Raw genomic sequence first — 454,481 nt, forward strand, 5'->3', positions numbered from 1 at the left:
GCCGCCGTGACGTCCGGTGCCGATCTCGTAGCCGTGTGCCACGACGCGGTCACCGACCGACACCCCGTCGGACGTCGAGGAGACCACCACACCGGCGAGGTCGATGCCGGGGACGATGGGGTACTCCCGCACCACTCCGCCCTTCGGGGTGACGGCCAGGGCGTCCTTGTAGTTGGCGCCCGAATACTCGACGCGGACGACCACCTCGCCCTCCGGCAGGAACGACAGGTCGACCGTCTCGGACGTCAGATCCACACCGTCGTCGGTGTGCCGGGCGACCAGGGCGCGGAAGTTCTCCGGGATCTCGGTGGCGGATCGATCGTCGGTCGGCGAGGTCACGTGGCGTCTCCCTGTGTCGGTCCAGATCGAAGTCTGGGCTGATGGTTCACGTTCGAGAGTAGGCCGAGCCGTGGACAGGGTGTGCGCTCGGCGCGGGACCGCGGAATTGTCGGTCCTCGGCCGTACTGTCTCGAGGGTGATCATCGTGAGTACCGACGGTTCGTGCCTGAAGAACCCCGGCGGGGCCATCGGCTGGGCCTGGGTCGACCACACCGGCCCGTCCGCCTCCGGCGGAGAAGCGTCCGGCACGAATCAGATCGCCGAGCTCAGGGCGTTGTACGAGGCCGTGGCCGCGCATCCGGGTCCGGAGCCGATGCTCATCGAGTCGGACAGCCAGTACGCCATCAAGTGTGCGTCGGAGTGGCTCGCCGGATGGAAGCGCAAGGGCTGGCGCACGTCCACGGGTGGGCCGGTGCGCAATCTGGAACTGGTCCGCGCGATCGACCGTGCCATCACCGAGCGCGAGGGTCCGGTGCGGTTCCGCTGGGTCCGCGGACACGTGGGCAACCAGTTCAACGAGATGGCGGACGAGCTGGCAGGAATCGCTGCGCGGGCGATCCGAGACGGTTCGCTGACGCCGTGCGAGCCGGTCGGCGCACAGGAACCCGTCACGCTCTTCTAGAGCAGAGGCTCATTCCTGGCGAGCGGTCTGCTTGTCGTCCTTGTCGCCGGCGGTCACGTCGCGCGGACTCGGGGCGGGCAGATCCTTGCCCTCGTCCACGGCGGCCTCACTCCGATCGAGGGTCGGCGCCGGCTCGGCCTCGGCATGGTTGTCGAACTCGCGCACCGCCTCGTCGCGCTCGTCCGGACTCTGTGCCGTGTCCGCACCCGTGCCCTTGGACTCCTCGCGCGGGTCGATGGATGCGGTGTCGACGGGCTCGTTCACGGAATCACTCATGAGCACCGGTGTGCCCGGTCCACCGCGCTGTCAACCCTTCCGCACCTGTCACGGCGTCGGAGCGGGCGTCAGGGTCACCGAGAACTGGTTCTCCAGATTGTCGGTGAACTGCTGCTGGCACTGCTCGACCCGTGTCGCGTCGCCACCGGCGTCGCTGAGGCAGGTCGCGAGGTCGCCGACTCCCACCTCGTTGAACACCCACACGGTCAGGGCGATGAACACCGCGCCACCGATGATGCCGAGGACACCCAGCACCAGCCCTGTCGTGGCGACGCCGCCGTTCGTGGCTTCGCGGCGCTTGACTCGGCCGCGGCCGAGCACGCCGAGCACCACGGCGATGATGCCCAGGAAGATGCCGAATCCGAAGGTCCAGAAGGCCAGGATCGACAGGATGCCGAGAACCAGCGCCGCGATTCCCACGCCGTTCTTCGGGCTGACCGGGGGCTGGCCGTAGCCGCCGTCGTAGCCGCCGGGTGGTGGGTACTGCCCGCCGGAACCGGGCTGCTGACCGTACTGAGGCTGCTGACCGTACTGAGGCTGCTGGCCGTACGGCGGTTGCCCGCCGTACTCGGGCTGCTGGCCGTACTCGGGCGTGGGACCGCTCACTGGTCTCTCCTGACGGGCGACTCGGCTGGTGTCTCGCACTGTAGCGCCGGACGGCACCTTCGGCGTGGGTGCGTGATCGCACCGTTACCGCAGGTGTCCGGTGGGGTATCTCAGCAGGATGAGTACGTGGACCGTCAGCGACGGCACAGTCCTGCACTACACCGACCAGGGAACGGGACGGCCGCTCGTGATGCTGCACGGGTGGGGATTCAGCGGCCGCTTCTTCGACGGCAGTGTCGATCGGCTCGCCGAGTACGCCCGCGTGATCACCGTCGATCTGCGCGCTCACGGTGACTCGGAGGATCCGGGCCACGGCTACCGGGTGTCGAGGTTGGCCAAGGACCTCCGCGATCTGCTCGTGGGGCTGGAGCTGACGGACGTCACAGTCCTGGGGTGGTCACTGGGTTGTCCCGTGATCTGGAGTTACCAGGAGCTGTTCGGCACCGACCTGCTGGCGCAGGCTATCTACGTCGCGCAGACTCCTCGCCAGTACCGGACGCCCGAGTGGACCCTGGCGCACACCAGCATCTTCGACGACGCGTCGCTGGCCGCGGTGCAGGGCCGTGTGACGTACGACCGCGAGAACTTCGACCGCGAACAGCTCGACGAGATCACCGCCACCGACCTCCCCGCCGAGCGTGTCGAGGTCCTCCTCGCGGAGATGACGAAGATCTCCTCGGAGGCGCGCAACGCGGTGATGGCGGACCACACCCATCACGACTGGCGTGATCTGCTGCCGGCACTCGATCTGCCGTCGCTGGTCATGGTGGGCAAGCACGACAAGGCGTTTCCGTGGGAAGCGGCACAGTACGTGGGTGACACGATTCCCGGCGCGCGCACCGTCGTGTTCGAGAACAGCAGTCACGCACTGTTTCTCGACGAGCCGCGGAAGTTCGAGGACGAGGTGCTCGGCTTCCTCGCCGAGCACTCGTGACCTCGGTGGTTTGCGGACAGCGGTTCGCGGACACCCGGCAGGCATGAGTCAAGACCTGTACACCGCCACTGTCACCGCCACCGACGGATCGATCTCCTCGAGCGACGACGTGCTCTCCCTCGATGTCCACGAGCCCTCCGACCTCGGGGGTCCGGGTGGGGCGACCAACCCCGAACAGTTGATGGCCGCTGCGCTGAGCTCCTGCCTGCTCGAGTCGCTGCGCATCGCAGTCGGTACCGCGGGTGGATCCCTCGAGGGTGCATCGGTGGAGGGACAGGTGACGCTGTCCTCCGCGGACGGCGCGGGCTACGACGCGGCCTACCGCCTCGGCGTGACACTGCCGGGCGTCGACAACCCGGGCGACGTGCTCGAGCAGGCACGGTCGATCTGCCCGTTCCTCAAGACCGTCACCGGCGTGGACGTGACGCTCAGCGAGTGAGCGCCGCCGGCTGACCGTTCCCGCGGGTGTTCCGCCTCGCCGTAGTGGTTGCAGCCGCTGCGGGAGCATGGAGTGCCTGCGGGAATCACTCTCGGCCCCCGCCATGTCCGCCTCCAGCGAACGCCCTCATCTGCGGGAACACCGGGGACCGCCGCCAAGTTGAGCTGATCACGCGCAACCTTGGAGGACCCCATGAGCGAATCGACTCGCTTGCCCGTTCTGTTCCTGACCGACCCCGTCGTCCTGCCCGGCATGGTCGTGCCGGTCGAACTGGACGACGCTGCCCGCGCTGCGGTCGACGCCGCGCGGACCAGCGCCGACGGCACTCTGCTGATCGCCCCACGACTGGACGACCGCTACCCCGCCTACGGCGTCGTGGCGACGATCGTGCAGGTCGGCCGTCTCGCGACCGGTGAGCCGGCTGCGGTGCTGAAGGCGGAGAAGCGTGCGCACATCGGCACCGGAGTCAGTGGCCCCGGCGCCGCTCTGTGGGTGGAGGCCGAGCCGGTGTCCGAGCCGGAGCCGACGGACGCCCTACGGACTCTCGCCGCGGAGTACAAGAAGCTCGTTCTGGCCATGTTGCAGCGCCGCGAGGCATGGCAGGTCATCGACTCGGTGAACAAGCTGTCGGACCCGTCCGCGCTGGCCGACACCGCCGGCTACGCGTCGTGGCTCACCGATGTCCAGAAGCGACAGTTGCTCGAGACCCCGGACGTGGCAGCACGATTGACGGTGCTGACCGAGTGGACCACCGACCACCTCGCCGAGGTAGAGGTGACGGACAAGATCGCCGGCGACGTCCGCGACGGCATGGAGAAGACGCAGAAGGAATTCCTGCTGCGCCAGCAACTCGCCGCCATCCGCAAGGAGTTGGGCGAGGGCGAGCCCGACGGTGCCGACGACTACCGCGGACGCGTCGAGTCCGAAGACCTGCCCGACTCGGTTCGTGAGGCGGCGCTGCGCGAGGTGGGCCGGCTGGAGCGCTCGAGCGATCAGAGTCCCGAGAGTGGTTGGATCCGAACGTGGTTGGACACGGTCCTGGAACTGCCGTGGACGGTGACGACCGACGACAGCACGGACATCGTGGCAGCGCGCGCCGTTCTCGATGCCGACCACCACGGACTCGACGACGTGAAGGACCGCATCACCGAGTACCTGGCCGTCCGGTCGAGGCGCGCTTCACGCGGTCTGACGGTGGTGGGCGGACGCGGATCCGGTGCCGTCATGGTGCTGGCCGGTCCTCCCGGCGTGGGCAAGACCTCGCTGGGCGAGTCGGTGGCGAAGGCGTTGGGCCGCAAGTTCGTTCGCGTCGCCCTCGGTGGCGTGCGCGACGAGGCCGAGATTCGCGGACACCGGCGTACGTACGTCGGAGCCCTGCCGGGCCGGATCGTGCGTGCGATCGCCGAGGCAGGCTCGATGAATCCCGTCGTCCTGCTGGACGAGATCGACAAGATCGGGTCGGACTTCCGCGGTGACCCCGCGGCGGCGCTGCTCGAGGTGCTCGATCCGGCTCAGAACCACACGTTCCGGGACCATTACCTGGACCTCGATCTCGACCTGTCGGACGTGGTCTTCCTGGCGACCGCCAACGTGATCGACCAGATTCCGACAGCGCTGCTGGACCGTATGGAACTGGTGACCATCGACGGTTACACCGTGGACGACAAGGTCGTCATCGCACGGAACCACCTGCTTCCGCGGCAGGTCGACCGCGCTGCACTGACCGATGCCGAGGTGACCGTCACGGACGCTGCACTCCGCACGATCGCCGCCGACTACACCCGCGAGCCCGGTGTCCGTCAGTTCGAGCGACTGCTGGCGAAGGCGTTGCGCAAGGTGGCGACCGTGCTGGCGCAGGACGAGCGGCCCATCACGGTGGACGAGCCCGATCTGGTCACCTACCTCGGACGGCCCCGCTTCACCCCCGAGGCACACGAACGCACCGAGGTCCCCGGTGTCGCGACGGGCCTGGCCGTGACCGGTCTGGGCGGCGACGTCCTGTTCATCGAGGCGAGCTCGACGGGTGACACCGCCGGTCTCACCCTCACCGGTCAGCTCGGCGACGTCATGAAGGAGTCGGCGCAGATCGCGCTCTCCTACGTGCGGTCGCACGCGGCGGAACTCGGGGTGGACCCCACGGCGCTGGACAAGGCGATCCACATCCACGTGCCGGCCGGCGCCGTACCGAAGGACGGCCCGTCCGCGGGCGTCACGATGGTCACCGCGCTGGTGTCGATGGCGACGGGGCGACCCGTGCGGTCCGACGTCGGCATGACGGGCGAGGTCTCCCTGAACGGTCGGGTACTCCCGATCGGTGGGGTGAAGCAGAAATTGCTCGCCGCTCAGCGCGCCGGACTCACCACCGTGTTCGTTCCCGCGCGGAACGAGCCCGATCTCGACGACGTGCCGGCCGAGGTACGGGCTGCCGTCGACGTCCGGCCCATGTCGGACGTCGCCGATATCGTCGCCCAAGCCCTCGAACCTGCGCGGGAGCAGGTCGCCGCGGCCTGACCACGGAATGAGCGGGGCAGCGCGGGGGTTGCCCTCAGTGCAGGTGAACGGGCCGCGCCGTGGGTGTGCAGAGATCGTGACGAGTAACAGGAGGTTCCACATGAGTATGGAAATGACCGCGTGGAACCAGATGTACCGATCGATGCACACCAACGGCGACGATCACCGACCGTTCTCCCGGGTGACCGTGCGGCGGATCATGGTGTTCGCGCGACCCCTGCGCTCCCTGCTCGTCGGGTTCCTGATCCTCAGCGTCGTCGCGGCGGTCCTGGCCGTCGCGACGCCCGTGCTGGCCGGCCGTGTCGTGGACGCGATCGTGCAGGGCAGCGCGTACGGGACGGTCCTCGTACTGGCCGTCATCATCGCGGTCGTGGCGTTGCTCGATGCCGGTACGGGGCTGGTGAACCGGTGGCTCTCGGCGCGGATCGGCGAGAACCTCATCCTCGACCTCCGTACTCGCGTATTCGACCACGTGCAGAAGATGCCCATCGCCTTCTTCACACGCACGCGCACCGGTGCCCTGGTCTCGCGGCTGAACAACGACGTCATCGGGGCGCAGCGCGCCTTCAGCGGCACGCTGTCGGGTGTCGTCAGCAACCTCGTGACGTTGCTGCTCACCCTCGTCGTCATGCTCGGGATCTCCTGGCAGATCACCCTGCTGGCACTGTTGCTGTTGCCGATCTTCGTGCTCCCGGCCCGCAGGATGGGCACTCGGCTCGCCCGTCTGCAGCGTGAGGCCGCCGCGCACAACGCGGCCATGTCGACGCAGATGACGGAGCGTTTCTCCGCTCCCGGCGCGACGCTGATCAAGCTGTTCGGACGCCCCGATCACGAGTCGGCCGAGTTCGCGCTTCGAGCGGGCCGCGTCCGCGACATCGGCGTGCGGTCGGCCATGGTCCAGACCGTCTTCGTGACGGCGCTGACCCTCGTGTCCGCGCTGGCACTCGCGCTCGTCTACGGCCTCGGTGGCTTCTACGCGCTGCGGGGGCAGCTCGACGCAGGGTCGGTCGTGACTCTCGCGCTGCTTCTGACCAGGCTGTACGCACCGCTCACCGCACTGGCGAGCGCCCGCGTCGACATCATGAGCGCCGTGGTGAGCTTCGAGCGGGTCTTCGAGATCCTCGACCTCGATCCGCTCATCACCGACAAGCCCGACGCCCGCGCGGTTCCGGAGGGCCCGGTCACCGTCGAGTTCGACGACGTCCGCTTCGCCTATCCGTCGGCCGACAAGGTGTCACTGGCGTCTCTCGAGGACGTGTCCGTCCTGGATGCTCGCGGCGGCGAGGAGGTGCTCCACGGGGTGTCCTTCCGCGCCGAGCCCGGACACATGGTGGCCCTGGTCGGCTCGTCCGGTGCAGGAAAGTCGACCATCGCGCAGCTCGTCTCGCGCCTGTACGACGTGGATTCCGGTGCCGTGCGCATCGGCGACGTCGACGTGCGGGATCTGACGGCCGAATCGATCCGTCGCACCGTCGGCATGGTGACGCAGGACGGCCACCTGTTCCACGAGACGTTGCGGTCCAATCTCACCCTGGCGCACCCGGATGCGACGGAGGAGGAGATCTGGTCCGCGCTGCGGCGTGCGCGTCTCGAGGAGTTGGTGCTGTCGCTGCCGGACGGCCTGGACACCGTGGTCGGCGAGCGCGGCTATCGCTTCTCCGGTGGTGAGCGTCAACGCGTCACCATCGCCCGCCTGCTGCTGGCGCGTCCCACCGTCGTCGTGTTGGACGAGGCCACCGCGTCACTGGACTCCACTTCCGAGGCCGCGGTGCAGGAGGCACTCGCCGAGGCACTGGAGGGACGGACGTCCATCGTCATCGCGCACCGGCTCTCCACCATCCGGGCGGCCGATCTCATCCTGGTCATCGAGAACGGCCGCGTCGTCGAGCGCGGTACGCACACCGAACTGCTGGCGAACTCGGGTCGGTACTCCGAGCTCTACCGCACGCAGTTCGACGAACCGGTCCGCGCCTGACCCTCCGCGATCAGCAGGTGCTGGGTGCAGGCAGACCGGCGAAGCGATCGTTCAGCCACTGCAGTGCGGACGGCAGCCCGAGCAACGCGCCACTGAGGTGGTCGGGGGTCGGGGTGAGCAGCGTCTGCACTCGAGCGCCGGCGCTGCAGTACCGGGCGGTGGTGCTGTCGATGGCGTCGACGGGGATGAGCCCGTCGGTCGGGCTGTGCCACTCGAAGATCGGTGCGCGCGGAACGCCGGGGTAGAGCTCGACACTGTTCTCTTCCACGACGGCACGGCCCTGCGGGTCTGCGAACACCGACTTGTTCGCGGTGATCTCCGCGGCGCTGTGGTTGGCGCCCACGGCCAGGATGTCGTTGGTGCAGGAGTCGGCGATCTGATTCATCATCGACGTGCCCTGGGGAGTCAGGTTCTGCGACACGGGCATCCGGTCCGGGTACTCCCGACCGAGACCGATCGCCGCGGCCAGTGCCAGCCCGAACACGGGGTGCGGTGTGTTCTCGCCGAGCATGTAGGCCATCTTCAACAGGTTCATCGGAACGCCACCCTGGGCGCTGCCCACGATGTTCAACTCGGGTGCGTACGAGGGTGCCAACGCGGCTGCCCAGGCGGTGGCCATGCCGCCGCCGGAGTAGCCGCCCATGCCGACGGGGCTGTTGCGCAGCTGCAGCGGATCGAAGTTCTTGGCAGCGCGGATACCGTCCAGCGTGATCTGACCGCCCAGCTTGGCGGCGCCGTAGGCACTGTTGGGGCCGAGGTGGTCCGGCATCGAGACCGACCAGCCGCGGGTGAACACCGCGTTCAAGGCGGCGGCGTCGCGGATGACGACGTTCGGATCGGTCGACCACAACGCCTGCGAGGGCGCGCACTTCAGGCCGAGAGCATTGACGATCTGCTGGTAGGAGAGCAGCGGGCCGTCGGGCGCCTTCCCCAGTGGGACGAAGACGGTGGTGACACCGACGATGGGGTTGCCCTCGCTGCCGGTGCTGCGGAACGCCAGTTGCCACGTCGACACGCCGATGAAGTTGGGCGGGTTGGGCATCGGACGGCTGGCGAGGACCGTGCCCGGTGCGAGCCCGGAGATGTCGCCCGGCGCGGAGTAGAACGGGTCGGCATTGGGGGTCGGGTACTGGGCGTCTGCGGCTGCGGTCCCCGGAAGGGCGGCAGCGACGACGGCTGCGGTGACCGCGGCGAGCACGAGGCGACGAATGGATCTCACTGGAACACTCCTACGAACCGACTGTGCGGTTATCGAACGACAGCCACATTGAACACTGCCCGAGCGCTCGGTTCCACTCGGGAAACGGCGCCCCGGCCCCGTGATCGAACCGTAAGCAAGCGACACGACGGCGACAACCGTTCTCGATGGTTCTTGTGTAAGGTCCAAACTTTGCCCACTCGAGTGGGAGCGCTCAGTCCTCGCGGTGAACGTCCTCGACGGTCTTGTCCTCACGCAGGCCCCGCCAGCTCGGATGGCGCAACGAGCCGCCGTCCGTCCACTCGAAGAACCGCACCTCGCCAACGACGGTGGGGGCCACCCACGTCGCATCGCGGCGGTCGGCGGTGGGGAGAGGTTCGTCGAACGGTGACTCGTCGACGACGGCCGGACGCAAAAGCGTCAACAGGTCCGCACGCTGTCGCTCGGTGAATCCGGTGCCGACGCGCCCGACGTAGTGCAGTCCGTTCTCCGACGGGATGCCGAGCAGGAGCGACCCGATGCTCCCGGTGCGGGAACCCTTGCCGGCGCGCCATCCGCCGATGACCACCTCCTGCGTCCGCCAGTTCTTCACCTTGATCCACGAGGTGCTGCGTCGGCCCACCTCGTAGGTCGAGTCCCGCCGCTTCGCGACGATGCCCTCCCACCCGCGGCGTTCGCTCTCGGACAGTGCTCCCGCCGCTGTGCCGGGCAGGAGCGGCGAGACGGTCGCCGTCTCGAGGCCGGTCAGGAGCAGCTCGAGGATCTTGCGCCGGTCGGTGAACTTCTTGCCCGTCAGATCCGTGCCGTCGAGGTGGAGGATGTCGAAGCAGATGAACTGCACGTCGTCGGGATGCGCGTCCTGCAGTGCCTGGAAGCTGGTGACTCCGTCCGCGCGGTAGACCACGGCCTCACCGTCCAGTACGACCGCATGGTCGGACAGATCCGCGGCGAGCGCCGTGATCCCCGCGTAGCGGCGCGTGAGGTCCTGTCCGGTCCGACTCTCGAGCACGACGTCCCCGTGGTCGAGGGTCGCGACGATGCGGACGCCGTCCCACTTCCCCTCGAACGACCACTCGTCGGCTTCGAGTCCGGACAGCGTTCCGGCGGACGCCAGCATCGGCCGCAGGTGCTGGGGCAACTCCGTGCGTGTCGGCTGGGGGCGGGATGTCATCCGGTGCACGAGCCACTGGTCCCGGTCGGTCCGGATCAGTGCGTACCGACCCGCGACGCGCTCACCCGCGAGTTCGACGATGACCTCGTCGTCCCGCCACTTCTCGGTGGTGAAGGTGCCGTGATCCCAGACGCTCACCTCGCCGCCGCCGTACTCGCCCTGCGGGATGGTCCCCTCGAAGGATGCGTAGTCCATCGGATGGTCCTCGGTGTGCACGGCGAGATGGTTCTTCTTCTCGTCCGTCGGCAGATTCTTCGGAACCGCCCACGAGACCAGCACGCCGTCGCGCTCGAGTCGGAAGTCGTAGTGGAGTCGACGTGCGTGGTGTTCCTGGATGACGAAGATCGGGTCCGCGGATTCCCGAGTCGTCGATGTCGTCGGGACGGGTTCCGGTGTGCGCGAGGCAGTCCGCTTGCCGCGGTACGGACCGAGGCTGTCGGTGATCGTCGACGCCTCCGGCTCCGGATCGAGGCCGGCGAGCAGATCGCCGTCCCGGTGGAAGCGAGCGAGCACCTCCTCGAAGCTCAGTTGGGCGAGACCGCCGCCGGAGAGCTCGTCCCACGTCCGCGGAGCCGCGACGGTCGGGCGGTCGCGTCCGCGCAGCGAGTACGGCGCGATGGTGGTCTTCTTGCCGTTGTTCTGACTCCAGTCCAGGAAGATCTTCCCGGGCCGCAGAGCCTTCGACATCGACGCGGTGACCAGATCGGGCATCTTCTCCTCGAGAAGCGTCGCAACGCGTTTCGCGACGGTCGAGGCACCGGACGACGAGACCGGCTTCTCCAGCGGGACGTACAGGTGTATGCCTTTGCTACCACTGGTGAGGGGGTGGGCGGTGAGCCCGATGTCGGTGATCATCGCCCGTACCTCACAGGCCACGGTCGCGCAGGTGTCGAGGTCGACGCCCTCGCCCGGATCGAGATCGAAGACGATGCGGGTGGCTTTGCCCTGCTCGTCGCCGTCGAAAGTCCATTGCGGCACATGGGCTTCCAGCGCAGCCTGCTGTCCCAGCCACGCGAGATCGGCGGCGGTGTGGAAGACGGGGTAGACCACGACGCGGTCGGAGTGGTGCAGACGTCGTCGGTCGAGCCAGTCCGGGGCCGACGCGGCGAGGTTCTTCTCGAAGAACGAGCCTGCCTGGACCCCGTTCGGCCATCGCTTCCGCGTGACCGGGCGTCCGAGAAGGTGGGGGAGCATCGCGGGCGCGATGTCGACGTAGTAGTCGATCACCTCGCCCTTGGTGGTGCCCGTCTCCGGCCACAGCACCTTGTCGACGTTGGTCAGGGCGATCTGTCGCCCCGCGACCTCCAGCGATGCCATGGGTTCAGGATAGATTGCGTGCTTCGCGAGCTGGGTATGTTCGAGGGCGGTGCCACGCTCGGTGGCAGGACCCGCGCGCGGGACCGACGAGGCAGGAAGCGAGGGCCGCGTGGCCGGAGTGAACGTGACGGTGGATTCGACGATGACACCGGACGAGGCGTGGGCCAGGGCGTCCGATCTGTCCAGCTTCCAGGAGTGGATGACCATCTTCGGTGGATGGCGCAGCCCCGTGCCGGACACGTTGAAGGAAGGCGTCACCATCGACTCGCTGATCAAGGTCAAGGGTTTCCGCAACGTGATCACCTGGACGATCACCGAGTACGACAAGCCCTACGAGATCGCGCTGCTCGGCAAAGGCAAGGGCGGCATCAAGATCGATCTGAAGATGTCCGTCGCGCCGAAGGGCGCCGGGTCGGAGTTCACCCTCGACGCGAACTTTCGCGGCGGGTTGCTGTCCGGCCCGATCGGCGGGGTCGTCGCGAAGGTGCTGGAGTCGGACGTGCGCACGAGTGTGACCAACCTGGCGAAGCTGGGGTAGTTCGTGGAACCTGCTCCGGTGCTGTCACTTCTCGTCGGGGTGGTTCTCCTCGGGTCCCTGTCGCTCGTGATGCGGACGCCGGGCACGAACGTGGACGTGAATTCGGCCGTGGGATTGCGCACGAAGGCGACGACGGCGTCCCGCGATGCCTGGCGAGCCGGTCATCGAGCTGCCGCGGCGCACTTTCTCGCCGTCGGTGTCATCGCTGTCGTGGTCGTCGTTCTGACGAGCACGCTCTGGCTGATCGCGTCGATCACCGAGGCCGACATCGGGCCAGCGGTGGTTTCGGTTCCCGCCGCAGGTCTCGCGGTGCAAGCTGTGATCCTGGTGGCCGCCACCGTGCGTGCGGATCGGGTGGCCAAACGTCACGCGTGATTCCGTACCCACTGCGAGGAGGCACGTTCGTGTGGCCGCAGCGTGGACGAATCAGCCCTTCCCCGCCCTACCGGTGTCCGTCCGGCGCAGCCACCACAGCGCCGCGATCGGCAGGATCACCGGGATGAACAGGTAGCCCGATCCGAAGTGCGACCACACCGTGGGCTCCGGGAACTCCTGCGGCACGGCGTAACTGGCGATCGAGACGGCGAGCACACCGACTATCTCGACGACGCAGGAGATGGTCGCGATGCGGCGCGACACCACGGAGGCTCGTGCGAGACACACGGTGCCGACGATGTAGACCAGGGCGGCGAACGCGGACAGCAGGTACGCGACCGGTGCGTCGTCGAACCGGGTCCCGATCTGCACCGCCGAGCGCGACGCGGCGGCGACGGAGAACAGGGCGTAGAGGGCGATGAGGACGCGCCCGATGCCGGATCGGGTGGCCGTCTGCAGGTCCGTGCGTGCGGTGTCAGGCATGGCCGGCCCAGATCTGGTTCAGACGCAGCACCATCACCGCGAGGGTGAGGGTGACGACGATCAGGACGGCGGTGCCGCCGCGACTGCGGTCCCCGAGGGACCACCACACACCGATCGGCAGCAGCAGCGCGAGACCGATGAGGTACGCGCCGAAGGTGACGGTGTGCACATCGCGGTCGGTGGTGGCCAGGGCGACGAAACCGACCACGGCCTGCGCGAGCACGAGCAGCTCGATGCCGACGAGGAACCGGAAGAACACGCGGTCACCGCGGTTCGCGAGGAGCAGCGCCTGATTGCGGATCAGCTTCACCAGTGCCCAGACCGCGGCGACGAGTGGCAGCACGTAGAGGGCGACCGTGATGGGTGTGAGCATGGTGAGCCCAGTTTATCCCCGTCCGATTCGTCCCTCGGCAGGTGAGGTTGCGGCCCCCGGACGGTCGGACCAGTCGTGTCCGAAGCGCGCGACGCAGTGCCAGAGCTGTTTGATGTGCTGATCGTCGTGCTCACCGGTGTTCGCGGCCTGACCGACGATGTACGCGGTGAGACGCCCGTCTCTCGCCACGGACCGTGCGAGGTCGGCGATGTGTGGTCCGCGGTAGTCGGCGCAGTGATCGAACCGACTCGATGACAGCTCGAACCCGTGGTGCCACCGCACCGGAACTGGTGCCCGGCATACGATCGCGTCCAGCTCGGTCCCGCGGAACGACGGGTCGAGAACGAGTGCCTCGACATCGGTGTCGAGTCGTAGCGGTCCGTGGACATGGGCCTCGATGTAGTCGTCGAGCACGTCGACGTCGTGGTGGGAGAGTGCCGTCTCGACGAGTGGCATGCGCTCACCGGTGCCGAAGGCTGTCGGCTCGTGGACGGAATCGGGGTAGCAGAAGGTGGTCCGGGGCAGCACGTCTCCGCGGAGCACCAGGTGGGAGGAGCCGAAGCGCACCGATCCGCCCGCGGGCTCCAGGCGGTGATTCAGCGAGCCGTAGATCGGGCGCTCCGATGCCGGGCCGTGGTCGTACGCCCCACCGAACATCCGGGACTCCCATGCGTGGCGACGACCGCCGGGCGCAGGATCGAACCCGCCGTTGCTCGTGCCGGTGACGAACTGCGATCGGTACAGGTTCTCCTCGATCAGCACCTCGAGCAATGGTCGGCCGGCCACGAGCCGATCGGGATGGAAGTGCACGGTCACTCTCGTCGCCGGCGGCACGGGTGGGCCCGCCTCGACTCGCGACGCGACGTGCGCGAGTGCGAGGAGGCGTCGGGCACCCGATGCGTCGACCACACTCCGACGGTAACGCGGCGGTGTGTCGCCGGGGTTACGCGAGTGAGCAGGACGAAACAGGGCGTTGTTCCGCGGGTGACCATCCGGACATCGAGCGGGCCTGTACTGGTGTCAGCGGGACGGACGTCTCCGCACCCGAGTACTTGCTCACTCATCTTCCGGAGGTTCCCGTGGCCGCGTTCGATCAGACCATCCTCGACAACATGTCCGCCTCACTCGCCGAGATCCCGCACCCGTCACTCCCCAAGGGCAGCAACATCTACGGCGGAACCAAGATCTTCCCGGACTACAAGGCGGAGGACGGCGAGTCCTACTTCACTCTCGTGCACGGCATCGCCCACGAGTCGTCGGTGAGCTTCGTCGCCGTGCTGCAGGCGACGCGCGCTCTGCGCAAGGGCTACGAGTCGGCGATGTACTTCTACGGTCCCGGTGCCATCAACTGCCTGGCGACCCGCGGCTTTCCCACCACCGGAGACTCCGGTTTCCCCGGCGAGCAGAACATCAACGACGCTCTCGCGACGTTCATCTCGGAGGGCGGCACCGTGTTCTGTTGCCGATTCGGGCTCGCGCTGCACGGCGGCCGCGAGGAAGACCTCATCGAGGGCGTCGTGCCCGCGCACCCGCTGGACGTGCAGGACGCGTTGATCCACTACGCCCGCAAGGGCGCGATCATCAACTCCACGTACATGGTCTGAGGTGAGACGGCGATGTCCGACGTTCGACTGAAGACCAGGAACCACCGGGTCGATCTGGCCCTGCTCGGCATCCGTGGGACCCCACCGGTGCGCCGCACCGCGGGTGCGGGACCGAGCGACGACGGCCACGTGAGCATCGACGGACTCGGTGCAGCGCTGCCCCGCAATCCGTCGAGCCCCTACGTCCTGGACGGCGATCGGGTGCTGTTCGACGGGGACGACATCGGACTGGACATCGCCGCCATCGCCCGGCCGGCCTTCTACGACCTCACCACCGACGACGGTGTGCCCTACGAGAAGCTCGCCAAGCTCCACGGCAAGGGGGTGCTGGCCACGACCGTGGTCCAGACCTGCATTCGCTACGACGAGTCGCAACGGTGTCGGTTCTGCTCCATCGAGGAGTCGTTGCGCAGCGGCGCCACCGTGGCGGTGAAGAAGCCCGCCGATCTCGCCGCCGTGGCCGAGGCGGCGGTGCGACTCGACGGCATCACCCAGATGGTCATGACGACCGGGACCTCGGCGGGCCGAGATCGCGGGGCGTTGCACCTGGCACGCTGCGTCCGCGCGGTGCGCGCCGTGCTCCCCGACCTGCCGATCCAGGTGCAGTGCGAACCGCCCGGTGATCTCGCGACCCTCACCGAGTTGTACGACGCCGGCGCACGGTCCATCGGTATCCACGTCGAGTCCCTGGACGAGGACGTGCGGCGCCGCTGGATGCCGGGCAAGGCGTCGGTCTCGCTCGACGAGTACCGCGCGGCATGGGCGGAGGCGGTGCGTGTCTTCGGACGCAACCAGGTGTCGACGTATCTGCTGGTCGGGCTCGGCGAGGACCCGGACGAGGTGGTTCGCGGCGCCACCGAGCTGATCGCGATGGGGGTCTATCCCTTCGTCGTCCCGTTCCGGCCACACCCGGGGACCCTCGCGGTGGACGTCGACGGGGCCGGGGCGCCGTCCGCCGAGCTGTTGACGGACGTGAGCACTCGGGTGGCCGCGGCACTGGTGGACGCGGAGATGCTGGGGACCGACCAGAAGGCCGGGTGCGCAGCGTGTGGTGCGTGCAGCGTCCTGCAGACGATGGGTGGCTGACATGAGCACCGAACTGTCGATCCTCACCGGGGCACCCACCGTCGGCGCTGCCCCGTTCCTCGTCCGGCCGGCCGAGTCGGCGGCCGATCTCGCCGCCTATCACCGTCTTCGACGCGAGTCGTTCGTCGTCGAGCAGGGCTTGTTCTCGGGTACCGACCGGGACGACGTCGACGACGATCCGCGCGCGGTCGTCCTTCTCGCGACCGCCCCCGACGGCACCGTCCTCGGCGGGGTCCGGGTGGCTCCCTGCACGGACGTCGACCTGGGATGGTGGTCGGGCAGCCGCCTCGTCGTCGCGCGGGAGAAGCGTAGTCGCGCAGTGGGACCCGCTCTGATCCGAGCCGCCTGCGCTCATGTGGAGACGGCCGGGGTGGTGCGGTTCGACGCCACCGTGCAGTCTCGCCACGTCCCGATGTTCACGGCGCTCGGGTGGACCGCCACCGGCCCCACCATGCTGGCCGGCGCCCCGCACGAGACGATGCGCTGGACCATCGACACGGTGGCACGTCTCGTCCGGTCGACCAAGGCCGTGCTCGCAGATGTGCTGGCACCCCTGGCCACTGCGCCACTGGGGTTGGGGGCGAGTGGTTTCCGAGGCGACGACGGAGTGCCGGTGCCCGGCTCCGACATCATCGCCGCGTGCGACGCCATCGTGCCCTCAATGGTCGAGCGCGACCCGGAGTGGGCCGGATGGTGTGCCGCCCTGGTGAATCTGAACGATCTGTCCGCCATGGGTGCGACCCCGGTGGGCATGCTGGACGCCGTCGGCGCTCCGACGACGTCGCTCCTCACCCGCGTGATCCGGGGCCTCGCCCGCGCCGGTGACGCGTGGGGGGTTCCCGTGCTCGGCGGCCACACCCAGGTGGGTGTGCCGGCGGCGCTGTCGGTCACGGCACTCGGACGGACGTCGTCGCCGGTGCGTGCGGGCGGCGGTGAGGTCGGTGACGAGCTGAGTCTCACCGCCGACCTCGGGGGCGGCTGGCGACCCGGTTACCACGGCCTGCAGTGGGACTCGACCTCCGCACGCTCCGGGTCGGACCTCCGCGAGATGGGCTCGTTCGTGGCCCGGGCAGCTCCTCGTGCGGCGAAGGACGTCAGCATGGCGGGGCTCGCGGGCACCGTCGGCATGCTGGCCGAGGCATCAGGTACGGGCGCCGAGATCGACGTCGCCCGCATACCCCGACCCGGCGGCGCCGACCTCGGCCGATGGATCACGTGCTTCCCCGGGTTCGCGATGATCACCGCGGACCGCTCCGGACGTCGGCTCCCGCCGGCCGGTCCGGCGACATCGGCCGCCTGCGGCCGCCTCACCTCGGAGCCGGGAGTCACCTTGCGGTGGCCCGACGGCGCCACCACCTCGGCGGTCTCCGCCGCAGTCACAGGATTGGGACCAGCATGAACGACGTAACTCTCTCGGTGGCGTCCGAGCGCTTCGGCCGCGACATGGACGAGTCGTACGCCACCATCGAGCGCACCATCGCGGAAGCACGGCGACGCGGCAGCGCGCTGCTGGTCCTGCCGGAGGCGTGCCTCGGGGGCTACCTCCCGAGTCTGGGAGGCGGAGACGAGTCGGAGGAGAAGCGCCGCACCCGGCTGCAGAACCTGCCGCCGGCCCTCGAGCTGGACGGTCCGGAGATCTCGCGAGTGTCGGCGATGGCCGCGGACATGGTGGTGACCTTCGGTTTCTGTGAGGCGGACGGTCTCACGCGGTACAACGCCGCGGTGACGGTGCACGGTGACGGGGTGCTGGGCTCGTACCGCAAGGTGCACCAGCCCCTGGGCGAGAACCTCTGCTACTCGGCGGGTTCCGAGTACCGCGCCTTCGACACCCCGGTCGGCCGGATGGGCATGCAGATCTGTTACGACAAGGCGTTCCCCGAGGCGGCGCGGGAGATCGCACTCGACGGGGCCGAGATCATCACCTCGCTGTCGGCATGGCCGACCTCGCGTACGGGTCGTGCACCGAACATGGCCGACGATCGATGGAAGCTGCGCTTCGACATCTACGACCAGGCGCGAGCACTGGAGAACCAGGTCGTGTGGATCGCGTCCAATCAGGCGGGGTCCTTCGGGTCGCTGGACTTCGTGTGCAGCGCCAAGATCGTCGGTCCGGGAGGGGAGATCCTCGCCGGCACGGGCGTCGAACCCGGCCTGGCGACAGCGACTCTCGATGTGCAGAAGGCGATCGCGGCGGCTCGCGGAGGTGGCATGTACAACCTTCGGGACCGCCGTCCGTCCGTGTACGGGACCCTCGTCGACGACGACAGCATGTCTCGGGTGGACCGGGTGATGAGCCGTGCCTGAGATGACCTTCACCGTCCAGTGGCCCAACGGGTGCCGCCAACAGTGCTACTCACCGTCACTCGTCGTCCGTGACCATCTCACGGTCGGGACGCGCTACGAGATCGCCGACTTCGTGCAGCGCAGTCGACTCGCGCTCACCGAGGCCAGTGACCGGGTGCGGGCCAAGTACGGCTTCGCGTGTACCTCGGCAGCGGCGACTCTGCGCGAGATCGAGACCACCGCAGCGGCGTTCGACCGCGGCACCGTGCACGTCCTCGACCTGGGAGGAGCGCGATGACCGAGCATCACACCGTGATCGTGATCGGCGCGGGCCAGGCGGGGCTGTCCATGAGCTGGCACCTGACCCGACGCGGTGTCGACCATGTCGTCCTCGAACGGGACACCATCGCCCACGAGTGGCTGGACGGGCGGTGGGACAACTTCACCCTGGTGACACCGAACTGGCAGTGCGTCCTGCCCGGGTACGCCTACGACGGCGACGATCCCGACGGATTCATGACCCGAGACCTGGTGTACGACTTCGTGCGTCGCTACGCCGACTCGTTCGGCGCACCGGTCCGCGAACACGTCGCGGTGCTGTCGGTGCAGCAGGCACCCGGCGGCGGCCACGTCGTGTCGACCTCCGCCGGGTCGATGACCGCGGATCAGGTCGTGGTGGCCGTCGGTGGCTACCACGTCCCGTCGATTCCACGCCTCGCCGAGCGAGTGCCGGAGACGATCACGCAGATCCACTCGTCGGGGTACCGCAGCGCGGCGGCGCTTCCTCCGGGTGGGGTCCTGGTGGTCGGTACCGGGCAGTCCGGCGCGCAGATCGCCGAGGATCTGCACCTCGAGGGCAGGCAGGTGCACCTCGTCGCAGGGTCCGCGCCTCGTGTCGCCCGCTTCTACCGCGGACGGGACTGCGTCGCGTGGCTGCAGGACATGGGGGTGTACGACGTGTCGATCTCCGAACACGCCGGCGGACTCTCCAAGCGGGAGAGCACGAACCACTACGTGACCGGGCGGGACGGCGGACGCGACATCGACCTGCGTGCCTTCGCGCTGGACGGGATGCGGCTGTACGGGCGGTTGACCGACGTCGGTTCGGACGGTGTCCTGCGTTTCGCGCCGACTCTCGAGCAGTCACTCGACGCGGCGGACGCGGTGTCGGAGGGCATCAAGAACGACATCGACGCCTACATCACCAGGGCGGGACTCGACGCTCCCGTCGAGGAGCGATACACACCGGTCTGGCGGCCCGAGTCGGAACCCACCGAGCTCGATCTCGAGGCGGCGGGCGTCACGTCCGTCGTGTGGGCCGTCGGCTTCCGCCGGGACTACCGCTGGCTGAAGGTCGGGGTGTTCGACGGTGAGGGCCACCCGGCTCACACCCGCGGTGTGACCGCGGCGGAGGGCCTGTACTTCCTGGGTCTGCCATGGCAGAACACCTGGGGCTCGGGCCGATTCGCGGCGGTGGCACGGGATGCGGAGTACCTCGCGGAGCAGATGTCCCCGGCGGTCGGCGCCCGCGTGCCCGCGGCGGTCTGACCGCGAGATGGCGCCGATCCGGGCGGCGGCGCTCGCGGGACACTTCGGCCGTGACGTCGAGCGGTCCGTCGAGAAGATCGTGGGCATCATCGAGCAGGGCCATCAGCGGGGCATCGACCTGTTGGTCCTGCCCGACGCCTGCCTCGGCGGTTACCTCGGTGATCTCGCGCGGCCCGATCTCGAGGAGCTGCCGCCGGCGCTCGACGAGGACGGACCCGAGCTCGCGGTGATCGCTGCTGCGGCCGGTGAGATGACCGTGTGCGTGGGCTACACCGAGAGGGCGGCCCTGGTCCGTTACAACGCCGCCGTGTGCCTCACGGGCGACGGTGTGTTGGGTCGTCATCGAAAGGTGCACCAACCGGCGGGGGAGTCGTTGGCCTATGCGGCGGGAGATCGGTTCTCGGCGTTCGACACGCCGGTGGGCAGGATGGGCATGCTGATCGATTACGACAAGACATTCCCCGAGGCGGCGCGCACCTTGGCTCTGGACGGTGCGCGCATCATCGCGGCGCTGTCGGCGTGGCCGGCCAGTGTGACGGACAGGGCGTCGAAGTTGGCCAACGACAGACAGTCTCGCCTGTTCGACCTCTACGACGCCGCCCGGGCGGCCGAGAATCAGGTGGTGCTGCTGTCGTCCAATCACACGGGGGTGACGGGATCTCTGCGCTTCCTCGGGCAGGCGAAGATCGTCGGTCCCGGCGGCGAGGTCCTGTGCCGGACGCGAGACAAGGGTGGCCTGGCGTGCTGCGACATCGACGTGGACGCGGAGGTGGACCGGGCCCGTCGGGTGCTGCGTCACCTCGACGAACGACGACCGGACACCTACCACTCACAGGCATCGAAGGAGACCACGTGCGTGTCGCCCTCCTGACCTACTCGACGAAACCGCGAGGGGGAGTGGTCCACACCGTCGAACTGGCGGAAGCACTGGCGCGCGCGGGAGCGGACGTGACGGTGTGGTCCCTGGCGCGCGGCGGCGACGAGGGCTTCTACCGTGCGATCGATCCCGCGGTGACGGTTCGTCTCGTTCCGTTCCCGGCGCGCGAGGACGAGTCGGTGGGCGATCGCATCCTGCGGTCGATAGCACTGATGCGCAGTGCATTCGACCCGGGTGACGCCGACGTCGTGCATGCCCAGGACTGCATCACCGCGAACGCCGTCGGACGCTGTGTCCGCACGATCCACCACCTCGAGGAGTTCACGACACCGGAACTCGCCGCCTGCCACGAGCGCGCGGTCGTCGAGCCCCTCGCCCGCATCTGTGTCTCGCGCGCCGTGGCCGACGAGGTGCGTGTGGGATGGGGGCTGTCGCCGACGGTCATCCCCAACGGGGTCGACCATGCTCGGTTCGCGGCGGCACGCGGCGACGAGTGGCGCACCCGTCTCGGCCGATACGTCCTCGCGGTCGGTGGCATCGAGCCGCGCAAGGGGAGCATCGACCTGCTCGAGGCCCACGCCGCGCTTCGAGAGCGGTGTCCGGACGTGGGTCTGGTGTTCGCCGGCGGTGAGACGTTGTTCGACTACCGGGGGTACCGGGCGGAGTTCGACACCCGACTCGCGGAACTGGCGGGCAGGCCGGAGGCCGGTCGGTCGACAGGCGACGAGGGGCCCGTACCGCGGGTGCTCGGCACCGTCGACCACGACGTGCTCCCGTCTCTCGTCGCGGGCGCGTCGGCATTCGCGTTCCTCTCCACCAAGGAAGGCTTCGGGCTGGCCGCGATGGAGGCTCTCGCCGCCTCGGTTCCCGTCGTGGTGCGGGACCTCCCCGTGTTCCGCGAGGTGTTCGGGGACGCGGTGCGCTACGGCGGCGACGCGGAGGGGACGGCTGCCGCACTCGAGGACGCTCTGACGTCGGACGACCGTGCCGCTGCCGGGCGCGCACTGGCTGCCCGCACGAGTTGGGACGACGCCGCGGCCGCTCATCTCGCGTTCTACGCAGGGCTCGCGCATCGCTGATCAGCGCAGGGGCGATGTGCCCGCGTCGTCGGGTCCGTCGTCGGGGAGGTGTCCCGGCGACGTGGTGTCGACCGTCGCGTCGAAGAACAACTGGACGAACGACAACGGAGCCGCGCGTTGCTCGCTGTCCCGCTCGGGCTCGTCGGACATGGTGGCACTCCCTTCTCGACGTGGATCGCCGGACCAATCATCTCAGATTCTGAATAGTTGAATAACTGAGAGATATACCGGTGTCGAGGGGAAAATGATGTGATCCACTTCTCAGGGCGCGGAAACTATGTTAAGACATACAGACATGGTTCGAGCGTCGCTGGGCGGCTCGGACCCGCCACGCCGACGATGGGATGTCATGTCTTCGCAAGTCAGCACCACGGGAAGTGCACTACCGCCGGACGCACCCGGTCCCCACTCGCGTCGCCTCGGCGTCATCGCCGTGGTGGCGACCTTCGGTGGCCTGCTGTTCGGATACGACACGGGCGTCATCAACGGCGCGCTGGAGCCGTTGAAGGAGGACCTGTCGCTCACGGCCTTCACCGAGGGCTTCGTCGTCAGCATCCTCATCTTCGGGGCGGCCATCGGCGCACTGGTCGGGGGCCGACTGTCGGACAAGTACGGCCGTCGGCACAACATCCTGATGCTGGCCGGCATCTTCGTCCTCGGCACTCTGGGCTGCGTTCTCGCCCCGTCGTGGGAGGTGCTGGCGGTGTTCCGCTTCATCCTCGGCCTCGCGGTCGGCGGAGCGTCCGCGACCGTGCCGGTGTACCTCTCGGAGGTCTCACCGTTCGAGCGCCGCGGTTCCCTGGTGACGCGCAACGAGGTCATGATCGTCAGCGGCCAGTTCGCGGCCTTCGTGATCAACGCCCTCATCTTCAACATCTGGGGCGAGCACGACTCCGTCTGGCGCTACATGCTGCTGGTCGCCGTGTTGCCCGCGTTCGCACTGTTCTTCGGCATGCTGCGGATGCCCGAGAGTCCGCGCTGGCTCGTCTCGCAGGGCCGGGACGACGACGCCCTGGCGGTGCTGAAGCAGGTGCGGTCCCCCGAACGTGCGGAGGCCGAGATGGCCGAGGTGCACGCGCTGGCCGAGGAGGAGAAGCTCTCGCAGACCGGCGGCGCGGCCGACCTGTCGGTGCGGTGGATCCGACGGTTGATCTACATCGGTGTGGGACTCGGTGTGTTCCAACAGTTCACGGGCATCAACTCGGTGATGTACTACGGCACCCAGCTCCTCGGCGACGCCGGATTCTCGAGCAGCTCCGCCATCATCGCGAACACGCTCAACGGCCTCTTCAGCGTCCTCGGCATCACGGTCGGCCTGCTCATCATGAATCGGATCGATCGCCGAACGATGCTGATCGCGGGCTTCTCACTGACGACGCTCTTCCATCTCCTGGTCGGACTGTCCGCACTGCTGCTGCCGGACGGCACCGCCAAGGCATACTTCATCCTCGTCTTCGTCGTGCTCTTCGTCTTCTGCATGCAGGGCACGATCGGGCCGCTGGTCTGGCTGATGCTCGCAGAGATCTTCCCGCTCAAGATTCGCAGCTTCGCCATCGGTGTCTGCGTGTTCATGCTGTGGATCGCCAATGCTGCCGTCGCACTGGCCTTCCCGCCGGTGGTCGACGCGCTCGGCATCGCGCCGACGTTCTTCATCTTCGTCGGACTGGGCATACTGGCCCTGGTCTTCATCATCACGCAGGTGCCGGAGACCCGCGGTCAGAGCCTGGAGGAACTCGAGGCCCGGTTCCGCCGCGAGTACTCCTGACACGATCACCCCACTTCGAGAAGGACGGCGAGACATCATGGCAGTACTGGTGGCAGTGACCGACAGCGACGAGGGCCGACACGCGCTGTCGGAGGCGGTGTCGGAGGCGCGCATGCTCGAGACCGACGTGATCGCGGTGAATCTGACCCTCGGCGCGCTAGACACGAGCGACGTGGGCGGTGACGTGGCGGTGCGAGTGATCGACCGGGCGGGGCGCGAGGACCGCGACCCGGTGATCGCGGTGATCGACGAGATCGAGGCGCACCCGGAGGTGACGCGACTCGTGATCGGGATCAAGAAGCGCAGTCGGGTGGGAAAGGCGTTGCTGGGCAGCGTCAGTCAGCGTCTGCTGATGACGTCACCGGTGCCGGTGCTCACCGTTCGACCCAGCTGAGCCGAACGGTGAGCGGTGGCGGAGGTCAGACGGTGCAGAGCGGGCGGATCTCGTTGCTGCCCTGAGTGGTCGGCGACGTCAACAGCAGGCAGGCGTTGTAGCCGCGGCTCTCGACGACGCTCCGGATCTGCTTCCACTGATCGGCACTCACCTGCGGCGACCTCGACAGGACGAAGCCGGACGTGCGGAACGGGTCGCCCACCAACGCCCACGAGTAGTCGTCGGCGATGTAGGTGACGATGTAGTTGGTGGGACCCTCGGGATTGTCCTGGGTGGGCACGCCGGGGAAGCTCACGTGCAGCTGCGCCTGCGTGACCGGATCGTTCACCCGGGCGTTGCCGATGATCTCGTTGGCTCCGCCGTCCCAGCGGGTGCAGTTGTTCTGCACGCGCACGTTGCTGGGGTCGAGCACCTGGTAGTTGGCCCGGGTGTCCTTGGCGCAGTTCAGGTTGAACGGCTGCGGGACGGCCGCGATCTGCCACCAGTCACCCGCGTAGCGCTGGACGTCCAGCTGAGCGATGGGCTGCAGCGGCTCGAACAGGGGCTGCGCGGACGCGGCGCTGCCGCCGGCGAGCAGAGCTCCGGTGACCAACGCTCCGGCGACTGCCGTGCGGATGATGCTGCGGATCATGAGGTGACTCCTTCTTTCGTGGCGTTCGGACTGTCTTCGGAGTGCGGGTCGAGTTCGGTCGGCCACCAGATGCGGGGACCGATCAGGGTGAACAGGGCCGGAATCACGATCGTGCGGACCACGAAGGTGTCGAGCAGGATGCCGAGGCCCACGACGATCCCGAGCTGCGTGAGCAGAATGAGTGGCAGGACGCCCAGCACGGTGAACACCGCGGCGAGCACGATGCCCGCACTGGTGATGACCGCGCCCGTCGACGCGACGGCGCGCACGATGCCCGTCCGCGTCCCGTACGACGGTGTCTCCTCACGTGCCCGGGTGACGAGGAAGATCGTGTAGTCCACACCCAGGGCCACGAGGAACAGGAACCCGAACAGCGGCACGTTGTCGCCGAGGGCGGGGAAGCCGAAGATGTTCTCGCTGGCCCAGCTGCCGATGCCCAGAGCCGCCAGCGTGCTGAGCACCGTCGTGGCCACGAGCACCAGGGGTGCGAGGGCCGACCGGAGCAGAACGAACAGCACCAGCAGAACCACCAGCAGGATCACCGGGATGATCACCAGGCGGTCGCGAGCTGCGGCATCGGACGTGTCCAGCGCCTGCGCATCGCTGCCGCCCACCAGAGCGTCGGCACCCGTGATCGGAGCGACAGATGCACGCAGGTTCTCGACCGCGGCGAACGCGCCGTCGGAGGACGGTTCCGCGTCGAGCACGACGGACCACTCGGTGAGACCGGTGTTAGAGGTGCCGGGCCGGGAGTCCGCAGTTCGGGACACCGACACCACGCCGTCGGTGTCCTGCAGCGCTGCCTCGACCTCCGAGGCCGCCGCGGTCCGGGCGACGACGACGGTCGGATCTGACTGCCCCGCCGGGAAGTGCTCGGCGAGCGTGTCGATGCCGGTGACGGATTCGGCGGTGACGCGGAACTGCTCGGTCTGCGACAGGCCCACGTTCGTTCCGACGAGGCCGAGAATGCAGACGGCCAGCGCGACCAGCGACACCGCCGCGGCGCGGCCGGGTCGACGACCGACGGCGTTGGCGACGCGGAAGAACACGCCCTTGTCCGTCGGCTCGGGATCGCCCACGCGAGGAACGAACGGCCAGAACAGCTTCCGGCCGAACAGCGAGAGCAGTGGCGGAAGAACGAAGAGCACGAAGACGGCGGCGACCACGAGACCGGCCGCGGCCAGACCGCCCAGGCTGCGCGTACTCGGCAGAGTGCCCAGCAGCAGCGTCAGGAGCGCGAGCACCACCGTCGCGTTGCTCGCCACGATGGCCGGGCCGGCGCGTCGCACGGCATGGTGGAGGGCGACCCGGTGGTCGCTCTCGCGGCGCAGTTCCTCGCGGTACCGGGAGATGAGCAGCAGCGCGTAGTTGGTCCCGGCGCCGAACACCAGGACGCTGGTGATGCCCGAGGTGCTGCCGTCGAACGAGAGCCCGGTGAGCCCGGACACTGCGGTGCCGACCGTCGAGGCGACCCGGTCACCGAAGCCCACGACGGCGAGCGGCACGAGCCAGAGAACCGGTGACCGGTACGTGGCGATCAGCAGCAGGGCCACCACCAGCGCGGTGACGCCGAGCAGCGTGACATTGGCCCCGGAGAAGGAGTCGGCGATGTCGGCGGCGAACGCGGGACCGCCCGTGACCTGCGCCGTCAACCCGTTGGGGAGGCCGCCGGTGGCAGCGGTGCGCAGCTCGGTGACCAGATCGGCCAGTCCCGTTCCGGACTCCGACGTCGACACCTGGACGGGGGCGATGGCCGCCTCGCCGTCGGGTGCGGGAACGACCGGGGAGTCGGGCGCACCCGCGTCCACCCCGCGCTCGACACCGTTCATCCGCATCCTCGCGGCAGCGACGTCGGCGAGGTCCTGTTCGGACAGGGCGCCGCCGTCGGCGCGCGTCACCACGAGGATCACCGGCGAGAGGTCGGAGTCGGGGAACTCCTCGAGCAGGGCGTCGACCCGTGCCGATTCCGCGTCCGAGGGGAGCGATGTCGGTGAACTCTCGGCAGCGGAGTTGCTCCCGACGCCGCCGATGAGCGCGCCGGCGGCAAGGACGACGAGCAGGGCGACGATCCAGGACCGAGGCCCTGAGACGAGGCCGGCCACGCGGTTCCACACAGAGTTGTCGCTCACCGGAAAAGTGTCTCAGTTAGTTGATCGTTAAGCAACTGAGACATCGCTCGGAGGTCCGGCGAGTACGCTGACACCCGAGTTTTCGAAGGAGAATCTGTGTCAGCACACGAACGGTCGGAGCGGTCCGACGCGACCGACGCCGACGGTGCCCGGCGCGATCTCGAATCCACGATCGCCGCCGACATGCGCGCCATGACAGCCGAGTCGGATCAGCTCGGCCGTGTGTTCGGCTCTCGACACCACCTCAGCGCGAACGACTTCCGAGCCCTGCTGCACATCATGGTCGCCGATGTCGGTGGACGTCCGGTGTCGCCGGGCGAGCTCGGCTCTCTCCTCGGACTCTCCTCCGCCGCCATGACGTATCTGGTGGAGCGGATGATCGCGTCGGGTCACATCCGCCGCGAACCCGACACGCGGGACCGACGGCGGGTCATCCTCCGCTACGACGAGCCGGGAATGGACGTCGCACGGCAGTTCTTCGGCCCGCTCGGACAGCACGTCCACGAGTCGCTGTCCGCGCTGCCGGACACGGATCTCGCTGCGGCGCACCGTGTGTTCGGAGCTCTCACCGACGCCATGCAGACCTACCACCAGGAGATCAAGAGCACCGGGTGATCAGGCCCCGAGCTTCTGAGCGAACATGACGATGATGCCGCTGGGTCCGCGCACGTAGGTCAGTGCATAGACACCCTCGTAGTTCGCGACACCGCGCAACGGGTGGCAGCCGTGCCGAGCGGCCACTGCCAGAGCCTGCTCGAGGTCGTCGACCTCGAAGGCGACGCGGTGCATGCCGATCTGATGCGGGAGCGTCGGTTCCGTCTCGATCATGGTGGGATGGCGGTTCTGGAACAGCTCGATGCGGCCCGCCCCGTCCGGCGTCTGCAGCATCGCGATGTCGGCGTGATTGCCGTCGAGACCCACCGCCGTGTCGGCCCACTCGCCCTGGACCGTGTCACGGCCGAGGAGTGTCAGACCCAGATCGGTGAAGAATGCGATGGCCTCGTCGAGGTCGCGTACCGCGATCCCGACGTTCTCGAGTCGTATCGACATCGCTCGACTCTAACGACCGGTGTGCTCCACGATGACGTCCTTCACGCGATCGACGTCCGCGGGGACGACATCGAAGCGCTGCGGCAGGTCCTCGATGCCCTCGAACGCCGGTGGACGCTCGGGTTCGGTTCCCAGCGCCTCCCGCACGATGTCCGCGAACTTCGCGGGCAACGCGGTCTCGAGCACGATCATGGGCACGCCCTCGCGCAGGTTCCGGCGGGCGACACTCACGCCGTCGGCGGTGTGCGGGTCGATGGTCACGCCGTAGCGCTCGGCCACGTCGCGAATGGTCTCGACGCGGTTCGCGTGCGTGCTGCGGCCGGACACGAAGCCGAACTCCTGGATGCGATCGAACTCGGGAGTACCGGAGAAGTCGAAGCCGCCGTCGGTGTCGAGCGCGCGGAACAGCTCACCGAGCCGGACCGCGTCCTGATCGACGAGGTCGTAGAGGAAGCGCTCGAAGTTGGACGCCTTGGAGATGTCCATGCTGGGGCTCGAGGTGTGGTGGGTCTCGGCGGCCGCGCGGGGACGGTAGACACCCGTGCGGAAGAACTCGTCGAGGACATCGTTCTCGTTGGTCGCGACGACGAGCTGGTCGATTGGCAGGCCCATGCACCGGGCGATGTGCCCGGCGCACACGTTGCCGAAGTTGCCGGACGGCACCGAGAACGACACGCGCCGGCCCGGCCCGTCCGTCGCGAGGAGCCACCCGTGCACGTAGTAGACGACCTGCGCGACGACTCGACCCCAGTTGATCGAGTTGACGGTGCCGATGGCGTGGTGCGCCTTGAACTCGGCGTCCTTGGAGACGGCCTTGACGATGTCCTGGCAGTCGTCGAAATTCCCCTCGACCGCGAGGTTCACGATGTTCTCGTCCTGCAGGCTGAACATCTGTGCCCGCTGGAAACTGCTCATCCGGCCGTGCGGGCTCAGCATGACGACGCGGATGTTCTTCTTGCCGCGCATCGCGTGCTCGGCGGCGCTGCCGGTGTCACCCGATGTGGCGCCCAGGATGTTGAGCTCCTCGCCGCTGCCCGCGAGGGAGTACTCGAACAGGTTGCCCAACAACTGCATCGCCATGTCCTTGAATGCCAGCGTCGGGCCGTTGGACAGCCCCAGGAGATGGAGCGAGGTGCCCTGCTCCTCGCCGAGTGGACGCAGCGGGGTGATGAGTGACGTGTCGTCGCCGGGTCGGCCGTTCGAGTAGACCTCGGCGGTGTACGTCCGGCGCGTGATGTCGCGGAGGTCCTCCGCGGGAATGTCGTCGGCGAACTTCGAGAGCACCTCGAAGGCGAGGTCGGCGTAGGACAGTGAGCGGAACGACTCGAGCTCGTCGGCGGTCAGCTGCGGGTACTCGGCAGGCAGGTAGAGACCACCGTCGGGGGCCAGGCCGCCGAGGAGGATGTCCGAGAAGTGCTGGGGCAGGTTGTGACCCCGCGTCGACTGATACTGCATCTTCGTCTCTCTCGTCCGGTGGCGCGCCCGGCTGACAACTGTGCCACATCCGCCGGTCCGGACCGGATCTGGTGCAGTGAACCGTGGAGAGCACGGTTAGCTGCACCGGATCAGCCGGTGACGAAGCGTCGCACCTCGGCCGCCACCTCGTCGGGCCGTTCGACGAGGTCCCGCCACGTGTACCGCAACACCGTCCACTCCCTGCTGAGGACGTTCTGTCGGATCCGGTCGCGGTGGAACGCGGCGCTGTCCGAGTGGAAGGCCCACCCGTCGATCTCCACGCAGACCCTGGCGTGCGGGAACGCGAAGTCGAGGATGTAGCCCGCGTACGGCAGGTTCACCCGCAGCCCGGTGATGTGCGCGGATCTCATGATCCTGCGGAACAGCCGTTCGGCCTCGGACCGGGCACCGCCCTCGGCGGCGCGCAGGAGCTGCTCCGCTCGCACGTACCCGCGACGTCCGGGGTTGCGAGCGTGCGCTCGTCGGAGATGGTCGAGGGTCATCGTCTTCTGCAGGGCGCGATCCATGACCTCGGGGCCCAGCACCGTCGACGCCTCCAGAACGGTCAGCGGCGTCCTCGTCACGAGGACACGGCGCACGATCACGACGTCGATGTTCGGCAGGTCGCGCCGCCGCAACCGGACACCCGTGATTCCGCGACCGGAGCCTGTCCGGGGCACGGTCACCTCGATCGTCTCCGGGGCCCGCGGAAGCATGCGATACCAGTACGCGGCTGCAGGACCGGACAGCGCGCCCGTACTCGTGGACCACACCGCGCACCGGATCCGCGCGTCGTCGGTGAACGGTCGGTCGACGGCGAAGAACACTCCGCGACTCGTGCGCCGCCAGCGGCCGGTGTGGACGCGCCACTCGATGGCCTCGGGGGTGAGTCCGGCGGTGCGGGCCTGCGCGCTGGTCACCACCCCGTCCTGCTCGGCCAGCAGTCTCTCGATCATCTCGCACTGGACGCGCGCGCCTCCGCGGCAGTTCCGTGGATCGGATCCGGTGCAGTGAACCGGGTACAGCACGGTCGGCTGCACCGGATCACGGCCGCTCCGGCCCCGGCTGGCAGTGCGGGCACCACCAGGTCCGCCGTCGTTCCGGATCTCCCGGCACCTCGGCGACCACGCGGACGGTGGTGCCGCATCGCAGGCACGGCTTGCCCGCGCGACCCGCCACCCAGTGCTGCCGACCTGGCCGGGTGTCTCCGGTGGTCACCTGCATGGCCCGCGGGGTGGACACCGAGTGGCGCATCGCCTTGCGAGTGAGGGCGACCAGTCGAGTGGCATCCACGTCGCACGCCGGCACCCACGGCCCGAGACCACGAAGGAAACACAGTTCGTTGGCCCACAGGTTGCCCGGACCGGCCATGACGCGCTGATCGAGCAGTACCGCGACGATCGGGCGCGGGTCCCGCGCGATGTTCGCCGCCGCCTGCGCGGCGTCGAAGTCGTCGTGCAGCGGATCGGGGCCGAGATACGACAGCGCCGCGTCGACGTCGCGAGTGGTGGAGAACTCGACCACCGGGAGCAGCAGCCCGTACGCGGTGGGCCCGTCGCGCACGGCCAGCCGCACGCGCACGTCGGGATCGAGGCGACGGGGCAGTCGTCGGCCGGGCGCGGTGACGGTCCACGACCCCGTCATCCTCAGATGCGTGTGGAGCGTCAGGTCGCCGTCGAGATCGGTGAGCAGGTGTTTGCCGTGCGTCCGGTGCCGTTGGATCGTGCGTCCCACGAGGTTCTCCGTCGCATGTGCGGGGACGTTCAGCCGGCCCTCGGCCAGTTCCCGGCCGTCCAGCGCCGCCCGCAGACGTGCCGCGAGCGCGTGGACCGTGTCCCCCTCCGGCACGTCAGGTCCAGTACAGGAGCTGCGCCGCGGGCAGGACGTCCCGTAGTTCCTCGGTGAACCAGCTCTTCATCTCCGCCATGGTGTCCTTCGGGTAGACGTACTTGACGCCCCCGAACTTCGAGCGCTTGGCCGAGCGCGAGTCCTCGTCCATCTCGAGCTTCGTGGCCGGGTACCAGCTCAGCAGCACGTCCTTGCTCGACGGAGTGAACCGGTGCGTGATGATCTCGGCGGTGAGGTCGACGTCCGGGACGTCGGCCAGCGCCGCCGCGATGTCGGCGAGGAGCTCGCCGTACTGCTCGCGCCAGCCGGGCACGGGCATGATCGGAGCGATGGTCACGCCCACCGGGTACCCCGCCTGCGCGAGCGCACGCAGCGCCGCGATGCGGGCGGGCATCCGAGCCGTGCCGCCCTCGAAACGGTTCCCGATGTCGCGGGCGTTGACCGACAGTCGCACCCGGGTACGCCCGCCGTGGTCGAGGCCGACCAACTCGGTGACATCGTCGAACTTGGTGGTGAAGCGGAGGGAGGCGCCGGGTCCGAACTCGCCGGCACCGACCCGCGAGATAGCGGCGGCCAGTGATCCGGTGACGTGCTCGATGCCGAGAGGGTCGGTGTAGCAGGACATCTCGAAGGTGGTGCCCTCGTGTCCACGCTCGGCGGTGCCGCTGGTGATGGTGCCGCGGCCGACATGCGTCGCGATCGGGGCCAGGACGTCGTCGAGATTGGCGTACACCCGAGCGACAGGTGGGCCCGACAGCGAGCCGGCGAGGTAGCAGTACTGGCAGTGCGCCGGGCAGCCCTTCGCCAGGTCGATGCGCCAGTCGGCGCTGGGTGGGATGGGTTGCGGCTTCAACGCACTGGGCGGAGCGACCACGACCGCGAGCGTCGACTTCGCCCGCGCGTAGGTCTCCCGCTCGGACTCGCCGCGCAGCCCCGTGAGGCGATCCGCCGGGAGGACGTCGATGTCCGACACACCCGCCGCCTCGCACCGCCGCACGATCTCGGCGGTGTGTGGCAGTTCGGCGGCCGACTTGGTGATCATCACCCGCCGGGGTGTCCACAGGCGGGTCGGAGTGAGCAGTGCATCCGTCATCACCTCAGGTCAACGCTCGGTGTCGCGCGATCCTTCCCGCTGGTGATCGCGATTGCGACGCAGCGCGTAGGTCCGTAGCTTGCTGAAACCGCGCACCCGCAGGGGGCGTAGCGACTTGAGGTAGAACTCGTCCTCGCCCGACAGCGCGTCGGCCGTCTCGCTGTCCACCAGCACCGTGCCGGGGTGCGCGTTGCTGGTCAGGCGGGCGGCCATGTTGACCACGGACCCGTACAGGTCGCCGAAGCGGGCGAGCACCGGACCCACGGCGATGCCGACGCGCAGCGCGGGAACGTCGTCCCGGTCGGCGAAGGCGTCGTGCAGCTCCAGGGCGATCCGTGCCGCGTCCCGGGGGTCGGTGGTCTGGAACATCACCTCGTCGCCGACGTTCTTCACCACCGATCCGTGGCCGCGGGCGATGATCGTCGTGGCCACCGACTCGAACTCCTCGAGCAGCGAGGTCAGCTCGGAGACATCGAGTCGACGGGTGAGCGAGGTGTAGCCGACCATGTCCGCGAAGCCGACCGCGAGCACCGTGTCGGTCTCCCCGCTCGACTCGACGGACAGTGCGCGCCCGGCCACCGCGGCGAGATGGCGCCGCCACACGTAGTTCTGCAGTTTCTCCATGGTGGGCACCGTGTCCGCGGCGGTGACCCGGGACCCTCCGATCGAATGGCGTCCGGATCGGCGGCGTCGGCAGCGATGCGCGAGCGGATGTAGGAGTTGACGACGCCCACCTGCCACTCGGCCAGTCGTGACATCGACTGCCCCAGCGTCCGCGCGACCGCCACCTCCATCGACTTCTCGACGACGTTCTCGTCGACGAGTGTCGTGAGCAGGCGCAGCGCCTCGATGTCGGCATCGGTGAACATGACGGCGTCCGGATCCGGGCTGACCGGGAAACCCATGGCGATCCACAGTTGTTGCGCGCGTTCGAGATCCACGTTCGCCAGCTCGGCGACCTGATCGCGGGTGTACGTGGGTTCCTCTCCCAGCAGAGTCTGTTCGACCTCGTTCTGCCGGAAGGTGGGCCGGCCGGCGTCCGGTGGGCCCTGGTCAGGCATGGTCGAGAGTCCGCTCGTAGACCGCCCGGACCTCCGCGATGTGCTCGTCCAGCGTCTCCGCCGTCCAGTCCGTCGTCGGGATCGGTTCTCCCACAGTGACGGTGACGGTGCCGGAGTGCGCGGTGAACGAGGACTTCCACATCACGTCGCCCGCTCCCTGGAGGATCAGGGGAACCACCGGGACCCCGGCCGCCATGGCCAGATGGAACCCGCCCTTCTTGAAGCGCCCCAACCGCTCCGTCGGCATGCGGGTGCCCTCCGGGGCCACGGCCACCGACACGCCGCTGTGGAGCTTGTCGATGGCCGGCTTCATCGCTTCGCGCGCCGCGGCGTTGTTCGATCGGTCGACGTAGGCCACGTCGAAGAGAGCCCCGAGGGGGGCGAACCGGGGGTCGCGGCTCAGTTCCTTCTTCGCGACGGCCGTGATGTCCCGACGCAGGACACGGGCGACGACGATCATGTCCATCGTGGACTGATGGTTGAACAGGAACACCGCCGGTCGGTGGCTCCAGGCGTTCTCCTCGTTCACCACGTTCACCGTGATGCCGGTGAGGGCCAGAGCGACCTCCGGTGCGACGGCGTTGGTGACGTTGGCGCCCACTCGGCGGCTGCCGCTGAGCACGCCCAGGGTCGCACCCAGTCCGGCACTCGCCAGGACCGAGCCGAGGGCGGCGACGCTGCGCACGGTGGACGTCAGATCGGCTCCGCGCGTGGGCCTGCGCAGCTGGACACGGGACCAGCCGCGGTCACGCGCCGTGCGGTCGAGTTCGGGGTCCGGGTTGAGCGCGACGGGACGACCGACGGCCTCGAGCATCGGGACGTCCTCGATGCCGTTGGAGTAGCCGAAACACACGGAGGTGTCGACGCCCTCGGCCGTCGCCCAGTCCTCGATCCCCTCGGCCTTGCGCGGACCCCACAGCGACCGGCCGTCGAGGAGGCCGGTGAGGACGCCGTCCGGCCCGATCTCGGGGTGGGTGCAGATCAGGTCGTCGAAGCGGAGGTCGTCGACCACGGGCTGAGCCTGGTACGGGGTCGCGGACGTCGACATCACGACGCGGTGACCGGCCCGGCGATGCGCGGCGACGAGGGTGCGGACCTGAGGAAAGATCTGCGAAGCGATCTCGGAGCGGAAGAGCCGCTGCGCCTGCTCCATCAACTCGTCGTGCGTCTTGCCGGCCAACGCGTGCACGGCCTTGTCCATCAGGTTGTCGACGGTGGTCCCGCGCACCCGCATCTCCACGACGGCGCTGCTGATCTCCCACAGCTCGAACAGGTCGACGTCGAAGCGGCGAAGACGTTCCTTGAACACGGCGGTCGCGGAGTAACCGTCGATCACGGTGCCGTCGAAATCGAAGAACGCCACCACGTCCGGACCCTTCGGAGCCTGTGCGACCTCGTCGAGCAGATCCTGGAACGTGTGTGCTGGGTGAGTGCTGGTCACCGGTGCCCTCCGGAAGCGTTGTCTGGTCGATCGGGTGCGTCCGCACCGTCGACGGAGTCGAGGGCCACGTGCACCATCGTGCGGATACGTCTGCTCACACGTCCCCACGCCGCGATGTCCGCAGCGAATTCCTCACGGCGGGAAGCGATGTCGTGGTCCTCGGTGGACAGGAGACCACGATTGTCGGCCAACTGCAGGGCGGTGTCGAAGAGCTCGTTCGAGATGGCCTCGCTGTGCTCGAGCTGCTGTCGGAGTCGCCGCGACTGCGCGACGCCCAGGCAGTCGTCGAGGAACGACACCTTGTCGAACTTCGCACCCGGTGTGAGGGTGAGCAGCTGGTCGGCCACCACCTGATACGCCTCGAAGATCGGCTGCAGTACCCGGTGCGCCAGATGAAAAGGCTGCGACTGCAACGACTTCAGCGCGTATCCGGGTCGATCGAGACCGGTGCGCCAGTGCGGATCGATGAGATCGACCTCGGCTTCGAGGCGCTCCCCGAACTCACGCTTCTCGCCGAAGAAGAACTCGAACTTCAGCATGTCCCGCAGTTCCAGCGCGGACTTCCACAGATCGTCGGCGGCCACCTCGCCCGTGGGGCAGTCCTCGGTGCGCAACACCACCAACTCGCCGATCGCCCGCATCACGAAGAAGTGAATGGCGTTGTTGCGGAAGAACGACGCGACGAGATGCTTGTCCTGCGCGAGCAGGAACAACGGCTCCGGGCCGTCGTCGAAGCGCCGCACCACACCGGCCGCGACCTGCGCGCGCACAGCGGCCGTCATGACGTCGATGTCGGTCAGATCCACCCCACCCGCCGTCGGGAGACCACGCTGCTGGATGTACGACGCCAACGGCTCGATGATCGACCACATCTCACGCTTGTTCAGCGCGCGGTCCTCGATGCCGAGCATCGCCATCGCCACCAGCGCCGCCGGCGTCACCGGAGTGGACTCGTTGATGGCGTGCGACACCGCCAGCGCCGCACGCTGCACCGCGACCCGCTTGTCGTCGTACTCGTCGAGGAACTGCCGTGCCGACATCGGAGTCCCGAACCGCAGGTAGACGGTTCCGCGTAACTGGCCCTGGGCGCGGACGTACCCGATGGCCATCCGGATTCCCTCGGCCTGCTTCGTCGCACCGTGCGACTCCTTCGCCATCTCGCCGACCTCGTGCAACCGGTCGTAGGTGATGGACGTCGGGACGAGGTACGCATCGGCCGCCGTGCTGTTCTCGAGCGCGTCGAAGAGGTAGGTGAGCAGGCCGAAGCGCGGAGGCCGGAGCTTGCCGGTGCGAGACCTGCCACCCTCGATGTACCACTCGAGGTTGAACTTCTTGCTCAACAGGAAGCTCATGTACTGGCGCAGGGTCCACTTGTAGACCGCGTCGGAGAACTTGCGCTGGATCAACACCACACCGCTGCGCTTCGCGAGCGGGCCGATGGGCCAGAACCCGACGTTGATGCCGCCCATGACGTGATTGAGCGGGAAGCCCTGCTCGAGCAGGGCGGGGCGCAGAACCAGCGGGTCGAGGTAGGAGCGGTGGTTCGGCAGGAAGACCAGGGGGAACGACTTGTCGAGATCGCGCAACTCGGCGAGCTTCTCGGTGTCCACCTCCACGCGGTAGGCCCGCGAGAAGAAGGCACCGAGCTGGCCCCAGAGTTCGACGGCACCCTTGTTCTCGGTGGCCACCATCTCGTCGAGGATCTCGTGGACCCGAGCATTGACCGCCGACACCGGGGTGTCCACCGAGGCCGCCAACTCCGCCAGATCGGCGCGGAACTGCGAGCGCTCCGTCATCTCCTCGACGACGAAGCGCGGCACCTTGTACTCGCTGCCGATGACCTCACGCTCGGCCTTGTCCAGCGTGAGGCTGGCCTGCCGCGCGATGTAGGACGACAGGGAGCGGCCGGCCGTCGCCTCGAACCGCTCACGCAGCGCCGACAACGAGGCGGGCTCACCCTCGATGATGCGCGGCTCACCGCGGCGTGCCCGGCCCACCCGGAGACCGAATCCCTTACGCGGAGCCTTGGTCCAGCTCACCCGCAACGGAGTGATGAGTGGATCGGCGCCACCGGCCCGCTCGGTGAGTTCGTCGAGGGCCTTGCCCGTCATGACGACCGACTCCGGACGGCCGTCACCGTGGTGGCGGTCGATCCAGTCGTCGGCCGCGTGGACGTCGACGTCGGAGACCGCGTCGATGAGGAAGACCTGATCGTCCGAGGACGAGGATCTCCCCGTCAGCGGATGCTCGGTCGAATCCAGTTGAGACATGTCCGCTCGCCTTCCCCCTCCGATGCGCCACCGGTGGTGGGCCGTGCACGTGATGGTCCGCAACGCTACGCCCGGGACAGGTACCCCGGTGCCACTTTCACGAGCCGCCCCGGCCCCGGAACCGAAGTGGTGCATCCGTCACGACATGTCGACCTTCTCGTTGTCACCCACGTCCGGCTTGTCGCCCGTGATGCGCGACTTGGCGTACGCGATGAGCGTCGAGACCTTGGACCCCGGCGCCGACCAGAACTCGGCTCCCTCCGACTCCACCCGGATGAGGACGACCTCGTCGGACTCGGGACCGTTCTCGAACCACGCGGCGACGCCCTGGCTCCAGAGATCCTTCTTCTTCGCGTCGTCCAGCACCACGCTCGCGCGCCCCGACAGCGAGACCCACGACGTGCCCGACTGGAACGAGACGTTGACCGACGGATCGGAGCGGATGTCGGCCACCTTCCTCGAGTCGTTCGCCGCGAAGAACCACAGATCGCCGTCGAACTCGGTCTCCTGCAGGGCCATCGGCCTCGCCTTCAGGTGGCCGTCGGTGCCGTGGGTGGTGAACATGCAGAGCTTCGCGTCGGACAGCAGTTCTGCGACGCGGGCGGTGCCTTCGGTTCTCTCGTCAGTAGTCATGGGGCACGGCTACCCGCGGTGGTGGTGGCGCAACCGGACGTGCAGGGCTCGGTGCGTCGAACGGTGTCGGTGGGTCGTGCAAAACTTCTGTCGCGTCCGTTCTGCCCCACGCCCGGACTCGCCGATCCCCAGCCACGACCCGCTCCACTCACGACGAGAGGCACCCGATCATGAGCGCTCCCGCCCGGCGCCGCGCCCCCCGACCCGGCGAGGCGCTGTCCGCCGAGGACCTCGCGACTCTCGAGGCGGGGCTCGCGGCCGGTCGCCGCGTCACCGTCTACCTGCGGGAGGCGACGCCGTCCCTCGGCCTCGAGGCGGGCGCCTCGGCGCGGGTGATCTCGGTCGACGGCACCACGGTGACGGTGAGCCCCAAGGGCATCGACGACCAGCTGCCGTACGAGGCGGACGAGTTGCGTCTGAGCAAGGACGCGCCGGCGCCGGCGCGCAAAGCCACGAAGGTCGCTCCGCGCACGACGGCGGCGCGCCCGACAACCCACCCCGCCGTGGTCCCACCCCCCGTCGTCCCACATGCAGCGACGCCCCGATCGGAGACTCCCGTGCCTGTAAAAGCAGCACCCGAGAAGTCGGTGGCCACGCCGGCTCTCGCGCCGGAGACGTCGGTGAAGCCCGCGGCTCGGCCGGCTCGGCGCACGAAGGCGCAGCCCGCGCCGGTGTCGGTGACCGTGACGTCGGGGCCCGACGATCAGTGGACCGTCACCGTGTCGCACGGTGCGAAGAAGCTGGCCAAGCCGTCGGACGTGACGGCAGACCGGGTCCTCCGCGCGATCCGCGAACTGGGCGACGATGTGGCTTCCGCTGCCGTCGAGGACAAGATCGAGGCGGCTCGTGCTGCCGCGCTCGAGCGGGTCGAGGCCCTGAGTCGGGAACTCGACGAGGCACGCCGCGCGCTCGATCGACTGAAGAACCAGTAGAAGCGTCGCGTTCCGGGTCCCGCGTATTGCTACGGTGTGCGTGACCTCGGAGGGGATACATGCTCAAGAAACTCGTGCTCGTTGCCACCACAGCGCTGGCGCTCGCCGGCGGGATCGGCGCCGGAACCGCGTCGGCCGCACCCGTCGCCGTGCTCGGTGGCGGATCCGGAGTGCTCGTCGCAGACAGCACCGGCAAGGGCAAGTTCGACTGCACACTGACCACCATCGGCAACGACGCCGCCGGTCGACTCGTCGGCATCACCGCAGGTCACTGCGGCGTTCCCGGTGATCTGATCGGCGCCGAGTACCTGCCCGACGCGGGCGCCGTCGGCCGCATCGTGAGCTCGGTCCCCGGCCTCGACTACGCCGTCATCGAGTTCGATCGGGGCCGCGTCGCACCGACCAACCGCGTCGGCAACGTGACCATCACGGGCGTGGGGGCGCCCGCGACCTTCCCCGGCATCATGTGCAAGGAGGGCCGCACCACCGGTAACACGTGCGGCATCACCTACGGGGAGCTCTTCCAGAACGACCGCACCTACACGCAGATCTGCGTCCAGCAGGGTGACTCGGGCGGCCCGGTCGTCGCCGGCACCACGTTGGTGGGCATGGTCAACGCGTACCTGGGCATCCCGTGCATCGGTCCCGAGGTGGGCACCAACATCCAGACGGTGCTCGACGACATCAACCGCGGCGGCGGCGTCGGTACCGGGTTCACCGTCACGGGCTGATCGCCGGACCCCAGCCACACGACGAAGGCCGTGACTCCCGAGAGGGGGTCACGGCCTTCGTCGTGTCGGCTGGGTGGAGCTGTGGATCAGTTGACGCGCAGGCACGCCTTCAGCGTGGTGAGGTCGCCGGCGAATCCGGGGCCGTCGCAGGTGACGCCGCCGAGGGAGTCGACCGTGACGGTCGAGCCCGGTGCCGCGATGGCGATGGACAGACCCGGGTTCAGGCCGAGTGCCTCGGCGACGGAACCCGGTCCGAACGCGATGGCGGCCGGTGCCGCGTAACCGACGGCCGAGCTGCTGGCGATGCCGCCGTTGAGGCCGAGCGCCAGGGCGAGGGCGTTGCGGCTGGCGTCGGCGGACGCGTCACCGTAGGCGGCAGCGGCGCTGGAGGCGTCACTGGTCGCCGAGCACAGGCCACCGGCGGGCACGGCGTCCGCACCGAACGGTGCCTGGCATGCCGTGACCGGTGCGGCCGAGGCGGTGGCGGGCAGGAATGCGGCGACACCGAGTGCGACGGTGAACGCTCCGGCGATGGTTCTCTTGACGACTGACATGACGTGGGTTGCCCTCTCCCGAAAACGATCGACGGCAACGATCGTTGCCGCGTCTTGTCCTCGAAGAATGCCCCCGCCGGGTATCAGCCAACTCTGCCGACGGTCACGGTCAGGTCACGGTCTTGTCACCGCGCGGTCTCAGCTGCAGACGGCGCCCTGCGACGCGGACCCCACGAGCTTGGAGTACTTGGCCAGCACGCCACGGGTGTAGCGAGGCGGAAGCGGTGCCCACTCCGCCTTGCGTGACTCGAGCTCGGCGTCCTCGACCAGCAGGTCGAGCGTGCCGTTCGCGACGTCCAGGCGGATGCGGTCGCCGTCGCGGACGAACGCGATCGGTCCGCCGTCGACGGCCTCGGGAGCGATGTGCCCGACACACAGGCCCGTCGTGCCACCCGAGAACCGACCGTCGGTCATCAGCAGGACGTCCTTGCCGAGGCCCGCGCCCTTGATGGCTCCGGTGATCGCCAGCATCTCGCGCATGCCCGGGCCGCCCTTGGGGCCCTCGTACCGGATGACGACGACGTCGCCGGACGTGATGGTGCCGTCCTCGAGAGCGTCCATCGCGGCGCGCTCACGCTCGAAGACGCGGGCGGTGCCCTCGAAGACGTCGGAGTCGAAGCCTGCCGACTTCACGACGGCGCCGCCGGGAGCCAGCGAGCCCTTCAGGATCGTGATGCCGCCGGTCGGGTGGATCGGCTCGCTCATCGCGCGCAGCACCAGACCGTCGGGATCCGGCGGGGCGATGTCGGCGAGGTTCTCCGCCACCGTCTTGCCGGTGACCGTGAGGCAGTCGCCGTGCAGCAGGCCGGCGTCGAGCAAGGCCTTCATGACGACGGGAACGCCGCCGATGCGATCGACGTCGGTCATGACGTGGCGGCCGAACGGCTTCACGTCGGCGAGGTGCGGCACCTTGGCGCCGACGCGGACGAAATCGTCGAGGGTGAGTTCGACACCTGCCTCGTACGCGATCGCGAGCAGATGCAGCACGGCGTTCGTGGAACCGCCGAAGGCCATGACGACGGCGATGGCGTTCTCGAACGCTTCCTTCGTCATGATGTCGCGCGTGGTGATGCCGCGACGCAGCAGTTCGACGACGGCCTCGCCGCTGGCACGAGCGAATCCGTCGCGACGCTTGTCGGGAGCGGGCGGGGCGGCGCTGCCGGGGAGCGACATGCCCATGGCCTCGGCCGCGCTGGCCATCGTGTTGGCGGTGTACATACCGCCACAGGCGCCCTCGCCGGGGCAGATCGCGCGTTCGATGGTGTCGACGTCCTCACGCGACATCAGGCCGCGCGAGCAGGCGCCGACGGCCTCGAACGCGTCGATGATGGTGACCTGGTGCTCACTGCCGTCCGAGAGCGTCGCGAAACCGGGAAGAGTGGAGCCCGCGTAGAGGAAGACGCTCGCGAGGTCGAGGCGCGCGGCCGCCATGAGCATTCCGGGCAGCGACTTGTCGCAGCCGGCCAGCAGCACGGAGCCGTCGAGGCGCTCGGCGCTGATCACGGTCTCGACCGAGTCGGCGATGACCTCACGGGAGACCAGCGAGAAGTGCATGCCCTCGTGGCCCATGGAGATGCCGTCGGACACGGAGATGGTGCCGAACTCGAGGGGATAGCCGCCGCCCGTGTGCACACCCTCCTTGACCGCCTTCGCCAGGCGATCGAGCGAGAGGTTGCACGGGGTGATCTCGTTCCACGACGACGCGACGCCGATCTGGGACTTGCCCCAGTCCGCGTCGCCCATGCCGACCGCGCGCAGCATGCCGCGCGCTGCGGTCTTCTCGAGACCGTCGGTGACGTCGCGGCTGCGGGGCTTGACGTCGGCCGTGTCGGCGCTGGTGGAGGTGGTGGCGTCTGCGGGGGTGCTGCTCATGGCAAAAACCCTAGACCGCACCGGAATCACCGATCATCGGGCACCGGACTCGACCTCAGCCACCGTGACCGTTCCGTTATCAACCAGTGACCCGATCGCGACACTCGCGATGCGCTACCGCGTGGTAGCGCTGGCATCGTCATGCCTATCGAGAGCACGTCCCGCGTTCGACGGATCGAGGTGAAGACCGTGAATACACTTGTTGCACAGCCGCTTACGGATGATTCTGCGGTGTCTCCCGCGCCTCGGCCCGCGGCTCGCTCGACGGCGGAACTGTCGGCTCTGCTCCAGGCCGTCGGCCGTGGTGACCGTCAGGCGTTCGCCCGGTTCTACGACGCGACGTCCTCCCGCGTCTACGGAGCCGTGCTCCGGGTGCTCCGCGATCGTGGATTCTCCGAGGAGTGCGTCCAGGACGTCTACCTCGAGGTGTGGCAGAAGGCCCCCACGTTCTCGCCTGAACAGGGGTCGCCGGCGGCGTGGTTGGTGACCATGGCGCACCGGCGAGCCATCGACCGCGTGCGGTCCGAGCAGTCGCGGACCGATCGCGAGTCGAAGTACGCGATGCTCGACGCCGCCGTGGGGATCCACGACACGTCGGACCGCTTCCTCGACCGCCGTCCGGTGCTCGACGCGATGCAGGAACTGAGTGGCCGGCAGCGGGAATGCCTGTTCATGGCGTTCTTCGAAGGTCTCACGTACGCGGAGGCCGCCGATCGTATGGGCGTGCCGGTGTCGACGATGAAGTCGCGGATCCGCAGCGCACTCGCAAAGATGCGCGTCGATCCCCGCGTGGCCTGCCTGGCGGAGTGACCGTCAGCGGCCGTCCGTCACGGGCGGCCCGGACACGTCGCAGTGCGTCGGTGTGCGACCAGTCGGGCGAGGTGTGCGAATCGAGACGGCGGCGAGTGCCCCGGCGAGAGCCAGCATGGCCGCACAGATGAGCATCGCGGCGCGGAATCCCGACGAGAACTGCGCGGGATCCAGCTGCCCGGAGATGCCGACGATGCCGGGAATCGCGGCGACCGAGAGCAGTTGAGCCGTGCGCGCGACCGCGTTGTTCACCGCGGACGCGGTACCCGCGTGCGATGCCGGTGCCGCACCGATGACGGCCGCGGTGAGTGGCGCCACGAGCAGGGAGAGCCCCACGCCGAACACGACGACGGCCGGCAGCACGGCACCGAGGTAGGTCGATCCCGGCTCGATGCGGATCATGAGTACCAGCCCGACCGCGGCCACCAGTGGTCCCACCGTCATGGGCAGACGAGGTCCGATGCGGCCGGCCAGCGCGCCGGCGCGCGCCGACAGCAGGAGGAGCGCCGCGGTGATCGGCAGTGTCGCCGTGCCGGCGGCGAGGGCCGAGTAGCCGAGCGCGACCTGCAGTTGCAGCAGCAGCAGGAAGAACACGCCGCCGAGCGCGGCGTAGGCCGCGAAGGTCACGGTGTTCGCCGCGACGAAGACCCTGGACGAGAAGAGCGACGGCGGCACCAGAGGGTGGGCCGTTCGGCGCTCGACGACCACGAACACGGCCATGCCGACCAAGCCGATCGCGATGATCGGCCACCGTCCGTCGATCGCCCCGTAGGTCAGTGCAGCGAGAGCGAGGGCGACGACGGCAGCCCCGGGGAGGTCGAGTCGGCCCGAGGTCTCGGGGTCTCGCGTCTCGGGCACGTGGCGCAACGCGACGACGACGACCGCGACGGCGAGCGGCACGTTGAGCAGAAAGATGGATCGCCACCCGGCGATCTCCACGAGCCAGCCGCCCAGCAGCGGGCCCACCGCGGACCCGACGCCACCGAAGCCCGACCACAGGCCGATGGCCGCACCCCGATCCTTCGGGTCGATCGAGGCCGACAGGATCGCCAGCGAACCCGGCGTCACCAACGCCGCGCCGATGCCCTGCACGACACGAGCGAGCACGAGGAACTCGACGTTCGGCGCCAGACCGCACGCGACCGACGCGACCGCGAACCAGATCGTGCCCAGGACGAAGATGCGCCGCCGTCCGACACGGTCGCCGAGTGAGCCGCCCAGCAGCACGAACGCGGCAAGCGTCAGGGTGTAGCCGGTGACCGTCCACTGCAGCCCGCTGACGTCGGCGCCCAGTTCGGTCCCGATGTCGGGGAGGGCGATGGTGACCACGGTTCCGTCGAGCAGCGACAGGGTCGATCCCAGCACCGTGGCCAGCACGATCCACCGGCCGCGCGCCGACGACAGGGGGACGGTCGGCGGGGGCGAGGTCACTGGTCGTCGAGACAGACGACGAAGGCGCGCTCGTCGTAGACGTAACTGCGTGACGACGGGCATTCCGACGCGTCGGTCGTGCCCTGCAGGACGTCGACGACCCGGACACCGCCGATCATCGGGGCGTCGCAGTCCGAGCGCTCCGGGTCGGGCGTGCCCAGATCCATGCATCCCCCGACCACGAAGTCGATGTCGAGGCACAGCGCGCCCTGCTCGATGCCGGCGAGCGTCTCGTAGTACGTCTGGTCGACGTCACCGGGACAGAAGTCGGTGGAGACCTCGCCAGACACCACGCGGTAGTTCGATTCGGGAGACCCGCACGCGGCCTCCTCGATTGTGGCCTCGTCGACCGTGCCGCCGAGACGCACGCAGTCACCCGCCTGCGCGTCGATGGAGACGTCGCCGCCGGTGCCGGACGGAGTGGTGGGGACCGGCGGGAGGATCGAATCGTTCGGCAATTCGGGCACCTCGGACGCGGGTACGGAGCCTTGCTGAGCGACGGGGGTACCGGTGATCGTCGACGAGCATCCTGCCAGCAGGGCGACCGCCGTCAGCACGAGGAGAACGGCCGGAGCGCGCCGCGTTCCCGGTCGCCGAGAAATCGTCATGGACGACACTGTAAGCCCGTTGCGCCGTTTGTCCGACGTGTAAGTATTGAACGGTGGACCTCCCCGTTTCACCCCCGTTGCAGCCCATGCTCGCCAAGGCCTCCAAGGCGGTCCCCGACCAGCCCGGACCGGGGGATCCGGCGTGGTCCTACGAGCCGAAGTGGGACGGCTTCCGCACGATCGTCTTCCGTGACGGGGACGAGGTGGTGCTCGGGTCACGCGGTGGTAAGGACCTGGCCCGGTACTTCCCGGAGATGGTCGACGCCGTGCGCGAGGAACTGCCCGAACGATGTGTCGTCGACGGCGAGCTGGTGGTCGCTCTCGAGACCGACGGATCGTGGCGGCTCGACTGGGACTCGCTGTCCGAGCGGATCCACCCCGCCGACAGTCGCGTGCGGATGCTGGCCGAGAAGACCCCCGCGCAGTTCATCGGTTTCGATCTCCTGGCTCTCGGTGACGAGGATCTGACCGGTCTTCCCTTCGCCGAGAGGCGCGCCCGCCTGGAGACGATCCTCGACACGGGTCGGACCGAGCCGCGGTGCCACGTGACGCGCGTGACCGCGGACGCCGCTCTGGCCACCGACTGGTTCGACCGGTTCGAGGGAGCCGGACTGGACGGGGTCGTGGCCAAGCGGCTCGACGGTGTGTACGTGCCGAACAAGCGCGAGATGATCAAGGTCAAGCACGCCCGCACGGCCGACTGCGTTCTCATCGGGTACCGCATTCACAAGAGCGGCAACGGTATCGGGTCGATGCTGCTGGGTCTCTACAACGGTGACCAGCTCCAGATGATCGGCGGCGCGTCCGCGTTCACGGACGCGAAGCGGTTGTCCTACCTCGAGGAACTGGAACCGTTGCGGCTCGGTGACGACATCGTCTCCGACGGCGAGCAGACCCGCTGGCGCTCCGGCATGGACCGTACATGGATCCCGGTGCGGCCCGAGCGGGTTCTCGAGGTGGCCTACGACCAGATGGAGAAGTCCAGGCTGCGCCACGCCGCGCGCTTCGTCCGCTGGCGCCCGGACCGGGATCCGCTGAGCTGCACGTACGACCAGCTCGACGTGCCCGCGGACTACGACGTCTCCGACATCCTCGAGAGGCCCTGACCGTGGCCGCGAAGTCGACGCCCGTGATGCTGCAGGTCGGCGAGCGTGAGGTGAAGGTCTCGAGTCCGGACCGCATCATCTACGAGGCCACGGACCGCACACCGGACATCACCAAACTGCAGGTGTGCGAGTACTTCTCGACGGTGGGCGAGCCGTTGATGCGTGCCCTGGGGGACCGTCCCACCGCGATGGAGCGCTGGCCCGACGGGTATCGCGACGGGATGCGCCTGGCCACCGGCCCGCAGGACAAGGGTGGCGACGGCTTCTATCAGAAGCGATTGCCCAGAGGTGCACCCGATTTCGTCGAGACCGTCGAGATCACGTTCCCGAGCCGGAGGCGCGCAGAGGAACTGTGTCCCACCGAGCCGGCGTCGCTGGTGTGGGCCGCCCAGATGGGCACCCTGACCTTCCACCCGTGGCCGGTCCGTCGGCCCGAGGTCGACCGTCCCGACGAGTTGCGCATCGACATCGACCCCCAGCCGGGAACCTCGTTCACCGACGCCCGCCGCGTCGCTCTGGTGACGCGAGAACTGTTGGAGGAACTGGGTCTTCGTGGCTACCCGAAGACCAGTGGCAACCGCGGCATCCACGTGTACGTGCGGATCCGGCCGGAGTGGACGTTCGAGGACGTGCGTCACGCCGCGATCGGCCTGGGCCGTGAACTCGAACGCCGCGACGACGGCGTGACCACGGCCTGGTGGAAGGAGGAGCGCGGTGCGCGCCTCTTCATCGACTACAACCAGAACAACAGGGACCGCACCATCGCGAGTGCGTGGAGTCTGCGGGCGCGTCCCGGCGCCCCGGTGTCGACGCCGCTGACCTGGGAGCGCCTCGCCGAGACCAGCGACCCCCGTGAGTACTCCCTGGTCACCGTCCCCGACTACCTGCAGGACGGCGATCCCTGGGCGTCGATGGACGACGAGGCGTACTCGTTGGCTCCGCTGCTCGATCTGTGGGAGACGCTGCCCGGCGGCGAACTCAACTTCCCCCCGGACTACCCCAAGATGCCCGGCGAGCCGCCCCGCGTCCAGCCGTCGAAGAAGGTGGCCGCCCATTGGGACGAGGACGGCAACCGGGCGCAGGAGTAGGCGACGTCAGTCGGCGACAGGCCGGCGGGCGGCTGCGCGCATCGCCTCGAGCTCGCGGACGATGGTCGCGGCGTCGTGGGGGCCGCTGTGGCGCTGCGGAACCCGGCCCTCGACGCCGAGATAGAACGTCGGCGTTCCCGGTAGCTCACTGGTGAGCGCGTCGAGTTCGTCGTCCTCGACGCGGGTGACGAAGTCGCCGGTCCGGAGGTCGTCCTCGAAGCGATCCATGTCGAGCCCGAGGTCCGCGGCGTAGCGGTCGATGTCGTCGCGCTCGAGGGCGTCGCTGTGCAGGAACAGGGTGTCGTGCATCTCCCAGAACTTGCCCTGTGCCGCAGCGGCTTCCGACGCCTCGGACGCGTACCGGGCATGCGGGTGGTAGTCGTCGAGCGGGTAGTGGCGGAAGATGTAGCGCACCTGGTCTCCGAAGTGTTCCCGCACCTCGCGCGTGCTTCCGGTCGCCTTGCTGCAGAACGGGCACTCGAAATCGCCGTACTCCACGATGGTGAGCGGCGCGTCCACCGGTCCGCGGATGTGGTCCCGCTTCGGGCTCACGCGGCGGAGGAGGTCCAGTGACGGTTCCGCGGGCGGCGGCGCGAATCGGTTGCCGAGCGAGAACACCAGCCAGCCGAGCAGCGCGGCGATCACGGAAGCACTGAGCACGCCGACGCGGGCCTGGTCCGCGAGAGCCGGGTCGTCCAGCGCGAGATCGACGATGAACAGCGAGATGGTGAATCCCACACCGGAGAGCGCGGCGCCGCCGGCGATCTGCGGGAAGGTGAGCCCCGGCGTCATGGATCCCGGCCGGAGCTTCGCGAACACCACGCTCGCCGTCGTGATGCCGACGAACTTGCCGAGCACCAGGCCGACGACGATGCCCCAGGTCAGCGACGACGTGGCGGCGGCACGCAGCGTCTCCGAGCTCAGGACCACACCCGCGTTCGCGAGGGCGAAGATCGGCACGATGATGAAGGCCGTGTACGGCTGGTAGAGCCGCATCAGCCGCTCGTTCACCGAGACGGCGCGCTCGAGTCCGAGCCGCGCGGCGCGGGCGTACTCCGGATTGGGGGACTGCCGGAACGCGCGGGTCAGCGCGGCGGCATGTTCCACCTCACGCCGCCGCGGCGGGTAGACGGGCAGGATCAGGGCGATCATGACGCCCGCGAGAGTGGGGTGGACGCCGGACTCGTACATGGCTACCCAGGTGACCACCGAGACGAGTCCGTAGCCCGCGCCGCGCCACACCCGCAGGCCGCGCAGCGACGCGATCAGAGCGAGGCCCACCACGGACACGAGCAGGGGCCCGATCCGCAGTTCGTCGGTGTAGAACACCGCGATGATGGCGAGTGCGCCGACGTCGTCGGCGACGGCGAGGGTCAGCAGGAAGATGCGTAGACGCACGGCTCGGGCGGGTCCGACGACCGCGAGCAGCCCGACCACGAACGCGGTGTCGGTCGAGATCACCACACCCCACGCCGCGGCCTCGGGCCCGGTGGGATTGAGGAGAAGGAACAACGCCGCGGGCAGTGCGAGCCCGGCGATCGCCGCCACGATGGGAACGGCGGCGCGGGACCGGTCGCGGAGCTCGCCCATGGCGAACTCCCGCTTGACCTCGAGCCCGACGACGAAGAAGAACAGAGCCATCAGACCGTCGTTGACCCAATGCTGCAGGTCGAGCTCGATGCCCTGATCACCCAGCGTGATCGACAGCGGGGTGTGCCAGAACGACTGGTAGGTCTCACCCCACGGCGAGTTCGCCCAGATCAGCGCCACCACGGTGGCGACGAGGAGGAACGCGGCAGCGACGGTCTCGCTGCTGTCTCCCCGACGCGCGTCGGCGATCTTGTCGACCAGGCCTCTGAACCGCGTCCGATGCGCGGTGATCGACTCCGTCACCGCACGAAACTACAGCAGCGCCGCACCCCTCGCGGGGTGCGGCGCTGTGAGCTCGTGCGGTGGAGACGGAGTGTCAGCTCGCGTCGCGTGCCGCTTCCTTCTCGGAACCGGCGCCGGCCGTCGAGAGCTGGCCACCCGCGTTCTCGAGGTGCGCACGCACGAACCAGTGGAACAGCTCCAGCTGGCCGCTGTGTCCGATGAGCAGGTCCTCGGTGACGGGGTCGACCTTGCCGACCTCCTCGATCGCCGCGCGGTAGTCCGAGATCACGCCGGTGTAGACGAGGTCGAGCGCGCCGAGGTGCTCGATGGCCGGCGCGCGGCCGATGCTGTAGTCGTCCCACTTGCGCTGCGAGACGATGGTGCCGGGGGTGCCGAGTGCGGACGAGCCCAGCGTCGCGATGCGCTCCGCGACGTCGTCGGCGAAGCCGCGCACGGCCTCGACCTGGGGATCCAGCATCTCGTGGACGGAGATGAAGTTGGGTCCGACGACGTTCCAGTGCACGTGCTTGAGCGTCAGATGCAGGTCGTTCAGGGCGTTGAGGCGGTCCTGGAGGACCTCCGCCACATGGGCACCGTCGGCGACGTCCATGCCGGGAACGGTGTACGAGGCCGTCTTCTGCGTCGTGTCAGTCATGCACCGTGGATTCACCGTCGGCCCCTCGTTCAAACCCCCCGGCGTCGCAGGTCACACCGGCTCGGGGGCATGGTCTCGGTGTGGTCCGGAGCGACCCCGCATCTGCGTAGGCTGAGCGTCGTAGCGTTGTCGAGAAGGGTGTTCCACGAGTCATGCGAGTCTTCTTCTGCCGCAAGTGCGGTCAACAGCTGTCGTTCGAGAACTCCATCTGCCTGAGCTGTGACAGCAGGCTGGGATTCCACCTGCCGAGTCGCAGCATGCAGGTGCTCGACGACGATCTGTCCGTGGTCGTGGACGGCACCACCTGGCGACGCTGCGCCAACATCAAGTTGGCGCAGTGCAACTGGTTGGTCGACGCGACGGACGGGGACACGCTGTGCCTGTCCTGCGCCCTCACCCGCACGCGGCCCGCCGACTCCGACCAGGAGGCCATCGCCGAGTTCGCCTCCGCGGAGACGGCGAAGCGCCGGGTGGTGCTCGAGCTCGACGAGTTGCACCTGCCGATCATCGGGCGGGACGAGAACCCCGAGGGTGGTCTCGCGTTCGACCTGCTCTCGAGCGCCAACCGCAACGTCATCACCGGTCATGCCAACGGTCTGATCACGCTGGACCTCGCCGAGAGCGACGACGTGCACCGCGAGCAGCTGCGGGTGTCGATGGACGAGCCCTATCGCACGCTCGTCGGCCACTTCCGGCACGAGATCGGCCACTTCTATCAGATGGTGCTGATCGGCAGCGGTGAGCATCGCGCGCGGTTCGAGGAACTCTTCGGCAACCCGGACGACGACTACCAGGCGGCACTGGATCGGCACTACAGCGAGGGTGCACCGGACGGCTGGAAGAAGAACTACGTGTCGTCCTACGCGACGATGCATCCGGCCGAGGACTGGGCGGAGACGTTCGCCCACTACCTGCACATCCGGGACACCCTGGACACCGCTGCGGCCTACGCCTTCGCGCCCGCCGGATCCACCTTCGAGGCGCCACTGGCCGGAGACGTCGGTTTCAGCCGGATCATCGACTGGTGGCTACCGCTGACGTGGGCACTCAACCAGCTGAACAGGTCCATGGGACACCAGGACCTCTACCCCTTCGTCCTGCCGGCAAAGGTGCTGGAGAAGATGCGCTTCGTCCACTCCGTCATCGTCCCCGACGAGGTCTGAGCAGGCGCCTTCTACCAGGAACCGCTTCGTTCGGGAGGCAGCCGGGCGATGAGGGACCGCGCGCACTCGATGGTCAGCGTCGTGTCGTGGGACAGCACGTAGTCGTACCGACGTTCCATGTCGGGTCCGGTGTCGCCGAGGTCGCGGGCCGCGAGCACCGCGGAGAAGTGGGGCGTCAGCACGACGACGTCCCATTCCTCGCGCAACGCGTCGGACGCGGCGAGGTTGGCGCCGCGGATCTTCGGGGCAGGCTCGGTGCCGATGTTCTCCGCGAGCGCGCCGACGAGCGTCGCGTTCATGGCCATCAGCTCCCACCGTCGTCCGGTGATGGGCGTGAAGTGCTTGACGTGCTGGAACGCTCCGAGCATCAGCGCGGTCTGCTGGCTGTCGGTCGCCATCGCCTCGAGGTTCTTGCTGATCTCGATGAGCAGACGCTTGCTCGCGCGGCGTACGTCGCGACCGCCGGCAGCCAGGTTGTACGGCGTCGACATCGGGGTGAAGCCGCGATCGCGTGCGATCTCGAACTCGAGGGGTGATCCCACGGGACTGTCGACGGAGAGGTCGGTGGTCGATCCGTAGAGGGAGCCCTCGCCGACGCGCGCTCCCATGGCCTGCGCCGTGAGCGCTGCTCGTGGGGTGTCGATGCCCTCGGCCATGACCACGGCGCCGGTGCGCTCCACTTGGGCCGCGACGGCGTTGACCACGCGGGCCGTGAAGCGATTGGGGCGTGTGGCCAGGAGGGTCCGGTCCAGCTTGATCACGTCCGGCTCGAGCAGCGGGAGCAGAGCGAGGGACTCGGGCCGTACTCCCACGTGGTCGACGGCGATGGCCCAGCCGAGTCGTCGGACCTCGGCGACCACCTGCATCAGGTGCGCCGGTCGTCGGATGAGCGCGGTCTCGTCGAACTGCAGCACCGCGCCGCCCATGTCGTGGTCCCGCAGGTCGGGCAGTTCCGTGAGGGAGTCGGGGTCGACCGCGATGAACAGGGGCAGTTCACGAGGAAGCTCGGCGCGCGCGGCCTCGCTGAGCGCTCCGTTCCACCGCGCGGCGTCGAGGTCGGGTGTCATGCCCATCGACTTCGCGGCCGACGCGAGTGACACGGGGTCGGCGAACGACGAGTCGGCGGGACCCAGAACGACCGCCTCGTACCCGACGATGGCATCGGTCTGCAGATCGATGATGCGCTGGAACGACGTGCGGAGGCTCTCGGGACCGAGCAGATCGCTGAGTCCGCCCCCGTCCCGGTCGCCGGAGAACAGCACGGGACGGGCCGGCCTGCTTCCGGCTGTGTTGGTTCGGTCGTCGATCACCACGGCGTGTGCCCTTCCGTCATGTCGGCGCGTTCGCGAGGAACGTGCTCGACCCTCGACCGCCGCCGTGGTTTGACAGGAGTCCTACGTCATCCCGACACGGCGCAGTCAGCGCCCTCCCGGGTGTCTCACCACATTACCCGATTGGCGATGGGGACCACCCGTATGTGTTAATTGCGGTGCGATCAGGTACAGCGACTTCGCTAGGGATGGTTCACAAGCATGGGTGCTCGACGTTCGGCTCGTTTCCTCGCTCGTTCGGCTGCAGGCGTCCTCGCCGCGGCCGCCGTCACCGTCGGGGTGGCCGTGCCCGCCTCCGCGGCGCCGCTGTGGCCCGGTGGCCCGGGCATCTCGCTCCCGCCGATCCCCGGCATCACCGCCCCCGCGCCCGGTGTCCCGACACCGCCGGTCGCCCCGCCCGCACCCGTCGAGGCGCCGCGTGGTCCCGCGAACTTCTCCGCTCCCGCACTGAACCCGTCCGCGGGCGAGGTCGTCGGTGTCGCGCAGCCGATCATCGTCCGGTTCGCCGCCCCGATCGACGACCGCGCGGTCGCCGAGCGGGCGATCGACGTGACCACGTCCGCCGGTGACGTCGCCGGCCGCTTCTTCTGGTTCTCCGACAGCCAGGTCCGCTGGCGACCCGACGTCTTCTGGCCGGCGAACACGACCGTGACGGTGACCGCGGGAGACGCGTCGTCCACCTTCACCGTCGGCGACGCGATCGTCACGACGGCCGACGACGACACCAAGACCATCACGGTGACGCGCAACGGCGAGGTGGTGCGCACCATGCCCACCTCGATGGGCAAGGTCGGCCACGAGACGCCCAACGGCACCTACATCGTCGGCGAGCGTTTCCGCGACATGTACATGGACTCGTCCACCTACGGCGTGCCGGTCGATGCGCCCGAGGGCTACCGGACCTACGTGGAGTACGCCACCCGCATGTCGAACAGCGGCATCTTCGTCCACGCCGCGCCGTGGTCGGTGGACAGCCAGGGTGTCGAGAACGTCAGCCACGGCTGCCTCAACGTCAGCACCGAGGACGCGAAATGGTTCTTCGAGACGGCCCAGAAGGGTGATCCGGTGGTGGTGCAGAACACCGACGGCGGCATTCTGAACGGCCGCGACGGCCTCGGCGACTGGCAACTCTGAACGATCACATCTCGGACCGATACTGATCGGTCCATGTTCACCATTCGTTCGCTTTACCTACGCTAATGTCCCACCGGTGAGAGCAAGCCCGCCGCGATCGCGGCCGGTGGTCCAGCGCACCTTGCCGGAACTGCCACCCGCACAACGATCTTTCCTCCGTCGACCGTGGCGCGACTACGCGCTGTTCCTGGTGTTGGTCGGGCCGAACCTGGTCCTGCTGGGCGTGTTCACCTACCGGCCGCTGCTGGACAACATCAGGCTCTCGTTCTTCGACTGGAACATCTCGTCGCCGACGTCGACCTTCATCGGTCTCTCGAACTATCGCGAATGGTGGGGGCGCAGCGACACGTGGCAGATCGTGTCGAACACCGTCATCTTCACCATCGCGGCGGTGGCGGGCAGCATGCTCCTCGGACTCGTCCTGGCGATGCTCCTCGATCGCAAGCTGCGCGGCCGCAACATCGTCCGGTCGGCCGTCTTCGCTCCGTTCGTCATCTCCGGCGCGGCCATCGGTGTGGCGTTCCAGTTCGTGTTCGATCCGAACTTCGGCCTGATCCAGGACGTCATGCGGCGGTTCGGCTTCGAGGGAGTGCCGGACTTCTACCAGAGCCCCGGGTGGGCGCTGTTCATGATCACCGTGACGTACCTGTGGAAGAACCTGGGCTACGCCTTCGTCATCTATCTCGCAGCGCTGCAGGGTCTTCGGCAGGATCTGACCGAAGCCGCGCAGATCGACGGCGCGAGTCGGTGGACGACGTTCCGCAAGGTGACGCTTCCTCAGCTGCGTCCCACGACGTTCTTCCTGTCCATCACGGTCATGCTCAACTCGTTGCAGGTCTTCGACATCATCAACGTGATGACGCGGGGCGGTCCGCTGGGTACCGGCACCACCACGATGGTCTATCAGGTGTACGAGGAGTCGTTCCGCAACTTCCGGGCCGGCTACGGCGCGACCGTCGCCACGATCATGTTCCTGGTGCTGCTGATCATCACCGTCCTGCAGGTGCGAGTCATGGATCGAGGTGATGCGCGATGAGCGTGATCGACAGGGCACCGGCCGCCGCCACTGCCGACGATGCCCGCCCGGCGCGGGACGCCGCCCGGCGTCGTCGACTCTCCACACTCTTCGGCTACGCAGCGATGGTCGTGGTCATCGTCATCATCGGGTTGCCGCTCTTCTGGATCGTCGTCACCTCGTTCAAGGAGCGCGGTGACATCTACGTGCAGCCGTCGGTCTGGTGGCCCGCGGTGTTCCGCCCGGAGAACTACGACGAGGCGACGACCACCGTTCCGTTCTGGACGTTCCTGAAGAACTCCCTGATCATCACCAGCATCCTGGCCGTCGTGAAGTTCGCGCTGGGCGTGCTGAGCGCCTACGGCCTCGTCTTCCTGCGCTTTCCGGGTAAGACGATCGTCTTCCTCGTGATCATCGCGGCACTGATGGTGCCGAACCAGATCACGGTGATCTCCAACTACGCGTTGGTGGCGCAGTTGGGGTGGCGCAACACCTTCCAGGGCATCATCGTGCCGCTGGCGGGCGTGGCATTCGGAACGTTCCTCATGCGCAACCACTTCCTGTCGATACCGCAGGAGATCATCGAGGCCGCCCGCATGGACGCCGCCGGCCCGGTCCGCCTGCTGTTCCGGGTGGTCCTGCCGTTGTCGGGCCCGACCATGGTCGCGTTCGCCACCATCACCGTGGTGAACGAGTGGAACGAGTACCTCTGGCCGTTCCTGATGTCGGACGACTCGTCCGTCGCGCCGCTGCCGGTGGGCCTGACCCAGTTGCAGAACAACGACGGCGTCACCAACTGGGGGCCCGTCATGGCCGGCACCGTCCTGACGATGCTCCCCATTCTGATCGTCTTCCTGGCTCTCCAGCGTCACATGATCAAGGGCCTCACTTCCGGCGCCGTCAAGGGCTGACCAACCTATGAACAAGGAGCACATCATGCAACCGTTCACTCGCCGCGGATTCCTCGGCCTCTCCGGTGCCGTCGCCGCCGGTGCCGCCCTCACCGCTTGTGCCGGAACGAGTTCGACGAGCAGCTCGTCGTCGTCCGGTGGTGGCGATGCCAGTACCATCACGTTCTGGTCGTCCCACCCGGGCAGCTCGAAGGACATCGAGAACGAGCTCATCTCGCGCTTCCAGACCGCCAATCCCGACCTGACGGTGCAGATGGTCGACGGCGGCAAGAACTACGAGGAGATCGCGCAGAAGTTCAACGCGTCGCTGTCGGGCGGGTCGCTGCCGGACGTCGTGCTGCTCTCGGACGTGTGGTGGTTCAACTTCGCGTTGCTCGGCGCGATCTCGCCGCTGGACGACCTGTTCTCGCAGGCGGGCGTGAACACGAGCGACTACGTCGACTCGCTCGTCGCCGACTACAACTGGAACGACAAGACGTGGGCGCTGCCCTACGCCCGCTCCACCCCGCTGTTCTACTACAACCGCGAGGTGTGGACTGCTGCCGGACTCCCGGATCGCGGGCCTGCCACGTGGCAGGAGTTCGACCAGTGGGGCCCGGAGATCCAGCGCGCCATCGGATCCGGCAAGCTCGCGCACGGCTGGGGCAACGCGGAGGACTACCTGGGGTGGACCTTCGAGGGCCCGATCTGGACGTTCGGCGGCAGCTACTCCGACGAGTTCGATCTGAAGTTCACCGACGAGCGCACCATCGAGGCCGGCAACTTCCTCAAGGACATGATCCACACGAAGAAGTACGCGGCCGTGTCCAACGACATCGCCAACGACTTCTCCGCGGGCCTGCTCGGCTCGACCATCGCGTCGACCGGCGACCTGTCGGGCATCACGAAGAACGCGAAGTTCGACTTCGGCACGGCGTTTCTACCCGCCGAGGCGGGCACTCCCGGGTGCCCGACGGGTGGCGCCGGACTGGCCATCCCGGCGAACATCCCGGACGAGCGGAAGATCAACGCACTCAAGTTCATCGAGTTCGTGACCAACACCGAGAACACGGCGTACTTCTCGCAGAACGTCGGCTACATGCCGGTGCGCAAGTCGTCCGCCACCGACGCCTCCGAGGTCGCGTTTCTCGAGCAGAACCCCCGCTCGCGGACCGCGGTGGACCAGCTCGCGCGGACCCGGTCGCAGGACTACGCCCGCGTGTTCGTGCCCGGCGGCGATCAGATCATCGGTGCGGGTCTCGAGCAGATCGCCCTGCAGAACGCCGACGTCGCGTCGACGTTCTCGGGTGTGCAGGATCAGTTGCAGCAGATCATCGATCGCCAGATCACTCCCAAGCTGCCCAAGTAGAAGCGGACCACCTCTGTCATGGCCTCGGTACATTTCGTGGAGACGACCCACCGCTACGCGGGAGCACCGACTCCCTCGGTGGACGCGCTCAGTCTGGACATCGCGGACGGCGAGTTCCTCGTGCTCGTCGGACCGTCGGGATGCGGCAAGTCGACGAGCCTGCGCATGCTCGCCGGGCTCGAGGCGATCGAGAGCGGGCGCATCGAGATCGGCGGCAAGGACGTCAGCGGGTTCGCACCCAAGGAACGTGACGTCGCGATGGTGTTCCAGAACTACGCGCTGTATCCGAACATGACGGTGGCGGAGAACATGGGATTCGCGCTGCGCAACGCGGGAATGTCGAAGGCGGACACGGCCGTCCGCGTCGAGGAGGCGGCTCGGATGCTCGAGCTCGAGCCCCTCCTCGGCCGGCGTCCGGGCAAGCTGTCCGGCGGCCAACGTCAGCGCGTGGCGATGGGGCGCGCGATCGTGCGTCGCCCCGAGGTGTTCTGCATGGACGAGCCGCTCTCCAACCTGGACGCGAAGCTCCGGGTGAGCACGAGGTCGCAGATCGCGTCGTTGCAGCGCCGGCTCGGCACGACGACGGTGTACGTGACACACGATCAGGTCGAGGCCATGACGATGGGGGACCGGGTCGCGGTGTTGAAGAGCGGACTCCTGCAGCAGGTCGCGAGTCCGCGTGAGCTGTACGCGAATCCGGTCAACGACTTCGTCGCGTCGTTCATCGGCTCGCCCGCGATGAATCTGCTCGAGACGGACGTGGTGGACGGCCACGCCGTCCTGGGTGGCGCGCGCATCCCGGTGCCCGCCGCACACAAGGGGAGGATCGTCGTCGGGGTCCGCCCCGAGTCGTGGGAACTGGTGGGCGAGTCCGACACCGAGGCGGTCGAGCTGACCACCGAGCTGGTCGAGGAACTGGGGGCGGAGTCGTTCGCCTACTCGGTCGGACCGGCGGACGCCGGCTGGACGGCCCGCGGTGGCCGCGTGGTGGTGCGGGTGGATCGTCGTGTCGTGGTCGGTGCGGGCGAGCGCCTGCGCGTCCGGCCGGACGCGGGTGAGGTGTACTTCTTCGATCCCGAGTCCGGCCTGCGCCTGCGCTAGATCACCAGATGCGGACGCGCTGCTGCGGATCGAGGTAGAGCGCGTCCTGCTCTGTCACCTCGAAGGCCTCGTGGAAGCTGTCGAGGTTGCGGACCACGCCGTTGCATCGGAACTCGGGCGGCGAGTGGGGATCGATGGACAGGCGGCGCAGCGCCTCCGCGTCCCGCGCCTTGGTGCGCCACACCTGCGCCCAACCGAAGAAGACACGTTGGAGCCCTGTCAGGCCGTCGATCTCCGGGGCCGCGGAGCCGTTCAGTGAGATCTTGTACGCCTCGACGGCGATCGACAGACCACCGAGGTCGCCGATGTTCTCGCCGATCGTGAACTTCCCGTTGACGTGGTGTCCGGGAAGGGCTTTCGGCTCGAACGAGTCGTACTGCTCGATCAGCGCGGTGGTGCGCTTGCCGAACTCGCTGCGATCACTGTCGGTCCACCAGTCGACGAGGTTGCCGTCACCGTCGTACTTGGCTCCCTGGTCGTCGAATCCGTGGCCGATCTCGTGTCCGATGACCGCACCGATTCCGCCGTAGTTCGCGGCGTCGTCGGCGTCCGGGTCGAAGAACGGGGGCTGCAGGATCGCGGCGGGGAACACGATCTCGTTCATGCCCGGGTTGTAGTAGGCGTTGACGGTCTGCGGGGTCATGAACCACTCGCCGCGGTCCACCGGACCACCGAGCTTGTCCAGATCGCGCTGGTACTCGGCCTCGTAGCCGCGGCGGTAGTTGCCCACCACGTCCGCCGGATCGATCAGCAGCGAGGAGTAGTCCCGCCAGGTGTCCGGGTAGCCGATCTTCGGGGTGAACTTGTCGAGCTTCGCCAGCGCGGCCGTCCGCGTCTCCGGGCTCATCCACTCGAGGTCGGAGATGTTGCGACGGTACGCCTCGACGAGGTTGGCCACCAGTTCCTGCATGCGCGTCCGCGAATCGGCCGGGAAGTGCTTCTGTACGTACAGCTTTCCCACCGCCTCGCCCATCAGATCCTGTACGAGGGAGACGCCGCGCTTCCAGCGCTCGCGGTTGGTCTCGGTTCCCGTCAGCGTGCGGCCGTAGAAGGCGAAGTTCTCGTCGACGATCGCGGACGTCAGGTACGGCGCGCGGGAGTGGAGGATGCGCCAGGTGGCCCAGGCCTTCCAGTCGTCGAGGCTGCGCGTCGACCACAGCTCCGCGAACGTGGTGAGGAACTCGGGCTGGCGGACGACGATCTCGGCGAAGTGACGGTCCGCGTCGGCGCCGAGGCCCTCGATCCAGGCGCCCCACTCGAAGCCGGGCGCGTCCGCTCGCAGCGACGCGAGCGTCGTCAGGTTGTAGGAGAGATCGGCGTCGCGGCGCTTCACCACGTCCCAGTGGCCCGCCGCCAGGGCGGTCTCGAGATCGAGGACGCTCGCTGCTGAACGGCTCACGCCCGCGAGGGCGAACATGGCGCCGATGTGCTCGGCGTACTGCTCGCGAACCTGTGCGTGCTCGTCCTCCCGGTAGTACGACTCGTCGGGGAGGCCGAGGCCGGACTGCGAGAAGTGGACGAGGTAGCGGTCCGATTTCTTCGAGTCGGTGTCGACGTAGTGCGCGACCGCGCCGCCGACACCGGTGCGCTGCAGAGTGCCGAGTACGCGGGCGAGCGCCTCGCTGTCGGTGGCGTCGGCCACCGCCGCGAGCTCGTCGGCGATCGGCGCGGTGCCGGCCGCCTCGATGGCGTCGGCGTCCAGGAAGCTGCTGTAGAGGTCACCGATCTTCGCGGCGTCCGAGCCGGGCGCCGGACTGGAGTCCGCCGCGACCTGGATGATGTCGCGGACGTGCTCCTCGGCCCGGTCGTACAGTGTCCGGAACGCGCCGTCGACGGCGCGGTCGGCCGGGATGTCGTACTCGGCCAGCCAGCGGCCGTTGACGTGCTCGAAGAGATCGTCCTGCGCTCTGGTGGCGGCGTCGACGAACTTCAGGTCCAGGCCCGAGGGCCGTGCGAGTGATGCGTCCGAGGTCATGCCTCCATCCTGACAGGCCGGACGAGATGCGCGGGGTCGACGGGGCATTACGCTGGTCCGCGCAGGGTCACGTTGTCGACGAGAGAATTCGGGGTAACCGAGGCTCATGTCCACGGAACAGCACAGCATCGACGAGCCCGTCGCGCCGCCACCCCTCGACGAGGGCGCCCTCCTCGGCGCACTCGCCGCCTGGCTGCCGGAACAGCGGTGGTTCTCCGCCAAGGGTCACACCGTCACCGGAGTGCATCTGCTCACGCGGGAGACGCTGGCCACCACGTCCGAGCTCGTGGTCGAGCACGTACTCGTGCGGGTGGACCTCGAGGGCACCGAGCCCCAGATCTTCCAGGTGCCCCTCGGTGTCCGAGCCTCGGTGGACGAGGACCTCGACCCGTGGGTCGTCACTCGGGACGGCGGCGCGGTGGTGTTCGACGCCCTGCGTGATCCCGATGCCATCTCGGTCTACTCCGACCTCCTGGCCACCGGCGGGACCGGCGAGGTGCGCTTCCTGGCGATGCCGGGCAGCGACCTGCAGACCGGCCTGCGCGGAAAGGTGCTGGGCGCCGAACAGTCGAACACGTCGGTCATCCTGGGCGACCACCATCTGCTGAAGATCTTCCGGCGCGTCACGATCGGCATCAATCCCGACGTGGAGCTGCACCGGGCGTTGGGCCAGGCGGGGTGCGAGAACGTCGCGCCGCTGCGCGGATGGATGGAAGCGGACATCGACCACACCGAGACGACCCTCGCCATGGCGCAGGACTTCGTGGCGGGATCCACCGAGGGGTGGACCACCGCGCAGGCCAGCGTGCGGGACGTCCTGGCCAGCGGTGACGTGACGACGTCCGACTTCACGAGCGAGGCCCGCGAGCTGGGCCGCGCCGTCGCCTCCGTGCACGCCGATCTCGCGTCGGTGCTGGGCACGTCCCTGGCGCCGGCGGCCGGTACGGCGGCCGACATCTCCGCTCGCGTGGAGACGGCACTGCCGGTGATCGCCGACCTGGAGCAGTACCTCCCGCGCATCCGGGCCCTGATCGACCAGGCAGCGGGCACGGGCGGCATCGACACCCAGCGCATCCACGGTGACCTGCATCTGGGGCAGGTGCTCCGCACGTCGGAGCGGTGGGTCCTCATCGACTTCGAGGGCGAACCGTCGAAGACGTTCGAGGAGCGGCGCACTCCGGACAGCACGCTGCGCGACGTGGCAGGGATGATCCGCTCTTTCGACTACGCCGCCATGAGCCACGTCGTCGAGATCGAGGATTCGCAGGAACGGGCGCGACTCGAGCCCGTGGCGCGGGAGTGGGTGGAGCGCAACGTGTCCGCATTCTGCGACGGCTACACCGAGGTGGCGGGACACGACCCGCGCATCTCGTGGGCGCTGCTGCGAGCGTACGAGCTGGACAAGGCCGTGTACGAGGCTGTCTACGAGGCGCGCAACCGCCCGACCTGGCTCTCGATCCCCCTGCACGCCATCGAGCGGCTCGTCGCGGAGTGACCTCGCGGACGGTCGCCGTGCTGAGGGCGGCCGGATGCGTGTTCGCCGAGGACGAGGCAGCTCTGCTGAACGGCGAGGCTCCGGACGAGAGCACGCTGGCCGACTGGATCGCGCGCCGTGTCGCCGGGGAGCCGCTCGAGTACATCGTGGGGTGGGCGCAGTTCCACGGGGGCCGCGTGCTCGTCGAGCCCGGCGTCTTCGTGCCGCGCCGACGGACCGAGGCCATGGTGGACGCGGCGCTCGACCGACTCGGCACCGGCGTGCTGCTCGATCTGTGCTGCGGCTCGGGTGCCGTGGCCGCCGCGGTGGTGCTCTCGGCGCCGGGGTCCACGGTGTACGCCTCCGACATCGACCCGGTGGCGGTGGCGTGCGCTCGTCGAAACCTGCCGGGCTGCACGGTCTTCGAGAGCGACACCTTCGCCGCGATACCGACGCACCTGCGCCACGGGATCGCCGTCGTCACCGCCAACACGCCGTACGTTCCCTCGTCGGCCATCGAGACGATGCCGCCCGAGGCGCGGGATCACGAACCCCGCGTCACCCTCGACGGTGGACCGGACGGACTGGACGTCCAGCGCCGCGTGGCTGCACAGGCACGCGACTGGCTGGCACCCGGCGGATCACTGATCGTGGAGGCGTCCGCGGCCCAGGCCGACACGGTGCGACAGATCTTCGCTGCCGCCGGTCTGGAGCCGACGGTGGTACACGACGAGGACCGGGACGCCACCATGGTGATCGGGCGAGGGACGCTCGATCAGGGCTGACCGAACCGCCCGGACTGGAAGTCCTCGAACGCCTGGAGCACCTCGGCCTTGGTGTTCATGACGAACGGCCCGGCCATCGCGACGGGCTCGCGGATCGGCTCGCCTCCGAGAACGAACATCTCCATCGACTCGGTGCCCTCGGCGGCGGCGAAGGTCAAGGTGTCGCCCGAGCCGTAGACCGTGGTCTGACCTGTGCGTACGGGCCGCCGCTCGGTGCCGACGGTGCCGGATCCGCCCAACACGTAGGCGATGGCGTTGTAGCGCGCGTTCCAGGGCAGGGTCACCGAGGCACCCGGGGCGACGGTGACGTGGGACAGCGTGATCGGCGTGTAGGTCGATCCCGGTCCCTGGTGGCCGTCCATCTCGCCGGCGATGACGCGCACCAGCGCGCCGCCGTCCGGGCTCGAGAGCAGAGCGACCTCGCGGCCGGTGATGTCCTGGTACCGCGGCGCCGCCATCTTGTTGCTGCGCGGGAGGTTGACCCACAGCTGCACGCCGTGGAACAGCCCGCCCGAGACGACGAGGTGCTCCGGCGGGGCCTCGATGTGCAGGATGCCGCTGCCCGCGGTCATCCACTGGGTGTCGCCGCCGGTGATGGAACCGCCACCGCCGTGCGAGTCCTGGTGGTCCATTATCCCGTCGATCATGTAGGTGACCGTCTCGAAGCCGCGGTGCGGGTGCCACGGTGTGCCCTTGGGCTCGCCCGGCGCGTAGTTCACCTCGCCCATCTGGTCCATGTGGATGAAGGGGTCGAGGTACTTCATGTCGACGCCCGCGAAGGCACGTCGGACCGGGAACCCCTCGCCCTCGTAGCCGGTGGGGGCGGTGGTGACGGCGCGGACCGGCCGGTCCGCCGAGCCTGGCTGCGGCGTGGAGATGCGGGGGAGCGCGAGAACGTTGTCGACGGTCACTGCGGGCATGTCGGCCTCCTGGGATAAAGTTGACGAATCAACTACTTGCCCGGCTCAACCGCGAGGGGCCCGTCCTTGTTCCCCGGCCGGATCCACGTGCAGATCGAACCAGTCGAGGGTGCGCGACCACGCGTCGTACGCAGCCCGTTCGTTGTAGACGGCGGGTCGATCGTTGCAGTGGAAGCCGTGCTCGGCGTCGGGATAGCGGGCGATGCGAGTGTCCACCTGCGCGTCGGTGACGGCAGCGTTCAGCGCATCGACGTCGTCGACCGGGATCCCGGTGTCGAGGTCGCCGAAGAACCCGTGCCACGGCGTTCGCAGTGCCGTGGCGCCGTCGAGCAGCGGCGGGTAGCCGAAGCGACCCTCGCGGATGCCGCCGCCGTAGAACGTGGCCGCGGCACCGAGTGGACGCCGCACCGCCGTCTCGAAGGCGACGGTGCCGCCCATGCAGAACCCGACGATCGCGCACCCGCTCGGTCCGTAGCCGTACCTAGCCAACTCGTCGAACGCGGCATCGACGTCCTGGTCGATCTCCTCGGCCTTCAGTGCGCCGATGAGGTCCATCGCGGTGCCCATGTCGTCGTACGACACCACCGGATCACCGGCCCGGTGGAAGAGATGCGGGGCCACGGCGATCCATCCCGCCGAGGCGAAGCGGCCGCAGACCTCCGCGATGTGGTCGGTCACGCCGAACGCCTCCTGGACGACGACGACACCGCCTCGTATCGGACCTTCCGGGACGCGTGTGGTGAAAGTGATGGCCATCCCACCATCAGATCACGAGAATCTCGGTGTTCCATGTGTGAACTGTGTGAAAAGGGGAAACCGCGCCGAGGAACCAGCAGGAGGCTGCCATGACATCGACCCTGAACAACCCCGGAGCAGCGACGCCGCAGGAGCCTACCGGGCCGCCGCCGACGTTCGAGGTCGGTGCGCGGGTACGTACCCGGCACTCGATCGACCGCGACTCGGATCCGACGACGTGGCCTCTCGAGACGGGATCGATCGTCGAGGACTTCGCCGACTTCGTGGACTCGTCGTCCGTGGGTCGGGACTGGGCCGTGGCGCACCGGTGGGCGGTGGCCCTGGACAACGGGTGCCTGGTGTTCCGCGACACCGACGACCTCGAGGCCGCCGGCGACCTGACCTCGACCGCGGAGACGTCAGCGCGGAAGCAGTAGCACCAGCACGGTCACGCCGGCGATGACGATGGCCGCGCGGAACGGTGTCCGTCCGCTGCTCGTCGACGCGATCCACGCGGCGACGACCACGACGGCCAGAGCGGCTCCTCCCGCTGCGGTCGACACCCCGGTGCGCCCGAGAGCCCCGCTCCCCACGACCCCCACGATCGATGCGGTGACGAGCACCCCCGCGGCGAGTGGAGCGACCACGCGAGCAGGGAGTCGGTGTGCCAGCCCGCGGACTCCCGTCGCCGTGTCGTCGGCGATGTCGGGCAGCACGTTGACCAGGTGGGCGCCGAAGCCGAGCAGCGCCCCTACCGTGATCATCCACCACGGCGGCATCGCGTCGGCCACGGTGAGCGAGACGACCACGGGCGCCGATCCGAACGCGACGGTGTACGGCAGCCACGACACGACGGTGGATTTCAGACCCAGGTTGTAGGCGAGGGCCGATCCGACTCCCAGCACGAGGTGCACCGCACCCGGAACGACGCCGCACAGCATGGAGAACACCACGCAGACCACCGCCACGACCGCGACGCTCACCCGCACGGTGGCGGGGTCGAGGCGGCCGACGGCGAGCGGTTTGTCCGTGCGGCCGACCGCGGTGTCCCGCGGGGCGTCGATCAGATCGTTGGTCCAACCGACGATCAGCTGCCCGCTCAGCACCGCCACGACCACGACGACGAGGAGCCCCGCCGAGGGTGGGCCGATGCTGACCGACAGCAGTGCCACGAACGTCGTGACCGCGGCGGCGGGGCCGGGGTGGGAGGCGACGAGGAGAGCGGAGAGTCGACTGCCCATGTACCGGAACAGTACTCAGCTGGCGCGAGCGTCCTCGCGTGCCGGGGCTCCCGCGTCCCGCTCCCGGCGGGCGTCCTCGAGCACGACGAGCCTGCCGAGTGCCGTGCGCGCGTGCATCTGCTGCTGCGTGACGGTCAGCTGGGTGCGCGCTCGGCCGAGGAACGTCCACGTCCAGTTGAAGACGGTGGTGAGTCGGCTCTTGAATCCGACGATGTAGACGAGGTGCACCGCGAGCCACATCAGCCATGCCAGGAAGCCGGTGATCTTGACGGGTCCCACCTGCGCCACGGCCGAGAATCGCGTCACGGTCGCCATGCTGCCCTTGTCGCGGTAGCGGAACGGGGTGCGCTCGGGGCGCGGTGTGTCGGTGGCAGCGGCGCGGACGTCGGCAGTGATGCACCGCGCGGCGTAGCGGCCGCCCTGGATCGCCACCTGGGCGACGCCGGGGAGCTTGTCGCGCGCCATCATGTCGCCGACCACGAAGACCTCGGGGTGGCCCGGCAGTGTCAGATCGGCCTCGACGAGCACGCGGCCCGCGCGGTCCACCTCGGCCCCGGACTTCGCCGCGAGCTGTGCCGCGAGCGGGCTCGCGGAGACACCGGCCGACCAGACCTTGCAGGAGGACTCGATGCGGCGCTCGGTGCCGTCGCTGTCGCGGACAGATAATCCGTCGGCGTCGACGTCGGTGACCGCGGCGCCCAGCTCGACCTCGACGCCGACCTTCTCGAGACGTCGTCGAGCATTCTCGCCCAGCGAGTCGGCGAAGGGCGGCAACACCTTCGGGGCCGCGTCGAGCAGAATCACGCGGGCGTCGCGGCTGTCGATCGTGCGGAACGTTCCGGCGAGGGTGCGGCGCGAGAGCTCGGCGATCTGGCCCGCCATCTCGACACCCGTGGGGCCGGCGCCGACGACGACGAACGTGAGCAGCCGTGCGCGCTCGACGGGGTCGGTGGTGAGTTCGGCGGCGTCGAACGCGTTCATGATGCGCCCGCGCAGCTCGAGGGCGTCGTCGAGCGTCTTCATGCCGGGGGCGAACTCGGCGAAGTGATCGTTGCCGAAGTAGGACTGGCCGGCGCCCGCGGCGACGACGAGGCTGTCGTACGGAGTGACGGTGACGCGGCCACGGCTGACCGAGACGACGGTGCGCGCCTCGAGGTCCACCTCCGTGACGTCGCCGAGCACGACGGCGGCATTCGCCTGGTTCTTGAGGATGAGACGGGTGGAGGGCGCGATCTCGCCCTCGGAGAGGATCCCGGTGGCCACCTGGTAGAGCAACGGCTGGAAGAGGTGGTGCGCGGTGCGCGCCACGATCGTCACGTCGACGTCGCTGCGGCGCAGGGCCTTGGTCGCGAACAGGCCGCCGAATCCGGAGCCGACGACGACGACGCGGTGCGGGGCTGTGGTGGTGGTCACGGTGCCCGTTCCTCTCACTTCACGTGGCCGACCTGCGGGTCCGCCTCCGACGGGGTTTCCGTCTGTGACCCAGACCATACACGGCGCGCTCGATTTGTCAGAACAAATAGGTGGAACAGGGCGAACGCCTACGATTCGAGCATGGATCGCCCCGTGGTCGCCCTCGAGAACGCCGACGCCGTGTACGAGTACTACCGGGAGCATCAGCAGAATCGACGCGTCACGCGGCTCGCCTACGGGGCTCTCGCCGGACGGTTCCGACCCCGCGTCCGGTACGGCGACGGTGCTCGCGAACGCCTCCGCTCCCTCATCTACGACGACACGCGGTTCATCCTGGCCGTGAACCACGTCAGCGAGACCGACCCGTACACGGTCGCCGCCGCCGCGTGGTCCAGCGCGCTGCGACCCGTCATCGGCCGCACCCGCGTCCTGGCCAAGGACGAGCTGTTCGTCGAGACCGAACCGAACCGCCCGCGGACCCGCCGCATCGCCGAGCGGACGTCGCAACGACGTCGCATCGAGATGATGGGCGGCATCCCGGTGTTCCGCAGCCGCGACCACGGTCTGCGCGCCGTGTCTCGGGCCGGCAATCTCATGATGGACGTGTGTGCCGAAAGGCTTTCTCGTGGTGACGATCTCGCGATCTTCCCGGAGGGCACGTGCAACGACGGTGATCCGACAGTGCTCCAGCACGTCGGGAGCGGGATCGGGCACATCGTCGCGCGCGCACGGACTCGCGGCGTCGAACCGAGGCTCGTGGTGATGGGGCTGCACTACGGACCGCCGCCCGGCAGGTACCGCTCGGCGAGCGTGCACATCGACGTGCCGGACATCGTGCTCCCCGACAAGCCGGTCTCCATCGCGCGCACCGTCGCCGAGTACCTTCAGGTGGCCGTGGAGTTGTCGGTCCGCCAGTACTGACTGGTGGTTTTGTCCGGTCGGACCGAAATGTCATGTGCTGCATCGTTGTTCACATTCGGTTCGGCTCCTGCTCGCCTGCCGTGCGCCTGACGTCGAGGTGACGGGAGCAGCGTCGTCTCCATGGTGGAGAACGCACTGAATCCGGCCGGGGAGATCGTCGACACAGGAGTCCCCGCCCACATCGCGGCGAACGCTTCCATCGCCGAGCAGCACGACTGGCACCTGAGCAATCTCCGTCGCCATCGGGTGTCCCGTCGCAACTTCCTCGTGGGTGCTGCCGCCGTCGCCGCGGCGGCCGGGGTGGGAAACCCCGGTTGGAATCGCGTCGCCTACGCGCAGGACGCGCCGCTGACCGTCGGAGGACGGCATCTCTCCTTCGGCTCCGACGCCGCGACGCAGCTCCGGTTCTCGGCGCAGCTCTCCCGCAATCCCGGACTCACCGGGGTGTTTCTCGACCACGGTCCGACCCCGGCACTGGGCGCCACGACGTCGGCCGAGGTGCGCAACCTGGTGAGCCAGGTACCGCGGTCCGACGGCGGCATCCTGGCGGCCGAGCAGTTCTACGTGCACGTTCCGGTGGACGGGCTCACTCCGCGTCTTCCGCACTACTACCGGTGGCGCACCGCCGACGGCTACGTCAGCGATGTCCGCAGTGCCGCACCGGCTCTGCCGCCGGGCCGGCTCGCACCGTTCCGGTTCACGATGATGGGAGATCAAGGCGTCGACGAGACGCCGACCCAGCCTCCCGGCCTGAAGCCCGGTGACTACGACGATCTGTACTACAAGCCCGACAACGAGCCGTCGGCCAAGCACGCGGCCAACATCGTGCGCCAGATCGCCGACTCGCGGCCCGACTTCCACATCCTCGCGGGCGACATCGCGTACGCGGACCCGTCGGGACAGGGCCGCACTCCTCGCTTCGTACCCAGTGGCGGCACCGTCGACAAGGCCTTCGACAAGTTCAACCCGTACGTCTGGGACGGCTACCTCGCGGCGATCGAGCAGAGCGCGGCGTCGACGCCCTGGCTCTTCGCGACCGGAAATCACGACATGGAGGCGCTGTACGGGCCGAACGGGTACGGCGGCCACGCAGCTCGATTGGACCAGCCGGACAACGGCCCCGCCGGGTGCCCGTCGGTCTACTCGTTCGTCCACGGCAACGTCGCCGTGCTCTCGCTCGACGCCAACGACGTCTCGAACGAGATCCGCGCGAACACGGGCTACAGCGGCGGACGTCAGACGGGATGGGTGGAGTCGACCCTGGCGCGCTACCGGGCCGATCCGGCCGTCGACTTCATCGTCTGCTTCTTCCACCACTGCGCGTACTCGACGACGAAGGACCACGCGAGCGACGGCGGCGTCCGCAGTGCGTGGGCGGGGCTCTTCGACCGGTACCACGTCGATGTGGTGCTGCAGGCGCACAACCACGTGTTCGAGCGGTCCGATCCGATCCGCGGCGGGTCGCCGACCCGCGTCGCCGGTGACCGGTCGGAGGTCACCTCCGTCTCGGACGGCACCGTCTACTACACGGTGGGCGGCGGTGGGCGCCCGCGTTACGGGTTCCAGGACGGCGAACCCGAGAGCTACCGCGGCAACGAGGTGGCCGACACGTCGGTGCCGAACAGCTACGTCGTCGCCGCGGACGGCTCGAAGGTGCCCGAGTCGCTCACCTGGTCACGGGTGCGATTCCGCAACTATTCGTTCGTCCGCGCGTACGTGACGCCCGGGATCCCCGGCATCACACCGAGTCGGATGCGCATCGCCGCGGTCGACGAGTACGGGCGGGAGTTCGACGAGGTGACGTTCCGTCGCGACCTGCCGCTCGCGTTCGGCAGCTAGCTGCCGGCCATGTGACCGTCGGCAGCTAGCTGCCGGCCATGTGACCGTCGGCAGCTAGCTGCCGGCGATGTTCACCATCCAGCCGATCCCGAACCGGTCGGTGAGTATCCCGAAGGTGTCGCCCCACGGGGCCGTCTCGAGCGGGACGCCGAGGGTGCCGCCCGCGGCGAGCGCGTCCCAGTAGCCGCGCAGTTCTGCCTCGTCGTCGCCGCTCAGGGACACCGTGCCGTTTGTGCTCACCTCCATCGACGACGGAGTGTCGGCGCCCATCAGCGTGAAGCCGCTCGGGGTGTCGAGCTGACCGTGCATGACGTTGCCCGACTCGGACTCCTCGACAGGCATGCCCGAGTCACCGAACGTCGACAGCGTGAGTTCTCCGCCGAACACGGTGCGATAGAACTCCATCGCCTCCCGCGCCGTGTCCCGGAACGACAGGTACGGATTCAGTCGGGTCGTCATGGTGAGCCTCTTTCTCGAGCAGGGGTGGTCCGCCGACTCCTGTGACTTGATAGAAAGAGTGGGAGCCGCGGGGTTTCGGGGCCGAGATGAGAAAGAGGGTAGTCGTGAGCGAGCAGGTCAGGACAGCAATCGTCACGGGAAGTGCGCGAGGAATCGGTGCCGCCGTCGCCCGACGTCTCGCCGCGGACGGCTTCGGTGTCGCCGTCGTCGATCTCGACGAGGCGGCGTGTGCCGGCACGGTCGATGCGATCACCGCAGCCGGTGGTCAGGCCATCGCCGTCGGCGCGAACGTCGCGGACGAGCAGTCGGTCGTCTCTGCGGTCGAGCGCATCGCCACCGACTTCGGGGCGCCCACGGTGCTGGTGAACAACGCCGGCATCCTGCGCGACAATCTTCTCTTCAAGATGTCGGTCGACGACTGGGACGCCGTGCTCGGCGTGCATCTGCGCGGATCGTTCCTCATGTCCCGCGAGGTGCAGAAGCATCAGGTCGAGGCCAAGTGGGGACGCATCGTCAACCTGTCGTCCACCTCGGCGCTGGGCAACCGCGGTCAGGCCAACTACGCGGCCGCCAAGGCCGGCATGCAGGGCTTCACCAAGACCCTCGCCATCGAGCTGGGCCGCTACAACGTCACCGTCAACGCGATCGCACCCGGTTTCATCGAGACGGAGATGACGGCGGCGACGGCCGAGCGCGTCGGCGTGCCGTTCGAGGACTTCAAGAAGGGTGCCGCGTCGCAGATCCCGGTCAACCGCATCGGTCAGCCCGAGGACATCGCCCACACGGCATCCTTCTTCTGCAGTGAGGGTGCAGGATTCGTGTCCGGCCAGGTCGTGTACGTCGCGGGCGGGCCGAAAGACTGACGTGAAGTTGCTGCTGCTCGCCGACACCCACGTCCCCACCCGCGCGCGGGATCTGCCCGCCGCGGTGTGGGACGCGGTGGACGCGGCCGACCTGGTGGTGCACGCGGGTGACTGGATGGCGCCGTCATTGCTGGACGCGCTCGAGGAACGGTCGACCGATCTGCTCGCCTGCTGGGGCAACAACGACGGTGACGATCTCCGTGCGCGGTTGCCGGAGGTCGCACGGCGGACGGTGGAGGGTGTGCGCATGGTCGTCACGCACGAGACAGGGGCGAAGGGGGGACGGGAGAAGCGGATGGACGCGCAGTTCCCGGACACCGACCTGCTCGTGTTCGGGCACAGCCACATTCCGTGGGACACGCTGTCCGACAACGGGATGCGCCTGCTCAACCCGGGTTCGCCGACCGACCGTCGGCGGCAACCGCACTGCACCTACATTGCGCTGACCCTGAGCGGCGGTGCCGTCTCGGACGTCGTGGTGCACGAGCTGTGACGCGCATCGACGCCTGGACGTGGTCGGTGCGGCTGTTCAAGACGCGCTCCGCCGCCGCGTCGGCGTGCCGCGGCGGACACGTGAAGATCAACGGCAGCGCCGCCAAGCCGGCGCAGCACGTAGTGCCCGGTGACGAGGTACGCATCCGCGCAGGGGGATTCGAGAAGATCGTCGAGGTCACTCAGCTCGTGAACAAGCGAGTGGGAGCCCCGGCCGCGGTGGCGTGCTACATCGACCGGAGCCCGCCCCCACCGCCACGGGAACTGTTCGCCGCGGTGCCCGTTCGCGATCGCGGAGCCGGGAGGCCGACGAAGCGGGACCGGCGCGAGATCGACCGGTTGCGGGCGGCACCGCCGAGCGAGTGACGCACGGCGGTCCCGCCACCGGCGTCAGCGCAGCAGCGCCCGCGACATGACGACGCGCTGGATCTGGTTGGTGCCTTCGTAGATCTGCGTGATCTTCGCGTCGCGCATCATGCGCTCGACGGGGAAGTCGCGGGTGTAGCCGGCGCCGCCGAAGAGCTGGACCGCGTCGGTGGTCACCTTCATGGCGACATCGGACGCGAAGCACTTGGACGCAGCGGAGATGAAACCGAGGTTCTTCTCGCCGCGCTCGGCGCGAGCGGCCGCCGAGTACACCATGAGGCGGGCCGCTTCGATCTCCATCGCCATGTCGGCGAGCATGAACTCGACGCCCTGGAACGTGCTGATGGCCTTGCCGAACTGCTTGCGGTCCTTGGTGTACGCGATGGCCGCGTCGAGAGCGCCCTGCGCGATGCCGACGGCCTGCGCGCCGATGGTGGGACGGGTGTGGTCGAGCGTCGCGAGTGCCGTCTTGAAGCCGGTGCCGGGCTCACCGATGATGCGGTCTCCGGGGATGCGGCAGTTCTCGAAGTACAGCTCGCGGGTGGGGCTGCCCTTGATGCCGAGCTTGCGCTCCTTCTCGCCGACAGAGAAGCCCTCGTCGTCCTTGTGCACCATGAACGCCGAGATGCCGTTGGCCTTCTTCTCGGGATCGGTGACGGCCATGACGGTGTACCAGGTCGACTTGCCGGCGTTGGTGATCCAGGCCTTCGAGCCGTTCAGGATCCAGTCGTCGCCGTCCGCCTTGGCGCGGGTCTTCATGCCGGCGGCGTCGGAGCCCGCCTCACGCTCGGACAGTCCGTAGGAGGCCATCTCGCCCTCGGCGATGGAGGGCAGCACCTTCTGCTTGAGCTCCTCGTTGCCGCTGAGGATGAGGCCCATGGTGCCGAGCTTGTTCACGGCGGGGATCAGGGAGGAGGAACCGCACACGCGGGCGACCTCCTCGATCACCATGCAGGCCGCGACGGAGTCGGCGCCCTGGCCGCCGTACTCCTCGGGAATGTGCACCGCGTTGAAGCCGGAGGCGTTGAGGGCCTTCAGGGCCTCCTCGGGGAAGCGCTCCTGCTCGTCGACCTCGGTGGCGTACGGCGCGATCTCCTTCTCGGAGAGTGCGCGGATGGCGTCGCGGAGCTCGTTGTGCTCGTCGGCGAGCTGGAAGAGGTCGAAGCTGGGGTTGCCGGCCATGGGATGTCCGTTCGTCGTGGTGAGAGGGTCGTGGCACTCGGTGTCACGGAATGAGGCCAGCGTACCGGACCGACCGGCCGGTGACCATGGCTGCGTGGCACTTGGTGTCACTGGTCACGTGTGGGTGCTCCGGACCCGTACCGTCCGTCCCTTATTCTGGTGGTCGTGCACCACCAGGCGACGACCCGTGCGCCGGGTGCCCGGGCAGTCGGCGCGCGCAGGCCGGGCCACCGCGTCGATCTGGACGGTCTCCGTGGGCTGGCGATCGCCCTCGTGGTCGTCTTCCACATCTGGTTCGGCAGGGTCTCGGGCGGTGTCGACGTCTTCCTCGTCCTGTCCGGCTTCTTCTTCACGTCGATGGTGCTGCGCCGCGTCGAGCGAGCCGACGGTCCGGTCCTGCGGCCCCTCGTCGTCCGCACCGCCCGACGCCTGTACCCCGCGGCGGTGGTGGTGTTCGGCGCGGTGGCCCTCTGGACCGTGTGGGACCGACCCTTCACGATGTGGGACGCGACGACGCGGCAGTTCCTCGCGTCGCTGGCGTACGTCCAGAACTGGGAGCTCGCGCGGACCGCGTCCGACTACGCGGCGGCCGATCTGTCGGTCAGTCCTCTCCAGCACCTGTGGTCGATGTCCGTGCAGGTGCAGTTCTACGTCGGTGTCACGGCCGTGGTGTTCCTCGTCGCCGCGGCGTGCCGTCGGTGTGGTCGTCGGGACCTGACCACACCGGTGCTGGTGTCGGTGCTCGCGGTCGCCGCCGCGGTGTCGTTCGCCTATGCGGCCGACATCGGCCGCACCCACCAGGGGTGGGCCTACTACGACACCGGGGCGCGGACGTGGGAACTCGCGGTCGGCGCGATCGCCGGGCTGGTGATCGGTCGGGTCGTGCTGCCGGCCGCGTTACGGGCCGCGTCCGCCGTCGTCGGGCTCGCCGCACTGGTGGGCTGTGGGTTCCTCGTCGACGGTGCGGCGCAGTTCCCCGGTCCTGCCGCGCTGGTGCCGGTCGGGGCCGCGATGCTGCTGGTGCTTGCCGGTGCGGGTGCTCCCGAGTCACGAGCACCGGCCGTGATCCGCGCTCTCGAGTCCCGCCCACTGCAGTTCCTCGGCTCCATCGCCTACCCGCTGTACCTGTGGCACTGGCCGATCCTCATCGCGGTGCTCGGTACCGGGCACTCGGTGACCGTGGTGACGGGATCCGCCGTGGTGGTCGTCTCGATCGCCCTGGCCGTCGCCACGCGCTCGTGGGTGGAGGAGCCGGTGCACCGTCGGGGCGCGGGCCGCGGCGTCCTCACCGCCCTGGTGACCGTCGGAGCGATCGGCCTGGCCGCGGCGAGCGCGACCTGGCAGGGCTACCTCGATCGGGCGACGGCCCGACCGACCGCCGACGTGAGCGCCGACGATCGCTACCCGGGGGCGCTCGCGCTCGTCGACGGTGTGCCCGTGCCGGACGCTCCGATGCGACCCGCCGTGCTCGATGCGGACCTGGACCTGCCGCAGTCGACGCTGGACGGCTGCATCGCGGACATGACGCAGCGCGAGGTGATCTCGTGCGTGTACGGCGATTCCGACGCGACGCGCACCCTTGCCCTGGCCGGGGGATCGCACGCCGAGCACTGGCTCCCCGCACTCGACCGGATCGGCCGGGATCGCGGGTTCGCCGTGGTCACCTACCTCAAGATGGGGTGCCCGCTCGACATCGGCGAGCCGCTCCTGGTGGATCTGCCCTACCCGGACTGCCGGGACTGGTCCTCGGACGTGCTCGACATCCTCGCGTCGGACCGCCCCGACTGGGTGTTCACCACTTCGACGCGGCCGAGCCCCACGGAGTTCGGCGACGTCACACCCGACGCGTACCTCGACGTCTGGGCACGCTTGTCCGCGCTCGCCCTTCCCGTCGTGGCCGTGCGGGACACTCCGTGGCTCAGCCGGGAGGGCGTCCCGTATCGCGCCGCGGACTGCCTTGCCGACGGCGGCGACAGCGAGTCGTGCGGACTGCCGCGCAGCGAGGTCCTGTCCGAGATCGATCCGGCCCGCGCCGCGTCGCTGCCGTTCCCCTCGGTGGTTCCCGTCGACTTCTCCGATGCGGTCTGCGGTCCCGACGTGTGTCGCGTCATCGAAGGAAACGTGCTGGTCTACCACGATTCCCACCACCTGTCGGCGACGTACGTCCGGTCGCTCGTGCCGGTGGTCGACAGCACGCTCGGCGAGGTCACGGGGTGGTGGTGAGACCGTCCCCGAAGTGCTGCGCGAGCAGGGTCGTGACGTCCGCGACCGACGTCCCCGGCGGTAACACGAGTGCGGTGGGCCGGTCTCCCGCGGTGTCGGTGACGAACCGCCGCTTCACCGCCCCGAGGGCGCGCCGGACGTCCTCGACCTCCACTCGGGCCCCGTCGCGAAGCCACGTACGCAGCAGGTAGTTGTGCGTCGCCGTGACCGCGGCGGCGAACTGCACCAGGGAGAGCGGCTCCTGCGTCGGGGCGCCGCGGCGCAGGGTGTCGACGAAGACGCGCTCGTACCGCAGCACCATCACCAGTTCGCGCTCGCGCAGGGCGGGCACCGTCTGCAGGACGCGGTAGCGGCGACGGGTGGTGTCCGGCGTGCCGGAGAACCGGGCGAACACGCGCGCGGCGGCCTCGCACACGGCGTCGTACGGGTCGAGGTCGGTCGTTCCCAGGAAGTCCTGCACATGGGCGAGGGTGGCGTCGTGGTCGAGGAAGACCACGTCCTCCTTGGACCGGAACTGCCGGAAGAACGTGCGGCGCGACAGCCCCGCGCTCTCCGCGATCTGGTCGACCGTGGTGGCCTCGTACCCCTTGCTCTCGAAGAGCTCCAGCGCCGCACCCATGACCTCGAGGCGAAACCGGGCGTCCTCGGTTTCTCGCGGTTCGTCGTGGGCGGCCATGGCTTCACGGTAGCGTGAACTGCTCGGACCGGTGAGCTGCCGGAACGCACGTGACGGTGAAGGGACGAGGTCGTGGCGTTGGTGATGGGTGTCGATTCGTCCACCCAGTCGTGCAAAATCGTTGTTCGGGACGCGGATTCCGGTGAGCTGGTCCGCCACGGTCGGGCCGGCCATCCCGACGGCACCGAGATCGACCCGGCCCGGTGGCACGAGGCTCTCGAGACCGCTCTCGCGGACGCCGGTGGAATGGACGGCGTCGACGCGGTCTCCGTCGGAGCGCAGCAGCACGGCATGGTGTGTCTCGACGAGGCGGGCGAGACCGTCCGACCGGCGTTGCTGTGGAACGACACTCGCTCCGCCGAGTCGGCGCGCGACCTGGTGACCGAGCTGGGTGGAGGCCAGGAGTGGGCCGACGCCGTGGGCGTGGTGCCGGTCGCGTCCATCACCGCGGCAAAGCTGCGGTGGCTCGCGGATCACGAGCCGGAGAACGCCGATCGCACTGCGGCAGTCTGTCTTCCGCACGACTGGCTGTCCTGGCGCCTCGGCGGTGCTCGTGGACTCGACGCCCTGGCCACGGATCGGGGTGACGCCAGCGGCACGGGATACTTCTCGGCGGCCACGAACGAGTACCGCGTCGATCTGCTCGGTCTCGCGCTACGCGGGCGCACCCCGCACGTGCCCACCGTGGCGGCGCCCTCGACACGGATCGGCACGACTTCCGGAGGCGCGGCCATCGGGCCCGGAACCGGTGACAATGCCGCTGCGGCACTGGCTCTGGGTGCCGGCGAGGGTGACCTGGTGGTCTCCATCGGCACGTCCGGCGTCGTCTCGGCCGTGTCCACCGTGGCTCCTCGCGACCCGTCGGGACTGGTGGCCGGCTTCGCCGACGCCACCGGTCGTCAACTGCCTCTCGTCTGTACGCTGAACGCCGCGCGCGTGCTCGATGCGACCGCGCGCCTGCTCGGCGTCGACCACGACGAGCTGTCGCGGCTCGCGCTGTCCACGGAGAGCCAGGGCCTGGTCATGGTGCCGTACCTCGAGGGGGAGCGCACACCGAACCGGCCCGACGCGACCGGCGCGATTCATGGCCTGCGCCTGGGTAATTCGACCCCGGCGCACCTCGCGCGCGCCGCGATCGAGGGTCTGCTGTGCAGTCTCGCCGACGGGATCGACCACCTGGTGGCGCAGGGTGCGACCGTGTCGCGAGTGCTGCTCGTCGGAGGGGGCGCGAAATCCGAGGCGGTGCGCGTCCTCGCGCCGGGAGTCTTCGGCATGCCCGTCGACGTCCCGCCGCCCGGTGAGTACGTGGCCGACGGGGCCGCGCGCCAGGCGGCCTGGGTGCTGTCCGGCGGGGCCGAACCGCCCACCTGGGCCGCGGCGGACATTCCCCGGTACGAGGCGGACCCGACCCCGGCGGTGCGCGAACGCTACGCCGAGGTGCGGGACCTGACGGAGGGTGCCGGGTAGGTCAGCGCCCCGTAGCGTTCGACTCGTCGTCGGCGTGGGTCATGGCAGCGAGGTGCATCTCGTCGACGGTGGCCGAGTCGGGTGTGTAGTCGACTCTGTCCGACTTCGCCAGCACGCCCTCCATGTGCGCGATGTAGGCCATCTGCATGATCTTCGTCGGCTCCTCCTCGAAGAGGCGGGCGTACGCATCCTGCCGGGCGTCACCCGTGAGCTGGCCGGCCGCGGCGATCTCCGCGTCGAACTCCGGTGTTCCGTAGGCACTCTGGAATCCGTCACTCGTGAAGTACTGGTCGACGGTGAAGGCCGAGTCACCCGCCTGATTGCCGTGCTGGATGACCAGGAGGTACGGGCCTGCGTCGGCGGGGAAGGGGCGCTCCTGGTACTGCGACGTACCGGCCGAGTCCATCATCTCGATCGAGATGTTCATGCCCAGTTCGGACAGTGCGTTCTGGACGACCTCGAGGGTCTCGTTGACCTTCGGGAACTGACCGGTACGGCCGATCAGTCGGATCTTCGCATCGACCGGCACGCCGTCCGCTCGTGCCTCGTCGAGCAGTGCTCGCGCCTTCTCCGTGTCGTACGGCCACGCCTCGAGATCGTCGTCGTACCCGACGACTCCCGGCGAGACCAACTGGGCCGCCGGGCGTCCCAGATCGCGAAAGAGGGCGTGCACGATGCCGTTCCGGTTGATGGAATAGTTGATCGCCTGCCGCACCCGGATGTCGTCCAGGGGTGGCTCCCGGACCTGGATCCGAACCGCGGTGGTCTCGTTGTTCGGGTAGGCCACACCCAGGTCCCCGGCACCGTCCTCCGGTCCGATACCGGTCGCGATGTCGGCCTCGTCTCCCGAGACCATCGACGCGCGGATGCTGCCTTCGCTGCGCCACTGGTAGACGGCACGGGCGAACTCCGGCCGAGGCCCCCAGTACCGATCGTTGCGCACCAGGGTCAGCCGCTGGCCGTAGTCCCAGGTGTCGAGAGCGAACGGTCCGGTGCCGACCGGTTCCCGCTCGCGTTCCGTGATGCTGGCGGTGCGTGGGACCATCTCCACGAACGAGATCCGCAGCGGGAGGATGGGATCCGGGTTCGGCGCTGCCACCGTCAGGGTCAGCGGATCGACGACGGCCACGGTCAGATCGGCGTCGCCGAACACGTATCCCTCGACGTTGCATCCGATGTCGGAGTTCACGGTGCGCTCGATGGAGTGCGCGGCGTCCGCGGCCTCGAACGGTCGACCGTCGCTGAAGGTGACTCCGGGGTGCAGACGGAACGTCCACTGGCGGTCGGAGTTCTGTTCCCAGGAGTCGGCAAGCTTGGGTTCGAGATCACCGGTGGTGGGGTTCCGCTCCATGAGAGGTTCGGTGATGTTCGACCGCGTGACGACGCCGATCGAGGTCTGCGAGACGTCGCACGCCTCGAGCGTCGGGGGTTCCTGACTCAGGACGATGCGCAGGGTGTCCGGATCGGTGACCGAGCTGCGGTCCGTGTTGGCCACGGAGCACGCCGAGGCGGTGAGCGCGAGGACGAGCACGCCTGCGAGCGTCCCGGATCGGTGTCGCGGTGCAGGGCTCATGTCGACCTCCGGGTATGACGTCCGAGTGGACGGGGGATTCGAGTGACACCGGACAGGTGGGCTGTGGTGATCGGATCCTGTGACGGTGGACACAACGTAGGAGCGGTTGTCGAGGTCGTCAACGGCGTCGAGCCGTCGTCGAGACCGTCCGCGTCACCATCGAGGCGACGACGCCGACGCCGCTCGAGTCACCCACCTGCGGCGATACGTGGTCAGAGATCGACCGGTCCGGATCGTGAACCGACACATGCGATTTCCGCATCGTTCGATGCCGATGTGGTGCGACCGGAGCGCCACTCGTCGGGACATGCAGTGATGCTCGGTCGGCATCGACCGATGCGACATCAGTGTTGGACGCGCATCAGTGCGGCTTCTAGCGTGTGAGCTGGACCACGTACCCGATGGAGGAGCCGACTGTGACCGACACGCGAGAGACCCCCGAGCGCAGCACCACCCGGCCGACCAGCGGGCTCACCGCGCCCGACGCGGCCGTTCGTGCGCTCGCGCCCGGGGCCGCCACGATCGATCGCATCGCGGACGTCACCCTGCGCTCCGTCGTTCTCCCTCTGGCCACACCGATCAGCGACGCGAAAGTGCTGACCGGACGGCAGAAGCCGATGACGGAGGTGGTGTTCCTCTTCGTCGAGATACGCACCGAGCAGGGGCACGAGGGCATCGGGTTCAGCTACTCCAAACGTGCCGGCGGCCCTGCGCAGTTCGCCCACGCGCGAGAGATCGCGCCTGTGCTGATCGGTCAGGATCCCAGTGACATCGGTAAGATCTGGAGCTCTCTCGTCTGGGCCGGTGCCTCCGTCGGTCGCAGCGGCGTCGCCACCCAGGCGATCGCGGCCGTCGACATCGCACTGTGGGACCTGAAGGCGAAGCGCGCCGGGCTCCCGCTCGCGAAACTGATCGGCTCCACCCGTGATGCCGTGCAGACGTACAACACGTCCGGCGGCTTCCTGCACACCCCGATCGAGGAGGTGCTGGAGAACGCGACCGCGTCTCTCGCGGCCGGCATCGGCGGTATCAAACTGAAGGTGGGACAGCCGGACTGGCGCCAGGACATCGCTCGGGTGACCGCAGTGCGCGAGCACCTGGGTGACGACGTGCCCCTGATGGTCGACGCGAACCAGCAGTGGGACCGACCGACGGCGACCCGGATGTGCCGCATTCTCGAACAGTTCGATCTGGTGTGGATCGAGGAACCACTCGACGCCTACGACGCCGAGGGCCACGCCATGCTCGCGCGGACCTTCGACACGTCCATCGCGACCGGTGAGATGCTGGCCAGTGTCGGCGAGCACGTGCGCCTGATCGAGGCCGGGTCCGTCGACATCATCCAGCCCGACGCGCCGCGCATCGGTGGGATCACGCAGTTCCTGAAGCTCGCAGGACTCGCCGAGCATCACGGCCTGCAGATGGCGCCGCACTTCGCGATGGAGATCCACCTGCATCTCGCGGCTGCCTATCCTCTGCAGACCTGGGTGGAGCACTTCGACTGGTTGGATCCGCTGTTCGAGGAGCACCTGGAGACGCGGGACGGGCGGATGCACCTGTCCGAACGTCCTGGCCTCGGCTTCACCCTGAGCGAGCAGGCGCACGCGTGGACCGTGGCGGAGGTGCACGTCGATCGCTGAAGAGTGACCGGCGTCACCTTGTCGGACAGCCTATTGCCCAGATCACACCTGAAGGAATATGTTGTGCTCCGCAACATACAACCGAAGGGACGATCGATGCAGAACACAAGGCTCGCCCTCACCGCGGCGGGTATCGGTCTGGTCATGGCACTCACCGCGTGTGGCAGCAACTCCAGCAGCGACAGCGGCAGCGGAGACTCCGGCGGATCCGGCAACGGCGGCACCAAGGTCGGCGTCATCCTGCCCGACACCAAGTCGTCCGCACGCTACGAGTCGCAGGACCGACCGCTCCTGCAGAAGGCGCTGAGCGACGCGGGTCTCGATCCGATCATCCAGAACGCGGAGGGCGACACCACCAAGTTCTCGTCCATCGCCGACTCGATGATCAGCCAGGGTGCGAAGGTCATCCTGATGAGCAATCTCTCGTCCGAGTCCGGTGCCGCCGTGCAGAAGAAGGCCACCGAAGCGGGCGTCGCCACCATCGACTACGACCGACTCACCCTCGGCGGCTCGGCCGACTACTACGTCTCCTTCGACAGCACCACCGTCGGCAACCTGCAGGGTCAGGGCCTGGTGGACTGCGTGGGCGCGAAGCCCGGCGCGCAGATCATCCAGATCAACGGCTCGCCGACCGACAACAACGCCACGCTGTTCAAGGCCGGCGCGCTCGAGGTGCTGCAGCCGAAGTACGACTCCGGCGACCTGCGCCTCGCGGGCGACCAGGCCATCCCCGAGTGGGACAACCAGGTCGGCGGCACCACCTTCGAGCAGCTGCTCACCGCCAACGGCGGCAAGGTCGACGGCGTTCTCGCCGCCAACGACGGACTCGCGGGCGCCGTCATCACGGTCCTGCAGAAGAACGGCCTGAACGGCACCGTGCCGGTCACCGGTCAGGACGCCACCGAGGACGGACTGAAGGCCGTGCTCCGCGGCGACCAGTGCATGACCGTCTACAAGGACGTCGCGAAGGAGGCGGCCGCTGCCGCCGAGCTCGCCATCGACCTCGCCAAGGGTGACACCGCCGCTGCCGACGCCAAGGCGACGGCGACGTCGGAGGACCCCGAGGGCAACCGTCAGGTGAAGTCGGTCCTGCTGGACCCGGTCACCATCACGCGCGACAACGTCAAGGTCGCCGTCGACGGCGGCGCCGTCTCGGCGGACGCGTTGTGCAGTGGCGACGTGGCTCAGGCCTGCGCGGACGCGGGAATCTCCTGACCACCATGACCGCCGCGGGAGAGCCCGTCCTGCAGTTGCAGGGCATCAACAAGAGTTTCGGTCCGGTGCACGTCCTGCACGATGTCGATCTGACGATCAGGGCAGGAGAGGTCACTGCACTGGTCGGTGACAACGGCGCGGGCAAGTCCACGCTGATCAAGTGCATCGCAGGAATTCACGGCACCGACTCCGGCGAGGTCCGCTTCGGCGGCGAGCCGGTGTCGGTGTCGAATCCGAAAGAGGCTGCGGCGCTGGGTATCGAGGTCGTGTACCAGGACCTCGCCCTGTGCGACAACCTCGACATCGTGCAGAACATGTTCCTCGGCCGTGAGCGTACGGCCAAGGGTCTGCTCGACGAGGCATCGATGGAACAGGCGGCGCGCGACACCCTCGCGTCGCTGTCGGTGCGCACCGTCAAGTCGGTGCGCACCCCGGTCGCGTCGCTGTCCGGTGGACAGCGGCAGACCGTCGCCATCGCCAAGTCGGTGCTCTGGGAGTCGAAGGTGGTGCTGCTCGACGAGCCCACGGCCGCACTGGGAGTCGCGCAGACGCGACAGGTCCTCGACCTCGTTCGCCGCCTCGCGGACTCGGGTGTGGGAGTGCTGCTCATCAGCCACAACATGAACGACGTCGTCGAGGTGTCCGACTCCGTCGCCGCCCTGTTCCTGGGGCGGATGGCGGCGCAGGTGCGCACGGCGGACGTGTCCGTCGGACGCATCGTCGAGCTCATCACGACCGGCCGCAGCGGTGACCTCGGTCTTCCGTCGGCCGAGGCGAAGGCGGTGACGATATGACCGCCGCACCCGAACAGGACCGCGCCCGGTCCGACTTCTCGATGGACACCGATCGGCGATCGTTCGGCGACGCCGGACGCGACTACGTGGCACGACTGCGCGGCGGCGAGCTGGGGGCACTGCCCGCACTCGCCGGGCTGGTCGTCCTGCTCGTCGTGTTCTCGTCGCTGTCGGGGCAGTTCCTCACCCTCAACAACGTGGCCAATCTGCTCACCCAGGGAGCGGCCACCGCGTTGATCGGCATGGGGCTGGTGTTCGTGCTCCTCCTCGGTGAGATCGACCTCTCCGCCGGCACCGGCTCCGGTGTGGCGGCGGCGATTCTCGCCCTGCACTACACGGAGGGGGGAAACCTGCTCGGCGGCATGGGAACCGGTGTGTTCCTGACGTTCTGCGCCGTTCTGGTGGTGGCCGGAGTGCTCGCGGCGATCACGCGACTGTGGGCGGCCATCGTGCCGGCCGCGATCGCACTCGCCATCGCGCTGCTCGGGGTGCCCGCGAATCCGTGGATCGAGATCGTGCTGGCGATCTGCGTCGGTGCCTCGATCGGCTGCCTCACCGGGTTCCTCGTCTCCCGCGTCGGCATCCCGTCGTTCGTGGTCACGCTGGCACTGTTCCTCGCCTGGGGCGGTGTGGTGCTGCAGCTGATCGGTGAGGGCGGCACCCTCGGAATCTCCGACAACACCGTGCTCTTCGCGGTGGCCAACCGGTCGCTCCCGGTGTGGGCGAGTTGGGTGCTGTTCGCGGTGGTCGTCGGCGGATTCGCGGCGATCAACCTCTCGCGCCAGCGCACTCGGCTGAAGCAGGGACTGACGGCTCCCCCGACGTCGCTGTTGCTGGTCAAGATCGCGGCACTGACGGTGTTCGCCGCCCTCGCCACGTGGGCGATGACGGTGAACCGCAGCCCCAACCCGGCGGTGCTCTCCATCGCCGGTGTGCCGTACGTCGTTCCGATCGTGCTCTTCGTGTTGGTGCTCGCCACGTTCGTCCTCGACCGGACGTCCTACGGTCGGCACGTCTACGCGGTGGGTGGCAACGCGGAGGCGTCGCGGCGAGCGGGTATCGACGTCCGGCGCATCCGCATGAGTGTCTTCGTGGTCAGCTCGACCATCGCGGCACTCGGCGCCATCGTGGCAGCGTCCAAGGTCGGATCCGTGGATCCGCAGGCGGGTGGCGGCAACACGCTGCTGTTCGCCGTCGGCGCCGCCGTCATCGGTGGAACGTCGCTCTTCGGTGGACGTGGTCGCGTGCGGGACGCGGTGATCGGTGCTGCCGTCATCGCGGTGATCGACAACGGACTGCGCCTGCAGGGGCAGTCCGCGGCGGTGGTCTCCATCGTCACCGGTCTCGTGCTGTTGCTCGCGGCCAGTGTCGACGCACTGTCGCGTCGACGAGCTCCGACTGGTCGGTGACAGGCCGACCGGCTCGTTCCGCCCTCGTCCGTAGTGTCCACCTCGGTGGGGCTCGGACGAGGGCGGAACTCGCGGAGGACCTCTCGCTGAACCGGAGCACCGTCAAGACTCTCGTCGACGACCTCGTCGCCGACGGCCTGGTCTCCGAACATCCGTCGTCCGGTGGCGGGGCCGGCCGGCCGTCGCTGGTGGTCGACCCCATCCCGTCCGCCGCCTGGGTACTCGCGGTCGACGCGGCCGTCGACTGGCTGTCCGTCTCCGCGATCGGCTGGGGCGCAGCTGTTCTGGCGGATCTCGACTACGAGGCGGGAGCGGGCCCGGACCCGGCGGACCTGGTGCGCCGCATCGCCGATGCCGCGACCGAGCTCACCCATCGGGTGGGATCGGCCCCGCGTGCAGTGTGTGTCGCCGTACCCGGTCTCGTGCGGTCGGCCGACGGTCTCGTGCGCGTCGCACCCAACCTCGGCTGGACCGACGTTCCGCTCGGTCGTCTGATCGGTGAGGCGGTCGGGGTGCGGTGCATCGTCGCCAACGAGTCCGATCTGGGAGTGGTCGCGGAACACACCCGCGGATGCGCCCGCGGCGTGGACGACGTGGTCTACCTCTTCGCGGAGTTCGGTGTGGGTGCCGGAATACTCAGCGCCGGATCACTTCTCGGCGGTTCCGGTGGCTACGCCGGCGAGGTGGGACACATGCGGACCGCCGCCGGCGGGGGCCTCTGCAGCTGCGGAAGCAACGGGTGCTGGGAGCTGTCCGTCGGGCAGGACGCACTGCGCCGGGCACTCGCGATGCCGGAACCCGCGACGCCGTCCGCGATCGGGCGCGCACTGGCCGACGTCGCCGCCGCCGGGGGTGCCCTGCCGGAGAGCTACATCGAGGCACTGGAGACGGGCGTCTGCACCATCGTCACGATGGTGGACCCCCGCGTCGTCGTGTTCGGCGGCCTCTTCGCCGACGTTCTCCGGGTGCCCTCGGCGATGGCACGCATCACCGAGGGCGTGGGGGAGTGCCTGGTCGGACGCCAGCACGGGGTGGAACTGCACGTCTCGGGCCTGGGTCGGCGGATCTCGGTGATCGGTGCCGCCGAGCTGGCCTTCGCCGAGGTGCTGCAGCGGCTGTAGTGGGCCTTCGGCCCCCGTGAGCCTTGTGCGTGTCCAGGGATGCGCACAAGGCTCACGGGCGTCAGCGCACCGACGACTCCACGGTGGCGCGGGCTCCGCGGGTGTGCAGGGAGTCGAGAGCCGACGTGTAGGCGTCGACGAAGCGCGGATCGTCCACCAGATCGCCGAACAACTCGCGGTTCCGCACGAACGCGAGGGGGTCCTCGCGCTGCTGCCGAGCCAGCGGGGTCAGCGTGTCCTTCAGACGGTCGACGATCTCGATGGGCTCACCCTGCTCGTCGACACCCTCGGCGTAGCGCGCCCAGCTCGCGATCACCGTGGCGGACAGGGCGACCGGTCCTCCGGACCCGAGGTTCGTGCGCACCACCGGGACCAGCCACTTCGGGATCCGGTCCGACGACTCGGCGCAGAGCCGGGCCACGGTGTCCCGGATCTCCGGATTGGAGAAGCGCTCGATCAGCGTCTTCTTGTACTCGGCCAGGTCGATTCCGGGAACCGGCTGCAGCGTGGGAGTGGCTTCCTCGTCCATGTAGCGCAACAGGAACTCGGCGAACAGTGCGTCCTGCGTGACGTCGTGCACGAGCCGGTAGCCACTGAGGTATCCGACGTAGCAGAGGGCCTGATGGCTCGCGTTGAGCAGACGCAGCTTCATCAGCTCGTACGGTGTGACGTCGTCGACGACCTGCACGCCCACGTCCTCGAACGGCGGCCGGCCGAGGGTGAAGTGATCCTCCAGGGCCCACTGGGTGAACGGCTCCGCGGCCACGGGCCACCGGTCCTCGACGTCGTACCGTGAGGCGAGCTGGTCGACGACGTCGGGTGTGGTGACGGGCGTGATGCGGTCGACCATGGAGTTGGGGAACTGCGCGGTGTCCGTGATCCACTGTGCCAGTGCGGGATCCTTCAGGCGGGCGAACGCGGTGAAGGTCGATCGGGCGATGTGTCCGTTGCCCTCGATGTTGTCGCACGACATGATGGTGAACGGCGCGAGCCCGCGATCCTTCCGGCGGGACAACGCCTCGCACACCAGTCCGAAGGTCGTGCCCGGTACCGCATCGGGGGCCAGATCCGCTCGCACAGCCGGGTTCTCGGCGTCGAACTCGCCCGTGGTGGCAGAGAAGTTGTAGCCGCCCTCGGTGACGGTGAGAGAGACGATGCGGGTGTCGGCGTGGGCGAGCTTCTCGATCACCGCCTCGGGATCGTCCGGCGCGAAGAGGTACTCGGTGATGGATCCGATGACCGAGGTGTCCCACGAGCCGTCGGAGTGCCGCAGTGCCAGGGTGTAGAGACAGTCCTGGGCGTCCATGACGTCCTTCATACGGCGATCACCCGGCAGCACGCCCACGCCGCAGATGCCCCAGCTCGACGCGGACTCGAAGTCGGTGCGGAGCAGCCGGTCGACGTACATCGCCTGGTGCGCACGGTGGAAGCCGCCGACGCCGAAGTGGACGATCCCGGTGGTGATCGCCGAGCGGTCGTACCGTGGCACGTCCACGTCGTCGGGAAGCTGGGCGAGGGTGGCAGCGGACAGCTTCACGAGAGGGTCTCCTGACTGGGTGTCACGGTGACGACAGCCTTGATGCTGCCGTCGGTGCGGTCGTGATTCAGTGCGTCCTCGACATGATCCAGGTCGAACCGACCCGTCACCATGCTGTCGAGCTCGACTCGTCCGGTGCGGACGAGTTCCAGTGCGGTGGGCCAGGTGTCGGCATAGCGGAAGACGCCGGTGACCCACAGTTCCCGGTTCTGGATCACGGACACGGGAATCGGGTACTCGTTTCCGCCCATGCCCACGAGCACCACTCTGCCCGCAGGGCGCACGGCGCGCATCCCGTCCTGCACTGCGCGGGGTGCGCCCGACGCGTCGACGAACACGTCGACGTCGAGGTCGTGCACCGACTCGTCCGCCGGGTCGATCACGCGGGTCGCCCCGTACCGCGTGGCGTTGGCGCGGCGGTCGGCCGAGATGTCCGACACGACGATCTCCGTGGCGCCGAAGGCGCGTGCGACCTGCGCCGTGAGCACTCCGACCGGCCCGGCGCCCGCGATCAACACTCGCGAGCCGCCGGTGATCCCGGCCTTGCGTGCGGTCGCGATGGCCACCGACAGGGGCTCGAAGAGGGCCGCGGCGTCGTCGGACACGGCGTCGGGTACGTCGTGCGCGAACGTGGATCCGATAGTCACGTACTCACAGAGGGCACCGTCCACGGGAGGGGTCGCATAGAACTCCATGTGGGGGCACAGGTTGTAGTGGCCCGATCGGGTCTCGCGACTGTCGGGATCGGGTCGTTGCGGCTCGATGGACACTCGCGACCCGACTCGCCGAGGGGAGACGCCGTCACCGACGGCGACGATCACACCCGACGCCTCGTGGCCCAGAACGAGCGGCGACTCGACGACGAAGTCGCCGATGCGACCCTCGCGGTAGTAGTGCGCATCCGATCCGCAGACCCCGACGGATGCCACCCGGACGAGGACGTCACCTGCCTTCGGCGTCGGCACAGGTCGCGTCTGCGTCTCGATGTGTCCCGGTTCGGTGAGAACTGCGGCACGCATGGAATCGACTGTTGTGTGGATCACACCTGGATGTTAGCTTAAGTGAGCAGATGAACACCAGGTGAGCAGATGCTCACCCCGACGACCAGGAGCGACATCGTGACGACGCCGAGTTCGAGCGACGAGCTGAGGCTCGCGCTGCGTGCGGCGACGATGTACCACGTCGAGGGCGCGACCCAGGCGGAGATCGCCACCAAGCTCGGTGTCTCCCGTCCCACGGCAGGTCGACTCGTCGCTCGGGCTCGGGCGAACGGGCTCGTGCGCATCGAGATCCACGTGCCCGAGGAGATCAGCGGATCGGTGCACACCGATCTCGAACGTCGACTCGAGGAGCGGTACGGCCTGGACGAGGCGCTGGTGGTCACGTCGACCATCGACGACGCCGGCGGTCGGTACGACGCGGTGGGGCGCGCCGCGTCGGGCATCCTCACCCGGCGCGTGCAGCCTGCTCACACGCTCGGTTTCACGTGGGGGCCGGAGACGGTCGCGGTGGCGCAGTCGCTCCAGGGACGCGGCAGCCGCTGCGCCCGCGTGGTGCAGCTGGACGGATCCATGAGCACCGCGGACTACCAGACCGGTGTCGACTTCGTCCTCACCCGCTGCGCCGAGCAACTGCAGGCGACGCCGATGCGGCTCAACGCCCCTCTCTACGCCGACCCGGCGACGGTCGTGGCGCTGCAACAGGACTCGCTGATGTCCAAGGCGCTCGACGCCGGACGCACCGCGGATCTCATGTTCTTCGGACTGGGCCCGGTGTCGACGTCGACGACGCTGTTCGAGGGAAGCTTCCTCGACGCCGACCTCCTGTCCGAACTCGATCGACTCGGTGCGGTCGGTGAGATCGGCGGTCGGTTCTTCGACTCCGAAGGCGCCGACGTCGACAGCTCACTGACCGACCGCACGGTCTCGGTGCCGCTGGACGACATCCGGAACTGCGCCACCACGCTCCTCATCTCCGGCGGTGCGCGCAAGCACGCCGCGATCCGGGCCGCTCTGCGCGGCCGTCTCGCCACCGTCCTGGTGACCGATATCGCCTGTGCTCTGGACCTTCTCGACGAGCACGGCAGCAACCCCATGAAGGAATCGAGGTAGTACCGACGTGACATCACGATTCGTCCCACTCGCCGCCCTCGCCGCAGCCACCGTGCTGACGGCGAGCGGCTGCGCGGGCGCGGGATCGTTCGGAGGTGACGGTGGCGGCACGACCATCACCGTGGCCATCGTCTCCAACTCGCAGATGTCCGACGCGATCTCGCTCGCACCGGAGTTCGAGGCCGAGAACCCGGGTGTGAACCTGAAGTTCGTCTCGCTGTCCGAGAACGAGGCGCGCGCGAAGATCACGGCGTCGGTGGCCACTGGCGGTGGTGAGTTCGACGTGGTGATGATCAGCAACTACGAGACGCCGCAATGGGCCGAGAACGGGTGGCTCACCAATCTGTCCGAGTACGCGCAGGCCACACCGGGATACGACGAGGACGATTTCATCCCGTCGCTCAAGGAGTCGCTGTCCTACGAGGGAAGCATGTACTCGGTGCCGTTCTACGGTGAGTCGTCCTTCCTCATGTACCGCAAGGACTTGATGGAGGAAGCAGGCATCACGATGCCGGCCGAGCCCACCTGGGACCAGGTGGCCGAGGCCGCCGCGACACTCGACCGTCCGGGCATGTCCGGCATCTGCCTGCGTGGCAAGCCCGGCTGGGGCGAGGTGCTCGCGCCCCTCGACACCGTCATCAACGCCTTCGGCGGCCGGTGGTACGACGAGAACTGGAACGCGCAACTCGACAGTCCGCAGGTCGAGGAAGCCGTGCAGTTCTACGTCGACCTGGTCCGGTCGCACGGACAGGCCGGCGCGGCGACGAGCGGCTTCAGCGAGTGCGGAACGCAACTCGCACAGGGCAACACGGCCATGTGGTACGACGCCACCTCGGCGGTGTCGGTGCTCGAGGACCCCACGTCGAGCAACGTCGTCGGCAAGATCGGGTATGCCAAGGCCCCGTCGGCGGCAAAGGGCGACAACGGGTGGCTGTACTCCTGGTCGCTCGGCATCCCGACGACGTCGGAAAGCCCGGACGACGCCTGGAAGTTCGTGTCGTGGATGACGAACAAGGAGTACCTGAAGAAGGTCGGCACCGAGCTCGGCTGGGAGCGGGTGCCACCGGGAAGCCGGTTGTCCACCTACGAGATCCCGGAGTACAAGGAGGCGTCGGCCGCCTTCGGTCAGGTCACGCTCGACTCGATAAACAATGCCGATCCGCTGAACCCGACGGTCGATCCGGTGCCGTACACCGGCGTCCAGTTCCTCACCATCCCCGAGTTCCAGGATCTCGGCACTCGGGTCAGTCAGCAGATCAGCGCCGCCGTGGCAGGACAGATCAGCGTCCAGGACGCGCTCGCTCAAGCGCAGCAGTACGCCGAGGTGGTCGGCAAGACGTATCAGGAGGATCAGTGATGACCACGACCGAAGTCGGCTCGGCGAGATCCGAGACGCCGTTCGTTCCTCGCGAACGGGTGATCTCGAAGGCGGAGGGGTGGCGGCGCCGCGGTCCCCTGCTGCCGGCCATGGTCTTCGCGATCGTCGTCACGCAGATCCCGTTCCTGTTCACGCTGTACTACTCGACGCAGTCGTGGAACCTGGTGCGCCCCGGATCGCGGGAGTTCAACGGTCTGAACAACTACGTGGACGTGTTCCGGGACAGCCAGTTCCGCTCGGTCGCGTTCAACACGGTGATCATGATCGTGGGCACGGTGATCATCTCGGTGGCGCTGGGCCTGGTGCTCGCACTGCTGCTGGACCGTAAGTTCATCGGCCGCAGTCTGATCCGCACCCTGCTGATCACTCCGTTCCTCATCACCCCGGTCGCCGGTGCACTGATCTGGAAGACCACCATGTTCGACCCGGTGTTCGGCCTCATCAACTTCGTGCTCAGCCCGTTCGGGGTCGACCAGATCGACTGGGTCTCGCGGTTCCCGCTCGCCGCGGTCATGACCAACCTCGTCTGGCAGTGGACCCCCTTCATGATGCTGCTCATCCTGGCGGGACTGCAGTCGATGCCGAAGGACATCGCGGAGGCGGCGCGGGTGGACGGCGCCGGGCCCGTCGCACTGTTCCGCGAGTTGACGTTGCCGCATCTGCGACGCTTCATCGAGCTCGGAGCGGTCCTCGGCGCCATCTACCTCATCAACACCTTCGACGCCGTCTACATGATGACGTCCGGCGGCCCGGGTGTGGCGTCGTCGAACCTGCCGTTCTACATCTATCAACGAGCGTTCCTCGGCTTCGACATCGGCCAGGCCGCGGCCATGGGCGTCGTCACCGTGGTGGCCACCATCGTCGTCAGCACACTGGCGCTGCGACTGATCTTCACGAGCTTCAGCGGGAAAGAGGAGGCTGCCTGATGAGTACCACCACCGAGCGGAGCGCCGGCAGCGGAACTCCGAGCGTCACCGCGCCGATCACACGCAAGAAGCGATGGGGGCCCGGATCGATCTGGTCCTTCGTCGCCTGGGTCGCCGGCATCGCCTTCTTCTTCCCGGTCCTGTGGATGGTCATCACCGGGTTCAAGCAGGAAGCCGATGCGTACACCGCGACGCCGAAGATCTTCTTCACCCCGACCCTCGACCAGTACCGCGGCGTTCTCGAGAGCGGCATCGGCACCACGCTGCTCAACTCGGCCTTCGCGACCGTCGTGTCCACGATTCTCGTTCTGCTGCTGGGTGTCCCGGCTGCATTCGCCCTGTCGCTGCGTCCCGTGAAGAAGACGCAGGACGTGCTCTTCTTCTTCATCTCGACGAAGATGCTGCCGGTCGTGGCGGCCATCGTGCCGCTGTACGTCATCGTCGGCGACATCGGTCTGCTCGACAACATCTGGGCGCTCATCATCCTGTACACGGCGATGAATCTGCCGATCGCGGTGTGGATGATGCGGTCGTTCTTCCTCGAGGTCCCGAGCGAGTTGCTCGAGGCCGCGAGCATGGACGGTGCCTCGCTGTGGACATCGGTGCGGGAGGTCATCCTGCCGCTGGTCTCGCCCGGCATCGCGGCCACGTCGCTGATCTGTGTGATCTTCTCGTGGAACGAGTTCTTCTTCGCCGTCAACCTCACCGCCGTTCAGGCACAGACGATTCCGGTCTACCTCGTCGGCTTCATCACCGGGCAGGGCCTGTACTGGGCCCAGCTCTCCGCCGCTGCGACGTTCGCAGCCCTCCCCGTCGTCCTCGCCGGATGGTTCGCGCAGAACAAGCTCGTGCGCGGCCTGTCCTTCGGCGCCATCAAGTAGGAGAAAGAACCATGGCTGCAATCTCGTACAAGCAAGCGTCCTGCATCTACGACGGCGCCGACAAGCTGGCGGTGGACTCGCTCGACCTCGACATCCAGGACGGCGAGTTCGTCGTCCTGGTCGGCCCGTCGGGCTCCGGGAAATCCACCGCGCTGCGGATGCTCGCCGGTCTCGAGGAGATCGACGGCGGTGCCATCGAGATCGGCGGGAAGAACATGGTCGGTGTGCCGTCCAAGGACCGCGACATCGCGATGGTGTTCCAGAACTACGCGCTCTACCCCAACAAGACCGTCGGCGAGAACATGGGCTTCGCGCTCAAGATGCGCGGGGTCAGCCTCGAGAAGCGTCAGGCCCGCGTCGCCGAGGCGGCCCGACTCCTCGACCTCACCGAGTACCTGGATCGCAAGCCCGGCAAGCTCTCCGGCGGTCAGCGGCAGCGCGTCGCCATGGGCCGCGCGATCGTCCGTGAGCCCCAGGTGTTCTGCATGGACGAGCCGCTGTCGAACCTCGACGCCAAACTGCGGGTACAGACACGCACGCAGATCGCCGCGCTGCAGCGTCGGCTGGGGACGACCACCGTGTACGTCACCCACGACCAGGTCGAGGCCATGACGATGGGCGACCGCGTCGCGATCCTCAAGGACGGCAAGCTGCAGCAGTTCGCCGCGCCGACCGAGCTCTACGACCACCCGGTCAACGCCTTCGTGGCCGGATTCATCGGCTCGCCGGCGATGAACCTGTTCACGGTGCCCGTCGTGTCCGGCGGCCTGAAGGTCGGTGAGCGCACCGTCCCCCTCGAGCGCGACCAGCTCACCGCCATCGCCGCCGCGGGACTCGACGAGGTGACCCTCGGCCTGCGTCCAGAACAGCTCGCGATCGGCTCCGCGGACGACGACGGACTGCTGGTCACCGTCGACCTCGTGGAGGAACTGGGCAACGAGAGCTACCTCTACGCCAGCTTCGACGACACCCGGATCCGCGCCTCGGACGGCACACCGGCCACGATCGTGGCACGCTCTCCCAGGAGGGCACCCGCGCGGATCGGCGAGAAGGTCACGCTGACCAAGCAGGAGGGCACCGCGTACCTGTTCCACCCGACCTCGGGGGAGCGGATCGGGGCCTGAGCCGCAGGGGGCAAGACTCGGGTGTGGGAACGTGCCGGGAAGACCGTTCCCACACCCGTCCACCGTCGCGGGACCTCGCATGTGAGCGTGCGGCCACAGGACCGCCGGTGATTCTGCGGATCGGCAGAGTGTTCGTCGATCGCGTGTACTCACACTCGCCTGCGGGCTGTCGGTTCCTGTGGGCGTGGTCGAGCAGCACGTCCGCCGCGTCTCGCGGGTGACTCCAGGGCCACCAGTGCTTCGCGTCGACCTCCGGGACGGTCAGGTCCGGCACCCGGCGGTCGACGTCCTGGACCGGTCGACACGTTTCAGCGCACGGCACGAGGGTAGTTCGAGGCACTCGCTCTCGACACAGGAGATTCTCATGGCCCGTGCCACCCGTGCCCACCTGCTCCACGATGTCGGACTCGCGGCCTGGTTCGGCGGAACCCTCGCCAATGCCGTCGCACTGAACGAGGCGTCGTCGAACGCCGACACCGCCGCCTCCACCGGGGCTGTCACCAACGAGGGATGGGATCGGTGGACGCCGGTGAACGCCGCGGCCATCGGTGTCCATCTCGCCGGTGCGACAGCACTGCTGAAGAACGACTACGGACGTCTGAAGGCGCAGGACGCGAGCGAGCAGTTTCGTCCCGAGGAGGTCACTCGCGGCGTAGTGTCGCGCATCGTCGGCTGATCGCCCGATCCGCGAGGTCTGTCCGGGTCGCAACCGCAGAGTGGTGATGACGTGGCAACGACACCGGACGACGATACCGACGCGGGAGCCGACCAGCGCACTCCGCTGGTGCGACCGCCGAAGTTACGGACCGAGGCCGATCGCGGCGCGACCCGGCTGGAGCTGTTCTTCGACCTCGCCTACGTGCTGGTCGTGCACCAACTCGCACTCGCACTGAAGGACGACCTTCGCTGGCAGGGCATCGCCGAGTTCGCGGGAATCTTCGCCGTCACGTGGTGGTCATGGGTGACCACCACGTTGTACGCCAACAGGTTCGACACGAACGACGTCCTGTACCGATTGCTGAAACTCGCCGCCACCTTCGCCGTGGCGGTGATGGCCGCCAGTGCCGCGACGGCGGTGGGCGGCGACGGGACCGTCGCCTTCGGAGCCGGGTACATCGCGACGCGGGTGATTCTCGCCGGTCTGTATCTTCGCGCACGGCGGCACATCCCCGACGTCCGCGTCACGATCGATCTGTACCTCGCGGCCACCGGCGTCAGTATCGTGATCTGGACGGTCTCGCTGCTCACCCCGTCACCGATCACCTACCTGCTGTGGGCGGTGGGAATCGTGGTGGAGGCCGCGGCGCCGTTCGCCGCGACCCACTGGGGACCGGATGTTCCGCTGCACCTCGAGCATCTGCCGGAGAGGTTCGGGCTCTTCGTCATTCTCGTTCTCGGTGAGTCGATCTCGGCTGTGGTGCTCGGGATGCACGACACCCACTGGATGTTCTCGTCCGTCGCCGTCGCGGCACTCGGATTCACGATCGCTGCAGCCGTGTGGTGGATGTGCTTCGACATCGGCGGCGCGGAGGCCAAGACGGAGATCCAGGACGACGAGCGGGTGGTGGGCAGTGGCCGTGCCGACGGGTACGTCTACGGGCACCTCCCTCTCACCCTGGGTGTCGCTCTCCTCGGCGTCGGGATCCAGCAGTACGTCCTGCATCCCGTCGGCGAACTGACCGATGCCGGGCGCTGGGCCCTGTCCGGTGGGGTGGCGCTGTTCGTCGTCGGGATCTGCGCCGTTCTCGGCTGGAGTTCCGGCGACTGGAGAACGGTGTTCCCGTGGCCGGCGCTGGCCATTCCCGTCGTCGTCGTGCTGGGTCTCGTCGACACCAGGCTCCCGTTCGCCTCGGCCATCGTCCTCGCTGTCGGCGCGATCACGGCCGTCGTCACCGGGGTGATCCGTCGGCGCCGCAGTCCGGTCGACACGACCGAGACCTGACGCCGGGGCTATCGGTCCCGGCCGGCGTGGTCGAGCAGCACGTCCGCCGCGTCTCCCGGGTGACTCCAGGGCCACCAGTGCTTCGCGTCGACCTCCAGGACGGTCAGGTCGGGGACCCAGCGGTCGACGTCCTGGACCAGATCGGGGGAGAGGAAGCGATCCTTCAGCGGAACCACGACGAGTGTGGGTACGTCGCACCGCGGTGGTGGCCCGGACAGCATGCGCCGAATGATGTTGGCGCGGTAGAGCTCGACACCGCGCTGCATGTTCAGCGGATCCGCGGCGGGAGCGGGGTCCGCGGGACCGGCCTGGACGAACAGAGTCGGAACGTACTTTCCCAGGACCGGCACGTGGAAGCCCCAGATGTACCACGACCGGGCGAGCTGACCGAGCACCGACGGCCACTGGGTGGGCCGCAGTCCGCGCCGACGCGACGTCTCGCGGAGGTGGTCGATGCTGGGACCGGAGACGGAGGTGAACGATCCGAACACCTCGGCGGCGCGGGGATCGCGCATCGGCTCCCACATCTGCACCGAACCCCAGTCGTGGGCGAAGGCGTGGACCGCTCCGCGGAGATCGGGGATCGACTCGACCACCGCATAGGTGTCGTCGGCCAGGCGTTCGATGGCGAACGACTCGGACCGTTCCGGGTGCTCGACGACGGTGCGGCCACCACCGCGCGTGTCGTAGGCGATGACGCGGGCGCGATCACCGATGGCGTCGATCATCGGGTGAAACATGGTGTGGTCGTCCGGATACCCGTGCACGAGCAGCACCGTCGTGTCCGACTCCGGATCGCCGTACTCGAACACGGCCAGTGCGGCACCCGTCGAGTGAGCGGTCCACCTGCTGTGCGGCTCGGTCATCCTGCCTCGCTCCTTCTGTACAGCGACTCTCCTCGGAGCAGTCGCGCGACGAGGTGCAGCCGCACCTCGTCCTGCTCGGGCTGCGGATGCACCACGGCGGAGAGGGCTTCCCCGTCGAGGAGGTGTACCACCGTGAAGAGCACCGTATCGAGTTCCGCCGCGGGAATCGTGCCCGCGATCGGCAGCGAGCGTCCGAGGTCGGTGATCTCCTGGTGGTAGCGCACGGTGAACGGAATGAGACGCTCCCGCAGTGCATCGTCACTCCGGGCGGCGATGAGCAGCTCGTACCAGGCACCGTTGATCGGCGCCCGGCACGCGGCGCGCAGCAACGTCAGGCAGTGCTCGACGGACGCCGAGCCGAAGCCGGACAGCCCGGCGCGGAACTCCTCGAACTGGCGCCTCCGGACCTCGTCCGCCGCGGCCACGACGAGATCGAGACGGGTGGCGAAGTGCCGGAAGAGCGCACCCGACGACACTCCCGCGCGGGTCACCACCTCGTTGACCGTCGTGGCGGCGTAACCCTTCTCGCACAGCGACGCGATGGTCGCGTCGAGGAGTCGCGCGATGGTGTCGGTGCGGCGCTCTTCCTGCGTTCGTCTCACACGGACACGGTAGTGGCCGCAGGTGTCCTCACGCCCGCTCGCAGGAATCGGCCCGCCCGCTCGGACACCCCGAACCAGGAGGCGAATCGGCCCTCGCGATACGCGACTCGTCCGCCGACGAGCGTCGCGGTGACCGCGGTGTCGTTACGGTTGACCATGCGGCTGAGACCCCCGAATTCCGGCATAGTCTCCTCGTTGTACGCGTCGACCTCGTCCGTCAGGCCGGCGGGATTCACCACGACGATGTCGGCGCGATCGCCGAGACGCAGGTGGCCGGCGTCGACGCCGTAGAAGTCGGCGAGCTCGCCGCTGAGCTTGTGAGCCGCCTGGCCGACCGTCAGGAACGACTCGCGGGCGTCGTTCACGCGCCGCAGCAGGCGGATGCCGAAGTTGTAGAACGCCATGTTGCGCAGGTGCGCCCCGGCATCGGAGAACCCCACCGTCACACCGGGCTTCGTGATCAGCTTGTCCATCTGCTTCTGGCGATGATTGGCGATGGTGGTGTGCCAGCGTAGTTTCCGGCCGTGCTCGACCACCAGGTCGAGGAAGGCGTCGACGACGTGGATCCCCTGCTCCCGTGCCAACTCTGCGATGTTCTTGCCGATGACGGACGAGTCGGGGCATTCGGTGATGATGACGTCGCCGAAGTCTCGGTGCCACACACGGGAGGAGAACTTCTTCTCGAAGTCGGCGCGGAACCAGCGTCGATACGCCTCGTCCTTCAGCAGTTCGTTACGGCCGAGCTCCTCACGAAGGTGCAGAGCTGCTCTGCCGGAACCGAATTCCTCGAACACGACCAGGTCGATTCCGTCGGAGTAGACGTCGAACGTCGTGGGCAGGTGCTGCCAGCGGAACTGCCCCTTGCCCGGTCCGTTCACCGCAGCGGCCAGCGGACCGAAGATGTGGTGGATCCACGGCGAGGCCTTGGCGTCGGCGGCGGCCAGCAGCGAGACCTTCAGTGCGCGTCGGCCGATGCCCGTCGCGGCGCCGAGGAAGAACACCATGTCGTACTTGGTGTTCAGGTTCGGAATGCTCTGCAGCAGACGGCCGCGGCGACGCAGGATCTTGTGCAGACGCCGGAACTCCGACCACGACGCGTAGGACGACGGCAGCGAGCGCGAGCGGTATCGATCCCCGTCCAGCTTGTCCCAGGGATTGGTCATCGTGGACATGCCGAGCATGCCCGCGTCGAGTGCCTTCTCGAGAGCGTCCGCCATCTGCGCCGTCTCCTCGCGCGTCGGTCGCTGGGAGCGGTCGGTCGACCGGTCGAGTCCCATGACGTGGGCGCGCAGGTCCGAGTGCCCCACCAGCGCAGCGATGTTCGGTCCGAGCGGGAGGCGCTCGAGCGCGGTGATGTACTCCTCCGGGCCCGACCAGGTCTTGTGCGTGTCGACGGCCTTGAGCACGTGATCGCGGGGGAGGGCCTCGACGCGGCTGAACAGGTCGGCGATGTCGACGGGAGTGGAGTACAGGGTGGAGAGCGAACAGTTGCCGAGTAGCACCGTCGTCACGCCGTGGCGCACCGACTCGCTCAGGCCCGGCCCCACCAGGACCTCCGCGTCGTAATGAGTGTGCACGTCGACGAATCCCGGCATGACCCACTGGCCGGTGGCGTCGATGACCTCGGTGTCCGGTCCGACGTCGAGCGCGTCCGAGGACACGGCACGGACCACGCCGTCGACGATGCCGACATCGCGGCGAACTCCCGGCCCACCATCTCCGTCGAAGACGGTCCCGCCGCTGATCACCACATCGAAGTGCGACTCGTTCATGTGACCTCCATCACTGTGCGATGGGCTCACCGTAACTTAGAGAGTGATCACTCGCAATAGTGGGACTTCGTCCCCCGTGTGCCTTTTGCGCATCTCCGGATACGCAAAGGGCGCACGGGGCCGAAGGCCACTCAGAACGCGAGTGGACGGTGCGACTCGCGAACATAGGTCCAGGTCGAAGACGGACGCACCAGCCCCGCCGACTCGAGGTCCACACCGTCGTCGGTGATCGTCGAGGTCAGGAAGGTGCGGTCGGACTCCTCGAGGGCACGGGACTGCACCTCGGCGAACGCCTCGATCGCGATGCGGTGGTACTCGTCGAGCGGGTTCTGTCGGCCGAGTGCCCGGAGATGAATGCTCTCGCGGACATCGCCGAGGTGCGCCAGGTAGTCGGACCACGCGCGGTCGAGATGGTGGAGGACGATGCGCCGGGCGGCGCGTACGCGGGCGTCGGAGTCGACGGCCTCCAGTTCCGCGGCACGCTCGGGATTACGGGTGGTCAGCAGGTCCCACGCTTCGTCGGTGCCGAGCAGCGCGGCCCGACGCGTGTCGAGAATGTCGCGGTGCTGGGCGGTCAGCTGGTTGTACCGCCACGTGGACGCGTGGGTGTCGAGCATCGCGCCCTCCGCGACGCGCTGCGCGTGGTCGATGCGCTTGGCCGCGACCTCCGACTCGAGGAAGCCCGTGTCGTCGGGGTGGCCGGGGCGATCGCTCTTCTCCAGGTAGCGCGTCACGAGCGAGTCGTCCCAGCTGGCGAAGAACACGGAGCGGCCCGGATCACCCTGTCGCCCGGCGCGTCCCCGTAGTTGATTGTCGAGGCGCTCGGTGACGTACCGCGCGGTGCCGATCACGAGTAGGCCGCCGAGGTCGGTCACGCCGTCCCCGAGCCTGATGTCGGTGCCGCGGCCGGCGATCTGCGTCGAGACGGTCACCGCATCGCGCAGTCCGGCCCGCGCGATGATCTCGGCCTCCTCCGCGTCGTTCTTCGCGTTGAGGGCGACCACCGGCACTCCGGCGTCCTCGAGGCGGGCGGCCAGAGACTCGGACTCCTCGACGTCGTGCGTCCCCACGAGGACGGGCTGCCCCGTGGCGTGGGCTTCCAACACCGCGGCGACGACGGCCGCGTTCTTCTCGGGAGCGGTGGCGTACACGCGGTCGACCTCGTCGACGCGGACGAGAGGCTCGTTCGGCTCGACCACCGACACCCCGAGGCCGTAGAACGTCCGAAGCTGTTCTCCTGCTGCGAGAGCCGTTCCGGTCATTCCGCACACGCGGCGGTACCGACCCATCAGGGCCTGCACGGTGATGGTGTCCAGGACCTGCCCGGTCTCCGTGCGCGCCAGGCCTTCCTTCGCTTCGACCGCGGCCTGGAGACCGTCCGGCCAACGCTGCAGCTCCGCGACACGGCCGCGGGAGGCGTTGACCAGCTGTACCCGACCGTCCCGCACGATGTAGTCGACATCCCTGCGTACCAACACCTCTGCGTGCAGGGTGAGATTGACGCGCACCAACGTGGTGCCGACGTGCTCCTCGCTGTACAGATCGATCCCGCCCAGTGCGTCCTCGAGCTTCTCGGCCCCGGCATCGGTCAGGAACACGTTGCGACGCTCGGCGTCGACCTCCCAGTCGGTGTCCGCGTCGAGGGATCGCACGGCGTCGAGCACGTCGTCGGCCGACACGTCCTGATCGATCGAACCGGCGAGAACCAAGGGCACCAGAGCTTCGTCGACGAGCACCGAGTCGGCCTCGTCGACGACGGCGACGTCCGCGGTCGGGGAGACGAGCAATTCGACATCGTCTACCAGATGATCGCGCAGCACGTCGAAGCCCACCTCGTTGACCGAGGCGTAAGTGACATCGCACCCGTAGGCAGCGCGCCGCTCGTCCGCCGTCGACTCCGCCGTGATCCACCCGACCGTGACTCCGAGCGCGTCGTAGAACGGGCCCATCCACTCGGCGTCGCGTCGCGCGAGGAAGTCGTTGACCGACACCACGTGCACGTCCCTGCCCTGCAGCACGTAGGCGGCGGCCGCGACGGCGCCGGAGAGCGTCTTCCCCTCACCCGTTGCCATCTCGATGACGTCGCCCTCCAGCAGCCGCACGGCTCCGTAGAGCTGAGTGTCGAAGGGGCGCAGGGACAACGCACGATCGGACGCCTCGCGCGCGAGCGCGAGGAACGCGGGCACGTCGAGGGAGCCGGCTCCGCGCAGACCGTCGGCCGCGGCACGCAGACCGTCCGCGTCGAGGTCGCGGTGGCGGACCTCGAGCGCTCGGGCGGCATCCACGGCACCTCGCGACCGCGCATGCCCCTTCGCGACCGAACGACCGAGCAGGGACCAGAACCGTGACGCCATGTTCGCCAGGCTACCGACGGGCCCGTAGGTGCGGCCGCAAGCCGTGTGCACACCCCCAGCGGTGAGCGCACACGGTCTGCGGCCGGTGGGGAGGGGTGTGCGGTCACTAGAAGGGGTGCGCACACCCGTTGTCGCAGCGCGTCCGACGCGGGAACCGCCTCATCTGAGACGGTCGCGGCCGGACGGCTTCGAGAGGACGACGTTCACCATGGTCACCGTGGGCATCGCATGGCTGCGCGACATGCGTTGTTCGAAGGTCCATGCCACCGGCGGGCCGTCACGCAGGAGTGATGCGCCGACTCGGGAGAGGGCTCGAGTACACGACGTTGGTGGTGATGGAGCCGAGGGTGGCGAGCCGGCCGGTGACGCGTTCGAGATCCCGCATCGAGCGGGCGAGGACCTTGATGATGAAGCAGTCGTCACCCGTGACGTGATGCGCCTCGATGATCTCCGGGGTGGACGCCACCAGTGCGTCGAACGGACCGTAATTGCCCGACGGGTACGCCAGGCGGACGAATGCGGTGACGGTGTAGCCGAGCGCCTCGGTGTCGACGGTGACGGAGTAGCCGGTGATGACGCCGATGTCGGTCAGGCGACGGACGCGGTCGGCCGTCGCACTCGACGACAGGTTCACCACTCGGGCCAGATGTGCAACGCTCGCGCGCCCGTCGCTCTGCAGCTCGTCCAGCAGTCGCCGGTCGATCTCGTCGACTTCGGGGTGTGAATTACGCGGCACAACGGAAACGATACCGGCCGATCGACGCCGGATCGTGCGATCAGCCGGTGATCACCACTTCTCTCAGTCGCCCGAACAGGATTGGCTGAGGTCATGGAACAGACACCGTCCGCCGCCGACTTCTTCGCCGCGAAACTGAGGTTCGAGACTGATCCCGCCGATCTCGCCGCCGAGCGTTCCCGCGGTGCGGGGCCGCTGGTCATCGACGTTCGTTCGGACGCGTCCTGGAGTGCGGGACGCATTCCCGGAGCGGTGCACATCGTCGGGGCCGATCTGGGCACGCGCATCGCCGAGGTGGAGCCGGATCGCGACGCCGACATCGTCGTCTACTGCTGGGGACCGGGATGCAACGGCAGCACCCGAGCGGCCCTGGCGCTCAGTCGCCTCGGCTACTCCCGCGTGCGGGAACTGATCGGAGGATTCGAGTACTGGGCACGGGAAGGTTTCGCCGTCGTGTCCGACACCGGACGTACACGGCGAGCACCCGATCCGCTCACCGCTCCGACGACGTGACCTCACTCAGCCACCTGGACACGAGCTCGACGGCCTCCGGCGCGGCCACGGCCGTCGCGTGGTCGTACCCGCGGAGCTCTTCGTACTCGGCGCCAGCGATCAGCGATGCGGTGCGACGGGTGTCGTCGATACGCTGGACGTCGCGGGAGCCGACGTAGAACAGTGTCGGCGCCGTGATGGCGCGGACGGCGTCGTCGGCGATACCGGGATCGTCGTCCGATGCCCGGAAGTAGGCGGCCAACGCTTCGGAGTCGTTGCGCAGGAACGCGGCTCGGGTGCCGGAGTCGACCGGGAAGCCGCGGCGGTTCGCCCACTCGTCGACGAACCCGTCCATTCCCCGTTCGGCGAGGACGTCGGCGCTGCCGTCGAAGAACAGGCTGTCCAGCGCGCCCTTCTGCGGCCCCGATCCGGCTCCGCCCACGACGAGTGATGCGACACGCTGGGGAGTGCGGGTGACCAGATTGAGGCCGGACCGCCCGCCGAACGAGTAGCCGACGTAGTGCGCGGCGGCCACGTCCGCCGCGTCCAGGACGGCGACCAGATCCTCGCTGACACGGTCCATCGAGTAGGCCTCGACGTCGCGAGGAGCCTCGCTCCGGCCATGTCCACGCTGGTCCACGAGGATCAGGCGGTACCGGTCGCGTAGCGCACGGACGTAGCCGAAGGTGCGCCAGATCTGGTGCGACAACAGGCTGCCGTGCACCAGCATCACCGGCGGGCCGGTGGGGTCACCCGTCACCGACCAGGCGATGCGGGTGCCGTCCACCGGGTTCGTCGCGAAGTCCACGGTGCCATGGTCGCAGGTGGGCGATCTCAGGTGGACGTCGAGGTGAGCCCGTCGGCGGTCAGATCGACCCGTCGCGTGATCCCCAGCGCATCGAGGAACGCCTCGTCGTGGCTTACCACGATCAGCGCTCCCCGATACGACGACAGCGCCGTGCTCAGGTGCGTCCTCGACGCGACATCCAGGTTGTTCGTCGGTTCGTCGAGAATGAGCAGCTGCGGAGCCGGATCGGCCAGCAGCAGCATCGCCAGTGCCGCCCGCACCCGCTCCCCGCCCGACAGCGTGCGCACCACCGCGTCTGCGCGCCGACCGCGGAAGAGGAAGCGAGCGAGCCGAGTTCGGATGTCGGTGTTCGACGTGTCCGGCGCCGCGCGGCGGACGTTCTCCACCACGGACGCGTCGTCGTCGAACACGTCGAGGGATTGCGGCAGCACCGCGGTCGGCACCGACGACGCCAGAGATCGCAAAAGCGTCGTCTTGCCGACTCCGTTGTCCCCGACGAGCGCGATGCGTTCCGGGCCGACGACGGTGAGCTCGACCGTCCTGTCCGGGTACCGACCGTCCAGATCGAGCAGCATCTCGCCCGTCGACGCCACCGACTTCGACGCGTGCACCGCCGTCTCGGGCAGGTCCACCACGATCTCGGTGTCGTCACGAATCATCTCGTGCGCCTCGTCGGCGCGGGCGCGGGCATCCGCCACACGGTCCTCGTGTCCGATGCGGTACTTGGCTGCCGACTCCTGTGCGGCGCTGCGCCGGTTGTGGGCGACGATCTTCGGTACCCGCTTCTCGCGAGATGCCTTCTCTCCCATCCGTCGCCGGTGGGCCACGGTGGTCTGCGCCTCGACCAGATCCCGCTTCTGCCGGCGCAGATCCTGATCGGCCGACCGCGCCGCGGACCGCGCCGCCTCCTGCTCGCCCTCCACGACGCTCCGGTAGTGCGTCCAGTTCCCGCCGAACATCCGGAGCGACGCGGGCGACGACCGTACCGAGTGGAGTTCGGCGATGTCGTCCATGGTGTCGAGCAGGCCCTGGTCGTGACTCGCGACGACGACGGCGCCGGAGAACTCGTCGAGTACTCGTCCCAGAGCGGAGCGAGCTCGTTGGTCCAGGTTGTTCGTCGGTTCGTCGAGAAGCAGGACGGAGGGCCGCCGGATCACCTGACCGACGAGTGCGACGAGCGTCGACTCGCCCCCCGACAGGGTTCTCATCGGTCGATCGAGATCTGCTGCCGTGCCCAGACTCTCGCCGAGGCCGGCCGAGTCGAGCAACGCGAGAGTGCGCTCCTCGACGTCCCAGTCCGTCCCGACGACGGTGAAGTCGTCGGGATCGGTGCTGCCGTGCTCGATGCGTGCCAGGGCCCGTCGGACGTCTCCGATGCCGAGGAGATCGGCGACGGTGTCCGAGACGTTCATGACCACCTGCTGGGGAAGATGGCCGACGGTGCCGGTGACGCGCACGGACCCGCGCTGCGGTCGATACCGCCCGGTGATCAGGTGCAGCAGAGTGGATTTGCCCGCTCCGTTGGTGCCGACGAGGCCGGTCCGGCGCGGCATGAACGATGCGTCCAGGCCGTCGAGGACAGGCCGGCCGTCGGGCCAGGAGAAGGTGAGATCGGAGAGAACGACGGAGGGTGATATTGACATGGAGCACCTCGAGAGGAGTGTCGTGCCACCGCGACGTGCGCGTCGGTGGGATCCGCACTACTTACGAGAGGAGCAACTGCCTGTCCGTTCGTCGGGGACGATGAGCTACCAACTCTAGGTCGGCAGCGCAGAACGGTCAACAGAGATGTCGAATACGGCTGTGAATCAGTCGGTCTCGTCGTCCTGAGTGTGAGTGTTCCGGACGTCGGGTCCCTGGGCCCGCAGGTCGTCCACCTTCGCCATGGCCTCGCGCAGTTCTGCGAGCCACGGGTCGATGTGATCGCCGGTCAACCGCACGGCCCAGGCGAGAGCATCGGCGCGCGAGCGTGCGACGCCGGCGTCGACGAGCGTGTCGAGCACCTTGCGCTCCGGCTGACGCAGTCGAGTCATGACCGGCACCGCGAGGTGGGTGAAGAGGGTGGTGTCGCCGTCGATGGTGACACCCCAGGCGACCTTGCGGCCGTAGCGTGCCTCGGCCTCGTCGGCGATACGCATCCGATCGTCGCGGGTGGACTCGCGGAATCGAGCGATGCGGCCCTCGGCGCCGGCATCGGACTCGGGGGCGTTCAGCTCGCCGATCACGACGATCTCCTCACGGTCGACCTCGACCGTGGCGGTGCCGTCGAACCAGTCGTCGGGCAAGCGGCCGAGGAACCACTGTTCCGCATCGCCTGCGTCGGGTACGTCTTTCTGCTGCCATCCGCCGGGCCGGCCGACGCGTTCGCCGCGCTTTGCGCCGCGACCGCGGCCGTGTCCGTGGGGTCCACCGCGCCGGGGTGCGTCACCTCGACCGAAGGGACTGGAGGGTCGTTCCCCGAAGGGGAAGGTGTCATGGGGATTCATGATGTTCTACTTTCTTCAGTGGCGCGATTACTTGATTACAACGCCAGTGATTACAAGATTACACATGTCGCGCCGAGCGTCAAGAGTTCGTCGCGTCGTGTGACCGACGGATCGGTGGGGCACTATCAGTGCGTGCCTTCGCTGATGTCTCGACCGTCCCGCCGATTCGGCCCTTCCACCAGCAGCGGACTCCGTCTCGCCGCCGCGACCATCGCGGTCGCGCTCGCCGCCACCGCGTGCAGTGCCGACGAGCCCCCGGCGTCCCGTGTGACGGCCGATCGGTTCGCCGAAGCGCTGAGCACACAGAACGTGGGCGCCGCGGCAGAGTTGACCTCGGATCCGGCGGCAGCGACCGCGGTGCTCACCCAGATGTACGACGGACTCGGCGGTGGCGGAACAGTCACGGCGACACCGCGGTTCACGGTGAGTCAGGCAGACGACGAGCAGCAGACGTTCACACTGTCCGCCTCCTGGTCCTTTGCACCGCCCGAGGATGCGGAGGCACCCGCGACCGGCACCGCATCCGCGACGGCGACCACCACGGCAGCTCCCACCACGTCGGCCCCGGCGGACGCGGAACGCGTCTGGACCTACACGACGACCGGATCCGTCGCCGACGGCGGACAGGGGCTGAAGGTCACCTGGAACCCGGGTGTCGTCGTACCGGGCCTGACTCCGGAGACGACGGTTCGGTACACGCCCGTCACCGCGTCGACCGCGCCTCGCGTCGTCGACACCTCGGGAGCGCCACTCATGTCGCAGCAGGTGGTGACGCTGGTGAATCTCGACCAGACCGCCGATCCCGGCGCCGTCGCGGCACTGGTGTCGCCGTTCGCGCCGACGGTCACGGCGGAATCCCTTCGTGACGCGCAGTCGAGCGCTCCGTCGGTGACGGCCGTGAGCCTGCGGCAGGAGGATCTCGCCCCCATCGAGTCCCTGCTCTCCGCCTTGCCCGGCGTCACTCTGGCGCCGCAGACGCGGCTCCTGACCGAGAATCGCGCACTGTCCTCTCCCGCGCTGAACGACGTGGCGCAGCTGTGGCAGGAGCAGCAGGACGCCACCGCCGGGTGGGCCGTGCAGTTGGTGGCCGCCGACGGTTCCGTCGCCCAGCGGGTGACCGGCGTCGAGGCGACCGTCGGCCCGGACATCCAGGTCACGCTCGACACACTGTTGCAGCTCAAGGCGGAGAACGCTCTCGCGTCGACAGCGAACGCCGCGGCCGTCGTGGCGATCCGGCCCTCCACCGGAGACGTCGTGGCCGTCGCGCAGAACTCGGCCGCGGACGCGCAGGGCCCGATCGCCCTCACGGGCCTGTACCCGCCGGGCTCCACCTTCAAGACCGTCACCACCTCGGCGGCACTGCAGGCGGGCACCGTCACCCCCACGACCGTGGTGCCGTGCCCCGGATCCGCGAACATCGAGGGCCGGACCATCCCCAACGACGACAACTTCGACCTCGGATCGGTTCCGCTCCAGACGGCATTCGCGCGTTCGTGCAACACCACCATGGGTCAGCTGGCCGTCGATCTGCCCGACGACGCGCTGCAGCAGGCGGCCCTGCAGTTCGGGCTCGGCGTCGACTACCTGACACCCGGGCTCACCACCGTGACCGGCAGCGTTCCGCCCGCGACGACGCCGGCCGAGCGCGTCGAGAGCGCGATCGGGCAGGGCACCGTCACCGCGTCCCCGTTCGGCATGGCACTGGTCGCGGCGTCCATCGCGGACGGATCCACCCCGTCGCCGACCATGATCACCGGACGACCCGGTACCGCGGATCGCACCGTCGCAGCCCCGCCGGCGGAGGTGACCGACCAGCTGCGCGCCATGATGCGGGAGACGGTCACCGCCGGTACGGCGACGCAGTTGCAGGACATCGACGGACTGCTCGGTAAGACCGGCACCGCCGAGGTCGCGAGCGGCCCGGCGCACGGCTGGTTCGTCGGCATCCGCGGTGACCTGGCGTTCGCCGTGTTCGTCGAGGGCGGCGACTCCTCCGCGCCGGCGCTGACGGTGGCGGGATCCTTCCTGCGCTGAGTGGCCTTCGGCCCTGTGCGCCTTTTGCGCACCCCTGGATACGCACAAGGCGCACGGGGTGACCGGATCGTGACCGGTCCGAGTGCTCACCGTGCTGTGTTACTGGTGTGACTCATGTGATTATTGGGGCATGGTTCTGCGTTCCAGGTACGTCGTCGCGCTGCTCGCAGTGTTCGTGTCGCTCGCGACCGTCGCCTCGTTCGTGGTGAACAAGCCTCGCAGCGAGGCGGCGGTGCTGGTGGACCGGTTCGTCGCCGCCCTCGATCAACGTGACGTGGCCGCGGCCGCCGCGCTGACCTCCTACCCCAATGCCGCGGCCCAAACGATCGGCGCCATGTTCGACTCGATGGGGCCCGGAGTCTCGACGAGCCGCATGTCGCAGTACATCGGCCTGGACGACGAGTCCGGCTTCTTCACCGTCGACTCCACCTGGTCGTTCGGCGAACCCCGCGGCCAGGACTCGCGCGAGTGGCGCGTCACCACCCAGGGGTCGACGCGCAAGCTCGGCGTCGGCTGGCGCATCTCGTGGGATCCGTCGATCCTCGCCCCGGAACTGCGTGCCGGTGGGTCCGTCCGCTACGCCCGCACCGATGCACCCGCACCGCGCGTGCTCGACGCCTCGGGCGCCGTGATGATGGCGGAACAGAACGTCGCCTCCGTGCGGCTCGATCCCTCCGCGACCTCCGACCTGGCCGACACGACGTCCCGCCTCGCCGACGTCATCGACGTCGTGGCGCCGCTGATCACGTCCGAGTCGCTCCAGGCCGATGTCGCGGCGGACCCCGGTGCCGTGATCACCGCCGTGAACCTGCGTGCCGACGACTACGCCGTGCTGGAGGACGACCTGCGTGCGATCCCCGGTGTGGTCCTCTACGCGGAACCCAAGCTCATCGCCGGTGACCGGCGGCTGACGTCGCCGGTGCTGGACTCGCTGCGGACCGTGTGGCAGGACTCCCGCGACGCCACCGCGGGTTGGGCTGTCGAGGTCGCGGACACCGACGGCGAGACCACCCGCCTGGCAGGGTTCCAGGGTCCGGGATCACCCGACATCACGTCCACTCTCGACCCGGCCGTGCAGCTCGCTGCGGAGACCGCCGCCGTCAGCGTCGGGACCCCGGCCTCGATCGTGGTCATGAAGCCGTCCACCGGCGCCGTCGTCGCCACCGCGCAGAACAGTTACGCCAACGACGAGGGCACGCCGGCGTTCACCGGCCTCTATCCCGCCGGGACGCTCGTGGACGTGATCCAGGCGTCGGCCGATCGCCAGAAGATCGGATTCTCCGACGCCGCACGCCAGTTCGGCTTGGGTACCTCCTTCGACATCCCCGGTCTCGACGCCGTCACCGCCTCGCTCCCCGACGGCCAGTCGGCGGTGGACCAGTTCCGCGGTGTCAGCCGGACGTCGTCCGTATCCGGCATGACGGTGACACCCTTCGGCCTCGCCGAGATGGCGGCGGCCGTCGCTCGCGGATCGGCACCGGCTCCGATGATCGTCGGCGGCGCACCGGCGACGGTGTCCGGTGCGGGCTCGCCCGTCGCCCCGGCCGTGCTGACCTCGCTGCGGAACACACTGCGTGACAACGCCCGCAGCGAAGGTGTCAGCGATCCGTCGGTCACCGGGCTCGCCGGGGACAACGGAGACGATCGCTGGTTCCTCGGCACCAAGGGCGATCTGGCCTTCGCGGTCTACATCGAGGACGCCGACGGAACCGATGCCGCGGCGCGCATGACGAACATGCTGATGCGCGAGATGGCCTCGCCCTCGGAGTGATCACCGGCTTGCTACGTTTCACCCCGTGACCGTCACCGAGTTCGTCCTGCTGATCGCGGCGGGCTTCGGTGCCGGAGTCATCGGCTACATCACCGGCCTGGCGTCGCTCGTGTCGTACCCCGCGCTGCTGGCGGTGGGGCTGCCACCGGTCGCGGCCAACGTGACCAACACCGTGGCGCTCGTCGGGGCCGGTGTGGGTGCCACCGCGTCGTCGGTCAAAGAGCTTGCCAAGAGCGGTCGTTCGCTGCTCTGGCTCACCCTGTGGGCCGCGCTGGGCGGCATCGCGGGAGCCGTAGTCCTGCTGCGCGCGCCGGGGGAGACGTTCGAGGCGGTCGTGCCGATCCTGGTCGTTCTCGCATCCGTCGCCATGCTGCTGCAGCCGCGGATCCGCGTCCTCGCCGGTGACCGGACCTTCCCGGTGCTGTATCCGAGCGCGATCTTCCTCGTCGCGATCTACGGCGGCTACTTCGGCGCGGGTGCGGGCGTCATCTTCATGGCCCTGACGCTGATCTGCACGGCCGAACCCGTCTGGCGCGCAACGCTCCTCAAGAGCTACCTGCTGGGCGTGGCCAACCTGGTCGCCGCGGTGATATTCGCGTTCTCCGGCCAGGTGAACTGGCTCGCCGCACTGGCGATGGGAATCGGCACCATCGCCGGGGGAACGCTCGGCCCGCGCATCGTGAGACACCTTCCGCCGAATCCGCTCCGGATCGCCGTGGCGCTGTGCGGGTTCGGCCTCGCAGCGTGGCTGTGGCTGGGCTGAGGAACTGTGTGGGTCAGGCGCGACGACGCTGCGCGAGGCGGGCGACGAGACGCCACCCGAGCAGGAACACCGCCAGCGTCACCGTCGCGACCACGATGAAGCTGAAGGCCGTTCCCTCGCCGGACACCTGCCGAAGCACCATGCCCACGACCACGGCGCCGATCCACGCGAGCACCCCGGTGGGGACCAGGGACACCGCGACGAACTTCTCGCGGTACAGCGCGTAGGTCACCGCCCATCCCACGGCGAGGCCGACGAGGAACGGCCAGGCCGTCGACAGTGTGCCCCCGACGGTCACGCCCTCCTCGTGGCTGCCTCGGCCGATGGCGCTGAAGACGAGGACGAGAACGACGTCGATCACCGCCGGCACTGCGAGGGCCGACAGGGCGGGAGTGCGGGTGCGCGCGGGCATGCCACCAGACTACGAGGCGCCGAGACGCGGAAAGACCCGCACCGGCGCCGGCTGTGCGGGCGTCGAGCGGGTCTTTCCGGGAGGAGATCAGGCCTGGTGGCCGGCCTCGATCTCGAGCAGCAGGCCGATCTTGTCGCCGACGACGGCGCCGCCACCCTCGAGGGGCATGTCGATGCTGATGCCGAAGTCCTTGCGGTTGATCGTGGTGGTGGCCTCGAAGCCGGCGACCGGTCCGTTGCCCATGCCGGCGTTGACACCGTTGAACTCGACGTTCAGATCGATGGACTTGGTCACGCCGTGCAGCGTGAAGTCACCGGTGAGCACGAAGTCGTCGCCCTTGGCCTTGACCGAGGTGGACCGGAAGGTGGCAGTGGGGAACTTCTCGACCTCGAAGAAGTCGGCGGTCTTGAGGTGGCCGTCGCGCTGCGCGTTGTCGGTGGTGATGGAGGCGACGTCGATCTCGGCGTCGATGGTGGGCGCGCCGTTCTCGTCGACCGTGATGGTGCCGGTGAAGGTCTGGAAACGGCCACGGACCTTGCTCACCATCAGGTGGCGGACGGTGAACCCGACGGTCGAGTGGGTGGCATCGATGGCCCACGTGCCGGCGGTGAGCTGGGGGACGGACACTGCTGCAGTCATGACGAACTCCTGTGTGGTTGAAGGTTCAAGCCTCACAGTACACAACCGGACCGCGGTCCGCATCTATTCCCGCGGAGGAGAATCCTTGCCGAGCGGGTGGGTGGCCGACGGCTGTTCCGTCCGCTCCCGAAGTTCCGTCCGCTCGCGCTGCTCGACGGCGAGATCGAAGTGCAGGTCCTCGTGCTGATGCTTGCGGAACAGGATCATGAAGACGACCCAGCCGACGAGTGCCACCAGGATGAAGCTGACCAGGCGATACACCAGTGCGGACGCGACCGCTTGTGACGCGCTGATGCTGGCCGCGGTGGTGAGGGTCGCGATGAGAGTGGCGTCCACGATGACCAGACCACCGGGCGCACCGGGGATGGACCCCACCGTCTTGCTGGCCGAGAAGGCGATGAGGAGCCCGTAGATCTTCGGATCCGCGCCGATGGCGTAGCAGGCGAACCCGAGGCACGCGACGTCCGCGAGACGGTGCACCGCGGAGAAGCCGAGCGACACCGTGCCGTCGCGGGCACCGAGGCGTACCGACTTCACCTGCTCGACGATCTCGTCCAGCCGGGCCATGCCCGTGTCGGGATCGTTGTTGCGCAGCGAGTTGTACTTCGACAGCCCCCACCGGCCGATACCCACGATCGACTGGGGGTGGGAGCGGACGTAGCGCACGCCGGCGATGAGGGCGATCACGCCGGCGACGGGGACGATCAGTGCGAGGGTGTTGGCGCTGCCGCCGACGAGGAAGGCTCCCGTCACGCCCAGGACAGCCAGCCCGAGCGCGGCGATGACGCCGGAGATGGCGAGCTGCCACGACGCGACCACCGGGCTCGCGCCCCAGCGGCGTGTCTCGCGGTACGTGAACGCTGTGGAGAAGACCTGGCCGGCCGGCAGTGTCAGCGCCATGGCGGTGCTGCCGTAGATGACGGAGAGCGAGCGTCGCTGCGATACGCGGACACCGCCCGCGCGCAGCAACTGCTTCTGGACACGCGCGAACGCGGACAGTGAGATCGCTTGCATCACGACGCAGGCCGCGGCCCATCCCCAGTGGATCTCGGTGAGGGCGCGCCACGACTCGTGCAGGCGCGGCCACAGGTAGACACCCTCACCGACCAGCAACGCCACGAGGGCGACCGCGGCCACCCAGCGCAGCCATCGCCATCTGCCACCGGCGCGGGGCGACCCAGCGGATCGGCCCTGCTCCGGAACTACCACGGCACCGAGAGTAACGAACGGTGCCGACGATCAGCGCGGATAGTCGACCGGGGAGGCCAGGTGCGTCGCGCGACGCCGTCCGCGCAGCTGCACCTTCTCGCCCAGTTCCCACTCGGACTGCTCGTCCTCGTCGGCGAAGTACAGTGCCGACGTCGACGCGAGAACCCGACTGGGAGTGAACTTCGCGAGTTCCGTCAGGCGCGACGCCTCGTTCACGGGATCACCGATGACGGTGTACTCGAAGCGTTCCTTGGCGCCGATGTTTCCCGCCACCGCCAGTCCGGCCGACACGCCGATGCCGATGTCGAGTCCGGCGATCTCGGTGAGCTCGCTGCGCAGTTCCCGCGCCGCGGACAGTGCCGCGGTGGGTGCGTCCGGGCGATCCAGGGGCGCGCCGAAGATGGCCAGCGCCGCGTCGCCCACGAACTTGTTGACGAAGCCGTGGTGCCGGTCGACCACGTCGACGACGACGCGGAAGAAGTCGTTGAGCAGGTCGACGACCTCGCCGGGCGGACGTTCGGAGGCGGCGGCCGTCGAGCCGACCATGTCGACGAACAGCACCGCGACGAATCGGGTCTCGCCGCCGAGCTCGGTGCCGAACTTGAGGGCGCGCCGCGCGACGTCCTCACCGACGTGCTGCCCGAACAGCTCGCGCAGGACTGCACGCTCCGACGCGTCGGCCATCATCCGGTTGAAGCCGACCTGCAGACGGCCGATCTCACTGCCGTCGAACACCTCGACCTGGACCTCGGTGTGGCCCTCCTGCACCTTCTCGATGGCGCGGCGCAGCTGACGGATGGGATCGGAGATCTGGCTGGCGGTGAGCATCGACAGACAGAACGCCTGAATGATCGCCAGCACGCAGAGCAGGCTGATGGCGATGGCCAGCGAGTCGGGGGAGAAGACCAGGTCGGTGGTCAGCTGGGTCGCGCACAGCAGCAGGATTCCGACGACGGGGATCAGTGTGCCCAGTCCCCACGTCATAGCCATGCGTGTACCCACACCGGGCGTCATCGTGCGGTCGAAACTGCCCTCGCTGAGCGCCTGCGCGGCGACGGGCCGGAGGATGCGTTCGCCCAGCATGTAGGTGAAGCCGAAGGTGATCGCCGCGGACATGGCGACCGTCACCGCGACGGCCACCGCGAGCGACGGCATCTCCGACGCGGTGAGCAGCATGAAGATGACGCCGCCCACGATCCAGAGCACCAGGTGCACGATGGCCTGGCGCAGCGGTGCGTGCAGGGCGGCCATCTGCTCGGATCGACTGGGCGGTCCACCGCGGATCTGCCACCGCATGACACTGCGCAGCATGACGGCGGCGGTCGCGAGGCTGACGACGGCCGCGAAGAGCAGGTACGCCCCGAAGATGAAGACATTGCGCACCCGATCGACGACGATCGACTCGTTCTCGGGAATGGGCAGCCCGTACCGGACGAAGGCGAACACCAGGATCGCGCCGAGCAGATTGGCCAGGAGCATCGACGCGAGGTACAGCGGCCAGCGACTTCTCAGGGTCAACGAGACCGCACGTAGAAGCGTCAGCACGAGGTCAACTTACCGGGTGCTCGGTTAGGCTTCCTCGGTGACGGACGATCCGGCGGAGTCGGTACACCCTGTGGTACGTGTCGGCGCTGCGTGGACGTGGCGTCTGTTGGTGTTGTTCGCCGGTCTCGTGGTGATCGGCATGATCGTGCACCGGCTCGAGAGCGTCGTCGTCCCGGTGGCACTCGCCCTGCTGGCGTCGGCGCTGCTCTCCCCGCTCGTCGACTGGATGCAGCGGCGCGGCATCCCGCGCGTCGTCGCGGTCATCGTCTCGATCCTCGGCAGTCTCGGGCTGCTGGTGGGCATCCTGACGTTCGTCGTCGAGCAGTTCATCGAGGGCGTACCCGCCCTCACGGATCAGTTCACCGGCAGCGTCACCCAGATCCAGGACTGGCTGACGCAGGGGCCCCTGCACTTCAGCGAGGACCAGATCCGCAGTGCCGGCGACTCGGTGGTCCGGTCGGTGCAGTCGAATCAGGAAGCTCTCACCAGTGGCGCGTTGACCACCGCCGCGGTGATCGGCGAGATGCTCACCGGGGCTCTGCTCGTGCTCTTCACCCTCATCTTCTTCCTCTACGGCGGACAGCAGATCTGGGACTTCGTGTCCCGGATCGTCCCGACGCGGGCGCGCCGCCGCGTCCGGTTGGCAGGCAGCCAGGCGTTCGGCTCGCTGGTGGGGTACGTGCGCGCCACCGTCGCGGTCGCCGCCGTGGACGCCATCGGTATCGGCACGGGACTGGCGATCCTCGGTGTCCCGCTGGCTCTTCCGCTGGCGTCACTGGTGTTCATCGGAGCGTTCATTCCCATCGTGGGTGCGGTGCTCACCGGCTTCGTCGCGGTGCTCGTCGCCCTGGTGACCAAGGGATTCATCACGGCGCTCATCGCACTCGCGATCGTCATCGCCGTGATGCAGGTCGAAGGCCATGTGCTGCAACCACTCCTGCTCGGTCGCGCAGTCCGTGTGCATCCCCTGGCCGTGGTGCTCGCCATCGCCACCGGCATCGTCATGGCGGGCATCATCGGTGGCCTGCTCTCGGTGCCGCTCGTCGCGATGGCCAATACCGCTATCCGCTCACTGCTCGCCGACGATCCCGAGGAGGCGTACGAGGAGATCGCCGACACGGATCCGTCGGAACCGATGTTCCCGGCCGCGCCGAACAGTCCGCACCCCGAGAACCAGAAGCTGAGCCGTGGCGAGGTCGACGGTCCCGCGAGCTGACGCCGCCGGTGTCGCGGAGGCACCGCTGTGGCGCGCCGCGGCAGCGTTCCGACTGGTCACCGTCCTGTATGTGGTCGGGTTCCAGTTGGTCGTCCAGGACCGGTACGACGCACCGCGCCTGAGCTGGCTGTTCGTCGTCGTCACCGTCATCTGGTCCGGAATCGCGGCCGTCGCGACCCTGACGACGCCCGCGCGGCGCCCCGTCGTCGTCGCCGACCAGGTGGTGACGCCGGCATTGATCTGCAGCACGCTGGTGGTGGCGAGTCCGGCATGGCGCCAGGACCACCAGGTGCTCCCGACGACGATCTGGGTGGCCAACGCCGTGATCGGTGCCGCCGTCCTGGGAGGTCCCCGAGCGGGGCTCGCCTCGGCGGCAGTGATGACCGCCGCCATCGCCGTGGTGCGCGGCACCGTCGACGGCGAGTTGTGGCGCGACTCGACCGGACCCGTGCTGTTGTCCGTCGGTCTGGCACTGGGGCTCGCGGCGCGGACGGCACGCCTCGCACGCAGCCGACTCGACGAGGCGGTGGCCCTGGCCGCGGCGACCGCGGAACGCGAGCGCCTGGCCCGCGAGGTGCACGACGGTGTGCTGCAGGTGCTGGCCATGGTCAGTCGTCGCGGCCACGAGATCGGCGGCGCAGCAGCAGAACTGGCAGATCTCGCCGGCAGCCAGGAGGCTGCGCTCCGCGCCCTGCTGTCCGGGTCGGCCACCGGGCGTACCGACGGCACTGCCGACCTGGCCGCGCTGGTGCGCGCTGCGGTGGGCACGCGCGCCGTGGTCTCGGCGCCGTCCGAGGCCGTCGTTCTCCGGGCGTCGGCCGCGTCGGAGCTCGCGGCCGCGACGCTCGCCGCCGTCGACAACGCGCATCGACACGGCGGGTCCGACGTCCACGTGTTCGTGCTGGTGGAGGACTTGGACGACGAGGTGATGGTGACGGTGCGCGACGACGGAGCAGGAATGGCACCCGGCCGTCTCGACGAGGCGCGTGCGGAGGGACGGCTCGGCGTCTCCGGCTCGATCGTGGGCCGGACGGCAGCCATCGGTGGGCGTGCGAGGGTGGACAGCAGGCCAGGAGAGGGAACGGAATGGGAACTGACGCTGCCACGGACAGCGCCGACGCCTCGGTGACGGTGATGGTGGTCGACGACCACCCGATGTGGCGTGACGGAGTGGCGCGGGACCTCGACGCGCGGGGCTTCCGTGTGGTGGCCACCGCCGACGGAGTCCGCTCGGCCACCGCGCGTGCGCGGGCGACGTCGCCGCAGGTGGTCGTCATGGACATGGACCTCGGAGACGGAACCGGAGCCGAGGGCACCGCGTCGGTGCTGGCGGTCTCGCCCGACAGTCGGGTACTGGTGCTCTCCGCGTCCGCCGAACGGGACGACGTGCTCGGCGCGGTCAAGGCTGGGGCGACCGGCTACCTCGTGAAGAGCGCCTCCATCGACGATCTGGTGTCCGCCGTACAGGCGACGAGTCGCGGCGATGCGGTGTTCACGCCCGGACTGGCCGGGCTGGTGCTCGGGGAGTACCGGCGCATGGCAGCCGCCCCCACGGCTGCGGAACCGCCTCCCGTGCTGACCGAGCGCGAGACGGAGGTGTTGCGCATGGTCGCGAAAGGGTTGAGCGCCAAGCAGATCGGCGTTCGGCTCGGTATCAGTCACCGCACCGTCGAGAACCACGTGCAGGCGACCCTGCGCAAGCTGCACCTCGCGAATCGTGTCGAACTCACCCGGTGGGCGCTCGAGCAGGGGCTGCAGTGACGGCGTCGTGTTCACTACTCTGGTCGCCATGACCGGAGACGGCACCGACCCCAGGAACATGCGCGTGAGCGACGCCGAACGAGAGCACGTGGGCGGCCTGCTCCAACGCGCCGTCGGACAGGGGATGCTGTCGCTCGGCGAGTTCACCGAGCGGATGGACTCGGTACTGGCGGCCAAGACGCGCGGTGAGCTCAACGCGGTGCTGGTCGACCTGCCGGGCATGACACTGCAGGGCGGCCCACCCCAGCAGGCCGGACCGCTCGCCGTGGTCCCGAGCGACGCGCTGACGTCGGCACCCGGACACCCGGCCACCGACGGTGCACCCGTGGACATCCGAGCCACGATGTCGACGGTCACCCGTTCCGGTACCTGGACCGCGCCGTCGGCCATCCGGGTCGCGTCGAAGATGGCCACGGTGACCCTCGACTTCAGTTCCGCGGTTCTGACCTCGCGCGAGGTGCGGATCGACGTGGACGACTACTGCAGCACCATCACCGTCGTGGTGCCCGAGGGTGCGTCGGTGGATCTCGACGGCGTCGACACCATGGGCGGCAGTGCGACCAACAAGGTGCGCAGCCGGCCTGTCGAAGGGGGACTGCACGTCGTCGTGCGCGGACGCATCCGCTTCGGATCCGTCACGGCCAAGCACCCGTTCGGGACGTCCATCAAGCGCATGTTCGGGTAGGAACTGCACCCTCGGCTGAGTAGAACGGCGTCGGACTCGAGTAGTTTCCCGTGTTCCCCCGGTCCGCCCCGGCCAGCACGATCGAGGTATGACCACTCCCTCGATAGATCCGCGACTCGTGCACGTGTTGTCCGGTGAGGTCGCCTCCCTGCAGCAGCATCTCGCCCGCGTCGGCCACGACCTGGGTCTCCTCCGACAGCAGCTCGACGGTTCGCCGATGCAGGCCCCGCTCCAGGCGCCCCCGCAGCAGCACCCCGTCTCGAGGCCACAGGTGCAGAGTCCTCCGGTGTCGACTCACCCGGTACGGCCGATCCCGCGCCCGATGCCCACGCCTCCCCGTGACACCACCCCGTGGTGGCAACGCGACGGTGTCGTCAGTCGTGTGCTCGCCGCCGCGGGCGCTGCGGTGACCGTCATCGGTGTCGTGATGCTGGTGGTGCTCGCGGCGCAGTCGGGCTGGTTCGGGCCCGGTCCTCGTGTCGCCGCGGGTGCGCTGCTGTCCGGAGCGCTCGTCGCCGCCGCGCACCGTGTGGTCGCCCGACCCGGTGGCCGCGTCGGCGCCGTCGCACTCGCCGCGACGGGATTCGCCGGGCTGTATCTCGACCTCGCCGCCGTCACCGTGCTGTACGGGTGGGTGCATCCCGTCGTCGGGCTCGTGGTGGGACTCGGTGTCGCCGCGCTCGGCGTCGCGGTCGCACTGCGCTGGTCGTCGCAGTCACTCGCGGTGATGGTCGTGGCCGGCATCGCGACACTGGCACCCGTCGTCACGGGCGGCATCACGCCGGCACTCCTCGCATTCCTGGTGGTCGTGCAGATCGCCGCCTCGCCGGTCGACGTCCGCGAACAGTGGGTCTGGTTGCGCGTCGTCCGCACCGTCCCGGTCGTCGGAGCGGTGCTGGTCGCCGGGCTGCTCGCCCACGTGGAGACGGTCCCGACCGCCGATCTGCTGCCGCTGCTCGTCGTCGCGGGACTGTCCTTCGGCACCGCTGTCGTCGCCTGGTGGACCACCCTCGCCCACCGCGCCGTGGACCCGGCGTCGCTCGCCTCGATCGCGGCCACCGCCGCCGCGGTCCTCGTCACCGCGACGCTGTTCTCTCGCCCCGTCGCCGGCGGCGTCGACGCTGCGGTCGCGCTCGCACTGGTGGCGATCCTGGTCGCTCGACGCGAGCTGGTCACCACGGTTCGCCTGGTGCTCACAGCGACGGCTTCGGTGGCGGTGGCGTCGGCGCTGGTGACGGGCACGGCCGATCAGGTCCGCATTCTCGCCCTGCTGCTGGTCGCCACCACGGCGCTTCTCGTCGGCGCCCGGACCCGCTCGGGTGTGTCGGCCGCAGCCGGCGCGTTCTTCGCCCTCCTCGGAACCAGCGCACACTCGCAGATCACCTCGGTCGACTCGCTGAGCAGCCCCGTTCGCGCGCTCGACTCCGGCTGGGCCTCGGTGCCCGCGTCGGTCGCCATGATCGCGATGGCTGTGGCTGGAGTGCTCGCGGCACTGCGCACCATCGGGGACGCGACGCTCCGAACCCTCGCCGCCGGCCTGGCGGGAGTCGCCGGCCTCTTCGGTGCGACGGCGGTGTGCGTGATCACCGGCATCGAGATCGGCGGCCGCACCGGGTTCCTCGTCGGCCACGGCGCAGCGACCATCGTGTGGATGACCGTCGCCGTCGCACTGCTGATGCGTGGTCTGTCCGACGCCACCGGTACCCGCGCGGTCCTCGCCGCTGGTCTGACCGTGGCGGCCTCGGCCATCGCCAAGCTGTTCCTGTTCGACCTCAGCGCACTCGGTGGACTGCCCCGCGCCGCAGCGTTCCTGGTGGTGGGAGTGATGCTGCTCGGTATCGGCACCCGCTACGCGAGGTCGTTCGCGGACCGCGCCGTCACTGCCGACGCTGGCGGGCCAGCAACTCGCTCACACTGATGGCACCGGACTGACCGTGGTGACGACCGCCCGACTCGTCGTCCCCGTCCCGAGCCCGCCGGCGACCCGATGTGGTCGTCGGCGGTGTCTCGTCGGGCTCGGGGACCTCGGGCGTGGAGGGGTTGTGGGTCTCGGGCTCGGGTGCCGGCCGATCCTCGCGCTCGGGCATGCGCAGACCGGCGATCCAGGAATCGACCTCGGCGCTGGTGCGCGAGCCGTTCCCGTGGGGCCCTCCGTTGCCGTTGCTGTGACCGTTCCCGTTCCCGTTCCCGTTCCCGTTCCCGGTGCCGTTCCCGTTGCCGTTGGAGTGGCCGTTCCCGTTGCTGTCGCCGTTGCGGGGCCGATCGACATCGATGCCGTCGCCCGAGACCGAGCCGTACCGGAACGACGTGGTCTCGTGCCCGTTCGAGCCGTTCGAGCCGTTCGAACGCTGAGCGACCGACGGCGCGCGGAGTTCGGCGAGCCAGCTCTCGATGGGGCGCGGGGCGGGTGCGCCGTTCCGCGGTGCCGGCTCGGCCGACGTCGGCTCGGGACCGGCCGTCGGACGACTCTGCTGATCGTCGGAGGCCCGGGCGGGTCGGGTCTCTGCCGGGCGGGCGACCCGAATCTCCTCCGCGGGCGCGGGCGCGGGTGCGACGGGAGGTGCCGTGGGTTCGACGGCGCGCGGTGCGACGGGCTCCGGCGCGGCGGGCTGCTGCACCGGGGGTTCCTGCACAGCGGGCTTCTGCACGCGCTCGGGAGCCGGACGCGGGGCGACGGGCCGGGGACGATCGGGTGCGACGCGCTCGGGCATTGCACGAGCGGCCGACGGGCCGCTCTGCATGACCCGCGGAATCGGCTGGGTGAGCGGTTCCCGCGTCCGCGCCGGGAGCGGTGCGGACCCGATCGCGACGAGCTCGGGGACATCGGTGGGCATCATCTCGGCGTCGAGGATCGGCTCGCCGAGCCCCAGCTTCTGCTGGATGCGCTTCATCCACTGCGGCGCCCACCAGCAGTCGTCGCCGAGCAGCTTCATCGTCGCCGGGACCAGGAACATGCGGATCAACGTCGCGTCGATGATGAGCGCGGCGATCATGCCGTAAGCGATGTACTTCATCATCACCAGCTCGGAGAAGGCGAAGGCGCCCGTGACGACGATGAGGATCAGTGCGGCCGCGGTGATGATGCGACCGGTGTGCGAGGTACCGACGCGAATGGCCTCGGTCGTACTGGCTCCGCGGGCTCGTGCCTCCACCATGCGGGAGAGCAGGAACACCTCGTAGTCCGTCGACAACCCGAAGATGATCGCGATGATCAGCACCAGGACCGGGGCCATGATCGGCCCGGGAGTGAAGTTCAGCAGACCCGCGCCGTTGCCGTCGACGAAGATGAACGTGAGGATGCCGAGCGTCGCGCCGAGGCCCAGCGTGGTCATCAGGATGGCCTTGAGAGGGAGCACCAGCGACCCGAACGTGAGGAACATCAGCAGCGTCGTGACCAGCACGACGAGCGTCGCCATGAGGGGTAGTCGGTCCACGAGCGCTGCGATCGAGTCCTGCTCGATGGCGGGCGTGCCGCCGACCGACAGGGTCACCCCGTCGGGAACGTCGATGGAGCGGATGTAGTCGATGGCCGGCGACGACACGTTGCGGTCGACCAGGCCCGCCTTGAGCACGGCGACACCGTTCTCGTTGCGCTCGATGGAGAACCGTTCGACGAGCCCGGGAGCGTTGGACGCCTCGCGCAGGACCGTGCCCAACTGCGGACCCTCCGCGTTCTCGAGCACGATCTTGAGCGGCTCGGTGCGGTAGGACGGGAAGTTCTCGTCGAACACGTTCTGGGCGACACGGGTGGGGTTGTCCGGCGGCAGGTACGTCTCGTTGATGCCGCCGAACTTGATGGCACCGACCGGCAGCGTGAGGATCAGCAGGCCCAGGACGATGGGCACGCACACCTTGAGCGGGTTCCGCATGACCCAGCGCGTGAGCTTGCCCCACGGCCCGGACTCGATCTCCTCGGTGGTCTTGGTCTTGCGCATGCTCTTCAGTCCGAGAGCGTCGATGCGCGGGCCGAGGATCGACAGGATCGCCGGCAGAATGGTGATGGCGGTCAGGGCCGCCAGCGCGACGGTGGCGATCGCACCGAACGCGACGGACTTGAGGAAGCCCTGCGGGAAGAGCAGCAGACCGCCGAGGCTCGCGACGATCATCGTCGCCGAGAAGACGACCGTGCGGCCCGCGGTCATGACGGAGCGTTGCACGGCCTGCTGTGTCGTGCGGCCGTCGGCCAGTTCCTCTCGGAACCGGCTGACGATGAACAGCGCGTAGTCGATGGCCAACCCGAGACCGATGAGCGAGACGACGACGGGCGCGACGAAGCTGTTGACCTCGACGAAATTGGTGAACAGCCGGACCATGCCGTTGGCCGCGACCACGGTGAGACCACCGATGATCAGTGGCAATGCCGCAGCCACGACGCCGCCGAACACGAAGAACAGGAGCACGCCCACCACGGGGATGGCGAGGATCTCCATGCGCTTGATGTCGCCGGCCATGGTGTCGTTCAGCGCGTTCGCGATGGGCTGGAGGCCGGCGAGCTGCACGTCGACGCCGTCGATGGCGAACGCGTCCTTCACGTCACGGAAGTTGTTGGTCAGTTCCGTGTCGTTCGCGCCGGCGATCGCGAACGTGGCGATCGCCTTCGTCTTGTCGGGCGAGGCCAGCGCGGGGAGCCGCTGCTGGAAGTAGTTGATGTTGATCTTCGAGATCTTGTCCGAGTGCGCCGCCATCATGGCGTCCTGACCAGCGGTGACGGTCTGCTGGAACGCCGGGTCGTCGACCGTCGATCCCTCGGGTGCGGTGTAGAGGGCGACGACGTCGCCGGTGCTGTCGCGACCGAAGGTGCCGTCCGCGGTGACGGCGGCGTGCACCGACTCCGAGTTCGGGTCGTCCCAGCCGCTCTGACTCAGGTGATCGTTGAGGCTGAGTCCGTACGCGGCGAGGCCCAGCAGGAACGCGACCATCACACCGATGACGGTGAACCGTGATCGGTGAACCAGATCTCCCCAGCGAGAAAACACTCAGGACACTCCTTGACGCCCGACGAGCAGGGCGGACAGCGGACGGAACGGCTGCAGCCAGGCGCCCTCGTCCGGAAGGGACTCGAGGCTGACCCGCGGCAGTGGTTCGCGGAACACACCGGGGATGTCCTCGAGATCCAGGAACTCGAGAGTCTCCGACGTGACGGCCCAACTGGCGTGTTCACGGAACCCGAGGATCTGAACGGGCACACCCGTTGCCGCGATGGCTTCGAGTGGGAGCCGGAAGGCCTGGCCGTCCGCGGACGCGACCACCACTCCCGCGAGACCGTGGTCCCGTGAGCGGAGCTCGATGTGATCGAGCATGTCGGAGTCGACGTCGCTGTCCTCGTCGATCTTCGGCTTGGCGAAGACCGCGAAGCCCACGTTACGCAAGGCCTCGACCCAGGGACGAACGACGTCGGCGCTGCCCTGGGCGATGTTCGTGAAGACCGTGGCCTCGGGTTCGAGGCTCGCGGTCTGGTGCGCGGAGAGCTGGGCGGTGCGGCCGAGCAGCCATCGGCCCAGCGCATCGAAGCGCGGGCGGTAGGCGGCGGTGGGTCGTCCGCCCAGGATGGCGCCGAGGCCCATGTCCAGATTGGGCGCATCCCAGACGAGCAGGACCTTCTTGGTATGGCGAGAATCACCGGCGCCGTCGAGCACGGCCGTGTCCGTGTTCTGTTCGTCCACGCTCATCGGAGTGGGTTCTCGCTCTCTCGTCGCGTGATCGTCGCCGCAGCGACGTCGGTCGCTCCGGTGGATGGCCTGCCCCAGACGAACTCGCTCGTCGGCCTGCCGACCTGCTGGGCCTTGCCCTCGAACTTCGTCACCGGACGGTCGACGGACAGGGAGGACCCCTCGACGGTACGTCGTTCGGCATCGAACGGCAGCCGCGTCAGAGCGGGCTCCGCGTCACCGACCTCCTCGATCCACTCCGCGTAGTCGGCGTGGTCGGTGGCGACGTGGAGAATGCCGCCGGGCTCGAGACGGTCCGCCACCAGGGCGAATGTGGCGGCCTTCAGCAGTCGGCGCTTGTGGTGCCGGGCCTTGGGCCAGGGGTCGGGGAAGAAGACTCGGACGCCGGCGAGCGAACCGGGAGCGACCATGTTCTCGAGCACGTCGGCAGCGTCGCCCCGCAGAATGCGCAGGTTGGAGAGACCTTCTCGCTCGATCCCCTGGACCGTCTGCGCAATTCCCGGTCGGTAGACCTCGACGGCGACGAGGTTCACGTGCGGTTCGGCGGCCGCCATCGCGAGCGCGGCGGTGCCGGTCCCGGAGCCGATCTCGAGAACCACCGGGGCGGTCCGGCCGAACCACGACGCGGCGTCGAGCGGCTCGTCGGCCACCTCGCGGCCGATGCCGGGCCACATCCGGTCCCACGAGGCCTGCTGCGGTTCGGTGAGCGCGCCGCGTCGGGACCGGAAACTGGTCACCCGCGGATACAGCCGGGAACCGCCGGACCGGCTCTCGTCGGCACCGTCGGACAGGCCGTTCTCGGGCGCTGCGTCCACGGCACGGGGGTCGGTCATCCTGTCATTGTCTCCCATGGACGCATTTCGTGACAGCAGGGTCTCGACTTCAGGTCGAGACTCTGGCCTACCGACACCGGGATCGGCGTGTGAGAATCGCCCCGTCGCATCTGCAGAATCGGGGGATCACGGATGCCGGGGACCGAGTCGAGCGCGCTGCACCGCGCGGTGACCGAGCTGGAACGCAGCGTCGACGACGCCGCTCTGCGGGCGGTGATCGAGCGATGGCGTTCCCCGGTGCGTCTCGCCGTCGCGGGACGCCCCGGTGCGGGCAAGTCCCGCGTCGTCACGGCGCTGGTCCTTCCCGAGGCGGCCGAGGTGCACGGGGTGGACGCCCCCGACCTTCCTCCTCCCGTCCTGGACCACGACGTTCTCGCGCTCGTCGTCGCTCGGACCGTGAGCGCCGCGGACCTCGAGGTGGTGGCGGCACGGCCCGGCGGTGACACCCTCGTGGTCCTCGGGCGCACCGACCTCCCGATCGACGCGGACGCCGTCGCCGCGGTGCTGCCGGCCGGGATGCCCGTGATCGGCGTGGACGACGTCGACACGCTCACCCGTGCCTGGGCGACGGCGGTGTCGCGCGCGGCGAGGTGCCGCGACATCGCCCTGCTCGCCGCGGTCGAGACGGTGGCCGCTCGGAGTGCGCTCGGAAGGTCGTCGATCGAGACGTTTCTGCGCGCCCCCGAGGTGGCTCACGTCCGGAGCGGTGCACGCGCGTGAGTCTCGACCTGCCCGCCGACGCGGCCCGAGTGGTGCGGACGTGGAGTCCCGACTCCCTGAGTCGGCTGGGGCGAGGACCCGCACCGGCGCGCACCGTCGCCGTTCTCGCGGCACCGGGTCTCGACCAGGAGGCGGTCGGTGCGGTGGTGACCTCCGCGGGATGGTCCGTCCGTCCCGTCTGCGCGGCCTCGGCCGTGCTCGTCCTGGTGGATCCCGCCCTGCCGCCGGGCGGTGCCCTCGTCCGGGCGGCGCGGTCGATCCCGGCCGATCTTCCGGTGGTGCTCCGGATCGCCGCCGGACCGGACGACGCGCGGCGCGTCCTCGCCCGATGGGCGGCGTCGGTCCCGCGCGCCGACGCGGTGGTGGTGTGCGGTCCCGACGACGATGCAATCCTGGACGCGCTCGCTCGGGCAGCGGACCGGGTGGACCCGGCAGAGGCGGAGCGGACGGCGGTGGACCGTGCGCTGGCCGAGGCCCGCACGGCACTGACAGCGGCGGCCCGACGCGACACGGGCAACGCGGACCTCGCCGACGCGCGGGAACGCCGCCGCCGGGCCGCGTCGATCGCGACGGACGACGGACTGCTCCTCCGGCGGTCGACGGCCGAGCTGCGCCTCGATCTCGCCCACCGGGTCGGCGTGCATCGGCGGGAGACGGGCGCGCGGGTCGCCGCCGCCGTCGGGGACGCGAGCTTCGCCGACCTCCGACGCCTTCCGTCCGTGGTCGCCGCGGAGATCGATGCGGCGACGGGTCGGCTCGCGGACGAGGTGACCACCGCGCTGACCGCGGTCGGCGCCGTGGACTCCGCACCCCCGGTCGAACGCGCGTCGACGACCCACCAACCGCCCCCGTCGGCCGGGTGGGGAGTCGACGAGGTGGTGGCGGGTGTCGTCGGTGCCTCGGCGGGTGCCGGGGTGGGGCGGGTGGCGGTGTGGGCGGCCTCCCTCGGCGGCACGTCGGCCGGGTTCGTGACCGTGCTCTGCGCCGCGATGATGGCCGCCGCGGTGGTGCGGACGAGGCTCCTCTCGACGCGCCGCGCGCGCCTGCGCCGATGGGCTGCGGACGTGGTGGCCGATGCCGCCTCCGGCTGGGAACGGGACACCGCGTCCCGTCTCGTGATCGCCGACTCGTGGCTGACGGCGAGACTGTCGGCGCAGGTCAGAGACGCCTCCGCCCGGCGGAACGCGCTGATCGCGGAGATCGACGGCGAGATCCGAGACATCACGTCCCGAGCTGCCTCGCGGGCGGCCGCCTATCAACGGGATCTCGACGTGCTGGACCGCGTCGCCCCCATTTTCGGGCGGCGGGGAACCGTCTCTTCGCTGGATGCGTCCAAGCACGAGGTGGGAACGACAGCGAGGAACACGGGGGACTGAGATGGCCGAGTGGTCGGGATCGTTCGACCCGGACGGGCCGGGTGTCGCGGACGACGGGTTCGACCCTGCCCTCGATCTCGACGGGGACGGCACCGCCGACACGGCGGTGTTGCACGGAGGTCTGTCCGACGTCCACGCGTCGGCATTCCATCGGAGTGCGACGGAGATGACGGTTCTCAGCGATCTCGACGGTGACGGCGACGTCGACCGTGCGACGGTCTTCGAGGCCGACGGCGACTACACCGTGTGGGTGTCCTCCACCGACCTCGCGGACGGTCCCGACGCCGTCTGGCGTGCGTCAGAGCGCGGCTCGCTGTGACGCGATAGACACCAAATGTCCTGACATAGTGCGCTTTACGGCCAGGTCACTGAATCGGTTTTGTGACGGAACGGACATGCCCCGAGTGCCCTGGCCGTTCTTCACAGCGTTAACCTCTAGGTCCAGGACACTCGGGGCCCTGCGATCTGTCGATCGAAGGTCACGGGACTACCCCGCCCACTGGGAACCCATGGTTCGCTCACGCACTTCGGTTCGGCGCCGATCGACGGACCGAGGCGGTGACGGCCACACGTTCCTGCACCACCCCAGGAGACAAGATGACCGCGACCATTCCGGGTCTCAACGGAACCGACGGCACGCCGCCCACGACGCATGCAGGCCTGCTGGCCTGGGTACGTGACGTGGCCGAGCTGACCCAGCCCGACCGGATCGTCTTCGCTGACGGTTCGGACGAGGAGTGGAACCGCCTCACCGACCAGTTGGTCGACGCGGGGACGTTCACTCGGCTGAACGCCGAGAAGAAGCCCAACTCGTTCCTGGGCAACTCCGACCCGTCCGACGTGGCGCGCGTCGAGTCGCGGACCTACATCTGCTCCACTCGGGAGATCGACGCCGGTCCCACCAACAACTGGATGGACCCGGAGGAGATGCGCGGCACGATGCGCGATCTCTACCGCGGATGCATGCGCGGTCGCACCATGTACGTCATCCCGTTCTGCATGGGCCCGCTCGAGGCCGACGACCCCAAGCTGGGTGTCGAGATCACCGACTCCGAGTACGTCGTCGTCTCCATGCGCGTCATGACGCGCATGGGCGCGAAGGTGCTCGAGAAGCTCGGGGACGACGGCTTCTTCGTCAAGGCTCTGCACTCGCTCGGAGCCGCCGCTCGACGAGGGTCAGCAGGACGTCCCGTGGCCGTGCAACGACACCAAGTACATCTCGCACTTCCCCGAGGACCGCGAGATCTGGAGCTACGGCTCCGGCTACGGCGGCAACGCGCTGCTGGGCAAGAAGTGCTACTCGCTGCGTATCGCGTCGGCCATGGCCCACGACGAGGGCTGGCTGGCCGAGCACATGCTGATCCTCAAGCTCATCTCGCCGGAGGACAAGGCGTACTACATCGCCGCGGCGTTCCCGTCCGCCTGTGGCAAGACCAACCTCGCGATGATCCAGCCGACCATTCCGGGCTGGCGCGCCGAGACCATCGGTGACGACATCGCGTGGATGCGCTTCGGCAAGGACGGCCGGCTGTACGCGGTCAACCCGGAGTTCGGCTTCTTCGGTGTCGCGCCCGGTACCAACTGGGACTCGAACCCCAACGCGATGCGCACCATCGATCAGGGCAACGCCGTCTTCACCAACGTCGCGCAGACCGACGACGGCGACGTCTGGTGGGAGGGCCTCGAGGGTGACCCCCAGCACCTGATCGACTGGACCGGCAAGGACTGGACGCCGGACTCGGACAGCAATGCGGCGCACCCCAACTCGCGCTACTGCGTGCCGATGTCCCAGTGCCCGTCCATGGCGCCCGAGTGGGACGACCCGCAGGGTGTGCCGATCTCGGCGATCCTCTTCGGTGGCCGTCGCAAGACCACCGTTCCTCTGGTCACCGAGGCTCGCGACTGGCAGCACGGCGTGTTCATGGGCGCCACCGTCGGTTCCGAGCAGACAGCAGCGGCCGAGGGAACCGTCGGCACCATCCGCCGCGACCCGATGGCGATGCTGCCGTTCCTCGGCTACAACGTCGGCGACTACTTCCAGCACTGGATCGACCTCGGCAAGAACGCCGACGAGTCCAAGCTCCCGAAGGTGTTCTACGTCAACTGGTTCCGCCGCGGCGACGACAAGCGCTTCCTGTGGCCCGGATTCGGTGAGAACTCCCGCGTGCTGAAGTGGATCGTCGAGCGCATCGAGCACAAGGCCGCCGGTGTCGACACGCCCATCGGTGTGGTGCCCACCGCCGACGCGCTCGACATCGACGGACTCGACGTCGCCACGGCCGATGTGGCCGAGGCGCTCGCGGTGAACGTCGACGAGTGGAAGAAGGAGATCCCGCTCATCGAGGAATGGTTCGACTTCGTCGGCGAGAAGCTCCCCACCGGCATCCAGGACGAGTTCGACGCTCTCAAGCAGCGCCTGAACTCCTGATGCACCACCACTGACGCCCGCTCCCGATCACGGGGGCGGGCGTCAGTGCTGTCTCGGGGTGACCAGTGCGGCCGCTCCTGTGAGAGTCCCGACGGCCCCGAGGGCAGCGGGGACCACCGTGAACGACTCGAGGAAGCCGAGCCGGGCGTGCAACGCGACGGTCTCGCGGATGGGGTTCCACAGCGCCGGGCCGGCCGCGCTGAAGCCACCGCCGAGGACGGCCGTCTCGATGTCGAGCAGCGCCGCGGCGGACGCGATCGCCTGTCCCAGCGCCACGCCGGCCCGCTGGAGCGCAGCGACCGCCACCGGGTCGGCGGCGCGGGCCGACTCGGCGAGGTCGATGCCGGTGGTACCGTCCCAGCCGTTCTCGCGGGCCCAACGGACCGCGTTCGGGCCGCTGGCGACCGTCTCGACACAGCCGACCCCGCCGCAGGTGCAGGGTTCGATGGATCCGGGGACAACGATGTGTCCCACGTGCCCGGCGTTGCCGCTGTGGCCGCGAACGATCTCGCCGCCCAGGACCAGGCCGCCGCCGATGCCGGTCGACACCACCATGCCCAGCACGTTCTGCACGTGGCGGGCGGCCCCGAAACGATGCTCGGCCAGGGCCGCGCACGCACCGTCGAGTGCCAGGGTCACGGTGGCGTTCGGAACCACGCCGCGGACGGCCTCCACGAGCCCGAAGCCCTCGTACCACTCCGCGATGTTGATCGGCGCCACGGTGCCGGCAACGGTGTCCACGGGCCCGGCCGACGCGATACCGACGGCCCCGATGTCCTGGAACTCGACCCCTGCCGCGGACACCACCGAGAGGAGAAGCTCCTCGCACGCCGCCCAGACGTTCTCGGTGGGGGTCGGAACGACGACGGGGTCCTGCGGTCGTCCGTCGGCACCCACCACCGCGGCAGTGAACTTGGTGCCACCGATGTCGAGTGCGAGCGATGTTCTCTCGGTCGTCGTCATTCACGCCACCCTAACGGGCGAGCGTGGTCCCGAGTCCGCGGTCGGCCGCGGAGTGCGCGCGGAGCACGACCACGAGGTTGCTCACCGCCAGCTCGCGAAATCCGGGGACGCGGACACACCACCACGCCCAGCGCGGGTGGTACCGCGGGAAGGCCGCGAGGAGTTCGCCGCCCGAAGTCTCTGCAGCCCAGCGCAATCCGTGCGAGGCGCGGATCGGGAACAGCGACACTCCGAAGCGGTTCTTCGGTTCGGCGCCGTGCACGCGCGCGTAGCGGCGAGCGGCGCGCTCGCCGCCGAACACGTGCCACGGTCCGGTCTCGTGCCCGCCGAACGGGCCCCACCACATCGTGTAGGACAACACCACCAGTCCGCCGGGCCGCGTCACGCGCAGCATCTCCTCGGCCATGATCCACGGGTGGCGGACATGCTCCGCGACGTTGGAGGAGAGGCAGATGTCGACGCTGTCCGAGCGGACGGGCAGCGCGGTACCGGATCCTCGGACGGACCCGCGGGCGTCGAGCCCCGCGGCGTGCATCTCCGAGGCATCCGGTTCCACGGAGACGTAGCGGGCGCCCGCGTCGGCGAAGGCGTCGGCGAAGTAGCCGGGTCCGCCGCCGACGTCGAGCACCGTCAGTCCGTCGAGAGTCGTTCCGGTCGCCCCGGTCCACAGGTCGTCGATCAGCATCGCTGTGTCGCGAGCCAGCGCCCCGTAGAAGCGTGCGGGATCGGACTGCTCGAACCGGAAGTCCGACACGAGCGAGAGTGACCGTCGAAGGGTGGCCCGTCGAGCGAGTCCGGCGGTGACGGGAGACGTGGGCACGAGTGGAGACTGTAGCGCCCGGTCGACCTGGCTCGCGGGGCTCACGGCCCGCGGGTCAGGGGGCGAAGCGCAGCACAGTGACGGAGGTGCGTCGGTTGCGGAAGAGCGGGCTGTCGGCCACCAGCGGCATGGAGTTGAACTTCCACGCGCCCTTGTGTGCAGGGAACAGGACATCGGTCGCCGAGGCGACGCCCGGGATCTCGTCGGCGAGCGAACGCCCACGGCTCGACGTCATACTGAAGGGCATGGCCGGCATCGTGTAGTGCTCGGTCAGCTTGACCCCTGCGACGGTCTTGCGAGACAACCACTCGGGAATGGAGTCGAAGATCATGCCGCCACCGGGGAAGAGCTCGGCGCACCTGGTGATCAGATCCATCGCGGTGGGTTCGTCGAAGTACATCAGCAGTCCCTCTGCGGAGACGAAGACGCCCGGCTCGGGGTCGATGCCGTCGGCCCAGGTCAGATCGAACGCGGAGGCCGCGACGGGAACGATCCGGTCCTCGCGCGGCAGAACGCGGGCACGAAGCTCCATGACCGGTTCGAGGTCCACGGAGTACCACGTGGTGTCCGGCCGCCCGAGTCGCCAGTACGCCGTCTGCAATCCCTCGCCCAGCGCGACGACGGAGGCGTGGGGCCGCGAGGCGAGGTACGCACTCACCGCGGAGTCGAAGGTGCGGGCACGCAACGCCGCGGCGGCCACGGGGGTTCCGAACTTGGACCAGTCGTACTCGATGGCGTCGCGGACGCGCAGCGCCATGGGGTCGTCGATGACCTTGTCGGGGCCGTCGGCGAAGGCGGCCCGATTGTGGAGCGTGTACAGAGTGGTGGAAGATACGCCGTCGAGAGTGTTGCCATCGATCAACCCGGACGTCATGACATGAGCCTCACTGCAGTGGGTTTTCCCGACCCGAAAAAGAAACTTACCGGTTTTTCGGGGCTGAAACAGCCATTCTGTGTCGTTCGAACGAATGAAAGACTGCCACGGGGGTGACAGCAGATGACGGAGTTACGTGAGGTGCTGCTGCTCTGTTGGCGTGACAGTGGCCATCCACAGGGCGGTGGTAGCGAGCGCTACCTCGAGCACGTGGGTGCAGGGCTGGCGTCGCGAGGCATCAAGGTCACGCTGCGCACGGCCGGTTACCCCGGCGCACCAGCGTCGGACACGATCGACGGTATGCGCGTCAGCCGCGGCGGCGGGCGCCTGACGGTCTATCCGCGAGCACTCGGAGCGCTCCTCGCCGGGCGGCTCGGATTCGGTCCCCTGGCGGGACTGAAGCCCGACGCGGTGATCGACACGCAGAACGGCATCCCGTTCTTCGCACGACTCGTGACGGCGGCTCCCGTCACCGTGCTGGTCCACCATTGTCACCGCGAACAATGGCCGGTGGCCGGTGCGGTCATGGCGCGGCTGGGATGGTGGATCGAGTCCAGGCTGTCGCCGCGGGTCCATCGACGCTCGCAGTACCTGACGGTGTCGCTTCCCTCGGCGGACGAGCTGATCGCCCTCGGCGTGGACCGCGAGAGGGTGGCCGTCGTCCGCAACGGTGTCGACGACATTCCCGGTTCCGTCGCGGTGGGCGATCCGGACACGCGTGCGGACGCCCCGACGCTCGCCGTCCTGTCCCGGCTCGTCCCGCACAAGCAGATAGAGGACGCGATCGACGTCGTCGCCGCGCTGCGCGATGCGACGCCCGCCCTGCGCCTCGACGTCATCGGCGGTGGGTGGTGGGACGACAACCTGCGCGACCACGCCCGCGCGCGTGGCGTGGCCGACGCCGTGACCTTCCACGGTCACGTGTCCGAGACCCGCAAGCACGAGATCCTGTCGCAGTCGTGGATCCACGTGCTCCCGTCCCGGAAGGAGGGGTGGGGACTCGCCGTCGTCGAGGCAGCTCAGCACGGTGTCCCCACCGTCGGCTACCGGCATTCTCGGGGGCTGACCGATTCCGTGGTGGACGGCGTCACCGGCGTCCTGGTGGGCGACGAGTGGCTCAGCCGCGACTCCGACGTCGACGAACTGACCGACGCGGTGCGGACCCTGCTGGACGACGGCGATCTCCGTCGGCAGCTCGGGGAGAAGGCGCGGCTGCGGACCCGGGAGTTCTCGTGGACGTGGTGCGCGCGAGCGGTGGAGTCGGTGCTGCGCGAGCGAGTACACGGCCGAGCGGTGTCCGGGCTGGTCGCGGGTAGGCCGGAGGCCGGTCGGTCCGGAATCAGCGAGTCCGGGTGCGACGCGCTCTCGTGACGGTGACGAACGCCGCGATCAGGACGGTGGCCGCCCACAGCAGATGAGCGACGATCGCCGGTAAACGATCCGAGCGTGGACGAGGTGCCGGATCAGCGAGTGAGTACAGCGTGAGATCGGTGTCCGCGTACACGGGTTCCAGGCCCGCGAGGGTGCGTGCGGAGTTCCCGCTCTCGCCCGCCGACCTCTCGGCCAGGATCCACCCGACTCCGAGTGCGGCGAGGTCGCTCGCCGGGGCACCGGCCAGGAGCAGGCCTTCGACTCGCCCCGCGACGGTGTTCTCTCCCCGGACGACCGTCCCGCCCACCGGGAGATCTCCGGTGCCGAGCACATCGGCGTCCAGCAGCCTCGGAGCGGGATCGAGGACCGGTGCCTCGCCCGACCAGTCGAACCGGCGGAAGGTACCTGTCGGCAGGACGGCCACGAGAGCGTCGGACGGTCCGACACCGTCGATCACCGAGGACCACCCGGCGGGGTAGTCGACCGGACGCAGCGCGCCGTGCACCCCCCATGCCAGATCAGGCAGGACGACGAGCAGCGCGGCGGCGGCGGACACGGCTGCGAGCCGGGGACGTGTCCCGCCGCGACCGGGTCGATCGACCGCGGCGCCTGCACTCAGGGCGAGTGCCGGCATCCACAGGGCGACCCATTTCTGACCGTCCCGGAACAGCCCGGCACCGGGTACCGACTCGGCGGCCCATCGGCCGACGTCGAGCCCGATCGGGGTGGCGGCGAGGGCGACGAGCACCACGGACACGGCGCCGGTGAGCAGGAGCGCCGCGACCACGGGCGATGCGGTCCGGCGCAGACGAGGGAGTCCGGCGGCGGCCAGGCCGAGCAGCACGGCGGTGCCGACGACGGCGAACAGGCTGGTTCGGCTGCCGGGAACCGCGTCGGCGTTCCAGATGCCGCCCAGACCGGCGAGCGCTCCGATCGTCCCGAGTCCGGGCTCGGCCCGCGCCGCGAAGGCCGCGACACCCGCCGGATCGGCGCCGGTACCGGCCCCGGACACGGCGGTGGCCACCAGCCAGGGCAGCGACACGATCACCGTGGTGACAGCCACGACGACGAGCCGCCGTACGCGGCGTGCCCCTCCCGGTGCGGCCAGGACCACCACGGCGAGAACGGCGCAGAGCAGCACGCCTGTCGGGGTCAGCCCGGCGATGCCGAGACACAGCACGAGGGGCGCAGCGGACCGCAGGTCACCGCGGTCGCGGAGGGTCATGGTCGCGACGACCGTCCAGGGGAGAGCCGCGTAGCCGACGAGCAGGCTCCAGTGCCCCTGCAGCAGACGTTCGGCGACATAGGGGTTCCACACGGCCACCGTGGCGGCCACCAGACGAGGGCCGGTCGAGGCGCCGCCGAGCACTCGCGTCGTCATCTGCGCGGCGCCCCACCCGGCGGCGATCAGAGCGAGAGAGAGCAGTCCGACGACCAGCACACCGCCGTCGACGACCGTGGTGGCGACCGCGACGACGGCGTCCTGGGGAACCGCACGCGCCGCCGAGTCGGACAGGCCCAGGGCCGAGTCGGTGAGATACGACCGGGGCGTCGACACCGCGTCACGCAGCAGTAGGTGGCCGCCACCCGGAAGCAGCACACGCAGGAGAGGGCCGAGGATGACACCGGTGAGCACGACGGACCAGGCGAGGGACCACGCCCCGGCTGTCCTGCTCGACCCTGCGATCATGAGGGCATGATCCCTGCGCGCACCTCCACCGTGGTGGCCGGGGTGAGCATCGTGACGGCGGGGTCGATGGCGGCGAACATCGCCTCGTATCTGCTGCACCTCCCGGCCGGGCGTGTGCTCGGGCCGCAGGGCTACGGGGTCTTCGCGTCGCTGCTCGCCGCCCAGCTGGTACTCGCGGTGCCGGCGCTGGCGTTGCAGACCGTCGTGGCGCGTGACCGGGTGCGCGGACGTTCGGTGGCTGTCTCCCGCAGGCTCGGACACCTGTACGCCGTGGTCGTCGCCGGTCTCGCCGTCGTCGCGACTCCCGTCGTGGCGGCTCTGCTCCACACCGACGTCGTGACCACGGCGGCGGCCGTCGTGACGGCGCCGTTCCTCGTGCTGCTGGCCACGGAACAGGGCCTGTTGCAGGGAGACTCGCGCTTCGGTGCCCTCGGCGGTGTGCTCGCGGCGAGCGGCCTGGCGAAGGTGGTGCCCGCCGTGACCGCCCTGGTGCTGGGCGGAGGTGTGGGACCAGCCCTGGTCGCGGGTGCGGTGGGGACCGCGGTCATGGCGCTGGCCGCGCGCATCGTCGTCGACCGCGCCGAGCAGACGGACGAGCACGATCGGCCCGCCGCGGCCGGGACCTGGCGTGACGTGCTCGCCGCATCGCAGGTCCAACTCGTGATCGTCGCGTTGTCCTCGGTCGACCTCCTGCTCGCCCGACGCGTCCTCGACCCGGAGGCCGCGGGTGTCTACGCGCTCGGCGCCGTCGCCGCGAAGGCCGCCTTCTGGCTCCCGCAGTCGGTCGGCGTGGTGCTGTACCCGAGGATGGCGGATCCGCGTCGGTCGGCGTCGGCGGTCCGCACCGCCCTGCTGGTGCTGCTCGGCGTCGGATCCGTCGTGGTGGTGGGTGCCGCGATCGTCGGGCCGATCGTTCCGCTGGTGATGGGCGCGGACTACGCGCCGGTGCAGTACCTGCTGTGGCTGTTCGCCGCGCAGGGCGCGCTGTTGGCCGTGGTGCAGTGCGGTCTCCTGGCGGCCGTGGCCCGCGGCGACACGCGCTCGGCGCTGGCGGCGTGGACCGTGCTGCTGGTCGAGGCCGTCCTCGTGCTGACGATCGTCGACAGCGCGACGGAGCTCGTCGTCGTGGCCGCGGCATGCGCTGCGGTCGCATCTGTTGTGGTCTCGACCAGCGCGCTCGGGCGTGTCCGTGTGCTTGGATCGGTGGATGACCGAATCCGGGGGGTGGGTCCGTGAGGCTGCGTAGGGGCATGACGGGGATCGACGTGCTGCACGAGACCACGGGAACGTGGGTCGATCTGAGAGCTGCTGGTGGAGAGGAACTTCCGAGCGGAATCGTCGAGTTCCTCGGTGCCGGTGAGCGTGCTCGCGACGTGGCGCGCGATCTCGTGGACCGGGCCGTCACCGCCGGGACCGCCACTGCGTCGACGTCCTTCGCCTCCCTGCCGTTCGAGCCGCGATCGCTTCGATGCTTCGCGGGGTGGGACCAGCACTGGCACCAGGCGGCCGAGCAGATGGTGCGGCGCAACCTGCCCGCCGTCGTGCCACTGGCGAAGGCGTTCCAGGCGATCGCGCGGAAGCCGTTCCCGCCTCTGCGGCCGGGCGCCGCGGCAGTCGAGCACCCGATCTACTACACGGGCAATCACCTCTCCGTCGTCGGCGACGGCGACCCCATGTCGTGGCCCGCGTACACCGAGCTGTTGGACTTCGAACTCGAGTTCGGCGCCCTGGTGGTCCGGCCCGTCGTCAGCGCCTCGACGGCAGAGGCGGAAGCGGCGATCGGCGGCTTCGTGGTGTTCAACGACTTCAGCGCGCGCGACGTGCAGTGGGACGAGCAGCGCAACGGCCCCTTCGGACCCGTCGTGAAGACCAAGACGTTCGGGAGTTCCATGAGTGCCGAGGTGGTCACCGCGGACGAGGTCCTGCCGCACCTGACCGATCTGCGCGGCACCGTCACCGTCAACGGCGAGGTGTGGTCGGAGACGTCGACACGAGGCGGCCGGTGGTCGTTGGTGGACGGACTCGCCTACGCCAGCAGGTCCGAGAGCATCGGCCCCGGCGAGCTGCTGACCTCCGGGACCTTGCCGTCGGGGTGCGGGATGGAACTCGACCGCTGGGTGCGGCCGGGCGACGTGGTGCGCCTCGAGGTCGAGCGCATCGGGTCGGTGACCAACACGGTGGCGGAGCCTGCCTAGCTGGGTAGCGGGCAGGCCGGAGGCCGGTCGTTCGACAGTAGTGTCGGTGCATGCGTGCACTGGTGATCGAGGAGTTCGGCCGACCGGGAACCGTGCGGGAGATCGACCGTCCCGACGCGGCTCCCGACGGTGCGGTGATCCGGGTGGCCGCCACCGGGGTGTGCCGGAGTGACTGGCATGCCTGGCAGGGACACGACGGGGACGTGCGACTGCCGTTCGTTCCGGGCCACGAGTTCGCGGGAACGGTCGTCGCCGTGGGTGCGGACGTCGACCGCGACTGGATCGGTCGTCGCGTCACCACCCCCTTCGTGTGTGCGTGTGGGTCGTGTCCGACGTGCGCTGCCGGCGACCACCAGGTGTGTCCCCGTCAGGAACAGCCCGGGTTCACCCACGACGGGTCGTACGCCGAGTTCGTCGCCGTCCGGTATGCCTCGACCAACCTGATCGCGTTGCCGGACGAGGTGTCGTTCGACGTGGCAGCCACTCTGGGATGCCGGTACGCGACCGCATGGCGGGCGGTTCATCGCCGCGCCCGCGTGGTGGCAGGCGAGCGCGTCGCCGTCTACGGGTGCGGTGGGCTCGGCCTGTCCGCGGTGATCATCGCGTCCGGGGCCGGCGCGGAGGTGACGGCAGTGGATCGCTCCACCTCGGCGCTGGACCTGGCGCGCCGACTGGGAGCAGCTCGGGCGGTGCAGACGCCGGTCGACGACATGCACGTCGCGCTGGAGTGCTCCGGGCATGCCGGGTTGGCGGACGAGGCGATCCGGGGTCTGCGACGGCGCGGTCGGCACGTGCAGATCGGGTTGCTTCCGGGCGGCGGGCACGTGTCGATGGACGTGGTGATCGCGCGAGAGATCGACGTGCTCGGCAGCCACGGGCTGGCCGCCCACGAGTACCCCGAACTGTTGCGCACCCTCCCGCACGCCGCCGTGGAATCGATGATCGGAGGTCGCAGACGACTCGAGGACGCCCAGCTCGCGCTGGACGCCCTCGGTGAGTCTGCCGGAGTGACGCTGCTACTTCCCTGACGGGAAGGCCGGAGGCCGGCCGATTCATGACCTGAAGGCCGGAGGAGTCAGTCCTTGCGGAGGTTGGTGCGGGGGATCTCCTCGGTACGGTCCGTCGTCCAGTCGTGGTCCGGCGCGGGTGAACCGGCGCCGGAGGTACGAGGTCCGGTCGTGGGTCCGTCGGCCACCGGACGTGTTCCGCGGGTGGTGCGGCCGCCGCGCAGGAGCAGCACGATGCCGACTGCCAGGAGGATGACGCCCAGAACGCCGGCGACGATCGGCACGGTGCGGCCGATCAGGGCGATCTGGTCCTTGCCGTCCTGTGCGCGACCGAGCTGGTAGGTGACGGTGTTGTCGTCGAAGCCGATGACGGCCTTGACGACGTCCACCTCGGGAGTTCCGGCGCGGCGTGCGTAGTACTGGTGCACGTCCTCCTGGCCCTTGACGATGACGCCGGTGACGGGCTCGACGTAGATGTCCCGGGTGTTCTCGTAGTACCGCGTCATCGTGATCGGCGTGGCGCCGCCGTCGACGCCCCACGTGCTCGCGGGGAGAGCGAGCTTGTTGGCCGGCGAGGGGACGACGGCGGACAGGTCCACCGCGGGGATGGTCTGCGTGTAGTGGTAGACCGTGACGCCCTCGATCTGCGTCTCCTCGACGAAGGTCATGTCGTAGCTCTCGCGGGCCACGGTGTCGAAGAAGGGGTAGGTCTGCTTCTGCGAGTCGAACGGGAACTTGTACTGCAGTCCGGTGTGCGGCACTTCCTCGGCCGGCTTGTCGGCCTGGCTCTGGATGGATCCGACCGGGTCGACCGGCATGGAGGACACGCGGTCCAGGCTCACGCGGTCGACGGTCGCGGTGAGCAGACCGGTGTCACCCTGTCGATCGGTGCGTCGCAGCGACGAGCCGGCCTGCACGGTGATGACGTCGGAGTTCGACGGCTCCTCCGTGGTGACGAAGCGCTGGGAGATCAGGGGGACGTTCTGATCCACGACGGCGGAACCCGCTGTGAGCGAACGCGAATCGAGCACCGACCCGGTGCCGGTGGACACGCTGGTGATCTCGAGGTCCAGCGGCGTCTTCTCGAGGCGCCCGACCGTGTACAGCGGGATCAGGATCGCGATGATCAGGAAGAAAGCTCCGAGCCCGATGAGGATCGGCGGGATCACACGCGTCGGTGTGGATCTGTTCGCCATACTGGAGGTCCCCTTTGTGCATGTGCACTTGTCAGTGCATACCGGCCGTGATGGGTCGAACACTAACGTATTGGGCCGCTCCGAGTTCGGGTGCGATGCGGCAGACTCTCCTGACGATGACCACTGCAGAGAAGGCCCGCGTCGATCCGCGCATCGGCGGATTCGTGCCCGCGCTCGAGGGGATGCGCGGTCTCGCGGCCGTCGGCGTGCTGCTGACCCACGTCGCGTTCCAGACGGGATCGACGGGCACACCCCTCGTGGGCCCGCTGCTCGGCCGTCTCGATCTCGCGGTGGCCGTGTTCTTCGCGCTCTCGGGGTTCCTGCTGTGGCGACCCCACGCGGCCGCCGCGCGCGGCTCGCGGCCGAGGCCGTCCGTCCGTACCTATCTGGTGCACCGCGCGGCACGCATCCTGCCCGCGTACTGGCTCGTGGTCGTCGTCGTGCTGGCCCTGCTGCCGGGTGCGGGTGGTGGCGTCCGGGTGTGGATCGCCAACCTTACCCTCGTGCAGGTGTTCGTCCCGTTGACGTTGACGCAGGGCATGACCCAGATGTGGTCGCTGTCGGTCGAGGTGGCGTTCTATCTGCTGCTCCCGTTCATCGGGGTCGCCATGGCCGCGCTCCGCGGACCTCGAGCCCGTCTGCGCACGCCGGTGCTGGTCGGGGTGTCCGCCCTGTCGCTCGGGTGGACCTTTCTCCCGATCTCCACCGCGGACGGCGTGAACATCGAGAACTGGCTGCCCGGCTACCTGGCGTGGTTCGCGGCCGGGATGGTGGTGGCCGAGGCTGCTGCCGAGCTGGCGATACGCGAGACCCGACCGGTCTCCGACCTGCCCGCTCAGTCCCGACCGGTCTCCGACCTGCCCGCTCAGTCCCGACCGGTCTCCGACCTGCCCGCTGTCCCGCTGGTCGTCCGGATCGCGAGCCGACGACGGTTGCTCACCGGCATCGCGGCGGCGGCCTTCGCGGCGTCGTCGACACCGATCGCGGGCGCGCAGGACCTCACGACGCCGGCGGCATGGCAGTTCGCGGTCAAGGTGGCCTTGGGCGCCGTCGTCGCGTTCTGTCTCATCGCGCCCCTGGCCGTCGGAACGGGTGTCCGTACCCGGTGGCTGTCGGGTCCGTTCGCGCTGATGATCGGCCGGTGGTCCTACGGCATCTTCATCTGGCACCTCGCGGTGCTGGCCGTGGTGTTCCCCGTGCTGGGGGTGTCCCCGTTCGGCGGGCAGTTCCTCCTCGTCGCCGGTGCCACGGTCGTGTTGACGCTGCCGGTCGCCGCGGCGAGCTACGCGCTGGTGGAGGAGCCGGTCCGTGTCGCACTGCGTCGGCGGGAAGCGCGCAGGGCCGACCGGATCCGGGCGAACGAGGGAAGCGCCGCGAGCGCCACGGCGCCGACGGATGCCAGCGCTGCGAGCTGAATGACGGCCGAGTGGCCGACGTAGCCGTCGGGATCACGCCAGGGGCCGGTCGACAGCATCGCCCCGGCGACACTGAGTCCGAGCCCCGCGATCGCGACGAGCACACGACCGCGGACACGGGCTCCCCAGCGATGGTCGACGGCGGCGACCGCGACGGTGAGAACCGCCAGCCAGCCGAGTGCGGCGAGCCCACCGATGACCCACACGGCGGCGAACAGTCCCGCGTGGCCGACGAGGGCGGGTCGCCAGGTGGGTGTCGGTGCCGTCGCGGGGTCCGACGGGCGGCGCCGCATCGTCATCACGGCCAGAGCCGCGAGAAGCGCCAGGCCCGCGACGATCGCCGTGCGGTACCAGGTGTCGGCGGGGAACGTCAGGGTCACCTCGCCCGAGAGGCCGGCGGGGAGAATCCACCCCTGCTGCCACCCGTTCACGATCACCGGGGCGAGCACCTCTCCGTCCGGGCGCGTGGCCACCCATCCCGGGTTGGTGCTCTCGGGCACCACGAGAATGCGCTGAGTCGAGGACCCGGTCACGACGACGCGGCGGGAGTCGGCGGTCCACTCGTCCGCGGTGACCGCCACGGGCGTGGGGCCGGCGCCCGGGAACGCAGCGAGTGGTGCCGTGCGCAGCACGACGCTGTCGACGACGAAGGCGTCGCCCGGGTCCACCGACACGGACTGCGAACCCGAGGGCAGCGGAACAGGATTGGAGACGTTCGCCGCGACGGGGACATCGCCCTCGCAGAGAGACGCACGGATCGGTGCGCCGGTGGCCAACGCCCCGGCCGTCGTCGAGACGGCGGTGCGGACGAGCTGATCCGCGATGGTCAGGGTGGGGCCGGTCGCGCACGACGTCACGATCGGGCGGTCGGGATCGAACGCCGCCCCCGCGGACGCGGTACCGGATCCGGGGAGCACCGTGATCTCGGCCAGACCGGGAGGCCGTACCTGGTCGAATCCCAGTGCCGTGCGGTCGAGTACGTCGTCCCATTCGAGCAGCGAGACGGTGATCCGGTCGGTCACCGCCGGTTCGAGGGACACTCTGGTGTCGCCGTCCGCGTCGACGTCGCGGACCTGGGGGCCGGTCCCGAGGTTCACGGCGATTTTGGTCGGATGAGACGGCAGTGCGCCGAGGCTCTGGTCAACGTCGAGCCCGTCGACCGAAACGGGTTGCGGCAGTTCGAGAGTGACGGTGGGATACGTTCCGGCCCGGCCCTCGATCGAGTCCTGACTCGCGGTCCAGGACGTGCGGTCGTCGCCGTCCGTGAGGGCGAAGGTCGACCCCCGGACGTCGGTGACCTCGGCCGCACCCCGAGCCCGCGGACGTGTGGCGTCCTGCAGGAGATCCTCCAGCGCGGACGACTGACGCGAGCGCAGCCAGAGTTCGGGGGTCACCGCCGTGCCACTGGGAACCGAGAGCGTGCGCTGGAAACTGTCGAGTTCCTCGGGTTCGACGGCCACGCCACCCGCGCAGCGCACTCGATCGGGCGTGTCGACGCAGCCTGTCCGGCCCGGAAGCTCCTGTGCCAGATTCCATCCCGTCACCGTGACGCCGTCGGCCGGAGCCGGCATCTCCGTGAGGTGCCGGACGACCACCGGTGTCGGCGCATCGGGATCCGTGTAATCGGTGAGGCGGAGGTCGCTGACGCCGAACTGTGCTCCGACCGAACCGTTCTCGGTCTCGGTGGCTGTCACCCGGATCCGAGTCGTCGTGCCGGCGGGCAGTGAGACGGTCACCGGATCGCCCGGTTCGGTGATGCGTGCGGCTGCGGTCCCGTTGTCCGTCTCGATCTCGACCCATTTCACCGGTGACCCCAGAGCGCCGGGGCTGGTGCGGAAGTCGAGCAGGCCGGACTGCACCGGGCGATCGAGGTCGAGCTGGATCCACTGACCGACCGAGCTCTCGAGGCCGTTGCTCACCCAACTCGTCGCGGCGTCGCCGTCGACGGCCGCCGCCGGACCGTTGCCGGGCGAGGCGCCGCCGAACTGGGTGGCGTCCGATGCCGAGGAGGAGACGGACACCCGGGCACCGGACCACGCGCCCTCGACCAGCGGCGCACCGTCGACCGGATAGTCGGGCACGAGATTGAGTGTGCGGCGGGGATCGTCGGGTGTGCGCAGGGCGCTGCTGTGATCGTCGACGGAGCCGAAGTCCACCTCGCGGTTCATCGGGGTGTCCGTCACCAGGACGTCGTCGACCGTGAGCCCGGCGGCCCGGGCGTCGCCGTCGAGAAGTACCGGTCCCGCCGGAGTCGGGTCCAGGCCGCCGCGCTCGCGGTGCTCGTTCAGGCGAGCGAGGACCTCGGGCCCGCCCTGCACTCGGGGCACGTCGTCGGCCACCACCGTGTACGGGCCGGCGACGGCGGGGGTGCCGGGTGTCGCCTCGAAGATCTCGATCGCGGGATAGGTGGGGCGCAGGTCGGAGTCGGCGACGATGCCGTCCACCCGTCCGGGCCCGATGTCGTCGCCGAAGGTCGCGACCCGCTCGAGCCCGGGCGAGTTCTCTATGCTCTGGTGCGCCAGCGAGGTCCGGGTCGAACGCGACGTCTCGGGGTCGAGATCGTTGCGCATCACGAGGTAGCGGACGTTCATCGATGCCAGCGTGTCGGCGAGCCCGTCGGACGGTCTGCCGTCCGCGAGAAGCCGCTGCACCGAGTCGAGGGCGCGGATCGCGCCGGGCGGCACCAACGGGACCGCGTCACGGACGGCCCACGGCGAGGCCGCCAACGCCTGCAACGGTTCGTCCCGCGTCAGCCCCCACAGCTGAGCGGCCAGGGGCGCACCGGGAACGACGAGCGCGCGGGACTCCTCGGCTCCGGTGCCCGCGTGGTCGGCCAACCAGCCCGCCGCGTCGGACCATTCGTCCGGAACGGCCTCGTACGCGCCCCGCGGCGCGAGCCGCCCGGTCCAGGCCAGCGAGGTCGAGACGGTGAGTGCCACCAGGACGAGTGCGGCGAAAGCGACGAGGGGCTCCCGTTCCGGGTGCGACGCCGCGCGACGCCAGCGAGGCGACGGCACCGAACCCGGCAGCGGCACCTGCGCCAGCAACTGTGCGAGGCCCAGCGCCAACGGCAGTCGGATCACCGGTTCCAGCTTGTGGATGTTGCGCAGCGGCGCACCGGACGTGTCGAGGAACAGTCGCACCTGCTCGGAGACGGGGGAGGCCAGTGCGCCGACGTACCCGGCGGTCATGCCCACGAGCCCGATCAACAGCACCAGGGTCAGCCGACCGCGTGCCGGCATCGACCGCATGCAGAGCCCGGCCATTCCCGCCGCGGCCACGACGGCAGAGGCGATCACCGCGGCGGGTTGTGTCACCACCACAGCGCCGGCGATGCGTTCAGGCGAGACGAACGGTGTCCAGCTGCTCGTGCCGCGCAGGACCTCCACCAGCGAGGCCCACTGCGTCGTCGTGCCGGCCGACTCGATGTAGTCGAGGAACGGTGGACTGACGCCGCGCAGGATGAAGAGGGGAACCAGCCACCACGTCGTCGCGGCGACGAGACATCCGATCCACCACAGCGAGAACCGGCGCCACCGGGCGTCCGGCCTGTGCGCGAGCCACCACACGACCGCCACGAGGGTGGCTGCCGCCGTCGCCACGGCGTTCACGGCACCCATCGCCGCGACGGCCAGCGCCGAACACGCGGCGGCGCGCGGAATGCTCACGGAGCGGCCGGAGAAGACGCGGACCAGGGGGATCAGTACCCATGGCGCCAGCATCATCGGCAGTGACTCGGAACTGATCGACCCCAGGGTGGTGATCACCCGCGGAGCGAGGACGAACGCGAGCGCACCCACCACCCGCGACCCGCGGCTCCCGACCCCGAGGGCCTCGCACAAGCGCAGGACACCCCAGAACCCGAGAAAGATCAGCACCGCCCACCACAGGCGCTGCGTCACCCACCCGGGCAGCCCCAGCACGTCACCGAGGGCGAAGAACGACCCGTGCGGGAAGAAGTAGCCGTACGCCTGGTTCTGTACCTGGCCGAAGGTGGCGTCGGACGTCCACAGATGGGACGCACGCGAGAGGAACCCCAGCGGGTTCTGCGTCAGGTCGTACTTGGTGTCGGCGACGGTCAGGCCGGGAGCCTGCAGGAACGCCAGGATCAGCGCACCGACCGCGGAGAAGAAACGCCACCGGGCCCCTACGGGCGCGGTGACGGGAGCATCGGACGTCAGCGGCTGCCGTACTCGACCTGGTTGAGGAGGGAGGACTCGGCGTTACCGGAACGATCGACCTCGGGGCGGGTGTTGGACGAGGCGGCGGCAGTGGCGCCGAACACCACGGCCACTCCCAGCACGACGCCGATGACGGCACTGATCGCTGCGGATTTCACGAGCAGAACCTATCACTTCGACCGGCCTCCGGCCTGCCCGTTCACCTCGACCGGCCTCCGGCCTGCCCGTTCACCTCGACCGGCCTCCGGCCTGCCCGTTCACCTCGACCGGCCTCCGGCCTGCCCGTTCACTCATCTGCCGGGCGGCACGATCAGTACAGGGCGATGGCTGTGCTTGAGCACGAGATCGGCACAGGACGACTGCAGCAGCGACCGCAGACCGGTCCGGCCGCGCGTCCCGGTGACGATGATGTCGGCGTTCACCTCGTCCGCCGTCTCGACGATGGTGGTCCAGATGGCGGAGTGCGACTCCTCGCAGCGCCCGTCGGCGTTGATGCCGGCGCGGACGGCCAGCTCGAGGCCCTCGCTGTTGGTGACCTTCGCGTCGGCGAGTGCGATGTCCTCGGTCTGCTCGTCCGGCAGCCACTCCGGCGCCATCACTCCGGACAGGCCGGACATGCGGGCCGCCTGTCGCACCATCGGTTCCCACGCGGTGAGCACGATGGCGCGTTTCGCCTGAAGGAATCTGCCGGCGTAGTCCACCGCCCTGCGCGCATTGTCCGAACCGTCGTACGCGATCAACATGACGTCACACGACATGAGAGCCTCCAGGCTTGTGGCGGTGGCTGACGATCTTACCGTCGCGGTCGGGTTGCGGGGAGGCTCACGCGATAACGTTTCGGGTATGTACCTGCGCCGAGTTCTGACCCTGGTCGCGACGTGCGCGATCGCCACGACGGCGTGCGGGACGGGGGACGCGGCGGCTCCCACACCCACCACCACCGGTGCGGCCACGGCACCGCCCTCGGCTCCCTCGGCGGTCGTGTCGACGTCCGAGATGCCTGCGGCCACGCCCGATGTGTGCGCCACCGCCATCGACGCCATGACGCTGCGGCAGCGGCTCGCCCAGCTGTTGACGGTCGGGGTCACCGGGACCGACGACGCCGTGGCGGTGGTGGGCGCCGAGCAGGTGGGTGGTGTGTTCGTGGGTAGCTGGACCGACAAGACGATGCTCACCGGCGGCGGTGTCGATCGCATGCAGTCGGCCGCCACCGTGCCCGTCATGGTGACGATCGACGAGGAGGGCGGCCGGGTGTCGCGGGCAGCCGACCTGCTCGGTTCGGTGCCCTCGGCACGCGAGACCGCCGCCACGATGACCCCCGAGCAGACGTACGAGATGTGGCTCGAGCGCGGACGTGGACTGAAGGATCTCGGCATCACCGTCGACTTCGCTCCCGACGTGGACGTCAGCAGCCAGCCCGACGACTCGGTGATCGGTGACCGGTCGTACTCGGACGATCCCGCCACCGTCGTCGCGTACGCCGGAGCTGCTGCGCGCGGTCTCCGCGACGCCGGGGTGATGCCCGTGATCAAGCACTTCCCGGGGCACGGCTCCGGATCGGGCGACTCGCACACCGGCGCCGTCACGACACCGCCGCTCTCCGAACTGCAGGCCCGCGACCTGGTTCCGTTCCGCGATCTCGTGTCCACCGGAGTGGGTGCCATGGTCGGACACCTCGACGTTCCGGGCCTGACGACGGAGGGCGTGCCCGCCAGCATCAGTCCCGCCGCGATGGCACTGCTGCGTGACGGCACCGGCTACGGGGCGGCGCCGTTCACCGGCCCGATCTTCACCGACGACCTGTCCGGCATGGCGGCGATCACGTCGCGACTGGGCATCGAGGACGCGGCGCTGGCCGCCCTCGTCGCCGGGGCCGACGTCGCCCTCTGGATCACCACCGACGCGGTGCCGAGCGTCCTCGACCGTCTCGAGGCGGCCGTGGCGTCCGGGGAGTTGAGCGATGCGCGCGTGGACGACGCGGCCCGGACCGTCCTCACGGCCAAGGGAGCCCTCGGCTGCGCCTGACTCGTCCCGCGGACGGTGACGTAGAGTCGGGAGGTCGTACGGCGGACAGCTCCGGGGAGGACGCATGGCAGGCGGAACCAAGCGGTTGCCGCGCGCCGTCCGTGAGCAGCAGATGCTCGACGCCGCCATCGAGGTGTTCTCCGAGAACGGCTTTCACAGCACGTCGATGGACTCCATCGCCGCACGGGCCGAGATCTCGAAACCCATGCTGTATCTGTACTACGGCAGCAAGGACGAACTCTTCGCCGCGTGCATCCATCGGGAGGGCCTCGAGTTCGTCGCTGCGATGACTCCCGCGGCGGACCCGACGCTCACTCCCCGCGAGCAGTTGCGTAAGGCATTGCTCGGATTCCTCACGTTCGTGGACGAGCACCGCTCGTCGTGGATGGTGCTCTACCGGCAGGCGATCGGCCAGCAGGCCTTCGCCGGTCAGGTGCAGAGCAGCCGCGATCGGTTGATCAGCCTCACCGCGTCGCTGCTCGAGATGAGCACCAAGGACCCGCGGCCGGAACACAACTTCGGACTGATGGCCGTCGCCCTGGTCGGTGCCGGCGAGGCCGTGGCCGACAGGGTCGCCGGCGGCGAGATCGACGTGCACCAGGCGGTCGACCTTCTCGAGAGCCTTGCGTGGCGGGGGCTTCGGGCCTGACGCGCGGCCGGACCCGTAGTCGGTTCCGGGAACGTACCGACCGTTCACATCATTCGGTCGAATGAAAAAAGTCCTCGATAAGCGTCATGTCGAAGGTTTCTGTTTAAAGTACTGATCACTCAGTCTGCTGTCGGCGTGCACGAGGTCGCGTCGAACACAGCACAGGGACCCGACTCCGTCATGCGGTGGCGGATCCCGCGCACGCCGTGCGACTCCCACGGCTCGGATCAGTGTTGATCATCGAGGTGACCCATGAAGCTTTCCACTGCACTCGGTTCGAGCGAGAGCACACCCACTTCTGCAGCTCTGCATCTCACCGCCGCGATCGACGACGCGGTCGGTGACGGCACGGCAGTCGACATCCGAACAGAGCCGACGCGGACTTCCCCGCAACGAACCGCACGCATGATCGTGGCGGGTACTCGGGTGGACCTGTGCGGTACCCCGCATGTTCTGGGCCTGGTCGGGGACAGGTTGAAGGGCGGCAAGCCCCTCGCGATCGGATCGGTCAACCTCGACCACATCCACCACTTCGGTGGCATCGAGCGGTCCAGGTTGAACCTGCCGGACGAGCGACCCACTCATGAATGGCTGCTGCTGGCCGACGGTCAGCCGATCGTGGACCGTGCGAACGATCTCACCGGAACCAAGTGGCCACGACTCACGGGATCCGACCTGCTTCCCGAGATCCTCTCTCTCGCAGAGACGGCCGGCGCTTCGGTCGGGTTCCTCGGGGGCACCCCTCAGGTCCACGAACGCCTCCGGCGCCGTCTGACACGCAATCACCCGGCACTGCGGGTGGCGGGCTACTGGGCTCCCGACCGCCGGACGGTCCAGGACGAGACACTGGGCCGCGAATTGGCCGAGTCGGTGCGCGAGTCCGGTGCGGACATCGTGGTGGTCAGCTTCGGCAAACCGGTTCAGGAGCTCTGGATCGAACGGTACGGGGACCACACCGGAGCGCGATTGCTCCTCGCCTTCGGCGCCGCAACGGATTTCATGGCCGGTGATTCCACACGTGCGCCGCGCTTCATGAGCGATCACGGATTCGAGTGGCTCTATCGCCTCGTCCGTGAGCCACGGCGCCTCGCACGTCGCTACATCGTCCAGGGGCCGGAGGCGTGGTTCCGTCTGCGTGGTGCCTATCTGGTCGCCGACTCCGACCCGTCGTCGGACCGTCGGCAGGGTGACTCGTGAGCAGGCCGTACGGCGTTGCTGTCATCGGCGCCGGCTACTGGGGTCCGAACCTGGTGCGCAACTTCAGAAATCATCCGTCGTGGGATCTCGTCGCGGTGTGTGACCGGGACAGGAGCCGGGCCGAGCGTGTGGTCGGGTCGCGGTCGACCGTGGAGATCGAGACCGATGTCGACGTGCTTCTCGGCAGGTCCGACATCGATGCCGTCGCGATCGCGACGCCCGCGGCGTCCCACGCCCCGATCGCTCTCGCTGCCCTGGCCGCAGGAAAGCACGTCCTGGTGGAGAAGCCCCTGGCGCCCGGATCCGTGGACGCCGGGAAGATGGTCCGAGCCGCTCGGGACGCCGGACTGGTCCTGATGATCGACCACACGTACTGTTACACGCCTGCAGTGCAGTACATCCACGATGTCCTGCACAAGGGCATGTTGGGACGAGTCCTCTACATCGAGTCGACACGGATCAATCTCGGTCTGATTCAGCCCGATGTCGACGTACTGTGGGACCTCGCACCGCACGACCTGTCGATTCTCGACTTCGTGCTTCCCAGCGGGCTCGCCCCGACGCGGGTGTCGGCCACAGGTTCCGACCCGCTCGGCGCCGGCCGATCCTGCGTGTCACATCTGACGCTGGGTCTGGAGGACGGTGCCTCGGCGCACGTGTCCGTGAATTGGCTGTCGCCGACGAAGATTCGTCAGATGGTGATCGGTGGCAGCCACCGCACCCTCGTCTGGGACGACCTCGACCCACTGCGCAGAGTGTCGATCCACGATCGTGGAGTACATCTGGGCCAGCCGGGAGCGGACGAGAAGCGTCGTGCGGCGGTGTCGTATCGGTTGGGCGACATCACCGTTCCCGCGCTCGCCGAGACGGAGGCCCTCCACACCATGGTCGGAGAGTTCGCGTCCGCGATCAGAGAAGACCGTCCTGCTCGAACGGACGGTACCGCCGGACTCCGAGTGCTGTCCGTGCTCGAAGCCGCCACCGACAGCGCAGCGGATCACGGACGCCCCGTTCGTCCCCGTGCCGTCGACCCCGAGACCGGAGACATGGAATGACTGACCTGAACGGCGCGACGACGGTGGTCACCGGCGGTGCCGGCACCATCGGATCGACCATCGTCGACCAGCTCGTCGAGGCCGGGTGTGCGCGGGTGATCGTTCTCGACAACCTCACCCGTGGTCGCCGTGAGAACCTCGACACGTCACTGTCCGATCCACGGGTCGAGCTGGTGGAGGGCGACATTCGTGACCGAGACCTCGTGAACGACGTGGTGTCCGGGGCGGATGTGGTCTTCCACCAGGCAGCGATTCGCATCACGCAGTGCGCGGAGGAGCCCCGGCTCGCTCTGGAAGTGCTCGTGGACGGCACCTTCACCGTGTACGAGGCAGCGGCCGCACACGGGGTGAGCAAGATCGTGTCCGCCTCCTCCGCTTCGGTCTACGGTCTCGCGGAATCCTTTCCGACGAACGAGCGTCACCACCACCACAACAACGACACGTTCTACGGTGCCGCGAAGTCGTTCGGTGAGGGGATGTTGCGCAGCTTCCGCGCCATGTACGGCACTGACCACGTCTCCCTGCGTTACTTCAACGTCTACGGGCCGCGCATGGACGTTCACGGGCTGTACACCGAGGTGCTCGTCCGCTGGATGGAGAGAATCGAGGACGGCCGTTCCCCGCTCATCTTCGGTGACGGTACCCAGACCATGGACTTCGCCTACACGGAGGACATCGCTCGGGCGAACGTCGCAGCCGCCTCGTCGTCCGTCGTGGACGGCGTGTACAACATCGGGAGCGGTCGTGAGACGAGTCTGCGGGAGCTCGCCGAAGCGCTGCTGCGAGTGATGGACTCGGATCTTCCGATCGAGTTCGGACCCGCTCGGACCGTCAACGCGGTCACCCGCCGGCTGGCGGACACGACGGCAGCCTCCCGCGACCTCGGCTATGCGCCGTCGGTGGATCTCGACAGCGGACTGCGCGCACTCGTCGACTGGTGGCGGCCGCGCCGCCTTGCTGTGTCCGGCCTCGCGGTGTCTGCGACGTGACGCGGATCGACGTGATGCGCCCGTGGTTGGGCGCCGACGAGGTGGCTGCCGTCACGGCGGCGCTCGAGTCCGGTTGGATCGCTCAGGGACCGCGGGTCGCCGAGTTCGAGAGCGCCTTCGCGGCTCGCATGCAGGTCGCGCACGCCGTGGCGGTCAGCAGTTGCACGACGGGTCTCCATCTCGCCCTGGTGGTGGCCGGCATCGGACCGGGTGACGACGTGATCGTTCCGTCGTTCTCGTTCGTGGCCACGGCGAACGCAGTGCGGTACGTCGGCGCCAGGCCCGTGTTCGCCGATGTCGACCGGATCACCGGCAACATCGACGGCGACACGGTCAAGAGGGTGCTGACGCCGCGGACCCGTGCTGTCATCGCCGTCGACCAGGGCGGCGTCCCCGTCGCGGTGGACGACATCCGCCGGGTGACCGCACCGTCGAACATCGTGCTGGTCGAAGATGCCGCGTGTGGTGCCGGAGCCACCTACCGTGGCCGTCCGGTGGGGGTGAGTGCCGACATCGCCGCATGGTCGTTCCACCCGCGGAAGATCCTCACCACCGGTGAGGGCGGGATGATCACCACCGATCGGCCGGAATGGGCGGAACGTGCACGTGCACTGCGTGAGCACGCGACGAGCAAGTCGGCCGCGGACCGTCACCAGGACACGCTGCCCGCCGCCGAGTCGTACACCGAGGTCGCCTACAACTATCGGATGACGGACCTGCAGGCTGCCGTCGGCCTGGTGCAGCTGACGAAGCTCGATGCCGTGATCGAGCGACGTCGCGCGCTGGCCGGGCGGTACCGAGAAGCACTGGCACATGTCTCGGGCCTCCGATGCGTGGGTGATCCGGACGACGGAGAGGGCAACTTCCAGTCCTTCTGGGTCGAGATCGGAGCGGACGCCGCTCGCAGTCGCGACGACTACCTTCGTGACCTTGCAGCGCACGACATCTCGGCACGTCGCGGAATCATGGCCACGCACCTGCAACCGGCCTATATCGGAAGTGACGCCGTGATGGGCGATCTGACGGTCACCGAGCATCTCACCGCGTCGACGTTGATTCTGCCGCTGTTCCACGCGATGACGGACGACGAGCACGACCGCGTGGTCGCGGTGATGTCGAGGACGTCATGAGCAGATCCTTGGTGATCATCGCCGCGTCCGGCCTCGCGCGCGAGGTCGCCGCCGCGGTCCGGGCCGGTGGCGAGCACCATGTGGTCGCGGTGCTGGACGACGACCTGCGCAGAGTCGGAACGCGCTTCGGATCGTGGACGATCGCGGGAACCAGTCGCGACGCCGTCGATCATCCCGAGTGCTCGTTCGTGGTCTGCGCCGGATCCGGGTCGGCTCGCGCCGCCATCGTGCGGCGCGTCGTCGCCGGTGGAGTCGAGCCGTCCCGCTTCGCGACGATCGTGGATCCCTCCGTGCGCATTCCGCAGGGATGCACGGTGGGTGTCGGTTCGGTGATTCTCGCGGGGTCTGTTCTCACCGCCGACGTCACGGTCGGTGCTCACGTGGTGGTGATGCCCCACGTGGTCCTGACACACGACTGTACGGTCGATGATTACGTGACTCTCTGCGCAGGAACAGTTCTGGGAGGTGGAGTGCACGTACAGAGCGGTGCGTACCTGGGAATGAACAGCTCGGTACGGGAGAATCTCACCGTGGGCCGAGACAGTGTTCTGGGCATGGCGGCGGTGGCGGTGTCCGACGTCCCGCCCGGTGAGACGCGGGTGGGATGCCCGGCCGTGCCGATGACCGGCGCAGGTGCGGCATGAGCGTTCCCTTCGTCGACCTCGCCGCACAGCAGGCGGAGATCCATGACGAGATCATGCCGCGAGTGGAGGACATCCTGCGTCGAGCGGCTTTCATCGGCGGTCCGGCCGTCGGCGAGTTCGAATCTGCGTACGCCGAGTTCGTCGGAGTGGACCACTGTGTGGGTGTCGGAAACGGTACCGACGCCATCGAATTGGCGTTGCGAGCCGTCGGTGTGGGTGCAGGAGACGAAGTCGTTCTCCCGGCGAACACGTTCATCGCGACGGCGGAAGCGGTGTCGAGGGTCGGGGCGACACCGGTACTCGTCGACGTCGACCCGACGTCACTCCTCATCGATCCTGCGGCCGTCGAGCGTTCGCTGACGTCGAGAACCGCTGCCGTTCTTCCGGTTCACCTCTACGGTCAGACGGCGCCGGTGGAAGAACTGATTCGACTGTGCGAGGCCGACGGCACTGTGGTGATCGAGGACGCCGCCCAGTCACAGGGTGCGACGCGGCACGGCCGCCCGGCCGGCTCTCTCGGCGTGGCCGCGGCGACCAGTTTCTATCCCGGCAAGAATCTCGGTGCCGCCGGCGATGCCGGTGCCGTCGTGACGTCCGACCCCCTCCTGGCCGACCGCGTGCGCACCATCGCGGCGCACGGCAGTTCTCGGAAGTACGTCCACGATGTCGTGGGTGTGAACTCACGACTCGACGCGCTACAGGCAGTCGTGCTGTCGGCGAAGTTGGCGCGTCTGGACCGGTGGAACGACGCTCGGCGCGCCGCCGCCGCGCGCTACGCCGATCTGCTCGGTGGCATCGCCGAACTCACTCTCCCGCAATCGCTCCCGGGCAATGTCGACGTGTGGCACCTCTACGTCGTGCAACTCGACGATCGTGACCGGGTGGCGGCCGAACTGGCGGCTGCGGGTATCGGCACGGGAATCCACTACCCGACGCCGATCCACCTGACCGAGGCCTACCGGCACCTGGGCAGAGGACCCGGCAGCTTCCCGGTGTCCGAGGCGGCCTCGGACAGAATCCTGTCCCTGCCGATGTTCGCCCACATCACCGCGGCGCAGCAGGAGCGGGTCGCCGACGTGATGGCGGGGGCGATGCGAGCACTGACCCCCGCTGGTTCGTGAGACCGTGATTCGTCTGGGATCGTCGACGATCGGTCGCGCCCTGGCGTGGGGTGCCGGCGGGTCCCTCCTGATGCGGTTCGGAAGCCTCGTCGTGGGAATCGTGCTCGCGCGACTACTCACCCCGGCGGACTTCGGCGTCTTCGCCGTGGCCCTGACCGTGTCGACGATCCTGATGTCGATCTCGGATCTGGGTCTCAGTGCAGGGCTGATTCGCTCGAAGGACCCCGACGGTGACGGACCCACCGTGGCCACGATCGGGCTGAGCGTCGGTCTGGCCCTCTGCATACTCGTCATGTCCGCATCGGGACTGGTCGAGCGTGCGTTCGGGGTCGCCGGTTCGGCTGCGGTGGTGTCCGTGATCGCACTCTCCATTCCGGTGGGTTCCGCGGGTCTGGTGCCGTACGCCCTTCTGCTGAGGCGATACCACCAGAAGCAGGTGTTGATGGCGTCGGCCGCGGACTTCGTGGTCGGGACCACCGTCACCCTCGTCCTGGTCTCGCTCGGAATGGGTCCGATGGCGCTGGCCGTGTCTCGCGTCGCCGCGCAGGCCGCCTCCACCACGGTGCAGTACCTCGGTGCCGGCGTGCGGCCGCGTTTCGGGTTCGACAGTGCACGAGTGAGCCCGGCAGTCAGATTCGGCCTGCCCATCGCCGGCGCCAACCTGTTGTCCTGGGTCGTGATCAGTGTCGACAACGTGATCGTGGGACGGATCGGGGGCGAGGTCGCGCTCGGCCTCTACGTACTCGCCTTCAACGTGTCGACGTGGCCGATGACCGCGATAGGTCAGGCTGTCCGCTCGGTGGCGCTCCCGTGGTTCGCAGTTCCCGACGCGGAGAGTGCTGCGTCTGATCGCTCGCTGGCGCGGGCCGGTGCGTTGACGTGGGCGGCGGCCCTTCCGGCGGGCGGACTGCTGGCACTACTCGCCGGTCCGATCATCGCCACGCTCTACGGCCCGAACTGGAGCGGCGCCACCGGAGCGCTGGCCGCCCTCGGTGTCTTCGGTGCGCTCCGCGTGATGTTCGATCTCTTCGCCACCTACCTGACGGCACGAGGAGCGCCGCGGGCCGTCCTGTGGATCCAGATCCTGTGGGTCGTCGGCCTGGTTCCCGCGGTGATCGTCGGGGCACATGGTCACGGGATAGTCGGAGTGGCGTGGGCACACACCATCGTGGGCGTCGTTCTGGTGGCGCCGGCCTACCTCGTCGCAGCGCAGCGTCGAGGCGCCGATCTCGCCGCTCTGGCGCGAGGGCTTCTGCCTCCCGTCGTGGCCGGAACGGTCGCGGTATGTCCAGTGATCTTCGTGGCGCGAACATTCGAGCATCCGATTCTTCAGGCGTCGGCGGCCGGAGTCGCCGGGCTGCTCCTCTACGGCGTCGTCATTCGACACTGGGTCGTCGGCATCGTCCGACACCCCGACGACGATCGTCCGACGGTCGTCGCGAGAGCACGAGGAGCGCATCGGGTATGAGCATGTTCGGGACGACGACATCGGTGTCGAGACTCGTGCGAATCGCACTGACCGGCGGCGTGAACGAGCTCGTGAAACGCGTGGCGCGGAAGGCGTACCAGGCGTCGGGTGCCGAGCAACTCGACTTCCCCCTGCGCGTGCAGGACGTTGCCGATTCGACCAAGATCTGGTGGACCGAATCCGCAGGTCCTGTCGATCCTGGTCGACCCCTCACTGTTTCGTGGATCTGCGCTCCTCCCGGGCCGGGATCGGGCGGCCACACGACCATGTTCCGATTCATCCGCAGGCTGGAAGCCGCCGGACACACGTGTGTGGTTCACCTGTACGACCCCTACGGCGTGCAACTCGCCGATTTCACTGCAATCATTCGACGGCATTGGCCGGAGATTCAGGCTGACGTCACGGACATCGACTCGGGGCTGTGCGATTCGGACGTGTTCGTCGCGACGTCCTGGCAGACCGCGCACGTTCTCGCGTCCCGACCACAGAAGGCGGGAAGGCGGGTGTACTTCGTGCAGGACTACGAACCGTACTTCTATCCTCGGGGAAGCGAATACGCACTGGCGGAGGACACGTATCGCTTCGGCTTCGAGATCTTGGCTCTCGGGCGAATGGTGCACGACGAGATAGTCGGAAACACAGGGGCACACTGTGTCTTGGTCCCGTTCGGCTGCGATGTCGACACGTATTCGTTGACCAACGACAACGGTCGACGACACGGCGTCGCGTTCTACTCGCGACCGACCACCGCGCGGCGGGGTTCGACCCTCGCCGGTCTCGCGCTGGACCTCTTTCATGAACGACGGCCGAACCACACGATCCACGTCATCGGTGCCCGACCGTTCTCCATGTCAGCTCCCGCTGTCGTCCACCCGCACCTGGCTCCCGCAGAACTCGCCGACCTGTACAACACCACCATTGCGGGAATAGGTATGTCGTTCACCAACATTTCACTGGTGGTGGAGGAGATGCTGATGTGCGGAACGATCCCGGTCGTCAACGACTGCGGCATGGCACGGGCCGACATGAAGCACCCTGGTGTCGCATGGGCAGCACCGAACCCGACGGCCATCGCAGACCGCTTGTGCGAACTTGTGGATGCCGGCTCGAACGGGTCGTTGTCCGCGTCGGCGGCCGCGGACAGAAGGACCGGCTCCTGGGACCGTTCGGCGGACATGGTGGTGGACATCCTCGAGAATGCCGGTCGCATTTCTGTGAGTCGACAGTGAAGATTCTCGTCATTCCGCATCAGATGTGCATGGGTGGCAGCCAGATCAACGCGTTGGAACTGGCGAAAGCGGTGCAGGATGCCGGACACGACGTGACCGTGTACGCACCCAGTGGGGTTCTCGACCCCTTGGTGAAAGACATGGGTCTTCGCCGGGTGCACAAGAGCACCGATGCAAACTTCTCGGTCTCCTCGGTCAGAGAGCTCACCAGGTTGGTGAGACAGGAATCCATCGACATGGTCCATGCCTACGAGTGGGGACCCAGTCTGGAGTCGACCTTCGGTCCCCACTTGTTTCTCCGCGTTCCGGTTCTCACCACGGTGCTGTCCATGGACGTCCCGCACTTCCTCGCTCGTCACCTCCCGCTGACGGTGGGTACCGAAGAACTGATGTACCGACACCGAGTGGATTGGTCGTCGGTTCACCTGACGGAGCCCCCCGTCGACACGACCCACAACACCCCTGGAGAGGGGATGCTGGACCGAGTCTCGTTCGGATTCCTCGAGAATCACATCGTGGTCGGAATAGTGTGCCGATTGACGACTGACCTGGGCAAGGTACATGGCGTCTTCGACGCGATCGAGGTCGTGGGCGAACTGGCCGAGCATTTCCCGGTGAGACTGCTGATCGTGGGAGACGGGTCGGAACTGGCCGAAGTTCGAGCGCGCGCCGCGGCAGTCAACTCTGCGCACGGTGAGATCGTGGTCAACGCAGTCGGTGCCATGCTCGATCCGCGCGCAGCGTACAACTGCGCGGACATCATGTTGGGGATGGGTAGTTCGGCTCTGAAGAGTATGGCTTTCGCGAAACCGCTGATCGTTCAGGGAGAACTCGGATTCTGGAAGTTGTTGGACGAGTCGACGATCGGAGAATTCTACGACAACGGATGGTTCGGGCAGCGTGGTCGCGGTTCCGAGGACCTCCGCGCGGCGCTTCGTACCATCGTGGACGACAGTGTTCGGCGCTCGACCCTCGGTGCATACGGCCTCCGCGTCGTCGAACAACGGTTCGCCTTGGGCATCGTGGCTGCCGACCTCACCCAGTTGTACGAACGCATCGTCGCCGACCCACCTCGGCGGCGCGCTGTCGGACTTCTCGTGTCTGCCGCCCGTTCGATGAAATTCGGACTCGACACTCGGCGTGTGTTCACACGCCGCAAGGCCCTGCGGGGTGATGAATGATTCGCCGAGGTCGCGGCGGTGCCTCGCACGACGTCGTCGGTGCGAGGCGTGGCGCCGCAACCGTGTCGGTCGTGATCCCGTGTTTCGACTACGCCGACTACCTCTCCGACGCTGTGACGAGCGTTCTCTCGCAGGTGGGCGTGTCTGTGGAGGTGATCGTGGTGGACGACGCCTCGACCGACGGAAGCCTCGCGATCGCGAGGCGGTGGGCGGCGACGGACCGACGGGTGTCCGTCGTGGCCCACCACCACAATCGAGGCCCGGTCGACACGTTCAACGACGGTCTCCGCGTCGCTTCGGGTGAGTACCTGGTGAGACTCGATGCCGACGACATGCTCACCCCCGGGTCACTGCACCGAGCGGTTGCACTCGCTCGTGCCCATCCCGAGGTGGGACTCGTGTACGGGCATCCCCTCCATGTCGCGGACGAGCACTTGCCGGCACCGCGGATCTCACCGACGGGATGGACCATATGGTCGGGGCGAGAATGGTTGGCGGACAGGTGTCGCGACGGGCTGAACGTGATCACCTCGCCCGAGGTGCTCATGCGGAAGTCAGTGGTGGACCGAGTCGGTGGGCAGATGCCGCTGGCGCACACGCATGACATGGAGATGTGGTTTCGCATCGCGGCGTTCGCGGACGTGGCGTACATCCGCGGCGTCGACCAGGCGTGGCACCGGGATCACCCGCGGAGTCTGTCCAGTCGTGAAGTGGATCCACTGCGTGATCTGTACGAGCGGAGGGACGCGTTCGACGTGCTGTTCTCCGGGCCGGCTGGGCAGATTCCCGCCGCCGCCGAGCTGCATCGCACCGCGGTTCGAGCCGTGGCCGAGTACGGGATCGCCATGGCCACTGGCTGTTACGACCGACGAGAGGTCGACCATGACCTGGTGAACGGGTATGTCGCTTTCGTGCGTGACGCGGTGGAGGACCCGACATCGCTCGACGGGTGGCGCACTCTCAGTCGGCGGATGCGCCGAGGTCGCGGGTCGGCGACGCACCCTCTGTATGTCGGGCGGCGTCTGGCCAGAAAGGTGCGGACGGACGCTTCCTGGCGGCGGTGGCACCGCGGCGGCACCTTCTGATGCGAGTCACTTGCTCCGCGGACTCTGACTGACCGGCGCCGGCCGGGCACCGAGACGCGATGCGTGACCGTTGGCAGGGGGAGTCACGATCTGACCACGGCGAACCGGCGGGCTCGGTGCGATCCGTGGAGGCCCCGTACGAGGTGCGAGCGGACGCGGGGGATCGGCAGAACGGTGCGGCAAAGGGTCGCGGCGGACCTGGTTCTGCGGCTGATGCGACACATCGCGGACGGTCGTCGGCGTTTCGGCGACCACCCGTGTGTCCGGTGTGGACCTGGTTGTGCCGGAACGACGTTCGTCGATGACGCGTGCCATCGCCACCGCTGCGACGAGCAGGACGACTCCGCCGATGCCGGCGACGGCTGCGTTGCGCAGTCGGCTGGACACACGCTCCGCGGCGCCGGTTGCCTCGTTGATCGTCTGGACCGTGATCAGGTAGCGATCCGACGCGCCGTTCACGAGCTGCACCTGGCGTATCTGATCATCGAGGATCTCTCCCAACCGTTGCGCGCTCCGGACCGCCACCTCCGGACTCTCCGCGTTCGCCGTGATCGTGAGAATCTGTGCACTGGTGGACAGTCCCGATCCGACGACGAAGTCGGTCGACAATCCTTCGGACTGCAGTGTCCGCACCGACTCCTCCGACGACAGCCGCGTCTTGCCTACTTGCAGAACCAGCGTCGGGTCGGCGGATCGGAGGTAGGGATTGTCTGTCGCCGCTCCCAGCGCCGGGCTCGATTCGATCTCGATCGCACTCGGCAGCGACGGCGTGATCATCGCGTAGCTGGCAGTGGCCTGGTACGCGCGAGGCCCGAAGAACAGGGCGCCCGTGAACAAGGCGATCGTCAGGACGACGAACGGCAGGGCGACGAGTTTGTGTCGCCACAGGATGCGCAGTACCGACATCGGATCCATATCAGGTCCTCTCACTGAAACGAACTGACGGGCCGGGTGAGTCGGCCGTGTGCGATGGTGCTGCCGAGCGGGAGGGCGCGTTCCGGGCCATGATCCAGACGACGCCGGACATGCCGAAGAAGACCGGGCAGATGAGCCGAAACACCGGAAACGAGAGCGAATCGAACGTGGCCGACCCCACGGCCGCGACCAGACACGCCGCGGCGGCGCTCGCCGCGAGCAACTTCAGTGCCGGGTCCCGCGACCACAGAGCCACCGACAGCGAGGCGACGATGGGGCAGAGGAAGAGTGCGACGAGCGCAGCGAGCCCGAACAGCCCCATCTCCACGGCCGTGTGCAGGTACTGATTGTCGAGTATCTCCAGTGCGTTGGTGGGCAAGTACGTCGCCGGCCCTGTACCGAACCACGGGCGTTCGACGATCATGGCTTGCACTCGGGGGTAGTTGTTCACCCGAGTCGCCAGGGACGGATCGTTTCCGCTGTCGGCGCGCACAGTGGCACTGAGCGTGGCGATGAGGCCGGGAACCGTGACGAACACGCCGACGATGAGAACGGGAATGGCGATCGCTGCCCACCGTCTGGCGTGCCGGGGAAGAAACGGCACCGTGACGACGGCGGCGACGACGAGACCCAGCACAGCTGAACGAGACACCGTGAGAAACGAGGCGAACGCGATGAGCAGGCACTGCAACCAGTGCACCCAGTGGCGTCCCGTGGTGTCGAAGAGTGCGCGCCACACGCAGAACGGCAGAATCATCGCGGTGACGAGACCGAGTTCGATGGGGGTGAAGGTGTTACCCGCGACCCGGGTCAGCAGGCCACGCCCCTGAAACGTGGTGCCGCCGCCGTTGTCGGTCATACCGACCATCATCGAGCGGACCAGGTCGAGGGGATCGGTCTTGACGACGAACTGCCACAATGCGACCGCAGCTGTCACACTGGCACCGAGAGCGACGGTGCGGGCGATGACGAGGGCCTGCTCGACGGTGCGGACGCATTCGGCGGTGGCGAGGACGAGGACGGACATCGCGAACAGAGCCAACAGCCACCGATCTGCGGCGGCGCGTTGGATCGGCTCGACACCTCCCATTCGCAGGTACGAGACCACGGTGGCGACCCAGAAGAGGCAGAGACCGATGCGGGCGGGATGACGGACTCTCGTGGGATCGTGCACGCCCCACGTCACGGCGGCCACCCACACCGCGAACAGCGCGAGCCCGATGAGCATCGCAAGGTAGCCGGACGCACCGATCGCCTCGAAGACCATGTTGGCGGGGAGGACGAGGGCAGCGAAGATCGTGACGCGCAATAGAAGCGGAACCGTTGTGGTGGCGTCCCGCCCTGGTGCCCGCACGTCGATCGCGCGAACGCCCCGTGCTGCCATCAATGCGACATCCTCGAGTCGGGTGCTGAGAGCGAAAGACGAAAATCCCCCGACATCGGCCTTTCTCCGACAAACATACTCACGGTTCGGTAATCCGGAAGTCGTTCGATCGCATGATTCTTTCGTGTGGTGTAACCGGCATTCGATACGGCATGATCTGCGGACACGTACAGTCGGTACGGCACGATCCGGTGGTGCAGGAGGGTCGAGTGTGAAGGTTCGAACAGCAGCCGTGGTCGGCACAGTGATGCTGTCCGCCGCGTGCGGTGTCCCGTCGAGCGCACATCGGAGCGACGGTCGTCCGATGCTGCGCGAGATCGACGGCGGAGCGACGTACTTCTCGCAGTTCTCGCCGTCGCTGCCATCGGACCCGGGGTTCTTCCCCATCGGAGTCTGGGCCGAATCCGTGGTCGACGACACGCGTCTGCCCTCGTACTCCGCGGCCTCGTTCACCACGTATGTCGAACCGACACCGGACACGGATCTCGCCCGTATCGGCCTCAACGGCATGTACGTTCTGTCGTCGCGCTCGGACGGTCCCACCGACGGTCGAGTGACCACCGACGAAGCCGACATGTGGGCGGGGCCGGGTGACGCGACGTGGACAGGTCTCTACCCGGGAGAGGGCGAGATCTGCGTTCCTGCAACGGAGAAGTGCGGCTACACGGTCATGGACACGCTCGAGGCCCAGAGTGATCGCACGCGTCTGACGTACACCAATTACGGTAAGAGCGTGCTGTTCTGGGGCACCGACGAGCAGTCGAGCAAGTTCGTGAACGATTACCAGGACGTGGTGTCCGCCGATGCCTACTGGTTCACCGACCCCAACATCTGCGACGCCACCGAGGGCGGGGCGCTGCTGAAGGACGGCGTGGATCTCGACCCCGACGAATGCCTTCGCGCGTCCAACTACGGTGCGACTGTGGATCGCGTGAGATCACTCGTGGAGCCGGCGGGGAGCAAGCCGGTGTGGGCGTTCGTCGAGGTCGGTCAGCCGTTCGCCGAATCTCGACGAGCGATCGAACCGGCGGAGGTGGAAGGTGCGGTGTGGAGCAGCATCGTTCACGGTGCGCAGGGGGTCGTGTACTTCAACCACAGCTTCGGCGGCGAATGCCGATCGCAGCACGTTCTTCTGGACTGCGGCCGCGGCATGCTCGAGCGCGTCGGTGACGTCAACGCGAGAATCACCGAGCTGGCACCGGTCCTGAACTCTCCCTACCTCGACGGGTTTCTCGCGTCGGCGCCGGGACTGGACACGATGGTCAAGTACACCGACGGGGTGGTTCATGTTCTGGCGATGTCCGAACAGGGCGCTGCCACTGGACGTATGACATTGTCCTGCGCTGTCGACTCGACCGCGGACGTGGTCGGAGAGGACCGTCGGGTCGAGGTCGACAAGGGTGTCATCGTGGACGATTTCGCGGATTCGAACAGTGCACACGTCTACCGCATCACCGGACTCGACGACTGTGGTCTCCCGCCTGCCGGGTCATGATCCGAATCGGCTCGATTCGTCGCGTGCCCAGCCGGTGTCGACCACGCGTCGCGCGGCACGGCGCCCGACGAGTGCGAATCCGGCGTACACCGCCGCATCGAAAGCGGTGACGGGACCTCGCACCGAGCGGAGAAGTTCCCGGAACGTGCTCGATGTCTGCGTGGTTCGGGCGACGGCGGTGTTACCTCGGTAGGTCCGGGACAGAACGGTCCGCAAGGTCGCGACAGTCCTGGGAACCGAGATCACCACGGGATCGGTGAGTACCACGCACTTCTCGTCCCCCCGGAACAGTCCGTCGACGACGACGTCGTCCGCGACGACCGACGGGAATCGGCCCAGGCGGCGGTGGCCTTCCTCGGTGAGGCCGTAGCACCCCGCACCCCAGAGGTGTCCGTCGAAGGTCGACAGTCGTTGTCGGGCCGCGTAGTAGCGGCGCACCAGGAAGGAACTGTGCCCGGTGTCGTATCGGGAGCGAGGACGTGCAGACATGGGCGCGCCCGCGGTGAGCCGCGTGAGAACGTCCGTCACGGCTTTCGGAGTCATCACCACGTCCGCATCGAGGTAGATCCTCGGCCAGAACATGGCGATGTCATCCGCCGCGTTCATTGCTTCGGTCTTCGACGCGGCGGACGTCTCGATCACGGTGATGCCGGGAAAGTGCCGCGCGACGTCAGCGGTGTCGTCCGTGCAGCCGTTGCAGGCGACGATGACCTCGACGACCCCGCGGTCGGCAAGATCGGACAGCGGTCGCAGTGTGCGTGCGAGGACGGCTGCCTCGTCGTGTGCGGGAACGATGACCGTTCCCATCCCCGTGCGGCCCTCGACCGGCCGTTGTCGAGCTGACGGCAGGTGCGTCCAGCGCCGCCGATCGACCAGCACTCGGAGGGTCGCACGATGGGACGCGGATCCTGTCCGCGCGATCTCGGACACCACCGCACACAGTCGGAAGGCCGTGCTCCACAGTCTGCCGTGATACATCTCCGCGTATCGGATCTTGTTGACGGACAGCAGGTTCTGGAGTGCCTGAGACGATCCCGACCCGGCGCCCGTGTGCACGACCACGGCATCGGGTACGAACCGGACGCGGCCCACCGTGCGGAGACGTCGGAAGAAATCGGTCTCCTCCGAGTACAGGAAGAAGCGTTCGTCCCACGCGCCCACTCGACGTGCTGCATCGGCGTCGATCATCAGGGCTGCACCCGTGGCCCAGTCGATGTCGTGCGGAGTGGCGTAGGCCTTCGGATCGCGGACCGTCTCACTGAGTGCCCGAGGTCTGCGCGGGACGTACGCACCGAGAACGGCGTCGACAGCGGTGGCGAGCAGGGCCGGCTCACGACGAAGCGACGGAGAGACGGAACCGTACTCGTCCTGGAGCAACGGCACTACCGCGGCCACATCGGGTTCGGTCACGGCGGCCACCAGAGCCTCGACACACCCCGCGGACACCCGCGCGTCCGGATTGAGGACGAGGATCGCGTCGGACCGATCCACGCGCTCCATACCCAGGTTGATCGCGGCGGCGTATCCCAGATTCCCACCGGCGTCGACGAACACGACATCGGGATGTTCGTGTACCCGCGCTGCGGTGTCGTCCGCCGAGTCGTTGTCGATCACGACGACCCGGAGGGTGGTTCCAGCTGCTTCCGTTCTGAGACTGTCGAGGAGGCCGCCGATGGAGTCGGCACTGTTGTAGGTGACGACGAGGGCGGTGACGGTGGCATCGCCGCCGGTGACGAAGTGGGCCGTCGAACGCTCGATGCGGGAGATCGGCTCGGTCATGGAAGTCGAGCCACGCTGGGTGCCGGAACGCCGTCGACGAGTCCGTACGAGAGACCGCAGCCGCACACGAGATCCTCCGGAAGGCTTTCGCCGCACCGGCAGGCCCACCCGATGCGACGTGCCGGATTACCCACCACGACGGCATGATCCGGGACATCCCGAGTCACGACGGCACCGGCGGCGACGAACGCGTGACGACCGATCGTCGTGCCGCACACCACCACGACACCCGCGCCGAGGGTGGCCCCCTGCTCCACCAGAGTGCGCATCAGCGCGTCCGGCCCTTTCTTGACGTGGGCGCGTGGGCGGAGGTCGTTGGTGAAGGTGACGCCCGGGCCGAGGAACACGTCGTCCTGCACGGTGACTCCGTCGAAGATCAGGACCCGGTTCTTGACGGTGACCCGATCGCCGACCACGGCTCTCCCCTCGATGTAGGCGTGGTCGCACACGTTGCAGTCCTTGCCCACGACGGCGCCGGCGAGAACGTGTGCGAACGCCCAGACCCGGGTCCCGTCGCCGACCGAGTCGCTCTCGCAGAGGGCTGCGGGGTGCACGAAGAACGAGGTGGCTCGAACCGCGCCCGTACTCGTCGTCGGTTCCGCCATGTCGTGCTCCTCGTCGTCGCGCTCGCCCCGAGGTGTTCGGCAAACCGAGAAACAGTCGCGAGAGACCGCGTCACGATGGGAAACGGGGCATATGCCCGAGAACGCTACGGTCGCGTCGAGCCCGTGTCACTCATTCGACCGACCGACGACCGCACCCCTCCCCGAACCCGCGGAACCGGCGAGTCGAGGAGGGGTGCGGAGGAGGAGTTCCGACGCGGAGTCAGCGCAGGGTGCCCGTCAGGAACGGGTAGCCCTTCTTCGGGTGCTTCAGCGCCACGTCCCACTGCCCCGGCCCGACGCCCGTGCCCACCCGCTCGGCGTACACGTTGATCTTGGCGGGCAACACGATCGGCTTGCCGAAGCGCACCGAGTACGTGACACGGTCCTGGATCTTGCCGTCGACGGCGCTGAGTACGGCCGCCGCACTCCACATCCCGTGAGCGATGGTGCGCGGGAAGCCGAAGGCCTTGGCGCCCAGCGACGAGACGTGGATCGGGTTGCGGTCACCACTCACCGCCGCGTAGCGCGAGATGGTCTTCTGGTCCACCCGCAGAGTCGAGGTGGGCGGCGGCGGGACCTCGTCGGCCGGCGGTGCCTCGCGAGGTCCACCGGACAGCGACGTCTTCTGGAGGCTGAGGAAGGTGGACGTCTGACGCCACACCAGCTCTCGGCCCACCGACACGTCGCTGACGACGTCGACGAGCAGTCCCTTCCGGTGCTCGCGGACGTTCTCCGCGTGCACCGCGATGTCGAGCGGCTCCGAGGTCCCGACGGGGCGGAAGCTCTCGATCACGTTCTCCGCGTGCACTGATCCCATGGCCGCGAACGGGAAGTCCTTGGACACCATGAGGGACATCACGGTGGGGAACACCAGGGTGAAGGGGTACGTCAGCGGCAGGGTGTCGCTGAGACGGAGGCCGGTCACCTTGGCGTACGTCGCGAGGTTGTCCCGATCGATCCGGATTCCGCCGAGGGTGTACGTCGCGTCCGGTGCCGTCGGCGTGCGCTTGCCGCCGCCGATGATCGGCAGCGAGTCGAGAGCCGCGCAGGTGTAGATGTCGCGGATCCTCGGCGGGCCGTCGAGCGGGATCACCGTGGCCACGTCGCTCACGCTCCGATCAGGGACTGGCCGCACACGCGGACGATCTGACCGGTGACAGCGTTGGAGGCCGGGCTCGCGAAGTACGCGATGGTCTCCGCGACGTCGACGGTCTGGCCGCCCTGCAGCAGCGAGCTCATCCGGCGGCCGGCCTCGCGAGTGGCGAACGGAATGGCCGCGGTCATGGCCGTCTCGATGAAGCCGGGCGCCACCGCGTTGATGGTGATGTCCTTCTTCGCCAGTTCGGGTGCCTCGGCGTGCACCAGGCCGATGACGCCGGCCTTGGACGTGCCGTAGTTCGTCTGGCCGCGGTTGCCGGCGATGCCCGCGATGGAGGACACGTCGATCACGCGGCCGCCGTCGTTCAGCGTGCCGGACTTCACCAGAGCGGTGGTGAGGCGGTGCGGCGCTGCGAGGTTGACGCCGATGACGGAGTTCCACCGGCCGTCGTCCATGTTGGCGAGGAGCTTGTCGCGCGTGATGCCGGCGTTGTGGACGACGATGTCGAGGCCGCCGCTGTGGCGCTCCTTCACGTGCTTCTCGAGCACCTCGGCGGCGTCGGGGGCCGTGACGTCGAGTGCCAGCGACGTGCCGCCGACCTTGTTGGCTGTCTGCGAGAGGGCCTCGCCGGCCGCGGGGATGTCGGCGCAGATGACGTGCGCGCCGTCGCGTGAGAGAACCTCGGCGATGGTGGCGCCGATGCCACGGGCGGCGCCGGTGACCAGAGCGACCTTGCCCTCGAGCGGCCGGTCCCACGAGGCGGGAGCCGTGGACCCGTCCTTGCCGACGGCGATGACCTGACCGGACACGAACGCGGACTTGGCCGAGAGCAGGAAGCGCAGGGTGGACTCGACGCCGGACAGGTCCGGCGCGGCGTCGGGGGAGACGTAGACCAGCTGCGCGGTGCCGCCGCGGCGCAGCTCCTTGCCGACGCTGCGGGTGAAGCCCTCGAGGGCGCGCTGAGCGATGTGCTCCTCGATGTCGCCGGTCTCCTCGGGCGTGGTGCCGAGGACGACGACGCGGCTCGACGGTCCGAGGTTGCGGACCGCGGGCTGGAAGAACTGGTACAGCTGCTCGAGCTGCTCGATGTTCTCGATGCCGGTGGCGTCGAACACGAGGCCGCCCAGCTTGTCGTCGTGCGGGCTCGCGGCGGGGTAGTCCGAGAGCAGCACGCGCAGCGGCTCGACGAGGCGACCGCTGCCGCCGATCAGGACCGGGCCGGCGAGCGGAGGCTCACCTGGCTGGTAGCGACGCAGAGTCTCCGGCTTCGGCAGTCCCGCCTGCTTGGCGAGAAACGCGCCGGGAGCAGAGGAGAGGAACTGCGAGTAGAGGTCAGGGGCTCCCTTGGTGGCTGCCATGTTCCTACCTTCGTGTCGGGTATGTCGAACGGTATCGACAAGTAACTTACTCGTGAGTAAGAATAGAGTCCACGACGAAGCGGCCCCGACTGTGGCCGCGCCATCTGCGCACAGGGAGAATCGTTCGATGACCAGCAAAGAGAAGCGCCCCGTCGCGATCCTCGGTGGAAACAGAATACCGTTCGCGCGCTCGAACAAGGTGTACGCCAACGCCTCGAACCAGGACATGTTGACGGCGGCCGTCGACGGTCTCGTCTCCCGCTTCAACCTGCAGGGTGAGCGGCTCGGCCTCGTGGCCGGTGGTGCGGTGCTCAAGCACAGCCGCGACTTCAACCTCACCCGCGAGGTCGTCCTGGGCAGCGCGCTGAGCCCGTACACCCCGGCGTTCGACCTGCAGCAGGCCTGCGGCACGAGCATGCAGACGGTCATCGCCGTCGGCGATGCCATCGCGTCGGGCCGGATCGACGTGGGAATCGGCAGCGGTGTCGACACCACGTCGGACGCGCCCATCAGCGTCAACAACGAGCTGCGCGAGTTCCTGCTCACGCTCAACCGGGCGAAGAGCACCGCCGACCGCCTCAAGCTGCTCGCGGGCGTCCGCCCGTCGATGCTGGGGATCGAGATCCCGAAGAACGGCGAGCCCCGCACCGGCATGTCGATGGGCGAGCACGCCGCCGTCACGGCCAAGGAGTTCGGCGTGCGCCGCGAGGACCAGGACGCCCTCGCCGCGGCCAGCCACCAGAACATGGCGAAGGCCTACGACAGTGGCTTCTTCGACGACCTGGTCACCCCGTACCTCGGTCTGACCCGCGACGACAACCTGCGTCCGGACTCCACGGCCGAGAAGCTGGCCAAGCTGAAGCCCGTGTTCGGCACCTCGCTGGGCGACGCCACGATGACGGCCGGCAACTCGACGCCGCTCACCGACGGCGCGTCCTCCGTGCTGCTGTCCACCGACGAGTGGGCCGCGCAGCACAACCTGCCGGTGCTCGCGCACCTCGTCGACTCGGAGTTCGCGGCCGTGGACTACATCCACGGCAACGGCTCGTACAAGGACGGCCTGCTCATGGCGCCGACGTACGCCATCCCGCGTCTGCTCGAGCGCAACGGCCTGACACTGCAGGACTTCGACTACTACGAGATCCACGAGGCCTTCGCCTCCGTGGTGCTCGCGACGCTGCAGGCCTTCGAGAGCGACGAGTACTGCAAGGAGCGTCTGGGTCTCGACGGTGCGCTGGGATCGATCGATCGCAGCAAGCTGAACGTGAACGGCTCCTCGCTGGCCGCGGGTCACCCGTTCGCGGCGACCGGCGGACGCGTCGTGGCCACGCTCGCGAAGATGTTGGCGCAGAAGGGTTCCGGCCGCGGACTCATCTCCATCTGTGCCGCCGGTGGCCAGGGCATCACGGCCATCGTGGAGGCCTGAGCCTCCCGTACCGAACACGAGGACCCGGCTGCGAGGGGTGGCCGGGTCCTCTGCCGTTTCCCGGACCGAGCGGTCTGCGTCTGGCACAGTGGCGGGGTGCAGCGGTGGCGAGGCGAGAGTGGGTCCTGCGCGACCCTCCTCGAGGGCAACCCTCGGGAACATTCACGGAATCGGGCACTGCGTCCGACGCACCTCGGCACGCTCCGCGTGCTGGAGCGCGACGACGACGAGAGTCTCAGGTCGCCTCGCCCCGCCGCACGTCCTCGGTCCACTGCTCGCTGATGTCCGAGTCGTTCTGGCATCACCGCACGGCGCGGATGATCGCACCGCGCCTGGTCGACATCGCGTGGAACAGCACCGAGCTCGGTGAGGTGCTGGCCCGGTTCGAGCACGTCGCGGACGTCGAGACCCTCATCACCAGGCTCCTCGAGCGGCGCAACCATGCACCCGATTCGACGGAGGTCGCCGCCGAACTCCTCGAGGTCATCGGGTATCCCGGTGATCCGTTCGTCCTCCCCGCGCCGCCCGTCCGTCCCACTCCGGCGGTGCGCTTCGGGGTTCCCGCGTTCGCGACGACCGCCGAGCTCGCCGCGTCCCTGGACGTCACCGTCTCCGAACTCGACTGGTTCGCCGACGTCGGCGGCTGGTTGCGTCGGGCGGCTCCGCCGCTGCGCCACTACCGGACTCGTGAGGTGGCGAAGAGTCGCGGCGGGACGCGCATCCTGGAGATTCCCAAGCCGCGACTGCGCGAGATGCAGCGGCGCGTGCTCCACCGCGTCCTCGATCACGTGGTGCCGCATCCTGCCGCTCACGGTTTCCGGGCCGGTCGGAGTGCGGTGACCTTCGCGCGCCCGCACGAGGGCCGGGACGTCGTCATCCGGGTCGATCTCGCGGACTTCTTCCCGACGGTGACGAGGCCGCGCGTGCGCGCCGTCTTCGAGGCCTGCGGGTACCCGTACCGGGTGGCGTCGGTTCTCGCCGGCGTCTGCACCACCGCGATGCCGGTCGACGAGGTCGCCGGTCTGGCCCGGACTCAGGCGGCATTGCTGCGCGTCCCGCACCTCCCGCAGGGAGCACCGACCTCGCCCGCGCTCGCCAATCTGGTGGCCCGCGGACTCGACCGTCGCGTCGCGGGCCTCGCCCGCGCCCGTGGGCTCGTCTACACCCGCTACGCCGACGACCTGGCGCTGTCGGGCCCGTCGGACACCGATGTGGGCACGCTCCTCTGGGCGCTCGACCGCATCGTGCGCGACGAGGGCTTCCTGGTGAACGGTGACAAGACTCACGTCGCGCGTGCTCACCGTCGGCAGACGCTGGCCGGGCTGGTGGTGAACGAGAGTGCCGCGGCGCCCCGCGACCGCTACGACGCACTCCGCGCGCTGCTCCACAACAGTGTTCGTACCGGTGCCGCTGCCCAGAATCGTGCAGGTGTACCGGACTTCCGTGCCTCGGTGTACGGGCAGATCGCCTGGATCGGCGAAAGCAGTCCTTCGCGGCGGTCACGACTTCTGGCCATGGCTGAACGGGTCGATTGGGACTCCTGACAGATCCGGGACGTTCGGTCTGATTCGAGTTGTAACGAGTGCGGTCGTCCGGCGATACTCCTCATGGCTCCGCATCGCTGCCTGACCCCCGACCCGGCAGCGGTGCGGAGCCGTCTTCGTGAGGAGTCGGGCTCCGACCCCAGTGGGTAGGCTCGAGCAGAGGGCGAACGCGCCTGTTCAGCACGACGGAAGGGAGCCGGGTGACCGAGGACGTACCGGCGCAGCACGAGCACCGGACCGCCCCCGAGGGCACGCGCTCCACCCGCCGGCGCACGATCGCGCTGTCCGCGGCCGGCGGCGTCGTCGCCGTGGCCGCGCTCCTGTACGCCGCCGACTGGTTCACCTCCGCCGGTGACATCCCCCGCGGCGTGACCGTCGCGGGCGTCGAGGTCGGCGGCCGCAGTGTGGCGGAGGCGGACAACCGGCTCCGCGACGCCCTGGGTCCGCGCACCGACGCCCCGGTGGACGTGCGCGCGGACGATGTCGCCGCCACCCTCACCCCGGCCGCCGCCGGTCTCGGAATCGACTGGGCAGCAACCCTCGATCGTGCCGGCGACCAGCCTCTCTCCCCGTTCACCAGGCTCGCGTCGTTCTTCGGCACCCGCGAGATCGGTGTCGTGTCCACTGTCGACGACGCGGCACTCACACCGCCGCCGTCGGATCGTTGTCCCCGCAGGTCGACCGCCCCGCGGTGGAGGGCGACGTGGTCATCGAGGCCGGCGTGCCCCGCGCCGTCGGACCCGTTCCCGGACGCACGCTCGACGTACCGGGTGCGGCGTCCGCGTTCCGCACCGACTGGGCCGAGGGCGGTCCGGTGGAGCTCCCCGTCGTCGTCGAGGACGTCGAGGTCGACGCTGCCGCGATCGACGCGGCGATCCAGGACGTGGCGACGCCCGCGGTGTCGGCGCCGGTGGTCGTGACCGGCGAGGACGGTGCGACGACGACGCTCGCACCCGATCGCGTCGGCGAGGTCCTGAGCTTCGAACCGGACGACGACGGCGGTCTGCGGCCGGTGTACGACACGAATGCCGCGATCGGCATCCTCGCGCCCGGGCTGGCGGCCACCGAGACCCGGCCCGTCGACGCGCGCTTCGACTTCTCCGGGGGCCGACCCGTGGTGGTTCCGTCCGTCGACGGCACCGAGGTGCGCTGGCCGGAGACACTGGCCACCCTGCCGGACCTGCTGGCGGCGTCCGGTGACGCGCGCACCACCGTCGCGCAGTACGGACCGCGTCCGGCGGCACTGACCACGGACGCGGCGAACGCTCTCGGAATCCGGGAAGTGATCAGCGAGTACACGACCGGCGGGTTCGAGTACGCGTCGGGCGTCAACATCGGTCTCACGGCGGACATCGTGAACGGCGCTGTGGTGAAGCCGGGGGAGACGTTCTCACTCAACGGCTACACCGGCCCCCGCGGGACGGCGCAGGGGTTCGTCGAGTCGGGCATCATCGACAACGGCCGACCCGATCGCGCCGTCGGCGGAGGCATCAGCCAGTTCGCCACCACCCTGTACAACGCCGGCTACTTCGGCGGCATGGACGACGTCGATCACACCGAACACAGCTACTACATCAGCCGCTACCCCGAGGCCCGCGAGGCGACGGTCTTCGAGGGCGCGATCGATCTGCAGTTCCGGAACCCGGCGTCGACGGGTGTGGTCGTCGAGTCGTTCGCCGACGGATCCTCCGTCACCGTGCGGTTGTGGGGCACCAAGACCGTCGAGGTGGAGTCGATCACCGGCTCCCGCAGCCGACCCACCACGCCGGACACCGTCCGGCTGCCGCGCGGAGAGCAATGTGTCGCGTCGAGCGGAGCGCCCGGCTTCACCACCAGCGACACCCGGATCGTCCGCGACGCGGCGACGGGTGCGGAGATCTCGCGGAACACGCGCACGGTGCGCTACGACCCGGTGCCGATCGTCCGCTGCGAGTGAGGCCCGCCGTTGGGCTCGGCGTGATCCGAATCCAGGGGCTGTGACCTTGCCCAGTGCCGGGCCCGCGATGGTGGCGGCGGATGGCGCGCGGCCCTACCGTGGGGTTCCATGAGTCAGACCGCATCCTCCGAGCTCGACCAGGCGACCCTCCGTCAGGCATACGGCACCTTCCCGAGTGGGGTCGTCGCCATCGCGGCTCGCATCGGCGACGTGCCGGTCGGTCTGGCCGCGAGCAGTTTCGTGTCGGTCTCCCTCGACCCGCCGCTCGTCGCGGTGTGCATCCAGAACACGTCGTCCACGTGGCCCAAGTTCCGCGACGCGACGCACATCGGCATCAGCGTTCTCGGCGAGGCCCACGACGTGGCCGCGCGCAGCCTCGCGGCGAAGACGGGTGACCGGTTCGCTGGTCTGACGCTGGAGACGACGCCCGACGGGGCCATCTTCATCGACGGCGCGTCCTCGTGGCTCGACACCACGATCGAGCAGGAGCTGCCGGCGGGTGATCACGCCATCGTCCTGCTGCGCGTGCACGGTCTCGAGGTGCACTCCGACGTCGCGCCCATCGTGTTCCAGGGCAGCCGCTTCCGAAAGCTGGTCGTCGAGCAGCGCTGAGTCTCGTCCTCCGATGTCGAGCGAGAATCCGCGGATCCGCAGATTTCCGAGCGATCGGGTGGCTCCGCACGCGCGCCTGGCGATCCACGCATCCGCCGTGGACTTTCAGTTAACCATCGTTTACTGTCCTGGTTAGTGAGTGTTAACTGACGGACGGGCTGAGCGATGACGATGCTGGACGGTGCTCGAACCGAGCGCACGAGCAGGCGGGACGACCACCTCGCGCTGGTCGACGAGTTGCACCGAGCCATGGCGGCCGCTGCCCGCGGCGGCAGTGACGCCTCCCGAGAGCGCCATGTCTCCCGCGGCAAGCTGCTTCCGCGCGACCGTGTCGACACGCTGCTCGACGACGGCAGCCCGTTCCTCGAGATCGCCCCGCTGGCCGCGAACGGCATGTACGACGATGCGTGCCCGGGCGCCGGTGTGATCGCCGGAATCGGCCGGGTGTCCGGGCGCGAGGTGATGGTCGTGGCCAACGACGCCACGGTCAAGGGCGGCACGTACTACCCGATGACCGTCAAGAAGCATCTGCGCGCGCAGGAGATCGCCCTGCAGAACCGGCTGCCCTGCGTGTACCTCGTCGACTCGGGTGGCGCGTTCCTGCCGATGCAGGACGACGTGTTCCCCGACCGGGAACACTTCGGCCGGATCTTCTTCAACCAGGCGACGATGAGTGCGAAGGGCATCGCCCAGATCGCGGCGGTGATGGGGTCCTGCACCGCCGGTGGCGCGTACGTGCCCGCGATGAGCGACGAGGCGATCATCGTCCGCAACCAGGGCACCATCTTCCTGGGTGGACCGCCGCTGGTGAAGGCGGCCACCGGCGAGGTGGTCACGGCCGAGGACCTCGGTGGCGGCGACGTCCACTCCAAGATCTCGGGCGTGACGGATCACCTCGCGACCGACGATCGTGACGCGCTCCGCCGGGTCCGCGCGATCGTGGCCACCCTCGGCCCCCGCACGCCGTCGCCGTGGGAGATGCGCACACCGCTGCCTGCGAGCGATCAATCGGAGCTGTACGACGTGGTGCCGACAGATCCGCGCACCCCGTACGACGTGCACGAGGTGATCACCCGCCTGGTGGACGGTGGGCAGTTCCAGGAGTTCAAGGCCGAGTACGGCACGACGCTGGTCACCGGTTTCGCGCACATCGACGGCCACCCGGTGGGCATCGTCGCGAACAACGGTGTGCTGTTCGGTGAGTCCGCCGTGAAGGGCGCCCACTTCATCGAGCTGTGCGACAAGCGCAGCGTCCCGTTGCTGTTCCTGCAGAACATCACCGGCTTCATGGTCGGGCGGGAGTACGAGGCGGGCGGCATCGCCAAGCACGGCGCGAAGATGGTCACCGCGGTGGCCTGTGCCCGGGTGCCGAAGCTGACGGTCGTGATCGGCGGCTCCTACGGCGCGGGCAACTACTCGATGTGCGGACGCGCGTACTCGCCCCGCTTCCTGTGGATGTGGCCGAACGCGCGCATCTCCGTCATGGGCGGGGAGCAGGCGGCGTCGGTGCTCGCGACCGTGCGCAGCGATCAGCGGTCGGCGTCCGGCGAGCCGTGGACCGAGGACGAGCAGGAGCGGTTCAAGGAACCCATCCGCCGTCAGTACGAGGAGCAGGGCAACCCGTACCACTCGACGGCGCGGCTGTGGGACGACGGCATCATCGATCCGGCCGACACCAGAACTGTTCTCTCACTTGCTCTGTCGGTGTGCGCCAACGCGCCGCTCGAGCCGGTGTCCTACGGCGTCTTCAGGATGTGAGTGTGATGACCACGATCGACACGGTGCTCGTCGCGAATCGCGGTGAGATCGCCGTCCGGGTGTTCCGGACACTGCGCACCATGGGGATTCGCTCCGTCGCGGTGTACAGCGACGCGGACGCCGACGCGCTGCACGTGCGCTCCGCGGACACCGCGGTACGACTGGGTCCGGCGCCCGCACGCGAGAGCTACCTGAACATCGACAAGGTGATCGACGCGGCTCTCGCCAGCGGCGCCGACGCGATCCACCCCGGATACGGGTTCCTCTCGGAGAATGCGGCATTCGCGGCGGCGTGCGAGAAGAACGGCATCACGTTCATCGGCCCGCCGACACGTGCGATCGAGACCATGGGCGACAAGATCACGGCGAAGAAGGCGGTCTCCGCGTTCGACGTGCCGGTGGTGCCCGGCATCGCGGAACCCGGACTCACGGACGACGAACTGATCGCGGCCGCGGCCGACATCGGCTACCCCGTGCTGATCAAGCCGTCGGCCGGTGGCGGCGGCAAGGGCATGCATCTGGTCGAACGAGCCGAGGACCTGACGGCGGCCCTGGTGCGGGCCAGGCGAGAGGCGGCGTCGTCGTTCGGCGACGACACCCTCTTCCTCGAACGATTCGTGTTGCGTCCCCGGCACATCGAGGTGCAGGTGATGGCGGACGCCCATGGCCATGTGATCCATCTCGGTGAGCGCGAGTGCTCGCTGCAGCGCCGTCACCAGAAGGTGATCGAGGAGGCGCCGTCGCCGCTGCTCGACGAGGTGACGCGGGCGCGGATCGGCGAGGCCGCGTGTGCGACCGCTCGGAGTGTCGACTACGTCGGCGCCGGCACCGTCGAGTTCATCGTCTCCGCCGACGCGCCCGACGACTTCTTCTTCATGGAGATGAACACCCGTCTGCAGGTGGAGCATCCGGTGACCGAGGAGGTCACCGGCATCGATCTCGTGGAGCTGCAGATACGGATGGCAGCGGGCGACACGCTGCCGCTGCAGCAGGAGGATGTGACGCTGACCGGTCACGCGATCGAGGCGCGTGTCTACGCGGAGGATCCGGGCCATGGCTTCCTGCCCACCGGCGGCCGAGTGATCGGACTGCACGAACCGGCGGGCACCGGTGTCCGCGTGGACTCGTCGCTCGCACCGGACACGGTGGTGGGCAGCGACTACGACCCGATGCTGGCCAAGGTCATCGCGCACGGTCGGGACCGCGCCGAGGCACTGCGCATCCTGCGGCGGGCGCTCGGCGAGACGGCGGTGCTCGGCGTGGGCACCAACATCGACTTCCTCTCGTACCTGCTGACCGATCCCGACGTCGCCGCCGGCCGTCTGGACACGGGCCTGCTGGACCGGGTCGCACCCGACTACGCGGCGCCCGTCGCGACGGACGAGGTCATCGCCGCCGCAGCCGTGTTCGATTGGTGCGCAGCATGGCCCGCGCAGGACGCCGGCGCGTGGACTGTTCCGAACGGGTGGCGTCTCGGTGGTCGGAGCGCACCGACGACAGTCCTCGTCGAGGACGCCGGGCGGCGGCGCACCGTCGCGGTGACCGGGTCGCCGGGCGACGCGGCGGTGACCGTCGACGGCGGAGATGCCCGGTCGCTGACGGTGACTCTCGACGGTGCGACTCTCGTGGTCGCGATCGACGGTCGCCGGACGACGTACAGGGCTGCACGGGACGCGGACGGGCTCTGGCTCGCGGCTTCCGGTGGTGTGTGGCATCTGCGCCCCGCCGCGGAGATCGACCTCGCCGCCGGGGGCGAGATGGAGCTCGAGGACACGGTGCGCAGCCCCATGCCGGGCACCGTGATCGCCGTCGAGGTGGCGAACGGTGACACCGTCACGGCCGGAACCGTTCTCGTGGTCGTGGAAGCCATGAAGATGGAGCACGCCCTCACTGCTCCCGCGGACGGCATCGTCGAGGTGACGGTGGCGACAGGCGACCAGGTCGCCGTGAACCAGGTACTCGCACGCATGACCACGGACCCGAAAGAGGATGCAGCATGAGCACATCGACCGTCGCGGGACACAGCCTGTTGTCCGACGAGCACCAGCAGCTGATCGCCTCGGTGCGCGACTTCGCTCGCACCGTGGTGGCGCCCGTCGCCGCGCAGCACGATCGCGATCACACGTTTCCCTACGAGGTGGTCCGCGGCATGGCGGACATGGGACTGTTCGGACTGCCGTTCCCCGAGGAGTACGGCGGCATGGGCGGCGACTACTTCGCGCTGTGCCTCGCCCTCGAGGAGCTGGGCAAGGTGGATCAGAGCGTCGCGATCACGCTCGAAGCCGGTGTCTCCCTGGGCGCGATGCCCGTGTACCGCTTCGGTACGGACGCGCAGAAGAAGGAGTGGCTCCCCAAGCTGACGTCGGGCCGGGCGCTCGGCGCGTTCGGCCTCACCGAGCCCGGTGCCGGCAGCGACGCCGGCGGTACGCGCACCACCGCGGTGCGCGACGGTGATCACTGGGTGATCAACGGGTCGAAGCAGTTCATCACGAACTCCGGCACCGACATCACCGAGCTGGTGACGGTGACCGCCGTGACCGGAACCGATGCCTCCGGGCGCAAGCAGATCTCCTCGATCATCGTGCCGACGGACACCCCCGGCTTCGAGGCCGGTCCCGCGTACGACAAGGTCGGGTGGAACGCCTCGGACACTCACCCCCTGTCGTTCACCGATGTTCGTGTGCCGCTGGAGAATCTGCTCGGCGACGAGGGCCGTGGTTACGCCGGGTTCCTGCAGATCCTCGACGAGGGCCGTATCGCCATCGCTGCGCTCGCCGTCGGTGTGGCGCAGGGGTGCGTCGACGAGAGTGTGAAGTACGCGAAGGAGCGCGAGGCGTTCGGTACCGCCATCGGCCGGAACCAGGCCATCGCCTTCAAGATCGCCCGCATGGAGGCGCGCGCCTACGCCGCCCGGACCGCCTACTACGACGCTGCAGCGCTCATGTCGGCGGGCAAGCCCTTCAAGAAGGAAGCGGCCATCGCCAAGCTGATCTCGTCGGAGGCCGCGATGGACAACGCGCGCGACGCCACGCAGGTGCACGGCGGCTACGGGTTCATGAACGAGTACACGGTCGCGCGGCACTACCGCGACAGCAAGATCCTCGAGATCGGCGAGGGCACCACGGAGGTGCAGCTGATGCTCATCGCGCGCCAGGTGGGGCTGTGACCGAACCGGAGCGCATCGTCCAGCGCGGCCTGTGGTTCGACGAGATGACGGTGGGCACCGTCTACGAGCACCGGCCCGGGCGCACCGTCACCGAGGCGGACAACGTCCTGTTCACCACCCTCACGATGAACACGCAGGCGCTGCATCTCGACGCCGCGTACAGCGTGGACACCGCGTTCGGGGAGCGGCTCGTGAACTCGATGTGGACGCTCTCCACGCTGGTCGGGCTCTCCGTCGCCCAGCTGACGCAGGGCACCATCGTCGCGAACCTCGGGTTCTCGGAGATCAGCTTCCCGAAGCCGATGCTGCACGGTGACACCCTCTACGGCGAGACGGTGATCGCGGACAAGCGAGAGTCGGCGTCGAGACCCGGAGAAGGCGTCGTGACGTTCGAGCACACGGGCCGCAATCAGCACGGCGACGTCGTCGCGCGCGCCGTGCGGAAGACCCTCGTCCGGATGGCTCCCGCGTCGTGACGGGGCTCGGTCCGGTCTGGATGTTCTGCCCGGCCGACAGGCCCGAGCGCTACCGGAAGGCCGCCGCGGCAGCAGACGTGGTGATCCTGGACCTCGAGGACGCGGTGGCCCCCGGTGACAAGGAAGCGGCGCGGCAGGCCGTCGTCGACACCCCACTCGATCCGGACCGCACCGTGATCCGCGTCAACGCGCGATCGACGCCGTACTTCGAGGCTGATCTGGCAGCCCTGTCCGAGACGGTCTACCACCGCGTGATGGTGCCCAAGTGCGAATCGGCGCAGGACGTCTCGGCACTGGCTCCACGATCGGTGGTCGCCCTCGTCGAGACCCCACTCGGGATCCTGCACGCTGCGGAGATCTGCGCAGCCGACGGGTGCGAGGGCATGATGTGGGGCGCGGAGGACCTGGTGGCCGCGCTCGGCGGAGCGTCCTCGCGTCGCGGCGACGGGTCGTATCGCGACGTGGCCGTGCACGCACGCTCGACCGCCCTGCTGGCGGCCAAGGCTTTCGGGCGCCAAGCTCTGGACTCGGTGTATCTGGACATCGCCGATCTCGACGGACTGCGCGCCGAGTCGGAGGACGCCGTCGCGGTGGGGTTCGACGCCAAGGTGGCGTTGCACCCGACGCAGGCCGCCGTGATCCGCGAGTGTTACACCCCCACAGCCGATCAGGTGGACTGGGCCCGTCGGGTCGTGGCTGCCGCCGCCACCGAGCGCGGAGTGTTCACCGTCGACGGCAGGATGGTCGACGCGCCGGTGATCCGGCACGCCGACCGCATCCTGCGGGGACTCGGCTAGCGAGTCGGTGTCGCGGTGGTACGAAGGGGCTGGATCCGGCGTTCCCGCACCCTTCCTCGCGTCCCGCACCCGACCTCGCCGAGCAACACGCGTGCGTCGCGCGAGCATCGGTGCGGGAACGGGTGAACTGGCCTGTGGACGGACCGCGCGCTGTCCACAGGATGCCGGCCGAGCGGGTATCGCCAGGGCGGGGACCCGCTCATGATCGACCGATGGATCTCGATGCATCACGGCTGGTGCTGCGGCAGAACGCTCTCCAGGACGGGTACACCGACAACGAGCTGCGACGGCTCTACACGAGGGGCGACATCACCCGACTGGGTCACGGGGCGTATCTGGACGCGACTCGTCTCGACGGGTTGAACCGCGTCGAGAAGCACCGCGTCCTGCTCGAGGCGGTGATGCCCGCGCTGTCGAGTGGCGCGGTCATGAGCCACCAGACGGCAGCGCTGATGCACGGGTGGCCGCTGTGGGCGGTCGATCTGACCAGGGTGCACGTGACGCGCGATCGGCGGAACGGCGGACGGCGGCGCGCCGACACGATGGTGCACTGCGCGCCGCTGCCGGGCTCCGCCGTGCACGTGGTGAACGGGTTCACGGTGACGTCGCCGGCTCGGACCCTGGTGGACGTGGCGCGGACCGTCCCCTTCGAGCAGGCCGTGGTCATGGGCGACGCTGCGCGGATCGACGGCGACTCCCTGGTGGACGAACTCGCTGTGGCCAGTCGTCGGCACGGCATCGCGGGCGCGAGGCGGGTCGCCGCATTCCTCGACCCGCTCTCGGGAAGCGTCGGCGAGTCGCGCAGCCGTGTGCTGTTCCATCGCGTCGGTCTCCCGCCACCGGTGCTTCAGGTGGAGATCGGGGTGTGGCGGGTCGACTTCCTGTGGGGCGATGTGATCGGCGAGTTCGACGGTCGCGTGAAGTACGGCCGCTTCCTCCGACCCGGGCAGGACGCCGGGGACGCCGTGTTCGAGGAGAAGCGGCGTGAGGATGCGTTGCGCGCGCTCGGCTTCCGAGTCGTGCGCTGGACGTGGGCGGATCTCACACGGCCCGAGGCGCTCATCGCCCGGTTGCGCGCGCTCCTCTGAGTTCCCGCACCTTTCCTCGCGGGCCGCACGCGACCTCGCCGAGCAACACGCGTGCGACGCGCGAGCATGGGTGCGGGAGCGGCCGGCCACACAGCACTGCGGCCCGGCTGGAGTACCAGCCGGGCCGCAGTGGGGATTCAGCGGATCAGAACGCCGCTTCGTCGAGCTCCATGACGTCGTTGTCCAGATCGGACAGGATCTGACGGGTGGAGGTCAGGCGGGGCAGGATGTTCTTGGCGAAGAACGACGCTGCGCCGATCTTGCCCTCGTAGAACGCCTTGTCCTTCTCGCCGGCGCCGTTGTCGAGTGCGGCGATGGCGATCTCGGACTGACGCAGCAGCAGCCAGCCGATCATCAGGTCGCCGACGCTCATGAGCAGGCGGACGGATCCGAGGCCGACCTTGTACAGCTCGGTCGGCTGCTCCTGGGCACCCATGAGGTGCTGCGTGAGTGTGGCGACCATGCCCTGCACGTCCTCGAGGGCGGTGTTGAGCAAGGCACGCTCGCTCTTGAGGCGACCGTTGCCCGCCTCGCTGTCGATCCACGTCTTGATCTGGCCGGCGACGTGGGCCAGTGCGACGCCGCGGTCCCGGGCGATCTTGCGGAAGAAGAAGTCCTGCGCCTGGATGGCCGTGGTGCCCTCGTAGAGCGAGTCGATCTTGGCATCGCGGATGTACTGCTCGATGGGGTAGTCCTGCAGGAAGCCGGAGCCACCGAGCGTCTGGAGGCTCTGCGCCAGCTGCTCGTACGCGACCTCGGAACCCACACCCTTGACGATGGGGAGCAGCAGGTCGTTGACGCGGAACGCGGTGTCCTTGTCGGCGCCCGAGACGTGCAGTGCGGCAACCTCGTCCTGGTGAGCGGCTGTGTAGAGGAACACCGCGCGCAGGCCCTCCGCGTACGCCTTCTGCGTCATCAGCGAGCGACGGACGTCGGGGTGATGCGTGATGGAGACGCGGGGCGCGGCCTTGTCGGTCATCTGCGTCAGGTCAGCACCCTGAACGCGCTGCTTGGCGTAGTCGAGCGCGGTGAGGTACCCGGTGGACAGCGTCGAGATGGCCTTGGTGCCCACCATCATTCGAGCGTGCTCGATGACGTCGAACATCTGCGCGATGCCGTTGTGGACGTCGCCGACGAGCCAGCCCTTGGCCGGGACGCCGTGTCCGCCGAGGGTCAGCTCACAGGTGGCCGAGACCTTGAGGCCCATCTTGTGCTCGACGTTGGTGACGAACACGCCGTTGCGCTCGCCGAGTTCGCCGGTCTCGCTGTCGAAGTGGAACTTCGGGACGAAGAACAGCGACAGTCCCTTGGTGCCCGGCTTGGCGCCCTCGGGGCGAGCGAGCACGAGGTGGAAGATGTTCTCGAAGAGATCGTCCGAGTCGGCCGAGGTGATGAAGCGCTTGACGCCCTCGATGTGCCAGCTGCCGTCGGCCTGCTCGACGGCCTTGGTGCGGCCTGCGCCCACGTCCGAACCCGCGTCGGGCTCGGTGAGGACCATGGTGGCGCCCCAGTTGCGCTCGGAGGCGAGTACGGCCCACTTCTTCTGCTGCTCGTTGCCGTTGTCGGAGAGGATCTGCGCGAAGCCCGGGCCGGCGGAGTACATGAAGGCGGCGGGGTTCGATCCGAGGATCATCTCGGCGACGGCCCAGAACACCTGGCGCGGTACCGGCATGCCGCCGAGTTCCTCGTCGAGGCCCAGGTGGTCCCAGCCGGCTTCCTGCAGCGCGCGGTACGACTTCTTGAACGACTCCGGGAGGGTGACGGTGTGCGTCTCGGGGTCGAAGGTCGGCGGGTTGCGGTCGGCGTCGGCGAAGGACTCCGCGAGCGGGCCCTCGGCGAGGCGGCGGACCTCGGAGAGCATGTCACGCACGGTGTCGACGTCGAGATCGCCGAACTGTCCGGACTCGAGCGTCTTGTCCAGGGCGAACAGCTCGAACAGGTTGAACTCGAGATCGCGAAGATTGCTCTTGTAATGACCCATGGTGATGCGTTCTCCGTCTCAGTGGTGCGGTCCGGCCTCGGTACCGCCTGTGTGGCCCGGCGCTACCTACTCGCCAGTAACATACGGCTATGTTACGCCGGATCGGGAACACTGCCAATAGGGGTCTACTCGTCGGTAACTCGTCCCACCACAAGGGCGTCGATCGCTGCGGAATCACCGACGTGCCGCACCCTGTCCTCGGCGACGAGAATGCGCATCCTGTCGCCGATGTCCGCGACCAGATCGTCTGGGCTGTACAAGATCTCGGGATCCTGAGGACCGCCGACGCCATTCTCCAGATTGGCAGAATGGTGACCCACGATCACGAGGATTCCCTCATGTTTCAACGCCCGGACGGCAGTCGCGAGGACGTTTCCACGCTCGGTCCGCGATAAATGCAGGTAGGCGATGACAACGAGATCATAATCCTGCTCGGGTGTGAGTGTGGTCACGTCCGCGTGGACCCACCGCACTCGCTCGCGGATCGACGCGGTGGCCGTGGCGGCGATGCGGACCGCCTTGGTCAGCGCCACGCTGCTGAAGTCGACGGCGTCGACACTCCATCCGCGCGTGGCGAGCCAGAGGGCGTTGCGCCCCTCGCCGCACGCGAGATCGAGCGCCCGGCCGCGCGGCAGGGAGGTGCAGAACTCGACGACCATGTCGTTCGGCGGTGCGCCCCAGATGAGTTCGGCGCGTTCGTACTTGGCGTCCCAGGCCGCGGCGTCCACTCAGGTCCAGACCGAGTCGGGGTCGACGGACGAGCGGGCCGGACCCGCCGGCGTGGACGTGGCGGTACGCCCGAAACGCGGCGCCGGGGCGTGCTGGGTGACCGCGTCGATGTCGATGAGGCTGCCGCGTTCGGCCATGTGGCGGTGGCGCGTGGCCTCGTCGAAGGTCAGCACGGGGGTGACGCAGGCGTCCGTGCCGTCGAAGACGGCGGCCCACTCGTCGCGCGTGCGGGAGGCGAACACCTCCGTGAAGGTCGACCGCAGCGTCGGCCACTGCTCACGGTCGAGCTGGTGCGGCAAGGCCGACGGATCGAGCCCGAGTCCCTGCAGCATCGCGGCGTAGAACTGGGGTTCCAGCGCGCCGACGGCGACGTGCTTGCCGTCGGACGTCTCGTACGTGTCGTAGAACGGGGCACCGGTGTCCAGCAGGTTCGTGCCGCGCTCGTCGGACCACATGCCGATCCCGCGCCACCCCCAGATCATGTGCGACAACGCGACGGTGCCGTCGACCATGGCCGCGTCGATCACCTGGCCCTTCCCGGACCGACCGCGCTCGACCAGCGCTGCGAGAATGCCCATGACGAGGAACATCGATCCACCGCCGAAGTCGCCGACCATGTTCATCGGGGGTACCGGGCGCTCACCCTCGCGTCCGATCGCGTGCAGCACTCCGGTGACCGAGATGTAGTTGATGTCGTGTCCCGCGACCTGCGACCACGGACCCTCCTGTCCCCACCCCGTCATGCGTCCGTAGACCAGACCGGGGTTGCGCTCGGCGACGACGTCGGGTCCCAGACCCATGCGCTCGGTGACCCCCGGACGGAAGCCCTCGATGAGGACGTCGGCGCGGGAGATCAGGTCGAGCACCCGTTCCAGCTCGGCCGGATCCTTCAGATTCGCCTCGACGATGCGGCGGTTGCGGAGCAGGGGGTCGCCCGGTGATCCCTCGGCCGGAAGCGCGCCCGCACGCTGGACGCGCACGACGTCGGCGCCGAGGTCGGCCAGCAGCGTCGCGGTGTGCGGTCCGGGGCCGATGCCCGCGAGTTCCACGACCTTGATTCCGGCGAGAGGTCCACCTGCAGTAGTCATGGCGCGACCCTATCCACCGGAACCTGCCCGACGACAGGACCGGACTGTGCGGGTCGGGAGACTCAGAGGAACTCCGACGCGGCGTCGTCCACTCGCGACCGGTAGTCACCCCACCAGTCGGCGTCACCGTCCGCCAGGTTGGAGTTGCCGGGAGCCAGTCCGGCGCTGCCGTCGGCGAGTTCGCGCACGATGTCGGCGTGGCCGGCATGGCGGTGTGTCTCCGCGATCAGGTGCACCAGGATGTACTCGACGGTCACGGGGTTCTTCGCCGTCCACCACGGCACCGTCCCCTCCGCTCTCGCTCCGAGGGTGCGCACCGTCACGTCGGCATGGGCGTTCACCCGGCGGTAGAGGTCGACGAGAGAATCGCGGGACTGGTCGGGTGTGGCCCACATGTCGGCATTGAGTTCGAGTGTCGGGTCGGACCACGGGATCGGTTCGGGGAACGGTCGCCCGAACGTGGACCCGAGGTACCCCGCCTCGGTCATGGCCAGGTGTTTCACGATTCCCAGCAGGTTGGTACCGGTCGACGTGAGCGGCCGACGGATGTCGTACTCCGACGCGCCGTCGAGTTTCCACACCACAGCGTCCCGTCCTCGCTGGAGGTAGGTGAGCAGGTCCTCGGTGTCCGCCATGCCCGATAGCATTCCAAGAGTGACGTCCTCCCGCATCGGTACTCCACTTTCTCCGTCGGCCACCAAGGTGATGCTGCTGGGCTCCGGTGAGCTCGGCAAGGAAGTGATCATCGCGTTCCAGCGCCTGGGCGTCGAGGTGATCGCCGTCGACCGGTACGCGGACGCCCCCGGCCACCAGGTCGCGCACCGCGCCCACACGGTGGACATGAGCGATCCGGACGCCCTGCTCGCCGTCATCGAGTCCGAGGCGCCGCACTTCGTCGTGCCGGAGATCGAGGCCATCGCCACCGAGGCGCTCTCCGTGGTCGAGGACCGCGGGGTCACCACCGTCGTGCCGACGGCCAGGGCTACCCAGCTGACGATGAACCGCGAGGGCATCCGCCGCAGGCTCGCGGCCGAGGAGCTGGGGTTGCCCACGTCGCCGTACGCGTTCGCCGACAGTGTGGACGAGGTTCGCGCGGCGCTCGAGCACACGGGCTTCCCGGCGGTGATCAAGCCGGTGATGTCGTCGTCGGGCAAGGGGCAGTCGGTCGTGACGAGCGACGACGACGTCCAGCGGGCCTGGGACCACGCTCAGGCCGGGGGACGAGTCGCGCTGGGCCGGGTCATCGTCGAGGGCTTCGTCGACTTCGACTACGAGATCACCCAGCTCACCGTCCGCGCGGTCGACGAGAACGGCGCCGACGAGACCTCCTTCTGCGAGCCCATCGGCCACCTCCAGAAGTCCGGCGACTACATCGAGTCGTGGCAGCCCCAGCCCATGTCGGCGGCCGCTCTGCACGCCGCACGCGAGGTCGCCCGCACGGTCACCGCGGCACTCGGCGGCCGCGGCATCTTCGGCGTCGAGCTCTTCGTCAAGGGCGACGACGTGTACTTCTCCGAGGTCAGCCCACGACCGCACGACACGGGCCTGGTCACGCTCGGCACCCAGCGGCTGTCCGAGTTCGAGCTGCACGCGCGCGCCATCCTCGGGCTCCCGGTGGACACCGCGCTCCTGACACCCGGCGCGTCCGCGGTGATCTACGGCGGTCTCGACGAGGTGGGCATCGCCTTCGAGGGCGTCGAGCAGGCGCTCCGCGTCCCGGAGACCGACATCCGCCTGTTCGGCAAGCCGGAGAGCTTCGCGAAGCGGCGGATGGGCGTCGCCGTGTCGACCGGTCCGGACGTCGAGACCGCGCGGGAGCGTGCACGCGACGCCGCGAGCCGCGTGCGTCCGGTCTCGGCACGGTGACCGCCGGTGCCGAGGTCCTCGTCGGACTGGTCGTCCTGATCGGCCTGATCGGGATCGTCGTCCCGGTGCTCCCCGGTGTGGTCCTGATCTTCGCCGCGATCGGCGTCTGGGCCTTCGTCGTCGGCACCGCATCGGCGTGGACGGTGTTCGGCATCGCGACGGCGCTGCTGGTGGCATCGGGCGTCGTCAAGTACCTGTGGCCGGGCAGACGACTGAAGACGGCCGGAGTGCCCACTCGTTCCATCGTCGCGGGCGGCGTCGTCGGCATCGTCGGATTCTTCGTCGTCCCGGTCGTCGGACTCTTCCTCGGGTTCCCCCTCGGTGTGTACCTGGCGGAGCTGCCACGGGCGCGCACGTCGGGTTCGGCCTGGCAGTCGACCGTGCACGCGACCAAGGCCGTCGGCCTGTCGATCCTCGTCGAGCTGTTCGGTGGTCTGCTCGCGGCCGGCGTGTGGGTCGTTGCCGTCATCGTGCTCTAACGCTCCCGGTACCAGGCCCTCGCGTTCCTGAACAGCACCTTCTGGAGATCGCCGCCCACTGCCTCGGTCACCAGGTCGATGTCGGAGGGGACGAAGCGTCGCGGGGAGCGCGTGCCGGGCAGATCGGTCCCGAACATCAGTGCCTCGGGGTTGACGGCATGGATCCTGCTCATCGCCTCCACCGGGTCGTGGCCGATGCGGCCGAAGCCCGCCGCCTTGACCCGTGCTCCCCTGTCGACGAGATCGAGGAGGTACGGCATGGCGTCCTCGGCCATGCCGAGGTAGTCGATGCTGATGGCCGGCAGTTTGGACAGGACCGGCTCCAGGGACAGCAACAATCCGGCGTCCGCGTAGAACTCGGCGTGCCATCCGGCGATCTCGTGCGCGCGGACGGCCTGCTCGGTGAGGGTCGACACGTCGGTGTCGCCGCGCCGCAGATTGAATCTGAGCGCTCGGACGCCCGCGTCGTCGAGCGCGATGATGTCCTCGTCCTCGGCGTCCCACGGCAGGTGGGTCACGCCCACCCATCCGTCACCGAGTTCGGTCAGCGCCGCGAGCAGAAAGCTCTGGTCGCTGCCCTGGAACGACCCGGCGACGACGGCGCCGCCCACGACCCCCAGTCCGTCGGTCTCCTCGCGATAGTCGTCGGCAGTGAACACGGGGGGTTCGTATCCGCCGTTCGACACGAGAGTGAACCGCGGATCGATGATGTGGACGTGGCTGTCGAACACGTCTGACAGGATGCCTCATGATGTGATGAGGCGTACGTCACATTCGATCATCCGTCTCGTCGTGCGAGGAGCTACACATGAAGGCAGAGCCGACCGTGGTCCTGGAGGGCTACACCTACTTCGAGTGTCCACGGTGGCGGGAGGACCGTGTCTGGGTCTCCGACTTCTACACCCACCAGGTGCTGTCGGCGAACGAGGACGGCAGCGACGTCCGGGTGGAGGCCGAGGTGCCGCACCAGCCGTCCGGGCTCGGGTGGCTTCCCGACGGTCGGCTCCTGGTCGTCTCGATGCGAGATCAGACCGTTCTGCGGCGCGAGGAGAACGGCGACCTCGTGGTGCACGCTGACCTGTCCGCGCACGCGACCGGCAACGCCAACGACATGCACGTGGATGCGGACGGGCGCGCCTACGTCGGCAACTTCGGATTCGATCTCATGAACATGGCGCCCATCGAGACGGCCTCCCTGCTGCGTGTCGAGCCCGACGGCAGTGTGCACGAGGACGCCACCGATCTGCACTTCCCGAACGGCATGGCCGTCACCGCAGGCGGCGATCTCCTCGTCGACGAGACGCTCGGCAACCGGATCAGCGCCTTCGCGATCGGCGACGACGGTGTCCTCGGACCGCGCCGCGACTGGGCTGTGCTCGGTCCGATGCCCGAGTCGACGGACATGGCCGAGGGCATCGGCCAGGTGGTGGTGGCGCCCGACGGTTGCGCTCTCGCGCAGGACGGCACGCTGTGGGCGGCCGACGCACTGGGGCAGCGCATCGTGCAGATTCGCGAGGGCGAGGGAGTGGTCGACGAGTTGACCTTCGACACCGGGGTGTTCGCGTGCGGATTCGGCGGCGACGACGGCCGCACCCTGTTCGTCTGCGCCGCACCCGATTTCAACGAGCACGCCCGCAAGGACGAGCGCGAGGGACGGCTGCTGTCCGTCCGGATCTGACACGCACGAAGCCCCGAGGACATCCTCGGGGCTTCGGTGCTTCAGCTGCTGGGGTCAGGCCTTGTCGGGCTCGCTGGCGCGCAGCATGTCCTCGCGCTCGACGACCTTGACGCGCTCGCGGCCCTGCGGCTCGCCGAGGCTGCGCTCGTGCGCGTCGAGGCGGTACCAGCCGTCCCACGTGGTGAACGGGACCTTCTTGTCCTCGAGGAACGCGACGACGGCGTCCTCGGACGGGTCGGTGGCACCCGCGAACGACGGGGCGTCGGCGAGGAGGTTCGCGACGGTCTCGTTGGCGTCACCCTTGGTGTGGCCGATGAGGCCGACGGGTCCGCGCTTGATCCAGCCGGTGACGTACGTGGCGTCGACGGGGGTGCCGTCGTTGTTCTTCACGCGGCCGGCCTCGTTGGGGATGGTGCCCGCGAGGTCGTCGAAGGGAAGGTCGGCGATGTTCTGCGACAGGTAGCCCACCGCGCGGTAGACGGCCTGGACGTCCCAGTCGGTGTAGTTGCCGGTGCCCTTGACGTTGCCGGTGCCGTCGAGTTCGGTGCGCTCGGTGCGCAGTCCGACGACCTTGCCGTCCTGGCCGAGCACCTCGTGCGGCGACTCGAAGAAGTGCAGGAACAGCTTGTGCGGGCGATCGCCGGCATCGCGGATCGCCCAGTCCTGCAGCGTGTTCGCGACCATGTCGACCTGCTTGGACTCGCGGCGGGCCTTCTCCGAGCCCTCGTCGTAGTCGATGTCCTCGGGAGCGACGATGACCTCGATGTTGGGGGAGTGGTCCAGCTCGCGGAGCTCGAGCGGCGTGAACTTGGCCTGGGCGGGGCCGCGGCGGCCGAACACGTGCACCTCGACGGCCTTGTTGGCCTTCAGGCCCTCGTAGACGTTCGCGGGGATCTCGGTGGGCAGCAGCTCGTCGCCCGTCTTGGCCAGTACGCGGGCCACGTCGAGCGCGACGTTGCCGACGCCGAGGACGGCGACCTTCTCGGCGTCGAGGGGCCAGGTGCGTGGCACGTCGGGGTGACCGTCGTACCAGGAGACGAAGTCGGCGGCGCCGTAGCTGCCGTCGAGGTCGATGCCGGGGATTTTCAGCGCGCGGTCCGCGTTGGCGCCGGTGGAGAAGATGACGGCGTCGTAGAAGCGGCGCATCGTCTCGAGGTCGATGTCGGTGCCGTAGTCGATGTTGCCGAGCAGGCGGACCTGCGGCTTGTCGAGCACCTTGTGCAGCGCGGTGATGATGCCCTTGATGCGCGGGTGATCCGGTGCGACGCCGTAGCGGATCAGACCGAACGGAGCGGGCATGCGCTCGAAGAGGTCGATGCTCACGCCGGGGCCGGAGACGTTGTGGTCCGACTTCATCAACGCGTCGGCGGCGTAGATGCCGGCCGGGCCTGCACCCACGATGGCCACTCGGAGCGGGCGGGTCTGGTCAGTCATCAGCGTGGATCTACCTAACATCGTCGTCGGCCGGCCGCCCGTCGAGCTCGGAGCGGGCGTCGTGGCCGCAGGGAGGCGGACACCCCAGCATAAGTGACGAGGCGGCGCCTCCGGTGCGCCAGGTGGCCGTGACGTGTGCACAGAGAACCGGGTGAACATCGGGATTCCACCGAGTGATGCGGCCCACAGTCGGGCATGGATCGCGGACCCCTCGGGCTTGCGTCAGAGGACAGCTCGACAGTCCGCATCCTCGAAAGGCCGATCGACGTGACCGAACTCAGCCCCGAATCACCCTTGCTCCAGCCGCTCGAACTCGGCGACATCCACGCCCGCAACCGTGTCTTCATGGCGCCGCTCACGCGCAGCCGCAGTGGTGACGACGGTGTGCCCGGTGACCTCGTCGTCGAGTACTACCGCCAACGTGCGGGTGCCGGCCTCATCGTGTCCGAGGGAACGCAGCCCTCCGCCGTCGGCAAGGGCTACACCAACACCCCGGGCCTGCACACCGACGAGCAGCAGGCCGGCTGGGCGAAGATCGCGGACGCGGTGCACGGTGAGGGCGGCAAGATCGTCGTCCAGCTGATGCACGCGGGTCGGGTGTCCCACCCCGACAACTCGGGCCTCGAGGCCATCGCACCGTCCGCCATCGCGCCCGGTATCGAGATGTTCACCAAGGGTGGGTCGAAGGAGATCCCCGCGCCGCGCGAGATCGCCGCGGACGAGATCGCTCGCGTGGTCGACGTGTTCGTCGACGCCTCGACCCGTGCGATCGAGGCCGGTCTCGACGGTGTCGAGCTGCACGCCGCCAACGGCTACCTGCTCCACCAGTTCCTGGCGGACGGCGCGAACCACCGCACCGACTCCTACGGCGGCAGCCCCGAGAACCGTGCGCGCCTCGTCGTGGAGGTCGTGCGCGCCGTCTCCGCCGCCATCGGCGCGGGCCGGGTCGGCATCCGCATCTCGCCCGGAGGCACCGCGAGCGGTATCACCGAGGACGACACGACGGGTGCCTACGAGGCGCTGCTGTCGCAGATCGACGGCCTCGGCCTGGCGTACCTGCACGTGCTCGTCGACGCCGAGGATCCGTTCCTGGGCAAGCTGCGTTCGGCCTGGAGCGGCCCGTTCGTGCTCAACACCGGCTTCGCCGCGATGACCACTCGCGACGAGGCCGAGAAGCTGGTGTCCGACGAGATCGCCGACGCCGTCACGGTGGGTCGGCCGTTCATCGCCAACCCCGACCTGGTGACCCGGTGGACCCACGACACCGAGCTCAACACCCCCGACGAGAGCACCTTCTACGGCGGCGGCGCCGAGGGCTACACCGATTACCCGTCGCTCGAGGGCTGAGCTGCACCGAGCTGACATGATCGGAGCATGAGCTCCGAAGAGGATCCGAGACCCACCACCGCAGCGCCCTTCATCGCGGCCGCTGCGGTGGTGGTCGTCGTGGCGGTGATCATCGCGATCCTGTCGCTGACCGGATCGCCCGACGAGAACGTCAGCGACAACCAGCGCGTCGGGACCGCCGTCGCCGCCTACGTCGAGGCCGTGAAGTCCGGCGACACCGCCGCCGTCACCGCACTGCAGTGCCCCGGGATCACCGACGCACCGCTGGCGGATGCGGGCACCGAGGTGGATCTCGAGAACATCGAGGAGGTGCGGGTGAAGGGTGACGCCGCCGAGGCCGACGTGCGAGTCAGCCTCGACGGCAGCGAGCAGAGCCTCACCTGGAACGCGGTGCGGTCCGGTGACGACTGGCTGCTCTGCAGTCCCTGACGAGCTCTACTCGGCTGCGTCCTTGCTCGCCGTGCGTTCCGACGCCTGAGCTGCGAGGCCGCCCTGGGTGCGCAGCGGGACCTCCTTGTAGAACAGGTTGATCACGAAGGCGAGCGCCAGCACGAACCCGGCCACGACGAAGACCGAGTCCATCGCGTCGGAGAATCCGATCTGGAACGGCGCCGCCACCGCGTCGGGCAGCTTCTGGATGAAGGACGTGTCGTCCAGGATGCCCCCGGCGGCCGACCCGTTGCCCTGCACGAGCCCCTGCGCGAGGCCGGACACCGCGGGATCGGTGCTGGACGCGGCCTGACCCACCGCCTCGCGGAACTCGGGAGTCTCCGCGGCGGAACGCAGAGCCGACGCGATGGCGTCGGTCACGCGCGAGAAGAGCAGGGACAGGAACACCGCGACGCCGATGGTGCCGCCGATCTGCCGGAAGAACGTGGCCGACGAGGTGGAGACGCCCATGTCCTGCGGCGGCAGTGCGTTCTGGATCGCGAGGGTCAGCGGCTGCATCAGATTGCCCAGGCCGAACCCGAAACCGAACATCGCAATCATGATCATCCACAGCGGTGTGTCGTACTCGATGAACGAGAACGCGAACATGCAGACCGTCATGAGAGTCGTGCCGATGATGGGATACGGACGGTAGTGGCCCGTGCGGGAGATCATCTGGCCGGAGAAGATCGACGCGACCATGATGCCCAGCACCAGCGGGAGCATCTGGAACCCGGCGAGCGTCGGCGACGAGCCCTTGACCACCTGCAGGTACTGGGGGAGCAGCGTGATGCCGCCGAACATCGCCGCACCGGTGATGACCGAGAGCACGAGTCCGACGCTGAACGTCGAGTTGCGGAAGAAGCGCATCGGGATGAGTGCGTTCGTCTTCATCCTGATCTCGATGGCGATGAAGGCCGCGATGCCGAGGACGCCGATGGCGTAGCAGATCATGGCCCGCCCGGAGCCCCATCCCCACGTGCGTCCCTGCTCGGCGATGATCAGCAGCGGCACCAGTCCGACGGCCAGCGCCGCGGCGCCGCCCCAGTCGACGACCGCGCTGCCGTGTCGACGCGGCAGATTCAGCACCTTGGCGACGACGAACAGAGCGACGATGCCGATGGGCACGTTGACGAAGAACACCCAGCGCCAGCCGGTGATGTTCAGGATCTCGGACTGGCCCGACAACACGCCGCCGATGACCGGACCGAGCACGCTGGACGTGCCGAACACGGCGAGGAAGTAGCCCTGGTACTTGGCCCGCTCCCGCGGCGGGACGATGTCGCCGACGATGGTCAGTGCGAGCGAGAACAGGCCGCCGGCACCGAGGCCCTGGAACGCGCGGAAGGCCGCGAGTTGGTACATCGACGTGGCGAAGCCGCAGAGCGCCGATCCGATGACGAAGATGGTGATCGCGGTCAGGAAGAACTGTTTGCGCCCGTAGATGTCCGAGAGCTTCCCGTACAGCGGCGTGGAGATGGTGGCCGTGATCAGGTACGCCGTGGTGACCCACGCCTGAACGGAGAAGCCCTGCAGGTCGTCCGCGATGGTGCGGATGGACGTCGAGACGATCGTCTGGTCGAGCGCGGCCAGGAACATGCCGAGCATCAGACCGGAGATGATCGTCATGATCTGGCGATGGGTGAACTGCCCCGTGTCGCCGCTCGTGTCCGGCTGTGGTGAGCCGGCGCCCGTCGCAGGGCGCAGTGTGTCGTCCGTCATCGGCTCATCTTGCCCCCTCGAGGCCGTACGCTGCGACTATCGGACATATCGGGCCGAGCCGACCATGTGAGAAACTGGGGTCGTGAGCTACGCAGGAGACATCACGCCCGAGCAGGCCTGGGAACTTCTCAGCACCGATCCGGAGGCCTCGCTCGTCGACGTCCGCACCCACGCCGAGTGGAGCTACGTGGGTGTCCCGGACATCTCGTCGCTGGACAAGCCGACGGCCTTCGTCGAGTGGGTCGCCTACCCGGACGGCGCGAGGAACGAGAACTTCGTCGACGAGGTCCGTGCCGCCGGGGTCGACAAGGGCCCTGTGGTCTTCCTGTGTCGCTCCGGTCAGCGGTCCATCGGTGCCGCCGAGGCCGCGACCGCTGCGGGGCTCGGACCCGCCTACAACGTGCTCGACGGCTTCGAGGGCGCGACCGACGCCGAGGGACACCGCGGCAGTGCCGGGTGGCGCGCCGTCGGACTGCCCTGGCGGCAGAAGTGATCCCCACCGGCGGCGGGTTCTCCAAGCCCCTGCCCGACGGGGTCGGGCAGGGAACTCTCGGTGTCCGCGGCGGTCTGAACCGCTCGGGGTTCGAGGAGAACGCCGAGGCCCTCTATCTCAGTTCGGGTTTCGTGTACGAGAGTGCTGAGGCCGCCGAGCAGGCGTTCACCGGCGACATCGACCACTTCGTCTACTCGCGCTACGGCAACCCGACCGTCACCATGTTCGAGGAGCGGCTGCGGTTGCTCGACGGCGCCGAGGCGGCCTTCGGCACCTCGAGCGGGATGTCCGCGGTCTTCACCGGGCTCGGAGCGCTGCTGAAGGCCGGCGACCGACTCGTCGCGGCGCGGAGCCTGTTCGGCTCGTGCTTCGTCGTGTGCAACGAGATCCTGCCGCGTTGGGGAGTCGAGACCGTCTTCGTCGACGGCGACGACCTCGACCAGTGGGAACAGGCGCTCGCCGTGCCCACCACCGCGGTGTTCTTCGAGACGCCGTCCAACCCGATGCAGTCGCTCGTCGACGTCCGGCGCGTGACCGAGATGGCGCATGCGGCCGGTGCGAAGGTGGTGCTGGACAACGTCTTCGCGACGCCCGTGCTGCAGCGCAGCTTCGACCTCGGTGCCGACGTGGTGGTGTACTCGGGGACCAAGCACATCGACGGACAGGGGCGCGTGCTCGGGGGCGCCATCCTGGGATCGAAGGAGTACATCGACGGTCCGGTGCAGACGCTCATGCGCCACACCGGTCCCGCGCTGAGCCCGTTCAACGCCTGGACTCTGCTGAAGGGTCTCGAGACGATGCCGCTCCGCGTGCGGCACATGAACGCCTCGGCGCTGGCCGTCGCGGAGTTCCTCGAGGCGCAGCCGGGTATCGGATGGGTGAAGTACCCGTACCTGCCGTCGCACCCCCAGCACGATCTCGCGGTCTCGCAGATGAGCGGCGGCGGTACCGTCGTCACGTTCGAGCTCGAGGGCGGCAAGGCGCGCGCCTTCGAGTTCCTGAACAAGCTGCGCATCATCGACATCTCCAACAACCTCGGCGACGCGAAGTCGATGACGACGCACCCCGCCACCACCACCCACCGGGCCATGGGTCCGGAAGGCCGTGCAGCCGTGGGCATCACGGACGGAGTCGTGCGCATCTCCGTGGGCCTGGAGGACCTCGAGGACCTGCTCGGCGATCTGGCGGGAGCGCTCGCCCGGTAGAGCCGAGTGCATCAACGGCCGGCTTCGGTGCGCTGAGCCGCGGTATCCGCGGCTCGGCGCACCGGATCGACGTCAGAGGCCGAAGGGCCTGAGCACCGTCGCGAACTTCGCTGTCGTCTCCTCCAGCTCGGCGCTCGCGTCCGAGGCGGCGACGATGCCGCCACCCGCGGTCGCGACCCCGCTGAGGCCGTCGGCGGCGATGTCCAGGCAGCGGATGGCCACCATCCACTCACCGTCGCCCGACGCGTCGCACCACCCCACCATGCCGGCGTAGAAGTCGCGGTTGCGTCCGGACTCCAGCAGATCGATGGTCTGGAGCGCCAGGTCGGTGGGGCTGCCCGCGACCGCGGGTGTCGGGTGCAGTGCGAGCGCGAGATCCAGTGCCGTGGTGGCGGGGTCGGCCAGTGTCGCGGTGATCGGGGTCGCCAGATGCCACACGGCCGGCGTGCTGGTCAGCGTCGGCCCGTCGGGGACGGACACCTCCGAGCACAGTGGCGCCAGGGCCTCGGCGATGGCGTCGACGACGAAGCGGTGCTCGGCCAGGTTCTTGGCGCTGGCGAGCAGGTCGGCGCCCGCCTGCTCGTCCACCACCGGATCCTGTTGTCGTGCGGCAGTTCCGGCGAACGGTCGGCAGATGACCTGGGTTCCGGTGCGCCGCACCAGCAACTCCGGCGACGAGCCCACCAGGTGGCGGCCGAAGTACGGACCACCCGCCGCGGTGAGATCGACGGCGAAACCGTTGTGCATCGGATTCGCCTCGATGAGCGTGTCCGCGAACGCCGTCGGGGACAGCGGGGCATCGAACACCAGCGTGATCGACCGCGCGAGAACCACTTTGCGTAGTGCGGATCCGGGATGGTTCAGCACCGTCAGGGCACGCTGCACCCGCGCGACGTGCTTGTCGGGTGGCGGGTTCTGGGAGGCGATCACGGCTCCGGGCAGGGTGCTCTGCTCCGGTGTCCGCGGCTCGTCGCGACGGTCGAACGTCGACGGTTCGACGAGTGCACACCGCGTGGACGCATCGAACCCGATGGCCCCCACGAGAACCCGCGCCGACCCGTCCTCGAGAGCCTCGCGCGCGTCGTCGATGTGATCGAACGCCTGCCGGGTGCCCGTCGCCTCGACGCTGCGGTCGGGCCGGGAGTAGACGAATCTCATCCGAACGGGTTCGCGGTGTGCCCGATGAGATCGGCGACCGACTCGATGACACGGGTGGGGCGGAACGGGAACATCTCGACGCTGGCGGGGGTCGAGATACCGGTGAGCACGAGGATGGTCTGGAGACCGGCTTCGAGCCCGGACACGATGTCCGTGTCCATGCGGTCACCGATCATCAGCGTGTTCTCCGAGTGCGCGCCGATGGCCCGCAGAGCGGACCGCATCATCAACGCGTTCGGTTTGCCCACGTAGTACGGCTCACGTCCGGTCGCGCGCGTGATGAGCGCGGCGACGGATCCGGTGGCGGGCAGCGATCCCTCGCGTGACGGGCCGGTGGCGTCGGGATTGGTGGCGATGAAACGGGCTCCGCGTTCGACCAGCCGAATGGCGGTGGTGATGGCCTCGAAGGAGTACGTGCGGGTCTCGCCGAGCACCACGTAGTCGGGATCGATGTCCGTGATGATGTAGCCGATGTCGTGCAGGGCCGTCGTCAGGCCGGACTCCCCGACCACGTAGGCGGTACCGTTCGGCCGCTGGTTCCCCAGGAAGGTGGCGGTGGCGAGTGCCGACGTCCAGATCGACTCCTCGGGGATCTCGAGGCCGGTCCGTCGCAGGCGTGCCTGCAGGTCGCGACGGGTGCGGATCGAGTTGTTCGTCAGGACGATGAACGGGGTGTTCGTGTCCTGGAGTTCCTTCAGGAAGCGGTCCGCTCCGGGGACGAGGTGCTCCTCGTGCACCAGGACACCGTCCATGTCCATCAGGTACGTCCACGGGGGTGTCCCCGTCGTGGACGGAGCATCGTCAGGTCGCACGGCGTCGTCAGGACTCACTCTGTCGGGGCTCACGACACCATTCTGCCCCTCCGGAATCGTCGCGAGTACAACGCGCCGCGGCGTCGGAGCCGACCCTTACAGTGGCCTGGTGCAGTGCGACGACCGAGTTCCGGTGATCCCGACCCTCCCCGACGCGCATCCGCTGGACGATCCCATCCGATCGTCCCTCGTCGGCGCCCACTCCCGGTTCGCCGAATGGCGGGGCCGGATCGCGCGTTACCACCCCGAGGTGGCCGGGTTCTTCGGTCATCCCGAGGACATGACGGCGGAGGACTGGGCGGATCTCGGCGCCCTGCTCCCGGTGGGTGAGCAGGCTGCACTGCGGGGCGACGGCATCACCCCGCCCGCCGGGTGGCGCGTTCTCGACCGGATCGGGCTGCTGCAGTTCGACGGATCCGCGCTGGTGGTGGAGCCGGAACCGGCCGCGCAGGTGCTCACCGCCGACGACGTGCCGGAGATGCTCGATCTCGTGCACCGCACCCGGCCGGGACCGTTCCGCTCGCGGACCGTCGAGATGGGCACGTACCTGGGCGTCCGGGACGGGTCGCGGCTCGTCGCCATGGCCGGGGAGCGCATGCATCCCGACGGCTGGACCGAGATCAGCGCCGTGTGCACCGACCCCGAGTACCGAGGGCAGGGCCTGGCCACCCGCCTCATCCGCGCTGTCGGGTACGGCATCCGGGAGCGGGGCGAGGTGCCGTTCCTGCACACGAGTGTGACCAACACCCGCGCCGTCGCGCTCTACGACACCCTCGGATTCGTGCTCCGTCGACAGACCACCCTGACGATCGCCGAGGTCGCCTGATGGTCGACATCCGCATTCTCGAGTCGCGGTCCGACCTGCTGGAATCACAGCGCGTCTTCCGTGCCGCGATGGTGGGACTGCCCACGCTGCAGGTCACCGAGGACGAGATCGCGAGTCTGCGCGAGCCCGGTCGGACCTACGGCGCCTTCGACGGCGATCGACTCGTCGGGACCACCGATTCGGCCCGCGGAACCCTGACGCTGCCGGGCGGCGCTCGGGTTCCCCACCTGGCCGTCACCCATGTCGGGGTGTTGCCGACCCACACCCGCCGCGGTGTCGTGTCCGCTCTGCTGCGGCGCCAGCTGCGGGACGCGCGCGATGCCGGGGACGTCGTCGCCACGCTCCGTGCGTCGGAAGCTGTCATCTACGGCCGCTACGGCTACGGCGTCGCCACCTCGTCCGTGTCCGCGGAGGTCGTCTCCGCCCGTGCGTCGGTGCGGGAGGAGGCTGTGTCCAGCGGCACCGTCCGCCTCGTCGACGACGGGGACGTGTTCGACGTGCAGGCCGGCATCGTCGCGTCGCACCCGTCGAGTCGACCGGGCACCATCACCCGACTGCCCGTCTGGTGGAACGCGTCGAGGCTGCGTGGGCGGACCGACACCGGTCCGGTGTGGAACGCGGTGCACTCCACCGGCGGGGTCGACGACGGATACGTCCGGTACCGCCCGCGCGACCCGCGGACGTGGTGGTCCGGGAACGACCGTCGGGTGGTCGTCGAGGACCTCCATGCGCCCGACGACGCGGTGTTCGCCGACCTGGTCCGCTTCCTCCTGCGACTCGACCTCGTCGACCGCATCACGTTTCCCGCACTGCCCGTCGACACCGTGCTGCCACTGCTGATGCACGATCGCCGATCCGTACGGCTCGATCGCACCGAGGACGAGACCTGGCTGCGCATCCTCGACGTGTCCGCGGCACTGTCCGCGCGCACGTACGGGCCCGGGGACGCTGTGACCATCGCCGTGCAGGACCCGGACCTGCCGGAGAACGCCGGGACCTACGCCGTCGCACCGGACGGCGTGCGGGTGGTCGACGCGGCGCCGGATCTGACGGTGCACGTCCGAGATCTGGCGTCGGTGCTGCTCGGCGGGACGTCGTGGGCGGCTCTGGTCACCGCCGGTCTCGCGGAGGGTGAGGCATCGGCTGCCGACGAGCTGTTCCGGACTCCGCAGGCCCCCTTCGCCGGAGTGGGCTTCTGACCTTCCGGATCTTGGTGTTCGGCTCCCGCCGCCAGTACGGCGTGCCCTACACGCCGACGTGAGGGTCGATTACTGATCGAACACACGCGACAGTTCGCCGCGTCTTTCCGACATCTCGTTCTCGATAGTCACTGCGTTCACTACACCCAACACCAGAGCTAACACCGCGAGAAGGCGCACGATCGTTGAGGCTCCAAGGAAGAAGGCCAGAGCCGTTCCCACAGCGATGACCGCGACACCTGTCCAGATGGGCCCGGAGCCGGTGAGGAGGCTCACTGATTGCATGGACATGAGTAGCCCGATGGCGACGAGCACGAAAGCACCGAAGTTGGCGGCTGCCCTACGGCCCTTGCCTGTCGGGCCTGCTGCTGCTGGACCGGCGGGCCCCACCCACGAACGTCCATCCCAGTACATGTGGCGACTCGCGTCGGATGGATCGGGATACCACCCTGGTGGTGGAGGGGCTGGGTTCATCGGCTGAGATTATCAAGATGACCGCCCGGTTTATTCGCAATCCGAACACGCCCGGGCTTCGATTCGAGGCGCCACTGAGCGCAGCGGAGCACTGTCGTCGAGTGAGTTCATAACGAACAGGTGGCGAAGCATTCCCCTCCGATCTCTGCGATTCCAACCCGTGTGCCGGGTGCGGATCCCTCCTAACCTCGGGTGTCCGGGGGCGATACGAGGGAGCGCACGATGACCAGGACGGTGACACTCGGCTTCGACGTCGGGGTCGGTTCGGCCGACGGACGAGCCGTGGCCGCCACGGTGACCGCGGCCGAGAACGCAGGATTCGGCTACGTCACGTTCGACGACGACGACCTGGCGACGGGTGGTGTCGACGCCGTCACGCGCGCGGCCTTCGTCGCCGCGACCACCAGCACGGTGGGCCTCGTCGCCACCGCCAGCACCACCTACGCGGAACCGTTCCATCTGTCGTCACAGCTCGCGTCGTTGGACTACGCGTCCCGCGGCCGGGCGGGTTGGGTGGCATCCCGGTCGCTGGCACCCGACGTCGCGGCAGCATGGGGTCGCGAAGTCGTCTCGGCCGATACCGATCTGGTTCGTGAACAGCGTGATTCGGTGACCGTGGCGCGTGGACTGTGGGACTCGTGGGAGGACGACGCGGTGATACGCGACTTCCCGACGGGCCGGTTCCTGAACCAGCAGAAGCTGCACTACGTCGACTTCGTCGGGGAGGAGTACTCGGTGAAGGGCCCCGCGATCGTGCCTCGCCCGCCGCAGGGTCAGGTGGTGGTGTTCGGCCGATTCGGCGAGATCGACGCCGATCTGCTCGACGTCGTCCTCGTGGAGAACGAAGCGGACGCGCGCGCGGTGACCGGGGCGCACGTCGTTCTCGACGTCGAGGCCCCCGGAAGCCCGACGGCCGCAGCGGCTCTCGTCGAGCGCATTGCTGCCCTCGACGACGCGATCGGCGGGATCAGGTTGCGTCCTGACCTGATCGACGACGATCTCCGCGTCGCCGCACGCTACGTCCTTCCTCAACTGTTCGAGCGGGACCTGGCCCATCGGCCGGTCCCGGCCACGACGCTGCGTTCCACTCTGGGCCTGGCCCGCCCGGTCAACCGATTCGAGGCTGCGCGATGACCGCTCTCTTCCGTCCCGACGCCACCGTCCACCTGGGTGTCTTCTTCCAGGGCGTCAACCACACGACGATCTGGTCGGACCCGGCCAGTGGCTCGCAGATCGACTTCGAGACGTTCCGTCGTCTGATAACGACCGCCGAGCGCGGACTGTTCGACGCCTTCTTCCTCGGCGAAGGACTGCGACTGCGCGAGCAGGGCGGCAAGATCCTCGACCTGGACATCGCCGGTCGTCCCGACGCCATCACGCAGTTGGCGGCGCTCGCCGGCATCACCACGAACATCGGACTGGTGGCCACCCAGAACACCACCTACAACGAACCGGTCGACCTCGCGCGTCGGCTGTCGGGACTGGACGTGCTGTCCGGTGGTCGCGCCGGCTGGAACGTCGTGACGACGGACAACGCGTGGACGGGCGAGAATTTCCGACGCGGTGGCTACCTCGACCACGCGGACCGCTACGTGCGCGCCGGAGAGTTCCTGGACGTCGCCAGGGCGTTGTGGAACGCAGGAGGCACGCCCGACTCCGTGCGCATCCAGTCCTCGCAGTTCGACATCGTCACTGCTGCACCGATTCCCCGCAGTCCTCAGGACCACCCTGTGATCTTCCAGGCGGGAGATTCCAGCACCGGTCGCGACTTCGCCGCCCAGCACGCCGACGTGATCTTCTCCGCGCACGGCACCCACTTCGACGACGCGCTCGACTTCGCGAACGACATCCGCGCGCGACTGGTGGCCCGTGGACGACCGGACGACGACATCAAGATCCTGCCCGGCACCCAGATCGTCCTCGCGGACCACGAGCGGGACGTGGACGAGAAGGTGCGCTGGGTCAAGGAGGGTCAGTTCACCGGCCCGACGACGCTGTCGATCGCCGGCCAGGTGTGGGGGCGCGATCTGTCCGATCGTGATCCCGACGGACCGCTCCCCACCGAGGATCCGATCGTCAGTGGCGTCGTCGGTGCTCGTGGGTCGGCGTTCAACGGCATCGACGTGGATGCACGCGTGCGGGAATGGCGGTCGCTCGCCGAGGCGAAGAACCTGTCGCTGCGGCAGGTCGTCATCGAGACGTCGGCGCGTACCGGATTCGCGGGTACGCCGAGCCAGGTCGCGGACGAGCTCACTCGGTGGGTCCGCGGAGGGGCGAGCGACGGCTTCAACATCACGCCGTACCTCGTGCCGAGCGGGCTCGACGACATCGTCGACAAGCTGGTTCCCGAACTGCAGGAACGTGGTTCGTACCCGGCCGCCTACGGGGGGTCGACCTTGCGGGAGCACCTCGGACTACGTCGACCCAGCATCGGCGAGTGAGATTCCACTGGTTCCTCCCCACCGGGGGTGACGACGAGAGGCTCGGTGCGCACTCGCACGGAGTCGCCATCGGCGGTGGGGGCGCCTCGGCAGCGGGTGCGGGACATCGGGACGCGACACTCGACTACCTGACCGAATTGGCCGTGACCGTCGAGGAACTCGGTTTCGAGGCAGTGCTCACTCCGACGGGCGGACACTGCGAGGACGCGTGGTTGGTCACCGCGGCGCTGATCCCGGCGACCACTCGTCTGAAGTTCCTGGTGGCTTTCCGGCCGGGCCAGGTCTCGCCCGTGACGTCGGCGCAGATGGTCAGTACATTCCATCGACTGTCCGGTGGCCGAGTGCTCCTCAACGTGGTGGTCGGGGGCGACGACGTCGAGCAGCGGTCCTACGGCGACCGTCTGGCGAAGGAGGGCCGCTACGCGCGGGCGGGTGAGTTCCTCGGCATCGCGCGCGCCGTCTCCGACGGCCGGCCGGTGCGGCCGTCCGGCGACCACTACGCTGTGGACCGACCGAACGGCGGCGGTTTCGGCGGGCATCCTCCGGTGCCGCTTCCCGACGTCTATCTCGGCGGATCATCGGACGCTGCACTGGATGTCGCCGCCGAGCATGCCGACGTCTTTCTCACGTGGGGCGAGTCTCCCGAGGCGGTGGCCGAGAAGATCTCCCACGTGCGGGAGCGGGCGGCTGCCCGCGGCCGCACCCTGCGTTTCGGACTGCGGATGCACGTGATCACCCGCGAGCGCGCGAAAGATGCGTGGGCTCGAGCCGAGGACCTGATCGCCGATGTCGACGACGCGACCGTCCGGACCCGACAGGCACAACTGGGCGCCGTGGGATCGGAAGGCCAGCGACGCATGCTGGCGTTGCACGGCGGTGATCGTCGGAACCTGGTGGTGGGCCCCAACCTGTGGGCGGGCATCGGTCTCGTCCGCGGCGGCGCCGGCACCGCGCTGGTCGGCAGCCACGACGAGGTGGTGGCCCGCATCGAGGAGTATCGCGAGGCAGGTGTCGACGAGATCATTTTGTCGGGGTACCCCCATCTCGAGGAGGCACGTCACGTCGGCGCCGGTGTCCTCGGCAGAATCGCATCGTCACCGTCCGAGAAGGAGTACGCATCATGACAACATCCGTCACCACGTTCGAGCAGGACTGGGCTGCATGGCATTCCGATCGCGAGGAGTACTTCCGCGATCCGTTGGGCTGGGTCGCGCTCACAGGTCTGTACTGGTTGACCGAGACCGACGCGGCCGTGGGGGATCTGCCCGGTGTGTGGCGCGCCGACGACGACACTCTGCACGTCACCGCGAGCGCGGGCGACGGGTTGTCGGTCGACGGGGTGGTCGTGGACGGGACTGTCGCTCTGCACCCTGTCGAGGGGGCTCCCGGCCTCCTCGTGGCCGCCGGTGAGCGGCGCGTCGAGGTGATTCGCCGCACCGGCTCGGTGGCCCTGCGCGTGCACGATCCCGCGGCCCCCACCTTGGCGTCGTTCGGCGGGATCCCCACCTTCGCACCCGACGAGAAGTGGCGCGTGAGTGGCACGTTCACGCCGTACGACTCCGAGCGCACGGTCACCACCGCGGCCGTCGTCGAGGGTCTGGAGCACCACCACGCCGGGCTGGGCGTCATCGACTTCACGCTCGGGAACGCACCGCAACAGTTCGTCGCATTCCGAGGGAAGGCGGGCGGCTTCCACATCCTCTTCACCGACGAGACCAGCGGCGTGAGCACCTACCCCGCGTGCCGGTCCCTCGCCGTCGGCGATGCGGACGCCGACGGCCTGGTGACACTGGACTTCAACCGCGCGTCCAACCTGCCGTGCGCCCTCACCGACTACGCGACGTGCCCGGTGGCACCTCCCGAGAACCGGCTGACCGTCGCGGTGGAGGCCGGCGAGAAGCTTCCGATCAGGTGACAGCTCTGCCCGTTCTCGACATGTCGACCGCGGATGTCGACGGGTTTCGCTCGGCATTGCGCGAGGCCACCCACGACCACGGCTTCTTCCACCTGACCGGTCATGGTGTCGACCCCGAGCTCGTGTCGACGGTCCTGTCGCTGGCGCGCACCTTCTTCGCGCTGCCGGCGGACGCCAAGGACGAGATCAGTCAACTGAACTCGCCCCAGTTCCGCGGCTACAGTCGGCTCGGCGGCGAGCTGACCAACGGCGCCGTCGATTGGCGAGAGCAGATCGACATCGGTCCGGAGCGCGAGGTGATTCCCGCGGCGCAGGGATACTGGAACCTGCAGGGCCCCAACCAGTGGCCGTCCGCGCTACCCGAACTGCGTCCCGCGGTCGAGGCCTGGGACGCCGCCCTGTCGGACGTCGGGCTGCGGCTGCTCCGACACTGGGCAGTCTCCCTCGGCGCGGCCGAGGACACATTCGATGCCGCCTTCGCCGAGCTCCCCGCGACGTTGATCAAGGTGGTGCGGTATCCCGGCAGCACCCAGAACCCGCAGGGGGTGGGCGCGCACAAGGACTCGGGGGTGCTGACGTTGCTTCTCGTGGAGCCGGAGTCGACCGGCTTGCAGGTGGAGCTGCGCGGCGGCGAGTGGATCGACGTACCGCCCGTGGCCGGCGCGTTCATCGTCAACGTCGGGGAACTGCTCGAGGTCGCGACGGGTGGGTACCTGCGTGCCACTCGGCATCGCGTCCTCGCGCCGACGCCTGGCACGGACCGGGTGTCCGTTCCCTACTTCCTCAGCCCCGCACTGGATGCGCGCGTGCCGCTCATCGACCTTCCACCCGAGTTGGCGGCGCGGTCCCGGGGCGTCGACACTGATCCGGACAACCCCCTCTTCCGGACCTACGGCGAGAACGCGTGGAAATCGCGTACCCGTGCACACCCGGACGTGGCCGAGAAGCACCACGGGATCAGGCGCTGAGGCCGCCGCTCGCAGCATCGACGAAGATCCCCTGACGGAGAATCGGAACGCCGGCGCTCTCCCCGACCTCCGCTGCCACCGCGACATCGCCGTCGAATCCGAGGGCGATCAGCTCGCGACCGGAACTGCAGTCACGCAGTGCCGTCGACGGATCATCGGCCACCGCCGTCCAGGCTGCCTGCGCCGCGTCGGCCTCGGGAGACGGGTCGAGAAGACGCCCGACGGCCGCGAGTGCCGCGACGACTGCACCCGCTCCCCAGAAGTCCTCGATCGCGGGGCGTAGCGATCCGTCCGGCCATCTCCCGCCCGCAGCGATGATCGCCACGGAGTCGTCCGGTCCCGCGGTGCGCGCGATCCAGTGCGCGATCGCCGTCGCCGTGCGCAGGGACGCCGCTGCCAGGACGGGTGTCGTCGCCAGCGCCTCGGCGATGGTCGATCCGTTGGGTGACGGAAGAACGAGCCGGGCGGGCACGTCGCGCGCGGACCGGATCGATCCGGGGGACAATGTGATGCGGCCCGGAGCCGCTTGCGAGCGGCGGAACGCCACGGACGCGTCGTGACGTCGGGCGACCTCCTCGGTGTCGGCGCCCGCGTGCGGGACGACGCCGATCCCTCGGTCGAGAGCGACACTCACCGTGGTGGTGAACGACAGGACGTCCACGATCACGGCGATGTCGGCGTCCGACGCGATCGCCTCGGCTCCGCGCAGGCCCCAGTCCACCCGGGTGCGATGTCGCCGCTGACGGTGCTCGAGGTTCACGGCTGCTCGGCCAGCTCGGTGCCCCGCAGCTCGTAGGACTTCAGTGTCCAGTACGCGCCGAAGGTGATCACTGCGACCGCTTCCACCACCAGTACCGCGAGCGCGCCCTGGCGGAGGACGAGCACCAGGGCGAGCGCCGACGCCGGAGCGACGACGACCACGACCGCCACGACTCGATAGGCCCTGCGGTAACGGCGGATTCGCCGTTCGGAGTCCCGGGACGGATCCAGGGTGTCGTCCGCGCACCGCCAGACCGACACCGCGAAGCTGACGAAGAAGGCCACGGCGGCGACGGCGTGGACCGTCATACGCAGGCCGAAGTCGCTCTGCCCCGGTGGATCCGTGGGCACGAGCGCGACGACGACGAGGAAGGCGCCGGCCGCGTTCAGCAGTCTGTTCTCGAGCGGCCCGTGACCGCGGTAGCAGATCAACGCGATACCGGTCCCGGAGAGCACTCCGACGAACACGTCGCGGGCCGGGCTGTAGTAGTACTCGCTCATCGATCCGAGCACGGGAAGGTCGGGATCGAGCAGCGACCAGGCGACGAGCAGGAGAGGCAACCCGACGGCCATGATCGCCATCGCCGCGCGCAACGCGAAATACGTGCCGACGATGTGCTCGGCGAGCGGTTCGGACCAGGCGCGGAGCGGGCTCATGGGCTCGACTCTACGGCGCGCGGAGGGTGTCGGACCCTCGAGTTACCTTCTGCAGGAATCGAGGATCCGGGGGGAGATCGATGAACGACACGGTAGAGCTGCACCCACCGTCGGTGGACGAGATACGGCTGTTCACAGCGCGTTTGGGGCTGGTGGAGGACGGCGGGTCGGCGCGGGAAGGAATCGATGCCGTGACGGCCATCGAAGCCCTGAAGTGCGTGGGCGCGGCGACGCAGGCGGTAGTGACCGCCGGGGTGGCGGCGAGCGTTCGAGCCGATCGGCGTGATCGCGGGCTGCCGAGGAAGCAGTGGGATCTCGGGATCGCGTCACAGGTGGGTCTGGCACGTCGCGAGTCACACCGGCGTGGTGGCACATACCTCGGACTCGCACGGGCACTGGTGCACGAGATGCCGTACACCCTGCAGTCGATGCGCGAAGGCCGCCTGAGCGAGTACCGCGCGATGCTGCTGGTGCGGGAGACGGCGCACCTCACCGTGGCGGACCGGCGGGAGGTCGATCGCCGGTTGTGCGCCGACGCCTCGACGTTGGAAGGGAAGGGCGACAAGCAGGTGGTCGCGCTCGCGGTGGCCGCGGCGGTCGAGCTCGATGCCGCGGCCGTGGTGCGGAGGAACGCGCGTGCGGCTGCGCAGCGCCGCGTGAGCGTGCGTCCGGCTCCGGATTTCATGGGATACGCGACGGCGCTGCTGCCGATGGACAAGGCGGTGTGCGTGTACGCCACGTTGCGCCGAGACGCGGACGCGCTCGTCGCAGCCGGCCGTGCCGAGGGTCGAACGCGTGATCAGGTGATGGCGGACCTGTTGTTCGAGCGCCTGACCGGGGGAGATGCAGCGGCGGGTCCCCCGGTGGCGGTGCAGCTGGTCATGTCCGACGAGTCGTTGCTCGCCGGCGGTGACGAGGCCGCGCACGTTCCCGGCTACGGCATGGTTCCCGCCGAAGTGGCCCGCCGTGCGGTGGCCGACCGCATCGACGGCGGGAGTGTCGGTGCGACCCTGCGGCGGCTCTACGCCGTCCCGTCGACGGGACAGCTCACGGCGATGGACTCGACGGCGCGTGTGTTCCCGGCGGGACTCGGTCACTACATCGACGTCCGCGACCGGACGTGCCGCACACCGTGGTGCGATGCGCCGATCCGACACCACGACCACATACGCCCCTTCAGGTTCGGTGGCCCGACGACGGCGGAGAACGGCATGGGACTGTGCGCCGCCTGCAATTACGCGAAGGACGCGGAGGGGTGGGAGGCCCAGCGGGTCGTCGAGCACGTCGACGGCGGCCACATCGTCAGATTCCGGACGCCGACGGGCCACACCTACGACTCGGCTCCGCCGGCAGGACCGTTGCCGCTTCCCACCACGATGGTGGAGACGCAGCTGTACGAGCTGCTCGTTCAGCGTCGAGCCGGGTGAGACACAGCACGGTGGCCGGCCACGAGATCCGCGGCGATCGCGTCGTTGTGCCGGAAGAAGCCGGCGTCGATGCCGGGCCGGGCGAAGGCGCCGGACCAGGCGTGGCCCGCCACCCACATTCCCACCGCGTACCGATGGGGGTGCGCCGTGCCCGATGCGTCGATCACGCGGGACGAGCCGTCGACGGCCAGTTTGGCCGGACTCGTCGGAGACGCACTCACCTCGCGGACCTCACCGCGCTCGTGCAGCGATCGCAGCAGGGCGTCGGCGCTGCGCGAGATGGACGCGCTGGGCAGTCGGGCTTCGATGAGCGTCCGCGCTCGCACCACGTCGTGGTGCACGTGCGAGGTCGCCCGGAAGCCGTCACCGTACGCCTCGAACCGCACCTCGGGGCCGAGGTAGCGAATGACTCCGGCGCGGCCGAGTGCGAGCAGCTGCTCCAGGCGCTCGGGCGGGGGACCGCTCGCGAGGAAGCTGAAGAAGGAATGCAGCTGTCCCTCCACCTGCGACGCGACGTCGTCCGGGCGCAGTCTCTCTGTCCGAACGAGCTCTCCCACAGTCCGATACACCGACAGCAGGGCCGAGAACACGGCGGCGTCCGCGCTGAAGCGGGGGTCGCGCCGTCGTGCCAGGTCTGCCTCGATGTAGCGGTGCACCTGCTCTGCGGCATCGGCCGCTGAGTCGAATCGGGCGTGCCGCAGCGGTCGGTCGAGCGTGTCGATGTCGAAGTGGTCCTCGGGATCGGGGACCATTCGTTCGACCAGTTCACCGACTGCACGGGCGCCGTCACGGCCCAGGGCGGCCTCGAGTTCGATGAACGGCCCGCGGACACGGTCGGGGTGGGAGCGGAACAGCTCGTGATAGTGCGCCCACGCAAGTTCCGCGACCGCGAGAGGCCAGACCGCCGTACGGAAGTCGAGCGTCTCCGTCCCGGGAAAAGCCTCGGGTACGAAGAACCTCGGGAGAGGCGGTGCCGCATCGGCGATGGAGTACGAGATCTTGGCGTGGTACGGAACCCCGCGTCGAGATCCGGCGTACACCAGGGGTTCCCGGCCGGAGGCCGTGTACACCAGGGTGCCGTCACCGGAGCTCGAGAAGGTGCCGCCGCGTGACTCCGCGAGCAGCACCATCCAGTCCACGAAGGCGAGACCGAGGCCCGAGATCAGGACGGGTTCGGCCTCGGGAACCAGCGCCGGGTCGAGGTCGGCTGTGTATCCCGGCCCGATGTACCGGAGACCGTGGGTCTCGGCATGGGCGGCGAATGCCTGGACGTCTGCCGGCGGCCGAGTGTCGGGTTGGCCCTGCGCCAGAACGACATCGGTCACCTCGAGCACGGTGCCGTCGTCGAGGATCAGACGCTGGTGGACACCCCGATCCTCGATGTCGACGACGCAGGCCCGGTGCACGTGCACTCGAACACGATCCGGCCGCGCCTTCACCGCGCTCTCGAAGACGTGAGCGAGATAGTGGGACTGCAGCGACCGGGACGCGAACGACGACGGGGTGAAACGGAGAACCTCCTCCCGCAGAGCCGGATCCGTGACGAGGGTGTCCCGGTTCGCCGTCACCCACTCCGCGAGGGTGGGACCGCCCGACCCGTCGGGCAGCATGGCCACGTCCGCCGCGACGGAGTTCATCCACAGCAGGGGGTCCTGGTTCCGTCGCCAGATCCGCCCTGCACCCGGCGGGTGGGGGTCGACGACATGGACGTCGATCGGTTCGGTCAGCTCGTCGGCCCGGCCGACGATCCGCTCGAGGATGCCGGTCGCGCGGGGTCCTCCGCCCACGAACGCGATGCTCACGAGTACGGTCCCGCCGTGAAGCCCGCAGCGCGCCGGGAATCGTCCTCGCCCCACAGCAGTGGTTCGGGAAGTTCCTTGCGCACTCGCGGCACCACCTCCTCGGCGAACTGGCGGAGGATGTCCTTCTGGTGCTCCGGTTCGAGCAGGTGGTTGATCGACACCGACTGCAGGACATGCCCGTATGCGTGGTGGTAGTCCACGATCTTCTCGGCGACGCGCTCCGACGACCCGACGAGCGCGGGACCGCGATCCACGGCCTCCTCGATCGAGCGGAAGCTCGTCACCTTGCCCACCGCCCCGGGATCGTGCCGACGCTGGTCGGCCTGTGCCACCGCACCCTCGTAGAGCGGGCGGTACTGCTCGACGGCCTGATCGGTCGTCTCCGCGAGGAACAGCCCTCCCGAGCCGGACCCGACGAAGGCGAACCGGGGATCGTGCCCGGCCTCGGCGTACTTCTCCCGGTAGCGGTCGACGAGGACGGCGTAGTTCTCCCGCGGCTGGAATGCGTTGGCCGTGACGAGGGGGTCACCCCACCGGGCCGCGAGGTCGACGGCGTGTGTCGACGTCGCCGACCCGTGCCAGACGCGGAAGGGACCGGCGAACGGCCGCGGCAGAGTGGTGGCGTTCTCGAGCGGAGTCCGGTGCTGCCCGGACCACGTGACGTTCTCCTCGCGGATCAGTCGACGGAACAACTCGTAGTTCTCGGTCAGGTACTCGTACTGGCGCGCGATGTCCTTCCCGAACAATGGGTACTGCCACGCCTCGTTGCCCTTGCCGACGACGATCTCGAGCCGCCCGTGGCTCAGCTGGTCGACGGTCGCGAGGTCCTCCGCGAGACGCACGGGGTCGAGTACCGAGAGCACCGTGACGCCGGTCGACAGCAGAATCCGGTTCGTGGCCTGTGCCAGCGCGCCGAGGATCACCGTGGGGCTCGACGACAGGACGTCCCCGGCGTGACGCTCGCCGACCGCGAAGGAGTCGATTCCCAGCTGGTCCGCGAGCACGGCGAGGTCGACCACTCGGTCGAGCCGCTCGGCAGCGGGTACCACCTCCCCGGTGACGGGGTGGGGCGGATTGAAGACGATGTCCAGGACCTGAAAGCGCACCACAGCCTCCTCGCGCTCGTGCAACCTCCCACGGTGCCGGGCTGCCCACCTCGGTGACAGGGTTGCGCGCACTGCGATTCGAAGGCCTCGGGCGGATCGGAGGCCTCGACTGATAGACATGACGGTGACCGGGGTTCGGCGGTAGACGAGGGAGTTCGGCGTGGCACAGGAACTGAAGCTGGGATACAAGGCGTCGGCCGAGCAGTTCGGTCCACGTGAGCTCGTCGAGATCGCGGTGCAGGCGGAGGCGTCGGGCATGGACTCGGCGACCGTGAGCGACCACTTCCAGCCCTGGCGCCACGAGGGTGGCCACGCACCGTTCTCGCTGGCGTGGATGACCGCGGTCGGTGAGCGCACGAAGACTCTGCAGCTGGGCACGTCGGTGATGACCCCGACGTTCCGCTACAACCCGGCCGTCATCGCGCAGGCCTTCGCGACGATGGCGTGCCTGTACCCGAACCGGATCATGCTCGGAGTGGGTACGGGTGAGGCTCTGAACGAGATCGCCACCGGATTCGACGGTGAGTGGCCGGAGTTCAAGGAGCGGTTCGCGCGTCTGCGCGAGGCTGTGTCGCTGATGCGCGAGCTGTGGCTGGGCGATCGCGTCGACTTCGAGGGCGAGTACTACAAGACCAAGGGCGCCTCGATCTACGACGTTCCCGAGGGTGGGGTCCCGGTGTACGTGGCGGCCGGCGGTCCCGTGGTCGCGCGCTACGCCGGACGCAGCGGCGACGGCTTCATCTGTACGTCCGGCAAGGGCATGGAGCTCTACACCGACAAGTTGATCCCCGCGGTGGCCGAGGGTGCGGAGAAGATGAACCGGTCCGTGGGCGACATCGACCACATGATCGAGATCAAGATCTCGTACGACACCGATGCCGATGCGGCGCTGGAGAACACGCGCTTCTGGGCGCCGCTGTCACTGACGCCGGAGCAGAAGCACTCCATCGACGATCCGATCGAGATGGAGAAGGCCGCCGACGAGCTGCCGATCGAGCAGGTGGCGAAGCGGTGGATCGTCGCCTCCGATCCGGACGAGGCCGTCGAGAAGGTCAAGCCGTACGTCGATGCAGGCCTGAACCACCTTGTCTTCCACGCGCCGGGTCACGATCAGCGTCGGTTCCTGGAGCTGTTCAAGACCGATCTGGAGCCCCGTCTGCGCCGTCTGGGCTGACGACGCCGGAGGACACCGCGCCCGACAGGATCCGGTGCAGCACCGCGGCGTCCTCGTCGCCGAGGTCGGCGAGCGAGTCGGGTACCGGGTCGGTGATCGCGTGTACGCGGTCCATCAGGGCGCGGCCGTCGTCGGTGATCGTGACGCGCTTGCTGCGACGATCGCTGTCGTCGACGGTGCGGCGGACGTAGCCGCGAGACTCGAGTTCGTTGACGCACACCGTGGTCGCCGGTGCGTCCATCGCCGCCGCGGTGGCCACCCCGCTCATCGTCAGCGGTCCGTCGACCAGGCGCCGAAGCACCCGCACCCGGCTGAACGGCATGTCGACCTCGGCCGCCACCCGTCGGCGCCAGGTGTCGCGGTTCTCGAAGACCAGCGAGGTCATCGCGGCCCAGGCCTCGTCTATCGGTCGGCTCCGGCGGTCAGGCACGGGCGGGCTCCGGTGTGCGGAACAGTGCGGCCACGTCGTCCGCGGTCCGCGTGGCCCGTCTGCTGGCGCTGACCAGCCCGAGGCCCGCGACGATCACACCGATGGCGGTCAGAGCCCACCAGACCGTGTGTGTGGAGGCGGCGAACCCCGCGTCGATGCCGGCCGCGGCGCCCGCGGTGGTGAGGCTCCCGCACAGCGCGACGCCGATGCTGACACCGATCTGGCGGCTGGTCGATGCGACCGCCGACGCCGCACCCGCGCGATCGCGGGGCATCCCGCCGACGGCCGCGTTGGTGATGGGGGCGTTGACCAGCCCGAAGCCGACCCCGAAGATCGCGAACATGACCAGCAGTGCGCTGACGGGGGTGGTGGCGGAGAGGCGGGTGAGGGTCAGGCCGGCGACGGCGATGACCACACCGGCGATGGTCATCGAGGGGCGGGCACCCCACCGAGCCACCATCCGCCCGGACAGCGGCGAGCAGATCAGCGTGGCGAGTGCGAGCGGTAGGAAGGACGCTCCCGTGCCGATCGCGCTGAAGCCGCGCACCTCCTGCAGGTACAGCGACATGAGGAACAGGAACGCTCCGTATCCGCCGAAGGCGCACACGGCCACGATCGTCGCCGACGAGAACGGGATGCTGCGGAAGAAGCGCAGATCGATGAACGGATCGACGCGCCTGTTCTCGTAGCGGACGAACGCGACGAACGAGGCGGCGGACAGGGCGAACACCGCGAGGGTGATGGGCGACGACCATCCGAGCGAGGGACCCTCGATGAGGCCGAACACCAGGGAGGCCAGCATGACGACACCGAGCAGCTGACCGACCGGATCGAACGCGCGCACGACGGGCGACCGCGACTCGGGGACGAACACGGCGGCGAGAACGAACGCTGCGAGGCAGACCGGGATGTTGATCCAGAAGACGGACCGCCACCCGGAGATCTCGATCAACAGTCCGCCGAGCATGGGACCGAGGGCCATGGAGATGCCGACCACGGCGCCCCACATACCGATCGCCCGGGCACGCTCGGCCTTCCCGGTGAAGACCTGCGTGATGATCGACATGGCGACGGGGTTGAGCATCGACCCACCGATCGCCTGGATCATGCGCGCGAGGATGAGGAACGGGGCGGTGGGGGCGAGGCTGCAGAGCAGCGAGCCGACGGCGAAGCTGACGAGTCCGATCTGAAAGACACGGCGCCGCCCCACACGGTCCGCGGTGGTGCCGGACAGCAGCAGCAGACTGGCGAGCACCAGTGTGTAGACGTCGATGGTCCACTGGAGCTGGGACACGGATGCGCCGAGTTCGGCGCGGATGGCGGGCAGCGCGACGTTCACGATGGTGGCGTCCATCGAGACGATGAGCAGGCTGAGGCAGCACGTGGCCAGCACGATCATCTTGTGACGCTGGTCGAGACCGCCTGACGCGACAGTTGTGGGCACACAAGTATTATGCTTGCGTAGGCTAAGAAAGTGCGGAGTTGTTCCCGGGATCACAGCCCGACCGCGGGACATCGTCTCGGACGACCGCGGCGGCGCGCCCATTAGGCTGAGACCATGGTCGCCGCGCCCGCAGACACGCCCAGTTCGCCCGTCTCCAGCATCTACATCGCGTCGCCCGAGGGGGACACCGGCAAGTCGACCATCGCGTTGGGGCTGCTACGCATGCTCGGTGCCTCGACGGCTCGGGTCGGTGTGTTCCGGCCGATCGCTCGGTCGTCGTCCGAGACCGACTACATCCTCGAGCTCATGATCGACCACACCACCGCGGACACCACGTACGAGCAGTCGCTCGGCGTCACCTACGACGAGGTGCACGCGGATCCCGACGCCGCGCTCGCCGAGATCGTGCGCCGCTATCACGACGTCGCGTCCCAGTGCGATGCCGTGGTGATCGTGGGCAGCGACTACACCGACATCGCCAGTCCCAGCGAGCTGGGGTTCAACGCGCGCGTCGCCGTGAACCTGGGCGCCCCGGTGCTCCTCGCGCTGCGTGGCTCCGAACGCACGCCCGAGGAGATCGCCCACCTCGCCGACGTGTGTCGATCGGAACTGTCGACGCACCGCGCCCATCTGGCCGGCATCGTCGCCAACCGGTGCGATCCCGACGCGTTGGACGACGTCATCGCGCAGCTCTCGACCGAGGACGTGCCGGCGTGGGCTCTGCCCGAGGTACCGCTGCTGGTCGCACCGACCATGGACGAACTGCTGCACGCGATGAAGGGCGAGCTCTACAGCGGCGACGCCGAACTGCTGCAACGGGAGGCCCTGCGCGTGATGGTCGGCGGCATGACGGCCGAGCACATTCTCGAGCGACTCACCGAGGGAGTCGTCGTCATCGCTCCGGCCGACCGCTCCGACGTCGTGCTCGCGCTCGTCAACGCCCACGAGGCCGAGGGGTTTCCGTCGCTCGCCGGCATCGTCATGAACGGCGGACTGACACCGCATCCCATGATCGCCAAGCTCATCGAGGGTCTGCAGCCCCGACTACCGATCCTCACCACCGAACTCGGAACCTTCGACACCGCGAGTGTGGCCGCGTCCACTCGCGGGCGGGTGGCCGTCGGATCTCAACGCAAGGTCGACACGGCGCTGGCGCTCATGGAGCGCCACGTCGACGCCGCCGAGATCCTGGGCCGCCTCGACGTCGCGATGCCGTCGGTGGTGACGCCGCAGATGTTCGAGTACCAGCTCATCGACCGGGCCCGCGCCGACCGCAAGCACATCGTGTTGCCCGAGGGGTCGGACGACCGGATCCTGCGCGCGGCCGGACGACTGCTGCAACGGCAGGTCGCGGACCTGACCATCCTCGGTGACGAGGCGGCGATCACGCGCAGGGCCGGGGAACTGGGGGTGGACCTGTCCGAGGCCACCGTGCTGGATCCGACGAACTCGGAGTACACGGACGACTTCGTCGCGGAGTACGTCGAGCTGCGCAAGCACAAGGGCATGACCGAGGACAAGGCCCGCGACATCATGTCCGACATCTCGTACTTCGGAACCATGATGGTGCACAAGGGCATTGCCGACGGCATGGTCTCGGGCGCCGCGCACACCACGGCGCACACGATCAAGCCGTCCTTCGAGATCATCAAGACCATGGACGGGGTCTCGACGGTCTCGAGCATCTTCCTGATGTGTCTCGCGGACAAGGTGCTCGCCTACGGCGACTGCGCCGTGGTTCCCGACCCCACGTCGGAACAGCTCGCCGACATCGCCGTCTCGTCCGCGGCCACCGCGTCGATGTTCGGCATCGAGCCGCGGGTGGCGATGCTGAGCTACTCCACCGGCGATTCCGGATCGGGTGCCGACGTGGACAAGGTCCGGACGGCGACCGACCTCGTCCGCGACCGGGCGCCGGATCTGCTGGTGGAGGGGCCGATCCAGTACGACGCGGCCATCGACCCGTCGGTGGCGAAGTCCAAACTGCCCGACTCCGAGGTGGCGGGCCGGGCGACCGTGTTCGTCTTCCCCGACCTCAACACCGGCAACAACACGTACAAGGCGGTGCAGCGCAGCGCCAACGCCGTGGCCGTGGGACCGGTCCTGCAGGGACTGCGCAAGCCCGTCAACGATCTCAGTCGAGGAGCCCTGGTGCAGGACATCGTGAACACCGTGGCGATCACCGCCATCCAGGCCCAGTCTGGTACCGACGGTCTGGAGGTCGCGAAGTGAGCACGGTGCTGGTCGTCAACTCGGGATCGTCGTCGGTGAAGTTCCAGGTGGTGGACCCCGACTCGGGACACAGCGTCCTGCAGGGCATCGTCGAGCGCATCGGGGACGCCGACGGGCGCGTGGCCGTCACCCGCGGCGACGACACGACGGAGAAGACGACCGACATCCCCGATCACGTCACGGGCCTCCGGCTGGCGTTCGAGATGATGGCCGACGCGGGACTGCCCCTGGCGGAGGCGGGCATCACGGCAGTGGGGCATCGAGTGGTGCACGGCGGCACCGTCTTCAGCGAGCCCACCCTCATCGACGACTCGGTCGTGGCCACCATCGACGAGCTCAGTGCGCTGGCGCCCCTGCACAATCCGGCCAACCTGCGCGGGATCGAGGTGGCGCGCCGGGAGCTGCCCGACGTGCCGCAGGTCGCCGTGTTCGACACGGCGTTCTTCCACACCCTCCCCGCCGCCGCTTCGACGTACGCCATCGATGCGGCCACCGCCGCCGAACACGACATCAAGCGGTACGGGATGCACGGCACGTCCCACGAGTACGTGAGTGGCCGCGTGGCAGAGCATCTGGGACGGTCGCCGTCGGACGTGAACCAGATCGTGCTGCACCTCGGCAACGGCGCCTCGGCATCGGCCGTGCGCGGCGGCGTCGCGGTGGACACGTCCATGGGCCTCACCCCGCTCGAGGGGCTCGTGATGGGAACCCGCAGCGGCGACATCGATCCCGGCATCGTGATGCACCTGCGGCGCAGTGCCGACATGGATGTCGATGCCATCGACGAACTGCTCAACCGCCGCTCCGGTATCAAGGGACTGAGTGGTGTCACCGACTTCCGTGAGCTCCGGCGCCTCATCGACGACGGTGACGAGGCCGCGGCCCTGGCCTTCGACGTGTACGTCCATCGCCTGCGGCGCTACCTCGGCGCGTACATGATCGAGCTGGGCCACGTGGACGTCGTCACGTTCACCGCCGGCGTGGGCGAGAATTCGGCCGAGGTGCGCGCAGCGGCCCTGGCGGACCTCGAGATGTACGGGATCGAACTGGACGAGGAGCGCAATGCCGAGCGCGGCAAGGGAATCCGGGTCATCTCGACGGACGATTCCCCGGTGACGGTCCTCGTGGTGCCCACCAACGAGGAGTTGGCCATCGCCCGCGCCGCGGTGGCCCTGATCGGCTGATCAGAAGAGGGACTTGGGCCGCACCGCGTTGGCCAGGTCCACCAGGGCGAAGCGGTGCGACCGGGTCCGCGCGGTCCGAGCGAGGGATCGCAGGGCGGTCTCGGCGCCCGTCCGGAGGCCGTCCCGCGTGAAGGGCACGCCGAGCAGCGGCACCGTGGACTCGGGCGTGTGCCCGGATTCCATCCATTCGAGCGCGGTGCCCAGGACGACCGTCCGCAGTTGCAGCGCACGGGGTTCGCGCGCCGGCAGCGCCTCGACGCGCCGCGCCGCCTCGTAGAGCGCACCCTCGTCCATGTCGGCCGCGGAGCCGGAGAGCAGTGTCAGTACGCCGGTCATCCGTGCCATCGAGTAGTGCCGTGACGTGGCGGGCACCAGATCGAGAGTCATGATGGCGTCGAGCAGCGCACCCCGTTCCGCGAGCCTGCGGGCGAGACCGAACGCGGCGCTGACGATGGTGCGATCGGTCCGCCACACCGTGGTGTACATCGTCTCGGCCAGGGCGCACCACGTGTCGTGGCCGTCGTCGGAGGTCTGCTGCGCCAACAGTTCCGCCGTCGCCGCGAGCGCGAGCTTGGGTGCGACCTCGCCGGGCATCGCGGAGAGCACCGAGTCGAACTTGTCGGCGGCGTCGACGAAGTTACGGCACAGCAGCGCGATGGTGCCGCGGTGCCAGTCGACACGCCAGTTGCCCGTCACGTCGTCCAGCCTGCGCATCACCTCCGCGGCCGAATCTCCCTCGCCCAGATCGAGATACGCGCGGGCCTCGGTCAGCACCGCTTCCACGGACCCGACGGAGTCGTCGCCCACGGTGCGATCGAGGCCGTTCTCGCGGGCAAGGCGCAGCGAGTCGAGCGTCTGGTGCGGTTCGCTGTGCACGGCCGCGGCGATGAGCTGCGCGCTCGGGTCCGACGTGTCGATCAGGGGGACCGGAAGCGCGGCCACCACGTCGCGCGGATCCAGCCTGGCCACGCGGTGCCGTCCGTCGATGTACACGTCGGTGACGGCGACCTGCTCGTCGGTGCCGAAGGTGGTGCGCTGCGGGCTGAACACCGACGACAGCGACGGGTGGCTGTCACCCGTCTGCTGCGAGAGGATCTCGCGTAGAACACCACTGAGCTGACTCGCCGCCTCGTCGGCGCTGCGAAACCGGGTGAGCGGGTCGGCGGCCGTCGCGCGTCGGAGCAGCCGGGCGAAGAACTGGTACTCCTGCAGGACGGGCGCGTCCTCCGGGATGCCGTCCACGTACCGCCCGTGCTCCGAGGCGATCTCGAGCGTCAGGACCGCGAGAGTGCGCCCCACGGTGAAGATGTCGGACGCCACCGTGGGTCCGGTCCGCACGATCTCCGGTGCCTGGTACCCGGCCGTGCCGTACAGGTACCCGTAGTCCTCGAGCTGGCTCACCGCGCCCAGGTCGATCAGCTTGATCTGGTCCTGCGTCACCATGACGTTCTCGGGTTTCAGATCGTTGTACGCCAGACCGATGGAGTGCAGGTAGGCCAGTGCGGGCATCACCTCGAGGAGGTAGGCGATGGCTTCCTGCACAGGCAGTTTCGTGCGCGTCGGGTTGTCGGTCATGATCTGGCGCAGCGTGCGACCGCCGACATACTCCATGACGATGTACCCCGTCGACGACGGCGCCTCCTGCGAGCCGGGCGCGAGGGGGCGGGGGTGCTCCACGAAGTTGTAGATCTTGACGATGCCGGGGTGGGTCACCTCGGCGAGGAACTGGCGTTCCGCCATCGCCACCGCGTGTGCCTCGGCGTTGCCGAAGTGCAGCAGGCCCTTGAGCACGACCCAGCGATCGCTGACGTTGCGATCGATGGCGAGGTAGATCCACCCGAGTCCGCCGTGCGCGATACACCCCTGCACCTCGTACTGCCCGGCCACCATCTCACCGGGTTCGAGCAGCGGGGAGAAGTCGAAATGCGTTCCGCACCTGTCGCAGTCACCCGACGGATGGGCGGGCCGGCCGTCGACGCTCCGCCCGACGGGGGCGTTGCACTTCCAGCAGAACCGCTTGCTCTCCGGGACGCGGGGGTCCGACATGACAGCGGTCGCGGGATCGACCTCGGGAATGCGCGGCAGTTCCACCAGCCCACCACCGAGGCGACGACGCTTTCCGGTTCGTACGCGGCGGCTCGGCCGGGAGGTGCGCCCCGTGGTGTCCTCGCGCAGCGCGGCCCGCGTCGCATCGTCCTCCTCGGGGCGCACCGAGGCCCTCGTCGCGTCGGAGTCCTGCTCGCGCAGGGCGGCGCGGGTGGCGTCGGGATCCTCGTCGCGCAACGAGGCCCGGGTCGCCTCGAGATCGGGTTCGGTACTCATGATCAGCCGTTGTAGACGGGAAAGGGCGCGCCGGGAGACGGGCCGAGGACGGACAACCACTGGGTGTAGATGCGGTTCCAGGTGCCGTCGCTGCGAATTCGTTCGAGCGTCCTGTTGACGACGCGTACGAGGTCGTCGTGACCCAGCGTCACGCCGATCCCGTACGGCTCCGCGGCGATGGAGAACCCGACGATCTCCAGGTACGGATCCTGGGCGGCGAGTCCGGCGAGGATCGCGTCGTCGGTGCTGACGGCGTCGACGCCGCCCTGCTGCAGCACCACGAGACAGTCCGCCCAGCTGGGCACGCTCACGATCTGGGCACTGGGCTGCAGACGCTGGATGCGCAGCAACGACGTGGTGCCCGCCGCGGCGCACACGCGCCGACCGCCGAGGTCACCGACACCCGTGATGCCCGAGCCCTTGACGGCCAGGACCCGTTGATCCGCCTGGTAGTACACGGTGGAGAAGGTCACCCGTTCGCGCCGGGCACACGTGATGGTCATGGTCTTGACGACGATGTCGACCTCGCCCTCGGCCAGGGCGTCGATCCGCTCGGCGGACGCGAGGATGCGGTACTCCAGCCGGTCCGGGTCCCCGAACAGATCGCGGGCGACCTCGCGGGCGATGTCGACGTCGAAGCCGACGATCTCACCGCTCACGGGATCGCGGAAGCTGAACAGATTGCTGCCGGTGTCCAGCCCGACGACGAGGCGCCCGCGGGCGCGGATCGCGTCGACGTTCGGAGCGGGTACGGGTGCGCCGTCGGGTGCCGCGTAGTTGGGCCGCAGGCTCGCACGGGGGTCGCCGCAGTCCTCTGCCGGTGGCATCGGTGCGCCCGGGGTGACGCCGGTGGCCCCGTCGGGCAGCGGTTCGGCGACGGTGGCGCGGTCCGGCGCCTCCGGCACCGGCGTGGTGTCCGCGCAGCCGGTCAGGACGAGGAGGAGCGCGGCGGCGATCACGGCCGCGCGGCGCATCACAGGTACTCCCGGATACGCGACCACATACCGCCCACGACGGCGAGCACGGCCAGGCCGCACACGATGCCGGTGCCCACGGTGAGGCCGGCCAGCACGCCCGACGCACGCTGGACGTCGTCTCGCAGGGACGCGCGGGACGCCTCGATCTCCTCGACGAGAGCCGAGTCGAGCCGACCGAACACGTCGCTGGAGTCGCCGGCAGCCGTTCCGGTGGCGATGGTGACGGCAGTGTCGAAGTCGCCGACGTCCAGCGACGCGTTCATCCGGTCGTGCGAGCTGGTCCAGAGCGACACCAGCGCACGGGCGTCGTCCATCCGGGGACTGTGCGTGTCGTCGTCGTGCGCGAGTGTGCCGAGGGTGTCGGCGAGGCCGGACACCGCGTCGGAGTACGACTTCTCGTAGTCGGCGAAGCCGCCGCGCCGCGTCATGCCGATGGTCTCGTCGGCGCGTGCCTGCTGGGCGAGGATCCGGCTGGTGGTGAGCAGGTCCAGGGGCTCCGCGCCGCGCACCAGAGCGCGGTCGGTGGCGGTCGAGGAGATGAGCCCCGCGACGAGCATCCAGCCGAGCAGCAGTACGACGCCCACCGTGGCACCCGCGAAACCGACGTTGACGGTGCGCTTGGTCTTCCGGCTCAGGAACATCTGCGCGCCGACGAGCACGAGCACGGTGATGCCCAGCACGACGAACGCCGACCAGGGTGGTGTCGCGAACTGGCGCTGCGCATCCGACACGTCACCGGACTTCTCCGCGTGCAGTTCCTCGGCCCACGGCAGGATCGTGTTCTGCATGAGGGTCGACGCCTCGGCCAGATACGCGGAACCCACCGGATTGCCGACGCGGTTGTTCGTCCGCGCGGTCTCGATGATGCCGGCGTACAGCGGCAGGTTCGTGGAGATCGTCGCCAGCAGTTGCCGCGACGTCGCGTCGTCGCTCGCGAGTCCGGTGGACGCGCGGACCACCTCGCCCGCCGCCGCTCCGAGCGAGTCCGTGTACCGACCACGGACGTCGCCGGGTTCCAGACCGCCCGAGAGGAAGGCCGTCGCCGCCGTCGCGTCCGCGACCGACAGCTGCACGTACAGGTTCTGCGCCGCATCGGACAAAGGCTCGGTGCGCGCGAGCAGAAGTTCGAGGGTGCGCTGGCGGTCCGACACCGACAGCGTCGTCACGAGAGCGGTGGTCACGAGCGTCGCGACCACCAGTAGACCCACCGCCAACAGCCGGACGGGAGTGGAACGGAGGAACTCCGACCGTTCGGAGCGGGTGTCGACGGGCGCGCGCAGAGTCAGCGCACTCGTCTGCTGTGACACCTCGACCCCTTCCCGCGCGATCGGTCGCCCTCATGTCCGGATTCGAGCATAGGCCCACCGTGGTCCGAGCACAGGCAACGCGAGGAGCAATAAGGTGGGGGAATGCGGACGGTGAACCATGCGCGGTGACGGGGACGGCTGGGTCTTCAGCAGCGACGGGAGCCGGCACTGGGGACGACACGGCGCGGCCGGTCTGCTGTTGCGGGCTCCGACCGGGTCGGCGGGCTCCATGGTGTTGCTGCAGCACCGTGCGGCCTGGAGTCATCAGGGCGGGACGTGGGCGCTGCCCGGTGGTGCCAGGGACAGTCACGAGAGCGCCGTCCACGCGGCCGTGCGCGAGGCCGGCGAGGAGGCGGGCATCACGGACGACCTGCTGACCGTGCGGGACGAGCACGTCACCAAGGTCGAGGACTCGGGGTGGTCCTACACCACTGTGATCGCCGATGCGGAGCGCGAACTCGACACGGTTCCCAACGGTGAGAGCACCGAACTGCGCTGGGTCGCCGAGCACGAGGTGGACTCGCTGCCGCTGCACCCCGCCTTCGCCGAGAGTTGGCCGTCGCTGCGCACCGTGCCCGTCCGCGCCGTCCTGGCCGCCGACGCCCCCGACGACCTCCCGGCGCGCACCGTACGACTCGCCGTCGGCAGCTTCGGGTGGATCGTCGACACCGTGCGGGCCGAGAACGTGGACGCGGCGCTCGCCGCCGTCCGGAACGACACCGACCTACGCGTCGTCGTCGTGACGGCCGACGACGCAGTGCGCTCGGCGGTTCCCGCCGACGTCACCGTCCTGTCGCCGGACGGACTCTGACGGTCAGACCGACGGCAGCAGATCGAGCAGTCGACGGGCCGCCGCCTCGGGGTCGCGAGCCTGCGTGATCGCCCGCACCACCGCGATGCGGGACGCGCCCGCCTCGAGCGCCTGCGCGACGTTGTTCTCCTCGACCCCGCCGATGACGAACCACGGCCGGGTGGGATGCGATTCGGCGACCTCACGCACGACGTCCAGGCCCGCGGCCGAACGGTTCGGCTTGGTGGGAGTCGCCCACACCGGTCCCGTGGCGAAGTAGTCGACGCCGTCCTCGATGTCGGCGAGCGTGGCCTGCGCCCGGTTCTGCGTGGAGCGCCCGATAACGACGTCCGGGCCCACGATGCGGCGCGCGTAGTGCACCGGCAGATCGTTCTGGCCGAGGTGCAGCACGTCGGCGCCCGAGGCGAGCGCCAGATCGGCACGATCGTTGACGGCCATCAGCGCGCCGTGACGGCGGCACGCGGCGGAGATGACCGCGAGAGCGGCGAGCTCGTCCTTCGCCTCGATGGCGCCGTACTTCTTCTCGCCCGCCGACCCCTTGTCGCGGAGCTGCACGATGTCGACGCCCCCGGACAGCGCCGCGTCCACGAACTTGGCCAGGTCGCCGGTGTCGCGGCGGGCGTCGGTGCAGAGGTACAGACGAGCGGTGGCGAGCCGCTCGCGGGCGGTGGTCCTCGAAGTCGTCACGAGTGTGAATGTAGTACCCACCTTTTCTGCGGGAAGCCCGGAGGCCGGTCGGGTGATGGCGGGAAGGCCGGAGGCCGGTCGGGTCATCAGCCGGTTAGGGTGAAGGGGAACGAACACGGGAGTCCCGGACGGGGCTGAGAGTGGGCGAGGCCGCCCAGACCGTAACCACCTGACCCGGGTCATGCCGGCGGAGGAAGTGAGTTTCATGCAGCGATCCGTCTCCGTCGTGGGCGGCGGGGTGATCGGCCTCTTCTGCGCCCGCGCCGCCGCGGCGGCGGGATGGTCCGTCACCCTGCACGACCCGACGTTCGGTGCACGCGCTGTCGGCGACGGCGCCGCCAGCTGGGTGGCGGGCGGCATGCTCGCGCCGCTGTCCGAGGGCTGGCCCGGCGAACACGCACTCCTGGCACTCGGTTCCGCGTCGCTGCGGCGATGGCACGATCCGGTGCTGCGCGCGGACCTGGAGGGTCGGGGCGTCGTCGTGTCGAGTGGGTCGTTGACCGTCGCGTTCGACTCGGCCGACGCGGCGGACCTGCGCACTGTCGCCGACTGGGTGGGTGCGCAGGGCCACGATCTCGAGATCCTCTCGCGCAGCGAGGTGCGCACTCTGGAGCCGTCACTCTCGCCGCGCGTTCGTCTGGGCCTGTCGGCGCCAGGGGAGTTGTCGGTGGACAACCGGGCGTTGGTCCTCGCGTTGGAGTCCGCGGTCCGCGACCGGGGAGTGCGGATCGAGCGTGCTCCCGTCACCGACCTCGACGCGCTCACCACCGATCGTGTGGTGGTCGCTGCGGGGTGGTCGACGTCCCGTCTGCTGTCGGACGTCCCGGTGCGGCCGGTGAAGGGCGAGATCCTGCGCCTGCGTGCGCGCCCCGGCTCGGCGAGTGCGCCGACGCGTACCGTCCGCGCGAGCGTCAACGGTCGCGCGGTGTACCTGGTCCCCCGTGGCGACGGTCTGGTGGTCGGTGCGACGCAGTACGAGCACGGTGACGACACCGCCGTGACCGTCGCCGGCGTCCGCGACCTCCTGGCGGACGCCGAGGCCGTGTTCCCGGCCGTCGGTGACTACGAGTTGGCGGAGACGGCGGCGGGCCTGCGGCCGGGGAGCCCCGACAACATCCCCGTGGTCGGGCGGTGGGACGACCGCGTGATCGTCGCCGCCGGGCACGGTCGCAACGGGGTGCTGCTCGCGCCCGTCACGGCGGACGCCGTGGTGGCAGAACTGGAGGGCGAGCCGTTGACGGAAGCGGCATGCGCTCTCCCCGAACGGTTTTCGAGTCTCACGCGGACTCGGGCACGGTAGGAGACGAACATGACCGCAGTGGGTGTCACCGTCAACGGTGCGGATCACGACCTCGAGCCCGGCACGACGGTGCAGGACATGCTGACCCAGCTGGGTCTTCCCGAGAAGGGCATCGCCGTGGCGGTGGACGGAATCGTGCTGCCGCGCTCGCGTTGGGGCGAGGACGTGGGCCGCGGCTGGACCATCGAGGTGCTGACGGCGGTGCAGGGTGGCTGATCAGCTGACCATCGCCGACCGTACCTTCACGTCTCGCCTGATCATGGGGACCGGGGGCGCGGCCAACCTCGCAGTGCTGGAGGAGGCCCTCGTCGCATCGGGGACGGAACTCACCACCGTCGCTCTGCGCCGCGTCGACGCCTCCGGCGGCACCGGGGTGCTCGATCTCCTCACGCGCCTCGGCATCGCCCTGCTGCCCAACACGGCGGGATGTCGCGGCGCCGCCGAGGCCGTGCTCACCGCGCAGTTGGCGCGAGAGGCCCTGGAGACCGACTGGATCAAGCTCGAGGTGATCGCGGACGAGCGGACCCTCCTGCCCGACGCCATCGAGCTGGTGCGCGCCGCGGAGCAACTCGTCGACGACGATTTCGTCGTGTTGCCCTACACCACCGACGATCCGGTGCTCGCGCGTCGCCTCGAGGACGTGGGGTGCGCTGCGGTCATGCCGCTCGGATCGCCCATCGGGACGGGACTGGGCATCGCGAATCCGCACAACATCGAGATGATCACCTCGGCCGCAGGGGTTCCCGTGGTGCTCGACGCCGGCATCGGCACGGCGAGCGACGCGGCACTCGCCATGGAGCTGGGGTGCTCGGCGGTGCTGCTCGCCACCGCGGTGACACGCGCTCGTGATCCGCGAATGATGGCCTCCGCCATGGCCGATGCAGTGCGCGGCGGACGATCGGCGGCGCTGGCGGGCCGGATCCCGAAACGGTTCTGGGCGCAGGCGTCCTCGCCCGACGTCGACTGACCACCCCGGGGGCGGCTCAGGGTCGCGTCATCCCTTCGGATGACCCGGGTCGAGACCCGGGAGCGATGTGGTCGGTGGTCCCGCTCGGGCATCCTGATGCACATGATCGAAGTGACAGGTTTGACCAAACAGTTCGGCGCGAAGAAAGCCGTGGACGATCTCTCCTTCACGGTGCGCCCGGGTATCGTGACGGGCTTCCTCGGCCCCAACGGTGCCGGCAAGTCCACCACGATGCGGATGATCCTCGGGCTCGATCAGTCCACGTCCGGAACGGCACTCATCGAGGGTCGGCCCTACCGTGAGCTGAAGAATCCCATTCGCACCGTCGGCGCTCTGCTCGACGCGAAGTGGGTGCACCCCAACAGATCCGCGCGCGCTCACCTGCAGTGGATGGCGGCCTCCAACGGCATCGCCTCGTCCCGCGTCGACGAGGTGCTCCGCCTCGTCGGTTTGTCCGAGGTGGCCAAGCAGAAGGCCGGCGGGTTCTCCCTCGGCATGTCGCAGCGACTCGGTCTGGCCGGTGCGTTGCTCGGTGACCCGAAGGTCCTGATGTTCGACGAGCCGGTCAACGGACTCGATCCCGAGGGCATCGTCTGGATCCGCAAGTTCATGCAGCGCCTCGCCGCCGAGGGGCGGACCGTGCTGGTGTCCTCGCACCTGCTCTCCGAGATGGCGCTCACCGCAGAACAACTGATCGTCATCGGCCGCGGTCGGCTCATCTCGGACTCGTCCGTGCAGGAGTTCGTCGACCGCGCCTCGGAGGCGTCGGTCCGCGTCCGCAGCCCCCAGCTCGACGCCCTGCGCAGCGCGCTCACGTCGGCAGGTCTGACGGTCAAGGAGCCCAGCAGCCTCGATCAGGTGCATCCGACCCTCGTGGTGGCCGAGTCCACCACGGAGGCGATCGGCGAGATCGCCGCGCGCCACAACATCGTCCTGCACGAGCTGGCGTCCCAGCACGGTTCGCTCGAGGACGCGTTCATGAAACTCACCGGTGACGACGTGCAGTACCACGGCGCCGGTACCGACAACAACGCGATGGGAGGGGCACTGCGATGAGTGTGCTTGCAGCGGAACGAATCAAACTCACCTCGACGAAGTCGCCGTGGTGGTGCACCGTCATCATCGTGGCGCTCGGGCTGGGCATCGGTGCCGTCATCGGCATCACGGCCAAGTCGACGGTCACCACCGTGCAGAACGACATCGCCGCCGGAAACGACCCCGGCTTCGAGCCGTACCTGCCGACCCTCGCGGACGCCGTCGCCGGCGTCAGCGGGTTCGGCGTTCTCGTGCTCATGATTCTCGCGGCGCTGTCGATCACCAGCGAGTATCGCTTCGGCATCATCCGGACCACGTTCCAGGCCATCCCCAGCCGTGCCTCGGTACTCGGCGTGAAAGCACTGCTCATCGGCGTCTTCGGTGCGGTGTTGTCCCTGGTGCTCACGCTGGGCGCGTTCTACATCGCGAAGGCCACGGCCGGTCCCGATGCGGGCGCCGCACTCGTGCTCGAGGGTTCGGACGCGTGGCGTGCCATCTACGGTGTCCCGATCTACGCCTTCCTGTGCGTCGTCCTCGCCGTGGGAGTCGGTGCGCTGCTGCGACAGTCGGCCGCCGCGATCGCACTGCTGCTCCTGTGGCCGCTGTTGATCGAGTCGCTGTTCAACCTGTTCGGCAGCATCGGGCGCGACATCATGCCCTTCCTCCCGTTCATGAACGCGAACAACTTCCTCGGTTCGCCCGGTGGAGTGGAGTACCACTGGGGACCGTGGGGCAGCCTGGCCTACTTCGCGGCCTTCGTCGCCGTCGTCTTCGGCGCCGCAGTGGTGGTGGTGAACAAGCGAGACGCGTGACCGCTCTTTCGTTAGGGTGACGTTCATGCGGACGACACGATCGACCCTGTCCATCGCGATCTGTGCGGCGGGAGTGCTCGCGCTGTCGTCCTGCTCCTCCGGCTCGTCCGGTGAGGAAGCCACCCCGTCCGAGGAACCCGTGGCCGCACCGGTCACGGGTTCTTCGCTGTCCGAGGCCGTCACCCTCGACGCGGTGGTGGGCCACCTGCAGGAGCTCTCCGACATCGCCGACGCGCACGACGGGAATCGCGCCGCCGGCACCGCCGGATACGACGCCAGCGTCGACTACGTGGCCGGCACACTGCGGGACGCGGGCTTCGACGTCGAGACGCCCGAGTTCTCGTTCGACAGCTACACCCTCGACTCGGTGGCGCTGCGCGCTGCCGACCGCGACGTGCCGGTGAGCGCGTTCACGTACTCACCGGCCACGCCCGCCGGTGGGGTCTCCGGTCCGATCGTGGCAGCACCTGCCGACGACTCACCCGGCTGCGAGGCCACCGACTACGACGGCCTCACGCTGACCGGCGCGGTCGCTCTGGTCCCGCGCGGGGTGTGCTCTTTCGCGCAGAAGGGGCAGATCGCCGCCGAGCGCGGCGCCGCCGCGATCATCGTGTCCAACAACGAGGACGGTCCGCTCGACGCCGGCACGCTCGGCGCGAAGGAGGATGCCCGCATCCCGTCGGTGGGTGTCAGCCGTGAGGACGGTGCCGCTCTGGCCGCGGCCCCGACCACCGCGCAGATCACGCTCGCCGCGGAGACCGAGACCACGACCAGCCGCAACATTCTCGCGCAGACCACGACGGGATCCACCGAGAACGTCGTCATGGCAGGAGCGCATCTCGACTCGGTCTCCGAGGGCCCGGGCATCAACGACAACGGCACCGGTACCGCCGCCGTGCTCGAGTCCGCTCTGCAGATGGGTGGCTCGCCGGACGTGACCAACGCCGTACGGTTCGGGTTCTGGGGCGCGGAGGAACTCGGTCTGGTCGGATCCACGAAGTACGTCGAGGGACTGTCCGACGAGGACAAGGCCGCGATCGCGCTCTACCTGAACTTCGACATGGTCGGGTCGAACAACGCCGGCTACCTCGTCTACGACGGAGACGACTCGGATCAGGTCGGCGAGCCTGCCGGCCCCACCGGCTCGGACGCGATCGAGCGAGTCTTCGAGGAGCAGCTCACGACGCAGGACGCCGACGGCACCGACTTCGACGGGCGCTCGGACTACGGCCCCTTCATCGAGGTCGGCATCCCCTCGGGCGGCGTCTTCAGCGGCGCGGACGACGTGAAGACCGAGGAGCAGGCCGCGCGCTGGGGCGGGACGGCGAACGAGCCCTTCGACCCGAATTACCACACCGCCGAGGACACGCTCGAAAACGTCGACCGGGAGGCTCTCGGCATCAACTCGAAGGCCGTCGCCTACGGCATCGGCACGTACGCCGAGTCGGTGACGGGCCCGAACGGCGTCCCCGTGGGTGCCGATCGAGACGCCGCCCGTCAGTCCGAGTGACGTTTACTGTCACTCGGAGTAACGACAAGATATGGTCGAGCGGTGAAGATCAGCGCAGGTGACGCCGCCCGTCGGGCTGCCGACGCTGCCCGCACCGTCAATCGGACGCCGCGGGTCGTCGAACTGGTCCGCCGCGTACGCGGAGTGCTGCCCGGTGATCCGTCGTTCGGCGATCCGCTCTCGACGGCCGGACCCGGAGCCGCGCGCATGGTCGCGCGGGTCACCGACCGGCTGCAGGGCGACGCTCCCGGCGCCTCGAAGGAACTCTCGCTGGGTGCGCTGCAGGTGTGGCAGGCGGTGCTCGAACGCGCGGGTCGCGGGCGGGGCGAGCGCGAGGTCACCATCGTCTTCACCGATCTCGTCGGCTTCTCCACGTGGTCGCTGTCCGCCGGTGACGCCACCACTCTGGTGCTGCTCAAGCAGGTGGCCCGTGCGGTCGAGCGGCCGATGCTCGATCGCGGCGGTCACATCGTCAAACGCCTGGGAGACGGGCTGATGGCCGTCTTCCCGAGCGCGGACAACGCGGTGCGGGCCGTCTTCGAGGCGCAGACTGCTCTGGCCCGTGTCGACGTGAACGGCTACACCCCACGGATGCGCGTCGGCATTCACACCGGCTGTCCGCGCGCCGTGGGATCGGACTGGCTCGGCGTCGACGTCACCGTGGCCGCGCGCGTCATGCAGACCGGTGCCGACGGCAACGTCATGATCTCGAACGCCGCGCTGGATCTGGTGTCACCCGAGGTGCTGGACACCGTCGGGCTGGCCACCAAGCCCTACCGGCGCGGGTTGTTCTCGCCGAAGCTGACCGGTGTTCCGGAGGATCTACGCATCAGCCGACTGGTGCAGTCGCCAGAGCGGTGAGACCGGGCCGTGCCCGTGGCCGAGGTCGTACGCGGCCTCGAGCGACTTCGTGACCCACTCCTTCGCGAACTCGAACGCGTCCGGCACCGCGTAGCCGTGGGCGAGGGCGCACGCCAGCGCTGCGGCGAGGGTGTCGCCGCCGCCGTGATCGTTGCCCGTGTCGATACGAGGGTTCGTGAACTCGAGCATCCGCTCACCGTCGAAAAGCAGATCGGTGCTCGACGACGAGGTCCGCAGGTGCCCACCCTTGACGACGGCCCACTGGGCGCCGAGAGCGTGCAGTGCCTCGGCGGCCCGTCGCGCCGTCACCTCGTCCTCGACGTCGATGCCGGTGAGCAGTCGGACCTCGTCGAGGTTGGGCGTGACGATCGTGGCGAGGGGAATGAGTTTGGTGCGCAGCGCATCCAGCGCATCGGCGTGCAGGAGGGAATCGCCGTGCATCGACGCCGAGACCGGGTCCACGACGAGCGGTACCGAGCCACCGCGGCCGATCCCGACCTCGGTGCACACGTCGGTGACGGCCTCGATGATGGCGGTTGACGCCAGCATGCCGGTCTTGGCCGCGCCGATGCCGATGTCCGACACCACCGTTCGCACCTGGTCGGCCACCACGGCGGGTGGGATCTCGTGAAAACCGCTGACTCCCACCGTGTTCTGCACCGTCACGGCGGCGACCGCGACGCAGGCATGCAGTCCGCACAGAGCGATGGTGCGCGAGTCGGCCTGGATTCCGGCGCCGCCGCCGGAGTCGGTGCCGGCGATGGTGAGGACGCGCAGTGGCGTCGTCCCGGAAGGTGCCAGAGGCAGCGTTGTCACACGCCGAACTGTACTCGAGCGCTTTTCCAGTGAGTTCGCCACATATTCACCCGCTCCCCCGGCGAAGACGCGAATCCTGTGCAATAGTGGTCTACGTCACATGCACCCATGTGATGCACACGACCGCGGCGACGAGGCTGCTCGTGTCCCGCCCCGCGCCCGGGTTCGCACAGGAACCGGGTGAGCCCCACGGCCGCCAGGAGAAGAATGATGCTGTCGGATGCGCCCGTCACCGATGTGACAGACAACCCGCACCAGAACCGGTTCGAGCTCCGGCTCAACGGTGACCTCGTCGGGATCGTCGGGTACTTCCCCGTCGACTCCGTCGGACGCGGTGCGCGTCGTCAGCCCGTCGTCAGCTTCATGCACGCCGTCATCACCGAGGACTTCGGGCATCGCGGCCTCGCCGCCATCATGGTCCGCAACTCCCTCGACGCTGCTCGCGGCTACGGCTGGAAGGTGAAGCCGGTCTGCACCTACGTGCAGCGCTTCGTCGCCGAGAACCCCGAGTACCGCGACATGGTGACCGCCGATTGATCTCGACACCGTGACGACTTCGTCGCGATTGCGCATCAACAGTCACAGGAACACCATCCGTCACAATATCGGTGATGAACTGTTGTCATGGACACCAGTCTCGTGTCGGACGATCCGAGCAACTCACGCTTCGTCCTGACCGTCGGCGATGCGCTCGTCGGCATCCTCGCGTACGAGGTCGCACCCGACAGCGACACGGTCGTGCTCCAGCACACCGTCGTCAAGGAGGAGTTCGGCGACCACGGGTGGGCAGCGGTCCTCGTGCGCGGCGCCCTCGACATCCTGCGTATCGGTGACCTGTCGATCTGGCCCCGGTGTTCCTACGTGCGGCGATTCATCGGCGCGAACATCGAGTACCTCGCCATGGTGGCCGATCAGGCCCCGGCCGGCTCGGTCACCGCGGCGTCCCCGCCCAGCTCGACGACGACCGGCGCGTGGTCGCTGGCGCCCTTCCCCTTGCGCTCCTGACGATCGATCGAGGCGTCGGTGACCTGCGCCGCGAGTGCGGGTGAGGCCAGCACGAAGTCGATGCGGAGCCCTTCGCGGCGCGGGAAACGCAGCTGCGTGTAGTCCCAGTAGGTGTAGACACCGGGGCCGGGGGTGAACGGTCGCACCACGTCCGCGAATCCTTCGTCGACGATGGCTCGGAACGCGTCGCGCTCCGGTCCCGAGGTGTGCGTGCGGCCCTCGAACAGCGCCGGGTCCCAGACGTCGTCGTCGGTGGGGGCCACGTTCCAGTCACCGACCAACGCGATGCGTGCCTGCGGATCGGCGGCGAGCCACGACCGGGCGTCGTCGCGCAGGGTCGCGAGCCAGTCCAGCTTGTAGCGGTAGTGCGGGTCCTCGAGGGACCGTCCGTTGGGGACGTACAGGCTCCAGACGCGCACGCCCCCGCAGGTCGCGCCGATGGCCCGGGCCTCGTCGGCGGGCGGGACCTCCGGGTCCTTGCTGAACCCCGGCTGGTTCTCGAACCCGATCTGCACATCGTCGAGCCCGACGCGTGACGCGATGGCGACACCGTTCCACTGACTCGTGCCCACGTGCGCGACCTGGTACCCGATGTCGGTGAAACGCTGGTACGGGAACTGCTCGTCCTTGCACTTCGTCTCTTGAATCGCGAGAACGTCGACATCGGAGCGCTCGAGCCAGTCGACGATGCGGTCGACTCGCGAGCGGACGGAGTTCACGTTCCAGGTAGCCAGGCGCACGGTGAGCGACCCTAGCCCGGGGCGGTGACACCCTCCGGGCTCGCGTAGCGGTAGCGATGATGCTCCGTGAAGCCGAGGCGCTCGTACAGCGATCGCGCCTCGTCGTTGTCCACCTCGACCTGGACGTAGGCGTGCGTCGCGCCGTGGTCGGCACCCCACCGCATCGCTTCGGCACACACCGCGGACCCGTGACCGCGCCGACGCTCGTCGGGTCGAGTGGCCACCGCGGTGATGCCGACCCAGCGTCGTCCGGTCGGCGATGCGGTGACGGCAGCGCGGGCGACTGCGGTGTCGCCTCGTCGGAGAAAGGTCACGACACCGTCGTGGACCGCGGTGAGGAGGTCCGGACGATGCCGGTAGCGGGGATGGTGCGCCAGCCATCGGTCGTCGGGCGCGGCGATGCGCTCGGTGTCCGTGTCCGTGTCCGTGTCCGGCCCGGTCGACGACGGGATCGGCAGCGTCAGCACCAGTGCCTCGGCCGACAGGCTCCATCCCGCCGGCGCCCCGAGAAGTCGGTCCGGCAACGACAGCGAGGGTTGCAGGTCCCGGTCGCGGTACCAGGCCGCGACGGCCGGCAGGTCGACGGCGGACGCGTCGGGACGCAGGGGGCTCGCCGAATTGCCGCGTCGGGTCACGCCGGCGCCGGCGCGGAGCAGCCATCCACCGATCCACTCCTGCTCGAGGCCCGGCCACGCATCGGCCGCCGCACTCTCGAGACCGCGGATCTCCGAATTGCGGACGGGCCGAGGTGCCAACGCCTTGAGTGCGACGATGCGCTCGGCCGGCACGGTCACCGGGTCACCGGACTCCGGCTGCACGGTCACCGCGGTGCCGGACGCCGCGAGGATGCCGATCACGTCGGTGAACGGCGGGGTCGACCCGTCCGGCAGGCGGTACCGCAGCACCACCCGCGAGCCCGGAACCGGGGCGTCCCGAGTCACTCGTCGTCGTCGTGGCCGAACGGATCCGCGACGGTGCCGGGGATCCAGCTCAGCCCGGGTACGCCCCACCCGTTCTTCTTGATGGCCTTCTTCGCCGCCCGCGCGTTGCGTCCGACCAGCACGTCGACGTAGAGGAAACCGTCGAGGTGGCCCACCTCGTGCTGCAGCATGCGCGCGAAGAAACCGTGCCCCTCGATGTCGACGGGCTCACCCTTCGCATCGGTTCCGGTGACACGCGCCCACTCGGCCCGACCCGTCGGGTGCTGCTCGCCGGGAACCGAGAGGCACCCCTCGTCGTCGTCGTCCGGATCGGGCATCGTCTCGGGAATCTCCGACGTCTCGAGAACCGGGTTGATCACCTCGCCGCGGCGGCGCGTCACCGTGCCGTCCTCGCTGTGGTCGGGGCAGTCGTAGATGAACAGTCGGAGCGGTTCACCCACCTGGTTGGCGGCCAGTCCGACACCCTTGGCGGCCTCGAGCGTGTCGTACATGTCCGCGATCAACGTCTCGAGTTCCGCGGGCGACGCCGTGACCTGCTGGGTGGGGGTGTGCAGCACCGGGTCACCGACGATACGGATGGGGAGAATTGCCATGGTCCAGAAGGATACTGCCCGCCCGGTGGACGATTTCTGGTCCGGTCGGCCGGGCCGAGACGCGCCGCGGTGTCGCCGCATCCCGGAGCCCGGTCCGTGGTTAGATTGGCGGCGAACGACACGGATGTGATTCACCGCCGTGCGCGGACCTCTTCGGGTCCGGGGGACGCGCGAGAACACGGTCACGGCCGGGTTCACACGGCACAGCCCGAGGTCGACGGCAGAGCTCGCGAGACGCGATGCCGAGGGCGGCACAGACGACAGGAGTGAGATGGACAGCGCTGCAGCGCGAAGTCACGGGCGAGCCGACGGGGCCGACGAGCCGAGTGACGGACTCTCCCGCCGGGAACACGACATTCTCTCGTTCGAGCGCCAATGGTGGAAGTACGCCGGTGCGAAGGAAGAAGCGATCAAGGAACTGTTCGACATGTCGGCGACCCGCTACTACCAGGTGCTCAACGCCCTGGTGGACAAGCCGGAGGCGCTGGCCGCGGACCCGATGCTCGTGAAGCGCCTGCGTCGTCTGCGCGCGAGCCGGCAGAAGGCACGCGCTGCGCGTCGACTCGGCTTCGAGATCTGACGGGTGTCGTCCCGCGCCGCCCCGGGTCACCCGGTTCGGCCGAGTCGCTAGGCTCGCAGCGTGACTGATCAGACCCCCGCGAGCACTCCGACCCCGGACTCGTCCGGCCCACCGTTGCGAGCGCTGGCCATGGTTCTGCTGTCGCTGGCCGTCGTCTTCGCAGGTCTCGGCTTCTTCTCCCTCACGGGCTCGGACGAGGACACGCCCACCTCCACCGCAGCGGCCGTGACCACCACCGCCGCTGCGGCAGCACCCGCCGCGCCGCAGTCCGACGCGAGCGCCGGGTCGGCCGCCACGACGACGACCAGTGCGCCGTCCTCCACCACGGCCGCGGCACAGTCGTTACGCGTACTCAACAACAGCAATGTCAGCGGACTGGCCGCCGAGGTGGCGCAGACGCTCGAGTCGGCCGGTTTCACGGTCGGCGAGACCGGCAACTACAGCAGCGGCACCATCGCGGCCTCCACGGTCTACTACGACCCGTCGGTGTCCGGTCAGCAGGCCGAGGCCGAACGCATCGCGACCACACTGGGCTTCGGTGTCGAACCACGTTTCGAGGGCATCGAGTCCTCCACGCCCGGCATCATCGTCATCGTCACCGGGTGACTAGAGTTCAGGTCAGCACGTCCCCACACATCTAGGAGACCTTCACCATGGCCAGCTGGAAGCGCAGCCGAGTCGCACCTCGCACCCTCGTCGTGGCGCCTCTCGCCGCAGTAGCCCTGTTCGGCATGGTGGCCTGCAGCAACGGCGAGGAAGCCAGCGACGTCGCCGGCACGACCCCGCCCGTCTTCACCAGCTCCGCCGCGCCCGCGGGTTCCGAGCACGGCGAGGAGTCCCACAGCGCGGGCGGCGAGGGTTCCGAGGGCGGGGGCTCGGCGACCGAGGCCGCGATGACCGGCGACCTGCGCAGCCCCGAGGGCGAGACCATGGGCACGGTCTCCTTCGCCGAGGTCGACGGACACCTCGAGGTCACTGTCGAGGCAGAGGGTCTGACCCCCGGCTTCCACGGCCTGCACATGCATCAGAACCCCGTGTGCGAGCCCGATTCGGTCGCTCCCACCGGCGGCGAGCCCGGCGCATTCCTGTCCGCCGGCGGTCACCTGCAGGTGAACGGCAACACCGGTCACCCGGCCAGCGGCGACCTGACCTCGCTGCAGGTGCGTGAGGACGGCACCGCCGACCTCACGACGACGACCGACTCGGTCACGCTCGACGACCTGCGCGGCGGCGTGGCCGTCATCGTCCACTCGGGCGCCGACAACTTCGCCAACATCCCGACGCGCTACACGCTGCCCGACGGCCAGCCCGTTCCCGACGCGACGACCCTCAGCACGGGCGACGCCGGCAGCCGCGTCGCCTGCGCGGTCGTCGAGTCCGAGTAGACGGGCACGTCCCCCTGAAGAACGAGTCGAGAGCGACCACGGTGCCGTTCGCCGGGTCGGAGCGTCCGACCATCGGCGTCGAGTGGGAGATCGCGCTCGTCGACCGCGTGTCGCGGGATCTGTCGAACACCGCGTCCGAGGTGATGGACGGCGTCGTGGAACTAGCGGGAGCGCACACGCCGCGCGTGACGAAGGAACTCCTGCGCAACACGGTCGAGTTGGTGACCGACATCTGCGACACCGTCGGTGAAGCGATCGACGATCTGAGCGAGTCGCTGGATCTTGTGCGCCGCGCCGCGGATCCGTTGGGAGTCGACCTGTTCTGCGCCGGGACACACCCGTTCGCCGAGTGGTCGTCGCAACAGCTCACCGCGGCCCCGCACTACGACGAGCTGATCGAGCGCACGCAGTGGTGGGGTCGGCAGATGCTGATCTGGGGCGTCCACGTCCACGTCGGACTCCGCTCCGCCGACCGGGTCTTCCCGATTCTCAATTCGATCCTGCTGCAGTACCCGCACCTGCTCGCGCTGTCCGCGTCGTCCCCGATGTGGGCCGGGTCGGACACCGGCTACGCCAGCAACCGCGCGCTCATGTTCCAGCAGCTCCCCACCGCGGGACTGCCGTTCCAGTTCGAGACCTGGTCGCAGTTCGAGGGTTTCGTGCACGACCAGATGAAGACCGGCGTCATCTCGCAGCTCGGCGGCATGCACTGGGACATCCGTCCCGTGCCGCGGCTCGGCACCATCGAGATCAGAGTGTGCGACGGGGTGTCCACCAAGCGTGAGCTCGGTGCCCTGGTCGCTCTGATCCACTGCCTCGTGGTGTATCTCGACGAGCGGCTCGATGCCGGCGAGCCGTTGCTCACCATCCCGCCGTGGCACGTGCAGGAGAACAAGTGGCGCGCGGCGCGATACGGCCTGGACGCCGAGATCGTGCTCGACGCCGACAGCAACGAGCGGCTCATGACCGACGACCTGTTCGACCTGCTGGAGAAGCTCACCCCGATCGCCGTACGGCTGGGGTGCGCGGACGAGCTGGGCCGCGTCGCGGACATCCCGCGCCAGGGTGCGTCGTATCAGCGTCAGCGTGCCGTGGCGGAGAGGTCGGGGGGCGACCTCATCGCCGTCGTCGACTCGCTCATCTCCGAACTCCGCTGACCAGAACGTCGCTGATCAGGCTCGGTCGTTGCGCTCGTCCGCGCGCAGCTCGTCGACCATGAAGAGGTCGTCACGGCTGCTCTGCTCGCGATAGGCGACCTGGCCCACGGTGTGCGCGATGATCGGCGCCGTGAGCACCGTGAAGACGCCGACGAGGAAGATCATCCAGATGTCGACGTTGCCGCGCAGGCTGATGAACGCGCCGATGAGAATCAGGATCAACCCCACCACCTGAGGCTTGGTGGCGGCGTGCATGCGGGACAACGTGTCCGGGAAGCGGACGACTCCGATGGCCGCCGTGAGCGCGAGGATCGATCCCAGGATGATCATCGTGCCGCTGATGATGTCGAGGACGAGTGTCATGACTTCCCCTGCCGTCGGTCGCCGGACTCGTCTCCGCGGGGTGGGTGCGGGGTCCGCGCCGTGGCGGCGGCCGCGGCGCGCCGGGTCTCGGGTGTGTCGGCGACGCGGAACCGCGCCACGCTCACCGACCCGACGAAGCCCACCACTGACAGCGCGACGATGGACGGCACCAGCGTGGTGTCGCGGGAGTACACCGCCCACACCATCACCCCGCAGACCGTGAGCGCGATGAGCGTGTCGACGGCGACGAGGCGGTCGAGCGAGTTGGGGCCGGCGAGAAGGCGATACGCGGTGATGACGGCGGCGGACAGCAGCATCACGCCGGAGACGATCAGGACGACGGTCACGACCGGTCCTCCTTCCGGTCCGACCTGCGGGCGGACGAACTCTCGTCGCCGGACTTGTCGGAGTAGTCGGTGCTGATGTCGTCGACGGTGTCGGCCACGCTGTCCACGTCGGCGTCCGCCATCGATTCGATCTCGGTGGCCGGGTGCCATTCCGGGTCGCGCTCGAACGCGGAGATGAAGGCCGTCTCGTAGGCACGCACGATGGTGCGGAACTGGTCCACCGCATCGGGTTTCGCGACGTCCAGGACGTGGATGTACAGCACCCGATCCTCGCGGTCGATGTCGAGCACCATGGTGCCGGGCACCATGTTCAGCGCGTCCACCATGAACGTCAGCACCAGGTCGGACTTGATCTGCACCGGGTAGCGCAGCACCGCGTTGACGGGTGACGGTCCGGGACGGATCGCGGCCCAGGCGACCTGGACGCTGGACACCGCCGCGTACCAGACGAGCACGCCGATCAGTCGCACCACCGACAGGGGGTGCACCCGGCCCTCGACAGGAACGCGCGGGAGCGCGAGCACGGTCATCACGAACGTGCCGACCGCGAGGCCGCCCAGGATGTTGGCCGCAGAGACGTTGCCCCACAACAGCACCCACACGCCGGTGAGCCATGCGAGCAATGCGGCCTTGAGGGCGACGTCGCGACTCATGAGGGTCATCGTCCTCCCTCCGCCGGTGCGTCGCGTCCGTCCGCGTAGGTGACGGGATCGTCGACGGTGCCCAGCACGGCCGAGATGTAGACGTTGCGGTCACGCAGGTCGTCCGCGGCGCGGTCGCTGATCCCGATGAACGGTCCGGCGAACACGGTCAGCGACAGTCCGACGAGCACCAGTCCCACTGTGGGGACGAGCATCCCGACCGGCATCCGGCCCGGATCGACGCGGCTGTCGAAGTCGACGTCGTTGGCGTTGTCGAGCAGCGCGGTGGGGGAGTCGTCCGACATATCGCCGTCCGGGGCGTCGGCGCGGGCGCGCCAGAACGCCTTCGTCCACACACGGGCGACGACGTAGAGCGTGAGCAGGCTGGTGATCGTGCCGCCCGCGACGAGGACCCAGGCCAGCACGCTCGCCTTGTCCGCACCGGCCTGCAGCAGCGCCACCTTGCCGATGAAGCCGGAGAACGGGGGGATGCCGCCGAGGTTGAGCGCGGGAACGAGGAACAGGATGGCCAGGAGCGGGCTGGCCGCGGCGAGACCACCGAGCCGGCGCAGCGACGACGACCCGGCCTGGCGCTCGATGAGACCGACCACGAGGAACAGCGTGGTCTGCACCAGGATGTGGTGGGCCACGTAGTACACGGACCCGGAGAGACCGGCCTTCGTCGACAGCGCGACACCGAAGATCATGTAGCCGATGTGCGAGACCAGCGTGAACGAGAGCAGACGCTTGATCTCGCTCTGGGCGATGGCACCGAAGATGCCGATGACCATCGTGAGCAGACCGGCGACCAGCAGCACGTTGTCCATGGCGCCGTCCGGGAAGAGCAGCGTGTGGGTCCGGATGATCGCGTACACACCCACTTTGGTGAGCAGGCCCGCGAACACGGCGGTGACCGGCGCGGGCGCCGTCGGGTAGGAGTCGGGGAGCCAGGCCGACAGCGGGAAGACCGCGGCCTTGATGCCGAACGCGACGAGCAGGATCGAGAAGATCGCGAGCCGCGTGCCCTGCGGGATGTCGTCGAAACGCAGCGCGAGCTGGGCGAAGTTCAGAGTGCCCGTGGCCGCGTACGTGGCGGCGATGCCCGCCAGGAAGATCATCGACGAGACGACGGAGACCATGACGTACGAGACGCCGGCACGCACCCGTTCGGCGCTGGCACCGAGCGTCAGCAACACGAACGACGCGACGAGCAGGACCTCGAACCCCACGTACAGGTTGAACAGGTCACCGGCGAGGAACGCGTTGCACACACCCGCCGTGAGCGCCAGGTACGTCGGTAGAAAGATCGACACCGGCTGATTGGCGTCACCGTCGCGGATGCCCTGCCCGACGGCGTAGACGATGACGGCCAGCAGCACGATCGACGAGACCACCAGCATCAGAGCGGACAGGCGGTCGACCACCAGGGTGATGCCCATCGGCGCCTCCCACCCGCCGACCTGCAGCGCGGTGGTGCCGTCCCGGTCCGCCAGGTAGAGCAGGACGCACGAGACGGCGGTCACGGCGACGAGCGCGACGATGGTGACCGCCCGCTGCGCGCGTGGCTTCCGACCGAGCACGAGGCACAGGGCGGCCGCGAGCAGCGGGATGAGGACCGGGAGCGGGGTGAGGGTTCCGATGATGGTCGGCGACAGCGTCATCGGGAGTCACCCGCCGGCGTGGAGACGTCGTCCCGGTCACGGAACTTGCCCTCGTGGAGATCCTCGTAGCACTCGAGGTCCTCGCGGTTGGCGATCTGGTCGAGAGGAATCGGGTTTCCGTCCTTGTCGAAGGCGTCTCCGGCCTCGCCGGGCTCGCCGGTGATCGGATCGTCGGACTTGTCGCGGTCCGGAGCGTCCGCGAGGCTGCGACGCGTGAGCACCTTGGTGTCCTCGGGGTCGTTCTCGACGACGTCCGCGATGTTGATCGTGTACGACCGGTACGCCAGGGCCAGCACGAAGGCGGCGATGCCCATCGTGATGACGATGGCCGTGAGGATCAGGGCCTGCGCCAACGGATCCGCGTCACCGTCGGCGACCTCGGACACGCGTCCGACCACGGGTGGATTGCCCGACCCACCGCCGGAGGTGAGGATCAGCAGGTTCAGCCCGTTGCCCATCAGCAGCACGCCGAGCAGCATCCGGATGATGCTGCGTTCGATCAGCAGATAGACCCCGGCCGCGATCAGCGCGGCGACGACCACGAGCATTCCGATGTTCGCGGTCACTGGCGGCTCATTTCGATCTGCGCGTCGAGGCGCGCTCCGAGGCTTCGAAGGACGTCGAGAACCAGTCCGACGACGATGAGATAGACACCCAGGTCGAAGAACAGGGCGGTCACCATCTTGATGTCGCCGAGGATCGGGAGCGTCACCTCGAAGGTGGCGGACGACAGCACCGGTGCTCCGAGGAACAACGAGGCGAGGGCCGTACCGCCGGCGAACAGGAGGCCGATGCCGAGAATCTTCCCGGCGTCGAACGGCACCGTCTCGCCGAGCTCGTAGCGGCCACCGGCGAGGTAGCGCAGCACGAGGGCGAGGCCGGCGGTGAGTCCACCCGCGAAGCCGCCGCCGGGCGCGTTGTGGCCGGCGAAGAAGAAGTAGATGGACAGCATCATGACCGTCGGGAACACCAGGCGAGTGGTGATCTCGAGGACCAGGACGCGGTGCTTGGGGTCGATGAGATCGCTGCCGCTGAGCCACGTGATCTCGGACGCGACCTGCTGGCCGTCCATCGCCGACGGGGCGTCGGACACGCGCGGCGCACTGCCGAAGCGACGATTGCGGAACACCAGGCTGGCGACGCCGGTGGCCGCGACGAGCAGCACCGAGATCTCGCCGAGGGTGTCCCAGGCGCGGATGTCGACCAGGATCACGTTGACCACGTTGCTGCCGTCACCGAAGTTGTACGCGGCGTCCGGGAGCAACTCCGCGATGGGGCGGGTGCTACGTGCGTTCATCGCGAACGCTCCCACCAGCGTGACCGTGATGCCGACGAGCACGGCCAGGGCAGCGCGTGCCGGCTTGCGGCCGAACGCGCGCCCCTCGTCGATCTCCGCCGGCAGCTTGCGCAACACGAGAACGAACACGACCAACGTGAGCGTCTCGACGAGGAACTGGGTCAGCGCGAGGTCAGGCGCACCGTGCACCGCGAACAGCACACCGCAGCCGTAGCCGGTCACACCGACGAGCAGCACCGCTGCCAGACGGTTCCTCATCACCACGGCGCCGATCGCGGCCGCGACCATGATGGCGCCCACGACGAGCTGGATCGGGGAGTCGGCGAGACGACTCTCGACGCCGGTACGGGTGTAGACGATCAGCGACACGAGCGGGAACAGAGCGAGGGTGGCGAGGATGGTCGCCTGCGTGCCGGGAAGCGAACCGCGCTGGGTGGTTCCGGTGAGGCGCAGCGACAGCAGGTCCATCAGGTAGAGGACGCGGTCGTACACCCGGTCGGCGTTCAGCGGCACGGCCGGGACCGTTCGCGCGATCGCCTTGTGCACCCGGTAGAGCAGGACGCCGACGAGGATGACGACGACGGTCAGACCCAGCGGGAGGTTGACGCCGTGCCACAGCGCGAGGTGGTAGTCCTCCGCGCCGTAGGACGGCAGGGTCTTGCTGTACGGCGCGATCAGGGTGTCGACGACCGGCGCGGCGAGGCCGGCCACCAGTCCGAGGACGGCGAGCAGCACGGGCGGGAAGAGGAAGAACCATCCCGGTGCGTGCATCGAGGCGACGGCGGCGCTGGGCTGCCGCAGCTTCTTGCGACCGAAGGCGCCCCACACGAAGCGCAGGCTGTAGGCGACGGTCAGGATCGAGCCGACGACCATCGCGGCCAGCACCAGCACAGACGAGAGCGGACCCATCGCGTCCGAGTCGAGCGTCGACTCGAACGCGGTCTCCTTGCCGATGAAACCGAGGAACGGCGGAAGGCCCGCCATGCTCGCCGCTGCGATCACGGCCGTCGCGGCGAGAACGGGTGACCGGTCCCCGAGATGCGCGAGCTTGCGCACGTCTCGGGTGCCGGTCGAGTGGTCGATGATGCCCACCACCATGAACAGCGCGGCCTTGAAGAAGCCGTGGGCGAGGACCATCGCGAGGCCTGCGAGCATCGCCGTGCGCGAACCGATGCCGACGATGGCGACGAGGAAGCCGAGCTGGCTCACCGTGCCGAAGGCGAGCACGAGCTTGAGGTCGTACGCACGCAGTGCGCGGTAGCCGCCGACGAGCATCGACGCAAGACCGAGTGTGAGGATGGTGAAGCGCCAGGGCCCGGCGTCGGCGAAGCCCGGTGCGAGACGCGCCACCAGGTAGATGCCGGCCTTGACCATCGCCGCGGCGTGCAGGTACCCGCTGACGGGTGTCGGCGCGGCCATGGCGCCGGGCAACCAGAAGTGCAGAGGAACGATGGCCGACTTGCTCAGCGCACCGACCAGGACCAGGACCAGGGCGGTGCCCGCCAACCAGCCGCGCGGAGCCGCCTCGATGACGTCGGAGAGGTTGTAGCTGCCCACCATCTGGCCCAGCACGATGATGCCGACCAGCATGGCGAGACCGCCGGCCGTGGTGACCAGCAGAGCCTGCGTCGCGGCACGTCGACTAGAGGCGCGCTCGGCGTAGTGCCCGACCAACAGGAACGACAGCACCGTCGTCAGTTCCCAGAAGATGTAGAGCATCAGCATGTTGTCGCTGGTGACCAGCGCGAACATGACTCCGGCGAACGCGACGAGCTCCGCGGCGAAGATGCCCAGACGGGGCTCGTCGTCCTCGAAGTAGCGAGCGCAGTAGAGCAGGATCAGTGCGCCGATGCCGAGCACCAGCGTGGACATGGCCGCGGCCAGGGAATCGAAGCGCAGATCGATGTTCATGGAGAGTCCGGGGACCCACTCGATGGACAGCCGCTGCTCGGTGTTCCAGTTCGCGGCCACCCACACGAGCGAGGCGGCCGGCACCGCGGCGAGCGGAAGAAAAGCCTGTCGTCCCCACAGACGCACGAGAAGCGGCGCGATCAGCGCGGCCACCGTGTGGGCAACGAGAATGGAAAGCAAGAGGCACTCCGTCGTGGACGTCGGGGCGGCGGGGTGTCGGACGCACGAGACGTCGTCCACTCCATACTACCGGTGCGGGTCCACGCCCTCGCGGTCAGCGATACCCACCCCCGGTACGGGTATGGTCACCGGGCGATACCGAACCACTGCGCACCGCCGCCCTCGCCCTCGTCCGTGACGGCCGGATGCTGCAGGCCCGGTCGGTCGGCAAGCGTGCGTTCTACATGGTCGGCGGCAAGATCGATCCCGGTGAGACACCACTCCAGGCGCTGCACCGCGAGGTGCGGGAGGAACTGGGCGTCGACGTCGTCGAGTCGTCGGTGCACCTGCTGTGCGTGGTCGAGTGCCCGGCGTTCGGCGACCCCCTCGGCCGTGATCTGCACATGACGTGCTTCTCCGCCGACCTCACCGGCGAACCTCGGGCCACCAGCGAGATCGCTGATCTGCGGTGGTTCACCGTCGCCGAGTACGCCGCCATGCCGGACGTCGCGCCGGGATCGATGCGTGTCTTCCGGCACCTCCAGGCGCAGGGCCTGGTGATCTGAGGAACCCGTGCTCACGCATGGGGTGCAGGGGGCTCGGCGTCCGGCTCGAGGGCATCTGTGCGCCGGGACAGCCACACGATGCGCAGCGTGCAGAGCGCGGCCACCCCGAGCAGGAGGTAGGCGGAGGTGAGGTCGGTGGAGGTGTACTCGGCCATGACAGTGTCGAGGTCGCCGATCACCGACGGGCTCCCCGTGTACGCGTCGCCGGTGGGCTGGTCGGACCCGATCGACAGCTGATTCAGCCACTCGGGGTCGAGTGTCTGCGCCGGTACCGGCGCCGCCGCAGCGACGAGGATCGCGAGCCCGGGCAGCGCCGCCGCCAACGGCCGCACCGTCGCGTGCGGATCCGCGGTGACGGCGGTCAGGGCGATCGGAACGAGCGCGGCCACCACCCCGAGTGCTGCCGCGGACACCTCGTCGACGCTCACGAGGGCAGCGCCCATCGGCAGCGCGGTGAGTGCCAGGGCCGCGAGCCAGGACGTGATGCGTCCGAGCGGGAGCCACCAGGCCAGGACGGCGCCGAGGACCAGTCCGCCCACGCCGACCACGGTGAGCAGCCGGGAGTCGAGCAGGGTGCGGGCGCCCACGTTCCACATCGCGACGGCAGCGGCAGTGACGAGGATCGCGACCAGCACCGTTCGTGCATCGGCCGACTCCCACCGTGCGGCGACGCGGTCCACGACGACGAGTGCCACGATCAGCACGACGATCGCCTTCCACAGTGCGTACTCGCCGGTGCCGACGATCTCGACACCCACGCGGCAGACGACGGCGACGATCACCGCGTAGACGGTGAGCCGCACCAATTCGCGGGCGGTCGGGTCGTCGTCGGGATCAGCGGCCGGTCGATGCAGAACGGCGGCGACGATGCACGCCGCGAACGCGGAGCCGATCAACCACCAGGCCGGTTCGCCGAACACGCTGGTGCTGTCGAGACGCGTCGCCACGAAGGCGGCGGACGCGGCGGTCGTTCCGACGGAGGCGAGCAGCGTTCCGCCGAGCACGCCGGTCGCGAGGGCCACCCATCCGGCGGCGGATCGCCGGGTGGCGTGCAGGACGAGGCCGACCAGGACGCCGGCCACGCACGACTTGAGAATGTGCAGTGCGGTGAAGACGGCCAGGCTCGCCGCTTCGGGAATCGCCACCTTGGTGAAGGCGAGCACCACGACCAGCAGGGCCGCACACACCCAGGGGGCGATGCGTGTCGGCATCCGCAGTCCGACGGCCAGCGCGACGGTGACCACCACCAGCACCTGCCCGACCACGGTGGCGGTGGACTGGGTGGACGACCACCCGATCAGATCGTCGACGGTGGCCGCGAACGGCCACGTGTCGCTGCGGGGGCCGGACCACGCGAGAGCGCCGAGAGCTCCGACGAGCGCGGCTGCGAGGAGGGAGGCGGCGAGGGCGATGTGGTGTCTCACCCGCGGCGCCGTCGGATCAGTTCGGCGCCGACGGCGCACAGAGCGAGGCAGGTCACCGTCACCAGTGTCCCTGCCGTGGGCTCGGTGAGGGTGACGGACCCCGACTGCAGGGTGAGGGGCGTGTACGCCGTCCAGCCGAAGTCCGCCGAGATCGGGGACGAGGGCATGGTCGTCAGAGCGAGGGGGACGAGCAGGCCGGCGCCGACGACAGCGGCGGGTGACGGCACCTCGACGGACGCGGCGCCGGCCCCGACGACGGCGCCGGTCGCGAGCGCCGCCGCGATGACGGCCACTCCGGTGAAGGACGTCCCGAGGTGGATCGCCGCCACCACGGCCGCGCAGCACAGGATGGCCAGCGGTGTGCCCACCGCGGGTCGTGCACGGGCGCCTGCCGCGGCGCCCACGGGGCAGACGAGTGCGACCCCGACGACGAGGAGAAGGGGGAGGGCCGTGGTGCCCGCCGTCGTGAGGACGACGACAGAGGCCCGCCGCGTCGACAACCACAGCACGGTGCCCGCGACGACGAGGACGCCGCCGCTCGGCAGTGCCAGAGCGACACCGACGAGCACCAGCGTGACGACGATCGTCGACACCGACCACGCGGCCGTCGTGGTCACCGCGCCCAGCCCGGCTGCTCCGGCGGCGGCCGTCAGGTTCGTGACCAGCACCGGGACGAGTCCGACGAGGGCGACGATCACTGCCGTCAGGGCGGTGCGAGTCGAGGAACTCCGGGACGAGCGCTGCGTCCTCGACTGCAGACCGATCGCGAGCACTGTCACCACCATCGCGGCGACGAGTGCGATGGTGCGGGACGTCGTCGTGTCGGTGTCGACGTGGGAGGCGTAGCGCCGCGGTATCGCGACGACGGTGATGCTCAGGACCAGAGAGACGGTCGACGCGACTCCGAACGCGGCGACCCACAGGCGTCGGACCGAGGCGAGGACCGCGAGCACGCCGAGGACGACGCCACTGCCGAGCGCCCCCAGCAGGGACAGGGCGGCCGAGGATCCGAGAGTGCCCAGAACCAGCGCTGCGCCGCCGACGGCAGCGAGGACCGCGGGTGCGGCTCTGCTCGATCGTCCCGTGAGCAGCGCGGCCACGGCCACGGCTGCCACCACCGCTGCGGGGCCGTTGCCGGTGTCGGCGACGAGATCGGGCGACGTCACGGCATGCACGGCGGTGCCCGCACCGACGACGAGGGCGATCGGCGTCGACACGGCGTCGAGACGTCCACCGGATGCGCTCACGCGGCGAACCTATCGGTCTTCATCCGGTTTCGGGAATCGACAGCGGCCCCCCTCGGTTGCCCCGAGCATGACACTCGCAACGAAGGCCACGACCCTCCTCGAACTGCACGTCCCCGGAAACCCGGTGATCCTTCCGACCGTCTGGGACGCCTGGTCGGCGAACCTCGCGGTGAGCGCGGGTTTCACTGCCCTGACCGTCGGCTCGCACCCGGTGTCCGACTCGATCGGCAAGCCGGACAACGAGGGCATCACCTTCGACGAGTTGCTCACTCGCATCCGCCAGATCACTGCCGCCGTCGACGTGCCGATCTCCGTCGACATCGAGTCGGGCTACGGCGAGGACCCGAAGCGTCTCATCGAGGGGCTGATCGACTCCGGTGCGGTGGGCCTGAACATCGAGGACACCGTGCACAGCGAGGGCGGCCGTCTGCGTGAGGCGCAGGAGCACGCCGACTTCGTCGGTGCACTGCGCGCAGCCTCGGATGCCACCGACGTCCACGTGGTGATCAATGCCCGTACCGACCTCTTCGTCAAGCAGATCGGTGACGAGAACGATCGCGTGGATCGCGCCATCGCCCGCCTGAAGCTGGCGGCCGCTGCCGGTGCCGACGTGCTCTACCCGGTCGGCTTCCACAGCGACGACGATCAGAAGCGACTCACCGCGGAGCTCCCGTTGCCGGTCAACGCCATCGGCCACCCGGTGAAGAACTCGAAGTCCGCCCTCGCGCAGCTGGGTGTCGGCCGTGTCAGCTTCGGCCCGATCTTCCAGATGGTGCTCGCCGAGCGCGCGAACGAGGTGCTCGCCGACTGGGCGTGACCTAATCCCTCGTGCTGTAGGCCTCGAGAGCGGCCACCTGCACCGGATCGAGTGACGGCCGGACGGCGTCGCGCGCAGTCGCGACGTCGTCCGCTGTCACGACGGCGGTGTCGACGTCGCGGCGCATCGCGGCGAGAGCCGCCTCGCGCAGCAGTGCCGCACAGTCCGCGGCGGAGTACCCGTCGAGATCCTCGGCCAGAGAGTCGAGATCGACGTCGTCCGCCAGCGGCACCGAGGCTCCGGCCGTCGCGAGGATCGCGCGACGCGCCTCGGCGTCGGGCGGCGGTACGAACACCAATTTCTCCAGTCGTCCGGGCCTCAGCAGTGCCGGGTCGATGAGCTCGGGCCTGTTGGTCGCGCCGAGGATCACGACGTCCTGCAGCGGCTCTTCGCCGTCCATCTCCGTGAGCAACGCGGCCACCACGCGATCTCCGACGCCGGAATCGCTGCTCTGCCCGCGGCGCGGTGCCAGGGCGTCGACCTCGTCGAGAAAGATGAGCGACGGTGCCGAGTCCCGTGCTCGCCGGAACAGTTCGCGGACGGCCTTCTCTGACGAGCCGACCCACTTGTCCATCAACTCCGCGCCTTTGACGGCGTGCACGCTGAGTTGCCCCGAACTGGCGAGTGCCCGGACGACGAACGTCTTGCCGCACCCCGGCGGGCCGTAGAGCAACACGCCCCGCGGCGGCTCGACACCGAGCCGCGCGAAGGAGTCGGGATGGCGTAGCGGCCACAACACCGCTTCGGTCAGCGCCCGCTTCGTCTCCACCATGTCGCCGACGTCGTCGAGGGTCAGGCTGCCGACCGCGAGTTCCTCGGTGCCCGACCGGGAGAGTGGCCGTATGACCGACAAGGCCCCGACCAGATCGTCCTGTGTGAGAACGGGCTCGGCCGAGTCCCGGTGGGCACGCACCGCGGCCCGGACGGCTGCCTCCCGGCACAGGGCTGCGAGGTCCGCGACGACGAATCCGGGTGTGCGCAGGGCGATCTCGGCAGGGGTGATCTTCCGGGTCGGAACATCACGTAGCAGCGCCTCGAGCAACGCGGCGCGCTCGACCGACCCCGGAAGCGGGAGTGCGAGCTCGCGATCGCACAGATCAGGTCCGCGCAGACGCGGATCAGCGGCGTCCGGCCGTGACGTCGTGCAGATCAGGACGGTTCCCGGTGTCTGCACCACCTGTCGCAGGCGATCGAGGACGAGAGTCGACACCGGATCCGCCGCAGAGCCCCGTCCGTCGGCGGACAGGGGGAGCAGCGCATCCACGTTACCGACGAGAAGCACTGCACCGGTGGGACTGTCGGTCAGTCGATCGGCCGCGGCGACCACTGCGGCCAACCGGTCCTCGGGGGCGAGCGACCCGACCGACGGACCGTCGATCTCCACCAGCCTGCGACCGGCGGCGACGGCGCGGACGAAGGTGGACTTGCCCACGCCGCCCGGCCCGGTGACCAGGACGCCGAGCTGGGCCGACGCGCCGAGAGTGCGGAGCAGCTCGGGGCGATCGAGCGAGAGTTCGAGCCACTCCGTCAGTTTCGCCGCCTGGTCGCGTACACCGACCAGGTCGTCCACCGGAATCACGGGCTGGGGCGGAGCCTCGACGGGGCGGGGTGTCGCGCGGTCGTTCGACTGTCCGCGGGCAGCGGCGCCGCGCGTCACGGCCGTCGTGGGCTGGATGCTGACGATGCCGGCCGGGTCGGTCGACGTGACGGTGAGCAGTTCGGTGGTCCACGCGACACCGACCGTGCGCGAGAGCGTCTGCGAGACCGACGCGGTGGAGGTGCCCGGCCCCAGGTCGCGGGGCAGGAGCGACACGGCGTCGCCCGCGACGACCACCTTTCCCAGCAGTGCTCGGCGCAGCGTCGCGTCGTCGAGCGCGGTGGTCGTCGCGGATCCGTGCACCAGGACGGTGCGTGCCGCCTGCACCGAGACGGGAGCGACGACGACCGACGCGTTCTCCGTCAGTCCCGCGTTCGACATCGTCACGTCGTCGAGCAGCACGGTCCCCGTGGGCGTTCCGGCCGGTGCCTGTGCCACCACGGTGGCGGTACGCCTCGCGCCGATCAACTCGACGGCGTCCCACTCGCGCAGTCCGAGCGCGGTGAGCACCTCCGCGTGCACACGGACCACCCCGCGGCGGGCATCGGCGGCGGAGGTGGTGAGGCGAACGGTCAGGGCGAGATCGCGGGTGCTCACTCCCCGAGCCTATCGAGCCGACCGGCCCGGGCTCTCGCTCCAGCGTGTGCAGCCTGGCCCGTTTATGCTGCGCGCATGACCCGTGCCGCCCTCGTCTTCCACGAACGTGACCACGCCCTCGGCGTCCGGAACGTCGGCTCGATCGGCCCGGCTCTCCGCGATCGCGGATTCGAGACGACGACCTTCTCGTTCGAGGGTGACAGCCGCGACGCGGACCGGCCCACGGCCTCGTCGTTCGACCTGATCGTGCTGATGGGCTCACCCGACGCCGCCTACGACGATGCGCTCCCGTGGCTGGCGGAGGAGATCACCTGGCTCGGTGACGCTGTCGCGCAGCGCGTTCCGGTTCTCGGTGTGTGCTTCGGTGGTCAGCTGCTCGCGCGGGTGCTCGGCGGGACCGTCACGCGTGCGGCCGAGTCGGAGCACGGATTCGTGACCGTGCGGACGGAGTCCGACGAGCTGATCCCCCAGGGTCCGTGGATGCAGTTCCACGACGACACGTTCACGCTCCCGCCGGGCGCCGAGCCGCTCGCGACCACGGCGGCCGCACTGCAGGCCTTCGTCTCGGGACCGCACATCGGTCTGCAGTTCCACCCGGAGATCACGGTCGACGTGTTCGAGTCGTGGATCGAGGGGTGGGACGCACGGGGAGTGCGGGCGGAGGTGGAGGCGAGTGTGGACGTCCCCGCGATCCGCGCGGAGGTCGCGCGCCGGGAGCAGGCCTCCATCGAGGCCTGCTCCCGGTTGATCGACGCGGTCCTCGCTCGTGCGGGAGTGTCCCGCTAGATCTCGTCGCGGGGCGGGACGTCGGCTGCTCGGGCGCTCGGTGACCGGAGTCGGAGCCGAGCCGAACTCGCCGTGGCGCGGGCGGGACGCCGCCGCCGGGCGATACCGGTGCGTGCCGGGCGGTCCTTGCGCATCGCTCGTCGTACGGCCCGTCGCTCGGCGGGCTTGGCCTCCCACGTCTCGGGCCGCGCGGCTACCCATCGCTGCGACCGCACCGCGAACGGGATGTGGAGCAGATACAACACGATCAGGACCATGAGCAGCACGAACGGGAATGTGATCAGTGCCGCGCCCGCCAGGCCGACGAGGATCAGCAGCAACGTCGCCATTCTCGGCGGAACCGAGACGGTCTTGAACGCCATCGTCGGGATACGGCTGACGATGAGCAGGGCCGACAGCACCACCCAGGTGGCGACGACGTAGTACGAGGACCACCAGCCGTTGCCCCACTGCTCCTCCGCAGCGAGCGGGAGGAGTGTGACCAGGGCCCCCGCCGGAGCGGGGACACCCACGAAGTACTCGCCGGCGAACGCGGGCCGGGAGTCGTCGTCGAGAAGTGTGTTGAACCGGGCGAGGCGCAGCACGATGCTCACCGCGTAGATGAGGGCGATGACCCACCCGCCGCTGCTGCCCTCGAGGAGCGTCACGTACAGCACCAGGGCCGGCGCGACGCCGAAGGAGATGGCGTCGGCGAGCGAGTCGAGCTCGGCTCCCATCCGGCTGGTCGCGTCGAGCATGCGTGCGATGCGACCGTCGAGGGCGTCGAAGACGGCGGCTGCGCCGATCATGGCCAGCGACAACCCGAGTCGACCGTCGAGCGCGAACTTCACGGCGGACAGTCCTGCGCACATCGCCAGCACCGTGACGGCGCTGGGCAACAGGCGGACCGCGCCCTGGCGGCCGGTGGACTCGTCGGCCTGCTCGCGTGCCGCGCTCACGGAAGCTCGGCCAGAACCGTCTCGGCTCCGATGGCGCGCTGCCCGACGATCACCGCCGTCCGCGACCCCTCCGGGAAGTAGGTGTCGACGCGCGAACCGAAGCGGATCAGTCCGTAGGTGTCGCCGATGGTGAGCGAATCGCCCACGGACGTGGTGTTGACGATGCGTCGCGCGAGCAGTCCGGCGATCTGTACGACCGCCAGGTCGTGACCCGACGGTGTGCGCAGATGCATGCTGGTGCGTTCGTTGACCTCGCTGGCGTCGGCGAGGTCGGCCGACAGGAACTGTCCGGCCTTGTGCACCACGGCCTCGACCGTGCCGGACACCGGGACGCGCTGGACGTGGACGTCGAGCACGGACAGGAAGATGCTGACCCGCGGCAGCGGAGCGGTGCCGAGGTTCAACTCGGCGGGCGGCACCGCGTGGTCGACGAGTGCGACCTCACCGTCGGCGGGGGCCACGACAACCCCGGCCCGATTCGGCGGGACGCGCGGAGGGTGGCGGAAGAAGCCCGCCATGGCTCCGGCGGTGAGCAGCGAGGCGGTGCGGACGACCCGGTGGCGGCGGCCGAGTCCGGCGAGCGCCAACGGCACCGCGACGAACGGGGCACCGGCGGGATGCAGCGGCGGAATGCTGCGCCGCACCAGGTCCACGATGTGTCCTGCTCCGGTCGGTTCAGGCGTACCAGGGGGGACAGGTCTGCGGGCCACGGGCTCCTCTTACGTCGATTCGGGCACACTCTCACGGCCCGAGGGATGTGCGGACACGACTCGGGGCCCCTCACAGATTACGTGAGGGGCCCCGAGAGGTGGGGTCTGCGTCAGACGCGCGAACCGCGTCCCGTGACTGCCTTGACGATGAACAGCAGGATGCACGCGCCGACGAGGCACGTGACGAAGCTGAAGATGATGCCGCCGCCCTGGACGTCGACACCGAACGCGCGGAGCAGGAATCCACCCAGCAGGCCGCCGATGATGCCGACGACGATGTTGAGGATGATGCCCTGCTGCGCATCCGTCTTCATGATCTTGCTGCCGATCCATCCGGCGAGTCCGCCGATGATGATCCAACCGATGATGCCCAGACCCAACATGATGGAACCTCTTTCAGATCAGCTTTGCTGCCCGTGGACCGGGCATGACTACTGACCTTCTGTACCCGGCCCCGATACTCAGCAAACGTTAAGCCGACCGTCGGCACATCACGATCCGGCCTCGACTGCGTGACGGCGGGCCTACTGCGGCGTGACCAGCAGGATCTGGTCGGTGTCGCCGTTGTCGGTCGTCACGAGCAGCGTCCCGTCCGGTTGTGCCGACACCGTGCGGATGCGGCCGTACTCGCTGAGAGCGGGAATCGTCGACTGCGCGTCCACCGTGGTGCCGTCGTCGGAGAGATCGAGGAGCAGGACCTCCTGGCCCTTCTGCACGCCGACGGCGAGCATGCCGTTCCACGCGCCCCAGGCGTCACCGTCGAGGAACGTGGCCGACGCGGTGGCGATGGTGCTCGGGCCCGAGCTCCACACCGCGTTCCGGGCGCCGGGTACACGCTCCGGATCGGTCATCGCGACGGACTCGTCGTAGCCGCCGCCGCGGTCCGGTCGGTACCCGTAGTTGCCGCCCGCCACGAGGAGGTTCACCTCGTCGTCCCGCGACGTGCCCTGTTCGACGGAGAAGATCTGATCGGTGCCGGGCCGGGCGGCCAGTCCCTGGACGTTGCGGTGGCCGAGTGTGAAGACCGGGCTCGCGGGGTCGGGATTGCCTGGGGCCGGTACGCCCGTGGCGGCGTCGACCCGGAGGACCTTGCCGCCGAGCGACGTCGGGTCCTGCGGAACGGTGCCCTGAGCCGAGTCGCCGGTGCCGATGAACAGGGTGCCGTCGGCGTTCGCCAGCACCCGGCATCCGCCGTGGCGACCGGAGGTGACCGGGAACCCGGAGACGACGGTGCGCTCACGCGTGAGGCTCGCGTAGTCGTCGGCCACGGTCCATGCGACCACGCCGATGGTGGGGTCGTCGCCTCGAATGCCCTGGCAGGAGTACAGGGTCCGATCGGTCTCGAAGGTCGGTGACAGTGCGAGGCCCATCAGACCGGTCTCCGATCCGACGAACAGATCGCCGAGATCGGCGCTGATCGGTGTCGGCTCACCACCGGGCCGGATCGCGGTGAAGCGGCCGGGGCGCTCGTCGAAGATCACGGTGCCGTCCGGCGCCCGGACCACGTCCCACGGATGATCGAGCCCCGTGGCCAGTGAGGAGACGACGACGTTCGGGACGGCGTCCGCGGCGTCCGCGGCGTCCGCGGATGTCGGTTCCGGTGTCGTTGCCTGCGATGTCGGCGATTCGGGGGTGCCGGCCGCGGGGGAGGCGTCGGACTCGGTCGTGGTCGAGCACGCCGTCGTCGCCAGAGCAGCGGACAGGGCGAGGCCGGCGAGGGCGCGGGTCGTGCGGGCGCGAGGGGTCATCACTTCACGGTACGAGCAGAACTCTCGGCCGCGTCCTTGATCTTCGCCAGGGTGGACGCCATGCCCCGCTCGAGTTCGGCCTCGAAGTTGCGTGTGCCGCCCAGCACCAGTCGCACCGCGGTGTCGGAGACCTTGGTGGTGCCGCCGGGTGCCTCGCGACGCTCAGTCACGCGTGTGCCCGTCTCGGTCGGTTCCAGGAAGTAGGACCACACCGTGTGGTTCTCGGTGATGCGGAACGCGAGCAGTCGCTCGCGCTCGAGGCGCACGACCCGCGACGTCGTGGGCCACACGAGGGGTCCGCGCCGATTGACGTTGAGCGTGCGGGTGCCCACGCGCAGTGGGCCGAACACCTTCATCACCGCGCACTGGGGGCTCCACTCACCCATGCGCTTCAGGTCGGACACCACGGACCAGACCGCGCTCGGCGGTGCATCGATGTCGACGCTGACGGACAGGGGTGTGGCCATGGAGTTCTCCCGGTGTGTTCAGGCAGGCTGGGTGGTGACGCCGTCAGGGTAGTAGGACGTCCACGACGTGCACCGCGACGTCCTCCGCCGTGAGAGCGGTGCCGAGCGTGGTGTTCACCGCGTCGGCCGTCCTCCCGGTCAGTGTCACCGCCAGCGCGGCCATGTCCTGGCCGTACGTCACGGCGATGTCCAGGGACACCCCGGTACACCGGCGTCCGTCGACGTCGAGATCGATGCCCTTGACCCCGCAGGGCAGTTCCGACAGGGCGCGGGCGATGGACAGGAGCACCAGGTGGTCGCCCACCCGCAGCGAGTCGCCGTCGACGAAACCCGGGTGCGAGGCGTCCAGCGCGCGTGTCCGCCGAGCCGTCGCGCGGAGTGCGGCGAGGATCGCCGTGCTGGCCTCGACCCAGGACGGCACCTCCTCGTCTCGGAGTTCCTGTGCGGCGCGGCTGAGCACGGGATCGTCCGGCTCGTCCGCCGTGTCTAACGCCATGACGCCATCCTCTCGCTCAGAGTGGTTCGTGCGCGGGTGACCTGACCGCGCACCGCTGACGGCGACATGGACAGGATCTCCCCGATCTCGACATGAGTCATTCCCTCGACCTCGCGGAGCAACCAGCACGAGCGCTGCATCTGTGGCAGTGCCCCGAGGGCCACGCGCAGCTCGGCGAGGAACCCCGATTCCGTCGCCCGCACCTCCGGATCGTCCGACACGTCGCTGACGGCGTCGTCGAACAGCCACTCCTCGTGCGGACGGGGGATGCGGCGCCGCGTGGCGTCGATGGCCTTGTGTGCGGTGATACCGAACAGCCATGTGCGCAGCGCCGAGTCGGACCGGTAGTTGCCGAGGCTCTTCCAGGCCGCGACGAACGCGTCCTGGACCACCTCCTCCGCGACGCCGTCGTCACGCAACATGTTGCGGGCGTACCGGAACATCGCGGGACCGTGCGTGCGGACGATCTCCTCGAACGCGCCGCGGTCACCGATGACCGCAGCGTCGACGAGAGCCGCATCGCTGTCCACGGAGCAAATTCGAACCAGCGGGTGTGAAACGACAGTGGTGTGGCATACATCACATCCGCATACGTTTTCCTCGGTCCGCCTCGACCTACTCCCGACACAACGAACCCGAAAGGATGACGTAGATGACGACAGCACAGGGATCCACCACGTCCACCACCGCCACCGGCTCGAACGGTGCGCTGGACAAGAAGACCGACTCCACCGGTGCACTGGTCGCGTCCGACGGCCGCACCACCATCGCGGACGTCGTCGTGTCCAAGATCGCCGGCATCGCCACCCGTGAGGTCCAGGGCGTGCACGACGTGGGCGGCGGCGCGACCCGCGCCATCGGTGCACTGCGCGAGCGCATCCCCGGCGCCCGGGTCAACCACTCGCAGGGCGTGTCCGTGGAGGTCGGCGAGAGCCAGGCAGCCGTCGACATCGACATCGTGGCCGACTACGGCGTGTCCATCGCGGATCTCGCGGCGGGCATCCGTCGCAACGTGATCGACGCGGTCGAGCGGATGACCGGCCTGCAGGTCACCGAGGTCAATATCACCGTGCACGACGTCTTCCTGTTCGAGGAAGAAGACGAGCGCGACGACGCAGCACCCGCACGCGTTCGATGAGCCCCGCGGCACCGTCGGGCAGCGATCGCGCCGATCTCGTCGCGGACGCGGTCGTCGCGGTGGACGGAGTCGCCTCGTTGCACGGCGGGATGTTCGGCGAGATCGGCACCTACCTTCCCGGTAGGCGCGTCGCCGGGGTCGCGATCCGGGACGACGGGACCGAGATCCACATCGCCGTGACCCCGGACGCCGTCGTACGCGAGACGGCCGACGCGGTTCGCCGCGCCGTCCGTGCGGTGGTCGATGCCCCGGTGCACGTCGTGGTCGAGGACGTGGCGTCGCCGTCGGACGGCGGCGCCGACACAGGGTCCTCCGGACCGGAACCGACCGAGTCCTCCGAGCCGGGGTCGACCTCGGCTCCCGGGGGTACTCTCCGCCCGTGACCCAGCCTCGTCCGCCGCACGCCGACCCCGCCTATCGCGAGGCTCGGCGTGCGGCGGCGAGAGCGCACCATCCCGACGCCGGGGGCGACGCCGAGTCGCTCATCCGTGCGTTGCGCGACATCGACGCGAAGTTCTCCCGCGGGACCGTCGCGACGCAGGTGGTCGTCGGCGTAACCCGACGACGGCTCGCCGTTCGCCGCCTGTCCCGGGTCCGGCGACTGCTGCCCACGCGGCGCACCTACGTCGACCTGCCCACGAGCTCGGCCGACCGGCCACCCAGACCCACGGACCCACGTTCTCCCTCCCGGGAGAACTGACCGCTCTCCACGATCGGAGCACCATGACCTCCTCGACCATCGGCCTTCTCGCCGGCCTCCTTCTGGCAGTCGCTGCCGCAGCCGGCGGATTCACCGGATTCCTCGTCGCTCTCGTCCTGGGTGCGATCGGGTTCGCCGTCGGCGCGTACCGCGACGGAAACTTCGACCCCGAGGCACTCCTGCGAGGTCGCGGCCGTGGCTGACACCGCCCCGAGCGACACGGCGGACGCAGCGGACACCGTCTCGAAAGACCTGTCCGACAGAGCCGACCCCGGGACGATCGACCCCGCGCAGCGTGGGTCGCTCACAGTCCTCGATCGCGCGGTCGAGTCCATCGCCGACGCCTCCCTCGGTCGCACCGACGGTGTCGTCACCTCCGGCGGGAGCTTCGGCCGCAAACCGTCCCGTGTGAAGGTGACGAAGCAGGACGACCGCGTACGCGCCGCCGTCGACGTGACCGTGGCGTGGCCGCGCTCGGCGGCGTCCGTCGCCGACGATCTCCGCCGCGACATCGCGCGCGGCATGACCGACTCGGGCCTGCGCACGGATTCCGTCGACGTACACGTCGGCGACTTCGGTTCCGTGTCCTCGTCCGCCGCGCCGGCGTCGGGCGCGACTCCGGCGCCGACCACCCGGCCGCTCGCGGCTCCGGCCGCGACCCCGATCGCGATCGTGGTGTCGCTGCTGCTCCTCGCCGGGGCGGGTGTGCTGATCCGCGACGCGCTGGTCGGATTCTCCGTCATCAGCGGTCGAGAGTGGACGGCGAGCGCACTCGACTGGATCGACGGACTCACACCCCTGTCCTGGATGTTCCCCGCGGGCATCGCCGTGGCGGTCGTCGGAGTTCTGGTCGTCCTGGCCTCGCTCAAGTGGCGCGCCTGTCGGTACCGGTCCAGCGGGATCGCGGACGACGTGTGGGTGCACAAGGCCGACCTGGCGAAAGGTGACCGAGCCGAAACCCACGGTGGCGGCCGCACCCGAGACCACGGCCACCCCGACTGTCGCAGGAGGCGAGAAATGAAGCGGACCACGGTGTTCTTCGACCGCCTCGGTGTCCTGATCATCGGACTCGCGCTCGTGGCCGTCGGCGGTGGCGCCGCACTGTGGCAGCGCGATCGACTCCCGTTCGAACTCACCGAGGTCGACGCGTCGGTGGTGACCGACGCGCAGGACCAGCAGTGGTGGCCGTGGGCTCTCCTCGGCGCCGGAGTGCTGATCGCGCTGCTCGTGGTGTTCTCACTGGTACGAAGGCTGCCGTCCTCAGCGGGGCGCACCCTGTCGCTGCCGGTCACCGGCGATCCCGACGGCCGCGTGACCGTCGATCTGCGATCGGTCGCTCACAGGGCGGCCGACACCGCCCGCGAGGTCGACGGGGTGAAGTCCGCGCGTGCGCGTCTGCGTCACGAGCGGTCCGACGGTCGCCGTGTCCCGGTGATCACCGTGGTGGTGCGGGCCGAGGAGTCCGCATCGCTGCGCACCGTGGCGGAGAAGTTGACGGACGTGCGCAGCGCGGTCGCGTCGGTCGTCGGCGACGGTGCCGTCGGCGTTCGGGTACTGCTCTCGGCCTGACCCTCGCGGCTCAGAGCGCGAGTGCGGTGGCCACGACGGCCAGTCCTGCCGGGACGATCTGCACGAGCGCGCCCTTCATCATCCGACGGTCGGTGCCGAGCAGAACACTGCCGGCGCCGACCATCGATCCCGCGGACACGAAGACCAGGACGGCGCCGACGGTGTGATTCCCCGCCGCCAGGTTCACCGCGCCGACCGCGGCACCCACCGCGAGGAACAGGTTGTAGAAGCCCTGGTTGAAGGCCCACCGCTCGACGACGTCGACGTGGGAGTCCTCCCGCACGCCGAAGACGTGACGGCCCTTGGTGCGGAAGACCAAGGACTCCAGAACGAAGATGTACACGTGGAGCGCGGCGGCGAGAGCGGCCAGAACAGCAGCGACGGCGGTCATGCCGGTCAGTATGCGCCGCACCTGCCACACGGCACGGGACCAGCACCAGTTGTGTTTTCTCACGAAGTTGTCACAGGAGCCCCGGGACCCTCGTCCGGCGCGTACGCTTCGGCCCACGGACGAGATGGTGTATCGCTCCACGATCCCGCTTCGTTACACACAGATTCGGCGTCGTGTCGACGCCCCTCGTGTCGGGGAGAACCACATGCACGACCTTCTGGCGCACCGCTCACACGCGGTCAACACCGGCCACACCGAGATGATCCGCGCGGTCTTCTGCGACGAGTTCGAGATCGGCGTGGACCAGGACGTCCTGACCACCATCTCGTGCGGCGACATCGGGCAGTGGGTGTCCGATCTGCGGTTCACCGGCCTGTTCCTGCCGGGTGAGATCGAGGCCATCGAGCGCCAGTGGAACACCGACCCCGCAGGTCTGGTCGCCGCGCTCATGGGCGGCATCGACGAGGTCGGGCGGCGCCGCTCGGCGCATCAGGCTCCGCAGGTCGACGTGGTCGCCCAGCGCTTCGTCGGCTGACCCGGCTCGCCGGGCCGCGCGTCCGTCAGCGGTTCTTCGGGGGCCTGTTGGTCTGCGCCCGGCGCGCCTCTTCCTTCTCCTTCACGCGGACGGCCTCGCGCTGCACCTCCGCGTAGTTCTCGCGTTCGGCCTTCAGCCAGTCCGGTTCCTCGGCGGACAGCGCGTCGATCTCGGCCTGCGTCATCGAGTCGGACACGTCGTTGCGCGCCAGTGCGGTGTTGGTGACGCCGAGTTTGCGAGCCACGACGTCGCGGGGGAACGGCCCCGCCGTCCACAGATCGCTCAACCACTGCGGCGGATTCTGGCGCAGAGCCTCGAGGTCGCCTCGCGTGATGGGCTGGGAGCGGAACTCCTCCGGCGCCGCCGGCAGGAAGATCCCGAGCTTGGCAGCAGCCGTCAGAGGCTTCATCGTCTGGGCGTTCAGGTCCTGGCTCACCGCGCCAGCGTAGCGCCCGCACGGCCGACCACGGCCGAGCGCAGCGGGAAGTCGGCCGAGCGCAGCGGGAAGTCGGCCGAGCGCAGCGGGGACTACGCTGGCCCGGTGAACGATGCGACCGTCCTGCGCTGGTACATCGAGGTCGCCGAGACGCTCGCGTTCGGGCGCGCGGCGAAGGCGCTGAACATCTCCCGGCTCCGACTGAGTGCCGCGGTCAAGGAACTCCAGGACGAGGTCGGCGAACCCCTGTTCGTTCCGGGCGACGGGCCCACCGAACTCACCGAGGCCGGACGGGCTCTGCTCGACCGGGCCCGCGACATCGTGGCGGAGGACGATCGCCGCCGCGCCGAGGAGGCTGCGGCAGCGCCGGCGCGGCCGACGCTGCGGGTCGGTTTCGTTCCGGGAGTGACGGTCACGAAATGGACCCGGATCTGGGCGGATCGCCACCCCGGCACCGACCTGCAGACGGTCGTCGTCGAGGAGTCGGACCAGCTCGACGCGCTGCGGACGGGTGTGGTCGACATGTGCTTCGTGCGGGAGCCCGCCGAACGGGAGGGGCTGCACTGCGTCCCGCTGTACTCCGAGGTCGCCGTCGTGGTGGTGCCCAAGGACCATCCGGCCGCGGCCTACGACGCCGTCACGCTCGGTGATCTCGAGGGCGAGTCGCTGCAGGACGGCTCCGACCGATCCGAGGCGTCGCTGCCGACGACGCTCGAGATGGTGGCCGCCGGTGTCGGCCCGGTGCTCGTGCCGCACTCGTTGGCCCGACTGCACAGTCGCAAGGACCTGCTCTACCGGCCCGTCACCGACGCGGACCCCACCCGGATCTTCCTGGCCTGGCCCACATCGGTCGCCGCACCCGAGGAGGGAACACTCGACCTGCCGCAGGAGTTCCTGGGGGTGGTGCGCGGACGGGCCGCGCACAGCTCGCGTACCGAGTCCGAACGCGGGACACCGCCGAGGAAGAAGAAGAAGGCAGCTGCTCCGGGGCCGGCCGCCAAGCGAAGTCAGGTGCCCCGCCGACGACGCTGACATACTGTCGCCGTCGTGACGAGTGGAAAGGCGGGTTCGTGAGCGACCCAGCTCCCCGAAGTTCGGCCGGCGCGAGCAAGCCGGCCATCCTCACCGTGGACGACGATCCCGGGGTGTCCCGCGCCGTCGCCCGCGATCTGCGGCGCAAGTACGGCGAGAAGTACCGCATCATCCGGGCGGAGTCCGGCGAGTCCGCCCTGGAGGCGTTGCGAGAGATCGCGTTGCGCGGTGACCAGGTCGCGGTATTGCTCGCGGACTACCGCATGCCGTCGATGAGCGGTCTCGAGTTCCTCGAGCAGGCCATGGACATCTTCCCGTTCGCGCGCCGCGTGCTCCTCACGGCGTACGCGGACACCGACGCCGCCATCGAGGCGATCAATGTCGTCGACCTCGACTACTACCTGCTCAAGCCGTGGGATCCGCCGGAGGAGAAGCTGTACCCGGTGGTGGACACGCTGCTCGACGCGTGGCACGCCGCCGACATCCGGCCCATCCTGGAGACCAAGATCATCGCGGGTCGGTGGGCGTCTCGATCGTCGGAGATGCGCGAGTTCCTCGCCCGCAACAGGCTGCCGTACCGGTGGTTCCTCGCGGACGAGCCCGAGGGAGCGCGTCTGTTGGCGGCGGCGGGTCACGACGATCGCACGCTGCCGGTGGTGGTGTGCGCGGACGGGTCGTGTCTGCTCGACCCCACCGACACCGAGTTGGCCGAGTACTTCGGTCTGGGCACCACGCCGACGGAGGACTTCTACGACCTCGTCGTCGTGGGCGGCGGGCCCGCCGGCCTGGGCGCGGCCGTCTACGGCGCGTCCGAGGGTCTCCGGACGGTCCTCGTCGAGCGCACCGCGACGGGTGGGCAGGCGGGCCAGAGCTCGCGCATCGAGAACTACCTCGGTTTCCCGGACGGGGTGTCCGGCGCGCAGCTGGCCGAGCGTGCACGTCGGCAGGCCGAGAAGTTCGGCGCCGAACTCGTCACCACCCGCGAGGTCGCGGGTGTCGAGGTCGACGGGCCGGCGCGCGTGGTGCGTCTGACCGACGGCAGTGCGATCGCCGCGCACTCGATCATCCTCGCCACGGGTGTCTCCTACCGCCGGCATCCGGCGCCGGGGGTCGACGAGTTCGCCGGTCGCGGCGTCTTCTACGGCTCCGCGGTCACCGAGGCGGTCGGCTGTACCGATCAGGACGTGTACATCGTGGGCGGCGCGAACTCCGCCGGTCAGGCAGCGATGTACCTGTCCAAGTGGGCGCGGTCGGTGACCATCGTGGTGCGCGCCGGGTCGCTGGAAGCCTCCATGTCGTACTACCTCGTGCAGCAGATCGAGAAGAACCCCGTCATCTCCGTCCGCCCCTGCACCGAGGTGACCGCCGCGCACGGCGACGGCCACCTCGAACAGATCACCCTGCGCGACAAGGTCTCCGGCGACGAGGAGACCGTCGACACGGGCTACCTGTTCCTCTTCATCGGGGCGGCGCCGCGGACCGAGTGGCTGGACGGCGTGGTGGTGCGCGACCGCCACGGCTTCGTCGTCTCGGGTCAGGACCTCACGGTCGACGGGGCCCGCCCTCCGGGCTGGTCGGTCGACCGCGCACCGCACCATCTCGAGACCAGCGTGCCCGGCATCTTCGCGGCGGGCGACGTGCGCGCGGACTCCGCCAAGCGCGTCGCGTCGGCCGTCGGTGAGGGTGCGATGGCCGTCATGCTCGTCCACCGCTATCTCGCCCAACCCTGACCACCGCACGCGTCCCGGAAGCTGGATCATCATGACCGAACTCGACTGCAGCACCGAGGAACTGAAGACGCTGTTCCTCTTCGAGTCGCTCGACGACGAGCAGCTCGAGCAACTGTGTGCCAACGGGCACGTGGAGATGATCGAGGCCGGTCCCGTGTTCGCGGAGGGCGACGACGCCACGTGCTTCTACGTGCTCCTCGACGGGGAACTGGTGCTGACCAAGATGTCGGGTGGCGAGAAGATCGAGGTGAACCGCACGTCGTCGCGGGGCGTCTACGCGGGTGCGTGGCAGGCGTACCTCGGGGACCGCGCCCCGCAGAAGTACATGTCGGGCATGGACGTGACGCGTCCGTCCCGGTTCTTCGTGCTCGACGCCGAGCGGTTCGGAGACCTGGTTCGAGAGTGGTTCCCCATGGCGGTCCACATGCTCGAGGGACTGTTCTTCGGTCAGCAGAGCAGCAAGCAGGTCATCGACCAGCGGGAGCGGTTGCTGGCGCTGGGGTCGCTGTCGGCCGGTCTGACACATGAGCTGAACAACCCGGCCGCCGCGGCGGTCCGTGCGACGGCGGCGCTGCGGGACCGGGTGTCGCACATGCGCCGCAAACTCGGCGTCATCGCGTCGGGCGTCTACGACACCGACTCCCTGACGGGTCTGATCCGCCTGCAGGACGAGGCCGCCGAACTGGTGGGCAAAGCGCCGGAGCTCACTCCCATGGAGGCCTCCGACCGGGAGGACGCGCTGGGGGAGTGGTTCGAGGACCACGGCATCTCCGACGGGTGGGACCTCGCCCCGACCTTCGTGCAGGCCGGCATCGAGGCCGACTGGCTCGAGCGCGTCGCCGCGGACACGGGGGCGGAGCTTCTCGAGAGCACGATCCGCTGGCTGAACTACACCATCGAGACCGAACTGCTCATGAACGAGATCTCCGACTCCACCACACGGGTGTCGACGCTGGTCAACGCCGCGAAGCAGTACTCGCAGATGGACCGTGCGCCGTTCCAGAAGGTGGATCTGCGGGTCCTCCTCAAGAGCACCCTGGTGATGCTCGGCCGCAAGATCGGCGACGACATCACGGTGGTCAAGGACTTCGACCCGGCGCTGCCTCCCGTCGCGGCGTACGCCGCGGAGCTCAACCAGGTGTGGACCAACCTCATCGACAACGCCGTACAGGCCATGGACGGCCGAGGAACGCTCACTCTGCGCACCGCGCGGGAGAACGACACGGCCCTCATCGAGATCGGGGACACCGGCCCGGGCGTTCCCGAGGCGATCCGGTCCCGCATCTTCGAACCGTTCTTCACCACCAAGCCCGTGGGCGAGGGCACCGGTCTGGGCCTCGACATCTCGTGGCGGATCGTGGTGAAGAAGCACGGCGGCGACCTACGGTTGCTGTCGGAGCCGGGAGACACCCGGTTCCAGGTACGGATACCGATCGACGGCCCGGCCGGGGCGCCCATGCCGATCGCAGAGGAGGAAGTCGGATGAGCACGAACGGAATCGACACCGCGGTACCGCCCAGCGGCACGGGCTGCGTGGAGTGCGACGCCACCGACGGGTGGTGGGTGCACCTGCGTCGGTGCGCTCAGTGCGGCCACGTCGGATGCTGTGACTCCTCACCGTCGCAGCACGCGAGTGCCCATGCCGCGACCAGCGGTCATCCCGTCGTGCAGTCGTTCGAACCCGGGGAGACGTGGTTCTGGAACTACGTCACCGAGGAGGGCTTCGACGGTCCCGAACTCGCTGCGCCGCAGCATCATCCGATGGACCAGACAGTGCCCGGACCGTCGTCTCGGGTCCCCTGGGACTGGCAGCGCCACGTCCGCTGAACCCAACATCGAATCGTTATGGAGTTACCCGCCGGTAGGGACGAGCGGGCGGTAAGGTCTGCGGTGCATTGCACGATGCATTCTCTCGCACAGCCTCAGGAGCCGTCCGTGTCGTTCATCCCCACCTCGTCCTTCTTCTCCAACGCCACGCGCTCGGATCGAAGTTCCTCTCGTGCAACGCGATTCGGCGCAGCCGTCGCGGTCGGCGCCACCATCGCCGCAGGTGCGATCCTCGGTACCGGGGTGGCGTCCGCGGCTCCGGTCACCTGCGTGTCCCCGCCCGCGGCCAACGACATCCAGGTGAGCGACACGGCCAGCTGCGGAGCCAAGGCCACCGGCGCCGGCGTCGCCACGTCGTCGGCGTCCGAGAGCGGTACCGCGGTCAGCGTCGCCGACGGCGGGCGCTCGACGTCGAACGCCACCGGTTTCGGCACCGCGCTGAGTGCCGTTCTGGGAGCGGGTACCTCGTACTCGTACTCCCTCGGTGGCGGCATCTCGCAGTCCTTCGCCACGAACGGAGCCACCTCCGTCGCCATCGCCGGGTACGGCGGCGGCGCGACGGCCAGCACGGTCACGGGCGTGAACTGCGCCGGTCTCAACTCCTTCGCTCTCGACCTCTCCACCGGGCGGTCCTGCATCGCCGGTCTGTAACCGTCGTGAACGCCACCGTCCTGGCGGTGCTCTGCGCCGTCGGGGCGGCGGTGTGCATCGCTGTCGGTACCGTCGTCCGCCAGCGGTCGGCGGCGTCGATTCCCGACGAGTCCGTCGGTCGGCTGGGACCCATCACCACGCTGATCCGCGAGCCGCTGTGGTGGATCGGCACGGTCGTCGGCATCGGCGGCTACGGCCTGCAGGCGGCGGCGTTGGGGCTCGGATCCCTTCTCCTGGTGCAGCCGCTCCTCGTGTTGTCCCTGCTGTTCGCGCTGCCGCTGGGTGCTCGGTTCTCCGGCCGCACCGTGTCGGCGAAGGACTGGCTGTGGGCTGCCGCGCTGACGGCGGCCATCGCGGTCCTCGTCGTCGTGGGCGATCCGCGGCCCGGCGTGGAACGCGCCGAGACGCGGCACTGGGTCGTCGTTCTCTGCGTCGGAATTCCGTTCGTTCTCGCCTGTGTTCTCGGCGCGCGCAGCGGCTCCCGGTCCCGGCGCGCCCTGCTGCTGGGACTGGCCGGCGGTGCGCTGTTCGGCGTCGCGGCCGTGCTGACGAAGAGTGTCGTCCACCTCGCCGGACGCGGACCGCAGCCGCTGCTGACCTCGGTCGAGCCGTACGCGCTCGTGGCCGTGGCCGTGGTCGCGATCTCGCTGCAGCAGTCGGCCTTCCAGGTGGGTGCGTTGCAGGCCTCGCTGCCCGCGACGACCGTGATGGAACCGATGGTCGCGTCGCTGCTGGGATTCGTCGTGCTGGGCGAGTACCTCGACGCCGATCGTGAGGTCACGGTGGTGCTGGTCGTCGCCCTGATTCTCGTGGTGGTCTCGGCGGTGGCCCTGGCCCGGTCCGCGGGCGCGGCCGAGAACGTCGAACCCGCCCATCCTGCCCCGAACCCGTAGCGGCACTAGGCTCGTCGCATGAGTCCGATCGGTGGGGTGTTGTTCGACATCGACGGTGTGCTCATGACCAGTTGGCGTCCCGTGCCCGGGGCCGCGGAGACGGTGAGCACGCTGCGCAGCAACGACGTGGCGTGCGCGTTCCTGACCAACACCACGTCGAAGACGCGGGAGCAGATCTCCGAGGCGCTCACCGATGCGGGCATCGAGGTGCACGCCGACGAGATCGTCACCGCGGCCACTCTCACCGCCGATCACCTGAGGACGCGGTACCCCGGTGCGCGGTGCGTCCTCCTCAACAGCGGCCGGATCGCCGACGATCTGCCCGGCGTGGAGTGGGTCGACAGCGATCCGGACGTGGTGGTGCTCGGCGGCGCCGGCGAGCAGTTCACTCACGAGGCGCTCAGCCGGGTCTACGACTGGATGTGTCAGGGCGTGCCCGTCGTCGCGATGCACCGCAGCCTCATGTGGACCACGGCCGAGGGGCTGCGCATCGACACGGGCATGTATCTGACGGGCATGGAATCGGCGTCCGGCCGCACGGCGACGGCCGTCGGCAAGCCGGCGCCGCTCGGTTTCCAGACGTCGGCGGAACGCATGGGCGTCGATCCGGACCTGGTGGTGATGGTCGGGGACGATCTCGACAACGACGTGCTCGCCGCCCAGGTCGTCGGCATGCGCGGCATGTTGGTCCGCACGGGCAAGTTCCGTCAGGAACGCCTCGACCGGCACGCACGCGACCAGTACGCGATGCAACCGGCGTTCGTCGTCGACTCCGTCGCGGACCTGCCGGCGGTGCTGGAGATCGGTCGGTAGTGGTCCTGCGGCCGGGATCCGAGTTCGCGGGGTTCCGCGTCGAGAGACTGCTCGGTCACGGCGGCACCGCCGAGGTGTATCTCGCCCGACGTGGATCGGCACCGCCGGAGACCCTGAAGATCCTGCGTGCGGACGCCCCGCGGGACGCGTTCGCGGCCGAGGTGCGGATCGGGGCCCTGCTGCAGCACCCGAACATCGTCGCGGCGCACGATCACGGCGAGTTCCGCGGGCGGCCGTGGATGTCGATGCCCCACGTCGACGGGTACAGCGCCGCCCGCCTCGTCGCGCGCGGACAGATCCCACTCGACGTCCACCGAGCCGCCCGCATCGTCGACGGCGTGGCGAGAGCCCTCGATCACGCGCACGGGCTCGGGATCGTCCACCGGGACGTCAAGCCGGCCAACATCCTGCTCGCGAGTGTCGCCGATGCGGACACCCGGGAGCAGATTCTGCTGTCCGACTGGGGAATCGCCCGGTCGACGTCCTCGCCGACACCGCTGGTGTCGGACGACGGGACGGTGCTGACGTCGATCGGCTACGCGGCACCCGAACTGCTGCGGGGCGGCACGCTCACCGCCCGCACCGACATCTACGCGCTCGGTGCCACCCTCGTCGTACTGCTCACGGGACGGCCGCCGTTCCCGCTGGCCACTCCGTTCGCCGTCATGGACGCCCAGCTGAGGCGGACCCCGCCGTCCGTCAGCTCTCGTCGGGCCGACCTGCCGACCCGCCTCGACGCCGTCGTGCAGCGCGCGCTGGCCAAGGAGCCGCCGGACCGGTTCGCGTCGTGCCACGACCTGAGCGTGGCGGTGGCGCGGGCCCTGAGGGACCACACGCCACCTGATCCCGGCCGGCCTCCGGCCTCCCCGCCACCTGAGCCCGGCCGGCCTCCGGCCTCCCCGCCACCTGAGCCCGGCCGGCCCTGGTACCGACGTCGCTAGTCGCTCGGCGTCTCGGGATCCGTCGGCCGGTTCGCGACGACGGGGTACTTACCCGTGTAGCCCATCCGCTCCTCGGCGACGCTGAGGACGCGGGCCCGGACGAGGAACCAGCCGCCGATGAGCATCGGCACGATGACGACGAGTGTGGCGACGGTCCACGTCCCGATCGGCGCGTCGAGCGCCATGAGCACCAGCACCGCAGCGAGGAACGCGAGCGTCGCGTAGCTCGTGTACGGCGCCCCGAAGAGCCGGAACGACGGCCGTTCGAGGATGCCCTTGCGGCTCCACCGGTAGAGCTGCAGCTGGCAGAGCACGATGGTCGCCCACGAGGCGATGATGCCGAGGGCCGACATGTTGAGCACGATCTCGAACGCCTCGCCGGGCTTGAACGCGTTGAGCGCCACGCCGAGGAGTGTCAGGGCGCCGGTGAGCAGGATGCCGCCGTAGGGGACACCGTTCCGGCTCATCCGCGCCGTGAACGACGGCGCGCTGCCGTTCATCGCCATCGACCGCAGGATGCGGCCCGTCGAGTACAGCCCGGCGTTGAGGCTGGACAGCGCCGCGGTGACCACGACGATGTTCATGATCGTCCCGGCGCCGTCGACGCCGATGCGGGAGAAGAACGTGACGAAGGGGCTCTCCCCGGCCCGGTAGGTCGTGTACGGCAACAGCAGCGCCAGCAGGATCAGCGATCCCACGTAGAACACCGCGATGCGGAAGATGACGGAGTTGATGGCCCGCGGCATGACCTTCGCCGGGTTCTCGGTCTCTCCGGCCGCGGTCCCGACCAGCTCGACGGCCGCGTAGGCGAAGACGACACCCGACGTGACGATGACCAGCGGCCACGCCCCGGTGGGGAAGAGGCCGCCGTTGCCCGAGATGACGCCGAAGCCGGTCGACTGGCCGTCGACGTCGAAACGACCGGCGAGGAAGACGGTGCCGACGACCAGGAAGGTCACCAGCGCCGCGACCTTGATCATGGCCGCCCAGAACTCCATCTCGCCGAACCACTTCACCGACACCAGGTTCACGGCGAGCACGATGGCCAGTGCGATCAGGGCGATGGTCCATTGCGGGATGCCCTTGAAGGCGCCCCAGTAGTGCATGTACGTCGCGACGGCCGTGACGTCGACGATCGCCGTCATCGCCCAGTTGAGGAAGTACATCCACCCGGCCGCGTAGGCGGCCTTCTCGCCGTAGAACTCGCGGGCGTAGGAGACGAACGATCCGGAGGACGGGCGGTGGAGCACCAGCTCGCCGAGCGCTCGGAGGATGAAGAAGACGAAGACGCCGCAGACGGCGTAGATGATGAACAGGCCCGGGCCCGCGGACTCGAGGCGGCCGCCCGCGCCGAGGAACAGGCCGGTGCCGATCGCGCCGCCGATGGCGATCATCTGCAGTTGCCGAGGCTTCAGGCCCTTGTCGTAGCCCTCCTCCTCGTGTGCCATCGCCGAGTTGTCGTAACCGGTGTCGACTGCATCGGACACGATGTGGTCCTTTCGTCCGCAGGGGTGGGCGGGTGTATATGTCCGATTCGCGTGGATTCTGTTGTGGCGCGCGACAACTGGTCGCGTCACACATTCTTCTCACGCGTGAGTCGGTCGTCGTTCCGGCACGTGAACACCGTGTGAATCGCGACCACTCGACGACGACCTTGCACTCGACCACCTCGACTGCTAGAAATCTGGTTGGCACTCGCGTACTGTGAGTGCCAGGTCGAAGAGGTGAGATCGGGAATCATCGACACCCCTGGTCGTCCGTCGCGGGCACCGACTCGGCCGGATGTGGAAAGGGAGCGACCCACCCGCGGTCGCTTCGTGTGTCACCCCCAATCCGGAGGATCACTTCGCAATGGCCAAGATCATCGCGTTCGACGAAGAGGCACGCCGTGGCCTCGAACGGGGCTTGAACAGCCTCGCCGACGCAGTCAAGGTGACGTTGGGCCCCAAGGGTCGCAACGTCGTACTCGAGAAGAAGTGGGGCGCCCCCACGATCACCAACGATGGTGTGTCCATCGCCAAGGAGATCGAGCTGGAGGACCCGTACGAGAAGATCGGCGCAGAGCTGGTCAAAGAGGTCGCCAAGAAGACCGACGACGTCGCAGGTGACGGCACCACCACCGCGACCGTTCTCGCTCAGGCACTCGTCCGCGAAGGCCTGCGCAACGTCGCAGCCGGCGCGAACCCGCTCGGCCTCAAGCGCGGCATCGAGGCAGCCGTCGCCGCTGTCACCGAGTCCCTGCTGAAGTCCGCCAAGGAGATCGACACCAAGGAGCAGATCGCTGCGACCGCTGGTATCTCCGCAGGCGACGCGTCCATCGGCGAGCTCATCGCCGAGGCCATGGACAAGGTCGGCAAGGAAGGCGTCATCACGGTCGAGGAGTCCAACACCTTCGGCCTGCAGCTCGAGCTCACCGAGGGCATGCGCTTCGACAAGGGCTACATCTCGGGATACTTCGTCACCGACGCCGAGCGTCAGGAAGCCGTCCTCGAAGACGCGTACATCCTGCTCGTCAGCTCGAAGGTCTCCACCGTCAAGGACCTGCTGCCCCTGCTGGAGAAGGTCATCCAGTCCGGCAAGCCGCTCCTGATCATCGCCGAGGACGTCGAGGGCGAAGCGCTCTCCACCCTCGTCGTGAACAAGATCCGTGGCACCTTCAAGTCCGTCGCCGTCAAGGCACCGGGCTTCGGTGACCGTCGCAAGGCGCAGCTCGCCGACATCGCCATCCTCACCGGTGGCGAGGTCATCAGCGAAGAGGTCGGCCTCTCCCTCGAGGGTGCCGGACTCGAGCTGCTCGGCCAGGCTCGCAAGGTCGTCGTGACCAAGGACGAGACCACCATCATCGAGGGCTCCGGCGACGCCGACACCATCGCGGGTCGTGTCTCGCAGATCCGTTCCGAGATCGAGAACTCCGACTCGGACTACGACCGTGAGAAGCTGCAGGAGCGCCTGGCCAAGCTGGCCGGTGGCGTTGCAGTCATCAAGGCCGGTGCCGCCACCGAGGTCGAGCTCAAGGAGCGCAAGCACCGCATCGAAGATGCCGTGCGCAACGCCAAGGCAGCTGTCGAGGAGGGCATCGTCGCCGGTGGTGGCGTCGCGCTGCTGCAGTCGGCTCCCGCACTCGAGAACCTCAACCTCACGGGCGACGAGGCCACCGGCGCGAACATCGTTCGCGTCGCCCTCGAGGCACCGCTGAAGCAGATCGCGTTCAACGCCGGCCTCGAGCCCGGCGTCGTCGCGGAGAAGGTGCGCAACCTCCCCCTCGGCCACGGCCTCAACGCCGCGACCAACGAGTACGAGGACCTGCTCGCCGCCGGCATCAACGACCCGGTCAAGGTCACCCGCTCGGCACTGCAGAACGCAGCGTCGATCGCGGCTCTGTTCCTCACCACCGAGGCCGTCGTCGCCGACAAGCCGGAGAAGGCCGGAGCGCCCGCGGGCGATCCGACCGGCGGCATGGGCGGCATGGACTTCTGAGTCCCGCTCCCTGATCGCACGAGAGCCGGTCACCCTCACGGGTGGCCGGCTCTCGGCGTTCCGCGGTGAGTTCCGGCGCCCCGTCGAGTCGGTATCGGTATGACGAGACTGCTGTTCGTCCACGGCGCCGGCGGCGAGGACGACGACGAGCCACTGGCGGAGGAGTTCGGCGCGCTGCTCGGCGCGACGGTCGACATGCCCCGCATCCCGAGCGACGACATGAGCGTCGAGGCGTGGGCAGGACCGATACGCCGCGGCCTCGAGGCGAGTCCCGACGTCGTGATCGCCCACTCCTTCGGCGCCACCGTCCTGCTGCACGTGCTCGCTTCGGTCCCGGTTCCCGCCGCCACGTTGCTCGCGATGCCCGACTGGAGTGCCGCGGGCTGGGACGTCCACCAGTACGAGTGGCCGACCGTCCCGCCGGAGGTCTCCCTGACGCTGCACCACTGCCGCGACGACGACGTGGTGCCGTTCGCGCACCTCGCACTGGCCTCCGCGCGGCTCCCGGGCGCTCAGGTGGTCGAGCACCAGCGGGGTGGGCACCAGTTCGAGGGGGCGCTCGGGGAGGTGGTGGCGTCGATGCGGCTGTAGCCACACGATCGTCGACGATTCCGCGCATCCGCAGAATCACCGGTGATCGTGTGCGCTCACCCTCGCGCGAGCGATCGTCGCCGGCGCACCGTCTCGATGATCTCGTCCGCGACTGCGGCCACGCTCGCCTTCACCGTGACAGCGGAGTATCTCAGAACCAGCCAGCCGTCCAACACCAGTGCGTTCTGTCGGCGACGATCGCTGGTGAAGACGTCTGCAGCCGTGTGGAACTCACGCCCATCGATCTCCACCACCACGCGCCCGCGCCGGTCCACCAGATCTCCGTAGTACGGGCCGACCTTGCCATTGATCTCCAGGTGCATGTTGCGGGCGGTGAGAGCTCGCGCCACCATGCGCTCGGGTTCGGACAGTGTGTGCGGGCAGGCTCGACGCAACTGGTCACGCAGCAGACGCATGCCGGTCATCCCCTTCGCCTCGTCGCACAGCTGAGCCAGGGAACGCCAGCTCACCGCCCGTGACAGCGCCCTGTCGATCACCTTCTCGAACTGCGGCCGGGTCAACGTGCCGGCGACGTCGAGGATCGCGTGTTCGAGGGACACGACAGGTATGTCCCCCAACCATCTGACGTTCGTCAGAGCCCGGCGATGAACACGCACCCAGTTCGGGCCACCCGCGTACCCCGTCGGCGGCACCGTCACGTGGACCATGGAGGGTTCCGTGGGCAGCAGCCCCCAGATCCAGGCTGCGGTGTCGTGACTCGCGACGGCGTGCGGTTTCCACAGTCGGACCGCCGTGCACCTGTCCTCGTACGTGGGTGGTTCGGTGGAGTACACGCCGGGCAGCAGTCGGTGCAGTTCGCCGCGCGATGCTCTGCGATCGACGGTCGCGCCGCTGATGCCCCCGGCGATCAGCTGTCGTCTGGTGTGGACTCCCATCGGCCGAGTGTGAGTTGCTCGCGTGCTGTCGAGGTCTGGCGGTGGTCCGCGCCTGTGGACGAAGCGCTCGTTCGTGCACAACGAGATCCACCAGCTTGCGTGTGGAGCCACACGATGATGATCGATGTCGCGGTTCTGCACAATCGAGGGCGATTCCGACGACTCAGCCTCAGCGCCCGGGAACGTAGTGCCGCGGGTTCTGCCGACGACCCGCGGGCGGGAGGTTGCGGTCCGGGGTCTCCACCAGCGGGTCGGTGGCGAGGATCCGGCCGGCGGCGCGGTCCAGTCCGGCGCGCGCACGCGGATGCTTGCGCCGCCGCGCCGGCACGGCCCGGAACGCCACGTTCACCAGGAAACCCAGCCGCCGCAGCCAGCGCTCGTCCCGATCGGTCCAGGTGTAGCCCAGCAGGTCTCGGACCGCCGTGTCGTAGAGCCCGACGGTGATGCGCCGGAAGGTGCGGTCGACGACCGGGCGCATCCGGGCCCACAGCCACTCGGGTAGTGGCAGGAACGGTGGCACCGGCACGGACGACATGTCGAGGACCAGGCGCGCGGCCGGGGTGTCCTCCAGAACGGTGCGGCACATCCGGTCCCAGTACGCCTGGAAGTCGGACCACGTCTCGGGCACGGGGCGCATGCTCATGCCGTACAGGCCGTACCACCGTCGGTGCTCGTCGAACAGTTGCTCTCGCTCGGCCTCGGTGATGCCGCCCATGAAGTACTCGGCGGTGCGCATGGTGCCCACGAAGAACGTGGCGTGCGCCCAGTAGAAGATGTCGGGATCGAGGGCGTGGTAGGGCCGCCCGTGAGCATCGAGACCGCTGATGTCGTTGTGGTAGCGCCTGATTCGTTCCGCGGTCTCGGGTGCGCGGTCACCGTCGAACACGACGCCGCCGATGGGATAGAGCGAGCGCATGACGCGCTCCCAGCGCTCGATCTCGAACGTCGAGTGCTCGCTGACGGCCGCGCCGAGACCCGGGTGCATGTTCTGCATCGAGCCGGCCCACGGTCCCTGCAGGATCCCGCGCCAGTCCCCGAAGTATCGCCAGGTGAGTGACTCCGGCCCCAACGGCTGACTACGCATGTTGTCACCGTAGGGTCCTGGGTGGACGGTCGTCAACAGTGAGGTGTCGCAACGTGACCACGCTCGAGGCGCGGCGGGAGCAGCGGCGCGCAACCTTGCTGGCGGTCGGGGTGGAACTTCTCGGCTCGGTCGGTCGGCCCGCCGTCACCGTGCGCTCGGTGTGTTCGCGCGCGTCGCTCACCGAACGCTACTTCTACGAGAACTTCACCGATCGGGACACGTTCGTGCGCACCGTCTATCGCGAGGTCGCCGAGGGTGCGCGCGAGGCACTGGTCACGGCCGTGGGTCAGGCCCGTCGCCCGGACGAGCGCGCCCGCCGCGCCGTCACGGCATTCGTGGAGTTGATGATCGACGAACCGGCTCGTGGCCGAGTGCTTCTGACAGCGCCGTTCGTGGATCCTGCATTGAGCACGCTGGGCATGACGACGATGCCCGTCTTCGTGTCGGTGGTGGGCGAGCAGCTCGAGTCCGACGAGGTGGACAGGCAGTTGACGGCGACCGGTGTCGTGGGGGCGCTCACGGCTCTGTTCACGATGTACCTCGACGGCGGAATCGAGGTCGATCGGCAGCGGTTCGTCGACCACTGCATCGGTGTGGTTACCTCCGCCGGCCGCAGTGGTCGACGGGCATGATGGATCCATGGCACCAGTGATCAGCACCGTCAGGGCCGGGGTTCTCGACGTCGCCTACGAGCGCTACGGCGATCCGGCGGGGCGGGCTGTGGTGCTGCTGCACGGCTTCCCGTACGACACCCGCTGCTACGACGACGTCGCGCGCATCCTGGCGAAGCAGGGATTCGATGTGGTCGTTCCGTATCTGCGCGGCTTCGGCGGGACACGATTCGCCGACGCCGGAACGATGCGGTCGGGTGAACAGGCGGCACTCGGTCACGACCTGCGTGAACTGATCGCGGCGCTGGACCTCGACCGGCCACTCGTCGCCGGGTACGACTGGGGCGGCCGGGCTGCGTGCGTCGTCGCCGCTGTCTGGCCGGAGTCGGTGTCGGGTCTTGTCAGCGTGTCCGGATACCTGGTTCAGGACCGTGCGGCGGCTGCCACGACGCCGGCCCCACCGCATCTGGAGAAGCGGTACTGGTACCAGTACTACCTCCATTCCGAGCGAGGTCGCGCCGGTCTGGCCGCGTACCGCGCGGAGATCGCGCAGACGTTGTGGACCGACTGGTCGCCGACGTGGAGGTTCGGTGACTCCGAGTTCGCCGCCACGGCGCCGTCGTTCGACAATCCGGATTTCGTGGACGTGGCAGTCCATTCGTACCGCCACCGGTACGGCCTGGTACCCGGTGACGCGGCCTACGCCGAGACCGAACAGCTGTTGGCGACGCAACCGCGAATCACGGTGCCCACCATCGTGATCGATCCGACGGAGGACACCGTGGCGGCGCTGTACGGAGCATCCGACCACTCGGCGCACTTCACCGATCTGATCGACGTCCGAGCCGTCGACGCCGGGCACAATCCGCCCCAGGAACTCCCTGGACAGTTCGCCGACGCCGTCCGGACGCTGGCGGAGAACTAGCTGTAGTTCTTGTTGAGGTTGTGAACGGCGTGGCGTGAGTCGATGAGGGAGGGCCTCCGGTATCGGTGTGGTTACCACACACACCCCGACCACCAGAGGCCCTCATGACACACGCTAACGCCTACCTCACCCCTCGGGGACGGTTGGACCTGGCACGCACCATCGTCGACACCGGCTGGACCGTCCGCCGCGCCGCCGAACGATTCCAGTGCTCACCCGCCACCGCATCGAAGTGGGCGCGGCGTTACGCCGCCGGCGGTGCCGCGGCGATGGGCGACGCCTCCAGCCGCCCACACCGCAGTCCCACCCGCACCGACCAGCGCACCGAACGCCGAATCATCAACCTGCGCTTCACCAGGCGGTGGGGACCTCACCGCATCGCCTACCACCTGCACCTGGCCCGCTCGACCGTCGAAGCAGTACTGCGCCGATACGCGATGCCGTTGCTGTCGCACCTGGACCAGAACACCGGACTACCCGTCCGCCGACTGCGGGCGCAACGCTACGAACACCCCACCCCCGGCGATCTGGTGCACGTCGACATCAAGAAACTCGGCCGCATCCCCGACGGCGGCGGGCACCGCAAGTTCGGCCGCACGATCGGAAACCGGCACAACAAGAAGCAGAGCCTCGGATACTCCTACGTCCACCACGCCGTCGACGACCACTCCCGGCTCGCGTACTCCGAGATCCTCACCGATGAACGCAAAGAGACCGCCGCAGCGTTCTGGACCCGCGCCCAAGCGTACTTCGCAGCGCACGGCGTCACCGTCACCCGAGTGCTCACCGACAACGGATCCTGTTACCGCTCAACACTGTTCGCCGAAGCGCTCGGAACTGTGGTCCACAAACGGACCCGCCCGTACCGGCCGCAGACCAACGGCAAAGTCGAACGGTTCAACCGCACCCTCGCCGCCGAGTGGGCCTACGCCCACACCTACTTGTCCGACGAAGCCCGCGCAGCGACCTACCAGGACTGGATCCACACCTACAATCACCACCGACCCCACACCGGCATCGGTGGCCAGTCACCTATCGACCGCGTCCCCGTACGCAACGTCCCCGGGAACTACAACTAGCCGACCGCGAGCTCTCCCAGCTCGTTCCAGTCGGTCCCGTCCACTTCCTGGCTGATGATCTTCGGGGTCTCCTGCAGGTACGGCGGGAGGTCCTTCTGCGCCTGCTTGAAGTGGTCCGACTGGACGTGGGCCGCGCCGGCGTCGGGATCGCGGAATGCCTCGACCAGGACGTACTCGGTGGGGTCGTCGAGCGTGCGCGACCAGAAGTACCAGAGGCATCCTTCTTCCGCCTGGCACGCCTCGGTGAAGGCGCGCGAGATCTGCGGCCAGTCGTCGGCATGCTCGGGCTTCACTCTGAACTTGGCGGTGATGAAAATCAACGGGGCTCCTTCGAACGTGCGGACCGGTCGACTCCCTGTGTACCCCCTCGGCCCGCACTAGTATCGCGAACATGGCAGCCACGTCACCGGCGATCGAGCTCGAAGTCCGCGGACGCACGGTGCGGGTGTCCAACCCCGACCGCGTGTACTTCCCTGCGAGCGGTGCCACCAAGCGCGATCTGGTCGAGTACTACCTGTCCGTGGGGGACGGCATCGTGCGCGCACTTCGCGAGCGGCCGTGCATGATGCACCGCTTCCCGGACGGGCTGGCGGGGGAGAAGGTGCACCAGAAGCGCCTGCCCAAGGGTGCTCCGGACTGGATGGAGACCGTGAAGGTCACGTTCCCGCGCTACAACCGCACCGCGGACGAACTCTGCGTCACGGAACTGGCGCACGTGATCTGGGCCGTGCAGATGTCGACGGTGGAGTTCCACCCGTGGAACACTCGCCGCGCCGACGTGGAGAGTCCGGACGAGTGGCGGATCGATCTGGATCCGATGCCCGACTGCTCGTTCGACCGTGTGCGACGGGTCGCGGGCGTGGTTCACGAGGTGCTGGACGAACTGGGCGCTGTGGGATGGCCGAAGACGTCGGGCGGCAACGGGTTACATGTCTATGTCCGTATCGCCCCGGATCACGGGTTCAAGGATGTGCGCAGGGCTGCACTGGCGTTCGCCCGTGAGGTCGAGAGGCGCGCACCCGAGGACGTGACGACGACGTGGTGGCGCAAGGATCGCGATCCTTCCAAGCTGTTCGTCGACTACAACCAGAACGCGCGGGATCACACCATAGCCAGCGCGTATTCCGTGCGCGGGAATCAGGATGCGACCGTGTCGACTCCGATCACGTGGGACGAGATCGCGGACGTCGAGCCCGGTGACCTGACGATGTACACGGTGCCCGCGCGGTTCGCCGACCTGGGTGATCTGCACGCCGGCATCGACGATGCCGTGTACTCGATCGAGCCGCTGATCGAATGGGCCGAGCGTGACGAGCGGGAGGGTCTCACCGAACCGGACGAATGATCTCCGCGGCCGCTCGCCGACCGGACCGCACGGCTCCGTCGAGGTAACCCGGCCAGCGGTCCGCCAGATCCGTTCCCGCCCAGTGCACTCGGCCGGTGGTCAGCTCGCTGGGCTCGAAGACTCCGCCGTACGGGGGAATGGCGGTGGGTGCGCCGCCCAGCCACGGTTGCTCCGACCAGGTGATGTCGTCGATCCGGCGTGGGGATGCCGCATGCGCGCCGAACAGGCGGACCAGCTCCGCGACGACGACCTCACGACGGTCACTGCGGGAGAACAGGTCCGACGCCGCTCGCCCACCGCTGAAGGCGACGAGGACACCGGGGGAGTCCGCGCCGGGATCACCGTCGACGACCATCTGCACGGGTCCGTCGACGTCGAGGACGGTTCCGGTGAGACCGTCCTCGCGCCACCACGGCTCGTCGTACACCACGATGGTCTTCGCGTACTCGCCCATGCGTGAGTTCCGCATCCGTTCACCGGCACCGGCAGGGAGTGCGCCGTCGATGTCCGCAGCGCGGGGCAGGGGTACCGCGATCACCACGGCGGACGCTCGTAGAGTCCCGTCGTCGGTGATGATGTCGGCTCCCGACCCATCGGCGCGGACGGCGGTGACGGGGTGTCCGTAGACGAGGATCCACCGAGAGTTGCTGCGCCACAGCGGCGACGAGAGCCCCGGCGCCGTCCACGAAGTAGCGTTCCTGCGCGCCGTCGCGTACTTCCGCGATCGCCCGCAGACTGCCGGCTGCCCGAAGGTACTCGAGCGCGGCGCGGGCAGGGACCTCGTCGGGGTCGGCTCCGAAGATCAGGCGATAGAAGCAGGTGAGGATGTCGCGTCCGTACGCGGACCGGAACAGTCGATCGCCGATCGCGTTCGACATGTCGTGCTCGCCGGGACGCCAGGCGTCGAGTACGGGGAGCGGGGTGCTGCGGCTGCGTCGCACTGCCACGTCCAGTCCGGCGATCCCGAGTCCCACCGGTAGCCACTCCCGGGCCGGTATCGGCGGCACCTGCCCGTGATATCGGTGGACGCGTCCTGCGGCAGCGAAGAGCTCGTCCGCGCCACGTCGACGACGCGGTTCGGGTGCGGTGGCGACGCCGAGTTCGTCGGCCAGGTCCAGGACAGCCGTCTGATCCCCGCCGACCCAGTGCGCGCCGTAGTCGACGTGGTGCCCGTCGACATCTCGGGTGAGCACCTTCCCGCCGATGCGATCGGCAGCGTCGAGCACCGTGACGGACCGACCCGCTCGCTCGAGCTCCCGTGCTGCCACCAACCCGCTGAGCCCCGCCCCGATCACGACCACGTCCCCCGACATGGGGCCCACCCTACGGGCGGGCCCCATCACGGCCACACTCACACCGACCGGCCTCCGGCCTGCCCGACTCACATCGTGCGTGTCAGCCTCTCCGCCAACAACTTCGCGAACGACGCCGGGTCGTCCAGCTCGCCACCCTCGGCGAGCAGGGCTGTGCCGTAGAGCAGCTTGGCGGTCTCGGCCAGCGCCATCTCGTCCTTCTTCTCCGCATGGGCCTTCTCCAGCGCGGTGACCAGTGCGTGGTCCGGGTTGAGCTCGAGGATGCGCTTGGTCTTGGGGACCGGCTGGCCGGAGGCGCGGTACATCTTCTCGAGCTGCGGGCTCAGGGAGAAGTCGTCGCCCACGATGCACGCGGGTGAGGTGGTCAGGCGTGAGGACAGGCGGACCTCCTTCACGTCGTCGGACAGCGTCTCGGCCATCCACGAGGTGAGGTCGGCGAACTGCGCCTTTCGTGCGTCCTTCTCCTCGGTCTCCGCCTCGTCGTCACCCAGATCGACGGCACCCTTCGCGATGGAACGGAACGGCTTCCCGTCGAACTCGGGTACGGATCCGGTCCACATCTCGTCGACGGCGTCGGTGAGTATCAGCACCTCGAGTCCCTTGGCGGTGAACGCCTCCATGTGCGGGGAGTTCTCCACCTGCTGGCGCGACTCGCCGGTCATGTAGTAGATCGCGTCCTGGCCGTCCTTCATCCGAGAGACGTACTCGGCCAACGTGGTCGGCTTCTCGTCGCTGTGGGTGCTGGCGAAGGACGACAGCTCGAGGAGAGTGGACTGGTTGTCGTGGTCGGAGAGCAGGCCCTCCTTGAGGGCGCGGCCGAACTCGGTCCAGAACGTCGTGTACTTCTCCGGCTGGTTCGCCTGAAGATCCTTGACTGTGCTCAGCACCTTCTTCGTCAGGCGGCGCCGGATGGCGCGGATCTGGCGATCCTGCTGCAGGATCTCGCGAGAGACGTTGAGGGACAGGTCCGCCGCGTCGACGACACCCTTGACGAAGCGCAGGTACTCGGGCACCAGCTCCTCGCAGTCGTCGATGATGAACACGCGCTTCACGTACAGCTGGATGCCGATCTTCGACTCCCGCATGAAGAGGTCGAACGGTGCGCGCGACGGAATGAACAGCAGCGCTTGGTATTCGAAGGTGCCCTCGGCCTTCATGGGGATGACCTCGAGCGGCTCGTCCCATGCATGGCTGACGTGGCGGTAGAACTCGGTGTACTCCTCGTCCGAGACCTCGTCCTTCGAGCGCGTCCACAGCGCCTTCATCGAGTTGACCGTCTCGTCCTCGAGCACCGTTGTGGCGTCGTCGCCCTCGCCGGTGGTCTTCTCGACCTGCATGCGGATGGGCCACGCGATGAAGTCCGAGTACCGCTTCACCAGTTCGCGGATCTTGTGCTCGGACGTGTAGTCGTAGAGGTGGTCTTCGTCGTCGGCCGGCTTCAGGTGCAGGGTCACGGCGCTGCCCTGAGGCGCGTCGGACACCTCCTCGATGGTGTACGTGCCCTCACCGCTGGACTCCCAGCGCGTCGCGGAGTCCTCACCCGCGCGCCGGGTCACGAGGGTGACCTTGTCGGCCACCATGAACGTGGAGTAGAAGCCGATGCCGAACTGGCCGATGAGCTCCTCGGACGCGGCCGCGTCCTTCGCTTCCTTCAGCTTCGCGCGGACCTCGGCGGTGCCCGACTTCGCGAGCGTGCCGATGAGATCGACGACCTCGTCGCGCGACATGCCGATGCCGTTGTCCCGCACGGTGAGGGTGCGGTTCTCCTTGTCGATCTCCAGGTCGATGTGGAGATCGGAGGTGTCGGCGCCGAGATCCTTGTTCTGGAACGACTCGAGTCGCAGCTTGTCCAGCGCGTCCGACGAGTTGGACACCAACTCGCGGAGGAACGAGTCCTTGTTGGAGTAGACCGAGTGGATCATCAGATCCAACAGCTGCCGGGTCTCGGCCTGGAACTGCATTTCTTCGACGTGCGCGGTCACGTGACTCCCCTGATCGAAACAAGTGCCTGGTGGACCCTCGTATTTTACGGCAACCGTGCCTGCGTTCCCGCATGCCTCTTCCCCCGTAACAGTCCGCACGGTACGGTTTTCGAAGGCCGGGGCTCTCCCATCGGAAGGTGTGTGTCATGGTGCGAATCGGACTACGGCGAGTGGTCGGTGGAGTGCTCGCCGCCGGAGCCGTCACGGCGGGATCGGTGCTGGCAGGGGCGGGAACCGCCTCCGCGGAGCCGACCTACGTCGGGCCGCTGTACTACGAGGTGGTGCCGGGGATCTTCCCCACGTGTCCGGACGTCGCTGCTGCGGAGCGCGCCAAGGGCACCACGATCCTGGTCGACTGCATTCGCTGGTTCGGACCTCAGCGTGGTTTCTCGCTGACTCCGTACCAACTCATCGCCGGCATCGCACCCCTCGACGGCAGTTAGCCGGCTCGTGTCCTGATCGTGACGTGAGTACAGGTAACGACGCCACGAAAGAGACCGATGGGTATGTCAGAGGGGGCGGCGATCGGCCGGCTCCGGACAGGAGTCGACATGTCGTTCTCGATGAGCACACGGGCTGCCGTCGCGGCCACCCTGGTCGCCGGCGCCGCGGTGCTGGGGGCATGTTCGGCTCCGGACCAGGTGACGTCGGCGACGGCGGTTCCGGCGCCCGCTGACACCTCGGTCGTGACGCCGACGGGGACATCGGTCGTGGCGCCGATCGAGCCGCCCACCGGTGCAGCGTCGGATCAGCCGGGCGCAGAGGAACAGCCGGTCGAGCAGTCGCCGTCGGCAGAGTCGGCAGACCCGGCGGACTCACTCCCGCGTCCGGGGTCACAGGAGGTGTCGGTGGATCCCGAGCTCTTCCGCGACAGTGGCGGGGCGGGTGAGGGGTACTACTTCCGGACGCCGTCGGGGAATGTGTCGTGTGGGCTCTTCCCGAACGGAACCTCGGTCGGATTCCTGGGATGCCAGGCCGTGTCCAGTGTCGCTCCCGACGAGGGCGAGGTCTGCTCGAACGGTGCCACCAGCAAGTACGCCGTCCGTGTGGAGAGCGCCGGGCCGATCCACTACTGCACGAATCAGGGCTATTTCACCGGCTCTGAGAACATCCGCACACTGCAGTACGGCGAGGTGATCAACACGGGGCAGAGCTTCTGCGTCTCTCGGGAGGACGGAGTCGCGTGCGCCCGCGTCGGCTCGAACGCGTTCTTCCTCTCCCGTGACGAGAACACCACCCTGCGGTGACCTCGGTCAGCGGTGGTCGATCGTCGTGCGTATCCGCGTCGTCGACGGGGCCGCGGGTGTGGACCCGAATCCGAATCGCACCGGCGGCTCCACCGGCGACAGGTGTCCCAGATCGTCGCCCTTCCACGATGCCGTCGCGCCGACGATGCTGCGCTGCCCTCGCGCTCCGTAGTATTCGCGCCGCCCACCGCCGGCGGTGCCCCTGGTCCGCACGCCGCGCATCACGACCCGCGCGATCGGGTCGCTCACCGTACAGAACCAGGGTGCGGTGACCACCGACGTCGGTGCGAGGGTGAGCAGTCGACCCAGCAGTGTCGGGCCGCCGATTTGGAAGGACACCTCGAGATCACCCGCGGAGACGCCGACTCGGTCACCTCGGCGGTGATACGAGACGTCGGTGATGGTCGTCGTGTCGAAGTGGTAGGTCGCGGTGACGAACTCGCGGACCGCGTCGGACGGTGCCAGCAGAAGGCGCTCGCCGTCCGCGAACTCGACCATGACATCGGTGAAGTCGCCCAGCGGCGACGACGTCCAGTGGCCGACGACGATCCTGGTTCCGCTGGAGGTCCCGAGACCGGCGATGTCGCCGTCGAAGATCGATCGTGTCACCGGCTCGACAGTAGCGTCGACGCGGCACTGTGAGGCGATCGAGGTTCGGGGGAGCCCCCGACTGGGCATCATGGAGGCATGGCTGACACTGCGACATCCGAATCCGGCGGGGCTCCGACCATCTTCGTGCTCTTCGGGGCGACGGGAGACCTTGCCAAGCGCATGGTGCTGCCGGCGTTCTACGAACTTGCGCAGGAAGGACTGCTGCCCGAGCAGTGGGCGTTGGTGGGCAACGGTCGAGGTGAGAAGACCGACGACGAGTTCCGCGAGCACATCCGCGCGGCGCTCGAGGAGTTCGGTCCCGGGGAGGGTGTCGACAGCATCGACGAGAAGGTGTGGTCGTCGTTCGCGGACCGTGTTCGCTTCGCGGGCAACGGATTCACCGCCGACGATCCGGGTGATCTGCCGTCGGTCATCGGAGACGTGAAGGACGAGCTGGGCGGCGACGTGCAGCTCGTGCACTACATCGCGCTGCCGCCCTCGACCTTCATCGACTACACCGAGGCGCTCGGCGCACACGATCTCGCCGAGGGCGCGCGGGTGGTCTACGAGAAGCCGTTCGGCACGTCGCAGGAGAACTTCGAGAAGCTCGACGAGGCGGTCCATGCCATCGTCGACGAGAAGCAGGTCTACCGGATCGACCACTTCCTCGGCAAGGAGAACACCCAGAACCTGCACATCCTGCGCTTCGCGAACGGGATGATCGAGGGGATCTGGAACCGGGAACACGTGGAGCAGGTGCAGATCGACGTACCGGAGACGCTGGACATCGACGACCGTGCCGAGTTCTACGACGCCACGGGTGCCGTGCTCGACATGTTGGTGACGCACCTGTTCCAGGTCGCGGCGGAGGTGGCCATGGAGCCCCCACTCAGCCTGGGTGCGGACGACCTGCAGACCGCTCGCGAGTCGGTTATCGCGGCGTTCCGCCCGCTCGACACGTCCGAGGTGGTCCTCGGTCAGTACCGCGGCTACCAGGACGTCGAGGGGATCGCGGACGATTCGTCGACCGACACGTTCGTCGCCGCACGCATGTGGGTCGACACCGACCGGTGGCGCGACGTTCCCTTCGTCCTGCGCACCGGCAAGATGCTGGGAACCAGCACGCAGCGGGTGTCGCTGGTGTTCCGTCGCCCCGAGGGACCGGTGAAGCACCTGCCGGCCGACGGCGCCGTGCTGACGTTCGACCTGTCGGGCGACGGCCGAGTGGACATCGCCATGACGGTCAAGGAGCCCGGCCCCGGCGAGGACCTCGGGATCGGTCGGATGTCGCTCGACCTGTCGACGGTGTCGGACGCCGAGCCGCTGTCGCCCTATTCACGACTCATTCTCGACGTACTCGACGGTGACCGGTCGTTGTTCACCCGTCCCGACGGACTGGCTCACGTGTGGGAGGTCGCCGCACCGTTGTTGACCTCTCCGCCGGCCGTGCTCCCGTACGAGCCCGGCTCGATGGGACCCGAGGCAGCGAACGACTTGGCCTCTCCCTGTGGTTGGTTGGTGACCGGAGACAAGTGACTCGACGGTAAGGTCGACCGCTCCCGAGAATCCGGACTTTTACGGCAGGAAACCATTCCTTTCACGGTCGCGGGCATTTACAGTCCAGCCCACGGCCATCGGGGCCGTCGCCGTCATTCCTGGCGCGGTGTAGGAGAAGGGACGACGGATGTTTCTCGATCTGATTCTCGGTGGTGGGACCGACGGTGGCCTGCTGAGTGGTGGACTGCTCGGTGGCGCACTGGATTCTGTGCTCGACGGTGTGGGAGGACTGCTCGACGGTCTTCTCGGAACCGGCGGGACCGGTAGCGGCAGCTGATCTCCGCGACGCCCCGCGATGGTCATGCTCGGGGAACGAGCATGACCATCGCGAGGTAGAGCAGGGCGACGGTGCCGAACGAGACGAGGGCGCCGACCACGGTGAGGGCGCGCACCAGGCTGGGATCCCATCCGGTGTACGCGGCGACACCGCCGCAGACCCCGGCGATCCAGGCGTCGTCTCGGCTTCGCGTCAGCTGCGTGGTGTGGTTCGGGTTCGGGTGGACGGTGGAGTTGCTCTCGTGGAATGTCATGTCTCCATCCTGAGTTCCGCCCGGGCGCTGCACCATCGGTGACCACCCCGAGACGTACCCTGACACTCCGCCTGTCACGGCATCTGCTGTTCACCCCGTGATCACCGTCCCGTCTCCGGCGGCTCGTAGGTTCCTGGCGTGACCGCTCTCGATGACTTCGCCCTGTCCCGGATCGTGGACCTCTCGGACACCTCGTCGTTCAGCGTGCGGGACGACGACGACGACGACCCCGTGTTGCTGACCGGTGACGGAGTCCCGGTGGACACCTGGCGCCAGGCGTACCCGTACGACGAGCGGATGCCGCGCGCGGAATACGAAGGTACGAAACGTCTTCTGCAGATCGAGTTGCTGAAGCTGCAGATGTGGATCAAGGAGACCGGTGGCCGCCACGTCATCGTCTTCGAAGGTCGCGACGCCGCCGGCAAGGGCGGCACGATCAAGCGCTTCATGGAGCATCTCAACCCTCGCGGCGCGCGGGTGGTGGCACTCGAGAAGCCGTCGCCACGCGAGTCGACGGAGTGGTACTTCCAGCGGTACGTCACCCACCTACCGGCTGCCGGAGAGCTGGTCCTGTTCGACCGCTCCTGGTACAACCGGGCCGGCGTGGAACGTGTGATGGGATTCTGCAGCGACGAGCAGTATCACCGATTCCTCCACCAGGCACCGTTGTTCGAGCAGATGCTCGTCGACGACGGAGTGCAGCTGACCAAGTTCTGGTTCTCGGTGTCCCAGCTCGAACAGCGGACGCGCTTCGCCATCCGCCAGGTCGATCCGGTACGGCAGTGGAAGCTCTCGCCCATGGACCTTGCCTCCCTGGACAAGTGGGACGCGTACACGAGGGCCAAGGAGGACATGATCCGGTTCACCCACACCGATCACGCCCCCTGGACGACGGTGAAGAGCAACGACAAGAAACGCGCCCGCCTCGAGGCGATGCGCTTCGTGCTGAACAGCTTCGACTACTCGAACAAGGACCACGAGGTGGTGGGGCGCCCGGATCCGTCCATCGTCGGACTTGCGGAACCGGACACCGACTGACCTAGCGGGTACCGCCCCCGAGCGTCCGCCACAGGAACGTGTACGCCAGCGCGGACTTGAATGCGGCCTGCGTGTTGTCGGCCGCACCGCCGTGGCCGCCCTCGATGTTCTCGTAGTAGGAGACGTCGTACCCGTACTCCTCGAGGAGGGCGTCCATCTTGCGCGCGTGCCCGGGGTGCACACGGTCGTCCCTCGTCGACGTCGTGATGAGGATCGGCGGATACACACCGATCGAGTTCCCCGGCGGTGAGACGTTCTGGTACGGGCTGTACTCGGAGATGAAGGCCCATTCGTCGGGATCGTCGGGATCTCCGTACTCGGCCATCCACGACGCCCCGGCCAGCAGGCGGTGATACCGCTTCATGTCCAGGAGCGGCACCTGACACACGATGGCGCCGAACGACTCCGGGTACTTGGTGAGCATGATGCCCATGAGCAGGCCGCCGTTGCTGCCGCCCTGCGCGCCCAACTGGTCCGGGGTGGTGATGCCGCGCTCCACCAGATCGCTCGCGACCGCCGCGAAGTCCTCGTGCACCTTGTGTCGACCGGACTTCAGCACCTCGGTGTGCCACGACGGCCCGTACTCGCCGCCGCCGCGGATGTTCGCCACCACGTAGGTACCGCCCCGAGCCAGCCAGGCCGCGCCGACCACGCCGCTGTACGAGGGGGTGAGTGAGACCTCGAAACCGCCGTATCCGTAGAGGAGGGTGGGGCCTGCGGCCGTCGGACGGTCCTGCGTTCCGGGGTTCCGTACGACGAAGTAGGGCACGCGTGTGCCGTCGAGTGAGGTGGCGAAGTACTGCTCGACCGCGAGGCCCGTGGTGTCGAAGAACGCGGGAGCGGACTTCAGGACCTCGGGATCGGTCCCGACGGTGCCCACCAGAAGAGTGGACGGAGTGAGGTGGCCGCTCGCGTCGAGGAAGTACTCGTCACCGCCGAACTCGGGGTCGGTGCCGATGACGGTGACGTCGACGGCGTCCGGGAGTCCCTGCAGGCGTTCGGAGGTGACCGTGTCGCCCAGCGTCACCACGTGCACGCTGGAACGGACGTCCTCGAGCAGCACCATCAGCAGATGGTTCTCGGTCCACGCGTACTGGTGCAGCGACGTGCGGGCGTCGGGAGCAAAGACGACGATCAGATCCCTTGCACCGGAGAGAAACTCGTCGATCTTCGCGGCCACCAGCGACCCTGCGGCGTACTCGGTGCCGTCGACGGTCCATGCGGTCGTCAGGCGAACGGTCAACCAGTTCTCGTGCAGGGACACCGAGGCATCGGTGGGCACGTCGAGGACCGTGGTCGATCCGTCGTCGTGAAGAATGGAGGTGACGGCATTGAAGAAGTCGGTAGCGCGCTGGACCAGGCTGCGCTCGAAGCCGGGCGTCGCATCGTGCGAGGCGGACACCGCGACGTCGGTCTGCTCACCCTCGTACACGACGGGAGCCTCCGCGAGAGGAGTTCCACGGAGCCACCGATGTGCGCGCCGGGGGTACCCGGAATCGGTGAGCGACCCGGGTCCGAGATCCGTGCCGACGAAGACCGTGTCCGCGTCGATCCAGTCGATGTCCGTCTTGGCCTCGGGGACGACGAAGCCACCCTCGTCGGGTGCGACGAAGGAGCGGGACGTGAGCGAGTACTCGCGGATCACCGATGCGTCCGCGCCGCCGCGCGACAGGGAGACCAGCGCGCGGTCGAACGACGGACGGAGCACCTGCGCGCTCTTCCACACCCAGTTCTCGCCCTCGGCCTCGGCGAGAGCATCGAGATCGATGATGACGTCCCAGGCGGGACTGTCCTTCCGGTACTCCTCCATGGTGGTGCGCCGCCACAGCCCGCGGGGGTGCGACGCGTCCTTCCAGAAGTTGTAGAGGTGGTCGCCGCGCTTGCGCGCGTACGGAATGCGCGCGTCGGTGTCGAGAATGCTCCGGATGTCGGTCTCGAGCGTCCGGAACTCGTCGTTCGCGGTGAACTCGTCGACCGTGCGCTCGTTACGGGCGCGCACCCACTCGAGGGCGGCGTCGCCGGTCACGTCTTCGAGCCACTCGTACTTGTCGGTCACATCGCCCATTCTGCCCGCGGTCGCCCTCGCGCGAGCAGGACGGCGCACCTACAGTGTCGAGGTGACCGAACCCGACACCGAGGTGCGCTCTCAGCAGGGGCTGGACCGCATCGTGTTCTTCTCCGACGCGGTGGTGGCGATCGCCATCACGCTCGTCGTGCTCCCCCTCGTGGACAGTGCCCGCGACACCCCGCAGGGTGCGGGAGCGTTCCTGCGGGAGAACGGCTACGCACTCGTGGCCGCGGGCATCAGCTTCGCGGTCATCGCGGGGTTCTGGCGCGATCATCACGCGCTCTTCACTCGTGTCACGGGGTACGACGAGGTCGTCGTGCGGCTCAACCTCCTGTGGCTCGCCGGCATCGTGCTGATGCCCGTGGCGACCGTGCTGGAGGTCGCGGCTCCCCACGGGGACCCGTTGTCGGTGGGGCTGTACCTCGGGGTCATCGCCGTGACCATGATCGTGTCCCGTCTCCTCGCAGCACGCGTGCGCGCTGCGGGCTTCGTGCGTGGAGACCTGCGTCCCGGCGCGCGCGGAGCGGCGGTGCCCTGGGTTCCGGTCGCTCTGTTCCTGGTGGTCTCCGCGGTGGCGCTGCTCATCCCGTCGGTGGGCCTCTACGCACTGCTCGCGATGCTGTTCGCCCCGTTGCTCTCTCGCGCGCTGGCCGGGGGTGCGCGGTGACTGCGCTGTGGGAGCAGCACACCTGCCTGCCGCTGTACGCGGACACCGACATCACCGAACTGGCGCGGTACGAGGCGGGGAGTTACCTCTCCGTCAACGTCGGCTACTCGCCCCACACGAAGGCGTCGGCGACGGAGTTGGCCACGACGTGGAGTGCGCGGGCACTTGCGGACGGTCGCTTCCTTCCGGCGCGGAGCGTGGCCGACATCGACGAGGCCCGACGACGGGGACTGCGTGCCCTCGCCTTCGACCTCGAGGACTCCGCTCCTCTCGACGGCGACCTCGACAACGTGCGCTACTTCGTCGAACTGGGCGTGCGCTCGATGCTGCCCACCTACAACCATGCGAACGCCGCGGGATGCGGATGCCTCGACGCCGTCGACACGGGTCTCACCGCCCACGGACGCGACCTGATCCGGGCGATGAACGAGGCGGGCATGGCAGCGGACGGGTCGCACTGTTCCCGGCGGACGGGGCTCGACATCGCCGCGACGACGTCCCGGCCGATGATCTACAGTCATTCCAATTTCGCTGCGCTGTGGGAACATCCGCGGAACATCACCGACGAGCAGGCGCGTGCGTGCGCCGACACCGGCGGCGTGGTCGGCATCAACGGGGTGGGCATCTTCCTCGGCGTCAACGAACCCGAACGTCGCGCGGATCGGGTGCGCGCCATGGCCGACCACGTCGAGTACGGAGTCGACCTTGTCGGGATCGATCACATCGGTGTCGGCAGCGACTACTCCTTCGACCACGAGGACTTCAACACCGAGTTGGCACTCCACCCCGAGGCGTTCTCCGAGGAGTACACGAGATACGGGGCACTGCAGTGGGTTCCGCCCGAGGACACCCACACGCTCCCGGCCGTGCTCGCCGAGCGCGGCTGGGACGAGAGTGCGGTGGCGGCTGTGTTCGGCGGCAACTTCCGCCGCGTGGCCGACGCCGTGTGGATCTGACGCCGGCTGGACCCGACCCTGTCAGGCGGGCGTCAGGCGGAAGATCGGGAACTGTCGCCCCTCCGCCGTCGTCGTGTACTCGAGGAAGCCGGGGGACGCCGAGGTGAACTTCGCCCAGTGAGTCTCCCATTCGTCGTCGGGCACCTCGGTGACGTCGACGGCGATGGTGCGTACGGTCGCGTCGTCGCCGGGGACCTCCATGTCGATGCGTGGGTGAGCCCGGAGGTTGTGCACCCATGCGGGATCCTTCACCGCCCCGGCCGCGGAGCCCACCACCAACCAGGTGCCGTTCTCGGAGATCGCGAAGAGCGGGTTGAGCCGCACCTCGCCGCTGCGTGCACCGATCGAGTGCAGCACCACGAGGTTGTCGCCGAACCCGGCTGTCGCCACGTGTCCACCGTTGTCGCGGAACTCCGCGATGACCATCGAGTTGAAGTCGCTCATGGTGGTCATTCTGGTGTCCTCGTCGTCGCGACGACCATCGATCCGGAATAACGATTCGACACACCCGTTGCACCAGAGGAGCGGGGCGCCCGCGGGTGGCTTCACCGCCCCCGTCGCGGGGTACTCCGCGCACACGAGCACGAACTCGGATCACGAACAACGAACAGGAGTTCACGCACATGAGCCACGTTCCTTCCCTCTCCCTCAACGACGGCCGGTCCATCCCCCAGCTGGGTTTCGGCGTCTTCCAGATCGAGCCGGAGAAGACCGCCGATGCCGTCCGCACCGCGATCGAGGTGGGCTACCGCCACCTGGACACCGCGCAGATGTACGGCAACGAGAAGGAGACCGGCCAGGGAGTGAAGGACTCGGGCGTCTCCCGTGACGACGTCTGGATCACCAGCAAGCTGAACAACGGCTTCCACCGCCCCGACGACGCCCGTCGCTCGTTCGACGAGACACTCGAGAAGTTGGGCACCGACTACATCGACCTGTTCCTCATCCACTGGCCGCTGCCGACGCAGTACGACGGTGACTACGTCTCCACCTGGAAGGTGCTCGAGGAGTTCACGAAGGACGGACGGGCGCGCAGCATCGGTGTCTCGAACTTCCAGGTGCCGCACCTCGAGAAGTTGGCGCAGGAGACCGAGACCGTCCCGTCGGTCAACCAGATCGAGGTCCACCCGTACTTCTCGAACTACCAGGTGCGCGCGTACGGCGCGGAGCACGGCATCGCCACCGAGGCGTGGTCACCCATCGCACAGGGCAAGGTTCTCGATGACCCCGAGCTCGAGCGCATCGCGAAGGACGTCGGCAAGACCACCGCGCAGGTCACCCTCCGCTGGCACATCCAGCGCGGCGACATCATCTTCCCGAAGTCGGTCACGCGCGAGCGCGTCGAGGCGAACTTCGACATCTTCGACTTCGAACTCGACGACCGTCAGATCGCCGACATCTCGGCGCTGGACAAGGGTGAGGACGGCCGCACCGGCCCGAACCCCGACACGTTCGACATGATCCCCGACTGAGTAGAGCCGCTGAAATAAAGACACGAAAGGCCCGGTTACCAGCCAGTAGCCGGACCTTTCGATGTGTGTCCGGATCGACGGGACTAAGGTGGACAACCGTGACCTCACACTATGACGTCGTCGTTCTCGGAGCCGGACCCGGTGGGTACGTCGCAGCCATCCGCGCGGCGCAGCTGGGCCTGAAAACCGCCATCATCGAGCAGAAGTACTGGGGCGGTGTCTGCCTCAACGTGGGCTGCATCCCGTCCAAGGCTCTGCTGCGCAACGCCGAACTGGCGCACCTGTTCACCAAGGAAGCCAAGCAGTTCGGCATCTCCGGTGACGTGTCGTTCGACTTCGGCGCTGCCTACGATCGCAGCCGCAAGGTCGCGGACGGTCGCGTCAAGGGCATCCACTTCCTGATGAAGAAGAACAAGATCGACCAGCTCGACGGCAAGGGGTCGTTCACCGACGCCAACACCATCGAGGTGGAGCTGACGAAGGGTGGCAGCGAGACCGTCACCTTCGACAACGCGATCATCTCCACCGGCAGCACCACGAAGCTGCTGCCGGGAACGTCGCTGAGCGAGAACGTCGTGACGTACGAAGAGCAGATCATGACGAAGGAGCTCCCGGGCTCCATCCTCATCGTCGGCGCGGGCGCCATCGGCATGGAGTTCGGGTACGTCCTGAAGAATTACGGCGTCGACGTCACCATCGTCGAGTTCCTCGATCGCGCGCTCCCGAACGAGGACGAGGACGTCTCCAAGGAGATCGCCAAGCAGTACAAGAAGCTCGGCGTGAAGATCATGACCGGCGCCGCGGTGCAGAGCATCGACGACGACGGCAGCAAGGTCACCGTCGCGATCAAGAACAACAACAGCGGCGAGACCGAGACGGTCACCGTCGACAAGGTCATGCAGTCCGTCGGATTCGCTCCTCGTGTCGAGGGATTCGGGCTCGACAAGACGGGCGTCGAGGTCACCGATCGCGGGGCCATCGCCATCGACTCGGTCATGCGCACCAACGTGCCGCACATCTACGCGATCGGTGACGTGACGGCGAAGCTGCAGCTCGCCCACGTCGCCGAGGCACAGGGTGTCGTGGCGGCCGAGACCATCGGCGGCGCCGAGACGCTTCCCATCGACGATTACCGCTTCATGCCGCGCGCGACCTTCTGCCAGCCCCAGGTGGCCAGCTTCGGTCTCACCGAGCAGCAGGCCAAGGACGCCGGCCACGACATCAAGGTCGCGACGTTCCCCATGACGGCGAACGGCAAGGCACACGGACTCGGCGATCCCACCGGCTTCGTCAAGCTCATCGCCGACACGAAGCACGGCGAGCTGCTCGGCGGGCACCTCATCGGACCCGACGTCTCGGAGCTCCTCCCGGAGCTGACGCTCGCGCAGAAGTGGGATCTGACGGCCACCGAACTCGCGCGCAACGTGCACACGCACCCGACGCTGTCCGAGGCACTGCAGGAGGCCATCCACGGCCTCGCAGGGCACATGATCAACTTCTGATCTTCCGACGAGAACACCCCGGCCGCTCACGAGCGACCGGGGTGTTCTCGTCTGTGCAGCTACTGGTAGTCGCGGGGGATGCGCAGTGTCGTGATCGTGGTGGCGAGTCCGTCGTACTGGGTCACCAGCAGCACGAACTCGATGAGCGATCGGGACGACCAGACGGTCGTCAGCTCGGTCCACGTGGCGTCGGACAGATCGCGCGTCGACACCAGCTCGTCCACCGCCCGCAGGATCAGGGCGGTCCGACTGTCGAGACCCGGAGCGTCGGGACCGGCGGCGATGGCGTCGGCGAGGGCGTCGTCGATGCCGGCGCGCGCGCCCAGACGGAGGTGATGGTCCTGTTCGTACCGGCAGTCGCGGAGTGCGGCGACCCGCAGGATCACCGTCTCGGTGTCCTTGCGGGGCAACCCACCGAACGGCATCAGGCGGCCGCTGTAGAACAGCCAGGCGCGGAACAGGCCGCCCGTCTGTCCCAGAGTGGAGAACAGGTGCATGTCGCCGGTGCGGGTGACCGCGCCGGCCAGTTGGGCGATGCCCCAGTTGACGGGACGCAGCGAGCGGAGGGTGGCCGGAGGGGTGCGGTGTCCTGTCACGTCGCTGAGGCTAACACCCGAGTCGTCCGCCTCTCGGTGATCTGATGTCAAGAAGTCTTGACACATAATGACAAGTGGAGTTGACTCGGATCATGGTCGTGACGAACCGGGTGCGGGAGTTCCGTAAGTCGTCGCGCCTGACCCAGGCGGAACTGGGGCGGGCGTGCGGAGTGAGCCGGCAGTCGATCGTCTCGGTCGAGGGTGGCGACTATTCGCCCAGCGTGTACCTGGCCCTGAAGCTGGCGGGAGCGCTTGACTCGACGGTCGAGGATCTCTTCCCGCTCACCCCCGATGATCGGCTCGAACCTGAGGAGGAATCGACATGAGCATCTTCACCTCGTCAATGCGAATGGTCGGCGATCTGGACAGCGAGTTCTATGACGACGAGCGTCAGAGAGACGTGTGGAACGAGGCAGCCGCCGTGGGTCTGCAATTGCACATCTTCGGCGGGCTGATCGCCGCCGCCGTCCTCCCATGGGTTGCCGGTCCGACAGGTGCGTGGATCGCGTTGGGTATCATCGTCTTCGGTGCGGTCGTGAACTACGCGACCATCGGGTACGCCAAGTCCCAGAACGTCGACCTGTTCGCAGAGTCGCGGTGGTTCACGGCGCGTGCCAACGTGACTGCCGCGTTGATGCTCGTCGCATTCGTCGGCATCGGCGTGACGCTCGCTCCCGACAAGTACCTGCCGAGCCGCGCGGGAGCCGACACGTGGGCGGGCCTGGTGGTCGGGGGGATCGTCGGCGGCGGAGCGGTGGCGCTGATGATCCGGCGCAGCCGCCGTCGCAAGCAGCAGTTCGAGACCGAAGAGGACTGAGTCAGCGAATGGTGTACGGCGACACCGAGCTTCGATGTTCGTCGATGTCGAGTTCCTTGCCCAGCGGCGGGAACGCACGCTGCGGGCAGTGGGCACGCTCGCACACGCGGCATCCGGCGCCGATCGGCGTCGCCACGGAGGATCCGTCCAACTCCAGGCCGTCGGCGTAGACCAACCTATTTCCGTGACGCACTTCGCATCCCAGACCGATGGCGAAGGTCTTGCCGGGTTCGCCGTAGCGCGCCGCTCGCCGCTCCACCGTGCGCGCGATCCACAGGTAGCGCCGACCGTCGGGCATCTCGGCGATCTGGGTCATGATCTTGCCCGGGTAGGCGAACGTCTCGTACACGTTCCACAGCGGGCACGTGCCGCCGCTCGACGAGAAGTGGAACCCGGTGGCCGACTGGCGTTTGGACATGTTGCCGGCACGGTCGACCCGGACGAACGAGAACGGGACCCCGCGGAGCGACGGCCGCTGCAGCGTCGAGAGCCGGTGACAGATAGTCTCGTAACTCACCGCGTAGTAGGCGGAGAGTCGTTCGATGTCGTACCGGAAATCCTCCGCCACCTCGTGGAAGCGCGCGTACGGAAGCACGGTCGCCGCGGCGAAGTAGTTGGCGAAGCCGAGTCGTGCGAGTGCCCGCGACTCCGCGCCGGTGAAGCCCCCGTCCTCGACCATGCTGCGGATCAGGTCGCCGTTCTCCAGGTACGCGAGTTCGGCCGCGAAGCGGAACACCTTCTGGCCGGCCGACAGTCGCGGGGAGATCTCGAGAACACGGGTCCGCGCGTCGAAGCGGTGCAGGACGTTCTCGCCCAGGTCGATGCGCTCGATGACCTGGACGTCGTACAGATTGCGGAGCCGTTTGGCTATCTCGGCCGCGACGTCCGCCCGGTGGAAACGCAATCGGTTCGCCAGGTCCTCGGCCGCACGATCGAGTGCGTCGAGGTAGTTCTGGCGTTGGTAGAAGTAGTCGCGGACCTCCTCGTGCGGTTTCGAGATGGATCCGCTGCCGCTGCCGTCGGCGAAGCGGTCCTCGGTCGCCGCCGCGAGTTGGGCGGTGGTGTTGCGGTACCGGCGATGCATGGTGACCATCGCTCGCGCCATCGCCGGGTGGTCGGCCACGAGTTCGGCCAGCTCGTCGATGTCCGCGTCGACTCCGACGTCCTGGTCCAGGGTCACCTCGCGGAGTTCGGCGACGAGCCTCGTGTCGTCCTGGGTGGAGAAGAACGTGGTGTCGACTCCGAACACTGCGGTGATGCGCGTCAACACCGCTGACGACAGCGGTCGGACGTCGTGCTCGATCTGGTTGAGGTAGCTGGCCGAGATCGCGAGCTGCTTGGCGAGCGCCGCTTGGCTCAACCCTCGCTCGACCCTCAGTTGGCGAAGCCGGCCGCCGACGTAGGTCCGTGCCATGCGGACAGTCTAGGACGCCCCCGGCATTACCCCGTCTTTGCCAGGTCCTTGCAGGTGAGACGGGTTTCAGGTCTGGTCTGTCACACACGGGCGCGCCGGGGAAGACGGGCGCACACTGGGCGTTGCAGGGGGCAGATGTGCAGTGCACGTGAGAGACGACTGTGAGGAGAAGCGAGATGGCCCACTCGGTACGACAGGAAATTGCCCGCGACGCGGTGGTGCTGGTGGCAGGCACCGTTCTGGTGTTGTCGACGCTCTGGCTCCCGGTGCCCCACCGCAGCGAGGTGGCCGGCGCCATCCTCGTGCTGGGTCTGCTGGCGGCATTCTCGGCGCTGTGGGCCATGGGCAGTGCATCGCGCTCGAGCCATTGGGCCCACGTCGTACTCGGTGTCGTGCTGGCGACGTCACCCGTCGTCCTCGCATTCCCCGCCGGTGCGAGCACGGCGGACTACTACGCGCTCGTCGGCGGCGTCGTGATCGCGGCGATGGGTGTCCTGGGAGTGCTGACCGAGCGTCGTCGGGTCGCCGCGACAGCCTGACGCACCAGAAAACAGTACGAACGTACGGTGACGGTGGTCACAGCCGGCCGCGGGCGACGCCGGGAGTGAGCGTGTCGCACGGCGATCTCGTCGGTGTTCGGCATTGCGTGCATTTCGTTCCCGAACTGCGGTTATCAGGTTACTGACGGGTACGGAGCCGCCACGACACTAGCGATGTTCTTCGCAATATTCGCAGAACGCGCGTACTGCTTAGCGTAGATTTACAGTCTCAGCAGGTAGACACCACTTTTTCTCTGTGCCATCGTGGGGTCGTACATCCGATATGCCTGGCAAGCCTGCGAAGCACGAGCACGCTGCCGACGCAGACGCAACAGAGACGGAGCTTTTCGATGTCGACCACCGGCACACCGAAGACCACGGAAGAGATCCAGAAGGACTGGGACACCAATCCCCGCTGGAAGGGCGTCACCCGCAACTTCACCGCGCAGCAGGTGTCCGACCTGCAGGGTAGCGTCGTGGAGGAAGCCACGCTCGCGCGTCGCGGCTCGGAGATCCTCTGGGATCTCGTGAACAACGAGGACTACATCAACTCGCTGGGCGCCCTCACCGGCAACCAGGCCGTGCAGCAGGTGCGCGCCGGCCTCCAGGCCATCTACCTCTCCGGCTGGCAGGTCGCCGGTGATGCCAACCTCTCCGGCCACACCTACCCGGACCAGAGCCTCTACCCGGCCAACTCGGTTCCGAGCGTCGTGCGCCGCATCAACAACGCTCTTCTGCGCGCCGACGAGATCGCCAAGGTCGAGGGTGACTCGTCCGTGAAGAACTGGCTCGCGCCCGTCGTCGCGGACGCCGAGGCCGGCTTCGGTGGCGCGCTCAACGCCTACGAGCTGCAGAAGGCCATGATCGCGGCCGGCGCCGCAGGCGTGCACTGGGAGGACCAGCTCGCCTCGGAGAAGAAGTGCGGCCACCTCGGTGGCAAGGTGCTCATCCCCACCCAGCAGCACATCCGCACCCTGACCTCCGCGCGTCTCGCGTCGGACGTGGCCGACGTGCCGTCCGTCATCATCGCCCGCACCGACGCCGAGGCAGCCACGCTGATCACCTCGGACGTCGACGAGCGCGACCAGGAGTTCCTGGACGGAACCCGCACCGCCGAGGGCTTCTTCGGCGTGAAGAACGGCATCGAGCCCTGCATCGCCCGTGCGAAGGCCTACGCCCCGTACGCCGACCTCATCTGGATGGAGACCGGCGTGCCGGATCTCGAGGTCGCCAAGAAGTTCTCCGAGTCGGTCCGCAGCGAGTTCCCCGACCAGCTGCTCGCCTACAACTGCTCGCCCTCCTTCAACTGGAAGGCGCACCTGGACGACGCGACCATCGCGAAGTTCCAGAAGGAGCTCGGCGCGATGGGCTTCAAGTTCCAGTTCATCACCCTCGCCGGCTTCCACTCGCTCAACTACGGCATGTTCGATCTGGCGCACGGCTACGCCCGCGAGGGCATGACGGCGTTCGTCGACCTGCAGGAGCGCGAGTTCAAGGCAGCCGAGGAGCGGGGCTTCACCGCCATCAAGCACCAGCGTGAGGTCGGCGCCGGCTACTTCGACCGCATCGCCACCACCGTCGACCCCAACACGTCGACCGCAGCCCTGAAGGGCTCCACCGAAGAGGGCCAGTTTCATTAACCCCCACTCGGCGCTTTCTGCGCACTAGTCAGGCGGCTCGCAGCTTTCGTTGCGGGCCGCCTGTCTCGTATCTGCGGGCTTCGCCCGTGCCCGAGCAGAGTTACCCCCGTCTCACCCTCTCGCGTTGTCGCGCAGGGAGTCCCATTTCGAAGGAGTTTTCGTGGCCGTGGACAAGATCGAACGTGTCGGGATCGTCGGCGCCGGACAGATGGGGGCCGGAATCGCCGAGGTGTGCGCACGCGCCCACGTCGACGTGATCGTGTTCGAGCAGACACGGGAACTGGCTGCCGCGGGCAAGGCGCGCATCCTGAAGTCGCTCGACCGCGGCGTCAGCAGCGGCAAGATCACCGAGCGCGAACGTGAGCAGGCCGCCGCACGGTTGACCTTCACGTCCCAGCTGTCCGACTTCGCCGATCGCGAGATCGTCGTCGAGGCCGTGCTCGAGGACGAGGGGATCAAGACGGCCCTCTTCGTCGAGCTCGACAGGGTGGTCACGGATCCCGACGCGGTGCTCGCCTCCAACACCTCGTCGATCCCGATCATGAAGCTCGGCGTGGCCACGACCCGCCCCGAGCGGGTCATCGGCATGCACTTCTTCAACCCGGTGCCGGTTCTGCCTCTCGTGGAACTCATCTCGTCGCTGAAGACGTCCGATGCCGTCCTGGCACGCGCGGAACGTTTCGCGGCGGACGTCCTCGGCAAGCAGGTCGTCCGCGCGGCGGACAGGTCCGGCTTCGTCGTCAACGCTCTGCTGGTGCCGTACCTCCTCTCGGCGATCCGCATGGTCGAGTCGGGCTTCGCCACGCGCGACGACATCGACAAGGCCACGGTGCTGGGCCTCGCGCATCCCATGGGCCCGCTCGCACTGTCGGACCTCATCGGGCTCGACACCGTGAAGTCGATCGCCGACTCGATGTACGCCGAGTACAAGGAACCGCTGTACGCGCCGCCGCCTCTCCTGCTCCGCATGGTCGAGGCCGGCCTGCTGGGCAAGAAGACCAGTGCCGGGTTCTACGAGTACGTCAACGGTCGCATCGCGACCTAGTCCGGGGCCCGATGTTTGTCAGGCGTCACTGAACTCCCGAGAAACCGACTCGATCCCCGTTCTGCCGCGCTAGTTTTCAGCGCGGCGCACCACCTGCGTCCGACTGACTCGAGACGTACGGGGGGATCGACATGGCGCGCAGCATGCCGCTCGTCTCCCGCGTCACCACCGGCACCCGCACGCTGGGTCGTTTCGCCGACCTCGTGGTCGCTGCGTTCGGCCACCTGGTGCGGGACCTGGTGGGCCTGCGCTTCGCCTGGCGCGAGTTCCTCGACCAGGCGTGGTTCATGGTCACGGTCACCGTGCTTCCCGCCGTTCTCGTCTCGGTGCCGTTCGGCGTCATCGTCTCGGTCCAGGTGGGCAGCCTGACCAATCAGATCGGTGCCACGTCCATCGCGGGCGCCGCGGGCGGCCTCGGAGTCATCCGCCAGGGAGCGCCCATCGTGACCGCGCTGTTGCTGGGCGGCGCAGCAGGATCCGCGATCGCGGCCGATCTCGGTGCCCGCACGGTGCGCGAGGAGATCGACGCGATGCGCGTCATGGGTATCGACCCGGTGCGTCGGCTCGCGACTCCCCGGCTCGCCGCCATGCTCGTCGTCGCACCGCTGCTGTGCTCGCTGGTCATCTTCATGGGTCTGGTGTCCGGGTACGTCGTCAACGTCGGGTTCCAGGGCGGTACGCCGGGCAGCTACCTGTCCTCCTTCGCGTCCTTCGCCTCGACCACCGATCTGGTCGTCGCGATGGTGAAGGCCGAGATCTTCGGCATCATCGTGGTTCTCGTCGCGTGCCAGCGCGGATTCGAGGCCACGTCGGGCCCTCGCGGTGTCGCGAACGCGGTGAACGCCTCGGTCGTCGTCGGTGTGCTGTCGGCCTTCATCGTCAACGTCCTCGCCACCCAGTTGGTGTCGATGTTCCTTCCGCAGCGGCTCGGGTGACGCCATGACCGTCGCCCGCTACACCCCGCCCGGCACCGCGCCGCTCGTCCGCGGCGGCAAGCGCATCGCTCGCGTACCGCTCGGGCTGGTCGAGCACCTCGGGCATCAGCTCACCTTCGTGTGGCAGGTGCTCGTCGCGATCCCGCACACCCTGCGTGCCTACCGGCGCCAGACCATGATCGTGCTCACCGACATCACCTGGGGCAGCGGTAATCTCGTGGTCGGCGGCGGTACCGTCTCGGTGCTGGTCATCCTCGGCGTGGCCGTGGGGTCGTCCATCGGGATCGAGGGTTACAACGCCCTGAATCTCGTCGGCATGGGTCCTCTCACGGGCTTCATCTCGGCCTACGCCAGCACGCGGGAACTCGCCCCGATGATCGCCGCGATCGGGTTCGCCTCCCAGGCGGGATGCCGCATGACGGCGGAGATCGGTGCGATGCGCATCTCCGAGGAGATCGACGCGCTCGAGGTGGTGGGGATCCGCTCGATCCCGTTCGTCGTCACCACGCGCGTCATCGCCGGCGTGGTCACGATCATCCCGCTGTACCTGCTCACGCTGATCCTGAGCTACGTCTCGTGTGCGTTCATCGTCGCCGCGTTCGGCGATCAGTCGTCGGGGACGTACGACCACTACTTCTCGGCGTTCCTGCAGCCATCGGATCTGCTGTACTCGCTGCTCAAGGCCACCATCTTCGTCGGCGCCGTCATCATGATCCATGGCTACCAGGGCTACTACGCGACGGGCGGACCCGAGGGTGTCGGCCGTGCGTCGGGCCGCGCGATCCGCGCGTCGCTCATCGTCATCGTCGTCCTCGACATGATCCTCACCGTGGTCATCTGGGGAGTCGACGTCGGCATCAGGATCTCGGGGTAGGGGACCATGGCAGTCTTCGACGATCTGTCCCGCAGATCCGCGGGCCCTCGCTCGCTCCGGGTACGTGGCCTCGTGGTGGCCGTCGTGCTCGTGGTCCTCGGTGTGGTGCTCGGCAAGTACGCCACCGGTGACTTCGAGTCCCGTTTCGATCTCACGATCGACAGCACCGCCGTCGGTGACGGCCTCGCGGTCGGGTCGGACATCAAGTACCGCGGACTACCCATAGGCCGTGTCGACGAGATCGAGCCGCTCGGGTTCGGATCGCAGCGAGTGCACGCCCACATCGAGCCGGCCGTCGCCTCGGTCCTGACCGACGACGTCACCGCGCGGTTCTCCTCCGCGACTGTCTTCGGAGCGACGGTCATCGAATTGTACTCGGAGGGACAGGGATCCCCGCTGCGCGAGGACACCGTCCTGGCACTGGGCGACGACACCGAGACGGCGACGGTCACCGGCGTCTTCCGCCGACTCGCCGATCTGACCGACGTGCTGGACGCGGACAACACCGAGCGGGTGCTCGACCTGGCGTCCCGCGTGTCCTCGGAGTTCGGCGACAGCCTGAAGCCCTTCTTCGACACCGCGCAGATGATGGCCGAGACCCAGCGTGCGCCGCTCGCCTGGAAGCTGCACCGCGGTGGTGAGTTGGCGGACGGGCTGGGCGCCTCCATCGGACCGGTCACCGACGTGATCGACCAGGTCGTCACCAGCAGTGAGTACTTCGAGAATCCGGAGAACAGTGCGCGGGCGATCAAGGCCATGTCCGGACTCGGATCCGGCCTCTCGATCCCACTGGGAGATCTGTTGCGCGACAACGGTCCGTACCTCCGCCCGCTGCTCGACACCCTGCTGGACGTGTTGCTGCCGGTGGCGCTCTCGGCGGGAACGCTCGCGCCGGCATACCAGCGTGTGCCCGACGTGATCTCCGGCGTCGAGGACGCTTTCCCGAACGTCGACGGCCGGACCCAGCTGCAACTTCAGGTGATCGTGAAGAACATGCCCGCCATGGCCGGTCCGGCGGAAGCCTTCGCGGCGCGACTGGGCGGTGTGCTGTGACGCGCTCGTCGGTGGTGGGGACGCCGGTGGCGACCCTGGTGAAGCTCGGTGCGTTCGCGCTCGTGGCCGTGTTGTGTCTCGTCCTCGTGGGCGGCGCGCTGCGCAACGGCGGCGGCGACGACCGGTCGACGTTCGACGCGCGTTTCGACGATGTCTCCGGTCTCTACGCCGGTGACGACGTCCGCCTCTCGGGCGTGCTCGTGGGGTCGGTGAACGACATCGAACTCGACGGGAACCGGGCCAGGGTGTCCTTCGAGGTCGACTCCGACCGGCCGGTGCTCACGACCACGAAAGCTGCTGTGCGCTACCAGAACCTGTTGGGTCAGCGGTATCTCGAGCTCATCAGCACCGACGACTCGGGATCCGAGTTGGCACCGGGGTCCTCGCTGGCGGACGACATGACCGTGCCGTCGTTCGACATCACGACGCTCTTCGACGGGTTCCAGCCCATCTTCGAGACCATCGACACCGACCAGGTGAACCGGTTCGCGCAGAACGTGCTCGATCTCGTGCAGGGCGACGGGTCGGGCCTCGGGCCGGTCCTGCGTGACCTGGACGGGCTGACCACCTATGCCTCGCAGCGCGAGGACCTCATCGTGCTCCTCATCCGCAACCTGGGCGCCATCTCCGGTGTGGTGGCCGAGCGCTCGGAGCAACTGGGTCGACTGTTCGCCGAACTCGACCGCGTGGTGTCGACGTTCGCCGACAGGGCCGACACCCTGCTCTCGTCCGTCGACGACATCAATTCCGGTCAGGGACCGTTCATCTCGATCGGAGAGCAGTTGCGCGACACCTACGACTCCGAGTACGGCCCGGTGGACTCGGCGTTCAGGCGGCTCGTACCGGGAGCTCAGCAACTGGTGGACCTGCTCGCGATGGTGCCCAGTCTGCTGCGCGGTGTCGACCAGACGGTGCGCAACGCCCCCGAGGGGCAGGTCTCCGCGTGCTCGGCCGGCGACACCGAGATTCCCGGCATCGGCTCGGTCGTGCTCGGAACCCAGCGCCTGGTGGTGTGCCGATGAGCTCCGTGCGTCAGGGAAGCCAGACCGTCTGGGGAATCGTGGGTGTGCTCGCGCTCGTCGTCGCCGTGGTGGCCGCCGTCGTCGTGTACTCGCTTCCCATCGGGCATCGCACGTACACAGCGGCATTCGAGACGACCGGCGGAGCGCACGCCGGGGACGACGTCCGCATCGCCGGTATCTCGGTGGGATCGGTGACGTCGATGAAGCTGGACGGCGACCACGTCGAGGTGGCCTTCGAGGTGGACGAGAACGTCGAACTGGGCGACGCGACGTCGCTCGGGGTGCGCCTGCTGACGCCGGTGGGGGGCCACTACTTCTCGCTGACTCCCGGCGGTACCGGAGAGCTGCAGGACGGGGAGATCCCGCTCGAGCACACCCGCGTGCCGTTCTCGCTGTCCGACACGGTCGAGGCGGCGACGCCGATCCTCCGCGATCTGGACGGAACGTCGTTGCGGCAGAACATCGCCGAGATCGATCGGGCCGTGCAGGCTCAGCCGGAGTCGATCCGTGACATCACCACGACCCTGACGTCCATGACCGGTGCGATCGCCGATCGCCAGGACGATCTCGACCGGAGCCTCGACGTGGCCGACGAGTACATCGGCGAACTGGCGACCGATCGCGAGATCCTGCTGGGGCTGCTGAAGCAGATCGGCATCATCACCTCCAAGCTGGGCGCGAAGCGCGCCGACGTCGCCGCGGCCGCCGACAAGCTCTACCGGCTGTTCTCGCTCCTGCACCGACCGATCATGGCGCTCGACGAGGGGCTCGGCCCCACGATCGACGAGGTCGAGAATCTCGTGGCGTCGCTGAAGGAGCGCACGGGGTCCATCGACGACGCGATCTCCGCGGGCCGCGAGTTCTCCGAGTCCATGGCCGGCCTTCTCGACACCGGCGCCGGGCCCGTCATCGACCGCAGTGCCGCCGTCGTCACCGGATCGACGCTGTGTGTCCCGGTTCCCGGAAAGGTGTGCTGACGTGGCCGCTCGCAGCAAGGTGGTGGCAGTGGCCGTCGCCGCCGTCGTCCTGGTCGGCGCCGGGACCGCGGCGTCGTCCGCAGCCCAGCTCGTCGGGACCCCGCGCTCGGATCTGTGCGCCGAGATGACCGATTCGGTCGGTCTCTACGAGGGGAACGACGTCACGCTCCTCGGCATCCCCGTGGGCGAGGTGACCGGCATCGAGCCTCGCGGCGACCACGTCCGGGTCACGATGTCCGTCGAGGACTCGCTCACGTTGCCGGCCGACGTGGGTGCGGTGACGATGTCGGACTCCATCGTCACCGATCGCCGGCTCGAACTGACCACGCCGTATCGCGACGGCGTGCCCCTCGATCGCGACGAGTGCATCCCGCTCGAGCGCACCCGCACCCCCATCGGGATCAGCGACACCCTCGAGGCGGTGAACAAGCTCGGCGCGGAGCTTCTCGGAACGACGTCGACGACCGATCCGGACAACCCGCGGCCGCCGGACGAGGAGATTCTCGGCGACACCCTGCGCTCGCTCGACACCGCACTCGACGGCAGCGGGGAGCAACTCGGGACCGCGCTGTCCCAGGTCTCCGATCTGGTCGGCAATCCGGCGAACAAGGACACCCAGGTGCGCCGCATGGTCGACAACGTCGACACGCTGACGGCGACCCTGGTGGACCGGTGGCCGGACATCACCCTGCTGATCGAGAACCTGAAGCAGGGGCTCGGGGCCGCGGGCGACTTCTCGGAGCGGTTCGCCCAGGCGATCGACCTGACGGTCGAGTTTCTCCCCGTCCTCGAGAAGACGCTGCCGAAGTTCGCACCCACGCTCTACCGCGTGCTCGACGTCGTCGTCCCGATCGTGGCGATCATCGTCAGCAGAGTCGGCGACATCGCGAGCATCCTGTCGCGGGTGCCGAAGCAGACGGAACAGCTCGCCTCCCTCCAGGATCCGGACACGCAGGCCGCCCGGCTGACGTTCGCACCTCCGCAGTTCGCGGTGCCCGTCGCGGGTGGGTCCACCGTGAACGTCGATCTGGTCCCGCTCGTGCTCGGATCGGCAGGGTCCCGGTGAAGCGGCTCCTGGCGGCGCTGACCGTGGCGGCCGCGGCCGTGACGGCGTCGGGCTGCGGTGCCTCGATCGCCGACCTGCCCGTGCCGGGCAGTTACGTTCCGGGCCCGACCTACCGGGTCGACATCGAGTTCTCGAGTGTGCTGAATCTGCCGGCGCGGGCCAAGGTGGTCCTCGACGGTGTGGACGTCGGGCTCCTGGAGTCGGTCACCCTCACCGGCTCGACCGCCGTCGCCGCCGTGAACGTCGATCGCACCGTCGCACTGCCGGCGCTCACGCGAGCGGAACTGCGCCAGGGCACGATCCTGGGCGAGATCTACGTCGCGTTGCAGCGTCCGGAGGACGGATCCGACACTTCGGGTGCCACCCTGCAGGACGGCGATGTCATCCCGCTCGAGCGGACGACGCCGGCGGACAACGTCGAAGACGTGCTGCGCGGGCTCTCCGAGGTGGTGGCCGGCGGGCACATCGTCGACTTCCAGCGGTCCATCGATCGGTTCAACCGGGCGATCCCGCCGGATCCGGCGACGGTCGACCTCATCAACGACAAGGCCCGAGAGGCGTTGCGGGACCTGGCGACCAACACGACGGAGCTCGACCGCATCCTGGGCGGCGCCGAGGCGGTGACCCGGTCGTTCGCCGAGAAGACGGACACGCTCGACACCATCCTGACGAGTGGTCCGGAACGTGTCGCGGGACTCGCGGACGCCCTGTTGGTCGTGGTCGACGCCCTGATCGATCTGGGGTACATGTCGCGGAACATCGGTGCCGTGATCAACCCGGTGGCGGGAGATCTGCACGACGTGATCGCCACTCTGCAGCCCATGATCCGCACTCTCGCCACGGCCGATCTGACGGCGCCGATGCTGGCGTCCCGCATGGACGCCCTGCTGCGCGAGAAGCTGGTGCCGTTCTTCACGTCGTCGCCGAACGTCCGCATCGCCTCCGTCTCGGGCGACACGCCCGCGGGAGAAGCACCCGACCGGGAAGGCCGGAGGCCGGCCGACGGCCTCGATCGAGCCGACGAGATGATTCAGGTTCTGCGATCGATCGGATTCGTGCGATGAGGGGTTCGATCCTGTCCGCCACGGCGCTCGCGGCGGTCGCCGTGCTGGGTGTCGGATATTTGTCGTTGAACGTCCTGGACATCGATCCGCGACGCGACCACGCCGAGATCACCGTGCCGCTCACGACGTCCGGCGGCCTGATCGACACTTCTCAGGTGACGTTGCGAGGATTCGCCATCGGCAGGGTCGAGCGAATCGACGTCGAGGGCGGTGGACTTCGTGCCGTCGTCAGAGTGGATGCGGCGCAGAAGATTCCGGTCGACACCGAGGTGCGGGTCTCGAATCTCTCCGCGGCGGGCGAACAGTTCCTCGACTTCCGTCCGCACTCGGACTCCGGGCCGTACCTGGCGGACGGGGACGTGGTGGACGCGGCGGACGTCTCGGTCGCTCCCAGCGTCAGCGACACCCTCGCGGTCGCCGAGGCACTCACGCGCGAGATCGACACCGATGCGCTGGGCGGCATCGTCGACACGGTCGACACCGCCACGCGGGGCCGGGAGTCGGACATCGACAACGTCGTCGAGGTGTTGCGGCTGCTGTCCCTCACGTTGGCCGACAAGAAGGACGAGATCCGGCGGCTGTATCGCAACCTGCAGGTGCTCGGCGAGAACGCGTACGCCGATGCGCTGGGCCCGCGGCTCGCGGACGCGGTTCCCGAACTGAACGCCTCCGGAGCAGGTCTCGACCACCTGATCGGTTCGTATGAGGACTACTCGTACGTCGGCGAGACCGTGTGGGACGGCGAACTGGCCCGGTTGGTGCCCAAGATCGACGAGTACCTGAGTCAGTTGTCGCCGGACCTCGGCTTCATCGCCACCGTGCTGCGCCCGGTCACACAGCCGATCCGCCCGCTCCGGGTCGATGCCGGCGCCCTGGTGACGATGCTCGAGCAGGTCTTCCCGCGCGGCGGACCGGCTCGGGTGGCCGTGACCCTGCCCGGCAACTGACGTACCCCTCCTGCATCAGACGGACGACGAGAAGGCCATCATGACAACAGAACTTGACACCACCTCGACCGAGGACGACGCGGCGCCGGACACGGCGGTGCCCGCGGTGTCGTCCCGGACGCGCCTCGTGGCGATCGTCGCCACCGTGGTCGCCGTGCTCGCGACCGTCGCTGCCGTGGTGGCAGGAGTGCAGTGGCAGTCCGCCCACTCGGCCCTGGCCGCGGAACGCGGAGCCGATGCCGACCGCGCCACCGCCGAGAACACGGCGCGGGCGTACACGGAGCGGTCGTTGACCTACGACCACACGGACATCGACGGCTTCTTCGGGGGCGTCGAGGAGGGCACCACCGACGCTCTGCGTGAGCGCTTCGACGGTGTGCGCGAGGTGCTCACGCAGATCATGACCGACTCGCAGGTGGTGGCGTCGGGTCGGGTGAACGCAGCGACGGTCACGGCGCAGGAGGGCGACACCTACACGGTGTCGGTCTTCGCGACCCAAACCACGCAGAACCTGCAGCAGCCTGAACCCGGTGCCGTGCCGACGCTTCTGACGGTGACCGTCGAGCACACCGGCGACGAGTGGTTGGTCTCGGACTACGGAGCCGACACCGGCACGTCCTGATCGCTGCGGCTCAGCCGCCCGGTGACGAACTGGGCTGCGCCGTGGATGCGCTGCTCCACATGCTCGACCCCGCGTTCCCGCAGGACGTCGGTGATGTCGTCGCGTCGGAACATCTCCAGTCCCACGGTGCTCGCTGCCGCGGCGGTGACCGCCCCGACCGGCTGTGGGCCGCGCCGCACCGTCGTCATGAGCGCGATGCGGCCGCCCGGTCGCAGCACCCGGATCATCTCGTCGAGGACCCGGTACGGCTCCGGCACCAGGTACAGCGCGGCGTAGCAGCACACCGCGTCCACGGCGTCGTCCTCGAACGGGATCTCTCGCGCGTCCCCGAGCAGGTAGGCGACGTGCTCGTCGTCGTCGGTGTCCGCCGACGCGCGGGCGATCATCGGCTCCGACGCGTCCAGGCCGATCACGAGAGGCTCCGACACGTCGAGCCCGGTCACGAGAGGCCGACCGTGCGCTCCGGTGAGCATGGCCTCGGCCAGCGATCGCGAGAAGTTGCCGGGTCCGCACGCGACGTCCAGGACGACCGACACGTCGGGGGACACGAGACCGAGGTCACGCACCGCGTAGGCCCGCTGTTCCTCCACGGAGGGCCCGCCGGCGCCCATCCACAGGCGGAACAGAGGCCGCCACGCGCGTTCGTAGACGGCCGCGAGGGGGGAGAAGGTCATCAGGCGCCCGGCGACGGACGATGCGGAGGCGGGGGACGCCTCTCGCGCTGTGGAGTCCGTCACCCGGACGTCGAGCACTCCGCGCATCGGCGACGACGCGTCGACACCCGTTCGGAGCAGTTCTCGGGTCCGCCGTACCGCGGGTGTCTCGGCCATACCGACCACGCTAGCGCGACCACGCCCACGGCGGTGCGGACGTTGCTACTGTGACCGACGGGGTCCGGTCGGACCCGTTCGCGTACAGGGGAGGACGTCACGTCATGGCTTCGATCACGGTGCCCACCATCGCTGGAATCGGTCTCGCTGCAACAGGTGTCGCGCACTTCGTGGCGCCCGACGCCTTCCGCTCGATCACCGAGCCGGCGTTCCCGAAGGACACTCGTACGTGGACCTACCGCAACGGTGCGTCGGAGCTCGTGATCGGCACCGCCATCGCCGTCCCGGCCACGCGCCAGGTCGGTCTCGTCGCGCTCGCGGGGTACCTCGGCTTCCTCGGGTACCGGATGGCCACCGCTCGCTGATCCGTCGCCGGGGACGAACCGGACATGGTTTACGAGTCAACGATGCACGGGTAGACATGTGTACATGTCCACAGCAACCGCATACGCCGCCACCGCACCCGACGCACCGCTCGAGAAGACCACCATCGAGCGACGAGAGCTCGGTCCGAACGACATCCTGATCGACGTCAAGTTCGCCGGTATCTGCCACTCGGACATCCACACCGCCCGCAACGAGTGGGGCGGCACCACGTACCCCGTCGTCCCCGGCCACGAGATCGCCGGCATCGTCGCCGAGGTCGGTTCCGACGTCACCAGCCGCAAGGTCGGCGATCGCGTCGGCGTCGGCTGCTTCGTCGACTCCTGTGGCACCTGTGAGGCCTGCAAGGACGGCGACGAGCAGTACTGCACCAAGGGCGTCGTCCAGACGTACAACTCGAAGACGTACGAGGGTGAGTTCACCCACGGTGGCTACTCGACGCAGATCGTCGTCACCGAGAAGTTCGTGCTGGGCATCCCCGAGGGCGTCGAGCTCGACGTCGCCGCGCCGCTGCTGTGCGCCGGCATCACCCTCTACTCGCCGCTGAAGCACTGGGGCGCGGGCCCCGACAAGAAGGTCGCCATCATCGGCATGGGCGGACTGGGCCACGTCGGCGTCAAGATCGCCCACGCGCTCGGCGCTCACGTCACCGTGCTCAGCCAGACGCTGAGCAAGGAGGAGGACGGCAAGCGACTCGGAGCCGACGAGTACTACGCCACGAAGGACACCACCGCGCTGAAGGACCTGCGCGGGAAGTTCGACCTCATCCTCAACACCGTCTCCGCGAACCTGCCGATGGGCGACTACCTCGGCCTGCTCGCCCGTAACGGCACGCTCGTCGAGTTGGGCGTTCCCGAGAAGCCCCTCGAGGTCCCGGCCTTCAACCTGCTGGCGAACCGTCGTTCGTTCGCGGGCTCCATGGTCGGCGGCATCGCCGAGACCCAGGAGATGCTGGACTTCTGCGCCGAGCACCACATCGGCGCCGAGATCGAGGTCATCTCCGGCGACCAGATCAACGAGGCGTACGACCGCGTCGTCAAGTCGGACGTGCGCTACCGCTTCGTGATCGACACCGCCACCCTCTGATCCACAGGCGCAGCGCCACAGCTGCGAACACCACCTTCGGGCGCCGACCTCGCGGTCGGCGCCCGTCGGCGTTCACGGCCGCGGCAGGGACGCCAGACGCTGCTTCTCGTGCTCCACGTCGAAGTCCGCGGGCGGCCACTGCAGGTCCAACGACGTCAGTGCTCCCGTCAGCAGCTCCGTGACGGCGAGGCGGCTGTACCACTTGTGATCGGACGGCACCACGTACCAGGGCGCCCACTCCGTGTCGGTGCGATCCAGGACCGCCTGGTACGCCTCCTGGTAGGCGACCCACTTCTCGCGCGCCTCGATGTCGCTCGGGTCGTACTTCCAGTACTTGTCCGGCCGGCGCAGTCGACGAGCGAGACGCTTGCCCTGCTGCTCCCACGACAGCGCCATGGCCACCTTGACGATGGTGGTGCCGCTCTCGACCACGCGGCGCTCGAAGTCGTTGATCTCGTCGTAGCGCGTGCGCCACACGCTGGGAGGCGCGAGTTCGTTCACACGGACGATGAGGACGTCCTCGTAGTGGGACCGGTCGAAGACCCCGATCTGGCCCGGTCGCGGCAGCTTCTTCTCCACGCGCCACAGGAACGGGTGCGCCCGCTCCTCCTCCGTCGGGGTGCCGAAGGTCGCGTGATCGACACCCTGGGGCTCGACCATGCCGAGCACGTGCCGGACCATGCCGCCCTTGCCCGAGGTGTCCATCCCCTGCAGCACGAGCAGGACCGACCGGTGGTCTCCGCTCTTGCCGCAGGCGTACAGACGCTCCTGAAGTTCCGACAGGATCTTGCCGCGCGCCGACATCAACTCCTTGCCGGCGTCCTTGTCGCGATCGAAACCGGGCGTCGACGCGGCGTCCACCGTCGACCACGACGTGCCCGACGCGGCCAGGGCCGCGGGCAGATTCGTGGTGAAGCCGGGCGACGGTGAGCTGCTCATCCCGCGAGCGTAGGCGTACGCCCCGCTTCTCTAGTGCAGTTCCTCGCGGAGTTGGGCGAGTGTCCGGGCGAGGAGACGCGAGACGTGCATCTGCGAGATCCCCATCTTCTCGGCGATCTGCGTCTGCGTCATGTTGCCGAAGAAGCGCAGCAGCAGCACGTTGCGCTCACGCTCGGGGAGCTTCTCGAGCAGGGGACGGAGAGCCTCGTGGTTCTCGACGTTCTCCATCTCCTTGTCGTAGTCACCGAGGGTGTCCGCCAACGACAGGCCCTCGGAATCGCTTCCGCTGGAAGCACTGTCGACCGAGAGTGTCTGGTAGGCGTTGCCTGCAGTGAGCCCCATCGCGACCTCGTCGCGATCCAGGTCGAGATACTCGGCCAACTCGGAGACGGTCGGTGACCGCCCCTGCGTCTGCGACAGATCCGCGATGGCACGGGAGAGCTGCAGGTGCAGTTCCTTCATGCGCCGAGGGACGCGGACGGCCCATCCCGCGTCACGGAAGTGCCGGCGTACCTCGCCCATGATCGTGGGTACCGCGAAGGACACGAAATCGGATCCGCGTTCGACGTCGAAGCGATCGACCGCGTTGACCAGCCCGACGCGGGCGACCTGCACCAGATCGTCGTGCGCCTCACCGCGGCCGTCGAATCGGCGGGCGATGTGTTCGGCGAGTGGCAGGCACCGCGTCACCAGCTCATCGCGCAGCTTGCCTCGCAGGGGATCGCCCTCGGGCAGCGTGCGGATGCGGGTGAAGCGCTCGGCTACGTCGGCGTACTCGTCCGCCGAGCGCCGCGACTTCGGCTTGCGTTCGCTTGTCGTCACTCGTCCCAGCCGTGCTTGCTCTTGGTGAACTCGATGGTGGTCGAGACGACACCGTGCTCGTCCTCGGACTGCGACGTCGACACGGAGTCGGTCAGGGCGTTGAGAACGTGCCAGCCGAAACCGCTGGCGTCCAGATCGGCGCCGGCCTCGGTCGTCGTCGTCACCGACACGTGGAGGGCGTCGTCCGCGGTGAGGAAACGGCACACCATGCGGGCACCCGCGGTGGCACGCACGATGAGGCGGCTGCAGGACTCGTCGATGGCGAGCCGGATGTCGGCGATGCTGTCCAGATCGAAGTCGTCCTGGGCGGCGAGTGTCGCGGCCACGGCGCGAGTGACCGACAGTTGGCTCGCGTCGGCGTGGACACCGAGTTCGATGGTGGCGTCGGCCCCCTCCGTGTTCGGCTCCGTCGTGATGGCCCGTGTCATGAGGTCTCCCACTTCTTCGTGTCGCGTGTCGGTTCAGACGAACCTCGTACGTGTTCGACCGGTCGAGATTACCCGGGGGCCGTCGTCGCAAAACGTGCACCGTACCGGCGGCGTCTCCCGCGGCGTCGCTCGATGTTCACCAGGATCCTCACCGAAGTGGTTGGCAGACTGCTCCGGGTAGCGTAGGTTCAGAGACAGGTTGAGTCAGCAGCCGACGTACGAAGCACCGTCGATGGTCGCTCGGACTCCTTTCCACCAACCGCCACTCATTCTGCAGTCGCGGACGGGTTCTTTCACCTGCAGCACCATTGCTCTGCTTCTCCAGCTAGATCGGCATTTGGAGAATCATGACTGTTTCGACTTCACACGCATCCACCACCACCACTCTCGGCGACGACGTCGTCATGCTCGGCGGACTCATCTCCGTCGTGCGCACCGACTCGGAGACCACGTACCGCGTCACCGGCAGTGTGGACCTGTCCAACTCGTCCACCTTCTCGGACGTCGTGAGCAACGACGTCGAGGTGGGACGAAGCATCGTGCTCGATTTGTCCGGAGTCGACTTCTTCGGCACCGCAGCACTTTCCGTGGTGGCGGGTCTCGACGACCGCAGCGCGGCGAACGGTTCCCACCTGACCCTCGTGGTCGGCGACGCGGTCACCCGCGTCATGGGTGCCGCTCGGTGGGAGCCCACCGCACGCGTGGTCCGCTGACCACGCTGCACCGAAACTCGGCGTGATCCGGTTCGTCCGGGTCGTCGCTCCCCCCTGCCCCTGTCGCCGGTTCCCGGTGGCAGGGGCAGTGTCATGTCCGGGGCCGTAGGCTCTGACGGCATGGAACCTGTTGCCGCACTGCGAGAGGTGGCGTTCTGGCTCGAGCGGTCGCGGGCCGAGACGCGCCGGGTCAAGGCCTACCGCACCGCCGCCGACGTCCTGGCCGCACTGGACGCCGACAGGGTGGCCGAGCTCGCTCGCACCGACGGCTGGACCACCCTGCGCGGCATCGGTCCGAAGACCTCCGCGGTCGCCGCGGCGGCCGCGGCCGGCGAGGTTCCCGAGTACCTCCTGCAACTGCGCGCCGAGGCACAGCCCATCGGTGTCGGCGGCGAGGAACTGCGAACAGCTCTGCGCGGGGATCTGCACACGCACTCCGACTGGTCGGACGGGGGAAGTCCGATCGAGGAGATGGCGGAGACCGCGCGCAGGATCGGGCACGAGTACTGGGTGCTCACCGACCATTCACCGCGTCTGACCGTCGCCCACGGGCTCTCCGCCGACCGACTTCGCGCCCAGCTCGAGGTCATGGACGAGGTGCAGCGACGGTTCGAGACCGACGGCGGGCGGCCGATGCGGGTGCTGACCGGCATCGAGGTCGACATCCTCGACGACGGGTCGCTGGACCAGGAGCCGGAGCTGCTCGACGACCTCGACATCGTCGTCGCGAGCGTCCACTCCCACCTGCGCGCGGACAGCGCCACGATGACGGCGCGCATGATCGCCGCGGTGACGAACCCGCAGGTCGACGTTCTCGGCCACTGCACCGGCCGTCTCGTCGAGGGCGGACGCGGCACCCGCCCCGAGTCGACGTTCGACGCCCGTGCCGTGTTCGAGGCGTGCCGTGACCACGGGACCGCGGTGGAGATCAACGCGCGTCCCGAGCGCCAGGACCCGCCGGAGCGGTTGATGGAGCTCGCTCTGGAGATCGGCTGCCTGTTCAGCATCGACACCGACGCGCACGCCCCCGGCCAACTCGACTGGCTCGGCCACGGTTGTGCGCGTGCCACCGCGGTGGGCGTTCCGCCGGACCGTATCGTCACCACCTGGCCGGTCGACCGGTTGCTGGACTGGGCGTCGTCGGACGGAGCGTGACGCGGGCAGGTACCGGTCCCCGAGAGGAAAAGCGGGCAAAGAACGGGCAGAGTGCGTCGAAGGTGGAACAATCGCGAGGTGTTGCTGGGGGCGGAAACGGGTCTGGGGGCGGAGACGTGGTGACGGGAAGCCTGAACTCGGGTGGCCTGAACTCTGGTGGTTCGGACTCGGGCGACGCCGGCGACAGGCGCACCGTTCTGGCAGCGCTGACGGCGATCTCCGAGTCGTCCCAGGACGGTGTCGTGGTCTTCGATCGCAACACCTCCGTGCGGTACGCCAATGCCGCCGCCCGCACCATCCTCGAGTTCCCGGCCCACGAGAACCCGTCCGCGCGAGACCTCGTCGCGGACACGGCCGCCTCGACACTCGACCTCATTCTCGCCGAGCTGAACGCCACGGGAGCCTGGACCGGTCGGATCGCGGTGGGAACTCCGGCCCGACCGATCCTGGTGTCCGCCTGGGTACTCGGGCCCACCGACGGCCACGAGGTCGTGGTCGCGACACTCGTGGACGGCTCCGAGCGGCAGGAGCGCGAGGAGGAGCTCGTCGACGCCCTCACCGCCGTCCGCCGCCGAGCGCGCGAGCAGCGCATCGTCGCCGGGCTCAACCGTGCGGCGCTCACCGGATCCTTCGACGACCTCGTGGCCACCGCTCTGCAGTCCATCGTGGACCTTGTCGGTGCCACGCACGCCGTGGTGTTCCGCCGACGCGGTGCGGACCGCCTGGCCGTCCACGCGGCCACCTTCGAGCCGCCCGACGAAGAGACCCTGCCCTCGGGCACCGCGACGCTGGCCGGCTACGCGCTCGAGCGCGAGGAGGTGATCGTGTGCGCGGACACCCGCGACGAGACCCGCTTCGACGTCACCCTGCTCGAGGACCACGACCTCCGCAGCGGTATCGCGGCTCCCGTCCGCGGGGGCGAAGGCACGTGGGGTGTCCTCGTCGTCTATCGCACCGAGCCGCACACGCCGTCGGCCGACACGCTGTCCTTCGTCGTCACGGTAACCGCGGTGCTGGCGTCCGCCGTGCGCCGGTCCGACCTCGAACGCGAGCTGCGATACCGCAGCCTGCACGACCCGCTGACGCAGTTGGCGAATCGCACGCTCGCGTACCAACGCATCGATTCCGCGCTCGGAGTCTCGCGCGAGGACGGCACGCTCACCGCGGTGATCCTGGTGGACCTCCACGACTTCCGCACCATCAACGACAGCTTCGGCCACGGCGCGGGGGACGCGGTGCTCGCGGCGGTGGCGCCGATGCTCACGCGCACCGTCAGGCCCTCCGACACCGTCGCCCGCTTCGGCGGCGACGAGTTCCTGCTCGTGTGCCCGGGCCTGCGCAGCACCTTCGACGCCATCGGCGTCGCCCAGGGTGTGCTGGCCATGTTCCGCCGTCCGCTCACCATCGGGAACCGGACGACGACCGTCACCGCCTGCATGGGCATCTCGGTCGGGTACGGCGAGCACACCGCCGCGGAGATGGTCCGCCAGGCGGACGTCGCCATGGGCGGCGCGAAGAAGGAGGGGCCGGGGAGCTACGAGCTGTACGACAAGGTGCAGGGCGGAGAAGCGTTGCGGCGCTTGACCATCGCCTCGGAGCTCCGGTCCGCGATCGAGAACGACGACCTCGACGTGGCGTACCAACCCGTGTTCGACATCCGATCCGGACGCATGACCGGGGTCGAGGCGCTCGCGCGGTGGACCACGTCGAGTCTCGGCGTCGTCGGGCCCGACGAGTTCGTTCCCGCCGCCGAACGCGCGGGCCTGATCGGGCCGCTCGGCAGCTGGGTGCTGCGCCGGGCGTGCACCGAGGCCGCGCGCTGGCAGACCGGTGATCCGGTGGAACTTCGCGTCAACGTCAGTCCGCTGCAGCTTCGTCAGCGCACGTTCGCGTCGTCCCTCGCCGACACGCTCGAGCGCACCGGTCTCGCCCCGGATCTGCTGGGCATCGAGATCACCGAGACCCTGTGGCTCGAGGACACGTCCGCCGTGAAGAACAACCTCGACGAGCTGCACCGGATGGGCATCAAGATCCTGCTGGACGACTTCGGTGTCGGCCACAGCTCGCTGGACTACCTGACGCGCTTCCCGATTCTCGACGCCATCAAGATCGATCGGTCGTTCGTCGCCGACCTGCCGACCGAGCAGTCGGAGGCGGTCATCCGCGCCGTCGTGTCGGTGGCCGACGCGTTCGGTCTCGACGTGGTGGGCGAGGGTGTGGAGACCACGGCCCAACTCGACAGCCTCGTCCGGTGCGGATGCGGCTACGCCCAGGGCTACCTGATGGCGCGACCACTACCGCCGGGCGACGTGACCGCCCTGGTGGCGTCCGGGGGTCGGATGAATGTCGATGCCGGACCTGCTCGGTGACCGACGCTTCGACACGTACATGTTCTCGTCCGCGAGCGACCACGACGCGGTGATGCTGCCGGCCTCGGTGACCGTGCTCCAGCCGACCGACATCGGCACATCCGCCGCGTGGGCGGAGGACTCCAGGGCCGTGAGCATGCCGTCGACGTCGGTGGCGTCGCGGTCGAACACCAGGACTCCGAACTCGTCGCCGCCGAGACGGGCCACGACGTCGGACTCGTGAGCCCACGCCCGCAGCAGTTCGGCGGCGCGTCGGATCACCCGGTCTCCCGCGGCATGGCCGTGCCGGTCGTTCACCTGCTTCATCCCGTCGAGGTCGACGACCACCACGGCGCCGGGGTCGGCGAAGCGAGTCCAGCGCGCGTCCTCGGGCTCGAGCACCCGGTTCCATCCCCGCCTGTTGAAGAGTCCGGTGAGGGGGTCGGTCTCCGCCTCGCGCCGAGCCAGTTCGGCGGACCGCTCCGCGACCGCGCGGGCGTGGTCGGTCTCGAACACCGTGGTGAGCAGCCCGGACAGGAGATCGAGCAGCGCGGTCATGCCGGCGGGCAGCGGCCCGCTGATCGGCCGCGAGCCGAAACCGCACATCGTGCCGAACAGCGAGCCGTCCGCCCGCCGGATGGGCACACCGATGTACGACCGGACCGGGTCGTGCCCGGGAACGCCGATGCGCGGGATGCCCGCGTCGTCGAGGTCCTCCACGACGGACGGGATCTCGCCCTCGGTCATCGAATGGCACAGCGACTCGTTCCACCCCACGACGAGGCCGGTGTCGATCCCCAGGCCGTTGGTGTTGGTGCGCAGGAAGATCTGCTTGTCGTCGACGACGCGCGAGACGGCCCAGGCCGTCGCGGGAAGGATGCTGTCGAGATACGCGACGACGGCCGCGCCCGCGGCGTCGAAGGTGGAGAGCGCGGAGGGCGGCGGTGCGATCGAGGGGGGACGAGGTGGAACGGTCACGGTCTGTCCTGAGGGCGGAAGGTCGACCGCGGCACCCCCGGAACCGCGTGGCCGGTGAGTCCGGACCGAGTGTCGTCTGTCGGCACCGATTCTAGCCCCCGGCGGGCGAGCACCTACCCTCGAATCATGGCACCGACGTACGCAACAGCCGACCGAGTCGATCTCGATGCCCTGCATCGCTTCGTCGCCGAGCGGCATCACGCCACCCTGGTCACCACGAAGCAGTCCGGTGGACTGCAGATCTCACCCGTGACCTGCGGGCTCGACGCGCAGGGGCGCATCGTCGTCTCGACGTACCCGCAGCGCGCGAAGACCGTGAACATCCGTCGGTCCTCGGCCGTCACGCTCTGCATCCACTCCGACGACTGGAACGGCCCCTACGTGCAGATCGACGGCACCGCGGAGGTCATCGACCTGCCCGACTCCGTCGAGCCGCTCGTGGACTACTACCGGGCGATCGCGGGCGAGCACCCCGACTGGGACGAGTACCGGCAGGCGATGGTGACGCAGGGCAAGTCGATCATCCGCATCGCCATCGACACGTGGGGACCGATCGCGACCGGCGGATTCCCGCCGCCCGCGCAGGATCAGCCGGCCGACGAGTCGAACGGCTGACCCCGGCTCACTCGGCCGCGTCGAGAGCGGTGACGGCCTGGACCACGGCCTCGCAGAACGCGGGGATGTCGTCCGGGTTGCGGCTGGAGATCAGGTTGCCGTCCACGACGACCTCCTCGTCCACCACCGTGCCGCCGGCGTTCCTGATGTCGGTACGCACGCTCGGGTACGAGGTCAGCGTGCGACCGCGTACGACGTCGGCCTCGACGAGCGTCCACGGGCCGTGGCAGATCACCCCCACCGGTTTGCCGGAGTTCACGAAGTCGCGGACGAACGACACCGCGTCGGTGTCGAGGCGCAGCGTGTCGGGGTTGGTCGTTCCACCCGGCAGGACCAGCGCGTCGAAGTCGTCGACGGAGGCCTCGGCGACCAACTGGTCGACGGCGAAGGTGTCGGCGGGTTCGGTGTCGTTCTCGAAGGCCTGGATCTCACCGTGGGTCAGCGAGAGCAGCACCGTGGTCGCTCCGGCCTGATCGAGTGCCTCGCGGGGAGCGGTGAGCTCGATCTGCTCGACACCGTCCGTCGCGAGGAACGCCACGGTGCGGCGGGCCGACCCGGAGTCGGTGTTCGGAGTGTCAGTCATCGTGAACCTCTCTCGTTCTCGCCGTGTCGCGGGACGCGATGCGGCTGTCCCGATCTACCCGGCACCCGGTGGTGGGAAACGGCACACCCTCGGCGGGTTGGATCGGCCCGGGCGCGGGTATCTGCCCTTCGACCGGATGGTGAGCACGTCCGATCGAGGCGCCGCTGCGTTCACCGAGAGGTGACGCGGGAGAGGGGAACACCAGTGAGCACACCGACAGTGGACGCGGCCGGAGCGGTCGTGCCCGACACCGCCGGCGATGCCGCCGAGGCACCCGTGATGACCTGCCTCTTCGAGCACACCACGGCGGGAATCGTCCTGATGGTCGCCCTGTGCGCCGGGATGGCGGCCTTCGTGGCGGCCGCGGTGAACTCCTTCGCCCTGGGAGCTCTGGTCGGTGTCCTCATGATCGGGATGGCCGGTATGGCCGTGGTGTTGGTTCCGGTCGAGCGCCGGTAACCTCGGAACGGCCCACGCAGACTCACCGAGGGAGGGAACGACAGATGCCCGATTTCACGAGCCCGGAACTTCCCGTCGAGGACGCTCTCGAGCAGGAGCAGGACACGGTGCAGGACGACGACACCGACGCGGTCACGCCCACGGTCGCCGTGACGTACGACGCCTCCGACGCGGACCTGCTCGAGCAGAGTCGCGACGTCCCGCTCGACGACGAGCACGACCGCTAGGCGCCTCTATTCGTCGACGAGTGGGTGGTCGACCGCGTTGAAGCGTGAGGGCGAACCGCCCGCTTCCGCGACACCGTGGATGCCGCCCCACACCATCATGGTGAGGTAGTCGATGAGGTCCGCTGCCGACATCGACCGGTTCGAGATCCACCAGTGCGTGGCCAACTGGACGCCGCCCACGATCCCGTACGACCAGGGCAGCGAGCCGCCCGAGTCCATCTCCATCCGGCGCAGGCGCTCACCGAGCACCGTCGCCAGCAGTTCGGCGATCATGCGTTCCGACTCGGCGACCACGTCGCGGTTCGGCCCCGAGCTGTTCGACATCGCGTACAGGTAGACCTCGGGGTCGTCCGCGACGGTCTCCACGTACGCGGCGACCACCTGGCGGGTGAGGTTGTACTCGTCGAGCTCGACGCTGATCGCGTCGTAGATCCGCGGTGCGAGAGTCGTCTCCACATATCGCTCGAGCGTCGCGTTGGTCAGATCGTTCTTGTCGTGGAAGTAGCGGTACAGGACGGTCTTCGAGATACCGATCTCGGTGGCGATCTCGTCCATGCCGATGTTGCGGCCGCGCAGCCGGATGGCGGCGAGAGTGCCGTCCACCAGTTCCTCGCGACGGGCGATCTTGTGCTCGCGCCAGCGTCGCTTGCGGCCGTCCGGCTTGTCCGTGCGGGCGTCGGTCGCGGTGTCGTCGGAATCCGGCTTCACCGTCTCGGCCCTGGCGGAACGGGTTCGCCCGGTCTTCCGGGCCCCGGTCTCGTCGGCGTCCTGGTCGGCGGTGTCCCCGTCGCTCTTCCTCGCTGCCGATCTGCTCGCCACGCGCGTGTACTCCGTCCCGATGTCCGACTGCGCTTCTGGCGCACTCGTGTGCGGCGGCGCATGTCACGTCGCCCACTCCAACAGTAGTGCCCGGCGCCGTCGGACCCGCGTCCGGGCGAGACGTCGTCGCCGGTCGGGGCACGAGTCGCGCGCCGACCCTGCACAATGGAGTCGGTGCAGCTCATGACATTCGACGAGGACGTCAAACGACGCGACCTCCGCAAGATGAAGATCGTCGCCACCGGCTTCCTGGTGTTCGCCTCCATCGTCTATCTCTTCTGCCGGTGGCAGGAGTCCCGCGGCGCCGGCGGCTGGGTCGGTTTCGTCCGGGCGGCGTCGGAGGCGGGCATGGTCGGCGCGCTCGCCGACTGGTTCGCCGTCACCGCTCTCTTCAAGCACCCCATGGGTCTGAAGATCCCGCACACCGCGATCATCAAGCGGAAGAAGGACCAGCTCGGCACCAGCCTCGGATCGTTCGTCGGGCAGAACTTCCTCGCCGTCGACGTCGTGTCGCAGAAGGTCGAGTCCGCGCGCATCCCGCTGCGCCTCGGCACCTGGCTCGCCGACCCGGCCCACGCCGACCGTGTCGCGGAGGAGACGGCGACCGTGCTGCGCGGCTTCCTCGACGTGCTCGACGACGAGGACATTCAGCAGGTCATCGACAACACCATCGTCAAGCGCCTCGGTGATCCGCAGTGGGGGCCGCCGATCGGACGCGTCCTGGGCTCGCTGCTCGAGGACAACCGGCAGAAACCACTGATCGACCTGCTCGCCGAGCGCGCACACGAATGGGCCCAGAACAGCCTGCCGACCATCGACCGGATCGTGTCGAGGGACTCTCCGTCCTGGTCGCCGAAGTTCGTCGATGTGCTTCTCGGAGAACGCATCCACCGCGAACTCGTGGAGTTCACGTGGAAGGTCCGGTCGAACCCGCAGCACGAGTTGCGGCTCGCGGCCGACAAGTTCCTCACCGACTTCGCCGACGACCTGCAGAACGACCCCGACACCATCGCCAAGGCCGAGTCGATCAAGTCGGAGATCATGGGCCGCGACGAGGTCACCGGCCTCGCGGCGGCATCGTGGAAGGTGGCCAAGCGGCTCATCGTCGACTCGGTGGACGACCCGAAGAGCACCCTGCGCGCCAAGATCAGCGAGAACGTGCAGAAGTTCGGGCTCCGCCTGCGCGACGACGACGCGATGCGCGGCAAGGCGGACGGCTGGCTGATGGCCGGCGTGCGCTACATCGTCGAGAACTACACCGACGAGATCACCACCGTCATCACCGACACCGTCGCCCGATGGGACGCCGACGAGGCCAGCCGCAAGATCGAGCTGCAGGTGGGACGGGACCTGCAGTTCATCCGCATCAACGGCACGGTGGTCGGCTCGCTCGCGGGTCTGGCGATCTATTCGATCTCGCACCTGTTGTTCGGGTAGCCGCCGCGGCCGTGCACGGGGTGCGTGAGGTGCCCACCCCTTTCCGCCGACTGGTCGGGGTGCGCAGCGCCGAGCAGGGTGTGTGGCTGGTCGACACCACCACCGCGTGCCCTCGGGTGTGGGTGCTAGCACAGTGCTTGCAATTGCTAGCACCCTTGGTTATCGTCGTTGGCGAGGCGCATTCGACATGAGTCAGGAGTGTTCGAGATGGCATCCGAGGAGAAGGAAGGCGACGACACCACAGTGGTGTCGGCAGCCGGAGATCTCGCCGCCCGCGTCGTCAGCACGGCGACACAGGACATCGGGAGTTTCATTCGGGCACAGCGAGAGTCGGCCCAGGTGTCCCTGCGGCAACTCGCACTCTCCGCCGGCGTCAGCAATCCCTACCTCAGCCAGATCGAGCGGGGCCTGCGCAAGCCGTCGGCAGAGGTTCTGAGTCAGATCGCCAAGGGTCTTCGTGTGTCCTCGGAGGTCCTGTACGTGCAAGCCGGTCTGCTCGAGGAACGGCCGCACAGTCCCATCATCGACGCGGTGCACGGTGACGACTCCATCACGGAGCGTCAAAAGCAGGTGCTCCTCGAGATCTACTACTCGTTCCGCCGCGAGAACGAGACCGGCACCCCCACGCTGCGATCAGAGATCAACCACGAAACGACATCAGGAGATCACACATGACCGACCCGAAGTTCGACACCGTCAAGACCCCGCTGTTCGCCGCCGTCGGCGCCGGTGACGCCGTGGTCCAGGCCGTGGCCGACGTCGTCGCCCAGGTCCGCCACCGCGCCGAGAGCACGCAGGCCGACGTCAACGACCGCGTCGACACCGCCCGCGCCCGCCTCGCCGACCTGCAGGAAGACGTCACCGAGAGCGTCGAGACGCTCCGCGGACGCCTGAACGCGCTGCCGCAGGAGCTGCCGGACGAGATCGCCGATCTCCGCGAGCGTTTCACCCCCGAGGAGCTCCGCAAGGTCGCCGAGGCCTACCTCAAGGTGGCGTCGGACCTCTACACCGCACTCGCCGAGCGCGGCGAGGAGACGGTCGAGCGCATCCGCAAGAACCCGGCGGTCGAGGACGGTCTCGAGCGCGCCAACGCCGTCGCCAACGACGCTGTCGACCTCACCGAGCAGACCCTCGGCACCGTCGCCTCGCAGACCCGCGCCGTCGGTGAGCGCGCCGCAGCCCTCGCGGGCCGCGCGTCCGATCGTGTGCAGGAAGGTGCCGACGAGGCCACCGACGCGATCAAGGAAGGCGCCGAGGACGCCGTCGACAATGTCGACGAGGCTGCCGACGAGCTGAGCGAGAAGATCGACGAGCTCGGCCAGAAGGCGAAGACCGCAGGCCAGAAGGCGTCGGATCGCGCCTCGGGTGCAGCAGGCACGGTCGAGGGCAAGACGCGCAACAACGCGGGCTCGCCCATCAAGAAGACCCCGGCCACGAAGTCGGCTCCCGCCAAGGCCACCCCGGCCAAGGCCTCGACTCCCGCCCCCGCCAAGAAGGCCACCCCGGCCAAGAAGGCTCCGGCCAAGAAGTCGACCAGCTAGTCGATCGCGACAATTCCGACCCCCGCGCTGACGAAGCGCGGGGGTCGGTGTCGTTTAGGATGACCGCATGCCCATGGCGTACAGCGCGACCAGCGCGATCATGAACATCCTGCAACTCATCGCTCTGGTGGGTGTGGCGTTCGCGCTCTTCCACGCCATCCGCCAGCGCCCCGACGCCTTCACCGCCGCGGACAAGCTGAACAAGCCGGGGTGGGTGGCCATTCTCGCGGTCGCGCTGCTGATCCTGCTCGTCTTCCCGGTGGTGGGCTTCGTCGGCATCATCGCCGTCGTCGCCATCGGTGTGTACCTCGTGGACGTGCGGCCCAAGGTCGACGACATCCAGCGCGGACCGCGCTGGTAGCTAACCCTGGCCGGTGACCGTGAGCCAGAGCAGTGCCGCGTTGAGCGCCACGATCAGGCCGGTGGTGACGACGGCGAGGACCACGGTGGTCCGTGAGTTGATGCGGGCGCCCATCACCGCGCTGCTGGAGGTCATGCGCACCAGCGGGATCAGCGCGAACGGAATGCACAGACTCAGCACCACCTGACTCAGCACCAGCGCCAGCGTCGGATCGACGCCGATACCCAGGACCACCAGCGCGGGAATCAACGTGACGACGCGGCGCACCTGGATCGGGATCCGCTTCTGCAGCAGTCCCTTCATGATCTCGGCACCGGCGGCGCAGCCCACCGAGGTCGACGCGAGACCCGAGGCGAGCAGGCCGACGGCGAAGATCGCGGCGACCGCGGGCCCGAGATTGTTCTCGATGGCCGCGTGCGCGCCGTCGATGGTGTCGGTGCCCTCCTCGCCGCGGAACGCCGATGCGGCGAGCAGCAGCATGCCGATGTTGACGCTGCCGGCGATGATGAGCGCGAACGTGACGTCCCACTTGGTCGCGCGCAGCAGGCGGTCGAGCTTGCCGGAGTCCTTCTCGACGCCGTGGCGGTCGCGGGCGAGCGCGGAGTGCAGGTAGATGGCGTGCGGCATGACCGTCGCGCCCAGCATGCTGGCCGCGAGCAGGACCGATCCGGAGCCGTCGAACCCCGGTACGAGACCGCCGGCGACACCGCCCGCGTCGATGTCGGTGAACAGCAGGCCGGTGAGGAAGCCGATCGTGATGATGGCGAGCATGCCGATGACGACGAACTCGAAGGTGCGCTGACCCCGCCGTGACTGGACGGCCAGGATCACCATCGACACGACGCCGGTGATGAGAACCGCCGACGAAGAGCGGAACGCCGAACAGGAGGTTGAGCGCGATGGCGCCGCCGATCACCTCGGCGAGGTCCGTCGCGATCGCCACGGCCTCGGCCTGCACCCAGAACGCCCGGCGGGGCCAGGGACGCATGCGGTCGCCGAGCATCTCCGGCAGTGATCGTCCGGAGACCAGGCCCAGCTTGGCCGAGAGGTACTGGATCAGTACCGCCATCGCATTGGCGGCCACGAGTACCCACACGAGGAGGTAGCCGTAGCGCGCGCCCGCGGTGAGATTCGCGGCGACGTTGCCCGGGTCGACGTAGGCGATGGCGGCGACGAACGCGGGGCCGAGCAGCGTGAACAGCCGGACGGGAGTGATGCCTCCGGATGTGGGTGGACGAGTTCCGATGCGGTCGACCATGACGGAAGTGTAGGGCACCCGGCGCGATCGTGTTCGCCGGCCCGTACCGATAAGTTAGGGCACCCGCATCATGTCTCGTCGTCCACCCATTCGAGCAGGTCACCCGGCTGGCACTCCAGCACCCGGCACATGGTCTCCAGGGTGCTGAACCGCACCGCGCGGGCCCGCCCGTTCTTGAGTACGGCGACGTTGGCGGGGGTCAGTCCGACGCGCTCGGCGAACTCGCCGACGCTCATCTTGCGCTTGGCCAGCTCCACGTCGATGCGGACGACGATGGGCATCAGATGACGCCCTCGAGGTCGGCGCGCAGGTCGCTCGCCTTCCGCAGCAGGGCACGCATGACCATCATCAGCAGTGCGGCGACGCTGACGATCATGCAGAGCAGGAACAGCAGGAGCACGGGCCCCGGATCGTCCGCGCGGAACCCGACGACGAGGAACACGACACCGAGCGACACACCGGCGGCCACGATCGCGCGGACGATCGCGTCGACCCACACGAACGCGGCACCGGAGAAGATGCGATCCCGGCGGACGAGAGTGAGCAGCTTCCAGGTGGCGATGACGACGATCTGCACGCACACCACCCAGAAGATGGTGAGCGCGGTGAGGGGCCATCGGAGGTACGCGGATTCCGGGTTCTCGCGGGCCATGTGCGCGAACTGTCCCGGCAGCGACATGACCTGGAACAGGACGAGCAGGGCGAACAGGCCGGCGAGGAACACCCTGAGTGTTGCGACGACGCGTCTTTCCGTGATCATGCATCGAGTATCGGTCAGGATCTATCGAAAATCAATAGGTACTGGTGCGGGAGGGCGGCAGGGTTAAGGTCTGAGGGTGCCGGACTCCCCACTCGACGATGCTCGCTCGCGTGATCCCCGGGATCTCCGCCGAGTCGGCCTGACCGAGTACCGGATCGACGACCTCGCCAGGGAAGCCGGGGTGAGCGTCCGCAACGTGCGCGTCTATCAGGACCGCGGTCTGCTCCCGCCCCCGCGCAAGGTGGGTCGGACGGGCTGGTACGACGAGTCGCACCTCGCTCGGCTGCAGATGATCTCGCGCATGCTCGACCGTGGCTACACCTTCGTCACCATCAGCGAACTCCTCACCGCGGCGCAGTACGGACTCCGCGTCGAGGACGTCCTGGGCACCGAGGATCCCGACGGCGCCGCCAACGTCGACCACCCGGCGCGGCTGACCCGCGACGAGATCGACACCATGTTCGACGGACGGATCAGCGACGACGATCTGACGCGTGCGGAAGCGCTCGACGTCTTCTCCCGCGACGGGGACGGCTACCGCATCGAGAACCCCGCCCTGGTCCGCGCGGCCAAGGTGCTGTTCGACGCGGGTCTCGCGCTGCCGGACATCCTGTCCCGCACCGAGCGCGTCCACCAGGACCTGACGAGCGTGTCCCAGCAGTTCGTGCGTCTGGTCGTCGACAGGTTCGTTCCGGGCGGCGCCGATCCGTTCACGCTCGACCCCAGCGAGCTCTCGGCCATGGCGGACCTCATCACCACCCTGCGTCCGCTGGCCAGCCGTGCCGTGCAGGCGCTCTTCTCCGAGACCATGGACGCCGAGATCGTGCACGCGATGGAGAAGGCGCTCAGCGGCGACGCCGCCACGGCGCTCAGCGGCGACGCCGCCACAGAGGACAGCGGCGACGCCGCCACGGCGGACACCGACGACAGTGACGGCAACGGCGCGAGCACCAGCTCGAGCAGCAGGACAGGAGACCGATGAACACTCGTGGTGCAGTGGTGACCGCTGCCGTGGCCGCGGTCGCGGTGGCCGGTGCAGCCTCGATCCGGGCGACTCGACGGGCGTCACCGCCCTCGGCGTGGATGGCGGACACCGATGTACTGCTGGCGCGTCCGGAGCTCACCCCACGGGTGCGCACGGTCGTCGCCGAGGACGGTGCCGCGCTGCACGTGCGCGAGTACGGCGACCCGGACGCCGCCCCGATCGTCCTCAGTCACGGATGGACCTGCTCCGCCGACTTCTGGGCGCCGCAGATCAACGACCTCGCCGGACGGTACCGCGTCGTCGTGTACGACCAGCGCGGGCACGGAGCCAGTGAGGTGGGGACCCGGCCACTCGGTGCCGACGTCCTGGGGGACGACCTCGCCGCGGTGCTCGACGCGACGATCGACTCGGACACCAAGGCCGTCGTCGCCGGACACAGCATGGGTGGCATGTCCGTGATGAGTTGGGCGGCACAGTATCCCGCGCAGGTGCGCCACTACGTGAAGGCGATACTGCTGGCCAACACGGCCACCGACAGTCTGGTCCGCGAGACCACTGTCATCCCGTTGCCACCCGGTGTCGCGCAGGTGCCGGCGCGGGTGGCGTCGAGCGTGCTCGGATCGGCACTGCCCATCCCGTCGAGTCCGTTCTCCGCTCGTGCTCTGAAGTACGTGACGATGGGCGCCGAGTCCACTCCGGCGCAGGTGGCGTTCTGCGAACGCATCGTGCGCGAGTGCTCCCCTCGAACGCGGGGCATGTGGGGATCGGCGCTGTCCGCGTTGGACATTCACGACGCGCTGGAGAACATCGACGTCCCGACGTCGGTGATCGTCGGTACTCGCGACCGCCTGACGCCGCCGGTGCACGCCCGCAAGCTCGCCGATCGACTCTCCCGCGCCGGAGTGCTGGGCCGGTTCCTCGAACTCGACGGTGTCGGACACATGAGCTCGGTGGAATCGATCGCGGAGTTCGACGCCGAGCTGGTCCGGCTCGCGGAGCTGCCGGCATGAGCGACGACACCAGAGGGGACGCCTACACCGAGCGGCTGCGCGAGCTGCAGGGTGCGCGGTGGAAACGCGTTCTGCGCGTGCAGGCTCCGTACCAGTGGAACATCCGACGCCATCTCGCTGGGCGGCGCGTTCTCGACGTCGGCTGCGGGATCGGCCGGAATCTGCGCAACCTTCCCGCGGGCAGCGTCGGTGTCGATCACAACGTCGCGTCCGTCGAGTTCTGCCGCTCGCAGGGCATGACCGCGTACACACCCGAGGAGTTCCACGCCCTCGGCGACACGGGCTTCGACGGCATGCTCATGGCCCACCTGCTCGAGCACCTGCCGCCGGGCGCGGAGGGTGAGGTGCTTACGGAGTACCTGCCGTGTCTGCAGCCGGACTCCGTCGTCATGATCGTGTGCCCACAGGAAGTCGGGTTCGCCAGCGACCCGACGCACACGAGCTGGTTGGACGCCGCCGACCTGCTCGCCCTCTGCGCTGCCGCCGGCATCGAGCGCACGACGTCCGCCTCGTTCCCGTTCCCGCGTCCGGTGGGAAAGCTGTTCGTCTACAACGAGACCGTCGTGGTGGGTCGAACCCCAGCTGCCTGATACGACCAGCCGTCTAGTCGAACACCACGGTCTTGCGGCCGTGCACCAGCACACGGTCCTCGAGGTGCCAGCGCAGTCCGCGCGCGAGCACCATCTTCTCGATGTCGCGGCCCTGACGGACCATGTCGGCGACCGCGTCCGCATGGTCGATGCGGATGACGTCCTGCTCGATGATGGGTCCGGCATCGAGCTCGGCGGTGACGAAGTGGCACGTCGCGCCGATGAGCTTGACCCCTCGTGCGAACGCCTGGTGATACGGCCGGGCGCCGACGAACGACGGCAGGAAGCTGTGGTGGATGTTGATCGCGCGCCCGGACCAGTGCTCGCACAACGACTCCGGCAGCACCTGCATGAAGCGCGCCAGCACCACCGCGTCGGGGGAGTAGCCGTCGACGAGGTCGCGGAGCGCGTCGAAGGAGGTCCCGCGCTCGCTGGGGTGCTTGGGGAACGGAACATGGTGGAACTGCACACCGTGTGCGCGCGTGACGGATTCGAGATCGGGGTGGTTTCCGATGACCGCTTCGATGGTCGCCGGCAGTTCTCCGCCGGCGGCGCGCCCGAGCAGATCGTGGAGGCAGTGTCCCTCCTTGCTCACCAGGAGCACGACCTTCTTGCGCTCTCCGGAATCGTGCAGCGACCACTCGGATTCCGGGCCGATCTCCGCGGCGACCGCCGCGAACCGTGCGCGCAGCTCGTCGACTCCGATGTCGATCGACGAGGCCGCGACGGCCTGACGGGTGAAGAACCAGCCACTGTCCGCGTCGGCGTGATAGGCGGCCTCGACGATCGAGCCCCCGAGATCGGCCAGGAAGGTCGAGATGCGCGCCACGATGCCCGTGCGGTCGGGGCAGCCCAGGGTGAGGACGTAGCGGCGAGAGTCGGAGCGTGGAGATTCGGGCGGCATGGGCGCCATTGTCTCACTGACACCCGTCCCTTCCTGACCGATCCCGACCGGCCTCCGTCTGGAAAGGTGGAGCGCATGACAACCCTCACGCGCACCGACGTCGCCCGCATGGTCGATCACACTCTGCTCAAGCCCGAGGCGACGGTCGCCGACGTCCGGGCGCTCGTCGCGGAGGCGAAGGATCTGGGCGTCCTCGCGGTCTGCGTGTCGCCGTCGATGCTCCCGGTTCGTGACACGGGTGACCTGGTGGTCGCCGCGGTGGCGGGGTTCCCGTCCGGAAAGCACCACTCGTTGATCAAGGGTTCGGAGGCGCGTCTGGCGGTGCAGCACGGGGCGCGCGAGGTCGACATGGTGATCGACGTCGGCGCCGCGGTGGAGGGTGACTTCAACGCCGTCCTGGCGGACATCATCACCGTCCGGGAGGCGATGGGCGAGAACGCCGTCCTGAAGGTGATCATCGAGTCGGCGGCGCTGCTCGCGTCGGCGGACGGGGAGCGCGCGGTGATCGAGTGCTGCCGGGCGGCGGAGCGGGCCGGCGCGAACTATGTCAAGACGTCCACGGGGTTCCATCCCGCGGGTGGAGCGTCGACGGAGGCCGTGAGTCTGATGGCCCGCACCGTCGGTGGCCGCCTGGGTGTCAAGGCGTCGGGCGGCATCCGCGATGCGGACACCGCCCGAGCGATGATCGAGGCCGGCGCCACCCGACTGGGCCTGTCCGGGACCCGCAGCGTGTTGGACGGCTTCGCCGACTAGCAGGTGACCTGCTGCTGACCGCCCTGCGCGGCGGGGATCGTGTACTGGCCGCCGCTGAGGGTCATGTGGATCCCGGTGTCGGTCACCTCGAGGGCGTCCGGCGTCATGCCGAGCGGGTACGCCTGCAGGCTGTCCGTGAGCACCGAGACGACGCTGTCCGCGAGGTCGGTGGGAATGCCGATGCCGAGGATCGACGCGTCCGTGGTCTGGACCTCGATCGTGTCGCCCTGCACCACGGGCTTCACGGTGAGTTCCGCCAGTCCACCGACGATGGCGAACTTCAGCGTTCCGGCGGCGGGATCGCTGGTCACACCGGACACGACGCTGCCGACTCCCTGCTCCTGCAGGGTCGCGAGGATGCCGCCGGTCGACCACGTGACGTCGGCCGAACTGCTGCCGATCTGACCGGACGTGGTGTCCGTGGAGGTGAGGTCGACGTCGTTCACGGTCGCCTGGACCTGCATGTCCTGTGCGGGCCCGAACTTCGTGTCGTCGCTCGAGATGTCGACGGACGAGAACTTCTCGGTCGCGAGGGAGAACAGGACGGGCTGCAGGCCGAGGCCGACGTCGATCTGTGAGCCGAGTTCGCTCTCGAACTGGGTCGTGAGGCAGTTCTCGACGCGGTTGCGGGCATAGAACTCGCCGCCGACGAGTGCCGCGATGACGACGATGACCAGCACTCCGGCGATGAGAGGTACCCGGGAGCGTCGTCTGGGTGCGGTGTCGTGAGTCATGAGAGACAGTGTGGACGACATCTCTGAGGTTCCTCTGTGGACCGGCCGATCGGGTGCACGGCGACAGCGCCATTTCTCTGTGACGCGTGACACAACCACGTAGGCTCTTCGAGCATGGCGGGCGACGATGTGGCGGAACGTCTGGACGGCGTGGTCGCCGAACAGGACGGGTACTTCACCGCAGCTCACGCGCTCGATGCCGGGTATCTGCCGTGCGAGATCGAGGCGCACGTCGCCGACGGATCCTGGACGCGGGTCGAGACCGATCTGCTGCGGTTGTCGGACTGGCCGAGCCACGATCTCGAGGAGTACTCGAAGTGGTGCGTGTGGCTGGGCGCCACCGCGGTGATCTCCCACCAGAGCGCGGCCGAGCTGCACGGCATGGGCAGCCTGCACCCGCAGTTCGTCCACGTCCGGGTCAGTGGGACGGCCCGAGCGCACGACCAGCGCCTCGCGATCCATCGGGGACGCCTGACGGGCGCGGACATCGAGCTCTCCGGTGCCTTCCGCATGACGACGCCGGTCCGCACCGTGCTGGATCTCGCGGCGGGCGGCATCTCGCAGTTCACCCTCGACGAAGTGGTCGCCGACGGTCTGGTGCTCGGACGACTGGTCGTCGACGATCTCTTCGAGCAGGCTGTGGAGTGCGGTGACCGGGTGGCCGAGCGGGTGGAGACGGCGCTGCGCTGAGAGGATGTTCCTCTCATGCGCACGCTGCTGATCGACAACTACGACTCGTTCACCCACAACCTGGCCCAGTACCTGGAGCAGGTGTCCGGCACCGTCCCCATCGTCGTGCACAACGACGTCCGGTGGTCCTCCCTCCCGCTGGACCGGGTGGACGCCGTCGTCGTCTCGCCAGGCCCGGGCCGCCCGAGTCGCCCGGCCGACATGGGCGTCAGCAGCAGGGTGATCCGGGACGGTGGTCTGCCGCTTCTCGGGGTGTGTCTGGGGCATCAGGGCATCGCGGACAGCTGTGGTGGCGTCGTCGATATGGCACCCGAGCCCATGCACGGCCGGATGTCCGACGTGCAGCACGACGGCACCGATCTCTTCGCCGGCCTGCCGTCGCCCCTGCGCGTGGTGCGGTACCACTCCCTCACCGTCACGGCCCTGCCCGACGAGCTCGAGGCGACGGCGTGGACCGACGACGGGGTGATGATGGCGCTGCGTCATCGGTCACGGCCGCTGTGGGGAGTGCAGTTCCATCCCGAGTCGATCGGCACGGAACGTGGACTGCAGGTGATCGCCAACTTTCTCGACCTCGCGCGGGACGCCCGCCCGAGCACCCACACCTCCGCGCCGACCGTGGCGCCGCGTGACCCGGTCGTGCGCGACCCCCGCTACCGGGTGCTCGTGCGCCGTCTCGACGTTCTACCGGACCCCGAGGAGGTGGCGCGCCCACTCCGCGGACGGTCCACGTTCTGGCTCGACTCGAGCGCCGAGCTCGACGGCAGTGCCCGGTTCTCCTACCTCGGACCCGGTGACGGCCCACTGGCGGAGGACGTGTCGTACGACGTCGCCACCTCGTGCGTGACGACGACGACCGCCGACGGCACGACCGAGGAGACGGTCACGTCGTTCCTCGACCACCTCGGGGAACAGATCGCGGCGCGGGCCGTCGACCGGGTGCCCGCGGTGCCGTTCGACTTCGCCCTCGGGTACGTCGGTCACCTCGGCTACGAGCTCAAGGCCGAGACGGGCGGAGCGGCGGCGCATGCCTCGCCGACGGCCGATGCGCGAATGATGTTCGCGGACAGGCTCATCGCGCTCGACCACCGCGATCGGTGCACCTATCTGCTCACCCTCACACTCGTCGGTGGCGACGACACCGCGGCGCTCGGATGGTTGGACGAGACCGCCGCGGCCGTGACCGCGCTGCCCCGTTCGGAGCGCGGTCGCCCGGCCGTGTCCGACACCCCCCTCGGCGCGCTGCCGTCGGTGATCGACACCCGGCACGACGACGGCGCGTATCGCGCGGCGATCGCGGACTGCCTGGAGCAGATCACGATGGGGGAGAGCTACGAGATCTGTCTGACCAACGAGATGAGCGTGCCGTTCGACGGCGACGCCGCCGACCTCTACCTCGCGGTGCGGCGCGCCAGTCCCGCCCCGTACGCGGCGTTCCTGCGATTCCCCGGGCTGGCGATACTCAGCGCGTCACCGGAGCGCTTCCTGCGGATCACGGCGTCGGGCGTCGTGGACTCCAAGCCCATCAAGGGAACTCGGGCTCGCGGGCGCACGCCGGCGGAGGACGCGGCCGCGCGCCTCGACCTGGCGACGAGCGAGAAGGACCGCGCCGAGAACATCATGATCGTCGATCTGGTCCGCAACGACCTGAATCAGGTGTGCGTGCCCGGGTCGGTGCACGTGCCGGTGCTCTTCGACGTGGAGAGCCACACCCATGTGCACCAACTGGTCTCGACGGTCGAGGGGCGGGTGCGCCCGGGGCTCTCGGCCGTCGACTGTGTGCGCGCGGCGTTCCCGGGCGGATCGATGACCGGCGCCCCGAAGCGCCGCACGATGGAGATCATCGACCGCCTCGAGGGCGGGCCGCGCGGCGTGTACTCCGGTGCGCTGGGCTGGTTCTCGCTCACCGGCGCGGCGGACCTGTCCATCGTCATCCGGACCGTGGTGCTCGCGGACGGCCGGGCGTCGGTGGGAACGGGCGGCGCCGTCGTCTCGCTGTCCGACCCGCAGGACGAGGTGGACGAGATGCACCTCAAGGCCGACGCGCTACTGCGTGTCCTCGGCGGGAGCGACGGCCGACCACGGTAACGCGAGCACGTTGTCCCGCAGTCGTCGGCGCGGCACGGTGACCGGAAGTCCCTGCGCCGCCAGGGCTGTCAGCGCCGCACGCCACCGCACGCGGGGTCCGAACGGTGCCAGCGGCGCCGCCACGTCCCACGCCCGATCGGCCGCCCGCAGCACCTCGTGCACGCGCTCGCCCGCGACGTTGCGGTGGATCAGGACCTTCGGCAGCCGCTCCGCGATGTCCGACGGCCGCTCCACCGTGAACGGATCCCACGCGATGGTCAGACTGCGCGGTCCCGACGCGTCCACGGTGACCCACGTGGCCCGACGCCCCAGTTCGTCGCACGTGCCGTCGACGAGGAGGCCGCCGTCCGCGAGAGCGGAGGTGATGCGTGCCCACGCACCCGGTACCGCGTCCTCGGGATACTGACGCAGCACGTTGAACGCGCGCACCAGGTGTGGCCGCAGTCCCGCGAGTTCGAAGCCACCGCGGCGGAAGGAGACACCGTCCCGATCGGGGACGACGCGGGACGGCTCGATCTCCAACCCGACGACGGCGACGTCCGCACGGACGGTGCGCAGTCGCGCGGCCAACTCCAGAGTGGTGACCGGACTGGCGCCGTAGCCCAGGTCGACGACCAGGGGACGCGTCGCGCCGCGGAGCAACGCTCGGACGTCGGGATCGTGCACCAGTCGGCGATCACTGCGCCGCAGCCGGTTGATGTTGGTCGTCCCGCGAGTGACCACACCCTCCGGACCGATCCGGGAGATCACAGTGCCCAGCAGTTCGTTCCGCTCATCCCGACCGGCCTCCGGCCTACCCGCCGGTCAGGCGTTCTTCGTGAGCCAGTCGTGCGTGACCTCGCCCTCGCCCCGCCACAGATCGACGAGGTTGACGAGCATCAACTGTTCGAGCTTTCCGCCGATGAAGGGGATGTACACCTTGGCCTCGGACGTGGTGCGCAACGTGGAGCCGGCCTCGGTGGCGAAGAGGGACGTCGTGCCGGTGAGGCTGCCCGGGCCGGCGGGAATCGACGCGTCGTACTTCCCGGCGGTGGTCTCCGAGTACGCGTCGTGATGGATGTTGCGGGTGATGACCATGTCCTTCTTCATCACCGCCTGCGCGACGTCGGGCAGCGTGTCGCGCGGAATGATGTGCCGCATGACCACGTCGACGCCGTCTGCCGTGACCTCGAAGCGCGTGAGCTCGTTCTCCGAGTACTTGCGCAGCTCCTCGATCACCGCGTCCCAGTAGTCACGCGTCGTCAGCGCCCCGTACACCTGCTCTGTGGTGAACGGGAGACGAGCCGAGTAGTTCATGCGACGTGCCATGGTCGATGAGGTTACCGGTGAGTCAGAGGTGCTCCGGCGCCCAGGTGTCGGTGAACTCCTGCTCGGCGTCGATCAGCGCGAGAACCTGCTCGATGACCGCCTGCTCGATCTTGCCGCCGAAGATCGGCACCTTGACCTCGGCCTGACCCGTCGCCGTCAGGCTCGATGCGGAGCCCTTCGAGCGCAGTGCCAGGGTGCCCGTGATGGACGCCGGGGCGCCCTCGACCTTGGCCTCGAAGGTGCCCGAGGCGCCCTGCGCGTCGAGGGAACCCCACGACTCGGTCCGGTGGATGATCAGATCGCCCGGGCGGATGCTGGTGATGGCGCCGGGCAGGAACTCCTCCGCGATGGCCTGGGTCATCGACACCGACACCGTGCGGCTGTCCGCGTCGTCGCCTGCGACGGTCACGTCGTTCAGCTGTGCCTTGGGGCCGCCGACGGCCTCGAGCCGATCGGTCCAGTACTGCTCGGTGGTGAGGGCGGCGTGGACGTCGGACGCGGCGAGCGTGGACGGGACCGTGTGATCGAACCTGCGTGGCATGAGCTGAGATTAACTCTGTGCGGCGCGCTCGGACCGCAGCGGGTGGCCCTTCGACGTGAGGCACTTGCCCGTCTCGAGGTTCCAGTCCCAGCCGTGCAGATTGCACGTGAGCGTGGTGCCCTCGATGACACCGAACTTCGACAGATCCGCCTTGAGATGCGGGCAGCGCCGCTGGATCTCCCAGCCGTCCTTGACGATGGTGGCCGTGTCGTCGTGTGCCTCGGCGAACCAGCCGTCCGCGTAGGCGATGCGCTCGTCGGTGAGGCACTTGAAGAACGTGTACAGGAACTCGTTGTAGCCACCGACCCGCTTCGCCCGGAACCGCGTCGACAGGAAGATCGAGTTGACCCAGTCGGACTCTCCGTCCCGCAGCACCGTGCGGACCAGCTCGGCCGGGATCTCGAACGTGTAGCGGAACTTCTCGTCCTGGATCGGTTCGCGGACGATCCGCTTCGGGAAATCGAGCACCACTCTGTCGGCAGCCACCGGAGGTCGACCGGCCTCCGGCCTGCCCGTCAGATTCAGCTCCACCGGGTAGCCGATGCCGTCGGAGATCTGGTCGGTCTGCGCCATGATCGGCTCGAACAGTGCGCGCAACGGCCCCAGCAGCGGCTCGCCCGCCGCGGTCGCCCACGATGCCTTCTCGGCCGCGATGACGTCGGCCTGGCGCTGCGCGTACGCCTCGATGTAGTCGGCCTTGCCGGTGGTGAAGATGGCCTCCACCTCGTCGGTGGGCAGCGGGTGCGCCAGCTCGTTCAGGTCGGAACCCGAGAAGTCCGCCGTGGTTCCCGGCATCATCAGCAGGCCCTTGTCGTGGCCGTGGCGGCGCATCTGGTCGAGGAACACCATCTGGTCGGGGAAGATGTTCGCCGGATCGCCGTAGACGTCGTTGAGCGAGCGCAGCTCGTCGTCGAGGAAGCACGGGGGACCTGCGGACGGAATGACCCACGTGGCGCCGACCTGCTCGATGTACTGCCGACACCGGTCCATCTGACGCTGCCGCTTCTGCGTCCCGAACGCGTCCTTGGCGCGCTGCGGCATGTCGTAGACCATCGGGTACCAGATGGCGCCGGAGTACTGCAGCATGTGGACGTCGATGTGGCCGAAGGCCTCGGTCATCATGTCCAGGTCGACCGGCCGGGCGTCGTTCATGTTGAACGCGGTGGTCTCACCGTCGCTCACCACCAGACCCGAGTCGCCGATGGGTCCGTCGGCAGGAGCGCGCAGCGCCACGATCATGACGTCGAGGTCGCCCTTGGGGCCGGACACCGTGTGCTTGACCGAGTCGGTCGTCTCGAAGAACGTGGTGAAACCGAGCTTCTCCAGCTCCGTGCGCAGGTCCGGCACCGGGTAGTCGGGGAGCAGCACGACCGCGTCCTTGTTGACGTGCTTCGCCAGGTGCTTCGGATCGAAGTGGTCCTTGTGCAGATGCGAGACGTACAGGTAGTCGCAGTTGCCGAGCTCGTCCCAGTCGAGCTGGGAGTTGTCGGGGAACGGGAACCAGGACGCGAAGTACGCGGGGTTGACCCACGGATCGCACAGGATGGACCCCGCAGACGTCTGGATGTGAAATCCCGCGTGTCCGACACTGGTGACCTGCACGTGAATCCTCCCGAAATTTGGAACCTGGTTCGGTGACCATGGTAGGCGTGCACACCCGGTGCTCACGACGAGGCGGGGGCAGCGCCGGGTAGCGTTCACCCCCGTGACGAGCAGTCCCCTCCAGTCCGCGACGGCTCCGGAGACCGGCGATCCCGGCTCCGTGACGGCCGCGCACCGCCCCGTGTCCTTCGCCGACCTCACCACGATCCACGTCGGTGGCCCCGTCGGACGTCTCGTCGAGGCGACCACCTCGCAGGAGCTCGTCGACGCCGTACGCAGCGCCGACGCGGCCGGAACTCCGGTGCTCGTCATCGGCGGCGGCTCGAACCTGCTGGTCGGAGACGACGGTTTCGACGGCACCGTCGTCCGCGTCGCGACGTCCGGGCTCCGGGTCGAGGGCACCAGGATGCACGTGGACGCCGGAGTCGAGTGGGATCTGGTCGTCCGCACCGCGCTCGATCACGGGCTCGCCGGCATCGAGGCACTCTCCGGCATCCCGGGCAGCACCGGCGGAACGCCCGTGCAGAACGTCGGCGCGTACGGCGCCTCCACCTCGGACTGGCTCGAGTCGGTGACGGTGCTCGACCGGGAGAGCGGGGAGGTCGAGGTGTGGGACAACGCACGCTGCGGCTTCGGCTCGCACCGGTCGTCGGCCTTCAAGTACACCGATCGCTACGTCGTGGTGGATGTCACGTTCGCGCTCCGACGCAGCGACGAGTCGGCACCGGTGCGGTACGCGGCGCTCGCCGAGCGGCTCGGCGTGCGCATCGGAGAGAGCGTCTCGGCGCGCGAGGTGCGCGATGCCGTGATCGCTCTGCGGACCGATCGCGGCATGGTGTGGGACGAGGCGGAGCACGACTCGTGGAGTGTCGGGTCCTTCTTCCTGAACCCGATCGTGTCGTCCGTACCGCCCGAGGCACTCGGATCGCCGCAGTTCACGGACCCGAAGGGCATCAAGCTCAGTGCTGCCTGGCTCATCGAGCACGCCGGGTTCTCCCGCGGGTACGGCGAGCGCGTCGGCACCGGACGGGCCACCCTCTCCACCCGCCACGTCCTGGCCGTCACCAATCGGGGCGGCGCGAGTGCAGCGGACGTCACCGCCCTCGCGTCACACGTGCGCGCGGGTGTGCAGGAGAAGTACGGCATCACGCTGACCCCCGAGTGCCGCCTGGTGAACTGCACGCTCGACTGATCGGTCTGTTGCCACAGGTAACGTCGTCCCCGTGAAGATGCAGGGGAGAACACCGTACGCAGCCGTCCTGGCCGTGCTGGCACTCGTGATCGCGCTGGTCGCGGGGTGCTCCGGCACACCCGGGTCCTCGGAGAGCGCCGCGCCGACCACCGAGGCCGCGCCCGTGGCGGCGGTGACCTACGCACCGGCGGCCGGTGCGACCGACGTCTCACCCACCGCTCCGATCTCCGTCTCGGTCGCGAACGGCACCTTCGAGGCCGTGTCGCTCACCACCGCCGACGGCCGCGCCGTCGCGGGAACGCTGGACCCGGCAAAGACGACGTTCACCGTCACCGAGCCCCTCGGGTACGACGCGGTCTACACGTGGGCAGGGACGGCAGTCGGCAGCGACGGCAAGCCGGTGCCGGTCGAGGGCACTCTCGGCACGGTGGCGCCGCAGTCGATCACGTCGGTCTCCACCAACATCGGTGACGGCCAGGAGGTCGGTGTCGCGGCGCCGATCATCCTGAAGTTCGACGACGCGATCGTCGACAAGAAAGCGGTCGAGAAGGCGCTGACGGTGACCACGAATCCGCCGACGGCCGGCTCGTGGGCCTGGCTACCCGACGACGGCGGGTCCCGCGTGCACTGGCGTCCGCAGAACTACTGGGCCCCCGGCACCACCGTCGACGTGTCGGCGAAGCTCTACGGCGTGAACTACGGCGGCGGCGCCTACGGCGACTCGGACGTCACGGTGAACTTCACCATCGGTCGGAGCCAGGTCGTCGTCGCCGATGCGACCAGCCACCGCATGCAGGTGGTGCGCGACGGCCAGACCGTCATGGACATCCCGGTGAGTTACGGCGAGGGCAACGAGGATCGCAACGTCACGCGCAGCGGCATCCACGTCGTCACCGAGAAGTACGAGGACTTCCTGATGTCCAACCCGCCGTACTACGAGAACGTGCGGGAACGGTGGGCCACCCGCATCTCGAACAACGGCGAGTTCATCCACGCCAATCCGCTGACCACGGGAGTACAGGGCTCGTCCAACGTGACCAACGGCTGCATCAACCTCTCCACCGAGGATGCACAGACGTACTTCCAGATGGCCGTCTACGGTGACCCCGTCGAGGTCACCGGCACGCGCATCGATCTCTCGGCGGCGGACGGCGAAATCTACGACTGGGCGATCGACTGGCCCACATGGCAGAGCATGAGCGCCCTGACTGCCGCGTGAGAGTCGGACTGCCGCGTGAGAATCAGGTCCGGCGGCTGAAACGGCCGTTCGGGGCCTGATCGCGCGGGCGCACGACGATGGTGTCGAGGTTCACGTGCGAGGGGCGGGACGCCACGAAGCCGATGACCTCGGCGATGTCGGCGGCCACCAACGGGTCGATGCCCTCGTAGACCTTCGCGGCCTTCTCCTCGTCACCGTCGAAGCGGACGAGGGAGAACTCCGTCTCCACCGCGCCCGGAGCGATCTCGGTCAGACGCACGGGCGTGCCCAGCAATTCGCCGCGGAGCGTCCGGTGCAGCACGCCCTGTGCGTGCTTGGCCGTGGTGTACCCGGCGCCGTTGTCGTACGTCTCGAACGCGGCGATGGACGTGATGGTCACGACGAGACCGTTACCGGACTCGATCAGCTTGGGCAGCAGCGCCTTCGTCATGCGCAGCGTGCCGACGACGTTGGTCTCCCACATCCACTGCCAGTCGTCGAGGTCCGCCTCGAGGATCGGGGCGAGGCCCTTCGCGCCGCCCGCGTTGTTCACCAGGACGTCCACACGCGGCAGCACCGAGGTGAAGGCCGCGACGGAGTCCTCGTCGGTCACGTCGAGGGCGAGGGCGGTGCCGTCGATCTCCTCGGCCAGTGCCTCGAGGCGGTCGACGCGGCGGGCGCCCACGACCACGTGATAGCCGCCGGCGGCGAGTGTCCGCGCGGTGGCGGCGCCGATCCCGGAGCTGGCTCCGGTGACGACGGCGGTGGGGCGGTCGGTCTGGGTCGACGGTGTCGTCGGAACGCTGGTCATGGGAACCAGGCTAGATCGCGTCAGCTCGCGATCGCGCTGTAGCCCGACGCGTCGCCGGCGACGACGCGCGAGTACTCGCCCTGCACGCTGACGGGAACGTCGCCCGCGAGGGTGATGCGCTCGAGGCGGCGGTACTGGTCGTCGTAGTCGGAGACGGCGTAGTGCTGGGTCGACCGGTTGTCCCAGATGGCGATGTCGCCGAGCTCCCACGACCACCGGATGGTGTTCTCCAAGCGGGTCACCCGGTCCTGCAGCAGCTCGAAGAGTGCGCGGAACTCCTTGGAGGAGAGGCCCGGGAACGACTTGGCGAAGTGGCCCAGCAGGATCGCGCGCTTCCCCGTCTCGGGATGCACGCGCACCACGGGATGCTCGACCTCGAAGTACTCGCTGCGGAACTCCGCGCGGTAGCGCTCGGCCGTCGACGTGACGGACTTCTCGGCAGCGGTCGCCGCGTAGTCGTAGATGTTGGTGTGCACGGCCCACAGCGACTCCGCGAGGGCCTTCATCGCGGGCGGCAGCTGCTCGTAGCCGGCGGTCGCCGACGCCCAGGTGGTGGTGCCGCCGTACGGGGGCAGGTGCACGGCCCGCAGGATCGACGCCTTCGGCACGCGGTCGACGAACGTCACGTCCGTGTGCCAGCTGTCCGCCTTGTCGTACGTGGAATCGATGGCGAGAGTGCGGGTTCCGCGCGACCGGACCGTGGGGTGCGGGGTGGTGGGGATCCCGAGCCGCTCGGCGAACGCGTACTGCACCTTCTCGTCCACGTGATGCTGGCCGCGGAAGAACACGACCTCGTGCTCGAGCAGCGCCTCGTTGATCTCGTGCACGATCTCGTCCGGGAGATCGCCGCCGATCCGCACGTCGTCGATGCGTGCGCCGATGTTCGCGCCCAGTTTCACGGTCTCCATGGGCTCACTGTGATGCCGAAGTCGCAGGTTGTCCACCCTTCGAATCACCTCGAGCGAAACAGGCGATTCTGCAGCGCGGCGACATCGGTGCTACTTTTCGGTCATGGCACCAGCGAGGAAGTCCGCACCGCGGGTCACGTATGTGACCGCCGCGCTCGGTTCCCGTCTGCCTCTCGCTCGCGAACTCTGTTGTCGACGCGGTCTCTCACGAGTCTGATCGCGCGTCGACTGACGACCTCCATGTGAGGTCTGACGATCGGGTGTGACCGGCCTCGTTCCCAGGCTCCCGGCCCATCCGTCTCGCTCTCGAGGGATTCCCATGTCTGCCCCCACCGTTCTCGCTCAGAGTTCTGCTTCTCGTACGCCGGGTTCCGCCACGCGGTCCCCGTACGGACGTCCCCACCGGCCGAGGCCGGCGCGCGTCGTCGCGCCCGAACTGCGCGTCAGCGACACTCCGGCCGCCGTCGTCCTGCGCGCCGTGGTGCAGCGCGGCCCCGTGTCGCGCGACGTCATCGTCTCGGCCACCGGCATCAGCACCGCCACCGTCAATCGCCACGTCAGTGCGCTCATCGCCGCAGGGCTGCTGCGTGAGCGTGCCGATCTGTCCACGTCCGGCGCCGTCGGGCGTCCCCGCGTTCCGGTGGAGGTGGACCACGAGGGGCAGTGCACCCTCGGGGTGCACATCGGCGCGACCACCACGCGCATCGTCGCCGTCGACCTGCGCGGCACCGTGCTCGGCGGCGTCGAGATCGCCACACCCTCCGGCCCGCACGCCGGCGCACTGCGCTCCATCGCGGAGAGTGCCGCGTCCTTCGCCGCACGGTGGCACCGGCGCCGCATCCTGTTCGTGGGTGTCGCCATCGGTGGCCGCGTGAACGTGCAGAAGGGCACCGTCGATCACCCTCGCCTCGCCTGGTCCGACGCCCCGGTGGGCGCGGTCCTGGGCGAGCGGCTCGGTGCCGTGGTGGCCGTGGCCCCCCACGTCGAGGCGATGGCGGCGTCGGAGTTGCTGCTCGCGACGGAGTCGGCCCCGGAGGATGCGGGAAGGCCGGAGGCCGGTGGTTCTGTCGGCGGCCGGCCGGGTACGTCGCTGTACTTCTATGCGCGGGAGATGACGGGGTTGGCGCTGACCATCGACGGTCGGGTGCACACCCCCGCGGGCGGCCCGGGGTCGATCGCTCATCTACCGACCGGCTCGGACGCCGTGTGCGACTGCGGGCGTACGGGATGCCTCGAGGCGACCGTGAGCGATCGGGCCGTCGTGGCCGCGGCGCAGCGAGCCGGACTGCTGGACGAGTCGGAGCGTTCCATCGCTGCGGTGTACCTGGCGGCGCGCACGGGTTCCACTGTGGCACAGGGACTTCTGAACGACCGCGCCGATGCGCTGGGTCGCGCACTGGCGTTGGTGCACGATGTCGTCAACCCCGACAGCGTGCAGGTGGGCGGTCAGGCGTTCACCGCGTATCCGGCGGCGATGGAGCGCGTCGAGGCCGCGTTCGAGTCCTCCAGTTCGGTCGCGACGTCGCGGCGAGTACGGGTCACCAGCTTCGGCAAGCGCGTGCAGGACCACGCTGCGGCGGCGGTGTCCCTCGGCTCGCTCTACGCCGATCCCGTGGTGACGATGCGGAAGATCGACGCTCAGCGCTGATCGCACGGGGAATACTGCGGACATGACAGCACCCGATCTCCGGTTCTACTTCGACCCGGTGTGCCCGTTCGCCTGGATGACCAGCAGGTGGGTCCGCCTCGTCCAGGCGCAACGGGACTACACCGTCGACTGGAGCTTCATCTCTCTGCGACAACTCAACGCGCGCATCGACTACGCGACGCACTTCCCGCCGGAGTACGAGGCGGGACACACTGCGGGGCTCCGGCTGCTCCGGGCTGCCGCGAGCGTGCGGGCCGAGCACGGCCGGGAGGCGATGGGCCCGCTGTACGCCGCGCTCGGCGCGCGGATCTTCGATGCGGAGCCGGTGCCCGACGAGGCCGGTGCTCACGCGCACCGCGGAACGGCCGAGTTCCTCGCACCGATCCTCGCCGGCCTCGGCCTGCCCGAGCATCACGTCCGGGCACTGGACGACACGTCGTTCGACGAGGAGATCCAGGCGTCGACAGACGAGGCGCTGTCGCTCACGGGCAAGGACGTCGGAACACCGATCATCCACGTCGAGCCGCCCGAGGGCGTGGCGTTCTTCGGCCCGGTCATCAGCCGGCTCCCGTCGGACGACGACGCGGTGGAGTTGTGGGACCACGTCGTGGGACTGGCACGGTTCCCGGGATTCGCGGAGCTGAAGCGCAGTCTGCGGGAGCTACCCCAGCTGCGGGCTCTCGGTGTGAGCGAGGACGAGGCGGGCGTGCAGCAGGACTGGCACGGCGGTAGTCGGCGCCGGAAGAAGTAGCTACCGCGTCGGCGCGGGGAACTTCGCGAGGTACTTCTCCCGCTTCGCGGGCTGGATGTTGGAGCGCCGGAGGTCGCCGTCGTAGTGCGCGACCACGCGCTTGTCCATCAGCGCCCGCCACAGGAACGGGAAGTACGACACGAGGATCAGTGGCGCGTAACCCGCTGGGAGCTGCGGAGATTCGGGCATGCTCCGCAGCACCTGGTACCGGCGCGTGGGGTTGGCGTGATGGTCGCTGTGTCGTTGCAGGTGGTAGAGGAAGATGTCGGAGACGGCGTAGTCGCTGTTCCAGCTGTGTTCCGGAGTGCAGCGCTCGTAGCGTCCGTTCTCCTTGGTGCGCCGCAGCAGCCCGTAGTGCTCGAGGTAGTTGACGGCCTCGAGCAGCGAGATCCCGTACACCGCCTGCAGAACCAGGAACGGCAGCAGTTCGACACCGAACACGCCGACCAGCGCACCCCACAGGGCGAGGCTCATGAGCCAGGCGGTGAGATTCGCGTTCGAGAAGGAGAAGGTGCGCTTCCCGGTGCGGTGCAGACGATCACGCTCGAGTGCCCACCCGGAACGGAATCCGCCGAGAACGCTGCGGGGGTAGAACTGCCACAGGGTCTCACCGAGACGCGAGCTCGCCGGATCCTCCGGAGTGGCGACCCGGACGTGATGCCCGCGATTGTGTTCGACGTAGAAGTGCCCGTAGAAGCTCTGCGCGAGCACGATGCGCGAGAGCCACTGTTCGTACTCGACCTTCTTGTGACCGAGCTCGTGCGCCGTGTTGATGCCGATGCCGCCGACGAGTCCGATGGTCAGCGCCACGCCGATCTTCGAGGCGAGTGACAGGCCGTTCTCGAGCCCGAGCCACGAGAGGTCGTCGGCCGTCAGTAGATGGGACGACAGCCCGATGCCGAAGAACTGCATGGGGATGTAGGCGTAGACGCAGCCGCGATACCAGAAGTCGGCCTCGAGAGACTCGACCAGATCCTCGGGCGGATTCTCGTCGAACGGGACGACGATGCGATCCGCGATGGGGACCACGACGTAGAGGAACAGGGGACCCGACCACCACGCGACCTGTGACACTCCCGGTGCCCACCACTGCAGCCCGAAGACGATGCCCACGGAGATGAGCGGAAGCATCGGAGCGATGAGAGCCCACGGCCAGTAGTACCGGTTGAGGTCACGCCATTCGCCCGTCTTCGGCGAGATGGAGCGCTGGTGTGTTTCGGTCACGACGGAACTTTACCGACGAGTCGACGCTGCTCAGGCCGCTGCATGAGCCCTTCTGACATCCCACAACGTGCGCCCAATATGTTGGTGGCATGGCAATACGAGAGGCGCTCGGGCGCGACGGAACATCCCTGGTCTACCGCGTCACGGGAGACGTCTCGGCTCGACCGTTGGTGCTGCTGCACGGCTGGGCCCAGACCGGAGCCTGCTGGGGCGACGACCTCCTCGCCGACCTGTCCGAGCGGTACCGCGTCATCGCGGTGGACCTGCGCGGGCACGGCATGTCCGGTGCCCCCGACGTCGGTTACGACCGGTCCGCGCTGTGGGCCGGGGACGTGCACGCCGTTCTCGAGCAGGAGGGCATCCGCTCGGGTGCGGTCCTGCTGGGCTGGTCCTACGGCGGTCTGGTGCTGTGCGACTACCTGTCGGTGTACGGCACCGGTGCGGTGGCGGGTGTCGTGTTCGTCGCGGCGATCACCGCGATCGGTCCGGACCGACCCGGCGGCGCCGTCGGCACGGCGATGCGTGCGGCGATCCCCGGCGCGATGAGCGAGGACTCGCGCGTGGCCATCAGGGCGCTCGCGAGTTTCGGCAACGCCCTCACCGGACCCGGCGAAGGACACGGCGCCGCAGCTCAGGCACTGTTCGGCGCCAGCCTGGCGACGCGTCCACGCGTGCGGTCCGCGGTGTTCCGGCGCGACGTGGGACACGACGAGACGCTGGCGGCGCTGGACGTCCCCACCCTGGTGATGCACGGAACGGCGGACACGGTGGTGGACGTCGGCGCGGGTCGGCACACCGCCTCCGTCGTGCCCGGTGCGTCGACCTCGTGGTGGGAGGGCGTCGATCACGGTCCGTTCGTCGCCGACCCGGCCCGCTTCCTGTCCGAGCTGGCGGGTTTCGTCGACTCTCTGGGTTAGTCCACACACGTGATGCATGTCAGAACGGTGGGGGGTCGTCGGTGTCGGCGACTTCGCGGGCCCGTCGGTTGCGGTTGCGTTCGTTCCTCCGGCGGGCATGTTTGTCCGCCAGACGTGTGCGGCGTCTGCTGGGGGGAGTGCGGGGCGGACTCGGTGGTGGAGGATCGGGCGTCTTGAAGGTGACGTCGGCGAGTCCGGGGTGAATGTCGTATCCGTTGTGCGCCGGCCCCGGGACGACGAGGCCCTCGGGCGTGGTGACGGTGGAGACGACGCGTCCCGTGTCGTCCTCGGTGTACTGATCGTCGACGAAGTCGCCGAACGTCTTCACGTTGTGGTGGAACCTGCATTTGCCGCCGAGGTTGACGTCGGTCGTCTGGCCGCCGCCGTCGGGATTCTCATGGTCGTACTCCGCGATGTGGTCGAGATCGCCGGTCCACACCCCACGGTTGCAGCCGGGCCAGGTGCAGTACTGGTCGCGAATGCGCACGAACGTGTCGAGGGCGCTGGAGGGGCGGTACGGATCGGCGGGCTGTGATGCGGGGTTGGTGGTCGAGACGGGGCGGATGACGGCGTCGGCACGATCGGCGAGGTCGGCGACGTGGTCGGGCGAGATGACGCCGTGGCCGACGAGGAACCCTGGATTGCCGTCGGCGGCGGTGTCGCCGGCCATGGTGGTGGAGTCCGTGACGACGTGCACGATGAATGACGTGAGCAGGCCGTCCTCACCGGTCCACCCGGGCGCGGAGCAGTCCGGATCGTCGCACTGGCACTCGTACGCTGTGCGGGTGGCGAGGGCGAACAGGGCGTCGCTGGAACGGGCGCCCTTGCTGCGAGGATCCTTGCGACACACGCGTCCGGCCAACTCCTCCACCGCGGCAGCGACGACGACGGCATTGTCGGCTGTCATGGTTGCGCCCAGGTATGCCATGCCGTCGGGTCCCGCGTCGATCCAGAAGCTGCGGTTGTTCTCGGCGAGCACACGTCGTTCCCTGACGGCGTCGGGATCGTGGCGGTAGACGATGCGGTCGATCATGTCCCGCATGCGTTTGTCCGACCACGAGCCGCGTCGCTGTAGGGCCGCGGCGATCTCGGTGTCGACTTCCCGCACGTACGTGGTGCCGTCGACGAGGTCGGTTCGGCCGATGATGGTGTGGACGTGTTTGGGGGCGATGAGGCCGTCGCGGAGGCACTCGGCTACGCGGGGAAGCCGGTCTCGGAGTGCAATTGCGCGGGTCAGGATGCCTTCTCCGGCGCCCTGGCTGACGGACAGGACGGCCGAGATGCGGGCGGCGCAGTGAGTCGTCGCATCCATCCGGCGGTGATCGGACATCTCGTGAGGAACGACGAGCTGAGTGTGCAGTTCCGCTGCGGCCCGGTATCGGGTCCATTCGAGATAGGACAGTCCGGCCGAGGCGTAGGACATCGTGGACAGGAGGGTGTTCACGGGTGCGTCGAGGAGCGTTCCGGGTAGGCCCATGGCCTCCGGATCCTGCGTCGCCCACCCCTGTTCGAACATGTGTGCGAAGGTAGCAGGGTCCTCCGACATGTTTCCATGACTCCCGCGGGGCAGTGGCGTACGTGTTCCCGGCGCTGTGAATGTCGGCGGGTTCCCGCGCATGTGTCGGCACGCTCGTAGGGGGATGGCCGGGTGGGCGCGCACCTGCGACGCAATCGGACAGGGCACACTGGAGCGGTGGTCCGCCGTCACAGCCCGCATCGGGTAGCCGTGTTGTCGCTGCACACGTCTCCGCTGGCGCAGCCCGGCACGGGGGACGCGGGCGGCATGAACGTGTACGTCCTGCAGACCGCCGTGCAGATGGCGGCGCGCGGAGTCGAGGTGGAGATCTTCACCCGGGCCACGTCCTCCCGTGACGAACCCGTGGTCGAGGCCGCGCCCGGCGTACTGGTGCGCAGCATCGCGGCCGGCCCGTTCGAGGGTCTCGACAAGCACGACCTGCCCACCCAGCTCTGCGCCTTCGCCGCGGGCGTCCTGCGCGAGGAGGCACGGCACGAGCCGGGCCACTACGACATGATCCACTCGCACTACTGGTTGTCGGGGCAGGTCGGCTGGCTCGCCCGCGACCGGTGGAAGGTCCCCTTGGTGCACACCGCGCACACGCTCGCCGCGGTGAAGAATCTGTCGGTGGCGGCGGGGGACAAGCCGGAACCGGCGGCCCGCCGCATCGGTGAGAAGCAGGTCGTCGAGGAAGCCGATCGGCTCACGGCCAACACTCTCGACGAGGCCCGGGCCCTCGTCGATCTGTACGACGCGGCCGAGGACAAGATCGACGTCGTCGCGCCGGGAGCGGACCTGAGCATGTTCCGGCCGGGCGATCGCGCCGCCGCTCGACGCTCCCTGGGGCTGGACGCCGACGACCCTCTCGTGACGTTCGTGGGACGGATCCAACCTCTCAAGGCGCCGGACGTCCTCGTCGCGGCCGTCGCCGAGATCCACCGGCGGGACCCGTCGTCGCGCGTGCGCGTGCTGGTGGTCGGTGGCCCGTCGGGCACCGGTCTGGAACGGCCCGACTCCCTCATCGAGCTGAGTCGCCGGCTGGGCATCGAGGATCGGGTGACGTTCCTCCCGCCGCAACCCCCGGACAGGCTGGCGGACGTCTACCGCGCGTCGGATCTCGTTGCGGTGCCCAGTTATTCGGAGTCCTTCGGTCTCGTGGCCATCGAGGCCCAGGCGTGCGGTGTCCCGGTGGTCGCCGCGGACGTCGGGGGCCTCGGTGTGGCCGTGCGGGACGGGGAGACCGGCGTGCTGGTGCAGGGCCACGATCCGGCCGACTGGGCCACCGCGGTGCAGTCGTTGCTCGCCGACGACCGTCTGCGCACCGTGATGGCGTCGAATGCCTCACGACATGCGGAGAACTTCTCGTGGGAACACACCTCGGACGCGTTGCTGGACACCTACGCCCGCGCGGCGTGGAGATTCGGCCGTACCGCGGGTGTCGAGAGACCGACGGGTGAGTTCTCGCCTCGCAGACCCCGTGGTCTGTGGCGACTACGACGGACAGGACCGGTGAGAGCGCTGTGACGACGACCGACCAGGTGACGGAACTGATCGACTCGGTGTTGGCCGACCGGGAGTTGGACTACTCCCGGGCCACCGACACGCAGTTCGTCGTGGACCTTCCCGGTGAGAAGAAGCTCAAGACCTCGACGATGCTGACGGTCGGCAACCACGGCGTTCGCATCGAGGCCTTCGTGTGCCGCAAGCCCGACGAGAACTTCGAGGGCGTGTACCGATACCTGTTGCGGCGCAACCGCCGTCTGTACGGAGTGCACTACACGATCGACAAGATCGGTGACATCTACCTCGTCGGCAAGATGTCGACGCACGCGGTCACGGGAGACGAGATCGACCGCATCCTCGGGCAGGTGCTCGAGGCGGCCGACGGCGATTTCAACGTGCTGCTCGAACTGGGCTTCGCCGAGTCCATCCGCCGCGAGTGGGCGTGGCGCGTCTCGCGCGGCGAGTCGCTGAACAACCTGAAGGCGTTCGAGCATCTGGTGAACGGCAGGCCGGACGACGGGCCCACGTCCTGGGTGCAGCCGGCGGACCGAGCGGACGACGACGACCGGGACTGATTCGGACACCGTGCAGGTAGGCTCCTTCGTGTGATGGCTGTCACCCGGAATGTCCGAAGGATGTTTATGTGACCGCCCGACACATTAAGGTTGCCTTTCTGTCGTCCCTGCTGTGCCGATGAGGAGTTCCATGAGTTTCCGCAGCCCGTACCCCGACGTCGAGATTCCCGAGCAGAGCGTCTACGAGTTCCTCTTCGGTGACCTCACCGAGGACGACCTCGCGCGCCCCGCCCTGATCGACGGCCCCAGCGGCGCCGTCACCGACTACCGCACTCTCGTCGGTCAGATCAACGGTGTCGCAGGCGCACTCGCCTCGCGCGGAGTGAAGGTCGGCGACGTGGTCGCGGTGCACTCGCCCAACGTGCCGGCGTTCGCGTCGGTGTTCCACGGCATCCTGCGCGCCGGTGCGATCGCCACGACGATCAATGCTCTGTACAACGCCGAGGACATCGCGAAGCAGCTCACGGACTCGTCCGCGACCATGATCTTCACGGTCTCGCCGCTGCTCCCGCAGGCGAAGGCCGCTGCGGAGCAGGTCGGTCTGTCGGCCGATCGCATCGTCGTGCTCGACGGCGCGGAGGGCCACGAGTCGCTGCGTGACCTCCTCACCGAGGGTGCACAGGCGCCCGACGTCAGCTTCGACCCGTCGACCCACCTCGCGGTGCTGCCCTACTCCTCGGGCACCACGGGACGGCCGAAGGGCGTCATGCTCACGCACCGCAACCTGGTGGCCAACGTGTCGCAGATCGAGCCGCGCATGGGCGCGAACCGGGACGACGTCCTGCTCGCCGTGCTGCCGTTCTTCCACATCTACGGCATGACCGTGCTGCTCAACCTCGGCCTCAAGGTGCGCGCGTCGCTGGTCACGATGCCGCGCTTCGATCTCGAACAGTTCCTGAGCCTCACCACCGAGAAGAAGATCACCTACCTCTTCATCGCGCCGCCCGTCGCCGTCGCACTGGCCAAGCACCCGATGGTGGACCAGTACGACATCTCCAGCGTGCGGATGGTGTTCTCCGGTGCTGCCGCCCTCGACGAGAACCTGGGCAACGCCGTCGCGAAGCGACTGAAGACCAAGGTGCGTCAGGGTTACGGCATGAGCGAGCTGAGCCCCGTCTCGCACGCCATCCCGTTCGACGGTGACGACATGCCGCTGAGCAGCTGCGGCACCGCCGTCGCCAACTCGGAGAACAAGCTCGTCGATCCGGCCACCGGCGAGGAGGTGGCCTACCCGGAGCCCGGCTCGGACAAGGTCAGCGAGCCCGGTGAGCTGTGGATCAAGGGCCCGAACGTCATGGCCGGATACCTGAACAACGACGCTGCGACGGCCGAGACGCTCGACGCGGACGGGTACCTGCACACCGGCGACATCGCCGTCGTCGACGGTCGTGGGTGCGTCAGCATCGTGGACCGGCTCAAGGAGCTGATCAAGTACAAGGGCTACCAGGTGCCGCCCGCCGAGCTCGAGTCGCTGCTGCTCACGCACCCGCAGATCGCCGACGCGGCCGTCATCGGCGTGCTCGACGACGAGGGCGAAGAGGTACCGAAGGCGTTCGTCGTGCTGCAGCAGGGCGCCGAGCTCACCGAGGACGACGTCATGACGTTCGTGTCCGAGAAGGTGTCGCCGCACAAGAAGGTTCGCCGCGTGCAGTTCATCGACACGGTGCCGAAGTCGGCGTCCGGCAAGATCCTGCGCAAGGATCTGCGGGCGGCCGAGCCTGCCGCCGGCTGACACTCCCTGTACCACCCGAACACCCTCTCCAGCGTGCTGGAGAGGGTGTTCGCGTCATGTGAGGGGTGTGGGGGCACTCGGGGTGGTACTCATGAGCCATGGACACGATCACCGTCGATACACCCCAGGGCCAGGTGCGCGGTCGCACCGACAACGGCATCGCCTCGTTCCTCGGCGTTCCCTACGCCGAGGCGCCGTTCGGCCCGCACCGGTTCCAGGCGCCCACCGCGCCGCCGCGCTGGTCCGGCACGCGCGACGCCCTCGAGCACGGCGCCACCGTCCCGAAGGTCGGGTACCGGCCGCCCACCAGCGAGATCCTCAGCGAGCCCGTGGTGCCCGGCGAGGAGTGCCTGAACGTCGCCGTGTACTCGCCGGACGTCGCCGGCTCCGCGCCCGTGTTCGTGTGGATCCACGGCGGCGCCTTCGTGAACGGCAGCAACGCAGTACCCGCCTACGACGGCACCGCCTTCGCGCGGGACGGCGTCGTCGCCGTGGTGATCAACTACCGGCTCGGCGTGGACGGCTTCGCGCAGATCGAGGGCGCTCCCGCCAATCGTGGTCTGCTGGACCAGGTCGCGGCGCTCGAATGGGTCCGGGACCACATCGCGTCGTACGGCGGCGATCCGGCGCGGGTGACCGTCGCGGGAGAGTCCGCGGGTGCCATGAGCGTCGGCACGCTGCTGTCGATGCCCCGCGCGGAGGGGCTGTTCCACCGCGCGGTCCTGCAGAGCGGCGCCGGCCATCACGTCATCTCGGCGGAGACCGCGGGCACCGTCTCGGCCGCGCTGGCGTCGGCCCTCGGCGTTCCGGCGACGGTGGAGGGGCTCGGCTCGGTACCCGTCGACGCCCTCGTCGACGCCCAGCGCACCCTGTCCGATCGCATCGCCACGGAGGCGTCGAGCGGCGCGTGGGGTGAGGTGGCACTGAACATGATGGCGTTCGAGCCGTGCATCGACGGTGATGTCGTTCCTGCGCTGCCGTATTCGCGCATCGCCGACGGTGCGGGCGCCGACGTCGAACTCCTGCTCGGCACCACCAGTGAGGAGCACGCGTTCTTCCTCGTGCCCGCCGGCATCGTTCCGCACATCACCGAGGACTACCTGCGGACGGTGCTCGCCGGGTATCGACTGGACCCGTCGGTGCTCGACACGTACCGCGATCGGTATCCGGACGCCTCGCCCGGTGAACTCATGATCGCGGTCATGACCGACTGGTTCTTCCGCATCCCCGCCGTGCGCGTCGCCGAGGTGCACCCGGCCCACGTCTACGAGTTCACCTGGCGCTCACCGCTGTTCGACGGGAACCTCGGCGCGTGCCACGCGCTCGAGATCCCGTTCGTCTTCGACGTGCTGGGCAAGCCCGAGACCGCCCGCATCACGGGGCCGAACCCGCCGCAGGCGGTCGCCGACGAGATGCACCGCGTCTGGGTCGACTTCGTGCGCGACGGCGATCCCGGCTGGGCGCAGTACGGGTCCGAGCGCACGGTGAAGATGTTCGGGACGGAGTCGGCCGTGGTGAACGACCCGCGGCCCGACACCCGCACGGTGTGGGACGGTGCGCGCTAGCCGGTGAAGGGCGGGACGAACTCGCAGGGCACGGGTCGCGGGTGCGCGGGGTCGAGAGCGTTCAGCACGAACGCCGCGGCCCTCGGCGACCCGACGATGCCGGCATGCTCGGAGTAGTCGACGTCGCACGTGTCCTGTACGACGATGTTGGTCGCGTTCGGAGCCTCGACGTAGCCGTCGGTGTACGGGACCACCACCTCGTCGTACCGGGTCATGATGTTCGTGTACGTGATGCCCGGCGCGTAGCGGTACGACGCGTCGGGCCACGCGAGCTGCGACGGGCCCGACCCCTTCCACAGCGGGGCCAGCGAGACGTACCTGTCGATGTCGTCCGCTCCGCCGAGCACCTGCGCGTAGTAGTTGGGCAGCACCGTGCCCTGCGAGTGTCCGACGATGTCGACCTTCTCGGCGCCCGTCGCGGACAGCACCTCGTCGACGAACGCCGCGAACTGTGCTCCCTTCTCGGGAACCGGACCGAGGCCACCGATCGCGCTGATCGGCCACGCACCCGGCAGCGCACCGTACGTCGGAGCGAAGACGCAGTACCCCTCGTTCTTCAGCAGCGGCGCGTACACGCCCCACCCGGTCTGCTGCCCGGTCCCCGTCCCGTGCACCAGGATCACCGGATTCGGGTGCTCCGCCGTCGGCGCGCACGAGAAGTCGTTGGTCCCGGGCAGCGATCCGCCCGGGTTCGCGATCTCCGCCGGGAAGCCGCTGAAGAAGTTGTAGTCGACGGGCAGCGGATCGGCCGTTGCGGTCGGGGCGCACGCGAGCCACGCGCACGCCGCCAGCGCCACTGCCCAGCGGGTTCTCATCAGCAGAGGCTAGCGGTCACGCCAGTTCGGCTCGGCGGAAGCGCAGTTCCTGCTGCGCACCCCGCACGACCTGCGGCGCGCCCGACCGGTCGTCCCGCCGACGGCATCGTGAGAAACTGGGCGGCATGAGCATCGGAACCCTGATCCTTCTCCGCCACGGCGAGAGCGAGTGGAACGCGTCCAACCAGTTCACCGGATGGCAGGACGTGCGCCTGACCGCCAAGGGTGAGGCGGAGGGGAAGCGTGCCGGCGAGCTGATCAAGGAGGCCGGTGTGCTTCCCGACGTGCTGTACACCTCGCTTCTGCGTCGCGCCATCAGCACCGCGAACCTCGCGCTCGACGCGGCCGATCGGCACTGGATCCCGGTCGTCCGCGACTGGCGTCTGAACGAGCGGCACTACGGCGCACTGCAGGGTCTCGACAAGGCGGCGACCAAGGAGAAGTACGGCGACGAGCAGTTCATGCTGTGGCGTCGTAGCTACGACACCCCGCCGCCCCCCATCGAGGTCGGCTCCGAGTACAGCCAGGACGCCGATCCGCGCTACGCCGATCTCGACAGCGTGCCGCTGACCGAGTGCCTGAAGGACGTCGTCGAACGCTTCGTTCCGTACTACGAGGACGTCATCGTCCCCGAGCTGCGGGCAGGGAAGACGGTCATGATCGCCGCCCACGGCAACTCGCTGCGCGCCCTGGTCAAGTACCTCGACGGCATCTCCGACGCGGACATCGCGGGGCTCAACATCCCCACCGGCATCCCGCTGCAGTACGACCTCACGGAGTCGGGCGACAAGCTCGTTCCCACCGTGCCGGGCGGCACCTACCTCGACCCGGAGGCCGCTGCGGCCGGAGCCGCGGCAGTGGCGAACCAGGGCAAGAAGTAACGACTCGATGAACGCGGTGCGAACGTGCGCCGGACGTGCGGTGACGGCCGGAAAACCCGGCCCACCGTGCGTCGGTGCACGGTCGTGTGACCGTACGATCGGCCCGTGACCACTCCGACCGTCGTACTGATCGCCGCCGTCGCGGCGTTCGGTGGGTACCTCGTCGGTGGAGTGCTGATCCCGTATCTGAACTCCCGCCACGTCCTGCGTCAGACCCGCGACAACGGGCTGACGATGTCCCAGGTCCTCGACCTCATCGTGCTGGCCGCGCACAGCGGTATCGCCGTCGTCGACCAGTTCCACGACGTCGTGCTGTTCAATCCGCGCGCCGAGGAGCTCGGCCTCGTCCGCGGTCGGTCGCTCGACGATCGGGCCTGGAAGGCCGCCACCAGGGTCCTCGAGACCGGTGACCACGTCGAGGTCGACCTCACGGTTCTCGACGCCCGCGGGCGCGCCGGCATCGCCGTGAAGGGGCACGCGCAGCTGCTCTCCCAGGAGGATCGCCGGTTCGTCGTCCTGTTCGCCGACGACGACTCCGAGCAGGTCCGCATGGAGGCCACGCGGCGGGACTTCGTCGCGAACGTCAGCCACGAACTCAAGACCCCCGTCGGCGCCATCAGCCTGCTGGCCGAGGCGCTGCTGCAGTCGCGCGACGATCCCGAGTCGGTCCAGCGATTCGGTGAGCGGATGCTCGACGAGTCCACGCGCCTGGGCAACATGGTCAGCGAACTCATCTCGCTGTCCCGTCTGCAGGGTGCCGAGAAGCTCCCCGATCTCGACGTCGTCGACGTCGACACCGTGGTCAAGAGCGCGCTCTCGCGTTCGGCTCTCAAGGCCGAGGCCACGGGCATCGTCGTCACGACGGACCGACCGAGCGGACTCGAGGTGCTCGGCGATCAGACCCTGCTGGTCACCGCACTGTCCAACCTCGTCGAGAACGCCATCGCATACTCCCCGAAGGGGTCTCCCGTGTCGGTGACGCGGTCCCTGCGTGACGACGATGCGACGGGCCCACAGAGCATGGTGGCCTTCTCGGTCACCGACCGCGGCATCGGCATCGCCAAGGAGGACCAGGAGCGCGTGTTCGAGCGCTTCTTCCGCGTCGACAAGGCGCGGTCGCGGGCCACCGGCGGTACCGGTCTGGGACTGGCCATCGCCAAGCACGTCGCCGCCAACCACAACGGCCGCATCGAGCTGTGGAGCAAGCCCGGGACGGGCTCGACCTTCACGCTCCTCATTCCTGCTCACATCGAAGACGACGGCGAGCCGTCATGACCGAGAAGGACACCCCATGACGAGCGTGCTCATCGTCGAAGACGAAGAATCGCTGGCCGACCCGCTGGCGTTCCTGCTCCGCAAGGAAGGGTTCGACGCGACCGTCGTCGGCGACGGCCCCTCCGCCCTCGCCGAGTTCGATCGCGTGGGAGCGGACATCGTCCTGCTCGACCTCATGCTGCCGGGCATGAGCGGCACCGACGTGTGCAAGCACCTGCGCAGCCGCTCCGGTGTGCCGGTCATCATGGTCACCGCGCGCGACAGCGAGATCGACAAGGTTGTCGGCCTCGAGCTCGGTGCCGACGACTACGTCACCAAGCCGTACTCCTCCCGTGAACTCATCGCGCGCATCCGTGCGGTCCTGCGGCGTGGATCCGACACCGAGGAGATCGACGACAACAGCATCCTCGAGGCCGGGCCGGTGCGCATGGACGTCGAGCGCCACGTCGTCATGGTCGGCGGGCAGCAGATCACGTTGCCGCTCAAGGAGTTCGACCTGTTGGAGTACCTGCTCCGCAACTCTGGTCGAGTGCTCACCCGCGGACAGTTGATCGACCGTGTGTGGGGCGCCGACTACGTGGGCGACACGAAGACGCTGGACGTCCACGTGAAGCGGTTGCGCTCGAAGATCGAGACGGACCCCGCGAAGCCCGTGCACCTCGTCACGGTGCGTGGACTGGGGTACAAGCTCGAGGAGTGAGGCCGTTCGATTTCGGCGAGCACGTCGAAAGTGTCGCTGCAGATCCGTTGATCACGACACTTTCGGCGTATTCGCGGACATCAGGCGGCGAGTAGCCGGCGGACACGACCGACCAGGACATCGGGTTCGCGCCGTACATCGTCCGACGTGATCTGCAGAACTCGCCAGCCTTCATCAGCGAGCAGCGCAAGACGGGCCTTGTCGCGTCGGACGCTATCGGGCGTTCCGTGGAATTCGTCGCCGTCGTATTCCACCGCGAATCGTCGTGCTGGCCAAGCGAGGTCGAGATAGAAGATGCCGAGTCCGTGCATCACGGGCCACTGCAACTCGGGTGCCGGAAGGTGGCCGTCGTGCAGCACCAGGCGCGTCTCCGACTCCATCGGTGAGCCGGATCTTCGGTCGACGAGCGGTGCCAGACGGCGGACCTCGACGATGCCCCGCCGCCCCCGTTGCGCATCGACTGCTCGTTCCAGCGATCCGGGTTCGCAGCCCACCCGGGCCGCGGCGTCGAGAACGGCGAGCGCGCGACCAGGGGCACGTTGCCGTGCGACCTCGACAGCAGTCCAGGCCGGCTCCACGACCAATCGGGTGCCGACCTCCACCAATGGTGCACCCCGTCGCTGGTGCACCACCACCCCTGGTCTGCTCTCGATGCGCCGATCGTCCGGCTCCACCGCATGTAATTGCTGCGTCTGGTCGAGGTCGAAACCGTGCATCGCCGCCGCCGTGTCCATTGATGCGGCGACCCGCGTTCCGAGCTCGATGCTCAGAGCGTCGAGTCGCGCCGAGACAGGGAGCGTTCCGACCGCGTACAGCCCGTGCCGTACGCGGGTCAGCTGACGAGTGTGCACCAGCCACCGCACGCGGCTCGGGGACATGCGTCGGAGGAGATAGGTCGTGTGCAGGAAGCCGCCGTTGGCTCTCATTGCGTCGACGAGTGTGGGGTCCATGGCGCAGACCGTCACGAGCTGCACCGACAGGCGCCGCGTCGATCGAGCAACTCGCCAGTGCCGTGGGGATGACGGGGTGCCTGTGGATGAAGCTTGACCAAGCCCCGGCGAGTACGTCGAAAGTGCTGCGGCGAGCGCCGAGATCACGGCACTTTCGACGTACTCGCGGGGCATTGACGGGACTACGTGCGCTGAGCCTCGCGGGTCGCGGGGTGCACGGCGATCAACCCCAAGCCCTGCCGACGCCGACACAGCGCGGCGAGTTCGGTGTAGACGTCCTTGCCGAGCAGCTCCGTCAGCTCTGGCGCGTACGACTGCCAGACCGCCTTCGAGCCGACGTGTGCGTCGGGGGAGGCGGTGCAGTACCAACTGAGGTCGGCGCCGCCCTCACCCCAGCCGCGTCGGTCGTACTCGCCGACGACGGTCTGCAGGATCTCGACACCGTCGGGGCGCGTCACCCAGTCCTGGGTGCGGCGGATGGGCAGCTGCCAGCAGACGTCGGGCTTCACCTCGAGGGGTTCGACGCCGGTGCGCAGCGCCATCCGGTGCAGTGCGCACCCGATGCCGCCCTCGAAGCCCGGTCGGTTGAGAAAGATGCACGCACCCTTGTACTTGCGGGTGCGCAGCGCCTGCTCGCCCTCGAGGTCGTCGACCTCGACGAAGCCCTTCTTGCCGTGCCCCTTGTCGAAGAACTGCCAGTCGTCCGGCGTGAGCATCTCGACGGAGGCGACGAGCTTGGCGTGGTCGTCGTCGTCCGACAGGAACGCTCCGTGCGAGCAGCACCCGTCGTCGGGCCGATCGGGGACCGTTCCCTGGCACGCGGGGGTTCCGAAGACGCACGTCCAACTCGACAGCAACCACGTCAGATCCGCGCGGACGACGTGCTCGGGGTTGGTCGGATCGACGAACTCGACCCACTCGCGCGGGAAGTCCGGCGCCACCTCGGGTGCGGGATCGAGTTTGTGGGTCGCCGCGGGTTCCAGCACGTCCGCGGGCCGTCCGGTGGCCTCGCCAGACCGCCGTCCGGCCTCGTCGCCCACGCTCGTCGTCTGCTTTGCGGCCCGGCCGGCCTCCGGCCTACCCGCCTTCTCAGCACGTGTCACAAGCCACGACGCTAGACCCAGTACGGTGTTCCCTGTGCGGTTAGGGGTGCTCGACGTCGGAAGCAACACAGTTCATCTGCTCGTGGTCGACGCTCACCGCGGCGGTCACCCGACACCGATGAGCTCCACCAAGGCTGCCCTGCGCCTGGCGGAGAACACCGACGACGCCGGTGACATCACCCAGTCCGGCTCCGATCGACTGGTGCGGACGGTCGCCGACTTCTCGTCGATCGCCACATCGTCGGGCTGCGGCGAGCTCATGGCGTTCGCCACGTCGGCCGTCCGCGACGCCCGCAACTCGACCGCCGTCCTGAACCGAGTGCGCGACGAGACCGGCGTGAGCCTGCAGGTCCTCTCCGGCGAGGACGAGTCGCGTCTGACGTTCCTGGCCGTGCGTCGGTGGTACGGCTGGAGTGCCGGGCGCATCCTCGACCTCGACATCGGCGGCGGATCCCTCGAGCTCAGCACCGGGATCGACGAGAACCCGGACGTGGCGATGTCGCTTCCCCTCGGGGCCGGCCGACTGACGCGCGACTGGCTGGCCGAGGATCCTCCCGGCAAGCGGCGGGTCGCCGTGCTGCGTGACTGGCTCGACGCGGAACTCGTCGAACCGGCGAAGAAGCTGCTCGAGCCGGGGCTGCCCGACCGGGCGGTGGGAACGTCGAAGACCTTCCGCTCGTTGGCTCGATTGACCGGTGCCGCTCCGTCGGCTGCCGGCCCCCGTGTCGTCAGGACCCTGACGGCCGACGGCCTGCGTCAGGTCATCTCGTTCATCTCGAGGATGACCTCGGCGGACCGTGCAGAATTGGAAGGCGTGAGTTCGGATCGATCACGACAGATGGTGGCCGGAGCACTGGTCGCCGAGGCGAGCATGCGCGCGCTGTCGATCGATTCGTTGGAGATCTGTCCGTGGGCGCTGCGTGAGGGATTGATCCTGCGCAAGCTGGACACGGAGACGTTCGGCGATGTGGTGGAGACTCGAGAGACATGAGTGACGACAACAACGGAAGTGGCGCGGCCGACACCGGACAGGTGTCGGTGGCGGAACTGCTCGCGCGCAACGGCGCCAAGGTGGACACGCAGTCCGGTGGCGGTCGACGTCGACGCGGCATGGCCGGCGGGATCTCCGTCGCCGAGCTGACCGGCGAGATCCCGATCGTCCGCGACGAGACCCCGGCCGAGGCGCCCGACGACGAGACCGACGCGTCGCCCGAGACCGAGTCGCCGCAGGACCAGCCGCGGCAGGCCGAGGCCGAGGAGTCGACCCGCGACGCCGAGCCCGAGCGGCCCGCCCCGGCACCCGAGCCCACACGGACCACGCCCCGGATCGACGACCGCCGCCGTGAGCAGCAGGCCCGCCCGACCCCTGCGTTCGGTGCCGCCCGTTCCGCTCGGCCCGAACCCGCGCTGTTCTCCGGCGCTCCGTCCGTGGCGGTCGACCGCCTGCGCGCCTCCACCGAGGAGCGTGCGCTCGCACCCGAGCGGCCGGCGCAGGAGCGTCCCGCTTCCGATCGGCCCGGCGCTCCTGAGCAGCAGCGGTCGACGCCGGCCGAGCCGGAGGTCGACGCCGACGAGGTCACGGCCGAGAACGACGCGGTGACCACGATCGTCCCGGCAGTGACCGAGGATTCCGAGAACCCGGACACGATCGCCACCGACACGGCCGACGAGGCCGATCTCGCGACCCCCACCGATGCGGAACCCGTCGAGGACGCACCGGTGGCGCCGTCGAAGTCCCGCAGCCCGGTCAAGCAGTGGTTGTCGCTGATCGGCCAGGGCATCGTGGCTATCGTGCTCGGCGCGCTCCTGTTCAAGGGGTTCGAGCGACTGTGGGAGATGCTGCCCTGGGTCGCCCTGGTCCTCGCGTTCTTCGTCATCGTCGGACTCGTGGCCGTGGTGCGTGTGCTGCGCCGCACCGACGACATCGTGTCGATCCTGCTGGCGGTGGTCGTGGGCGGATTCGTCACTCTGGGCCCGCTGGCCTTCATGCTCAGCACCACGTGACGACGCCCGGTCGCCGGCACGTTCCGGTGGGGTTGTCCACGGCCTCGGTCTATCCGCAGAACACCGAGTCCGCGTTCCGCTTCGCCGCGGAGCTCGGCTTCGACGGGATCGAGCTCATGGTGTGGGCCGAGCCGATCAGCCAGGACGTCGGTGCGATCAAGCAGCTCAGCCGCGCGTACGGCGTTCCGGTTCTGGCGCTGCACGCACCGTGCCTGCTGATCACCCAGCGGGTGTGGGGTTCGGATCCGGTCTCGAAGCTGGTGCGCTCGGTCCACGCTGCCGAGGCGCTCGGCGCGTCCACCGTGGTGGTGCACCCGCCGTTCCGGTGGCAACGCATCTACGCCGACGGTTTTCCCGACCAGGTCGCCGAGCTCGAGTCCGACAACGAGGGCATGGTCGTCGCCGTCGAGAACATGTTCCCGATGCGCGCGGACCGGCTCTTCGGTGCGGGCACCGGCTCGGTGAAACGGCTCGAGAAGCGCGGCGGGAAGCCGGGCATCGGGTTCACCGCGTTCGCGCCGTCCTACGACCCGACCGACGTGGGCCACCAGCACTACACGCTGGACTTCTCGCACACCGCGACGTCCGGGCTCGATGCCGTGGCGCTGTCCGAGCGCATGGGCGCCGGGCTCAAGCATCTGCATCTCGCGGACGGCCGCGGCGCCTCCGTCGACGAACACCTCGTGCCCGGCGACGGCACGCAGCCGGTCGCGGAGGTCTGCCAGGCGCTGGTCGCGCGAGGCTTCGACGGTCAGGCCGTGCTCGAGATCAACACCCAGAACGCGCGGACCGCCACCGAGCGGTCGGCCGCACTCGAACGATCGTTGGCGTTCGCCCGGCAGCACCTCTGACGTCCCTCACCTCTGAAGTCCGCACTCTCGGAAGATCGCACCCTCGGATAGTCGCACTATCCACTGTGGTCTAGAGTTCGACCGGTGCGCATGTCCGAGCTGGTCGAACGGTCCGGGGTCCCGCGACCCACGATCAAGTTCTACCTCCGCGAAGGGCTCCTCATGCCCGGGGTCGGCGCGACGACGGTGTCCGAGTACACCGACGAGCACCTCGACCGCCTCCGGTTGATCAAGGCCCTGACCGGCGCCTCCCTTCCTCTCGGACGGATCAGGACGGTGCTCGCGGCCCTCGACGAGGCGACCGGCGACGTCCATCCCGCGATGAGCCGGGCACTCGGTGCGCTCCCGCCCTACCTCGACGACGCGGGGCAGGACGGAGTCGACCCGGGTCCGGCGCCGCGTACCTCGCGGATCCTGGAACGGCTCGGCCACGCCGCCGCCGATCTCCCGACCGACAGTTCGGCAGCTCGTCAGCTCGACCACTCCCTCGCCGCCGCCGACGCTGCGGGCGTCCCGCTATCCGACGACGACGTCGTCGCGTACGCCCGTGCCGTGCGCGTGATCGCGGAGGGGGAGTGGGCGCGGGTGCTCGACCACACCGAGCCACGCGACGCCGTGCGCTTCGCCGTCCTCGGGACGGTGCTCTACGAACCGGTGGTCACCGCCCTGCGCCGCCTCGCGCACCACGACCTCGCCCAGCAGCACTTCGCCCCGACCGGCCTTCCCGACCGACTCGCCCGGCCGGCCTCCGGCCTTCCCGACCGGCCCCACCCGACGACAGATTCGAGCGACCAGTGACCGACGCCCCGTTCCGCACCCTCACCACACTCGATCGCACCGACACGGATCTGTTCGAGGGCAGCATCGACCCGACGTGGACCATCGGCCCCAAGGTGCACGGCGGCGCCATGATGAGTGTCTGTGCCGCGGCCGCCAGTCAGCGTCTCGCGCTGGACGACGACCCGATCGAGCTCACTCCGCTCGCCGTCAGCGCCAGCTACCTCGCGGCGCCCGATCCCGGCCCGGTGACGGTCGAGACGACGGTGCTCAAGCGTGGTCGGCGCGTGGTGCACGTCGACGCGGTGTTGCTGCAGAACGGTCGTCCCGCGGTGCGGAGCGTGGTCACGCTCGGCACGCCGGACAGCGGAGCGCCCGTGCACCAGGAGCACGAGTCGTCGCTGGCGTCGGTCCTCGACATGGCCGTCGAGCCGCCGGACTCGGCCGCTCGAGTGGCGCCCGGTCACCCGATGGCGGACGTCGTCCACGTCGCGACGGGCTGCGACATGCGTCTCGATCCCACCGCCGCGCACTTCCTGACCGGCGCGCAGGGGTCGGCGGAGATCCGCATGTGGGTCCGGCCGCGGCCCGACGACGAGAACGATCCCGTCACCGCGGCGCTGTTCGCCATCATGGCCGGCGACATCTGCCCGCCCGTGACGATGAATCGCGGCCTCTTCGGCTGGGCTCCGACGGTCCAGCTCACGACGTACCTGCGTCACACCCCGGCACCCGGCTGGCTGCGCGTGAAGTCGTCGAGCACCGTGCTCGGCGGTTCCTGGTTCGAGGAGGACCACACCATCGTCGACTCCACCGGTGCCGTGGTGGTGCAGAGCCGACAGCTGGCCATGGTGCCGCTCGCGACCTGAGCCCGACCGAGGGACCGCGACACCCTGCCGATCGCCACCCGCGGCATGGCACGCTGAGCGCATGACGAGAATTGCGGTGATCGGCGGCGGCCGGATCGGTGAGGCGTTGATCGCAGGACTGATCGAGGGCGGGTTGCCCACCGGCAACGTGGTGCTGGCGGAGAAGTACCCGGCCCGCGCGGACGCGGTGGCCACCCAGTTCGGCATTCGGACCACCAGCGTGATCGACGCGATCGAGGGCGCCGACGTCATCGTCGTCGCGGTGAAGCCCGACGACGTCGACTCGGTGATCACCCAGATGTCCAAGGCCGAGCTCAACGGGGAGCGCGAGCAGATCATCGTGACGATGGCCGCCGGCGTCACCGCGTCGCGCTACGAGCCGAAGCTGCCCGCGGGCATCCCGATCGTCCGTGTCATGCCCAACACCCCGATGTTGGTGGGCGAGGCGATGAGCGTGCTGGCCCCCGGCCGCCATGCCCGCTCGGAGCACATCGAGACGGTGCGCAAGCTGCTCGGCACCGTCGGGAAGACGGCCGTCGTGTCCGAGGACAAGATCGACGCGGTCACCGCCGTCTCCGGATCCGGACCCGCCTACTTCTTCCTCATGGCCGAGGCCATGATCGACGCCGCCGTGGGTCTCGGACTGCCTCGCGACACCGCCACGACACTGGTCGTCCAGACGATGGTGGGCTCCGCGGCGATGCTCGATCGCTCGGACGAGTCACCGCAGGAGCTCCGCGCCGGTGTGACGTCTCCCGGCGGCACCACGGCCGCGGCCATCGCCCAGTTGGAGCGAAAGGGCTTCCGAGCTGCGCTTCTCGACGCGATCGACGCCGCCAAGGCGCGGGGAACGGCTCTCGGTTCACCGGTCGAATAAATATTGGTCCCCCCACCCGTCGCTTTTGTCACTCGAGTCCCGCTAAGCTCGCTGCAGCACGTGCGTGTCTGTTCTGCCGGAGGGGAAGCCGGCAGCGCGGGCGTGCCGGAGGTATGTGGATTTATGGAATCCGTCAACAAGCCGTCCGGGTCGAGCAAGAGCTCGTCCCACGACGGCCAACCGGCTGTGGCCGGAACCCAGTTCCTCACGGTGGCAGAAGTTGCCTCACTGATGAGGGTGTCCAAGATGACCGTGTACCGCCTGGTGCACGGTGGCGAGCTGCCCGCCGTTCGTGTGGGCCGTTCGTTCCGAGTGCATGCGAAGGCGGTGCACGACTACCTGGAGACGTCCTACTTCGACGCAGGCTGACGCACGCCTCGTCCCGTCTGTTCCACGTGGAACGGTGCATGCCCGGGGAAGGGCATCGGCACGGTTCATCGGAATCGGACGGTTCGGGCGTGCGCCGCTGCTGCGGAGGCCGGTCGAGGGTGGTCGTGTGAGCTGGGTATGATGGGGCTGAGTCGCGTGAGCGCGCAGTCCCGTCACTGCCGTGTCCGCCGACGACCGAACAGCACCAGCAGCGGTATCAGCAGTGCAGCTGTACAGAGACGAAAGAACGCGAGGACACCCGCATGGGTTCAGTGATCAAGAAGCGTCGCAAGCGCATGTCGAAGAAGAAGCACCGCAAGCTGCTTCGCCGCACCCGCGTTCAGCGCAGGAAATTGGGTAAGTGATCCGCTAGGGATCGCGACGACTTCCGCCCGTGAGGATCGAGTTTCGACCGTCCTCGCGGGCGTTGTCGTATCCGGTCCCGCGGGTGTCGCGTGCCGGTTCTTCTCGTGCCGGAGCGCGCACGCGGGGTTCGTGACACCATGGCGTGTGCGGCGCCGCGCGAGCGGTGGCCACGCGAGAAACCGAGGGGGTCTGGTGAGCTCTGACGACACCGGGCGCGACGCTCCACGCGTCGTGCTCGTCACGGGAGCGAGCCGATTCCTGGGCGGATACCTCACCATGCGACTGGCGCAGAACCCGTCGATCGAGCGGGTCGTCGCCGTCGATGCCGTGGCACCCACCAAGGACATGATCCGGCGGATGGGTCGCGCCGAATTCGTGCGGGCGGACATCCGTAACCCGTTGATCGGCAAGGTCATCCGCAGCGCGGGCGTCGACACCGTCGTGCACGCGTCGCTGCTGTCCCGGCCGCCCAGCGGCGGTGGCCGCACGGTGATGAAGGACCTCAACGTGCTCGGGGCGATGCAGCTGTTCGCCGTCTGCCAGAAGTCGCCGACGGTGCGGCACGTGGTGCTGCGCTCGTCGACGGCGGTGTACGGCTGCAGTGCGAAGGATCCGGCGCAGTTCACCGAGGAGATGGGCGCGCGGTCACGTCCGCAGGGCGGCTTCGCCCGCGACGCCATCGAGACCGAGGGCTACGCCCGTGGGCTGGGCCGTCGTCGTCCGGACATCGACGTCAGCATCCTGCGCAACGCCCCCATGATCGGACCCCGGTTGAACGGATCCGTCTCGCGCTACCTCACCTCGCCGGTCACACCGTCGATCCTCGGTCGCGATGCGCGCATGCAGTTGCTGCACGAGGAGGACGCGCTCTCCGCACTCGAACGCGCCACGTTGGCCGGCCCCGCGGGCACCTTCAACATCGCGGCCGACGGCATCATCATGCTGTCGCAGGCCATCCGCCGAGCCGGCCGCGTGGAGCTGCCGGTGCCCATGGCCCTGTTCCGCACCACCGGCAAGGCGGTGATGGGATCGCTGATGCGCGACTTCTCGGCGGAGCAGCTCGACTACTTCAACTTCGGATGCGGGGTGGACACCACCCGGATGAAGAACGTCCTCGGATTCACCCCACGGTGGACCACCGTGCAGGCGTTCGACGACTTCGTGCGCGGAGTCGCGCTGACGCCGGTGATCCGGCGTGAATGGGTCGACGCGATCGAGAATCGCGTCATCGGACTGTTGGGCGGTGCAACCTCCGGGGCGCACCCGTCGCCCGTGTCGTTGCCGGCCGGAGCGGGAAGGTGAACGACGTGGCCAAAGTGATTCCGCTGCACGGTAAGTCGTTCGATCGCCTCCGGCAGTCCACGCCCGACGGTGGGCCACGCGCCGGCAGTGACCCGGCGGACGTCCGCGGTCGGCACCCCTCGTCCTACGCGTCCCCGTCGCCCTCGCCCTCGATGGTGCCGAGTGTCGAGGCGCCGACGCCTCTGGTCGTGCCCGAGACGGCAGCACCGCATGCGACGCCGGACGTCGGCGAGTTCCCGTCGGCCGTCGAGTCGGTACGGCGTGCGCTCGTCGACCGTGTCGCCGGGGGAGCAGACTTCCTGCGGACACGCCTGTCGGGCGACTACGAGGTCGACGAGTTCGGTTACGATCCCCACTTCGCCGATTCCGTCTGGCTTCCGGCGTTGCGACCGCTGTTCGAGAAGTGGTTCCGCGTCGAGGTGCGCGGGATCGAGAACGTGCCCGCCGAGGGCGGCGCCCTGGTGGTCTCGAACCACGCGGGTGTCATCCCGATCGACGGACTCATGGCCTCGGTCGCCATGCGGGATCACCACCCGCAGCACCGCGCGCTGCGCATGCTCGCCGCGGACCTCGCGTTCGAGACCCCGCTGGTCGGCAGCATCGCGCGCCGCGCCGGCCACACCCTGGCCTGCCAACCCGACGCCGAGCGACTACTGCGTGGCGGCGAGGTCGTGGCGGTGTTCCCGGAAGGGTTCAAGGGCATCGGCAAGCCGTTCAGTGAGCGCTACAAGCTGCAGCGCTTCGGCCGCGGTGGCTTCGTCTCCGCCGCGCTGCGCACCCAGACGCCCATCATCCCGTGCTCGATCGTCGGGTCCGAGGAGATCTACCCGAAGATCGGTGACCTGACGACGCTCGCACGCGTCCTCGGCATGCCGTACTTCCCGGTCACGCCGCTGTTCCCGCACTTCGGTCCGCTGGGTCTCGTCCCGCTGCCGTCGAAGTGGTACATCGAGTTCGGCGAGCCCATCGAGACCACGTCTTACGAGCCGTCCGCCGCCGACGACCCGATGGAACTGTTCGAGGTCACCGACCGCGTGCGCGAGACGATCCAGCAGACGCTCTACCGGCTGCTGACCCGTCGCCGGAACGTCTTCCTCGGCTAGAGGGCGTCGGCGATCAGCTCGTCGACGATCTGTGCGGAGAGCGTCACCAGCGGGAGTCCGCCGCCGGGGTGCGACGATCCACCGACCAGGAACAGGCCGGGGATCGGCGAGCGATTGGCCGGGCGCAGGAACGCGGCCGTCGCCCCGTTGGACGACGTTCCGTAGATGGACCCGCCCGGAGTCATGGTGCGGCGCATCAGATCTGCCGGCGAGATGATCTCCCGCCACAGCACCCGCTCGCGCACGTCCACTCCGCGCGCCGCCATGACGTCGAGGATGCGGTCGGCGTAGCCCTCCGACAGTTCGGGAGCGTCCCAGTCGACCAGTGCCGAGGAACCGGTGCCGTGTCGCGCGGCGTTCACCAGGACGAACCAGGCCTCGGTGTCGTCGTCCGGGCGCAGAGCCGGATCGTTGGGGGCGCTGACGTACACGGTCGGGGCGTCGGCAGGGTGCGCCGGCCGCGTGCGGGTGCCGAAGACGGCGTCGAACTCGGCGTCGTAGTCGTCCGGGAACAGCACCCGGTGGTGCGGGGTGTCGGCGTCGCGGTCCCGCAGAGCCAGCAGGATCACGAAGCCGGACAGGCTCGCGGTGGTCGCGTCGAGGCGCCGCCGGGCGAGCGCGGTGCGCCGCGTGGCAGGGACCAGAGATCGGTAGACCTGCTCGGCATCGGCGTTCGCGACGACGATGTCGGCCGCGACGGGTCCGTGTGTGGTGTCGACGCCGGTGGTGCGTCCGTTCTCGACGCGCACGCCGGTCACCGTGACACCCGTGCGGATCTCCGCTCCGAGCGATGTCGCGCGGTCGGCGATCGCCTCGGCGATGCGGTGCAGCCCACCGGGAACGTGCCACGATCCCCAGCGCTGCTCGACGTGCGGCACCGTGGCCAGGGCCGCCGGGGCGCGCCGCGGATCCGAGCCGGTGTAGGTGGCGTAGCGGTCGAGCATCATCGCGAGCCGCGGATCGGTGAGGTACTGCCGACCCAGATCACGCAGCGACGACCACGGGCTGATGGTGCGGAGGTCACCCACCCGTCGCGACAGCGACACCAGTTCGCGGGGGCCGATGGGCGACTCGAGGAACGCCTCGTGGGTGGCGTCCCAGATCTGCTCGGCACGCTCGGAGAACCGGGACCACTGCGCACCGGCACCGGCTCCGAGCGCCGAGTCCAGAGCGGCGGGGATCTCCTGCGCGCGACCGGGCATGTCCAGCTCGGTGCCGTCGGGAAAGCGGTAGCGACACGCGACCGGGAGCCGGTCGAACGTGAGGTCCGACGGCCCACCGGTCTGCGCGAAGAGATCGTCGAACACGTGCGGCATGGTGACCAGTGACGGCCCGGTGTCGAACGAGAAACCGTCCCGCCGGACGATGCCGAGCTTCCCGCCCAGATCGTGCGACTGCTCGAGCACGACGGTCTCGACACCGCGGTGGGCCAGGCGGGCGGCCGTGGCGAGTCCGCCGACACCCGCACCGATGACGACTGCTCTCACAGGACTCACGGATTGCGTCGGCCGAGCACCGCGGCGACGCCGCCGCCGACGGCACCGAGTGCGAGAGCGGTGGGGACGCCGATCTTGGCGGCCTTGCGGCCGGTGCGGAAGTCGCGGATCTCCCACCCGCGGTTCTTCGCGAGCTCGCGCAGGTCCGCGTCGGGATTGACCGCGACGGCCGTCCCGACGAGGGACAGCATCGGCACGTCGTTGTGGCTGTCGGAGTAGGCGGTGCAGCGTCGCAGGTCGAGGCCCTCGCGCACGGCGAGGGTCCGCACGGCGTGGGCCTTGCCGCGACCGTGCAGGATGTCGCCGACGAGGCGCCCGGTGAAGACGCCGTCCTTGCTCTCGGCGACGGTGCCCAACGCGCCGGTCAGGCCGAGGCGTTTGGCGATGATGGACGCCAGCTCCACCGGGGTGGCGGTGACGAGCCACACCTGCTGGCCGGCGTCGAGGTGCATCTGCGCGAGAGCACGGGTGCCGGCCCAGATGCGGTCGGCGATGATCTCGTCGAAGATCTCCTCGCCGAGCCGCACGATCTCCGCGGTCGAGCGGCCCTCGACGAAGGACAGTGCCTTCTCGCGGCCGGTGCTGACGTCGCCCAGGTTCTCCTTGCCGCTCACGCGGAACTTGATCTGCTGCCAGGCGAACTCGGAGACGTCCTTGGACGTGAAGTACTTGCGGGCCGCGAGCCCGCGGGCGAAGTGGATGATCGACGCGCCCTGCACCATCGTGTTGTCGACGTCGAAGAACGCAGCGGCAGTGAGATCACGCGGAACCGTGCTGACGTGGTCGTCGGCGGCCTCGGCGCTCTCGGCCTGCAGCGCGATGGCGGCATCGGCGCTCGCCTCGCCGGCGAGCTTGGCGCGGATCTGGGCGGCGGTGGGGCCGAGGGGATTGCGGATCCGTCGACGGACCTGCTTCTCGGCCGCCTCCGGGTCGACGAGTCGACGTTCCCGCGACTCGTCCATCACCTCGGGCGACTCGGTGAGTTCCGAATCGGGCGTGACAGCAGCATGTGCGTCGTCCGGATCATGCTGATCGGGCACGGTGCACCTCCCCACCTCGACCGGTCGTCCCACGGGCGCGGGCCGTCCCGGTCCTGCCGATCCACCCTAACCGCGTGCGCGAGGCGGTGAGACACTCGACTCATGACCAGCCCGGTACGCACCGTGACGTTGCTGACACGCGCCGGATGCGGGGCGTGCGACGCCGCCCTGCGCGTGCTCGTTCCCCTGTGTGCGGAGTACGGCGTGGCCTGCGAGTCGGTCGACGTCGACGCGGTGGCCGCGCAGGACCCTGACCTGCGGGCGGAGTACGGGGACCGGCTGCCGGTGGTGCTGCTGGACGGCCGCGAACACAGCTACTGGGACGTCGACGTGCCCCGGCTGCGGCGCGATCTGGAGAACTGACCCGGGCCGCTCGTCACCGTCGGTGCGCGCGGCCGTCGGATCACCGGGCGCGGGATCGTACTACACGGGTCGGCGACTTTGTTCATCCTTCCACGAGAGGTTACCGTGGAGAGAAGAAAGGGGTCGGCGACGAACCCTGCGTCACAGGTACCACGGTCCTGTGCGTGGCCCGCCGATCCTCGGATGACCGTGGAGACCGCATGCCTGTCATCAGGCGTGCCGTCGGACGAGGAGCCTTCGACGTGACCTCACAACGCCGCCTGCCCGGCGTCGGTATCGCGCGCTCCGGCGCCGTGTCCGACTCCGGCCGCGACGGTGGTGCTGTGTCTCGTGACGGTGGTGCGGTCTCTCGCGCTGTGCCCCAGGCTACGGTCACCCGATTCGCGGGGTATCTCCGGGTACTGAGTTCGCTGACCGACACCCGAGTGATGATCGTCTCGAGCGAGGACCTCGCGACGGCCGCCGGGGTCGGTTCGGCCACGCTACGCAAGGACCTCTCGTTCCTCGGCCCGATGGGTGTGCGCGGAGTGGGCTACGACGTCGCTCGCCTGCGGGCGCGCATCGAGCTGGCGCTCGGTCTGGATCGCGGTCACCGCGTCGTGCTGGTGGGCACCGGCAACCTCGGCACCGCACTGGTCGGGTACGACGGGTTCAGTCGTCGCGGTTTCACGATGGTCGCCCTGTTCGACAGCGATCCGGCCGTCGTGGGCCGTGAGATCACCGTCGGCAACGCCGACGACGGCTACTCGCAGCTCACCGTTCTGCACGTCGATCGGCTGGTCGAGGTCGCCGCCGAGCTCGGCGCCACCGTCGGCGTCGTCGCCACGCCGGACGCTGCCGCCCAGTCCGCCGTCGACGCCCTCGTCGAGGCCGACATCGACTGCATCCTCAGTTTCGCGTCCACCGATCCGGTGACGCCCCCGCACGTCGATCTCCGCCGCGTCGATCTCGCCGTGGAGCTGCAGGTCCTCTCGTTCGCGAACGCCCACAAGGCACCGCGCATCCGTCCCGCCCGCCCGGTCTGTCGTGATCCCCGGACGGTCACCCCCGCTAGTAGAAACGGATCGGTGATAGCACCGTGAGTGTCCTTCTCCTCGGGATTTCGCATCGAAGCGCTCCCGTCTCGGTGCTCGAACGTATCGCCGTCAGCGACACGGAACGCCCGAAACTGACCGACGAGATCATGATGTCGCCGCATGTCTCCGAGGTCATGATCGTCTCGACGTGCAACCGCGTCGAGGTGTACGCGGTAGTCGACGCCTTCCACGGCGCCCTGACCGATCTCGGTGCACTGTTGTCCGAGCACTCCGGTCTCGAGCTCGCCGAGCTCACGAAGTACGCCTACGTGCGCTACAGCGAGGCCGCGGCCGAGCACCTGTTCGCCGTCGCCGGCGGACTCGACTCGATGGTGATCGGTGAGCAGCAGATCCTCGGGCAGATCCGTGCCGCCTACGCGGCGTCGGACGCTCAGCAGGCATCGGGCCGCGCGCTCCACGAGCTGGCGCAGCAGGCGCTGCGCGTGGGCAAGAAGGTCCACTCCGAGACGGGCATCGACAAGGCGGGAGCCTCCGTGGTCTCCGTCGCGCTCGATCGCGCCTCCGACGTGCTCGGTGGTCTCGCGGGCAAGAAGGCCGTCGTGCTCGGCGCCGGCGCGATGGGCGGTCTCTCCGTCGCTCATCTGACGCGCACCGGCATCGGCAGCATCGCGGTCGCCAACCGCACCCAGAGCCGCGCGCAGCACCTGTCCGAGACCGCGGCCGCGGGCGGCGTGACGTCGTTCGCGATCACACTCGACCAGCTCTCCGCGACAGTGGCGGACGCCGACATCCTCGTCACCTGTACCGGTGCGGTCGGTGCCGTCGTGACCATCGCCGACGCCCATCGTGCGCTCGCCCAGCGCGACACGCAGGCTCGCCCGCTGGTGATCTGCGATCTGGGCCTGCCTCGCGACGTCGAGCACGCCGTCGCCGGCCTGCCCGGCGTGACCGTCCTGGACATGGAGTCGCTTCAGCACGATCCCGCGGCCGGCGCCGCGGCGTCCGACGAGCGTGCGGCCCGCGACATCGTGGCCGCCGAGCTCGCCTCCTACCTGTCCGGACAGCGCCTCGCCGAGGTCACCCCGACCGTCACGGCGCTGCGTCAGCGGGCCGCCGAGGTCGTCGAGTCGGAGCTCATGCGGCTCGACTCACGACTGCCCGATCTGGCCGACCCGCAGCGCGACGAGGTTGCCCGCACCGTGCGCCGCGTCGTCGACAAGCTGCTGCACGCGCCCACCGTGCGCGTGAAGCAGTTGGCCACCACGCCGGGCGGCGACTCCTACGCCGAGGCGCTCCGGGAGCTCTTCGAGCTCTCGCCGAGCACGGTGCAGGCCGTCGCGTCGCCGATGGAGGTCGCCACCGCCGTCGACACGGACAATCCCACCGCCGCCCTCGCGGACGACTTCACCCTCTCCCACGAGCGGGGTACGGAATGATCGCGAACGCCGCTGCGCTGGGTGATCGCGTGGTGCGTATCGGTACCCGCGGCAGCCTGCTCGCCACGACGCAGGCCGAGACCGTCCGCGCTGCCATCACGGCCGCCGGTGTCCGCACCGAGCTGGTCGTCGTGACCACCGCGGGCGACAAGTCGGCCGCACCGGTGCAGGAGATCGGCGTGGGCGTCTTCACCGCCGCCCTCCGGGAAGCATTGGCGGACAAAACCATCGACGTCGCCGTGCACTCCTACAAGGATCTTCCGACGGCGGAGGACGAGCGTTTCACCATCGGCGCGATCCCGCAGCGCGAGGACGCGCGTGACGCCCTGGTGGCGCGCGACGGACTGGTGCTCGGCGAACTGCCCGCCGGTTCCACCGTCGGCACGTCCGCACCGCGGCGTATCGCCCAGCTGCGCGCACTCGGCCTCGGCCTGGACGTGCAGCCCCTACGTGGCAACCTCGACACCCGCATCGGCAAGGTCACCAAGGGTGAGCTCGACGCCGTCGTCGTGGCCCGTGCCGGACTGGCGCGGATCGACCGTCTGGACGTCGTCACCGAGGCTCTCGAGCCGGTGCAGTTCCTGCCGGCTCCCGCTCAGGGGGCACTCGCAGTGGAGTGCCGCTCCGACGACCACGATCTGGCCTCCGTGCTCGCGACCCTCGACGATCCCGCGGCCCGCGCCTCGGTGACGGCGGAGCGGGCCCTGCTCGCCGAGCTCGAGGCCGGCTGCACCGCTCCGGTCGGGGCCATCGCCGAGGTCGTCGAGTCCATCGACGAGGACGGCCGAGTCTTCGAGGAACTGTCCCTGCGCGGCTGCGCCGCCGCGGTGGACGGCTCCGACGTGATCCGTGCCTCCGCAGTGGGGCCCGTCGACGACGCCGACGGCATCGGCCGCCGTGTCGCCCGTGAACTTCTCGAACTCGGCGCCCGAGACCTGGTCGCCGTCACCGAGCCCTCCAGTTCGTCCACCGCCGCCTCGACCCAGAGACCGGGCGGTACCGAGAAAGGCGAGTCGATCGATGCGTGAGCAGAGGGCGCTGAGCGTCGTCGGGACCGCGAGCCGACACAGACGTGGCGGCATGCCCGGACGACGCGTGACACCCCGTCCGGGACGGTACGAGCGCATCGCCACATCGCGGTTGATCCCCAAGCGGGGTCCCGCCACCGAGATCGAGATCCGCTTCCGCGACAAGTACGCGGAACAGACTGCACTGGAGAACGAATCATGAGCCGAGTCCGCAAGAACACCCCGGGACGGATCCTGTTCGTGGGATCCGGACCGGGCGACCCGGCCCTGCTCACCGTCCGGGCGAGGGACGCGCTGGCGATCGCCGAGATGGCCTTCACCGATCCCGACGTCGACAAGGGTGTCATCGCCCTGGTGGGCACTGCAGTCCCGGCCGACGCCGAGACGGGCGAGAACGGCGTGGACGTGCGTCCGGCGCTCGGCGAGCCCGCCGAGGTGGCCAAGACGCTGGTCGCCGAGGCGAAGAACGGCCACGACGTGGTGCGGCTCGTCTCGGGTGATCCGCTGACCACCGACTCCGTCATCGCCGAGGTCACCGCCGTGGCGCGGACCCAGGTGCAGTTCGAGGTCGTTCCCGGCCTTCCCGCGGGGTCTGCGGTGCCGAGCTACGCCGGCATGGCACTGGGCTCCGAGCACACCGAGGCGGACGTCCGGGGCGACGTCGACTGGGCGTCGCTCGCCGCGGCACCCGGACCGCTCGTCCTGCACGCGACGTCCGGCCACCTCGCCGAGACCGCCAGTGCGCTCGTCGAGCACGGCCTGGCCCCGCAGACGCCTGTCGCCATCACCGTCCGCGGTACGACGCGTCAGCAGCGCACCGTCGAGGCGACCCTCGCGACGCTGAACGACGCGGGATCCGAGCTCGTGGGATCACTCATCGTCACGGTCGGCAAGGTCGTCTCGCAGCGCAGCCGGATGTCCTGGTGGGAGAGCCGCGCGCTGTACGGCTGGACCGTCCTCGTGCCGCGCACCAAGGACCAGGCCGGCGAGATGAGCGAGCGTCTGGTGACGCACGGCGCCATCCCCATCGAGGTGCCGACCATCGCCGTCGAGCCGCCGCGCAGCCCCGCGCAGATGGAGCGCTCGGTCAAGGGACTCGTGGACGGCCGCTACCAGTGGGTCGTCTTCACCTCCACCAACGCGGTGCGCGCGGTGTGGGAGAAGTTCGAGGAGTTCGGACTCGACGCTCGCGCGTTCTCCGGCGTCAAGATCGCCTGCGTCGGCGAAGCGACGGCCGAGAAGGTCCGCTCGTTCGGCATCAACCCCGAGCTCGTCCCGTCCGGCGAGCAGAGTTCCACCGGGCTGCTCGAGGACTTCCCGCCGTACGACGAGGTCTTCGACCCCGTCAACCGGGTCCTGCTGCCGCGCGCCGACATCGCGACCGAGACTCTCGCCGAGGGCCTCCGCGAGCGCGGCTGGGAGATCGACGACGTCACCGCGTACCGCACGGTGCGCGCTGCGCCGCCGGCCGCCGAGACCCGCGAGATGATCAAGACCGGCGGCTTCGACGCCGTGTGCTTCACGTCGAGCTCCACCGTGCGAAACCTCGTCGGCATCGCCGGCAAGCCGCACGCGCGCACCCTCGTGGCGTGCATCGGACCGAAGACCGCCGAGACGGCCGTCGAGTTCGGCCTGCGTGTCGACGTGCAGCCCGAGACGGCTCAGGTCGGACCGCTGGTCGAGGCACTGGCCGAGCACGCTGCACGACTGCGCGCCGAGGGTGCACTGCCGCCTCCGCGCAAGAAGTCTCGTAGGCGCTGACCCGCCCGTGCGCCCTTTGCGCATCCAGGGATACGCAAAGGGCGCACGGCCGAACGAAGTGAGGGTTCCGTGTTCCCCGTAGACCGTCCCCGGCGACTGCGTCGTACCCCAGCCATCCGCCGGTTGGTGGCGGAGACGTCGCTCGAACCGCGGCACCTGGTGCTGCCGATGTTCGTGGCCGACGGCCTCGATGCCCCGCGCGAGATCAGCTCCATGCCGGGCGTCGTCCAGCACACCCTGGACTCGCTGTCCGCCGCTGCCGACGAGGCCGTGCGGGCCGGAGTCGGCGGTCTGATGCTCTTCGGGGTTCCGCGTCCGGAGGACAAGGACGGACAGGGATCGATGGCCTCGGATCCCGACGGCATCCTGAACACAGGTCTGCGTCGGCTCCGAGACGACCTCGGCGACAGCACCGTCCTGATGGCGGACACGTGCCTCGACGAGTTCACCGACCACGGTCACTGCGGCGTCCTCGCCGCGGACGGCAGCGTCGACAACGACGCGACGCTGGTGCGCTACGTGGACATGGCTGTGGCGCAGGCGGAATCGGGCGCTCACCTGCTCGGCCCGAGCGGCATGATGGACGGGCAGATCGGCGCGATCCGCGAGGGCCTCGACACCGCCGGATTCGCCGACGTGGGCCAGCTGGCCTACACGGCGAAGTACGCCTCCGCGTTCTACGGCCCGTTCCGCGAGGCCGTCGGGTCGACGTTGCGCGGCGATCGCCGGACCTATCAGCAGGATTCGGCCAATCGGCGCGAGTCGATGCGCGAACTCGACCTCGACATCGCCGAGGGTGCCGACATGGTGATGGTGAAGCCCGCGATGAGCTACCTCGACATCCTGCGCGACGTGGCCGACGCGTCACCCGTGCCCGTCGCCGCTTATCAGATCTCGGGGGAGTACGCGATGATCACCGCCGCCGCGCAGAACGGGTGGATCGACCGCGACGCGGCGATCATGGAGTCCGTCACCAGTATTCGCCGAGCAGGCGCCGACATCGTCCTCACCTACTGGGCCACCGAGATCGCGACGCGGCTGTGAACGACCAGCGCCCGGGCGGCAACCCGGAGGACCCTCGCCACGACCCCCACGATCCGCAGGGTCAGCCGCAGTGGGGTCAGCAGCCGCAGTGGGGTCAGCAGCCGCAGTGGGGTCAGCAGCCGCAGGGCAACTGGCACCCCGAGGGTCTGCCCCCGAGTGCGATGCAGCCGATGCGGTCACCGGAGAACAGCGAGGCGCCGGTCGACATCGAGACGGCGCGCCACCTGTGGTTCGGCGTGATCGGCATCGGTCTGCTCTCGATGCTCATCGGGCTCTACTCCCTGTTCACCGATCGTGACGCCTTTCTCGACGCGTTCCTGACGGACCTCGAGGCGCAGGACCCGTCGTTGGCACTGCCGCCCGAGACCGCGGACACCGTGCTCGTCGTGGCCATGGTGTTGTCGTTGATCGTCGGGGTGCTGATCGCTGGGCTCGTCCTCCTGGTGGTGCGGAAGATGCGGGCCGGGAAGCTCTGGGCGCGCGCGGTTCTCACGGCGATCGGCGTGGTCATCGTCGTCACCACGATTCCCACGCTGTTCGGCCTCGGTTCCGGAGGCGCGATCGCCCTGGTCACCGCGGTGCTCGGGATCCTGCAGGCCGTCGCGGCCGCGGGTGCGGTGTATCTGATGCATCGACGCGAGTCGTCGGAGTACTTCCTCTCCCGGAGATCACCGCGCTGACCTGCGACACGCCGTGACAGATGTGACCTGAGTTACAGAAGTGGCGTTATGGTTCTGACGATCGGACACACCCTGATCGGAGGATCTTCATGACCCCACGACAGACGGTCGGGCACGACGCCAACGACCGCCGCAACCCTCTCGCCGAGGTGTTCGCCCTGCTGCTCCTGACGTCTGCCGTCGTGGTGGTCGTCCTCGTCGTCGCCAGCGGCTTCTCGGGCGCCTGAGACGCCCGTCCTGCCTGGTCAGGCTGTCTTTTTGCGTCAAACATCGATCGGTGTATCGTGACCACTGTCACAAGCATTCTGATCAGTACGGAGACAGTGTTGCCCGCCGATTTCTCCTCCACCTCCGCCGGTTCCACGGCGCCTCGCACTCGTATGCAGACCGTCGAGTGCAGCAGTGGCCGACGTGAGTTGTGGTTGCTCGCCATCGTGCTGATCACGGGCATCCTCATGGCTGCCGCGGTGCTTCTGCCGGCCGTCCTCACCTGATCGAGAGACGCCTGGACTCCACCGTGTGGAGGCGTCTTGGCAGGATGGTCGAGTGAACGTCGAGAAGCCCGAGCCCGCGTCGCCCGCCCGTCCCCGGATCGTCACCGTCGCGTTCGCCGTGTGGGTTCTCGGGGCCGTCCTCGTCGTGCTGCTCGGCCTCATCTCGCTGACGTTCCCGGCCGACTCGCTGCGGACCCAGCTGACCGAGACCGGGGGCGAGCCGGATGCCGTGGAGAGCGTCATCACGGTGCTGCGCACGGTCGGTGTCCTCGAGATCATCGTCGGACTGGCCATCGGATTCCTCGCGGGGCCCGCGTGTCGACGCGGCGATCCGCGGTTCCGCCGGGCACTGACGGTCCTGTCGATCGTCTTCGGGCTGGTGCTCCTGGGCTCGGTGACCGTCGGCTTCGCCATCGTGCCCCTGTTGGCGACGCTCGGGGCGATCCTCTTCTTCGTGGCCTGCGTGCTCGTGTACCGACCGTCCGCGGCGCCGTGGTTCGCGGCACCGGAGGCCCCGTGAGCGACGAGACGGAACCGGTGATCTTCGCCGAGTACGGCGCGAAGTGGCGCGCCCTGGCCTGGGGGCCGATCTTCTGTCTCATCGCTCTCGGCGTCGAGATCTACACGGGACCCGTCGTGCACTACGTGGCGCTCGTCGTGATCGCGCTGGTTCTCATGGCCTTCACCTACGTGCAGATCGTGGCCGCCCGTCGGCACGCCACGGTGATCCTGACGCCGACGACGCTGAGCCAGGGCACGGAGAACGTCGCCATCGCGGACATCCTCGAGGTGTACCCGGAGGCCGACTACGACGCCAACGGGAACACCCTGGAGAAGTGGCAGGCCGCGCGAGTGCTGGGGGAGCTGTCCGGGGTGCCGCGCAAGCGGACCGGCGTCGGCCTGAAGCTGCGGGGCAACGGCCTGGTCCAGGCGTGGGCGAAGGACGACGAGACGCTCCGCGAGGAACTGCTCGCACTCGTGGCGCCCGCCACCGACGCGGAGCCCGACGCGTGATGCGCCGGTTCGCTCCGGTGGTGGTCGCGGTCGTCCTCGCCGTCGTGGCCGCGGTGCTGTGGGTGCAGTCGAGAACCACGACCACCGTGACCGAGCAGTTCCCCACCACGTCGTCGTTCGAGGGGTTCTCGGTCACGTACGACTCGACCCGTGTCGCGGGGCCCTGGGCAGCTCTCTCCGTGGTCGCGGCGGCCGTCGCGGTGTACCTGGTGATGCGCGTCGTACGGCGGCGCTGACCTCTACCCGTTACCCCCTGGGGGTACTCTGGACGCATGAGCAGTTTCGATCAGGACGACCTCCTCAAGCGCCTGCGCCGCATCGAGGGACAGGTGGCCGGCATCTCTCGCATGGTGGCCGACGACCGGTACTGCATCGACGTGTTGACGCAGGTCTCGGCCGTCACCAAGGCGCTGCAGTCCGTGTCGCTGAAGTTGCTGGACGCCCACCTCGCGGGCTGCGTCGTGGACGCGGCCCGCGAGGGCGGACCCGAAGCGGACGCGAAGGTCAGGGAGGCGTCCGAGGCGATCGCTCGCCTCGTCCGTTCCTGAGCCCCGCCCCCGGCGAGTACGTCCCCCGCCCCCGGCGAGTACGTCCACAGTGCCGTGGGTGGAGCACTGAATCACGACATCATCGGCGTACTCGCGAGGGGGCCGAAAGGACGCCGGCCTAGTCGGCGGTGACGGATTCCTTCACTTCACCCGGCTCGTCGTCGGCGAGCATCGCCGCACCGAGCAGCGCCTCGGGAACGCCGAACGCGTCGATCAGCGTGTGGGCGTGCGGGCGCAGCGTGCGGCAGCGCTCGTTGATCCCGCGCGTGACGGCCTTCGACCGCTCCGTGGAGATGTAGCGGTGCTCGATGAACCAGGCCTTGTCGGCGTCGATCGTGGTGAGCGCGTAGAGGTCGCACACCTCGCCGAGCAGTTCCTTGGCGTCGTCGTCCTCGCAGTTGTCGATGCCGGCGACGAACGCCTCGAGCACCACGCGATCGACGTGCGCCGTGGCCGCGTGCAGGATGTGGTCCTGCACCGCGTTGAACGCGTCGAACTGGCTCATCTTCTTGGACAACCCGTTCAGACGCTTCGCGGCCGTGGAGATGAGGTACTCCTCGCGCTCCTCGAACATCGAGATCTGGGTGCCGCGGTTGAAGAGGCTGCCCTCCTCCTCGTTGTCCTGACGCGAGTCGACGAGGGTCTGGATGATGGGCGCCGCCGCCGTGCGCTTCTTCACCACGTCGCCGACCGTGCCGGCGGCGAACTTCACCCAGTCGGCCGCACCGAACGAGCGGACCTCGTGGGCGTACGCGGTGAGCAGCTCCTTCGCGACGAGCTGCGTGAGCACCACGTTGTCGCCCTCGAAGGTGGTGAAGACGTCCGAGTCCGCCTTGAGCGCGATGAGTCGGTTCTCCGCGAGGTAGCCCGCGCCGCCGCAGGCCTCGCGGGACTCCTGGATCGCCTTCGTCGCGTGCCAGGTGTTCGCTGCCTTCAGGCCGGCCGCGCGCGACTCGAGTTCCCGCTGCTCGGTGGCGTCGGGGTCCTCGGCGCTCTGGATGTCGTGCATCTTCGAGACGAGCTCGTTCTGCGCGAACTGCAGCGCGTACGACTTGGCGATGAGCGGGAACAGCCGACGCTGGTGGACGAGGTAGTCCATGATCGTGACCTCGTCGTCGGTCCCGGGCGCGCTGAACTGCTTGCGCTGCAGCGCGTACTTCGTCGCGATGGTCAGCGCGACGCGCGCCGCGGCGCCCGCCGAACCGCCCACGGTGATGCGGCCGCGGATGAGGGTGCCCAGCATGGTGAAGAAGCGCCGGTTCGGGTTGTCGATGTCCGAGGAGTAGCTGCCGTCGGCCGCGACGTCCGCGATCTTGTTGAGCATGTTCTCGCGCGGGATGCGAACGTGGTCGAACATGATGCGGCCGTTGTCCACGCCGGGCAGGCCGCCCTTGTAGCCGATGTCGAACGTGGTGACGCCGGGGAGGTCGCTGCCGAAGTTCTCGTCGCGGATCTGGACGACGAAGCAGTGCACGCCCTTGCTCTCGGGCTCCTCACCCGGTCCGGCGGTGATCAGCTGCGCGAACACGGCGGCGTACTTCGCCGACTCGGCGGCGCCGCCGATGTAGTCCTTGCGCGAGGACTTGTCCGGCGTGTGGATCACGAATTCCTGCGTCTCGCGGTCGTACGTCGCGGTGGTGCCGATCGACTGCACGTCGCTGCCGTGGCCGGTCTCCGACATCGCGAAACAGCCGAGCGTCTCGAGATCGATCAGGGGCTTGATGAACTCCTTGTGGTGCTTCTCGGTGCCGAGGTTCTCGATCGCGCCACCGAAGAGGCCCCACTGCACGCCGGCTTTCACCATGAGCGACAGATCCGACATGGCGAGCATCTCGATCATCGTGACGGCGGCGCCGATGTCGCCCGTGCCGCCGACCTCTTTGGCGAAACCGGACTCTGCCGCGCCGGCCGCGGCGAGCACACGCAGCTGCTCGAAGGCCTTGGTCCGCGCGATGGCGGTGTTGGGTGTGTAGTGCGGTGCGAACTCGTGACGCGCGAGCTGCTCGCGCGTCTGGTTCCGTACGTCGCGCCACCGTCCGTCGAGAGTCCTGCGCAGGTGATTCGCCAGCTGAGCAGCGTTGTCGGAGGACGTGCCGGTGTCAGAGGTGCCGGTCTCGGTAGTGGTCATACTCGACGGTAACCAAAACTCGAGGTGCCCGGGAGGGACTTGTCAGCGCGGCCACAGAAATTCACGCCACACCGCGCGAATCTTGCGAAACATCACACTCGTGGCGTCCATCGACGCAGCCTGCGGGGTCGACGGGGCGTAGGGGCCGTCGCGGAAGAGCGAGGCGCCGTTGTCCGCGATGGCGCGCGACATGATCGAGCTGAAGCCGTCGCACTGCTCGACGAGGTGCTCGCGGAACCCCTCCGGCCAGGCCAGTCGGGATCCCGGGTGCCGGTCGGGCTCGTGTGGTGCCGTCATGGCAGAAGGATATGCCCGGTGTAACACAGATTTAACACTTTCGACCAAGTCGATTCTCGTCGATCGTGCCTGCCTGCAGCCGACTACCGTGTCGCTGTGCTGATTCGCGACGCCGTGCCCGCCGACCTGCCCGAGATCCTCACCGTGCACAACGCCGCCATCGCGGACACGACCGCGATCTGGGACGAGGAGCAGGTGGGACTCGCGGACCGGCAGGCCTGGTTCGACCAGCGCACCGGCGCCGGCCTGCCGATCCTCACCGCCGAGATCGACGGGCGGGTCGCGGGCTACGCGTCCTACGGGCCGTTCCGTCCGAAGTCCGGCTACCGGCACACCGTCGAGAACTCCGTGTACGTCGCCGACGGCTTCCATCGGCGCGGCGTCGCGACCGCGTTGATGGCGGAACTGATCGAGCGCGCCCGCCGTGGGGACGTCCACGCGATCGTCGCGGGAATCGAGTCCTCGAACACCACCTCGATCGCCCTGCACGCGAAGTTCGGCTTCACGGTGGTGGGTGTCATGCCGCAGGTCGGCGTCAAGTTCGGGCGGTGGCTCGACCTGACCTGGATGCAGCTCCTGATCGAGGCGTGAGACAGCCGGTGTGAGACTGCTCCTTATCAGAAAGAGCACTCCGCGTCCTGTGAAACACTGGAGGGCGTGACTCCTTCGAGCGGAACCGACACCGGCGTCCCCACCGCCCGATCCGCAGAACTCTTCGCACGCGCGTCCGCCGTCATCCCCGGTGGCGTGAACTCGCCCGTGCGGGCCTTCCACTCCGTGGGCGGAACCCCGCGGTTCATGGCCGAGGCCAGCGGATACACCCTGCGCGACGCCGACGGCAACAACTACGTCGACCTCATCTCCTCGTGGGGACCGATGATTCTCGGTCATGCCCACCCGGCCGTGGTCGAGGCGGTGCAGAAGGCGGCCTCCACGGGACTGTCCTTCGGCGCTCCCACGCTCGGTGAGATCGAGTTGGCGGAGGAGATCGTGCGCCGCGTCGATCCCGTCGACGAGGTGCGCCTGGTGAATTCGGGCACAGAGGCGACCATGAGTGCGGTGCGTCTGGCCCGCGGGTTCACCGGTCGCAGCAAGATCGTCAAGTTCTCCGGCTGCTACCACGGCCATGTCGACGCCCTGCTCGCCGACGCCGGCTCGGGCGTCGCCACCCTCGGGCTGCCGACGTCGCCCGGCGTGACGGGTGCGCAGGCGGCCGACACCATCGTCGTTCCCTACAACGACCTCGATGCGGTCGCGAAGGCGTTCGCCGACCACCCGGGTCAGATCGCGTGCGTCATCACCGAGGCCGCGGCGGGCAACATGGGTGCGGTGGCGCCGCAGCCGGGCTTCAACGAGGGTCTGCAGCGTCTGACCCGTGCGCACGACGCACTGCTGATCATGGACGAGGTCATGACAGGCTTCCGCGTCAGCGCGTCGGGGTGGTACGGCGTCGACGGCATCGCCGGTGACCTCTACACCTTCGGCAAGGTCATGAGCGGCGGCCTCCCCGCGGCCGCGTTCGGTGGCCGGTCCGACATCATGAGCTACCTCGCCCCCGCGGGCCCCGTCTACCAGGCCGGCACCCTGTCGGGTAACCCCGTCGCGGTCGCCGCCGGTCTGGCGACGCTGCGCGCGGCGAACGCCGACGTCTACGCGGCACTCGACGCGAACTCCACCCGTCTGGGCGGCATCCTCGGTGACGCGCTCACCGCGGCGGGCGTCCCGCACCGCGTGCAGTACGCCGCCAACATGGTCAGCGTCTTCTTCTCCGAGGAACCGGTGATCGACTACGCGGGCGCCAAGGCGGCCGCCACCTGGCGTTTCCCCGCCTTCTTCCACGCGCTCCTGAGCCGCGGCGTGTACCCGCCGCCGAGCGCGTTCGAGGCCTGGTTCGTCTCCGCGGCGCTCGACGACCGCGCGTTCGAGATCATCGAGGCGGCCGCTCCCCACGCCGCCGCCGCAGCAGCCGCTGCCGAGCAGAAAGCACCGTCATGACCGAGTCGTCCCCGACCGACCCGACAAACAGCGACGCGTCCGGTAACGACACTTCCGGGCACCCGCACGCCGACACCCGCACGATCGTGCACGTGATGCGGCACGGCGAGGTGCACAACCCCAAGGGAATCCTCTACGGGCGCCTCCCGAACTTCCGGTTGTCGGTGAACGGTCAGGCCCAGGCGCGCACGGTGGCGAACGTGCTCGCCGGGCACGACGTCACGCACGTCGTCGCCTCCCCGTTGCAGCGCGCCCAGGAGACGGCGGCGCCCATCGCGTCGGCGTTCGGGCTCACCATCGAGACGGACGAGAACCTCATCGAGGCCGGGAACGACTTCGAGGGTCTGAAGGTCGCCGTCGGAGACGGTGCGCTGCGCCGGCCCCGCCACTGGCTCAAGCTGCGTGACCCGTTCACCCCCTCGTGGGGCGAGCCCTACCTGCAGATCGCCCACCGGATGTTGGCCGCCGTCAACGCGGCTCGCGTCGCGGCCGTGGGCCACGAGGCCGTGTGCGTGAGTCATCAGCTGCCCGTGTGGACCCTGCGTCGCTTCCTGCAGGGCGACCGGTTGTGGCACGACCCCCGCAACCGCCAGTGCGGCCTCGCGTCGCTCACCTCGCTGATCTACGAGGGCGACACCCTCGTCGACATCGTCTACTCCGAGCCCGCAGGGGCGTCGGACCCCCTCCAGACCGGCGCATGAGACCCGCCCGCCTGCTCGCGCCGCTGCTCGTGGCCGCCACCGTTCTCACCGGGTGCGCCACGGGTACCGACGCCGTGGCACAGGGTGGGACCTTCGAGTTCGTCTCACCCGGCGGCAAGACGTCGATCTTCTACGACCCGCCCGCCGACCGCGGCACCGTGGGGAACCTCTCCGGACCCGACCTCATGACCGAGGGCACGACGACGTCGCTGTCCGACTACGAGGGCCAGGTCGTCGTCCTCAACATCTGGGGTCAGTGGTGTGGCCCCTGCCGCGGTGAGGCCGACGATCTCGAGCAGGTCTTCGAGGCGACGAAGGACCAGGGTGTGCAGTTCCTGGGCATCAACGTGCGCGACAACCAGCAGGACAAGGCGCAGGACTTCGTCATCGACAACAACGTGACGTACCCGTCCATCTACGACCCGCCGCTGCGCACCCTCCTCGCTCTCGGATCGAACTACCCGACCACCGTCATCCCGACCACGATCGTGCTCGACCGTGAGCACCGCGTCGCCGCGGTGTTCCTGACGGAGCTTCTCGCGAGCGACCTGCAGCCCGTGGTCGAGCGCATCGCAGCCGAGCCACCCGACGTGTCCGATGGGTGAGGCGTTCCAGTCGGCTGCCGCGTCGGGGCCGCTGTTCCTGGCTCTCGGTGCCTGCCTGCTCGCCGGTCTGGTGTCCTTCGCGTCGCCCTGCGTCGTCCCCCTGGTTCCGGGTTACCTGTCCTACCTGGCCGGAGTCGTCGGAGCGGACTCCCCGTCCGTCACCGCCGACGAGGCGGCCACCAAGACTCTGGTGCGGGGTCGCAGCCGCGTCGCCGGTGCCGCGGCCCTCTTCGTTCTCGGATTCACCGTGGTGTTCGTCCTGGCCACGGCCTCGGTCTTCGGCGCCATCTCGGTGCTGTCGGTGAACCGCGAGATCCTGCAGCGTGTGGGCGGCGTCGTCACCATCGCGATGGGTCTCGTCTTCCTCGGTCTGATCCCCGCTTTGCAGCGCGACACGCGCTTCGAACCGCGCCGCGTCGGCAGCATCCTCGGGGCACCGCTGCTCGGTGGCGTGTTCGCGCTCGGATGGACCCCGTGTCTCGGACCCACGCTGGCGGGCGTCATCTCGCTGACGGCCGGTACCGAGGGCACCACCGCGGCGCGCGGCGTGGTGCTGATCGTCGCCTACTGCCTGGGACTGGGACTGCCCTTCGTCGTTCTGGCGTTCGGCTCCGTCAGCGCGTTGCGCGGCGTCGGATGGCTGCGCCGCAACGCCCGTGCCATCCAGGTGTTCGGCGGTCTGATGCTGGTGGCTGTCGGCATCGCACTGGTGACCGGCGCCTGGGACCTGTTCGTCAGCTGGATCCGCGACGGAGCGGTGACCAGCGTGACCCTGCCGATCTAGTGGACGAGAAAGAGATATGAGCACTGACCTGTCGGCCCGCCCGGACGCCGAGGCGCGCCCGCCGCGGCAGTCTCCGGCGGGGCGCGTCGTCGCCGCAGTCCGGAACACCTGGCGCGGCCTGACCTCGATGCGCACGGCACTCGTGCTCCTGTTCCTCCTCGCCCTGGCCGCGATCCCGGGTGCGCTGCTGCCGCAGCGCAGCCTCAACTCGGGGAAGGTGGACCAGTACATTGCGGACCGCCCGTCCCTCGGGCCCGTCATGGACCGGCTGGAGTTGTTCGACGTCTTCGGCAGCTTCTGGTTCACGGCGATCTACGTCCTGCTGTTCGTCTCGCTCGTCGGCTGCATCCTGCCGCGCTGCGTCGACCACGCCCGCGCGTTGCGCACCCCGCCGGTCGCCACCCCGCGCAACCTGGGGCGGCTGCCCCACCACCTGCGCACCGAGGTCGACACGGCACCCGACGTTCTCCTCGACGAGATCGACGGCCGGATGCGCGGCTGGCGGAAGATGCGGCGCACCGAGGAGAGCGGCGCCCTGACGCTGTCCGCGGAGAAGGGGTACCTGCGCGAGGCGGGCAACCTGGTGTTCCACCTGTCGCTCGTCGGTCTGCTCGTGGCCATCGCCGTCGGGAAGCTCTTCAGCTACGAGGGCAACGTCGTCGTCATCGCCAACGACGGCCCGGGCATCTGCACCACCTCGCCCGCCCAGTTCGACTCGTTCCGCGCCGGCAACAGCGAGGACGGCACGGGCATGACCCCGCTCTGCGTGCGGGTGAAGAACTTCACGGCCGACTACCTCGAGAACGGGCAGGCCGAGCAGTTCACGTCCGACATCGAGTACCAGGCCGGCGACGACCTGGTCACGAACACCTGGCGCCCGGACACCCTGCAGGTCAACCATCCGCTGCGGGTCGCCGGTGACCGCGTCTACCTGCAGGGACACGGATACGCGCCGACGTTCACGGTGACGTTCCCCAACGGGGAGACCCGTACCGAGACGGTCCAGTGGGAGCCCACGGACGGCACCACGTTCCTCTCCAGCGGAGTGCACCGCTTCGATCCGCCCGGAGGTCTGTACCCGGATCCCGATGTCCGCCGCCAGAACCAGATCGCCATCGAGGGGCTGTTCGCGCCCACCGCGTTCTTCCACGGCTCGCTGTTGTCGTCGAGCTTCCCCGCCCCGAACGATCCGGCGGTGGCCGTCGACATCTACAAGGGCGACACCGGCCTCGACACCGGTAATCCACAGTCGCTGTTCTCGCTGAGCCAGGTGCTGGTGGAGCAGGGCCGGCTGGTGAAGCAGGATCGCGTCAACCTGACACCGGGGGAGTCGACGACGCTGTCCGACGGCACGCAGGTGCGATTCGACGGTGCCGAGGAATTCGTCAACCTGCAGGTCTCGCACGACCCCGCGCAGACGTGGGTGCTGGTGTTCGCGCTGTCGATGATGGCCGGTCTGCTGGTGTCCCTGGTGATCAAGCGCCGTCGCATCTGGGTCCGCGTGAGCACGGACGACGACCGACGACGTACCGTAGTAGAAGTGGGCGGACTCGCCCGGACCGATCAGGCCGGCTGGGGTGACGAGTTCGACCGCCTCACCGCGCGGGTGCTCGACCGACCCGACGCCGATGACGTACCGACCTCGAACAACAGGGAGTGACCATGCCGATCGACGCCACACTCGCGCAGTTCAGCGACTGGTCCTTCCGGTCGGCGTTCGGTGTCTACCTGCTCGCGGCGGTGTTCCTCATCGCCCAGTACGCCACGCAGACCGTCACGGCTGCGGAGCAGAAGTCCGAGCGGCAGCTCGTCGCGGCGGGCAAGGCGCCCGTGCGGCCCACCGGTCCCGGTCGGATCGAGGAGGCGCCCCGGCGTCCCGCGTCCGAGCGCTACGGCGGCATGGGCTACGCGCTGGTGGTGCTCGGTCTGCTGCTCACTGTCACGTCGATCGTGCTGCGCGGATTCGCCACCGACCGGTTCCCCCTCGGCAACATGTACGAGTTCGTGACGATGGCCACGGCCGCCGCGACGGCGACCTCGATCATCGCGCTGCGGAAGATGCGCCCGACGCTGATCTTCGTGGTCGTCCCGGTCATGATCCTGATGTTCCTCGCGGCGACGGTCCTCTACGCCGACGCGGCCCCCGTGGTCCCGGCCCTGCGCTCGTACTGGTTGCCGATCCACGTGACCATCGTCAGCATCGGCAGCGGAATCTTCCTGGTGGCCGGCGTCGCGTCGCTGCTGTTCCTGCTGCGGATGCGCTTCCCCGCCACGGAGGACGGCGCGAACACGGGTGCACTCGCCCGGTTCGCCCAGCGTCTTCCGGACGCCCGCACGCTCGACCGCCTGGCCTACAAGACCACGATCATCGGCTTCCCGCTGTTCGGCGCCGGCGTCATCCTCGGTGCGATCTGGGCCGAGGCCGCGTGGGGACGCTTCTGGGGCTGGGATCCCAAGGAGACGGTGTCCTTCATCGCGTGGGTCGTCTACGCGGCGTACCTGCACGCACGGGCGACGTCGGGCTGGCGGAACACCCGCGCGGCGTGGATCAACGTCGCGGGCTTCGTCGCCATGCTGTTCAATCTCTTCATCATCAACATGGTCGTCTCCGGTCTGCACTCGTACGCGGGTCTGAACTGACCGTCGGCTCGACATGACCGCCGGGGGGAATCGGTGACGGACGATCGTTGGGACGGGTGGTCGCCCGGCCCGCAGGACGACGGGCGGATCCCGTCCGCGTCGACGCCGACGGATCCGGCGATCCAGCAAGTACCTGCCTCGCCGATGCAACCGCCCACGGCGCACGACCTCTCGACGTCACGGCTGCTGCGGACCTCGCCGCCCCCACCGACGGGCGGCTGGCGCCGCACGCTCTTCGACGTCACCGGTGGCCGGGTGAACGTGGGCAACAGTGCCAAGGAGCAGCGGCGGCTCGCCTTGATCCGTCAGGTCGGCAACCCGTTGCACGGGTGTCATCGCATCGCGATCCTGAGCCTCAAGGGAGGCGTCGGGAAGACCACGGTGGCGGCGGCGCTGGGATCGACGTTCTCGTCGGTCCGGGGCGACCGTGTGATCGCCGTGGACGCGAACCCCGACCGCGGAACGCTGAGCTCCCGGGTTCCGCTGGAGACCGAGAAGACGGTGCGCGACCTGCTGAAGGATGCCCGCGACATCGACAAGTACAGCGCGGTCCGCGACTTCACGTCCCAGAATCACCACCGGCTCGAAGTGCTGGCGTCGGAGTCCGATCCGGCCATGTCGGAGGCGTTCGACGCGTACGACTACGAGACCACGGTGGCCGTGCTGGAGCGGTTCTACAACATCGTGCTGACCGACTGCGGAACGGGACTTCTGCACTCGGCGATGCGGGCGATCCTGCGCAGCGCCGACGGGCTGGTGATCGTGAGCAGCGGATCGGTGGACGGTGCGCGGAGTGCATCGGCGACGATGGACTGGCTGGACGCGCACGGCTACCGGCATCTGGTGGAGCAGTCGTTGACAGTGGTCAACATGGTGCGACCCGGGTCGAAGGTCATCGACGTCTCGAAGATCGTCGACCACTTCGGTCAGCGATGCCGCGCCGTGCGGGTGATCCCGTACGACGACCATCTCGCTCAGGGGGCGGAGGTCGACCTCGACGCTCTCGCGCCGGCGACGCGCACGGCGCTTCTCGAGACGGCAGCAGCGATGACCGCCGAGTTCCCGCCCCACGTCACGCGGTGACGGTCGTCCGCTGCACCGCACCGCACCGCGTGACGCGACTCAGTCGACGGAACCGGGCGTTCCCGCATCGGGACGCTCGGGACCGTTGCCACGATCACGTGCAGGGTTGTTCCTGATCTTCCACAGGAACTCCGGGTCGTCGTCCGGTCCGGTGACGCGTCCTCTGGGTGCCCCGGTCTCGGGGCCGAAAGACTTCCAGAGGAGCACGATCACGACCACGAGCCCGATCAGAGCCAGAACATAGATCATCACGCACCTCCACTACCGAGCGTAGTCGTGGCGGAGCGCCGGGGCACTCGAGTCGAGCTCGCAAGATCCTGAGAATCTGCTCGCACGCACTGGTGTCCGGCACGAACACCGCGAGTGGCGACCGATGGTCGACTCGGTGAACGAGTGGGTGGCGCTCTAGGGGTGACGCGTGATCAGCGGTGCGCCTCGGTGGTGAGCGAGGTCAGGAGCTGCATGACCTCGGACTCGCGGAAGCGACGGTGGCCGCCGGGAGTGCGGAGCGATCCGAGCCGGCCGGCGTGGGCCCAGCGCGTGACGGTCTTCGGATCGACATGGAAGAGTGCGGCCACCTGGCCGGGGGTGAGCAGGTTCTCCTGCGTGGGGGTGTAAGCCGGTGCACTCATCGCGATCCTCCAGGGACACAGTCTTCATCTCGGTCGAATGCGGCTGTATGTCCGCATCCGTTGCCCATGGTGGCACCGAGACCCCCGGGTACTCGACTCTTCTAATGTTGGTAAAGGGGAGGTAATGGACAAATCGGATACGTCGAACGGCTCCGGTAATCTGTGTCCATGACCGATCCCATCCCCACCGGCAGCACCCCGAGCGGGTCGGCGAAGGGCCGACTGGTCCGCGATCTCGGCCTCTACACCGCCGCCCGGCTCGGTCTCATCGCTGTGGTCGCGGCCGTCATCTACTTCGGTGCCGCGCTGGTCGGGGTGACCGTGCCGCTGCTGATCGCCATGGTGTTCGCCCTGGTCGTCGCGTTCCCCCTGTCGCTCGTGCTCTTCAAGGGACTGCGCCGACGCGTCAACGAGGACATCGCCGCCGTCGACGAGAAGCGTCGCCGCGACCGCGAGGATCTGCACTCACGCCTGCGCGGAGAGTGACCGTGCGGCGAGTGCGCGGGCCAGGTGGTCGCGCTGCTCTATCACGCACCGTCGCAGAGCCGCGGGTACGTCCGGGTGACCCGAGAGCCAGCGATCGGCGTCCTCGCTGTGGGCGGCCGACGGGAAGAGCCCGATGACGAGTCGTCGAGCGATCTCGATGCTCCGCTCCCGCCAGAAGGTCTCCAGCAGGGCGTAGTACTGCTCGTCGAAGCGCTCGATCAGCGTGCGTGACGGTCCGGCGGTGAAGCCGCGGATCAGCGCCCCCACCCGCTCGTTGCTCAGGGCGTCCGAACCGGTCAGGGCGGCCCAGGTCGCCTCCTTCACCGACGCGACGGGCTGCGCCGCCACCGCGGCGGCGTACTGCACCTCACCGGCCCCCGTGCGGTCGGACTCGAGCACCGTCGCCAGCTCGGCCTCGTCGGTGTGACCGGTCGCCGACAGGGCGAACCACAGGCCCCAGCGCTGCTCGGCGTCCAGTTCGAGACCGTCGACGGAGTCCTCGCCGGAGAGCAACGCGCGCACCCTTCCGGCGTGCGACGGGTCGTGTGACGCCGCGGCGGAGAACGCCCGGAACCACTCGAGCTGCGCGTCCGACCCGGCCGGCGCCCCGGCGAGCTGCTCGGCCGCCGTCGCGGTCCACCGCTGCCGGACACCGTCCCGGTCCGCGGCGTAGTGCTCCACCGCGACCGCGGTGTCCGCGAGAATCGATCCGAGCACGGCCGGATGCGACTCGGTGGGTGCGAGGCGGACGGCGAGATCGACGTACGTCTGCGCAGGCAGTTCGGCATCACGCGTCGCGTTCCACCAGGAGGACCACACCAGCGCGCGGCGCAGGTCGTCGGGGATGCGGTCCAGCGACTGCATCGTCGCCTCCATCGACCGCGCGTCCAGGCGCACCTTCGCGTACGTGAGATCGCCGTCGTTCGGCAGGATCACCGCGGCGTCGGGCAGTGCGAGCGGGGTCTCCGCGTCGGTGATGTGCACCGAGATCGGTTCCGCATCGACGAGGTGGCCGTTCTCGTCCGGCGACAGGCACGCGATGTCCAACCGCTGAGGACGCGGATCCGTCTGCGTGAGAACACCTCTGGTGCGGTCGTACAGCACGGTCGACACGCCGGTGGTCTCGAGCCAGGCGGCCGACCAGTCGTCGAGCGACCGACCGGCCGGTGCGGCCAGGGCGTCGAGCAGGTCGCGCAGGGTGGCCGTCCCGAAGGCTCGAGCGCGGAAGTACGCGCGGGCGCCCTCGAAGAAGGCCTCGTCACCGACGAAGGCCCCGAGTTGTTTGATCACGCTGGCGCCCTTGGCGTAGGTGATGCCGTCGAAGTTGAGCTTGGCCGCCTCGAGGTCGACGATGTCGGCGACGACGGGGTGGGTGGTCGGGAGCTGGTCCTGCGAATAGGCCCAGGCCTTGCGGCGCAGGGCGAACGACACCCACGCGTCGGTGAACCGGGTGGCCGCGACCGAGGCGTACGCGCCCAGGTAGTCGGCGAGGGACTCCTTGAGCCACAGGTCGTCCCACCACTGCATGGTCACCAGATCGCCGAACCACATGTGCGCCATCTCGTGCAGGATCGTGTTCGCGCGCCGTGCGTACTGCGCTCGGGTGGCCGCGCTGCGGAAGACGTACGACTCCGTGAACGTGACGCAGCCGGGGTTCTCCATGGCGCCGAGGTTGTACTCGGGCACGAACACCTGGTCGTACTTCCCGAAGGGGTAGGGGAACTCGAACGCGTCGTGGAAGAAGTCGAGCCCGGCGCGCGTGACGTCGAAGATGTCGTCGTGGTCGAGGTACTCGCCGAGCGACGCACGGCACCACGCGCCGAGTTCGATGGTGAGGTCGCCGCGGCGGTACTCCGACGTGGCGCGGTGGTACGGGCCCGCGACGACGGCCGTGATGTACGTGGAGATCGGCTGCGTGGCGGCGAAGACACGGGTGGACGACCCTGCGTCGTCGGTGGTGGTCTCCTCCACCCGCTCGTTCGACAGCACCGTCCACTCGTCCGGTGCGCTCACCCGGAAGACGAACGGTCCCTTGAGGTCCGGCTGCTCGAAGTTCACGAAGACGCGCCGCGCGTCGGCGGGCTCGTACTGCGTGTAGAGGTAGGTCTCGCCGTCCGCCGGATCGACGAATCGGTGCAGGCCCTCACCGGTGCGGCTGTACGAGCCGCGGGCGTGGATGCGCACGGTGTTGCGGCTCCCGAGATCACGCAGCAGCACCCGCGCACCGTCGTACTGCACCTCCTGTTCGTGGTCGTTGACGATCACGCGGTCCACGCCGGCACCGAGGAAGTCCATCCACGTCGACGACGCGGTGGCCGCGAAGCTCACGGTGGTGACGGTGCCGAACTCGGCTCGGGTCCGTGCCTCGGTCAGGTCCAGCGCCACGTCGTATCGCACGTCGGACACCGCCCGGGCGCGGTCGGCGGTCTCGGCGCGGGTCAGGTTCGCGGTACTCACACCTTCATGCAACACCACCGGCGGCGCGGCTCGCGACACACCACCGTCGCGGCGACCCGTGCCATCATGGGGCGCATGATTCTGGTGCTCAGATTGATCGTCACCGCGTTCGCGATCTGGCTGGCGGCGTCCTGGGTGGACGGCATCTCGATCGCGAGTTCGGGGCGCGGGCAGGGCTGGGACCTGGTGGTGCTGATCGGGATCGCCGCCGTGTTCACCGTGATCAACGCCTTGGTCAAGCCGATCGTGCAGTTGTTGTCGCTGCCCCTCATCGTGCTAACCCTCGGGCTGTTCCTGTTGGTGATCAACGCGTTGATGCTGCTGCTCACCGCCGCCATCACCGAGAGCACCGGGTACGGGCTCACCGTCGACGGTTTCGGGTCCGCCTTCTGGGGCGCGGTGATCGTGTCCATCGTCAACTGGGTTCTCGGTGGACTGGTGCCGGACCGGCGATCGGCGCGCCGCTGAGGCTGCCGCCGACCGCAGTCAGTCCAGCCGCGCCACGAATGCCGTGATGGTCTCGCGAAGCTTGCCGACGCGCTCCTCGACCGGGGTGTCGTCGCGGTACTGCCGTCCCAGCGTCGGGGTCTTGATCCGCCGCGCGTACAGGGAGCAGGCCAGATCCGAGCACAGGTAGGTGCCGACGGTGTTGCCGCGGCGGCCGGACTCACCGGTCTTGCGGGCCACCATCAGCGTGACACCGCCGTTCTGATGCCCGGTGGTGCAGATGCTGCACATCTGAGATCGGCGAGAACTGCTCTCCGAACGCAGGGCGACTCCGACGAGCCGATCCGCGGTCGGCACGACGAGGAAGCTGCGGCCCGGATACGCGGGGTCGCTCCAGCCGAGGAAGTCCAGGTCGTCCCACGGGCGACCGTCCAGATCGGTGGGGACCGGGATGCGCTTCGCCTCGCCCTTCGAGCAGTTGACGAACGATGTCCGGATCTCGGGTTCGGTCACGGGGTCCATGGGACGACCGTAGAGGGAGATCATGACCGTCGGCAACGGAATTATCCGTCGCGCGGCGACTATCCGAGCAGCAGGCCGACGGTGGTCGCCACCGCCCAGACGAGCATCGCGAGACCCGAGTCGCGCAGCGGCCGGAATGAGCGCGAGGCCCTGCTGCCGGGTGCGGACGGGGGCGTTGGCACGCCAGGCCAATGGGAAGGCGACGACGCCCAGTACGGCCCACGGCGAGTGCAGGAGCAGCAGCAGGCTGACGAGGAACGGCACGCCGAGCAGCGCGGCGTGCAGACCGCGGCTCCGGGCGTCGCCCAGCCGGACCGCGAGGGTGAGCTTGCCCGCCTCGGTGTCGGTGGGAATGTCGCGGATGTTGTTGGCCACCAGGACGGCGCTCGAGAAGCAGCCCATCGCGACGGCGCACGCGAGTCCCACGAGGTCGACGCGATCGGTGAGCACGAACTGGGTGCCGAGCACGGCGACGAGGCCGAAGAAGACGAAGACGGCGATCTCTCCGAGGCCGCTGTAGCCGTAGGGCTTCGATCCGCCCGTGTAGTACCAGGCTCCCGCGATGCACACGACACCGACGAGAACCAGCCACCAGGCCGTCGTCAGGGCGAGGACGAGCCCCGCGACGGCAGCGAGTGCGAAGCACGCCACGGCCGCGCCGCGGACGGCCGACGGCGTCGCCAGCCGGGAGCCGACGAGGCGGATCGGTCCGACGCGGTCGTCGTCGGTTCCGCGGATGCCGTCGGAGTAGTCGTTGGAGAAGTTCACGCCGACGATGAGGGCGACCGACACGAGCAGTGCCACCGGGGCCTTCCACCACGTCACGTCGCCGGCCGCCGCTGCCGCACCCGCCGCGGCCACGACCGGTGCGATCGCGTTCGGAAGTGTGCGCGGCCGTGCGCCTTCGAGCCACTGGGATGCTGTCGCCATGTGTGGATCATTGCCTACGCATGCCGATGCGGCCCCGCGCGGTCGTGTTGTGAGGCCCACCGCTCCCGGCGTACACTCCGGATGCGCCCTCGACCTCGGGGGTTTCTCACAGGCTTGTCGCCGTCGGCCGTGAACGTGGCACACGAATGCGGAACCGGTTCTTCGATCGGTTCACCTGTCGCACCCCGGGGATGAACGATGGACGACATCACCAGTTCCACGATCGACGACGCCGTCGCGGCCATGACGGACGTCGAACTCGACCGCGCCATCCGCGCGCTCACACTGCGCCAGCGGTCACTGCTGCTCGGCGGTGACCTCGACACGGCCTGGGCGGTCACCGAGGATCTCGAGCGCTGCCTCGCCGCCCGGTGCGGTATGCCGCGAACCTGACACGCTCGAGCCCCAGAAGAGGCTCAGCTGGACCGCCTGCGCGGCCCACGACCCGGGTATCCGGTGTCGGTGGGCGGGACGGGATCGTCCTCGTCGGAGAATCCGACCGGTTGGAATTCCACCATCAGGAAGCGTTGTCCCGGAACACGTGTCGCCCGCAGGTCGACGACGGTCCACCCGCCGTCGACACGGCGCAGTCGCACGCCGGGGATCTCGGTGCGATGGTCCGCCCACTCGTGCATCTGCCGATAGGCCGACACGATGCGGGCGATGTCCGAGGGGTGCGGGGTGTCGCGCTGATCGACCTGCCCCTTCCACAGGATGTTCTCCACCGGATCCGTCAGCCACCGCACGACGCGCACGCGCTCGGTGTCGATGAGTGCGATCGCGGTGGGGGAGTTGCGCGTCAGCGACCGCAGCGCGAACGCCTCGACCGACGGTCCGGCCACCACGAGTTCGTCCGCGCGGAGCGAGATCGCCAACGCGTGCGACACGGTGTCGACGTACCGGCTGGCGTCGTCGGCGGACGAGGTGTCGAGCACCGTCCGCACCGCATTGCGCAGGGGCCGGGCACCGCGCGGGGTACGCAGCGCCACGGTGCCGTCCCAGCGGGTTCCGGGTTCCGCGTCGAGCAGAGCGACGAGGAGATACATCGCGCTGTCGGCGTCGTCCGCGTGGTCGAACAGCTCGAATGCCGGTGCGGCGAGCTTCGATGCCGGCTCCCGGCCCGTGACGCCGGCGATGCCGGGCGTGAACGCGAACTGTCGACGTGACGAGGACCAGTCGTAGCCGACGACGAGGGGCGGCGGTGCGTCGGAATCGTCACCGGCGTACAGCATCACACCGTGGACGGCCTTCCGGGGACCCGGTACCGCGACGGCCCGCAGCGGACTGTGCAGTCCCGGCACGGTCTCGGCCGCGTCCTCGCCGCTGGTCGCGACGAACGCGGTCATCGCACGCGCCGCGTCCGCGATGCGCTTGCTGCCGACCGCGCGGGAGAGCGCCGTCCAGTCCTTCGCCCGACCGTCCTTGGCGACGACGGTCCCCACGGGACCGGCATCGCCGTCGGGCGGTTCGGCGAGTGTCTCCACGACGATCCAGCCGTCGTGCGCGTCGGGAGCTGCTCCCGTCGCCTGCCTCGCCATCGTCACTGTCCTCCGAACCCACGAACAACCAAGCCCCCGACCCGGATGTACCGGGAGGACCTTACTCACCGTCACGGTCTCGGGCGGCTCGCCCCTCGGCGTGCGGGGGAGATGTCATTCGGTCGGACCACACGCGACCAGCGTCGTTCGCGCCGCCGCGCGGTCCACCTTGCCCGGGCCGCGGGCCGGGAGCGCGTCCACGAACAGCACCTGCCGGGGTGCCGCGGCAGGGCCGAGCGCGTCGGCGACGGCCGCCCGGAGAGACTCCGGCGACAGCTCGACACCGGGCCGCAGCACCACCAGTGCGCCCACCCGTTCGCCCAGGCGCGGATCGGGAACGCCGACCACGACGCACTCGGCGACCCCGTCGATCCCCGCGACGGCGTCTTCCACCACTCGCGGTACGACGGTGAGTCCGCCCGTGGTGATGGCGTCGTCGGCCCTCCCGAGAATCTGCAGACGGTCGCCCTGCAGGCGTCCGAGATCATCGGTGCGGAACCACCCCGCCTCGGCGAACGCCGGGTGATCAGGCATTCCGCGGTAACCGTTCGCCAGTGTGGGTCCGCCGAGGCGCACCCGGCCGTCCGCCTCGAGGCCGACGGTCACGCCGTCCAGGGGAACGCCGTCGTAGACGCACCCGCCGCAGGTCTCGCTCATCCCGTAGGTGCGGACCACGGTGATCCCCGCAGCGAGTGCGCGGTCGAGCACGGGAGCCGGGGTCGCGGCCCCGCCGAGCAGAACGGCGTCGAGGGACGCGAGCGCCGCGACGGCGTCCGGACGATCGAGCGCCTTCACCATCTGGGTGGGGACGAGGGAGGTGTAACGCCGGGGCCCGCTCATCGACGCGACCGCGCGGACGAGGTGCGCGGGGTCGAATCCCGTCGACACGTCCACCACCGCGGGTTCGTGGCCGGCGGCGAGGGAGCGCAGCACCACCTGCATCCCGGCGATGTGATGGGCCGGCAGCGCGAGCAACCACTGTCCCGGCCCACCCAGCCGGGTATGGGTGGCGGCGGCGCTGGCCCGGAGTGCGGCCGCCCCGAGCAGGGCCCCCTTCGGGGTTCCCGTCGACCCGGACGTCGCGAGCACCATCGCGGTACCCGGCTCCGCGGGAGTGCCCGGTGACAGCGCGTCGGCGAGGCGTCGACGCTCACGATCGTCGTCGGCGGGGACCGGCAGGACCGGCTCGGCGGTGCCGTCGAGCACGGCGCGCAGTCGCGGCAGCAGACCCAGCACCGCGTCTCCGCTGGGCACCGGGAGGACGGTCAGATCAGCCACGGCGTTGCGGGTGGTCAGGCGGAACCTCGACCACGACGATGCGTGTGCCGTCGGGGTCGGCGATCCACATCTCCGTCAGTCCCCAGGGCTCGGTCTGCGGGGGCCGCACGATCTCGACGCCCGCCGCCTCGAGCTCGGCGCGCGCCGCCTCGACGTCACGCACCTGCAGGAGAATCGTCGCCCCCGCCCCCGCCGTCGGCTCGCCGTCAGCTGTCGACCGGCCTCCGGCCTGCCCGTGTCCGGCCACCTCGATCAGCGACTGCCCCGCGAAGAACACCACGCCACCGGGATACTCGCGGAAGATGCCGAGCCGCAACCGGTCCCGATAGAAGCTCAGGGTCTCGTCGACGTTTTTCGGCCGCAGAATGATCCGGCTCGCCAGCACCTCCATCGTCGGTCGCCTCTCAGAAGTACCAGGGGTAGGGAGACCAGTCCGGCTCACGCTTCTCGAGGAACGAGTCGCGACCCTCCACGGCCTCGTCGGTCATGTAGGCCAACCGCGTCGCCTCGCCCGCGAACAGCTGCTGCCCCACCAGCCCGTCGTCCTGAAGATTGAACGCGTACTTGAGCATTCGCTGCGCCTGCGGGGACTTGCCGTTGATCGTGCGCCCCCACTCGATGGCGACGGTCTCGAGGTCGGCGTGATCGACCACCTTGTTCACAGCACCCATCCGGTGCATGTCCTCGGCGGTGTAGGTGTCACCGAGGAAGAAGATCTCGCGAGCGAACTTCTGCCCCACCATCTTCGCCAGGTACGCGCTGCCGTATCCGCCGTCGAAGCTGCCCACGTCGGCGTCGGTCTGCTTGAAGCGAGCGTGTTCCCGGCTCGCCAGAGTCAGGTCGCAGACCACGTGCAGGCTGTGTCCGCCGCCCGCGGCCCACCCGTTGACGAGGCAGATCACGACCTTGGGCATCGTGCGGATCAGGCGCTGCACCTCGAGGATGTGCAGGCGTCCCGCGCGCGCCCGGTCCACGGTCTCGGCCGTGTCGCCGCTGGCGTACTGGTAGCCGGACCGCCCCCGGATGCGCTGGTCGCCGCCGGAACAGAAGGCCCACCCGCCGTCCTTCTCACTGGGCCCGTTGCCCGTGAGGAGGACGGCGCCGACGTCGGAGGTCATCCGGGCGTGGTCGAGCGTGCGGTACAGCTCGTCGACGGTGCCGGGGCGGAAGGCGTTGCGCACCTCGGGGCGGTCGAAGGCGATGCGCACGGTCCCGTCGGTCACGTGGCGGTGGTAGGTGATGTCCACCAGGTCCTCGAAGCCGGGGACCGCGGTCCACTGCTCGGGCTGGAACGGCGAGGTCTGATCGGTCACCCTCGACAGCCTAACGACGGACCGAATCGGACTCCGCGTTACCGTCGTCCGATGACCGACGATTCCCCCCACGGCGGATTCCCGAAGTTCACCAGGGCCACGCCGCCGCCGGACTACGGCCGGTTGATCGAGGCGTTGCGCACCGTCCAGGACCTCGCGGTGTCCACGGACCTGCCGGACGACCAGCTCGCCCTGGCCGCCGACCAGGCGGAGAAACTCGCCGCGACCATGGCGCCGTACGTGGTGCCGGAGGGTCTGTCACCGGCGGGCCGCGCGCTGGAGCTCCCGGGCCGCGGCAGTCTGCTGATGCTGCCGTGGACCATCGAGAAGTACGGCGCCGAGGGCGTGCGGTCCACCGGTGTGTTCCGCCGGTTCCATCTCGGCGGCAACGGCGCAGCCCACGGCGGCACGCTGCCGTTGCTGTTCGACGACCTCTTCGGGCTGATCCAGCACGCGTACGGTCGCCCGATCAGCCGCACCGCTTTCCTGCACATCGACTACCGCGCCGTGACCCCGTTGAACGAGCAGCTCGTCGCCGAGGGGCACGTGACGAAGGTCGAGGGCCGCAAGACGTTCATCGAGGCCCGGTTGACCAAGCAGGACGGCACTCTCGTCGCCGAGAGCAACGCCCTCATGGTGCAGTTGCTCCCCGGCCAGCAGTGACGGCGGCACCCGCTCCCGGGCTCGACGAGATCGTCGCGTCGGCCCACGTGCTGTCGCTGCCCATGCGCACCCGGTTCCGCGGCATCACGACGCGGGAGGTACTGGTGTTCTCCGGACCCGCCGGATGGGGCGAGTTCGGCGCGTTCCCCGAGTACGACGACGCCGAGGCGTCGGCGTGGCTGCGTGCCGGCATCGAGATGGCGTGGCAGGGCGCGCCCGATCCGGTGCGGGACCGCGTCGAGGTCAACGCCACCGTGCCCGCGGTGCCCGCCCACGAGGTGCCCGCCGTACTCGCGCGCTATCCCGGCACGCGTACGGCGAAGGTCAAGGTCGCCGAGAAGGGCCAGACCCTCGACGACGACGTCGCACGAGTCGAGGCGGTCCGGGCGCTCGTCCCCACCGTGCGTGTCGACGCCAACGGGGGCTGGACGGTCGACGAGGCCGAGACGGCCCTGCGCGCCCTCACCGAGAACGGTGACCTCGAGTACGCGGAGCAGCCCTGCGCGACGGTCGAGGAACTCGCCGAGGTGCGCAGACGCGTGCGCGGAGTGTCGATCGCCGCCGACGAGAGCATCCGGCGAGCCGAGGACCCGCTGCGCGTGGTGCGGGCCGGGGCCGCCGACGTGGCCGTCGTCAAGGTGCCGCCGCTGGGCGGGGTGCGGGCGGTGCTGCGGCTCGCCGAGGAATTGGCGCAGTACGGCGTCCCCGTGGTCGTGTCGAGCGCCCTCGACACGGCGATCGGCATGTCCGCGGGACTCGCTGCGGCGGCGGCCCTGCCGTCGAGTGCCGCGTGCGGCCTGGGCACCGGCGCACTGTTCGTCACCGACGTGGCCGAGCCGCGAGCACTCGTCGACGGTCGGCTGCGGGTCGACACCGTCGTCCCCGATGCGGATCGACTCCGCGAGCTCGCCGCCCCGGACGATCGGCGGACGTGGTGGCTGGGGCGTCTCGCCCGGTGCCATCCCCTCGCTCTGTTGTAGGGTCGCGCCGACCAGAAACCTTCTCCGAGAACGGCGTTTGCGCCCGACTCTCAACCAAGAGAACGGCCTCCGGCCTGACTCCCGACGACAGGATTGTTTCCCGTGGCATCACTGCAGACCACCCTCCTCGACGAGAACACCGCACCGGCCGTGCGCGCGGACGTCCGCGCGCTGATCGACGCCGAGGTCTCCGACAAGAAGGGCGCCTCCGGCCTGGCGGTCAAGGGCGGATACGGCGCCGTGAAGAAGGTGAGCCCCAGCGTCGTCGACGATGCGGTCGCCAAGCTGTGGCCGAGCTTCGTCGAGAAGCTCGACCCGTTCTGGCAGCGGTACCAGGCCGCGCCGACCGGCACGTTCGGTGAGTTCCTCGCCGCGAACGGTGACGAGGCGTCCGACGCGCTGCTGTCCGTCACCGACGCGCGCATCGACGAGACCAGCAAGTCGACCATCAAGAAGGCGTACTCCTCGCTCCGCCCGTCGGCGAAGAAGAACGTCACCGAGGCTCTCCCGCGCGTCGGCGCCCTGGTGCAGAAGTACGCAGCCTGACCCCCGTGCGCCTTTCGCGTATCCCCGGATGCGCGAAAGGCGCACGGAGGGCCGGATCGTCGATGATGGAGCCATGACTCCACGCAACGATCTCGCAGCCCTCACCAGTGGACGCAACTTCTGGAGCACCGAGCAGCAGGACGGGCTCCCGGCGATCACGCTGACCGACGGCCCGCACGGCGTGCGGATGCAGGCGAGCGACAGCGACATGTTCTCCGGACGACCCGCGACGTGCTTCCCGCCGGCCACCGCCACCGCGAGTACCTGGGATCCCGACCTGCTACGGCGGATGGGAGAGGCGCTGGCCACCGAGGCCCGGTCGATGGACGTGTCCGTCCTGCTGGGCCCCGGCATCAACATCAAGCGCAGCCCGCTCGGTGGCCGCAACTTCGAGTACTTCTCGGAGGACCCGTTGCTCACGGGCACGCTCGCCGCCGCCTACGTGCAGGGCGTGCAGAGCCGGGGCGTCGGCACCTCGCTCAAGCACTTCGCGGTCAACAGCCAGGAGACCGACCGCATGCGCGTGAGCGCCGAGGTGGACGAACGCACCCTGCGCGAGATCTACCTCCGGGCGTTCCAGCGTGTGGTGGAGCAGTCGCAGCCGTGGACCGTCATGTGCTCCTACAACCGCATCAACGGCGTCCACGCCTCGCGGAACCGGTGGCTCCTGACGGACGTGCTGCGCGGCGAGTGGGGTTTCGAGGGCGCCGTCGTGTCCGACTGGGGCGCCGTCGTGGACCGGGTCGACTCGATCGCCGCGGGCCTCGACCTGACGATGCCCGGACCCGACGCTGCCGGTGACCAGCGGGTCGCCGACGCGGCGGAGTCCGGTGCGCTCGATCCGGGCACTCTCGAGACTGCGGCGGCGCGCGTGCGCGCACTGATCGAGCGCGCGCAGGACGCGAGCGGTTCCGTGGACGTCGATCACGATGCCCACCATGCGCTGGCCCGAGAGATCGCGAGCCGGGCGATCGTCCTGCTGAAGAACGACGGTCTGCTGCCGCTCGAGCCCGGTTCCGGATCGATCGCCGTGCTCGGCGAGATCGCCCGCACCCCGCGCTACCAGGGCGGCGGTAGTTCGCAGATCACCCCGACCCGGTTGGACGACGCGCTGTCGGCGATCACCGCTGCCGCGCAGGGCGAGGTGGCGTTCGCGCCCGGGTACGACGCCGACCACGCGTCGACCGAGGAGACCGACGCCGACGACGGACTGCTGAACGAGGCCGTCGAGCTCGCTCGCACGCACGACATCGCCCTCGTCTTCGTCGGCAACGATCCCGAGACCGAGGGCATGGACCGCACCACGCTGGCGCTGCCGGAAGGCCATCTGGCCCTGGTCGAGCGAGTGCGCGCGGTGAACGAGAACACCGTGGTGGTGCTGTCGAACGGCGGCGTGGTCCTGACGTCGCCGTGGGACACCGACGTCCCCGCGATCCTCGAGACGTGGCTGCTGGGACAGGCCGGCGGCGGAGCGATCGCCGACGTGCTGTTCGGCGTCGTGAACCCGTCGGGACGGCTCGCGGAGACCGTTCCGCTCCGGCTAAAGGACCATCCGTCCTACCTGGACTTCCCCGGTGAGCACGGGGTCGTCCGCTACGGCGAGGGCATCCACGTGGGCTACCGCGGCTTCGATGCGCGCGAGACCGACGTGTCGTACCCCTTCGGGTGGGGCCTGTCCTACACGACGTTCGAGTACGGCGACGTGACCGCGACGGTGGTGGAGCACGGCATCGACGTCACGGTTCCGGTGACCAACACCGGGGACCGGGACGGCCGGGAGGTCGTGCAGATCTACGTGTCCGCGCCCGACGAGGACGCGCACCGTGTTCCGCGTGAGCTCGCGGCCTTCGAGTCGGTCGAGATCGCCGCGGGTGCGACCGAGACCGTGACTCTCACCGTCCGGCGTGCCGACCTGGCGTACTGGGACACCCGGGTGTCGTCCTGGGTCGTGGCGCCGGGCGAGTACGTCGTGGCCGCGGCGGCGTCGTCGCGCGATCTCCGGAGCGTCGCGATCGTCTCCGTGACGGGCGACGACGTCCGCCTGCCGTTGACGGCCGAGTCGACCGTCACCGAGTGGCTGGACGATCCGCGCGGCGGTGACCTGCTGCGGGCGGCCATCGACGACGGCGACGGACCGTCGGTGGCACAGGCGATGATGGGCAACCCGGAGACGGCAGTCTTCCTGTCGAGCGTCCCGCTCGCCCGCATGGTGGCCTTCGGCGACGGAACCCTGACACCCGATGTCGTCGCGCGGCTCGTGCAGGACGCGAACGGCTAGCCGCGCCCGCGTGCCCGGGTGAACAGCGGGACCACCAGCAGCATCATGAACACCCGGAGCACCTGGGCCGCCACGACGAAGGTCACGTTCACGCTGCTCGCCGCCGCCAGCGCGAGCACCGCGTAGATACCGCCCGGCGTCGTGGCGAGGTAGGCCTCGTACGGGGTGATACCGGTGGTGCCCACCAGGATCAGGCCGAGCAGCGCGCAGCCCACCGCGATGGCGATGATCAGCAGTACTGCCCACGGGATGATGCGGCCGATGGACTTCAGGCTGTCGAGGGTGAACTGCAGGCCTGCCTGCCACCCGATGACGATGTAGACGAGCTGGAGCGCCAGGATCGGCACGCCGGCGTCGCCCGTCCACCCCAGCAGGTCCGCGGCACCGGAGATCAGCAGCGGTCCGAGCAGGGCGGGTGCTGGCAGGCGGATCAGTCGGCCCAGCGGGATGCCCACCAGCAGGCACACCGCGATGAATAGCGCGTCCGTCCAGAGCGGGGCGGAGGCGGTGTCGAGTGATCCGCCCTGTCCGGTGTCCGCCGAGAAGACCACCGTGGCGACGAACGGTAGCGACGCGGTGACCAGCAGCACCCGGACGTACTGCACCACGGCGACCACCCGCTCGTCGCCGCCCAGATCACGGGCGATCGCGACCATGCCGGACGCACCCCCGGCCACGAGTGCGAGGGCGCCGGTGGTGGCGTCGAGGTCACGATGCAGTCCGAGGAGAGCGCCGGCCGCGATGGACAGCACCAGGGTGCCGAGCGAGACGACCACCACCCAGATCCAGTCGGACCCGAGCGAGGACATCGTGTCCCGATCGAGCAGGGTGCCGATCTCGACGCCGAGCACGGCCTGCGCGCCCATCGACGCGGTGCGCGGAACCTTCCCCGGGCCCCATCCGCACAACGCGAACACCGTCGCCACGGCGAGCGCGACGAACAGCGCGGCCGACGGAACGCCGACCCGCTCCGCCAGGACGGCGACGACGACGGTCGCCAGAGCGAGCGAGGCCCAGCGCACCGTGCGCGAGCGGTCGAACGGGACCCGATCCGGACTCAAGGCCTGTCGGGGGGCTGGATTCGTCGCACGGCCGGGGGCATGCCCCACTCGTCGCGGCCGAGCCGGCTCAGCGGTGCGAGGGCGCCGAAGTCGGGCAACCCGTCCTCCGCGAGGAACTCCGGACGCACCGTGATCATCGTGACCGCGCCCATGACGACGAACGAGTTGCCCACCTCGACCACCTGATGGAGCGTCGCCTCGATCGAGAGCGGGGACGCGACGACGCGCGGCGGGCGGACGGTCTCACTGGGCTCGCTCTCGAGGTCGACCGCGGTGTACTCGCTCACCGAGGCGTCGTAGTTCGCGGACGTCTGATTGATCTGCTCGAACAACGACTCGGTGGCGAGGTTGACGACGAACTCGCCCGTCTCCTCGATGTTCCGCAGGCTGTCCTTGCGGCCGACCGACGTGAACTGCACCACGGCGGGTGCGCTGGAGGAGACGGAGAAGAAGCTGTACGGCGCCAGGTTCGGTACGCCGTCCGCGGAGACCGTCGACACCCACGCGATGGGTCTGGGCACCACTGACGTGGTGAGAAGCTTGTAGTAGTCGCCGGCGTCCATGGTCTGCGGATCGAAGTGTGTGCGCACCGGTTCATCGTGCCAGGGCCACGCGCGCCCTGGAGGCCGGCCGATCATTCAGGCAGGTCCGGCATCTGTGACACTCTGAAATGGTGAATCCGTCCACCTCTCAAGCCGTCGTCGTCGTCGACGAGATGATCCGCGGCGGCGTCCAGGACGTCGTGCTGTGCCCCGGATCGCGTAATGCGCCGCTCGCGTTCGCGCTCGAGGCCGCCGACCGCGCCGGTCGCGTCCGCCTGCACATGCGCATCGACGAACGCACCGCCGGCTTCCTCGCCATCGGACTGGCCGTGTCCGGCCGCCGACCCGTCCCTGTCGTGATGACGTCCGGCACCGCCGTCGCCAATCTCGGACCCGCCGTGCTCGAGGCCAACTACGCCCGCATTCCGCTGGTCGTGCTCAGCGCCAACCGCCCCTACGAGATGCTCGGCACCGGCGCCAACCAGACGGTCGAGCAACTCGGCCTGTTCGCGGGTCAGGTGCGCGCGACCATCAGCCTCGGTCTCGCCGAGGAGTCCGACCAGGTCAACAGCCAGTGGCGGTCGGCCGTGTGCCGCGTCCTGGCTGCCGCACGCGGTACGCGCTCGGGCAACGCCGGCCCGGTCCACTTCGACATGCCGCTGCGTGAGCCCCTCACGCCCGACCTGGCCGACTCCCGCCCCGCCCCGGAGGGACGTCCCGACGGCTCCCCGTGGACCACCACGCAGTACGCGACGCTCGACGTTCCGGTGGACCTGGACCTCTCGGTGGACACCGTCGTCATCTCCGGACACGGCGCCGCCTATCGGCCGGAACTCGCCGGGCTGCCGACGGTCGCCGAGCCGACCGCGCCCCTGCACGGCCACCCGCTCAACCCGCTCGCGCTCGGTGCGCTGTCGCCGCGCCAGGCCATCATCACCGGGCGTCCCACGCTGCATCGTCAGGTCTCGAAGGTGCTGGCCGACCCGGCCGTCTCCGTCATCGCTCTCACCACCGGACCCCGCTGGCCCGACGTCTCGGGCAACGTCGTGGCGACCGGAACGCGCGCGCTGGTCACCGGGACACCGTCACCCGAGTGGCTGCGTCGCTGTGCCGACGCCTCGGAGTCGGCCGATGCCGCGGTCCGCGGGCAGCTCGACTCGCTCTCGATTCCAACGGGTCTGCACGTCGCCGCCGCCGTGTCGTCGGCACGTCGGCCGGGTGATCTGCTCGTGCTCGGCGCCTCCAACCCGGTGCGCGACATGGCGCTGGTCGGCTACCCGGCGGAGGACGTCCGGGTGCTGTCCAATCGCGGTGTGGCGGGCATCGACGGCACCGTCTCCACCGCGGTGGGCGCTGCGCTGGCACACGACGGCCGCACCATCGCGTTGATGGGGGACCTGACGTTCCTGCACGACGCGTCCGGACTGCTCATCGGCACCGGGGAGCCCCGACCGCGAGACCTCACCATCGTCGTCGCGAACGACGACGGTGGCGGCATCTTCGAACTGCTCGAGCAGGGTGATCCCCAGTACGCGGGCGTCTTCGAGCGCGTGTTCGGCACTCCGCACGGCATGGACCTCGCGGCGCTGTGTGCCGCCTACCGGATCCCGCACCGGCGGGTCGATCCCGACGAGCTCGCGAAGCTGCTCACGGGTCACGCCGAGGGCACGCGGGTGCTCGAGGTGACCACCGATCGGTCCGGTCTACGCGATCTGCACGCGTCGATCCGCGCTGCCCTCTAGGCCCTGTCGGCGAGGTACTCCCGTGCCTGCTTGCTCTCGGAGTGCACCATCTTGCCGATCATCTCGGTGACCATGCCCTCGATCTTGCCGCCGACGAACGGGACCTTCACCTCGGCCGTCCCCTTCAGGGTCAGGCGCGATCCGGCGCCGTGAGGCACCAGTTCGAACGTTCCGCGCACCTTCGAGGTCAAGCCCGTCGATCCGCCTTCGAGCGTGCCGTTCGCACGGTCGCCTTCGAGCGGTCCCCAGCTGTCCTTGCGCGTGATCACCAGGTCGCCGCGAATCACCTTCCGGACGAACCCCGGCAGCACGGACGCGCCGACCCCCTCGGAGATCACCACGTCGAAGCCGCCGTCGGGCCGGTGCGAGTACTCCACGCTGGCCCGGTCGGAGACCTCCTTGGTTCGCTTGTCCCACAACGCTTCGTCCGTCAAGGCGGAGTGCGCCTGCGCCGGTGTCACGTCGAAGTCCTCGGTGTAACTGAATTTCCGCCCCATGGCGGGAGACGTTACTCGGCGTACCGCTGCCGACGTCCTGCGTGGTGCGGTCGCTAGCCTGTCCTGGTGAACCCCGTCGTCCCGAGTCCGGCCGGTGCCGAGATGTCCGGTGGCGACACGCCTGCTGTCGAGAACTCCGAGGCGGACGAGGCCCCCGTGCGGCGCCGCTCGCGCGTTCCCACCGTTCTCCTGGTGATCGCCACCGTCGTCTCGGTGCTCGCGGTCCTGTTGGTCCTCGCGGCGTGGCGCAACGACCACACCATCTCCTCGGACGAGGGCGTCGCCACGGCCGAGGTGCTGTCGGCCGGACGTCTGCGCTCGGCGGTGAGCTTCGTGACTCCCGACGGCGAGATGCACAATCCCAAGCTCGGAGTGCTGTACCCGACCAACCTCGTCGCCGGTCAGCGCATCGACGTCGAGTACTCCCGCAGCGACCCCGACCTGGTGCGGGTCGCCGGCCGTGACGCCTCGGTGGCCGTCGTGCCCGCGCTCTCCGTCATCGTCGTCACGTGGCTGATCGCCGGCCCGTCGATCCTCTGCCTGCGGCGCCGCGACGCGCGCGTCTGACCCGGTACCGGAGGGTTCGCCCGGGGTTCGCCCGCTGGTCACGTCGCCCTCGCATCGCGGTCGTCGCGGCGCGGAACAGTCCACGGTGTGCGCATAGCCGTGGTCGCCGAATCGTTCCTGCCTCACGTCAACGGTGTCACCAACTCGATTCTCCGCGTGCTCGAACATGCGGAGTCCGCAGGTCACGATGCCATGATCGTCGCGCCGGACACGCCGGCCGGGGTGCCCGCGGCACCGACCTCACACGGCTCGTTCCCGGTTCTGCGAGTGCCGTCGGTGATGGTCCCCAAGGTGAGTTCGCTGCCCGTCGGCGTGCCGAGCCCCGGTATGACCGCCGCGCTGCGCTCGTTCGCGCCCGATGTGGTGCACCTGGCATCGCCGTTCTCGCTCGGTGCCGGTGGCCTCGCGGCCGCGCGGAGGCTTAACGTCCCGGCCGTCGCCGTCTATCAGACCGATGTCGCCGGGTTCGCCGAGAGTTACGGTCTCGGGTTGACCTCGCGTGCCTGCTGGGCGTGGACCCGCCGGATCCACAAGGGCAGTGCCCGCACCCTCGCACCGTCGACGTCGGCGATGGACGCACTCGCCGCGCACGGCATCCCCCGCGTGCATCGCTGGGGTCGGGGAGTGGACACCGTGCGCTTCGCGCCGTCGTCGCGGAACGCGGAGCGTCGTGCGCAGTGGGACGCGGGCGACGCGCTGGTGGTGGGCTTCGTCGGCCGGTTGGCACCGGAGAAGCACGTGGAACGCCTCGCGGTGCTCGAGCGGACACCGGGCGTGCGTGTGGTGATCGTCGGTGACGGTCCGGAGCGCGCGCGGCTCGAGGCGCTCATGCCGTCCGCAGTGTTCACCGGTCAGCTGGGCGGGCAGGCTCTGTCGGAGGCCTACGCGTCCTTCGACGTGTTCGCGCACCCCGGTGAGCACGAGACGTTCTGCCAGACCGTCCAGGAGGCGCTCGCGAGCGGTGTCCCCGTGATCGGACCCGACGCCGGCGGTCCCCGCGATCTGGTGAGCCACTGCCGCAACGGGTACCTGCTGCCCGTGGATCGGTACGAGGAGTTGCTGCCGAGCGCCGTGCAGGCCGTCGCCGACCCCACCACGCGTGCGAGGTTCGCCACGTCCGCGCGCAAGTCCGTCCTGCATCGCACCTGGCCCGCGCTGTGCAGCCAGTTGATCGGCCACTACGAGGCGGTCATCGGCACCTCGGACGTCGGACGGCGGACGACGGCGGCCTAGGTGAGTGCGCGGCCCACGTACTGTTCAGGTGTGGCAGCACACGGCTCCAGAGCGCAACTGGACAAGCAACCGCACGACGTCGCGTCCATGTTCGACGGAGTCGCGAAGCGGTACGACCTGACCAACACCGTCCTGTCCTTCGGGCAGGACCGCGGCTGGCGGCGCGCGACGCGCGACGCGCTCGCGCTGAAGCCCGGGGAAGCGGTGCTCGATCTCGCGGCCGGGACCGGAGTGTCCACGGAGGAACTCGGCCGGTCCGGCGCCTGGTGCGTCGCCACCGACTTCTCCAAGGGCATGCTCCGCGTGGGCCTCTCGCGCGGCGTCCCGATGATCGCGGGCGACGCGATGCACCTGCCGTACGGCGACGACGTGTTCGACGCCGCCACCATCTCGTTCGGTCTCCGCAATGTGGCCGATCACAACGCCGGCCTCGCCGAGATCCTGCGGGTGGTCCGGCCCGGCGGACGGTTGGTGGTGTGCGAGTTCTCCACACCGGTCTTCCCGGCGTTCCGCACCGTCTACATGGAGTACCTGATGAAGGCGCTCCCGGCCGTGGCCCGCACCGTCAGCAGCAATCCCGACGCCTACGTCTACCTGGCGGAATCCATTCGCGCCTGGCCGGACCAGGCGGAGCTCGCGCGGCGCATGCAGTCCGCGGGATGGGGCCGCGTGCAGTGGCGCAATCTCACGGGCGGCATCGTCACCTTGCACAGCGCCGTGAAACCGGTGTACTGAAAGATACGGAGAACGCACCTATCGGTGTTCGTACCGTGTCCGGATACGGCATGATCTGCGCATGCCCGTACCGGATTGGCTGCCCTATGCCACCCTCGCTGCCTCGGCCGTCGCCGCCGGCGGGGCCGGTTGGGCCGTCAGCACCACGCGCATGCACCTCACCAGGGAGACGCGCCGCGCGCGCGAGCTGCGCACCATCCGCGCCGAGCTGGCCCACGATTCCGGTCGCCAGGCCGTCGAGACGTCGCTGGTACGCGACCAGGTCACCGAGCGCTACCAGGAGTTGTCGGTCGCGCTGACCACCTTCCAGCGGGTCTGGATCGACGCCGTACGTCGCCGGACCGCCCCCGACGCGACCGCACTGCCGCCGGGTGCCGACGACCTGCAGGCCGACGTCGACGCCGCCTATCAGGAACTGCTGCGCGTCTCGACGATCACCGTCGTCGTGGCCCGCCAGCGCGTCGCGCCGCTGCTCGAGATGCTCATGTCGCTCGATCTCCGGGTGCTGGTGCCCTACTCCACGACGGGCGCGATGCCGGGTCCGGCCGTCGAGCGGCTCAACCGTGAGCACGGGTTCCTGATCGAGATCCAGCGTCTGCTGCGCGACGCCATGCGCGCCGACCTCGGTCTGCTCGACGCCAACGACCTCGGCCTGTTGATCATGGACACCAAGCGCGTCGTCGACACCCTCTCGCCGGACCGCCGGTCGATAGGCTTCGGCGCCACCGAGCGCCGCATGGTGGAGTACCTGGCCGAGTTCGGGGTGCGGGTACTGGCGGGCGGCAACGAGCGCGACTACACGATGGAAGCGGACCGTTTCGCGTTCTACCAGGCCAAGGACCCGGCGCTCGCCGGCGCGGTCGAGGCCATCCTGGCGCTGTACGGAGCCGAACTGTCCCTCGCCGTCCACGCCGGACTCGACGAGCAGGCACGGCTCCCCGTGCTGCAACGCGTCGTGGCGTCTCTCGAGTGCGGCTTCCGCGATCGCGACGGGATACTTCTGCCGGACGGCACCACCGTGTACGCCTTCCGACCGGGGCGCTGACCGGGCCCGGCTCCTGAGGCAGCCGGGCACTCTCAGGAGAACGGTGGCCGGTCGTCCACCTTCAGTGACGTCGATCCCGCGGCCCGCCAGGCGCGCGCGACGACGTCGCGATCCTCGTCGGTGATGAGGTTGCCCATCACCCGCACGGCGACGGTCATGATCGCGCGCGACCGCATGCCGATCGGCCCCGTGGCGGGCAGGAACCGCGGCACCGTCAGCAGTCCCGCGAGGCGACGAGCGACCGAGAAGCTCTGCCCGTAGTGCTCGCGGAGCACCGCCGGCCACACCTGCGTCAGGTCTGCGCCGTCCAGGTGTTCGGCGATCAGTCGACCACCCTCGAGTCCGTAGTCGATGCCCTCACCGTTGAGCGGATTCACGCAGGCCGCCGCATCGCCGACGAGCGCCCAGTTGGGGCCCGCCACGTCCGACACCGCGCCGCCCATCGGTAGCAGGGCGGACTGCACGCGGCGCACGCCGCCGCTCAGGCCCCACTCGGACTCCCGTTGTGACGCATAGAGATTCAGGAGAGGTCGCAGCGCGCCGGCAGCCGGGCGCTTCGAGGTGGCGAGCGTCCCCACCCCCACGTTCACCTCGCCGGTGCCCTCGTCGTTCACGCCCAGCGGGAACACCCACCCGTAGCCGGCCTGCAGGGTGCCCTCCTCGTCGCGGAGCTCGAGGTGCGAGGTGATCCACTCGTCCTCACTGCGGTCACTCGTGACGTATGCCCGTGCCGCGACCCCGAAAGCGGTGTCGCGGTGCCACGTACGGCCGAGGATCTTGCCGAGCGGCGAGCGCACCCCGTCCGCCACGATCAGCGTGCGACAGGCCACGGCGACAGGGCCGTCGGCGGTGTCGAACATCACCTCGGTGACCCGCCCGCTCACCAGCACCGCATCGACGGCCTTGGCGTTCTCCATCATCACCGCGCCGTCGTCGACGGCCACCCGGCGGATCCGGTCGTCCAACTCGGTACGCGGTACCGCGGAACCGATGTCGGGGAGGGAGCCACCCGGCCACGGCAGCGTGAGTTCCTGACCGAATCCGGTGAGGCGTAGGCCACGATTGATCGCCCGCGAGCGCACCCACTCACCGAGTCCCAGCTCGTCGAGCTCGGCCACGGCACGCGGCGTGAGTCCGTCACCGCAGGTCTTGTCGCGCGGGAACGTGGCGGCGTCCGCGAGAATCGTGTCGTGACCAGCTCGTACGGACCAGGCCGCGGCGGCGCTGCCCGCGGGTCCCGCTCCGACGACGAGAACGTCGGTCACGCGTCGAGTTCCCGGTGTCACACCCTGTGCGCGTCCATCCGTCATCGTTCCATCTTGCAGGCACGATAGGTTGGAGGCAGACGCGGCGCCGAGGCCCGGAGCCGCGCGAGGTGTTCGACGACGAGAAATGGGTGCGAGCGCGGTGACCGAGACGAGTGCGAGTGGGGCCACCGTGGTGGCGGGCGTGGATCTCGGGAACGCGGAGTTCGCGGAGATCGTGCGCGCGGCGATGGCCGAGGTCGAGAGCCTGCTCGTGACCGAGCTGTCCGACGGTGAGGACTTCCTCACCGAGGCGGCGCTGCACCTCGCCAAGGCCGGCGGCAAGCGGTTCCGCCCGCTGTTCACCATTCTCACCGGTCAGCTCGGCCCCAAGGCGTCCAGTCCGGACATCGTCACCGCGGCCACCGTGCTCGAGATGGTGCACCTCGCGACGCTGTATCACGACGACGTCATGGACGAGGCCGCCATGCGCCGCGGCGTGGAGTCCGCCAATGCGCGCTGGGGCAACAGCGTCGCCATCCTCGCGGGCGACTACCTCTTCGCACACGCGTCGCGCCTGGTCTCGACGCTGGGCCCCTCCGCCGTGCGTACGATCGCCGAGACGTTCGCCGCGCTGGTCACGGGCCAGATGCGCGAGACGATCGGCAGCAGGCCCGATCAGGATCCGGTCGATCACTACCTCACCACGGTGTGGGAGAAGACGGGTTCGCTGATCGCGACGAGCGGTCGCTTCGGCGGCACGTTCTCCGGGGGCGACGACGAGCACATCGAGCGGCTCGAGCGTCTCGGCGACGCGGTGGGCACCGCGTTCCAGATCTCCGACGACATCATCGACATCTCGTCCGCCGCGTCGGACTCCGGCAAGACGCCGGGTACCGACCTGCGCGAGGGCGTCCACACGCTGCCCGTGCTGTTCGCGCTGCGCGACGAGGGTGCGGACGGCGACCGGCTCCGCCACCTGCTGCGCGGTCCCATCACCGACGACGCGGACGTGGCCGAGGCGTTGACTCTGCTGGGTCGTTCGCCGGGCATGGCCAAAGCGCGCGAGACGCTCGACACCTACGCCCAGCGGGCGCGCACCGAGCTGGACGCTCTGCCGCAGGGCCCGGCCAACGACGCGCTGCGCAAGCTGGTCGAGTACACGGTCGCCCGCATCAGCTGACGGGAACTACCCGCGTCACCTCGGTCGTTGTTCGTGCAGGAAGCACTGCGGCGAGAGGATCGGCGACACACGATGAAGTTCGCGAACGGCATGAAGACGTTCGGCCTGATGGTCGGGATGTCGGCTCTGATCGTCTTCATCGGCGCTCTGTTCCAGAACTCGACCATCCTGGTGGTCGCGGTCGTCCTGGCCGTCGGCATGAACGGGTACGCCTACTTCAACAGCGACAAGCTGGCGCTGAAGTCGATGCACGCCCAGCCGATCACCGAGGTCGAGTACCCGCGCATCTTCGCGATCGTCCGCGAGCTGGCCACCGCGGCGCATCAGCCCATGCCGCGGCTCTACATCAGCCCCACCAACGCCCCCAACGCGTTCGCCACGGGACGCAACCCGCGCAACGCGGCGGTGTGTTGCACCAGCGGCATCCTGGCGCTGCTGGACGAGCGTGAGCTGCGCGCGGTCCTCGGCCACGAGCTCTCGCACGTCTACAACCGCGACATCCTCATCTCGTCCGTGGCGGGCGCCATGGCGGCCGTGGTGTCCGGACTCGCGAACTTCGCGTTCTTCGCGAACGTCTTCGGCGGGCGCGGGAACGGGCAGGGCGCCAACCCGCTGGCCCTGCTGCTGGTGTCGATGCTCGGACCGATCGCGGCGTCACTGGTGAAGCTGGCCGTGTCGCGCTCGCGGGAGTACCAGGCGGACCAGTCGGGTGCCGAGCTCACCGGCGACCCCCTGGCGCTGGCCTCCGCGCTCCGCAAGCTGCAGAGCGGCACCCAGGCCGCCCCGCTGCCCCCCGAGCCGCGCCTCACGGCCCAGTCGCACCTGATGATCGCCAACCCGTTCCGGGCGGGTGACCGGGCGAGCAAGCTGTTCTCCACGCACCCGCCGATGGAGGAGCGCATCGCCCGCCTCGAGCGCATGGCGGGGCCCTACCGCTGAGTCAGCGGTAGTTGACGAACTGCAGGGCGATGCCGAAGTCCTCGCCCTTGAGCAGCTGCTGAACGGCCTGGAGGTCGTCACGCTTCTTGCTGCTCACCCGCAGTTCCTCGCCCTGGATCTGCGCCTTGACGCCCTTGGGGCCCTCGTCGCGGATCTTCTTCGAGATCTTCTTGGCGTTCTCGGTGGTGATGCCCTGCACCAGCGTGCCGGTGATCTTGTAGGTCTTGCCCGACTGCACGGGATCGCCGGCGTCGAAGGCCTTGAGCGAGATGTCGCGTCGGATGAGCTTCTCCTTGAAGACGTCCAGGGCGGCCTTCGCGCGTTCCTCGGCCTCGGCGGTGATGACGATGGCCTCGTCTCCGGACCACTCGATGCTCGCGCCGGTGCCGCGGAAGTCGAAGCGGGTCGACAGCTCCTTGCCGGCCTGGTTCAGAGCGTTGTCGACCTCCTGGCGGTCCACCTTGCTCACGACGTCGAACGACGAATCAGCCACTGACAACACTCCTTCGTGCGTGATCGGTACGGTGCCGACGGTAGCGTGTCCAGCCGGTTTGCCATCGAGGGGTGCGGTCGTTGTATTCTGCGTATCGCACCTGGAGCGGTCACTCGACGAGTGTCCGGCGCCATGGAGCATCCCGGCAGATTGCCCGAGCGGCCAATGGGAGCGGACTGTAAATCCGTCGGCTTATGCCTACGTAGGTTCGAATCCTACATCTGCCACACCCGACGAGACCCCGGCGAGAATCCTCGCCGGGGTCTCGTCGTCGGGGTGGGGGCAGGCGGCATGCGAAACGCCGCGTGCAACTCGTTCACCAGGCAATTTGGCGAGCGGTCTGACCCCTGTGTAATGTCTTCGAAGGCTTCGACGTGCACCTCGTGTGCGCCGATCCTGCCCCCTTAGCTCAGTCGGTAGAGCGTTTCCATGGTAAGGAAAAGGTCAACGGTTCGATTCCGTTAGGGGGCTCGCGGGACCGAGCGCCGGCCGGCGTCCGGCACCGAGGCGGTGTAGCTCAGTCGGTAGAGCAAACGACTCATAATCGTTGTGTCGCCGGTTCAAGTCCGGCCATCGCTACTCGACAGAGGACTCCGCCGCTGCTGCGCGCAGTGGGGTCCGGTATTCATGACCGACGCAGCACCCGTATCGCGCTCTACCCGAAAGCAGGCATCGACGTGGCCTCCTCCACTGACGTTCGGCCCAAGATCACCTTGGCGTGCGAGGTGTGCAAGCACCGTAACTACATCACCAAGAAGAATCGCCGCAACGATCCCGATCGCCTCGAGATCAAGAAGTTCTGCCCGAACTGCGGAACTCATCGCGCGCACCGCGAATCTCGCTGATCATTCGCACAGCAGCGCTGCCCCGGCACAGTCGCCGTGGCAGCGCTGACGTGTGTCCAGGTGCCGGTGACCCAGTCGGCTCGGCGCCGTCCGTCTCGAACTCGCCCGACAGAGCCGTCCGGACTGTCTCTCGTCCCACGCTCGGGTGTCCCGTGGTGAGTTCCACATCATTCTCGGGGGAGTCGACGACGTGACAGTCACCGCAACCGCAACCGACCGGGGCGACACGCCTGCCGTCGACCCGGCGGTGCACACCGCCAGCATGGTCGGGCACCACTACCGCATGCCCGACTTCTACGAGATCGGGCGCGAGAAGGTGCGCGAGTACTCACGGGCCGTGCAGAACGATCATCCCGCGCACTCCTCGGAGGACGCCGCGGCCGAGCTCGGGTACGAGCATCTCGTCGCACCGGCCACCTTCATCTCGGTCGTCGGCATCATCGCGCAGAAGGCCATGTTCGACGAGGTCATCACCGGGTACGACCTGTCGCAGATCATGCAGGCGGATCAGCGTCTCGAGTTCCACCGTCCGATCGTGGCGGGGGACCGCCTGACCGTCGACGTGAGCCTGGAGTCCTTCCGCCAGATGGGTGGAAGCGACATCATCATCACGAAGAACATGGTCACGGACGAGGCCGGCGAGGACGTCATGACGTCCTGGACGACACTCGTGGCGAAGACCGGCGGCGGTTCCGATCAGGACGCGCTGGAGATGGCGAAAGGTGTCATGAAACATGACTCGTAAGCAGTTCGACCAGGTCACCGTCGGCGACGACCTTCCCGAGCGCACCTACGAGCTCACCCGCGGTGACCTCGTGAACTACTCGGGCGTCTCCGGCGACCCGAACCCGATCCACTGGAGTGATCCGGTCGCGCGCACGCTCGCCGGACTCTCGGACGTCGTCGCCCACGGCATGCTCACCATGGGACTCGGCGCCGGTTTCGTCACCGACTGGTCGGGTGATCCGGGCGCCATCACCGAGTACAACGTGCGCTTCACCAGCCCCGTGCTGGTCAAGGAGACCGAGCCGGCCAAGGTCGACTTCACGGGTCGCATCAAGTCGGTCGACGCGGACACCCGCAAGGCCGTCGTCGCCATCACCGCGAAATACGAGGGCAAGAAGATCTTCGGTCGCGCCGTCGCGACCGTCCAGCTCGCGTGATCCGGCTCTCCGATCGCCGACTCGAGTCAGCGATTTCGGGGGCGTCCGTGAGTGCAGTACACTGAGATCTCCGGGGTCGTACAGCGCTGTGCGCTGTCCGTCGCCGGTACGACCGGATTTCGATCCGGCCGAAGGGGCGTAGCTCAATTGGTAGAGCAACGGTCTCCAAAACCGTAGGTTGCAGGTTCAAGTCCTGTCGCCCCTGCCACGTTCGAAAGCGGTGCTTCGGACAGTGGTCATGCAGAGCATTCGAGTGCAGACACCCTGCCGACGACCGAGAGGAACGACGTGAGCGATCAGCGCGGCGCGCGCGACAGCAGCTCCGACGGTTCCGAGGATCTCGGTGCGGACGATGCTGTCGTCGCCGACGATGCTGCTGCCGCCCACGATGCCGCCGGGTCGAGCCGGCCCTCCGGCAAGCGCGCAGCCCGCCGGACCCGGTCCGCGGACGATGCTCCGTCGCTGATCAAGGATGGTGCCAAGACCACCGCCGGCAAGTCCGTCGCCACCGCCTCTCGTGTCGAGGGCCGCACCCGCGCCGAAGCGACGCCGAAGATGAACATCTTCAAGCGGCTCCGCAAGTTTCTGCGCGAGGTCGTCGCCGAGCTGCGCAAGGTCATCTGGCCCAACCGCAAGCAGATGGTCACCTACACCGCTGTGGTGTTGGTGTTCGTGACGTTCATGGTGGCCTACATCAGTGGGCTGGACCTGGCGTTCATCAGGGGAGTGCAGTGGCTGTTCGGCTGACGCCGGACACACAGGTCCGCACGACCACCCCGAGTACGACCGGAACGATTACAGGAAGCGAGTGCCTTTCGTGAGCACGCCCCATAACGACGCCACCGAAGTGGCCGCCTACGACGCTCAGGTCGAGGCGACCAAGCAGGGCCTCGAAGCGGAGCAGGCCGCACAGGACCGCGAGACCGACGAGGCCATCGCGGCCGACGTCGCTGCCGCCACCGGTGACACCGACGAGTCGGAGACCGTCGACGCCGATGCGGACGCCGTCGTCGCCGACGACACTCCCATCGACGCGGAGCCGGTCGACCCCGTCGCCGAGATGAAGGCTGCGCTGCGGCGCGCCCCCGGCGACTGGTACGTCATCCACTCGTACGCCGGATACGAGAACAAAGTGAAGACCAACCTCGAGACCCGCGTCCAGAACCTCGACGTCGGTGACTACATCTTCCAGGTGGAAGTTCCCACCGAGGAGGTCACCGAGATCAAGAACGGCCAGCGCAAGCAGGTCAACCGCAAGGTGCTGCCGGGCTACATCCTGGTGCGCATGGAACTGAACGACGAGTCCTGGGGTGCTGTCCGCAACACTCCCGGTGTCACCGGCTTCGTCGGCGCCACGTCGCGCCCGTCCCCGTTGACCATCAACGAGGTCGTCAAGTTCCTCATGCCGCAGGAGGACAAGAAGAAGGCCACCGCGGGCGCCACCACCGGTGCCGAGGGTGCGGGCGAGACGTCGTCGAAGCCGACCATCGAGGTCGACTTCGAGGTCGGCGAGTCCGTCACCGTCATGGACGGCCCCTTCGCCACGCTTCCCGCCAGCATCAGCGAGGTCAACGCCGAGCAGCAGAAGCTCAAGGTGCTGGTGTCCATCTTCGGCCGCGAGACTCCGGTCGAGCTGGGCTTCACCCAGGTCGCGAAGATCTAGGGCGCTCAGAACCCCCCACAACTTGCAGGCAGTACCGCAAGACATCCGAGAACCACGCAACAACCTAGGAATCACAGATGCCCCCCAAGAAGAAGAAGCTAGCCGGGATCATCAAGCTTCAGATCCAGGCCGGTCAGGCCAACCCGGCACCGCCCGTGGGCCCCGCCCTCGGTCAGCACGGCGTCAACATCATGGAGTTCTGCAAGGCGTACAACGCCGCGACCGAGTCGCAGCGTGGCAACGTCGTGCCGGTGGAGATCTCGGTCTACGAGGACCGGACCTTCGACTTCAAGCTGAAGACCCCGCCTGCCGCCAAGCTGCTGCTCAAGGCAGCCGGCGTCGCCAAGGGTTCGGGCGAGCCGCACAAGACCAAGGTCGCCACGGTGACCATGGACCAGGTGCGCGAGATCGCCAAGACCAAGGCCGAGGATCTGAACGCCAACGACATCGACCAGGCCGCGAAGATCATCGCCGGCACTGCTCGCTCGATGGGTATCACGGTCGAAGGCTGAGCCACCGGCTCACCAGCTCCACAGCATCACGTGGGAGAGCCGGCCAGGCTCGTCAACCACGCTCCGAACAACGAACGGACATCATCATGGCAAAGCGCAGCAAGGCCTACGAGGCCGCAGCAGCGAAGATCGATCAGGACCAGCTCTACTCGCCGCTCTCGGCGGCGAAGCTGGCCAAGGACACCGCGTCGAGCAAGTTCGATCCGACCGTCGAGGTCGCGATGCGCCTCGGCGTCGATCCCCGCAAGGCGGACCAGATGGTGCGCGGCACCGTCAACCTGCCCCACGGCACCGGTAAGACCGCCCGCGTCATCGTCTTCGCCGCAGGCGCGAAGGCCGACGAGGCCGTCGCCGCCGGTGCGGACGAGGTCGGCGCAGAGGACCTGATCGAGCGGATCCAGGGCGGATGGCTGGAGTTCGACGCAGCGATCGCCACCCCTGACCAGATGGCCAAGGTCGGCCGCATCGCCCGCGTTCTCGGACCGCGTGGCCTGATGCCGAACCCGAAGACGGGCACGGTCACCAACGACGTGACCAAGGCCGTCGGCGACATCAAGGGCGGCAAGATCAACTTCCGCGTCGACAAGCAGGCCAACCTGCACTTCGTCATCGGCAAGGCGTCGTTCGACGACGCCAAGCTGGTGGAGAACTACGGCGCAGCCCTGGACGAGATCCTGCGTGCGAAGCCGTCGTCGGCCAAGGGCCGTTACGTCAAGAAGATCACGGTCTCGACCACCACCGGACCGGGCATCCCGGTGGACCCGAACCGTACTCGGAACCTCCTCGAGGACGACGCGACCGCCTGAGTCACTCGCAGCACCGAAGAAGGCCGGCACCCCGTGAGGGTGCCGGCCTTCGTCGCGTTCTCAGGCCTTGGCGACGTTCGTGAGAATCGTGTCGACCACGCGGTCCACCAGGGCGTTCGGGATGTCGTGCGCCATGCCGTCGACGAGCACCAGCTCGGATCCGACCACGTGGCGCGCGATGGCCTTCCCGCCGGCGGGACGCACGAGGGGATCCGCCGTGCCGTGGATGACGACCGTCGGCGCCGTGATCCGCTTCGTGTACTTCGCGAGGCTCCCGGTTCCGGTGATCGCCGCGAGCTGACGGACGATGCCGGCCGGGTAGTAGCCGCGGTCGTACGCCTCGGTCGCGTCGGCGACACGTTCGTCCCGCGTGGTGGGGAACTGCTTGCTGCCGATCGTTTGGAACGTCGTCGCCTGGTGTTCGATGATCTGCTCGCGCGTCGCGTTCTTGGGCGGCGGCTTGAGCAGCGGCGCGAGCGCGCGGACGTCCGGCGGCGGCAGGAACGCCTCATTGGTGCTGGAGAAGAGGATGGAGACCGAGCGGATGCGCTCCGGGTGCGACCCCGCGACCACCTGCGTGATCATGCCGCCCATCGAGGCGCCGACGATGTGGGCCGACTCGATGCCCAGGTGGTCGAGCAGGCCGACGGTGTCCTCGGCCATGTCCACCACCGTGTACGGAACCGAGCTCGACTGCCCGAGTTCGTGGCGGACCAGTCGCAGCAGGATGTTCCCCGTGACGCGCTGCCCGTCGAGCTTGCCCGAGAGTCCGATGTCTCGGTTGTCGAAGCGGATCACGCGATAGCCGGCGTTGATCAGCTTGCGGCAGAACGGCATCGACCACGTGAGCAGCTGGCAGCCCAGTCCCATGACGAGCAGGATCGGCGGGTTCTCGATGTCGCCCATGTCCTCGTAGGCGATGTCGACCGCGCCGACCGAGGCGGTGCCGGTACGGACCTCGACCTCGACCTCGGTCTCGGAACGGCCGGTCTCGGGTGTGCCTGTCATACGTGGATCTCCTTACCAGCCGGGCTCACCGAGCAGCGGCAACGTGATGAAACTGGGGTCCGTCGGGTCGAGGTCGACGTCCTGCGCTCGCCATCGGGTGCGGAGGCGATCGGGCAGGATCGGCACGAATCGAGGCGCGTCGGCCGCGAAGATGTCGAGTCGCAGGCGGTGTCCGGGGTGCAGGACCGCCTCGGTCGAGAGTAGTTCGATGTCGAGGACGATCAGTTCGCCGGGGACCACGGGGAGCAGTGACTCGCGCGTGAGCGGGTGGTGGGCCACCAGGTAGTCACCCGACTCGGTGCGGATGCTCTCCTCGTCGTCGATCGCGCGGCGCGACGCCAGCAGCGCACCGTTGGTGAGCACGGTGGGAGTGCCGTCTGGAGCGACGTCGCACAGCATCACGGCCCACATCGACTCGCGGGCGCGCGCGACGGTGCGGACGTGGACGTTGGCGGGGCCCGAGTAGACGACGGTGGTCATGACGGGAGGCGTCGTGAACGTGAGCGCGTCACCCTCCGCGAAGCGGTTGTCGTAGGTGAAGCCGCCGCCGAGAACGGCCGGAACACCGGCCAGCACCTGCGTGGTGTCGCGGGAGACGACGGTGCGGAACCCGGGCTTCACCGTCAGACGGGCCGTGTCGGTCGGCGCCTCGAAGTGCAGGGACCCGTCGTGCCGACTGTGCGACGCGGTACCGGACGAGTCGGCGCTCAGGTAGAGGCGCCGAGCCACGGCGGCGGGCGCGGGGAATCGGCCGTGCGCTTCCCACCCGCCGCCCTGCTGACGCAGCGTGACCGGTCCGTAGCGGTCGATACCGTTGTCGATGCCGCGCAGCCACTTGTCGAACCAGGCGCGTTCGAGCACGTCGAGTCGCGGCGGGAACCCGGGTTCACCGAAGCCGATCCCGGGGTTGCCGTGGTACCCGTCGCCCACCAGAAGTTGCTTGCGCCCGCGTTCGACGGTGAGTCGGTTGTACATGTCGGGTGCCGCGCCGCCGAAGATGTCGTGCCAGCAGCCGTAGAGGAACGTGGGGACCGCGATGTCCTCGATGGTGGGATCGATGGTGTCGAAGGACGGGTCGTCGTAGATGCGCGGGTCCGAACCGGTGAGGAACCCGTTCACCAGATTGCTGATGTTCGTGGCGGGGGACCGTACGCGATCCGCGAGCCAGCCGACTCCGCCGCGTCGCAGGATCTGTACTGCCGGAACCCATTTGAGGGTGTTCACGGCGGTGAGCCACAGGGGGATGAAGAGCGACGGCGCGCCGCCGGTGGCGAAGATCTCGCGGACGATGTCCTCGGATCCCTCGACGGCGAACACGGCGTCCGGTCCCGCGCTGCCCGCGGCGGCGGCCTGCAGGGAGTTGATGGCGGAGTAGGAGATGCCGGCCATGCCGACGCGCCCGTCGCACCACGGCGATGCCCGGATCCACTCGAGGATCTCCAGGGTGTCGAGTTGTTCACGCGGGCCGAGGGTGTCCCACACGCCGGACGAGGAACCGGTGCCGCGCGCGTCGATGATGACCTGCACGTAGCCGCTACGGACGAGATGGCGGTTCACGGTGAGCAGATCCGCCGCACCGCCCGCGACGACGCGGGTGATCTCGGAGATGCCGTCGAACGGGGTTCCCGAGAGGTCGACGGAGCGGGACACGCGACGCAGCGCCGGCCCGAGCGCGGGTGCTGCGAGGAGTGCGTCGATCGAGTCGAGCAGGACCGAGTTGTACGGGGTGATGTTCAGGACGACGGGGAAGCGAGAGGAGACGGATCGTCCACTCGCGTCAGCAGGGGACACGACGATGGCGCGGAGAACGGCTCCGTCCGTCATCGTGACGGCGGCGCCGCGGTCGATGTGCACACGGGGGAACTCGGGAGCGGACTCCACGAGTTCTGCCCATGCTCGGCCGTCGGCGCCGCCGGTGGGATCACGGTGGAAGGGCGAGACGACGTGCTCGGGTTGCACCAGTGCATGGGCCGATGTCGTCGTCATGAACGTCGAGTCAACCTCATTGCTGTGACACGCGGTACACAACACGCCATTCCCGGCCCTTCGACAACGACGAGGGCACGTCGTCGTTCGATGTCACCAGGTGAGTGCGCTGCTACTTGCCGCCCTCGGGGGTTCCCTCGCTGTCGCTGAAGAAGGCCCACTCGCCGTCGTGCTCCACTTCGAGACGCCAGCCGAGTTCGGCGTCGTCGGACTTGCTCTCCTTGAACCAGGTGTGGGCGTCGGTGGAGTTGGGGATCTCCTTGGTGGCGACGACGGATCCGGTGGGGTCGAGTACGCGATAATTGGCCATGAGCACCGTGTTCCCTCGGGAGAGCACCTCTCAAACCGAGGGGGCTCCGTCCCCGTGCGCCCTTTGCGTACCCGGGGATGCGCACAAGGCGCACAGGGGCGTAGCCCTTTTGGTGTCTCCGGCGGCCCCGGGGTACTCTTCTCTCCGGACACCGTGCGGTCGTGATCTGCGATCGTGCGATGTTCACCTGATCTGTTCCACCCAAGACCGTTGGTCATCGTGGTCTCCGAAGAGGTTCGCCTCGTCGGAGATGGCGATTGAAGGTCCGGCCGAGCCGGCGACCCACGCAGGAGGACGAGGACCAGGGATACGTGTTGCTGACTCTCTCCGAGTCGCGCCGCCCGCATTCCGACGCCCCGTGTGCCCTGCACCGGGGCGTTTCTGCTTGTTCGGGCCGGGCCGACTCGACGCAACGAGAGGAGGCGAAGTATGGCAAAGGCTGAGAAGGTATCCGCGGTCGCGGAGATCTCCGAGCAGTTCAAGGGCGCCACGGCGGCCGTCGTCACGGAATACCGTGGCTTGTCGGTCACCCGTCTGACGGAGCTCCGTCGGGCCCTCGGTACCGGAGCTACGTACTCCGTCGCCAAGAACACCCTGGTCAAGCGTGCCGCAGCTGATGCGGGCATCGAAGGCCTCGACGACTTGTTCGTCGGTCCGACCGCCATCGCATTCATCGATGGTGAGCCGGTCGACGCTGCCAAGGCGATCAAGCAGTTCGCCAAGGACAACAAGGCGCTCGTCATCAAGGGCGGCTACATGGACGGCCGCGCGCTGTCCGTGGACGAGGTCAACAGGATCGCGGATCTCGAATCCCGCGAGGTCCTGCTGGCCAAGCTCGCCGGCGCGATGAAGGGCAACCTGGCAAAGGCCGCAGGCCTGTTCAACGCTCCCGCCTCGCAGGTCGCGCGTCTCGCGGCTGCGCTGCAGGAGAAGAAGGCTGCAGAAGAGGGCGCCTCGGCGCCGGAAGCCGCAGCTGCCGACTAGCTGATCCGCAAGGACTGCACACCACCCCGTGCGGCCGGCCTCCGGCCTGCACGCAATCTCCTGTCCCCGGATCGGCGACAAGGACTTACAGAGAGGACCGCCACCATGGCGAAGCTCAGCACCGAAGAATTGCTCGACCAGTTCAAGGAGCTCACCCTCCTCGAGCTCTCCGAGTTCGTGAAGGCATTCGAGGAGACCTTCGAGGTCACCGCAGCTGCCCCCGTCGCCGTTGCTGCCGCAGGCGGAGCAGCTGCTCCCGCCGAGGCCGCTGAGGAGCAGGACGAGTTCGACGTCGTCCTCGAGGGCGCCGGCGACAAGAAGATCCAGGTCATCAAGGTCGTCCGTGAGGTCGTCTCCGGCCTGGGCCTGAAGGAAGCCAAGGACCTCGTCGAGAGCGCTCCGAAGGCCATCCTGGAGAAGGTGGACAAGGCTTCGGCCGACGCCGCCAAGGAGAAGCTCGAAGCTGCCGGCGCGAAGATCTCCATCAAGTGATCTAGCCCCACAGCGCGAGAAGCGGCCGTACCCCTCGGGGTGCGGCCGCTTTTTTCGTTTCTCGGGACGGTGCGCCAGATCAGCCCACGGTGGGCAGTGCGGCGCGGGCGAGAAGGTCTCCGCTCGCGGCCCGGATCTCGATCTCCGCGACGTCGGGACGCAGCACCGCGGCGTTCATGCGGCAGTCGATGGTCACGGAGCTGCCGAGGAAGCTGCCCGAGGAACGATCCGCTCCGGTGCGGTCCACCAGAACCACCTCGAACGCTTCGTCGACCGGGACACCCTGCATGTCCAGGACCGTCTCGGTGCCCCACGTGTGAGCAACCAGGCCGCCGTCGACAGTGACGCCGGGACTCGACGCGGTGAAGTCGATCGCCTCGAACGCGCCCAGCTCGCCCGGTGGTCCCTCGGCCTCGGGCGCCGCGATCGCGCCGTCGGCGGGCGTCTCGTCACCTTGGGTGCCGACCGTCTGCACACCGAGCACCGCCGCGACGCCCACCGCGATTCCGGCGACAGCTGCAGCGGCCGGGACGAGGCGACCGCGTGCGGACGGTCTGACGATGCGTCGTCGAAGCAGGTCACCGGGTTCCGCATCGACCCAGGTCAGTCCCGCTGCCGACCCCAGCGACGCGACCGTCTCGCGCATCTCACGGATCTCGTCGGCGACAGAGGTGTCCTCGGCCTCCAGAATGCGAAGCTCGCGCCGCTCGGCGTCGGTCAGGTCGCCGGCCACCGCAGCCGCGATCAACTCCTCTCGTCGCGGATGTCCCGGAGTCATCAGGTCTCCTGACCGTCGAAGTGAACGCGCAGGGCGCGCAGTGCGTAGTACGCGCGGGTGCGCAGGGTGCCGATCGCGACGCCGGTGCCGGCCGACAGCTCCGCGTAGGACAGGCCGGTCAGGTGGATGGCCACCACCACCTGTCGATGTTCGGGGGACAGGGTGGCCAGACCCTCCACCACCCGCATCCGGGTCAGGACGTGATCGCTTCGATCGGGTTCCACGGCGTCGCCTTCCGCGACGGGGGAGGACGCGACCAGCGGAGTACGGCCTCGCGACCGCAGAGCATCCGCGACGACGTTGCGTGCGATGGCGAAGAGCCAGGTCCGAGTTCCACCCCGGGACTCGTCGAACCTGTCCCGTGCTCGCCACGCACGTACGAAGGTCTCCTGCACGCAATCCTCGGCGGCGACACGATCGTGCAACACGTTCACGGCGAAACCCAGCAGCGACGACGCGTGGGCGTCGTAGGCGGCCGTGAGATCGAACGTCCCGCTCTCGCGCGACCGGAAGATCGCCAGCGTCTGCCCCCTCGATGTCGGGGGAGGGGTGTACCCCGCCGGTGCCCGTGCAGGACGAACCCTACTCACCGTCGACGCCGCTCCGACCTCCATGGTGGGTGTACGTCGAGAAGTGCGACGACGTTCGACCGTGGTGAACGTTTCGGTCATTCCGGACGTATCCCCTCTCGAAGGACGTCCGCGCATCCCGATCGGAAGGTACGACCACCATGACGACACGCACTGCACGAGGAACGATCATCGTTGCGGGAGGCGCCGCGGCGTTCCTCGCGCTCACCGCTGCTCCCGCGGCCGCAGAGACGCCGGTCGGCGAACCGTCGTCGTTCACCAGTGCCTTCACGGCCATGGCGACTCCGGACCAGGTCCTGAACGCGGACGGCGTCGCGACGCCGGGTGAGCCCGGCGCGACCGGAACGTTCACGTTCCGCATCAACTCGGACGAGAACATCATCTGCTACGACATCACCCTCGAGGGCGTCACCGGCGACTACATGTCGCCGGCGAAGACGGCGACGCACATTCATCAGGCAGCAGTGGGTGCCGCGGGCCCGCCGCGCATCGCGTTCCCGAACCCGTCCCCGGTCGGCGACGGACCTCGCACCAGCAGCGGCTGCCTGCAGGGGCCGTTCACGACCGGCGTGATGGCGAACGGTGCCGACACCGGAACGAACTTCGACCTCGCGGCCATCGAGGCGAACGCCGCCGGGTTCGCCGCGGACAGTCACACCACCGCCTTCGCCGCCGGCGCGGTGCGCGGACAGTTGACCCCGATTCCCGTCGGCGGTGTGGAGACGGGCGCCGGTGGATCCGTCACCGACAGTTCGACCGCGACCGTCGCGGGTGCCGGTGCCGCCGTTCTGGGCGTGGCGGCCCTCGTCGGGCTGGGCGTCGCCCGTCGGCGGAACTCCTGATCGACCGACGCGGATGAGATGGTCGACGCGCGCGAGTGCGTTCCTCCTGGTGGGGCTGGTGGTCGCCTGCGCGCGACCACCGGCCGTACCGCCCACCGAGACAGCGGTGTCCGTCACGTCTCCTGCCGCCGCGACCGTGTCCGAGACGGGACCTCTCGTCCCGGCGCGGGTGTCGGCACCCGCGATGGGTCTGGACGAACCGTTGATCGAGCTGGGTCTGAACCCGGACAACACCATGGCGGTTCCCGAGGACCACGACGACGTCGGATGGTTCACCGGCGGCGGGCGGCCCGGGCGTCCCGGTGCGGCCGATCAGGTCGGACCCACGGTGCTGGCCGGTCACGTCGACTCGACCACGGGTCCCTCCGTGTTCTTCCGACTCCGCGACCTCGTGGTGGGAGACGACGTCACGGTCACCACGACAGAGGGCATCGAGGCCAGGTACCGGGTGACGGACATCGGCGACTACGCGAAATCCGAGTTCCCGACGGCGCGCGTGTTCGGCGCCGTCCCGCGCGACGAGATCCGACTGATCACGTGTGCCGGAGTGTTCGACGACGACGCGGGGTCCTACGAGAACAACCTCGTCGTCTTCGGCACCCGCGTGGGGTGATGCGACACCTCAGGCGAGGGAGAAGTTCTCGCCGCGGTGATAGGCCGCGAGGGACGACTCGGTCTCGCGGATCGACGGCGGGTGGAACGCGAACGCCGACACGACGGACTGCAGGTACGCGATGTCCGGGTCGGTGATGAACGCGATGCCGCCCAGTGCTGTCACGGCGGCATCGACCGCGCGCCGTAGTGCGCCTCGAAGCGCAATGCGGCAGAACAACAGTCGAGCCGAGATGTCGGCGCCGCGCTCACCCGAGTCCATCGCTGCGGCGACGGCCTCGAGGCCCGCGATCGCCGCTTCGAGTTCGGCGGCCGCCGAGGTGTAGACGCTGTCGCTGACCTTCGGGTGTCCCACGAGACGCTCCACGAGCGCGGTGGCCGCGCCGATGTACCCGGCGGAGGCGAGGATGCCGAACCACAGGAACCCGGTGAGCTCGTGCATGCCCTCCGGATCGTCCAGCGCGCCGACCATGGTCAGCGACACCGGCACGCGCACGTCCTCGAGGACGACCTCCTCGCTCTCCGCACCCGCGAGAACGGGCGTCGTCCAGAACGGACGCACCGAGACACCGGGCATCGACGCGGGGATGAGGGCGACCGCCTTGCGTGTCTTGCCGCCCTTCTTCTCGCGTGTCGCGACGCTGGCGGCGAGGAAGTCCATCGAGGCCGACAGACTGCACGGCTTCTTGCTGCCGTTGACGACGTAGTCGCCGTCGTCGTAGTAGGCGTCCACGGACGGCACCAGCGTGCTGCCCACGCCCTCCGCGAAGCCGGACGCGATGATCGACTTCTGTTCGATGAGGCCGGCGACGAGCGGCAGCTCCTCCTCGGGACCCGCCATGGCGATCTCGATGATCGTGGCGATCGACAGGTGGTGCATCGTGACGGCGGCGGCGAGCGACGGGGAGGCCGCGCCGATGGCCCGGTGGACGCGCAGTGCCTCGACGGCGGTCGCGCCGAGTCCGCCGAGCGAGGTGGGTGCGATGAGTCCGCACCCGCCCGCGTCGCGGAACGTCGCGATGGCGTCGCTGCCGGGCGCCTCGAGCACGGACAGCGGCGTGGCCTCGAGGTAGGTGGCGAGGGCGGGCAGCAAGCGACGGAGCGTGGCGCGTTCGGTGGACATGAGCCGCGACGGCTGCGCGGTCCCGTCGGACGCGAGAGCTGCTCTGTCAGCGAGAACGGACACGTACCGGCCTTTCGTCGAAGAAGGGTGACCGTGGCTGGGACGGGTGTGGGACACGTGCCAGCACGTCACTCGATACCGCAGTATTCGGGGTCGGCGACGGCCTCGATGGCGCCCGTCTCAACTGCTGTTGCATGACACAAGTGCAGTCGTGTTCGTTGGCAACTACTCACAGGTCGCGGCACCCTCGGGCCGCCTGTGCTGACCGTAGGCTCGAATCACAGACGTCTCCCGTCGCACGGGTCTCCCGGACCGGCGAGCGCACTCGCGTCACGTACCGATCCCCCAATCTTGGAGCGAACATGAGCTCGCAGAGAATGCTCGACCGAATCCGCCACGACAAGAGGATCTGGGCCCATCGTGTGCTGACGAAGCACGACCAGAACCCGTTCTTCCGCGTCATGAAATCGGTCAACGCGCCGGTCGTCGACGTGGAGGACCGCAGCGTCATCATGCTCGGTTCCAACAATTACCTCGGCCTCGCCGACCACCCGCTGGTGCGCGCGGGAGCCGCTGCGGCACTGGACAAATACGGCGCAACGGTCACGGGCAGCCGGTTGCTCAACGGCACCATCTCGCTGCACACGGAACTCGAGGAAGCACTCGCCGACTGGCACGGGACCGAGCAGGCGCTGGTCTTCACGACCGGCTACCAGGCGAACCTGGGCGGTATCAGCGCGCTGTGCGGTGTCGGTGACACCATCATCGTCGACTCGGCCGCGCACGCGTCCATCTACGATGCCTGCCGCCTCTCACGTGCCACCATCCGCGCCTTCCGTCACAACCGGGTGGACCTGTTGGAGGAGAAGCTCTCCCGCTCCACCGGCGTCGTCATGGTGGTGGTGGACGGCCTCTACTCGATGCACGGCGACCTGGCCCCGCTCGACGAGATCGCCGCGGTCTGCGAGAAGTACGACGCGGCACTGTTCGTCGACGAGGCGCACAGCGTCGCGGTCATGGGCGCGAAGCGCACCGGTGCCGCCGAGCTGTTCGGTATCGAGGACGACATCGACGCCCGGATGGGCTGCCTCTCCAAGGGACTCGGGTCCTCGGGCGGTTTCGTGGCCGGCTCGAAGGACATCGTGGACGCCATGCGCGTGCATGCGCGCACGTTCCTGTTCACCACCGCGGGCGTGCCTGCTGCCCTCGGCGCGGCGCTCGCCTCCGTGCAGCTCATGCAGACCGAGGAGGGCGCCGAGCGCGCCACCCGCACACTCGCGAACGCGCGCTACCTGCACGACGGGCTCGTGGCGGCCGGTGTCGACGTGCACGCGCCGAGCCCCCTCCCGGACGGTACGGACATGGTCTCGCCCATCGTCCCCGTGAACGTCCGTGACGACCTGCGCACCGTCAACACGTGGCGGAAGCTGTGGGACGCGGGCATCTTCGCATCCGCCGCCATGTTCCCGGCGGTGGCCCGCGACGGTGCACTCCTGCGTTTGTGCGTCCAGCCCGATCACACCACCACCCAGCTCGACTACGTGGTGGAGCAGATGGGCCTGTTCCTCGGCGAGAACTCGTCCACGTCCGAGGTGGCGTCGGCCGAGGTGGGGGCAGCGCTCGCCGCGCCGGCGCCGGCATCGGTCTGACCCGGTGGTGACACAGGTCGACCAGCGCACGACGTACGACTGTGCCGCCGCGGTGCTGCACGCGACCCTCACCGACGAGAGATACTGGCAGGACCGGATCGCCGAGATCGGTGGCGGCAGTCGAGTGGTGGAGCATCGCGTCGAGGAGGGCCTGACCACCTCGGTGGTCGACCAGGACCTCGAGGCGGCGGCACTACCGAAGGCGTTGCAGCGCTTCGCCGGAGCGTCGATGTCGGCACGGTGCACCGAGTCGTGGCAGTCGGTGCGCGAGGACGGGTCCGCGCAGGGCCACTACACCCTGCGGGTCGCCCGGATGCCCGTGGTGATCGACGGGGAACTCGAACTTCTCGCGACCGGAGCGCAGCAGTGCGTGCTCCACTTCGTCGGTACGGTCGACGCGTCGATCCCGGTGATGGGTCCGGTGGTCGAGAAGATCATGGTCGGCGAGATCGACAAGAGTTTCTCCGCCGAGCGCGAGTTCACCCAGTCGTGGCTCGCCCTCCGGACCTGAGCCCTCTCATCTGCGGCGCGGGAGTGCGCGCAGGATCGCCTCCAGCACCTGGCGCTGACCACGGCCGGACGTGACGGTGGTTCCGCGCGGCACCGACACGGTCCGGTAGGAACCCGAGACCGGCTGCGCTGCCTGATGTTCGACTCCTCGCAGACGTCGGGGCAGGCGCGGTCCGTTCCGTGCGGCGAGCAGACCGTCCGTGCCCGGCACCGCCGTCAACGTGTCGTCTCCCCGGCGGAGGGCCGCGGCCGTCCGTCGGGTCCTGGTGCGCGGAACCCGCACGAGAAGAACGTCGGTCCCCGCGAACTCACCGGCCGCAGCGTCGATCGCCTCGGCTCGTGCCCGGCGTCCGGCGCGCCCGCGGATGCCGGTACCGAGACCGTGGCCGGGGGCGTCGAGCAGCACCACCCGCGGGCCGTGATCGGCCAGTGTCCGTGCCAGACCGGTGGCGTACCGCGCATGGGAGCCGCGGGGCAGCGCGAGAACGACCGTCGGGGCCGAGGTGTCGGTCCCCTCGTGGATCTCGGCGTGCACCGAGCCCGTCGGCGTGCGGATCTGGCGGTGCTCGCACGAGGTGACCGCGCGATCGAGCTCGGCGCTGAAGGGCTTCATGTCCGGGTCCACGTCGCCCCACGTCCGTACGCGGCGAGTGGCGCCGTCCAGGGCCGCCTCGCACACGTGATGACGGACCGGCGCGTGGCGGGTCGACAGGATGGGGCGCCCGTTGAGCAACACCATGACGGCCGCGGCCTCGGCGGACGACATCGTCGGGGTCCATCCGGTGGCGCGTTCGAAGGCCGTCGAGTCGACGGCCGCCTCGCCCGAGGAGATCCAGTGGCTGGAGAACGGCAGGATGCGGAGCGCGTACGCGAGATCGACCACGGTGCGCAGGACTCGACGCGGGATCGGCAGAACCAACTGGCCCTGCATCGCACCGAGTTCGCGCACCCCGAGCCAGTCGCGCGGACCCAGGTTGAAGGGGCCGTTCACGGGCGTCCGGACGGCCCGGTGGAAGGCGTCGGCCAGGTCGTCCTCGTGCAGGAACTGGTAGCGGGACTGCGCCGGATCGGGGAAGGCCACCACGGACTGCGTGAGGGTGTCGATACCGTCGTTCGAGAAGTGGGTGCCCACGATGTAGGTGGGGCGCAGCATCGAGATGGTCATGCCGCCCTCGTGCCGGCGCAGCCACCACTCGACGAAGTGTTCGACCTCTGCCTTGTCGAAGAAGTAGTAGCGCAACGGATCCGACGTCGGGAACTCCTCCTCGGTGACGGGTACCGGGAGGTCCTCGCGTCCGTACGCGCTGACACTCGAGGCAATGACCATCGACCGCACACCGGCCCGGTGCGCGCACTCGACGGCGTTGCGCGAGCCCTCGAGATTGGTCTCGTGGATCGCGGCCTTGTCGCGCTGCTCCTCCACGACGAAGGCCAGGTGGATCACCACGTCACAGCCGGCGAAGGCCGTCTCGAGTTCGGGGGAGCGGATGTCCATCGCGATCGAGCGGAGTTTCGGGTGCCGCACGCGCGGTGCCCGGCGACCCAGCCCGATGACCCGGTCGATCTCCGGATCGTCCAGCAGCACAGGGAGAATGACGGCACCGAAATCGCTCGTCGCACCGGTGACGGCGACGGTAAGGCCGCTCACCGTTCGTCCGAGCTGAACTGTCGGGTGGTGTCCTGTGGGTCCGTCATGACGACTCCTGTGGTGCGGTGGTGGCGGGGAAGCAGGACCGCGACGACGACGGCGCAGGCGAAGACGGCCGCGGCGGCGAGGTAGGACGCCACCTCGGACCCGGCCATCGCGGCTTCCTTCATGGACAGGACGAGGTGGTCGCGCACCGCGGAGAACATCTCGGGGAGCGGGTACTGCTGGATCTGCTGCACGCTGAGGAAGCTGCCGTTCACGTACTCCCGGTCGCGGTCCGAGAGGATTTCCGACGGAATGGTCGCGACGAGTGGGCCGACGGTGGTGTTGTAGTACGAGGCGGTCACGGATCCGAGCACCGCGACACCGAGAGTGCCGCCGAGTTCCCGCGTCGTGTCGTTCACGGCCGAGCCGGCGCCGGCCTCGTCGATAAGCACGGAGGACATGATGGACTCGGTCGCGGGACCCTGGATCACGGCGATGCCGACTGCGAGCACGATCATCGTGGGCAGTAACAGCCCGAGGTACGAGCTGTCGATGCCGACCTGACCCGCCATGATCATGCCGATGCCCACCAACAGCAGGCCCGCGACGATCACCGGCATGGTGCCGATCCGCTGTGCCAGCGAGGTCGCGGTCGGTGCGCTCACCGCGAGGGCCACCGCGAACGGCAGTGTGGCGACACCGAACTCGAGCGGCGAGTAGCCGCGGACGCCCTGGAAGTACTGGGTGATGAGGAAGACGTACCCGAAGAGCGAGAAGTAGGCGACCGAGATCGCGAGCGCCGGCATCGCGAAGGGTCGCAACCGGAACAGGCGCACGTCGAGGATCGGGCTGGACACGCGCGACTGGCGTACGACGAAGGCGGACAACAGAACCAGGGACACCGCGATCCCGCCGAGCGTGGGCACGGTCACCCAACCGTGACCCGGCGCTTCGATGAGTGCGTACACCAGGAGCGAGACCCCCGAGAAGGACAGGGCGACACCGGGCAGATCGAGCGGACCGGTGGCCGCAGCACGTGATTCGGGCACCACGGCGACGATGCCGATCACCGCGACGACGGCGACCGGCACGTTCAGCCAGAACACGGAGTGCCAGGTGAAGTGTTCGATGAGCCACCCACCCGAGACCGGCCCGATCGCGATGGCGACACCGGCGATCGAGGCCCACACCCCGATGGCCACGGCGCGGTCCGCGGGAGTACGGAACAGGTCGATGATCACCGCCAGGGTCGCGGGCAGCGCGGCGGCGGCGAAGACCCCCATCAGTGCGCGCGAGGCGATCAGTTGCGGCAGGTCGTCGGCCACCGCGCCCACCACCGACATCGCGGCGAGACCCACGACGCCGATCAGCAGCATGCGGCGCCGCCCGATGCGGTCGGTGATGTTGCCGAACGCCAGCAGCAGACCGCAGAACGTGAGGATGTACGCGTCGACGATCCACTGCAGCCCCGTGAAGCCGGCGCGGAGGTCGGTGGAGATGTCGGGCAGAGCGACGTTGACGACGGTGTTGTCGAGCACGACCAGCAGCTCGACGAGACAGATGACGAGGAAGGCGATCATCCGCCGCGGTGACGAGAGGAGGTGGGACGACGACCGCGGCGGCGGCGCGGCGTGTCGGCCGGTCATGACGGCGAGTCCGGGCCGCCGCCCGGTGCGGAGCCGACGTCCTTCGTTGCGGCGAGACGGTCCACCGCGCGCTCGTCCGAGGTCTGCGGTGCCAGCATGCCCGTGGTGCGGTACGAGGCGGGGAAGAAGAAGAAGACCAGTGCGGCACAGACGAACACGGCTCCGGCCGCCACGTACGCGGCGATGGACGATCCGCGCAGAGCGGCTTCCTTCATCTCCAGGATCAACTGTGCGCGTTGCGGTTCGAACATCGCGGGCAGGTCTCGCTTCTGGATCTCGATGACACTGAGCACGCTGGACTGCGCGTAGCCCTTCTCGGTCTCGCTCATGATGGCGGTGGGGATCCGTTCGACGAGCGGCCGCACCGTCGACACGTAGTAGGAGGCGACGATCGACCCGAGTACCGCGACACCGAGAGTGCCGCCGATCTCGCGGGTGGTGTCGTTCACTGCGGCACCGGCTCCGGCCTCGTCGAGGGGGAGCGAGGACATGATGGATTCCGTCGCGGGGCCCTGGATGATCGCGATGCCCACCGCGAGCAACAGCATCGCGGGCAGGACGAGCGTCAGGTAGGAGCTGTCGATCTCGACGCGGCCCGCGACGAGCAGTCCCGCGCCGATGAGGACGAGCCCGGTCACGAGAACCGGCATCGTGCCGATCTTCTGCGCGACGATCGTCGACACCGGGGAGCTGACGGCCAGCGCGGCGGCGAAGGGCAGTGTCGCGATGCCGAATGCGAGAGGTGAGTACTCGCGCACTCCCTGGAAGTACTGGGTGATGAGGAACAGGAAGCCGAAGAGACTGAAGAATCCCACCGCGATCGACACGGCCGGCCACGCGAACGGACGGATGCGGAAGAGCGACACGTCGAGCACGGGGGACGAGATGCGTCGCTCCCGCTGGACGAACAGCACGAGGAACACCGCGGCGAGCACGAGACCGCCGATCGTCCGCCACGACGTCCAGCCGAAGTTCGGTGCCTCGATGACCACGAACACCAGCAGGGTGACGCCGGCGATCGACAGGATCACGCCGGGCACGTCGAGCGGGCCCACCGCCGAGGCCTTCGACTCGGGGACGATCAGCACCACGAGCACGACGGCGACGAGGGCGACGGGGACGTTCATCCAGAACACCGAGTGCCAGGAGAAGTGTTCGAGCAGCCAGCCGCCCGACACCGGTCCGATCGCGACGGCCACGCCGGCGATGGACGACCACACGCCGATGGCGAGAGCCCGCTCCTGCGGCTTCGGGAACAGGTTGGTGATGACGGCCAGGGTGGCGGGCAGGACCATCGCGGCGAAGACGCCCATGACCGAGCGTGAGGTCAGGACGTGGGCGAGGGAGTCGCCGAGCGCACCGATCACCGACGCGGTGCCCAGGCCCGTGAGGCCGACGACGAGGAACAGCTTGCGCCCGTACCGGTCACCGAGGTTGCCGAACGCCAGGAGCAGGCCGGAGAAGGTGAGGGTGTACGCGTCGACGACCCACTGCAGGCCCGAGATGCCCGTCGCCAACTCGATGCCGATGGACGGCAGCGCCACGTTGATGATGGTCATGTCGAGGACGATGAGGAGTTCGGCGATGCAGATGACGCCGAAGGCCGCGAGTTGGCGACGCCGACCGATCTCGGTGCGGACACCGAACGTCGAGTGCCCCCTCGACCCGGGCGTGCCCGTGTCGTCCCTCGAGCTGCTGCCCATGGCGTGATCCCCCGTATTCCCCCCGGACCCCGCCCGCGGATGCAGCGCGGCGAGTGTCGTGCGCGAGCGCAACGCTAGGTGTCACGACGGCACTGTCGACGCTAACGGCGGGAGCGCGGGAGAAGTCGGTGTGACGTCACAGAGTTGCGTCAGCGAGCCGGTGACGCCGTACGACGCTGCAGGTGGGAGCGCCCGTCCCGCGCCACGCGGCGTGAGCCCGGGCCGCCCGCGCGTGCACCGCCGCCACCAATTTCGGCCTTGTCGGCTCCGTTCCCTCGTGAATCGGGCGTTCATGGGTCACACTTCTATCCGGAGACTGCGGCCAGGTCGGGGGACGTGTTACTGGGCGGTAAGGTCCGTGGTCGTTGCGACCACTCGGCTGGGTTAGAGTGACGCGACGCACACAGGTGTCGACGCGTTCGCGTCGTGTGCGACGAGCAGTGGGAGGGATCCACATGGGTGTCGAGGTTTCGGTCGAGGGATTGACCAAGTCGTTCGGTGTGCAGAAGATCTGGCAGGACGTCACGTTGACGCTCCCGAAGGGTGAGGTCAGTGCTCTCCTGGGGCCGTCCGGTACCGGTAAGTCCGTCTTCCTCAAGTCGCTCATCGGCCTTCTCCGACCGGAGGAGGGTTCGATCGTCGTCGACGGCACGGACATCATGGAGTGCTCGTCCAAGGAGCTCTACGAGATCCGCAAGTTGTTCGGCGTGCTCTTCCAGGACGGCGCCCTCTTCGGCTCCATGAACCTGTACGACAACACCGCCTTCCCGCTTCGTGAGCACACGAAGAAGAAGGAGGACGAGATCCGCAGCATCGTCATGGAGAAGCTCGAGCTGGTCGGTCTGACCGGTGCCGAGAACAAGCTCCCCGGCGAGATCTCGGGCGGTATGCGCAAGCGTGCCGGTCTGGCGCGTGCGCTCGTCCTCGACCCCGAGATCATCCTGGTGGACGAGCCCGACTCGGGCCTCGACCCGGTGCGCACCACCTACATCAGCCAGCTGCTGCTCAACATCAACGCCCAGATCGACGCGACGATGCTGATCGTCACGCACAACATCAATCTCGCGCGCACGGTGCCGGACAACATCGGCATGCTGTTCCGCAAGAACCTCGTCATGTTCGGTCCGCGCGAGGTGCTGCTCACCTCCGACGAGCCCGCCGTGAAGCAGTTCCTGAACGGCACGATGATCGGGCCGATCGGCATGAGCGAGGAGAAGGACGAGGCGCAGATGCGCCAGGAGCAGGCCCTCTCCGATGCCGGCCACAACCTCGGCGGTGTCGAGGACGTGGAGGGCATCATGCCGCAGATGGATCCCACGCCCGGCATGCCGCGTCGTCAGGCCGTGGATCGTCGTCGCGACCGGGTGCGCAGCATCATGCACACCCTGCCCGAGCACGCACAGCACGCCATCCAGCAGAGCCTCGACGAGGCGGACGGCCAGGACGGCCGTCAGGCGGAGCCGGCGTACGCGGGTGCTCAGCAGGGCTACCAGGAGTCGTACGGTCAGCAGTCGGGCCACGACCAGCAGCCGGCCTACGGCAACCAGAGCTACGACCAGGTCCAGAGCTACGACCAGGGTCAGACGTACGACCAGAATCAGGGCTACAGCAACCAGGGGTGGAGTGAGCCCGGCCAGGACCGGAACGACGGTCTCCCTTCCAGTGGCTCGCGGGGCTGACCGAAAACAATGGCTAAAACGAAGAACCCGATTCTCAAGTCGGGCACTGCAGCGCTGGCTCAGGCAGGAAACATCGTCGAACTTCTCGTCGATGTCGCGCGCAACACCTTCCGGCGCCCCTTCCAATTCCGCGAATTCATCGAACAGGCCTGGTTCATCGCCAGCGTCACCATTCTTCCGACCGCGCTGGTCGCCATTCCGTTCGGCGCGGTGGTCTCCCTGCAGACCGGGTCGCTGATCAAGCAGCTCGGCGCCGAGTCCTTCACCGGTGCCGCCAGCGTGCTGGCGGTGGTCCAGCAGGGCAGTCCCATCGTGGTGGCGTTGCTCATCGCGGGTGCGGCGGGATCGGCCGTGACGGCCGACCTCGGTTCACGCACCATCCGCGAGGAGATCGACGCCATGCGGGTGCTCGGCATCGATCCGGTGCAGCGCCTGGTCGTTCCCCGCGTGCTCGCGATGATTCTCGTCGCGCTGCTGCTCAACGGCCTGGTGTCGGTCATCGGCATCGCCGGTGGTTACTTCTTCAACGTGATCCTGCAGGACGGAACGCCCGGCGCGTACCTGGCGTCGTTCTCCACGTTGGCGCAGCTGCCCGACCTGTGGGTCGGTGAGCTCAAGGCCGTCGTGTTCGGTCTCATCGCCGGCGTCATCGCGTCCTACAAGGGGCTGCATCCCAATCCCGGTCCGAAGGGCGTGGGTGAAGCGGTGAACCAGACCGTCGTCATCACGTTCCTGATCCTGTTCTTCGCCAACCTGATCATGACGTTGGTCTACCTGCAGGTCGTCCCTGCGAAGGGAGGGTGAGCGATGACCATCGCTCGTGGTCGTGGAGACCGCACCCTGCTCCGGCTCCGTAGCGCGGCCTCGGCTCCGCTCGGTGTGCTGGACCGTGCCGGTGAACAGATGTCGTTCTACGGACGCGCGATCGGGTGGATCCCGAAGACGGCCGTGCACTACAAGAAGGAGACCCTCCGCCTGCTCGCGGAGGTGACGTTCGGTTCCGGCGCTCTCGCCGTCATCGGCGGCACCATCGGCGTCATCCTGATGATGTCCGGGTTCACCGGTGTCGTCGTCGGTCTGCAGGGCTTCGCGGCGCTCGAACAGCTCGGCAGCCAGGTGCTGACGGGCTTCCTGTCGGCGTACGTGAACACCCGTGAGATCGCGCCCATCGTGGCGTCCCTCGCGCTGTCCGCGACCGTCGGCTGCGGCTTCACCGCCCAACTCGGCGCCATGCGCATCTCCGAGGAGATCGACGCACTCGAGGTCATGGCCGTTCCGTCCGTGCCGTTCCTGGTGTCGACGCGCATGATCGCCGGATTCATCGCCGTCATTCCGCTGTACATCGTCGGCCTGCTGTCCGCCTATCTCGCGTCCCGCTTGGTGAGCACCGTCTTCAACGGTCAGTCACCGGGCTCGTACGACCATTACTTCACCCTCTTCCTGCCCCCGGAGGACGTGCTCTACTCCTTCGCCAAGGTGCTGGTCTTCGCCTTCGTGCTCATCATGATCCACTGCTACTACGGCTACACCGCGTCGGGCGGACCCGCCGGCGTCGGCGTGGCCGTCGGTCGTGCCGTGCGTGCCGCACTGGTCACGGTCGCGGTGCTGAACTTTTTCCTGAGCCTCGCCATCTGGGGCACCACGACGACGGTGAGGGTCGCCGGATGAACCACGCTCCGTCGGCGACACGTCGTCGCCTCCTCGGAATCGGATTCCTGCTCGTCGTCGTTCTCTTCGTCGCCTGGAGCATCACGACCTTCAACAAGACGTTCAAGGACGTCGTCATGGTCGACCTGATCACCGACACCGTCGGCAACGCGCTGCCCGCCAACGCGGACGTGAAGGCGCGCGGGATGATCGTCGGCGAGGTGCGGTCCGCCACCACCGAGAACGGTGAGGTCACGTCCGAGCTGGCACTCGATCCCGGTCTCGTGGGCACCATCCCCTCCAACGTCACCGCCCGGTTGCTGCCGAAGACGCTCTTCGGCGAGCGCTACGTCGCGCTCCAGATCCCCGAGAACTCCGCCGGCGCCAGCCCTCTCGCCGAGGGCGCGGTGATCCGTCAGGACACCAGCGGCAACGCGGTCGAGGTCGGGCAGCTGCTCGACTCGCTGCTCCCGCTCCTCGACGCCATCCCGCCGCAGGATCTCGCCAACACGCTCGGTGCGCTGTCGCAGGCTCTCGAGGGCAACGGCGAGCGGCTCGGTCTGACTCTCGACCGGCTCGAGGAGATCTTCTCGGGTCTGAACGACGAGCTGCCGAACATCCAGCAGGATCTCGTCGGCATCGCGGACCTGTCGGAGACGTACTCGACCGCCGCTCCGGATCTGATCGACGCGCTCGACAACCTGCGCGTCACCGGGAACACGGTGGTGGAGAAGCAGAACGACGTCACCACGCTCCTGGCGAGCGCCACGGCGTCGTCGGGCTCGCTGGCCGACCTGGTGCAAACCAACGCCGAGTCCATCGTGTCCATCGCGGCGGACTCGCGCGAGGCGCTCGAACTGCTCGCCGAGTTCTCCCCGTCGTTCGGCTGCACGTTCACCGAGTTCGTCCGTGTCGCCGACGAGGCGAAGAAGATCCTCTCGGTCGACGACGCGTACCCCGGCGTCCGCGCGTCGATCAACTTCGTCAACCCCAAGGGGCGCTACATCCCCAACCAGGACGAGCCGCGACTGTTCGACACCCGTGGCCCGTCGTGCTTCGAGAACGTGACCACACCCGGCAAGTTCTTCCCGCAGTACCCGGGCAGCGGCGTCAACGACGGCTCCTACCAGGTGCCGTCGCGCAACCCCGGTCCCGCGGTCGACCCCGGCGCGCTGCCCAACCCGCTGCAGTCGCCCGTCCCGGCGGCCTACGCCGGATCGGACATCGAACGGGACACGCTGGCCGTGGTCTACGGCGGAGGCTCCGGCATCTCGCCGGACCAGGTCCCCGCGTGGACCACCCTGGTGGGCGCTCCGGCGCTCCGCGGCACGGAAGTGAGTGTGCGATGAGAGGCCTAGCGGCACCGCTGATCAAGCTGATCATCTTCGCGGTGGTGACCATTCTGGCGACGGCAGCCCTGGCGTTGACCATCGCCAACGGCGCCGGGTCCGGCAAGACCAAGTTCTCGGCCATCTTCACCGACGTCTCCTCGCTCAACGAGGGCGACGAGGTGCGCATCGCCGGTGTGCGCGTCGGCCAGGTGGAGAAGATCGAGATCCACGAGCGTGACCTGGCTCAGGTGGACTTCGCGCTGACCGAGCGTGAATGGCTGCCGGCCTCCACCACCGCGACCATCCGCTACCGGAACCTGATCGGGCAGCGCTACATCGCGCTCGAGCAGGGCACGGGCGACCAGGGCGAGAAGATCACCAGCGGAGCCACCATCCCGCTCGATCGGACGTCCCCCGCGGTGAACCTGACGACGCTGTTCAACGGCTTCCGTCCGCTGTTCCAGACGCTGACGGCCGACGACGTGAACAAGCTGTCGTACGAGATCATCCAGGTCTTCCAGGGTGAGTCGGGCACCATCGGCGATCTGGTGCGCGACACCGCGAGCCTGACCAACACGGTCGCGGACAAGGATCAGGTCATCGGGGCGGTCATCGACAACCTCAACGGGGTCCTCGACACGGTGAACCAGCACGACAAGGAACTCGACCAGTTGATCGTGAACACCCAGGCGCTGGTGTCGGGGCTGTCGGCGGATCGTGACACCGTCGGCTCGGCGGTCACCTCGCTGGCCGGTCTGACCGACGCGACAGCGGATCTGCTCGAGCCGACCCGTCCGTCCATTCAGTCGGCCATCTCGTCGATCGACGGACTGTCGACCAAGATCAACAACCGGCAGCAGGACTTCGACAACATCCTGTCGAACTTCCCGGTCAAGCTCGAGAAGCTGATCCGCGTCGCCAGCTACGGCTCGTGGTTCCAGTTCTACCTGTGCGGCATCGACATCGTCGCCGGGCCGGGCTACGCGCCGCAGCTCAACCTCCCGACAGGACTGCCCACCATCAATCAGCCGCTGTACACCAACTCCGCGAAGCGTTGCGCCGCAGGAGGTATCTCGTGACGAAACGCAAGCCCGCGGTGCTGGGTGCCCTCGGCATCTTCATCATCCTGATGGCGACGCTGTCCGCGTTCTTCCTCGACTCGCTACCGATCATCGGTGCCGGATCGAAGTACACCGCGAACTTCTCCGAAGCGGCCGGTCTGCGCGCCAGCAACGAGGTGCGGATCGCCGGCGTGAAGGTCGGCAAGGTCACCGACGTCGCCCTCGACGGCGACAAGGTGAAGGTCGAGTTCACGGTCAGTGACGCGTGGGTCGGCGACAAGACGTCGGCGTCCATCCAGATCAAGACGCTGCTCGGCCAGAAGTTCCTCTCGCTCGAGCCCAAGGGCGAGGAGCGGCTGAACCCGCGCGACGCGATCCCGATCGACCGCACGACGGCCCCCTACGACGTCATCGACGCGTTCTCCGACGCCGCCCGCACCACCGGCGACATCGACACGACGCAGCTCGCGACGAGCATGGAGACGCTGTCGCAGGCGTTCTCCGAGACGCCGGAGAACATCCGCGCGTCGCTCGACGGTGTCACGCGGTTGTCCGAGACCATCTCCTCCCGTGACGACGAGCTGAGCAAGCTCTTCGCCGCTACCGACAAGACGACGCAGGTCCTCGCCGACCGCAACCAGGAGTTCACCAAGCTGATCGGTGACGCCTCGGTCCTGTTGCAGGAGTTGAACAATCGGCAGCAGTCCATCTCGCAGCTGCTCATCGGCACGCAGCGGGTGTCCACTCAGCTGACCGGTCTGATCCGCGACAACGAGGCACAGATCGGGCCCGCACTCCAGTCGCTGGGTCAGGTCATCGACACCCTGAAGACCAACAACCAGAACATCGCCGAGGCGATCAAGCTGTACTCGCCGTTCGTCCGGCTGTACACCAACATCGTCGGTAACGGCCGCTGGTTCGATCAGGTCATCGTCAACACCTTCCCGCCCGGTCTCCCGGACATTCCGGGATACCGTGAGCCGATTCGCACCCTCGGTGTGGATCCCGTCCGTAGTCCGGGAGCAGGCCAGTGACCGCATCCACCGACCAGGAGGCCCCGTCGAACGGCGGCTTCTTCAGCAAACGCAACCTGGGAATCATCGCTGCTGTCGTCGCTGTCGTGGTGCTGGTCGTGTTCGCGCTGTGGTGGGCCTTCACCCGCCTCGGCACCACCACCATCACGTCGTACTTCGACAAGACGGTCGGCGTGTACGAGGGCACCGAGGTTCGCGTCCTCGGCGTCAAGGTCGGCACCGTCACCAAGGTCGAGGGCCTGGGCGATCAGGTGCAGGTCGACATGCGCGTCGATCGCGGCGTCGACATCCCCGCCGATGCCCGCGCCGTCCAGCTCGCGCCGTCCGTCGTCGCGGACCGCTACGTCCAGCTCGCGCCGGCGTACACCGGCGGCGAGAAGATGGAGTCCGGTGCCGTGATCCCACGCGAGCGCACGGCCACTCCCGTCGAGGTCGACGAGCTGTACAAGAGCATCGACGAGCTGTCGGCCGCGCTGGGACCGAACGGTGCCAACCAGAACGGCGCCGTCTCCGACCTCGTGACCACCGGCGCGCAGAACCTGGCCGGAAACGGTGAGGCGCTGAACGATTCGCTGACCCAGCTCTCCGGTGCCGTCGAGACGCTCGACTCGTACCGCGGCGATCTGTTCGGCACGATCCAGAATCTGCAGACGTTCGTCAGTGCACTGTCGGCGAACGACCAGCAGGTGCGTGCCTTCAACAATCAGCTGTCCTCGCTGACGAGCTTCCTGGCGGGGGAGCGGGAGAACCTCGGTCTCGCGCTGAACCAGCTCTCGGTCACGCTCGGTGACGTCGCGACCTTCGTGCGGGACAACCGGGATCAGCTGTCCAACGATCTCGACGACCTCGCTCCGACCACGCAGTTGCTCGCCGACAACCGCCAGAACCTGGCGGACACGTTGACGCTGCTGCCGCTGGCCGTCGCGAACGTCGCGAACTCCTACAACGCCGAGTCCGGATCCTTGGACGCGCGCCTGATCTTCCAGGAGTTCCAAGATCCGAAGACGTTCTTCTGCAATCTCATCGATCTGCAGAAGCTGCGCCCGGGCGATCCGCAGTTCGAGGCGCTCGGCCGTCAGATGCAGCCGATCGTCGACAACTGCGGCGCGATCATCGACCAGGCCGTCGCCGGTGTGAAGACGCCGACGCTGGTTCTGCCGTTCGGGTTGCTCAGTGCGGACAACATCCAGCGCAACGTCGAGCCCGGCACCGTGCCCCGGTGTCGAATCGCCGCGGGTCGACGACCTGCAGCTTCCGGGCCTGAACATTCCTGCGGAAGGGGAGTGACGATGAGAGTGCGCTCGCGTGGCCTGATGGCCGCCTCCGGTGCCTGCGTCGTCGCCGTGACGCTCAGTGCCTGCGGATCCAGCGGTATCTACGGGATCCCGCTGCCCGGCGGTGCCGACGTCGGATCGGATCCGATCCGGTTGACGTTGCAGTTCGACGACGTGCTGGACCTGGTTCCGCAGTCGACCGTCAAGGTCGACGGTGTCCAGGTCGGTCGGGTCACCTCGGTCTCCGTGCCGAACGACTCGTGGATCGCCGACGTCGAGGTCGAGGTCGACTCGTCCGTGGACCTGCCGGCCAACGCCATGGCGTCCGTCCAGCAGACCAACCTGCTCGGCGAGAAGTTCGTCCAGCTCAGCGTTCCGGCCGACGACGCGGCGTCCGCGCGCCTCGCCTCGGGCGACACCATCCCCGTCGAGCGGACCCGCCACGCCACCGACATCGAGCAGGTGCTCGGCGCGCTGTCGATGTTGCTCAACGGCGGCGGCGTCGCGCAGCTCGCTCCGATCGTCAAGGAGCTGAACACCGCGCTCGGCGGCCGCGAGGACCGGGTGCGGAACCTGCTCGAGGAGGCCAACTCGCTCATCGGCGGCCTCGAGGATCAGAAGGCCGACATCACGCGCGCGATCGACGGTCTCGACGTCCTCACCGGCACGCTCAACCAGCAGACCGAGAAGATCGACCGGATCCTCGTCGATCTGCCGGTCGCCACCGAGGTGCTCGAACAGCAGCGTCCGCAGCTGACACAGCTTCTCGGTCAGCTCGATCGCCTCGGGCAGGTCGGGACCGACGTCATCGAGCGGTCGAAGGACGATCTGATCGCCGACCTGCGCGCACTGCGCCCGACCCTGCAGGAGCTCTCGACCTACGGCGACGAGCTGATCACGGACCTCGCGTTCGTGCCCACGTTCCCGTTCCCCGACGGCGTCGAGAAGATCACCCAGGGCAACGCGGTGAATCTGTTCCTCAGTGTGGATCTGCAGATCGGCAACCAGCTCACCGCGCTGGGCGTCGGCCAGGGCAACCCGATCTACAGCGCGCCCCGCAACGGCGATCCCAAGCCGCGGGTCGATCCGTCGAACCCGTACTACAACGGCAACGGCCCGCGTAACTCCTTCCCGACCATCTCGCTGCTGCCTCTGCCGCCCATCATCCCGTCGCCGACCCCGGCGCCGGGTGTACCCGCCGCCGCACCGTCGGCGAACCCGTTGGACGGCATCCTGCAGCAGTTCGGGATCGTTCCTCAGAACGAAGGTGGACAGTGAGATCCAAGCTGGTCAGCACACAGCTGATCCTCTTCGTCGTCATCGCCGTGCTCGGCCTGGTGTACGTCGGTGCCAAGTACGTGCGCGTCGACCAGCTGTTCGGTTTCGGCCAGTACACGGTCACCGGTCAGTTCGCCGATTCCGGCGGCATCTTCAGCAACGCCGAGGTGACGTACCGCGGCATTCCCGTAGGGCGCGTCGGTGAGCTGAAGCTGACCGAGCAGGGCGTCGACGTCGAACTGAAGCTCGAGAAGAGCGCTCCCGACGTCCCGGCCGACACCATCGCCGTGGTGGCCAACCGCTCCGCCATCGGTGAGCAGTACGTCGATCTGCAGCCGCGCACCGATCAGGGCCCGTTCCTGCAGGACGGCGACGTCATCCTGCAGGACGACACGTCCATCCCGACGCCGGTGGAGAGCCTGCTCAAGAACGTCAAGACCCTCGCGGACTCCGTGCCGGTCGACGATCTGCACACCGTGGTGACCGAGCTCGGTACCGGCTTCGCCGGCACGGGTGACTCACTGCAGCAGCTCGTCACCTCGCTCGACAGCTTCTCCGAGGACGGTCTCGCCAACCTGCCGCAGACCCTCACGCTGATCCGCGACAGCCGCGTCGTGCTGGACACCCAGTCGGAGCAGTCGTCGTCCATTCAGCAGTTCAGCTCGGATCTGGATCTGGTCACCGCGCAGTTGCGGTCGAGCGATCCGGACATCCGACGACTGATCGACAACGGGCTTCCCGCCAGCGACCAGGTCGGCGCGCTCGTCGACCAGGCCGGCCCGGGTCTGACGACCAACCTGACGAACCTCGCGGGTGTGACCAGTGCACTGAGCCCGCGCACGTTCGCACTGCGTCCGCTGCTCCAGTTCCTCCCGGCCCTGGCGCAGGGAGCGAACTCGGCGAGTCCGGGTGACGGCACCATTCACTTCGGCATCGCGCTCGAGGTGAACAACCCGCCGTCGTGCACCCAGGGTTACGAGGGCACGCAGGCGATCCTCGACGCGGAGTACGCCAAGAATCCCGACTTCGATCCGACGCAGCAGGACTTCCCGTTGAACCTCGACGCGAACTGCACTGTGCCGCAGGGATCCCTGACGGGTGTGCGCGGCGCCAACAGCGTGCGCTTCGCCGATCCGCAGACGGTGCAGCCGTGGGACGACAAGCCCAAGGTCGCGCCGGACCCCCTGGATCTGAACCCGATCGCGACGCAGCTGGCCGCACTGCTCGGTGTGACGGTCCGCCCCTGACCGTCGAGTCGGGTGAGGAGAGGTGCGCGGTGATGGCAGCGAGAAGTTACCCTCAAGTAGGGTGTCTGCTGTGACGCCAACCACCTCTCCTTCCGACCCGGACCTCGACGGCACCGACCCCGGTGACGGCACGTCCGAGTCCACGCCCGCACCGGCGCCGCGCACGTCTCCGGTCGCCACGGCGGTGACTGCCGCGGCCGCCGCGATCACGTTGATCGCGGCCGTCGTGCTGAGCATCTTCTGGTTCCTCGCGTACCAGGAGTCCTCGGACGCCTCCCTGCGGGACGACGCCCTCGCCGGCGCCCGGCAGGCGGCGATCAATCTGAACTCCGTCGACTCGAACGATCTGGACAAGACGTTCGCCGACATCGAGTCCTCCATCACCGGTGACGAGCTCACCAATGGTCTGAACGACACCAAGGATCAGTTCCGCCAGCAGTTCGCGGAGACCGGTGTGGTCACCACCGCGGCGGTGCAGCACGCGTCGCTCGTCGGGTTCAGTTCCGACGACGGCACCGCGCAGTCGCTCGTGGTCCTCACCACCGACACCACCAAGCCGGACGGCAACGAGCGGTACCAGAGCACCCTGCGTCTCGAACTGCAGGACGTGGACGGCACGTGGAAGGCCACGCGTATCCAGCCCATCGGGCAGCGCATCCCCCTCGAGGTCCCGGGCGCACCCGCTGCGACGGGCGATCCCGCTGCACCCACCGATCCCGCCGCCACCGATCCCGCAGCCCCGGTCGACCCCGCAGCCCCGGTCGACCCCGCAGCTCCGGTCGACCCCGCAGCTCCGGTCGACCCCGCCGCGCCCGTCGATCCCGCTCCCGCACCGACCGACGGCGGTCAGTGACACCTCGCTGTCACGACGCCGTCCGTCCCGCTCGCCTCGCACCAGCCAGGAGTTCTTCCTATGCCCCCCGCACGCCGTAGACCCCCCACAGGCGCTCCCCGTGTCCCCGCCGGCAGCGTTCGTCGACCCAAGGTCGCCGGACGCTCCACGGCGCCCCCCGCGGGCGGCGACGCGATCGAGAATGAGACCACGACTGCGTCCACCGACGCGGCCTCGACCGTCGACCTGTCGAAGTCGTCGGCCGACACCGCTGCGGTCGACAGCGCGGCCACGGACTCGGTCGTGGACGAGACGACCGAGGCGGACGACGGCGCCCCCGCCGGCCGCACGGCCTGGTGGACTCCCCGCACGATGCTGCTCGCCGCACTCGCGGTGGTGTTCGCCGTGATCGCGCTCCTCGCCGTGGTGCGCCCCGGTACGTCCGAGGTGAGCAACCAGGCGTGGGTCGACACTCCGGCCACACTCGAGGTCACGTCGGCCGGGCGCGACGCCCTGCAGACGGTGTTCAGCTACAAGTTCGACACGATCGACCAGGATCAGGCGGCCGCCCGTGCGGTGCTGAACGACGAGCGCCGCGGGGAGTACGACTCCACCGCGGAGCAGACCAAGCAGGGCGTCATCCAGACGCAGACCACCACGACCGCCACGGTCACCGACATCGGGGTGTCACTGCTCGACGGTGACCGGGCCGAGCTGCTGGCCAGCATGGACATCGCCGCGACGCAGGACACGGTCGACCAGGGAACGGTGCAGACGCCGGTCTCGGTGACCATGGAACGTGTCGACGGAAAGTGGCTGCTCGCGACCATCGACAACCGCTGATCGCCCGCGTCGAGCGGATTCGGGGGACGAAACGCCGCTCTCGCTCTTGACGCGAGGGCTTCGGGAGTCCACTCTGATTACCGGATTCATCGAACGCGGGTGCGACCCCGCTGCCATGATCGAGAACGACGCCGGAGCAAATGGAGGCACCGGGCGCCGGGATCGACGGGCAGGGGCGTTCGGCAGTTCGTGGATCACGGCCCGTGCAGTCTCCGGGCCGAGCGCGCTCTCCGCGCGGACGCGGTTGCCATATCCGCCGCATTGGGGTACTTTTGGACGTTGCGCTGGGTGCCTCCTGTCCACTTCCAGACTTTGCCTGAATCGACACGTGTGTCGATCTCTGCTGAGCGAGGACTTCGTACGGGTAGTGACCAGCGAAGTTCCCACACAAAGAAGCAGATTAGCGACGGTCGCGCAGTGCACGAAGCGGCCCGCGTGAGGTGCTGGAAGGACGCATCTTGGCAGTCTCCACCCAGTCCAAGGAAAACGCCGGAACTCCCGGAGCCCCGAAGAGGGTGTCGTTCGCGAAGATTCGCGAACCCCTCGAAGTACCGGGGTTGCTCGATCTTCAGACCGATTCGTTCGAGTGGCTCGTCGGCACGCCGGAGTGGCGCGCACGTGCGGAAGCACGTGGCGACAGCTCTCGCAGCGGCGGTCTCGAGGACATCCTGACGGAGCTCTCTCCGATCGAGGACTTCTCCGGCTCGATGTCCCTCTCCTTCTCCGATCCGCGCTTCGACGAGGTCAAGGCCTCGATCGACGAGTGCAAGGACAAGGACATGACCTACGCGGCGCCGTTGTTCGTCACCGCGGAGTTCATCAACAACAACACCGGTGAGATCAAGAGCCAGACGGTCTTCATGGGTGACTTCCCGATGATGACCGACAAGGGCACGTTCATCATCAACGGCACCGAGCGCGTCGTCGTCTCGCAGCTCGTGCGTTCCCCGGGTGTCTACTTCGACCACGCCGTCGACAAGACCACCGAGAAGGATCTGCACAGCGTCAAGGTCATCCCCGGCCGCGGCGCCTGGCTCGAGTTCGACGTCGACAAGCGCGACACCGTCGGTGTCCGCATCGACCGCAAGCGTCGTCAGCCCGTCACCGTGCTCCTCAAGGCACTCGGCTGGACCACCGAGCAGATCACCGAGCGCTTCGGCTTCTCGGAGATCCTCATGGCCACGCTGGAGAAGGACAACACGGCCGGCACCGACGAGGCGCTGCTCGACATCTACCGCAAGCTCCGCCCGGGCGAGCCGCCCACGAAGGAGAGCGCGCAGACCCTGCTGGAGAACCTGTTCTTCAAGGAGAAGCGCTACGACCTCGCACGCGTGGGTCGCTACAAGATCAACAAGAAGCTGGGCCTGAACTCGGGTCTGCCCATCGAGGCGTCGACGCTGACCGAAGAGGACATCGTCGCCACCATCGAGTACCTCGTGCGTCTGCACGCGGGCGAGAAGTCGATGACGGCACCCGACGGCGTCGAGGTTCCCGTGGAGGTCGACGACATCGACCACTTCGGCAACCGTCGTCTCCGCACGGTCGGCGAGCTGATCCAGAACCAGATCCGCGTGGGCCTGTCCCGCATGGAGCGTGTGGTCCGCGAGCGGATGACCACCCAGGACGTCGAGGCCATCACGCCGCAGACCCTGATCAACATCCGTCCCGTGGTCGCTGCCATCAAGGAGTTCTTCGGAACCTCGCAGCTGTCGCAGTTCATGGACCAGAACAACCCGCTGTCGGGTCTGACGCACAAGCGTCGCCTGTCGGCGCTGGGCCCCGGCGGTCTGTCGCGTGAGCGCGCCGGCCTCGAGGTCCGCGACGTCCACCCGTCGCACTACGGCCGCATGTGCCCCATCGAGACCCCGGAAGGCCCGAACATCGGCCTGATCGGATCGCTCTCGGTGTACGCCCGTGTGAACCCGTTCGGTTTCATCGAGACGCCGTACCGCAAGGTCGTCGAGGGACAGGTCACCGATGACGTCGACTACCTGACCGCCGACGAGGAGGACCGCCACGTCGTGGCGCAGGCCAACTCGTCGATCGACACCTCGGGTCGTTTCGTCGACGAGAAGATCCTCGTCCGCCGTAAGGGTGGAGAGGTCGAGTTCGTCTCGTCGATGGACGTCGACTACATGGACGTCTCGCCTCGGCAGATGGTCTCGGTCGCCACGGCGATGATCCCGTTCCTCGAGCACGACGACGCCAACCGCGCACTGATGGGCGCGAACATGCAGCGTCAGGCCGTGCCGCTGGTGCGCAGCGAGGCTCCGCTCGTCGGAACCGGCATGGAGCTGCGTGCCGCTGTCGATGCCGGCGACGTCATCGTCAACGAGAAGTCCGGTGTCATCGAGGAGGTGTCCGCCGACTACGTCACCGTGATGGCGGACGACGGCACTCGCAACACCTACCGGATGCGCAAGTTCGCGCGCTCGAACCAGGGCACCTGTGCCAACCAGCGTCCGATCGTGGACGAGGGCGCACGGGTCGAGGCCGGCCAGGTCCTGGCCGACGGTCCCTGCACCGAGGACGGTGAGATGGCGCTGGGCAAGAACCTGCTCGTCGCGATCATGCCGTGGGAGGGCCACAACTACGAGGACGCGATCATCCTGTCGCAGCGCCTCGTGGAAGAGGACGTCCTGACCTCGATCCACATCGAGGAGCACGAGATCGATGCCCGCGACACCAAGCTCGGTGCCGAGGAGATCACCCGTGACATCCCGAACGTCTCGGACGAGGTCCTCGCCGATCTCGACGAGCGCGGCATCATCCGTATCGGTGCCGAGGTTCGTGACGGCGACGTCCTGGTCGGAAAGGTCACGCCGAAGGGCGAGACCGAGCTGACCCCGGAGGAGCGCCTGCTGCGCGCCATCTTCGGCGAGAAGGCCCGCGAGGTCCGCGACACGTCTCTGAAGGTTCCGCACGGCGAGAACGGAAAGGTCATCGGCATTCGCGTGTTCTCGCGCGAGGACGACGACGATCTGCCTCCCGGCGTGAACGAGTTGGTCCGCGTCTACGTGGCCCAGAAGCGCAAGATCCAGGACGGCGACAAGCTCGCCGGCCGCCACGGCAACAAGGGCGTCATCGGCAAGATCCTCCCCCAGGAGGACATGCCGTTCCTGTCCGACGGCACCCCGGTCGACATCATCCTGAACACGCACGGCGTCCCGCGTCGTATGAACATCGGTCAGATCCTCGAGACTCACCTCGGCTGGATCGGCAAGACCGGATGGAACATTCAGGTGGCCGCGGACGGAGTCCGACCCGACTGGGCCGCGACGCTGCCCGAGGAGATGCTGGCCGCCGAGGCGGACACCAACATCGCCACCCCGGTGTTCGACGGTGCGAAGGAGGACGAGCTCACCGGCCTGCTGGCGAGCACGATCCCGAACCGCGACGGCGAGCGCATGGTCGGCGCGGACGGAAAGGCCACCCTGTTCGACGGCCGTTCCGGCGAGCCGTTCCCGTACCCGGTCTCCGTGGGCTACATGTACATCATCAAGCTGCACCACCTCGTCGACGACAAGATCCACGCTCGTTCGACCGGTCCGTACTCGATGATCACGCAGCAGCCCCTCGGTGGTAAGGCGCAGTTCGGTGGACAGCGCTTCGGCGAGATGGAGTGCTGGGCCATGCAGGCCTACGGCGCTGCGTACACGCTGCAGGAGCTCCTCACCATCAAGTCCGACGACGTGGTCGGCCGCGTGAAGGTCTACGAGGCCATCGTCAAGGGCGAGAACATCCCGGAGCCCGGTATCCCCGAGTCCTTCAAGGTGCTCCTCAAGGAGCTCCAGTCGCTGTGCCTCAACGTGGAGGTGCTGTCCTCGGACGGCGCGGCCATCACGATGGCGGACGGCGACGACGAGGATCTCGAGCGTGCCGCGGCCAACCTGGGAATCAATCTCTCCCGCAACGAGTCCGCGACCGTCGACGATCTCGCGCAGTAATCGGTGACAGGCCGGCGCGAGGCGACTCGCGCCGGCCCACCCCCGATCACTCGTAGCAGCAGAAAACTATCCCTGAGAAGGGGAAAGGAAGTACGACGTGCTGGACGTCAACTTCTTCGATGAACTCCGCATCGGTCTCGCGACCGCGGACGACATCCGCAATTGGTCCTACGGCGAGGTCAAGAAGCCGGAGACCATCAACTACCGCACGCTCAAGCCCGAGAAGGACGGCCTGTTCTGCGAGAAGATCTTCGGACCTACTCGCGACTGGGAGTGCTACTGCGGCAAGTACAAGCGCGTGCGCTTCAAGGGCATCATCTGTGAGCGCTGTGGCGTCGAGGTGACTCGCGCCAAGGTGCGTCGTGAGCGCATGGGCCACATCGAGCTGGCCGCACCGGTCACGCACATCTGGTACTTCAAGGGTGTTCCGTCGCGCCTCGGCTACCTGCTGGACCTGGCGCCGAAGGATCTCGAGAAGATCATCTACTTCGCCGCCTACGTCATCACGTCGGTCGACGACGAGCTGCGCCACAACGAGCTCTCCACTCTCGAGGCCGAGATGGAGGTCGAGAAGAAGGCCGTCGCCGATCAGCGTGACGCCGACCTCGAGGCCCGTGCGCAGAAGCTCGAGGCCGACATCGCCGAACTCGAGGCGGAGGGCGCCAAGTCCGACGTCCGTCGCAAGGTCAAGGACGGTGGCGAGCGCGAGATGCGTCAGCTCCGTGACCGCGCGCAGCGTGAGCTGGATCGTCTCGAGGAGATCTGGACCACCTTCACCAAGCTGGCCAAGAAGCAGCTCATCGTCGACGAGCTCATCTACCGCGAGCTGATCGACCGCTACGGCGAGTACTTCACGGGTGCGATGGGCGCGGAGTCCATCCAGAAGCTCATGGAGACCTTCGACATCGAGGCCGAGGCCGAGAGCCTGCGCGAGACCATCCGCAGTGGCAAGGGCCAGAAGAAGCTCCGTGCGCTGAAGCGTCTCAAGGTCGTCGCCGCGTTCCAGTCCACGGGCAACTCGCCCATGGGCATGGTGCTCGACGCCGTGCCGGTGATCCCGCCGGAGCTGCGTCCGATGGTGCAGCTCGACGGTGGACGTTTCGCGACGTCCGACCTCAACGATCTGTACCGCCGTGTCATCAACCGCAACAACCGCCTCAAGCGACTGATCGACCTCGGTGCTCCCGAGATCATCGTCAACAACGAGAAGCGGATGCTGCAGGAGTCGGTCGACGCCCTGTTCGACAACGGTCGTCGCGGCCGTCCGGTCACTGGACCGGGCAACCGCCCGCTCAAGTCGCTGTCCGATCTGCTCAAGGGCAAGCAGGGTCGTTTCCGTCAGAACCTGCTCGGCAAGCGCGTCGACTACTCGGGACGTTCGGTCATCGTCGTCGGACCGCAGCTCAAGCTGCACCAGTGCGGTCTGCCGAAGCTCATGGCACTCGAGCTGTTCAAGCCGTTCGTGATGAAGCGTCTGGTGGATCTCAACCACGCGCAGAACATCAAGTCGGCCAAGCGCATGGTCGAGCGTCAGCGCGCACAGGTGTGGGACGTCCTCGAAGAGGTCATCGCCGAGCACCCCGTGCTGCTGAACCGCGCACCGACGCTGCACCGTCTGGGCATCCAGGCATTCGAGCCGCAGCTGGTCGAGGGCAAGGCCATCCAGCTGCACCCCCTCGTGTGCGAGGCGTTCAACGCCGACTTCGACGGTGACCAGATGGCAGTCCACCTGCCGCTGTCCGCCGAGGCGCAGGCCGAGGCGCGCATCCTGATGCTGTCGTCGAACAACATCCTGTCGCCGGCATCGGGCCGACCGCTCGCCATGCCGCGTCTGGACATGGTGACGGGTCTGTTCCACCTGACGCGTCTCGACGACAAGGCTCTGGGCGAGTTCCAGGCCTCGACGTCCGACTCGGCGGAGCTGGGCATCTACGCCAGCCCGGCCGAGGCACAGATGGCCGTCGATCGCGGCGTCCTGACCGTGCAGTCGCAGATCAAGGTGCGTCTGACGCAGCAGCGTCCGTCGCGCGAGATCGAGGCGGAGCTGTTCCCCGACGGCTGGACCCCGGGCGATGCCTGGACCGCCGAGACGACGCTGGGCCGCGTGCTCTTCAACGAGCTGCTCCCGACGAACTACCCGTTCGTCAACGAGCAGATGCCGAAGAAGCGCCAGGCGACGATCATCAACGATCTCGCCGAGCGGTACCCGATGATCGTGGTCGCGCAGACCGTCGACAAGCTCAAGGACGCCGGCTTCTACTGGGCCACGCGTTCGGGTGTCACGATCTCCATCTCCGACGTCCTCGTGCCGCCGGAGAAGCCGCAGATCCTCGAGGAGTTCGAGGCTCAGGCCGACCGCCTGGAGAAGCAGTACCAGCGTGGCGCTCTCGACCGGACCGAGCGTAACTCGGCCCTGGTCAAGATCTGGCAGGAAGCCACCGAGCAGGTCGGTAAGGCCATGGAGGCCCACTTCCCCGACGAGAACCCGATCCCGATGATCGTGAAGTCCGGCGCAGCCGGAAACATGACGCAGGTGCGGTCGCTCGCCGGCATGAAGGGTCTGGTGACCAACCCGAAGGGTGAGTTCATCCCGCGCCCGATCAAGTCCTCCTTCAAGGAGGGCCTGACGGTCCTGGAGTACTTCATCAACACGCACGGTGCTCGTAAGGGTCTGGCCGACACGGCGCTTCGTACCGCCGACTCGGGCTACCTGACGCGTCGTCTGGTCGACGTCTCGCAGGACGTCATCGTTCGAGAGACCGACTGTGGCACCGAGCGCGGCATCACCACGGTGATCGCGGAGAAGCTGGCCGACGGCTCGATGATCCGCGACGCGCACGTCGAGACCTCGACGTACGCCCGCACCCTGGCCGCCGACGCGGTCGACGCCGACGGCAACGTCATCGTCGAGCGTGGACACGACCTGGGCGACCCGGCCATCGACGCGCTGCTCGCAGCGGGCATCACGTCGGTCAAGGTCCGTTCGGTGCTCACCTGCACCACCGGGACCGGCGTCTGCGCCACCTGCTACGGCCGTTCCATGGCCACCGGCAAGCTCGTCGACATAGGCGAGGCCGTCGGTATCGTCGCGGCACAGTCGATCGGTGAGCCCGGCACGCAGCTCACGATGCGTACCTTCCACCAGGGTGGTGTGGCCGGCGACGACATCACCGGTGGTCTGCCCCGAGTGCAGGAGCTCTTCGAGGCTCGTGTGCCCAAGGGCAAGGCGCCCATCGCGGACGTCTCGGGTCGCATCCAGCTCGAGGACGGTGACCGTTTCTACAAGATCACCATCGTCCCGGACGACGGCGGCGAAGAGGTCGTCTACGACAAGCTCTCCAAGCGTCAGCGTCTGCGTGTCTTCAAGCACGACGACGGCACGGAGCGTCTGTTGTCGGACGGTGACCACGTCGAGGTCGGCCAGCAGCTCATGGAAGGTGCTGCCGATCCCCACGAGGTCCTGCGAGTCATGGGCCCGCGTCAGGTGCAGATCCACCTCGTCAACGAGGTCCAGGAGGTGTACCGCAGCCAGGGTGTGTCCATCCACGACAAGCACATCGAGACGATCGTTCGTCAGATGCTCCGCCGCGTGACCATCATTGATTCGGGCTCCACGGAGTTCCTGCCCGGATCGCTGACCGAGCGCAGCGAGTTCGAGTCGAGCAACCGTCGCGTCGTGTCCGAGGGTGGCGAGCCCGCTGCCGGACGTCCGGTGCTGATGGGAATCACCAAGGCATCGCTGGCGACCGACTCGTGGCTGTCCGCGGCGTCGTTCCAGGAGACCACCCGAGTGCTGACCGATGCGGCGATCAACTGCCGCTCGGACAAGCTCATCGGTCTCAAGGAGAACGTGATCATCGGAAAGCTGATCCCCGCCGGCACCGGCATCAACCGGTACCGGAACATCACGGTTCAGCCCACCGAGGAAGCACGTGCCGCGGCCTACGCGGTGCCGTCGTACGACGATCAGTACTACAGCGCGGACGGCTTCGGCCAGAACACCGGTGCTGCAGTGCCGCTCGACGACTACGGTTTCTCCGGCGACTACCGCTAGCCGGTAGCGCGACAGACAAGTCCAGCCCCGCACTCCACTTCGGTGGGGTGCGGGGCTGTTCTGTGTTCGGGGGTGCCGGGTGCTGATCGTGCCGGGCGCACCGTGCCGGCCGGTTGGGGCTGCCGGGCGCACCGCGCGGGGGGTTGGGGCTGCCGGGCGCACCGTGCGGGGTTCTGCGCAGGCTGTGGGGTGCGCGCAGCACCGGGCGCTGCGCGCGGAAGGTCCGGCGGGTTGCCGACGGTCCGGCGCCCCGGATCTCTGGTGCGCGCGGCGCCGGGCCTGGCGCACCGCACCGCCAGGTCACCGCGATGAGTTCCGGGCCACCGCGGAGTCGGCACCTGTATGACCGAGACTCCCAGCACCATCACGAACATCGGCGTGGCCATGTTCACCGTTGCCGATCAGGACAAGGCCCTCGACTTCTACACCCGCGTGCTCGGGTTCGAGGTGCGCGGTGACACCCGCTTCGGGCCGAACGAGGAGTACCGCTGGCTCGAGGTGGCGCCGCCGGGGTCCACGGCGCGCCTCGCGCTGAACCCGCCGATGTACGACACGCCGGGCGGCTCGTCCATCGGGGTGGAGACGTCGGACGTCCGCGCGGAGCACGCTCGCCTGAGTGCCTTCGACGGGTTCGAGATGGAACCGCTCGGTGAGGACGACGATCCGAACGTGCCGCCGATGTTCATGCTGAAGGATCCCGACGGCAACGTCATCACCGTCGTGCAGGCGTGATCCGTTCCCTCCCGGCTCAGCGCAGAGCGAGGGTCGGGAGGGACAAGCTCACCAGCATCAGCGCGAACAGCAGCCAGGCGGCTCCCTGCCAGACGGGCCACGTCCCGCCGTGGCGGTAGGAGCGGTAGCCGATCCACAGTGCGCCGATCCCACCGAGCAGACAGACACCGGGTACGAGCGCAGCGATCGCGACGCTGGACGCGCCCGCTGCGAGGAACACGGCCACCGCGACGGCAGCGATGCCGATCACTGCCCCGTCGTACGTGGCCGCGTGCCGGATCGCGCGCGGATCGCGCCACCGCTTCTCGACGTCGCGTCTGCCCATCTCTCGCTTGTCGTCCATGTCGACTGCGTACCCGATTCGGGTGGCTTCAGCGCGAGTCCTCGCGCGCGTCGTCTCCGATCCACACGGAGTTTCCTTTCGAGGGGCACCGTTCGGTCCATGAGCCGTCGTGATCTCGTCATCGGTGCCGATTGTTCTCTGCGTGCCGGCACCACGCGTCGTTCGTTCCTCACGTGGACCGCACTGGTCGGTGCGCTCGCGATGACACCGGAACTGTCGAGCGCGACGGCGCACGCGCAGCCGCAACGCGGCACCCCGGCCGACTACCCGTTCCGCCTCGGCGTCGCGTCGGGCGATCCGCTTCCGGACTCGGTGGTGCTGTGGACTCGTCTCGCGGTCGACCCACTCGCTCCGGTCGGCGGTATGCGGCCGGGTGTGGTGCCGGTGCGGTGGGAGATCGCCGAGGACGAACGGTTCGGGCGGGCGGTGAGCCAGGGCATCGAACTGGCATCCGATGCGGACGGCTGGTCGGTGCACGTGGACGTACGGGGTCTGGCTCCGGCGCGGGAGTACTTCTACCGCTTCATGGTCGGTCCGCACGTGAGCACCGTCGGGCGAACGAGGACGGCGCCCGCACCGGGATCACCCCTCGCGTCACTGTCGTTCGCATGGGCGTCGTGCCAGAAGTGGGAGGACGGGTTCTACGGCGCCTATGCCGATCTCGCGGGCGAGTGACCCGGACGCCGTGTTCTTCCTCGGCGACTACATCTACGAGTACGCGATCGAAGGTACAGGCGCCCGCGCGTCGCAGCCACGGCCTGAGTCCGCGGGACGAGAGACGCTGGCACTGAACGACTATCGCGATCGGTACGCGCTGTACAAGTCGGATCCCGACCTGGCGTCGGCGCACGCAGCGGCGCCGTGGATCACCACCTTCGACGATCACGAGGTGGACAACAACTGGGCCGGGGCGATCAGCCAGGATGCCGGCACCGCCGCTCCCGGCGATCCTGCGGGTGATCCGCGGTTGTTCCTCCTGCGCCGCGCCGATGCGTTCAAGGCGTGGTGGGAGAACACTCCCGTGCGGATGGCCCAGCGACCGACAGGACCGGATCTGACGGCGTACCGCCGCTTCAGTTTCGGTGACCTGGTGGACTTCTCGGTGCTCGACACCCGGCAGTACCGCAGCGATCAGGCCAACGGCGACGGCGAACACGCGCAGAACGCGGAGACCGCGGACCCGAGTCGCACCATCACCGGAGCGGCACAGGAGAAGTGGATCCTCGACGGCTTAGGGTCCGGCGCCACGTGGAAGTTCCTCGCGCACCAGACGGTGATCTCCGACCTCGCCCGCATCAGTGACGGCGAGCGGAAGGTCGGGATGGACCCGTGGAGTGGGTACGAGGCGTCACGGCACCGCATCCTCGACGGCGCCCGCGACCGGGGGATCACCCTCGCGTCCATCGTGGGCGACATCCACCGCACCATCGTGTCGGAACTGCGCCGCGACTATCAGGACGACTCCGCCCCGGTGGTCGGAGTCGAGATCGCGTCGACCTCCATCGCCTCGGGCAAGGACGGTGCGGACGTCGACACGGCCGGTGCGGACATCGCGGCCGCGTCACCGCACGTCAAGTTCGGCAATGCCCGTCGCGGCTATCTGCGTGCGACGCTGACGCCGACGGAGTGGCGGTCCGAGGTCCGGGTCCTGGACGCGATCTCGGTTCCCGGCGCGCAGGTCCGCACGGCAGCGACCGTGACGGTGCCGGAGGGTCGGCCGGAGATAGGCCTCGCCTAGCCTCCGGCGGCGATGACGGCTGCGATGTTGCGCTCGGCGAGCGCGGTGATGGTGAGAGACGGGTTGGCCGCGCCCGTGCTGCCGGGAACGAGGGCTCCGTCCATGACGTACAGGCCGGGGTGCCCCTTCACTCGTCCGTACGCATCGGTGACGTCGCCCAGGACCGCACCGCCGAGGGGGTGCGCGGTGAAGGTGTCGTCGACGTCGCGAGTGAACGGCTCGGCGGAGACGACGGTGCGGCCGGCCTG

General features: G+C 68.7%; 441 protein-coding genes, 4 tRNA genes, 9 pseudogenes and 1 riboswitch (2 of these 455 running past the window's edge). Of the genes and pseudogenes, 278 read left to right on the forward strand and 176 right to left on the reverse strand.

The genetic code is table 11. The features are described from left to right. Positions 1-339: the beginning of an oxidoreductase gene (locus tag QE449_RS01910; protein ID WP_373428248.1), read on the reverse strand. The gene continues 693 nt to the left of window position 1, outside the view; 339 of the gene's 1,032 nt are visible here — the first part of the coding sequence; it begins with the start codon at positions 337-339; the stop codon falls past the left edge of the window. Between the two features lie 136 nt (positions 340-475). On the opposite strand from QE449_RS01910, the gene QE449_RS01915 reads away from it, so the two are divergent. Further along, entirely contained in the window at positions 476-961 is a 486-nt protein-coding gene (locus QE449_RS01915) for a ribonuclease H (RefSeq protein WP_027506082.1), read from the forward strand. 9 nt (positions 962-970) lie between these two features. Here QE449_RS01915 and QE449_RS01920 read toward each other — a convergent pair whose 3' ends face one another. Beyond that, positions 971-1,237 carry a hypothetical protein gene (locus tag QE449_RS01920; protein WP_056695702.1) on the reverse strand — a complete coding sequence of 89 codons (267 nt, stop codon included), beginning with the start codon at positions 1,235-1,237 and terminating at the stop codon, positions 971-973. Between the two features lie 48 nt (positions 1,238-1,285). Then, a complete protein-coding gene (locus tag QE449_RS01925) occupies positions 1,286-1,843 on the reverse strand; it encodes a DUF4190 domain-containing protein (RefSeq protein WP_307108090.1) in 558 nt (185 codons plus the stop codon). Between the two features lie 118 nt (positions 1,844-1,961). Between QE449_RS01925 and QE449_RS01930 the strand changes: the two genes are divergently transcribed. The 4 genes from QE449_RS01930 (at position 1,962) to QE449_RS01945 (ending at position 7,702) form a co-directional block, all read left to right on the forward strand. Further along, a complete protein-coding gene (locus QE449_RS01930; RefSeq protein WP_222649934.1) occupies positions 1,962-2,777 on the forward strand; it encodes an alpha/beta fold hydrolase in 816 nt (271 codons plus the stop codon). Positions 2,778-2,820: 43 nt separating this feature from the next. Then, entirely contained in the window at positions 2,821-3,216 is a 396-nt protein-coding gene (locus tag QE449_RS01935) for an OsmC family protein (protein ID WP_222632294.1), read from the forward strand. Positions 3,217-3,408: 192 nt separating this feature from the next. Continuing rightward, the gene (lon, locus tag QE449_RS01940; protein ID WP_307108091.1) at positions 3,409-5,727 is read left to right on the forward strand and encodes an endopeptidase La; all 2,319 of its coding nucleotides are present in this window, start codon (positions 3,409-3,411) and stop codon (positions 5,725-5,727) included. Between the two features lie 100 nt (positions 5,728-5,827). Then, positions 5,828-7,702 (forward strand): ABC transporter ATP-binding protein, encoded by a 1,875-nt coding sequence (locus QE449_RS01945; protein ID WP_056441049.1) that lies wholly within the window; start codon positions 5,828-5,830, stop codon positions 7,700-7,702. A 10-nt stretch (positions 7,703-7,712) separates the two neighbouring features. Here QE449_RS01945 and QE449_RS01950 read toward each other — a convergent pair whose 3' ends face one another. Further along, a complete protein-coding gene (locus tag QE449_RS01950; RefSeq protein WP_056441051.1) occupies positions 7,713-8,921 on the reverse strand; it encodes a lipase family protein in 1,209 nt (402 codons plus the stop codon). A gap of 193 nt (positions 8,922-9,114) precedes the next feature. After that, on the reverse strand, positions 9,115-11,388 hold the full coding sequence (locus QE449_RS01955) for an ATP-dependent DNA ligase (protein WP_307108092.1): 2,274 nt from the start codon (positions 11,386-11,388) through the stop codon (positions 9,115-9,117). Between the two features lie 109 nt (positions 11,389-11,497). Between QE449_RS01955 and QE449_RS01960 the strand changes: the two genes are divergently transcribed. Further along, positions 11,498-11,926, forward strand: coding sequence for an SRPBCC family protein (locus QE449_RS01960; RefSeq protein ID WP_056442173.1), 429 nt, complete (start codon positions 11,498-11,500; stop codon positions 11,924-11,926). Positions 11,927-11,929: 3 nt separating this feature from the next. Then, entirely contained in the window at positions 11,930-12,301 is a 372-nt protein-coding gene (locus tag QE449_RS01965; protein WP_156380439.1) for an SdpI family protein, read from the forward strand. Between the two features lie 51 nt (positions 12,302-12,352). Here the strand turns inward: QE449_RS01965 and QE449_RS01970 are convergent, their stop codons facing one another. Genes QE449_RS01970 through QE449_RS01980 form a run of 3 tightly spaced genes read right to left on the reverse strand, consistent with a single transcriptional unit; the run spans position 12,353 to position 14,066 of the window. Next, positions 12,353-12,784, reverse strand: a complete 432-nt coding sequence (locus QE449_RS01970) for a hypothetical protein (RefSeq protein ID WP_027506090.1) — start codon at positions 12,782-12,784, stop codon at positions 12,353-12,355. Then, the gene (locus tag QE449_RS01975) at positions 12,777-13,157 is read right to left on the reverse strand and encodes a hypothetical protein (RefSeq protein ID WP_027506091.1); all 381 of its coding nucleotides are present in this window, start codon (positions 13,155-13,157) and stop codon (positions 12,777-12,779) included. The genes QE449_RS01970 and QE449_RS01975 overlap by 8 nt, the downstream gene beginning before the upstream one ends. Positions 13,158-13,169: 12 nt before the next feature. After that, positions 13,170-14,066, reverse strand: a complete 897-nt coding sequence (locus tag QE449_RS01980; RefSeq protein ID WP_307108093.1) for a DUF3626 domain-containing protein — start codon at positions 14,064-14,066, stop codon at positions 13,170-13,172. 170 nt (positions 14,067-14,236) lie between these two features. Between QE449_RS01980 and QE449_RS01985 the strand changes: the two genes are divergently transcribed. The 8 genes from QE449_RS01985 to QE449_RS02020 are packed head-to-tail and all read left to right on the forward strand — an operon-like array spanning position 14,237 to position 21,634. Beyond that, a complete protein-coding gene (locus QE449_RS01985) occupies positions 14,237-14,761 on the forward strand; it encodes an MSMEG_0572/Sll0783 family nitrogen starvation response protein (RefSeq protein WP_027506093.1) in 525 nt (174 codons plus the stop codon). A 12-nt stretch (positions 14,762-14,773) separates the two neighbouring features. After that, positions 14,774-15,847: an MSMEG_0568 family radical SAM protein gene (locus QE449_RS01990; protein WP_056441066.1), complete on the forward strand. Its 1,074-nt coding sequence runs from the start codon at positions 14,774-14,776 to the stop codon at positions 15,845-15,847. A gap of 1 nt (position 15,848) precedes the next feature. Further along, entirely contained in the window at positions 15,849-17,246 is a 1,398-nt protein-coding gene (locus QE449_RS01995; RefSeq protein ID WP_307108094.1) for an MSMEG_0567/sll0787 family protein, read from the forward strand. After that, positions 17,243-18,151, forward strand: a complete 909-nt coding sequence (locus tag QE449_RS02000) for a carbon-nitrogen hydrolase family protein (RefSeq protein ID WP_307108095.1) — start codon at positions 17,243-17,245, stop codon at positions 18,149-18,151. The genes QE449_RS01995 and QE449_RS02000 overlap by 4 nt, the downstream gene beginning before the upstream one ends. Then, positions 18,144-18,428: an MSMEG_0570 family nitrogen starvation response protein gene (locus QE449_RS02005; protein ID WP_056441075.1), complete on the forward strand. Its 285-nt coding sequence runs from the start codon at positions 18,144-18,146 to the stop codon at positions 18,426-18,428. Before QE449_RS02000 ends, QE449_RS02005 begins: the two co-directional genes overlap by 8 nt. Beyond that, a complete protein-coding gene (locus QE449_RS02010) occupies positions 18,425-19,678 on the forward strand; it encodes an MSMEG_0569 family flavin-dependent oxidoreductase (protein ID WP_037185980.1) in 1,254 nt (417 codons plus the stop codon). The genes QE449_RS02005 and QE449_RS02010 overlap by 4 nt, the downstream gene beginning before the upstream one ends. Before the next feature lie 7 nt (positions 19,679-19,685). Further along, positions 19,686-20,549 (forward strand): carbon-nitrogen hydrolase family protein, encoded by an 864-nt coding sequence (locus QE449_RS02015; RefSeq protein WP_307108096.1) that lies wholly within the window; start codon positions 19,686-19,688, stop codon positions 20,547-20,549. Then, a complete protein-coding gene (locus QE449_RS02020) occupies positions 20,531-21,634 on the forward strand; it encodes an MSMEG_0565 family glycosyltransferase (protein ID WP_307108097.1) in 1,104 nt (367 codons plus the stop codon). The genes QE449_RS02015 and QE449_RS02020 overlap by 19 nt, the downstream gene beginning before the upstream one ends. Here QE449_RS02020 and QE449_RS02025 read toward each other — a convergent pair whose 3' ends face one another. Further along, entirely contained in the window at positions 21,635-21,784 is a 150-nt protein-coding gene (locus tag QE449_RS02025) for a hypothetical protein (RefSeq protein WP_155957046.1), read from the reverse strand. 199 nt (positions 21,785-21,983) lie between these two features. Between QE449_RS02025 and QE449_RS02030 the strand changes: the two genes are divergently transcribed. Together QE449_RS02030 and QE449_RS02035 are read left to right on the forward strand one after the other, a co-directional pair. Beyond that, positions 21,984-23,399, forward strand: coding sequence for a sugar porter family MFS transporter (locus tag QE449_RS02030; protein ID WP_056441079.1), 1,416 nt, complete (start codon positions 21,984-21,986; stop codon positions 23,397-23,399). Between the two features lie 37 nt (positions 23,400-23,436). Further along, the gene (locus tag QE449_RS02035) at positions 23,437-23,793 is read left to right on the forward strand and encodes a universal stress protein (RefSeq protein ID WP_027506099.1); all 357 of its coding nucleotides are present in this window, start codon (positions 23,437-23,439) and stop codon (positions 23,791-23,793) included. Between the two features lie 25 nt (positions 23,794-23,818). Here QE449_RS02035 and QE449_RS02040 read toward each other — a convergent pair whose 3' ends face one another. Next, the gene (locus tag QE449_RS02040) at positions 23,819-24,424 is read right to left on the reverse strand and encodes a lipocalin family protein (RefSeq protein WP_027506100.1); all 606 of its coding nucleotides are present in this window, start codon (positions 24,422-24,424) and stop codon (positions 23,819-23,821) included. Continuing rightward, positions 24,421-26,553 carry an MMPL family transporter gene (locus QE449_RS02045; RefSeq protein WP_307108098.1) on the reverse strand — a complete coding sequence of 711 codons (2,133 nt, stop codon included), beginning with the start codon at positions 26,551-26,553 and terminating at the stop codon, positions 24,421-24,423. Before QE449_RS02045 ends, QE449_RS02040 begins: the two co-directional genes overlap by 4 nt. A gap of 183 nt (positions 26,554-26,736) precedes the next feature. Here QE449_RS02045 and QE449_RS02050 point away from each other — a divergent pair, with 183 nt between their 5' ends. After that, complete coding sequence (locus QE449_RS02050; RefSeq protein WP_051613432.1) at positions 26,737-27,168, forward strand: MarR family winged helix-turn-helix transcriptional regulator; 432 nt, start codon at positions 26,737-26,739, stop codon at positions 27,166-27,168. Here QE449_RS02050 and QE449_RS02055 read toward each other — a convergent pair whose 3' ends face one another. The 10 genes from QE449_RS02055 to QE449_RS02100 all read right to left on the reverse strand — a co-directional run bounded on the left by QE449_RS02055 (position 27,169) and on the right by QE449_RS02100 (position 37,404). Further along, the gene (locus QE449_RS02055) at positions 27,169-27,603 is read right to left on the reverse strand and encodes a VOC family protein (RefSeq protein ID WP_056441082.1); all 435 of its coding nucleotides are present in this window, start codon (positions 27,601-27,603) and stop codon (positions 27,169-27,171) included. It abuts the gene before it with no gap. Positions 27,604-27,612: 9 nt separating this feature from the next. Further along, complete coding sequence (gene thrC, locus QE449_RS02060; RefSeq protein ID WP_222632266.1) at positions 27,613-29,058, reverse strand: threonine synthase; 1,446 nt, start codon at positions 29,056-29,058, stop codon at positions 27,613-27,615. 110 nt (positions 29,059-29,168) lie between these two features. Continuing rightward, complete coding sequence (locus tag QE449_RS02065; RefSeq protein ID WP_222629690.1) at positions 29,169-30,014, reverse strand: type IV toxin-antitoxin system AbiEi family antitoxin domain-containing protein; 846 nt, start codon at positions 30,012-30,014, stop codon at positions 29,169-29,171. An 88-nt stretch (positions 30,015-30,102) separates the two neighbouring features. Continuing rightward, positions 30,103-30,906 (reverse strand): DNA-formamidopyrimidine glycosylase family protein, encoded by an 804-nt coding sequence (locus QE449_RS02070; RefSeq protein WP_307108099.1) that lies wholly within the window; start codon positions 30,904-30,906, stop codon positions 30,103-30,105. Position 30,907: 1 nt separating this feature from the next. Further along, positions 30,908-31,999, reverse strand: coding sequence for a spore photoproduct lyase family protein (locus QE449_RS02075; protein WP_307108100.1), 1,092 nt, complete (start codon positions 31,997-31,999; stop codon positions 30,908-30,910). 9 nt (positions 32,000-32,008) lie between these two features. Continuing rightward, positions 32,009-32,506 carry an adenylate/guanylate cyclase domain-containing protein gene (locus QE449_RS02080; protein ID WP_307109658.1) on the reverse strand — a complete coding sequence of 166 codons (498 nt, stop codon included), beginning with the start codon at positions 32,504-32,506 and terminating at the stop codon, positions 32,009-32,011. Beyond that, positions 32,458-33,060, reverse strand: coding sequence for an adenylate cyclase regulatory domain-containing protein (locus tag QE449_RS02085; RefSeq protein ID WP_307108101.1), 603 nt, complete (start codon positions 33,058-33,060; stop codon positions 32,458-32,460). Before QE449_RS02085 ends, QE449_RS02080 begins: the two co-directional genes overlap by 49 nt. Beyond that, a complete protein-coding gene (locus tag QE449_RS02090; protein ID WP_222649919.1) occupies positions 33,053-34,501 on the reverse strand; it encodes an HAD-IB family hydrolase in 1,449 nt (482 codons plus the stop codon). Before QE449_RS02090 ends, QE449_RS02085 begins: the two co-directional genes overlap by 8 nt. Next, complete coding sequence (locus QE449_RS02095) at positions 34,498-36,771, reverse strand: glycerol-3-phosphate 1-O-acyltransferase (RefSeq protein WP_307108102.1); 2,274 nt, start codon at positions 36,769-36,771, stop codon at positions 34,498-34,500. Before QE449_RS02095 ends, QE449_RS02090 begins: the two co-directional genes overlap by 4 nt. A 138-nt stretch (positions 36,772-36,909) precedes the next feature. After that, on the reverse strand, positions 36,910-37,404 hold the full coding sequence (locus QE449_RS02100; protein WP_027506110.1) for a pyridoxamine 5'-phosphate oxidase family protein: 495 nt from the start codon (positions 37,402-37,404) through the stop codon (positions 36,910-36,912). A gap of 170 nt (positions 37,405-37,574) precedes the next feature. On the opposite strand from QE449_RS02100, the gene QE449_RS02105 reads away from it, so the two are divergent. Next, complete coding sequence (locus QE449_RS02105; RefSeq protein ID WP_307108103.1) at positions 37,575-38,336, forward strand: DUF6319 family protein; 762 nt, start codon at positions 37,575-37,577, stop codon at positions 38,334-38,336. Positions 38,337-38,395: 59 nt separating this feature from the next. After that, the gene (locus tag QE449_RS02110) at positions 38,396-39,067 is read left to right on the forward strand and encodes a S1 family peptidase (protein WP_027506112.1); all 672 of its coding nucleotides are present in this window, start codon (positions 38,396-38,398) and stop codon (positions 39,065-39,067) included. An 86-nt stretch (positions 39,068-39,153) separates the two neighbouring features. On the opposite strand, the gene QE449_RS02115 is transcribed toward QE449_RS02110, so the two are convergent. Next, positions 39,154-39,621 (reverse strand): DUF6764 family protein, encoded by a 468-nt coding sequence (locus QE449_RS02115; RefSeq protein WP_037185983.1) that lies wholly within the window; start codon positions 39,619-39,621, stop codon positions 39,154-39,156. Between the two features lie 138 nt (positions 39,622-39,759). Further along, on the reverse strand, positions 39,760-41,493 hold the full coding sequence (gene ilvD / locus QE449_RS02120; RefSeq protein WP_027506114.1) for a dihydroxy-acid dehydratase: 1,734 nt from the start codon (positions 41,491-41,493) through the stop codon (positions 39,760-39,762). Between the two features lie 231 nt (positions 41,494-41,724). Between ilvD and QE449_RS02125 the strand changes: the two genes are divergently transcribed. Next, positions 41,725-42,303 carry a sigma-70 family RNA polymerase sigma factor gene (locus QE449_RS02125; RefSeq protein ID WP_027506115.1) on the forward strand — a complete coding sequence of 193 codons (579 nt, stop codon included), beginning with the start codon at positions 41,725-41,727 and terminating at the stop codon, positions 42,301-42,303. 3 nt (positions 42,304-42,306) lie between these two features. Here QE449_RS02125 and QE449_RS02130 read toward each other — a convergent pair whose 3' ends face one another. Both QE449_RS02130 and QE449_RS02135 read right to left on the reverse strand, forming a co-directional pair. Next, a complete protein-coding gene (locus QE449_RS02130) occupies positions 42,307-43,734 on the reverse strand; it encodes an MFS transporter (protein ID WP_307108104.1) in 1,428 nt (475 codons plus the stop codon). Further along, entirely contained in the window at positions 43,731-44,342 is a 612-nt protein-coding gene (locus QE449_RS02135; RefSeq protein ID WP_056441104.1) for a hypothetical protein, read from the reverse strand. The genes QE449_RS02130 and QE449_RS02135 overlap by 4 nt, the downstream gene beginning before the upstream one ends. A 53-nt stretch (positions 44,343-44,395) precedes the next feature. Here QE449_RS02135 and QE449_RS02140 point away from each other — a divergent pair, with 53 nt between their 5' ends. Both QE449_RS02140 and QE449_RS02145 read left to right on the forward strand, forming a co-directional pair. Beyond that, entirely contained in the window at positions 44,396-45,448 is a 1,053-nt protein-coding gene (locus tag QE449_RS02140; protein WP_307108105.1) for an ATP-dependent DNA ligase, read from the forward strand. Between the two features lie 2 nt (positions 45,449-45,450). Beyond that, positions 45,451-46,536, forward strand: coding sequence for a DNA polymerase domain-containing protein (locus QE449_RS02145; RefSeq protein WP_027506119.1), 1,086 nt, complete (start codon positions 45,451-45,453; stop codon positions 46,534-46,536). Between the two features lie 6 nt (positions 46,537-46,542). On the opposite strand, the gene nhaA is transcribed toward QE449_RS02145, so the two are convergent. Next, entirely contained in the window at positions 46,543-48,417 is a 1,875-nt protein-coding gene (gene nhaA / locus QE449_RS02150; RefSeq protein WP_373428359.1) for a Na+/H+ antiporter NhaA, read from the reverse strand. 85 nt (positions 48,418-48,502) lie between these two features. Then, entirely contained in the window at positions 48,503-49,063 is a 561-nt protein-coding gene (locus QE449_RS02155; protein WP_056441116.1) for a Dps family protein, read from the reverse strand. A gap of 152 nt (positions 49,064-49,215) precedes the next feature. Between QE449_RS02155 and QE449_RS02160 the strand changes: the two genes are divergently transcribed. Further along, positions 49,216-50,226 carry a putative zinc-binding metallopeptidase gene (locus tag QE449_RS02160; RefSeq protein WP_027506122.1) on the forward strand — a complete coding sequence of 337 codons (1,011 nt, stop codon included), beginning with the start codon at positions 49,216-49,218 and terminating at the stop codon, positions 50,224-50,226. Between the two features lie 11 nt (positions 50,227-50,237). Here QE449_RS02160 and QE449_RS02165 read toward each other — a convergent pair whose 3' ends face one another. Further along, positions 50,238-51,539 (reverse strand): EAL domain-containing protein, encoded by a 1,302-nt coding sequence (locus tag QE449_RS02165; RefSeq protein ID WP_235578864.1) that lies wholly within the window; start codon positions 51,537-51,539, stop codon positions 50,238-50,240. Positions 51,540-51,758: 219 nt separating this feature from the next. On the opposite strand from QE449_RS02165, the gene QE449_RS02170 reads away from it, so the two are divergent. The 5 genes from QE449_RS02170 (at position 51,759) to QE449_RS02190 (ending at position 57,066) form a co-directional block, all read left to right on the forward strand. After that, positions 51,759-52,691 carry a L,D-transpeptidase gene (locus QE449_RS02170; protein ID WP_307108106.1) on the forward strand — a complete coding sequence of 311 codons (933 nt, stop codon included), beginning with the start codon at positions 51,759-51,761 and terminating at the stop codon, positions 52,689-52,691. A 76-nt stretch (positions 52,692-52,767) separates the two neighbouring features. Then, complete coding sequence (locus QE449_RS02175; protein ID WP_051613419.1) at positions 52,768-53,727, forward strand: carbohydrate ABC transporter permease; 960 nt, start codon at positions 52,768-52,770, stop codon at positions 53,725-53,727. Further along, positions 53,724-54,617, forward strand: coding sequence for a carbohydrate ABC transporter permease (locus QE449_RS02180; protein WP_027506125.1), 894 nt, complete (start codon positions 53,724-53,726; stop codon positions 54,615-54,617). The genes QE449_RS02175 and QE449_RS02180 overlap by 4 nt, the downstream gene beginning before the upstream one ends. A 25-nt stretch (positions 54,618-54,642) precedes the next feature. Continuing rightward, a complete protein-coding gene (locus QE449_RS02185; RefSeq protein WP_307108107.1) occupies positions 54,643-55,965 on the forward strand; it encodes an ABC transporter substrate-binding protein in 1,323 nt (440 codons plus the stop codon). Positions 55,966-55,983: 18 nt separating this feature from the next. Further along, entirely contained in the window at positions 55,984-57,066 is a 1,083-nt protein-coding gene (locus QE449_RS02190) for an ABC transporter ATP-binding protein (RefSeq protein ID WP_056441124.1), read from the forward strand. A 1-nt stretch (position 57,067) separates the two neighbouring features. Here QE449_RS02190 and QE449_RS02195 read toward each other — a convergent pair whose 3' ends face one another. Next, the gene (locus tag QE449_RS02195; RefSeq protein WP_307097123.1) at positions 57,068-59,041 is read right to left on the reverse strand and encodes a M13 family metallopeptidase; all 1,974 of its coding nucleotides are present in this window, start codon (positions 59,039-59,041) and stop codon (positions 57,068-57,070) included. A 106-nt stretch (positions 59,042-59,147) separates the two neighbouring features. Here QE449_RS02195 and QE449_RS02200 point away from each other — a divergent pair, with 106 nt between their 5' ends. Then, complete coding sequence (locus QE449_RS02200) at positions 59,148-60,536, forward strand: phosphotransferase (protein WP_155957049.1); 1,389 nt, start codon at positions 59,148-59,150, stop codon at positions 60,534-60,536. Beyond that, positions 60,533-61,300 carry a putative protein N(5)-glutamine methyltransferase gene (locus QE449_RS02205; RefSeq protein ID WP_307108108.1) on the forward strand — a complete coding sequence of 256 codons (768 nt, stop codon included), beginning with the start codon at positions 60,533-60,535 and terminating at the stop codon, positions 61,298-61,300. The genes QE449_RS02200 and QE449_RS02205 overlap by 4 nt, the downstream gene beginning before the upstream one ends. Here the strand turns inward: QE449_RS02205 and QE449_RS02210 are convergent. Continuing rightward, positions 61,291-62,220: a pirin family protein gene (locus QE449_RS02210; protein WP_027506132.1), complete on the reverse strand. Its 930-nt coding sequence runs from the start codon at positions 62,218-62,220 to the stop codon at positions 61,291-61,293. The two genes, QE449_RS02205 and QE449_RS02210, sit on opposite strands and share 10 nt — an antisense overlap. A 45-nt stretch (positions 62,221-62,265) precedes the next feature. Further along, a complete protein-coding gene (locus QE449_RS02215) occupies positions 62,266-62,976 on the reverse strand; it encodes a dienelactone hydrolase family protein (protein ID WP_307108109.1) in 711 nt (236 codons plus the stop codon). 89 nt (positions 62,977-63,065) lie between these two features. On the opposite strand from QE449_RS02215, the gene QE449_RS02220 reads away from it, so the two are divergent. After that, positions 63,066-63,392, forward strand: coding sequence for a hypothetical protein (locus QE449_RS02220; protein ID WP_307097131.1), 327 nt, complete (start codon positions 63,066-63,068; stop codon positions 63,390-63,392). On the opposite strand, the gene QE449_RS02225 is transcribed toward QE449_RS02220, so the two are convergent. Continuing rightward, a complete protein-coding gene (locus tag QE449_RS02225) occupies positions 63,375-64,196 on the reverse strand; it encodes a UbiA family prenyltransferase (RefSeq protein WP_307108110.1) in 822 nt (273 codons plus the stop codon). The genes QE449_RS02220 and QE449_RS02225 overlap by 18 nt on opposite strands. Before the next feature lie 15 nt (positions 64,197-64,211). Next, complete coding sequence (locus tag QE449_RS02230; protein WP_027506135.1) at positions 64,212-65,609, reverse strand: NAD(P)/FAD-dependent oxidoreductase; 1,398 nt, start codon at positions 65,607-65,609, stop codon at positions 64,212-64,214. Between the two features lie 141 nt (positions 65,610-65,750). Here QE449_RS02230 and QE449_RS02235 point away from each other — a divergent pair, with 141 nt between their 5' ends. Together QE449_RS02235 and QE449_RS02240 are read left to right on the forward strand one after the other, a co-directional pair. After that, positions 65,751-66,530 carry a 1-acyl-sn-glycerol-3-phosphate acyltransferase gene (locus QE449_RS02235; RefSeq protein WP_285186708.1) on the forward strand — a complete coding sequence of 260 codons (780 nt, stop codon included), beginning with the start codon at positions 65,751-65,753 and terminating at the stop codon, positions 66,528-66,530. Positions 66,531-66,650: 120 nt separating this feature from the next. Continuing rightward, entirely contained in the window at positions 66,651-68,369 is a 1,719-nt protein-coding gene (locus QE449_RS02240) for a metallophosphoesterase (protein WP_307108111.1), read from the forward strand. 54 nt (positions 68,370-68,423) lie between these two features. Here the strand turns inward: QE449_RS02240 and QE449_RS02245 are convergent, their stop codons facing one another. Next, positions 68,424-68,828, reverse strand: coding sequence for a VOC family protein (locus QE449_RS02245; RefSeq protein WP_307108112.1), 405 nt, complete (start codon positions 68,826-68,828; stop codon positions 68,424-68,426). A gap of 104 nt (positions 68,829-68,932) precedes the next feature. On the opposite strand from QE449_RS02245, the gene QE449_RS02250 reads away from it, so the two are divergent. Genes QE449_RS02250 through QE449_RS02260 form a run of 3 tightly spaced genes read left to right on the forward strand, consistent with a single transcriptional unit; the run spans position 68,933 to position 70,549 of the window. Then, on the forward strand, positions 68,933-69,691 hold the full coding sequence (locus QE449_RS02250) for an SDR family oxidoreductase (RefSeq protein WP_027506139.1): 759 nt from the start codon (positions 68,933-68,935) through the stop codon (positions 69,689-69,691). A 1-nt stretch (position 69,692) separates the two neighbouring features. Next, positions 69,693-70,184: a metallophosphoesterase family protein gene (locus tag QE449_RS02255; RefSeq protein WP_307108113.1), complete on the forward strand. Its 492-nt coding sequence runs from the start codon at positions 69,693-69,695 to the stop codon at positions 70,182-70,184. Next, complete coding sequence (locus QE449_RS02260) at positions 70,181-70,549, forward strand: RNA-binding S4 domain-containing protein (RefSeq protein ID WP_027506141.1); 369 nt, start codon at positions 70,181-70,183, stop codon at positions 70,547-70,549. The genes QE449_RS02255 and QE449_RS02260 overlap by 4 nt, the downstream gene beginning before the upstream one ends. Before the next feature lie 24 nt (positions 70,550-70,573). Here QE449_RS02260 and QE449_RS02265 read toward each other — a convergent pair whose 3' ends face one another. Next, the gene (locus tag QE449_RS02265) at positions 70,574-71,731 is read right to left on the reverse strand and encodes an acyl-CoA dehydrogenase (protein WP_307108114.1); all 1,158 of its coding nucleotides are present in this window, start codon (positions 71,729-71,731) and stop codon (positions 70,574-70,576) included. A gap of 165 nt (positions 71,732-71,896) precedes the next feature. On the opposite strand from QE449_RS02265, the gene QE449_RS02270 reads away from it, so the two are divergent. Continuing rightward, positions 71,897-73,954 (forward strand): acyltransferase family protein, encoded by a 2,058-nt coding sequence (locus QE449_RS02270; protein WP_307108115.1) that lies wholly within the window; start codon positions 71,897-71,899, stop codon positions 73,952-73,954. Here QE449_RS02270 and QE449_RS02275 read toward each other — a convergent pair. Beyond that, the gene (locus QE449_RS02275) at positions 73,938-74,630 is read right to left on the reverse strand and encodes a TetR family transcriptional regulator (protein ID WP_027506144.1); all 693 of its coding nucleotides are present in this window, start codon (positions 74,628-74,630) and stop codon (positions 73,938-73,940) included. The genes QE449_RS02270 and QE449_RS02275 overlap by 17 nt on opposite strands. 72 nt (positions 74,631-74,702) lie before the next feature. Between QE449_RS02275 and QE449_RS02280 the strand changes: the two genes are divergently transcribed. Beyond that, entirely contained in the window at positions 74,703-76,097 is a 1,395-nt protein-coding gene (locus tag QE449_RS02280; protein WP_307108116.1) for a xylulokinase, read from the forward strand. Position 76,098: 1 nt separating this feature from the next. Here QE449_RS02280 and QE449_RS02285 read toward each other — a convergent pair whose 3' ends face one another. After that, positions 76,099-77,670, reverse strand: coding sequence for an ABC transporter substrate-binding protein (locus QE449_RS02285; protein ID WP_307108117.1), 1,572 nt, complete (start codon positions 77,668-77,670; stop codon positions 76,099-76,101). Positions 77,671-78,086: 416 nt separating this feature from the next. Between QE449_RS02285 and QE449_RS02290 the strand changes: the two genes are divergently transcribed. From QE449_RS02290 to QE449_RS02310, 5 genes are all read left to right on the forward strand, one after another. Beyond that, positions 78,087-79,310: a mandelate racemase/muconate lactonizing enzyme family protein gene (locus QE449_RS02290; protein WP_307108118.1), complete on the forward strand. Its 1,224-nt coding sequence runs from the start codon at positions 78,087-78,089 to the stop codon at positions 79,308-79,310. Between the two features lie 96 nt (positions 79,311-79,406). Further along, positions 79,407-80,525: a sugar ABC transporter substrate-binding protein gene (locus QE449_RS02295; RefSeq protein WP_222632227.1), complete on the forward strand. Its 1,119-nt coding sequence runs from the start codon at positions 79,407-79,409 to the stop codon at positions 80,523-80,525. Between the two features lie 5 nt (positions 80,526-80,530). After that, positions 80,531-81,319, forward strand: a complete 789-nt coding sequence (locus tag QE449_RS02300) for an ATP-binding cassette domain-containing protein (protein WP_037186144.1) — start codon at positions 80,531-80,533, stop codon at positions 81,317-81,319. Then, positions 81,316-82,728, forward strand: coding sequence for a sugar ABC transporter permease (locus QE449_RS02305; protein ID WP_027506150.1), 1,413 nt, complete (start codon positions 81,316-81,318; stop codon positions 82,726-82,728). The genes QE449_RS02300 and QE449_RS02305 overlap by 4 nt, the downstream gene beginning before the upstream one ends. Further along, positions 82,725-83,849 (forward strand): ROK family protein, encoded by a 1,125-nt coding sequence (locus QE449_RS02310; protein ID WP_027506151.1) that lies wholly within the window; start codon positions 82,725-82,727, stop codon positions 83,847-83,849. Before QE449_RS02305 ends, QE449_RS02310 begins: the two co-directional genes overlap by 4 nt. Positions 83,850-83,910: 61 nt before the next feature. On the opposite strand, the gene QE449_RS02315 is transcribed toward QE449_RS02310, so the two are convergent. Next, entirely contained in the window at positions 83,911-85,386 is a 1,476-nt protein-coding gene (locus QE449_RS02315; protein WP_307108119.1) for a mannitol dehydrogenase family protein, read from the reverse strand. Continuing rightward, complete coding sequence (locus tag QE449_RS02320) at positions 85,383-86,405, reverse strand: NAD(P)-dependent alcohol dehydrogenase (protein WP_307108120.1); 1,023 nt, start codon at positions 86,403-86,405, stop codon at positions 85,383-85,385. Before QE449_RS02320 ends, QE449_RS02315 begins: the two co-directional genes overlap by 4 nt. A gap of 69 nt (positions 86,406-86,474) precedes the next feature. Between QE449_RS02320 and QE449_RS02325 the strand changes: the two genes are divergently transcribed. From QE449_RS02325 to QE449_RS02355, 7 genes are all read left to right on the forward strand, one after another. Beyond that, positions 86,475-87,497, forward strand: a complete 1,023-nt coding sequence (locus QE449_RS02325; protein ID WP_373428250.1) for a sugar-binding transcriptional regulator — start codon at positions 86,475-86,477, stop codon at positions 87,495-87,497. A gap of 7 nt (positions 87,498-87,504) precedes the next feature. After that, positions 87,505-88,854 (forward strand): sugar ABC transporter substrate-binding protein, encoded by a 1,350-nt coding sequence (locus QE449_RS02330; RefSeq protein WP_027506155.1) that lies wholly within the window; start codon positions 87,505-87,507, stop codon positions 88,852-88,854. Next, complete coding sequence (locus QE449_RS02335) at positions 88,854-89,801, forward strand: carbohydrate ABC transporter permease (protein WP_027506156.1); 948 nt, start codon at positions 88,854-88,856, stop codon at positions 89,799-89,801. The genes QE449_RS02330 and QE449_RS02335 overlap by 1 nt, the downstream gene beginning before the upstream one ends. Further along, positions 89,801-90,682 carry a carbohydrate ABC transporter permease gene (locus QE449_RS02340; protein ID WP_027506157.1) on the forward strand — a complete coding sequence of 294 codons (882 nt, stop codon included), beginning with the start codon at positions 89,801-89,803 and terminating at the stop codon, positions 90,680-90,682. Before QE449_RS02335 ends, QE449_RS02340 begins: the two co-directional genes overlap by 1 nt. A gap of 11 nt (positions 90,683-90,693) precedes the next feature. Continuing rightward, positions 90,694-91,806 carry an ABC transporter ATP-binding protein gene (locus QE449_RS02345; protein ID WP_027506158.1) on the forward strand — a complete coding sequence of 371 codons (1,113 nt, stop codon included), beginning with the start codon at positions 90,694-90,696 and terminating at the stop codon, positions 91,804-91,806. A 364-nt stretch (positions 91,807-92,170) separates the two neighbouring features. Further along, positions 92,171-92,482 carry a hypothetical protein gene (locus QE449_RS02350; protein ID WP_307108122.1) on the forward strand — a complete coding sequence of 104 codons (312 nt, stop codon included), beginning with the start codon at positions 92,171-92,173 and terminating at the stop codon, positions 92,480-92,482. Positions 92,483-92,533: 51 nt separating this feature from the next. Then, positions 92,534-93,748: a low temperature requirement protein A gene (locus QE449_RS02355; protein ID WP_307108123.1), complete on the forward strand. Its 1,215-nt coding sequence runs from the start codon at positions 92,534-92,536 to the stop codon at positions 93,746-93,748. A gap of 8 nt (positions 93,749-93,756) precedes the next feature. Here QE449_RS02355 and QE449_RS02360 read toward each other — a convergent pair whose 3' ends face one another. The 5 genes from QE449_RS02360 to QE449_RS02380 all read right to left on the reverse strand — a co-directional run bounded on the left by QE449_RS02360 (position 93,757) and on the right by QE449_RS02380 (position 100,078). Then, the gene (locus tag QE449_RS02360) at positions 93,757-94,614 is read right to left on the reverse strand and encodes an alpha/beta fold hydrolase (protein ID WP_222632210.1); all 858 of its coding nucleotides are present in this window, start codon (positions 94,612-94,614) and stop codon (positions 93,757-93,759) included. After that, complete coding sequence (locus QE449_RS02365) at positions 94,611-95,216, reverse strand: TetR/AcrR family transcriptional regulator (protein WP_307108124.1); 606 nt, start codon at positions 95,214-95,216, stop codon at positions 94,611-94,613. The genes QE449_RS02360 and QE449_RS02365 overlap by 4 nt, the downstream gene beginning before the upstream one ends. Then, on the reverse strand, positions 95,213-96,988 hold the full coding sequence (locus QE449_RS02370; RefSeq protein WP_307108125.1) for an amidohydrolase family protein: 1,776 nt from the start codon (positions 96,986-96,988) through the stop codon (positions 95,213-95,215). The genes QE449_RS02365 and QE449_RS02370 overlap by 4 nt, the downstream gene beginning before the upstream one ends. Positions 96,989-97,119: 131 nt before the next feature. After that, on the reverse strand, positions 97,120-99,342 hold the full coding sequence (gene secA2, locus QE449_RS02375; RefSeq protein WP_307108126.1) for an accessory Sec system translocase SecA2: 2,223 nt from the start codon (positions 99,340-99,342) through the stop codon (positions 97,120-97,122). Positions 99,343-99,619: 277 nt separating this feature from the next. Then, positions 99,620-100,078: an Lrp/AsnC family transcriptional regulator gene (locus tag QE449_RS02380; RefSeq protein ID WP_307108127.1), complete on the reverse strand. Its 459-nt coding sequence runs from the start codon at positions 100,076-100,078 to the stop codon at positions 99,620-99,622. A 93-nt stretch (positions 100,079-100,171) separates the two neighbouring features. On the opposite strand from QE449_RS02380, the gene QE449_RS02385 reads away from it, so the two are divergent. Further along, positions 100,172-100,591 (forward strand): rhodanese-like domain-containing protein, encoded by a 420-nt coding sequence (locus QE449_RS02385; protein ID WP_307108128.1) that lies wholly within the window; start codon positions 100,172-100,174, stop codon positions 100,589-100,591. On the opposite strand, the gene QE449_RS02390 is transcribed toward QE449_RS02385, so the two are convergent. The 3 genes from QE449_RS02390 to QE449_RS02400 all read right to left on the reverse strand — a co-directional run bounded on the left by QE449_RS02390 (position 100,572) and on the right by QE449_RS02400 (position 103,864). After that, the gene (locus tag QE449_RS02390; protein WP_307108129.1) at positions 100,572-101,378 is read right to left on the reverse strand and encodes an alpha/beta fold hydrolase; all 807 of its coding nucleotides are present in this window, start codon (positions 101,376-101,378) and stop codon (positions 100,572-100,574) included. The two genes, QE449_RS02385 and QE449_RS02390, sit on opposite strands and share 20 nt — an antisense overlap. A gap of 26 nt (positions 101,379-101,404) precedes the next feature. Beyond that, on the reverse strand, positions 101,405-103,021 hold the full coding sequence (locus QE449_RS02395) for an ABC-F family ATP-binding cassette domain-containing protein (RefSeq protein ID WP_307108130.1): 1,617 nt from the start codon (positions 103,019-103,021) through the stop codon (positions 101,405-101,407). Between the two features lie 165 nt (positions 103,022-103,186). Continuing rightward, on the reverse strand, positions 103,187-103,864 hold the full coding sequence (locus tag QE449_RS02400) for a hypothetical protein (RefSeq protein WP_285186766.1): 678 nt from the start codon (positions 103,862-103,864) through the stop codon (positions 103,187-103,189). A 132-nt stretch (positions 103,865-103,996) separates the two neighbouring features. On the opposite strand from QE449_RS02400, the gene QE449_RS02405 reads away from it, so the two are divergent. From QE449_RS02405 to QE449_RS02415, 3 genes are all read left to right on the forward strand, one after another. Beyond that, complete coding sequence (locus tag QE449_RS02405) at positions 103,997-105,898, forward strand: penicillin-binding transpeptidase domain-containing protein (protein ID WP_231476384.1); 1,902 nt, start codon at positions 103,997-103,999, stop codon at positions 105,896-105,898. A 130-nt stretch (positions 105,899-106,028) separates the two neighbouring features. Then, positions 106,029-107,669, forward strand: coding sequence for a penicillin-binding protein (locus tag QE449_RS02410; protein WP_027506167.1), 1,641 nt, complete (start codon positions 106,029-106,031; stop codon positions 107,667-107,669). 25 nt (positions 107,670-107,694) lie between these two features. Next, on the forward strand, positions 107,695-108,432 hold the full coding sequence (locus tag QE449_RS02415) for a sulfite exporter TauE/SafE family protein (protein ID WP_027506168.1): 738 nt from the start codon (positions 107,695-107,697) through the stop codon (positions 108,430-108,432). A 13-nt stretch (positions 108,433-108,445) separates the two neighbouring features. Here QE449_RS02415 and QE449_RS02420 read toward each other — a convergent pair whose 3' ends face one another. From QE449_RS02420 to QE449_RS02435, 4 genes are all read right to left on the reverse strand, one after another. After that, positions 108,446-108,844, reverse strand: coding sequence for a DUF3054 domain-containing protein (locus QE449_RS02420; RefSeq protein WP_222632196.1), 399 nt, complete (start codon positions 108,842-108,844; stop codon positions 108,446-108,448). A gap of 87 nt (positions 108,845-108,931) precedes the next feature. Beyond that, complete coding sequence (locus QE449_RS02425) at positions 108,932-109,483, reverse strand: YceI family protein (protein WP_027506170.1); 552 nt, start codon at positions 109,481-109,483, stop codon at positions 108,932-108,934. 63 nt (positions 109,484-109,546) lie between these two features. After that, positions 109,547-110,692: a YbhN family protein gene (locus tag QE449_RS02430; protein ID WP_307108131.1), complete on the reverse strand. Its 1,146-nt coding sequence runs from the start codon at positions 110,690-110,692 to the stop codon at positions 109,547-109,549. Positions 110,693-110,722: 30 nt separating this feature from the next. Then, entirely contained in the window at positions 110,723-112,171 is a 1,449-nt protein-coding gene (locus tag QE449_RS02435; RefSeq protein ID WP_037186160.1) for an adenylate/guanylate cyclase domain-containing protein, read from the reverse strand. Positions 112,172-112,274: 103 nt separating this feature from the next. Here QE449_RS02435 and QE449_RS02440 point away from each other — a divergent pair, with 103 nt between their 5' ends. The 5 genes from QE449_RS02440 (at position 112,275) to QE449_RS02460 (ending at position 117,817) form a co-directional block, all read left to right on the forward strand. Beyond that, positions 112,275-113,453: an AI-2E family transporter gene (locus QE449_RS02440; protein ID WP_285186774.1), complete on the forward strand. Its 1,179-nt coding sequence runs from the start codon at positions 112,275-112,277 to the stop codon at positions 113,451-113,453. Then, entirely contained in the window at positions 113,425-114,582 is a 1,158-nt protein-coding gene (gene macS, locus QE449_RS02445; RefSeq protein ID WP_307108132.1) for a MacS family sensor histidine kinase, read from the forward strand. The genes QE449_RS02440 and macS overlap by 29 nt, the downstream gene beginning before the upstream one ends. Then, positions 114,540-115,214, forward strand: coding sequence for a response regulator transcription factor (locus QE449_RS02450; protein ID WP_027506351.1), 675 nt, complete (start codon positions 114,540-114,542; stop codon positions 115,212-115,214). The genes macS and QE449_RS02450 overlap by 43 nt, the downstream gene beginning before the upstream one ends. Positions 115,215-115,242: 28 nt before the next feature. Further along, positions 115,243-115,899 carry a DUF1707 domain-containing protein gene (locus QE449_RS02455; RefSeq protein ID WP_037186162.1) on the forward strand — a complete coding sequence of 219 codons (657 nt, stop codon included), beginning with the start codon at positions 115,243-115,245 and terminating at the stop codon, positions 115,897-115,899. An 88-nt stretch (positions 115,900-115,987) separates the two neighbouring features. Continuing rightward, positions 115,988-117,817, forward strand: coding sequence for a DUF2339 domain-containing protein (locus QE449_RS02460; protein WP_307108133.1), 1,830 nt, complete (start codon positions 115,988-115,990; stop codon positions 117,815-117,817). Here the strand turns inward: QE449_RS02460 and QE449_RS02465 are convergent. Genes QE449_RS02465 through trmB form a run of 3 tightly spaced genes read right to left on the reverse strand, consistent with a single transcriptional unit; the run spans position 117,777 to position 122,401 of the window. After that, positions 117,777-120,875 carry an MMPL family transporter gene (locus tag QE449_RS02465; RefSeq protein WP_307108134.1) on the reverse strand — a complete coding sequence of 1,033 codons (3,099 nt, stop codon included), beginning with the start codon at positions 120,873-120,875 and terminating at the stop codon, positions 117,777-117,779. The two genes, QE449_RS02460 and QE449_RS02465, sit on opposite strands and share 41 nt — an antisense overlap. After that, a complete protein-coding gene (locus QE449_RS02470) occupies positions 120,876-121,568 on the reverse strand; it encodes an NYN domain-containing protein (protein WP_027506176.1) in 693 nt (230 codons plus the stop codon). It abuts the gene before it with no gap. Then, positions 121,565-122,401, reverse strand: coding sequence for a tRNA (guanosine(46)-N7)-methyltransferase TrmB (gene trmB / locus QE449_RS02475; protein ID WP_231476385.1), 837 nt, complete (start codon positions 122,399-122,401; stop codon positions 121,565-121,567). Before trmB ends, QE449_RS02470 begins: the two co-directional genes overlap by 4 nt. Positions 122,402-122,533: 132 nt before the next feature. On the opposite strand from trmB, the gene QE449_RS02480 reads away from it, so the two are divergent. The 4 genes and pseudogenes from QE449_RS02480 to QE449_RS02495 all read left to right on the forward strand — a co-directional run bounded on the left by QE449_RS02480 (position 122,534) and on the right by QE449_RS02495 (position 126,925). Then, positions 122,534-123,121 (forward strand): hypothetical protein, encoded by a 588-nt coding sequence (locus tag QE449_RS02480; protein ID WP_027506177.1) that lies wholly within the window; start codon positions 122,534-122,536, stop codon positions 123,119-123,121. Further along, on the forward strand, positions 123,118-124,497 hold the full coding sequence (locus QE449_RS02485) for a hypothetical protein (RefSeq protein WP_307108135.1): 1,380 nt from the start codon (positions 123,118-123,120) through the stop codon (positions 124,495-124,497). The genes QE449_RS02480 and QE449_RS02485 overlap by 4 nt, the downstream gene beginning before the upstream one ends. A gap of 1 nt (position 124,498) precedes the next feature. Next, positions 124,499-124,816: a DUF6802 family protein gene (locus QE449_RS02490; RefSeq protein ID WP_051613439.1), complete on the forward strand. Its 318-nt coding sequence runs from the start codon at positions 124,499-124,501 to the stop codon at positions 124,814-124,816. 278 nt (positions 124,817-125,094) lie between these two features. Next, positions 125,095-126,925, forward strand: a pseudogene (locus tag QE449_RS02495) (phosphoenolpyruvate carboxykinase (GTP)). 42 nt (positions 126,926-126,967) lie between these two features. Here QE449_RS02495 and QE449_RS02500 read toward each other — a convergent pair. From QE449_RS02500 to QE449_RS02510, 3 genes are read right to left on the reverse strand one after another with little or no spacing between them, the layout of a single operon-like run. After that, on the reverse strand, positions 126,968-127,888 hold the full coding sequence (locus QE449_RS02500) for an ROK family protein (protein WP_307108136.1): 921 nt from the start codon (positions 127,886-127,888) through the stop codon (positions 126,968-126,970). A 10-nt stretch (positions 127,889-127,898) separates the two neighbouring features. Further along, positions 127,899-128,708: a class I SAM-dependent methyltransferase gene (locus QE449_RS02505; RefSeq protein ID WP_307108137.1), complete on the reverse strand. Its 810-nt coding sequence runs from the start codon at positions 128,706-128,708 to the stop codon at positions 127,899-127,901. A gap of 55 nt (positions 128,709-128,763) precedes the next feature. Continuing rightward, entirely contained in the window at positions 128,764-129,582 is an 819-nt protein-coding gene (locus QE449_RS02510) for a class I SAM-dependent methyltransferase (RefSeq protein WP_027506181.1), read from the reverse strand. Positions 129,583-129,705: 123 nt separating this feature from the next. Between QE449_RS02510 and QE449_RS02515 the strand changes: the two genes are divergently transcribed. Further along, positions 129,706-130,953: a glycosyltransferase family 4 protein gene (locus QE449_RS02515; RefSeq protein WP_307108138.1), complete on the forward strand. Its 1,248-nt coding sequence runs from the start codon at positions 129,706-129,708 to the stop codon at positions 130,951-130,953. Here QE449_RS02515 and QE449_RS02520 read toward each other — a convergent pair. Next, positions 130,922-132,643, reverse strand: a complete 1,722-nt coding sequence (locus tag QE449_RS02520; protein WP_307108139.1) for a hypothetical protein — start codon at positions 132,641-132,643, stop codon at positions 130,922-130,924. The two genes, QE449_RS02515 and QE449_RS02520, sit on opposite strands and share 32 nt — an antisense overlap. Before the next feature lie 6 nt (positions 132,644-132,649). Between QE449_RS02520 and QE449_RS02525 the strand changes: the two genes are divergently transcribed. Genes QE449_RS02525 through QE449_RS02535 form a run of 3 tightly spaced genes read left to right on the forward strand, consistent with a single transcriptional unit; the run spans position 132,650 to position 135,866 of the window. Continuing rightward, positions 132,650-133,879 (forward strand): polysaccharide biosynthesis protein, encoded by a 1,230-nt coding sequence (locus QE449_RS02525; RefSeq protein ID WP_307108140.1) that lies wholly within the window; start codon positions 132,650-132,652, stop codon positions 133,877-133,879. Next, positions 133,876-134,838 (forward strand): fumarylacetoacetate hydrolase family protein, encoded by a 963-nt coding sequence (locus QE449_RS02530; RefSeq protein ID WP_307097211.1) that lies wholly within the window; start codon positions 133,876-133,878, stop codon positions 134,836-134,838. The genes QE449_RS02525 and QE449_RS02530 overlap by 4 nt, the downstream gene beginning before the upstream one ends. 50 nt (positions 134,839-134,888) lie before the next feature. Continuing rightward, positions 134,889-135,866 (forward strand): alcohol dehydrogenase catalytic domain-containing protein, encoded by a 978-nt coding sequence (locus QE449_RS02535; RefSeq protein ID WP_307108141.1) that lies wholly within the window; start codon positions 134,889-134,891, stop codon positions 135,864-135,866. 47 nt (positions 135,867-135,913) lie between these two features. Here the strand turns inward: QE449_RS02535 and QE449_RS02540 are convergent, their stop codons facing one another. Next, positions 135,914-137,041, reverse strand: a complete 1,128-nt coding sequence (locus QE449_RS02540) for a DUF3068 domain-containing protein (RefSeq protein WP_222649880.1) — start codon at positions 137,039-137,041, stop codon at positions 135,914-135,916. A gap of 116 nt (positions 137,042-137,157) precedes the next feature. On the opposite strand from QE449_RS02540, the pseudogene QE449_RS02545 reads away from it, so the two are divergent. Then, a pseudogene (locus QE449_RS02545) lies at positions 137,158-138,306 on the forward strand (acyltransferase family protein); the annotation flags it as partial. A gap of 17 nt (positions 138,307-138,323) precedes the next feature. Here the strand turns inward: QE449_RS02545 and QE449_RS02550 are convergent. The 3 genes from QE449_RS02550 to QE449_RS02560 all read right to left on the reverse strand — a co-directional run bounded on the left by QE449_RS02550 (position 138,324) and on the right by QE449_RS02560 (position 143,395). Continuing rightward, positions 138,324-142,637 (reverse strand): alpha-(1->3)-arabinofuranosyltransferase, encoded by a 4,314-nt coding sequence (locus QE449_RS02550; RefSeq protein WP_307109660.1) that lies wholly within the window; start codon positions 142,635-142,637, stop codon positions 138,324-138,326. Further along, positions 142,634-142,795, reverse strand: coding sequence for a DUF2613 domain-containing protein (locus QE449_RS02555; RefSeq protein WP_285186808.1), 162 nt, complete (start codon positions 142,793-142,795; stop codon positions 142,634-142,636). Before QE449_RS02555 ends, QE449_RS02550 begins: the two co-directional genes overlap by 4 nt. 132 nt (positions 142,796-142,927) lie before the next feature. Beyond that, positions 142,928-143,395: a universal stress protein gene (locus tag QE449_RS02560; protein WP_027506188.1), complete on the reverse strand. Its 468-nt coding sequence runs from the start codon at positions 143,393-143,395 to the stop codon at positions 142,928-142,930. An 85-nt stretch (positions 143,396-143,480) separates the two neighbouring features. Between QE449_RS02560 and QE449_RS02565 the strand changes: the two genes are divergently transcribed. The 12 genes from QE449_RS02565 (at position 143,481) to QE449_RS02620 (ending at position 156,410) form a co-directional block, all read left to right on the forward strand. Then, a complete protein-coding gene (locus tag QE449_RS02565) occupies positions 143,481-144,662 on the forward strand; it encodes a glycoside hydrolase family 3 N-terminal domain-containing protein (protein WP_307108142.1) in 1,182 nt (393 codons plus the stop codon). A 64-nt stretch (positions 144,663-144,726) separates the two neighbouring features. Continuing rightward, complete coding sequence (locus tag QE449_RS02570) at positions 144,727-145,311, forward strand: TetR/AcrR family transcriptional regulator (RefSeq protein ID WP_027506190.1); 585 nt, start codon at positions 144,727-144,729, stop codon at positions 145,309-145,311. Positions 145,312-145,563: 252 nt separating this feature from the next. Further along, the gene (locus tag QE449_RS02575) at positions 145,564-146,508 is read left to right on the forward strand and encodes a WecB/TagA/CpsF family glycosyltransferase (protein ID WP_307108143.1); all 945 of its coding nucleotides are present in this window, start codon (positions 145,564-145,566) and stop codon (positions 146,506-146,508) included. After that, the gene (locus tag QE449_RS02580) at positions 146,505-147,563 is read left to right on the forward strand and encodes a Gfo/Idh/MocA family protein (protein WP_307108144.1); all 1,059 of its coding nucleotides are present in this window, start codon (positions 146,505-146,507) and stop codon (positions 147,561-147,563) included. The genes QE449_RS02575 and QE449_RS02580 overlap by 4 nt, the downstream gene beginning before the upstream one ends. Continuing rightward, positions 147,560-148,552 carry an SDR family NAD(P)-dependent oxidoreductase gene (locus tag QE449_RS02585; RefSeq protein WP_222637976.1) on the forward strand — a complete coding sequence of 331 codons (993 nt, stop codon included), beginning with the start codon at positions 147,560-147,562 and terminating at the stop codon, positions 148,550-148,552. The genes QE449_RS02580 and QE449_RS02585 overlap by 4 nt, the downstream gene beginning before the upstream one ends. After that, entirely contained in the window at positions 148,549-149,682 is a 1,134-nt protein-coding gene (locus QE449_RS02590) for a DegT/DnrJ/EryC1/StrS family aminotransferase (protein ID WP_222637977.1), read from the forward strand. The genes QE449_RS02585 and QE449_RS02590 overlap by 4 nt, the downstream gene beginning before the upstream one ends. Continuing rightward, on the forward strand, positions 149,679-150,326 hold the full coding sequence (locus QE449_RS02595; RefSeq protein WP_285186829.1) for an acetyltransferase: 648 nt from the start codon (positions 149,679-149,681) through the stop codon (positions 150,324-150,326). The genes QE449_RS02590 and QE449_RS02595 overlap by 4 nt, the downstream gene beginning before the upstream one ends. Then, complete coding sequence (locus QE449_RS02600; protein WP_285186831.1) at positions 150,323-151,447, forward strand: DegT/DnrJ/EryC1/StrS aminotransferase family protein; 1,125 nt, start codon at positions 150,323-150,325, stop codon at positions 151,445-151,447. The genes QE449_RS02595 and QE449_RS02600 overlap by 4 nt, the downstream gene beginning before the upstream one ends. A gap of 4 nt (positions 151,448-151,451) precedes the next feature. Then, positions 151,452-152,915 carry an oligosaccharide flippase family protein gene (locus tag QE449_RS02605; protein WP_285186833.1) on the forward strand — a complete coding sequence of 488 codons (1,464 nt, stop codon included), beginning with the start codon at positions 151,452-151,454 and terminating at the stop codon, positions 152,913-152,915. A gap of 35 nt (positions 152,916-152,950) precedes the next feature. Continuing rightward, positions 152,951-154,144, forward strand: a complete 1,194-nt coding sequence (locus QE449_RS02610) for a hypothetical protein (RefSeq protein WP_307108145.1) — start codon at positions 152,951-152,953, stop codon at positions 154,142-154,144. Further along, positions 154,141-155,325 carry a glycosyltransferase family 4 protein gene (locus QE449_RS02615; RefSeq protein WP_307108146.1) on the forward strand — a complete coding sequence of 395 codons (1,185 nt, stop codon included), beginning with the start codon at positions 154,141-154,143 and terminating at the stop codon, positions 155,323-155,325. Before QE449_RS02610 ends, QE449_RS02615 begins: the two co-directional genes overlap by 4 nt. Before the next feature lie 71 nt (positions 155,326-155,396). Then, positions 155,397-156,410 carry a glycosyltransferase family 2 protein gene (locus tag QE449_RS02620; RefSeq protein WP_307108147.1) on the forward strand — a complete coding sequence of 338 codons (1,014 nt, stop codon included), beginning with the start codon at positions 155,397-155,399 and terminating at the stop codon, positions 156,408-156,410. Between the two features lie 6 nt (positions 156,411-156,416). On the opposite strand, the gene QE449_RS02625 is transcribed toward QE449_RS02620, so the two are convergent. Then, the gene (locus tag QE449_RS02625) at positions 156,417-157,325 is read right to left on the reverse strand and encodes a hypothetical protein (RefSeq protein WP_307108148.1); all 909 of its coding nucleotides are present in this window, start codon (positions 157,323-157,325) and stop codon (positions 156,417-156,419) included. A 1-nt stretch (position 157,326) separates the two neighbouring features. Next, on the reverse strand, positions 157,327-158,709 hold the full coding sequence (locus QE449_RS02630) for an O-antigen ligase (protein ID WP_307108149.1): 1,383 nt from the start codon (positions 158,707-158,709) through the stop codon (positions 157,327-157,329). A 232-nt stretch (positions 158,710-158,941) separates the two neighbouring features. Here QE449_RS02630 and QE449_RS02635 point away from each other — a divergent pair, with 232 nt between their 5' ends. Further along, complete coding sequence (locus tag QE449_RS02635; protein ID WP_307108150.1) at positions 158,942-160,204, forward strand: hypothetical protein; 1,263 nt, start codon at positions 158,942-158,944, stop codon at positions 160,202-160,204. On the opposite strand, the gene QE449_RS02640 is transcribed toward QE449_RS02635, so the two are convergent. The 4 genes from QE449_RS02640 to QE449_RS02655 form a co-directional block, all read right to left on the reverse strand. After that, entirely contained in the window at positions 160,199-161,983 is a 1,785-nt protein-coding gene (locus QE449_RS02640; protein ID WP_307108151.1) for a glycosyltransferase family 2 protein, read from the reverse strand. The two genes, QE449_RS02635 and QE449_RS02640, sit on opposite strands and share 6 nt — an antisense overlap. Next, positions 161,980-162,588, reverse strand: a complete 609-nt coding sequence (locus QE449_RS02645) for an acyltransferase (RefSeq protein ID WP_222637988.1) — start codon at positions 162,586-162,588, stop codon at positions 161,980-161,982. Before QE449_RS02645 ends, QE449_RS02640 begins: the two co-directional genes overlap by 4 nt. Positions 162,589-162,808: 220 nt before the next feature. Beyond that, on the reverse strand, positions 162,809-163,690 hold the full coding sequence (locus QE449_RS02650; RefSeq protein ID WP_307109661.1) for a MaoC/PaaZ C-terminal domain-containing protein: 882 nt from the start codon (positions 163,688-163,690) through the stop codon (positions 162,809-162,811). 5 nt (positions 163,691-163,695) lie between these two features. Further along, complete coding sequence (locus tag QE449_RS02655; RefSeq protein WP_027506192.1) at positions 163,696-165,045, reverse strand: 3-oxoacyl-ACP reductase; 1,350 nt, start codon at positions 165,043-165,045, stop codon at positions 163,696-163,698. 127 nt (positions 165,046-165,172) lie between these two features. Between QE449_RS02655 and QE449_RS02660 the strand changes: the two genes are divergently transcribed. The 10 genes and pseudogenes from QE449_RS02660 (at position 165,173) to QE449_RS02705 (ending at position 177,848) form a co-directional block, all read left to right on the forward strand. Continuing rightward, a complete protein-coding gene (locus QE449_RS02660) occupies positions 165,173-166,471 on the forward strand; it encodes an acetyl-CoA C-acetyltransferase (RefSeq protein ID WP_056441321.1) in 1,299 nt (432 codons plus the stop codon). 281 nt (positions 166,472-166,752) lie between these two features. Further along, positions 166,753-168,015, forward strand: a complete 1,263-nt coding sequence (locus tag QE449_RS02665) for a reverse transcriptase family protein (protein ID WP_307108152.1) — start codon at positions 166,753-166,755, stop codon at positions 168,013-168,015. A gap of 245 nt (positions 168,016-168,260) precedes the next feature. Continuing rightward, positions 168,261-170,063 (forward strand): annotated as a pseudogene (locus QE449_RS02670) (VanW family protein); the annotation flags it as partial. Next, positions 170,060-170,563, forward strand: a complete 504-nt coding sequence (locus QE449_RS02675; protein WP_307108153.1) for a flavin reductase family protein — start codon at positions 170,060-170,062, stop codon at positions 170,561-170,563. The pseudogene QE449_RS02670 and the gene QE449_RS02675, both read left to right, overlap by 4 nt. A 171-nt stretch (positions 170,564-170,734) precedes the next feature. Next, a complete protein-coding gene (locus QE449_RS02680) occupies positions 170,735-172,321 on the forward strand; it encodes a carboxyl transferase domain-containing protein (RefSeq protein WP_307109662.1) in 1,587 nt (528 codons plus the stop codon). A 5-nt stretch (positions 172,322-172,326) separates the two neighbouring features. Then, complete coding sequence (locus QE449_RS02685) at positions 172,327-174,321, forward strand: acetyl/propionyl/methylcrotonyl-CoA carboxylase subunit alpha (RefSeq protein WP_307108154.1); 1,995 nt, start codon at positions 172,327-172,329, stop codon at positions 174,319-174,321. After that, complete coding sequence (locus tag QE449_RS02690) at positions 174,318-175,487, forward strand: acyl-CoA dehydrogenase family protein (protein WP_027506197.1); 1,170 nt, start codon at positions 174,318-174,320, stop codon at positions 175,485-175,487. Before QE449_RS02685 ends, QE449_RS02690 begins: the two co-directional genes overlap by 4 nt. After that, positions 175,484-175,963: a MaoC family dehydratase gene (locus tag QE449_RS02695; RefSeq protein WP_027506198.1), complete on the forward strand. Its 480-nt coding sequence runs from the start codon at positions 175,484-175,486 to the stop codon at positions 175,961-175,963. The genes QE449_RS02690 and QE449_RS02695 overlap by 4 nt, the downstream gene beginning before the upstream one ends. Before the next feature lie 20 nt (positions 175,964-175,983). Beyond that, on the forward strand, positions 175,984-176,760 hold the full coding sequence (locus QE449_RS02700; RefSeq protein WP_056442231.1) for a CoA ester lyase: 777 nt from the start codon (positions 175,984-175,986) through the stop codon (positions 176,758-176,760). Positions 176,761-176,972: 212 nt separating this feature from the next. Next, entirely contained in the window at positions 176,973-177,848 is an 876-nt protein-coding gene (locus QE449_RS02705; RefSeq protein WP_307108155.1) for a hypothetical protein, read from the forward strand. Positions 177,849-177,993: 145 nt separating this feature from the next. On the opposite strand, the gene QE449_RS02710 is transcribed toward QE449_RS02705, so the two are convergent. From QE449_RS02710 to QE449_RS02725, 4 genes are all read right to left on the reverse strand, one after another. Beyond that, complete coding sequence (locus QE449_RS02710) at positions 177,994-179,829, reverse strand: acyl-CoA dehydrogenase (RefSeq protein ID WP_307108156.1); 1,836 nt, start codon at positions 179,827-179,829, stop codon at positions 177,994-177,996. Between the two features lie 125 nt (positions 179,830-179,954). Further along, on the reverse strand, positions 179,955-180,557 hold the full coding sequence (locus tag QE449_RS02715) for a bifunctional 2-polyprenyl-6-hydroxyphenol methylase/3-demethylubiquinol 3-O-methyltransferase UbiG (protein WP_307108157.1): 603 nt from the start codon (positions 180,555-180,557) through the stop codon (positions 179,955-179,957). Beyond that, positions 180,558-181,646, reverse strand: a complete 1,089-nt coding sequence (locus QE449_RS02720; protein WP_027506202.1) for a CaiB/BaiF CoA-transferase family protein — start codon at positions 181,644-181,646, stop codon at positions 180,558-180,560. 62 nt (positions 181,647-181,708) lie between these two features. Then, positions 181,709-182,281: a DinB family protein gene (locus QE449_RS02725; protein WP_307108158.1), complete on the reverse strand. Its 573-nt coding sequence runs from the start codon at positions 182,279-182,281 to the stop codon at positions 181,709-181,711. Here QE449_RS02725 and purT point away from each other — a divergent pair. Together purT and QE449_RS02735 are read left to right on the forward strand one after the other, a co-directional pair. Further along, positions 182,280-183,512, forward strand: coding sequence for a formate-dependent phosphoribosylglycinamide formyltransferase (gene purT / locus QE449_RS02730; RefSeq protein ID WP_373428251.1), 1,233 nt, complete (start codon positions 182,280-182,282; stop codon positions 183,510-183,512). The genes QE449_RS02725 and purT overlap by 2 nt on opposite strands. Continuing rightward, on the forward strand, positions 183,509-183,991 hold the full coding sequence (locus tag QE449_RS02735; RefSeq protein WP_027506205.1) for a DUF456 domain-containing protein: 483 nt from the start codon (positions 183,509-183,511) through the stop codon (positions 183,989-183,991). The genes purT and QE449_RS02735 overlap by 4 nt, the downstream gene beginning before the upstream one ends. Here QE449_RS02735 and QE449_RS02740 read toward each other — a convergent pair. Next, on the reverse strand, positions 183,988-184,722 hold the full coding sequence (locus QE449_RS02740) for an amidohydrolase family protein (RefSeq protein ID WP_307108160.1): 735 nt from the start codon (positions 184,720-184,722) through the stop codon (positions 183,988-183,990). The two genes, QE449_RS02735 and QE449_RS02740, sit on opposite strands and share 4 nt — an antisense overlap. Positions 184,723-184,799: 77 nt before the next feature. Here QE449_RS02740 and QE449_RS02745 point away from each other — a divergent pair, with 77 nt between their 5' ends. Continuing rightward, positions 184,800-185,669, forward strand: a complete 870-nt coding sequence (locus tag QE449_RS02745; protein ID WP_307108161.1) for an SMP-30/gluconolactonase/LRE family protein — start codon at positions 184,800-184,802, stop codon at positions 185,667-185,669. 54 nt (positions 185,670-185,723) lie between these two features. On the opposite strand, the gene QE449_RS02750 is transcribed toward QE449_RS02745, so the two are convergent. Continuing rightward, positions 185,724-187,103: an FAD-dependent oxidoreductase gene (locus tag QE449_RS02750; RefSeq protein ID WP_307108162.1), complete on the reverse strand. Its 1,380-nt coding sequence runs from the start codon at positions 187,101-187,103 to the stop codon at positions 185,724-185,726. Positions 187,104-187,370: 267 nt separating this feature from the next. Here QE449_RS02750 and QE449_RS02755 point away from each other — a divergent pair, with 267 nt between their 5' ends. Then, positions 187,371-188,450 (forward strand): alkene reductase, encoded by a 1,080-nt coding sequence (locus QE449_RS02755; protein WP_268788549.1) that lies wholly within the window; start codon positions 187,371-187,373, stop codon positions 188,448-188,450. A 27-nt stretch (positions 188,451-188,477) separates the two neighbouring features. After that, the gene (locus tag QE449_RS02760) at positions 188,478-188,879 is read left to right on the forward strand and encodes a hypothetical protein (RefSeq protein ID WP_307097240.1); all 402 of its coding nucleotides are present in this window, start codon (positions 188,478-188,480) and stop codon (positions 188,877-188,879) included. A 6-nt stretch (positions 188,880-188,885) separates the two neighbouring features. Here QE449_RS02760 and QE449_RS02765 read toward each other — a convergent pair whose 3' ends face one another. Then, on the reverse strand, positions 188,886-190,601 hold the full coding sequence (locus tag QE449_RS02765; RefSeq protein WP_307108163.1) for an MDR family MFS transporter: 1,716 nt from the start codon (positions 190,599-190,601) through the stop codon (positions 188,886-188,888). 82 nt (positions 190,602-190,683) lie between these two features. Here QE449_RS02765 and QE449_RS02770 point away from each other — a divergent pair, with 82 nt between their 5' ends. Then, positions 190,684-191,094 carry a rhodanese-like domain-containing protein gene (locus QE449_RS02770; RefSeq protein WP_222649868.1) on the forward strand — a complete coding sequence of 137 codons (411 nt, stop codon included), beginning with the start codon at positions 190,684-190,686 and terminating at the stop codon, positions 191,092-191,094. Beyond that, complete coding sequence (locus QE449_RS02775) at positions 191,094-192,299, forward strand: O-succinylhomoserine sulfhydrylase (RefSeq protein WP_027506211.1); 1,206 nt, start codon at positions 191,094-191,096, stop codon at positions 192,297-192,299. The genes QE449_RS02770 and QE449_RS02775 overlap by 1 nt, the downstream gene beginning before the upstream one ends. Positions 192,300-192,371: 72 nt before the next feature. Here QE449_RS02775 and QE449_RS02780 read toward each other — a convergent pair whose 3' ends face one another. Continuing rightward, positions 192,372-193,457: an isochorismate synthase MenF gene (locus tag QE449_RS02780; RefSeq protein WP_307108164.1), complete on the reverse strand. Its 1,086-nt coding sequence runs from the start codon at positions 193,455-193,457 to the stop codon at positions 192,372-192,374. After that, complete coding sequence (locus QE449_RS02785) at positions 193,454-194,215, reverse strand: HAD-IIA family hydrolase (RefSeq protein WP_037186095.1); 762 nt, start codon at positions 194,213-194,215, stop codon at positions 193,454-193,456. The genes QE449_RS02780 and QE449_RS02785 overlap by 4 nt, the downstream gene beginning before the upstream one ends. Before the next feature lie 163 nt (positions 194,216-194,378). Between QE449_RS02785 and QE449_RS02790 the strand changes: the two genes are divergently transcribed. Both QE449_RS02790 and QE449_RS02795 read left to right on the forward strand, forming a co-directional pair. Further along, positions 194,379-195,095 carry a GNAT family N-acetyltransferase gene (locus QE449_RS02790; protein WP_235578869.1) on the forward strand — a complete coding sequence of 239 codons (717 nt, stop codon included), beginning with the start codon at positions 194,379-194,381 and terminating at the stop codon, positions 195,093-195,095. Further along, complete coding sequence (locus QE449_RS02795; RefSeq protein WP_307108165.1) at positions 195,095-196,294, forward strand: GNAT family N-acetyltransferase; 1,200 nt, start codon at positions 195,095-195,097, stop codon at positions 196,292-196,294. Before QE449_RS02790 ends, QE449_RS02795 begins: the two co-directional genes overlap by 1 nt. A gap of 69 nt (positions 196,295-196,363) precedes the next feature. Here QE449_RS02795 and QE449_RS02800 read toward each other — a convergent pair whose 3' ends face one another. Both QE449_RS02800 and QE449_RS02805 read right to left on the reverse strand, forming a co-directional pair. Continuing rightward, positions 196,364-196,609 (reverse strand): hypothetical protein, encoded by a 246-nt coding sequence (locus QE449_RS02800; RefSeq protein WP_307109663.1) that lies wholly within the window; start codon positions 196,607-196,609, stop codon positions 196,364-196,366. 54 nt (positions 196,610-196,663) lie between these two features. Next, positions 196,664-196,768, reverse strand: a pseudogene (locus QE449_RS02805) (DUF2510 domain-containing protein); the annotation flags it as partial. 222 nt (positions 196,769-196,990) lie between these two features. Here QE449_RS02805 and QE449_RS02810 point away from each other — a divergent pair. From QE449_RS02810 to QE449_RS02830, 5 genes are read left to right on the forward strand one after another with little or no spacing between them, the layout of a single operon-like run. Beyond that, a complete protein-coding gene (locus QE449_RS02810) occupies positions 196,991-197,902 on the forward strand; it encodes an LLM class flavin-dependent oxidoreductase (RefSeq protein ID WP_222637997.1) in 912 nt (303 codons plus the stop codon). Further along, entirely contained in the window at positions 197,899-199,209 is a 1,311-nt protein-coding gene (locus tag QE449_RS02815) for an LLM class flavin-dependent oxidoreductase (protein ID WP_307108166.1), read from the forward strand. The genes QE449_RS02810 and QE449_RS02815 overlap by 4 nt, the downstream gene beginning before the upstream one ends. Then, positions 199,206-200,333 carry an LLM class flavin-dependent oxidoreductase gene (locus QE449_RS02820; protein ID WP_307108167.1) on the forward strand — a complete coding sequence of 376 codons (1,128 nt, stop codon included), beginning with the start codon at positions 199,206-199,208 and terminating at the stop codon, positions 200,331-200,333. The genes QE449_RS02815 and QE449_RS02820 overlap by 4 nt, the downstream gene beginning before the upstream one ends. Beyond that, complete coding sequence (locus QE449_RS02825; protein ID WP_307108168.1) at positions 200,330-201,124, forward strand: DUF1684 domain-containing protein; 795 nt, start codon at positions 200,330-200,332, stop codon at positions 201,122-201,124. The genes QE449_RS02820 and QE449_RS02825 overlap by 4 nt, the downstream gene beginning before the upstream one ends. After that, complete coding sequence (locus QE449_RS02830; protein WP_307108169.1) at positions 201,121-202,092, forward strand: isopenicillin N synthase family oxygenase; 972 nt, start codon at positions 201,121-201,123, stop codon at positions 202,090-202,092. The genes QE449_RS02825 and QE449_RS02830 overlap by 4 nt, the downstream gene beginning before the upstream one ends. Here the strand turns inward: QE449_RS02830 and QE449_RS02835 are convergent. Beyond that, the gene (locus QE449_RS02835; protein ID WP_307108170.1) at positions 202,082-202,852 is read right to left on the reverse strand and encodes a 2-phosphosulfolactate phosphatase; all 771 of its coding nucleotides are present in this window, start codon (positions 202,850-202,852) and stop codon (positions 202,082-202,084) included. The genes QE449_RS02830 and QE449_RS02835 overlap by 11 nt on opposite strands. Beyond that, positions 202,849-203,508 (reverse strand): DUF998 domain-containing protein, encoded by a 660-nt coding sequence (locus QE449_RS02840; RefSeq protein WP_307108171.1) that lies wholly within the window; start codon positions 203,506-203,508, stop codon positions 202,849-202,851. Before QE449_RS02840 ends, QE449_RS02835 begins: the two co-directional genes overlap by 4 nt. 80 nt (positions 203,509-203,588) lie before the next feature. Between QE449_RS02840 and QE449_RS02845 the strand changes: the two genes are divergently transcribed. Continuing rightward, on the forward strand, positions 203,589-204,935 hold the full coding sequence (locus QE449_RS02845) for an HNH endonuclease signature motif containing protein (protein WP_307108172.1): 1,347 nt from the start codon (positions 203,589-203,591) through the stop codon (positions 204,933-204,935). On the opposite strand, the gene QE449_RS02850 is transcribed toward QE449_RS02845, so the two are convergent. Further along, a complete protein-coding gene (locus QE449_RS02850; protein ID WP_307108173.1) occupies positions 204,917-206,737 on the reverse strand; it encodes an FAD/NAD(P)-binding domain-containing protein in 1,821 nt (606 codons plus the stop codon). The two genes, QE449_RS02845 and QE449_RS02850, sit on opposite strands and share 19 nt — an antisense overlap. Continuing rightward, the gene (locus tag QE449_RS02855) at positions 206,734-207,843 is read right to left on the reverse strand and encodes an LLM class flavin-dependent oxidoreductase (protein WP_056442245.1); all 1,110 of its coding nucleotides are present in this window, start codon (positions 207,841-207,843) and stop codon (positions 206,734-206,736) included. The genes QE449_RS02850 and QE449_RS02855 overlap by 4 nt, the downstream gene beginning before the upstream one ends. A 160-nt stretch (positions 207,844-208,003) precedes the next feature. Here QE449_RS02855 and fgd point away from each other — a divergent pair, with 160 nt between their 5' ends. Continuing rightward, on the forward strand, positions 208,004-209,017 hold the full coding sequence (gene fgd / locus QE449_RS02860; protein ID WP_027506222.1) for a glucose-6-phosphate dehydrogenase (coenzyme-F420): 1,014 nt from the start codon (positions 208,004-208,006) through the stop codon (positions 209,015-209,017). On the opposite strand, the gene QE449_RS02865 is transcribed toward fgd, so the two are convergent. Both QE449_RS02865 and QE449_RS02870 read right to left on the reverse strand, forming a co-directional pair. Then, positions 208,977-209,447: a MarR family winged helix-turn-helix transcriptional regulator gene (locus QE449_RS02865; protein WP_307108174.1), complete on the reverse strand. Its 471-nt coding sequence runs from the start codon at positions 209,445-209,447 to the stop codon at positions 208,977-208,979. The genes fgd and QE449_RS02865 overlap by 41 nt on opposite strands. Continuing rightward, positions 209,440-210,846: a DHA2 family efflux MFS transporter permease subunit gene (locus QE449_RS02870; RefSeq protein WP_307109664.1), complete on the reverse strand. Its 1,407-nt coding sequence runs from the start codon at positions 210,844-210,846 to the stop codon at positions 209,440-209,442. The genes QE449_RS02865 and QE449_RS02870 overlap by 8 nt, the downstream gene beginning before the upstream one ends. A 159-nt stretch (positions 210,847-211,005) precedes the next feature. Here QE449_RS02870 and pta point away from each other — a divergent pair, with 159 nt between their 5' ends. Beyond that, on the forward strand, positions 211,006-213,123 hold the full coding sequence (gene pta, locus QE449_RS02875; protein ID WP_027506224.1) for a phosphate acetyltransferase: 2,118 nt from the start codon (positions 211,006-211,008) through the stop codon (positions 213,121-213,123). Beyond that, complete coding sequence (locus tag QE449_RS02880; protein ID WP_027506225.1) at positions 213,120-214,307, forward strand: acetate kinase; 1,188 nt, start codon at positions 213,120-213,122, stop codon at positions 214,305-214,307. Before pta ends, QE449_RS02880 begins: the two co-directional genes overlap by 4 nt. Here QE449_RS02880 and QE449_RS02885 read toward each other — a convergent pair whose 3' ends face one another. Genes QE449_RS02885 through QE449_RS02895 form a run of 3 tightly spaced genes read right to left on the reverse strand, consistent with a single transcriptional unit; the run spans position 214,308 to position 218,913 of the window. Then, positions 214,308-216,629, reverse strand: coding sequence for a serine/threonine-protein kinase (locus QE449_RS02885; RefSeq protein ID WP_051613448.1), 2,322 nt, complete (start codon positions 216,627-216,629; stop codon positions 214,308-214,310). A 2-nt stretch (positions 216,630-216,631) separates the two neighbouring features. Next, positions 216,632-217,603, reverse strand: a complete 972-nt coding sequence (locus QE449_RS02890) for a glutamate ABC transporter substrate-binding protein (RefSeq protein ID WP_307108175.1) — start codon at positions 217,601-217,603, stop codon at positions 216,632-216,634. Further along, a complete protein-coding gene (locus tag QE449_RS02895) occupies positions 217,603-218,913 on the reverse strand; it encodes a hypothetical protein (RefSeq protein WP_051613449.1) in 1,311 nt (436 codons plus the stop codon). Before QE449_RS02895 ends, QE449_RS02890 begins: the two co-directional genes overlap by 1 nt. A 118-nt stretch (positions 218,914-219,031) precedes the next feature. Here QE449_RS02895 and QE449_RS02900 point away from each other — a divergent pair, with 118 nt between their 5' ends. Next, the gene (locus QE449_RS02900; protein WP_307108176.1) at positions 219,032-219,724 is read left to right on the forward strand and encodes an NUDIX hydrolase; all 693 of its coding nucleotides are present in this window, start codon (positions 219,032-219,034) and stop codon (positions 219,722-219,724) included. A gap of 3 nt (positions 219,725-219,727) precedes the next feature. On the opposite strand, the gene thiE is transcribed toward QE449_RS02900, so the two are convergent. Further along, positions 219,728-220,411, reverse strand: coding sequence for a thiamine phosphate synthase (gene thiE / locus QE449_RS02905; protein WP_056442251.1), 684 nt, complete (start codon positions 220,409-220,411; stop codon positions 219,728-219,730). 105 nt (positions 220,412-220,516) lie between these two features. After that, positions 220,517-220,624: riboswitch (TPP riboswitch) on the forward strand. On the opposite strand from thiE, the gene thiO reads away from it, so the two are divergent. The 7 genes from thiO (at position 220,617) to QE449_RS02940 (ending at position 226,896) form a co-directional block, all read left to right on the forward strand. Continuing rightward, entirely contained in the window at positions 220,617-221,711 is a 1,095-nt protein-coding gene (gene thiO / locus QE449_RS02910; RefSeq protein ID WP_307108177.1) for a glycine oxidase ThiO, read from the forward strand. (Overlaps the previous riboswitch by 8 nt.) Before the next feature lie 9 nt (positions 221,712-221,720). Further along, positions 221,721-221,927, forward strand: coding sequence for a sulfur carrier protein ThiS (gene thiS / locus QE449_RS02915; RefSeq protein WP_027506232.1), 207 nt, complete (start codon positions 221,721-221,723; stop codon positions 221,925-221,927). After that, positions 221,920-222,678 (forward strand): thiazole synthase, encoded by a 759-nt coding sequence (locus tag QE449_RS02920; protein WP_027506233.1) that lies wholly within the window; start codon positions 221,920-221,922, stop codon positions 222,676-222,678. The genes thiS and QE449_RS02920 overlap by 8 nt, the downstream gene beginning before the upstream one ends. Before the next feature lie 102 nt (positions 222,679-222,780). Further along, the gene (locus QE449_RS02925) at positions 222,781-223,734 is read left to right on the forward strand and encodes an ABC transporter ATP-binding protein (protein WP_307108178.1); all 954 of its coding nucleotides are present in this window, start codon (positions 222,781-222,783) and stop codon (positions 223,732-223,734) included. Beyond that, positions 223,731-224,525 (forward strand): ABC transporter permease, encoded by a 795-nt coding sequence (locus QE449_RS02930; protein WP_027506235.1) that lies wholly within the window; start codon positions 223,731-223,733, stop codon positions 224,523-224,525. Before QE449_RS02925 ends, QE449_RS02930 begins: the two co-directional genes overlap by 4 nt. Positions 224,526-224,550: 25 nt before the next feature. After that, positions 224,551-226,035 (forward strand): M28 family peptidase, encoded by a 1,485-nt coding sequence (locus tag QE449_RS02935; RefSeq protein ID WP_307108179.1) that lies wholly within the window; start codon positions 224,551-224,553, stop codon positions 226,033-226,035. Positions 226,036-226,077: 42 nt separating this feature from the next. Further along, complete coding sequence (locus tag QE449_RS02940) at positions 226,078-226,896, forward strand: adenylate/guanylate cyclase domain-containing protein (RefSeq protein ID WP_197027813.1); 819 nt, start codon at positions 226,078-226,080, stop codon at positions 226,894-226,896. On the opposite strand, the gene thiD is transcribed toward QE449_RS02940, so the two are convergent. Next, on the reverse strand, positions 226,858-227,712 hold the full coding sequence (gene thiD / locus QE449_RS02945; protein WP_307108180.1) for a bifunctional hydroxymethylpyrimidine kinase/phosphomethylpyrimidine kinase: 855 nt from the start codon (positions 227,710-227,712) through the stop codon (positions 226,858-226,860). The genes QE449_RS02940 and thiD overlap by 39 nt on opposite strands. A 210-nt stretch (positions 227,713-227,922) precedes the next feature. On the opposite strand from thiD, the gene QE449_RS02950 reads away from it, so the two are divergent. Together QE449_RS02950 and QE449_RS02955 are read left to right on the forward strand one after the other, a co-directional pair. Then, a complete protein-coding gene (locus QE449_RS02950) occupies positions 227,923-228,249 on the forward strand; it encodes a GNAT family N-acetyltransferase (RefSeq protein ID WP_056442260.1) in 327 nt (108 codons plus the stop codon). An 87-nt stretch (positions 228,250-228,336) separates the two neighbouring features. Then, positions 228,337-228,717: a GNAT family N-acetyltransferase gene (locus QE449_RS02955; protein WP_285184263.1), complete on the forward strand. Its 381-nt coding sequence runs from the start codon at positions 228,337-228,339 to the stop codon at positions 228,715-228,717. Here QE449_RS02955 and QE449_RS02960 read toward each other — a convergent pair. From QE449_RS02960 to QE449_RS02970, 3 genes are read right to left on the reverse strand one after another with little or no spacing between them, the layout of a single operon-like run. Next, on the reverse strand, positions 228,624-229,457 hold the full coding sequence (locus QE449_RS02960) for an exodeoxyribonuclease III (RefSeq protein ID WP_056441401.1): 834 nt from the start codon (positions 229,455-229,457) through the stop codon (positions 228,624-228,626). The two genes, QE449_RS02955 and QE449_RS02960, sit on opposite strands and share 94 nt — an antisense overlap. Before the next feature lie 11 nt (positions 229,458-229,468). Then, the gene (locus tag QE449_RS02965; protein WP_307108181.1) at positions 229,469-230,398 is read right to left on the reverse strand and encodes a GNAT family N-acetyltransferase; all 930 of its coding nucleotides are present in this window, start codon (positions 230,396-230,398) and stop codon (positions 229,469-229,471) included. After that, positions 230,395-230,991 (reverse strand): peptide deformylase, encoded by a 597-nt coding sequence (locus tag QE449_RS02970; protein ID WP_027506240.1) that lies wholly within the window; start codon positions 230,989-230,991, stop codon positions 230,395-230,397. The genes QE449_RS02965 and QE449_RS02970 overlap by 4 nt, the downstream gene beginning before the upstream one ends. A gap of 271 nt (positions 230,992-231,262) precedes the next feature. Here QE449_RS02970 and QE449_RS02975 point away from each other — a divergent pair, with 271 nt between their 5' ends. The 4 genes from QE449_RS02975 (at position 231,263) to QE449_RS02990 (ending at position 234,113) form a co-directional block, all read left to right on the forward strand. Beyond that, positions 231,263-231,571 carry a DUF3263 domain-containing protein gene (locus tag QE449_RS02975; protein WP_027506241.1) on the forward strand — a complete coding sequence of 103 codons (309 nt, stop codon included), beginning with the start codon at positions 231,263-231,265 and terminating at the stop codon, positions 231,569-231,571. 129 nt (positions 231,572-231,700) lie between these two features. Beyond that, entirely contained in the window at positions 231,701-232,177 is a 477-nt protein-coding gene (locus QE449_RS02980; RefSeq protein ID WP_222632640.1) for a LytR C-terminal domain-containing protein, read from the forward strand. A 47-nt stretch (positions 232,178-232,224) separates the two neighbouring features. Beyond that, a complete protein-coding gene (locus tag QE449_RS02985; protein ID WP_027506243.1) occupies positions 232,225-232,956 on the forward strand; it encodes a superoxide dismutase family protein in 732 nt (243 codons plus the stop codon). Positions 232,957-232,997: 41 nt separating this feature from the next. Continuing rightward, the gene (locus QE449_RS02990; protein WP_037186102.1) at positions 232,998-234,113 is read left to right on the forward strand and encodes a glutamate--cysteine ligase; all 1,116 of its coding nucleotides are present in this window, start codon (positions 232,998-233,000) and stop codon (positions 234,111-234,113) included. A 15-nt stretch (positions 234,114-234,128) separates the two neighbouring features. Here the strand turns inward: QE449_RS02990 and mnhG are convergent, their stop codons facing one another. The 6 genes and pseudogenes from mnhG to QE449_RS03020 all read right to left on the reverse strand — a co-directional run bounded on the left by mnhG (position 234,129) and on the right by QE449_RS03020 (position 240,513). Continuing rightward, on the reverse strand, positions 234,129-234,476 hold the full coding sequence (gene mnhG / locus QE449_RS02995; protein WP_027506245.1) for a monovalent cation/H(+) antiporter subunit G: 348 nt from the start codon (positions 234,474-234,476) through the stop codon (positions 234,129-234,131). 95 nt (positions 234,477-234,571) lie between these two features. Further along, positions 234,572-234,823: pseudogene (locus QE449_RS03000) on the reverse strand (monovalent cation/H+ antiporter complex subunit F); the annotation flags it as partial. Then, positions 234,820-235,485 (reverse strand): Na+/H+ antiporter subunit E, encoded by a 666-nt coding sequence (locus QE449_RS03005; RefSeq protein ID WP_307108182.1) that lies wholly within the window; start codon positions 235,483-235,485, stop codon positions 234,820-234,822. The gene QE449_RS03005 and the pseudogene QE449_RS03000, both read right to left, overlap by 4 nt. Continuing rightward, positions 235,482-237,125 (reverse strand): Na+/H+ antiporter subunit D, encoded by a 1,644-nt coding sequence (locus tag QE449_RS03010; protein ID WP_307108183.1) that lies wholly within the window; start codon positions 237,123-237,125, stop codon positions 235,482-235,484. Before QE449_RS03010 ends, QE449_RS03005 begins: the two co-directional genes overlap by 4 nt. Further along, entirely contained in the window at positions 237,122-237,691 is a 570-nt protein-coding gene (locus QE449_RS03015) for a Na(+)/H(+) antiporter subunit C (RefSeq protein ID WP_027506246.1), read from the reverse strand. Before QE449_RS03015 ends, QE449_RS03010 begins: the two co-directional genes overlap by 4 nt. Next, positions 237,688-240,513: a Na+/H+ antiporter subunit A gene (locus QE449_RS03020; RefSeq protein WP_307108184.1), complete on the reverse strand. Its 2,826-nt coding sequence runs from the start codon at positions 240,511-240,513 to the stop codon at positions 237,688-237,690. Before QE449_RS03020 ends, QE449_RS03015 begins: the two co-directional genes overlap by 4 nt. 146 nt (positions 240,514-240,659) lie before the next feature. Between QE449_RS03020 and QE449_RS03025 the strand changes: the two genes are divergently transcribed. Further along, entirely contained in the window at positions 240,660-241,058 is a 399-nt protein-coding gene (locus QE449_RS03025; protein WP_307109665.1) for an NUDIX domain-containing protein, read from the forward strand. An 11-nt stretch (positions 241,059-241,069) separates the two neighbouring features. Here QE449_RS03025 and QE449_RS03030 read toward each other — a convergent pair whose 3' ends face one another. Together QE449_RS03030 and QE449_RS03035 are read right to left on the reverse strand one after the other, a co-directional pair. Continuing rightward, on the reverse strand, positions 241,070-242,482 hold the full coding sequence (locus QE449_RS03030) for a hypothetical protein (RefSeq protein WP_307108185.1): 1,413 nt from the start codon (positions 242,480-242,482) through the stop codon (positions 241,070-241,072). Continuing rightward, positions 242,479-243,729: a hypothetical protein gene (locus QE449_RS03035; RefSeq protein ID WP_307108186.1), complete on the reverse strand. Its 1,251-nt coding sequence runs from the start codon at positions 243,727-243,729 to the stop codon at positions 242,479-242,481. The genes QE449_RS03030 and QE449_RS03035 overlap by 4 nt, the downstream gene beginning before the upstream one ends. Before the next feature lie 67 nt (positions 243,730-243,796). Here QE449_RS03035 and QE449_RS03040 point away from each other — a divergent pair, with 67 nt between their 5' ends. Beyond that, positions 243,797-244,546: an isocitrate lyase/phosphoenolpyruvate mutase family protein gene (locus QE449_RS03040; RefSeq protein ID WP_307108187.1), complete on the forward strand. Its 750-nt coding sequence runs from the start codon at positions 243,797-243,799 to the stop codon at positions 244,544-244,546. Between the two features lies 1 nt (position 244,547). Here the strand turns inward: QE449_RS03040 and QE449_RS03045 are convergent, their stop codons facing one another. Beyond that, a complete protein-coding gene (locus QE449_RS03045) occupies positions 244,548-246,740 on the reverse strand; it encodes an AAA family ATPase (RefSeq protein WP_307108188.1) in 2,193 nt (730 codons plus the stop codon). Positions 246,741-246,815: 75 nt separating this feature from the next. On the opposite strand from QE449_RS03045, the gene QE449_RS03050 reads away from it, so the two are divergent. Continuing rightward, on the forward strand, positions 246,816-247,526 hold the full coding sequence (locus QE449_RS03050; RefSeq protein ID WP_027506253.1) for a type 1 glutamine amidotransferase: 711 nt from the start codon (positions 246,816-246,818) through the stop codon (positions 247,524-247,526). On the opposite strand, the gene QE449_RS03055 is transcribed toward QE449_RS03050, so the two are convergent. The 7 genes from QE449_RS03055 to QE449_RS03085 all read right to left on the reverse strand — a co-directional run bounded on the left by QE449_RS03055 (position 247,523) and on the right by QE449_RS03085 (position 252,415). Further along, positions 247,523-248,377 (reverse strand): phosphatidylcholine/phosphatidylserine synthase, encoded by an 855-nt coding sequence (locus QE449_RS03055; protein ID WP_231476405.1) that lies wholly within the window; start codon positions 248,375-248,377, stop codon positions 247,523-247,525. The genes QE449_RS03050 and QE449_RS03055 overlap by 4 nt on opposite strands. Before the next feature lie 83 nt (positions 248,378-248,460). Then, entirely contained in the window at positions 248,461-249,174 is a 714-nt protein-coding gene (locus QE449_RS03060; protein WP_056441430.1) for a phosphatidylserine decarboxylase, read from the reverse strand. Between the two features lie 110 nt (positions 249,175-249,284). Beyond that, positions 249,285-249,557, reverse strand: coding sequence for a GlsB/YeaQ/YmgE family stress response membrane protein (locus tag QE449_RS03065; protein ID WP_307108189.1), 273 nt, complete (start codon positions 249,555-249,557; stop codon positions 249,285-249,287). Positions 249,558-249,698: 141 nt separating this feature from the next. Further along, positions 249,699-250,922, reverse strand: a complete 1,224-nt coding sequence (locus QE449_RS03070; RefSeq protein ID WP_307108190.1) for a PQQ-dependent sugar dehydrogenase — start codon at positions 250,920-250,922, stop codon at positions 249,699-249,701. Further along, positions 250,922-251,389 carry an SRPBCC family protein gene (locus QE449_RS03075; RefSeq protein ID WP_307108191.1) on the reverse strand — a complete coding sequence of 156 codons (468 nt, stop codon included), beginning with the start codon at positions 251,387-251,389 and terminating at the stop codon, positions 250,922-250,924. The genes QE449_RS03070 and QE449_RS03075 overlap by 1 nt, the downstream gene beginning before the upstream one ends. 43 nt (positions 251,390-251,432) lie before the next feature. Beyond that, positions 251,433-251,885: a hypothetical protein gene (locus tag QE449_RS03080; protein WP_222638023.1), complete on the reverse strand. Its 453-nt coding sequence runs from the start codon at positions 251,883-251,885 to the stop codon at positions 251,433-251,435. Next, positions 251,876-252,415, reverse strand: a complete 540-nt coding sequence (locus QE449_RS03085; protein ID WP_231476391.1) for an RNA polymerase sigma factor — start codon at positions 252,413-252,415, stop codon at positions 251,876-251,878. Before QE449_RS03085 ends, QE449_RS03080 begins: the two co-directional genes overlap by 10 nt. A gap of 122 nt (positions 252,416-252,537) precedes the next feature. Here QE449_RS03085 and QE449_RS03090 point away from each other — a divergent pair, with 122 nt between their 5' ends. From QE449_RS03090 to QE449_RS03110, 5 genes are read left to right on the forward strand one after another with little or no spacing between them, the layout of a single operon-like run. Then, entirely contained in the window at positions 252,538-253,023 is a 486-nt protein-coding gene (locus QE449_RS03090) for an Asp23/Gls24 family envelope stress response protein (protein WP_056441439.1), read from the forward strand. Beyond that, positions 253,020-253,406, forward strand: a complete 387-nt coding sequence (locus QE449_RS03095; RefSeq protein WP_231476392.1) for a hypothetical protein — start codon at positions 253,020-253,022, stop codon at positions 253,404-253,406. Before QE449_RS03090 ends, QE449_RS03095 begins: the two co-directional genes overlap by 4 nt. Then, the gene (locus tag QE449_RS03100; protein ID WP_307108192.1) at positions 253,403-253,723 is read left to right on the forward strand and encodes a hypothetical protein; all 321 of its coding nucleotides are present in this window, start codon (positions 253,403-253,405) and stop codon (positions 253,721-253,723) included. The genes QE449_RS03095 and QE449_RS03100 overlap by 4 nt, the downstream gene beginning before the upstream one ends. A 23-nt stretch (positions 253,724-253,746) precedes the next feature. Further along, entirely contained in the window at positions 253,747-253,926 is a 180-nt protein-coding gene (locus QE449_RS03105; protein WP_027506261.1) for a DUF2273 domain-containing protein, read from the forward strand. Further along, positions 253,919-255,292, forward strand: coding sequence for a hypothetical protein (locus QE449_RS03110; RefSeq protein WP_307108193.1), 1,374 nt, complete (start codon positions 253,919-253,921; stop codon positions 255,290-255,292). Before QE449_RS03105 ends, QE449_RS03110 begins: the two co-directional genes overlap by 8 nt. Before the next feature lie 10 nt (positions 255,293-255,302). On the opposite strand, the gene QE449_RS03115 is transcribed toward QE449_RS03110, so the two are convergent. Beyond that, complete coding sequence (locus QE449_RS03115) at positions 255,303-255,683, reverse strand: DUF1304 domain-containing protein (protein ID WP_027506264.1); 381 nt, start codon at positions 255,681-255,683, stop codon at positions 255,303-255,305. A gap of 205 nt (positions 255,684-255,888) precedes the next feature. Between QE449_RS03115 and QE449_RS03120 the strand changes: the two genes are divergently transcribed. Beyond that, on the forward strand, positions 255,889-256,218 hold the full coding sequence (locus tag QE449_RS03120) for a hypothetical protein (protein WP_155957051.1): 330 nt from the start codon (positions 255,889-255,891) through the stop codon (positions 256,216-256,218). 25 nt (positions 256,219-256,243) lie between these two features. On the opposite strand, the gene QE449_RS03125 is transcribed toward QE449_RS03120, so the two are convergent. Next, a complete protein-coding gene (locus QE449_RS03125) occupies positions 256,244-256,654 on the reverse strand; it encodes a DUF5997 family protein (protein WP_056441446.1) in 411 nt (136 codons plus the stop codon). Positions 256,655-256,759: 105 nt separating this feature from the next. Here QE449_RS03125 and QE449_RS03130 point away from each other — a divergent pair, with 105 nt between their 5' ends. The 8 genes from QE449_RS03130 to QE449_RS03165 all read left to right on the forward strand — a co-directional run bounded on the left by QE449_RS03130 (position 256,760) and on the right by QE449_RS03165 (position 264,541). Continuing rightward, on the forward strand, positions 256,760-257,686 hold the full coding sequence (locus QE449_RS03130) for a LysR family transcriptional regulator (RefSeq protein ID WP_051613454.1): 927 nt from the start codon (positions 256,760-256,762) through the stop codon (positions 257,684-257,686). A 38-nt stretch (positions 257,687-257,724) separates the two neighbouring features. Continuing rightward, positions 257,725-259,416: an FAD-dependent oxidoreductase gene (locus QE449_RS03135; RefSeq protein WP_307108194.1), complete on the forward strand. Its 1,692-nt coding sequence runs from the start codon at positions 257,725-257,727 to the stop codon at positions 259,414-259,416. A 31-nt stretch (positions 259,417-259,447) separates the two neighbouring features. After that, positions 259,448-260,902 carry an ATP-binding protein gene (locus tag QE449_RS03140; protein WP_056441456.1) on the forward strand — a complete coding sequence of 485 codons (1,455 nt, stop codon included), beginning with the start codon at positions 259,448-259,450 and terminating at the stop codon, positions 260,900-260,902. Next, positions 260,899-261,243 carry a UBP-type zinc finger domain-containing protein gene (locus tag QE449_RS03145; RefSeq protein WP_056441460.1) on the forward strand — a complete coding sequence of 115 codons (345 nt, stop codon included), beginning with the start codon at positions 260,899-260,901 and terminating at the stop codon, positions 261,241-261,243. The genes QE449_RS03140 and QE449_RS03145 overlap by 4 nt, the downstream gene beginning before the upstream one ends. Before the next feature lie 75 nt (positions 261,244-261,318). After that, positions 261,319-261,894, forward strand: coding sequence for a DUF6764 family protein (locus QE449_RS03150; protein ID WP_037186116.1), 576 nt, complete (start codon positions 261,319-261,321; stop codon positions 261,892-261,894). A 5-nt stretch (positions 261,895-261,899) separates the two neighbouring features. Next, complete coding sequence (locus tag QE449_RS03155) at positions 261,900-262,787, forward strand: DMT family transporter (protein WP_307091082.1); 888 nt, start codon at positions 261,900-261,902, stop codon at positions 262,785-262,787. 18 nt (positions 262,788-262,805) lie between these two features. Next, on the forward strand, positions 262,806-263,600 hold the full coding sequence (locus QE449_RS03160) for an HAD-IIA family hydrolase (RefSeq protein ID WP_222632042.1): 795 nt from the start codon (positions 262,806-262,808) through the stop codon (positions 263,598-263,600). After that, positions 263,600-264,541 (forward strand): serine/threonine-protein kinase, encoded by a 942-nt coding sequence (locus QE449_RS03165; RefSeq protein ID WP_307108195.1) that lies wholly within the window; start codon positions 263,600-263,602, stop codon positions 264,539-264,541. The genes QE449_RS03160 and QE449_RS03165 overlap by 1 nt, the downstream gene beginning before the upstream one ends. Here the strand turns inward: QE449_RS03165 and QE449_RS03170 are convergent. After that, positions 264,538-265,989: an amino acid permease gene (locus QE449_RS03170; RefSeq protein WP_197027817.1), complete on the reverse strand. Its 1,452-nt coding sequence runs from the start codon at positions 265,987-265,989 to the stop codon at positions 264,538-264,540. The two genes, QE449_RS03165 and QE449_RS03170, sit on opposite strands and share 4 nt — an antisense overlap. A gap of 403 nt (positions 265,990-266,392) precedes the next feature. Between QE449_RS03170 and groL the strand changes: the two genes are divergently transcribed. Then, entirely contained in the window at positions 266,393-268,018 is a 1,626-nt protein-coding gene (groL, locus tag QE449_RS03175) for a chaperonin GroEL (RefSeq protein ID WP_307108196.1), read from the forward strand. Positions 268,019-268,117: 99 nt separating this feature from the next. Further along, complete coding sequence (locus tag QE449_RS03180) at positions 268,118-268,609, forward strand: alpha/beta hydrolase (protein WP_307108197.1); 492 nt, start codon at positions 268,118-268,120, stop codon at positions 268,607-268,609. Positions 268,610-268,665: 56 nt separating this feature from the next. Here the strand turns inward: QE449_RS03180 and QE449_RS03185 are convergent, their stop codons facing one another. Both QE449_RS03185 and QE449_RS03190 read right to left on the reverse strand, forming a co-directional pair. Beyond that, complete coding sequence (locus QE449_RS03185; protein ID WP_307108198.1) at positions 268,666-269,505, reverse strand: DUF559 domain-containing protein; 840 nt, start codon at positions 269,503-269,505, stop codon at positions 268,666-268,668. Between the two features lie 169 nt (positions 269,506-269,674). After that, positions 269,675-270,589, reverse strand: coding sequence for an oxygenase MpaB family protein (locus QE449_RS03190; protein ID WP_307108199.1), 915 nt, complete (start codon positions 270,587-270,589; stop codon positions 269,675-269,677). Between the two features lie 53 nt (positions 270,590-270,642). On the opposite strand from QE449_RS03190, the gene QE449_RS03195 reads away from it, so the two are divergent. The 3 genes from QE449_RS03195 to QE449_RS03205 all read left to right on the forward strand — a co-directional run bounded on the left by QE449_RS03195 (position 270,643) and on the right by QE449_RS03205 (position 273,204). After that, the gene (locus tag QE449_RS03195; RefSeq protein WP_307108200.1) at positions 270,643-271,221 is read left to right on the forward strand and encodes a TetR/AcrR family transcriptional regulator; all 579 of its coding nucleotides are present in this window, start codon (positions 270,643-270,645) and stop codon (positions 271,219-271,221) included. Between the two features lie 7 nt (positions 271,222-271,228). Beyond that, positions 271,229-272,125: an alpha/beta fold hydrolase gene (locus QE449_RS03200; protein ID WP_307108201.1), complete on the forward strand. Its 897-nt coding sequence runs from the start codon at positions 271,229-271,231 to the stop codon at positions 272,123-272,125. A gap of 104 nt (positions 272,126-272,229) precedes the next feature. Further along, entirely contained in the window at positions 272,230-273,204 is a 975-nt protein-coding gene (locus QE449_RS03205) for an IS481 family transposase (RefSeq protein WP_307107964.1), read from the forward strand. Here QE449_RS03205 and QE449_RS03210 read toward each other — a convergent pair. Further along, complete coding sequence (locus QE449_RS03210; protein WP_307108202.1) at positions 273,201-273,524, reverse strand: putative quinol monooxygenase; 324 nt, start codon at positions 273,522-273,524, stop codon at positions 273,201-273,203. The two genes, QE449_RS03205 and QE449_RS03210, sit on opposite strands and share 4 nt — an antisense overlap. A gap of 71 nt (positions 273,525-273,595) precedes the next feature. Here QE449_RS03210 and ligD point away from each other — a divergent pair, with 71 nt between their 5' ends. Next, positions 273,596-274,549 carry a non-homologous end-joining DNA ligase gene (gene ligD / locus QE449_RS03215; RefSeq protein ID WP_307108203.1) on the forward strand — a complete coding sequence of 318 codons (954 nt, stop codon included), beginning with the start codon at positions 273,596-273,598 and terminating at the stop codon, positions 274,547-274,549. Here ligD and QE449_RS03220 read toward each other — a convergent pair. From QE449_RS03220 to htpG, 3 genes are all read right to left on the reverse strand, one after another. Beyond that, positions 274,530-275,126, reverse strand: a complete 597-nt coding sequence (locus QE449_RS03220; RefSeq protein WP_307109666.1) for an FAD-dependent oxidoreductase — start codon at positions 275,124-275,126, stop codon at positions 274,530-274,532. The genes ligD and QE449_RS03220 overlap by 20 nt on opposite strands. Next, positions 275,023-275,862, reverse strand: a complete 840-nt coding sequence (locus tag QE449_RS03225; protein WP_307108204.1) for an FAD-dependent oxidoreductase — start codon at positions 275,860-275,862, stop codon at positions 275,023-275,025. Before QE449_RS03225 ends, QE449_RS03220 begins: the two co-directional genes overlap by 104 nt. 68 nt (positions 275,863-275,930) lie before the next feature. Further along, positions 275,931-277,844 (reverse strand): molecular chaperone HtpG, encoded by a 1,914-nt coding sequence (gene htpG, locus QE449_RS03230; RefSeq protein ID WP_307108205.1) that lies wholly within the window; start codon positions 277,842-277,844, stop codon positions 275,931-275,933. A gap of 146 nt (positions 277,845-277,990) precedes the next feature. On the opposite strand from htpG, the gene QE449_RS03235 reads away from it, so the two are divergent. Next, entirely contained in the window at positions 277,991-278,287 is a 297-nt protein-coding gene (locus QE449_RS03235; RefSeq protein ID WP_056441499.1) for a hypothetical protein, read from the forward strand. Positions 278,288-278,407: 120 nt separating this feature from the next. Next, positions 278,408-279,091, forward strand: coding sequence for a hypothetical protein (locus tag QE449_RS03240; RefSeq protein ID WP_307108206.1), 684 nt, complete (start codon positions 278,408-278,410; stop codon positions 279,089-279,091). A gap of 6 nt (positions 279,092-279,097) precedes the next feature. Here the strand turns inward: QE449_RS03240 and QE449_RS03245 are convergent, their stop codons facing one another. Beyond that, positions 279,098-279,700, reverse strand: coding sequence for a hypothetical protein (locus QE449_RS03245; RefSeq protein ID WP_027506292.1), 603 nt, complete (start codon positions 279,698-279,700; stop codon positions 279,098-279,100). Positions 279,701-279,778: 78 nt separating this feature from the next. Here QE449_RS03245 and QE449_RS03250 point away from each other — a divergent pair, with 78 nt between their 5' ends. Then, entirely contained in the window at positions 279,779-281,218 is a 1,440-nt protein-coding gene (locus QE449_RS03250; RefSeq protein WP_222632008.1) for a glucose-6-phosphate dehydrogenase (NADP(+)), read from the forward strand. 148 nt (positions 281,219-281,366) lie between these two features. After that, a complete protein-coding gene (locus QE449_RS03255; protein ID WP_222632006.1) occupies positions 281,367-281,516 on the forward strand; it encodes a hypothetical protein in 150 nt (49 codons plus the stop codon). A gap of 22 nt (positions 281,517-281,538) precedes the next feature. Here QE449_RS03255 and QE449_RS03260 read toward each other — a convergent pair whose 3' ends face one another. Continuing rightward, positions 281,539-281,769: a PspC domain-containing protein gene (locus QE449_RS03260; RefSeq protein WP_037186123.1), complete on the reverse strand. Its 231-nt coding sequence runs from the start codon at positions 281,767-281,769 to the stop codon at positions 281,539-281,541. Between the two features lie 171 nt (positions 281,770-281,940). Between QE449_RS03260 and ppk2 the strand changes: the two genes are divergently transcribed. Further along, complete coding sequence (gene ppk2 / locus QE449_RS03265) at positions 281,941-282,807, forward strand: polyphosphate kinase 2 (protein ID WP_027506294.1); 867 nt, start codon at positions 281,941-281,943, stop codon at positions 282,805-282,807. A 1-nt stretch (position 282,808) separates the two neighbouring features. On the opposite strand, the gene QE449_RS03270 is transcribed toward ppk2, so the two are convergent. Continuing rightward, positions 282,809-284,872, reverse strand: a complete 2,064-nt coding sequence (locus QE449_RS03270; RefSeq protein WP_307108207.1) for a prolyl oligopeptidase family protein — start codon at positions 284,870-284,872, stop codon at positions 282,809-282,811. A gap of 52 nt (positions 284,873-284,924) precedes the next feature. Between QE449_RS03270 and QE449_RS03275 the strand changes: the two genes are divergently transcribed. Beyond that, positions 284,925-285,542, forward strand: a complete 618-nt coding sequence (locus QE449_RS03275) for a TMEM175 family protein (protein WP_307108208.1) — start codon at positions 284,925-284,927, stop codon at positions 285,540-285,542. After that, positions 285,539-286,498: a dipeptidase gene (locus QE449_RS03280; RefSeq protein ID WP_307108209.1), complete on the forward strand. Its 960-nt coding sequence runs from the start codon at positions 285,539-285,541 to the stop codon at positions 286,496-286,498. The genes QE449_RS03275 and QE449_RS03280 overlap by 4 nt, the downstream gene beginning before the upstream one ends. Before the next feature lie 21 nt (positions 286,499-286,519). Here QE449_RS03280 and QE449_RS03285 read toward each other — a convergent pair whose 3' ends face one another. Then, complete coding sequence (locus QE449_RS03285) at positions 286,520-286,942, reverse strand: nitroreductase/quinone reductase family protein (protein WP_027506298.1); 423 nt, start codon at positions 286,940-286,942, stop codon at positions 286,520-286,522. A gap of 179 nt (positions 286,943-287,121) precedes the next feature. Here QE449_RS03285 and QE449_RS03290 point away from each other — a divergent pair, with 179 nt between their 5' ends. Together QE449_RS03290 and lpdA are read left to right on the forward strand one after the other, a co-directional pair. Beyond that, positions 287,122-287,970 (forward strand): aldo/keto reductase, encoded by an 849-nt coding sequence (locus tag QE449_RS03290; RefSeq protein WP_222638048.1) that lies wholly within the window; start codon positions 287,122-287,124, stop codon positions 287,968-287,970. Between the two features lie 98 nt (positions 287,971-288,068). After that, positions 288,069-289,472 (forward strand): dihydrolipoyl dehydrogenase, encoded by a 1,404-nt coding sequence (lpdA, locus tag QE449_RS03295; protein WP_307108210.1) that lies wholly within the window; start codon positions 288,069-288,071, stop codon positions 289,470-289,472. A gap of 59 nt (positions 289,473-289,531) precedes the next feature. On the opposite strand, the gene QE449_RS03300 is transcribed toward lpdA, so the two are convergent. Further along, the gene (locus QE449_RS03300) at positions 289,532-290,068 is read right to left on the reverse strand and encodes a carboxymuconolactone decarboxylase family protein (RefSeq protein WP_307108211.1); all 537 of its coding nucleotides are present in this window, start codon (positions 290,066-290,068) and stop codon (positions 289,532-289,534) included. A gap of 92 nt (positions 290,069-290,160) precedes the next feature. Here QE449_RS03300 and QE449_RS03305 point away from each other — a divergent pair, with 92 nt between their 5' ends. Together QE449_RS03305 and QE449_RS03310 are read left to right on the forward strand one after the other, a co-directional pair. Continuing rightward, complete coding sequence (locus QE449_RS03305; RefSeq protein WP_027506302.1) at positions 290,161-290,394, forward strand: helix-turn-helix transcriptional regulator; 234 nt, start codon at positions 290,161-290,163, stop codon at positions 290,392-290,394. Continuing rightward, entirely contained in the window at positions 290,391-290,885 is a 495-nt protein-coding gene (locus tag QE449_RS03310) for a DUF2029 domain-containing protein (protein WP_307108212.1), read from the forward strand. Before QE449_RS03305 ends, QE449_RS03310 begins: the two co-directional genes overlap by 4 nt. A 1-nt stretch (position 290,886) precedes the next feature. On the opposite strand, the gene ramB is transcribed toward QE449_RS03310, so the two are convergent. Beyond that, positions 290,887-292,299, reverse strand: a complete 1,413-nt coding sequence (ramB, locus tag QE449_RS03315; RefSeq protein ID WP_027506304.1) for an acetate metabolism transcriptional regulator RamB — start codon at positions 292,297-292,299, stop codon at positions 290,887-290,889. A gap of 176 nt (positions 292,300-292,475) precedes the next feature. On the opposite strand from ramB, the gene QE449_RS03320 reads away from it, so the two are divergent. The 12 genes from QE449_RS03320 to QE449_RS03375 all read left to right on the forward strand — a co-directional run bounded on the left by QE449_RS03320 (position 292,476) and on the right by QE449_RS03375 (position 304,083). Then, entirely contained in the window at positions 292,476-292,838 is a 363-nt protein-coding gene (locus QE449_RS03320; protein WP_037186125.1) for a hypothetical protein, read from the forward strand. 350 nt (positions 292,839-293,188) lie between these two features. Beyond that, on the forward strand, positions 293,189-294,478 hold the full coding sequence (gene aceA / locus QE449_RS03325; protein ID WP_027506305.1) for an isocitrate lyase: 1,290 nt from the start codon (positions 293,189-293,191) through the stop codon (positions 294,476-294,478). A gap of 160 nt (positions 294,479-294,638) precedes the next feature. Further along, a complete protein-coding gene (locus tag QE449_RS03330; protein WP_082544301.1) occupies positions 294,639-295,523 on the forward strand; it encodes a 3-hydroxybutyryl-CoA dehydrogenase in 885 nt (294 codons plus the stop codon). Positions 295,524-295,654: 131 nt separating this feature from the next. Continuing rightward, complete coding sequence (locus QE449_RS03335) at positions 295,655-296,458, forward strand: ABC transporter permease (RefSeq protein WP_051613460.1); 804 nt, start codon at positions 295,655-295,657, stop codon at positions 296,456-296,458. A 4-nt stretch (positions 296,459-296,462) separates the two neighbouring features. Then, positions 296,463-297,332, forward strand: coding sequence for an ABC transporter permease (locus tag QE449_RS03340; protein ID WP_056441517.1), 870 nt, complete (start codon positions 296,463-296,465; stop codon positions 297,330-297,332). A 6-nt stretch (positions 297,333-297,338) separates the two neighbouring features. After that, on the forward strand, positions 297,339-298,385 hold the full coding sequence (locus QE449_RS03345) for an MlaD family protein (RefSeq protein WP_027506308.1): 1,047 nt from the start codon (positions 297,339-297,341) through the stop codon (positions 298,383-298,385). After that, positions 298,382-299,407: an MCE family protein gene (locus QE449_RS03350; RefSeq protein ID WP_285184305.1), complete on the forward strand. Its 1,026-nt coding sequence runs from the start codon at positions 298,382-298,384 to the stop codon at positions 299,405-299,407. Before QE449_RS03345 ends, QE449_RS03350 begins: the two co-directional genes overlap by 4 nt. Further along, positions 299,404-300,384 carry an MlaD family protein gene (locus QE449_RS03355; protein ID WP_222649820.1) on the forward strand — a complete coding sequence of 327 codons (981 nt, stop codon included), beginning with the start codon at positions 299,404-299,406 and terminating at the stop codon, positions 300,382-300,384. The genes QE449_RS03350 and QE449_RS03355 overlap by 4 nt, the downstream gene beginning before the upstream one ends. Before the next feature lies 1 nt (position 300,385). Continuing rightward, positions 300,386-301,450: an MCE family protein gene (locus QE449_RS03360; RefSeq protein ID WP_056441526.1), complete on the forward strand. Its 1,065-nt coding sequence runs from the start codon at positions 300,386-300,388 to the stop codon at positions 301,448-301,450. Then, positions 301,447-302,514, forward strand: a complete 1,068-nt coding sequence (locus tag QE449_RS03365; RefSeq protein ID WP_222631988.1) for an MlaD family protein — start codon at positions 301,447-301,449, stop codon at positions 302,512-302,514. The genes QE449_RS03360 and QE449_RS03365 overlap by 4 nt, the downstream gene beginning before the upstream one ends. After that, entirely contained in the window at positions 302,511-303,461 is a 951-nt protein-coding gene (locus QE449_RS03370; protein WP_307108213.1) for an MlaD family protein, read from the forward strand. Before QE449_RS03365 ends, QE449_RS03370 begins: the two co-directional genes overlap by 4 nt. Before the next feature lie 40 nt (positions 303,462-303,501). Next, positions 303,502-304,083 (forward strand): hypothetical protein, encoded by a 582-nt coding sequence (locus tag QE449_RS03375; RefSeq protein ID WP_051613463.1) that lies wholly within the window; start codon positions 303,502-303,504, stop codon positions 304,081-304,083. On the opposite strand, the gene QE449_RS03380 is transcribed toward QE449_RS03375, so the two are convergent. Beyond that, complete coding sequence (locus QE449_RS03380) at positions 304,056-304,913, reverse strand: class I SAM-dependent methyltransferase (RefSeq protein WP_261775939.1); 858 nt, start codon at positions 304,911-304,913, stop codon at positions 304,056-304,058. The two genes, QE449_RS03375 and QE449_RS03380, sit on opposite strands and share 28 nt — an antisense overlap. Before the next feature lie 104 nt (positions 304,914-305,017). On the opposite strand from QE449_RS03380, the gene QE449_RS03385 reads away from it, so the two are divergent. Together QE449_RS03385 and QE449_RS03390 are read left to right on the forward strand one after the other, a co-directional pair. Continuing rightward, complete coding sequence (locus QE449_RS03385; RefSeq protein ID WP_307108214.1) at positions 305,018-305,278, forward strand: hypothetical protein; 261 nt, start codon at positions 305,018-305,020, stop codon at positions 305,276-305,278. A 64-nt stretch (positions 305,279-305,342) separates the two neighbouring features. After that, positions 305,343-306,383, forward strand: coding sequence for an NAD(P)-dependent alcohol dehydrogenase (locus QE449_RS03390; RefSeq protein WP_027506313.1), 1,041 nt, complete (start codon positions 305,343-305,345; stop codon positions 306,381-306,383). A gap of 72 nt (positions 306,384-306,455) precedes the next feature. Here the strand turns inward: QE449_RS03390 and QE449_RS03395 are convergent, their stop codons facing one another. Genes QE449_RS03395 through QE449_RS03405 form a run of 3 tightly spaced genes read right to left on the reverse strand, consistent with a single transcriptional unit; the run spans position 306,456 to position 308,572 of the window. Beyond that, positions 306,456-307,322, reverse strand: coding sequence for a PPK2 family polyphosphate kinase (locus tag QE449_RS03395; RefSeq protein WP_204869114.1), 867 nt, complete (start codon positions 307,320-307,322; stop codon positions 306,456-306,458). 30 nt (positions 307,323-307,352) lie between these two features. Continuing rightward, a complete protein-coding gene (locus QE449_RS03400; protein ID WP_027506315.1) occupies positions 307,353-308,144 on the reverse strand; it encodes a SigB/SigF/SigG family RNA polymerase sigma factor in 792 nt (263 codons plus the stop codon). After that, a complete protein-coding gene (locus QE449_RS03405) occupies positions 308,141-308,572 on the reverse strand; it encodes an ATP-binding protein (protein ID WP_307108215.1) in 432 nt (143 codons plus the stop codon). The genes QE449_RS03400 and QE449_RS03405 overlap by 4 nt, the downstream gene beginning before the upstream one ends. A gap of 347 nt (positions 308,573-308,919) precedes the next feature. Here QE449_RS03405 and QE449_RS03410 point away from each other — a divergent pair, with 347 nt between their 5' ends. The 3 genes from QE449_RS03410 to QE449_RS03420 all read left to right on the forward strand — a co-directional run bounded on the left by QE449_RS03410 (position 308,920) and on the right by QE449_RS03420 (position 312,809). After that, positions 308,920-309,285, forward strand: a complete 366-nt coding sequence (locus tag QE449_RS03410) for an STAS domain-containing protein (protein WP_307108216.1) — start codon at positions 308,920-308,922, stop codon at positions 309,283-309,285. Positions 309,286-309,405: 120 nt separating this feature from the next. Then, complete coding sequence (locus QE449_RS03415) at positions 309,406-310,440, forward strand: PHP domain-containing protein (protein WP_222638054.1); 1,035 nt, start codon at positions 309,406-309,408, stop codon at positions 310,438-310,440. A gap of 119 nt (positions 310,441-310,559) precedes the next feature. Next, positions 310,560-312,809, forward strand: a complete 2,250-nt coding sequence (locus tag QE449_RS03420; RefSeq protein ID WP_307108217.1) for an EAL domain-containing protein — start codon at positions 310,560-310,562, stop codon at positions 312,807-312,809. Here QE449_RS03420 and QE449_RS03425 read toward each other — a convergent pair. Continuing rightward, a complete protein-coding gene (locus QE449_RS03425) occupies positions 312,735-313,766 on the reverse strand; it encodes a GGDEF domain-containing protein (RefSeq protein ID WP_051613466.1) in 1,032 nt (343 codons plus the stop codon). The genes QE449_RS03420 and QE449_RS03425 overlap by 75 nt on opposite strands. A 126-nt stretch (positions 313,767-313,892) precedes the next feature. Here QE449_RS03425 and QE449_RS03430 point away from each other — a divergent pair, with 126 nt between their 5' ends. Next, a complete protein-coding gene (locus QE449_RS03430; RefSeq protein ID WP_037186134.1) occupies positions 313,893-314,381 on the forward strand; it encodes a PPOX class F420-dependent oxidoreductase in 489 nt (162 codons plus the stop codon). 7 nt (positions 314,382-314,388) lie between these two features. Here the strand turns inward: QE449_RS03430 and QE449_RS03435 are convergent, their stop codons facing one another. Beyond that, the gene (locus tag QE449_RS03435) at positions 314,389-314,964 is read right to left on the reverse strand and encodes a type 1 glutamine amidotransferase domain-containing protein (RefSeq protein ID WP_155957057.1); all 576 of its coding nucleotides are present in this window, start codon (positions 314,962-314,964) and stop codon (positions 314,389-314,391) included. A 204-nt stretch (positions 314,965-315,168) separates the two neighbouring features. Between QE449_RS03435 and QE449_RS03440 the strand changes: the two genes are divergently transcribed. Continuing rightward, complete coding sequence (locus tag QE449_RS03440) at positions 315,169-315,423, forward strand: hypothetical protein (RefSeq protein ID WP_155957058.1); 255 nt, start codon at positions 315,169-315,171, stop codon at positions 315,421-315,423. A gap of 44 nt (positions 315,424-315,467) precedes the next feature. Continuing rightward, positions 315,468-315,650 (forward strand): hypothetical protein, encoded by a 183-nt coding sequence (locus QE449_RS03445; RefSeq protein WP_056441560.1) that lies wholly within the window; start codon positions 315,468-315,470, stop codon positions 315,648-315,650. Between the two features lie 6 nt (positions 315,651-315,656). On the opposite strand, the gene QE449_RS03450 is transcribed toward QE449_RS03445, so the two are convergent. Then, positions 315,657-316,358, reverse strand: coding sequence for a TetR/AcrR family transcriptional regulator (locus QE449_RS03450; protein ID WP_027506322.1), 702 nt, complete (start codon positions 316,356-316,358; stop codon positions 315,657-315,659). A gap of 276 nt (positions 316,359-316,634) precedes the next feature. On the opposite strand from QE449_RS03450, the gene QE449_RS03455 reads away from it, so the two are divergent. The 4 genes from QE449_RS03455 (at position 316,635) to QE449_RS03470 (ending at position 319,808) form a co-directional block, all read left to right on the forward strand. Next, positions 316,635-317,906: a DUF445 domain-containing protein gene (locus QE449_RS03455; protein ID WP_027506323.1), complete on the forward strand. Its 1,272-nt coding sequence runs from the start codon at positions 316,635-316,637 to the stop codon at positions 317,904-317,906. 207 nt (positions 317,907-318,113) lie between these two features. Continuing rightward, a complete protein-coding gene (locus QE449_RS03460; RefSeq protein ID WP_037186255.1) occupies positions 318,114-318,581 on the forward strand; it encodes a helix-turn-helix domain-containing protein in 468 nt (155 codons plus the stop codon). Then, entirely contained in the window at positions 318,578-319,447 is an 870-nt protein-coding gene (locus tag QE449_RS03465) for a heparin-binding hemagglutinin (protein WP_056441562.1), read from the forward strand. Before QE449_RS03460 ends, QE449_RS03465 begins: the two co-directional genes overlap by 4 nt. Positions 319,448-319,514: 67 nt before the next feature. Further along, a complete protein-coding gene (locus QE449_RS03470) occupies positions 319,515-319,808 on the forward strand; it encodes a DUF2516 family protein (protein WP_027506325.1) in 294 nt (97 codons plus the stop codon). Here the strand turns inward: QE449_RS03470 and QE449_RS03475 are convergent. From QE449_RS03475 to QE449_RS03485, 3 genes and pseudogenes are all read right to left on the reverse strand, one after another. Then, positions 319,809-321,066, reverse strand: a pseudogene (locus QE449_RS03475) (Nramp family divalent metal transporter). 68 nt (positions 321,067-321,134) lie between these two features. After that, positions 321,135-321,347, reverse strand: coding sequence for a helix-turn-helix transcriptional regulator (locus QE449_RS03480; protein WP_027506327.1), 213 nt, complete (start codon positions 321,345-321,347; stop codon positions 321,135-321,137). Further along, entirely contained in the window at positions 321,347-321,826 is a 480-nt protein-coding gene (locus QE449_RS03485; protein WP_307108218.1) for a DUF2975 domain-containing protein, read from the reverse strand. Before QE449_RS03485 ends, QE449_RS03480 begins: the two co-directional genes overlap by 1 nt. Positions 321,827-321,902: 76 nt before the next feature. Between QE449_RS03485 and QE449_RS03490 the strand changes: the two genes are divergently transcribed. The 3 genes from QE449_RS03490 to QE449_RS03500 are packed head-to-tail and all read left to right on the forward strand — an operon-like array spanning position 321,903 to position 324,411. Next, positions 321,903-322,808, forward strand: coding sequence for a MerR family transcriptional regulator (locus QE449_RS03490; protein WP_285184310.1), 906 nt, complete (start codon positions 321,903-321,905; stop codon positions 322,806-322,808). After that, on the forward strand, positions 322,805-323,821 hold the full coding sequence (locus QE449_RS03495) for an alpha/beta fold hydrolase (RefSeq protein ID WP_307108219.1): 1,017 nt from the start codon (positions 322,805-322,807) through the stop codon (positions 323,819-323,821). The genes QE449_RS03490 and QE449_RS03495 overlap by 4 nt, the downstream gene beginning before the upstream one ends. After that, positions 323,818-324,411 (forward strand): bifunctional 2-polyprenyl-6-hydroxyphenol methylase/3-demethylubiquinol 3-O-methyltransferase UbiG, encoded by a 594-nt coding sequence (locus tag QE449_RS03500; protein WP_204869089.1) that lies wholly within the window; start codon positions 323,818-323,820, stop codon positions 324,409-324,411. The genes QE449_RS03495 and QE449_RS03500 overlap by 4 nt, the downstream gene beginning before the upstream one ends. 13 nt (positions 324,412-324,424) lie before the next feature. Here QE449_RS03500 and purU read toward each other — a convergent pair whose 3' ends face one another. Continuing rightward, entirely contained in the window at positions 324,425-325,315 is an 891-nt protein-coding gene (purU, locus tag QE449_RS03505; protein ID WP_222646262.1) for a formyltetrahydrofolate deformylase, read from the reverse strand. A gap of 75 nt (positions 325,316-325,390) precedes the next feature. Between purU and deoC the strand changes: the two genes are divergently transcribed. Then, a complete protein-coding gene (deoC, locus tag QE449_RS03510; RefSeq protein WP_222646261.1) occupies positions 325,391-326,068 on the forward strand; it encodes a deoxyribose-phosphate aldolase in 678 nt (225 codons plus the stop codon). Here deoC and QE449_RS03515 read toward each other — a convergent pair. Further along, positions 326,065-326,802: a DUF2993 domain-containing protein gene (locus QE449_RS03515; protein ID WP_027506333.1), complete on the reverse strand. Its 738-nt coding sequence runs from the start codon at positions 326,800-326,802 to the stop codon at positions 326,065-326,067. The genes deoC and QE449_RS03515 overlap by 4 nt on opposite strands. A 114-nt stretch (positions 326,803-326,916) precedes the next feature. Here QE449_RS03515 and QE449_RS03520 point away from each other — a divergent pair, with 114 nt between their 5' ends. Both QE449_RS03520 and pabB read left to right on the forward strand, forming a co-directional pair. Continuing rightward, positions 326,917-327,492: a hypothetical protein gene (locus QE449_RS03520; protein ID WP_222646260.1), complete on the forward strand. Its 576-nt coding sequence runs from the start codon at positions 326,917-326,919 to the stop codon at positions 327,490-327,492. Between the two features lie 15 nt (positions 327,493-327,507). Beyond that, positions 327,508-329,580: an aminodeoxychorismate synthase component I gene (gene pabB / locus QE449_RS03525; RefSeq protein ID WP_307108220.1), complete on the forward strand. Its 2,073-nt coding sequence runs from the start codon at positions 327,508-327,510 to the stop codon at positions 329,578-329,580. Here pabB and QE449_RS03530 read toward each other — a convergent pair. From QE449_RS03530 to QE449_RS03545, 4 genes are read right to left on the reverse strand one after another with little or no spacing between them, the layout of a single operon-like run. Beyond that, a complete protein-coding gene (locus QE449_RS03530; protein WP_373428253.1) occupies positions 329,539-330,330 on the reverse strand; it encodes a class I SAM-dependent methyltransferase in 792 nt (263 codons plus the stop codon). The genes pabB and QE449_RS03530 overlap by 42 nt on opposite strands. 54 nt (positions 330,331-330,384) lie before the next feature. Beyond that, positions 330,385-330,888 carry a DUF2505 domain-containing protein gene (locus QE449_RS03535; protein ID WP_027506337.1) on the reverse strand — a complete coding sequence of 168 codons (504 nt, stop codon included), beginning with the start codon at positions 330,886-330,888 and terminating at the stop codon, positions 330,385-330,387. Positions 330,889-330,910: 22 nt separating this feature from the next. Continuing rightward, complete coding sequence (locus QE449_RS03540; protein WP_056441577.1) at positions 330,911-331,429, reverse strand: DUF2505 domain-containing protein; 519 nt, start codon at positions 331,427-331,429, stop codon at positions 330,911-330,913. 9 nt (positions 331,430-331,438) lie between these two features. Next, the gene (locus QE449_RS03545; protein ID WP_307108221.1) at positions 331,439-333,031 is read right to left on the reverse strand and encodes a Rieske 2Fe-2S domain-containing protein; all 1,593 of its coding nucleotides are present in this window, start codon (positions 333,029-333,031) and stop codon (positions 331,439-331,441) included. A 103-nt stretch (positions 333,032-333,134) separates the two neighbouring features. On the opposite strand from QE449_RS03545, the gene QE449_RS03550 reads away from it, so the two are divergent. After that, the gene (locus QE449_RS03550; RefSeq protein WP_307108222.1) at positions 333,135-334,223 is read left to right on the forward strand and encodes a UDP-N-acetylmuramate dehydrogenase; all 1,089 of its coding nucleotides are present in this window, start codon (positions 333,135-333,137) and stop codon (positions 334,221-334,223) included. Positions 334,224-334,260: 37 nt separating this feature from the next. Further along, positions 334,261-335,442, forward strand: a complete 1,182-nt coding sequence (locus QE449_RS03555) for an Ig-like domain-containing protein (protein ID WP_307109667.1) — start codon at positions 334,261-334,263, stop codon at positions 335,440-335,442. Between the two features lie 22 nt (positions 335,443-335,464). Here the strand turns inward: QE449_RS03555 and QE449_RS03560 are convergent, their stop codons facing one another. Together QE449_RS03560 and QE449_RS03565 are read right to left on the reverse strand one after the other, a co-directional pair. Further along, entirely contained in the window at positions 335,465-336,232 is a 768-nt protein-coding gene (locus QE449_RS03560) for an SDR family NAD(P)-dependent oxidoreductase (protein ID WP_027506342.1), read from the reverse strand. Positions 336,233-336,252: 20 nt separating this feature from the next. Beyond that, entirely contained in the window at positions 336,253-337,140 is an 888-nt protein-coding gene (locus QE449_RS03565) for a TauD/TfdA family dioxygenase (RefSeq protein WP_307108223.1), read from the reverse strand. A 319-nt stretch (positions 337,141-337,459) separates the two neighbouring features. On the opposite strand from QE449_RS03565, the gene QE449_RS03570 reads away from it, so the two are divergent. Both QE449_RS03570 and QE449_RS03575 read left to right on the forward strand, forming a co-directional pair. Continuing rightward, on the forward strand, positions 337,460-338,788 hold the full coding sequence (locus QE449_RS03570) for an ROK family transcriptional regulator (protein ID WP_307108224.1): 1,329 nt from the start codon (positions 337,460-337,462) through the stop codon (positions 338,786-338,788). A gap of 22 nt (positions 338,789-338,810) precedes the next feature. After that, positions 338,811-339,539: a hypothetical protein gene (locus tag QE449_RS03575; protein ID WP_307108225.1), complete on the forward strand. Its 729-nt coding sequence runs from the start codon at positions 338,811-338,813 to the stop codon at positions 339,537-339,539. Here the strand turns inward: QE449_RS03575 and QE449_RS03580 are convergent, their stop codons facing one another. After that, positions 339,540-340,763, reverse strand: a complete 1,224-nt coding sequence (locus tag QE449_RS03580; RefSeq protein WP_307108226.1) for an alkane 1-monooxygenase — start codon at positions 340,761-340,763, stop codon at positions 339,540-339,542. A gap of 89 nt (positions 340,764-340,852) precedes the next feature. On the opposite strand from QE449_RS03580, the gene QE449_RS03585 reads away from it, so the two are divergent. Next, positions 340,853-341,680 carry an alpha/beta fold hydrolase gene (locus QE449_RS03585; protein WP_307108227.1) on the forward strand — a complete coding sequence of 276 codons (828 nt, stop codon included), beginning with the start codon at positions 340,853-340,855 and terminating at the stop codon, positions 341,678-341,680. 19 nt (positions 341,681-341,699) lie between these two features. Here QE449_RS03585 and QE449_RS03590 read toward each other — a convergent pair whose 3' ends face one another. Continuing rightward, a complete protein-coding gene (locus QE449_RS03590; protein ID WP_307108228.1) occupies positions 341,700-343,196 on the reverse strand; it encodes a DUF222 domain-containing protein in 1,497 nt (498 codons plus the stop codon). 177 nt (positions 343,197-343,373) lie between these two features. Between QE449_RS03590 and mshA the strand changes: the two genes are divergently transcribed. From mshA to QE449_RS03610, 4 genes are all read left to right on the forward strand, one after another. Next, the gene (gene mshA / locus QE449_RS03595; protein ID WP_222631922.1) at positions 343,374-344,720 is read left to right on the forward strand and encodes a D-inositol-3-phosphate glycosyltransferase; all 1,347 of its coding nucleotides are present in this window, start codon (positions 343,374-343,376) and stop codon (positions 344,718-344,720) included. After that, entirely contained in the window at positions 344,717-345,274 is a 558-nt protein-coding gene (locus tag QE449_RS03600; protein ID WP_037186136.1) for a YbjN domain-containing protein, read from the forward strand. The genes mshA and QE449_RS03600 overlap by 4 nt, the downstream gene beginning before the upstream one ends. Positions 345,275-345,404: 130 nt before the next feature. Beyond that, positions 345,405-347,006, forward strand: coding sequence for an AMP-binding protein (locus tag QE449_RS03605; RefSeq protein WP_027506349.1), 1,602 nt, complete (start codon positions 345,405-345,407; stop codon positions 347,004-347,006). A gap of 98 nt (positions 347,007-347,104) precedes the next feature. Beyond that, positions 347,105-348,571, forward strand: a complete 1,467-nt coding sequence (locus QE449_RS03610; protein ID WP_307108229.1) for a carboxylesterase/lipase family protein — start codon at positions 347,105-347,107, stop codon at positions 348,569-348,571. Here the strand turns inward: QE449_RS03610 and QE449_RS03615 are convergent. Continuing rightward, complete coding sequence (locus QE449_RS03615) at positions 348,568-349,386, reverse strand: triacylglycerol lipase (RefSeq protein ID WP_307108230.1); 819 nt, start codon at positions 349,384-349,386, stop codon at positions 348,568-348,570. The genes QE449_RS03610 and QE449_RS03615 overlap by 4 nt on opposite strands. A gap of 125 nt (positions 349,387-349,511) precedes the next feature. Here QE449_RS03615 and QE449_RS03620 point away from each other — a divergent pair, with 125 nt between their 5' ends. The 3 genes from QE449_RS03620 to QE449_RS03630 all read left to right on the forward strand — a co-directional run bounded on the left by QE449_RS03620 (position 349,512) and on the right by QE449_RS03630 (position 352,242). Further along, on the forward strand, positions 349,512-350,267 hold the full coding sequence (locus tag QE449_RS03620; protein WP_027504492.1) for a phosphoglyceromutase: 756 nt from the start codon (positions 349,512-349,514) through the stop codon (positions 350,265-350,267). Between the two features lie 105 nt (positions 350,268-350,372). Then, positions 350,373-351,542 (forward strand): cell wall metabolism sensor histidine kinase WalK, encoded by a 1,170-nt coding sequence (locus QE449_RS03625; protein ID WP_027504493.1) that lies wholly within the window; start codon positions 350,373-350,375, stop codon positions 351,540-351,542. A gap of 16 nt (positions 351,543-351,558) precedes the next feature. Further along, positions 351,559-352,242 (forward strand): response regulator transcription factor, encoded by a 684-nt coding sequence (locus QE449_RS03630; protein WP_027504494.1) that lies wholly within the window; start codon positions 351,559-351,561, stop codon positions 352,240-352,242. Between the two features lie 80 nt (positions 352,243-352,322). Here the strand turns inward: QE449_RS03630 and QE449_RS03635 are convergent, their stop codons facing one another. Beyond that, positions 352,323-353,192 carry a DUF559 domain-containing protein gene (locus QE449_RS03635; RefSeq protein ID WP_307108231.1) on the reverse strand — a complete coding sequence of 290 codons (870 nt, stop codon included), beginning with the start codon at positions 353,190-353,192 and terminating at the stop codon, positions 352,323-352,325. Positions 353,193-353,374: 182 nt separating this feature from the next. Continuing rightward, on the reverse strand, positions 353,375-354,175 hold the full coding sequence (locus QE449_RS03640) for a hypothetical protein (protein WP_027504496.1): 801 nt from the start codon (positions 354,173-354,175) through the stop codon (positions 353,375-353,377). A gap of 154 nt (positions 354,176-354,329) precedes the next feature. Between QE449_RS03640 and QE449_RS03645 the strand changes: the two genes are divergently transcribed. The 10 genes from QE449_RS03645 to QE449_RS03690 all read left to right on the forward strand — a co-directional run bounded on the left by QE449_RS03645 (position 354,330) and on the right by QE449_RS03690 (position 362,813). Continuing rightward, entirely contained in the window at positions 354,330-355,286 is a 957-nt protein-coding gene (locus QE449_RS03645) for a Ppx/GppA phosphatase family protein (RefSeq protein ID WP_307108232.1), read from the forward strand. Next, the gene (locus QE449_RS03650) at positions 355,283-356,299 is read left to right on the forward strand and encodes a Yip1 family protein (protein WP_307108233.1); all 1,017 of its coding nucleotides are present in this window, start codon (positions 355,283-355,285) and stop codon (positions 356,297-356,299) included. The genes QE449_RS03645 and QE449_RS03650 overlap by 4 nt, the downstream gene beginning before the upstream one ends. Then, positions 356,296-357,150, forward strand: a complete 855-nt coding sequence (locus QE449_RS03655; RefSeq protein WP_231476212.1) for a sugar phosphate isomerase/epimerase — start codon at positions 356,296-356,298, stop codon at positions 357,148-357,150. The genes QE449_RS03650 and QE449_RS03655 overlap by 4 nt, the downstream gene beginning before the upstream one ends. 90 nt (positions 357,151-357,240) lie before the next feature. Beyond that, positions 357,241-357,948 (forward strand): MerR family transcriptional regulator, encoded by a 708-nt coding sequence (locus QE449_RS03660; RefSeq protein WP_307109668.1) that lies wholly within the window; start codon positions 357,241-357,243, stop codon positions 357,946-357,948. Next, the gene (locus QE449_RS03665) at positions 357,945-358,796 is read left to right on the forward strand and encodes a thioesterase family protein (protein ID WP_373428254.1); all 852 of its coding nucleotides are present in this window, start codon (positions 357,945-357,947) and stop codon (positions 358,794-358,796) included. Before QE449_RS03660 ends, QE449_RS03665 begins: the two co-directional genes overlap by 4 nt. A 61-nt stretch (positions 358,797-358,857) precedes the next feature. Beyond that, positions 358,858-359,673: a pyrroline-5-carboxylate reductase gene (gene proC, locus QE449_RS03670; RefSeq protein WP_056441616.1), complete on the forward strand. Its 816-nt coding sequence runs from the start codon at positions 358,858-358,860 to the stop codon at positions 359,671-359,673. Between the two features lie 123 nt (positions 359,674-359,796). Beyond that, positions 359,797-360,042 (forward strand): helix-turn-helix domain-containing protein, encoded by a 246-nt coding sequence (locus QE449_RS03675; protein WP_027504502.1) that lies wholly within the window; start codon positions 359,797-359,799, stop codon positions 360,040-360,042. 263 nt (positions 360,043-360,305) lie between these two features. Then, a complete protein-coding gene (locus tag QE449_RS03680) occupies positions 360,306-360,407 on the forward strand; it encodes a 30S ribosomal protein bS22 (protein WP_003402602.1) in 102 nt (33 codons plus the stop codon). 193 nt (positions 360,408-360,600) lie between these two features. Then, on the forward strand, positions 360,601-361,710 hold the full coding sequence (locus QE449_RS03685) for an NAD-dependent epimerase/dehydratase family protein (RefSeq protein WP_155956935.1): 1,110 nt from the start codon (positions 360,601-360,603) through the stop codon (positions 361,708-361,710). Then, the gene (locus QE449_RS03690; RefSeq protein ID WP_222638074.1) at positions 361,707-362,813 is read left to right on the forward strand and encodes a lysophospholipid acyltransferase family protein; all 1,107 of its coding nucleotides are present in this window, start codon (positions 361,707-361,709) and stop codon (positions 362,811-362,813) included. Before QE449_RS03685 ends, QE449_RS03690 begins: the two co-directional genes overlap by 4 nt. Here QE449_RS03690 and QE449_RS03695 read toward each other — a convergent pair. Together QE449_RS03695 and QE449_RS03700 are read right to left on the reverse strand one after the other, a co-directional pair. Next, the gene (locus tag QE449_RS03695) at positions 362,810-364,300 is read right to left on the reverse strand and encodes a phytoene desaturase family protein (RefSeq protein WP_373428255.1); all 1,491 of its coding nucleotides are present in this window, start codon (positions 364,298-364,300) and stop codon (positions 362,810-362,812) included. The two genes, QE449_RS03690 and QE449_RS03695, sit on opposite strands and share 4 nt — an antisense overlap. Positions 364,301-364,305: 5 nt before the next feature. Next, positions 364,306-365,271 (reverse strand): HAD family phosphatase, encoded by a 966-nt coding sequence (locus tag QE449_RS03700; protein WP_051613156.1) that lies wholly within the window; start codon positions 365,269-365,271, stop codon positions 364,306-364,308. Positions 365,272-365,451: 180 nt separating this feature from the next. On the opposite strand from QE449_RS03700, the gene QE449_RS03705 reads away from it, so the two are divergent. From QE449_RS03705 to QE449_RS03770, 14 genes are all read left to right on the forward strand, one after another. After that, the gene (locus tag QE449_RS03705) at positions 365,452-365,712 is read left to right on the forward strand and encodes a glutaredoxin family protein (protein WP_027504505.1); all 261 of its coding nucleotides are present in this window, start codon (positions 365,452-365,454) and stop codon (positions 365,710-365,712) included. A gap of 200 nt (positions 365,713-365,912) precedes the next feature. Further along, positions 365,913-366,794, forward strand: a complete 882-nt coding sequence (locus tag QE449_RS03710; protein ID WP_037184687.1) for a redox-sensing transcriptional repressor Rex — start codon at positions 365,913-365,915, stop codon at positions 366,792-366,794. Continuing rightward, positions 366,791-368,185, forward strand: a complete 1,395-nt coding sequence (locus tag QE449_RS03715; protein ID WP_056441625.1) for a glutamyl-tRNA reductase — start codon at positions 366,791-366,793, stop codon at positions 368,183-368,185. The genes QE449_RS03710 and QE449_RS03715 overlap by 4 nt, the downstream gene beginning before the upstream one ends. Before the next feature lie 29 nt (positions 368,186-368,214). Further along, the gene (gene hemC, locus QE449_RS03720) at positions 368,215-369,213 is read left to right on the forward strand and encodes a hydroxymethylbilane synthase (RefSeq protein ID WP_027504508.1); all 999 of its coding nucleotides are present in this window, start codon (positions 368,215-368,217) and stop codon (positions 369,211-369,213) included. A gap of 52 nt (positions 369,214-369,265) precedes the next feature. After that, the gene (locus tag QE449_RS03725) at positions 369,266-369,415 is read left to right on the forward strand and encodes a hypothetical protein (RefSeq protein WP_307108235.1); all 150 of its coding nucleotides are present in this window, start codon (positions 369,266-369,268) and stop codon (positions 369,413-369,415) included. After that, positions 369,412-370,974 (forward strand): bifunctional uroporphyrinogen-III C-methyltransferase/uroporphyrinogen-III synthase, encoded by a 1,563-nt coding sequence (locus tag QE449_RS03730; RefSeq protein WP_027504509.1) that lies wholly within the window; start codon positions 369,412-369,414, stop codon positions 370,972-370,974. Before QE449_RS03725 ends, QE449_RS03730 begins: the two co-directional genes overlap by 4 nt. 69 nt (positions 370,975-371,043) lie before the next feature. Beyond that, positions 371,044-372,018, forward strand: a complete 975-nt coding sequence (gene hemB, locus QE449_RS03735; RefSeq protein WP_027504510.1) for a porphobilinogen synthase — start codon at positions 371,044-371,046, stop codon at positions 372,016-372,018. Then, the gene (locus QE449_RS03740) at positions 372,015-372,698 is read left to right on the forward strand and encodes a DUF5336 domain-containing protein (RefSeq protein WP_051613084.1); all 684 of its coding nucleotides are present in this window, start codon (positions 372,015-372,017) and stop codon (positions 372,696-372,698) included. The genes hemB and QE449_RS03740 overlap by 4 nt, the downstream gene beginning before the upstream one ends. An 89-nt stretch (positions 372,699-372,787) precedes the next feature. Beyond that, positions 372,788-372,925, forward strand: a complete 138-nt coding sequence (locus QE449_RS03745) for a hypothetical protein (protein WP_155956937.1) — start codon at positions 372,788-372,790, stop codon at positions 372,923-372,925. Positions 372,926-372,982: 57 nt separating this feature from the next. Next, positions 372,983-373,192: a hypothetical protein gene (locus QE449_RS03750; RefSeq protein ID WP_027504511.1), complete on the forward strand. Its 210-nt coding sequence runs from the start codon at positions 372,983-372,985 to the stop codon at positions 373,190-373,192. Positions 373,193-373,244: 52 nt separating this feature from the next. Further along, positions 373,245-373,712: a hypothetical protein gene (locus tag QE449_RS03755; RefSeq protein WP_051613085.1), complete on the forward strand. Its 468-nt coding sequence runs from the start codon at positions 373,245-373,247 to the stop codon at positions 373,710-373,712. After that, positions 373,709-374,206, forward strand: coding sequence for a hypothetical protein (locus tag QE449_RS03760; RefSeq protein WP_056442321.1), 498 nt, complete (start codon positions 373,709-373,711; stop codon positions 374,204-374,206). The genes QE449_RS03755 and QE449_RS03760 overlap by 4 nt, the downstream gene beginning before the upstream one ends. Next, complete coding sequence (locus QE449_RS03765) at positions 374,203-374,442, forward strand: hypothetical protein (RefSeq protein ID WP_285184329.1); 240 nt, start codon at positions 374,203-374,205, stop codon at positions 374,440-374,442. The genes QE449_RS03760 and QE449_RS03765 overlap by 4 nt, the downstream gene beginning before the upstream one ends. A 36-nt stretch (positions 374,443-374,478) precedes the next feature. After that, a complete protein-coding gene (locus QE449_RS03770; RefSeq protein ID WP_027504515.1) occupies positions 374,479-374,754 on the forward strand; it encodes a metal-sensitive transcriptional regulator in 276 nt (91 codons plus the stop codon). Positions 374,755-374,872: 118 nt separating this feature from the next. Here QE449_RS03770 and QE449_RS03775 read toward each other — a convergent pair whose 3' ends face one another. Next, positions 374,873-376,882, reverse strand: coding sequence for an acyl-CoA dehydrogenase (locus QE449_RS03775; RefSeq protein WP_307108236.1), 2,010 nt, complete (start codon positions 376,880-376,882; stop codon positions 374,873-374,875). Between the two features lie 42 nt (positions 376,883-376,924). Continuing rightward, on the reverse strand, positions 376,925-377,179 hold the full coding sequence (locus QE449_RS03780) for a hypothetical protein (RefSeq protein WP_056441640.1): 255 nt from the start codon (positions 377,177-377,179) through the stop codon (positions 376,925-376,927). 96 nt (positions 377,180-377,275) lie between these two features. On the opposite strand from QE449_RS03780, the gene QE449_RS03785 reads away from it, so the two are divergent. From QE449_RS03785 to QE449_RS03820, 8 genes are all read left to right on the forward strand, one after another. After that, positions 377,276-377,770 (forward strand): GNAT family N-acetyltransferase, encoded by a 495-nt coding sequence (locus QE449_RS03785; protein WP_056441643.1) that lies wholly within the window; start codon positions 377,276-377,278, stop codon positions 377,768-377,770. Positions 377,771-377,836: 66 nt separating this feature from the next. Continuing rightward, entirely contained in the window at positions 377,837-379,174 is a 1,338-nt protein-coding gene (hemL, locus tag QE449_RS03790) for a glutamate-1-semialdehyde 2,1-aminomutase (protein ID WP_307091218.1), read from the forward strand. Between the two features lie 95 nt (positions 379,175-379,269). Next, the gene (locus tag QE449_RS03795) at positions 379,270-379,875 is read left to right on the forward strand and encodes a histidine phosphatase family protein (protein WP_051613157.1); all 606 of its coding nucleotides are present in this window, start codon (positions 379,270-379,272) and stop codon (positions 379,873-379,875) included. Beyond that, on the forward strand, positions 379,872-380,480 hold the full coding sequence (locus QE449_RS03800; RefSeq protein ID WP_027504521.1) for a TlpA disulfide reductase family protein: 609 nt from the start codon (positions 379,872-379,874) through the stop codon (positions 380,478-380,480). Before QE449_RS03795 ends, QE449_RS03800 begins: the two co-directional genes overlap by 4 nt. Continuing rightward, complete coding sequence (locus QE449_RS03805; RefSeq protein ID WP_027504522.1) at positions 380,473-381,264, forward strand: cytochrome c biogenesis CcdA family protein; 792 nt, start codon at positions 380,473-380,475, stop codon at positions 381,262-381,264. The genes QE449_RS03800 and QE449_RS03805 overlap by 8 nt, the downstream gene beginning before the upstream one ends. Before the next feature lie 16 nt (positions 381,265-381,280). Beyond that, the gene (locus QE449_RS03810) at positions 381,281-382,924 is read left to right on the forward strand and encodes a cytochrome c biogenesis protein ResB (protein WP_222645466.1); all 1,644 of its coding nucleotides are present in this window, start codon (positions 381,281-381,283) and stop codon (positions 382,922-382,924) included. Between the two features lie 2 nt (positions 382,925-382,926). Continuing rightward, positions 382,927-383,904 (forward strand): c-type cytochrome biogenesis protein CcsB, encoded by a 978-nt coding sequence (ccsB, locus tag QE449_RS03815; RefSeq protein WP_056441651.1) that lies wholly within the window; start codon positions 382,927-382,929, stop codon positions 383,902-383,904. Positions 383,905-383,937: 33 nt separating this feature from the next. Then, the gene (locus tag QE449_RS03820; RefSeq protein ID WP_051613086.1) at positions 383,938-384,987 is read left to right on the forward strand and encodes a MinD/ParA family protein; all 1,050 of its coding nucleotides are present in this window, start codon (positions 383,938-383,940) and stop codon (positions 384,985-384,987) included. A gap of 39 nt (positions 384,988-385,026) precedes the next feature. On the opposite strand, the gene QE449_RS03825 is transcribed toward QE449_RS03820, so the two are convergent. Together QE449_RS03825 and QE449_RS03830 are read right to left on the reverse strand one after the other, a co-directional pair. Further along, positions 385,027-385,236, reverse strand: a complete 210-nt coding sequence (locus tag QE449_RS03825; protein ID WP_027504525.1) for a hypothetical protein — start codon at positions 385,234-385,236, stop codon at positions 385,027-385,029. Positions 385,237-385,409: 173 nt separating this feature from the next. After that, complete coding sequence (locus QE449_RS03830; RefSeq protein WP_042574081.1) at positions 385,410-385,619, reverse strand: BldC family transcriptional regulator; 210 nt, start codon at positions 385,617-385,619, stop codon at positions 385,410-385,412. A gap of 168 nt (positions 385,620-385,787) precedes the next feature. On the opposite strand from QE449_RS03830, the gene QE449_RS03835 reads away from it, so the two are divergent. Continuing rightward, complete coding sequence (locus QE449_RS03835; RefSeq protein ID WP_027504527.1) at positions 385,788-386,105, forward strand: DUF4229 domain-containing protein; 318 nt, start codon at positions 385,788-385,790, stop codon at positions 386,103-386,105. Here QE449_RS03835 and pepN read toward each other — a convergent pair. After that, a complete protein-coding gene (pepN, locus tag QE449_RS03840) occupies positions 386,085-388,562 on the reverse strand; it encodes an aminopeptidase N (protein ID WP_307108237.1) in 2,478 nt (825 codons plus the stop codon). The two genes, QE449_RS03835 and pepN, sit on opposite strands and share 21 nt — an antisense overlap. Positions 388,563-388,637: 75 nt before the next feature. On the opposite strand from pepN, the gene QE449_RS03845 reads away from it, so the two are divergent. Next, the gene (locus QE449_RS03845; RefSeq protein ID WP_027504529.1) at positions 388,638-389,030 is read left to right on the forward strand and encodes a phage holin family protein; all 393 of its coding nucleotides are present in this window, start codon (positions 388,638-388,640) and stop codon (positions 389,028-389,030) included. Between the two features lie 18 nt (positions 389,031-389,048). Here the strand turns inward: QE449_RS03845 and QE449_RS03850 are convergent, their stop codons facing one another. After that, positions 389,049-389,555, reverse strand: a complete 507-nt coding sequence (locus tag QE449_RS03850; RefSeq protein ID WP_307108238.1) for an FBP domain-containing protein — start codon at positions 389,553-389,555, stop codon at positions 389,049-389,051. 35 nt (positions 389,556-389,590) lie between these two features. Next, a pseudogene (locus QE449_RS03855) lies at positions 389,591-390,461 on the reverse strand (1,4-dihydroxy-2-naphthoate polyprenyltransferase). Between the two features lie 198 nt (positions 390,462-390,659). Here QE449_RS03855 and QE449_RS03860 point away from each other — a divergent pair. Next, positions 390,660-390,854 carry a hypothetical protein gene (locus QE449_RS03860; protein WP_037184696.1) on the forward strand — a complete coding sequence of 65 codons (195 nt, stop codon included), beginning with the start codon at positions 390,660-390,662 and terminating at the stop codon, positions 390,852-390,854. 23 nt (positions 390,855-390,877) lie between these two features. Here the strand turns inward: QE449_RS03860 and QE449_RS03865 are convergent, their stop codons facing one another. The 4 genes from QE449_RS03865 to QE449_RS03880 form a co-directional block, all read right to left on the reverse strand. Further along, on the reverse strand, positions 390,878-391,999 hold the full coding sequence (locus tag QE449_RS03865) for a GAF domain-containing protein (RefSeq protein WP_307108239.1): 1,122 nt from the start codon (positions 391,997-391,999) through the stop codon (positions 390,878-390,880). A gap of 114 nt (positions 392,000-392,113) precedes the next feature. Then, positions 392,114-393,277: an o-succinylbenzoate--CoA ligase gene (gene menE, locus QE449_RS03870; protein WP_307108240.1), complete on the reverse strand. Its 1,164-nt coding sequence runs from the start codon at positions 393,275-393,277 to the stop codon at positions 392,114-392,116. After that, the gene (locus QE449_RS03875) at positions 393,270-393,668 is read right to left on the reverse strand and encodes a VOC family protein (protein WP_307108241.1); all 399 of its coding nucleotides are present in this window, start codon (positions 393,666-393,668) and stop codon (positions 393,270-393,272) included. The genes menE and QE449_RS03875 overlap by 8 nt, the downstream gene beginning before the upstream one ends. Before the next feature lie 13 nt (positions 393,669-393,681). Then, entirely contained in the window at positions 393,682-394,590 is a 909-nt protein-coding gene (locus QE449_RS03880) for a 1,4-dihydroxy-2-naphthoyl-CoA synthase (protein WP_373425200.1), read from the reverse strand. A 51-nt stretch (positions 394,591-394,641) separates the two neighbouring features. Here QE449_RS03880 and QE449_RS03885 point away from each other — a divergent pair, with 51 nt between their 5' ends. The 4 genes from QE449_RS03885 (at position 394,642) to QE449_RS03900 (ending at position 399,057) form a co-directional block, all read left to right on the forward strand. After that, positions 394,642-395,253, forward strand: a complete 612-nt coding sequence (locus tag QE449_RS03885) for a PaaI family thioesterase (RefSeq protein ID WP_027504536.1) — start codon at positions 394,642-394,644, stop codon at positions 395,251-395,253. Continuing rightward, entirely contained in the window at positions 395,250-396,233 is a 984-nt protein-coding gene (locus QE449_RS03890) for an o-succinylbenzoate synthase (protein WP_307108242.1), read from the forward strand. Before QE449_RS03885 ends, QE449_RS03890 begins: the two co-directional genes overlap by 4 nt. 102 nt (positions 396,234-396,335) lie before the next feature. Then, positions 396,336-396,779, forward strand: coding sequence for a hypothetical protein (locus QE449_RS03895; RefSeq protein ID WP_037184699.1), 444 nt, complete (start codon positions 396,336-396,338; stop codon positions 396,777-396,779). A 73-nt stretch (positions 396,780-396,852) separates the two neighbouring features. Continuing rightward, on the forward strand, positions 396,853-399,057 hold the full coding sequence (locus QE449_RS03900; protein WP_307108243.1) for a glycoside hydrolase family 3 C-terminal domain-containing protein: 2,205 nt from the start codon (positions 396,853-396,855) through the stop codon (positions 399,055-399,057). On the opposite strand, the gene QE449_RS03905 is transcribed toward QE449_RS03900, so the two are convergent. Further along, positions 399,054-400,118 (reverse strand): AbrB family transcriptional regulator, encoded by a 1,065-nt coding sequence (locus tag QE449_RS03905; RefSeq protein ID WP_307108244.1) that lies wholly within the window; start codon positions 400,116-400,118, stop codon positions 399,054-399,056. The two genes, QE449_RS03900 and QE449_RS03905, sit on opposite strands and share 4 nt — an antisense overlap. Further along, positions 400,115-400,708: a flavin reductase family protein gene (locus QE449_RS03910; RefSeq protein WP_373428256.1), complete on the reverse strand. Its 594-nt coding sequence runs from the start codon at positions 400,706-400,708 to the stop codon at positions 400,115-400,117. Before QE449_RS03910 ends, QE449_RS03905 begins: the two co-directional genes overlap by 4 nt. Before the next feature lie 83 nt (positions 400,709-400,791). Between QE449_RS03910 and menD the strand changes: the two genes are divergently transcribed. Beyond that, complete coding sequence (menD, locus tag QE449_RS03915) at positions 400,792-402,402, forward strand: 2-succinyl-5-enolpyruvyl-6-hydroxy-3-cyclohexene-1-carboxylic-acid synthase (protein WP_307108245.1); 1,611 nt, start codon at positions 400,792-400,794, stop codon at positions 402,400-402,402. Here menD and QE449_RS03920 read toward each other — a convergent pair. After that, a complete protein-coding gene (locus QE449_RS03920) occupies positions 402,399-402,899 on the reverse strand; it encodes a DUF2505 domain-containing protein (RefSeq protein WP_307108246.1) in 501 nt (166 codons plus the stop codon). The two genes, menD and QE449_RS03920, sit on opposite strands and share 4 nt — an antisense overlap. Positions 402,900-403,001: 102 nt before the next feature. On the opposite strand from QE449_RS03920, the gene QE449_RS03925 reads away from it, so the two are divergent. The 4 genes from QE449_RS03925 to QE449_RS03940 all read left to right on the forward strand — a co-directional run bounded on the left by QE449_RS03925 (position 403,002) and on the right by QE449_RS03940 (position 406,479). Then, the gene (locus tag QE449_RS03925; protein WP_307109671.1) at positions 403,002-403,466 is read left to right on the forward strand and encodes a DUF3592 domain-containing protein; all 465 of its coding nucleotides are present in this window, start codon (positions 403,002-403,004) and stop codon (positions 403,464-403,466) included. An 87-nt stretch (positions 403,467-403,553) separates the two neighbouring features. Then, positions 403,554-404,699, forward strand: a complete 1,146-nt coding sequence (locus QE449_RS03930) for a glycosyltransferase family 1 protein (protein WP_307108247.1) — start codon at positions 403,554-403,556, stop codon at positions 404,697-404,699. 30 nt (positions 404,700-404,729) lie between these two features. After that, positions 404,730-405,434, forward strand: coding sequence for a demethylmenaquinone methyltransferase (locus QE449_RS03935; RefSeq protein ID WP_307108248.1), 705 nt, complete (start codon positions 404,730-404,732; stop codon positions 405,432-405,434). 61 nt (positions 405,435-405,495) lie between these two features. Further along, a complete protein-coding gene (locus QE449_RS03940; RefSeq protein ID WP_307108249.1) occupies positions 405,496-406,479 on the forward strand; it encodes a hypothetical protein in 984 nt (327 codons plus the stop codon). A gap of 32 nt (positions 406,480-406,511) precedes the next feature. Here QE449_RS03940 and QE449_RS03945 read toward each other — a convergent pair whose 3' ends face one another. After that, the gene (locus tag QE449_RS03945; RefSeq protein ID WP_307108250.1) at positions 406,512-407,789 is read right to left on the reverse strand and encodes a geranylgeranyl reductase family protein; all 1,278 of its coding nucleotides are present in this window, start codon (positions 407,787-407,789) and stop codon (positions 406,512-406,514) included. Between the two features lie 82 nt (positions 407,790-407,871). Here QE449_RS03945 and QE449_RS03950 point away from each other — a divergent pair, with 82 nt between their 5' ends. Both QE449_RS03950 and htpX read left to right on the forward strand, forming a co-directional pair. Continuing rightward, positions 407,872-408,906 (forward strand): polyprenyl synthetase family protein, encoded by a 1,035-nt coding sequence (locus QE449_RS03950; RefSeq protein ID WP_222645476.1) that lies wholly within the window; start codon positions 407,872-407,874, stop codon positions 408,904-408,906. A 72-nt stretch (positions 408,907-408,978) separates the two neighbouring features. Next, positions 408,979-409,845: a zinc metalloprotease HtpX gene (gene htpX / locus QE449_RS03955; RefSeq protein WP_222649775.1), complete on the forward strand. Its 867-nt coding sequence runs from the start codon at positions 408,979-408,981 to the stop codon at positions 409,843-409,845. A gap of 1 nt (position 409,846) precedes the next feature. Here htpX and QE449_RS03960 read toward each other — a convergent pair whose 3' ends face one another. After that, entirely contained in the window at positions 409,847-410,338 is a 492-nt protein-coding gene (locus tag QE449_RS03960) for a YajQ family cyclic di-GMP-binding protein (RefSeq protein WP_056441678.1), read from the reverse strand. A 144-nt stretch (positions 410,339-410,482) separates the two neighbouring features. On the opposite strand from QE449_RS03960, the gene QE449_RS03965 reads away from it, so the two are divergent. From QE449_RS03965 to rplA, 11 genes are all read left to right on the forward strand, one after another. Further along, positions 410,483-410,565 (forward strand) — tRNA-Tyr (locus tag QE449_RS03965). A gap of 171 nt (positions 410,566-410,736) precedes the next feature. Continuing rightward, positions 410,737-410,809 (forward strand) — tRNA-Thr (locus QE449_RS03970). 35 nt (positions 410,810-410,844) lie between these two features. After that, positions 410,845-410,917: transfer RNA gene (locus QE449_RS03975), tRNA-Met, on the forward strand. A 98-nt stretch (positions 410,918-411,015) separates the two neighbouring features. Continuing rightward, complete coding sequence (gene rpmG, locus QE449_RS03980; RefSeq protein WP_027504552.1) at positions 411,016-411,183, forward strand: 50S ribosomal protein L33; 168 nt, start codon at positions 411,016-411,018, stop codon at positions 411,181-411,183. A 190-nt stretch (positions 411,184-411,373) separates the two neighbouring features. Beyond that, positions 411,374-411,928: a (3R)-hydroxyacyl-ACP dehydratase subunit HadA gene (gene hadA, locus QE449_RS03985; RefSeq protein WP_051613161.1), complete on the forward strand. Its 555-nt coding sequence runs from the start codon at positions 411,374-411,376 to the stop codon at positions 411,926-411,928. Continuing rightward, positions 411,918-412,346 (forward strand): (3R)-hydroxyacyl-ACP dehydratase subunit HadB, encoded by a 429-nt coding sequence (gene hadB / locus QE449_RS03990; RefSeq protein WP_027504553.1) that lies wholly within the window; start codon positions 411,918-411,920, stop codon positions 412,344-412,346. Before hadA ends, hadB begins: the two co-directional genes overlap by 11 nt. Positions 412,347-412,478: 132 nt before the next feature. Then, positions 412,479-412,554: transfer RNA gene (locus QE449_RS03995), tRNA-Trp, on the forward strand. Positions 412,555-412,634: 80 nt separating this feature from the next. Next, positions 412,635-413,093, forward strand: a complete 459-nt coding sequence (gene secE, locus QE449_RS04000) for a preprotein translocase subunit SecE (RefSeq protein WP_027504554.1) — start codon at positions 412,635-412,637, stop codon at positions 413,091-413,093. Positions 413,094-413,163: 70 nt separating this feature from the next. Beyond that, positions 413,164-414,009, forward strand: a complete 846-nt coding sequence (nusG, locus tag QE449_RS04005; protein ID WP_307108251.1) for a transcription termination/antitermination protein NusG — start codon at positions 413,164-413,166, stop codon at positions 414,007-414,009. Between the two features lie 77 nt (positions 414,010-414,086). After that, a complete protein-coding gene (gene rplK, locus QE449_RS04010) occupies positions 414,087-414,521 on the forward strand; it encodes a 50S ribosomal protein L11 (protein ID WP_027504556.1) in 435 nt (144 codons plus the stop codon). An 86-nt stretch (positions 414,522-414,607) separates the two neighbouring features. Then, positions 414,608-415,327, forward strand: a complete 720-nt coding sequence (gene rplA, locus QE449_RS04015; RefSeq protein WP_027504557.1) for a 50S ribosomal protein L1 — start codon at positions 414,608-414,610, stop codon at positions 415,325-415,327. Positions 415,328-415,387: 60 nt separating this feature from the next. On the opposite strand, the gene QE449_RS04020 is transcribed toward rplA, so the two are convergent. The 3 genes from QE449_RS04020 to QE449_RS04030 form a co-directional block, all read right to left on the reverse strand. Continuing rightward, positions 415,388-416,233, reverse strand: coding sequence for an alpha/beta fold hydrolase (locus QE449_RS04020; RefSeq protein ID WP_051613162.1), 846 nt, complete (start codon positions 416,231-416,233; stop codon positions 415,388-415,390). A 114-nt stretch (positions 416,234-416,347) separates the two neighbouring features. Further along, positions 416,348-418,321, reverse strand: coding sequence for a CocE/NonD family hydrolase (locus QE449_RS04025; protein ID WP_307108252.1), 1,974 nt, complete (start codon positions 418,319-418,321; stop codon positions 416,348-416,350). Between the two features lie 112 nt (positions 418,322-418,433). Next, on the reverse strand, positions 418,434-418,631 hold the full coding sequence (locus tag QE449_RS04030; protein WP_027504559.1) for a hypothetical protein: 198 nt from the start codon (positions 418,629-418,631) through the stop codon (positions 418,434-418,436). Between the two features lie 429 nt (positions 418,632-419,060). On the opposite strand from QE449_RS04030, the gene rplJ reads away from it, so the two are divergent. Both rplJ and rplL read left to right on the forward strand, forming a co-directional pair. Then, complete coding sequence (gene rplJ / locus QE449_RS04035; RefSeq protein WP_027504560.1) at positions 419,061-419,615, forward strand: 50S ribosomal protein L10; 555 nt, start codon at positions 419,061-419,063, stop codon at positions 419,613-419,615. A gap of 105 nt (positions 419,616-419,720) precedes the next feature. Further along, entirely contained in the window at positions 419,721-420,107 is a 387-nt protein-coding gene (gene rplL / locus QE449_RS04040; RefSeq protein WP_027504561.1) for a 50S ribosomal protein L7/L12, read from the forward strand. Between the two features lie 79 nt (positions 420,108-420,186). Here the strand turns inward: rplL and QE449_RS04045 are convergent, their stop codons facing one another. Together QE449_RS04045 and QE449_RS04050 are read right to left on the reverse strand one after the other, a co-directional pair. Beyond that, complete coding sequence (locus QE449_RS04045; RefSeq protein WP_307108253.1) at positions 420,187-420,885, reverse strand: DUF2613 family protein; 699 nt, start codon at positions 420,883-420,885, stop codon at positions 420,187-420,189. After that, positions 420,885-421,556, reverse strand: a complete 672-nt coding sequence (locus tag QE449_RS04050; RefSeq protein WP_307108254.1) for a sigma-70 family RNA polymerase sigma factor — start codon at positions 421,554-421,556, stop codon at positions 420,885-420,887. The genes QE449_RS04045 and QE449_RS04050 overlap by 1 nt, the downstream gene beginning before the upstream one ends. Before the next feature lie 59 nt (positions 421,557-421,615). Between QE449_RS04050 and QE449_RS04055 the strand changes: the two genes are divergently transcribed. Together QE449_RS04055 and QE449_RS04060 are read left to right on the forward strand one after the other, a co-directional pair. After that, positions 421,616-422,317 (forward strand): CHRD domain-containing protein, encoded by a 702-nt coding sequence (locus QE449_RS04055; protein WP_027504563.1) that lies wholly within the window; start codon positions 421,616-421,618, stop codon positions 422,315-422,317. A gap of 13 nt (positions 422,318-422,330) precedes the next feature. Next, complete coding sequence (locus tag QE449_RS04060; protein WP_222645481.1) at positions 422,331-422,930, forward strand: class F sortase; 600 nt, start codon at positions 422,331-422,333, stop codon at positions 422,928-422,930. Between the two features lie 9 nt (positions 422,931-422,939). Here the strand turns inward: QE449_RS04060 and QE449_RS04065 are convergent, their stop codons facing one another. Further along, positions 422,940-424,115: an acyl-CoA dehydrogenase family protein gene (locus QE449_RS04065; RefSeq protein ID WP_231476216.1), complete on the reverse strand. Its 1,176-nt coding sequence runs from the start codon at positions 424,113-424,115 to the stop codon at positions 422,940-422,942. A gap of 299 nt (positions 424,116-424,414) precedes the next feature. On the opposite strand from QE449_RS04065, the gene QE449_RS04070 reads away from it, so the two are divergent. Further along, positions 424,415-425,701 (forward strand): aminotransferase class I/II-fold pyridoxal phosphate-dependent enzyme, encoded by a 1,287-nt coding sequence (locus tag QE449_RS04070; RefSeq protein ID WP_081821120.1) that lies wholly within the window; start codon positions 424,415-424,417, stop codon positions 425,699-425,701. Between the two features lie 4 nt (positions 425,702-425,705). After that, positions 425,706-426,212, forward strand: a complete 507-nt coding sequence (locus tag QE449_RS04075) for a DUF2505 domain-containing protein (protein ID WP_027504565.1) — start codon at positions 425,706-425,708, stop codon at positions 426,210-426,212. 6 nt (positions 426,213-426,218) lie between these two features. Here the strand turns inward: QE449_RS04075 and QE449_RS04080 are convergent, their stop codons facing one another. From QE449_RS04080 to QE449_RS04090, 3 genes are read right to left on the reverse strand one after another with little or no spacing between them, the layout of a single operon-like run. Next, positions 426,219-427,859 (reverse strand): NAD-dependent epimerase/dehydratase family protein, encoded by a 1,641-nt coding sequence (locus tag QE449_RS04080; protein ID WP_307108255.1) that lies wholly within the window; start codon positions 427,857-427,859, stop codon positions 426,219-426,221. Further along, on the reverse strand, positions 427,856-429,490 hold the full coding sequence (locus QE449_RS04085) for an MFS transporter (RefSeq protein WP_307108256.1): 1,635 nt from the start codon (positions 429,488-429,490) through the stop codon (positions 427,856-427,858). The genes QE449_RS04080 and QE449_RS04085 overlap by 4 nt, the downstream gene beginning before the upstream one ends. After that, entirely contained in the window at positions 429,487-431,193 is a 1,707-nt protein-coding gene (locus tag QE449_RS04090; protein WP_307108257.1) for an MFS transporter, read from the reverse strand. The genes QE449_RS04085 and QE449_RS04090 overlap by 4 nt, the downstream gene beginning before the upstream one ends. Before the next feature lie 455 nt (positions 431,194-431,648). Here QE449_RS04090 and QE449_RS04095 point away from each other — a divergent pair, with 455 nt between their 5' ends. From QE449_RS04095 to QE449_RS04160, 14 genes and pseudogenes are all read left to right on the forward strand, one after another. Beyond that, positions 431,649-432,872 carry an ABC transporter ATP-binding protein gene (locus tag QE449_RS04095; protein WP_056442352.1) on the forward strand — a complete coding sequence of 408 codons (1,224 nt, stop codon included), beginning with the start codon at positions 431,649-431,651 and terminating at the stop codon, positions 432,870-432,872. A gap of 9 nt (positions 432,873-432,881) precedes the next feature. Then, positions 432,882-433,676, forward strand: a complete 795-nt coding sequence (locus QE449_RS04100) for an ABC transporter permease (protein WP_027504566.1) — start codon at positions 432,882-432,884, stop codon at positions 433,674-433,676. 3 nt (positions 433,677-433,679) lie between these two features. After that, entirely contained in the window at positions 433,680-434,540 is an 861-nt protein-coding gene (locus tag QE449_RS04105; RefSeq protein ID WP_027504567.1) for an ABC transporter permease, read from the forward strand. After that, positions 434,537-435,868 carry an MCE family protein gene (locus QE449_RS04110; RefSeq protein WP_027504568.1) on the forward strand — a complete coding sequence of 444 codons (1,332 nt, stop codon included), beginning with the start codon at positions 434,537-434,539 and terminating at the stop codon, positions 435,866-435,868. The genes QE449_RS04105 and QE449_RS04110 overlap by 4 nt, the downstream gene beginning before the upstream one ends. Further along, positions 435,865-436,929: an MCE family protein gene (locus tag QE449_RS04115; RefSeq protein ID WP_222639268.1), complete on the forward strand. Its 1,065-nt coding sequence runs from the start codon at positions 435,865-435,867 to the stop codon at positions 436,927-436,929. The genes QE449_RS04110 and QE449_RS04115 overlap by 4 nt, the downstream gene beginning before the upstream one ends. Then, positions 436,926-437,945: an MCE family protein gene (locus QE449_RS04120; RefSeq protein WP_037184706.1), complete on the forward strand. Its 1,020-nt coding sequence runs from the start codon at positions 436,926-436,928 to the stop codon at positions 437,943-437,945. The genes QE449_RS04115 and QE449_RS04120 overlap by 4 nt, the downstream gene beginning before the upstream one ends. A 98-nt stretch (positions 437,946-438,043) precedes the next feature. Beyond that, positions 438,044-438,814: pseudogene (locus tag QE449_RS04125) on the forward strand (MCE family protein); the annotation flags it as partial. Positions 438,815-439,234: 420 nt separating this feature from the next. Further along, positions 439,235-440,497 carry an MCE family protein gene (locus tag QE449_RS04130; RefSeq protein ID WP_027504572.1) on the forward strand — a complete coding sequence of 421 codons (1,263 nt, stop codon included), beginning with the start codon at positions 439,235-439,237 and terminating at the stop codon, positions 440,495-440,497. After that, on the forward strand, positions 440,494-441,744 hold the full coding sequence (locus QE449_RS04135; RefSeq protein ID WP_027504573.1) for an MCE family protein: 1,251 nt from the start codon (positions 440,494-440,496) through the stop codon (positions 441,742-441,744). Before QE449_RS04130 ends, QE449_RS04135 begins: the two co-directional genes overlap by 4 nt. Positions 441,745-441,814: 70 nt before the next feature. Continuing rightward, on the forward strand, positions 441,815-442,597 hold the full coding sequence (locus QE449_RS04140; protein WP_307108258.1) for a hypothetical protein: 783 nt from the start codon (positions 441,815-441,817) through the stop codon (positions 442,595-442,597). Between the two features lie 60 nt (positions 442,598-442,657). Then, positions 442,658-443,419, forward strand: a complete 762-nt coding sequence (locus tag QE449_RS04145) for a hypothetical protein (protein WP_307108259.1) — start codon at positions 442,658-442,660, stop codon at positions 443,417-443,419. A gap of 440 nt (positions 443,420-443,859) precedes the next feature. Beyond that, positions 443,860-447,366 (forward strand): DNA-directed RNA polymerase subunit beta, encoded by a 3,507-nt coding sequence (locus QE449_RS04150; RefSeq protein WP_307108260.1) that lies wholly within the window; start codon positions 443,860-443,862, stop codon positions 447,364-447,366. A 97-nt stretch (positions 447,367-447,463) separates the two neighbouring features. Next, entirely contained in the window at positions 447,464-451,420 is a 3,957-nt protein-coding gene (locus QE449_RS04155; protein WP_027504575.1) for a DNA-directed RNA polymerase subunit beta', read from the forward strand. A 342-nt stretch (positions 451,421-451,762) separates the two neighbouring features. Beyond that, positions 451,763-452,152, forward strand: a complete 390-nt coding sequence (locus tag QE449_RS04160; RefSeq protein ID WP_307108261.1) for a VOC family protein — start codon at positions 451,763-451,765, stop codon at positions 452,150-452,152. A 16-nt stretch (positions 452,153-452,168) separates the two neighbouring features. On the opposite strand, the gene QE449_RS04165 is transcribed toward QE449_RS04160, so the two are convergent. Then, positions 452,169-452,495, reverse strand: a complete 327-nt coding sequence (locus QE449_RS04165) for a hypothetical protein (protein WP_027504577.1) — start codon at positions 452,493-452,495, stop codon at positions 452,169-452,171. 99 nt (positions 452,496-452,594) lie between these two features. Here QE449_RS04165 and QE449_RS04170 point away from each other — a divergent pair. Then, positions 452,595-454,233: pseudogene (locus QE449_RS04170) on the forward strand (alkaline phosphatase). Here the strand turns inward: QE449_RS04170 and QE449_RS04175 are convergent. Then, positions 454,230-454,481: the end of a GMC oxidoreductase gene (locus QE449_RS04175; protein WP_307109672.1), read on the reverse strand. 1,332 nt of this gene lie beyond the right edge of the window; 252 of the gene's 1,584 nt are visible here — the last part of the coding sequence; its start codon lies off the right edge, out of view; it ends in the stop codon at positions 454,230-454,232. The pseudogene QE449_RS04170 and the gene QE449_RS04175 overlap by 4 nt on opposite strands.

Origin of the sequence: Rhodococcus sp. SORGH_AS_0303 (genome assembly GCF_030819335.1) — a bacterium.
Lineage (GTDB): Bacteria > Actinomycetota > Actinomycetes > Mycobacteriales > Mycobacteriaceae > Rhodococcoides.

What these genes read in the sequence shown, in the direction of transcription:
- QE449_RS02630 (WP_307108149.1), bottom strand. Translation starts at nt 158,709, where the DNA reads ATGGCAGCACGGGGCGTTCGCGCGATCGACGTGCGGGCACCAGGGCGG.
- QE449_RS03410 (WP_307108216.1), top strand. Translation starts at nt 308,920, where the DNA reads ATGACTGTTTCGACTTCACACGCATCCACCACCACCACTCTCGGCGAC.
- QE449_RS03190 (WP_307108199.1), bottom strand. Translation starts at nt 270,589, where the DNA reads ATGCGTAGTCAGCCGTTGGGGCCGGAGTCACTCACCTGGCGATACTTC.
- QE449_RS03675 (WP_027504502.1), top strand. Translation starts at nt 359,797, where the DNA reads ATGGAATCCGTCAACAAGCCGTCCGGGTCGAGCAAGAGCTCGTCCCAC.
- QE449_RS02470 (WP_027506176.1), bottom strand. Translation starts at nt 121,568, where the DNA reads ATGAGCGTGGACGAACAGAACACGGACACGGCCGTGCTCGACGGCGCC.
- QE449_RS03710 (WP_037184687.1), top strand. Translation starts at nt 365,913, where the DNA reads ATGCCTGTCATCAGGCGTGCCGTCGGACGAGGAGCCTTCGACGTGACC.
- QE449_RS03920 (WP_307108246.1), bottom strand. Translation starts at nt 402,899, where the DNA reads ATGGGGCGGAAATTCAGTTACACCGAGGACTTCGACGTGACACCGGCG.
- QE449_RS03240 (WP_307108206.1), top strand. Translation starts at nt 278,408, where the DNA reads ATGAGCACACGGGCTGCCGTCGCGGCCACCCTGGTCGCCGGCGCCGCG.
- QE449_RS02110 (WP_027506112.1), top strand. Translation starts at nt 38,396, where the DNA reads ATGCTCAAGAAACTCGTGCTCGTTGCCACCACAGCGCTGGCGCTCGCC.
- QE449_RS03120 (WP_155957051.1), top strand. Translation starts at nt 255,889, where the DNA reads ATGCACGACCTTCTGGCGCACCGCTCACACGCGGTCAACACCGGCCAC.
- QE449_RS02190 (WP_056441124.1), top strand. Translation starts at nt 55,984, where the DNA reads ATGGCCTCGGTACATTTCGTGGAGACGACCCACCGCTACGCGGGAGCA.
- QE449_RS02975 (WP_027506241.1), top strand. Translation starts at nt 231,263, where the DNA reads ATGGACAGCGCTGCAGCGCGAAGTCACGGGCGAGCCGACGGGGCCGAC.
- QE449_RS02425 (WP_027506170.1), bottom strand. Translation starts at nt 109,483, where the DNA reads ATGACTGCAGCAGTGTCCGTCCCCCAGCTCACCGCCGGCACGTGGGCC.
- QE449_RS02105 (WP_307108103.1), top strand. Translation starts at nt 37,575, where the DNA reads ATGAGCGCTCCCGCCCGGCGCCGCGCCCCCCGACCCGGCGAGGCGCTG.
- QE449_RS03040 (WP_307108187.1), top strand. Translation starts at nt 243,797, where the DNA reads ATGACACTCGCAACGAAGGCCACGACCCTCCTCGAACTGCACGTCCCC.
- QE449_RS02295 (WP_222632227.1), top strand. Translation starts at nt 79,407, where the DNA reads ATGCAGAACACAAGGCTCGCCCTCACCGCGGCGGGTATCGGTCTGGTC.
- QE449_RS04095 (WP_056442352.1), top strand. Translation starts at nt 431,649, where the DNA reads ATGGGTGTCGAGGTTTCGGTCGAGGGATTGACCAAGTCGTTCGGTGTG.
- QE449_RS03515 (WP_027506333.1), bottom strand. Translation starts at nt 326,802, where the DNA reads ATGACTCACGACACCGCACCCAGACGACGCTCCCGGGTACCTCTCATC.
- QE449_RS02180 (WP_027506125.1), top strand. Translation starts at nt 53,724, where the DNA reads ATGAGCGTGATCGACAGGGCACCGGCCGCCGCCACTGCCGACGATGCC.
- QE449_RS02575 (WP_307108143.1), top strand. Translation starts at nt 145,564, where the DNA reads ATGAAGCTTTCCACTGCACTCGGTTCGAGCGAGAGCACACCCACTTCT.
- QE449_RS03485 (WP_307108218.1), bottom strand. Translation starts at nt 321,826, where the DNA reads ATGATCACGGAAAGACGCGTCGTCGCAACACTCAGGGTGTTCCTCGCC.
- QE449_RS01990 (WP_056441066.1), top strand. Translation starts at nt 14,774, where the DNA reads ATGTCCGACGTTCGACTGAAGACCAGGAACCACCGGGTCGATCTGGCC.
- QE449_RS02765 (WP_307108163.1), bottom strand. Translation starts at nt 190,601, where the DNA reads ATGACGGACGACACACTGCGCCCTGCGACGGGCGCCGGCTCACCACAG.
- lon (WP_307108091.1), top strand. Translation starts at nt 3,409, where the DNA reads ATGAGCGAATCGACTCGCTTGCCCGTTCTGTTCCTGACCGACCCCGTC.
- QE449_RS02220 (WP_307097131.1), top strand. Translation starts at nt 63,066, where the DNA reads ATGACATCGACCCTGAACAACCCCGGAGCAGCGACGCCGCAGGAGCCT.
- QE449_RS03255 (WP_222632006.1), top strand. Translation starts at nt 281,367, where the DNA reads ATGTTTCTCGATCTGATTCTCGGTGGTGGGACCGACGGTGGCCTGCTG.
- QE449_RS03065 (WP_307108189.1), bottom strand. Translation starts at nt 249,557, where the DNA reads ATGTTGGGTCTGGGCATCATCGGTTGGATCATCATCGGCGGACTCGCC.
- QE449_RS02300 (WP_037186144.1), top strand. Translation starts at nt 80,531, where the DNA reads ATGACCGCCGCGGGAGAGCCCGTCCTGCAGTTGCAGGGCATCAACAAG.
- rplA (WP_027504557.1), top strand. Translation starts at nt 414,608, where the DNA reads ATGGCAAAGCGCAGCAAGGCCTACGAGGCCGCAGCAGCGAAGATCGAT.
- QE449_RS03885 (WP_027504536.1), top strand. Translation starts at nt 394,642, where the DNA reads ATGACCGACGATTCCCCCCACGGCGGATTCCCGAAGTTCACCAGGGCC.
- QE449_RS02535 (WP_307108141.1), top strand. Translation starts at nt 134,889, where the DNA reads ATGCGTGCACTGGTGATCGAGGAGTTCGGCCGACCGGGAACCGTGCGG.
- QE449_RS04030 (WP_027504559.1), bottom strand. Translation starts at nt 418,631, where the DNA reads ATGGCCAATTATCGCGTACTCGACCCCACCGGATCCGTCGTCGCCACC.
- QE449_RS02370 (WP_307108125.1), bottom strand. Translation starts at nt 96,988, where the DNA reads ATGAACGAGTCGCACTTCGATGTGGTGATCAGCGGCGGGACCGTCTTC.
- QE449_RS02195 (WP_307097123.1), bottom strand. Translation starts at nt 59,041, where the DNA reads ATGACCTCGGACGCATCACTCGCACGGCCCTCGGGCCTGGACCTGAAG.
- QE449_RS02025 (WP_155957046.1), bottom strand. Translation starts at nt 21,784, where the DNA reads ATGTCCGACGAGCCCGAGCGGGACAGCGAGCAACGCGCGGCTCCGTTG.
- mnhG (WP_027506245.1), bottom strand. Translation starts at nt 234,476, where the DNA reads ATGACACTCGTCCTCGACATCATCAGCGGCACGATGATCATCCTGGGA.
- QE449_RS03115 (WP_027506264.1), bottom strand. Translation starts at nt 255,683, where the DNA reads ATGACCGCCGTCGCTGCTGTTCTGGCCGCTCTCGCCGCCGCGCTCCAC.
- QE449_RS02795 (WP_307108165.1), top strand. Translation starts at nt 195,095, where the DNA reads ATGGTCGACATCCGCATTCTCGAGTCGCGGTCCGACCTGCTGGAATCA.
- QE449_RS03305 (WP_027506302.1), top strand. Translation starts at nt 290,161, where the DNA reads ATGGTCGTGACGAACCGGGTGCGGGAGTTCCGTAAGTCGTCGCGCCTG.
- QE449_RS04165 (WP_027504577.1), bottom strand. Translation starts at nt 452,495, where the DNA reads ATGGACGACAAGCGAGAGATGGGCAGACGCGACGTCGAGAAGCGGTGG.
- QE449_RS03925 (WP_307109671.1), top strand. Translation starts at nt 403,002, where the DNA reads ATGTCCGGTGGCGACACGCCTGCTGTCGAGAACTCCGAGGCGGACGAG.
- QE449_RS02970 (WP_027506240.1), bottom strand. Translation starts at nt 230,991, where the DNA reads ATGGCAATTCTCCCCATCCGTATCGTCGGTGACCCGGTGCTGCACACC.
- QE449_RS03290 (WP_222638048.1), top strand. Translation starts at nt 287,122, where the DNA reads ATGAGCCACGTTCCTTCCCTCTCCCTCAACGACGGCCGGTCCATCCCC.
- QE449_RS02000 (WP_307108095.1), top strand. Translation starts at nt 17,243, where the DNA reads ATGAACGACGTAACTCTCTCGGTGGCGTCCGAGCGCTTCGGCCGCGAC.
- QE449_RS02235 (WP_285186708.1), top strand. Translation starts at nt 65,751, where the DNA reads ATGGATCGCCCCGTGGTCGCCCTCGAGAACGCCGACGCCGTGTACGAG.
- htpX (WP_222649775.1), top strand. Translation starts at nt 408,979, where the DNA reads ATGAAGTTCGCGAACGGCATGAAGACGTTCGGCCTGATGGTCGGGATG.
- QE449_RS03170 (WP_197027817.1), bottom strand. Translation starts at nt 265,989, where the DNA reads ATGGCACACGAGGAGGAGGGCTACGACAAGGGCCTGAAGCCTCGGCAA.
- purT (WP_373428251.1), top strand. Translation starts at nt 182,280, where the DNA reads ATGCCCGATAGCATTCCAAGAGTGACGTCCTCCCGCATCGGTACTCCA.
- QE449_RS03825 (WP_027504525.1), bottom strand. Translation starts at nt 385,236, where the DNA reads ATGATCTATGTTCTGGCTCTGATCGGGCTCGTGGTCGTGATCGTGCTC.
- QE449_RS02305 (WP_027506150.1), top strand. Translation starts at nt 81,316, where the DNA reads ATGACCGCCGCACCCGAACAGGACCGCGCCCGGTCCGACTTCTCGATG.
- QE449_RS02320 (WP_307108120.1), bottom strand. Translation starts at nt 86,405, where the DNA reads ATGCGTGCCGCAGTTCTCACCGAACCGGGACACATCGAGACGCAGACG.
- QE449_RS03095 (WP_231476392.1), top strand. Translation starts at nt 253,020, where the DNA reads ATGAGCCCCGCGGCACCGTCGGGCAGCGATCGCGCCGATCTCGTCGCG.
- QE449_RS02170 (WP_307108106.1), top strand. Translation starts at nt 51,759, where the DNA reads ATGGGTGCTCGACGTTCGGCTCGTTTCCTCGCTCGTTCGGCTGCAGGC.
- QE449_RS03150 (WP_037186116.1), top strand. Translation starts at nt 261,319, where the DNA reads ATGCATTCTCTCGCACAGCCTCAGGAGCCGTCCGTGTCGTTCATCCCC.
- ccsB (WP_056441651.1), top strand. Translation starts at nt 382,927, where the DNA reads ATGCCGATCGACGCCACACTCGCGCAGTTCAGCGACTGGTCCTTCCGG.
- QE449_RS03725 (WP_307108235.1), top strand. Translation starts at nt 369,266, where the DNA reads ATGCCCGGACGACGCGTGACACCCCGTCCGGGACGGTACGAGCGCATC.
- QE449_RS02890 (WP_307108175.1), bottom strand. Translation starts at nt 217,603, where the DNA reads ATGCGCCGCGCGGCCGTGATCGCCGCCGCGCTCCTCCTCGTCCTGACC.
- QE449_RS02760 (WP_307097240.1), top strand. Translation starts at nt 188,478, where the DNA reads ATGAGCTCCGAAGAGGATCCGAGACCCACCACCGCAGCGCCCTTCATC.
- QE449_RS02055 (WP_056441082.1), bottom strand. Translation starts at nt 27,603, where the DNA reads ATGTCGATACGACTCGAGAACGTCGGGATCGCGGTACGCGACCTCGAC.
- QE449_RS02035 (WP_027506099.1), top strand. Translation starts at nt 23,437, where the DNA reads ATGGCAGTACTGGTGGCAGTGACCGACAGCGACGAGGGCCGACACGCG.
- groL (WP_307108196.1), top strand. Translation starts at nt 266,393, where the DNA reads ATGGCCAAGATCATCGCGTTCGACGAAGAGGCACGCCGTGGCCTCGAA.
- QE449_RS03615 (WP_307108230.1), bottom strand. Translation starts at nt 349,386, where the DNA reads ATGAGAACCCGCTGGGCAGTGGCGCTGGCGGCGTGCGCGTGGCTCGCG.
- QE449_RS02925 (WP_307108178.1), top strand. Translation starts at nt 222,781, where the DNA reads ATGATCGAAGTGACAGGTTTGACCAAACAGTTCGGCGCGAAGAAAGCC.
- QE449_RS02160 (WP_027506122.1), top strand. Translation starts at nt 49,216, where the DNA reads ATGCGAGTCTTCTTCTGCCGCAAGTGCGGTCAACAGCTGTCGTTCGAG.
- QE449_RS03865 (WP_307108239.1), bottom strand. Translation starts at nt 391,999, where the DNA reads ATGGCGAGGCAGGCGACGGGAGCAGCTCCCGACGCGCACGACGGCTGG.
- QE449_RS02780 (WP_307108164.1), bottom strand. Translation starts at nt 193,457, where the DNA reads ATGAGATTCGTCTACTCCCGGCCCGACCGCAGCGTCGAGGCGACGGGC.
- rplJ (WP_027504560.1), top strand. Translation starts at nt 419,061, where the DNA reads ATGGCAAAGGCTGAGAAGGTATCCGCGGTCGCGGAGATCTCCGAGCAG.
- QE449_RS01935 (WP_222632294.1), top strand. Translation starts at nt 2,821, where the DNA reads ATGAGTCAAGACCTGTACACCGCCACTGTCACCGCCACCGACGGATCG.
- QE449_RS02840 (WP_307108171.1), bottom strand. Translation starts at nt 203,508, where the DNA reads ATGAGCCCGCTCCGCGCCTGGTCCGAACCGCTCGCCGAGCACATCGTC.
- QE449_RS03800 (WP_027504521.1), top strand. Translation starts at nt 379,872, where the DNA reads ATGAGACCCGCCCGCCTGCTCGCGCCGCTGCTCGTGGCCGCCACCGTT.
- QE449_RS02515 (WP_307108138.1), top strand. Translation starts at nt 129,706, where the DNA reads ATGACGGAGTTACGTGAGGTGCTGCTGCTCTGTTGGCGTGACAGTGGC.
- QE449_RS03555 (WP_307109667.1), top strand. Translation starts at nt 334,261, where the DNA reads ATGCAGGGGAGAACACCGTACGCAGCCGTCCTGGCCGTGCTGGCACTC.
- QE449_RS02675 (WP_307108153.1), top strand. Translation starts at nt 170,060, where the DNA reads ATGAGTCAGACCGCATCCTCCGAGCTCGACCAGGCGACCCTCCGTCAG.
- QE449_RS03385 (WP_307108214.1), top strand. Translation starts at nt 305,018, where the DNA reads ATGGCTTCGATCACGGTGCCCACCATCGCTGGAATCGGTCTCGCTGCA.
- QE449_RS03540 (WP_056441577.1), bottom strand. Translation starts at nt 331,429, where the DNA reads ATGCCACGCAGGTTCGATCACACGGTCCCGTCCACGCTCGCCGCGTCC.
- QE449_RS03465 (WP_056441562.1), top strand. Translation starts at nt 318,578, where the DNA reads ATGACCGACCCGAAGTTCGACACCGTCAAGACCCCGCTGTTCGCCGCC.
- QE449_RS02335 (WP_027506156.1), top strand. Translation starts at nt 88,854, where the DNA reads ATGACCACGACCGAAGTCGGCTCGGCGAGATCCGAGACGCCGTTCGTT.
- QE449_RS02825 (WP_307108168.1), top strand. Translation starts at nt 200,330, where the DNA reads ATGACAACATCCGTCACCACGTTCGAGCAGGACTGGGCTGCATGGCAT.
- QE449_RS01975 (WP_027506091.1), bottom strand. Translation starts at nt 13,157, where the DNA reads ATGCTCACACCCATCACGGTCGCCCTCTACGTGCTGCCACTCGTCGCC.
- QE449_RS03380 (WP_261775939.1), bottom strand. Translation starts at nt 304,913, where the DNA reads ATGGCCGAGACACCCGCGGTACGGCGGACCCGAGAACTGCTCCGAACG.
- QE449_RS03285 (WP_027506298.1), bottom strand. Translation starts at nt 286,942, where the DNA reads ATGAGCGACTTCAACTCGATGGTCATCGCGGAGTTCCGCGACAACGGT.
- QE449_RS03500 (WP_204869089.1), top strand. Translation starts at nt 323,818, where the DNA reads ATGAGCGACGACACCAGAGGGGACGCCTACACCGAGCGGCTGCGCGAG.
- QE449_RS02460 (WP_307108133.1), top strand. Translation starts at nt 115,988, where the DNA reads ATGACCACTCCCTCGATAGATCCGCGACTCGTGCACGTGTTGTCCGGT.
- QE449_RS02980 (WP_222632640.1), top strand. Translation starts at nt 231,701, where the DNA reads ATGGTTCTGCTGTCGCTGGCCGTCGTCTTCGCAGGTCTCGGCTTCTTC.
- QE449_RS02750 (WP_307108162.1), bottom strand. Translation starts at nt 187,103, where the DNA reads ATGACTGACCAGACCCGCCCGCTCCGAGTGGCCATCGTGGGTGCAGGC.
- QE449_RS02700 (WP_056442231.1), top strand. Translation starts at nt 175,984, where the DNA reads ATGTTCTGCCCGGCCGACAGGCCCGAGCGCTACCGGAAGGCCGCCGCG.
- QE449_RS03770 (WP_027504515.1), top strand. Translation starts at nt 374,479, where the DNA reads ATGAGCAGTTTCGATCAGGACGACCTCCTCAAGCGCCTGCGCCGCATC.
- QE449_RS02200 (WP_155957049.1), top strand. Translation starts at nt 59,148, where the DNA reads ATGTCCACGGAACAGCACAGCATCGACGAGCCCGTCGCGCCGCCACCC.
- QE449_RS03335 (WP_051613460.1), top strand. Translation starts at nt 295,655, where the DNA reads ATGGCGCGCAGCATGCCGCTCGTCTCCCGCGTCACCACCGGCACCCGC.
- QE449_RS03250 (WP_222632008.1), top strand. Translation starts at nt 279,779, where the DNA reads ATGGCTGACACTGCGACATCCGAATCCGGCGGGGCTCCGACCATCTTC.
- QE449_RS03205 (WP_307107964.1), top strand. Translation starts at nt 272,230, where the DNA reads ATGACACACGCTAACGCCTACCTCACCCCTCGGGGACGGTTGGACCTG.
- thiO (WP_307108177.1), top strand. Translation starts at nt 220,617, where the DNA reads ATGCAGCGATCCGTCTCCGTCGTGGGCGGCGGGGTGATCGGCCTCTTC.
- QE449_RS03005 (WP_307108182.1), bottom strand. Translation starts at nt 235,485, where the DNA reads ATGACCCTCATGAGTCGCGACGTCGCCCTCAAGGCCGCATTGCTCGCA.
- QE449_RS03075 (WP_307108191.1), bottom strand. Translation starts at nt 251,389, where the DNA reads ATGGCCACACCCCTGTCCGTCAGCGTCGACATCGATGCACCGCCGAGC.
- QE449_RS04130 (WP_027504572.1), top strand. Translation starts at nt 439,235, where the DNA reads ATGAGAGTGCGCTCGCGTGGCCTGATGGCCGCCTCCGGTGCCTGCGTC.
- QE449_RS04085 (WP_307108256.1), bottom strand. Translation starts at nt 429,490, where the DNA reads ATGACCGGCCGACACGCCGCGCCGCCGCCGCGGTCGTCGTCCCACCTC.
- QE449_RS02265 (WP_307108114.1), bottom strand. Translation starts at nt 71,731, where the DNA reads ATGGCCGGCAACCCCAGCTTCGACCTCTTCCAGCTCGCCGACGAGCAC.
- QE449_RS02010 (WP_037185980.1), top strand. Translation starts at nt 18,425, where the DNA reads ATGACCGAGCATCACACCGTGATCGTGATCGGCGCGGGCCAGGCGGGG.
- QE449_RS02885 (WP_051613448.1), bottom strand. Translation starts at nt 216,629, where the DNA reads ATGAGTACCGAACCCGATCTCGAGGCGACCCGGGCCTCGTTGCGCGAC.
- QE449_RS03055 (WP_231476405.1), bottom strand. Translation starts at nt 248,377, where the DNA reads ATGTGCGCAGGACTGTCCGCCGTGAAGTTCGCGCTCGACGGTCGACTC.
- QE449_RS03730 (WP_027504509.1), top strand. Translation starts at nt 369,412, where the DNA reads ATGAGCCGAGTCCGCAAGAACACCCCGGGACGGATCCTGTTCGTGGGA.
- QE449_RS02560 (WP_027506188.1), bottom strand. Translation starts at nt 143,395, where the DNA reads ATGTCGTGTGACGTCATGTTGATCGCGTACGACGGTTCGGACAATGCG.
- QE449_RS03495 (WP_307108219.1), top strand. Translation starts at nt 322,805, where the DNA reads ATGAACACTCGTGGTGCAGTGGTGACCGCTGCCGTGGCCGCGGTCGCG.
- QE449_RS02065 (WP_222629690.1), bottom strand. Translation starts at nt 30,014, where the DNA reads ATGATCGAGAGACTGCTGGCCGAGCAGGACGGGGTGGTGACCAGCGCG.
- QE449_RS02655 (WP_027506192.1), bottom strand. Translation starts at nt 165,045, where the DNA reads ATGGCAGCCACCAAGGGAGCCCCTGACCTCTACTCGCAGTTCCTCTCC.
- QE449_RS02115 (WP_037185983.1), bottom strand. Translation starts at nt 39,621, where the DNA reads ATGTCAGTCGTCAAGAGAACCATCGCCGGAGCGTTCACCGTCGCACTC.
- QE449_RS02395 (WP_307108130.1), bottom strand. Translation starts at nt 103,021, where the DNA reads ATGTCAATATCACCCTCCGTCGTTCTCTCCGATCTCACCTTCTCCTGG.
- QE449_RS03875 (WP_307108241.1), bottom strand. Translation starts at nt 393,668, where the DNA reads ATGGAGGTGCTGGCGAGCCGGATCATTCTGCGGCCGAAAAACGTCGAC.
- QE449_RS04020 (WP_051613162.1), bottom strand. Translation starts at nt 416,233, where the DNA reads ATGGGCGACATCGAGAACCCGCCGATCCTGCTCGTCATGGGACTGGGC.
- QE449_RS03605 (WP_027506349.1), top strand. Translation starts at nt 345,405, where the DNA reads ATGAGTTTCCGCAGCCCGTACCCCGACGTCGAGATTCCCGAGCAGAGC.
- QE449_RS04105 (WP_027504567.1), top strand. Translation starts at nt 433,680, where the DNA reads ATGACCATCGCTCGTGGTCGTGGAGACCGCACCCTGCTCCGGCTCCGT.
- QE449_RS04110 (WP_027504568.1), top strand. Translation starts at nt 434,537, where the DNA reads ATGAACCACGCTCCGTCGGCGACACGTCGTCGCCTCCTCGGAATCGGA.
- QE449_RS02100 (WP_027506110.1), bottom strand. Translation starts at nt 37,404, where the DNA reads ATGACTACTGACGAGAGAACCGAAGGCACCGCCCGCGTCGCAGAACTG.
- aceA (WP_027506305.1), top strand. Translation starts at nt 293,189, where the DNA reads ATGTCGACCACCGGCACACCGAAGACCACGGAAGAGATCCAGAAGGAC.
- trmB (WP_231476385.1), bottom strand. Translation starts at nt 122,401, where the DNA reads ATGACCGACCCCCGTGCCGTGGACGCAGCGCCCGAGAACGGCCTGTCC.
- QE449_RS01955 (WP_307108092.1), bottom strand. Translation starts at nt 11,388, where the DNA reads ATGGCATCGCTGGAGGTCGCGGGGCGACAGATCGCCCTGACCAACGTC.
- QE449_RS02210 (WP_027506132.1), bottom strand. Translation starts at nt 62,220, where the DNA reads ATGCCCGCAGTGACCGTCGACAACGTTCTCGCGCTCCCCCGCATCTCC.
- QE449_RS03650 (WP_307108233.1), top strand. Translation starts at nt 355,283, where the DNA reads ATGAGTGACGACAACAACGGAAGTGGCGCGGCCGACACCGGACAGGTG.
- QE449_RS02660 (WP_056441321.1), top strand. Translation starts at nt 165,173, where the DNA reads ATGACCAGCAAAGAGAAGCGCCCCGTCGCGATCCTCGGTGGAAACAGA.
- QE449_RS01945 (WP_056441049.1), top strand. Translation starts at nt 5,828, where the DNA reads ATGAGTATGGAAATGACCGCGTGGAACCAGATGTACCGATCGATGCAC.
- proC (WP_056441616.1), top strand. Translation starts at nt 358,858, where the DNA reads ATGACGAGAATTGCGGTGATCGGCGGCGGCCGGATCGGTGAGGCGTTG.
- QE449_RS04070 (WP_081821120.1), top strand. Translation starts at nt 424,415, where the DNA reads ATGAGCTCGCAGAGAATGCTCGACCGAATCCGCCACGACAAGAGGATC.
- QE449_RS03460 (WP_037186255.1), top strand. Translation starts at nt 318,114, where the DNA reads ATGGCATCCGAGGAGAAGGAAGGCGACGACACCACAGTGGTGTCGGCA.
- QE449_RS02420 (WP_222632196.1), bottom strand. Translation starts at nt 108,844, where the DNA reads ATGCCCGCGCGCACCCGCACTCCCGCCCTGTCGGCCCTCGCAGTGCCG.
- QE449_RS02870 (WP_307109664.1), bottom strand. Translation starts at nt 210,846, where the DNA reads ATGATCGTGCTGGCCACGTGCTGCCTCAGCCTGCTCATCGTCTCGATG.
- pabB (WP_307108220.1), top strand. Translation starts at nt 327,508, where the DNA reads ATGCGCACGCTGCTGATCGACAACTACGACTCGTTCACCCACAACCTG.
- QE449_RS02325 (WP_373428250.1), top strand. Translation starts at nt 86,475, where the DNA reads ATGCTCACCCCGACGACCAGGAGCGACATCGTGACGACGCCGAGTTCG.
- QE449_RS03225 (WP_307108204.1), bottom strand. Translation starts at nt 275,862, where the DNA reads ATGTCGGGGGACGTGGTCGTGATCGGGGCGGGGCTCAGCGGGTTGGTG.
- QE449_RS03680 (WP_003402602.1), top strand. Translation starts at nt 360,306, where the DNA reads ATGGGTTCAGTGATCAAGAAGCGTCGCAAGCGCATGTCGAAGAAGAAG.
- QE449_RS03405 (WP_307108215.1), bottom strand. Translation starts at nt 308,572, where the DNA reads ATGACACGGGCCATCACGACGGAGCCGAACACGGAGGGGGCCGACGCC.
- QE449_RS02450 (WP_027506351.1), top strand. Translation starts at nt 114,540, where the DNA reads ATGGGAACTGACGCTGCCACGGACAGCGCCGACGCCTCGGTGACGGTG.
- QE449_RS02935 (WP_307108179.1), top strand. Translation starts at nt 224,551, where the DNA reads ATGCGGACGACACGATCGACCCTGTCCATCGCGATCTGTGCGGCGGGA.
- deoC (WP_222646261.1), top strand. Translation starts at nt 325,391, where the DNA reads ATGACAACCCTCACGCGCACCGACGTCGCCCGCATGGTCGATCACACT.
- QE449_RS02520 (WP_307108139.1), bottom strand. Translation starts at nt 132,643, where the DNA reads ATGATCGCAGGGTCGAGCAGGACAGCCGGGGCGTGGTCCCTCGCCTGG.
- QE449_RS02350 (WP_307108122.1), top strand. Translation starts at nt 92,171, where the DNA reads ATGGCCCGTGCCACCCGTGCCCACCTGCTCCACGATGTCGGACTCGCG.
- QE449_RS03430 (WP_037186134.1), top strand. Translation starts at nt 313,893, where the DNA reads ATGGCACCGACGTACGCAACAGCCGACCGAGTCGATCTCGATGCCCTG.
- QE449_RS03140 (WP_056441456.1), top strand. Translation starts at nt 259,448, where the DNA reads ATGACCGAACTCGACTGCAGCACCGAGGAACTGAAGACGCTGTTCCTC.
- QE449_RS03705 (WP_027504505.1), top strand. Translation starts at nt 365,452, where the DNA reads ATGACCAGCCCGGTACGCACCGTGACGTTGCTGACACGCGCCGGATGC.
- QE449_RS02030 (WP_056441079.1), top strand. Translation starts at nt 21,984, where the DNA reads ATGTCTTCGCAAGTCAGCACCACGGGAAGTGCACTACCGCCGGACGCA.
- thiS (WP_027506232.1), top strand. Translation starts at nt 221,721, where the DNA reads ATGACCGCAGTGGGTGTCACCGTCAACGGTGCGGATCACGACCTCGAG.
- QE449_RS03320 (WP_037186125.1), top strand. Translation starts at nt 292,476, where the DNA reads ATGGCCCACTCGGTACGACAGGAAATTGCCCGCGACGCGGTGGTGCTG.
- QE449_RS03480 (WP_027506327.1), bottom strand. Translation starts at nt 321,347, where the DNA reads ATGCCCATCGTCGTCCGCATCGACGTGGAGCTGGCCAAGCGCAAGATG.
- QE449_RS03270 (WP_307108207.1), bottom strand. Translation starts at nt 284,872, where the DNA reads ATGGGCGATGTGACCGACAAGTACGAGTGGCTCGAAGACGTGACCGGC.
- QE449_RS02845 (WP_307108172.1), top strand. Translation starts at nt 203,589, where the DNA reads ATGAACGACACGGTAGAGCTGCACCCACCGTCGGTGGACGAGATACGG.
- QE449_RS02810 (WP_222637997.1), top strand. Translation starts at nt 196,991, where the DNA reads ATGACCAGGACGGTGACACTCGGCTTCGACGTCGGGGTCGGTTCGGCC.
- QE449_RS02690 (WP_027506197.1), top strand. Translation starts at nt 174,318, where the DNA reads ATGAGCACATCGACCGTCGCGGGACACAGCCTGTTGTCCGACGAGCAC.
- QE449_RS02455 (WP_037186162.1), top strand. Translation starts at nt 115,243, where the DNA reads ATGACCGGAGACGGCACCGACCCCAGGAACATGCGCGTGAGCGACGCC.
- QE449_RS04045 (WP_307108253.1), bottom strand. Translation starts at nt 420,885, where the DNA reads ATGACTCCGGGACATCCGCGACGAGAGGAGTTGATCGCGGCTGCGGTG.
- QE449_RS02400 (WP_285186766.1), bottom strand. Translation starts at nt 103,864, where the DNA reads ATGAATCCCCATGACACCTTCCCCTTCGGGGAACGACCCTCCAGTCCC.
- QE449_RS02720 (WP_027506202.1), bottom strand. Translation starts at nt 181,646, where the DNA reads ATGACTACTGCAGGTGGACCTCTCGCCGGAATCAAGGTCGTGGAACTC.
- QE449_RS03260 (WP_037186123.1), bottom strand. Translation starts at nt 281,769, where the DNA reads ATGACATTCCACGAGAGCAACTCCACCGTCCACCCGAACCCGAACCAC.
- QE449_RS02540 (WP_222649880.1), bottom strand. Translation starts at nt 137,041, where the DNA reads ATGGCGAACAGATCCACACCGACGCGTGTGATCCCGCCGATCCTCATC.
- hadB (WP_027504553.1), top strand. Translation starts at nt 411,918, where the DNA reads ATGACTCGTAAGCAGTTCGACCAGGTCACCGTCGGCGACGACCTTCCC.
- QE449_RS03180 (WP_307108197.1), top strand. Translation starts at nt 268,118, where the DNA reads ATGACGAGACTGCTGTTCGTCCACGGCGCCGGCGGCGAGGACGACGAC.
- QE449_RS04025 (WP_307108252.1), bottom strand. Translation starts at nt 418,321, where the DNA reads ATGACGACGACATCGGCCCATGCACTGGTGCAACCCGAGCACGTCGTC.
- QE449_RS02490 (WP_051613439.1), top strand. Translation starts at nt 124,499, where the DNA reads ATGGCCGAGTGGTCGGGATCGTTCGACCCGGACGGGCCGGGTGTCGCG.
- QE449_RS04100 (WP_027504566.1), top strand. Translation starts at nt 432,882, where the DNA reads ATGGCTAAAACGAAGAACCCGATTCTCAAGTCGGGCACTGCAGCGCTG.
- ligD (WP_307108203.1), top strand. Translation starts at nt 273,596, where the DNA reads ATGGCAGCCACGTCACCGGCGATCGAGCTCGAAGTCCGCGGACGCACG.
- QE449_RS03845 (WP_027504529.1), top strand. Translation starts at nt 388,638, where the DNA reads ATGATTCTGGTGCTCAGATTGATCGTCACCGCGTTCGCGATCTGGCTG.
- QE449_RS02385 (WP_307108128.1), top strand. Translation starts at nt 100,172, where the DNA reads ATGGAACAGACACCGTCCGCCGCCGACTTCTTCGCCGCGAAACTGAGG.
- QE449_RS03560 (WP_027506342.1), bottom strand. Translation starts at nt 336,232, where the DNA reads ATGACCAGCGTTCCGACGACACCGTCGACCCAGACCGACCGCCCCACC.
- QE449_RS02725 (WP_307108158.1), bottom strand. Translation starts at nt 182,281, where the DNA reads ATGGCGGACACCGAGGACCTGCTCACCTACCTCCAGCGAGGACGGGAC.
- QE449_RS01920 (WP_056695702.1), bottom strand. Translation starts at nt 1,237, where the DNA reads ATGAGTGATTCCGTGAACGAGCCCGTCGACACCGCATCCATCGACCCG.
- QE449_RS03235 (WP_056441499.1), top strand. Translation starts at nt 277,991, where the DNA reads ATGGTGCGAATCGGACTACGGCGAGTGGTCGGTGGAGTGCTCGCCGCC.
- QE449_RS04115 (WP_222639268.1), top strand. Translation starts at nt 435,865, where the DNA reads ATGAGAGGCCTAGCGGCACCGCTGATCAAGCTGATCATCTTCGCGGTG.
- QE449_RS02510 (WP_027506181.1), bottom strand. Translation starts at nt 129,582, where the DNA reads ATGACGTCCGGGTTGATCGATGGCAACACTCTCGACGGCGTATCTTCC.
- QE449_RS03345 (WP_027506308.1), top strand. Translation starts at nt 297,339, where the DNA reads ATGGCAGTCTTCGACGATCTGTCCCGCAGATCCGCGGGCCCTCGCTCG.
- QE449_RS02240 (WP_307108111.1), top strand. Translation starts at nt 66,651, where the DNA reads ATGGTGGAGAACGCACTGAATCCGGCCGGGGAGATCGTCGACACAGGA.
- QE449_RS02155 (WP_056441116.1), bottom strand. Translation starts at nt 49,063, where the DNA reads ATGACTGACACGACGCAGAAGACGGCCTCGTACACCGTTCCCGGCATG.
- QE449_RS03810 (WP_222645466.1), top strand. Translation starts at nt 381,281, where the DNA reads ATGAGCACTGACCTGTCGGCCCGCCCGGACGCCGAGGCGCGCCCGCCG.
- QE449_RS04060 (WP_222645481.1), top strand. Translation starts at nt 422,331, where the DNA reads ATGAGATGGTCGACGCGCGCGAGTGCGTTCCTCCTGGTGGGGCTGGTG.
- QE449_RS02095 (WP_307108102.1), bottom strand. Translation starts at nt 36,771, where the DNA reads ATGTCTCAACTGGATTCGACCGAGCATCCGCTGACGGGGAGATCCTCG.
- QE449_RS02185 (WP_307108107.1), top strand. Translation starts at nt 54,643, where the DNA reads ATGCAACCGTTCACTCGCCGCGGATTCCTCGGCCTCTCCGGTGCCGTC.
- QE449_RS02705 (WP_307108155.1), top strand. Translation starts at nt 176,973, where the DNA reads ATGGATCTCGATGCATCACGGCTGGTGCTGCGGCAGAACGCTCTCCAG.
- rplK (WP_027504556.1), top strand. Translation starts at nt 414,087, where the DNA reads ATGCCCCCCAAGAAGAAGAAGCTAGCCGGGATCATCAAGCTTCAGATC.
- QE449_RS02040 (WP_027506100.1), bottom strand. Translation starts at nt 24,424, where the DNA reads ATGATCCGCAGCATCATCCGCACGGCAGTCGCCGGAGCGTTGGTCACC.
- QE449_RS03630 (WP_027504494.1), top strand. Translation starts at nt 351,559, where the DNA reads ATGACGAGCGTGCTCATCGTCGAAGACGAAGAATCGCTGGCCGACCCG.
- QE449_RS02680 (WP_307109662.1), top strand. Translation starts at nt 170,735, where the DNA reads ATGCTGGACGGTGCTCGAACCGAGCGCACGAGCAGGCGGGACGACCAC.
- secA2 (WP_307108126.1), bottom strand. Translation starts at nt 99,342, where the DNA reads ATGGCGTCACGGTTCTGGTCCCTGCTCGGTCGTTCGGTCGCGAAGGGG.
- QE449_RS03775 (WP_307108236.1), bottom strand. Translation starts at nt 376,882, where the DNA reads ATGACCACTACCGAGACCGGCACCTCTGACACCGGCACGTCCTCCGAC.
- QE449_RS03795 (WP_051613157.1), top strand. Translation starts at nt 379,270, where the DNA reads ATGCGGCACGGCGAGGTGCACAACCCCAAGGGAATCCTCTACGGGCGC.
- QE449_RS03950 (WP_222645476.1), top strand. Translation starts at nt 407,872, where the DNA reads ATGGGTGCGAGCGCGGTGACCGAGACGAGTGCGAGTGGGGCCACCGTG.
- QE449_RS02050 (WP_051613432.1), top strand. Translation starts at nt 26,737, where the DNA reads ATGCGCGCCATGACAGCCGAGTCGGATCAGCTCGGCCGTGTGTTCGGC.
- QE449_RS03520 (WP_222646260.1), top strand. Translation starts at nt 326,917, where the DNA reads ATGGCGGGCGACGATGTGGCGGAACGTCTGGACGGCGTGGTCGCCGAA.
- QE449_RS03805 (WP_027504522.1), top strand. Translation starts at nt 380,473, where the DNA reads ATGGGTGAGGCGTTCCAGTCGGCTGCCGCGTCGGGGCCGCTGTTCCTG.
- QE449_RS03185 (WP_307108198.1), bottom strand. Translation starts at nt 269,505, where the DNA reads ATGGGAGTCCACACCAGACGACAGCTGATCGCCGGGGGCATCAGCGGC.
- QE449_RS03435 (WP_155957057.1), bottom strand. Translation starts at nt 314,964, where the DNA reads ATGACTGACACTCCGAACACCGACTCCGGGTCGGCCCGCCGCACCGTG.
- QE449_RS03445 (WP_056441560.1), top strand. Translation starts at nt 315,468, where the DNA reads ATGCCCGATTTCACGAGCCCGGAACTTCCCGTCGAGGACGCTCTCGAG.
- QE449_RS04055 (WP_027504563.1), top strand. Translation starts at nt 421,616, where the DNA reads ATGACGACACGCACTGCACGAGGAACGATCATCGTTGCGGGAGGCGCC.
- QE449_RS03375 (WP_051613463.1), top strand. Translation starts at nt 303,502, where the DNA reads ATGACAACAGAACTTGACACCACCTCGACCGAGGACGACGCGGCGCCG.
- QE449_RS01995 (WP_307108094.1), top strand. Translation starts at nt 15,849, where the DNA reads ATGAGCACCGAACTGTCGATCCTCACCGGGGCACCCACCGTCGGCGCT.
- QE449_RS03850 (WP_307108238.1), bottom strand. Translation starts at nt 389,555, where the DNA reads ATGATCTCCCTCTACGGTCGTCCCATGGACCCCGTGACCGAACCCGAG.
- QE449_RS03415 (WP_222638054.1), top strand. Translation starts at nt 309,406, where the DNA reads ATGGAACCTGTTGCCGCACTGCGAGAGGTGGCGTTCTGGCTCGAGCGG.
- QE449_RS02625 (WP_307108148.1), bottom strand. Translation starts at nt 157,325, where the DNA reads ATGGATCCGATGTCGGTACTGCGCATCCTGTGGCGACACAAACTCGTC.
- QE449_RS03050 (WP_027506253.1), top strand. Translation starts at nt 246,816, where the DNA reads ATGACCCGTGCCGCCCTCGTCTTCCACGAACGTGACCACGCCCTCGGC.
- QE449_RS03010 (WP_307108183.1), bottom strand. Translation starts at nt 237,125, where the DNA reads ATGACGCTGTCGCCGACCATCATCGGAACCCTCACCCCGCTCCCGGTC.
- QE449_RS02275 (WP_027506144.1), bottom strand. Translation starts at nt 74,630, where the DNA reads ATGGCCGCCCACGACGAACCGCGAGAAACCGAGGACGCCCGGTTTCGC.
- QE449_RS03565 (WP_307108223.1), bottom strand. Translation starts at nt 337,140, where the DNA reads ATGGAGACCGTGAAACTGGGCGCGAACATCGGCGCACGCATCGACGAC.
- QE449_RS03105 (WP_027506261.1), top strand. Translation starts at nt 253,747, where the DNA reads ATGACCTCCTCGACCATCGGCCTTCTCGCCGGCCTCCTTCTGGCAGTC.
- QE449_RS03575 (WP_307108225.1), top strand. Translation starts at nt 338,811, where the DNA reads ATGACAGCACCCGATCTCCGGTTCTACTTCGACCCGGTGTGCCCGTTC.
- QE449_RS02285 (WP_307108117.1), bottom strand. Translation starts at nt 77,670, where the DNA reads ATGAGCCCTGCACCGCGACACCGATCCGGGACGCTCGCAGGCGTGCTC.
- QE449_RS03620 (WP_027504492.1), top strand. Translation starts at nt 349,512, where the DNA reads ATGAGCATCGGAACCCTGATCCTTCTCCGCCACGGCGAGAGCGAGTGG.
- QE449_RS02015 (WP_307108096.1), top strand. Translation starts at nt 19,686, where the DNA reads ATGGCGCCGATCCGGGCGGCGGCGCTCGCGGGACACTTCGGCCGTGAC.
- QE449_RS03780 (WP_056441640.1), bottom strand. Translation starts at nt 377,179, where the DNA reads ATGACGGCACCACACGAGCCCGACCGGCACCCGGGATCCCGACTGGCC.
- QE449_RS04090 (WP_307108257.1), bottom strand. Translation starts at nt 431,193, where the DNA reads ATGGGCAGCAGCTCGAGGGACGACACGGGCACGCCCGGGTCGAGGGGG.
- QE449_RS02985 (WP_027506243.1), top strand. Translation starts at nt 232,225, where the DNA reads ATGGCCAGCTGGAAGCGCAGCCGAGTCGCACCTCGCACCCTCGTCGTG.
- QE449_RS03660 (WP_307109668.1), top strand. Translation starts at nt 357,241, where the DNA reads ATGTCCGAGCTGGTCGAACGGTCCGGGGTCCCGCGACCCACGATCAAG.
- rplL (WP_027504561.1), top strand. Translation starts at nt 419,721, where the DNA reads ATGGCGAAGCTCAGCACCGAAGAATTGCTCGACCAGTTCAAGGAGCTC.
- QE449_RS03200 (WP_307108201.1), top strand. Translation starts at nt 271,229, where the DNA reads ATGGCACCAGTGATCAGCACCGTCAGGGCCGGGGTTCTCGACGTCGCC.
- QE449_RS02345 (WP_027506158.1), top strand. Translation starts at nt 90,694, where the DNA reads ATGGCTGCAATCTCGTACAAGCAAGCGTCCTGCATCTACGACGGCGCC.
- QE449_RS02745 (WP_307108161.1), top strand. Translation starts at nt 184,800, where the DNA reads ATGAAGGCAGAGCCGACCGTGGTCCTGGAGGGCTACACCTACTTCGAG.
- QE449_RS03535 (WP_027506337.1), bottom strand. Translation starts at nt 330,888, where the DNA reads ATGGCACGTCGCATGAACTACTCGGCTCGTCTCCCGTTCACCACAGAG.
- QE449_RS02685 (WP_307108154.1), top strand. Translation starts at nt 172,327, where the DNA reads ATGACCACGATCGACACGGTGCTCGTCGCGAATCGCGGTGAGATCGCC.
- QE449_RS02360 (WP_222632210.1), bottom strand. Translation starts at nt 94,614, where the DNA reads ATGACCGAGCCGCACAGCAGGTGGACCGCTCACTCGACGGGTGCCGCA.
- QE449_RS02500 (WP_307108136.1), bottom strand. Translation starts at nt 127,888, where the DNA reads ATGACGACGACCGAGAGAACATCGCTCGCACTCGACATCGGTGGCACC.
- QE449_RS02075 (WP_307108100.1), bottom strand. Translation starts at nt 31,999, where the DNA reads ATGACGGATGCACTGCTCACTCCGACCCGCCTGTGGACACCCCGGCGG.
- QE449_RS03585 (WP_307108227.1), top strand. Translation starts at nt 340,853, where the DNA reads ATGGCAATACGAGAGGCGCTCGGGCGCGACGGAACATCCCTGGTCTAC.
- QE449_RS02710 (WP_307108156.1), bottom strand. Translation starts at nt 179,829, where the DNA reads ATGGGTCATTACAAGAGCAATCTTCGCGATCTCGAGTTCAACCTGTTC.
- QE449_RS03080 (WP_222638023.1), bottom strand. Translation starts at nt 251,885, where the DNA reads ATGGCGTTAGACACGGCGGACGAGCCGGACGATCCCGTGCTCAGCCGC.
- QE449_RS03945 (WP_307108250.1), bottom strand. Translation starts at nt 407,789, where the DNA reads ATGACGGATGGACGCGCACAGGGTGTGACACCGGGAACTCGACGCGTG.
- QE449_RS04145 (WP_307108259.1), top strand. Translation starts at nt 442,658, where the DNA reads ATGCCCCCCGCACGCCGTAGACCCCCCACAGGCGCTCCCCGTGTCCCC.
- QE449_RS02950 (WP_056442260.1), top strand. Translation starts at nt 227,923, where the DNA reads ATGCTGTCGGATGCGCCCGTCACCGATGTGACAGACAACCCGCACCAG.
- QE449_RS02135 (WP_056441104.1), bottom strand. Translation starts at nt 44,342, where the DNA reads ATGACGATTTCTCGGCGACCGGGAACGCGGCGCGCTCCGGCCGTTCTC.
- QE449_RS03090 (WP_056441439.1), top strand. Translation starts at nt 252,538, where the DNA reads ATGACGACAGCACAGGGATCCACCACGTCCACCACCGCCACCGGCTCG.
- QE449_RS02410 (WP_027506167.1), top strand. Translation starts at nt 106,029, where the DNA reads ATGGTTCTGCGTTCCAGGTACGTCGTCGCGCTGCTCGCAGTGTTCGTG.
- QE449_RS03310 (WP_307108212.1), top strand. Translation starts at nt 290,391, where the DNA reads ATGAGCATCTTCACCTCGTCAATGCGAATGGTCGGCGATCTGGACAGC.
- QE449_RS02930 (WP_027506235.1), top strand. Translation starts at nt 223,731, where the DNA reads ATGAGTGTGCTTGCAGCGGAACGAATCAAACTCACCTCGACGAAGTCG.
- QE449_RS02435 (WP_037186160.1), bottom strand. Translation starts at nt 112,171, where the DNA reads ATGCTCCTGGCCAATCTGCTCGGCGCGATCCTGGTGTTCGCCTTCGTC.
- QE449_RS02645 (WP_222637988.1), bottom strand. Translation starts at nt 162,588, where the DNA reads ATGGCGGAACCGACGACGAGTACGGGCGCGGTTCGAGCCACCTCGTTC.
- QE449_RS02955 (WP_285184263.1), top strand. Translation starts at nt 228,337, where the DNA reads ATGGACACCAGTCTCGTGTCGGACGATCCGAGCAACTCACGCTTCGTC.
- QE449_RS02640 (WP_307108151.1), bottom strand. Translation starts at nt 161,983, where the DNA reads ATGACCGAGCCGATCTCCCGCATCGAGCGTTCGACGGCCCACTTCGTC.
- purU (WP_222646262.1), bottom strand. Translation starts at nt 325,315, where the DNA reads ATGCCGCCCGAATCTCCACGCTCCGACTCTCGCCGCTACGTCCTCACC.
- ilvD (WP_027506114.1), bottom strand. Translation starts at nt 41,493, where the DNA reads ATGAGCAGCACCCCCGCAGACGCCACCACCTCCACCAGCGCCGACACG.
- QE449_RS02570 (WP_027506190.1), top strand. Translation starts at nt 144,727, where the DNA reads ATGGCAGGCGGAACCAAGCGGTTGCCGCGCGCCGTCCGTGAGCAGCAG.
- QE449_RS02595 (WP_285186829.1), top strand. Translation starts at nt 149,679, where the DNA reads ATGAGCAGATCCTTGGTGATCATCGCCGCGTCCGGCCTCGCGCGCGAG.
- QE449_RS03900 (WP_307108243.1), top strand. Translation starts at nt 396,853, where the DNA reads ATGACTCCACGCAACGATCTCGCAGCCCTCACCAGTGGACGCAACTTC.
- QE449_RS03355 (WP_222649820.1), top strand. Translation starts at nt 299,404, where the DNA reads ATGAGCTCCGTGCGTCAGGGAAGCCAGACCGTCTGGGGAATCGTGGGT.
- QE449_RS01970 (WP_027506090.1), bottom strand. Translation starts at nt 12,784, where the DNA reads ATGCCTGACACCGCACGCACGGACCTGCAGACGGCCACCCGATCCGGC.
- QE449_RS02225 (WP_307108110.1), bottom strand. Translation starts at nt 64,196, where the DNA reads ATGGGCAGTCGACTCTCCGCTCTCCTCGTCGCCTCCCACCCCGGCCCC.
- QE449_RS03610 (WP_307108229.1), top strand. Translation starts at nt 347,105, where the DNA reads ATGGACACGATCACCGTCGATACACCCCAGGGCCAGGTGCGCGGTCGC.
- QE449_RS03455 (WP_027506323.1), top strand. Translation starts at nt 316,635, where the DNA reads ATGGAGTCGGTGCAGCTCATGACATTCGACGAGGACGTCAAACGACGC.
- thrC (WP_222632266.1), bottom strand. Translation starts at nt 29,058, where the DNA reads ATGCAGTATCAGTCGACGCGGGGTCACAACCTGCCCCAGCACTTCTCG.
- QE449_RS01930 (WP_222649934.1), top strand. Translation starts at nt 1,962, where the DNA reads ATGAGTACGTGGACCGTCAGCGACGGCACAGTCCTGCACTACACCGAC.
- QE449_RS03745 (WP_155956937.1), top strand. Translation starts at nt 372,788, where the DNA reads ATGACCCCACGACAGACGGTCGGGCACGACGCCAACGACCGCCGCAAC.
- QE449_RS02245 (WP_307108112.1), bottom strand. Translation starts at nt 68,828, where the DNA reads ATGACGACCCGACTGAATCCGTACCTGTCGTTCCGGGACACGGCGCGG.
- QE449_RS02080 (WP_307109658.1), bottom strand. Translation starts at nt 32,506, where the DNA reads ATGGTCGGCTACACCTCGCTCACCCGTCGACTCGATGTCTCCGAGCTG.
- QE449_RS03700 (WP_051613156.1), bottom strand. Translation starts at nt 365,271, where the DNA reads ATGGACGAGTCGCGGGAACGTCGACTCGTCGACCCGGAGGCGGCCGAG.
- QE449_RS03340 (WP_056441517.1), top strand. Translation starts at nt 296,463, where the DNA reads ATGACCGTCGCCCGCTACACCCCGCCCGGCACCGCGCCGCTCGTCCGC.
- QE449_RS03390 (WP_027506313.1), top strand. Translation starts at nt 305,343, where the DNA reads ATGTCCACAGCAACCGCATACGCCGCCACCGCACCCGACGCACCGCTC.
- QE449_RS02665 (WP_307108152.1), top strand. Translation starts at nt 166,753, where the DNA reads ATGTCCGAGTCGTTCTGGCATCACCGCACGGCGCGGATGATCGCACCG.
- QE449_RS03590 (WP_307108228.1), bottom strand. Translation starts at nt 343,196, where the DNA reads ATGTTCGAACAGGGGTGGGCGACGCAGGATCCGGAGGCCATGGGCCTA.
- QE449_RS02525 (WP_307108140.1), top strand. Translation starts at nt 132,650, where the DNA reads ATGATCCCTGCGCGCACCTCCACCGTGGTGGCCGGGGTGAGCATCGTG.
- QE449_RS04050 (WP_307108254.1), bottom strand. Translation starts at nt 421,556, where the DNA reads ATGACCGAAACGTTCACCACGGTCGAACGTCGTCGCACTTCTCGACGT.
- QE449_RS02900 (WP_307108176.1), top strand. Translation starts at nt 219,032, where the DNA reads ATGCGCGGTGACGGGGACGGCTGGGTCTTCAGCAGCGACGGGAGCCGG.
- ramB (WP_027506304.1), bottom strand. Translation starts at nt 292,299, where the DNA reads ATGGCACGGACCTACGTCGGCGGCCGGCTTCGCCAACTGAGGGTCGAG.
- QE449_RS02585 (WP_222637976.1), top strand. Translation starts at nt 147,560, where the DNA reads ATGACTGACCTGAACGGCGCGACGACGGTGGTCACCGGCGGTGCCGGC.
- QE449_RS03570 (WP_307108224.1), top strand. Translation starts at nt 337,460, where the DNA reads ATGTCTGCCCCCACCGTTCTCGCTCAGAGTTCTGCTTCTCGTACGCCG.
- QE449_RS03370 (WP_307108213.1), top strand. Translation starts at nt 302,511, where the DNA reads ATGAGGGGTTCGATCCTGTCCGCCACGGCGCTCGCGGCGGTCGCCGTG.
- QE449_RS03145 (WP_056441460.1), top strand. Translation starts at nt 260,899, where the DNA reads ATGAGCACGAACGGAATCGACACCGCGGTACCGCCCAGCGGCACGGGC.
- QE449_RS02785 (WP_037186095.1), bottom strand. Translation starts at nt 194,215, where the DNA reads ATGGACATGGACGGTGTCCTGGTGCACGAGGAGCACCTCGTCCCCGGA.
- QE449_RS03835 (WP_027504527.1), top strand. Translation starts at nt 385,788, where the DNA reads ATGACCGATCCCATCCCCACCGGCAGCACCCCGAGCGGGTCGGCGAAG.
- QE449_RS03860 (WP_037184696.1), top strand. Translation starts at nt 390,660, where the DNA reads ATGGACGACATCACCAGTTCCACGATCGACGACGCCGTCGCGGCCATG.
- QE449_RS04160 (WP_307108261.1), top strand. Translation starts at nt 451,763, where the DNA reads ATGACCGAGACTCCCAGCACCATCACGAACATCGGCGTGGCCATGTTC.
- QE449_RS02600 (WP_285186831.1), top strand. Translation starts at nt 150,323, where the DNA reads ATGAGCGTTCCCTTCGTCGACCTCGCCGCACAGCAGGCGGAGATCCAT.
- QE449_RS02340 (WP_027506157.1), top strand. Translation starts at nt 89,801, where the DNA reads ATGAGTACCACCACCGAGCGGAGCGCCGGCAGCGGAACTCCGAGCGTC.
- QE449_RS02480 (WP_027506177.1), top strand. Translation starts at nt 122,534, where the DNA reads ATGCCGGGGACCGAGTCGAGCGCGCTGCACCGCGCGGTGACCGAGCTG.
- QE449_RS02215 (WP_307108109.1), bottom strand. Translation starts at nt 62,976, where the DNA reads ATGGCCATCACTTTCACCACACGCGTCCCGGAAGGTCCGATACGAGGC.
- QE449_RS02815 (WP_307108166.1), top strand. Translation starts at nt 197,899, where the DNA reads ATGACCGCTCTCTTCCGTCCCGACGCCACCGTCCACCTGGGTGTCTTC.
- QE449_RS03470 (WP_027506325.1), top strand. Translation starts at nt 319,515, where the DNA reads ATGCCCATGGCGTACAGCGCGACCAGCGCGATCATGAACATCCTGCAA.
- QE449_RS02085 (WP_307108101.1), bottom strand. Translation starts at nt 33,060, where the DNA reads ATGCCTGACCAGGGCCCACCGGACGCCGGCCGGCCCACCTTCCGGCAG.
- QE449_RS03160 (WP_222632042.1), top strand. Translation starts at nt 262,806, where the DNA reads ATGAGTCCGATCGGTGGGGTGTTGTTCGACATCGACGGTGTGCTCATG.
- QE449_RS03635 (WP_307108231.1), bottom strand. Translation starts at nt 353,192, where the DNA reads ATGGACCCCACACTCGTCGACGCAATGAGAGCCAACGGCGGCTTCCTG.
- QE449_RS03830 (WP_042574081.1), bottom strand. Translation starts at nt 385,619, where the DNA reads ATGAGTGCACCGGCTTACACCCCCACGCAGGAGAACCTGCTCACCCCC.
- QE449_RS02565 (WP_307108142.1), top strand. Translation starts at nt 143,481, where the DNA reads ATGTACCTGCGCCGAGTTCTGACCCTGGTCGCGACGTGCGCGATCGCC.
- QE449_RS03395 (WP_204869114.1), bottom strand. Translation starts at nt 307,322, where the DNA reads ATGAGCAGCTCACCGTCGCCCGGCTTCACCACGAATCTGCCCGCGGCC.
- QE449_RS03070 (WP_307108190.1), bottom strand. Translation starts at nt 250,922, where the DNA reads ATGACCCCTCGCGCCCGCACGACCCGCGCCCTCGCCGGCCTCGCCCTG.
- pta (WP_027506224.1), top strand. Translation starts at nt 211,006, where the DNA reads ATGGTCGCCGCGCCCGCAGACACGCCCAGTTCGCCCGTCTCCAGCATC.
- QE449_RS03940 (WP_307108249.1), top strand. Translation starts at nt 405,496, where the DNA reads ATGCCCGTACCGGATTGGCTGCCCTATGCCACCCTCGCTGCCTCGGCC.